Raw genomic sequence first — 334,966 nt, 5'->3', positions numbered from 1 at the left:
CGATCGGTGAGCCGGTCATCGACCACGGTCACGTTCGCGATCGTGACGTTGCCGGTGTTGGTGACATCGAACTCGTACATGATGTGGTCGCCGAGTCCGGTCACACCGTCCTGGTCGATGTCGACGACCGACGCCGTCTTGTCGAGCACGATCTCGGGTGTCCACACGGCCGGGATGACCTCGTCGTCGGTGTCGGTCACGTTCGGGCCGACCGCCGGAGTTCCGGTGGCCCGCGCGACGTTCGTCAGTGGAGCGTTGTCGAGGTCGGCCTGCTGCACCACATACGTGGCCGTGCAGGTCATCGTCGCCCCGCTGGCGAGCGTGGAACCCTGCGCCGGAGTGCACGACAGGGTGCTCATGTCACCGACACCCGAGAAAGCGTCCTCGGTGATGGTCACGTTCGTGAGGTTGGTGTTGAGCGTCGTGTTCGTCGGCGCCTTCGGCGTCGTGTTCGTCGCGACGAACGAGTACGTGATCACATCGCCGACCGTGGTGTACACCTTGTCGGGATCGGTGTCGCTATCGACCGCGACACCGTTCACGGCCGTGATGCGCTTGACGATGTCGATCGACGGCTGGATGACCTCGAGCGACGCATCGGTCGGCGGGTTCAGGTTCGTCGTGATGTTGGCAGGCCCGTTGATATACGTGCCATTGACCGTCGAAGTGACATCGACCGTGATCGTGCACGACGCCTGACCGAGCGCAAGGTCGCCGCCGGTGACCGACACCGACGTTCCCCCGGCGGGAGCCGATACCGCGTAGGCCGCGCCGGTGCGCTGGACGCACGTTCCGCCCACATTCGGCGCCGCCGCGATCCGCAGGTCCGCCGGCAGAGCGTCGGTGATGAACCAGTCGCTCTTGGCCATGAGATCGCTCGTGTTCGTGACGGTGAGCGTCATCGTCGAGGTCGATCCGTTGGTGATCACCGTCGGGCTGAAAGCCTTGTCGAGCTGCGGGGTGACGTCGACGATCTGCGGCAGGTCGAAGGCGACGTCGTTGCCCGCGCCGGTGGCGGTCGCGTTGTATAGCGACAGCCCGAGGTTCGCCGTCGTGCCGACGGGAACCTGGTACGCCGCGGACTGCAGCTTCGCGATCTGCGTCTCCCAGACCGTGTTGTTCGTGCACGGGTTCAGCCCGGTGCTCAAGACGATCGGGTTGCCGTTGACGATCAGGCTGAAGGTCTCCTTGGGCTGGTTGGCTCCACCCGCGGCCGGGCAGTTGACGGCCGCGAAGTAAGCGGACACGGCGTAGTAGTGGCCGGGGATCGCAGGGATCGTGTTCACCGTGCGGAACTGTGTACCTGCGGCGATGTTGCCACTCGTCGAGTTGGTGTAAGAGGTCAGCACCTGGTTGGTCGCCGCCTGCGTGGTGGTCTGGCCCTGTGCCACACCCAGCGCACGCGCCATCTGCTGGAGCGTGCTCCAGGTGGTGCTGACGTTGTTGAGGCAGCCCAGGTCGGTGATCGGAGCCGTCGGAGTCGCACCGCTCATGATCCAGCCGTTGCACTGATTGCCCGCCGGTGTGTACTGCGTCGAGGCCGTGTAGGTCGAGTTGGCCGCTGCCGCCCCACCGGTGTAACTGGTGATCGAACGCGCCGTGAGCGCTGCGCTCTGATTCGAGAAGTCTTCGGTGTACACGGGCGTGCCCGGCTGCGGGGTGCCGGGAGTGCCGGGCACCGTCGCCGCGGCCGTGATGCCGCTGTAAGGAGCGACAGTCGCGCCGGCGACGAGCACGCCGGCGATGGCGAGCACGCCGAGCAGTCGCGTCATCGCCTGTCGGCGAGGCGCGACTCCGGAGCGTGATGACCGCTCCGCGTTGCGGTGGTGTGAGCGAATGCTCATGAATGTCCCAATCCCGGCGCGCCGCTCGTCCACCCGCCGGTTATGGCGAGGCGAAGAGGCGAATACGCGTCCCCAAAAGTCGTGTGTGTCCCCAGTGCGATACAGGAAGCAGAAGCTGCCCGTCACATACCCAGACCTCGGCGGGGAGCTTTTATGACGCGCGCCGTGAAAAAACTTTTGATCGGTGTTCCGGGCCTGCCCTGAACTCGCACCGCTGCCACGGTGACCGGGCCGGTGGCGAGTCGATCGGGCGCGCGTCTGCTCGGCGAGGCGGAGGCCTCATGATCGGGCTCGTCGCTCTCCCACTGCTGTGGGGCGAGAAGCCCGCCAAAGCCTGAGCTGGGACGTCACATACGGGAGAAGCGCGCGCGGACCATCGAGAAGATGCCGTAGATGGCGAGTCCCACCCCGACGAGCCAGAGGATCGCGCGACCCTGAGGCAGGTCGACCAGGCTGCGCAGGGCCCCGTCGAGGCCCGCGGCCTTCTCCGGGTCCTGCGTCCACGCCGCCACGACGAACAACAGGCCTGTGACCGTGATCGCGATGCCCTTAGCGATATAGCCGGCGATGCCGAGGGCGATGATTGCGGGCCGCGAGGGCCCGTCCGGAACATCCATCGTCTTCTCGAAGCCTCTGGTGAACCCGATCACGATGAACCCGACCCCCACCCCCGCCACGGTCAGGCCGAGGATGATGAGCAGCACGATTCCGCCGGGAGCGCCGAGGATCACCGCGCTGAGGGCGCGCAGCGTCGTCTCGGACTCGACGTGCCCTCCGAAGGCGAAGATCAGCGCCAGGCCGGCGATCACGAGGTACGCTCCCGCGATGCCGATCAGCTTGACCCGCATCCCCCACTTGCGGGGTTCCTTGCCTCTGGCGAGGAGCCCGCTGGCGATCTGCCACACGGCCAGGGAGACCAGCGCCACAGCGACCAGTCCGAGAACCAGCCCGCCGACGGGCGTGGAGCGGATCTGCTCCATCGCTCCGTCCTGGTCGGCATCCCCGCCGCCGCCCGTGGCGATGGAGACGGCGATCGCTCCGATGATGATGTGCACGAGGCCGACCACGACGAAACCTGCCCGCGCCACCCGTCGGAATGCATCGGATCGCTGCGCCGTGCGCGCGGCACCCTTTGCGGAGGTCATCCGAGCAGGATATCGCCCGATGCGAAGATCGCCGGAGGGCTTGCGCCGAGCACTCGGCGCTCGTCAGCCGGTGCGCTCCACAGGCTGGCGGAGGATCGTCCGGAGCTTCGCCGGCTCGACGCGCCTGACATCGCTGAGATAGACCTCGTGGTGCAGTCCGGTCATGGCCAGACCGTTCTCGGGGATGAACCGGTGGTGCAGCTCGTCGAGCACGGGGGCCTCGTCGTCATACGATCCGACGTGCAGGGTCTGCACGCACAGCCCTTCGTCGAGAGTCTCGAGCCGCACCGACCGCAGCGCGGGAGATGCCTGCTTCTTCTTCGCGAGCTTCTCTTCGACCGTGTCGACCGCGTGGTCGAGCATCTCGGCGGTGATGTGCTCCGGCACCATGATCATGAGAGTCCATTGCCATGCCGACTTGTCGCGGCGAGAGGTGAACGCCTCCATGTCGGGTGCGTGCCACTGCCCCTCGAGCGGCATCACGACCGTGTCGATCCCGAACTGCTCCCTGCTCGCGAACTTGAGCGTGTAGGCGAGCGGGAAGAGCGCGGACACCGCATCCTGATACGCCGGAGCGCTGTTGGGGTCACCTGCGCCGTCGACCATCAGGTACTGCATCGGCGGCACGTCGAGGATGCGGAACTCACCGCGCTTCGCCCGGTAGGCGTCGAGTGACTTCTTGGGGTCGAGCGCCATCGCGGGTCCTCTCACGGCGGCATCGGCATCCGCCGTCGCCACAGTGTCGCACGGGCGGCGGACATCGGGTGGGTGGTGGACGCACGCCGACAGGGGTCAGCTGCGCTCCCCCGGATCCGCGAGCAGATCGGCGAAGGCCAGTTCGGCCGCGCCGATCAGCAGCCTGTCGGCGCCGAGAGCGGCAGGACGGATCTCCAGTGTCTCCGCGCTCTCCCGCATCGCCAGCGCCCGTACATCGTCCGCGATCTGGCCGGCCCTCAGGTCGGCGATCGTCGCCAGGAATCCGCCGAGCACGACGAGTGCGGGGTTGAGCACGTTGACGGCGTTGGCCAGCGCCCCGGCGAGAACACGCGCCTGACGCGTGATCTCGTCGGCCACCACCGCGGAGTCGGACTCCGAGAGTTCAGCGTCGAGCGTCTCGTCGTCGGCGGCGTCGAGGCCCACCGCGTCGAGCAGCAGACGACGACTCACCTCGGCCTCGAGCACGCCATCGGCTGTGCGTCGATCGGCATCTGCAGAGATCCGCGGCCTGTTCTGACCGAACTCCCCCGCGTAGCCGCCCGCGCCGGCGACCGGCCTGCCGTTGACGATCAGGCCGCCGCCGATGCCGGACGCGCCGCCGTTCAGATAGACGACGTCGTCGATCCCACGGCCGGCGCCATAGCGGTGCTCCGCGATCGCCCCGAGCGTCGCATCGTTGTCGACGAAGGCCGCAGACGACGTGGCCGCACCGATGAGTTCGGCGAGCGGAACGTCGGTCCAGCCGAGATGGGGCGCGTTGCGCACGACTCCATCCGAGGTGCGCACGAGACCGGGCACGGCGACGCCGATGGCCGCGATCCGCACGTCGGCGAGCGGACCCTCGCCCCAAACGGCGATGCGCTCGGCGATCGTCCCCACGACGACTCCGGGCGTCGGCACAGTCTCGTTCAGCAGACGTTCGCGCACGAGGATGCTGCGGTCGAGACCGACCGCAGCGATCTCGATCGCATCGACCTCGGGGTTCACCGCGAGGGCGACGACGCGGGCCGACGCCGTCACGACCGGCGACGGTCGACCGACGCGGCCGGGCACGTCGGGGACCCGCTCGTCGACCAGTCCCCGTCTGACGAGCTCCGCGACGAGGTCGGCGATCGTTGAGCGGTTGAGGCCCGTCCGCTCGGTGAGCGCTGCTCTCGACTGGGCGCCGTTCTCGTGCACGAGCCGCAGGATGAGGGAGAGATTGTGTGGGCGGGTGCCCGACGCGGGGCTCGACTGCGGCGGCATCCCTTCACTGTAAGGGGTGGACGTGCCTCCCGTCATGAGATATGTTGTGAAGCACAACTTATTCGCTGACCTGCACAGGAGCAGACATGCCCACTCCCACCCGTGACGACAAGTTCTCCTTCGGCCTGTGGACCGTCGGCTACAACGGAGCCGACCCGTTCGGCGGCCCCACCCGACCGGCGCTCGACGTCGTGCACGCCGTCGAGAAGCTCGCCGAGCTCGGCGCCTACGGCCTGACCTTCCACGATGACGACCTGTTCGCCTTCGGCTCGAACGATGCCGCGCGCCAGACGCAGATCGATCGCCTGAAAGGCGCCCTCGCCGACACCGGCCTGGTGGTTCCGATGGTCACCACCAACCTCTTCAGCGCGCCGATCTTCAAGGACGGCGGCTTCACCTCGAACGACCGCGACGTGCGTCGGTACGCGCTGCGCAAGGTGTTCCGCCAGCTCGACCTCGGTGCGGAGCTCGGCGCCAAGACCTTCGTCATGTGGGGTGGCCGCGAGGGCGCCGAATATGACTCAGCGAAGGACATCCGCCAGGCGCTCGAACGCTACCGCGAGGCCGTGAACCTGCTCGGCGACTACGTGACCGACAAGGGCTACGACATCCGCTTCGCGATCGAGCCGAAGCCCAACGAGCCGCGCGGCGACATCCTGCTGCCGACCCTCGGCCATGCGATCGCCTTCATCGACTCGCTCGAGCGCCCCGAACTCGTCGGCGTGAACCCCGAGGTGGGTCACGAGCAGATGGCCGGACTCAATTTCACCGCAGGCATCGCGCAGGCGCTGTTCCACGGCAAGCTCTTCCACATCGATCTCAACGGGCAGCGCGGCATCAAGTACGACCAGGACCTCGTCTTCGGTCACGGCGATCTGCACAACGCCTTCTCGCTCGTGGATCTGCTCGAGAACGGCGGCCCTGGTGGCGTCCCGGCCTACGATGGCCCCCGTCACTTCGACTACAAGCCGAGCCGCACGGAAGACGAGAAGGGCGTCTGGGAGTCGGCCGCAGCCAACATGCGCACGTACCTGCTGCTCAAGGAGCGCGCGGCGGCATTCCGCGCCGACCCCGAGGTGCAGGAGGCTCTCGCGGCAGCCCGCGTCGACGAGCTCTCGACACCGACCCTGAACCCCGGAGAGAGCTACGACGACTTCCTCGCCGACCGCTCGGCCTACGAGGACTTCGACGCGAACTCCTACTTCGGCGGCAAGGGCTTCGGCTTCGTCCGTCTGCAGCAGCTCGCGACCGAGCACCTGCTCGGCGCTCGCTGATCGTCATGCCGCTGGTCATCGGGGTCGACTCGTCGACCCAGTCGTGCAAGGTCGTCGTCGTCGACACGGCGACCGGAGCGGTCGTCCGCTCCGGTCGCGCGTCCCACCCCGACGGGACGTCGGTCGACCCCGAAGCCTGGTGGCAAGCGCTGAACGCGGCGATCGCCGAGGCGGGGTCGCTCGACGACACCTCCGCGTGGTCGATCGGTGGACAGCAGCACGGTCTGGTCGCGCTCGATTCATCGGGTGCAGTGATCCGCGATGCACTGCTCTGGAACGACACGCGCTCGGCCGGCGCGGCACAAGACCTGATCGCCGAGTTCGGCGCCGAGGAGCTGGCCGCGCGCACCGGACTCGTGCCGGTGGCCTCGTTCACGATCACGAAGCTGCGCTGGCTGCGCGATCGCGAGCCTGAGAACGCGGCGCGGGTCGCCGCAGTCGCTCTGCCGCACGACTGGCTGACGTGGCGCCTGCGCGGCTTCGGCCCCGAGAACCCGGTGCTCGACGAGCTCGTGACCGATCGGTCGGATGCTTCGGGCACGGGCTACTGGAACCCGTCGACGGGCGAATACGACCGCGAGCTGCTGGTCGCCGCCCTCGGTCACGATGCGATCCTGCCCCGGGTGCTCGCGCATGACGAGTGGACGACGGATGCCGCAGGCCGACGTGTCGGGGCCGGCGCCGGAGATAACGCCGCCGCGGCACTCGGCCTCGGCGCCGTGCCCGGCGACGTGGTCGTGTCGATCGGCACATCCGGCACGGTGTGCGCGATCAGCACCACCCCGCTGAGCGATGCGAGCGGAACCGTGGCCGGGTTCGCCGATGCCTCCGGCAACTTCCTCCCCCTCGTCGCCACGCTCAACGCGGCCCGGGTCGTCGACGTGACGGCGGCGCTGCTCGACGTCACGCACAGCGAGTTCAGCGATCTCGCTCTGCGGGCGTCGCCGGGCGCAGACGGCCTCGCTCTGCTCCCCTACTTCGAGGGTGAACGCACACCCAACCTGCCGGATGCCACGGCATCCCTCGCTGGCATGACACTCGCATCCACGACCAGGGAGAACCTGGCCCGCGCCGCCGTAGAAGGGATGCTGCGCGGACTCGGCGCGGGTCTCGATGCCCTGCGCGACCTCGGCATCCCTCTCGAGCGCGCCCTGCTGATCGGCGGCGGCGCGCAGTCGGAGGCCGTGCGCCGAATCGCGCCCGAGATCCTCGGCCTTCCCGTCGAGGTGCCGGAGCCCGGTGAGTACGTCGCTCTCGGCGCAGCGCGCCAGGCGGCCCAGCTCGTCGACTGATCCTTCGCGCCCACCCTCCACACACCTGCCCGGGAGGGGATCTGCGCTTCGGGAGGAGCGATGCACGGCATCCGTCCTCCCGAAGCGCAGTTCTCCTCCCGCACAGGTGACGAGCGAGGCGGATGCCGTCAGTGGCGAGCGAGGCGGATGCCGTCAGCCGGCGAGCACCCTCGCGTCGCGCTGCGCGATGATGCTGAGCTCGGCCGCTGCGAACGCGTGCTGCTGCGTCATCGCGTGCTCGGTGCGGTCGAGGCAGTCGCGGATCAGCTGCCCGAAGAACGGGAACCCCGTCTTGCCCGTCGCGTCGAACCGGAACTGCCCGTCCTGGTTGACGAGCAGCACCTGTCCCCCACCGTTGTCGGTCGTGATGTCGGTGTACTTGCGCAACTCGATGTAGCCGTCGGTGCCGAGCAGCACGGTGCGCCCGTCGCCGAACACGTCGAGTCCCGCGGGGGTGAACCAGTCCACGCGCACGTATCCGGTCGTGCCGTTGTCGAGCACCACGTGGGCGTCGCCGAAGTCCTGCAGCCCCGGGGTCTCGCGGTGCGCGTAGTTGGCGACCGTCGAGCTGACGATCTCACCGGCGGTCGCACCCGTGTAGTAGAGCATCTGCTCGAAGTTGTGGCTGCCGATGTCGCAGATGATGCCGCCGTACTGCTCGGGGTCGTAGAACCAGTCGGGGCGCCCGGTGCCGATGCGATGAGGGCCGAACGATGCGACCTGGAGCACGGTTCCGATCGCGCCCTGATCGATCAGCTGGCCGGCGAGGATCGCCGCCTCCGAGTGCACCCGCTCGCCGTAGTAGACGGCGAACTTCTGCCCGGTGCGATCCACGGCCGCGCGGGCCGCTATGAGGTCATCCATCGTCGTGATCGCGGGCTTGTCTGCGAAGAAGTCCTTGCCGGCGTCGAGCACACGAACGCCGAGCCGAGCCCGCTGATTGGCGATCGACGCACTCGCGACGAGCCGCACCTGTCGGTCGTCGAGCACCTCCTGCTCGCTGGCGGCCGCCCGCGCCTGAGGGAACCTCTCGACGAAGTCGGCGAGCTTCGCCGGATCGGGGTCGTAGACGAGCGACAGGGTGGCGCCTGCGTCGATGAGCTGTTCGACCATCCCGAAGATGTGACCGTGGTCGAGCCCGACCGCGGCGAACACGAACTCACCGGGGCCGACGACCGGCTCCGGCAGCGGATCGAAGGTGTAGGTGCGGGTCATCGCGGGGTCTCCTCATCGTTCACGTCGTCATCGTTCACGTCGTAGGTGCGCAGGCGTCCGCACATGCCGAATCCGCGCTCCCCCTCCGAGGGTACGGCCCGGTGCACGCGGGCATCAGCCAGGTGCGCCGCAGATCCGGATGCCACCGCTTCGGCGAGCGCGAGCGAGTGCTCGGCCTGCGCCAGGGGACCCTCTCGCACCAGATCGGGCCACGTGTGAGCGCGGTCGTGCACGAGCGCTGCGGCGGCCGCGTGGAATGCGGCGAGCGCGGTGCGGTCGCCGCCGGCCACGGCATCCCGCAGCGTCTCGAACCCCCTCACCGCGAGGTCGCGTCGCCCTCTGGCTCGTGCAGCGCGTTCCTCGGGGTGGTCTCCGAGTGACACCGCTGCGGCATACGAGTCACGATCGCCGACGACCTCGGCCGGGAAGGTCAGCACGGCATCGCCCGCCTCGGGCAGCCCGGCGTTGCTCATCAGCACGACGACGCGCAGGTCGCCGCGGTTCACAGCGCGGTGGATGGTGCCGGGGGTGAACCACACGACGGAACCCTGGGCGAGCGGCGTCTCACGGAATCCGTCGGCGTCGATCGTCTGCAGGGCGCCCTCACCCGAGATCACGACGTAGGCCTCTGTCGAGACGAGGTGCATGTGGGGGCTGCCTCCGCAGATGCCGTCGGGCGCGGCATCCGTGTAGACGTCGAGATGTGAGAGCGAGGTGCCGCCCGGGAACGAGGATGCGGTCACGATGTCGCCTCCACCAGCGACGAGGTCTTCTCGAAGAAGTGCGGGGCGTGCGCCACGAGCTGCCCGGCTCGGTAGTACGGGTCGGACGCCGCGATCGGCAGCGACACGAGTTGGCGTTCGAACCCCGCCTTGTAGATGGCGGTGACCACCTCGACCGCATTGCGGCCGTCCTGAGCCCCGGCGATCGGCGGCCGGCTGTCGCGGATCGCGCCGAGCAGATCGCCGATCTGACCCTCGTGGCCGAGGTGCGCGAGCGGCGTGCGGCCGGCGACGAGAGCCTCGATGCGCGCCACGACGTCGGGAGCTCCGCCCTCTTCGGGGAATCCGTCGCTCCGCGACTGCTCTGCGACGACGGAGAACGGCTGCGACACCCGCGCATTCGCGCCCTGGATCACGATCGCCTGCTCCTCACCGTGGTGCACCACCGAGCTGGTCAGCTGGGCGAGCCCACGGTCGTAGCGGAAGATCGCGACCGAGAGATCCTCGACTTCGGCGTTGTCGTGCTGCGCGTTGGCGAGCATGGCGGTGATCTCGGTCGGAGTCCCCCGCAGCCACAGCAGCAGGTCGATGTGGTGGATGGCATGATTCAGCGTGCATCCGCCTCCCTCCTTCTCCCACGTCCCGCGCCACCAGAGGTCGTAGTAGGGCAGTCCGCGCCACCACGCCGAATCGACGCGAATATGCGAGATCGACCCCAGCAGACCCGAGTCGACGACATCCTTCAGCGCGGCGAGATCGTCACGGAACCGGTTCTGCGCCACGACCGACAGCACTCTGCCCGAGCGCTCTTGCGCGGCGAGCATCGCATCGCACTCTTCGAGCGAGGGGGCCATCGGCTTCTCGACGAGCACGTGGATCCCCGCATCGAGGGCGGCGATCGCCAGGGACGCATGAGTCGACGGAGGGGTCGCGATGCTCACGATGTCGAGCCCTCCGTGGGCGATCATCTCGAGCGGATCATCGAACGCCGCCGCATCCGTGAGCCCGAAGGCCTCGGCCTTCTGCGCCGCCCTGCCCGGAATCACGTCGGCGAGCGCTGCGATCTCGCACTCGTCGGAGAACGCGAGGTATCCGCTGATGTGCGCGTCGGCGATCCCGCCCGTGCCGATGATGCCGATTTTGAGCATTCACTGCCTCCTCGATGAGGTGTTACTACGTATTACTAAGACGTAGTAGATACTATCGAGGTGCACACCGGTCACGTCAAGCCCCGAGAGGACGGATGCCATGGAGAAACGGCCGACGAGCCATGACGTCGCACACCTCGCCGGGGTGTCGCAGTCGACGGTGTCCTTCGTCTTCACGGGGCGCGCCGGAATCTCGGAGGCCACCCGCGAGAAGGTGCTGCGGGCCGCGGCCGAGCTGAACTACCGACCGAATCTCGCCGCCCGATCTATGCGCACGCACCGGACAGGGCGACTCGCGGTCGTGGTGCCGATCGCCACGATGAACCCGCTCACCCTGCTGTCGGGTGCGATCTCCGCCGCTCGTGACGAGGGGTACGTCGTCGAGGTGGTCAGCCTGCCGCAGGAACCGGACGAGCGGGAGGCACGCTTCGCCGAGGTCAGGGACTCGGGGCAGTACGAGGGGATGCTGTCGTTCACTCCGCTCCCGCGCGCCGCGACCACGGGCGACGCCGCTGACGATCCGGCGCCCGGCACTGTCATCCTCTCCGTCGGCGAGTTCGACGACGCAATGCACATGGCCGGGGCGTTGACCGACGCACGGCCCGTCGACGAGATGATCGAACGCCTCGCAGTGCAGGGCCACCGGCGTTTCCTCCATATCGCCGGCCCGCAGGATTTCCCCTCCGCGCAGTCTCGTCGGCGGGCATACCTCGACACCGTGGCGCGACTCGGCCTGGAGTCGATCGGAGTGATCGACGGCGACTGGAGCGGCCGCTCGGGTGAGACCGCCATCGAGGGGCTTCCCTCGGAAGCGCCGCCCCTGGCGGTGATCGCGGCGAACGACGTCGTCGCGACGGGCGCCATCCGCGCGGCGACCAGGCGCGGATGGCGGCTGCCCGCAGACATCGCCGTCACCGGGTGGGACGACCACCCCCAGAGCGCGTTCCTGGTGCCCTCGCTCACGAGCGTCTCGCAGGATCGCGAGAGACTGGGTGCGTACTCGATGCACCGCCTCATCGCGGCCGTGCGCGGTGGAGAGCCGCCGACCAAACCCGACGGCCTGCTCACCGTGATCTGGCGAGAGTCGACCGAATCCCCCCGCTGACCGCCGTGAACTGGAGACGCACATGAAGATCCTGATCCCGAACACCATCGAGCTGCCGCTGACTGCTGACGTCGAGACCGTCGTCTACGACATCGACTCGGACATCCCCGAGGAGCACCGCGACGCCGAGGTGCTGGTCGTCTGGCACAACTCGTCGTCGTGGCTCCAGGGCGCAGCCCGAGCACTCCCCCGGCTGCAGCTCGTGCAGGCGCTCGCCTCAGGAGCCGACGCCGTGCTGAACGCCGGGTTCGCGGCGGACGTGCGCATCTGCTCGGGTCGTTCGCTGCACGACGGGCCGGTAGCCGAACACGCCCTTGCGCTGATCCTGAGCGCGGTGCGTCGACTCGACCGGCTGCGCGATGCCCAGCGAGAGCACCGCTGGGACGACGAGTTCAACGACGAGCAGAGTGCTGCCGAGACCCGGGCGCTGCACACGCTCTCCGGTGCTCGCGTGACGATCTGGGGCTTCGGATCGATCGCCTCGACGCTCGCGCCGTCGCTCACCGCACTCGGCGCCGAAGTGCAGGGCATCGCCCGCACCGCCGGGGAGCGATCGGGTTTCGAGGTGCACGCGGATGCCGACGCAGCCGACGTGCTGGCAGACACCGACGTGCTGGTGTCGATTCTGCCCGCCACCGATGAGACCGTCGACCTGTTCGATGCCGGGGTGTTCGCGGCGCTCAAGCCCGGCGCGGTCTTCGTGAACGTCGGCCGGGGCGCGACCGTCGACGAGGGCGCCTTGATCGCAGGGCTCGAGTCAGGGCAGTTGCGCGCCGCGGCGATCGACGTCGCGAAGTCCGAGCCGCTTCCGGCATCCGATCCGCTGTGGGACGCGCCGAACCTGCTCATCACCCCGCACATCGCCGGAAACCGACCGGTGGGTGCGGCACGCCTGGTCGACGACAACATCACCCGGCTGCTCGCCGGGGACGGTCTCGTGAACCAGGTGCGCCCATAGGTCTGGACACTTCATCGGCAGCGGCGCATGCTGAACGCATGACCGCCTTTCAGACAGCACACGCGTTCAGCGGATTCAGCGTCGACGACATCGAGGCCGCCCGCTCCTTCTACGGCGACACCCTCGGCATGGACGTCACCACGAATGCCATGGGCTTCCTCGACATCAGCCTGCCTGACGGCGGGTCGATCCTCGTCTACCCCAAGCCGAACCACGAGCCCGCGAGCTTCACGATCCTCAATTTTCCCGTCGACGACATCGATGCCGCCGTCGATGAGCTCAACGGGCGGGGAGTCGTGACGAAGATCTACGATGACTCGGAGTTCGACACCGACGACAAGGGCATCCTTCGGGGCGGACCGGACAAAGGGCCCGACATCGCCTGGTTCACAGATCCCGCAGGCAACGTCCTCGCCGTGCTCGCTGTCGGCTGACGCCGGCAGCCGTCACCGCGAGACCCGCTTCCGCGCACGAGACCTCTGTTCGCACCGTGGGTGTCATACGCGGGGGAAGGTCTCGCGGCTCACGGTTCGAGCAGACGGTCGAACAGGGCGTCCACGGCGGGGTCGACGCGCTGCAGCTCGGGGTGCGCGTCGTGCCACTCGATGATCTCGCGCGCCGCCGTGTGCAGAGGAACCACCGGATTGAAGTCGGGCACGACCCGGCGGATCTTCGTGTTGTCGAACACGACCGAGTGCGCCATGTCGCCCGTCAGCTGACCGGCCCGGTCGGGCGCAGCATCCTCGATCGCCGCACTCGTCGCGTACCGGATCTTCGGCTCGGCCCCGGCCGCACGCCCGAGGATCGAGTAGATCTCGTTCCAGGTGTAGACGAAGTCGCTGGTGATCTGGAACGTGTCGCCATAGGCGAGCGGATTGCCGAGCAGGCCGGCGAACCCGACCGCGAAGTCGCTCGAGTGGGTGAGGGTCCACAGCGACGTGCCGTCACCATGCACGATGATCTCCTCACCACGGCGGATGCGGTCGATCACCGTCCATCCGCCGAAAGCCGGGATCGTCCACTTGTCGTAGGTGTGCGAGGGACGCAGCACCGTGACCGGGAATCCGCGATCGCGATAGGCGGCGGTGAGCAGATCTTCACACGCGATCTTGTCTCGCGAGTACTGCCAGTGCGGGTTGCGCAGCGGCGTCGACTCAGTGATCGGCAGCCGCGCGACGGGCTTCTGGTAGGCGGATGCCGAACTGATGAAGACGTACTGCCCCGTGCGGCCCTCGAAGCGGTCGATGTCGCGCTGCACCTGGTCGGGCGTGAACGCGATCATGTCGGCGACGACGTCGAACTCGCGCCCGGCCAGAGCGGCGTCGACCGCGGCAGCATCGGTGATGTCGGCCGTCAGCACCTCGACGCCCTCCGCGGGCTCTCGGCGCGAGTGCCCGCGGTTCAGCAGCGTCACCTCCATCCCCCTGGACGCGGCGAGCGCACTCGCCGCCGAGGAGATGATTCCGGTTCCACCGATGAACAGCACCGTCGTCGCAGCCATTCATCGACTCTATCGACGGGTCAGGCAGGGGGCTCCGAATCGCTGGGTCGAATCGCCCTGATCTCGAGAAGGAGACGGCGGACTAGACGAGGTGCTCGAAGAGTCTGCGAACGGCCGACTCCGCGGCGTCCGAGTCTCCTGCCCGCATCGCGTGCGCGACGGCTTCCGCCGCAGCGGATCGCACGTGGGTCACACCGTCACCGCGGGTGACCCCGGAGAACTGCAGGGCGCACTGCACCAGAATCGTGGCCTCGAAGAGGTGGGTCGCCTGCCGAGGGTGCTCGATAAGGTCGGTCACGGCGGTGAGCAACCCGATCACTGCGGCGTTGCGGCTGACGGCGTCGTCATCGCCGCCGATCTCTTCGGCATGGGCCGCGAGTTCTGCGCGGACTCCGTCGCCCAGAGTGGGCAGCGCCTTGCGGAGCGCCGTACCGGCGAGCACACCCGCATAGCCGAGGGCGGCGCAGGAATCGGCGGCGGTGAATTCGGCGACCTTGGTGTAGCGAGCCGGAGTGACCTCCACCAATCCGATGTCCCTGAGCCTGATGATCGCTTCGCGGACCGGGTTCAGCGACATGTGGAGCTCCTGGGTGAAGCGCGCCGTGTCGAGCCGGTCACCAGACACGTACTCGCCCCGGAGAATCGCCGCGAGGATGTGCTGGAAAGCGAGTTCGGGCAGGGGCACGGGGCTGCGATGAGCCCACTGGTGCGTCCGTAACTCGACATGGGCGATGGTCATCTGGTGCTCCTCGGGATCCGTTGCGGACGCTCCCGTTCGCAGGGGCTTCCACAAACCAGACCCGCTGGCGCCCGGAATATGACGCGACGCCCTCAGAAAGTCCGAGGACCCCCCTCCGACAGCCCACACGTCAGGCGGACTCTCACCGCCGCGCCCGATTGCGCCCCTGCTCAGACCACGCTGGCGCCGGGTGCTGAGGCGAACTCCTCGAGGGCGGCGATGACGTCATCCGACAGCTCGACCTGGCTCGCAGCCACGGCGTCATCGATCTGCCCGGTGCGCGAGGCTCCGATGATCGCGGTCGTCACCACGGGGTCGCGCAGCACCCACGCGACGGCGAGCTGCGGGATCGACAGACCCGCCTCCTTCGCCACACGGTCGATGCCGCGGATGCGCTCGAGATAGCTGTCTGTGAGGGCCGACCCGTTGAGGAAGTGGCTGTTCGCCGCGCGCGAGTCGGCAGGGACGTCACCGTCGATGTACTTGCCGGTGAGCAGGCCCTGCGCGAGCGGGGAGAACACCGCGCTGCCGACCTTCAACCCGCGCAGCGCCGGGAACAGCTCGGCTTCGGGGGTGCGGTCGAACAGCGAGTACCGGGGCTGGTGCAGCAGCAGCGCCACTCCCTGATCTGCCAGCAGCTCGTAGGCCTGACGCGCGAGCTCCGCCGGGTAGTTCGAGATTCCGACATACAGCGCCTTTCCGCTGCGCACGATGTCGACGAGCGCCGTGACCGTCTCCTCGAGCGGCGTCTCGGCGTCAGGGCGATGCGAATAGAACACGTCGACGTAGTCGGTGTTCATGCGCTGCAGACTCTGCTCGAGAGAGCGCATGAGGTACTTGCGCGAGCCGCCGTCGCCGAACGGCCCCGGCCACATGTCGTAGCCGGCCTTGGTCGTGACGAACAGCTCGTCGCGATATCGGGCCAGGCCGCTGTCGAGCACTGCGCCGAACGTCGACTCGGCCGACCCGTAAGGCGGGCCGTAGTTGTTGGCGAGGTCGATGTGCACGACTCCGCGGTCGAAGGCGTGCAGCACGATCTCGCGCTGGCTGTCGAAGGTGCGATCGCGTCCGAAGTTCTGCCAGAGGCCCAGCGACACCTTGGGAAGCTGGATGCCGCTCGCGCCCGCGCGCTGGAACGGCACGTCGGTGTAACGCGTGGATGCGGCCTCGTAGGCGTGCGTCAGGCGGGGGTCATCAGCGGCGATGGGCATAAAAGATGCTCCTAAAGACGAGGCGGGGGAAAAGCTTCAGGATAGCGCTTTCTGGCGATAGACCTTCGGTTCACCGTACTGCCCCCGTCGCGATCCGGCATCCGCTCGTCGAGCTCGGCTCATCCTGCCGTCCCCTTCCCGATGGCGCGACCGCTGTCAACCACTCCGACGAAGTCGGAGGGGCCGGGTAGCGTGGCGCAGGGTCGGCGATCGTCGCATTCATTCCCGCTGCGCATTCATCCCCGCCGACCGCGAGATACGAGAAGAGGTCCATGATGGACGGGACCCCACCTGTGAAGCTCTCCGGCACGTCGAACGCGATCGTCGTGACCGGAGCACGTGTGCACAACCTGCGCGATGTCGACGTCGCGATACCCCGCGACGCGCTCGTCGCCTTCACGGGCGTCTCGGGCTCGGGCAAGAGCTCCCTCGCGTTCGGCGCCCTGTACGCCGAAGCCCAGCGTCGGTACTTCGAGTCGGTGGCGCCCTATGCGAGGCGCCTGATGAGCCAGGTCGACATCCCCGACGTCGACGCCATCGCAGGGCTCCCTCCGGCGGTCGCCCTCCCCCAGCAGCGCACCGCCGGCAGCGCTCGATCGACAGTCGGCAGCGCCACGTCGATCGGCAACGTCGTGCGCATGCTGTTCTCGCGGGTCGGCACATACCCGCCCGGGGCGGAGCCGTTGTTCGCCGAGGACTTCTCCGCGAACACCGTGCAGGGCGCATGCCCGCAGTGCCACGGGATCGGGCAGGTCTACGACGTTCCCCTGCACCTCATGGTCCCCGACGAGTCGTTGTCGATCCGCGACCGTGCTCTCGACGCCTGGCCCAGGGCGTGGCACGGCAAGCAGCTCATCGACAGCCTGATCTCCCTCGGCTACGACATCGACATCCCGTGGCGCGATCTGCCCGAGGAGCAGCGCCAATGGGTGTTGTACACCGAGGAGTCCCCGCAGGTTCCGGTGTTCACCGACCGCGGTCCGGCGCAGGTGCGCAAGGCCGTCGCCGCAGGCATCGAGCCGTCGTACATGAGCACGTTCGTCGGTGTGAAGCAGTACGTGCTCAACACCTTCGCCCACTCGAAGAGCGCGAAGATGCGCGAGAAGGCAGCGAGCTTCATGGTCAGCGTCCGCTGCCCGATGTGCGACGGACGCCGGCTGAAGCCCGAGGCGCTCGCAGTGACATTCGCCGGTCTCGACATCACGGAGATGGCCGCGCTGCCGTTGGCCGGCCTCGAAGCTCTGCTCGAGACAGCCCTCGACGTGTCCGACGGCGAGGCGCTCTCCCCCGAGAAGCGACTCGCGGCGCACCGGCTGGTCGACGAACTGCGCGATCGGGTCTCACCCATCATCGAACTCGGTCTGGGCTACCTCTCGCTCGATCGTTCGACCCCCACCCTCTCGTCTGGGGAGCTGCAGCGCATGCGGCTCGCGACCCAGGTGCTCTCGCAGCTGTTCGGGGTCATGTTCGTGCTCGACGAGCCGTCTGCCGGACTCCACCCCGCCGACGGCGAAGCGCTCGTGCGCATCCTCCGCTCGCTCAGAGACTCGGGCAACACGGTCTTCTTCGTCGAGCATTCCCTCGACGTGATCCGGCACGCGGACTGGATCGTCGACATCGGCCCCGGCGCGGGAGCCACTGGCGGCGAGATCGTCTACTCCGGTCCGATCGACGGGCTCCGAGACGCCGAGCGATCCCAGACCCGGCGCTACCTGTTCGCCGATGAGGTGCGCACCGAGGGGCAGGCGCCGAGGCCCGCCTCGCGCGAGCCCGACGGCCAGCTCGTGCTCACCGATGTCTCGCGCAACAACCTCCGCAGCGTCTCGGTGTCGATTCCCCTCGGGTGCCTCACCGCCGTCACCGGCGTCTCCGGCTCGGGCAAATCGTCTCTCGTCACCCAGGCCCTGCCCGATCTGTTGCAGCGAAGCCTGTCCAGCGAGGTGGACGGCTCGACGATCGACGCGTCGGGAGAAGAGCAGGGCAGCACGACAGCGGATCCGCTGTTCTCCACGCCGACGGCCGAGACGACCGGGCGGGCTTCCGGCCCAGCCGGCCGCGTGCGCCGCGTCGTGCAGGTCAGTCAGAAGCCGATCGGCCGCACGTCACGATCCAACGTGGCGACATACACGGGGCTCTTCGACCGAGTGCGCGCTCTGTTCGCCGCGACTCCGGAGGCACGCCGCCGGCGGTACGCCGCGAGCCGATTCTCGTTCAATCTGCCGAGCGGACGATGCCCCACCTGCAAAGGCGAGGGCACGGTCGAGGTGGAGCTGCTCTTCCTCCCCACGGTCCATGCTCCCTGCAGCACGTGCGGCGGCACCCGTTACAACCCCGACACCCTCGAGATCGAACTCCACGGGCACACGATCGCCGACGTCCTCGCACTGAGCGTGAACGACGCGCGTGTTGTCTTCGCCGACGATGCCGACGTCTCGCGACACCTCGACGCCCTCCTCGACGTGGGACTCGGGTACCTGCCACTGGGCCAGTCGGCGACCGAGCTCTCCGGCGGCGAGGCGCAGCGTGTGAAGCTGGCGTCCGAGCTCCGGCGCGCCCAGCACGGCGACACCCTCTACCTGCTCGACGAGCCCACCTCGGGACTGCATCCGTCAGACACCGATCGGCTGCTCGTGCATCTTCAGCACCTGGTCGACGCCGGCAACACGGTCGTGATGGTCGAGCACGACATGCGCGTGGTCGCGCAGGCCGACTGGGTGATCGACATGGGCCCGGGCGCCGGAGACCTCGGGGGAACCGTCGTGACGCAGGGAACTCCGGGCTCCGTCGCCTCGGCGAGCGGCAGCACGACGGCGTCGTACCTTGCGGGTGCCCTCGACGCAGCCTCCCCGACTCGATCAGATCGCTAGGCCCGGTTTCACGATCGTGCGGCGACAGAGCGCGGCGGGGACTGGATGATTCGATGACGTACGGTGTCTACATGTACGTGCGAGACGGGTTCCCAGGCCAGCGTCTGCGTGTGCTGTCGGCACCGCTGGCCGCTCAAGCCACCCGAAGCCCTGTGACCTCGCGAATGCTTGTCACGGATGCCGGCTACTTTCCACACGCCGCGGCTCATGGGCGGTCTCGCGACCAGGGGGCAGCGCAAACGATCGTCATCCTCTGCGCGAGTGGGGCCGGCTGGCTCGAACTCGGGGAGCAACCGCCGATCCGCTTGGAAACGGGCATGGCTGCACTGATCCCGGCGGGGCTGAGCCACCGCTACAGGGCGGACAGGGACGACCCGTGGTCGATCTGGTGGCTTCATACCGTCGGCGCCGACATGGACGAGCTCGTGGCGGCGGTCGTTCGTGACGGCGACCCGGTGGTTCACCTGCGCGATGCATATTCAGCGATCGCAGCTATCGACGAAGCAGTGACGGCGATGGAACAGGAGGAGACGGTGGCGGCGCTGTATCTCGCCGCTGGAGCGGCGTGGCGGCTGTACGCGCAGCTGGCCGCCGATCGGCTGCGCGGTCCCGCCCCCACCAACGACCGGATGGAGATCGTTCAGCAGTACCTCCGCGCACACCTCTCGAGCAGCTTCACCGTCGATGACCTGGCGCGGCTTGCCGGGCTCAGCGTGTCGCACTTCTCCGCTTCGTTCAAGGCAACCGCGGGCATTTCGGTCATCGAGTACGTCAAGCGTCTACGCAGCGCACGTGCGCGCGAACTGCTCATCACCACCGATGCGTCGGTCGCCGAGATAGGGGCGGCAGTAGGCTACTCCGACACCTTCTACTTCTCCCGCCAGTTCCGCGCAGTGAACGGGGTCAGTCCCAGTGCGTTCCGGGCTTCCTCGAGAGATGAGGCGGTCAGATAATCGGGCCGCTCTCTTCCGGGACGAACAGGAGCAACTCGGGAAGGCTCGTGGCGAAGTAGTCGATTTCGCCGGTTTCGTGGCGTGCCAGGGGCGCCGTGAACGTATCGAGGACTTGGGCCCAGTCGGGGAATCCTCCATTGCGCGTCCCCCCATGGTCCCACGGGCCAAGGCGCATCATGACGAGCAGACCGTGCGTGCGCGCCACCTCGAGGAAGCTTCGTACAATCCGGTCGCCCGTCCCGCGCGGACGATGCGGTGTCATCACGTGCGGCGCGTGCGGGGACAGCGCGGAATGACTGGATCACGGGAGGCACCTTTGATCCGAGGTCGTGAGGCTGGTGGGGGCGTGGGCCGGCCGGAACATTCTCCAGGCTAGACAGCGGGGCTCAGCGGCGTGATGAAAGATGATGCGGATCTGACTAGACAAATCACCGACCGCCCCTGACTTCTCGTGCGTTCACGGCTCGCAGCAATCACAGAATCGTCCAGGAAGTCGGATGAATCTTCCATTGGGTGCGACCGCCGGCAGAGCTACTTTGAGACGGTCGAGAACGTCTGAGAGCTCAAAGAAGAGGAGACGAACATGCAGCGCTGCCCCCGCGTCCGGCTCGTCGTATCGCCGCCGACAATCGGACGGCGATCATGAAGCGGACCTCACCCCTGGCCGATCTCACAGCCGTTCCCCCGGTCGTCCAGAGCGCCGGGGCAGCCACCCCGAAGAGTCGCACACGTGCTCGCAGAGAGTCTCGCACCGGCTGGGTCTTCATCGGCCCGTTCGTGCTGGTCTTCGCCGCAGCCTTCGTGACGCCGATCGTCTACGCGATCTACTTGAGCCTCTTCCGTGAACAGATGGTCGGCGGCACATCCTTCGTCGGCGTCGCGAACTACACGCGCGCCTTCACCGACCCGCTCTTCTGGTCGGGGCTGGGAAGGGTTTCGCTGTTCGTGCTCGTCCAACTCCCCATACTTCTAGGCGTGTCCCTGTTCCTGGCACTGGCACTGGACTCCGGGCGCCTTTATGGGAAGGGCTTCTGGAGGATCTCGATCTTCATGCCCTACGCCGTGCCCGGTGTCGTCGCAGCTCTCATGTGGGGCTTCATGTACGGCACACGCTTCGGACTGGTCGGCAACATCAACGACGCGCTGGGTTGGGACCTCGATCCCCTGCGCTCGGCCCTGCTGCTTCCCGCGATCGGCAACATCGTCACGTGGGAGTTCGTCGGGTACAACATGCTGATCTACTACGCCGCGCTCCGGGTGATCGACAGCTCCCTGTATGAGGCTGCGACGATCGACGGCGCCGGTCAGTGGCGCATCATCACTGCCATCAAGATTCCCGCGATCCGCGGGGCGATCATGATCACGACGATCTTCTCGATCATCGGTCTATTCCAGCTCTTCAACGAGCCGAACATCCTGCAGTCGCTGGCGCCGGGCTACATCAGCACCTACTACACGCCCAACATGTACGCCTACAACCTTTCCTTCGCCGGACAGCAGTTCAACTACTCCGCAGCGATCGCGATCATCATGGGCCTCATCACGGTCGCCATCGCGTACACCATCCAAGTTCGCGGTAGCCGGAAGGACGCATGATGGCCATCACGACTCACGCGCTGACGACCATCCGGCCGAAGGCGACGCGGGACAGGCAGCGGACCGGCAAGCGCAGCGTGACCCTCACAGTGTTGGTCGCTCTGGTCGGGATCTACGCGCTTCTGCCGCTGGTCTGGCTCTTCGTCAACTCGACGAAGACCCAAGCCGACCTGTTCACGACCTTCGGGCTCTGGCTCTCTGGCGACTTCTCCCTCTGGGAAAACGTCGCCACCGTCCTGACCTACCAGGACGGCGTCTTTGTTCGCTGGTTCGCCAACACCCTGCTTTACGTCGTCGTCGGTGCAGGGGGCGCGACGGTGCTGTCGATGCTGGGCGGATACGCGCTGGCGAAGTACCAGTTCGCCGGCAAGCGCCTGGTCTTCGCCATGGTCATCGGCGCGGTCGCGGTTCCAGGCACGGCTCTCGCGGTCCCCACCTTCCTGATGTTCAGCACCCTCGGCCTCACCAACACGCCGTGGTCCGTGATCATCCCTTCACTGGTGTCTCCGTTCGGGCTCTACCTCATGTGGAACTTTGCGCGCGAGGCCATTCCTATCGAGCTGATGGAAGCGGCCCGCATCGATGGCGCGGGCGAGTTCCGCACGTTCGTGCAGATCTGCTTACCGCTGCTTGCCCCCGGAACCGTCACGGTGCTCCTCTTCGCCATCGTGGCGACGTGGAACAACTACTTCCTGCCGCTCATCATGCTCCGCGACCCCTCCTGGTACCCCCTCACATTGGGTCTCAACGCGTGGAACAACCAGTCCACGACTGCCGGCGGCGAGACAATCTTCAATCTCGTCATCACCGGCTCGCTGCTCACGATCATCCCGCTCATCGCCGCCTTCCTGTTCCTTCAGCGCTTTTGGCAGTCAGGCATCGCGGTCGGAGCTGTCAAGGGATGAGTCCCGCACCTCCCTCCCTGCAGTGCGTACAGAAGTGAAAGGAATCACAATGAACAAATCACGCATCACCCGCAGCACCACCGCGGCGGCGATCGTCCTGGTCAGCTCCGTTGCCCTGGCGGCCTGCGCGGCCGGCAGCGCACCATCCGGAGGTTCCGCCGACGATGTCGACGCGGCTCTCGAGGCGGGCGGGGAACTCCTCGTCTGGGGCTGGGAGCCCACCCTCACGCCGATCGTCGAAGCTTTCGAAGAGGAGCACCCCAACGTCGACGTGACCCTCGCCAACGTCGGCACCGGCAACGACCACTACGTCGCCCTGCAGAACGCAATCCTCGCCGGATCGGGTGTGCCGGACGTCGCGCAGATCGAGTTCTACGCGCTGCCGCAGTTCACCTCGGGCGACTCGCTCGCCGACCTGACCCCGTTCGGAGCTGCCGAGCTCGAAGGCGAGTTCGCGCCGGGACCGTGGGGCGCGGTGAGCAATGGGGAGACCGTCATCGGACTTCCCGGCGGCGGCGGGCCGATGGCCCTCTTCTACAACGCCGCCGTGTTCGAACGGCTCGGCGTAGAAGTTCCCACTACATGGGATGAGTACCTCGAGGCAGGCCGTCAACTGCACGCTGCAGACCCCAACGTTTACGTGGCGACCGACGGGGCTGACCCCGGCTACGCGACGAGCATGATCTGGCAGGCGGGCGGACAACCCTTCCGCGTCGACGGCACCACCGTTAGCGTCGACCTGGCTGACGAGGGCACCCAGAAGTACAGCGCACTCTGGCAGCAACTGCTGGATGAGAACCTCCTCAGCTCGATTCCCGCCTGGTCTGATGAATGGTTCAGCAGCCTTGGCGATGGAACCGTCGCGACCATGGTCACGGGAGCGTGGATGGCTCTGAACCTGCAGTCCAGCTCGCCCGCTGGCGAGGGGGACTGGCGTGTCGCGCCGATGCCGACGTGGGAAGAGGGCGACTCAGCATCGGCCGAGAACGGGGGCGGCGCGCTATCAGTGACCGAGGCTTCTCAGAACAAGGCACTTGCATACGCATTCACAGAGTTCGCCAACCTCGGCGAGGGAGTGCAGATCGCAATCGACGCGGGTTCGTTCCCGACCACGACGGCCGATCTTGAGTCCCCCGAGTTCCTCGCCACCGAGTTCCCGTACTTCGGCGGACAGAAGCTGAACGAGATCTTCGCCGACTCGTCCGCCAACGTCGTCCTCGGATGGCAGTACCTGCCCTACCAGGTCTACGCGAACTCGATCTTCGCCGACACTGCCGGGCAGGCATTCATCGGCAACACCACAGTCGAACAGGGACTGCTCGACTGGCAGGACTCGATCGTGAGTTACGGAACGGACCAGGGCTTCACGATCGACTGAATATTCGGTGGGGTGGGCCCCGCGGTCCACCCCACCGGTTCGCCCGCCAGGAATCCCCCTCCCCTCGCAGAGAAAGACCAGATCATGACTACCTTTGAAATCGGCGCGCATGACTTCCTGCTGGACGGCCGGCCGCACCAGATCATCAGCGGCGCCCTTCACTACTTTCGGGTTCATCCAGACCTCTGGGCCGATCGCATCCACAAAGCACGGCTGATGGGGCTCAACGCGATCGAGACGGTCGTCCCCTGGAACTTCCACGTTCCAGAGGTCGGGGCGTACGACTTCACCGGGCAGCGCGACATCGGCCGATTCCTCGACCTCATCCACGCGGAAGGCATGCACGCCATCGTGCGACCCAGCCCCTACATCTGCGGGGAATGGGATGGTGGTGGGTTTCCTGGCTGGCTCTTCGCAGATTCTCAGACCGGCGTGCGCCGGGCGGAGCCCCGGTTCCTGGAGGCGATCGAGGGGTACCTCGCGCACCTGTTGCCGCACATCGCCGAGCGTCAAGTGACTCGAGGGGGTGCCGTCATCGCGGTGCAGGTCGAGAACGAGTACGGCGCGTACCCGGATGTCCCCCTCGAGGAGCGCACCCACTACCTCCGCGCCCTCGTGGAGATGACGCGGGCTCAGGGAATCGATGTCCCACTCCTGACCTGCGACCAGGCGAACGACGAAATGCTCTCCACCGGCGGGCTGCCCGAGCTTCACAAGACAGCAAACTTCGGCGCGAACCCCGTAGAGCGGCTCGAGATCCTAAGACGCCACCAGTCGAGCGGTCCCTTGATGTGCATGGAGTTCTGGGATGGATGGTTCGACTCTTGGGGGGAGATCCATCACATCACGCCTTCCGAGCAGAACGCGCAGGACCTCGACATCATGCTGGGAGCCGGAGCCTCGGTGAACATATACATGTTCCACGGCGGGACGAACATGGGGCTCACCAACGGCGCCAACGACAAGGGTGTCTACAAGTCGATCACCACGTCGTACGACTACGACGCTCCGCTATCGGAAGACGGTTCGCCGACCGACAAGTACTTCGCGTTCCGCGAGGTGATCGCGCGATACGCACCGGTGCCCGACGAGGTCCCCGAGGCATCGCCAGACGCCCCCACACTCGAAGTGACCCTCGACCGGGCCGTCCGCTTCACTGAGGCGCTCCCGGCGCTCGGCTCCCCCGGGTCTTTCGATCACACTCCCACGATGGACGAGCTGCGGCAGTGGACGGGCTTCGCTCTGTACCGGACTCCCCTTGAGGCGAACGACGCAGTCTTGAGTGTCGAAGAGGTTCGCGATCGCGCGATCGTGATGCTCGACGGCGAACCCATCGGCCTGCTCGACCGCGCGACGAGCACGACCGCCGTGGCTTTGCCGGCGCGGGCCGGTGAGCTCGGAGTACTTCTCGAGGACCAGGGCAGGGTCAACTACGGCCCACGCATCGGGGAGCAGAAAGGGCTCATCGGCAAGGTCAGAACCGCAACCCGCGACCTGGACACGTGGACGGTCACGCCACTGCGGATTCCGGAGGCCCCCCACGTGCTCGCGGACCACATCTGGAAAGGCCGCACTGAAACCTCGTCGCGCCCCTTCGCCGGGCCGGTTTTCCGTGCAGGACGCTTCGACTCGGTGGCGGGCCGTGATCACTTCCTCCGGCTAGACGGCTGGACGAAGGGTCTCGCGTGGGTCAACGGCGAGTTGCTCGGTCGCTACTGGAGCTTCGGCCCGACCGAGACGATGTTCATCCCCGGCCCCCTCATCCGGGAGTCGGGCAATGAACTCGTGCTCTTCGAGCTGCATGGCGCGTCGACCTCGACCGCACGCTTCGTCTCGGCCGCGGATTTGGGGCCGACCGAGCCCTGAGGCGCGCTCTGCGCAGTGACGATCGCTCTTACCTTTCCCCCTGATGTGCACAGCCGTCCTCGCCCGCGTTTTCGCGAGTTTCGACATTTCGTCGATGTACACGGCAGCACCGGAGGCGACTCCGCCCTTCTGACTGACTTGCCCGGCCGTCTTACCTCCGCGAGGCGGAGTGCGAGCCCTCACCGAAGGTCCGGGACGTGGTTTCGCAGCAAAGATCGACCGACTGCCCGAACGCGCTCACCCTGATCGGGTTGCTGCCCGCAGGCGACTTCGCGCTGAGTGCTCGGATCCATGTCGCTTTCGCGACACAATCGACACCGGCGTGCTGCTGCTGCTGTGGGCAGATCAGCGGCGCTGGGCGAAACCTTGCTTCGAGTACTCTCCAGATCGGAAGCCGACTCCGTTCGAGCATTCGCACCGAGGGGCGGAGGCGGAGCATGGTCAGACCCGCATCGGGCTGGAAGCACAGATCCCGGTCGGAGAAGGATGCGACGCGCAGTTCGACGCCATCGAGTTCGCCAGTATGACGCTCAGCGACCTGCGCGACGGGTCTTGACTCCGTTGGACAAAGGAGCGGTGGCGCGGGTGCCCCGTTCTGGCTTCTGCAGGCGAGTCTTCAGGCATCCTCGTGCACTTCTGGATCCTCTCGTCAGCATCCCGGCAGGTCGCTCGCCATCCGTCGATGGCCATCCGATCTCAGGCCATACTGCTGCCATCGGCCGTGGTCCATGATCCCGGCAGTGACTTTCATGGCGTCGCAGCGGCCGTCGCTTCCGTGGAGCCGCGGATTGCCAAGCTCGGTGCGAGCGATGATGCTGGCACGCCTCACGTTGCCGAAAGCCTGAATGGGATCCTCCGCACTCGCGCTGTTCGCGGGACGGGTGCATTAGGGATAGCTCGCCGAACATCTCCACCCCGGCGCCCGTCGTAACACGGGATTCACAGTGCCCGGCACGCTGGGGCCACACGAAGGGTCACCCACCTGTACGGGCTGGCGACCCCCAACAGCCTCCGACCATCCGCCGTCGCGAAGTCACGCCGCTCTACGCCCCTGCGAGTGCTGCACCACACGGGAGTTGGGTGAGGGTGGTGCACCACGGGGTTCTCCCTGGGGGACCTTTCGACGCGAAAATGGCATCGTACAGAGGCAAAAAAACGCAGACACCCATCGCTGGAATACCTGCGTCGACCAGGGATTTTCAGTGCGGAGACGAGGGGATTTGAACCCCTGGTCCCCGTGAGGGGACTCCACCTTAGCAGGGTGGTGCACTCGGCCGGACTATGCGACGTCTCCAGGCATCCGCTCCGTGAAGACCGGATGCACCTTGCAAGCATAACGGGTTCGTCTGGCAGGAACGAATCGGAGATCACGTGCCCCCGGGAGCGCCGTCTGCAGGACGAAAGCACGCGGGCGGGACGAAAACCGACGGATGCTCCCGCATCCGTGCCCCGGTCCTGCAAACGGCACGGACGACCGGTCAGGACGACCGGTCAGGACGACCGGTCAGTGTGATCGATCACCGTGCCCCGGTCTTGCAAACGGCACGGAGGATCGGTCAGTGTCAGCCCGCGCTGGATTCCCGCACGACGAGTTCGGGCTGGAACCGCACCCGACGGTCGTGCTCGACTCCGTCGAGCTCTTTCAGCAGCAGGTCGACGCCGGTCCAGCCGAGCAGCCTGGCGGGCTGGCGCACCGAGCTCAGCGGCACGACCGTGGCGGAGGCGAAGTCGATGTCGTCGTATCCGACCATCGCGATGTCCTCGGGCACGCGGATGCCGGAGCCGAAGCTGAACGCCTGCAGCAGCCCCACGGCGAGCAGGTCGTTGGCGGCGAAGACCGCATCCGGACGCGAGCCTTCGGGACGCGCCGCGATCTCTTCGCCCGCGGCCCTCCCCTGCAGAACCGTGAGCGCCGACTGCTCGACGATCTCGAGCGTCACATCGGGGTGCGCCGCGACCGCGGTCTGCACTCCGCGCAGACGATCGGCGACCTGCTGCACCGACTGCGGACCTCCGACGAAAGCCAGGCGACGACGACCCGATGACAGCAGGTGTTCTGCGGCCAGACGCCCGCCCTCGACGTCATCGACCGAGACCGAGGGCAGCACGCCCTCCCCCACCTCGCGGTCGACGAGGACCACCGGCATCCCTCCCGCGGCGAAGCGGTGCACGGCCGTGAGGTCGTCGGAGGCCGGTGTCAGCAGCACGCCGTTGACGCGCTGCTCCTGGAAGAGTTCGAGATGCGCCAGCTGGCGCTCGTCTCGTTCGTCGCTGTTGCCGAGCAGCACCGTCATGCCGGCATCCGCGGCTCTGTCCTCCGCCCCGCGAACGACCTCGGCGAAGAACGGGTTGCCGATGTCGGGCACCACGAGGCCGATGCTGCGGCTGCGACCGGCGCGCAACTGCCTGGCGGCGTCGTTGCGCACGAAGCCGAGCTCCTGGATCACGCGCTGCACCCGCTCGACCGTCTTGGCGGACACGCGCTCCGGCTGATTGAGGACATTCGAGACGGTGCCGACCGAGACGCCGGCCGCAGCCGCGACGTCCTTCACCCCTACCGCCATGGCATGCCTCCGTCTGTTCGCGCGTGCGCCAACGACTACCTTCTCATTCCGCGCTGTGCACTCCGCGCCTGCGACGCGCGGGCACGGCGACGACGGCGAGCGCCGCACAGCCGATCCCCGCGATGAACAGCGGTGCGAGCGCCCAGGTCACGACACCGGTGAAGATGGCCGCGGCGGCGATGTACGCCGCACCAGCGATGTCGCCGCTGATCGTGCCGGGGACCGACCGCACGGCGGCGCCCCAGCCGAGTGACGGCGACCAAGCGCCTGCGGTCATGAGCACGGCGACCGCGAGGACGAGCAGTCCCGCCCAGCCGATCACCGCGATGACCTCACCACCGGGGAGCAGCCCGGACCCGGCGAGCACCACATCGAGTGCGAGCACACCCGCGATCAGCACGGCCGGAACACCCACGATGAGCGACGGCAGGATGCCAGCGCGCACGTCGTCCCAGAAGAGACCTGCCCGCGAATCCTCTGCAGCGACGAATCGGCGCAGATGGCGGATGCCGGCGGCGAGCGCGATCGGCAGGGTGACGACGCCGAGCGCCACGACGGTCATCATCAACCCGATCGTGAGCACCTCACCGAACAGACCGAACTTAGCCGTCGCGCCGGGGTTGACGCCCGGCTCGACGCCCGCGACAGTGGGGCCGGCGCCGGAGCGCGCCTCACGCTTCGCCGCCCTCTGCTCCCGACGTTCTGCGCTGATGACCGACATGACTAGCCCTTCAATCCCTGCGTGGCCACGCCGTCGACGAGGAAGCGCTGGAAGACCACGAAGAACAGCAGCACCGGCACGAGCGCCACGAACGAGGCCGTGACCGTCGCACCGTAGTCGGACGACGACGTCTGGTCGTTGTAGAGACGCAGCGCGATCGGCAGCGGGTAGTTCTCGGGGCTCGTCAGGTAGAGCAGCGGCCCGAGGAAGTCGTTCCATGCCCAGATGAACGAGAAGATCGCGCAGGTGATCAGCGCAGGCTTGATCAGCGGCAGGATGATCGCCCAGAAGATGCGGAAGTGACCTGCACCGTCGATGCGGGCCGCCTCGTCCATGTCACGCGGCATCTGGCGGATGAACTGCACGAGCAGGAAGACGAAGAACGCCTCGGTGGCGAGGAACTTCGGCAGGATCAGCGGGATGAAGGTGTCGACCCATCCGAGCTGGTTGAAGATGATGTACTGCGGGATGATCACGACGTGGAACGGCAGCAACAGCGTGCCGATCATCGCGGCGAACAGCACCCCGAGGCCCTTGAACTGCACGCGAGCGAACGCGTAGGCGGCGAGAGCCGACGAGAGCACGGTGCCGACCACGGCGGATGCCGCGAGGATCAGCGAGTTCAGGAAGAAGCGCCACATCGGCACTCCGGCGATGCCCTCCATGACCTTGCCGTAGTTGTCGATCGTCGGCGCCTGTGGGAACAGACCGGGGTTCTGACCGAACTCCGAATTGGGCTTGAACGTCGACAGGAACAGCCACAGCAGCGGGTAGAGCACGACCGCGGTGATGATGATCAGGGCGACGAGCCAGATCACCGTCTGCCAGGTCTTGCGCTTGACTCGACGACGAGGGGCGGGTGATCCGACGGGCGTCGTCTGCTGCGCGGCGAACACCGGCGTCGATGCGGCGCCGGACGTGGTCTCCTGGTTGGAGGTGCTCATTTGTCGTCTCCCGAGTAGTGCACCCACGACCGCTGGGTGCGGAACAGGATGAAGGCGATGATCGCGACGACGACCAGCAGGACCCACGCGATCGCCGCCGCGTAACCCATCTGCCCGTCGGAGAATCCACGCTTGTACAGGTACACCGTGATGAAGTTCGTCATGCCGGCGGGGCCGCCGGTGCCGTTGGAGATGATGTACGCCGAGGCGAACACCTGGAAAGCGCCGATCAGACCCAGCAGCAGGTTGAAGAACATCACCGGAGAGAGCATCGGGATCGTGACCGCGCGGAATCGACGGTAGGCGTTCGCACCGTCCATCTCGGCGGCCTCGTACAGCTCCTTCGGGATCTGCTTGAGTCCGGCGAGGAAGATGACCATCGTGGCTCCGAACTGCCAGACGGCGAGCAGGATCATCATCGGGAGGATGAGGCTCGGGTTTCCGATCCATCCGCCGAGTTCGATCCCGAAGATCTGAAGGCCGCTGTCGACCGGGCCGTCTGACGAGAACATCGCCCGCCAGACGATCGCGACCGACACCGATCCGCCGATGAGGGACGGCGCGTAGAACGCCGAGCGGAAGAAGCCGGCGCCCTTGTCGCGATAGTTCAGGAGCATCGCGACGCCGAGCGCCGCGGCGAGAGTGATCGGCGTGCCGACGAACACGTAGACCAGGGTGATCTGCGCCGACTGGATGAAGTTCGGGTCGCTCGTGAAGAGACGGATGTAGTTGTCCAGCCCGATCCACTTCGGCGGCTGGAAGATGTTGTACCTCGTGAAGGAGAGGTACAACGAGTAGATCATCGGCACGGCGGTCAGGCCGAAGAAGCCGATCAGCCACGGCGTCAGGAACGCATAGCCTGTCGCCGTCTCGCGGCGCAGGCGTGACTTCTGCCCGGGTCGCACGGGTTCGTTCTCGGGTCGGCGGCCGCTGCGAAGCGCCCGCCCGCGTCCGGACTTCTTGCCCGTGACGATCGTCCTCGTCGCCGTCGTGCTCATGACAGCTCCTTCCGAAGTGGGTGGGGTGCGGTGGGCCGGGCGGTCGTCACCCGGCCCACCGACGGAATCACTGGTTGAGGACGACGTCCATCTCGGCGAAGAACTGCTCCACGGCGTCATCGACGGTCGTGGTGCCGAAGTTCAGTTCGGTGCCCAGCACGCGGAACTTCTCTTCGAGGGTGCCGTAGCCGACGATCGGCACGGGCGGGGCGTCGCCGAGGCGGTCGGCGATGGACTCCTCGTAGTCCTTGACCTGCTGGCTCAGCGGGTCGAGCTCTGCGGCTTCGAGTGCGGTCTCGGAGGCGGGGAGGCCGCGGTTGGTGCCGAAGATCTCTCCGGACTCGGGAGAGTTGACCAGGAAGTTGACGAGTGTCGCCGACGCCTCCGGGTGCTCGGTCTTGGCCGAGATCGTGTGCAGCATCGACGGCTTCAGGTAGAGATCCTTCGCGCCCTCCTCCGTCACGGGCGGGGCCACGAGGCCGAGTTCGGTGTAGCTCTCGCCGAGGTTGGCGAGGTAGCCCGCACCGAAGTTGTCCCACGTGAGCTCACTGGCGGTCTTCGCCGAGTCGAACGAACCGAGGGGGGTCAGCTCCTCGACGACCTGCTGGGGCACGCCGGCCCCGTCGCGGATGTCGGCTCCGGACTCCCAGAACTCCTTCAGACGCTCCTCGTCGAATCCGGGGGTGCCGTCCTCGTCGAAGAGGTTCTTGCCCTCGCTGCGGAGCTGCAGCTCGAGGTTCTGGATGCGGCCCGAGAAGTCGGAGCCACCCCAGAAAGCGCCGCCGCTCGCATCGGTGACCTCGGCGATCCAGTCGGAGTAGTCGGCCCAGTCGCCGCCTGCGAACTCCTCGACGCCCGCGGTCTCGAGGAGCGCCGGGTTCGTGAACATGCCCCACGCGTTGGTCGAGGTGGCGATGCCGTAGGTCGTGTCGTCGACCACGCCGATGCTGAGGATGTTCTCGGGCAGCGGGTCGGTCTCGATGACGGATCCGAGATAGGGCTCGAGGTCGAGGAGCAGTCCGTTCTCGGAGTACTGGCGCAGGTACGAGTAGTCGAACTGCATCACGTCGGGGAGACCGCCACCGGCGGCCTCGGTCTGACGCTTCTCCCAGAACTCCGGGAATCCGAGGAACGTCGCGTTGACCGTGATGTTCGGGTACTCCTCGTTGAACGCCTCGATCGCCTGGTTGTACAGGTCGGCTCGGACGTCGTTGCCCCAGAACGCGAGGTCGAGGGTGACCTTCTCATCGGGGTCGTAGGTGGCTCCCCCCTCGGGGGTGCCCCCGCCGGCGCAGCCGGCGAGTACCAGCGCTGCGCTGGTGGCGACGGCCGCTGCGGCCGCCAGACGCTTCTTGCTGAACATCGTTGTCCTCTCTGGTGAACGTCCTCGTTCGGCAAAGCCGTGGAACGCCTGTGTCCATGTGGTGCGGGTGACGATTCCCGTGGGTGCAGGGAAAACGCTTACCTGCACGCTAATCCAGATTGAAACGTTTCGCAACCGGTAATTTCACCGCCGGATTACATCGATTACCGCGTGGGATTCGATTCTTCCACGATCAGATTCTCCGCTGCGACGACGAGACGCACCCGATACACGGCAGATCGCCTCTGCTCCCCCGTCGCGACATGCCCCGGAGCGGCCTGCGCCGTGCCGAAGAAGTAGAACCACAGGTCGTCGCCGTCGCGCACGTGCGCTCCGTGATTGCCGTGGCCCCCGGTCGGCAGATGGTCGAGGATCACGGCATCCTCCTCGCCCTGGCGCTTCCAGTCGGTGCCGTCGTCGGAGCGGTAGACGCCCATCCCCCGCCACTCGTCGACGATCAGCCACCAGAAACCGCCGAGCTCGAACACGGTCGGCCCCTCGTGCGGTCTCCCGCCGATCGCCACGCCGTCGAGACTCCAGCCGGCGAGATCAGGCGATGAGGAGACCATCGTGATCGAGTCCGCCGCCTCGTCCTTGCACCAGAGACGCCACAGCCCGTCCGGTGTGCGAGCCACGGCCGCATCGATCACACGATCGCTGCTCAGCGAGAGCGGGCCGCGCCTCGACCACTGGCGGAGATCGTCTGAGACGTACTCGACGATCGAGCGCGCGAACCCCGGCCAGCGGTCGGGGATGCCGTCGATCTCGGTGAGATACATGCGCCACCGTTCGCCGTCCCAGACGACCTCGGGTGCCCAGTGGGTGCGATCGACCTCAGCAGGCGGCGGGCCGGGCTCGAGGACGAGATCGGAGGCCGCGGGTTCGAGCGTTCCGTCATAGTGCCAGTCCACTCCGTCGCGAGATGTCGCGACGCCGATGCGGCTGCCGTGAATCCATGAGACCCCCGGCCCCGCATCCTCCAGGCTCGCGCGGCGCTGCGTGTAGAACATCCACCACAGTCCGTGCGCGTCGATCACGACCCTCGGGTCGGTCGCGCCGTCGTAGACGGGGTCGCGGTAGAGCTCCCTCATCGGCGCAGATCGGTGACCGGGCTCGCGAAGCCGGCTCGATGGGTGGGGTGCGCGGCCAGGATCTGCGGAGTGATCACGGCGCCGTCGGCCGCGGCCGAGGCGTAGATGCCTGCCACGATCTCGAGCGACCGGGCAGGCGCGTCTGCGGTCGCCGGGAGCGCGCCTCCGTCGAGCAGGGCGTCGAACACGTCGCGCAGCAGCGGCTCGTGATCGCTGCGCTCCTCGGCATCCGGGAACCCCCATCCCTCAGCCTCCGACTCGAAGCCCGGCGCGGGGGTGATCCGCCAGTTCTCGTGGCCGTGCCCGTAGACGTGGTCGACCGTGATCGTGGCCTTCTGCGCGTCGATGCGGATCGAGCTCGCCTCTCGGGGCGACACCGCACTCGTGATGAGCTGAGCGACCACCCCCTGATCGAAGACGATCGTCGCGGTCGAGACGTCCTCGGTCTCGGTCTCACGGTCGAGCCGCCAGAGCCTGCCCTGCACCGATGACCAGTCACCCAGCAGGTGCGCGAGCAGGTCGATCTGATGGATGCCGTGCCCGAGCGTCGTGCCACCGCCCTCGGTCTCCCACTTGCCGCGCCACGGCACGGCGAAGTAGTCGGCGTCGCGGAACCAGAGCGTCTGACACACGGCGACCAGCGGGCGTCCGAGCGCGCCGCTCTGCAGCAGCGAGCGCACGTGCGCCGCGGCAGTTCCGGTGCGCTGCTGGAAGACAACCGCGAGCTGCCTGCCCGCGGCCTCGGCGCCGTCCCGCATCTCGTCGAGCTCGTCGAGCGACGGCGCCGGCGGCTTCTCGACGATCACGTGCGCTCCGGCGGCGAACGCGGCGAGCGACTGCTGACGATGCGGTGCAGGCGGCGTGCAGATGAGCACGACGTCGGGCTGCTCGGCTGCGAGCATTTCGTCGAGGTCACCATAGGCGGCAGCGATGCCGTATCTCTCGGCGAAATCCTGGGCCTTCTCCAGGCTGAGATCGGCGACCGCGACGAGCTCTGCACGCGGGTACGCCGCCACGGCGCGGGCGTGCGCGTTCGCCACGGCTCCGGTGCCCACCAGGGCAGCGCGAAGGGTCTTGCCAGAAGTCATCGGTCCTCCTCAGGACGGCTATCGGCTCGGCCACGACTGGGTCGCTGAGCTTGTCGAAGCGCAGTGACCGGCACTTCGACAAGCTCAGTGAACGAGGGTTGAATCCACATTCGCGCCGGGGTCATCTCATGCCGTTCTGCACCAGGTGCAACCGAGCGTATCGCCCGTCTGCGGCGAGCAGATCGTCGTGCGAACCCTGCTCGACTATGCGTCCGCGCTCGAGCACGACGATGCGATCGGCCTGCCTGATCGTCGACAGCCGGTGCGCGACGACGAGCGTGGTGCGGCCCCGCATCAGCCGTTCGAGCGCCTCTTTCACGAGGCCCTCCGATTCGGGGTCGAGTGCGCTGGTCGCCTCGTCGAGCAGCAGGATCCGCGGGTCGCGGACGAGGGCACGGGCGATCGCGAGGCGTTGACGCTGACCGCCCGAGAGACGTGCGCCTCGCTCGCCGACGACGGTGTGCCACCCCTGCGGCTGCTCGCTCACGAACTCCCAGGCGTTGGCATCTCGCAGAGCCTGTTCGACGCGTTCGGGCGTGACGTCGGGCATGCCGTAGGCGATGTTGTCGAACACCGAACCCTCGAACAGCACGGACTCCTGCGGCACCACCGAGATCGACCGACGAACGGTGCGCAGATCGAGTTCCTGCATGTCGGCCCCGTCGAGCACGATCCGGCCGCTCGACGGTCTGACGAACCCCAGCACGAGATTCAGGAGCGTCGATTTGCCCGACCCCGACGAACCGACGAACGCGACCGTCTCGCCGGGCGCGATGCGCAGATCGATCTCGAACAGGGCATCCTCGTCGGCATCCGAGTAGCGATGCGTCGCCGAGTCGAGCACGATCTCGCCGGCCACCGCCGAGACGACGCGCTTGCCGGAGTTCTGCTCGACGTCGGGCTCCTGCAGGACCTCGGCGATCGAGCGCACCGACTCGAGCCCGCGGGCGCCGACCGGGATCAACATCAGCAGCTGAGTGAGCCCGCCGGTCAACAGAGTGAAGTAGCTCGAGAGCATCACGACCTCGCCGGGCGTGATCGGCAGGAAGCCCGTGAGCGCGCACACGGCCGCGAGCATGAGGCAGGCGACGCCGAGCAGCTGCATCGCCACCCACGAGATCGACGCGACCCGCCCATTGAGCAGGTCGAGGTCGAGGCCGGCCCTGCGCACCCCGTCTGCACCGCCAGCGACCCGGCTGATCGCCGTCTCCTCGAGTCCGTGAGCGCGAGTCACCGGAATCAGCGACGCCATCTCGCCGACGCGGGCAGACAGCGTCTCGATCTCGCGCCGGAAGACCTCGTTGCGACGCTGCGAGCGATTGCGCATGCCGTAGCGGATGCCGATGGCGATGGGCACGGCCAGGGCGTAGACAGGAAGGAACTGCGGCACGGTGATCGCCGTCATCGCGAGCGCGCCGAGCATCACCATGGTCGACGACAGCAGCGGATGCGTGACCTGCTGCAGCATCAGCTCGACGTTCTCGACGTCGCGCACGACCTTCGTCTGCACGATCGATGAGCTCATCCGCGTGTGATACCCGATCGAGAGACTCTGCAGGCGTGCAGTGAGGGCGTTGCGCAGGTCGGCGCCGAGGTCGCGCACCACGGTCATGAAGTTGCGCGTGTAGATGATGTGGTTGGGATAGTTCTGCAGCAGCAGCACCGCGGCGAGCGCGAACCACCACAGCACCTCGGTGACGTCTCCGTCGCTCGCCACCACGTCGATGATCGCCGCGGTGATCACCGGCAGGAACCAGAGGGGGATCTCCTTGATGGCGAAGGCGGTGATCGCGAAGGTCAGCCGCCAGGGCCGGCGGGCGACGAGGCGCAGCACAGAGCGAGTCGGGTGATCCCCATTGATGAGCGCGGCCGGATGGGAAAGCGCTTTCTGTGCCATGGTCCTATCGTAGAGTCACCATCGTCGGCACGGAAGCACGACGACCTGAATCCGCCGGGAGCACCCTCATGACCTTCGACGCCGCATTCGACTGGGCCCGTCGCCACGTGCAGGCAGAGAGACTTCCCACCGCCGTCGTCGGCATGGCCACGGCCGACGGCATCGTCGACCTCGAGGGTTTCGGCGCCGCGACGGATGCCGTCTACCCGCTGTTCTCGATCACCAAGGTGCTCACCGGCATCACCGCGACGAGAGCGATCGAGCGCGGCCTGCTCACTCCGAACACCCCACTCGCCGAAGCCCTGCCGGAGTTCGGATCGTCGCGCGATGACATCGTGCGGCTCTGGCACCTCGCCTCGCACACCTCGGGCATCTCCGAGCCCGCGCTCGACACCGCCCTCCCGCTGCGCCACGAGCTTCTCACGCGAGGCCGGGACTTCGCGGCGGGCACCGCATCGCGATACTCGACACTGGCCTTCGAGGGGATCGCCGCTCTGATCGAGCACGCCACCGACACGTCATGGGACGACGGCACTCTCGGGTGGGCCCACCGCATCGGCGCGATCGGCCTGACCCTCGACACCGCACAGTCCGTCGGAGTGCCCGATGCGGCGGCGGGCGGCCTCGATCTCGATCGGTTCCACGCCACACGCGCGCCGGGCGCCGGACTGCTGGGCAGGGCGGAGGACCTGCTCCACCTCGGCACCGAGCTGCTGCGCATCGGCCGCGGCGAGCGCGACGGCATCCTGTCTCCCGCCGGGCTCGCGATGATGCTGCGGCCGCTGACCGGCGACATTCCCCGACTCGACCCCTACCCCGACGAACGCGGTCAGGACTGGGGGTTCACGTTCAATCTGCGCTCGCGCGCTCCGGGGCTCGTCGACCGCGACGTCTTCGGACACGGCGGCTGGGCCGGCACCGAGTTCTGGGTGCATCCGGGGGCAGGAGTGTGCTGGGTCCTGCTCACGAACGCGGCTGTGCGTCCCGGTGTCGACGCCGACGAACTCGACAACGCAGTCGTCGTCGGCCTGTAGCGGGCGGATCCGTCACCGCAGCGCGCCACGGTAGCGCACCACCTGTCTGAAACGTCTCAAGAAAGTTCTTGCCACGGCGTCCGACGCCGTGCAAGGATCGTGCCAAACCCTTGGGAATGCGTTTTCCGAGGGCCCCGGATCCATCAATCGGTCGAGACGCAGTGATCATTCTCGTCTCGACTCCCCCTTTTGATATCCGCACCGACGCGGGTCTCTCAGTCGTACCCCTTTGCCAGTGATGTCCAAGGAGGAACCGTGGAGCATTCCACCCGTTCTGCACGAATTTCCCGACCGTTCTCGCGCCTGCGCGCCGGGTTCGCCGCCACCACGATCGCCGCCGTGATCGGAGCGACCATGACCGCCGTTCCGGCGGCCGCCGCGCTCGAACCGGCCGCGGACGGCGCCTGGCGATTCGACTTCGGCACGGCGACGAGCCCTGTCGCCGAGGGATACGAGCCGGTGCTCACGACCTCGCTCTACACCGCCGAGTCAGGGTGGGGGGTGACGGTTCCCGACGGTGTCGCACTGTTCGACCGTGACCGCACCGGCAACCGCACGCCGGCGGATCCGGTCGCCGAGGACTTCGTCGCCGGCACCTCGTGGGGATTCCTGCTCGACAGCGTGCCTGCCGGCGAGTACGACGTGACCGTGACGATCGGCGATGCGCTGACGACGGCGTCGAGCACCAACGCGACGCTGACGCTCGAGGGGGCCGCGCAGACGCGATTGCTGTCGCCCAAAGGCGGCTCCACCACCGAGACGTTCCGCACGAAGGTCGAAGACGGGCAGCTGACCGTGGGCTTCACAGGGAGCGGTCTCGGGGCCTATGTCAACGGCCTGATCGTCACGCCTGTCGTGCCGGCGGTTCCCGCTGATCTCGCGATCGCGAAGGTCGCCTGGAACACGGTCGATCTCTCCTGGGCACCCTCGGACGGCGCCGCGGCCTACCGGGTGCTGCGAGCCGACGTCGATGGCGAGGCGGTCGGCGAGTTCGGTCAGATCTCCGAGGTCGAGACGACGACGTTCTCCGACACCGACGTCGCCGAGGGCGACTCATTCGCCTATGCGGTCGAGGCCGTCGACTCCTACGGTCACGTGTCGGCTCGCACCGACGAGGTGCGCAGTGGCGCGATCCCGGCCCTCGCCACTCCGGCGACTCCGGACGGACTCGCGGTCGCGCAGGTGACGAAGGATGCCGTCTCACTGACCTGGACCGCGACGCCGAACGCCGACGAATACATCGTCGAGCGTGCGGGCGCCGATGAGCTCTTCTCCGCCGTCGCCACAGTGACCGCACCTGCGTTCACCGACACGATCGATACGTCGCAGAAGTGGTCGTACCGGGTGACCGCGCGCAACGCGGCGGGCGCGTCCGATGCATCCGTCGCCGTCGAATCCGCGGTCTACTCAGCGCCCGCTCCCCTGCCGACCGGCGACCGGATCGTCTTCGACTTCGGCCCCGGCACCCTCGCCGACGGCGCCGTCGGTGTGACGTCTGCTGTCGGATTCTCCGATGAGTGGGGCTACGGCTTCACGACGGCTCCGGCCTCCCCAGAGCCCGACGTCGACCGTGGCGGCGACGACCCGCTGCGGGGAGACCATGTCGTGGCGCACGGCGGCACCTTCGAGGTGCAGCTCGGCGCGGGCGACTACATCGTGAACGTGATCGCGGGCGACCGCACTGCCGCGAGCGAGATCGCGATCACCGCCGAGGGCATCGCCAAGGTGCAGACGACGGCGAAGCCCACCGGAGAGTACCTCGAGATGGCCTTCCCGATCGCCCTCATCGACGGGCGCCTGACCCTGCAGGTCGGCGGTTCGGCGGCGGCACTCGACGCGTTGACCATCACGCGCCAGACGACCCGGGCACCCGGAGCCCTGCCGACCGTCTACCTCGCCGGCGACTCGACCGTCCAGACATACACCGACACCTTCGCACCGCAGGCGGGGTGGGGACAGATGATCGACCGGTTCTTCGCCGATGACATCGCGTTCGCGAACCACGCGATCGGTGGACGATCCTCGAAGAACTTCATCACGCAGGGCCGTCTCGACGAGGTGCTGCGGGGAATCCGGCCCGGCGACTACCTGTTCGTGCAGTTCGGCCACAACGATGCGACGCAGGGTGTCGATGACCGCTACGCGTCTCCCGCCGACTACAAGGAGTATCTGCGCAGCTACGTGCAGGGGGCGCGCCAGCGCGGTGCGACCCCCGTGCTCGTCACCCCCGTCTCGCGCCGCAGCTTCGACGCCACGACGGGTGCGGCCAACGTGAGCTTCCCCGAGTACGTGGCGAAGATGATCGAACTCGCGCAGGAGGAGGGCGTACCGCTCGTCGACCTGTCGGCATCGAGCCGCGCCTATCTCGACGAGATCGGCCCGGAAGCCGCGAAGTCGGTGTTCCTCTGGGTCGATCCGGGCATCTTCCCCGGGCGCCCGTCCGGCACCCAGGACGACACGCACTTCCAGGACTACGGCGCGATCCAGATGGCTCGCCTCATCGCCCAGGACGTCGCCGCTCTCGACGACCCCCTCGCATCGAAGGTCGTCGACGTCGAGCCGCCCGCCGCGGTGCCTGCCGCGCCGGCGGATCTCGTGGCCGGCTCCATCTCGAATGCCGGCGCCGTGCTGCAGTGGGACGCGTCTTCGGGCGCTGACATCTATCGCATCGAACGCCAGGCCACCGCCGACCCCGAGCAGGTCTGGTCGCTGGTGACCACGACCACGCAGACGAGCGCCATCGTGCAGGGTCTCGCCGAGGGCACGGGGTACCGCTACCGCGTGTTCGCGGTGAACGGCCGGGGCGCCTCGAAGGCGTCGAACACTGTCGCCTTCTCGACCAAGCAGGCGAAGTGGAAGTTCGACTTCCAGCTCACCGGCGGCGCGATCATGCCGGGCTACACCGAGGTGAACCCGGACGACGCGTACACGTCCGACGCGGGTTTCGGCTTCGCGTCTCCTCTGGCGGCGAACGCCGGGCGCGACCGCGGAACCGCCGGCGGCGCGAGCGACCTCGAGCGCGACTTCGTGCTGCCCGGCGACTCGAGCGAGTTCCTGCTGGACGTTCCGAACGGCACCTACTCGGTCAAGACGTATTCCGGCGACTGGATCGGCTCGACCCGGACCAACTTCGACATCGAGGGCAAGGCGCTCGGATCGGGCAATGCCGGCTCGGGCTCGGTCAACGCGTCGGTGCGCGGCCCGGTGCTCGTCACCGACGATCAGCTCACCGTGCGAGCGCACGGTGCAGCGGCCGGAACCCGCCTCAACGGCATCGAGGTGACGCCGATCCTGCTCGGACCGGCCGGCCTCGAGGTGACCGACGTGAACGCGGATCCCGCTGCGCCGACCGTCTCCCTCGCCTGGACCGCCGAGCCGGGGATGACCTGGAAGGTGTACCGGACCTCGGCGTTCGAGAAGTCGTCGGCACTGGTCGGCGATGCCACCACCGCGTCTTTCACGGACACGACGGCCCGCCTGGGGCTGGACTACACGTATCACGTGACCGCGGTCGACCAGACCGGACTCGAATCGGTGCCCTCGACACCCGTCGACGTGTCTCTGGTCGACCCGGGCGTCGATGCGCCGTCGGCACCGACCGCACTCGCGGTCGACCGGCTCGAGAAGCGCGCGGTCGAGATCTCGTGGGCGCAACCGAGCACCGCCGTCTACACGATGGTCTTCCGCTCCGAGATCGAGGGTGAGCGCGGTGAACTCGCCGGCTTCGCCACCACGAACCGTTTCGTCGACACAGCGGTGCTGACGACGATCCCGTACCACTACACCGCTGTCGCAGTGAACGCCGGCGGTGCGGGGCCCGACTCTGCGCAGCTGAGCACGGAGGCTGCCACCGTGCTGCAGCGGCAGGCCGAGTATCTCGACCGCGCGCCGGCAGCCGTGCAGACCGACGACGGCGTGCTGGTCAGCTGGCGCATGCTCGGCACCGACCCGGACGCGATCGCCTTCCACGTCTATCGTGACGGCACGCGCATCACGGATGAGCCGATCAGCGACTCGACCAACCTCCTCGACGCCGACGGTTCGGGCGGCTCGACGTACTTCGTCACGAGCCTCCTCGAGGATCGCGAGGCCACGGTGACCGACGAGTTCGGAGTGCAGAGCGGAGACCACCTCTCGATCCCTCTCGACAAGCCCGCCGACGCGTACACGAAGGACGGACAGCCGTACTCGTACCGCGCCAACGACGCGAGCGTCGGAGATCTCGACGGCGACGGGCAGTACGAGATCCTCGTCAAGTGGGACCCCTCGAACTCGAAGGACAACTCGCAGTCGGGCTATACGGGCAACGTGTACCTCGATGCCTACCGTCTCGACGGCACCCGCCTGTGGCGCATCGACCTGGGAGTGAACATCCGGGCGGGCGCGCACTACACGCAGTTCCAAGTGTTCGACTATGACGGCGACGGCCGCGCCGAGGTGATCATGAAGACCGCCGACGGCACGGTCGACGGCGTGGGGCAGCCCATCGGCAACGCCAGCGCCGACCACCGCAACAGCACGGGGTACGTGCTCACCGGACCCGAGTACCTCAGCGTCTTCAACGGACTCACGGGGGCCGCGGTCGACACCGTGGACTACGTGCCGGCCCGAGGCGACGTCGGCTCGTGGGGCGACACGTACGGCAACCGGGTCGACCGGTTCCTGGCGGCGACCGCGTATCTCGACGGCGAGCACCCCAGCGCGATCTTCAGCCGCGGGTACTACACCCGTGCCGTGATGGCGGCGTACGACTTCGACGGCTCGACGCTGACGCAGCGATGGGTGCTCGACTCGAACGACGCGGGCAGTGAGGGCTTCTACGGCGAGGGCAACCACAGTATGTCTGTGGCCGATGTCGACGGCGACCAGAAGGACGAGATCGTCTTCGGCTCAGCCACGGTCGATGACGACGGCTCTCTGCTCTACTCGACCGAGCTCGGGCACGGAGACGCGATCCACGTCTCGGACCTCGTGCCCTCGAACCCCGGCCTCGAGGTGTTCGCGGCGCACGAGGACATGAACGCCTCGGGCAGTGTCGGTGCGACGATGCGCGACGCCCGCACGGGCGCGGTTCTCTGGTCCATCCCCGCTGCCAAGGACACCGGTCGTGCCGCATCCGGCGACATCGACCCCCGGCATGAGGGCGCCGAGGGATGGGCGATCGGCGGAGACGCCGCGTGGAACTCCCCCGTCGGCCAGCTGAGATCATCCACGGGCGAGCTCATCGGCGAGCGCATTCCTGCGGCGAACTTCCTCGCCTGGTTCGACGGAGACCCGCTGCGGGAGATCGTCGACCACGACTGGAACGCCGAGACGTCCACGGGCGTGCCGACGGTGTCGAAGTGGAACTGGGAGACCGAGTCCAGCGACGTGATCCTGAAGGCGGAGGGCGCACTCTCCAACAACAGCACCAAGGGGACGCCGAACCTGCAGGCTGATCTGTTCGGCGACTGGCGCGAGGAGATCGCCTGGCGCTCCGACGACTCGACCGAGCTGCGGGTCTACTCCACCACCGACGACACGGACCTGCGCCTGCGGACCCTCATGCACGACTCGGTGTACCGGCTCTCGGTCGCGTGGCAGAACACCGGATACAACCAGCCGCCGCACACGAGCTTCTTCCTCGGCGACGGCATGGAGCAGCCGCCGGCACCGCACATCGCGGTGACGGGCGACCCCTCGGGTGCGGTCGATCAGACGGCTCCTGTCGTGTCGGGGATGCCTGCAGACGGCGCCCTGTTCCCGAGCACGTCGACCTTCACGGTGGACGTGACGGCTGCCGATCCCGAGTCGGGGGTGCGCACTCTCGACATCACCTTCGACGGAGAACCGGTGGCGCCCGGCCAGACGATCGATCTGGCCGATCTCGTTGGCCCCCACACCGTGACCGTCAACGCGGTCAACCACGACGGCCTCGTCACCCGTGCGGAGGCGCAGATCCTGGTCTACGACGACGAGCGGCCCGCGGCGAAGCCCGCCCGCGGCACGCTGTCGACGGACTCGGGGTGGGACACCGGTCTGCACGACGGTGAGTTCACGGTGTCGATGAACCTCTGGCACGGCGCGAACGGCTCGGTGTTCCGGCTCTACGAGAACGGCACGCTCATCGCGACCAAGCTGCTCGATGCCGACTCGCCGAAATCCCAGCTCACCACGGTCTCCGTGAGCGGCCGCACCGACGGCACGTACGTCTACACGGGCGAACTGGTCAACGCGAAGGGCACGACGGCCACGACATCCGTCACGGTGAAGGTGAAGGATGCCGCACCCGGGGTGCCCGTGGTCAGCCACGACAACTGGGATCGAGACGGCAGCTATTCCGTGACCACCGACCTCTGGTGGGGCACGAACGGCACCGAATACCGGCTGTACGAGAACGGCGTTCTGATCGACACTCAGACGCTGGTGGCCGCCTCACCCTCGGCGCAGCACGCCAAGACGGCGGTCACCGGGCGCGCCCCAGGCACCTACGCCTACGTCGCCGAGTTCTCGAACGCTGCCGGCACCACGGCTTCGAGGAACGTGACCGTGGTCGTGAGGTGATCAGCCGATCCATCCGAGGCATGGCCGGTCGCTTGACAGAGCGACCGGCCATGCTAATGTGGACAGCGTTGAATGAAACGATTCAAAGCCGCTCGATGAAGAGAGACCGATCATGACCCGCGTCGCGTTCCAGTTGCAGGTGCGCCCTGAACTGCTCGACGAATATCTCGCCCGCCACTCGCCCGTCTGGCCCGAGATGCTGGCCGAGATCGCTGCCGCCGGCCGCCGCAACTACTCACTGTTCCTGGCCGAGGGCGGCACGCTCGTCGGGTACTACGAGACCGACGATGACGCCGCGGCACAGGCCTACCTCGCCGCATCCGCCGTCGCCGCGCGCTGGGAGGCCGAGATGGGCCGCTTCTTCATCGATCTCGACGGGCGCCCGGACCAGGCCGCCACCGCACTCACCGAGGTGTTCCACCTCGAAGACCAGCTCGCCGGGTCCGGCGGCTCTCTCGCATCAGACACCGACGACATCGACAACCGCAACGACACCGAAGGCAGCGCCTCATGAGCATCCTCTCGTCCGACAACCTCGCCGCTCTCGAGCAGCAGGGCATCGAGCTCCCCAGTTGGGCGTTCGGCAACTCCGGCACCCGTTTCAAGGTGTTCGGCACGCCGGGCACGCCCCGTGACCCGTGGGAGAAGATCGCGGATGCCGCGCAGGTCAACGCCTACACCGCGCTCGCTCCCTCGGTCGCCCTGCACATTCCGTGGGACCTCGTCGACTCGTTCTCGGATCTGCGCAAGCACGCCGAAGACCTCGGCGTGACCCTCGGCACCGTCAACTCCAACACCTTCCAGGACGACGACTACAAGTTCGGCGCCCTGACCCATGAGGACCCGACGATCCGCCAGAAGGCGATCGATCACCACCTCTCCTGCATCGACGTCATGGATGCCACGGGCAGCCGCGACCTGAAGATCTGGCTCGCCGAGGGCTCGAACTACCCCGGCCAGGCTGACCTCCGCGGCCGCCAGGACCGCCTGCAGGAGTCGCTGCAGCAGATCTACGCGCGCCTGGGCGACGACCAGCGCCTCGTGCTGGAGTACAAGTTCTTCGAACCGGCGTTTTACCACACCGATGTTCCCGACTGGGGCACGTCATACGCGCAGGTCAGCTCTCTCGGCGAGAAGGCCATGGTGTGTCTCGACACCGGCCACCACGCCCCCGGCACCAACATCGAGTTCATCGTCATGCAGCTGCTGCGCCTCGGCAAGCTCGGCTCGTTCGACTTCAACTCGCGCTTCTACGCCGACGACGACCTGATCGTCGGTGCGGCAGACCCGTTCCAGCTGTTCCGCATCCTGTTCGAGGTCGTGCGCGGCGGCGGCCTGAACAACCCCGAGGTGGCGTTCATGCTCGACCAGTGCCACAACGTCGAAGACAAGATCCCCGGCCAGATCCGCTCGGTGCTCAACGTGCAGGAGATGACGGCCCGCGCGCTGATCGTCGACCGCGATGCGCTGACCGCGGCGCAGAAGTCCGGCGACGTTCTCGCCGCGAACGCCGTCTTCATGGATGCGTTCTACACCGACGTGCGCCCGGCCCTCGCCGAGTGGCGCGAGTCGCGCGGGCTCGCCGCCGATCCGATGAAGGCCTACGCCGAGTCGGGCTACCAGCAGAAGATCGCCGCCGACCGCGTCGGCGGCGTGCAGGCCGGCTGGGGCGCGTAGCCTCGACCGCTGACCCCATGAGACCCGTCGGGATGCGGGAGCCGATCCCCGCATCCCGACGCCCCACTGACAGAAGGACGGATGCTGTGAGAGACCAGGTGCTCGACGGGCCGCACGGCCCGTTGCGCGTGCGTGTGTACGAGCCGGAGAACCCCGCGGGCCCCGGCCTCGTCTGGGTGCACGGCGGCGGTTTCGCCGCGGGCGAGATCGACATGCCCGAGGCAGACTGGGTCGCACGGAGCCTCGCCGACCGGGGCATCGTCGTCGTGTCTGTCGACTACGCCCTCGCTCCGTTCCCACGCGCGTGGTCCGCGGCATCCGGAGCTCCCGAGCGAGACGGCGTGCACTACCCCGTCGCCTCCGACGAGGTCGAAGCCGCGTTCCGCTGGGCTGTCGACTCCGGCCTCGCCCACGGCCCCTGGTCGATCGGCGGAGCGAGCGCAGGCGGCAACCTCGCGACCGGCGCAGCCCTGCGGCTGAGCCATGGCGCAGGGCCCGTTCCCGCTCTCGCGGTGCTCGCCTATCCGACGCTGCATGCCGTCCAGGGTGAGCCTGATGCCGCCCTGCGCTCAGCGCTCGATGCCGATCCGGAGGCCGACACGTTCGGACCCGATCCCGTGCGAGTCATGTACGAGAACTACCTGGGCGGGCCCGCCGAGGGCGGGGACGTCTACGCCGTGCCCGGCACAGCATCCCCCGCTCAGCTCTCGCACTTCCCCGCCACGATCATGATCAATGACGAGATCGACGAGCTGCGCGTCTCCGGGGAGGCGTTCGGGGCCACGCTGCGCGACGCCGGCATCGACCTCGACATCTCCACCGAGCCTGGCACGCGCCACGGCCACCTCAACCGTCCGGAACACGCGGCGGCGACAGCATCCATCGATCGCTTCGCCCGCCGCATCCTCGCCACGTCTCCCGAGAACAAGGAACAGCCATGACCAACCCCACCGCCGCCGCCCTCATCGAGCGGTCGAACCGCCTGGGCGCCGACCCCAAGAACACCAACTACGCGGGCGGCAACACGTCGGCGAAGGGCACCGAGACCGATCCGGTCACCGGGCAGCCGGTCGAGCTGATGTGGGTCAAGGGGTCGGGCGGCGACCTGGGCACGCTGCAGGAGCAGGGGCTCGCCGTGCTGCGTCTCGACCGCATGCGCGCTCTCGTCGACGTCTACCCCGGCCTCGACCGTGAAGACGAGATGGTCGCCGCGTTCGACTACTGCCTGCACGGCAAGGGCGGAGCCGCCCCGTCGATCGACACCGCGATGCACGGACTCGTCGACGCCGCACACGTCGACCACCTGCACCCCGACTCCGGCATCGCGATCGCGACCGCCGCCGACGGCGAAGCGCTGACCACGAAGATCTTCGGCGACAAGGTCGTCTGGGTCCCGTGGCGCCGCCCCGGCTTCCAGCTCGGACTCGACATCGCCGCGATCAAGGCGAAGAACCCACAGGCGATCGGTACCATCCTCGGCGGCCACGGCATCACCGCGTGGGGTGACACGTCGGAGGAGGCCGAGGCCAACTCGCTCTGGATCATCGACACCGCCGCCGCCTACATCGAGGCGAACGGCAAGTCCGACCCGTTCGGTGGCGTGCGCTCCGGCTTCGAGGCGCTGCCCGAGGCCGAGCGCCGCGAGCGCGCCGCAGCTCTCGCCGGCACCATCCGCGGCATCGCGTCGACCGACAAGCCGATGGTCGGCCACTTCACCGACTCCGACGTCGTGCTCGACTTCCTCGCCTCAGACCGCGCCCCCGAGCTCGCCGCCCTCGGCACCAGCTGCCCCGACCACTTCCTGCGCACCAAGGTCAAGCCGCTGATCCTCGACCTGCCCGTCACGGCATCGGCCGATGAGCAGATCGCCCGCCTGCACGAGCTGCACACCGAGTATCGCGCCGACTATCAGGCCTACTACGACGCCCACGCTTCGACAGGCTCAGCGCAGGCGCCCGCGTCGCCCGCGATCCGCGGCGCCGACCCGCTCATCGTGCTCGTGCCCGGCATCGGCATGTTCTCGTACGGCGCGAACAAGCAGACCGCCCGCGTCGCCGGCGAGTTCTACGTCAACGCGATCAACGTGATGCGCGGCGCTGAGGCGCTGTCGACCTACTCCCCCATCTCCGACGCCGAGAAGTTCGCCATCGAGTACTGGGCGCTCGAGGAGGCGAAGCTGCAGCGGATGCCGAAGCCGAAGTCGCACCAGGGTCGCATCGCGTTCGTGACCGGCGCGGCATCCGGCATCGGCAAGGCCATCGCCACCCGTCTCGCCGCCGAGGGCGCCTGCGTCGTCATCGCCGACCTCGATCTCGAGAAGGCGCAGGCCGCCGCGGCCGAGCTCGGAGGCACCGACGTTGCGATCGGCGTCGCGGCGAACGTCGCAGATGCGGATGCGATCCAGGCCGCTCTGAACGACGCCGTGCTCGCGTTCGGAGGCGTCGACCTCGTCGTCAACAACGCCGGGCTCTCGCTGTCGAAGCCCCTGCTCGAGACCACCGAGAAGGACTGGGACCTGCAGCACGACGTCATGGCCAAGGGCTCGTTCCTCGTGTCGAAGGCCGCGGCCCGAGTGCTGATCGACCAGAAGCTCGGCGGCGACATCATCTACATCTCCTCCAAGAACTCCGTCTTCGCGGGGCCGAACAACATCGCGTACTCGGCGACCAAGGCCGACCAAGCGCACCAGGTGCGACTTCTGGCGGTCGAGCTCGGCGAGTTCGGCATCCGCGTCAACGGCATCAACCCCGATGGCGTCGTACGCGGTTCGGGCATCTTCGCCTCGGGCTGGGGCGCGAACCGCGCAGCCACCTACGGCGTGGCCGAAGAGGACCTCGGCCAGTTCTATGCCAACCGCACGATCCTCAAGCGCGAGGTCGTCCCCGAGAACGTGGCGGATGCCGTCTACGTTCTGACGGGTCCCGAGCTCAGCCGCACCACGGGTCTGCACATCCCGGTCGACTCCGGCGTCGCCGCGGCGTTCCTGCGATGACGGTGCGGTCCGTCGCCGCCGTCGACCTCGGGGCGACCAGCGGTCGCGTCATGATCGGGCGGATCGGCGACGGCCGGCTCGACCTCGAACTGGTGTCGCGGTTCCCGAACGGTCCCGTCGAGCGTGAAGACGGCCTGCACTGGGACTTCGGGGCTCTGTACGAACATGTCGTCGAAGGGCTCGCCGAAGCTGTGCGCCGAGAGCCGGGCATCGAGAGCATAGGCATCGACTCGTGGGCGGTCGACTACGGCCTGCTCGAGGGCGGCGCGCTTCTCGCCGAGCCGTTCCACTATCGCGACGCGCGCACCGCGCGTGGAGTCGACGAGGTGCACGCGATCGCGCCCTTCGCCGAGCTGTACCAGCGCAACGGGCTGCAGTTCCTGCCGTTCAACACGCTGTACCAGTACCGTGTCGACACCCGCCTCGCCGACGCCGACACCGCCCTGTTGGTCCCCGACCTCATCGCGTTCCTGCTCACCGGAACGGCTGTGGCCGAGCGCACGAACGCCTCGACCACCGGGCTGCTCGGGGTCGAGTCCGGTGAGTGGGACGCCGAGCTGGCCGATCGTCTCGGCATCCCGTCGCGCATCCTGCCTCCGTTGGTCGACCCTGGCGTGACCATCGGCACACTGCGTCCTGAGATCACCGCGCGCATCGGCAAGGACCTGCCCGTCATCGCGGTCGGCTCCCATGACACGGCATCCGCGGTCGTCGCCACTCCCCTCTCGACTCCGCACTCCGCGTACATCTCGTGCGGCACGTGGGGGCTGGTCGGCGTCGAGCTGACCGAGCCTGTGCTGACGGATGCTGCGCGCCAGGCCAACTTCACGCACGAACTCGGGGTCGACCGGCGCTATCGGTTCCTGCACAACGTGACGGGACTCTGGTTGCTCAGCGAGACGGTGCGCGCCTGGGAGGCGGAGGACGGCTCGTCGATCGACCTGCCCGAGCTGCTGGCCGCGGCATCCGCGGTCACCGACGAGGTGCCGACCTTCGACGCGAACGACCCGACGCTCAGCGCCCCCGGAGACATGCCTGCGCGCATCACGGCACTGTTCGGATCGGAAGCGCCGTCTTCACGGCCGGCATTCGCCCGGTCGATCGTCGAATCGATCGCGACCGCGTTCGCGGATGCGGTGCAGACGGCATCCGATCTGTCCGGGCGCGAGCTCGACAGCATCCATCTGGTCGGCGGAGGTTCGCTGAACCGCCTGCTGTGCCAGGCGACGGCCGACCGCACCGGCCTTCCGGTGCTCGCGGGCCCCGTCGAGGCGACCGCCCTCGGCAACGTGCTCGTGCAGGCGCGCACCCTCCGCGCCGCGCCCGGGTCTCTCGAGGAGCTGCGTTCCCTGGTCGCCGCGACCCACGAGCCCGAGCGCTTCGACCCGCGCTGACCCCGGTCCCCGCCCCCGCCCCGGCCTGTCTCCGTCTGCGTGCTGCCGACGGCACACCTGGCTGGACGATCCCCGGATGGATGCTGAAACCACCTTCCCCGGCATCCATCCGTACTTTCCCCAGCCATCCGTCCCGGCTCCGGCCCCGAGGTCCCCTCCCGTCTGTCCTTTTTGGTCCCGTCCCCGGGCACCCCGCCGCACACCTGGCTGGCCAATCCCCGGATGGATGCTGAAGCCACCCTTCTCCGGCATCCATCCGTACTTTCCCCAGCCATCCGTCCCGGCAGACGCGAAAGGGGGCGCCGGAGCCGAAGCCCCGGCGCCCCCTCACGAGGCGATTCGACTCAGAAGTCGAACTCGCCGATGTTGTCTGCGTTGAACTCGAACGGGTCGCCGAGCAGCACGACGCCGTCGGCGCCGACCTCGTACTCGCCGAGCTCGCCCGCCTCGAAGGTGTCGCCCTCTTCACCGGTGATGTCGCCCTCGATCAGCGCCTTCGACGCGAATGCCGCCAGGTAGCCGAGGTCGGCAGGGTTCCACAATGCGAAGGCGGTGACGGTGCCGTCTTCGACGTACTCGCGCATCTGGTTCGGCGTGCCGAGACCGGTGATCGCGACCTTGCCCTTGTAGTCCGAGGTCGAGACGTAGCGCGCAGCAGCCGCGATGCCGACCGTGGTGGGCGAGATGATGCCCTTCAGATCCGGGTGGCTCTGCAGCAGAGCCGCCGTCTTGTCGAACGAGGTCTGGTCGTCGTCGTCGCCGTAGACGGTCTCGACGATCGTGATGTCCGGGTACTCGCTGGCGACATACTCCTTCATCAGCTCGATCCAGGCGTTCTGGTTGGTCGCATTGGCGGATGCCGACAAGATCGCGACCTCACCGGCTCCGCCGATCTGGTCGGCGATCAGGTCGACCTGCACCTTGGCGATGCCCTCGGAGTCGGCCTGGTTGATGAAGAGGTCGCGGCACTCGGGATTCGTGTCGGAGTCGAAGGTGACGACCTTGACGCCTGCGTCGCGAGCCTCGTTCAGCGCGTCGCAGATCGCCTTCGGGTCGTTGGCCGAGACGACCAGTGCGCCGACGGCCTGCTGCGTAGCGGTGTTGATGTAGCTGACCTGGGCGTCAGGCGTGGCCTCGGCGGGTCCGACCTCGGCGAACGTGCCCCCGAACTCGTCGACGGCGGTCTTGCCGCCCTCGCTCGAGGTGTCGAAGTACGGGTTGCCGAGGTTCTTGGGCAGGAACGTGATCGAGAGATTGTCGGATCCGCCACCCTCGCCCGAGCCGGATCCGCCGGAGCCGCCACTGGTGTCGGCACAGCCGGTCAGCACGAGCGCTGCGGCCACGGCGACAGCCGCGAAGCCCGCGATCTTCTTACGTGCAAACATCATTGTTCTTCCTTTCGTGATGATCACCGCAGGCGGATGCCGGCGATGAGAGGCTGCCTCATGGTGCGGGAGAGGCCGCTACGCGCAGTGGTGGACCGGCCTTCGCTCGCACGCGCTGCACCCAGGCCAGGGCGCTGGCCGCGACGACCGAGAAGATCAGCAGCCCGCCGGTGATGATGTTGATGACGTCAGAGGTGACGCCGGCGAGACGCAGGCTGCTGCCGAGCACCCCGATGAGCAGCACCGCGGCGACGACACCGTGCAGGTGCCCCCTGCCGCCGAAGACCGACACACCGCCGAGCACGACAGCCGCGATCACCTGCAGCTCGAGCCCGGTGGCGTTGTCGCCTCGAGCACTGCCGAAGCGCAGCGTGTAGAAGATTCCGGCGAAGGCGGCGACGACACCTGAGAGCACGAACAGGATGAACTTCGTCCGCTCGACGTTCACTCCGGAGAACCGTGCGGCATCCTTCGACAACCCGATCGCGAATACGCCTCGCCCGAAGGGCGTGAAGTGCAGCAGCACCGCGAAGAGCACCAAAAAGATCAGGAACGGGATCACGATGTACGGGATCGTCGTGCCGGCGATCTTCGCCTTCGCCAGTGCTGTCCATGTCTCGGGGAAGTCGGTCACGGCGGTGGTGCCGAGCAGACCGACAGCGAGACCGCGGAACAGCGCGAGCGTGCCGATCGTGACGGCGAGCGACGGCAGACCGACGGTCGTCACCAGGAAGCCGTTGAACGCACCGCCCACGACGCCGACCACGAGTGCCGCGAGGGCGGCTACTTCGAATGGGGCACCCGACTCGGTGAGCACGCCCGTCACCACGCTGGCGAGTCCGACCATGGATCCGACCGAGAGGTCGATCTCGCCCGTGATCATCACCAGGGTCATCGGCAGTGCGATCAGCAGAATCGGCGCCACATCGAGCAGCAGGTAGTTCGCGGTGATCGGCTGAGCGAAGCCGCGGATCGACACCGCCGCGACGATGGTCACGAACACGAGCAGCGCGATGATCGCGAACTCGCGGTTGACGAAGATGCGCCGCCAGAGCGGTCGGTCGTAGTCGCGGATGACGCGGATCGACCCCGTCGTCGTGGTGGTGGTCATGATTCGTCCCTCGCCTCGATGAGCTGGCGTCTCTGTCTGACCGCGAGCACCCGGTCGAGCACGATGGCCCCGATGATCAGCACGCCGACGACGGCGCGCTGCCAGAAGTCGGGGATGCCGAGGATCGGCAGCGCGCGGTTGATGGTCATCAGGAGCATCGCGCCGATCGCCGCACCCCAGACGGTGCCGACTCCACCGGTGATAGCGATGCCGCCGATGACGGCGGCGCCGACCGCATCCAGCTCCCAGCCGCTGCCGGCCTGCGAGCTGATCGACCCGTACCGGGCGGCGTAGAAGACACCCGCAAGTCCGGCGAGCGCGCCAGAGAGCACGAATGCCGAGAGCACACGGCGGGTGACTTTGAGTCCGTAGAGCTCGGCGGCCGACGGGTCGGATCCGATCGCGTAATACTCACGGCCACTGCGGGTGTTGCGCAGATACCAGGCCGCGAGGGCGAGCACGATCACCGCGACGATCGACAGCACCGGGATGAAGAGGATCTGCTGTGTGCCGAGCGCGAGGAAGTCCTTGGGCATATCGGAGGCGTTGATGCGGTCACTGCCGGTCCACAGCACGTTGATGCCGCGGTAGGCATACAGAGTGCCGAGGGTGATCACCATCGCCGGTACCTTCGCGAACGCGACCAGCGCGCCGTTCACGAGGCCGAGGAAGGCGCCGAGCAGCACGGCCGCGATCACGACGAGAACGATCGGGATCCCGGGCACGTCGACGAACAGGCGTCCGGTCAGATATGCCGTCAGCCCCATCACCGAACCGACCGAGAGATCGACGTTCCGGGTGATGATGACGATCGCCTGGCCGACGGCGACGAGCATGAGGATCGACGGCGTGAGCAGCAGGTCGCGCCACCCGTCGGCGCTGAACAGGAAGTTGGGGTTCTTCACCGTGGCGGCGATCACGACGAGCACGAGCGCGGCGAGGATGCCGAACTCCCGTGCACGGCCGACTCCGCCGAAGGACTTCTTGGCCGCGGCGGGCGCGGGTGCCGTGGTGATGGCGCTCATGCGTGCAGCTCCGATGAGTGGGTGGCAGCGAACATGACGTTCTCGCTGGTGGCGTCGTCGCGGGAGATCTCAGCGGTGATGCGGCCTTCGCGCATGACCAGCACCCGGTCTGCCATGCCGAGGACCTCGGGCAGCTCTGACGAGATCATCAGGATTCCCAGGCCCTCGCCCGCGAGCTGCGAGAGCAGCCGGTGCACCTCGGACTTCGTACCCACGTCGATGCCTCGGGTGGGCTCGTCGATGATCAGGACGCGCGGGTCGGTGGCCAGCCACTTGGCCAGCACGACCTTCTGCTGGTTTCCGCCGGAGAGGGTGGATGCCACGGTGTCGAGCGCGTGCGTCTTGACCTCGAGGCGCGATGCCCATTCCTTCGCCGCCCGGTTCTCGATGCCGCTGGTGATCAGACCCCACTTCGAGAGCCGACGACGGATGGCGAGCGTGATGTTGCCGCCGACACCCGCGTCGATCACGAGGCCCTGCTTGCGGCGGTCTTCAGGCACGAGCGCGAGTCCGCTGCGCATCGCGGCCGACGGGCTGCGGCGCGCAACGCCTGCGCCGAGCATCCGCACCTCCCCCTCGTCGTACGGATCGACGCCGAAGACCGCGCGGGCGACCTCGGAGCGCCCGGCCCCGACGAGACCGGCGAGCGCGACGATCTCGCCCGCGCGCACGGTGAAGGAGATGTCGTGGAAGACACCGGGGCGGGTGAGTCCCGTGACCTCGAGCAGCGGCTCTCCGACGACGGCCTCCTGCTTGGGGAACAACTCGGTGACGTCGCGTCCGACCATCTGGCGGACCAGCTCGTCGACCGTCGTCTCGGCGATGGCTGTGGTGTCGATATAGGCGCCGTCGCGCATGACGGTGACGGTGTCGCACAGGTCGAACACCTCGTCGAAGCGGTGCGAGATGAAGAGGATCGCGCGGCCCTCGTCGCGCAGGCTCCGGGCGACGGCGAACAGACGGTCGACCTCGACGCCGCTGAGTGCAGCCGTCGGCTCATCCATGATCAGCACACTCGCGTCGAGGGAGATCGCCTTGGCGATCTCGATGATCTGCTGGTCGGCGATCGACAGGCCCTCGGTGATGCGATCAGGGTCGAGCGTCACGCCCAGGCGGCGGAAGATCCGGTCGACCTCGGTGCGCATCGCCTTGCGGTCGATACGACCGAGGAACCCCGTGGGCTGGCGCCCCATGAAGATGTTCTCCGTCACCGAGAGATCAGGGAACAGCGTCGGCTCCTGATAGATGACCGCGATGCCCGCGGCCTTCGACTGGGCGGTGCTGGTGAAGTCGATGTCTTCGCCGTGCAGGCGGAAGTCCCCCGAGTCGCGGCGGTAGAGACCGGCCATGATCTTCACCATCGTCGACTTGCCCGCGCCGTTCTCGCCGATGAGGGCGTGGATGGAACCCGGGCGGAGCGTCAGGCTGCCGGAGCGGAGTGCGACGACGGGGCCGAAGGACTTCACGACCCGATGCAGCTCGAGCGCGGTGGGGGGAGCGCTTCGGGCGGAGGCTGCGTCTACCACTGGCTTTCCTCTCCGTTGAGGGGGATGATGATCGGAATGAACTTACCTGAATCGATTCAAGCTCGTTTCAGGCTAGTGTATGTGATGCAGGCCTCAGGTCAACCCCCGATGCCGAAGCGTGATCCGCCCGACGACGAGAGGACAGCCGAATGCCGATCAGCATCCGCGATGTCGCCGTGCGTGCGGGCGTCTCCGTCGGCACGGTCTCGAACGTCCTCAACCGCCCGGACGAGGTTTCCAGCGACTCTGTCGAGCGCGTCACGCAGGCGATCGAAGAACTCGGCTACGTGCGCAACGACGCCGCCCGCAAGCTTCGGGCCGGCGTGAGCACGACCGTCGGATTCGTGGTGCTCGACGGACAGAACCCGTTCTACAACGATGTCGTGCGCGGCGCTGAAGACGAGGCATCGAGCCACGGCATCGCCATCCTCTATGGCAATACCGACGACGACCCGTCCCGCGAGAAGGTCTATCTCGATCTGTTCCGCGAGCAGCAGGTGCGCGGGCTGCTCATCGCCCCCTACGGCGATGTCATGACGCAGCTGCGCAAGTTCCGCGCGAGCGGTATCGCCACCGTGCTCGTCGACCGATTCAGTGCAGACAGCGGCTTCTCTTCGGTGTCGGTCGACAGCGTCGCCGGAGGGCGGCTGGCCGTCGAACACCTGATCGAGGGCGGACGACGGCGCATCGCCTTCGTCGGCGGCCCCTTCGACATGCGGCAGGTCACCGACCGCCTCGCCGGTGCTCGCGCCGCGGCCGAGAATGCGGCAGTGCATGTCGAACTCGAGGTCGTGCCGACCGCCGCGATGACCGTCGAAGAGGGTGTCGCCGCGGGCGCCCGCCTACTCACCCGCCCTCGGCGCGAATGGCCGGATGCACTGTTCGCCGCCAACGATCTGCTCGCCCTCGGGCTGCTGCAGTCACTCGTGTCCGGCGGGCGTGTGCTCGTACCGGACGAGATCGCGCTGATCGGCTTCGATGACAACCCGTTCGCCGCCGCAGCTGCGGTGCCTCTGTCCTCCATCCGCCAGCCCAGCCGGATGATCGGCCGCACCGCACTGCGGATCGTGCTCGAAGAGGCGGCCGACCCCGAGAGCATCCCGCGGCAGACCGTGTTCCCGCCCGAGCTGATCGTCCGTCGCTCGACCGGCGGCTGATCGAGGTCCGCGGCGCGCAGTCGCAGCACGACTGGCTGACCGATCCCCGGATGGCTGCTGATTGACGCCCGGATGGTTGGCCGGCCGTGATTCGAACAGCCATCCGTCCCGACGCGGCCCGGCCTCAGCTGCCGTACGCCCTCGCGACCGGACGCCGCAGGCCCGCGTACTCGACCGAGGGCCAGCGCTCGTCGACCGTGAGCACCTCCCACCCCTCGGCCGTGCGCAGCATGGTGTCTTCGACCTTGAGCCCCGACGCGGTCGGGTTCCACGCGAAGGCCTGATTCTCGACCAGCAGATCGACGGTGGATGCCGTGGCTCGCGGATCGCGCCCGGCATAGCCCGTCGGGCCTCCCTGGTGGTGCCGCCGCCATTCGTCGGCGTCGAAGCCGAAGCGCGCGTACGCCGCGATGCCCGCCTCGAACACCGCATCGAGCCGCGCACCGGGCACCGACGCGTCGAGGAATGTCCGCTCGACGCCGAGCAGCGGCTCCTCGTCGACCGACGCCCCGATCCACCTCGTGGCGTTGGCGATCAGCCCGTCGCGGCGACCGCACACCACGACCATGGCCCGATCTCCGAGCACGCCGGAGGTCGGAAGCGGATGCCGGAAGCCGCCGCGCCGCGAACCGGCGACGAGCACCACCAGTGGGTCGATTCCCCGTGCGATGAGCTCAGCGGCGATGACGGCCGCGACCGCCCTCTCGGTCTGGGCCGGGTCGACTCGACCGAACACATCGGACAGAGTCTCCGCCGTCTCACGCCCCAGCGATCGATATCTCGCGCGTTCCGCCGGCATCATCTGTGCCCTGGCGGCGCGCAGCTGAGACGCGACCGCCGCCTCCGCCGCACCCGGCCGTTCAGCGGCCGCGATGGCCGGTGGAATCCACCACGGCACCCGCACGACGCGCTCGGCATCCTCCGGCAGCAGCTCCTCGGCGATCAGCCGATCCGCTTCGTTGTCGGCGATGAAGAGCACGTCTCCATGCGCCTCCGCCCGCACCGCGAGCACCGGCGGACCCGCGAGTGACACATGCGTTCGCACGCCCTCGAGGTACCACGACACCGCCTCGTGCGACGTGAGCACGATGGCGTCAGCGCCGACCGCGTGGCGCACGCGGGTGATGCGATCCTGCTTCTCGATGCGGTCATCGGATGCTCCGGCCACGCGAACCTCCCTGTAGAACGTTTTCTCGTAGTATGACGACAGCCGCGACCGATCGCGGAACGGAGGGATGCTGATGGCACGCGAATCCACTCGCCCTGGCATCACCGATGTCGCGAAGCTCGCCGGCGTCTCGCTGTCGACCGTGTCGCGGGCGATGAACGGCAACCCGACGGTCGACCCTGCTCTCGCAGAGCGCGTGCAGAGGGCCGCCGCAGAGCTCGGATACACCGCGAACCCGGTGGCTCGGAGTCTCGTGCTCGGCCGCACCCAGACCGTCGCCGTCGTCATCCCGGATCTCGAGAACCCGACCTTCCAGGCGATCCTCCGTGGGCTCAGCCGCGCAGCGACTGCCGACGGATACCACGTGCTCGTCGCCGACTCCCGCGAGGATCTCGACGAGGAGCGCGCCCTCGCCAGAGCGACCAGACTGCGCACGGACGGCGTGGTCCTCTGCGCGCCGCGCATGTTCGAAGACGAGCTCCGACAGCTGCTCCCTGAGCTCTCCCCCGCCGTCGTCGTCAACCGCGGACCGCAGACCAGCGCTCCGGTGGTCGGTGCCGACTACGGCTCCGGCATGCGCGAGATCGTCGACCATCTGACGTCTCTGGGTCACCGTCGGCTGGTCTATCTCGCCGGAGCCACCCGCAGCGTCACGCACAGGGCTCGGCAGGATGCGATCGCCGCGGCGGTCTCCAGGGTCGCTGGGCTCGAGGTCGAGGAGATCACCGCGGGTGTCGACTTCGACAGCGGCACGGCTGTCGCCGATCAGGTGCTCGCGAGCGGAGCCACGGCGGTGATCGCCTATAACGACCTCGTCGCGATGGGGTTGCTCTCGGCGCTGACCGTGCGGCGGATCGAGGTCCCCGGCGAGCTGTCGATCGCGGGTTTCGACGACATCCCCTTCGCCGCCTACACCTCACCGCCCCTCACGACGGCCGCCGTGCCCTCGGTGGAGATCGGCGCGGCCGCATGGACCGCGATGCACGCGCAGCTCACCGGCCAAGATCCGACCCCGGCACTCACGCTGACGCCGACTCTGATCGTGCGCGGAAGCACCTCAGCCCCGCACAAGGTCTGAGGCACCGTCTCTCCTTGCTCGGCAACTGCCCCGTGCTAGGGTGAGAAAACGTTTCCTGAGAGTTCGAGATCAAGAAGGATCACGATGACGAAGACCCGTTATGCTCTTGCCGGCGCAGGCGCCCGCGCCCAGATGTACGTCGAGGGGATGCTCGGTGCGCATCGCGACCGCGCAGAACTCGTGGCGATCATCGAACCGAACCCCGTTCGCGCCGCGCACTACGCCGACCGCATCGCCGAGGCAGGGGCTGCCGCTCCCCGCCTCGCGACGCCCGACGAACTCGAGCAGGTGATCCGAGACGAGCACATCGACCGGGTCGTCATCTGCTCTCGCGACGATCTGCACGCCGAGCTCATCGTGCGTTCGCTCGAGGCGGGCGCCGATGTCGTCGTCGAGAAGCCCCTCACGATCGACGCGGCGAGCGCCGCCCGCATCGAAGACGCCGTCGAGCGCACCGGCCGCCAGGTCGTGCTGACGTTCAACTACCGCTACTCCCCCCGCAACAGTGCGCTGCGTCAGGTGATCCAGGACGGCACGATCGGGCAGGTCACCTCGGTGGACTTCTCGTGGATGCTCGACACGAACCACGGCGCCGACTACTTCCGTCGTTGGCACCGCGAGAAGAAGAACTCCGGCGGGCTGCTCGTGCACAAGTCGAGCCACCACTTCGACCTGGTCAACTGGTGGATCCGCTCGCAGCCGACCCGGGTCTTCGCCTCGGGCGGACTGCGCTTCTACGGGGCGGACAACGCCGCGAGCCGCGGCCTCGGCGATCGGCCGGCGCGCGGCACGCACGACGACGGCGACCTCTTCGAACTCGACCTCCGCACCGACGAGCGCCTCACCGCGCTGTACCTCGACGCCGAGCAGCACGACGGGTACCAGCGCGACCTCGACGTGTTCAGCGAGGGCATCACGATCGAAGACAACCTCGCTCTCGTCGTCGACTACGCCTCGGGTGCGACGATGTCGTACTCGCTGAACGCCCACTCGCCGTGGGAGGGCTACCGCGTCGCGGTCAACGGCACGCTCGGCCGGGTCGAGCTCGAGGTCGTCGAGCGCGGCGCCGTGCTGGCCGGTGAAGGGCTGCACCCGCACATCGACCCGAGCCTCTCGGGTGGCGACGGCAGCACCTCGCTGCGCCCCGAGAGTGAACGGCTGATCGTGCAACGCCACTGGGAAGCCGCCTACGAGGTGCCGATCGACGGCGGCGACGGCGGGCACGGCGGCGGTGACGAGCTGCTGCTCTCCGACGTGTTCGAAGGCCCGGGCGACGATCCGCTCTCACGCCCCGCCGACTGGACCGACGGCATCCGCTCCATCGCGGTCGGCATCGCCGGCAACCGTTCGCTCGAGACCGGACTGCCCGTGAAGGTCGACGAGCTAGGCATCGCCCTGCTCGCACGCCGATGAGGATCGTCGTCACCGGTGGGTCCGGGCGACTCGGCCGCACGCTCGTGACGGGGCTCGCGAATGCCGGGCACGAGCTCGTCTCGGTCGACCGCGAGCCCACCGCACACCTCGAACACCCCGGGATCACGCAGTTCCCCCTCGATCTGACCGATGCGGATGCCACGGCGTCGGCGCTCGCAGGCACGGGGGCCGATGCACTGATCCATCTCGCGGCGATCGCCGTGCCGTTCAGCGCGCCCGAGGACGTGATCCTGCGCACGAACGCCGCTCTCGCGCAGTCGGTGCTCGGCGGAGCGGTGCGCGCCGGCATCCACCGCATCGTCGCCGCGTCGAGCCCGACGGTGATCGGCTACGGCGCACCACGCGGCTGGACTCCCGACCGCCTCCCGCTCGACGAGTCCTCGCCCACCGAACCGTGGAACGCCTATGCCCTGTCGAAGCTGCTGATCGAGCAGACGATCGACATGCTGCAGCGGCAGACCGGGGGTGACGTGCGCTTCGCTTCGTTCCGCCCCTGCTACGTGATCGCCCCCGATGAGTGGGCGGGCGCGCCGACCCAACAGGGCCACACCGTGCTCGAACGCCTCGACGACCCCGCCCTGTCGGCGCCGGCGCTCTTCAATTACGTCGATGCCCGCGACGTCGCGGCCTTCGCCGACGCGCTGGTCGCCGCCCTCGACGACATCCCGAACGGCGAACGGTTCTTCGTCGGCGCCGACGACGCGCTCGCCCGCCGACCCCTGAGCGAACTGCTGCCGCAGTTCCACCCCGGCACCGAGGGCGCGGCTGTCGAACTCACCGGCACCACCCCCGCCTTCTCCTCCGCCAAGGCCGCCCGGCTGCTCGGCTGGCGCCCCACCCGCACCTGGCGCGATGAACTCGCCACCGCGCAGGCCACCGCATCCGTCTCCTGAAAGGCTCGACATGGACTTCGATGGAATCCTGTTCTTCCCCGTGACCCCGTTCGCCGCCGACGGCACGATCGACCACGATCTGCTCGCGGCTCACGTCGTGACCGGTGTCGAGGCCGGCGCCGGCGGGGTCTTCCCGGCCTGCGGCACCGGAGAGTTCCATGCGCTGTCGGCGAGCGAGGCCGCCGCGGTCACCCGCACCGCCGTCGCCGCGGTGGCAGGTCGAGTGCCGGTGATCGCCGGAGCCGGCGGCCCGCTGGGCCACGCGATCGAGGTGGCGAAAGCAGCGGCGGATGCAGGAGCCGACGGTCTGCTCGTGCTGCCCCCGTACCTCGTCGGCGGCACGCAGGCGGGCCTCGCGGCATACGTCGAGCAGATCGTCGACGCCGCGGATCTGCCCGTGATCATCTACCACCGCGGAAGCGCGCAGTACTCGGTCGAGACCGTGCGTCGGCTCGTCGCGAACCCGAGGGTCGTGGGCTTCAAGGACGGCACCGGCGACATCGGAGCGACGCAGGTGATCGTCCGTGCCGTCGCCGAGGAGGGTCGCGAAGACTTCGCCTTCTTCAACGGGCTGCTGACCGCCGAGCTCACACAGGGCGCGTACCGCGGCATCGGCGTCCCCCTCTACTCGTCCGCCGCCTTCGCGATGGCGCCCGACATCGCCAGCGCCTACTATCGCGCCTACGCCGACGGCGATGAGGCTCGCCGTCTGGCACTGCTCGACGGCTTCTACCGCCCCCTCGTCGAGCTGCGCGACGAGACCCCTGGTTTCGGCGTCTCCCTCATCAAGGCAGGACTGCGCCTCTCCGGTCTCGCGGTCGGATCCGTCCGCGCCCCGCTCGTCGACCCGACGCCCGCTCAGGAGGCGCGCCTCGCCGATATCCTCGCGGCAGGACGCGCACTGCTGTGACCATCATCCGGAGTCTGACGACGCGTCTGCAGCGAGTGCCGCTCACGCGTCCGTGGGCTGCCGACGTCACCTCGGTCGGTGTCATAGCGACCCACGTCGTGCGCTCCGACGGAGCCGAGGGATGGGGCTTCTCGTGGAGCCCGCAGATCGGCGCACCCGCGGTGCATGCGTTGCTCGAGCACGACATCGCGCTCGCCGCCGTGGGCCGCTCCGCCGTTCCCGGCGAGGCCTGGCAGGGCCTGTGGGAGCACCTGCACGAAGCGGGCGGCGGCGGCATCACGACGATCGCGCTGGCAGGACTCGACCTCGCCCTGTGGGATGCCGAGGCTCGATCGGCCGGCCTCTCGGTGTCGGATTCGATCGGCCGGCGGCGCGAACGCGTGCGCGGCTACGGCTCGGGCGTGAATCTGCACTACCCGCTCGACGAGCTGCTCGCCCAGGTGCAGCGCTGGATCGACGCGGGGTTCGACGCCGTGAAGATCAAGGTCGGAAAGCCCGATCTCACGGAGGACATCGAGCGCGTATCCGCCGTGCGCGAGCTGCTCGGGCCCGAACGCGGTCTGATGATCGACGCTAACCAGCGCTGGGATCTCGATAGAGCGACGACGTCGATCGATGCGCTGTCGCGCTTCGACCTCGCCTGGATAGAGGAGCCGCTGCGGGCCGACGACCTCGCCGGCCACACCGAGCTCGCCCGTCGCATCGATGTGCCGATCGCGGTCGGCGAGAACCTGCACACCGTGCATCGGTTCGAAGACTTCCTCCGGGCAGGCGCCGCGCAGATCGTGCAGCCCAACATCGTGCGGGTCGGCGGAATCACCCCTTTCCTCCGCATCGCCGAGCTCGCCGCCTCGCACGGCGTCGCGCTGCATCCTCACCTGCTGCCCGAGCTCTCGGGCCAGCTCGCGCTCACTCTGGCCGACTCCGCCGCCGAGGTGCTCGTCGAAGACGTCGAGGATGCCGGGTTCGGCGCGCTGGGCGCTCTGGCCGATCCCTCGCCCGTGACTATCTCCGACGGCTGGCTCACCGAGAACGCGCACCAGGGTCTCGGCATCCGCTTCTCCCCGGTTCTCGGGGCCACCTCCTCTCTCTCCGCTGGAAAGGACCACTCGTGACCACCTCCCCCGCAGACGTCGACGCGATCGTCCACACCGCCGCTTCCGCAGCCCCGATCTGGCGTCGCTCCTCATCGGCTGATCGGGCGGGCTGGCTGCGCGCCGCGGCCGATACGCTCGATGCCCACACCACAGAGCTCGTCGCGATCGCCGACGAGGAGACGAGGCTGGGTGCGGCCCGCCTCACGGGCGAGGTCGCCCGCACCAGCGGCCAGCTGCGTCTCTTCGCAACGGTCGTCGAAGAGGGCTCGTACCTCGAACTCACGATCGACGACGCCGACGCGACGTCCACGCCCCCTCGCCCCGAGCTGCGACGCATGCTCACCGCCCTCGGCCCCGTCGCCGTCTTCTCGGCATCGAACTTCCCGTTCGCGTTCTCGGTCGCCGGCGGCGACACGGCGTCGGCGCTGGCGGCCGGCAATCCCGTCGTCGTGAAGGCGCATTCGGGGCACCCTCGTCTGTCGGTCCGCACGGCCGAACTGGTCGCCGCGGCGCTCGAGGCGGCGGGCGCCCCCGCAGGATCCCTCGCTCTCGTCGCGGGCAGAGAGGCGGGCAACGCGCTCGTGCAGCATCCGCTGATCCGTGCCGCCGGATTCACCGGGTCGGTGTCGGGTGGGCGCGCGCTGTTCGACCTCGCCTCGGGCCGCCCCGACCCGATTCCGTTCTACGGCGAACTCGGCAGCATCAACCCGGTCGTGATCACCGCAGCCGCTGCCGCCGCTCGCACCGAGTCGCTCGCCCAGGGGCTGGTCGGATCCTTCACGCTCGGAGTCGGCCAGTTCTGCACCAAGCCGGGCGTCGTCTTCGTGCCCGGCGGAACCGGCTTCGAGGATGCCGTGGCAGCTGCAGTTGCCTCGGCATCGGGCGGGCCGCTGCTCACCGATCGCATCACCGAGGCCTTCCCGTCGGGACTCGCCCACCTCGAGAACGACCCGTCCGTCTCGGTCATCGCCCAGGGCATCGAGGTCGACGGCGTGCGACCGGTCGCGTTGGCCACGGATGCGCGCGCGGTCGCCCAGCGGCCCGACGTTCTTCTCGAGGAGTGCTTCGGACCCGTCACCCTCATCGTCAGGTACCACTCGGAGACCGATCTGCACGCGGCGCTCGACACCGTGCCCGGGAGCCTGACCGCGACCCTGCATGCCGAGCCCGGCGAGGAGCCGACCGAGACACTGGAGCTGCTGCAGGAGCGCGCCGGGCGCGTTCTGTTCGGTGGGTGGCCGACGGGCGTCGCTGTGACGTGGTCGCAGCAGCACGGCGGCCCGTGGCCGGCGACGACCTCGCTGCACACCTCGGTCGGCGCATCCGCGATCCGTCGGTTCCTGCGCCCGCTGACGTTCCAGGATGCTCCGGAGGCCCTGCTGCCGGGGGTCCTGCGCGACGCGGCCCTCGCCGGCCTGCCCCATCGTCGCAACGGCGGGCTCGCGCTTCCCGCCTGAGAGCACGCGGCACGCAGCACGCAGCACGCAGCACGCAGCACGCAGCACGATCGATCGCCGCAGTCGAGAGCGCCCTCCCCGTCGCAGGACGGAGAGGGCGCCTCGGCGTTCAGGCGGCCTACGATCAGGCCTGCGTCAGCACTCCCGCGTTCGCGCCCTCGAGCAGCTGCTCGACCTGCTCGTGCGTGACATCGACCCCGGGGAAGCCGATCAGGCGGCCGATCGGGAACGACGCCATCATCTTCTGCATCGCCTCGTCGTTCGGCATCATCGAGGCGGCCGCGGAGTCGGCCCCGGTCAGTTCTCCCAGGAATCCGCCGAGGGCTCCCATGACGATCGGCCCCGCGACAGGGTGGGCGACGACATCGCCGATCGACGAGTTCATGGTGAGTGGCAGCGAGACGACGTCTCCGTCGACCTCGACGGTCGACGACGAGCGGATGTCGCGACTCGATGCCGCGACCTCGATCGTGTACTCGCCGCTCTCGACGATCCAGCGGTCGACGCGCACATCCCAGTAGGCGAGGTCCTCGCGACGCACGACGAGCTCGACCGTGCGAGTCTCACCGGCGGCGAGCGCCACCGAGGCGAAGGCCTTGAGCTCGCGAGGCGCGCGCTGCACGACCGAGGCCACCGGGGCCGCATACACCTGCACGATCTCGCGACCGTCGCGGGCTCCGGTGTTGGTCACATCGACCCGCACGACGATGTCGCCGTGCGCGCTCGCCTCGACCGCGGCCTCGCCGTACGCGAACGTCGTGTACGAGAGACCGTGCCCGAAGGGGAAGGTGACGTCGAGGCCCTTCGCGTCGTACCAGCGGTAGCCGACCAGCACGCCCTCGCCGTAGCGGACGTGACCGAACTCGCCGGGGAAGCTGCCGAACGAGGGGTTGTCCTCCAGCCGCACCGGCACCGTCTCGGTGAGCTTGCCCGACGGGTTCACCGCGCCATAGAGCACGTCGGCGACCGCGCCGCCGCCGGCCTGCCCGAGCAGCCAGGTCTCGACGACAGCCGGCACTCGATCGGCGAACGGCAGCGCGACGACGCCGCCGTTCGAGAGCACGACCACGGTGGTGGGGTTCGCCGCGATGACGGCATCGAGCACCGCCAGCTGAGCAGCGGGCAGATCGATGTGCTCGCGGTCGAAGCCTTCAGACTCCTCGGCGGCGGGGAGGCCGAGGAACACGACGGCGACATCCGCTGCGGACGCGGCGTCGACGGCCTCGGCGCGCAGGTCGTCGGCCGAGCGACCGGATGCCGCGATGTCGCCACCCTCGACCGCGAAGCCGGCCGCATATGTGACGTTGTCCCCGCCGACGGCGCGCAGCTCGTCCAGCGCCCTGTCGACGCGGGTGGGGTTGATGAGCGAGGATCCGGCACCCTGGAAGCGCGGCTCGGTCGCGAAGGCTCCGATCACGGCGATCCGCTGCTCGACGGCGAGCGGCAGCACGTCGCCGTCGTTCTTCAGCAGCACGATCGAGCGCCCGGCCGCTTCTCGCGCGAGCGCATGGTGCCCGTCGACGTCGAGGGGTCCTGCGACGGCCGGGCGCTGCTGCGCCTTGCGGACGAGGTCGATCGCGCGGTCAGCCGCGGTGTCGAGCACGCGCTCGTCGAGGTCTCCGGCGCGCACGGCGGCAACGAGCTGCGCATCCGTCCGACCGCCCGACGACGGCATCTCCAGGTCGAGACCGGCGGCGACGCCCGCCACGCGGTCGTTCACTGCACCCCAGTCCGACACCACCACGCCGTCGAAGCCCCAGTCGTCGCGCAGCACCTGCGTGAGCAGCCACGGGTCCTCCGAGGCGTAGACGCCGTTGATGCGGTTGTACGAGCACATGACCGTCCACGGCTCGGCATCCTTGACCACGCGCTCGAAGCCGCGCAGGTAGATCTCGTGCAGCGGACGCGGGTCGACGTCGGAGCTCGCGCGCATGCGATCGAACTCCTGGTTGTTGGCGGCGAAGTGCTTGAGAGAGGTGCCGACGCCCTGCGACTGCACGCCACGCACCGAGGCCGCGCCCAGGATCCCCGAGACGATCGGGTCTTCGGAGAAGTACTCGAAGTTGCGCCCGCACAGCGGCGACCGCTTGATGTTGATGCCGGGGCCCAGCACGATGGCGACGTCTTCGATGGCTGCCTCGACACCGATGGCTGCGCCGACCCGCTCGATGATCTCGGGGTCGAACGACGAGCCGATGCCGACAGCGGGCGGGAAGCAGGTCGCGGGCACACTGCTCGAGAGACCGAGGTGATCCGTGCCGCCTGCCTGCTTGCGCAGGCCATGAGGGCCGTCGGTCATCATGATCGACGGCAGGTCGACGCGATCGATGGCCTTCGTCGTCCAGAAGTCGGAGCCGCTCGTGAGCGATGCCTTCTCCTCGAGGGTGAGATCGGATGCCGATGTATCGGTCATGGTGTTCCTTTCGCGGCGACGTCTGTGTCTTGCGAAAACTATATGCCAGTAAGTATTGGATCTCAAACGTTGTTCAGGATTACTCTCGAGGGATGGCACGACGAGGTTCATACGCGAAGGGCGTCGCCAGACGCGAGGAGATCCTCGAGAGCGCTCTCGACGTGATCGGCCGAAAGGGCTACCAGAACGCCTCGCTCAAGCAGATCGCCGAGCTGGTCGGCGTCACTCCCGCCGCTCTCCTGCACTACTTCGGCAGCAAGGAGGAGCTCTTCACCGAAGTGCTGCGCAAGCGCGACGAACACGACGGCATGCTGCCACACGCGCCGAATCCGGCCGATGCCAAATCGGCGTTCATCGACGTCATCCGCCACAACACCGAGGTGCCAGGCGTCGTCGAGTTGTTCTCCCGCCTCTCGGTCGACGCGGTCGACCCCGCGCATCCGGCTCATCAGTACTTTCTCGAGCGCAGCGAGCGACTCCGCGAGAGCATCACGCACTCCTTCGCCCATGACGACGCCCAGGACGCCGCCCACCGAGCGGCGCTCGACCCGGACACCATGGCGCGCGTGATCCAGGCGGTCGCCGACGGGTTGCAGCTGCAGTGGATGATCGACCGCTCGGTCGACATGCCGGGCATCATCGCCGCCCTCATGGATGTGCTCTACCCGACGACCGTTCAGCCGGAGACGCCCCGCGCTGAACGCGAAGAACCGTCCTCACCCTGACCGGCGGGAGGGGTGGTTCTGCGGGATGTCTCGCGCGGTCAGCGTGAGAACGTCAGCGCACGTTGCCGTTCGAGCAGGTCTGCTGCGCGGCCGAGTTGCCCTTGATCGTGTCCGGCAGCGCCACCACGTTCTCGGGGGTCGCCGCGGGGTCGGGCGTCGCCGCCTCCCCTCCCGCTTCCGCGGGTGCCTGCGTGGCAGGATCCGTCACGACGACTCCGTCGTTCTCCGTGTTCTGATGCGTGACCTGCAGCTGGGCGTTCTCGTTGATCGCAGTCCACATCGCCTCGGCGGATTCCTTGTCCGGCACGACGCGGTTGGGGTCGGCCGGGTCGGCGAACGTCGGGTACTGCAGGAAGACGATGTCCTCGAACGGAACTGACTTCACCGCGAGCGCGATCTGGACGATCTTCATCGGGTCTGCGAGCGAGGTGCTCGCCTCGACATTGTCGAGACCGGTGGTCGCGAGCTTGAGCATCATCGGGACGTTGCCGAGCGTCTCGCCGCTGATGAGCTTGCGAGCGAGACTCGACATGTACTGCTGCTGGTTGCCGATGCGTCCGAGGTCGCTGCCGTCGCCGACACCGTGTCGGGTGCGCAGGAACTGCAGAGCCGTGATCCCCTCGATGACGTGGGTTCCGGCCGCGAGGTCGAGACCCGTATGACGGTCCTTGATCGGAGACGCGAGGCACACCTCGACGCCGCCGATCGCATTCGTGATCTCGATCACGCCGCCGAAGGTGACCGACGCCGCGAACTGGATCTCCTGATCGGTGAGGTCCGAGACGGTCTTCGCGACGCAGTTGAGTCCGCCGTCGGTGTACGCGGTGTTGATCTGCTGCTTGCTCATCGCGGAGTGCACGTCGCCCTCAGCGTCCTCGCACTCGGGAATCGGGACCATCATGTCCCGGGGCAGGCTGACCACGGTGATGCGTCGGGGCTCCTCCGACACGTGCAGGAGGAGATTGACATCATTGAGCGTGCCTTCGGAATCCGCGCCGGTGCAGCGCTCTCCGAAGTACTGCGCGTAAGCCTCTTCGCACGTGTCGACACCGGTGAGGAGCATGTTGAATCCGCCCTCGTACTCGCTGATGTCGGGCGGCAGCTGCTCAGTGCTGTCCAGCTCGACCGCGTTGGCCGAGACCGTGCTCGAGAGGTCGTAGACGATGTACGAGACGACGCCGAAGCCGCTCACCAGGACGACCGCGAGGCCGATCGCGATGAACGTCAGAAGCTGGCTGACGGGGCCAGGCGAGTGGAGCTGCCCGTGTCGCGCGATGGTGCGACGGCGTCGGGTGTGAAGACTCACTCGGGACCTTTCGGTTCAGCGTGCGGTGCGGGGGGACACCGTTCCCTGGAATGCGGAGGGTGTGGGATTCGAACCCACGAGACATCTCTGCCCACTGGTTTTCAAGACCAGCTCCATCGGCCGCTCGGACAACCCTCCCGACAGACGAATCTGCCGACAAGCCGTGAGTCTAGCCGAGTTCTATTCTCTCGCGCTGACCTGGGCGGCTGCTGGAAGCGTGTCGAGGGCCATCGCCAGGCCGCCGTCCTCGACGTCACCCGTGACCTCACCCGCGGCATCCTTGACCTCGGAGGGCGCCTGCCCCATGGCGACGGCGCGGCCGTCGAGCCCCAGCGCCCACCCGAACATGCCGATGTCGTTGCGTCCGTCGCCGGCCACGAAGACCTGCCCGCGCTCGAAGCCCAGCTCGGTGCGCACGCGCTCGAGCGCCGTGCCTTTGTCCACGCCCTGCGGCGCGATGTCGAGCCACGCCGTCCAGCCGATCGCATACGAGACCTCGTTGAGTCCTGCGTCCGCGACGAGGCGGTGGAAGTCCTCCTCGTCGTGCCCCGGTGACACGACGACGACACGAGAGACCGGCTCGGCGACCAGTTCCTCGAAGCCGACCTGTCGTCCGCCGTCGAGCGTCCAGTCGTCCAGATGCTCGGTGTAGAGCCTCAGTCCCGAGCCGAGCTCGACCATGTAGCGAGCCTCAGGCAGGCGCTCACGCAGAAGAGCGAGCACGGGAGACGGATCGAACGTCTCGATGTGCCACCGCTCCCACTCGTCGCCCACCCGACGCATGGTCACCGCTCCGTTCGAGCACACCACGAACTGCGGGGTCAGTTCGAGCTGCTCGACCCAGCGGCGCGTGGCCATCCAACTGCGCCCGGTCGCGATCGTCACCTCATGACCGGCGTCCCGCAGCCGTGCGACGGCCTCGGGCACGCCGGGGCTCATCGTCTCGTCCTGCAGGATGATCGTGCCGTCGACGTCGAGCCCGATGAGCCAGGGACTCACGCCCGGGCTCCCTGGGCCTGTCGAGGGGTCGGCTCCAGAACCTCGAGCCCGCCGAGATACGGCCGCAGCACCTCGGGCACGCGCACTGAGCCGTCGGCCTGCTGATGCGTCTCGAGCAGCGCGACGATCCATCGGGTCGTGGCGAGAGTGCCGTTGAGCGTCGCCACGGGCTGCGTCTTCGCGGTCTGGCCCTCGTGAGCCTCTGGCCGGTGTCGGATGTCGAGGCGGCGCGCCTGATACGTCGTGCAGTTCGAGGTCGAGGTGAGCTCGCGGAAGGCGCCCTGCGTCGGCACCCACGCCTCGATGTCGTACTTGCGCGCCGCGCTCGATCCGAGATCACCCGCGGCGACGTCGATCACGCGATAGGCGAGGCCGAGCGAGGTCAGCATCTCCTCCTGCAGCGCGACGAGGCGCAGGTGCTCCGCCTCGGCATCCTCCGGGTTCGTGTAGACGAACATCTCGAGCTTGTTGAACTGGTGCACCCGGATGATGCCGCGGGTGTCCTTGCCGTGAGAGCCCGCCTCGCGGCGATAGCAGGTCGACCAGCCGGCGTACCGCAGCGCGCCCTCGCCCAGATCGATGATCTCGTCCTTGTGGTATCCGGCGAGCGCGACCTCGCTGGTGCCCACGAGATACAGATCGTCGTCCTTGTCGAGGTGGTAGACCTCGTCGGCGTGCTCGCCGAGGAATCCGGTGCCCTGCATGATCTCCGGCCGCACCAGAGTGGGCGTGATCAGCGGGATGAAATCGTTCTGCAGCGCCTTGTCGAGCGCGAGGTTCATGAGCGCGATCTCGAGTCGCGCTCCGATGCCACGGAGGAAGTAGAAGCGAGCGCCCGACACCTTGGCGCCTCGCTCCATGTCGATCGCGCCGAGGATCTCGCCGAGCTCGAGGTGATCGCGCGGCTCGAAGTCGAACGCGGGCACCTCGCCGACTCGGCGCAGCTCGACGAAGTCGGCCTCGCCGCCGGCGGGGACGCCGTCGATGACGACGTTCTCGATGCGTGCGAGAGCAGCGGCCAGGGTCTCTGCGGCCTCGTTCGCCGCCTGCTGCGCCTGCTTGACCCGCTCGGCGAGGTCCTTGACCTGCGCGACGAGTGCCGCCTTCTCCTCCTTGGGGGCCTTCGCGACCTGCTTGCCGAACGCGTTCTGCTCGGCCCTCAGCTCTTCGAACGCGGCGAGCGCCGCCCGACGCGATCGGTCTGCCTCGAGTGCGATGTCGACGGTGCCCTGGTCGTTGCCACGGGCGGCCTGAGAACGGCGGACGATCTCCGGATTGTCGCGGAGGAGTGCGAGGTCGATCATCCACCAAGTCTATGGTGCGTCCCGGGCGCGTCAGCCGCGGTCAGGCGCCGCCGACGCCCGGGTTAGAGTAGCGCCATGACGAAGAGCGCCCCCGCCAGGCGACAGGCGGCGCTCGTGTACAACCCCATCAAAGTCGACGAGAAGCATCTGCGGGCCAGGGTCCGAGCTCTCTCGCGCGAGGCCGGGTGGGAGCATCCGGCCTTCTACCCGACCACGATCGAAGACCCTGGTCAGGGTGCGACGGCCCAGGCCCTCGCACGGGCCGTGGACGTCGTGCTCGTGGCGGGCGGAGACGGCACGGTGCGTGCGGTCTCCGAAGCCATCGCGAACACCGGGGTGCCGCTCGCGATCCTGCCGAGCGGCACCGGCAACCTGCTGGCGCGCAACCTGGGGCTCCCGCTCGCCGACCCCGACGAGATGATCCGCGCGGCGCTCGGCGAGTTCCGCCACGCGATCGACATCGGCTGGGCACGTCTGACGAGGGAGAACGGCGAGCACGAGGAACATGCGTACGTCGTTCTCGCGGGTGTCGGGCTGGATGCCGACATGATCGCCAACACCCGCGCCGACCTGAAGAAGTCGGTCGGGTGGATCGCCTACGTCGACGGAGCCGCGAGGTCGCTCGTGAGCGCCGAGCCGTTCCGCTCGGTGTTCCAGATCGACGACGGACGCCTGCACTCGACCAAGGTGCACAGCATCCTGTTCGCGAACTGCGGCACTCTGCCGGCGGGTATCTCTCTGATCCCCGACGCCTCCATCACCGACGGCGTCCTCGATGTCGCCGTGATCCAACCCACCGGCATGTGGGGCTGGCTCGGGGTCTGGCGCAAGATCTGGTGGGACAACTCCGTGCTGCGACGCTCGCGCGCGGGCCGCCGGGTGCTCGAGCGTCGCGGCCGCGATGCGTCGGTGCACTACTTCCGCGGAACCGCCGCCGAGGCAGCCGTGACATCGCCCACCTCGATCGAGCTCGACGGCGATGAGTTCGGCAGCGCCGTGCGCGTCACCTGCCGTGTGGACCCCGGTGCGCTCCTGCTGGCTCTTCCTGCCGACCACCCGGTCGCATCGCTCTGACTCCAGCGGACGTGCGCTCTCCGAAGGCTGCGTCAGCCCCGCACGTCGACCGTGCCGTCGAGGCCGCCGCCGACGAGCGTGAGCGTGAAGGCGTCGTCATCGACGGCGTCTTCCCCGAACTCGAGGATCGTCGCACGCGGAGCCATGTCCATGGTGCACACCTGATCGTCGTCGGTCGCGAAGGTCGCCGTGCCCGAGGCGCCCGACCCCTCGAGGTCCTCGACGACGGGGGCGCAGCTCGACGACCCCCAGGTGAGCAGCACCAGCGAGCCGTCGTCGAACCACCCGGCGCTCGGGGCGTACTCGGTCGATGAGCCAGGGGTGCCGGTGAACGACGGGTCGCCGTCGAGGTCGACGTCGTCGACGAGATCGCCGTAGGTCACCTGCAGGGTGATCTCCTTGGTCGGGTCGACCCCTTCCGGCAGCGCCCCGACGCTCGCACGGGACGTCAGATCGGCCGTGCAGGCCTTCTCGCCGTCTCCCTCGGATTCCGGCTCGACGAGTGTCACCGACACGGTCTGTCCTTCGGCCGACACCGTGTCGACCTGCGGAACACAGGTCGAGGAACCCCAGGTCACGAGGGCGAACATGCGGCCCTCGTCGAGCAGCGTGCCCTCGACGTCATCCGAGTCGTCGGTGCTCTGACCGGGCCCGCTCGACGGGTTCGAGGTCGACTCCGGCGCGGTGGCGCCAGGACCGATCGTGCACCCGGCGATCAGCAGCACGGCGGCCAGGGACGAGAGTGCAGCGACGACACGCGACGGCGATTCCATGCACACAGGGTACCGGCCACGATCTCTCGAGGACACCCCGTCCTGCCGCTCTATTGCAGCGCAGAGGTGAGGCGCGCGAGGTTGTCGAGGACGGTCGAACGCAGAGGCTGCTGCATCCATTCTTCGAGAGTCAGCTCCCTGCTGAGCGAGCGGTAGACGTCTTCGACCTCGCGCATCTCGGCGACGAACTCCTCGCCCCGCACCAGCATCGACACCTCGAGGTTCAGACCGAACGAGCGCATATCCATGTTGCTCGACCCGATCACGGCGACCTGGTCGTCGATCGTGAGGCTCTTGGTGTGCAGGATGTACGGCCGACGGTACATCCAGATCCGCACTCCGGCCTTGAGCAGCGCCTCGTAATAGCTGCGCTGCGCGTGATAGACCATCGCCTGGTCGCCCTCTTCGGAGACGAACAGCTCGACCACGACGCCGCGGTCTACCGCGGCGGTGACGGCGAGCAGCAGCGCTTCGTCCGGGACGAAGTACGGGCTGACGATCATGATCTTCTCTTTGGCCGCATAGAGCAGCCCGAGGAAGAGACGCAGGTTGTTCTCGACTTCGAACCCGGGTCCTGACGGCACGACCTGGCAGTCGAGGTCTCCCGATCCCGTCTCGGCGTGCGAGATGTCGATCTCCTGCAGCACCTCGTCGGTCTCGCTGTACCAGTCGCTGAGGAAGATGGCGTTCACGCTCAGCACGACAGGTCCGTCGATGCGGACCATGAGGTCGACCCAGTGCAGCCCGCGCTTGATGTTCTTGGGAAGGTTGTAGGTCGAGTCCGTGACGTTCTGCGACCCGAGGAACGCCACCTTGCCGTCGACGACGACGAGTTTGCGGTGGTTGCGCAGATCGGGACGCTGCATGCGCCCCTTCAGCGGCTGCACCGGGAGCATCAGATGCCAGTTCGCTCCCATGTCGTTGAGCCGCTTGACGGTCTGCCGATACTTCGGCTTCCATCTGTTCGCCCAGTGGTCGAGCAGCACGCGCACGTGCACGCCGCGCGCCGCAACCTCTTCCATCGCGCGGAAGAAGTTGTCCGTCGAGGCATCGGCCTGGAGGATGTAGAACTCGACGTGGACGTAGTCCTCGGCCTTGCGGATCTCGTCGGCCATCGCGTCGAGCGAGTCCTGATAGTCCGCGATCAGATGCGCGCCGTTGTCTCCCGAGATCGGCAGAGCGCCGAGCCTGTGGTTCATCTCGACGAGCGGGGGAAACCAGTTCGGCGCATCCGGTCGCAGGGTGCCGAAGTGCAGGTGTTCGCTCGTCTCGGCGATGTACTCGTTGATCTGATCCTGCTTGCGCCGCCGGGCCCGGGGCAGTCGGGGGTTTCCGATGAGCAGGAAGAGGAAGACACCGATGAACGGGATGAAGAAGACGGCGAGGAGCCACGCCATCGCCGCGGTGGGGCGCCGGTTTCGCGGGATCACGATGATCGCCGTGATGCGGATCGTCAGGTCGAGGGCGATCAGGAACGCCGCGGTCCACCAAGCCCAGATCTCGGGCGTCATCCCTCGTCCTCTCGGCCGGTCGGCACTGCGACGCCGGTCGCGTCAGTGGGCACCGACGACGGTGCGCTGGCTACACAGTAGCCGATGGTGCCGACGCTGCTCAGGAGCGCGGCGGCAGACCGCGCGCGGCCCGCTCCTCGGCCTCGATCCGTGCGTGCACCCTGCGTTCGGTGCGATCGAACCGCAGGATTCCGCGGAGCACGAAGAAGAACACGACGCTCACCCCGATGGTCGGGATGATCGACCATGCGGCTGCGAGCCAGAAGTTCTCCATGACTCCATGGTACGCGACCCACTACTCCTCCACACTCGAGGATCCGAAGCGGATCGACCATCGAGGCTGTGGAATCGGACCGCGACTTCTGTCGTCCGATGAGACTCGCCGGATGACAACACTGCTCCGTGCTTCCGGCTCCGCTGAGTTCCTCAGCATCGTCCCCTCCCTCGCGGGCTTCACCCCGACCGAGAGCCTCGTCCTACTGCCCTTCCGAGGCACCCGCACGTACGGTGCGATGAGGCTCGACCTCCCGCGTGACGACGTCGAACTCGAGGACTACGCGGATGCCGCGGTCGGTCTGGTCGCGAGGGTCGAGCGAACGGATGCGGTCGCCCTCGTCGTCTACACGGACGACGCGGTGCAGCAGACGCGAGACGGGCTCGTCCTGCCGTTCGCCGTAGAGGTCGACGAACTCCTCGGACGGGCTGAGGACGCCGGCCTGCGCATCGTCGACGCGCTCTGCGTGACCTCTGACGGCTGGTCGAGCTACCTCGACGGCGACCCGCAGCTCCGCGCTCTCGATCGCGCGGCCCCCGAGGTGCCCGGAGTCGGCGACGTGTCGGGCGATCAGCTGTCCGGTGCCGTTCTGCCGGCGGCAGGCTTCGCAGACAAGGAGCGGGTGGGGCGAGCGCTGCGCGACGTCACCGACCTCCTCGCGCGCGGCGGAAAGCCGGGGCCGACGGGCACCGAGAATCCCCAGGCGATCGCTGCGCTCGTGCTTCTCGAAGACATCCCGGCGTTCTTCGAAGCCGTGCTCGCATCGCCCGACGACCTGCCGCCCTTCGCCACCGCCGCACTCCTCTGGTGCCTCGAGCGACCGCTCTTCAGAGATGTCGCCCTGACTCAGTGGGCCTCGGATGTCCGCGGCGGCGAACGCACACTCGAGGCGCAGCTCACCTTCGCCGACTCAGGCTCGACCGTGCCCGACGACCTCGGCGAGGTGTTCCTCGGTCGGGGGCCCACACCCGATCCGGAGCGGCTCGGCGTCGCCCTCTCACTCGTGCGCACGGCGGCAGCGCTTGCGCCTCGGGCGACGAGACCCGCACCGCTCACTGCTGCCGCGTGGCTCTCGTGGGCTCTCGGCCGATCGAGTCACGCCGCACAGTACCTCGATCTCGTGCGCGCGATCGATCCCGAGTACGGCCTCGCCGCCCTGCTCGAGACGATGATCAGCGGGGCGATGCTGCCGGAGTGGGCGTTCAGACGTGGCGAGGCACCCGCTACTTGACGAGCGGGAACAGGATGGTCTCGCGAATGCCGAGCCCCGTGATCGCCATCAGCAGGCGATCGATCCCCATGCCCATCCCACCGGACGGCGGCATACCGTGCTCGAGTGCCCGCAGGAACTCCTCATCGACGGGCATGGCCTCGACGTCGCCTCGCGCGGCGAGCTTCGCCTGTTCCACGAAGCGTTCGCGCTGGATGACAGGGTCGACCAGCTCGGAGTACCCGGTCGCCAGCTCGAAGCCTCGGATGTACAGATCCCACTTCTCCACCACGCCCTCGATCGAGCGGTGCTCGCGCACCAGGGGGGAGGTGTCGAGGGGGAAATCCATCACGAAGGTGGGGCGCACGAGGTCGCCCTTCACGAAGTGCTCCCACAGTTCTTCGACGAGCTTGCCGTGCGTCGCCTGAGCGGGCAGGTCGACACCGTTCGCCTCGGCGAAGGCGATCAGGTCCTCGACCGAATCGCTCGGGGTGATCGTGCGACCCGAGGCCGCCGACAGCGACTCGTACATCGAGATGCGATCCCATTCGCCGCCGAGGTCATACTCGGTGCCGTCGGCCCAGGTCACGGTGGTCGAACCCGCCACAGCGATCGCCGCCTGCTGCACGAGCTCCTGGGTCAGAGCGGCCATCTGGTTGTAGTCGCCGTAGGCCTGGTAGGCCTCGAGCATCGCGAACTCCGGGCTGTGCGTCGAGTCGGCACCCTCATTGCGGAAGTTGCGGTTGATCTCGTACACCCGCTCGATGCCCCCGACGACCGCGCGCTTGAGATACAGCTCGGGCGCGATGCGCAGGTAGAGCTCGGTGTCGAAGGCGTTGGAGTGCGTGACGAACGGGCGGGCGGATGCTCCACCGTGCTGCACCTGCAGCATGGGCGTCTCGACTTCGAGATAGTCGTGGCTGCCGAACGTCGCCCGGAGGCTCGCGTTGACCGCGGCACGGGCGCGCACGGTGGTGCGCGCCTGCTCACGGACGATCAGATCGAGGTAGCGGCTGCGCACACGCCCCTCCTCGCTGAGCTCGGAGTAGGCGTTCGGCAGCGGCAGGATCGCCTTCGACGCGATCGCCCACGCGTCGGCCATGATCGACAGCTCGCCTCGGCGGCTGGAGATCACCTCTCCGTGCACGAACACGTGATCACCGAGGTCGACGTATTCCTTCCAGTCGGCGAGCGACTCCTCGCCCACGTTGGCGAGCGAGATCATCGCCTGGATGCGCGAGCCGTCGCCGGCCTGCAGCGTGGCGAAGCACAGCTTGCCGGTGTTGCGACTGAAGACCACGCGACCCGCGACGCCGACGAGCACGCCCGTCTCGGCGCCGGCTTCGAGCTCGCCGTACTCGGCGCGCAGCGCCGGGATCTGGTGTGTCACGGGCACGCTGACCGGGAAGGCTCCCCCGCCGGCGTCCGCTCGGTTCGCGACCAGACGCTCGCGCTTGGCCAGGCGCACGGCCTTCTGCTCGTGCACGTCTTCTTCGGTGGCGGCGGTGGTCGTGTCGGGCGCGGCAGACGCGTCAGTCATTCGGGGCTCCTTGAAAAGTCGTGTCCAGTTTACCGAGGTCGCGTCCCTCACCCCGCGGCCGAGTCTGGGTAGCCTCGAAGCATGGCAGCCACCAGACTCGCCCGCGCTCTCGTCACGATCGGTCTCGCCGCCGCTGCGCTGCTCGCATCAGCGGCTCCCGCCGCCGCAGCAGCGCCGGCCGCAGCCTCTGCGGCCGGCGCGACGGCGGTCCGGTCGGATGTCGACGACTTCCGCTACGCGTCGTGGGACGCGCGCTATGAGGTGGGGCTCGACGACGACGGGCGCGCCCGCATGCACGTCACCGAGACGCTCTCGGCGCGATTCCCCGATTTCGACCAGAACAAGGGGATCGTCCGCGGGCTGCCGACCAGCTATGAGAATGCGTGGCTCGAGGTGCGGGTGCTGTCCGTGACCGACGAGACCGGGGCCGCTGTGCCCTATGAGACCGACGACGAGGATGGGCTGCTGCTGGTCCTCACCGGCGACGACGACTACGTACGCGGACTCACGACCTACGTCATCGAGTACGAGATGCGCGACGTGATCCTCGCGGCCGACTCCGGCGTCGACGAGTTCTATTGGGATCTGCTCCCGCTCGACAGCACGCAGCGCATCGACGACTTCACCGCAGAGGTGGCGTTCGATGAGGCGATGACCGATCGGATGACCGGCGACGCGCGCTGCTACGTCGGCTTCGAGGGCTCGACAGACGAATGCGATCTGGTCGCGTCTGCCGGCGGCTCGCAGTTCAGCGTCGAGGCGAACGAGCTGTCGCCGGGTGAGGGCATCACGATCGCGGTCGGCTTCGAGTCGGGCACTGCGGCGCAGCCCGCGGCTCGGCAGCCCGACCCGGTGACCGACACCGTGCCCGCGATCGCCGCGCTCGGCGGGATCGGTCTCTCGATCGCCAGCTGGTTCGCCGTCTCGGCCTTCAAGAAGAACCGGCGCACGGCAAGCGGCATCATCGTCGCCCAGTACGACGTGCCGGATTCCCTGCCTCCGCTGCTGGCCGCCGCGATCGTGCCAGGAGCCAAAGACCCCATCCCCGCTGAGATCATCCACCTGGCTGTGCGCGGCATGCTCCGCATCGAAGAGGGCACCGACGCCGAACAGCCACGACTGCGACGACTCCCTGGCGGCCGGATCCCCGACCAGCTCGACGTCGAGGCGCTGGACGCTCTGTTCGCAGGCGCGGGCTCCGACGGGGTCGCCGAGCTCCCCAGCTCGAGCGAGGACTTCGCTGCCCGCATGAAGACCCTGTCGCAGCACGGCACCGAGGCCGCAGTCTCGCGAGGGCTCACCACGAAGGCGCGCAGCAGAGGCGCGATGGTCCTGCAATGGTGCGCGATCGGCATCGTGATGGCCGGCTTCGCCCTGGGTCTGTGGGGGATCATCGCGGGAAGGGTCACGGCGATTCCCGCGTTCGTGGCCATCGCCTTCGGTGCGCTGCTCGTTCTGCTGTCTTCCTTCTACGGCTTCTCGAAGCACACGGTCCTCACAGCCGAGGGCGCCCGGCAGTACGAGTACCTCATGGGTGCGCGGGAGTTCATCCGCGTCGCCGAAGCCGATCGGCTGCGGATGCTGCAGTCTTACTCCGGCGCCGAGCGGCGGCAGGACGGCAGCGCCGACGTGATCGTCGTCTACGAGCGCCTGCTCCCCTACGCGATGCTGTTCGGCATGGAGAACGAGTGGGGCGCCGTGCTCGAGCAGGTGTACTCCTTCGAACAGCGCGGTGCGACGTGGATCGGCGACCCCAGCACGCCGTTCTTCCGGGGTCAGCTCGTGGCGTTCGCCGCTGCTTCGCAGGCTTCCGCGACGTACTCGGCACCGAGCGCGAGCACCTCGTCGAGCGCCGGCGGATCGTTCGGCGGCGGCTTCTCGGGTGGTGGCGGGGGCGGGGGATTCTCGGGCGGCCGCTGACCTCAGAGGAGCGGCGGCGGGCCGGAGGCGTCTCGGAGCGCGCGTTCGACGGTCGATTGCACCAGGGCAGAGAGATATCCACCCGGATTCTCGATGCCGAGTTCGCCGAGGCGAGAGGTGGACTGCGCGATGATCGAACGCGAGAATTCGGTGACGGTGTGGATCGCGTCCGCATAGGCCTCACGATCCGCCTCGGAGATCACCACCGGCTCGCACCCCATCTCGACCGCCAGTGCCTGCGCGATGGGCAGCACTGCCGCGGGAGCCGTGACCGCCGCATAGCTCGCCTGGAGCTGACGCAGATCGACAGAGGTGCCCGTGAAGGTGATCGCCGGGTGCACGGCGAGCGGGATGGCTCCGCTCTCGGCCGCTGGACGCAGCACCTCGATGCCGTGACCGGGGTCGGTGTGCAGCACGAGCTGGCCGAGCTGCCAGCCTCCGACCTCGGCGATGCCGGTGATCAGAGCGGGCAACTGGTCGTGCGGCACAGCCACCACGACCAGCTCGCTGCGACGCACGATCTCGAGCGCGTCGAGGGTCGGCACGTCCGGCAGCACTGCTGACGCCCGGTCGTCGTCCGAGCCGCTCGTGATCCCCGTGATCGCGTGTCCCGCTCCCGCGAGAGCCGCACCGATGACCGGCCCCACGCGTCCGGCACCGATGATGCCGACCCCGAGGCGCCCATCACGGCGCAACGGATCACTCACCGTTCGGCGCCGGCGGCGCAGGGGGCGCCGGAGACACGGGCGGTGCGGGAGGCGGTGTCACCGGGGGCGCAGGCGGCGGCGTGACCGGCGGCGCGGGAGGAGGCGGCGTGACCGGCGGCGCAGGCGGCGCAGTCGGAGAACCGAGCGGAGCAGGAGGCGCAAGAGGCGCAGGAGGCGCGGGAGGCGCAGTCGGGAGAGGAGCCGCCCCGACCTCGGTCGCACCGGTGTCCTCTCCGGCACCCGGGTACCCGGGAACCTGCGCGCCCTCGGCATCCGTCACGTACTCGCCCCATCGGTGGGTGTGATCGCGCGCTGCGGCGGCGACCGCCGCCGAGCTCACGCCGTCGAGCAGATGCAGAGCATCATCGCGCTCGAGACCTGCCAGATACCCGGTGATGAGGCCCTGCACGGAGTGCACCTGCGCGCCCGACACACGCTGCGCGCGGTCGATGGGTCCCTGCGAGAGCGACACACCCTGCAGTCGTGCGAGCGGGAAGATGGCCAGCTTGCGCCAGACGACTCCTCGTCTGAGCAGCAGTCCGAAATCGGTCAGCGCGAAGCCCTGGCGCTTCCACGACAGCGGTCTGCGCCACCATGCACGCCGCGGCATCGTCCGATACGGATCGCCCTCGACCGGACCGAGGATGCCGTGCTCCCAGACGAGCGGGATGTCGGCGACCGGAGCATCCGGCAGGATCAGCGCGAGCACCCGTTCGACATCGGCGCGCTTGCCCACCGGCAGCACGACGTTGAACTGCTGCGCAGAACCCGACGATTGCTGTGCGGCGCTCTTGCCGCTCATGCGGTTGATCCTGATGGTCCACCACCCGAAAGGACGCCACAGCAGCGACTGCGTGACCTCGACGGCGAAGATGCGCCCAGGGGGCAGCGTCTCGGTCACAGTCGTCAGCAGACCGTAGGTGATGCGCACGCCGTCGGGTGTCGGCGCGATCGAGTAGCGCAGCGACTTCGAGATCTGCGCCCAGGTGATACCGACGACCGCGATGATCATCGGGATCCCGATGCCCAGCGTGATGCCGAGACCGAGGAAACCGCCGATCGGATCGCCGTCGATCAGCGCGCCGATCGCGATGCCGCCGACCGCCACACCGAAGATGATGCCGAAGAAGACGAACCAGAGCACGCTCGAGATCAGCTGCGAGCCGACCAGGCGACCCGTCGGGATCTTGACCACGCTCTCCGGCTCGACATCTGCCAGGTCGACGCCGCTGATCAGATCGTTGACCCCGGCGTTCACCGACCCGACGAGCTGCGCCCGCGCCGAACCCGGCCCGCCGTCGACAGAACCTGCGGCGTCCGACGGCCGCACTCCGGCCGCTGACTCCGCCGCGGTCAATCTTGCCGCGCGCGCACCGGAGGCGAGGCGCAGGATGTCGGTCCGCACCGCCTCTGCGCGCGGTGTCGCGAGGTACTCGAGCTCGACGTTGGAGTCGGTTCCCGCACCGACGACCTCGAGCTTCGCGAGGCCGATGATGCGCGCGGGGAAAGGACGAGTGAGATTGACGCCCTGCACCCGATCGAGAGGCGCGCGCCGATGCGAGCGGAAGATGATGCCCTTGCGCACCTCGACGTGATCGCCGGTGATCCGGAACTGTTGGAAACGCCACACGAACCAGAAGATGAGCACGAGCACGGCGACGAGGGCCAGCACGCCGAGCAGCACGACGATGAGCAGGTTGTTCTCGAAGACCCAGTCGACGGGATCGCCGCCCGAGTAGTCGTCGTAGCCCACCTCCTCGGGGGTGAAGAACTCGACGAACCAAGCGATGAGCCGATCGCGCAGGTTGGCGATCGCGATGCCCGCGATGATGATGAGCGCCAGCCCGCCCTTGAAGAGCGGGGTGAGCGGGTGCATCCGGTGCCACTCGCCGTCGGCGAGAGTCGCGGCCCGCGCCGGGGATTCGGCCGTCGCCGGGGGCGATGGGAAAGGCTGCTCGCTCACAGGCCCGTCCGGCGGGTCTCGGCGACGGCGATGAGGGTGTCGCGCAGCGCCTCGGCGGCGGCCTGCGCGAGTCCGGGGATCTGCACACCCGTGGTCGCGGCAGCGGTGACCATCTTGAGCTGTGAGACGCCGAAGGCGCGGTCGAGGGGCCCCTGCGTGATGTCGACGAGCTGCATGCGACCGTACGGCACGGCGATCATGCGCTGCCAGAGGATGCCCTTGCGGAAGACGATGTCGTCGTCGCGGAGCATGTATCCGATGGCCTTGGCCTGTCGGGGAAGGATCACCAGCGTGATCAGTGTGATGAGCACGATGACGCCTGCCGGAATCCACACCCAGGTCTGGTCGAGCACCAGCGCCAGCACGAGGGCCGCAGCCAGCACGACCGCGATGAAGATCAGATTCTGGAGGATCTGCGACACCACGTAGCGCGGCGAGATCTGGTGCCAGCTGCCGTCGAGCTCCAGCCTCGCCTCGTTGCGCGCGGTGCGCAGCTGCGAATACGTGCCCTGGTCGAGGGCCGCGAGGTCGCTGACCTCCGCCGAACTAAGCGGTGCCGGGGTCCCCGGCTCGATCTCTGGGTTCTGAGTCATCAGGATCCTTCGGCAGGGTGCAGAACTGTTCGGCGATGAGCGCGACGACCGCGAGCACGATCGCGCTTCCGATCAGAGCCACCATCGCCACAGTCGACCCTACCGGGGGATCGATGGGCCTGGAGAGAAGGAACGCCAGAAGGCCGGCGCCGAACCCGGCCATGATCGCCCCGACCAGGCTCGACGCGCGGGCGAGGGTCACGGCGCGGGTCGCGCGGAACGGATCGATGCGGATGCCGTTGCGAACGCTCGCACGCACGGGCCAGGCGACCCCCAGCGAGGCCGCGGCGATGAGCAGCAGCAGCACGGGCAGAAGCAGCGACGGTGTGAACGTCGTGCGGCCCATAGTGGTCAGCACGTGATCGAGGATGAAGCCCGCGGCTGCGGCGAGCGCGGCGAGGACCGCGAGGAGTCCGAGCGAGGTGCGCTTCATGAGTGCTCCCTGCGGCGCAGGTCGGCGACGAGCTCGGCGACACGGCCCCTGCCCGGCAGCACCGCGTCACCGTCGAGTTCGAGCCACGGTTCGAGCACGAACAGCCGCTCGAAGGCGCGGGGATGCGGCAGCTGCAGGCCATCGCCGCCGCCGTCGGCTGATTCTTCGCCGTAGGCGATCAGGTCGAGGTCGAGGGTCCGATCGCCCCAGCGCTCATGACGCTCGCGTCCGTGTTCGTCCTCGATCGCATGCAGCATGCCGAGCAGGATCGATGGGGCGAGGCGCGTGGTGACCAGCGCGACCGCATTCACATATCCGGGGGCCTCCGGATCCGGCCCGTCGAGCCGCAGCGCCACCGTCTCGAACAGCGAAGACAGACGCACGTCGCTGACCAGCGGCAGTCGCGCGATGCGCTCGGCTGCCGCGCGGATCGTGTCTTCGCGGTCGCCGAGGTTCGCGCCGAAGGCGACGACGGCCACGGCTTCCTTCCGCCCGGGTCGGGGGCCGGGAAGGCTCGGCGGGTTGGCCAGGTTGCGACTCATCTCGATGCCTCCTCAGCGGATCGCTGCCGCGCCCGGTGCACGGTGACGGCGACGTCAGAGAACGTGAGCGAGATCGGGGCGTGCGGCTTGTGCACCGTGACGGTGACGGCGTGCACCCGAGAGTCTGCGAGCGCGACGTCGGCGATGCGCTCTGCGAGCGTCTCGATGAGATTCACCGGCTCGCCCGCGACGACCGTGGCGACCTGCTCGGCGAGCTCTCCGTAGTGCACGGTGTCTGCGACGTCGTCCGACATCGCCGCGTCGCTCAGCGGCATCCTGAGGCGGAGGTCGATGGTGAACTCCTGCCCGTTCTCGCGCTCGTGGTCGTAGACGCCGTGCCGACCGAACACGGTCAGCCCCGTCAGCACGATCTCGTCGAGGACATCCATGGTCTCATCCCTCCCAGGCGTGCACGATGGCCAGAGCATCGCGGGTGGCGCCGACATCGTGCACCCGGACGGCCCAGACTCCGGCGCGAGCGGCGAGCGCGCTCGTGACGGCCGTGGCCAGGTCGCGTCGTGCTTCGGAGACGGTCGCGGAGTCAGCGCCGATGGTCTCCGCGAGGAACCTCTTGCGGGAGGTGCCGACGAGCACGCGGGGCCCCAGGGCGACGATCTCGTCGAGTCCGCGCAGCACGCCCCAGTTCTGGTCGCCCCTCTTCGAGAACCCGATGCCCGGATCGACGATCAATCGCGACGGCGCGATGCCGGATGCCGCAGCCTCACCCATGCGCTCGTGCAGCTCCCCGGCGACCTCGCGGGCGGCACGACGGTATTCGGCGTGCGCGTACATGTCGGATGAGAAGCCACGCCAGTGACCGATCGCGTAGTCGGCGCCGGATTCGGCGACCGCTGCGAGCATGTCGGGGTCGGCCAGACCGCCGGACACGTCGTTGACGATCCGTGCGCCCGCGCGCACGGCGGCCGCGGCAGTCGACGCATTGAGTGTGTCGATACTCACCGGTGCGCTCTCGGCGACCAGCCGCTCGATCACCGGGAGCACGCGCCGCTGCTCCTCCTCGGCCCCCACACGCTCGGCCCCTGGTCTGGTCGACTCGCCCCCGATGTCGAGCACGGTGGCTCCCTCGGCGCGCAACCGCAGCCCGTGCGCGACGGCTCGATCCACGTCGAGATAACGACCGCCGTCGCTGAACGAGTCGGGCGTGACGTTGACGATGCCCCAGATGCCCGTCATCCGTGCGCCATCCCCGAGCCCGAAGACCCGATCAGCGCGATGAGCTCGGCCCGGGAGATCGGCTCGGTGTATTCGCCACGGGCGGCGATCGTGAGCGTCGAGGCTTCTGACTGCCGTCCACCGCGCATGGTCACGCAGCCGTGGCTCGCATCCAGCACCACGAGCACTCCACGGGTGTCGAGGTGCTCGGCGATCGTGTCGGCGATCTGCTCGCCGAGGCGCTCCTGCACCTGGGGGCGGCCGGCGAGGATCTCGACCACGCGCACGAGCGCTCCGAGCCCGACGACCTGCTCCCCCGGCAGGTAGGCGATGTGCGCGCGCCCCGCGAACGGCAGCAGATGGTGCTCGCACACCGACCGGAAGCGGATGTCCCTCAGCAGCACGGCACCCGACGGAAGCGTGTCGGGAGCAGGGCCTCGAGAGACGCTGATCGTGTGCGCGAGAGGAGCAGCAGCATCCTCGCCGACACCCGCGAAGAACTCCGCGTAGAGATCGCCCATGCGCGTCGGCGTCTGCTTCAGACCCGGGCGATCGGGGTCTTCCCCGATCGCCTCGAGCAGTTCCCTGGTGAGCCGCTCGACACGCGCGCGGTCGACAGACACCGGTCAGGCCGTCGCAGGTCGAGCCTGGCCGGCTCCCGCCGATCCGGGCTGTGTACGCGGAGCAGACGCCGGTGCCTCGACCGATGCCACCAGCGACACGTCCTTCTTCGGGACCTCGATCGGGGGCCGCTCCGACACGGGGCGGTCCTCGCTCGACAGCCACAGCGGGCGCTCGGGGAGCTTCTTCACCTCGGTGAAGATCTCGGCGATCTGGTTGTGGTCGAGGGTCTCCTCCTCGAGCAGCGACAGGGCGAGGCGGTCGAGGATGTCACGGTTGGTGCTGATGACCTCGTACGCCTCGTTGTGGGCCTGCTCGATGAGCGCCCGCACCTCTGCATCCACCCGCTCGGCGACCTTCTCGGAGTACTCGCGGCCACGGCCCATGTCACGCCCGGCGAAGGGCTCGCCGCCCTCGCTGCCGAGCTTGACCGGACCGACCCGTGTGGTCATGCCGTACTCGAGCACCATCTTGCGGGCGATCGAGGTCGCCTTCTCGATGTCGTTGGAGGCGCCGGTGGTCGGATCGTGGAACACGATCTCTTCTGCGACACGACCGCCCATGGCGTAGGTGAGCTGATCCTGCAGCTCGTTGCGGGTGACGGAGTACTTGTCGTCGAGCGGCAGCACCATCGTGTAGCCGAGAGCCTTGCCTCGGGGCAGGATCGTGATCTTCGTGACGGGGTCGGTGTAGTTCATCGCCGCCGCAGCGAGAGCGTGACCGCCCTCGTGGTACGCGGTGATGAGCTTCTCCTTGTCCTTCATGACCCGGGTGCGACGCTGGGGGCCGGCGATGACACGGTCGATGGCCTCGTCGAGCGCACGGTTGTCGACCAGCTGCGCGTTCGACCGAGCGGTCAGCAGGGCGGCCTCGTTGAGGACGTTCGCCAGATCTGCACCGGTGAAGCCGGGGGTCTTGCGGGCGACGACCTCGAGGTCGACGCTCTTGGCCAGCGGCTTGCCCTTGCTGTGCACCTCGAGGATCTTCTGCCGACCGCGCAGGTCGGGGGCGTCGACGCCGATCTGGCGGTCGAAGCGGCCGGGGCGCAGGAGTGCCGGGTCGAGGATGTCTGGACGGTTGGTCGCCGCGATCACGATGACGTTCGCGTTCGGGTCGAAGCCGTCCATCTCGACGAGCATCTGGTTGAGCGTCTGCTCGCGCTCGTCGTTTCCGCCGCCCATACCGGCGCCGCGGTGACGACCGACGGCGTCGATCTCGTCGATGAAGATGATCGCGGGCGCGTTCTCCTTGGCCTGGTTGAACAGGTCACGGACGCGCGATGCGCCGACGCCCACGAACATCTCGACGAAGTCGGAGCCCGAGATCGAGTAGAACGGGGCTCCCGCCTCGCCGGCGACGGCGCGGGCGAGCAGGGTCTTTCCGGTTCCCGGGGGGCCGTACAGCAGCACGCCCTTCGGGATGCGGGCGCCGATGGCCTGGAACTTCGCCGGATCCTGCAGGAACTCCTTGATCTCGTGGAGCTCCTCGATCGCCTCGTCGGCGCCGGCGACGTCGGCGAAGGTGACCGTCGGGGTCTCCTTGTTGACCAGCTTCGCCTTGGACTTGCCGAACTGCATGACCTTGCTGCCGCCGCCCTGCATCGACGAGAGCAGCCACCAGAACAGCAGACCGAGCAGCACGAGGGGAAGAAGAAGGGAGAGGATGCCGTCGAACCAGGTCGCGCGAGGCACGGCGTCGTTGAAGCCGTCCTTGGGCTCGGCGGCGTTGATAGCCGTGACGACCTCTTCGGCGCGCGCGTCGACGTAGTAGAACTGCACGTTCTCGGAGCCCTCGAACGCCTTCGACAGGGTCATGTCGACGCGCTGGTCTCCGTCGGTGTTCACGACCTCGGTGACCGTCTTGCCCGAGAGCAGCTCCAGACCCTCCTGGGTCGTGATCTGCTTGGGCGCGCCGAGGTTCGAGATCAGCAGGAAGCCGCCGAACAGCAGCAGACCGATCAGAGCGACGTAGATCAGCGGATTCCGAGTGAGCTTCTTGACATCCATGGTCGGATCAGCGTATCGCGCGTGCCCTAGGTGGCCGCTGTGCGTTCACCCACGGCGTACCCTTCGACAGGACCCCGACCGGTGTCCCGCTGGGTCGCTGAGCCTGTCGAAGCGTCAGCTGTAGACGTGGGGAGCGAGCACCGCGACATCGCGCAGGTTGCGGTAGCGCTCGTCGTAGTCGAGGCCGTAGCCGACGACGAAGTCTGTCGGGATGTCGAAGCCGACGTACTTGCAGTCGATGACGACCTTCGCGGCCTCCGGCTTACGCAGCAGTGCGAGCACTTCGATCGACTCCGCACCGCGCGACTCGAAGTTCTCGAGCAGCCAGCTGAGGGTGAGTCCCGAATCGATGATGTCCTCGACGATCAGCACGTGCTTGCCGTTCAGATCGGTGTCGAGGTCTTTGCGGATCTGCACGACACCGCTCGACTTGGTGCTCGCGCCGTAGCTCGAGACCGCCATCCAGTCCATCGGAGCATGGAAGGGAAGAGCACGTGCGAAGTCGGCCATCACCATGACCGCGCCCTTGAGCACGCCGACGAGGATGATCTCCTTGCCCTCGTAGTCGGCCGCGACCCGGGTCGCGAGCTCATCGAGCTTGGCGATGATCTCCTCCTCTGTGACGAGGATCTGAGCAAGGTCGTCCTGGATCTCCGCGGCGCGCATGGATCGATTTTAGGCGACGCACACCGATGCTCCCGCCCAGGATCCGCAGATCGGCAACCAGAATTCTGGATGCGCGTCCGGCATCGGCACTACTCTGGCGCTGGAACGGGCGTGCGCCCGCAGACGGAAGGATTCACCCATGGCACTCGACGACATCCTCACGCAGGTCCCGATCGACGACATCGCCGCGAAGCTCGGAGTCTCCCCCGACGTCGCCAAGGAGGCAGTCGAGCAGGGCGGCGCCGTGCTGCTCGGCGGCCTCGCGAAGAACGCGTCCACCAGCGAGGGCTCTGCGGCGATCGAGAACGCGCTCACGCGTCACAAGGGCAAGACCGGCGCCGCGAAGGTCGACGACATCGATCAGGCCGATGGCGGCAAGATCGTCTCGCACATCCTCGGCGACGACGAACAGAAGGTCACCCAGACGCTCACCGAGTCGAAGGAGACCGCCGGCATCGACTTCGGCAAGCTCCTTCCGATCCTCGCTCCGATCGTGATGGGGCTGATCGCCAACGCCACGAAAGACAAGTCCGCGAAGCCCGGCACTGCAGAGACTCAGTCGGGCGGCGGGGGTATCGGCGACGTGATCGGCGGCCTCCTCGGGGGCGGCGGCTCCTCGGGCGGCGGCGGCATCGGCGACGTCATCGGAGGCCTGCTCGGAGGCGGAAAGTCCTCGGGCGGCGGCGGCATCGGCGACCTGCTCGGAGGCCTGTTCGGAGGCAAGAAGTAGGAGGCAAGAAGTAGGACGCGCGTGTCGCCTCGCTCAGCGCGCGGTGAACACGATGCGTCCGCCCACCCGGGCCGCCGAGCACGCGGGCAGGTCGATGGGCCCCTGACCCGACCAGTCGGTGGCGAGCCGCGCGACCTCGAGGGTCTGCAGCCGCGTCAGGCTCACGCCGAACTCGCTGTCGACCACGAGTCGGATGATCCGGTTGCGCAGAGCCGCCGGATTGGCGGCGAGCGCGGCGACGCTCACCGATATCCCTGCCTCGGCGTGCTCGACGATGTCCTCGATCGTCTCGTGGATCATCTCGTCGAACGCCTCGGCGTCCTCCCGCAGCTGCTCGGCCGTGCGCGCCAGCGCCTCGGCGATGCCCGGGCCGAGTTCCGCTTCGAGCACGGGAAGCACCCGGTCTCGCGCCCGCACCCGTGCGAACCGCTGCTCCGCATTGTGGGGGTCGTCCCACACGTCGAGGTCGGATGCCACGCAGAACGCTCGTGTGGTCTCCCGCCGCACCGCAAGAAGCGGCCTCACCCAGCGCAGCCCGTCGTCGTCTTCGCGGACCGGCGCCATCCCCTGCATGCTCGCCGCCCCGGATCCGCGGGCGAGGCCGAGCAGCACCGTCTCGGCCTGGTCGTCGAGGGTGTGTCCGAGCAGCACGGCTGAGGCGCCGGCGTCTGCTGCGGCATCCTTCAGGACCCGGTACCGCGCTTCGCGGGCCGCGGCCTCCGGGCCGCCTTCGTCGCCCACTTCGACCCTGACGACGAGAGCGTCGAGTCCGAGCGTCGTGGCCGTTCGCGCAGCGCGGGCGGCGACAGCATCCGATCCGCTCTGGAGGCCGTGGTCGACCGTGAGCGTGCCCACCCGCACTCCGAGCTTGGGGGCTTCGAACGCGGTCGCCGCGGCGAGCGCGAGCGAGTCCGCTCCCCCGGAGAGAGCGACGACGACCGTCGATCCCTCGGGCAGATCGGCGAGCGCGGTGCGCACGGCGAGGCGGATCTCGGCGATGACGGGTGAGAGCGACGGCACAGACCAACGGTAGATCACGAGGGCGGATCGTCGCGCAAGGGTCGCGCGTGAACGGGTGATGGCCCTAACCTGGCGCCGTGGCAGATCGATTGGGCGGGCAGCAGTACAGCACCGAACGGTTCACGACCTTCGTCGACGCGGTCGTCGCGATCGCGATGACTCTTCTCATCCTGCCGTTGCTCGAATCGGTGTCGGACGCAGGCGCCGCCGACCTGAGCACGGCTGAGTTCCTCGAGGAGCACCACGGACAGCTCCTGAGCTTCGCCCTGAGCTTCGTCCTGATCGCGACTTTCTGGCTCGAGCATCATCGGCTGTACGCCGGGGTGAAGGGCATGACGGGTGGGCTGTTGTGGATCAACATCGCCTGGATGGTCACGATCGTCTGGCTCCCTGTGCCCACCGCCATGCTCGGCCAGATGGATGAGGATCCGCTGCAGACGGCGGTCTACATCGGGACGTTGATCCTCACCCAGGTGACGACACTCGCCGCAAAGGTCTACCTCCGACGGCATCCTGCTCTCACCGATCTCCCCTCCGATGTGCTGCGGCGTGGTGTCCTCGGAGACGTCGCGGCGATCGTACTGTTCCTGATCGCTCTCCCGATTGCGGCGTGGGTGCACCCGATCGGCTATGCGGCCCTGCTGCTTGTCATCCTGTCCAGCCCTCTCGAACGTCTGCTGAACCGCGCCACCGCCCGAGGCCGGCGAGGGCATGGCAGAAATGATGCGCGCGACGGCTCAGATCACTGAAAGGTAGGCTGGTCGGCGGCATCCAACCGAACTTTTCCTGAGGAGCACACGCATGGGCGCACACGACGCCGTCATCGAGATCCCGCGCGGCAGCCGCGTGAAGTACGAGGTCGACCACGAGACCGGACGAGTGCACCTCGACCGCGTGCTCTACACGACCTTCGGGTACCCCGCCGACTACGGCTACTTCGACAACACCCTCGGCGAGGACGGCGACCCGCTCGACGTGCTCGTGCTTCTCGACCACGCCATCTACCCCGGCGTCGTCGTCGAGGTGCGCCCGGTCGCCGTGCTCAAGATGAGCGACGAGGCCGGCGGAGACGACAAGCTCGTCGCCGTGCTGTCGAAGGACCCCCGTTGGGCGCACATCCAGGACATCGGCGATGTCGCCGAGTTCACCAAGAAGGAGATCGAGCACTTCTTCGAGCACTACAAGGACCTCGAGCCCAACAAGTGGGTCAAGGTCGACGCGTGGGGCGACGCCGCAGAGGCGCAGCGCATCCTCGACGAGGCGATCGTCCGCTTCGGCGAGCAGGGTCACTGACCCCGCGCCGCAACGAAGAAGACCCCCGGATTCGCACAGCGGCCGGGGGTCTTCTTCGTTGTCGCCGTGGATCTCAGACCGAGACACCGCGATCTGCGAGGAAGGTGATCGGGTTGGTGTACGCGCCGTTGATGTACACCTCGAAGTGCAGGTGGCAGCCGACGGATGCTCCGGTGTTGCCCGCGTACGCGATGACCTGACCGGAGTTGACCCATGAGCCGCTTCGGACCGCGAAGCCGCCGTCCCTGATGTGCGCATAGCCGGAAGCGACTCCGCCGCCGTGCTGGATGCGGATGTAGTTGCCGTAGTTGCCCCGGGGGCCGGCGTAGTCGACGGTGCCCGACTGCGCCGCGTAGATCGCCGCACCGCAGCCGTTCGCGAGGTCGACGCCGTAGTGGTAGCCCGAGCAGGCCGCGCAGGGCTTGGGTCGAGAGCCGAATCCGGCGCTCCGGTAGCCGCCGTGCGGACGCACCCAGCCACCCGATCCGGGTGATCCGCCGACACCTCCACCGCCGCCGCCTCCACCGCCGCCGCCATTGCCTGCGGCGGCAGCAGCAGCCTCGGCCGCTTCGCGGCGCTTGCGCTCCTCCTCCGCGACGCGCACGCCCTCCTGGTAGCCCGCCACAGTCGTCGCCGTGGCGTCCTTCAGGGCTGCGAGCTGTGCCTGCATCGTCGCGAGGTTGGCCGACTGCTCGTCGAGTGCGGCCTGGGCCGCATCGGCTGCGGCCTGGGCCTCGATCATCTTCTGCTCGGCGATCTGCTGCAGGCGGTCGCGCTCGGTGCGGGCGACGACCGCCTGATCCGTGAGCGCCTGGGCCGAGTTGCGCGCGGCGACAGCGTTGTCATGCACCGTCTGGTTGTACTGGTAGACCTTGTCCATCGTCCCGAGACGAGACAGCAGCTGGTCGGCGTTGTCGGCGGAGCCGGCGAAGAAGAGCTCGAGGGCGGTGTCATCGCCGCCGTTGCGATACAGCTGCGATGCGAGCTGGGCCGCCTTCTTCGTCGCATCGTCGGCGACGAGGGCCTGCTCGTCGGCCTTCGACTGGAGCTCGTCGGCGACGGCGATGGCGTCGAAGTACGCCAGCTGAGCGGCGTTGTACTCCTCGCCGGCGAGGACGGCCTTGGCCTGCGCATCAGCCACCCGCTGCTTGAGCGACTGGATGAGCCCCTCGATGCGGCTGACCTCCGCGGCCTTGGAGGACTCGTTGTTCATGGCGTTCTGCACGTCGTCCCAGCTGGGATACGTCGCCGCATAGGCGGCGTTCACGCCATTGGAGACGCCGAAGGCGCTGAGGGCGACGACGCTGAGCGCGCCGAGAGTGAGGGCGCCACGACGGGTGACCGAACGGTCCTTCCAGAACGCGCGGCTCTCCGCGGGCGTCGGCGCGCAGCCGCAGTCGTCGGATGCGGCCGCAGCAGCAGCCGACATCGAGTCCTTGTCGTTCACGCGGCCCCTTCCGCCGGATTCACAAATGCCACACTAACAACTTCTTTCACATCCGCACCAGGCAGCGGACAGCGCGAGACGACACAGTGATACCACCCCATCGTCCTCCTGAACACGCCCGGGGTACAGCAGGCTCGCCCTCGATTCGCGTTTTGCTCAGATCTTCCCTTATGCTTGAGCGTCGGCAAGGAAGTCCTCCGGGACAGACTTCGGCCCCATCGTTTAGCGGCCTAGGACGCCGCCCTTTCACGGCGGTAGCACGGGTTCGAATCCCGTTGGGGTCACTCCTTCCGGTACAATTGAAAACAAGTATGGCCCTGTAGCGCAGTTGGTTAGCGTGCCGCCCTGTCACGGCGGAGGTCGCGGGTTCAAGTCCCGTCAGGGTCGCTCTAAGCGACGGGCCTTTCTCTTCGAGAAGGGCCTTTCGTCTAGATGCGGCAGGTCTTGCCAGTCGCATGGCTCTGTAGCTCAGTTGGTAGAGCGCACGACTGAAAATCGTGAGGTCACGGGATCGACGCCCGTCGGAGCCACAGGGTGATCATTACAGTCACCTTAGGAACCCTCGCCTAGCTTCTACATGGCGGGGGTTTCCGCTTTCCCGGGCGTCCCTGCGACACGGCTCGCTCTCGCGGCCGGCACGCACAAGCCGCGCGGAGCCCCCACGACTCGATGCGTCGAAGTGCGCACGCGCAAGGCACGGGCCAGCCCGCCGCCCAGGCCCTTGATACGGTCGATGACATGTTCGTCTTCGGAATCGCTGCCGCCGTCGTCGGGATCGTGCTCTTCCACACCGCCCTCGGCATGACTCTGCGAGCGAACGCGACGACGCGAGTTGCCGTCGGCCGCAAGCCCCAGAAGACCCCGGATCGGTCGATCGCGCTGCGAGCCGTCGGCGCGGGGCTCATCGTGCTCGGTGCGGCGCTCGTGAGCACCTCGGGGTGGCACTGGGCGATCATGGTGGTTCTGGCCGGTCCCGTCGCGGCGCTAGTCGTGCTGATCGCCCACAACCGGCGCGTCAGCCGCGAGTCCTCCTCGACACGAGGCTGACGGGCCCAGACGATGCGCCCCGCAAATGCGGCTGCCGCACAGTAGACACGCATCTCATCTCTCGCTGCGGAGAATCCATCCGACGTATGCGAAGTAGTATATCGATATGGGACCTGATCTGCCCGTTGTGCCCGGGGCCCAGCGGAACCTGGGAGCCGAAGAGCTCTTCCGTCGACTCGCGACGTCGATCGCGGACGGCACCTATGCGCCCGGCGCGAAGCTGAGCGACAAGGCGATCGCCGACGACCTCGGCGTCACCCGCACTCCGGTCCGAGAGGCCGTGCAGCGGCTCGCGCGCGCGGGGCTGATGGAAGTCCATGCGAATCGCTATTCGATGGTCACCGACATCACAGACGAACGCTCGCGCATAACCCGCGAGTTCGCCGCGTCTCAGGGCGGCGAAATCATCCGCGAGGCGGCACTCGCGCTGTCCGAGACGGACCTCGCCATCGCGTGCGAGCTGATCGGCGACGCCATCGAGTCGGTCGAATCCGGCGAGGGATGGATCGAGGCCCATGTCGAGCTCTTCGAATTCCTGACCGACCGTGCGCTTAACGATCTCTATCGACTGATGTTGAGCGACTTCTGGTACCTCGTGTTCCGCGACCTGTACCTCGGCGAGCCGCGAGTGAACACGAGAGAGCCCCTCGAAGAGCTCGAGTCCGCGATGCGCGCCCGCAGCGCGAACGCCGGGGTGAAGGCCGTGCAGAGGATGCTCCGCCTGAAGTAGCGGATCGACTCCGAGGAGTCGGGTCCGGTCCCCCGCGCCCGAACGGGGGGACCGGATCAGCCGATGAGAAGGTCCGCATGCGCACCCACCCCCATGTGGGCGCTCAAGACCGAGAGACTCGAGGGCACCGTCTGGTTCGACCGACGGTCGAGCAGCAGAATGCGGCTCGTCGTGTTGCCAGCGTATGGGCGAGACGCGTCCTGACGCTGATCGGTGCCCGACCATTGACGAGGAGACGCTCGAACTGCTAGGCCGACACGAACGTGTTTTTCTCCCGCCGACCTCCGATGTCTGAGAGGGTCAGCGGGAGATCGCGCATCACCACGACGCTGTCGAAGACCGCAGCCCCCGCCGGAAGGGCCTCGAAGAACGACGACCGAAGGTGGTGCAGTCGAGCCCCTTCGACCTTCCACGAGTCGGCCGCGAGGGCGACCGGTTCGACGGCGCGCCGGTCTCGGGTCAGTGACCACCCGACGCGGCCGGAGCGGTAGAAGTCGGAGGCTTCGTCGATCGACGCGAACAGCGCGCTCGACCACTCCCCGCCCACTTCGACATCCGCGGCAAGGCTGTCGCCGGCCGCCTCCATCGTCAGCGCGTAACGATCACCCGACTCTTCGATCCGGAACCGCGCCCTGCGATGCACACCGGGAAACAGGCGCCCACCGAACAGCACCGGATGCCATGCCGAACTGTGGCGTTCGAAGATGAAGACGCCCTGCTCGACGCCGTCGGGGCCGTCCCACTCGACGGCGATCCGATGAGCGGCGTTCTCGGAGCGGAGACCCCATGGAGGGTTCGACCAGCTCGGCCGGATCGATTCCAGACCCAGCACGCACACGCCGGCGACTGCGGAGCCGTCGACGATTCGCGGGCGGAACCCTGCGGGCAGCAGCGAGGCGGCGACCTCAGGGTCGACCCGGTAGCTGATCAGCAGTCGCCGACGCAGCTGCGCCCGCACATGAGAGATGAACGTCATGTTGCGAATCTAGCACTGTAGCTAAATTACTCCAAGAGAGTCAGCCTTCACGCCTCCCGTAGGTTGTATCCGTGGATAATCCGCTCATCTACGTCGCCGCGATCGGCGCGATCATCGTGCTGGCGATATTCCTCCCGCGCTGGGTTCGCCGCTCGACGGACGCAGCCGGAGGAAGAGCAGGGCGACGCTACGCGACCGACCGCCTCGCCGGGATCCTCGACGAACTGGGAACGACGCTGGTGCTGCACACGTCCGAGGGCACAGCGCGCGAGATCGTCGACGGCGTCGTGCTGCAGCAGCCACGCAAGTTCGCCCGGTTCGATGGCGGCGGCTACGGCATCCGTTTCGTCGAGCCTGACGACGCGCTTGTCCGACTCGTCGACGACGAGGACGGAACCCGGCTGGAGGTCGAGAGGATCCGCGAACACCTGGGTGTGCCGAACACCTCGGAGTTCTGGGCGGACCTGCGCTCCGGCGTCTCCACGGCCGCGCGCGACAGGGGTATCGCGGTCTCCCCCGGACGGCCTACCCACCACCGGCGTGACGCCGCGACCGGAACATGGACACCCGACTAGAGCGGCAGCGCGTCGCGTACCGGAACACCGGGTGCATCTCACAGCCGCCGCAACTAGGCTGTGGTATTGCTGATGACGCACCGGCTCCACTACAGCCGGCCTTGCGACGGCATCATTTCTCATCACAGCCCTCAGTCCCTCTGTGACCTGCGCCGGAAAGGCCGACCAATGAGTGAATCGCCCGAGAACGACCGGACTCCCGACTTCTTCGACAAGCTGATCGAAGAGACGCCGCGCGAGCAGTCCGGCTTCGCCGCCTCCTTCCGCGGCTACGACAAGGCCGAGGTCGACTCGGCTCTGAGCGCGCTGCGCAACCAGCTGCAGCAGGCGAAGGCCGACCTCGCCGCCACCGAGGCTCGCCACGAAGACGCCGTCGAGGCGCTCCGCGAAGAAGAGCGCATCGCCCGCGAAGAACTCGAGGCCGAGCTTCTCGCCACCAAGGCGAAGGCCGCGGAAACCGAGCAGCAGGTCGCCACCCTGACCAACGAGCTCGTCGACACCCCGCGTGCCGACGGCCAGGAAGCACCGTCGCGCGAGCAGTTCGAGGCGATCCTCCGCGTCGCGGAAGAGCAGGCGAACGTGCTCATCCAGAACGCGGCGGTGCAGGCCGACCGCCTGATGGCCGCAGCTCGCGAAGAGGTCACCACGCAGCGTGCCGAGGCGGATGCCGATGTCACCCGCATCATCGCTCACGCTCAGCACGATGCCGACCAGGTGCGGCTGAAGATCGACACCGAGTACACCGCGCACCAGGCGACGCTCGAGCGCGAGGCCGCGCACGCCGCCGAGCGGGTGCACCAGGCAACGCAGGAGGCCACCGCGATCCGCACAGAGGCCGAGAAGGGCGCCGCGGCGCTCCGCTCCCTCGTCACTCGCGAGACGACTCAGTTGCGCGCCGAGGCTGAGCGCGAGGTGCGCGAGATGAATGCCCGCGTCCTCGAGTTCGAGGAGACGCTCACCCGACGCCAGGACGACGCCCAGCAGGAGTTCCTCGTGCTGCACAACCAGGCCGTCGCCCACGCCGAGCGCATCACCACCGATGCCAACGAGCAGGTCGCCGCATCGCTCGACCACGCACAGCGCATCTCCGCGAAGGCCGACGACTACGAGCGGCTGATGCGCTCGCAGGCGCAGACCATCGAAGCGGATGCTCAGGTGCGTGCCCGCGACACGCTCGACCGTGCACGTGTGAAGTCGCAGAAGATCGTCGACTCGGTGACGGGTCACACTTCTGCGGTGCTGCGGGACGCCGAGGACCAGGCACGGCAGCTGCGCTGGCAGCAGCAGCAGCTCGCCAGCTTCATGGCCGAGGTGCGTGAGCTGATCCGCCCGGACGGCATCTTCAGCGATCAGCAGACGGGTGACACCGCCGCCACGGTGGCGGACTCCGACGCTGACGCACTCGACGACGCCGCATTCGATGCCGAGATCGTCGAAGACGACCAGGATGAGACCGCAGAGCCCGTCGAGGAGTTCCGCGGCGACGAAGCCCTCGACGACGAGATCCTCGACGACGACGCCGAGACCATCGACGGCAAGATCACGATCGAGGTCGTCGAGACCGACGAGAAGGCCTCGCGCTGACCTCCGCCACCTGACGAACAGGGGCGTGGGCGGATTCCGCCCACGCCCCTGTTCTCTCCACTCGGGCATCCACCGATCGGTGGATGCCCGAGTCCGTCGTTTCACGGCTACCGCGCGAGCTCGACTACGGGCACCCTGGGAACATGACAGACAGCGTGATCGAGGTACGGGACCTCCGCAAGGACTACGGCGGGTCCCCCGCCGTGGACGGCATCACCTTCGACATCCGCCGGGGCGAGACGTTCGCTCTGCTCGGGCCGAACGGTGCGGGAAAGTCGACGACCATCGAGATCCTCGAGGGATATCGACACCGTACGTCCGGAGAGGTGCGTGTGCTCGGGGTCGACCCGCAGCGCGGCGGCCTCGACTGGAAGGCACGCCTGGGCATCGTGCTGCAGTCGACCGGAGAAGCGGGCAACTTCACGGTGCGTGAGCTGCTCACCGAATTCGCCGGGTACTACCCGCGACCTCGCGACATCGATGAGGTGATCGCAGCGGTGGGCCTCGAGCAGAAGCAGCGCTCCCGCGCGGGAAAGCTGTCCGGTGGCCAGCAGCGTCGCCTCGACGTCGCGCTGGGGATCATCGGTCGACCGGAGATGCTGTTCCTCGACGAACCGACCACCGGGTTCGACCCCGAAGCCCGACGTCAGTTCTGGGAGCTCATCCGCTCACTCAAAGCGGAGGGCACCAGCATCCTGCTGACCACGCACTACCTCGATGAGGCTGCTCAGCTCGGCGACCGCGCCGCGGTCATCGCCGCCGGGCGGATCGCCGCGATCGGGCCGATCGACGAGATCGGCGGCGCGGACGCACGCACGCCGGTCGTGCGCTGGCGGGATGCGAAGGGCGCACGTCATGAGCAACGAACGTCGACCCCCGGAGCGTTCGTCTCGGAGCTGCAGAGGACGGTCGGCGAACCTAACGCCCTGGAGGTCGTGCGCCCGACCCTCGAGGACATCTACCTCGACCTGATCCGGGAGCACGACGCCGCATCCGCCACCGACCCCACGACAGACGCCAGCCGCACCGACCTGAAGGAGCCGGCATGAGCACCACGACCGCACCGACGCGCTTCGGCCTCCCCCGCACCGTCCGGCTCGGCGTGCGTCGCATCGGCTTCGAGCTGCGACAGTACTTCCGTGCGGGCGATCAGGTCTTCTTCACGTTCCTGTTCCCCACCGTGATGTACCTGATCTTCGCGACCATCTTCACCGGCGACGTCGGCGAGGGCGCCGACAAGGTCAGCATGGCGACCTACTACCTCCCCGGGCTCATCGCGGGTGGCATCTTCCTCTCGGGGGTGCAGGGCCTGTCGATCGAGATCGCCGTGGAGAAGAGCGACGGCACACTGAAACGTCTCGGCAGCACCCCGATCGCGCCCGCCACCTACTTCATCGGCAAGATCGGCGAGGTCTTCGTCACAGCGATCCTGCAGATGGCGCTGCTCCTCACCGTCGCGGTCGTGCTGTACAAAGTGCAGCTGCCCTCGGATGCCGAATCGTGGGGCCTCTTCGCCTGGGTGTTCGTGCTCGGCCTGCTCTCGTGCACCCTGCTCGGCATCGCCCTCTCAGCGCTCCCCCGTTCGGGCAAGACCGCCTCGGCGGTGGTGATCCCCGTGGTCCTGCTGCTGCAGTTCGTCTCCGGCGTCTACATCGCCTTCTCGGCGCTGCCCGAGTGGTTGCAGAACGTCGCCGGCATCTTCCCGCTCAAGTGGATCGCCCAGGGGATGCGAGCGGCGATCCTGCCCGACTCGTTCAAGGCCGCAGAACCGGGCGGCGAGTGGGCCCTCGGTCTCGTCGCGATCATGCTGGCGGTCTGGCTCCTCGCAGGCTTCATCCTCAGCCGCGCGACCTTCCGCTGGATCCGACAGAGCGGATGACACCGGCATCCCTGACGCCCCGGCGGCCGGTTCGACGTCTGCACGGCGCCGAACCGCGCCTCGGGGCGTGCGGAACAGTGGAAGAGTGGTGCGCATGAGTCGCGTGATCCGTCGGGAGCGCCTGGGGTGGGACGTCGCCGCGACCGCGCTCCTGCTCGCTGTGGCCGGCCTCTCCCTCACCCTCCCACCGAGCTTCGCCGGATCACGCTGGGTGCTCGTCGCCATCACGGTCGGGGTCTTCCTCATCTACGCGTTCGGTGCCCGCGCCTACGTGGGGATCCACGAGGGCGTCGAAGATCCTGCACCGGCGGTCTCGGCGTTGCTGCAGATCGGGATGATCTCGCTTCTCGCGGTGGGTGTCGCGATCGAGCCGAACATGCTGCTGCTGCAGACCCTGGTGCTACCGCTCATCTGGATGACGTCACGATCGACCCTGCAGGCCGTTCTGGTCACGCTGGGCAACGGCGTCGTGCTCGGCCTCGCCTACGGCTACTGGGGCGACTTCACTGCCGATGCCCTCAGCGCCGGTTTCATCTCATCCGGGCTGTCGACCGCGTTCAGCCTCGCTCTCGGCCTCTGGATCACGCGCATCGCCGAATGGGGCGTCGAGCGCCAGCATCTGCTCGCGGATCTGACCGCCGCGCAGGCGGGTCTCGAGACAGCGAGCCGCGAAGCCGGTGCGATAGAAGAGCGCGCTCGTCTCGCTCGCGACGTCCACGACACGATCGCCCAGAGTCTGGCGAGCATCGTGATGCTCGCAGAGCGCGCACGTCTCGACGGCTCCCCCGCGGCGATCGAACTGATCGAGAACGCGGCGAGAGAGGCGCTCGTCGAAGCCAGGGCTCTCGTGGCCGTGACCTCGCCTACGCCGTCTGCCGAGTCCCTCGGAGACGCGCTCCGCCGCCTCGGAGACCGATTCGCGAGAGAGACGGGCATGCGCGTCGACGTGTCGGCACCGGATGCCGTGCTGGCGCGGGGCGTGCAGGTCGTCCTACTGCGCTGCGCGCAGGAGGGCCTCGCGAACGTGCGCAAGCACTCCGGGGCCGCATCCGCTCGGGTCACACTCGCGATCGCCGATTCGGCAGAGCTCCGCATCCTGGATGACGGTCGCGGACTCGGCGGCGTCTCGATCGACGATGACCGCGGATTCGGCCTTGCCGGGATGCGGGACCGGGTCGCCCTCGTCGGCGGCACTCTGACCGTCGCAGACGGAGCCAGGGCAGGCACGGACCTGACCGTGTGCATCCCGCTGCACACCGACGTCAACGTCAGCGCTGACAAGGAGACGACGCCATGATCCGAGTCATCGTCGCCGATGACCACCCGATCGTGCGGTCCGGCATCGTGGGCCTCATCGCCCTCGATCCGGGTCTCGAAGTCGTCGGGCAGGCGGCGAACGGCGCCGAGGCGGTCGACCTGGCCGCCCGTCTGCGCCCCGATGTCGTGCTGATGGATCTCCGGATGCCTGGCACCTCGGGCATCGAGGCGACGTCGCGCATCGCTGCGGAGCTGCCCGAGGTGCGAGTGCTCGTGCTGACGACGTACGAGACAGACGACGACATCCTCGGTGCGATCGAGGCAGGAGCGAGCGGATACCTCCTCAAGGCCGCACCGCACGAGGAGATCGTCGCAGGAATCCGTGCCGTCTCCGAAGGCCATACAGTCCTCGCCCCGACGATCGCCGCGACGCTCGTCACGCGGATGCGCGTCGAGCGACCGGGCAAACCTCAGCTGAGCCCGCGGGAACGCGAGGTGCTCCGACTCGTCGCGGCTGGTCGCAGCAATCCGGAGATCGCTCGAGAGCTGTTCATCGGCGAGGCGACGGTGAAGACCCACCTGATCCATGTGTTCGAGAAGCTCGAGGTCTCCGACCGCACGCGCGCCGTGACGCTGGCGCTCGAACTCGGTCTGATCTAGACGACGGCGCACGACGCGAACGGCCCCCATCCCGAGGGATGGGGGCCGTTCGAATCGACGTGGTGGGCGGTCTACGCGCGGACGAACTGCGCGGCTGCGGGGCAGTCGAACGGATCGGCACCGGCGGCGAGGCCGACACGGTTGAGGTACTCGATGACGATCGCGTACGAGCGCAGGAGGCTCGTCTCGGTGTACGGCACGTCGTTCGAGATGCAGTAGTCGCGGACGATCTCACGGGCCTTGGCGAGATTCGGGCGCGGCATGTTCGGGAACAGGTGGTGCTCGACCTGGTAGTTGAGACCGCCCATGAGCCAGGTGGCCCACCATCCGCCGCGGATGTTGCGCGAGGTGCGCACCTGCTTCGAGAAGAAGTCGAGGCGAGCGTTCGGGTCGATGATCGGCATGCCCTTGTGGTTCGGAGCGAAAGACGCCCCCATGTAGACACCGAAGACGGCGAGCTGCACGCCCATGAAGGCGAACGCCATGCCGAGCGGGAGCATCAGGAAGACCGGGACCAGAACGATCGCGAAACGGAGGGCGATCAGGCCCAGCTCGATCCAGCGGCCCTTGGCCTTCTTGCTCGTCACCAGGTGCTTGACGCCGAGGTAGTGGAGGTTGAGCCCCTCGAGCGTCAGGAGCGGGAAGAACAGCCATCCCTGCTTGCGTGTGATCAGGCGGACGATGCCGCGCGACTGCGCCGCATCCGTCTCGAGGAACGAGATCGTGTCGACCTCGATGTCGGGGTCCTTGCCGACCTGGTTCGGGTTTCCGTGGTGCTTGGTGTGCTTGGAGTCCCACCACGAGTAGCTGATGCCGACGACGCCGGCGGCCAGGATACGAGCGAGGCGGAAGTTCGCTGGGCCCGAAGTGAGGATCTGGCGGTGCGCCGCCTCATGGGCGAGGAACGCCACCTGCGTGAGGACGAGGCCGAGACCGGCAGCGATCAGCAGCTGGAACCAGCTGTCGCCGAGCAGGATGAAGCCGGTGATGAGTCCCCCGAGGGCGACTGCGAGGCCAGCGGCGACGAAGATGTAGAACCATCCGGCGCGCTGCAGAAGGCCGGTCTCCCTGACCACCTGCGACACCTGCTTGTAGGCGTGCGTCATCGGGGGGATGTCTGCGTTCCCGGCGTACGTCTGGCGTACCGGTCCGAGCGTGGCTGCGGTCTTTTCGACCTGTGAAATGGAGATGTTGCTCTCCCGTCGATTGGAGCCCTTGAGCTGTGGTAAGCCCAAGGCAGATCGCCCAACGCTTAACTCAACCTAACCCCCCGCACATGCGCCGTGGGGAATACGTCGGCACCCCTTGACGATTCACAGGTGCTGTGAATGAAACGGTCAGGCGCGGGCTCGACGCGGGCGCCGTCTCAATGCGCGCGGAAGGGTGAAAGAGAACGTGCGCGCGCGGTGCTTCGGTGCGCTTGCGGCCTCGAGAGCCTCGCGCGCGTCATCGAGGGAATCGAACGCCCCGAGCTCGGTCCCGCGCTGATCGCGGGCAAGGTGCGTGGCGCCGTCGAATTCGACGAATCCGGCGAACTCGCCGGATCGGGTCGCGACATGCACGTCTGCGTCGGCCTGTTTCCAGGTCAACGGATCGGAAGGAGGAAGGGTGGTCATGCTCATGGTCATACTCATTGCTGTGTGACGGGCGCGCGATATCGCGACCCGCAAGATGTGAGATCGAGGGCGGATGCCGCGCGCATCGATGCACGCGGTCCGGAATGGCCCTGATCAGTGGCTCCGTGGACGGCCTAGATAGGGCCAGAACACACGGTGCTTCATCAGTCTAGCAGGTCGGCATCACCGGCGCTCGGCGTCACCGGCGCTCGGCGTCGTGGCCGTGTCGACGCCGACCACGAGCGCTGCGGAGTAGCCCGCGCTCACGTCACCGGTGACTGTGGCCAGCTGAAGCGCGGCGGAGTCGTCGCCGAATACGTTGTCTCCGGCGAGGCTCGTCCGTGAGAGGTTCTGGGCGGACCCCGGGTACCGGGAGTCGGCGTATACGGTGGCGCAGACATCCTCCGGCAGCGCGAGCTGGGACGTGGCGATGGCGTTGGTCGAGTCGGTGATCGAGTCGACGTCCGGATAGACCTCGAAGTGGATGTGCGGCCAGCGGCCCGAATAGCAACCGGGGAAGATCGAGGTGAACGAGACCCTGCCGTCGGCATCCGCGACCTGCACCCCGCGGAGGTAGGTGACATCCTCGAGGCCGGAGGAGTACATCGAGTACTCGCCCTCAGCCGTGCAGTGCCACGCGTAGACCGCGACTCCCTCGAACGGGACGCCGCCGTTCGCGAGGTCGATGACCTGAAGTTCGAAGGTGAGCGGTATGCCGTCGGCGGTGGCCGACCCGTCGATCGAGGTCGTGATGTCCTGACGCACGATGCCCGAATCCTCGAGGACATCAGGCCCGTTCGAGCCGTCGCCGGGGTAGGGCCCTGCGGTCTCATCAGGGATCTCTCCCGCCGCAGACGCGGCCGTCGATCCCGACGAGCCTCCGGTGCCTGTCGTCGACGTCGAGCCGCTCGTGTCCGACGTGCTGCTCTCCGACGGCGCGCACGCGGCGAGGACCACCGCGCCCACACCGAGTCCGGCGAGTCCGAGAAGGCCCCGGCGGGTCATCAGTGTGCGGATGTCGAAAGAGGCGCCCTGATCGACGACCTCCTCATCGGCGCGGTCGAGCAGCCGCCCTTCGTATGTCGGGCCCTCAGGGGTCTGGACGGGTTCGGGGATGCGGCTCATGATCGTGCTCCTCTCGGCGTGGACGGATGTCGATGTACCCATGGTCACGGAAGAAGCGATCAGCGAGCTATGCCTCGTCTATGCGATGTCTATGGCTCCCGCCGCACCGGCGGGTGCAGGACGAGCACGACCACGATCGCTACGAGGACGGCGGCCGTGATCACCACCGGGATCGGCAGGATCGGGTCGAGCAGCACCACCACCGCGCCGAGGGGGACGACCGTGTTCACCACCCTGTCGGCGTTCTCGCGGATCGCGATCCACCAGATGCCCAGCAGGAAGATCGCGATCGGAATCGTCACCGTGAGCGAGGCGACGGCCTGGGAGAGATGGCTCTCGCCGGTCAGGACGTCGAGCTCGACCTCGATTCCCGCCGAGAAGGCAGCGGCCGCGCCGAAGACGAGATAGTGCGTGTACCCGTAGCGGAGCGAACGTCCGAACGTCGTGATCGCCCTGTGGTGCGGAGCCCAGAAGTAGATCCACCAGAGCGAGGCGGTCACGACCAGCGTCAGTGCCGAGATCGAGATGAGCGGGACGAAGGAGTCGAGCTCGTTCTTCGCGTCGATGATCGCATTGGCGGAGGCGAGGAGACTCTCGCCCAGGACGATCAGCGTGAAGAGCCCATAGCGCTCAGTGATGTGATGCGGGTGCCACGGAGTCTGCCGGCGATGCTCGGCGAACACCGGCACGCTGATCTCGAGGAGTGCGAAGACCACGAAGGCCAGGAGCTGGAGCGGCCCTGAGGGGATGAGCAGGAACAGCACCCACAGCACCTGCACGCCGGCGATGCCGAAGGCGTACCGACGAGTCGCATCCTTCAGCTCCCCCGCTCCACGTGACGCTCGCAGCCACTGCGCGATCATCGCGACGCGCATCACGATGTAACCGATCACCGGGACGGTGAAGTCTCCGTGCTCGAACGCCGCGGGGATCCCGGCCGCCAGTACTAGCACTCCACCCATCTGCACGACTGTGGTGACTCGGTAGAGCCAGTCGTCGGTGTCGAACGAGGTGGCGAACCACGTGAAGTTCATCCACGCCCACCACACCGCGAAGAACACGAGTGCATAGGAGGTGATGCCGTGGACGAAGTCACCGTGACTCAGTGCGTGGTGCAGCTGTGCCGAAGCGATGCTCACCGCGACGACGAAGACGAGATCGAAGAAGAGCTCGAGCATGCTGGCGCTGCGATGGGATTGCGCAGGATCCCTGGGCAGCATGCGACTGAGGTGGAAGCGGGGTACTGAGCTGGTGGTCACGCGGTCAGAATATCGGCGCCGCTCGCCGCCCGAGCTCGCGTACCGGAATAAAGGTTGATCCACTCGCATGAATTACCTTTCGCTGAACGTTGTGTTCCGCTAGAGTGAACGAAGTCTGCAGTGCCTGCTGCCAGCAACACCGTGTGGGACGGTGACCGCTACTCGTGATTTGGGATCACGGATGCAGCAGGACCCGAGGGGTCGGGACGCAGACGATGCCATGGACGTGGGGTCCGTGGTCTGGGGAATATCTGGGGATAACTATGGCGCACTGGGGAATTCTGCGTACATTCAGGGCTCAAGGGGCTTCGGCATGACTTCCGTCGAGGATGCCCTGAGCATCACTCGCACGGGGTCGGTCTTCACGCCGGTCTCTGCTCCGCGAGCCGCCAAGTCGGTCACGCGCACGGTGGTCACACCTCGCGTGTCCGCGACGCTGGAGCGACGCCGTCAGTGGGAGCGGCGTTATCGGATGCGGCTGCGGATCACGGATGCTGGGGTCATCCTGTTCGCGGTCGGAATCACAGCAGCGATGCAGGTGATGACCGGTGTCGCAGGGGAAGAGGCCCTGCGCAACGGCATTCTGCTTGCCTCGCTCTGGTATCTGATGCTCGGCGCGCTGCACACCCGTGATGCAGCGCTGTTCCGCGCCAGCGCCACCGAGTACCGCGGCGTGGCACACGCCAGCGGGCTGGCGTTCGGGATCATCGCCATGCTCAGCGTCGTGCTCGGCTGGCAGACGATGCAGCTCGTGCTGCTCGTCGGCCTGCCGCTCGGGGTCCTCACCCTGCTCGTCACCCGCTGGGCGTGGCGGCACTGGCTGACGACGCAGCGTGCGCGAGGGCGTTTCGCCTCGCGTACGCTCGTCGTCGGCAACCGCGACGACGTCGAGTACGTCATCCGCACCCTGCACCCGATCGGCGCCTCCGGGTACCAGGTCGTCGGTGCGACGCTGCTCGACGGCAACGCACGCGACGTCGAAGCCCGCGGCGAGCAGTTCCCAGTGCTCGGCAACGTCAACTCCGTCTCGACGGTGGCCGCCGAGCTGGGCGCTGACACGATCATCGTGGCGAGCCGGCCAGACGGCGAGCCCGACTTCGTGAAGCACCTCAGCTGGCAGCTCGAAGGCACCGCCGCCGAGCTCGTGCTCTCGAGCCGCCTCACCGACGTCGCCGGCCCGCGCATCTCCTTCGCCCCGGTCGAGGGCCTTCCGCTGATCCAGGTGCAGATCCCCTCCTACGAGGGTGGTCAGCACGTTCTCAAGCGCGCACTCGACATCGCCGTCGCCTCCGTCGCACTCATCCCGATCGCGCTGATCACGCCGATCCTCGCGCTGCTCGTCAAGCTCGATTCTCCGGGGCCGCTGTTCTTCTCGCAGGAGCGGGTCGGTCGCGACGGGCGCACCTTCAAGATCATGAAGTTCCGCTCGATGAAGACCGACGCCGAGCAGCAGCTCGCCGCTCTGAAGGAGCAGAACCAGGGAGCCGGCCTGCTGTTCAAGATGAAGGACGACCCGCGTGTCACCCGCGTGGGCCGGATCCTGCGCAAGCTGTCGCTCGATGAGCTCCCGCAGTTCTGGAACGTCCTGATCGGCGACATGAGCGTCGTGGGCCCGCGTCCGCCGCTGCCTTCCGAGGTGACCGCGTACGACGGCACGGTGTTCCGTCGCCTGTACATCAAGCCCGGAATCACGGGGCTCTGGCAGGTCTCGGGCCGCAGCGACCTCTCGTGGGATGAGAGCGTCCGCCTCGACCTGCGTTACGTCGAGAACTGGTCCGTGATGAACGATCTGCAGATCATGTGGCGTACTGCCAAGGTCATGGTGCAGCCCAGCGGGGCATACTAGTCACAGAACGCTGTGGTTCGGTCCGCCGGGGAGGCGGATGCAGGACCGTAATGCAGCGAAGTGGATGCGGGAGCATCCGAAATGAGGGGAAAATCACCGTGCCATCAACCGTCCGGATACTTGGCACCCACGGCGTTCCCGCCGCGTACGGCGGATTCGAGACCGCCGCTGAGAATGTCGGTCTGTATCTGCGGGATCAGGGCTGGAACGTCATCGTCTACTGCCAGCTTCCCGGGGAGGGACCGACGACGGTCGATGAGTGGAACGGGCTCCAGCGAGTCCTCGTCCACGAGCCTCGTGAAGGATGGAAGGGCACGTCGGCATTCGACCTGACCACGATCCGTCATGCGATGCGCGAGCACGTCGACGGCGACGTCTGGCTCACCTTCGGCTACAACACCGGAGTGTTCGACGTCATCCCGCGGCTGCGACGGATCCCCAACGTCATCAACATGGACGGCATGGAGTGGACCCGCAAGCGCTGGGGCATCGTCAAGCAGGGCATCCTGCTGGCCAACGAGCGCCTCGCGGGCCTGGTCGGCGACGTGCTGATCGCCGACCACCCGGTGATCGCCACGTACCTCCGTCGGCACTTCGGCACGCGCCGGGTGCAGACGATCACCTACGGCGCCCATGAGGTGACCGATGCTCCGACAGGCCCTGTCGAAGAGCTCGGACTCGTTCCCGACCGCTACGCGATGATCGTGTGCCGACCGATTCCCGAGAACTCGGTGCTCGAGATCGTCCAGGCGTGGTCTTCCGCCGAGCGAGGCATGCCCCTCGTCGTGGTCGGCCCGTACGGCGATGATGACCCGTATCACGTGGCTGTGCGCGCCGCGGCATCCGACGAGGTGCTGTTCCCCGGGGCGATCTTCGACCCCGAGCGCTTGCAGTCGCTGCGCTTCCACTCCGCTCTGTACCTGCATGGGCACACCGTCGGCGGCACCAATCCGTCCCTCGTCGAGGCGATGGCGGCCGGCAATGCGGTGATCGCTCACGACAACGCGTACAACACCTGGGTCGCAGGACCCGACAACGCCTACTTCGCCGGAGCCGACGATCTCGCCGACCTGCTCGACGATGTGCTTTCCGACGACAGCAGAAGGCTGCGCATGGGCGCCGCCAGCCGCGCTCGTTTCCACGCCGAGTTCACGTGGACCAAGATCGGCTCCGAGTACGAGCACGCACTTCTCACGGCCCTCGCACGACGAGGGCACGCACAGCAGCAGACAGGGGTAAACGCATGATCGATGTGGCAGTGGTCGGACTCGGCAAGATGGGGCTGTCTCATCTGTCGATGATCAAGGCGCACCCTGACGTGAATCTCGTCGGCGTGTGCGACGCGACCGGATATCTCCTCGACATCCTCGCGAAGTACACCGGGGTCAAGACATACAAGGACCTCGACAGGATGCTCGATGAGTCCCGGCCCCAGGCCATCATCATCGCGACACCGACCCACCTGCACGCAGGGATGATCCGGAACGCCCTCGAGCGCGGCATCCACGTCTTCTGTGAGAAGCCGCTCGTGATCGATCCGGCCGACAGCGTGGAACTGACCGCGCTGGCCGAGCAGAAGGGCCTCGTCACGCAGGTCGGGTATCACAACCGCTTCGTCGGAGCCTTCCTCGAGGTCAAGCGACTGCTCGACCTCGAGGCCATCGGCACCGTGAACACCGCTCTCGCTGAGGCCTACGGCCCTGTCGTGCTCAAGCCCGCCGGGCGGACCTGGCGCAGCGAGCGGGCGACCGGAGGCGGCTGCCTGTACGACTACGCGGCCCATCCGCTCAATCTCCTCACCTGGTACCTCGGCACTCCCGAGTCCGTGAGCGGCAGCCAGCTGACGAGCATCTTCTCGGCACAGATCGACGACGCCGTCGCGAGCACGCTGCACTACCCGCAGGGAACCGCGCAGATCATCTCGAACTGGTCGGATGAGTCACAGCGCAAGATGACGACCAAGATCACTCTGTGGGGCACCGACGGCCGGATCTACGCCGATCGCCAGGAGATCCATGTCTACCTGCGCGACACCGCCACCATCCCCGAGGGATACCGCGTGGGGTGGAACGTCAGGTACACCACCGACCTCACCGAGGCGCCGTGGTTCTACTTGCGCGGCGAGGAGTACAGCGCGCAGCTGGACTCGTTCGTCCAGCGTGCCCAGGCCGGCGCATCGGCAGGCACGAACGACTTCGCATCGGCAGCGGTCACCGACAGGGTGATCTCGATGATCAGCGAGGACGCGGTGCGCGAGGACTCGCGTCTGACCGCAGAAGCAGCATCCGATCTCGCCGTGCAGACGGCACCGAAGGGGCGCATCGCGGCAGCGTTCAGCGCCCTGCGTGGAGGGAAATGACCATGACGACACCCACTCGCACCATGGACCGACTGCTGTTCGGCGACAACCAGTTCTTCGGCGTCAATCACATGTCGGAGGAGAAGGCCCGCGCACAGCAGATGCGGTTCCAGGACACCGACGCGATCATGGGAGTCCTCGACGCGGCCTATGACGAGGGCGTGCACACGTTCATGTGCACGACCCACGATCGGATCGCCGAGGTCACCGACCACGTGCGCGCCCACCCCGACCGCTACGCCGATATGACGTTCTTCCCGTGCATGCCGTACGCGCACAAGTACGCCAATGCTGTGACGGAAGACGGATTCCTCGGAGCCATCCGAAAGTTCCTCCCCGAGGAGGGGCTGCTCGACAGCATCGCCCGCGGGACATCGTCGTTCGCACGCAAGGACATCGAGGGCGTGACGACGCTGCTCATCGACGCCGAGATGAAGATGTTCGAGGGCTTGAACACGCCGGTCATCTGGCTGCAGAACGTCGTCGTCGACCTGCTCTCGGGCCTCGGATTCACCGACGCATTCCGCATCTTCGCCGACCACGTGCGCAAGCGCTACAACGCGGAGCCGGGCTTCATCACGATGAACCTTCCTCGTCTGCTCGACGACCTCGACAAGGCCGGCGTCGAGAACCCGATCGTGTGCTCGAACATCAACAAGCTCGGGTTCCGCATGTCCGGAGGCGTCGACGCCTACCGCGAGGCGATGGACAAGCGCCCCTTCCGTGCGGTCGCGATGTCGGTGTACGCGAGTGGCGCGATCCCGCCTCGCGAAGCCATCGAGTGGGTGACTGGCCTGCCGAACCTCGAGTCGATCGTGTTCGGCGCATCGAGCCGCGCGAACATCGCGTCGACGGTGAGCCTCGTCGACGAGTACTGGCCCCAGCGCTGACATGCCGAAGGGTGACGCGAACGTCGTTCTGATCGCCAACCCCGGGGCCGACCTGTACGGCTCCGACAGGATGGTGCTCGAGACCGTCCGCGCGCTCGTGGGCGCCGGCCGGCGGGTCGTCGTGACCGTGCCGGCCACCGGCCCTCTCGTGCCTCTTCTCGAGGAAGCCGGAGCAGAGGTCGTGGAATGCGTGACGCCGATCGCACGCAAGGGCCTGCTGAGCCCACGCGGTCTGCTCACGCTGTTCGCCACCTCGGTCAGGGCGATCGTGCCCGGACTGCGGCTCATCAAGCGGGTCGACCCCGGTGCCGTGATCGTCAACACGATCACTCCCCCGCTGTGGATCCTGCTCGGTCGGTGGAGTCGGCGACTGACGATCTGTCATGTGCACGAAGGCGAGGGATCCGTCGCCGGCGTCGTGCGTCGTGCGCTCTATCTGCCGCTTGTGTTCAGCCATCGGGTGATCGCGAACAGCGACTTCACACGTCGAGTTCTCGCAGAGGCAGCGCCACGGGTGCGGCAGCGGACGGTGGTGGTTCACAACGCCGTCCCCGGTCCGGCAGAGGTCGTGCCTCCGCGCACCCCGCTCACCGCGCCGACGCGGCTCCTCTATGTCGGCCGCCTCTCGCACCGCAAGGGCGTTCACGTCGCGATCGACGCGCTGCACGCGCTCGTCCGTGATGAGCGCGACGTCCGGCTCGACGTGGTCGGAGCGGTCTTCCCCGGCAACGAGGCCTACCTCGACGAACTGCATGCGCAGGTCGACCGCCTCGGCCTCGGCGGGCGCGTCTCGTTCCTCGGATTCAAGGCGTCGGTGTGGAGCGACCTCGCGCAGAGCGACATCGCCGTGATCACCTCGCTCGTCGACGAGACGTTCGGGAACACGGCCGTCGAGGCGGCACTGGCCGCGAGACCCGCCGTCGTGAGCGAGGTCGGCGGTCTGCCGGAGGCGGTGAGCGCATCGCAGAGCGCGACGCTGGTGCCGCCGGGAGACGCAGGCGAACTGGCGTCGGCGATCGCCGCGAAGATCGACGACTGGCCGACCCAGGCGCAGCTCGGTGTCGCGGATTCCTCCGCGGTGGCCGAGGCGTTCTCGACCAGGCGCTACTCCGACGGAATCCTCGCCGCACTTCTTGGCTGAAGGTCACTAGAAGTCTGTCCACACGTATCTTGTTCCCTATCCGGTGGACCTGATAGGATCACGCGTACTGGGGATTGTGTCATTTGGGGATGACACTCGCTGATCTGATCCGTCGTTGACGGGTCTTGTCGGCAACCCTGATTGGGGAATCTGGGGATCGACGATCATGGTGATTGCGCGTGCATTCATATCCATCGCGACGCTCGCGCTCTGCGTGAGCCTGGTCGCTTGCAGCGGTGGTTCCGAGCCGCCGAGCGGAGCGGAACCGACGACGACGTCGTCGGCGACTCCTGCTCCTGATCCGACCTCGGGCGCCGGTCCTTCGGAGAACGAAGGGGCCACGGACCCCGATCAGCCGATCGCGAAGGTCGAGCGCGCGGGACAGACGGATGCCCCGACGGTGCACGCGGATCCCGCCGACACCACAGGCTCCGTCTCGTACGACGACGGCGTGAGCGTGAGCATCGACGAGATCGCGTTCGCCAAGGAGACTTCGCAGGGCCCGGGAAGCTTCCCCGACCGCGAGTACGCCCGCCTGACGATCACCATCGACAACGGCTCGTCGGAGGCCATCGATCTCGGCACATCCGTGCTCACTCTGCTGGACGCAGGTGGAGCCACCGCTGTGCGCGTGTACGCCGCCGAGGCCGAGGCGGTCGACTTCGCCGGCACTCTCGAAGCAGGCGAGACCGCATCCGCCGCATACGCCTTCGCCATCCCCGCCGGTGCGCGCGACGAGGTCACCCTGGTCGTCGATTTCGACGGCGACCACACATCCGCCGTCTTCCGCGGAGAGCTCGACTGACATGCCCGTCGCGAGCCCATCCGCAGCCACTCGACCCGACCGCTTCTCGCCACGAGGAACCTCCATGACACGCAACGCCCGCGGAGCACATCGTCTCCGCCGCCTCATCGCCGCGCTCGCCACCGCAGCGACGGCACTCGCCACGATCGCCTTCATCGCCCTTCCGCTCGAGTCGGCGCAGGCCGACACCGCAGGTCAGCCCGACACCGTCACCGCAGATGTCCTGCCCACGTGGCAGATCAACGGCGTCGTGTGGAGCCAGGCCGTCGCAGGCAACACGGTCTACGTCACCGGCAGCTTCACCAAGGCCCGCCCGCCGGGAGTCGCTGCGGGTGGCCCTGGGGAGATCGACGCGAACAACGTCTTCGCCTTCGACATCACCACGGGCAACCCCGTGCCGAACTTCAGCCACTCGTTCGACGGCCAGGGCCTCGTGGTCCGCGTCACACCCGACGGTCAGACCGTGTACTTCGGCGGGGACTTCACCGCGGTCGACGGCCAGGCGCGTGCACACGTCGCCGCCTTCGACGTCGCCACCGGCGCGATGCTCAACTGGGCCCCCCGCACGGACGGACAGGTCAGGGGCTTCGCGTTCTCGGGCGACACCGTCTACGTCGGTGGCAACTTCCGCTCCAGCGGCGGTCTGGCGCGCAGCGAACTGGCAGCATGGAACACCACCACGAAGGCCATCACGGCGTGGGATCCCTCTGCGGCCGGAGACGGGTTCGTCTGGGACATGCTCGCCAGTCCCGACGCCTCTCGCATCATCGTCGGCGGCTCGTTCACCACAGTGAACGGCGCGAGCGCCTACGGCATGGCATCGATCGACGCGGCCACCGGCACCGCCGCGCCCTGGGCCGCCACCGATCGGATCAGGACCGCGGGTCTGAACGGAGCCATCTCGAGCCTCAGCACGGACGGCACGCAGGTCTACGGCACCGGCTACGCGTTCGGTGCCGGTGCAACGTTCGAGGGCACGTTCGCCGCCGATCCGTACACAGGCGCGATCAACTGGGTCAACGACTGCCTCGGCGACAGCTACGGAAGCTTCCCACAGGACGGCGTCCTCTACTCTGTCTCGCACCGGCACGACTGCAGCGTGGTCGGAGCGTTCGGTGACACCAATCCGCGGTCACGGTGGATCAAGGCGACCGCCGAGAGCACCACGCCTACCGGGATCATCTCCAAGAAGGACGCCTACGGGTGGGACTTCACCGGACTCCCGTACACCGAGCAGCTCAACTGGTATCCCGACCTCGAGTTCGGCACCTACACCAGCTCGCGACAAGCAGCCTGGTCGGTGACCGGCAACGCGGACTACGTCGTCCTCGGCGGCGAGTTCCCGAAGGTGAACAACGTCGCCCAGCAGGGACTCGTGCGGTTCGGCAAGACCAACGTCTCACCTCACGCGGTCGGCCCCGTGTACAACGCCGGGCTCACTCCGGCCCCGTACTCGAACGAGTCGGGTGTGGTGCGCGTGCCCTTCATCAGCGCGTGGGACCGAGACAACGCGACGATCACCTACGACGTGTACCGCAGCCCGTGGACGAAGGTCGGAACCGTCACCCGCACCGACGGCCGGTTCTGGAATCTGCCCAGTCTGAGCGTCACGGACAGCGGTGCGACGCCCGGCGCGCAGGTGCGCTATCAGGTCAAGGCGACGGATGCCGACGGCAACGTGCAGTGGAGCGCCTGGTCGCCCTACGTGACGGTGTCGAGCACACCGACAGCGGCGTACCGGGCAGCCGTGCGCGACAGCGGGGCGAGCCACTACTGGCGACTCGACGAGACGACCGGCACACGTCTGTTCGACGACGTCGGTGATGCACCCGGCACGGCATCCGGCCTCACGCTCGGATCGAGCGGGGCGATGCTCAACAACCCGAACGCCGCGGTCACGTCCTCGGGCGGAAGCTCGCCCAGGATGACGACACAGGATGTCAGCACGGCGGACGCATCAGTCACCGTCGAGGCGTGGGTGAAGACCACCAACACCAGGGGCGGGCGCATCGTCGGGTTCGGCGACTCCGCCACCGGGACCTCGACGTCGGGCACCACCGATCGAGTTCTCTATCTCGACAACTCGGGCCGCGCGAACTTCGCGATCAACGACGGCTCGTACCGTACGATCTTCAGTCGCACCGCAGTGAACGACGGCAACTGGCACCACATCGTCGGCACTGTCGGCGCTGAGGGCATGCAGCTCTTCGTCGACGGCACGCGCGTCGGCCGCGACCAGGCTCGCACTGCGCCGAAGATCTACGACGGCTACTGGCGCATCGGCGCCGACCAGACGAACGGCTTCACCAACAAGCCGACCAACGCCGGACTCGCGGGTTCCATCGATGATGTGGCCGTGTACCCCGCCGCGCTGACGCAGAGCGACATCCAGTCGCACTACCTGGCGAGCGGACGCTCGGCTGCCTGGACCGCGGCACCCGCCGATGTCTACGGCGCGGCAGTCGCGACCGACAAGCCCGACCTGTATTGGCGCCTCGACGAGACCGCTGCGGGAACGATCGCCGATTCCGCCGTCGGCGGCACGACAGGCAACCCGTCGGGGACCGTGTCTCGCGGGCAGGCGCCGGCCATCGGCACCGGGACCGCGACGACCTTCAACGGCTCCAGTGCGCTCGTGGTCGCGCAGGAAGCGTGGACAGCGCCGACCACGTACAGCGCAGAGCTGTGGTTCAAGACGACGAGCACCAGAGGTGGCACGCTGATCGGATTCGGCAACGCCACCAGCGGGCTCAGCTCCACCTACGATCGCCACGTCGTCATGCAGAACGACGGCAAGCTCCAGTTCGGAAGCGGTCAGCCGCAGACGAGCCTGGTGACGCCAACGGCCTACAACGACGGGCAGTGGCACCACCTGGTGGCCGCGCAGGGAGCCGACGGCATGAAGCTGTGGGTCGATACGCAGCTGGTCGGCAGCAACTCGATGGCAGGCGCCGAGAACTACCGAGGCTACTGGCGCATCGGCGCTGACCGCACCTGGGGCAGCACCTCCAGCAACTACATCGCCGGAACGCTCGATGAGGTCGCCGTGTACTCCTCGGTGCTCTCGGAGCAGCGCGTCCGAGAGCACTACGCGGCGAGCGGTCGCACCGTTCCGGGGCGCGCCCCGGAGGCGGCGTTCACCTCGGAGACGAACAAGCTGAACATCGACGTCGACGCGAGCACCTCGAGCGACGCCGACGGCGACCCTCTGGCGTACGCGTGGGACTTCGGCGATGGCACGACGGCGAACGGCGCCACAGCGTCGCACGCCTACGCATCGGGCGGCACCTATACGATCACGCTCACGGTGACGGACAGCACCTCGCTGATCGACGCCGTGACGCGGTCGGTGACCGTGGCACCGAATCAGGCTCCGACAGCCGTCATCGGCGCGACGACCGATCACCTCGACGTCGCGCTCGACGGATCGGACTCCTCCGACCCGGATGGCACGATCGCGACCTACGCGTGGGACTTCGGCGATGGGACCACCGGCACCGGGGCGACCGTGAACCATACGTACGCGACGGCCGACACATTCACCGTCACTCTCGTCGTGACCGACGACAGCGGCACGACGTCGAGCACGACGCGTGACGTCACGACGACGCCGGCCCCGAACCAGGACCCGACGTCCGCGTTCACCACCTCGACGGATCTGCTCGAGCTCACGGCCGATGGCACGAGCTCGACGGACCCCGACGGCACGATCGATTCGTACGCGTGGGACTTCGGCGACGGGGAGACCGGGACGGGAGCCACCGCCACCCACACCTACGCGAGTGTCGGCACCTACACAGTGACCCTCACGGTCACGGACAACCGCGGCGGAACCTCGACGGTGAGCCACGATGTCGCCGTCTCGGCGAACGCGGTGCCGACCGCTGCGTTCACCACCTCGGTGACGGGCCTGGCGGTGGCAGTGGACGGCTCGGGCTCCGCAGACGCTGACGGCTCGATCGCCACCTACGCCTGGGACTTCGGAGACGGCGCCACGGGCACGGACGCGACCGCGACCCACACCTACGCCGCGGGCGGCTCCTACACGGTGACGCTCACGGTGACGGACGATCGAGGGGCTACCGCCACCACGACCGAGTCGGTCACGGTCTCGGCTCCACAGGTCTGGGCTCAGGATGCCTTCACACGCACGGCCACCAACGGCTGGGGCACTGCGACCACCACAGGCGGCCCCTGGACGATGTTCCCGAGCAGTGCGACGGCTCTGAGCAAGTTCGGGGTCAATGGCACCGGTGGCACCGTCACCCTGTCGGCGGGCAACAATTACACCGCCTCGCTCGCGGGCTCGACGCCGTCGACCGACACCGAGGAGCGGTTCACGCTCGCCTTCAACCAGGCGTCGACGGGCGGCGGGTTCTACTTCTCGGCACTGGGACGACAGATCGACAACGCGAACGACTACCGCGCGAAGTTCCGTGTGGCGTCGAACGGTGCCGTGGCAGTCTGGCTGACCAAGACGACCGGCGGAGCAGAGACGGTCCTGTCGTCGATGACCATCCCCGGACTCTCGGTCACGGGCGCCGACCAGTTGAGCGTCCGGTTCCAGGTGACCGGCACCAACCCGACCACTCTCAGGGCGAAGGTGTGGCGAACTGCCGCCACCGAGCCGACCGGGTGGACGATCACGACGACGGATGCCACGGCCGCCCTGCAGGTTCCCGGCTACGTCGGTGTGAACAGTTACCTGTCGGGAAGCGCGACGGCCGTGCCGGTCGTCTACACGTACGACGACTTCTGGGCGGGTCCTGCGCAGTAGCCAGCACCGATGAGGAAAGGCCGGGATGCAGATGCATCCCGGCCTTTTCTGCTTCTCAGAGGTCCGGTCAGGGGAACCGCGCCCCGATCGTGGGCGTCGCTGAACCGAGGATCGTCGCGACGATACCCGGGAGGCTCTTCGCCGATGCGGTCACGCCGGCAAGGAGCCGACCTGAGGGATCGGTGGCGGCTCGCCCTTCGACCGCGGTCGAGTTCGCGTCCTGGCCCGTGGTGGTGCGGTAGGTCTGCCAGTTCGTGAAGACGTACGGGTTCACGTTGGCCGTACCACGCGACCAGATGACGAACCAGGTGGGCGCTGCAGTGCTGTTGCGCTGCACCACGTTGCCGTCCGACCGGATGTTGAGTTCGGCCGGCGTGTACCTGTGCGTGTAGTCCTCGACGCACACCGTGCAGTTTCCCGAGCTTTCACCGATCACGTTGTTGCCCATCGAGATATCGCGGATGAGCCACGGCATCGTCGAATCCGGGAACGGACGTCGGGCGTTGTGACCCGGTACGGACTTGTCGGATGCGTTCCGACTGTCCTGCACGATGTTGACTGCACGGTCGCCGCCGATGATCGTGTTGTTCCACAGGTTCACACCGCCGGTGTTGTTGATCTTGACACCGTTGCCCACGTTTCGAAGCACGAGGTTGTTGACGAAATCGATCTTCTGCGACAGCTCGAGGAACGCGCCGGCGCCCCTGTTCTCGACGATGTCCGACCCTGTGATGCGAACGTCGTAGACCGACTGATCGAGCCACACCCCTGGGCCGTCGTTTCTCAGCAGAGCGGAGTCACTGACGGTGACTCCCCGCGACTTCGCGATCTTCACACCGCCGGACACCGGCGATGTGTTGAAATGCTCGGCGTTGTTCTCGACGGCGAGGAGGTCATCGATCACCAGCGCGTCAGCGTAGTTGGCGCCGAGCCCCATCAGACCGTTGCGTGCCAGCGTCACATCTCGGACGGTCGCGTTCGAGGCACCGACGAAGAGCCCGGTCGACGCCGTGTCGTAGATCACGACGTTCTCGATCGTCGCCTTCGACGCTTCGACGGTGACGGCGCCCATCATCCAGACGGACGTCGCGTAGTTGCGGACGCCGATGCCTCGGACGACCGCGCCCTCTCCGCGCAGCGACAGCGCCTTGGTCAGAGTCGACGCGCGCACCGTGCGGCCCGCAGGATCGCTCCCGAGATAGAGCCGGTCGTTCGTCACGTCGGTGAAGAAGGTACCCGGCTTCAGGGCCGCCAGTGAAGAGACCTCGATCTGAGCGGCGCCGTCGATCCAGACCTGCTCGGGGTGCGCGGCCATGGGATACGCCGCGTTCAGCCATCGCCATCCGGGTTCCGTGCCGTCGGCCTCGCCCTTGGTGAAGGACGGCGTCGAATCGAAGTTGTGCTTCCAGTCCGGGCTGAACCAGCGGCCGCTGGAAGCCTGCCAGTTCTTCAACGTCGAGGCGCCGTCGAACCAGACCGCCTCGCCAGGGTAGGACTGGATCGTGATCTTCTTGCCCGACGGAATGACGACGGTTTCGTGATACGAGCCCGCGCGAAGCACAAGCGTCGAGCCTGAAGGCGCCCGGTCGACCGCAGCCTGGACCGTGGCGAAGGGCGCCGCGGAGGTGCCCGAGCCGGCCGAGGTTCCGCTCACGCTGACGAAGAGTGCTCCAGCGGGAACCGCATACTTGGTGGTTCCGACGAGTGCCGACCCTGCAGCCGTTCTCGCACCGGCGACGTTCCAGACCGGTGCTGCACCGGCCGCACCGGCGGGCGCGGTCGGAGCCGTGGGCGCTGTCGGAACCGTCGGGGTCGCGGGCGTCGTCGGAGCTGTCGGGGCCGTCGGGGCTGTCGGGGCCGTCGGAGCCGTCGGCGGCGTCGTCGCGTTCGCTGTGACCTTGAGATCATCGAAGAGCGCTGCCAGCGCGGGTGTGCTCCGCGAAACGTAGAGCCGCACTCCCACGCGCCCCTGGGACGAGAGGCGTTTCGCCGAGCGATCCGTGACAGAGAGCTTCCACGTGGTCGGCTTCGTTCCTGTCGCGTTCACCCGTGCATCGACCGTGACTGCGCTCGTCCCTGCGAGGCGAGTCTCGAGAACGAAGGGGACACCGGCCTTCACGCGGAGCTCGGGGACCGACGTGTGGCCCAGGCTCGTCTGCACGCCCGCGTTCACCCGGAGCGTCTCGAGAAGCACCACGCCCTTCGGATCCACACGGACCTGGGTCTGATAGAAGCCGTCGGCTGTGAGGCGGGACTGCAGGCTCACGTACACGCCGGAGCCGGACTTCGGCAGTCCGGGAAGCGTGAAGACCGTCGACTGCGTGGAATCGCGGACGGAGAGGCCGACCGGTCGCGCCGTCACCGTGGACCCGGGAGCGGCGGCGGACAGCTTCGCTTTGCCGTTGGCGACCGAGACGGAGGTCAGCGGTGAGGCGTCGTATGTCCGACCGTCCGGCGAGGCACCGAGGCCTTTGGCGACGGTGCGCGTCATCGAGTCCTGGATGAGGACCACCCCGGAACTCTCCGCGGCCGCGGCGGGGGCCACGGAGGCGAAGGGAAGGAGTAGTGCGGATAAGGCTGCGATCAGGGGGAGGGAGCTTTTACGCATGGGGGGAGGGTCTCCGATGGCTTCTCGTCACTGCAGGGTCGGGTGTAGCAGCTTCGACATCCGGCTTCGGTGGCGGATTGTCGTAGACAATAGCCTGAATTCCCTGCACAGTGGCTGAGGATTCGCTGATACTGTCCGATGACTGTCAGCGCACGGAGTGCGTGTGGGCTCAGCCGAGCGCGGACATCTTCCGGAACCATATGGCCAGAGCGGCGGCCAAGTACAGCAGCGCGGCGAGGGCGAGGAGGCTGTATACCAGCATGAAAGCGGGCGGCCAGCCCCACAGCACGAAAGCGAAGCAGAGGACGCCGTAGTCGGTCGGCAGACCGAGAAGGGATCGGACGAGCGAGAATCCGCCCGATTCGGAAGCCTGAGGCACGCCTCGCTTCCCCTTGAGGAGATCGTTGAGGATCATCCCGAAGAACGTGACGGTCGAGACCACCGCGAACCCGAGTGGAACCAGGAGCCAGAGCTCCGACGGCAGCGGGAAGAACCGGTAGGCGCCGATCGTCACTGCGATCGGAAGAGAGACCAGCTTGGTCGAGTCGAGGACGTGGTCGAGCCACTCACCTGCCAGGGAACCTCCCCCTCGCAGACGTGCAACCTGCCCATCGGCGCTGTCCCAGGCGTATCCGATCGCGAGGAGCAGCCACACGACGATGCCCAACACGATCGATGGAGGAACTGTCGCCAGCAGCACGATCCCGGTGAAGGTGAACGCCGCGCTGATCAGAGAGACCTGATTGGGCGTCAGACCTGCGGTGTATGCGCCCGCGGCTATGACCCGCCCCACCGGGCGATTGACGAACACAGAGTACGCGGGGGCCCCACGGGCCCGCCCCTTCTGCGCTGCTGAAAGGCTCCGGTACGCTTCTGCGAAACTCAGGGGGTCACTCCTCGTGCTGTGAAGTCATCGAATGTCAGGGTGTAGGGAACGCTGGTGAAACCGGATCCCGCATACGTGGAGATTCCGATGTGACCGGCGGTCTGCAACACCGCAGTGGAATCCGTCGTGGACAGCTGCCAGGCAGCCGGCTCGGTGGTTCCCGCCGCCCAGATCTTACTCTGGAGTGTCGTCGTTCCTGTCCCGAACGCTTGGACCCGCACGTTATATATCGTTCCGGCAGCGAAGGTGAAGCCCGTCATGTTCTGCGACACCAGCGCGGTTCCGCCGCGAGCCAGCTGTGAGGTCACCGTGCCGTCGGCCCCGATCAGCCACCGAGCCCGGTAGTCATCGGACCCCACCACCCTGGCGAGGGCCGCGACATAGAAGCGTGCTCCCGTCGGCAGTGCCGGCGCCGTGACCGTGAAGGTCAGATCGGTGCTCGTCGAGGTCGCCGCGTTGAGAGTCGCGGTGCGAGTCTGCCCTGCCGCCTGAGTCGTGAACTTCGCTGCACCGTTGTCGATCGCGACGTTCGCCGCGCCGCTCGTCTGTGCCCACACTCCGCCGGTCTGCGCCGTGCCCAGCGTGCCGTTCGCCCGACCGAAGTCGTCTGCGGCGAAGGCGGCGCCGGCCGGTGCGACGACGGTCACGGGCTGGGTGACGGTGTTCACCGCGCCGAGGTCGTCGGTCACTGTGAGTGTCACCGTGTAGGTGCCGCCCGCGGCATACGGGTGCGAAGCCGTGGCTCCGGTGCCGGTCGCGCCGTCGCCGAAGTCCCACGCATACGAGGCGATCGTGCCATCCGGGTCCGAGGACGCCGAGGCGTCGACGGCCACGGTGAGATCGGTCGGCGTGGCTGTGAACGACGCCACCGGGTTCTGGTTGCCTGGCGTGTCCGTCACCGTCACCGGCTCCGTCACCGTCCCAGTCGCTCCCTTGTCGTCCGTCACCGTCAGCGTCACCTGGTAGGTGCCTGCAACGGCATACGAGTGCGCTGTCGGGGTTGCCCCGGTTCCGGTACCACCGTCTCCGAAGTCCCAGGCGTACGCGGCGATCGTGCCGTCGGGATCTGTCGACGTCGATCCGTCCACGGTCGCCGCGAGGCCGTTCACCGCACTGGTGAACGCCGCGACGGGCGACTGGTTCGCCGGTGGCGTCGGGCCTCCGGTCGTCGACCCTGCCCAGAAGTTGTCGAACCGGGTCTGGAACGGGACGTTGGTGACAGAACCACCGAGGTAGACGCCGAGTCCGACGTGACCCGCCGATTGCAGTGCGGCTGTGGAGCTGGTGGTCGTCGACGTCCAGGCTGTGGGCTCGGTCGTCCCGACCTTCCACACCTTGGCCCTGATCGTCGTCGGCGACGTGCCCGTCGCCTCGGTGCGCACGTGGAGCGCGTCGCCGGCGTTGACGGTGATCCCAGCCGACACGCTCGTCAGGACCGTGGTGGTCTGCTGCAGCTGCAGCTGGACTCCTCCGGTCGGCGACACGATGATGCGCGACTTGTAGTCTTCCGTGCCGACACGTCGTGCGGAGACCGTGTAGTAGGCGCTGCCGCCGGTCGGGCGCTGCGGCAGAACCACATCGACATCCACCGCGGTGTCGGTCGACGAGACTCCCGTGAGGTATGCGTACCTCTGCGCACCTCCGGCCGGCTGCTGGAACGCGGCGTAGGCACCGCTGACGAGGTAGTTGGATGCTGTGTTCGACAGTGTCCACGCTCCCCCGGTGTTCGCCGTACCGAGGCCGCTGGCGACCGTGCGGTTGAACGAATCCGATGCGTACGTCACCGCGCCGACGGGCGCCGTCACCGTGATCGACGCGGTCTCCTCGGATGTCGCGCCCTCGTCGTCGGTCACCGTGAGGGTGATCGTGTAGGTGCCGGCCTCCGCGTATGTGTGCGTTGCGGTCGCGCCCGTGCCTGCGGCGGTCGCATCCCCCCAGTTCCAGGAGTACCCGGCGATCGTGCCGTCGGTGTCCTGCGAGGCACTCGCGTCGACGTCGACCCTCAGGTCGGCGGCCGAAGAGGTGAAGGAGGAGACAGGCGCCTGGTTGGCGACTGCGTCGACGATCGTGGTCTCGGTGTCCGTGGCGCCCTCATCGTCGGTGACGGTGAGGGTCACCGTGTACGAGCCGGCGACTGCGTAGGTGTGCGTCGCTGTGGCGCCGGTGCCGTCGGGCGATCCGTCACCCCAGTTCCAGCTGTACCCGGCGATCGTGCCGTCGGCATCCGTCGAGGCGCCGGCGTCGACCGCGAGGCCGAGCTTGCTGACGGACGTCGTGAAGCTCGCGTTCGGGGCGATGTTGGCCGGAGCGCCAGTGGCACCCAGCGAGTAGTGCTGTGAGACAGCGGTCTCGGAGAGTGGTGCGAGATACACCGCGACCTCATCGATCGTGCCGTCGAACTCCCAGTCACCCGGACCCCACGTGACGTCGCCGCCCACATGCCAGTACCCGGAATAGTCCTGCGCGTTGGTCTGGCCGTTGGAACCCTGCAGCACGCCGTCGACGTACAATCTCATGCCGGTCGGGCCCTGTGTCGCGACGACCTGGTGCCACTGGCCGTCGTTGTACGACGCGGAGGTCTGCAGAGTCTCGGTGAAGCCGACGTACACGCCGTAGATGAGCTTGCCGTCCGGCGTCATGTAGACGTGGCGATCGTAGTTCGAGGAGTTGCCGTTCGAGCTGTTGCCGAAGCCGATGATCTTGCCACCGGTGGTCGTGTCGGTCTTGAACCAGGCCTCGAGCGAGTACGACCGCGGGTTGGTGAAGGAGTTCTGGCTGATGACCTGGCCTCCTGCGAACGACGCCGCGGTGTTGCTCACGCCTTCGAGCGCTCCCGTTGCACCCTTGCCGACGCTCCCGAAGTAGTTCCCCTTCTGGTTGTACCCGGAGGCATCGGCCGCGACGCTGCCGGTCGACTCGCCGAGACGCCAGTACAACGCGGGGTCGGCGGCATAGACGGCGGCGCCGTAGGCATCGCCGGGTGCCGTCGCACCCTCGAGCTCCCTCCCGGACGCGACGTAGTGCGAGGCTGCCTGCTCACGCGTCAACGGGGCGTCGTAGATGGCGACCTCGTCGATCTGACCGTCGAAGAAGGCTGCACCCGACCAGGAGGTGTCACCTCCGACACGCCAGTAGCCGTTGTAGGGCTGGGCCGAGGTGATGTCCGTGCGCTGCGCCACGCGGACGCCGTCGATGTAGAGCACCATGCCACCGTCACTGAGACCGGCGGACATGTAGTGCCACTCGCCGTCGTTGAAGGCCGTGGACGAGCTGATCGTCTGGATGGATCCGGGGTAGACGCCGAAGGTGACCCGCCCGCTCGGCTCCATGTAGACGTGGCGGTCGTAGCTGCCCGACGTTCCCGTCGCGCTGCTGCCGAATCCGACGATCTTTCCGCCGTTGGTCGACGTGGTCTTGAACCAGGCCTCGACTCCGAAGGTGGAGGGCCCGGCGATCGCGGTGGTGGTCGACGCGAAGCCGGTGCCCGAACCGTTGAAGTCCGAGGCATCGCGCGAGTCGGAGAGCATGGCTCCCGAGGCTCCGCGGGTCACGCCGCTGCGGACGGCGAGATCGGAGGCGCCGGCCCAGTCGTACGAGAGCGTCGCGGAGGAATCGTCGAGCGGCCAGTAGCTCAGGGGCGCATCGTCGAGCACCGCCGTGCGGTACGCGCTCGGAGAAGCCGAGCCGGATGCCGTCACGGTGGTCGTCCCGCCGAGGATCGTGTGTCCCTCGTTGTCTGTAGCGCGCACCCGGTAGGTGTACGTCGTGCCGTTCGTGACGGTCGTGTCGACGAATGCCATGGGAGGGAGCCCCCAGTCGGCGGACTTCGAACGGACGTTCTCGAAGGTCTTGACGACCACGTTGTCGCGCAGCACCTCATACTTGAGGAACTCGCTGTCGCGGTCGTAGTTGAGCGGCCAGCTCACGCGCACGGAGCCTCCCGTGAGTGCGAGAGACGATGCCGGCCACGCCGTGTTCCACAGGATCGGGCCTTGCGCGTTCGGGGCCTTCTCGGTCACGGCGAAGCGCGCGAGACCCTGCTGCCCGGTGTTGTTCACGCGGGTGAACTCGCCGCCGTACACGAGGTACTCACTGCTCGAGGTCACCGACCACGGTCCCTGCGATGCACCGCTGACGTTGCCCGCGTTGAAGCTGGGGAACCAGTGCAGCAGCTTGGGGGCCGGGTTGCCGCCGAAATCGAAATACCCGAGGTTCAGCCCGTAGGGCATGATCCGCGAGGAGTCCTTCGAGACCGCGATGCCGCGATAGAACGACCACGGGTCGCTCTGCGGGAATCCGCCTTCGAGGCTGCCGCAGTAGTGCGAGTGACCGGCCGCGTACACGACGTCGCCCATGGGCTCGACGTCGTACTGATCACCGTGGCAGTCATTGACCCAGACCAGGTCGCCGCTCGCCCACGAGGCGCGGAAGGATCCTTCGAGGTTGCCGCCGTTGCCGAACACATAGCCGGTGCCGTAGATGTCGTCGCCGTCGGACTTCAGCGACAGGATCGCCGCATCGAGGCCGGCGTTCCGGATGACGTTGTTCGCGGCGAACGGCAGCAGAGAGGCGTCGGATGCCGACACCATGGCCAGGCCGTAGCCCGGGTTGGAGCTGCCGTTGAGAGTCTGGAAGTTGCCGCCGAGGACCACCTTGTCGCCCGCGGGAGAGACGGTCACGACACGGCCCTGGCGCTGCTCGAGCACGGGGGCCCAGGGCAGCAGCGTGCCGCTGCGGGTGAACGACGCTGCACCTGAGCGGTCGTTGCCCGAGACCCGACCGAACGTGCCGGTGATGTACACCGTGTCGTTGGTCGCCGCCACGCCGGAGGTGACGCCGTTCGAGTTCGGATTGAAAGACGAGAGGGTGCCGGAGGGCAGGTCGAACGCCGCCACGCGATTCCGGGTCTGGCTGTTCACCGTCGTGAAGTCACCCACGATGTAGAGGCGGGTGCCGTCCGGCGAGGCCTCGACCTGGCGCACCTGGCCATTGATCGACGGCGCGAACGACGCGATCAGCACCCCGGTGCGGATGTCGTAGGCCAGCAGGTTCGACCGCGGCGTCTCATTCGTGCCGGCGGCCGCCCCTGCGGGGCGTGCGCTGGTGAACTTGCCGGCCGCGTACACGACGTTGCCGACGACGGCTTGGTCCCACACGATCCCGTTGATCTGCACGGTCGGCAGCGAATCCGCAGTGACCGTCGGGGCTTCGCCCGTAGGCGGGCTCACGTCCGCCTGTGCGGGTGACATCGCCACCAGTGATCCGAAGGCCACGGCGAGCGTCATCGCCATCGCGACGAACGCCCCGCGAGTGCGGCGTCCCCAAGACATTGCTGTAGTGCCCATCGTTCATCTCCCCAGATGATGGACCGTTCGTGCGCGACCCCTACATCGGCACCGAACGATGATTCCCCAGTATTACGCCGCTCGGTGCTGACGACCTAGGGTCGCGGGCCTACGAAGATGACGTTTGGCGCAGAAGCCAATATATCGACGGTAACACGCAGGTCCCCTTCAGGAGAAGAGGGAACTGCAAACTGGAATATTGCTTCGGCGCTGGCGCCCGCTGCGATCGAGGCCGGCCAGACCGAGGATCCGTCTCCCGTGAGACCGGCCGCCGGAAGTCGGTCATCGCCGCCGTACGTCAGAGTGACATTCGCCCCTGCGGTGTCGACAGCCTCGTCAGAATCGTTCGTCAGCCGCACCGTCACCTGGATCGCCGGGCCGCTCGGTTCGCCCGGGATGTCGTTGCCGGCGGTGATGGCCTCCAGCGCGGTGACCTCTGAGACGACGCCCTGCACGGCCGGTGCGGGCTCGTCGAGCGGTACCTCGTCTCCCGTGTCGGGTTTGACGACCGGATCGGTGGAACCGGGCGACGGCGTCTCGAACTCAGTGGGCTGGGTTGTCGGCGTCGGCCCTGGGCTGGCAGTCGCGCCGGGACTCGACGTGGCGCCTGGTTCCTCGTCGCCGGAGGTGTTGTTCGCCAGCACTCCCCAGGCTATCCCGCCGATCAGGAGCGCCGCGATCACGCCGACGACAGTCCATCCTCGCCACCCCATCCGCCGATGCGGCTCATTGAGCGACTCAGACACTGGTCCCCTCCTCCGCACCGGATCTCCGTGTCGATGACACGGATATACCGACATTCTAGGTGAGAGTCAGGTGTCGCGACCTGCGCCCGTCGACCCGGTCGTACTCGGGGCCGACGGGGTCGTCCGCATGTCGAGACCGGTGCGTGAGCAGCGAGGCCACCACGAAGAACAGGATGAAGGCCGTCGCGCTGTCGATCAGACCGCTCTCCGTGACGGAACGGATGATGACGAGAGTCAGCAAGGGTGTGAGGAGCCACCGGCGCCGCGACGAGATCAGCGCGCTCGCCACGCACCACACGATGAGCGCCGCGATCAACGCCGTGCCGATCAGCCCGGTCTGCGCGAGCAGCGAGGCCCAGCTGCTGTCGAGCACCTGCTCGTCGCGCCACTTGATGTCCACGGGGATCTTCTTGGCCGAGAGTCCGATGCCGATCCACTTCTGCCATTCGTCCCAGTCCCAGCCGATCACCACCCGCCACACGTCGAAGCGCGAGTCGAGCGCGGTCGAGGTGTCATTGGAGCCGGCTCTTGTCGCCAGGTCGCCGAACACGTCGGTGAACGAGCCGATGGCGTACCCGAGCGGCAGGGCTCCGAGGAGCAGATAGAGCACGCTGCGATCACGGATCCCGTTGACGAGAACGGCGACGCCGATTCCGACGACGATCGCGAGCAGCCCGGTCCGTGACCCGCTGGCCACGGCGATCCCCACCAGAACGACCGCGGCGAGGAGACGCCACACCCGCACGCCGTTGCGCAGCATCAGGATCACCAGCCCGATGAGCGGCGCGGCCACGAGTCCCGCGAGCTCGTTGGGGTGGATCTCGGGGATGCCTCCGCCGAGGCGACCACTCGCCGCGAGGGTGGGCAGGCCTGTCACCGCGGCGACGACCGCCACCGAGGCCATCGCCGTGAGGAGGCACGCGATGCTCGTCACCCAGGGAACGGTGGTGAGGAGGAAGAGGATCGTGGCCATCACCAGGAACATCCTGCCGACGAGGATGATCGTCGCAGAGTCGTTGCCAGCGAGAACCGACCCGAGCACGCTCACCAGCAGAGCGACGGCGATCACCCCTGCAGGCGCGATTCCGACGGCGACCCGCTCGCGCGTTCGCGCGGCCAGGGCGAGGGTCGCGCCGAACGCGAGAACAGCGATCGCAGCCTTGGCGACCACCACCCCGTCGGCCCCACCGGAGTAGATGGTCGCGCTTCGCCACGGGATCACGCTGACGATGATCAGCACATAGAGGGCACCCACCACCGTCACCCGAGCGGTACTCGGGTGATGGGCGGACTGCTGCCGGGGTTGGCGACGGGTGTCAGTCAGAGCGGGCATGCGAGCCTCCGGTGCCCGCGTGAACCGGATCACGGTCGGAGATCCGCCATGACTCAGCGATGGAGCCGAGGGATCTCGAGCCCGTGTGCAGCATCACCACACCCACGGGGCGCACGCCCATGACCCGCAGACGCGTCGTGACGGCCACCAGATCGGTCGCGGACGTGGAGTTGTGCGTCACGTTGATGATGACGCCGGCCCCCGGGACCTCCACCAGCTTCTCGATGAGCGCTGACGCCCCCGGATCGCACAGGACGACCACCACATCGAAGTCCTCGTGCATGGCAGTGATGATGTCGGGAAGCTCCGAGACCAGCTTCTCGAGCGGGATGGGGTCGTCGGCGACGAAGACCCCGTCGGTCTCCTCATCGGTCGAGATCGACTCGCCCTCGAGCACCTCATTGAGCGTGTGACCCCGGCCTTTCACGTGCGACTCTCTCGTGTCCACGACGCACGCGGTCGCACCGATCAGCCGCTGGGCCTCGAGCATCCCCGCCACCGCATCGTCGTCCATCGCGTCGTTCGAGGCGGGGACCACCACGTGCGTGCGCACACCGCCTCCGGCGAGCGCGACGAGGTTTCCGGCGGCTTCCTCGTAGGCGACGACCGCTCCGGAGTTCGAATCCGGACGCAGACGACTGCGCCTCGGTATCTGCCCGATGACGGGGAGGCCGGACGAGCGCCGAACGTCCGAGATCGTGCGCAGACGCCGGTTGGTCGTGGTGCGATACACGGCGACGATCGCTCCGAGTGCGAGGCCGGCGATTCCGCCGAGGCCTGTGATCGCCGTCACCTGCGGCGAGATCGGCGCAAGCGGTGCGACTGCCGGCAGCACCTGATCGAGCGCGACGGTGTAGCGAGCGTCATCCTCGTCGTTCTCGGTTTCGCCGATCACCTCCGACAGGTGGGTCGCGGCCGAGTTGGCGATGTCCGCGGCGAGCTGGGCGGTCGGCGCGTCGGCGCGGACCACGAGCAGCACGGTGTCGGCGGTGTTCTCGGCCGACACCATCCGCCGGATGTCTCGGTCGGGGTACTCGTCTTCGTCGAGGTCGAGGTCGTCGCGCACGGCATCGACGACCTCGGGGCTGTCGACCAGAGGCGGATACGACTTGATGCGCGCCAGGCTGAACTGGTTGCGCTCGAACAGCGATGCCTCGGTCGAATCGACGCGCAGCAGAAGAGTCGAGGTCGCCGCATAGGTCTCTGGAAGCATCTTGGTGACGAGCCACCCCATGCCGGCACCGAACACCGCGAGCACGAGGATGACCACCCATCCCTCGCGCAGAATACGTCCATAAGGGACATCTTCCATCGCCAACCCCCTCAGTCGAAGACAGGGCCTAAACCTACCATTGGCCCCGCGGCCACCTGTTACCGCGGCGGCCTCTCGGCACGGCCATCGGCGACGACCAGCCACCGCAACCCCAGACCGCCGAGCATCGAGGCCACCGCGAGAGCGAACGGGAGAGTCGAGGGCTCCGCACCCCACGCCATCATCACGATCACCGCGACGATCGCGAGGACGGTGTCGGACAGGCGGATGACGAACACGGCGATCTGCCGCCCGCCGACGGCTCCCAGGGCTCCGTACGGGGTGACGATCGCGACCGACATCCCGTAGGCCAGCCAGGCGATGACCGCGAGCGGATCGACCGTGACGTCGAAGAGGAGCGGACTCACCCAGGGAATCAGCGCCACGGCGACGACGCTCATCAGGACAGTGCCGATCAGGAGGAAGCCCACGACGCGGTCCGCTTCACGGACGGAACCTCCTTGGCCGGCCCTGCGCTGGTCGGCGAAGCGCACGAAGAGGAACGACGACAGTCCGCCGATCACCAGGATCAACGGCGATGTGTACGTGCGAGCAGCTTCGAGCAGGCCGACCGCGGTGAGGCCTGCCCCCGCGAGCACCAGGAGGCGCAGCACCGTGAACAGACTGGGGCGCAGCACCTGCTGCAGTCCGCGCCACATGCCATAGCGCCAGACCGGGGCGATCGCGGCGCCGCGGAGCCCGACGAGATGCCGATCGGAGCGGGGCACGAGCGACCAGCCGACGAATGTCGCAACGATCTGCCCCGCAGCGATGCCTGCGAGGAACGCTGCCAGTGAGAGCGTACCTGTCGCATTCACCGCGAGGATGATCGCGAGCGCGACGAGGAATCCGGCGAGATCGGTGACGGCGGTGCGCACGAACGACATGTGAGCGATCAGAAGCCGCCGCACGATCTCCTCGACGGCGAATGCGGCGAGAGCGACCGCGAACAACGCCGCCTCGAGGACATCCGAGAAACCAGTGAGCCAGGCGATCAGGAACGCACCCGCCCCGAGCACGGCCGACGTGACGAGCAGCATCGCCTGCAGACCGGCACGGATCGCGCGCTGCGATCGGTCCAGCACGACGAGCGAATCGCCGATGAGCCCCGTCACGACGGCCGTCGCGACGATCACGACCCCGTACAGGATCGCGAAGCGCCCGTACTCGTCGATCCCGAGCAGCCGCGCGACGAGGATCTGCAGAAGCAGACCTATCCCCGCCTGCGCCGCTTGCGCGATCACGGCCCCCAGAGCCTTGCGTTTCATCTCGCCTCCCCGCCAGACATCCTCGCATGCACCACCGGACCGCGAGTTCGACGCGACCTCGCGGACCCGCTGCGCCGAGTGGCGGGGCGGCAGGACGCGAGGCTCAGAGCTCGCCGGGCTTCATCGCCTCGGCGTCGATCGCCCGGATGATGCGCAGGGTCGCAGTGTCGGGTTTCGGCTCGCCCGTCGTCGTATCCACCTTCACGGTCCGTTTCGGCGCATATACGAACAGCGAGTGGAAGAGGAAGCGCGCGAAGAAGGCGACGATGAGCGACAGCCCCGTCGCGAGAACACTCGATATATGCCATGTCTCGACCATCAGCGCCATCACCGGGATTCGCAGTGCGGCCTCGACGTTGTTGAACGTGAACGACGCGGCGAAGCGACCGCCCAACCCACGGGCATCCGTTCGCATATCCGCGAAGACGAATCGCTCCTGCAGGATGAAGTTGCCGATGATGGTGACCTCGGCGCCGATGATCGCCGCCCAGATGTAGGGCACACCGGCCAGCGTCAGCAGCCACATGATGCCGAGGTTCGCGACAGCGCCGATCACACCGATCGTCGCGAAGAGCGACATCTTGCCGAATCTCAGTCTGGTCAGGTGCGCGACGAAGGTCACCCCCTGACGCAGGCTCGCCTTGGAGGTTCCGTGGCGGCGCTCGCCGAACTCCATCGGCACCTCGGCGATGCGCAGATCCGTGCGGGCGAGGATCTCGAGGAGGATCTTGAAGCCCTGCGGCTTGAGTGCGGGCAGATCGAGGCGCGTGCGATCGACCAGGAAGAATCCGGTCATCGGATCGGTGCTGCGGGCGAGACGGATCGGGAACATCGCGCGCGTCAGCCACGTCGCCGACCGCGACACTCCGAACCGCACCGCGGTGCCGAGACCGCTCGTGTCGCCGCCGCCGACGTAGCGCGAGGCCGCCACGACGTCGGCATCGCCGTCGTCGTGGCGGATCAGCAGAGCAGGAAGCAGTTCGGGCGGATGCTGCAGGTCGCCGTCCATGACGATGCAGAGATCGGATTCCGCGGCCTCGAGCCCCACGACGACCGCTCCCCCGAGCCCACCGGTGTTGTCGGTGCGGTGGATGACCCTGACCGGCAGCGGGGCGTCGGCGGCCACGCGCTCGACCTCGGCGGCCGTGTCGTCGGTGCTGTCGTCGACGAAGAGGATCTCCGCGTCGTATGCGGCGAGCGCGACCGCGGTGCGGGCCACGAGCTCAGCGACGTTCTCGCGCTCGTTGAAGGTCGGCACGATCACGGTGACCGGTGTCCCCATTGTGCCCCCTCCCCTGTGCTGAGCACTGCGGACTCCATAGTTCCATGTGTTCCTATGCAGCGGGAAACGACGACCTGCTAGAGTGACGGGATGCGGCTGTGGGAGTCGCTGGGCGGATGGGGATCCGCCTTCTGGGGAATTACTGATCTGGGGAGATCATGGGGACGCGCATCGGCTATGCCGTGGGTGCTTTCGACCTGTTTCACGTCGGGCATCTCAACCTTCTTCGTCACGCCAAGCAGCACTGCGACGTTCTCGTCGCCGGTGTCGTCAGCGATGAGATGCTGCGGCAGGTGAAGGGCATCGAGCCCGTCATCCCGACCGCCGAGCGGGCGGAGATCGTCCGTCACATCTCGTTCGTCGACGATGTCTACGTCGAGACCAGTCCGTCGAAGATGGACTCGTGGCGAGACGTGCAGTTCACGCACTTCTTCAAGGGCGACGACTGGCGCGGCACAGACAAGGGTCTGCGGCTCGAGCGGGAGTTCGCGGAGGTGGGCGTCGAGGTCGTGTACTTCCCGTACACGGCGCACACGTCGAGCTCGTCGCTGCGCCGCGCGCTCGACGCGATCAGCGCCGGCGCCACCGTCGGCGTTCCGGCGCTCGCGACCCGCTGAGTCCCACCCGCGGACACCGTATCGGCGAGCACCGGGCTCGCAGACTCAGTTGGTGACGCCGAGAAGACTGCGCGCCATCCGCGCCACGTGCGGCGGCGTGTGCGCGCCCAGCCAGACCGTCCACTGCAGCGCCGGCTCCGCACACGTCCACTCGACGCACCAGGAGTGCACGGCATTCGCGAGGCGCTCGCCCTTCGCGTGCTGACGGATGCCGTCGCCGCGCAGCAGCCAGCGCACCGACACCCCCTCGGGCACGTCGATGTGGCGGAACTGGATGCGCGCAGCAGCCTCGAGGAGGATGACCCCCTCGGCATCCCAGGGCAGCCGCGCGGCGATCGCGGCGATGGCCCCTGCGTCGGTCGAGTCGCCGGCGATGAGCACGACCCCCTCGATGTTCTCCCAGTCGGGGTCTTCGAGATGCTCGCACGCGCTGTTCATGCTCCAACTATAGGTAAGGCTACCCTTAGTAAGCAACGGTCGGATCGTCGACCTCCTCATCTCGGCGCCCGTCCAGCCACGCGGCTCTACGCTGGACACATGACTTCTCCTGCAGACTCCGCGATCACGATGTTCGGCGCCGACTGGTGCCGCGACTGCATCCGCACCAAGAAGCAGCTCGACTCGCTCGGCGTGGAGTACACCTACGTCGACCTCGTCGCCGACCCGTCTGCGGCCGACATCGCGAAGGACATCTCGGGCCGCATGAACATCCCCGTCGTGGTCTACCCCGACTCCTCGCACCACGTCGAGCCGTCGAACGCAGACGTCGAGTCGAAGCTCCGCGAACTCTCGCTCATCTGACGCTCATCTGACCCGAAGCGGGGTCTTCGCGCACCGATACACTGGCGCGATGAGCACCGCGGCTCGGCCCGAACGAGCATCCGTCCGCCTGTCCGCCCGCACGGTCGCCCTCTACGCGATCGGCTCGCTCGGCACAGGCGGGTATGCGACCCTCCCCGGGCTGGTGCTGACGTACTTCCTCACCGACCACCTCGGTGTCGCCGCTCTCACCGCCGGTTTCATCGTCACCGGCGCGAAGATCTGGGACGTCGTCATCGACCCTCTGATCGGCGCGGCGTCGGACCGTCAGTACGCGCGGACGGGCTCGCGTCGAGGTTTCATGCTGGTCGGCGCCCTCACCCTTCCGGTGTTCTTCGCGCTCACTTTCGCTGTGCCACCGTCATGGGGGCCCACCGCCGCCGCCGTCTGCGTGCTCCTCGCGTTCCTCGCCACAGCGACGTCCTTCAGCCTGTTCCAGGTGCCGTACGTCGCGCTGCCGGCCGAACTGACGTCAGGATACGACGAGCGCACCCGGCTGCTCGGGTGGCGCGTCGTGGTGCTCACCGCATCCATCCTGCTGTTCGGCGCCGGCGGCCCTGAGCTGAGGGGCGCCGCCGCCGACCCCGTCACGGGATACCTGCTGATGGGCGCGGTCGCTGGCGTGGTCATCGGCATCGGCATGCTCATCGCATCGGCGACAGCGGATGCCGCCGCCCGCCACATGGACGCGGACGCACGCCCGACAGCGGTCGCGCCGACCGGGCTCCGGGAGCAGTACGCCGCCGGCGTGCGCGCTCTTCGACGCAGTCAGCCGTTCCGTGCGCTCCTCGGCACGTTCCTGCTGCAGGCGCTCGCCACCGGGACGATGCTCGCCGGCGCGCAGTACGTCGCCACCTGGGTGCTGCGTTCGGAAGACGCCGTGACTCTCGTGTTCCTGGCTCTCGTCGGGCCCGCCCTGCTCGCGACGCCTGGCTGGACGGTCGTCGCGCGACGTCTGGGCAAGGAGCGGGCGTTCTCCCTCGCAAGCGTCATCTTCCTGATCGCCGCCGCATCGCTCGTGCTCGCGGTCGGGACACCCGGCACCTGGATGTACGGCTCGATCGCGGTGGCCGGCGTCGCTTACGCCGGACTGCAGTCGCTGCCCATGGCGATGCTGCCCGATGTGATCTCACACGACGAGCGCCTCAGCGGAAGGGGCCAGGCCGGCACCTTCACGGGCGTCTGGACGGCGGGCGAGACCGTCGGGTTCGCGCTCGGAGCGAGCGCGGTCTCCCTCACGCTCGCCGCGACGGGATACGTCTCGAGCGTCGCCGGCACGACCACGCAGCAGCCGGATGCCGCGATCACGGGGATCGTGCTCGCGTTCAGCATCCTCCCCGCCCTGCTGATGGCGGCGAGTCTGCTCACGCTGCGCCGCTACCGCCTGCGCCGCGCAGACATCGACGCCTGACCGGAGTCCGCCGCATAAGCTGGGACCCCGCCCGAAGGAGACGCCGATGACTTCTGCGACAACACCCGCTTCTGCGACGACGCCCGCTTCTGCGACGACGCCCGCCGCTTCGACGAAGGCCCCGCAGCTCGGAGAGGCCGAGCGCGATCGGCTCGACACCGCGATCCACGATCTTCAGGCCGGCGCGAGCACCTGGTCTGCCCTGACGCTCGCCCAGCGAGTCACCCTCCTGCAAGCCGTGCGATCGAGCGTCGCCGCCGCCGCCGAGGACTGGGCGAACACGGCAGCCGCGTCGAAGGGCCTCGACGGACGGCACCCGCTGCGCGGAGAGGAATGGCTCAGCGGGCCCTACAGCGTGCTCGGCGCCCTCGACGCCTACATCGAGACGCTCACGCGCCTCGCGAACGGCACCAACCCGCTCGAAGGGATCGCGATCGACCGGGCTCCCGGCGGACGTACTCGGGTGCATGCCTTCCCCCTCACCGGCATCGACCGGTTGCTGCTCTCGGGCTACACGGGTGAGATCTGGCTCGAACCCGGCGTCACTCCGAACGGCGCACGCGCCGCGGCCGGCCTCGCGCAGCGCACCCCGTCGGACTCGGGGGGCGTGGGGCTCGTGCTCGGCGCCGGCAACATCACCTCGATTCCCGTGCTCGACGTCTTCTATGAGCTGATCGCGCACAACCGCACGGCACTGCTCAAGGTCAATCCGACGCAGGATGCGCTGGTGCCGATCTACAAGCGGGCGCTCGCGCCCCTGATCGGCCCCGGGTTGCTGCGAATCACACGGGGCGGACCCGACGTCGGCGCCTATCTGACCGGCCACCCCGACCTCTCACACGTGCACATCACCGGATCGGACACGACCTTCAACGCCATCGTGTGGGGCACGGGAGCTGCGGCCACGCGTCGACGCCGTGAGAACCGCCCGCTGCTGAAGAAGCCCATCACCGCCGAGCTCGGCGGCGTGTCGCCCATCATCGTCGTTCCCGGCGAGTGGACCGCAGCCGATCTCACGTATCAGGCCGAGCACGTCGCGACCATGCGCCTGCAGAACAGCGGGCACAACTGCATCGCGGGACAGGTCGTGATCGTGTCGTCGGACTGGGCGCAGGCCGACGACTTCCGAGCCGCTCTGCGCCGTGCCTACGCGAACGCTCCGGAGCGGCCGATCTGGTACCCCGGCGCACCCTCGCGGATGCAGCTCGCGACCGACGCCTACCCCGACGCCCTCGTGCTCGGCGATCGGCTGCTGGTCGAGATCTCTGAGCACGAGGACGCGACCGCGCTGCAGAGCACCGAGTACTTCGCTCCGGTGCTGGGCGTCGTCTCGGTGTCCGGCACCGGTCAGGAGTTCCTCGACGCGGCCGTGGCCTACGCGAACGAGCGGCTGGAGGGCACACTCGGCGCGAACCTGCTGATCGACCCGGCGACCGAGAAGGCACTCGGCGCGGGATTCGACCGCTCCATCGCGGCCCTTCGCTACGGCTCGATCGCGATCAACGGCTGGACGGCCTTCGGGTTCATCACCCCGACCATGACCTGGGGAGGATTCCCCGGCAGCACGATCGCCGACGTGGGCAGCGGCATCGGCATCGTCCACAACGCGCTGCTGCTCGATCACGTCGAGCGATCGGTGATCCGTGGCCCCTTCCGTCCGTTCCCGCGCTCGCTTCCGGTGATCAACGGCGGAGGACGTTTCAGCATCCTGCCCAAGCCGCCGTGGTTCGTCTCCTCGCGGACGGGTGCGGCGGTGAGCGAGGGCCTCACGCGATTCCGTGCGAACGGCGGCACGCTCGGGCTGTTGAAGACCCTGACCGCTGCGCTGCGCGCCTGACTCGCGCTCGCCCGTCGGGCGGGATCAGCCGGCGAAACGGTCGGTCGCGGTGCGCAGTGCTCGCTGGATGCCGAGCTCGGTCGCCGAGTGTCCGGCATCGTCGACGACGACGAACTCGGCCTCCGGCCAGGCGGTATGCAGGTCCCACGCGGTCATCATCGGCGTGCACACGTCGTGGCGCCCCTGCACGATGACGGTCGGGATGTGACGGATGCCGTCGACGCCGGTGATCAGCTGCCCCTCGGTCCACCATCCGCGGTTCACGAAGAAGTGGTTCTCGATGCGGGCGAAGGCGGTGGCCGTGCGCGGGTCGGACATCGACTCGATCTGCGCGGCATCCGGGCGCAGCGTGACCGTCGAGGCCTCCCATCGCGACCAGGCGACCGCCGCCGGTTCATGCACGGCCGGGTCGGGGTCGAAGAGACGTCGGTGATAGGCCTCGATCATGTGTGAGCGCTCGAGCACCGGGATGGGGGCGATGAAATCCTCCCAGAGGTCGGGGAACAGAGCGGCGGCGCCACCCTCGTAGAACCACTCCAGCTCTGCGCGCCGGAGGGTGAAGATGCCACGCAGGACCAGCTCGCTGACGGCATCCGGATGCGCCTGGGCGTAGGCGAGCGCGAGCGCACTCCCCCACGATCCGCCGAACACCTGCCACTGCTCGATGCCGAGGTTGCGTCGAAGCAGTTCGATGTCGGCGATCAGATGTGCGGTGGTGACGAAGCGGAGATCGGCATCAGGAGCGCTCGCGTGCGGGATGCTGCGTCCGCAGCCGCGCTGGTCGAGCAGCACGATCCGATACGCGTCGGGGTCGAAGAATCGTCGCTGCCACGGCGAAGTGCCGCTTCCCGGCCCGCCGTGCAGGAACACCACGGGCTTGCCGTCGGGGTTGCCGCTGACCTCCCAGTACATGCGGTGCCCGTCGCCGACGAGCAGCTCACCGGTCTCGTACGGCTCGATCGGCGGATACAGAGCATCCAGATTCATCGTCTTCTCTCCCCTCAGAAGTCGGTCATGATCACCTCGAAGTGATCAGAGTCGGTCCCCCGCCAGCGTCAGAGGTTGCTCGCACACGTCCAGTCCGTTGGCGTATCCGTTCGCGAACCAGAACTCGCGCTGCTCGCTCGAACCGTGCGTGAAGCTCTCGGGATTGACCGAGCCGGACGACTGCTCCTGGATGTTGTCGTCTCCGACCGTGTTCGCCGCATTCAACGCGTCGACACGCTCCGCCTCGGTCGGCGCCTGCAGGTACGGGACCCCGTCCGGGTCCTTCTCCTGAGCCATCCGACCGATCCACGCCCCCGCGTAGCAGTCTGCCTGCAGCTCGATCCGCACGCCGTTGCTGTCTGGGCCGGTGCCGTTGTTCGGATACCGGTCCATCACTCCGGTGAGGTACTGGATGTGGTGTCCCCACTCATGGCCCACGATGTACAGCTGCGCGAGGTTTCCTGCGGATGCGCCGAACTGCTGCTGCATGAGGTCGAAGAACGTCGGGTCGATGTAGACCGTCTCGTCCGGTGGGCAGTAGAAGGGCCCCACCGCGTTCGACGCCGTGCCGCAGGCGGTCGAGGTCGCGCCGTCGACGATGATGAGCTTGGGAGCCCGGTACGGGTCGAGATAGTCCTCCCAATAGCCGTCCAACGCCAGCTGCGCGCTCGCCACCCGGCAGTCCACGTTCTCGTTTGCGTCCTCTCCGGTGAGGCAGTTCTCGATCACGCTGCCGCCCTCGGGTTCGGTCCCGCCACCCGTCGCACCGCCACCCAGCAGACCGGTCAGGTCGATGCCCAGCAGCGGTCCGGCGATCAGGGCGATGATGCCGAGCAGGCCCACACCGCCCGCCCCGGCGACGACGGCGCCGCGGCCGCGTCTGCGGGCGGTGTTGCCGGAGACATCCGCGTCAGGGTTGAAGGTCATGCCACGAGGGTACTCTGCACAACGCCCTCTTCACGGTCGTAGGCTCGAGTCATGACGACCACGATCACGCTCACGGGTGCAGGCGGACAGATCGGATACGCGCTGCTCTTCCGCATCGCCGCCGGAGACCTGCTCGGCCCCGACGAGAAGGTGCGACTGCGGCTGCTGGAGATCCCCCAGGGGCTGGGTGCCGCCGAGGGAGCAGCCCTCGAGTTGCAGGACGGCGCGTTCGGCCTGCTCGAGCACGTCGAAGTGACCGACGACCCCGCCGTGGGCTTCGACGGGTGCGACCTCGCGCTGCTCGTCGGCGCACGTCCGCGGGGCCCCGGAATGGAACGCGGAGACCTGCTCGCGGCCAACGCCGGCATCTTCGGCCCTCAGGGTGCAGCGATCGCCGCTCACGCGTCGTCCGACGTGCGCGTGACCGTGGTGGGCAACCCGGCGAACACGAACGCCCTGATCGCCGCGGCGTCGGCCGACGGCATCCCCGCCGAGCGATTCACCGCGCTCACCCGACTCGACGAGAATCGCGCCAGGGCGCAGCTGGCGCAGACGCTCGCGATGCCGGTCGACACGATTCGACGTGTGCCCATCTGGGGCAACCACTCGGCGACGCAGTTCCCCGATGTGTCGTATGCGACCGTGGGCGGCAGGCCGGTCGCAGATGCGCTCGAGGCCATCGTCGGCGATGTGCCCGCGTGGCTCGACGAGACGTTCATCCCTCGGGTCGCGAAGCGGGGAGCGGAGATCATCCAGGTGCGCGGCTCGTCCTCCGTGGCATCCGCCGCGAACGCGACGATCGAGCATGTGCGCGACTGGGTGCACGGCACCGACGACTGGACCTCGGCCGGAGTGGTCTCGCACGGCGAGTACGGCGTTCCGGCCGGTCTGATCTCGTCGTTCCCGGTGCGGTCGGTCGACGGAGAGTGGCAGATCGTCGAGGGGCTCGAGGTCAGCGACTGGGCGCGGGCTCGCATCGATGCCTCCGTGGCCGAGCTCATCGAGGAGCGGGAGACGGTTCGGGCGCTCGGGCTGCTCTGAAAGATCACCGCGCACGCTCAGATCAGGGCAGAATGGATGCCGGAGGTGCGCGATGAGCGAGACGATCGATCCCATGAAGGCGACGGCATCCGTCGACGAGGCCCTGACGAGTCCGCTGCACCTCCCGCACGCGGCCGCGGAATGCCCCAAGTGCTTCACCGAGCTGCAGCAGAACCGCGACTTCTGGCTCGCGCGCCCCGACGGGTCACGCCTGGTCGGACTCGTGGTCTCTCGCGAGGGCATGCCCTCGGTGGTCGAGCAGCGCGACGACCTCACCCGGTTCGGGGTGCCGATCGAGGGGTTTCGTCACCCCGCTCCCGACATCCTCGAGAGTTGGAGCGATCGACTGTCGCGCCTCATCGGCACGCTGAAGACCGGAGACGTCCTCGTCGTCGCGAACATCAACGCTCTGGGGCGCGATGCTGAAGAGGGCGCACGCACCGCCAAGGAGCTGCGTCGCCACGGCATCATCGTCAAGGTGCTGAGCCACGACGCACGCCACCTCGCCGACGCGACCCGCTGACATCCGACTCGGGCGTGCGCTCGGGCTCGGCTGTAGCCTTCGCATCCGCGATCACTGGTAGCTCGGCGGCACCCACAGCAGCTGGGCGGCGACCAGTCCGCGGTCGCGGCTGACGATCTGCGCACGCCCGGGGATGGCCGGGGCCGCTTTGACCTTGCCGATCAGCTGCCCCTCCTCGGGGTTTCCCGAGAGCAGGATGCCGGTGGCGCCCAGGTCGGTCATCCTCTGGATGATCGGATCGTAGGCGGCACGACTCGCTCCACCGGTGCGGCGCGTGAGGATCACGTGAAGACCGAGGTCTGCGGCCTGCGCGAGCAGCGGGGCGAGTACCGCGACGGGGTTTCCCTGCGACGTCGACACGAGGTCGTAGTCGTCGATCAGCACGAAGCCCTCCGCACCCTTCCACCACGACCGAGATCGCAGCTGGTCGGGTGTGACGTCGGAGCCGGGGATGCGGCTCTGGAAGAACTGGGCGAGCTCGCTCATCCCGCCCTCGGTCATCTCGTGCGAGGTGAGGTAGGCGCCGAGATACTCCTGCGGGATCTCGCCGAGCAGCGCACGGCGGTAGTCGACCACGAAGATCTTCGCCTCGGTCGGACCGTACAGACGCGTGATCTCATGCACGACGCCTCGAAGCATCGACGACTTGCCGGAGTCTGCGTCGCCGTAGAGATAGAGCAGCGGCTCTTCGAGCGGGTCGATCGAGAACGGCGCGAGGTTCGCCTCATCGATTCCGAGCAGGATCTCACGCGGCTCCGAGCCGTCCGCCGACGCGGCGGCGGCCACTGCCCGGAGGTCGGCGTGGCTGATGCGCGAGGGAAGCAGACGCAGCTTGGGCCCGGCGGGGCCGTGCCATGCGGATGCCACACGGGTGACGAGATCGTCGATGCCTCCGGCCAGCGAGGAGGCGTCGTCGACGCCGTCGATGCGCGGCAGCGCCGTCAGCATCTGCAGGCCGTTCTCGTTGAGGCCTCGGCCCGGGATCGCCGTGACGTTCTCGGCAGCCTTGCGATTGACCTCGGAGTCCGTCGGGTCGCCGAGACGCAGCTCGATGCGGGTGCCGATGAGGTCTTTGATGTTGGCGCGGACCTCCATCCAGCGCGAGGCCGTGATGATGATGTGCACGCCGTAGGTGAGTCCGCGCGCGGCGATGGCCTGGATCTGCGGTTCGAGCATCTCGAACTCTGCACGCAGGGTTCCCCAGCCGTCGACCATGAGGAAGATATCGCCGTATCCGTCATCGGCGAGCCCCTGGGAGCGGCGCTGCCTGTAGGTGTCGATCGAGTCGATGCCGTTCTGGCGGAAGTACACCTCGCGCGCGTTGAGCAGACTCGTGACCTCGGCGACCGTGCGGCGCACGATGTCGGGCTCCGAGCGCGTGGCCACGCCGCTGATGTGCGTGAACCGCTGCAGGCCGGTGAAGCTGCCGCCGCCGAAGTCGATGACGAAGAACTGCACCTCCTGCGGCGTGTGCGTGAGGGCGAGGGCGGCCAGCGCGGTGCGGGCGAGGGTGCTCTTGCCGCTGAGCGGCGCGCCGACGATCGCCATGTGACCGGCCGCGCCTCCGAGCGAGATGGCGAGGTTCTCGCGCCGCTGCTCGAGCGGCACATCGACGATTCCGAGCGGCACGGTGAGCGCGCCGGCACTCCTCCACCGCGGGGAGATGAGCCCGAGTGCCGGGTCTTCGACGAGATCGCCGAACAGCTGATCGAGAGTGGCAGGCGTCTCGAGCGGCGGCAGCCACACCTGATGGGCCGCCTGCGCTCGTCCGCTCATCATCTCGACGGCGATCTCGAACGTGTTGCGCTTCTCTTCGGGTTCGGCGTCGACGACGACCTCTGGCTCCTCTACCGTCGTCTCGGCCCTCCACACCGGCGCGGCGGTGAAGAGCTCGACCGCTGTCGAGCCTGTGCTCTGCACAGAGCCCGATGCCGCACGGCGCCGACGGCGGGGCGGGGGGCCTGACACGTAGGCGGCGCGGAACTGCGTCATGGTCTCGGTGTCGGACTTCAGGATTCCGGCGCCCGGCTGCGTGGGCAGGTGGTAGGCGTCGGGGACTCCGAGAACGGTGCGCGATTCGGCGGCCGAGAAGGTGCGCAAGCCGATCCGATACGACAGGTGGGTGTCGAGTCCTCGAAGCTTTCCCTCTTCGAGGCGCTGCGACGAGAGCAGCAGGTGCACCTGCAGCGAACGGCCGAGCCGGCCGATGTTCACGAAGGTGTCGACGAACTCGGGCTTGGCGGACAGCAGCTCGGAGAACTCGTCGGCGACGATGAGGAGAGCGGGAAGCGGGGCGAGGTCGGTGCGACCGCCACGGCGTGCCTTCTCGTAGTCGGCGACGTTGGCGAACGGTCCGGTCGCCCGGAGCAGCTCCTGACGGCGCACCATCTCGCCCTGCAGCGCATCCTGCATGCGGTCGACGAGCGAGATCTCCTCGCCGAGGTTCGTGATGATCGCCGATACGTGCGGCATGTCGGCCATGCCGGCGAAGGTGGCTCCACCCTTGAAGTCGACGAGCACGAAGTTGAGCTGCTCTGGCGAATGCGTCATCGCGAGCGCGAGCACGAGCGTGCGGAGGACCTCTGACTTTCCCGAACCGGTCGCACCGATGATGAGACCGTGCGGGCCCATACCCTGCTGAGCGGACTCCTTGATGTCGAGGATCAGCGGGCTGCCGTCTTCCGTCTGCCCGATGGGCACCCGCAGTCGATCCCGCTCGAGTCGAGGCGACCAGGCCGCGTCGAGATCGAGATCACGGACGTCGGGGAGGCCGAGCAGCTCGACGAGCTCGGCCTGATCGGTCGTGCTCTTCTTCTTCGTGATCGTCGTGCCGCCCGAGTAGAGGGCGATGAGTCGGCGGGCTGTCGCCTCAGCCTCGACGATGCTGATCGCGTCGGCCTCGAACGGACGCGCGGGCACCTGCAGACTGACGAGCTCGGCTCTGCCGCCCTTGCCACCGGGCTCGAACGCGATGCGCAGCGCATTCGGGTCGTCGAGATCGCCCCACCGGGAGGGGAGGTCGATCACGGTCACCCCCTGCACACCGTCACCGCTCACGAGAACGTCGTTGAACGAGGTGGCGACACCATCGGTCAGGATCACGATGTGGGGCACCTTGGCGCTGGAGCCGTCGCGGGCGAAGCGCGACCGCTCACGGACCTCGGCGGGGAGCATGTCCTCGAGCTCGGACAGCTGCGAGCCGATCATGCGCGCGGCACCGAGGCCGTCGCTGACCATGCGCGAATGCGTGTGCGGCATCCACTTGGCCCATTCCCACTGCGGCAGGACGGCCGCGTCAGCGGCGATCACGATCTGCACCGTGTCGGGGTCGTGCATGGTCGCGACGTGCAGCAGCATGGCGCGCGCGAGACCGCGGGACTCGGTCTCGTCACCCGTGATCTCGACGCGGGCGTAGTCGCGCATCGTGATGCCGAGGGAGAGGTTCTTCTGGAGCTCATGCGTCAGCATGAAACGATGCGCGGCAGAGGCGGCGACCGGGTCGAGCTGCGCGAGCGGAGGCAGCTCCGGTGCCTCGAGCGAGACACACAGCGGCTGGTCGCTCGTGCCGATGCGCACCGAGAGGAAGTCAGGGTCATTCACGCCGCGCTCCCACACCCTGGTGCGCTCTTCGGCGATGTAGGGCAGCGCCGAAGGCGCAGGAAGGTGCCAGTTCGCGGCACGGCGCTGCTGCCGGGCCGCGACACGCACGGTCTGACGCAGCTCGGTCAGGTACGCGAGATACTCGCGGCGTGCACCGAGGGTCGCGGCCTGTCGCTGCGATCGCTGACGCCAGCCGTTCACCGCCACGAATCCGAGCGACGACAGCAGGAACATGCCTCCGGTGAGCAGACCCGTCACCGACTGGTTCGACATCGTGACCATGACGATCGCACCCACGCTGCCCAGCATCGGCAACAGCGATCCGAGGATTCCCATGCCGCCGTCGTTGGGCTGCAGCTCGGGCGGCGCCTGAACGGGGAGCTTTCCGGAAGGGACGCGGGGCGGCGCGAGACGGGGTCCTGTCATGCTCTCTCTCCGGCGCTGCTGTCGGTGCCCAGCAGGAGGCTGATGGTGAAGCTGCGGTTGCCGACCCTGACGCGATCGGCATCATCGAGCAGGACGCGCTCGCCGGCGACGAGCTCTGTCGTCTGCCCGTCGTCGGATCGGATGTCGGAGCCGTTGGTGGATCCGAAGTCGGTGACCCAGGTGCGGCCGCGCGAATGCTCGAGCCGCAGGTGCGTCTTCGACACGGAGGAGTCGGGGTCGGTCACGACGACGAGTCGATCATCGTGCACACTGGCCACCGGCGCGCGTCCGAGGTTCGCCGCGAGCGGCAGCCCGAGCTGCACGCGCTGCCCGGTGTCGAAGATCAGCAGCAGCGCCCCGGACTCGGATGCCGGGGCGGCGGCATCCGACTGCTGTGTCGCTGGCGGCGCAATGGTGAAGAGCGGTCTGTCGTCGCCCTGCGCCACGGCTGCGGGCGTCTCGGTGCGGTGCGAGGCCGCGCGGGCGTCGGTCGGCTCGGAGTCCTCGTCGACGACGGACGGATGTGCACCGAGCGGCACGACCTGCGGCGGTGCCAACGGAGCGGCGGCCTCGCCGACGGAGACGGTCTGCTGTGCTTCGGCTGCCTCACGGGGCGGGACCGAGATCACGACGGTGCCGGCGATGCGATCGGCCCAGGTCTGACGGCGACCGCCGCGATCCCACGCGCTCGACGCGACGACGACCCAGCTGCCGACCGCGACCAGGAAACCGGCGCCCGTGATGAGCGCGCGGACGAACTGGCGACCGACACCCGGCGAGAAGGGCCGGTCGCCGCGAGAGGCTCGCAGGCGCAGCACGGCGTTGCCGATGGTGAGGCCGGTGCGCGCTTCGAGTACGCACAGGAAGATCGCGAGCTCGGCGACTGTGAGCCCTGCGAGCAGCATGCTGCGAGTGGTGATGAGGACGATCGCGGCGGCGAGGATCACGGCAGCGGCATCGAGCGTGAAGGCGGCGATCCTCGCTGCGGTACCTGCGGGCGCGCCGACGAAAGCGGGGCCGAGCCCGTCGGAGGGGCGTCTTGCCCTGGAACGCGTCTGAGCGATCGGGGTCGGTGCCGGCGGCGTGGGTCCGGTTCGGAGCGGGGCGCCGTCCACGCCGGGCGGAGCCGCGATCAACGCCGGCGGCAGCGCAGGGATCTCCCCGGGCTGGCTGGGTCCCGGATGCACGGGTGGGATGGTGCCACCGCCCGGCCGGGGCTGTGGTTCGCCGTTCCCGCTCATCCCGCCATCATTCCACGAACGAGAGACAGCGCATTCGCGTAAAGGAGCGCCGCAGGAAGGGCGAGCGCGACGGCGAGCCATTCGAAGACGTCGCCGAAGCGCGACCAGATGAGCGAGCTCGCCCCGCGCGAGACGGGGATGATGACGGCGACCGCGGTGAGACCGACAGCGAACAGCGCTAGCGCACCGAACGCCTGGAATCCCGTGCCGAGCGCAGCGGATGCCTGCAGACCGGCGACCAAGAGCACGACGGCGGCGGCCGCCCGGGGAAGCCAGCGGAGGATGCGCGACGTCGTGTGTCGGGGCGTCAACAGCAGCGCGAGGCCTACGCAGACGAGAAGTGCGATGCCGCCGGAGATCACGAAGGGGTCGTCCGGCCACGGACGGAGGAACGCGATGGGGGTCATCAGCGCGGCGACGATGCTGAGCACCGCCGTTCCGGCGATGAGTCGCGCCGAGGAATCGTCGACGACGGCGACGATGCGCTCGGGACGCAGCAGCCCGACGGATTCGGGAATAGCCCCTCGGACCGTCCAGCGACTGGTCATGAAGTGCTTGTAGTCGATGAAGTACCCCTCGGGGAGGTTCACCAGACTGCTCGGCAGCGCGCGGAGTCCGAGCGGGACGAGTCCGAGCGAGATGGCCGCGGCCTCGGCCGGGCCCCAGCGCAGCAGCAGCGCAAGGCCCCAGACCGCCGCGAGGCCGACGAGGAGCACGGTCGCGGTTCCTGCGGCCGCCCGCATCGGACGCGCTCGGGCCGAGACGGCCACGATCGCGGTCGTGATGCCTGCTGCCAGGAAGCCGGAGGCGGTAGACAGGTGGGCGCTCGACTCGAGCGATCCCGGAATCAGCAGCGCACCCGCCGCGAAGGACATCACCACGGGTGCGAGCACACCGAGGATGCCGCGGATGCCGGCCGTCGAATCGCGGCGCGCCCAGGCGATCGCTCCGCCGAGGGTTCCGACGACGAGGACCAGCGCGACGAGCAGACGCAGCAGCGGGTCTCCAGCCCCCTGGGCGAACACGGCGACGAGGAGCATTCCGCTGACGGCGAGCATCCACCACCGCGCGCCGTGATCGGCTCTGGTGGGGGCATCCACCACCGCGCGCGGCGCGCGGGGGGCGAGAGCGGCGCGATCGATCAGCGCATACAGACCGCCGTCGATGAGGTCTTCGCACTCTGTGTCGCCGGGGACCTCGAAGCCTCCCGGGCCGACGGTCACGAATCGGTCCGTCGTCGACAGGCCGCTCAGCACCAGTGCATCGTCGAGGGTCTCATCGAACGGAAGCGAGAGGTCGATACGCCGATCCTCGCTCTGGAGCACGATGCGGCGCCGCTCTACGATATGGACTGACACACCTGCACCCTATCGACCGCATGCGGCCTCGGCCGTACGCCCCCTCTTCCGCCCACGCGGATCAGCCTGCGTGGTCGTCGCGAGAGCCCGCCTGCGCGCCCTTGGCGCGGGGCCCTCGTTCATCCTCGTCCTCGAGCTTGGGAGCGATCGGTCCCCCGAGACCGGAGCGCTTGGCCTTCTCCTCGTCGTCGCCGCCGGCACCGCCCATCAAGCCCATGCCGGGACGCATGCCCGATCCCGCTGCACCCGATGAGCCGCCGGCACCGCCGGAGCCCCCAGAGCCCCCGGCACCGCCGACACCGCCGACGCCGCCGATGCCCCCGGGGCGAGCAGAACCTGCCGCGCCGCCTGAACCGCCGGCGCCGCCGAGTGCGGAGTTGCCGAGCAGGCCACCACCGGCCTTGAGCCCTGCACCGGATGCTCCGCCGAGACCCGAGCCGCCCAGTGCGCCCATGCTGCCGACTCCGGCGATCTTCGAACCTGCGGCGATCGCCGCTGCGCCGGCGCCACCGCCGACGATCCCGCCGATGCCGCCGCCGCCCGCACCACCGGGGAGCAGCCCACCGGGGGTCCCCCCTCCGGGGAACGTTCCGCCGGGGTTCAGCGACGAGCCGCCACCGCTTCCTCCACCGGAGCCGCCTGGCAGCACTCCGCCGCCCGGGAAATCGACCGTGGGATCATCGCTGCCGTCACCCACGCCCGGGCCGTCCGGGTCGTACTCCGAGTTGCCCGGGTCATCCGGGTCGGTCGGGAAGGTCGGGTCTTCCGGATAGGTCGGGAAGGTCGGGTCGTCGGGGTAGGTCGGGTAGGTCGGGTTCGTCGGCACCGGCGGCAGGTACTCGCCGACTCCGCCTCCTCCGCCGCTGCTGCTGCCACCGGGCTGGTTTCCCGCACCACCGGGGCCGTTGCCACCGCCGGGGTAGGTGATCGACGGGCTGTCGATGGAGGGGCCGTCACCCCCGCTGTCGCCGCCCCCGGGACCGTCTTCGTACTCGACGTAACGCACCGCATCGAGTGTCTGCGCCGATGCCCGGACCGACTCCGTGGGCGGCACGAGTGACTTCTCGATGCTCTTCACCGTGCGCTCGGCCTCTGCCTCGCGCTGGTTGCCCAGGAAGTCGCCGATCACGTCGATCGCCTTGTCCGCCGCGATCGGGCCGAGGAAGGGGTGCACCACGAACGAGGCGCCCTTGGCCGCGTTCGCCCAGAACGGATCGACCGTCGCCGACGGCAGCTCGGCATCACTCGCCGCGAGCCTGGCGTTGTTGGCCTGAGTGACGGCGGAGTCGATCGAGGTCACAGCGTCGCCGATGGTGCGGATCTGGGTCTGGATGTCGGCTAGGGCGGCGTTCGCGGCATCCCGCGTCTTGCTGTCCCATGCCTCTGACGCGGTCACCGTGGTGATCGCGTCGTGCAGGGAATCGAGGGCGGATCTGAGAGCCGCGGCCTTGGGGATCCGCCAGTCTTCGATGGCCCGGATGCGATTCAACTCGGCTTCATACCTACCGGTCATGATTGCCCCCCTGTGTGGTCGGTGCGTCGTTTCGAAGATCTGGTGAGTGCGACGGCGAGCACGATGCCCCCCGCGAGCACGAGGAGCAGGATGACGCCGCCGCCGATCGCCCAGGGCATCATGCTCATGCCGTCGGCGGGAGGCTGCTCGGATGCGGCGGTCGTCTCCGTCGGCTCAGGCGCGGATCCGAGGCCGAACTCCGCTTCCGCCTTCGCCACGTCATCGGCATTCGGGAAGGCGTTGGGATCGTCCGCATCGAAGAATGGATTCTCGTCGGGATACTTCGTGGGGTCCACCGCGAGCATCCCGGTCAGTGACGCGGCACCGTAGCCGGTGCTGTTGTTCCACTCGGGCTCGTGCTCGCCCTTGGTCCCCGAATTGTGGATCAGGCTCTGAAGCAGCTGATTTCCCGTGGCGTCGGGGTACTTCTGCTTGACCACCGCAAGGAACCCGGAGACGATCGGTGTCGCGAACGACGTTCCTCTGACCAGTCGCTGTTCGTCCCAGGAGGTCTCGGTGCCCTGCACGAGCACTCCGATTCCGGGAGCGGCGGTCCCCACGTCGTCGCTCAGGTTGGGGTCTCCGCTCGGGAAGGTCGCGATCGCTCCGTCCGAGCCGAACGCCTGCACGCCGACCACACCGTTCAGACCGGCGGGCTGGCCACCGACACCGCCTTCATTCGGCAGGGCCGCGATGATCGGGACTCCGGCTGCGATGGCCTTCGCGACCCCGCCGAGGATGGAGGCATAGCCCTCGCTCGACACCGAGATGATGTCCGCACCCTCATCTATGGCATCCGAGATGGCGAAGGACATCGCCTCGGCGGATGCCCCGGTGTAGTCGGTGGTCGTCTGTTCGCCGTCCTCGAGCGCACACGACACCTCGCCCGTCTGCGGGTCCTCGAGGCCGGCCGAGTAGTACTTCACCGTCGCGCCGGGCGCTGCCCCCTCGATCGGCACACCCCCGGCAGGAGCCTCCCCCGTGCCGAGGATCATCGACACGACGTTCGTGCCGTGTGCGGCGGCCACGTAGTCCGAGGAGGCCGCCGGGATGGGAGCACCGGCGGGATCATGACAGTAGGTGTTCTCTCGCACCTGCAGATCAGCACCGCGGAGCCCGATGGCGCCGGGATTGATCTGCGAGTCGATCACCGCGACCGTGACGCCGGAGCCGTCGAAACCGGAATCGTGTGCCTCTTGGACCTTTCCGCGGTCGAACCACCACAGGCCCGAGGCGAGGTCGTCCGCCGAGGCGCTCGACGGCACGGCGATCGCCGCGCCCAGCGCTATCGCGCTGAGCACCGCGACGAGGCGGTGCCGACGCCTCATCAGTAGTCGGCCTCGACGGTCGTGTCGCCGGAACCTGATCCGGCGTCGACACCGGATCCGGTTCCGCCACCGCCGCCGGTGCCACCGGTGCGAGACGCGCCCGCCGCGACCGGAGTCTCGTTCGCCTGGGCGACCGCGGAATCCAGCAGCTGGATGATCATCTTGCTCTCATCGGCGAGCGCCGCATCCTGCTCCGCCATCTGCATGACCGCCGCGCGGATCGTCTCCTGCGCCTGCGTCAACGCTTCGACGGTCTTCGAGGTGGCCACGCCCATTCGCTGCGCCGCGCGGCGCAGCTCTTCGCGGAACGCGCTCGTCGTCTCCGACACGCCGCCCTCGACGACGGTGACCTCCTCGGCCGCCGGGAAGTGCTCGAGTTCGCGTGAGATGCGCTTGAGCTCAGCGAAGATCTGCTCGAAGTCGATTGCGATTACCATCGACACCCTCCTCTTTCACAACGACGAATCCCACGACATCTGCTGAACCGTCCGGCGACTCGGACGAACAGCACAGCAGACGGCGCGGACCCGGGCATCTCCGCCCCGGGCCCGCGCCACGGGATCAGGCTCCGAAGCGCCCGGCGGCCGACTTGTCGGTCTGGACGTACTGGCCCGAGATCTCCTCGGTCTTGCCCGCGATCTGGGTGAGAAGCTGCTGCATCTCGCTCAGCGAGCGGTTCCACTTGGCCTGAGCCTGGTCGTAGGCCTGCTGCGCGGAGCCATCCCACGCCGCACGCAGCTTTCCGACCTCGGACTCGAGACGGTCGAGCTCTGAACGGATACCCTGCGACCCGCTGCGGATCTGCGCTGCCAGAGCATTGACCTGCTCCGGGCGAACTGACATCGACTGCATCATGTTCTCCTTGAAATCTCTGTGGTCTTCGCTCAGGAACCCATCATCGAGCCGAGGCCCGAGATGGTCTGCTGGTGAGCTTCTTCGGTTGCAGCCTGGTCGCGCTCGGTGCCGGCGAGGGCATCCTCGAGCGTCACGAGGACCTCGTTGAGCTGACGCGCCTGCTCGTCCCAGCGGGACATCAGCGTCGTGAACGATACGGCAGCCGCACCCGTCCAGAAGCCACGCAGCTGCTCGATCTCGCTGCGGACCTTCTTGGTCTGCTGGTCGATCCCGGACTTGGTCTCCCGCACCGCCTGGGCTCCGCGGCGCAGAGCCCCTTCTTCTGCGGAGATGACATCAGCCATAACTCACTCCCTCCGGTCCTCACGGACACACGTGCGGGGGAGCGCATCCCTGTGTTGGGACGACTTCGAAACAACCCCCCACGATTCGTTTCAGGAGCCAGGCTAGATCAGATCGACGGGATGCGCCAGAACACGAGCGGCATCCGTACCGCGTTCGTGCGTTCGATGGACAAATCGCGGAGCGGCCCCGCCGCGAGCACGAGGTATCGCTACGGGCACACGATCAGCGCACTCAACGTCCCGGTACCCGTCTCCGCGTCCTCGGGCGAGAGAGTTCCCGCCGTCTGTCCCTCCCAGAACCGCACGTCGCCGTCGATTCCCCTCAGCCAGTACGAGCCATCGCTCTCCGCGACGACCTCCGCCCCGTCTGCGCGGAACTCGGTCGTTCCCGTGTCATCGGACACGGTCGCCTGCACCCGCCCCGACGAATCGAAGGAGAGTGTGCCGGGATGGGGCTCGACACCTGCAGCCGTGACACGCGCGTCACACGACACCGTGCTCGGCGTGAATGCAGCGATATGCACGGTGTCTCCGGCCGTGAACCTCACACTCACGCCGACGGGCGACGTCGACTCCGACGCCTCGGGCTCCGGGGCCGGCACGGTGATCGGATCGTCGCAGACGATCGAGCCCGACAGCTCCGCCGAGTACTGCTCGGCGTCATCGGCTCCGACATTCACGTCATCACCCGGCGACCACCCCTCGACGAGGGAGACTTCGCCCTCGGACGCGCCGATGGTGAGCACGGTGCCGGATGCCGAGAGATCGAGCGCGGTTCCTTCGAACAGCACCAGGCCGTCGTCGTTTCCGGCGCCGACCGACCCGCGGCGGTCGCCGACGAGGCCGATCGAGAATCGTCCCTGCGGATCGTTCGAGATCGCGAGCCCGTGCACACTCTCCGGGTCGCAGGTGATCTGGTCGGGATCGAGAGTCAGCGTCCGTTCAGCGCCGTCCACCTCGTACGTCACGGTGAGTCCCGTCGACGCGCCGGGCACACAGCCCGCGAGCGCGAACACCATCGCCGCCGTGGCGAGGACGGCTGTCGTGGCCCGCCGCCTCACCGGTGCCACGCACCGGATCGGCGGCGATCGAACTCGTCGACCCGGTCTACCGTCTGACCCGCGACGCGACTCGCCTCGCGTCCGATGAGACGCAACCGCTCGATGGACGCGTTCCAGTCACGCACGGCGACGGACATGGCTTCGCGGGCCTCGCCGTCCCATCGGGATTCGAGCACGGCCGTCTCATCGCGTAGCGCATCGAGAACGCGGGCGATCTCTTCGATGCCCCCGTCGATGCCCGACAGCGCACCCCTGGCGGTCGATACTCTCAGCCCGATCATCGCTGGGTCTCCCCGTTCGTCTCCAACAGCTCCCGCAGTGTATCCGGCATGGCTGCGGGCGGGGTGGGAAGGACTCCCTCCGCGAGCAGCGTCGACAGCGGCGCACGTCCCTGAAGGATGCGGTCCAGCACCTCACGCAGATCCGGGTCGTGGGTGCTGTCGCGCGCCTCCCGCATCTGCTTCGTCAACTGCACGAGCACCGGCGCGCTCGCAGCGACGGTCGAGAGCGCGAACGGCGCACGCTCGGAGCTCACCCGACCGGCGAACGCCAGGTCGGGATCGAGCTGCTCGGAACTCCGGTTCGCTCCCGCATCCGGCCTCATGACGTCTGCTCCATCGTCGGTACGGGCATGGTCGCGGCGAAGTTCGACAGGTCGCCGGACAGATTGCCCAGCGCTTCGAGAATCGAGTACAGGCTCGAGAGGTCCTGCAGGATGTCGTTCACATCAGCGAGCTTCTTGAACGCCCACAGCAACGAGACGCCGGCCGTGCCGTAGCCGATGAGTCCGCCACCGCCGGTCCAGACAGTCCCCGTGCCGAACGCCGCGCCCGCAGCTGCGACGAGCACGGCGTCGTAGAGCCCGTATATCGCACCGGCGATCTGCTCCGCGGACTGGATGACGCCGGTGCAGTAGTCGGAGAAGACGGTTCCGGCGTCGGCGAGCGCGCTCTGCGCATCCGAGAGGGCGTTCAACAGGTCTTCGAGGTAGGCCTGCGCGCTGTTGGACGCGTACCCCTGCCATTGGACACCCGCGTAGGCTGCGGCGCTGGCCAGGTGACCGTGCATGTCGTCCACGAGCGATGCCAGGCCATTGACCGTGTCGGCGAACTGCTGGATGTCTCCCCAGCGACCGCCGTAGGTCTCGAGGACGCGTTGCGGCAGCGTCTGGGCGCCCAACCACCCGAGCACGGTGTCGATCCACTCGCTCGGACTCAGCAGGTCGCCCGGGACGAGGTTCGTGCTCAGCTGGTTGAGCTCGTCGTGGCTGCCGAGATCGCAGAAGAACGCAGCTCCCCCGGTCGGCGGCCCCCACACCGGAAGCGAGTCGTCGGTGCAGTCATAGCTGGGAGCGAGCTCCGGGTCGCCCGACGGCGTCTGCGCGTTGTCGTTGTACACGTCGGGATCGGTCGCGTCGATGAGCGCGGCCTGCTCCATGTCGATGCCTTCACCCTCGTCGGCGACCGCGATGAGTTCGGTGGCCGTGCCGTCGAGCACCTGCTCGAGGTGATCGAACCAGTCGATCAACGACGACCTGATCTCGATCGCGGCACCGGCGACTCGCGTGTAGGCGTCGTAGCTGCCGTCGTCGGTGATCGTGCGGCCCTCCAACCATGCGCGCGCGCTCGCCGCCTGGTCGGCGTACTGCGTGAATGCTCCCGCCTGCTCCCGCAACCCGGCGGGATTGAGCCAGAAATCGGTGTCGCTCATCCCGCCCTCTCGTCAGCCTCTGACAACAGTCTTGCAAAGATCGTCCGATCGATGGAGAAAACGTCCCGCTCCGCGACTGCGCGTTGCCGCACGCCTCAACTAGGGTGAAAGGCGGAATGCGCAGTCACGGGTCTCCTCCCGTTCGGCTGCACACCATGGAGGGGGCATCGTTCCATGACTCAGAGCAGCGCAACGGCAGGCACCGTGCTGCGGCTTTCCGTCGTCAGCGACGACCGCCGCCTCGATGTCGGCGTGCCGTCGCAGATCCCGCTGGTCGAGATCATCCCCGGCTTCGCCCGGAGTCTCGGTGTGCTCGACCCGACGCTCACCCATGGCGGCTACTCGCTGCAGCGAGCCGACGGCACACCCCTCGACCCCGCGCGTGGCGCAGCGGCGCAGGGCGTGCACGACGGTGAGCTGCTGACGCTCGTCCGCGGCGGCCTGATGCAGGAGCCGCGTGTCTACGACGACGTCGTCGAAGCGGTGATCGACGCCACGGCCGAGCAGCACGGCTCCTGGACGCCGGCCGACAGCTCGCGCACCGCCCTCTTCGTCAGTCTCACCTTCCTCGCCCTCTGCGCGCTGCTGCTGGTCGCGACACCCCCCACCTCCCTCGTGCCGGCGATCATCGCGGCATCGGGGGCCATTGTGCTCAGCGTCGCGGCTGCCGTGCTCATGCGCCTCCATCAGCCGGAGGCCGGGCACGCACTCGGACTCACCGCCGCGGCCTACGGCGGACTCGCAGGCTACCTCGCCGTTCCGGTGCAGAGCATCTGGGGGTGGCCGCTCGCCGCTATGGGTCTGGGCCTCGTCATCGTCGGCGGCCTCGGCCTCGCCGTGACGCAGGAGAAGCCCGAGATCCACCTCGTGCCCATCGCGCTCGGCGCTTCGGTCGGCATCACCGCGACCACCGCCGCGATCTTCGGCGACGCACTCGCTCCGTATGCGATCATGCTCGCGACCACCGCGCTGCTCGCGAACGGCATCCCCTGGCTCGCGCTCAGCTCCACACGCATCCGGGTCATCTCGCCGCAGAGCGACGCCGACATGTTCGCGGCGCCGGAGCCCATCGACGCCGACGAGGTCAAGCGTCGCGCCGCGGCAGGCACGCGCACCCTGATCGCACTCCGCGCCGCGCTCGGCCTCGCTGCCCTGATCGCGACGCCGCTGGTCGCCGCGAGCGGCGTCTGGGGCGCCCTGCTGTGCGTGCTCGCATTCGTCGGGATGATGTTCCAGTCGCGGCAGATCCACGCCCGCCTCGGCGTGCTCGTGCTCATGGCGATCGGCGCGATCGGCCTCGCCGTCACCGGTGTCACCGTAGCGCTCGCCCTGCCCGACGTCCGCACCTGGATGCTCCTCATTCTCGTCGTCGCCACCGTGGTGCTGGTCGGTCTCACGCTGCTGACGCCGAAGGCACGTCTGCGACTCACGCGGCTCGGCGACACGGTCGAGGTCATCGCCCTCGCGCTGCTGCTGCCGCTCGGCGTCACCACGGCCGGGCTCGTCTGATCCATGGCGACCAAGAAGGATCTGATCGAGGCCCAGGGCTTCAGCAGGCGACGACTCCTCTCGGCGTTCACCGGTGGAGCCCCCGGCGGCAAGGAGCTCGACCCCGCGAAGCCGCTGCGCGCGGTCGTCGCGGGAGTCGCGCTCACGATCGGCGTCATCCTCGTCGGGGTGTTCTGGGGAATCATGCAACCGGGACTGCCCGGAGACTGGCAGAACAACCGCCTGATCGTCGCCACGGACACCGGAGCCCGCTACGTCTCGGTCGACGGAACGCTGTACCCGGTCATCAACACGGCCAGCGCGCGGCTTCTGATCCCCGCGGGTGAGTTCAAGGTCGTGCGCACGGATCAGGCCGCGCTCGACGGCATCCCGGTCGGCCCCTCGATCGGCATCCTCGGCGCACCGGACGACCTGCCGGCCCCGGGCGCCCTGATCAACTCCTCGTGGACGGCCTGCATCGACGACGCCGCGGGCGCATCGGTGTCGCTGTCGAGCACGCCGATCGCCGAGATCTCGACCGGGACCGGCGCCGTCGTCCAGCGCGGCGGCGAGCTGTTCGTGATCGCCGACGGTCTGCGCTACGCCGTTCCGGCGGACGACGCCAACGCCGTGCTCCGCGCCGTCGGACTCGGCACCAGCGACATCATCGAGGTCGACGGGCGCTGGCTCAATCTCTTCGAGTCGGGCGACGATCTCGAGCCGATCCGTCTCAACGCGATGGGAGCGTCGGTTCCCGGCACCGATCTGACGGCGGGGACGATCGTGCACACGCAGGGCAGCCCGGCGGACGAGCGCTATGTGGCGCTCGCGACCGGCGAGATCGCTCGCCTCAGCCCGCTGGCCTACCAGCTCTACCTGCTCGGCAGCGGGCAGGAGGCCGGCGCCGAGCAGGAGGTGTCCCCCGTGGAGATCGCAGACGTGGAGACGCTTCCGTATGTCGGCGGTGAGGACTGGCCGACCCTGCCGCTGACCACGCTCGCGGCCGGTGAGACGCCGTGCGCGATGGTCACAGACGATGCTGGCACCGTGCTCGGGGCGACGACGACCGAGTTGCCGGAAGCGCGCTCCGGCGTCGACGTCTCGGTCGGCGGCGGTGCCCTCGTCGAGGTGAGCGGAGCATCAGACGATGCGGCCGGCCTGGCCGTGCTCATCGACGAATCCGGCACCGCGTTCGCGATCCCCGGCGCCGCCACCGAGCAGAGCGCAGAGGATGCGGCCAGCGGCCCCATCGCTCAGCTCGGCTACTCCTCCGATGACGTCGGGCGTGTGTCGGACGCGTGGATCGAGTTCTTCGCGGCCGGCCCTGCGCTGACCTCCGAAGCCGCCAGAGAGTCTCCCGGCTCAGGGACGAAGTGATGCGTCGACGCACCGCCCTTCCGTCCCTTCTGGTCGGAGCGATCGCGCTCGGCGCCGTCTTCACGGGCGCGCCCGCCTCAGCCGCGGCGCACGGCCCGGCAGTGCCTGCCGCCACCGCCGGTGACGCCTGCGCTCCGGGCACTGTGGTCTTCACGCCCGAAGCCCCCTCAGCCCTCACTCTGCTCGGTGCCGAAGAGGCCAACCGCGTCGCCACGGGCAGAGGTGTCGTCGTCGCCGTCGTCGACTCGGGCATCGATGCGGGAAATCCGCATCTCGCCGGAGTCGTGATCGGCGGTGTGGATCTCGTCGGCGACGGCGAGCGCGCCGACGGCCTGAGCGACACCACCGGCCACGGCACAGCGATCGCCGGCCAGATCGCCGCGCAGCCGGTCGCCGGATCCGGGGTCGTCGGGCTCGCGCCCGACGCACGACTGCTCTCAGTGCGGGTCTTCCGCAGCGATCAGCAGCAGGACAAGGACAAGGGCTTCGGGCCGACGTCGCAGCGCATCGCGGACGGCATCCACTGGGCGGCCGACAACGGCGCAGACATCATCAACGTCTCGATCTCACAGACGAACGACTCCCCCGATCTCCGCGCAGCGGTGGAACATGCGGCAGCAGTCGGCGCCCTGGTCGTGGCCAGTGGGGGCAACAGGGCGTCTGACCCTGACGCGAAAGACGGCGCTCGCTACCCCGCGGCGTACGAGCAGGTGCTCGGGGTCAGTGCCGCCGATTCCAGCGGTCGCGCGACCGACGCTTCGATCCATGGCCCCCAGGTCGGCGTCACGGCACCAGGAGCCAACGTGCTGACCGCGGCGCTCGGCGGTGGAGACTGCGTCTTCGCGGCCGACGCCCCCGCATCGAGCTTCGCGACCGGATATGCGAGCGCCGCCGCGGCGCTGGTGGCTGAGGCGCACCCCGAGGACCCGCCGGCCGGATGGGCGTACCGACTCACCGCCACCGCCCTGCGCGACGACGCCGACATGCGCGACGACATCAACGGGTGGGGGTTCATCCAGCCGTTCGCCGCCATCGAACTACTCCCGGACCAGACGACCCGAGGGCCGGTGAGCCCCTACTTCGACACCACCGAGAGCGCGGCCCGCCCTCCCGCCGCCGCCGTCGACCCCGACCACGGCGCATCACCCTTCCTGCTCACGCGGGAGGCCGCGCTCTTCACGACCATCGGCGGAGCGACCCTCCTCGGCGTGCTCGGCATCCTCATCGTGCTGCGTCGCCGCAGAGAGCATCCGGCCGCGGATCCAGTCGAGGTCGAGCGCGAGGGCGGACTGCTCGACGTGCCCGGACCCGGCACCGGCAATGACCGGTTCGGCTGACGCGCTCGATGCCGCTGGGCCGCGCGCACTCGGATCATGTACCGTGGGATCGTCGAAGATGCTCACCCGGGGGGGAAATTCGTATGGCCTACGACAACGAAGCGATCTACGCGCTCCACGATGAGCTCACGAAGAAGACTGCTCAGATGCGCGAGGCGCTCGAGCGGACCGGCTCGGAGACCGCCGAAGACCCGACGGGGCAGGTCTCCGTCCGAATCGACGATCCGTCGGTCGAGATCACCATCGGCAGCTTCTGGCGCGCGTCCATCCGCCCCGAAGAGCTGTCCGGCGTCATCCTGGAGACCGTGAACACGGTGCTTCTTTCTCGTCTTGAGGCATGGGGAGCGAGCTTCAGCGACGAAGCTCCCGATGTCGCAGCGCCACCCGCACCCTCGGCCGCGATCCCCGCGAACGAGATCGCCGAGCTCGTGGGTTCTGCAGACGGAGACGTCTTCCATCGCAACGTCAATCGATTCATCGAGACGTTCTCCACGCAGTTGAACTCGACCCTGTCTCAGCTCAGCGAACGCGCCAACCAGGTGCACGGCGGCGAAGACAGCGGCGGCAACGCTCAGGTCGACCTCGACAGCAGGGGCATGATCGTGGGGCTTCGGCTCGACGAGACCTGGTTGCGCACCGCCGACGGCGGGGACGTCACCGACGCGATCCGCTCCGCGCTCTCGAAGGCGCAGGCATCGGTCGCCGCGGCGACGCCCGCGCTTCCGTTCGAGGGAACTCCGCTCGCACAGTATGCCGAGGGAATGGCCGATCCGGTCGAGATGATCAGAATGCTGACAAGGGGAGGCTGAGCGATGCTGTCACCGGAAGAGATCAGAGTCGCGTCCGAAGCGCTCGGAAGCGATGCGGTGGTCTGGGACGGTGTGTCGTCGACGCTGTCGACTGCGTCGTCAGCCACCGGCTCGATGCGCTCCTCAGACGCGGCCTTCTGCTGGAAGGGCGATGAGCTCTTCGCCCAGTACACCGAGATCGTCGAGGCGGTGTCGACATATCTCTCCGACGGCGCATCTGCCGCCTCCGACGGAGCGCAGGCACTCCGCGACGTGCGTGACCTGTTCATCGCCCGAGAAGACGAGACGGTCAGCACGATCAACGGCGCTTGGGAAGTGCAGCTATGAGCAGTACACGAACGAACCCGCGGTTGACCCGCAATGACTGGAGGCGTCGATGAGCATTCCCGTGAGCGGATCAGGAGCCCCCGACTGGGGCCAGCTGGTCGAGGAGATCGAACAGCGCATCGAAGAGGCTCGGAACAACGTCAACAACCTGCTGTCGAACGTCTGGGATTGGCTGCAATGGGCGGCTGACCGTCTGCTGGAGGCCTGGAACTGGTTGATGGAGCGACTCGGCGAGTTCTGGGAAGTGATCTCAGATCCGTACGCGCGCCCCGGGTACCGCGAGGAGATCCGGGCGCTGGCGGGCACCTGGCGCTCCGACCTCGCGACCCCGCTGTCGACCGCGAAGGATCAGATCGATCCTTCGGCCCTCCGGACAGACGAGGAATGGGGCGGCAAGGGTGCTGAGCGCTACGAGCAGACCACGGCGGCGCAGCGGACCACGCTCTCGGACTTCGAGTCGGCCATCGTGAACCCTGTCACAGGCGGACTGGAGAAGCTCGCAGGCGGTCTCGACACCTTCACCACGCTGATGTGGACCACGCTGGGGACGCTGGTCGCCGGACTCATCTCCGGTATCGCCGCTCTCGCCACGCTGATCGCGGCACCCGCCGGGATCGTCGCGATGGTCGGCGCGCTGGCCGCGGCCCTGCTCCAGATCGTCAGCGCCAATGTGCAGCTCGACAACGCCATCGACTCCGCGAAGAGCCAGATCGCCGGTGTTGCCGCCAAGGCGACCGGGTGGCCCGGCTTCGCAACCAGCTGACGCATCGCATCGCATCGCATCGCATCGCATCGCATCGCATCGAGAGGAGACTCATGACGTCTTCCACGAGTTCTCCGCCTGACCGAGTCCGTCGTTCCGCGCGTCTGCGTGGCGTCATCGCGACGATCCTGGTGATAGTCAGCCTCGTCGGCGTGCTGGTGACCCTCGACCTCTGGAAGCAGACCGCGGCACCGGGCATGGTCTCGCTCCCCAGCAACCTGCTGCTCAGCGCCGGTTTCGTCGTCGCTTCGGCGCGCGCTTTCGGCATCGCCAGGAGAGGCGGGCACACCGAGAGCAGCGCGGCGGCGGATCGTCTGATCGCGCTGGTCGGGCTGGTCGTCGTGTTCGCGATGGTCTTCTCTGCGTTCACAGCCGCAGGCTCGGACGGATGGCTCGCACTCGTCGTCTACGCCGTGGCTCTCTCCGCCGCGCTCGAGACCCTGTTGATCCTCAACTGGAAGGCTCGCTCGCTCCAGGGCCCGCTGGCAGCTCAGCGCCCGGTGGGAGAGCGCCGGCTCTGAGCGCGACGCCCAGGCGCGTGCGGGTGTCGGGCGCCTGCGGGTGTCAGGCGCCTGCGGGTGTCAGGGCGGGCGCGGGTGTCAGGCGAAGACGACGAAGCCCACCGCCACCAACCCGGCGACTGAGACGACACACGCGGCTGCGAACGCGAGGAGGGTCGCCCTACTCCAGCGCAGCCCCTGCTTCGCGACGGAGGGGAGCTCCGGATCCACCGCGCGCGTGGGAGCGGCGGCGCCGATCACCACGGGAGGCGCGGAAGGACCGAGGGGCGCTGGTCGCGGTCGGTAGATCTCCGGAGCCGGAGCGTCGCTCGGCGCCTCGAACGAGAGGGGTGCAGCGCCGGGTTCGGTGACAGGGGCAGGATCGCCGGAGGCTCCGCCCCGTTCGTCGGGCCGTTCCGATCGTTTCCGTCGCACACGCCGCGGCGTGCGGGAGACGAGCACGGTCGACTCATCGGTGAGCTGCTGCTCCTGCTCTCCTTCGAGCGCATCTGGCGGCGCACCGGATCTCGACGTCTTCCGGTCGACGACGACGGTCGACTCATCGACATCGCCGAGGCCCGCGAAAGCATCGGCATCGGCATCGGCACCGGCACCGGCATCGGCATCGGCATCGGCATCGGCGGAATCGTCCGCGACGGCCGCCGTCTCCGCTTCGGCCGGCGCTGGCGGCGAAGCAGCGGCCGCCCCGTTCCGGCGCCGATCGCGACGGGTCAGCATGACGGTCTCTTCGACCTCGGACTCGTCGTCGGTCATCTCACGCGAACCGGGATCGTCGTGCCCTCGAGGCTCGAGTCGGTGAGAGAAGTGGATGCGGCCTCGCGACCGGCCGTGCTGTCATCCGGGCGCGTGCGCGCGCCCCCCGAGATCACGTCGATCACGACGACCGACACGTTGTCGCGACCACCCGCCTTGAGCGCACGGCTCACCAGAGCCGCAGCGGCCGTCTCAGGGCGCCCGTTCATGGTCAGCGTGGCTCGGATCGCTTCATCGCTCACCTCGCCGCTGAGTCCGTCAGAGCAGAGCAGCAGTCGCTCGCCGTCGACCACGGGCAGAAGCCAGCTGTCGGCAGTGCTGTCGGGCGCGCCGATCGCCCTGGTGATGACGTTGCGCTGCGAGAACGACGAGAGATCCTCGGCGCGGAGCTCACCGGCATCCACCAGCTCCTGCCCCAGCGAATGATCGATCGTCAGCTGGGTCAGCTCATTGCCGTGGTGCCGGTAGACCCGGGAGTCGCCGACGTTGAAGACGAGCCAGTGCGGTGCGCCTTCGTGATCGACGAGTGCGACACCGGTCACCGTGCTGCCCGCCCCGCGTTTGTGATCTGCGGAGATGTCGTCGACGACAGCCGAGGCTCGACTCAAGGCCTCACCGATGTCGGCGACGTCGACTGGCAGCCCGCGAAGCGGCTCGAACGCGTCGACCACCGCGGCACTCGCTCGGTCGCCGGCCTCATGCCCTCCCATGCCGTCTGCGACGAGGAAGACCGGGGACGCCACGAGCACGGAGTCTTCGTTGGCGGTGCGCGTGAGCCCGGTGTCGGTCAAGGACGCGACGCTCAGTACGACCGACGAGACGGTCACGAGTCGCGCTCCGCGATCACGTGCATCCCCACTTCGCCGAGGATGAACCGGCCGTTGCCGGTGACGCTCTCGCCCGGATCGAGCAGCGTCTCGGTGCCGTTCTCCTCGACCACGACGACGCCGTTCGTGGCGTGCAGATCGGTGAGACGCCACTCGTCATCATGCACGACGAGGCGGGCGTGCGTCTTGGACAGCGTGCGGGTGGTATCGGAGATCGCGAGCCGCTGTTCGCCCGGCTCGCCGATCGGGTTGCGTCCGATCACGACGCTCGCGCCCGACAGCGAGAACGTACGTCCGTCGTCGAGCACGAGCGAGCGGCGGATGCCGCGCCTGCGCGCGACGACGACCGTGGCATCGAGGTCGTCGACGACGTCGTCCGTCGGACGCGGGGTGACGACCGTCTTGTCGACGTCGGCCGCCAGGCCGCCCAAGGGCATCGCGAAAGGCTCTGCAGCGGGCGCAGCAGCTGGCGCGTCAGCCGCAGGTGCGGGCGGTGTCGCGGCCACGCTCACGTCTTCGGCGATCGGAACCTCGGCGGCCGTCGGCACGCCTCCGGACGCCGACGGGGCCGGACGGATCGTCGGCGTCTGCGAATGCTCAGCCGAGAGCCCTCCGTCGCGGAACGACGGCGGCGCGGGCCGGACCGCGCGCTGCGGCTCTCCGGCGGGCGCCGTGGAGGGCGAGTGCTCTGCCGGGATCTCGGACGGAGAGACTGGCATGGATGCCGGCGCGGGAGGCGCCGGCGGCTGCACCGCGAAGTCGTCAGAGACGGGTTCCGGAGGCGCCGGCGACTGCGGTGCGACCGTGGCCACGGGGTCTCCCCCCATCGCCGCCATGATCCCGGTCGTCGGGTGCGCATCGACAGGAGGCGCTGACGCAGGAGCAGGAGCAGGGGCAGGCGGCTGCGGCGCAGGTGCAGCCACAGGAGCGGGAGCAGGCGGCCGCGGTGCAGGTGGCTGCTCGTGCCCCGGGGCGGGGGGCTGCGGCGGAGCAGGCGGCTGCTGCGCGTAAGCAGGAGCTGGCGGCTGTGGCGGCGCGAACGATGCAGCGGGGGCACCGGGAGCCGGCGGCTGCCCGGCGAGGGGAATCGGCGGGGCTCCCGGAACGGGAGGCGCTCCCGCGGCAGGCGTCGCGTCGGGAACTCGCGGGGGCCCGACCGGGGGCTGCGGCTTCTGCGGCGGCGCTCCCCATGCAGAGGGGGCATGGCCGTCGGCACCGGAGGGAGCGCGGGGCGCGCTGGCACCCGCATCCGCCTGCGCCTGCGCGTTCGCACGGGTCGGCGCGGCGTAGTCGGGGAACACGAGCGCGGGGGCATCCGGCTGACTCGGGGCGTGCGGCGCGAGCGACGGAATCGTGTACCCCGACGCGTCCCTGGCCGGCGCTGCGGCGGGCTGCGCGTTGCGGCGAGGACCCGGCTGCAACGCGGCCAGTCGTTCACCCTCGGGGTACGGCGGGGCACCCCAGGCGAGGACGGTCGCCCAGACCGGGGGCAGCAGGATGGCGAGGACCGTCATGCCGGCGCCGCGACCGAACCTGCGATTGATGCGGTGGGTCGCGACGACCTTGAGGTAGATGCCGTACAGCTGCACGATCGGGATGAAGTAGAAGACCACCGACCATGCAGGCACTCCTCCTCGTGCCAGGATCTCAGCCTCGTTGAGGATGGGCACCCAGCCCTTCCAGCCCTCTCCGTCGATGCGCGGGAACAGACGCGACAGTGCGTAGGCGTACCAGACGTAGATGGCGATGCCGATGAGCGCACCGAGGCCGCCCACGATGGCGAGCATCGTCGCATAGCCGGTGTCCACGGGCGCGATCATGAGTTCCCCTTCTTCCGGTCGTCGAGCGAACCGGTCATTCCGAGCGTACCGAGAGCGGGCCGCAGCCCGAAGGAACGCCTTCCGCCCGCCGACCTCACACGGCCGACGAACGACGTCGGGCGCACCCGTATGGCGAGGCGATGCCACCACTTCCCGGCGCCCGAGAGATCTGCCCGTTCCGCATCGACGATCTCCCAGGCGGCGCTCGCATCGTCGTCCGTCGGAGGGTGCTCGGCGAAGACCGCGCGATCGACCAGCACCGCCAGGCGGTCTGCGGCCTCTCGGTCGGTCGACAGGGCTCGCTGGCTTCGGGTGCCCTCGGCATCCATCGACACGTCGTGATCGGCGTACACGTCGACCAGCTCCTCCCAGGCCCCGGCCAGACGCACCTCAGGGTCTTCGGCCGTGCGGCGGGTTCTGGCGCGCTGTCTCTTGGCGAACAGCAGCACCACGAACGGCAGAGCGAGCAGCGCAAGGCCGAGCAGGCCGAGCCCCACCGCTCTGAGGATCGGCAGCAGGAAAGCGAGGACCTCTGACTGCGGCGCCTCGAGCGGGGGCGCGTCGTTGTTCGAGTCGCTCTGCGCCTGGGGCGGGTCGAGCGCCTCTGACCGCGGCTGCTCGGGCACCGTCGGATGCTCGGGCAGCTGCTCGCCCTCGGTGATGGAGCTCGGCAGCATCGCATACTGCGGCGTGGTGTCGACCGGCATCCACTCGCCGCCGGAACCCCTGACCTCGACCCACGCGCTCATGTTCGCGCCGGTGCAGGTCTCGCTGCAGGCCGGAATGCCCGGAACCTCCTCTGCCGCCGCGAGCCGTGCGCCGATCACGATTCGGGACTCGAGTCCCCAGTGCTCGGCGAGCAGCGCAGCAGCGACGGAGAACTGCTCGTCGTCTCCGACCGCGGAGACGAGCAGCTCGGGTGCGGCATCAGACCCGGCCCGTCGCTCCTGCTCGACCATGTCGGTGAACAGCTCCTCGATGCGAGCGGCGGAGTGCCCCGCGTAGCTCGGCGCGAACGCGTACCCTTCGGACTCCGTGAGCGACGCGATCCACCCCGCTGCCGCGTCGTCGTCGATCAGCGCGTGGCTGAGGTAGCCGCGCGAACGCAGGCGATCGATGATCTCGAGGTATCCGGCCCCCGTGCGGGGCTGCTCCTGCATCTCGGCCCACTCGGTGAGCGCCGGGTACAGATCGGTGTCGAGATTCGAGGCGCCGCCCTGGAGCGCGGCGACCTCGCCGGGGGCACCGGGGGCGTCGACGAGGAGCGTGTAGCGGTCGCCGGGGACGAGCCCCTCCCCGCCGCCGGGCGCCTCTGCCACGGTGATCGCGGTGTCGCCGCCGGAGTTGACATGGAACCCGTCGGCGAGCGCCTCGGCGCGCGAGCCGGAGAAGTCGGGCGCCTCGGCGAGGCCCTCAGGAGACGGCACCCAGATGCCGCGGTACGCATCGCCGATCGTGATCCCGAGCGATAGACGACCGGCACCCGGCATCGCGGTGCGGGGCAGCCTGCTGAACCTGTCATCGGGCGCGATGTGGAAGTCTTCGCCGTCGTACGAGTCGAGGGTGACGAGTCGCAGGCGCTCGAGCGCACCGGGGTCGCCCTCCATCTGCACCACGGTGTCATCGAGAGTGCCGCCGGCGAACCACGAGCGGTAGGAGCTGAGCGGGCTCGCCTGCTGCTGCACGACGACCATGGGCTCGACCTCGTCGCGCAGCACCGAGCGGTCGCTCCACCCGGCCGCCGCGGGTGCGACCGCGAATCCGGCGACCAGGGCGAGCACGGCGAGCCCTGCCGACAGCAGATGACGACGGATGGTCAGCCACACCGGTGTCGCCCGACGCGAGATGTTCGCGGCGGCGACGGTACGCAGCGCCTGCGCACGCTGCAGCCGCGAGCGACCGACCAGCCAGACGAGTGCGGTCACGAAGAGCGCGACACCGATCAGCCATTCCCGAGGCGCCGGAAGCGCCACACCCAGCACCGACACAGGAGTCGTCGTGCCGCTCACTCCGAAAGCGATGCCGAAGACGCTCATCGCGGTCACGACGGGAACCGCGATCGTGGCTCGACGGCCACCCTCGAGCACGAGGAGGGTCGCTGTGAACGTGCCGAACAGCATCACGACGAGGAACGGGATCAGCACCGCCTGGTACTCGCCGAGCGGCGGGTTCAGCGTCAGCATCTGCTTCCACCCGAGCACGACCCCCAGCACCGCGTCGCGGAGTCCGCCGAGGAACGCAGGGAGCGACGAGAGCGCCGAAGGGATCGCGAGCGGAACCGAGACGACAAGATAGGTGCCGGCCGCCGCGAGAGATCCGATCAGCATGCCCCAACGGAGCACCCGCGTCAGCACGGCGACGGTCATGCCGAGCAGTCCGCCGATCAGACCGACCGCCAGAGCGCGCGGGGATTCGTAGACCGGCCACGCGGCCGCCGTAGCGAGGCCGACGCCGACCAGCACGTATCCGAGCGCCCAGAGCGTCAGCGCCGAGAGCGCGAACGAGCGTCGCGACCGCGCGACTCCGCGCCTGGGACCCGGGGCGCTCATCGCAGCGCTCCACGGGCGAGCATCTGCGGAAGATCGCCCAATGCGCCCAGCGTCATCACGGCGAGCTCGCGTGCCGTGCGCATCGTGGGCTGCTCGCCCAGCTCGCTGCGCACGGCGACCGCTTCGACCGCCGCCGGCAGCTTGACCGCGGCATGGCGCAGCCGCTCGAGCGGCATCCGAGAGCCGGTCAGCAGGAATCCGATCGACAGGTCGGGGTAGGACTGCGCGGTGAGCGCCGCGACGGCCTCGAGGCGCATCACTCGGTCGGCCGGATCGATGGTCGATGTCGCGTCGAGCAGCGCCTTGGGCGTCACGGTGGGAAGTGTGCGGATCGACAGCACCTCGGCACGGCTGTGCTCGGGGATCTCGTTGCTCACCGAGAAGAGCACCTCGCGGCCGTCACGCACCCCCTGCAGGGCGAGGGATGCGGCGGCGCTGACCGTGTTCTCGAACTCGTCGTCGCTCTCGTAGGACTCGGCGTCGAGGTCGAGGATGATCGCGATGCGGGCATGACGCGACTCCTCGTACTGGCGCACCATGAGCTTTCCGGTCTTCGCGGTCGACTTCCAGTGCACGTGCCGCTGCGAGTCACCCACGACGTACTCGCGCACCGCATGGAACGACAGATCGGCATCGACCAGCGTAGAACTCGGCGTGCCCTCGAGGTCGCGGATCAGGCCCGCGCTCGTGCTGGGCAGGCGCACCGTGACCGGGTGCACATGGATGCGCTGGACGTCGGGCCACCGCAGTTCCCGCCGGAGGATGCCGATCGGGTCGCCGCGGCTGATGGTCATGGGGCCGACGTCGATGACACCGCGGCGGTGCGCGGCGATCGTGAGCTGCTCGCGGTGGTGGGCGGCGGGGCGCAGCAGCGGAACGTGTGCTTCGACGAGTCCCTCCCCCACAGGAACGTCGACGATGCCAGGCAGCGACAGACGCTCGCCGTTGTTGCGCACGTCGAGTGTCGCGCCGATCTCCGCACCGGCGACCACGCGGTCGCGGTCGAGCGTCAGTTCGATGCGGTAGTCATGGGCGCCGAGGATGAAAGGGATGCACGCGATCAGCAGCACCAGCGCGATCGCCGCCACCGCCCAGGCCTCGACCCATCCGAAGAGCAGTCCTGCGGCGATGCAGAGCACGAGCGCGACGACGACCAGCATCCCGGCCGAGGTGACCGTCTCCCGCACCCACGCGACTGCCGTGCGGGCCGCGCGACGCGTGGTGCGCGCCGCGCGGCGGACGCCGAAGACTGCGCCGCGGACGGGCCCTCGGCGCGTGCGGTCGTAGCGCGTGACCGTCGACGTGCGCGTCGACGTGCTGGTGCCCGCCGTCGTGCGCGTCAGACGGGACTCGGTGCTGAAGCTCACGCAGTGCCGTTCTCGCGCGGCGGCTCGACGTCGAGCAGGATCTGCCCCACCACGGCGACCGCAGTGACACCGTCGAACTCGGCCTCCGGTTCGAGCACCAGGCGATGCGCGAGTGCCACGACCGCGAGCTCTCGGACGTCGTCGGGGGTGGCGAACGTGCGGCCGTTCTTCGCAGCCCACGTCATCACGAGGCGGGAGAGCGCGATCGCGCCACGCACACTGGCACCGAGACGCACCTCGGAGGCGCGACGCGTCGCATCGACGATGCGCATGATGTAGTCGGAGACCAGCGGGTTCACGTACACGCCGCGAGTCATCTCGGCCATCGTGAGGATGGTGTCGGTGCCGACGATGCCGTCGAGCACGTGCTTCGGTTGCGCAGCGCCCTGAAGGATGCGCATGGTCGCCGCCTCGTCGGGGTAGCCGATCGACGTCTTGATCATGAAGCGGTCGAGCTGAGCCTCGGGCAGCCGGTAGGTGCCGCCCTGCTCGATCGGGTTCTGCGTCGCCATGACGAGGAAGGGCGAGGGAACCGGACGCGTGACGCCGTCGACCGTGACCGTGCCCTCTTCCATGACCTCCAGCAGCGCCGACTGGGTCTTCGGGCTCGCACGGTTGATCTCGTCTGCGAGCACGATGTTCGCGAAGACGGGGCCGGCGTGGAACTCGAAAGCCCCCTCCTTCTGGTCGTAGACCGTGATGCCCGTCACATCACCCGGAAGCAGGTCGGGGGTGAACTGGATGCGCGTGCTCGTGCCCGTGACGGTCTGGGCGATGGCTCGGGCGAGGGCCGTCTTGCCGGTGCCGGGGAAGTCCTCGAGCAGCACATGACCCCCGCTGACGGCCGCGGCGAGCGCCAGCTCGATCACGTGCCGCTTGCCGAGGATGGCCTGCTCGACGTTGGCGGCGAGGATCGAGAACGTCTCCGCGAACCAGGAGGCCTGTTCGGGAGCGATGGTCACGGGAGCAGCGGAGGGAGCAGGCATGGGGAAACCGTATTCGTCTCGGGCACCTGCGCGGTGCATGGCGGTGGGGCGTAGGGAGTCGTCATCTGAGCACGCTCACCCCTCGGGTTCGGTCGGTTCGAGGTCGGGCGGGTCGACAGTATCCGGCGGGTCGACAGGATCCGGCTCGGGCTGCGTGCACAGGGGTGCGCGATGCGAGATCTGATCGAGTGACTCGAAGGCGCCGGTCCACGTGATCCTGGCGTCGATGACGGCGACACCGCCGACGACCCTGGGGGTGAGCGTGCTCGAGTACGAGCCGGCAGCGGCGGCGCTGACCGAGAACAGGTCGTTCGTGTTCGTCGGCACACAATCGCGGAAGTACACGGAGACCGTCGTGGGCGCCGTCCGGGGCCTGATCTCGACCGTGTCAGAGCAGAACTTCTGCAGCACCGCGTGACAGGAGCGCGCGCTGACCGGCAGCGGCGACGCATCGGCGCTCAGCTCGAAGCCCGCCTGCCACGATCCGTACATGTAGTACTGCGGGGCGAAGCCGTCTCTCGCGCTGATCTGGGGAGCCGATTCCAGGCCGTACACATAGCGATTGCCCTCGACCGACGGCCGCCTCGCCACCGTGTAGCTCGCGTCGCCCTTCGGGCCTTCGACGGAGGTGAACGTGAACACCTGCGTCGTGGCCGACTCCGCCACGCCGAAGCCGTTCGAGGCACACGCCTTCACGTTGTACGTCGAGTACTCGGCGAGCCTGGTGAGGGTGGGGGAAGAAGACTGCGCCTCCGCGCCCGAGACTCGCAGCCGCCCGTTGCCGTCGGCGGTGCAGCTCGCATCGCCCGACTGCCACGCGAGATAGACGACGTCGACTCCGAGGGCGCTGCCGTTGGGCTGCGCGGCGACACCCGAGACGTCGATCGAGGTGTTCGACGTCGCTTTCGCCTGAGTGCCTGCGGGGTCGAAGTACACGGTTCCCGCGGCCGTGACCGACGTGCGGAAGGCCCCGCCCTCATTGCCGCCGTCACCCGTCGGCGGCTGGAACTGGCTGATCGGGACGATCGTGACGTTCTGCGGGCCCGGGGACAGCGAGATCTCGGCCGACGTCGTCGCACCGGTGCGGTTGATGACCTGGCCCGTCTCCTCGACGCGGAAGGCGAGCGAGTCGTCCGACGCGGCGATCGCGAGTTCGACGATGCCGCGTCCGCGTTCGGTGCCATCCGGGCGATAGACGGGCGTGGCAGTCGCGTTCGACACCTCGGGGGCGGCGTACGCCCAGCTGGTGTGCGGTGACGTGGCCGCCGAGGTTCCGACCGCGTTGACGGCCGCTGCGGTGAAGACGTGCGGCGCCCCGTTGACGAGCCCGTTCACCGTGCAGCGGTAGACGCCTCCCGCCGGACTGCACGACGCGTTCGCCGGAGATCCGTCCTGCAGGATCGTCACGCCGGTGACGCCGGGATGCGCGCGCCCCGCCTCGCCGAGCGGCACGTCGAGCACCACGGTCGAGCGGGCGAATCCCGCGGTCGTGACGCTGGCGGGCGCCTGCGGGAAGCCCTGCAGGTCGAGAGTGAGAGTCCCTGTGCCGGTGCGCCCCTGCGCATCCGACACGATGAACGGGATGATGCACTGACCGCCGGGGGCCTGGCCTCCACCGGGCCACGTCGCGGAGATCGACGTGCTCCCAGAGGTCGAGACCGAGGCGACGTCGCACCGCGAACCCCCGCCGAGCGACATCAGTCGGAGGCCGGATCCGGGCTTGCCCGCGAACGGGTCGTACTCCCCCGCGACGTCGACCACATCGATCGTGCAGCTGGGGTTCGTGACGATGCACTGCGTGGTGAAGGTCGCGCCCCGCGGCGCATCGGGCGGCGCCGCGCCGACGACCAGGCGGACGGATGCCGAAGGCTCACCGTACTGCGGCACCGTGACGCTCACGTTCTCGGTGTTGCCGGGTCTGGCATCCGCTCGCGCTTCGATGGTGAGCTGAGAGCCGCTGCGCGTGACGATGAAGGCCGACCCCGAATACACGATCCGGTACTCGAGCGATCCGATGTCACCCTCGCGGGCCCCCTCCCAGGCGGCCATGTTCGAGTACATGTCGACCGTCTCGCTGGTTCCGGGAGCGATCGTGTGCGAGATCGACGACAGCAGCAGCTGAGGCTCCGCAGGACGGATGCTGATCGGCACGTCGATGAACGACCACCGTTCCTGGCCCTGCAGCCGCACCTGGACGAGGCAGGTGTCCGACCATGGCGCTTCGCGGCCGGCGCGGTAGGTCACGCTGCCCGAGCCCTCGGCGGAGCACGTCGCGGCCGCGCGCTGCGCGCTGAATTGCCCGGACCCCACCTCGACGGCATCCGAGGCGATCAGGTCGACGTAGTCGGCCGCGTCGAACGAGACCGACGCGTCTTCGTCGACCACGATGGGGGTGGTGCCGGGCTTCAACTGCACCTGCATGTCGTCGAAGGCGGGGATGCGCAGGAACCCGTAGGCGACCACGTCTCTGCCACCGGACCCCTCGCCCTCGAGCTGGAACGGCACCAGTGCACCGTCTTCCGGTGCAGCGCCGACGATGCGGTCTCCCTGCACCGTGAATCCGGGCTGGTCGCCCCACAGACTCAGCGTGAGCGAGGAGACATCGCCCGACGGCCAACTCACACGGTCGGTCACGACGTCGATGCCGCGCTCCGGGAGGTCCTCCCGGTCGCGCGCGGTGAGCACGGTGTCGGCGACGCTCGGCTGGTCGGCGACGGCGCCGTCGGTCACGGTGACGACGATGAGCCCCTGCGACGTGCTCGACGTGCGTGTGGACTTGACCGTGTAGAAGTACGAGTTCGTGCCGGCGGTGTCTCCCGCCCGGAGCACGACGCGGCCGTCTTCGAGAGAGGTGTCCGAGTCGATCAGCGCGTTCAGGCGGTCGTACAGCGGGTTGCCCTTGACCGGAGGCGCATTGGGCACGAGTTCGGTGATCTCGAGATCGCTCTGCGCCGGGTCGAGGTCGTTCAGACGCGGATCCAGGACGATCGGGGTGGTCGAACCTGCCTCGACCCGCACGTAGTCGCTGAAGGTCACGGGAGCCGCGTCGTCGATGTCGGCGTCGAGCACGCCGACGCGGACCACGCCTGTCCCCTGCTCGCCCTGAGGGTCGCGCACCGTGTAGCGGAAGGTCACCTGACCGCCGTCGACGCCGGCGGCGGGCGCCCGGTAGACGATCGCATCGCCGTCGGCCGAGATCGTCGCCGTGCCGGCGCCCTTCTGAGGCTGATCGATGCCGGCGAGCACCACGCGGTCGCCGTCGCTGTCCATGCCGGTCACCGGCACGGGCAGCGACACCGTCTGACCGCTGAGGACCCGGCCCGTCAGCGTCGACGGCGTCGGCGCGCGGTTCGTCCCCGGGGGAACGACCGTGACCGTCACGACGCCGTTGTCGGAGAGGGCCGGATTGCGCTCGAGCGACACGGAGTAGGTGAGGCGGTAGGTGCCCGGTGTCGTGGGGGCGAGGTACCGCAGCGCGTTGCGATCGGCGAAGACGAGTTCGCCCGACTCACCTGAGCCGGTCACCTCGGGGAGCACGACCAGCGGTTCGCCACGCGGGGCCACGTCGTTCGCCGCGACGTTGATGCGCGTGAGCGAACCGGCACGGACAGTGATCGCATCGGGGAACACGATCGGGCGGGTGACGGTCGACGGCGGAGTGAGGAAGACCGTGACCGTGCCCTGCACCGCGGCTCCGGTCCCATCGGCGACGGTCACGGTGGCCTTGCCGATGACCCCGGGCTCGCCATCCTCCGTCGTGCCGTTCACGCGGATGCTCTCGTTGCCGACCACGCGCACGCCGAGCTGCGGCGTGGAGCTCACGGCATCCGCCAGCATCAGCACGCGCCCGCTGGTGTTCTGCACGGCACGGAGCACGTCGACCGTCGTGTCCTCGCCCTCGCGCACGAACGCGGTGAGAGGCGCCATCGCGAGTCCTGCGGATCCGTCGACCGCCGTGATGCGGATGACCGCCGACTGCTCGGCCTGGGTCGAGACGTCCTGGGCCGTGTAGGTCACGACATACTGACCCGGTTCGGTCACCGTCATCTCGACGGTGCCCGCGGCCGCGTTCGGGTTGACTTCGAGCCCCTGCGCGGTCGCGGCGGTCTGCACGGCGTCGACCAGACGGTACGAGCCGGATCCTCCGGACAGGTGGTCGGAGACGCGGACGGATTGCAGCTCTCCGACACGGGCTGTCAGCGCCACGGGCGAGGCGACCAGGGCCGGGCTGCCGGTGACCTGGACATCGAGTGTCTTCTCGGCGGTCGCGCCGTGCACGTCCTCGATGACGACGGTGACCGAGATCACCGCATCGGCGGCGTTGGGGTCGGTGTGACGGATGGCCACCCGTCCGTCTGCCATCGGCACGACCATGACGGGCGACGAGGAGTCGGTCTCGTAGGCATCGCTCAGCACGAACGGGTCGCCCTCGGGGTCGACCCAGCCCGACAACGCCGAGACGACGGTGCTGCCACCGGGAAGAAGCTGCGGTGTCGGCCACTCCTGCTGGCAGGCGTCGACCCCGCACCACACGGGCGCGGAGTTCGCCTGCTCGTCGACGACGGTCAGCGTCACGGTCGCCGGGGAAGACACTGCGGCGCCGTCGGTGACCGCATAGGTGAAGCTGGCCTGGCCCGAACCCGCCTTGACGTTGACGACGAGCGACTGCCCGTTGGCGACGAGAGTCAGATCGCCGAACGCGGGGTCGCCGAGTCCGCCCGAGACCGAGTCGGGGTCGATCGACAGCACGTCCTTCTTGTTCGGATCGTGGTCGTTGAGCAGCACCGGCAGAATCACCTGTTCGCCCGCGCGAACGCCGAATCCGTCGTCGACGGCGACGGGCGGCATCTGCTCGGCCACGTCCTCGACGATGATCGTGCCCTCCTGCTGCTCGGTGTCGTCTTCGATCGCCCACTGCTCGAGAGGGATGAGCACGCCGTCGGGGGCCGTCCAGATGAGCCCGGTGCCGATCTCGCTCAGCACCGCCCGGTCGCCGTTCTCCTGGAAGACCGGGTCGATCGTCGAGGAGTCGAGGGCCTCGTCCGGAACGCGCAGCGGAACCGTCTCGCCATCCGCCCACAGGGTTCCCGCACCGGTGTCGAGCCAGGCCGCATAGATCTCGCCCGCGACGACGACCGGTGTGGCGGGTACGCCCGACGCCTCCGCGACACGCTCGGACTCGCCAGAGGCGAGGTCGACCGACACGAGGCCGTCGGAGTCGGCGATCGACACGGCTTCGCCGGAGTCGGCGCCCTCCTGCAGGCGCGCGTCTTCGACGACATCGAGCTCGATCGGTTCGTCGCGCCCCTGCAGCCACAGCTCGCCGGTGCCGTTCTGGAGCATGGCCCACCGGTCTCCCACGACGGTGACGGCCAGGCCCTCTGCGGCATCCGGAGCTGCCGAGACGGACTCGGGATCGCCGAGGAACCGGTGCTCGTCGACGTCGAACCGCCGGATCGCGCCCTCGTCCGAGGAGTAGAGCACCAGCAGGCCGTCGGGCGAGAGTCCGATCGCATCCGCCGTGTACGTCGGAGGATCCTCGCCCTCCTCGACCTCGACGCCCGCGAACGGGTCGACGAGAGCGGTGGCCGCGCCGGCGTCGAGCGTGGTCACCGACACCTGACCGGTGTCCGTGCGATAGGCCACGTAGGCCCCGGCGGAGAGGATCTCGCGCGTGCCGGCCGGTGTCGGCTCCGACGCGATCGGTGTGCCCTCCTCCGACGAGTCGGAGAGCAGATCGGCCGGGCTTGCAGGGTCGACGTCCCAGCGCTGCCTGTTGCCCTGCGCGTAGATCACCGCGGCGGAGCCGTTCTGCCAGACGGCCTCCGGGTCGTCGACGTTGCGCACCGTGTCGATCTCGGCGAGCTCGGTGTTGACTCGTGCGTACTGACCGCTGTCGCGCATGACCCAGACCGACGATTCGAGCCGGGGCACCTCCTGCGACTGGTAGCCCTGCGCGGTGATGGCGAGCGTGAGCACCACTGCCAGAGCGGCGATGCCGGAGATCGCCGTGATCAGGCGCCCCCGCGATCGGGGGTTCGCCTCCGCACGGGCGCGATCGCCGATCGCCATCACAGAACTCCGGTGAGGTGGAGGGCGACGATGCCGACTGCGGCCAGCGCTGCGGCTCCGATCAGCGCGCCGATCACGCCGGCGACGAGCGGCGAGCGGGTCTTCGCACGCGCCGCGGGCAGGTCGTCGCGGTCGCGCGGCATCGCCTGCTGTCGCGCGGCACGCTCTGCACGTCGCGAGTCCGGTGCGACCGTCGTGATCACGGGGCCGCGCGCGGTGGAGTCCGAGAAGCTGACGGGAGCCGCTGCGGCCCACTCGGCGGATGCCGCCTCGAACGCGGTCGGATGCAGACCCAACTCGTACTGCGCCCAGCGGAGTCGTTCGGCGAAGTCGGCCATGCTCGCGAACCGCTTGGCGGGATCGCGGTGCATCGCGGTCGCGAAGATGTCGTCGATGATCGGAGGGATGCCGTCGACGGGCACCGCCGTGTAGCGCGCCTTGATGATCCGATCGGTGAGCTGGTCGCGGGAGTTGGAGCCGCGGTCTGCCCTCTCGAACGGGCTTCGTCCGGCGAGCAGCGTGTACAGGGTGGCGCCGAGACTCCAGACCTCGCTCGGGATCGAGCCGGAGACGCGCTCCTGCAGAACTTCAGGTGAGCTCCACGGCACCGACATCGCGATCGTCTCGCCGTCGCCCTCGTCGATCACGGCGGCTGCGATGCCGAAGTCGGCGAGCACGGGAGCCCCGAGGGAGTTGATGAGCACGTTCGAGGGCTTGATATCGCGGTGCAGCAGCCCCGCTCTGTGCACAGTCTCGAGGGCACCGGCGATGCGCACGCCGGTATCGAGCACCTCAGCGAGGGCCAAGGGCGCCTTCTTGTAGCGAGCGCTCATGGTGTCGGGACAGTACTCCATGGCGAAGTACGGGCGACCGTCGGCAGAGATGGACGCCTGATAGATCGTCACGATCGAGGGGTGAGCGCTGAGCCGTGCGGAGATGTCGGCTTCGACGTTGAAGGTGCGCAGCACCTCGCGGTTCACCGCATCCGCCAGCAGCACCTTCACAGCGGCGACGCGCCGCGGCATGTCCTGTTCATACAGGAAGACATCGGCGAACCCACCGGAGCCCAGCGGGCGCACATAGCTGTACCCCGCCAGAGTCGGCGGTGTCGATGCCATGCGCGTGGCCACCCATGCTCCTCACGGTCGGATGGGAGACCGCGCTCTGCACTCGCCCCGCGCGCGGCGCTGGGCGATCCCCCCGATCAACGAGTATATCGAGGGGTTGGATGATCCCGAAGGTGCGCTTCTTCGACGTCGCGGATCAGGCGCGCCAGCATCCCACCATGTGATCGTCGACCATGCCCGTCGACTGCATCAGGGCGTACATGGTGGTCGGTCCGACGAATCTGAAGCCTCGACGACGCAGCTCCTTGCTCATCGCCGCCGAATCCGACGTCACCGCCGGGACGTCGGCGAAAGACGCGGGTCGGATGCCTGGCGTCGGCGCGAACGACCACATCAGCTCGTCGAGCTCACCCTCGGCCATCGAGCGCACGATGCGGGCGTTGCCGATCGTGGCCTCGATCTTCGCCCGGTTGCGGATGATCCCCGCATCCGCCATGAGCCGCTCCACGTCGGATTCATCGAACTCGGCGACCCGCTCGGGCGCGAATCCTTGGAAGACCTCGCGGAAGCGGGGGCGCTTGCGGAGGACGGTGATCCACGAGAGCCCCGCTTGGAACCCCTCGAGCGCCATCTTCTCGAACAGTGCACGGTCGCCGTGCAGGGGCGTGCCCCACTCGTCGTCGTGATACCGGCGGTACTCCGCGTCGTCGCCGACCCAGCCGCATCGCTCGTGCTGGTCGGGGCCGACTATCAGTGACGTCATGTGCCCACGCTAGCCGTCACCACGGACATCGGTGCCGGTGGTGGCGGCGGTGGCGATGGCTGTGGCGGTGGCCGTGGGCGCCGTGGCGGCGGTCTGTGCGGTTCCGGATCCGAGCGCGTCGATGAAGGACGCCGAGAACGCGTCGAGCGATTCGCGGGCTGCGACAGGCTCCTGTCGCTCGATGGCGTCGAGAGCCGCCGAGAGGAGGGTGCGGCGTGAGGTGCGATCCGCTGCGACGTCGACGCCGTGACGGAGGGCGGTCTGCGGCTCGACGAACAGCCGGAGGGGGTCGATGTGATCGCGGACGATGCGCGTGCCGAGACGTCCGAGCTCGCGGGAGATGAGGTCTTCGGAGAGCTCGAGGTAGCCGAGCAGTTCGCAGGCGCCGTCGGCGAGCAGCGAATCTCGCAGGCGTAGCGGCAGGGACGGACCAGTGCAGGTCTTCTCGACGATCAGGCGACCGACGACATGAGCACGCTCGATCATGTCGTCCGCAGACCATGCTGCGACGCGAGTCCCCGCACTCGGCGACACCTGCACGAATCCCATGTCGACGAGTCGCTGCAGCGCCTCGCGCACCGGGGTGCGGGAGACAGACCATGCGTGAGCGAGCAGATCGAGGCGTAGTCGCTGCCCCGGGGGAAGACGGCCACTCACGATCTCGGCGAGCAGTCGCTCATACGCGAGGCCACTGAGCAGCTGCGGTCTCAGCTGCTCCTCGAGGGAGCCGGTGGGCATGGTCACATCGCTCTCATCAACTAACATATTGGATGATTAGAGGATGACACAGGCCGGCTGTGAACACAAATCATCTGATATTTAGGAGTGAACAAGCGAAATATCAGGTGTCCAAGATTCCGGTTAGCATTGATCCATGCCTGTGCCCACGACGCCGGCGCGGATGCCTCGGAAGCTGCTGCGCGATCAGATCTTCGACGCGCTTCTGGACGCGATCGTCACGGGCGACTTGGCAGCAGGAGAGCCGATCTCCGACAAGCAGCTCGAAGCCTGGTTGGGCGCCTCGCGCACGCCGATCCGGGAGGCGGTGAACCGCTTGGCCGGCATGGGCCTGATCGAGGTGCTGCCCCAGCGCGGCACCCGCATCGCACCTCTCGATTCGACGAGGTTCGCCGAGGAGATGGAAATGCTCGGAGTCGTGTACTCCGCGACGGTGCGCGAGGCCGTTCCGCTTCTCACGGACACGGATCGAACGCGGATCAGCGAACTCCACGCGACGGTGAGCCGCACGACGAACGCGCTGGAGCGGGCACGCATCGTGGATGCGCTGATGAGTGTGTTCGTCGATCGTTACCGCAACACCCTCATCCAACGCATCCGTGAGAAGTCCGTGCCCCACGTCACGCGCATGATCACCGCTCGACCGGGCGCACTCGATGCGACCGAGACCTCGGCGGCACTCGACTCTCTCGCGGCCGCCGCCGCATCCGGAGACGCGGATGCCGCCGCGAAAGCCGCACGGGCGTACTTCACTGCGGGAGTCGCAAGCGTGTCGGCACGTGATGGAGCGGAATCGAACCCGGCCGCAGCAGCAGCCAGGCTCGAGGGCACTGCCGGACTCGAGGGCACTGCCGGGCTCGAGGGCGGAGTCGCGTGATGCCGACGAAGAACTCCCCTCAGCCGCGAAGGCTGCTGCGCGACGAGGTGTACGACACGATTCTCGGGGCGATCCTCGACGGCACACTGGAGCCGGGCGAGGTGCTTCATGATGAGGAGCTCATGACCTGGCTCGGGTCGTCGAGAACACCGATCCGAGAAGCGCTCAATCGGCTCGCCGAAGAGGATGTGGTCGAGCTTGTGCCGCACCGCCACACGCGAGTGGCTCCGATCGATGTGGCGGCGATCAACGAGAGCCTTTTCGTGATCGGCGTGATTCACGAGCATCTGGCCCGCACCACCACCGCCGATCTCACCGACGAGCATGTCGCCGACCTTCGTCGGGAACTGGCTCACGTCGAAGACGCGGTGGGCGAAGATGATGCCGCAGCCCTGGGGCAGGCGATCCGCAGCTACTTCCTCGTGGTCGCGCGCGCCGCCGAGAACTCGGTGCTGCGCGCGAAGGCAGAGACCCTGTCGCTGCAGCTCGTGCGATTCCTCACGCCTCGCGAGAACCGCGTCACACCGCAGAGCACGCTCGAATTCATCCGTGGGATAACCGCAGCGGCTGAGGCACGCGATGGCGAGCGCGCCGGAGACCTCATCCATGAGCTGCATGCGGCTACGCGCAGCAACTTCCTCGACTTCTACCGCGAGCCGGATCCTACGGACTGAACCTCCGCTGCTCATGCGGGTGCACGTCGGCCGCTTGTCCGTTGCCACCACCGCGAGTCCGTGTCACCACCGCGAGACGTGTCGGAGCGTGGTCAGATTCGGATCCGCGCGCGCCGAACAGCCACCGGTCTGGGGAGGCTGAGTCGTGGGGTGCGCCATTGCTGGTCGGGGTCCCACCATGCCGGTCCGCGGACTTGCGGGAGGCCGTCGTTCATGCGGATCTCCCACCCGGAGGTGCCGAGGGAGCGGTGGTGCCACCAGCACAACGGCACACCGTTGTCCGTATGCGTCGGCCCGCCGCGGGAGTGTTCGGTGACGTGGTGGATCTCGCACCAGGAGGCGGGGACGTGGCATCCGGGGATCAGGCATTCTTTGTCGCGGGCGATGATCGCCCGCCGTTGATGCACGGTGAAGATCCGGTCGGTGGTCGTGATCCCGATGATGCGGCCCTCGTCCATGAGGACCCGCTGGATCGCTCCCGCGCACGCGACCTGCGCCGCCACCGAGACCGGGACGTGAGCGCCGGAACCGGGAATCGTCGCCCACCCACCATTACCGCCCGCTCCGGACGCTCCGGACGCGCCGGACGCAGCCTGTCCGAAGGCGGCACCGCTGGCGCCGGCGGCGTGATGGGCGAGGTCTTTCGCGTCAACGGTCACCACAACGACCGGTGACGCGCCACCGAGGGTGGGCATGTCCTTGTGCCGGGCGGCGATCCCGAGAGCGGCAGTCAGAGCATCATGGCGCTTCTGCGCCGCAGTGCGGTCATCGAGCACACACCGCGGGTCGGAGTTGAACGGATCGGTCTCCTCCGCATCGCTCTCCACGTCAGCGTCAGCGTCAGGAGTATCCGCGTCGTCATCGGAGCCCTCGCTCGGTGCGAAGAACACTCCCGGCATGGGTGGCCCGTCACCTTTGGGGTTGAGGAATGCGTCCATGATCAGCTGCAGTTGCGCCGCCGCCTCCGGGGTCAGGTAGCCGCGGATCGCATGCAGCCCGTCCGTCAACCGACCGATCGTGATCCCCCGACGACGCCGAGCATCCTCGTCCTTCGGCTCCTCACCATCCGGATCGAACATCGACGCGAGATCCTCCGCCAAACCCTTCACATCCTGCGTGGTCGGCGACGGACCCGCCCCCACCTCGTCACCATCCGGAATCTCATCCGCATCCGGAACCTCATCGGCATCCGGGTCCTCGTCGAGTCCCGTGTCGAGTCCGTGCCCGCGGGCGCACCCCGCCAACGCGACATCCGCCGCCAACCGCTGATCGACCGTGAGCCGATCCCACACCTTCTCGATCGGACCCGTCGCCGCCAGAAACCCCGCGATACCGACCACCCCATCCAACAGGGCCAACCGCATCTCCGACCACCGCGCCGGCATCCGCTCCCCCGCCAGACTCACCGGCCGCCGCACCAGATCGACGACCTTGTCGACCCTGGCCGCTCCCCGCACATCCACCAACACCGTCCGCTGCAACAGCTCGTTCAGGCCCCGACAGCCCGCCGAATGGGCGAAGTCACCGGTGTCCGCCGTTGCCACCGTCTCCACGATCACCGCCTCGACCCGCCGGAACGCCGCCCCCGCACCCTGCAACACCATGACCCGATCCGCATCCGACAACCCCGCCAGAGCATCATCGGACAGCACCGCATCAAGGTCAGCGATGACCCGATCCAGAAGCTCCGCAGTGCTGTTCATACCCCCCAGTCAACCCCGAACCACCGACATTCAAGACCCGAAACCGCGCCGAATAACCCCAGCTCAACGCCATATTCCAATCTCCCGATACAACGCAGATTGGTCGGGCGGCCCGCGAGAGCACACAGCATCAGAAGTGACGTGGCGAGCCCGAAGCAGAAGCGAAACAGACGAAGAGAGAAGGAGAAGAGAGAAGGAGAAGAGAGAAGGAGAAGAGAGAAGGAGAAGAGAGAAGAAGACGAGAGAAGAAGACGAGAGAAGGAGAAGGAGAAGGAGAAGAGAGAGGAGAAGGAGAAGAGAGAGGAGAAGGAGAAGAGAGAGGAGAAGGAGAAGAGAGAGGAGAAGGAGAAGAGAGAGGAGAAGGAGAAGAGAGAGGAGAAGGAGAAGAGAGCGGAGATGGCGAGAAGGAGGACAGAAGGGAGAACAGGCGAGAGTGTGCCAGCGAAGAGAGACGACGCGGAGGAAGGAAGAGCGCGGACGAAGAAAGAGCGCGGGCGAAGAAAGAGCGCGGGCGAAGAGAGGAGACGGACGTTCCCCAGCGACGCCGATCCGCGAGAACGGAGCACCGCGGGGACGAGCCGAAGAAAGAGAGGAGTCCCCGGAGTGTGCGAACACCCCGGGGACTCCCCTCTCGATCGTCAGTCCGCGATGGTGGCGGCGTCGATCACGAAGCGATAGCGCACGTCCGACGCGAGCACGCGCTCGTACGCCTCGTTGATCTGCGCTGCCGAGATGACCTCGATCTCGGAGGCGATGCCGTGCTCGGCGCAGAAGTCGAGCATCTCCTGCGTCTCCTGAATGCCGCCGATGTTCGACCCGGCGAGCGATCGCCGCCCGCCGATCAACGACGAGACGTTGACCGCGAGTGGTTCTGCGGGCGCGCCGACGCACACCATCGACCCGCCCACGTCGAGCAGACCGAGGTAGGCGCGAAGGTCGACGACGGCGCTGACCGTGTTGAGGATGACGTCGAATGATCCGCGCAGCGAGCGGAACGTCTCGGGATCACTCGTCGCGTAGTAGTGGTCTGCTCCGAGTCGCAGGCCGTCATCCTTCTTTCTGAGAGTCTGCGACAGCACGGTCACCTCGGCGCCGAGCGCGTGGGCGATCTGCACGCCCATGTGTCCGAGCCCACCGAGCCCGACGACCGCCACTCGCGTGCCAGGGCCGACGTTCCAGTGCCGCAGCGGGGAGTACGTGGTGATCCCCGCGCAGAGGAGAGGTGCCGCGACGTCGAGTCCGAGGGCGTCGGGGATTCGCACGGCGAAGGACTCGGTCACGACGACCTGCTCGGAGTATCCACCCTGAGTGATGGTGCCGTCGCGATCCTCGCTGCCGTAGGTGAAGATCGCGCCGTTGGAGCAGAACTGCTCGTCGCCGCGCTGGCAGTTGCGGCACTCTCCGCACGAGTTCACAAGGCATCCGACCCCGACGCGGTCGCCGACGGAGTGCTTCGTGACATCAGCCCCGATGCCGGCGACGGTGCCGGCGATCTCGTGTCCCGGCGCGAGCGGGTAGCTCTGCGGACCCCACTCACCGCGCACGGTGTGGATGTCGGAGTGGCAGATGCCCGCGAATGCGATGTCGATCAGGATGTCGTTCGGGCCGAGTTCGCGACGCTCGATGACGGTCTTCTCGAGCGGTGCGGCTTCGCTGGGTGCGGCGTAGGCGTTGACACGGGTCATCTGGGGCTCCTCGGTCGGTTCGGGCGGGACAGATCGACACTACCCGCGCCTTCCCCTGTGGCACCTGACCGCGGCGACGCCGCGTCAGCGCTTCGCGTTCTTCTTCAGCGTCTTCTCCAGCACGGGCGCATCACCGGATGCCGCGAGCGCCGCGTAGTACTCGCGCGCCTCGTCCTGACGCTCTCGCTCAGCACCGGAGGCGATCGGCGCACGGACGTGCTCGGGCTCGTACCCGAAGGCGTCGACCAGGTCGAGGGCATACGGACGAAGACGAGCGCACAGGCGGTCGATGTACCGAGAGACCGCGGCAGCGCGCTGCGTGGACAGACGCCCGTTGATGAGGTGCCACGCAAGGTGCTTCTCGATGAGCTGTAGTCCGAAGAGGTCACGCAGCCAGGTGAGCACCTTCTTCGTGTCGGCGTCCTCGACGCGATGGACGGCGTCCGTGAACGCCTCCCACTGCAGCAGCTCAGCGTGCGCGCGTGCGGCCTCGATCAGTTCGGCCTGGTTCTCGTTGAACAGCTTCGCGCCGAGCACCTTGTCTGTGCCCGCGGGACGCAGACGACCCGCGATGTCGGCGACCATCTGCTGCACGCGCTCGGCGAGCAGCATGTGCTGCTGCTCCTCGCGCAGGCCGTTCTCGACCGCACGCGAGACCTGACCGAGGTCGACGACCGACTGGCCGAACTGACGCAGGCCGGCACCGTGGAACAGCTTTCCGGCGGTCATCCCGACTGCGAACTTGGCGAGCGCCGCGGCATCCTTGCCGGTGAACTGCTTGGCGTAGTCGGTCAGCAGCCGCTTGCCGACGAGCTGGAGCAGCACGTTGTTGTCGCCCTCGAACGTGACGTAGATGTCGAGGTCGGCTCGGAGGCCCACGAGACGGTTCTCGAACATGAAGCCGGCACCGCCGCAGGCCTCACGAGCCTCCTGCAGCGTGTCGAGCGCGTGCCAGGTCGACAGCGGCTTGAGAGCCGCGGCGAGAGTCTCCAGATCCTCGCGGTCATCAGGAGTGTCGGTGCGCCCCGAGAACACGCCGTCGAACTTCTGCAGGAACTCGTCGTGCGCGAAGATCTGCGCATAGGTCGTGGCCAGGCGAGGCAGCAGACGGCGCTGGTGCTTGCCGTAGTCCATCAGCACGACTTCCTGCCCGTCGGCCCCGTCGAACTGACGGCGCTGCGTGGCATAGGTGATCGCGATCTTCAGACCGAGAGCCGAGGCCCACGAAGCCGCGCCGTCGAGCGATACGCGCCCCTGCACCAGCGTGCCGAGCATCGTGAAGAAGCGACGGCCGGGGCTGTCGATCGCGCTCGAGTACGTGCCGTCGGCAGCGACGTCTCCGTACTTGTTGAGCAGGTTCGTGCGCGGGATGCGGATGTGGTCGAAGCTCAGACGGCCGTTGTCGATGCCGTTCAGGCCACCCTTGAGTCCGTCGTCCTCTCGTCCGATGCCGGGCAGGTCGACGCCGTCTTCTCCGCGCAGCGGTACGTAGAAGCAGTGCACGCCGTGGTTGACGCCGTTCGTGATCAGTTGCGCGAACACCGTCGCGGCCACTCCGTGCAGCGCCGCGTTGCCGAGGTACTCCTTCGTGGCGCCGCGGAACGGCGTGTTGATCACGAACTCCTCGGTGCTCGGGTCGTACGTGGCGGTCGTCCCGACCGCGGCGACATCGGAACCGTGCCCGATCTCGGTCATCGCGAAGGCGCCGGGGATCGAGAGGTCCATGACACCGGGCAGCCACTTCTCATGATGCTCGGTCGTTCCCAGCTGCAGGATCGCGGAGCCGAACAGGCCCCACTGCACACCCGACTTGATCTGCAGGCTCGGGTCGGCGACGACGAGCTCTTCGAAGCCGGCGATGTTCCCGCCGTTGTTGTCTTCGCCGCCCAGCGACTTAGGGAACGCTCGATGCACGGCCTTGTTCTCGACGAGCAGGTGCAGCTGGCTGAGCACGCGCTCGCGGTGCTCGTCTTTGCCGAGCTCGTCGTCGCGCCAGAATGCCGAGTCCTTGATCAGCTCGCGCGCCTCGCGGCGGGTGTCGGCCCAGGTGCCCATCAGCAGGTCGGTGACCCGGGCGACATCGAACCGCAGGTTCGCGTCTGCGTTATCGGCGTGGGGGCGAGTCGTCTTCGGACGGACGGCGGCGTCGACCATGAGCGTTCCTCTCTGAGGGAAGTGGGGATACGTCCATGGTAGGTCTGCCACAACCAGGGGCGAACTGTTGTGTATGCATCCTCCAAGCACCGGCGGGGGCAACTCCCCGACGGATTGTCGTCAGACCACAGTCCGCGCGAGAGCGGGACCTCAGACCTCCACGCCTGCGGGCCGGGGTGGGGCCGTCTGTGCCTGCTCCCAACGCCGCTTCGTGCCGGAGCTCAGGCGCGCCCAGGTGCGATCCCGGATGAAGATCGAGTCGATCGCGATCATCGTGAGCGAGAACCAGGGCAGCCCCATCAGCACGCCGATGCCGATGTGGAAGGAGAGGATGCCGACGAGACCGATGAGACGCGTCGGCCGCGTGAGCAGCATGAGTGGGAACGCCACCTGCAGGATGATCGACCCCCAGGTCGCGGCGACGACCATCGGCCCCCACGTCGTGACGAGGTCGCTCAGCACCGGCCACGTGCCGAATCGGGCGGTCTGGAGCGGGTTGTAGACCGCGTAACCCTCTTCCCAGGGCGCACCGCCGGCCTTGTACAGAGCGCCGGAAGCGTAGACGAAGCACACCTGGGCGGTGAGCGCCACGAGAGCCAGATTGTGGAAGACAGTGCCCAGAAGAGCCGGCTGGCTCTCCGGAGCGAACCACTCTCCGTTCTTCGCACGACGCTTGGCATCGAGCGACCAGCGGGCCGCGGGGTCGGCGAAGAACAGCAGCAGCAGGGCGATGCGGAACATGTTGTCGCCCTGGTCGCCCACCATGTCGTTCGCTTCGATGAACCCGACCCAGAGGCAGAAGAACACGGGAAGGACTATCCGGAAGCGCCACCCCAGCACGAACAGCACGGCCAGCACAGCGAGCAGCAGATAGAGAGCGGTATAGAGGACGTCGTTGCCCATCGCCGCATGGAACGCGCTGAAGATCCAGATCTTCGGGAACTCGCTGACGGGTTCGGCGAGCTCGCCGTTCCACGCCGACCCCGAGCCGAACGTATAGAGACGAGTGCTGAAGTTCGATGCGAGCAGACCGATCGCCGTGATGCCGAAGAGGATGCGGGTGACGGCCAGGCCGTAGAGGGCCTTCTTGCCGTTGAAGAGCCAGTCCCCCACGAACGCCGAGATCCGGTCGATCGCCGAGAGGACCATCGACCACAGGCCGCCGATCATCGACGAGGCGAAGCCCAGCAGACGCGTCACGACGGATCGGGGCGGCTGCGACGCCGGCGACGGAGAAGAGGCCGGCGCGACCGACGGGTCAGGAGCCGGAGGTGCGGATGCCGGTGCGGGCGCGGTCACCGTCGATCGGGCGGTCTGAGCCCCGGCATCCTTCATCTTCTTCGCGTCCCCCTTGGGCGCGGTCCTGGTCGGCGCGCTCACGGCTGGATCCTCTCGAACTGGGCACGGAAGGTGTCGGCGAAGTTCTCGCGACTCTGCCCTTCCTCTTCTACAGGCAGTCGCCATCCGGTCGTCGAGAACGTGGGTTCGGGGCGCTGCGCGCTCGGATCGTTGCGGTCGGCGTAGGGCACGACGTTCTGACGGCTCACGCGGTACTGGACCTGGACGACCGCATCGGCGCCCCAGATCGCATAGGCCACCTGAGTGGCGTAGGCGGTGGAGAGATGCTCCTCGGCCATGTACGCCTCGGTCGACGGCTTCTCGCCCTCGAGCTCGTCGAACGAGCGCACCATCCACTCCTCCCAGCCCTCCTCTGCGAAGTCGAGTCCGACGACGGCCTTCTGATCGTCGTTCAGCTTGTTGAACGCGTTCATCTGACCGCTCGCGACCTCACTCGACTGGATGCCGGCGCGAGGCGGGAACAGGTTGTAGCGGATCATCGAGAGCTCGACGTCGGTGGCGCTCACCCACCCGGTCTCGATCTCCTGGCCGTCCTTCTCTATGACGGCGCGGACGTTGAAGTGGTAGTCGCCGTTGATCGGTTCCGGCGCGAAGACGCTCCACGACTGACCGAACATCGGCAGCATGTATCCGGCGAGCACCTCCTGCGTGGGGATCTCCCGGAGCGCCGAGTACGGGGCTATCCAGAGGAACGACGCACCCACATGCCACAGAGTCAGCAGGCAGGCGGCGAAAGCGATGAGCTTCACCCACCAGGTCGGGCGCGGTCGAGGGGCGGTCGCGGCAGTCGCCGCATCCTGCACTTCCGGTGAGGTCTCAGTCATCGTGCTCATCCACATCCTTCTCACCGCTGAAGGTCGGGGCCGCCGCAGCGACGGCCCCGACCTCTCAGCGTTCCTGCACTGCGTTACTCCGTCTGGACGAGGGGCCGTCTGGAACGAGCGATCCTCGTCATCCCGAGCCCGAGCATCAGCAGCAGAGCCGCCAGCGCGATCCACCCGCCCTGGATCTCACCACCCGTGGTGGCGAGGCCAGTGGCCACGACCTGGAACGAGGCCGAGACACTGCCGGAGGTCGCTCCGGTCAGGGTCACCGCGTGGGTTCCGAGGTCGGTGCTCGTCGGGATGGTCCAGGTGAAGGTGACCGTGCCCTGTGCATCGGCGACCTTGGTCCCCAGTGCGATCGGCTCGGAGGTCATCACTCCGGTGACGGACTCGCCGGGCTTGAACCCGGTGCCGACCGCCGTCTGCGTCTCGCCGCGCTCCAGAACCGGGTTCTTGATCGTGATGGCGATCTTGCCGGTCGGGTCTGCATCAGCATCCGCCGAAGCCGACGCGTCAGCCGTCGCCGAGGCGGACGCCTCAGCAGCAGCCTCAGCGGAGGCATCAGCCGCCGCCGTCGCAGACGCCGTGGCCGACGAGGTGGCGTTGGCCGCCGCAGCCGCCGACGCATTCGGGTCGGCATCGGCCGAAGCCGAGGCGTCAGCCGCGCTCGTCGAGGTCGCGTCGTTCTGCGCCGCCGCTTGAGCCGCTGCAGCCGCAGACGCGTTCGCATCCGTGGTGGCCGTGGTCGAGGCATCCGAGGATGCATCATCCGTAGCCGCCGCCGAAGCCGCCGCATCAGCCGTCACGTCAGCCGCCGCCGATGCGGAACTCGTCGCATCAGCCAGTGCCGCAGCAACCGCCGCCGCCTGCGCCGCAGCGTTGCTGTCGTCATCCGCCTGAGCAGATGCCGCAGCCGATGCCGAGGCGTTGGTGTCGGCCTCAGCCGTCGGATCCGCCGCCGCCGACGCATCAGCCGTGGCGACCGCGTCGGAGGAGGCATCGGTCGATGCGTTGGCGATCGCCGCCGCACCCGCGTTCGATGCCGCGCTCGTCGAGGCGTCGGACGTCGCCGAGGCCTCAGCCGCGGTGTCGGTCGTCGCGTCGGCCAGCGCTGCGGCCTGAGCAGCGATCGCCGCTCCGGCGTTCGCCTCCGAGGTCGCGTCAGCCGTTGCGGCCGTCGACGAGGTCGCCGTCGCCGCCGATTCCGCCGCAGCCTCGGCAGCCGGGTCGGCCGCAGCCGAGCCCTCTGCCGTGGCATCCGCGAAGGCCGCAGCCTGTGCAGACGCTTCAGCGATCGCGTCGGACGAGGCATCGGCGTTCGCCGAAGCGGATGCCGAAGCCGCCGCGTTCGTGTTCGCCGCTGCCTCGGAAGAGGCGTCGGTCGACGAGTCCGTCGTCGCCGCCGACTCGGACGAGGCCGCGGAGTTCGACTCCGCCGCCGTCGATGCATCCGCGTTCACGTCATCCGATGCGTCGGCCTGAGCCGCCGCCTGCGCGGCCACAGCCGCAGCGGCGTTGGCCGTCGACGTGACATCAGTGGTCGCCGTCGACGACGCGTCCGGCGTCGCCGCCGCGTCAGCCGCCGAGGTGGCGTCAGATGTCGCGGCCGCCGATGCCGCCGACGTCGCGTCGGCGAGGGCTGCGGCTTCAGCCGCTGCCTGAGCCGACGGGTCGCCGTCTGCCGTGGCGTCAGCCGAAGCCGATGCCGAAGCCGCCGCGTTGGTGTTGACGTCACCCGGGTCGCCAGCGGTCACCTCGGTGGTGTCCGTGGCGCTGAACGCACCCGATGTGGCGGTGAGCAGGTAGCCCGCAGCGGGCTCCGCGTCACCGGGGACCGGATAGTTCTCCGTGAACGCACCGAACTCGTCGGTGGTCGCAGTCACGGGGCCTCCGACGTCTGCTCCCCCACCGGGGGCGGTGAGCTGCAGCGACACCGTGGAGTTCACGGGCCAGCCGGAGCCGGTGACAGCGAGGTTGGTGCCGGCCGGAACCGATGCGGCCGCGTCGACGACGACAGGAGCCGCCGTCACCTCGGTCGTGTCGGTCGCCGTCTGGTCGCCCGCGCTCGCGGTGACCGTGTATCCCGTGCCTGCGGGGGTTCCCGCGGGCACCGGATAGTCGATCGCGAAGCCGCCGAGAGCGCCGGTCGTCACCGTCTGGGGTGTGCCGATGAGCGCGCCGCCCGGGGCCGTCAGCTGCACAGTGACCTCGGTGTCCGCCGGCCAGTTCGCACCGGTGACGGCAAGGTCAGTGCCCGCCTCGACGGTCGCAGCCGCGTCGACGGTAGCCGCCGCGGTCACTGCGGTCGTGTCGGTAGCCGACTGGGGGCCGACGCTGGCGGTGGCCGTGTAGCCCGCACCCGGAGCCGTCGAAGCGGGAACCGGATAATCGAGCGTGAACCCTCCCGAGGCATCGGTCGTGACCGACACAGGAGCGCCGACGGTCGTGCCGCCACCCGGTGCCGTCAGCACCACCGAGACCTCGGTGTTCGCAGGCCAGCCGGTGCCGGTGATGGGAAGGCTGGCGCCGGCCTGCACCGTGTCCGCGGCATCGACAGCTGCAGCAGCGGTCACCTCGGTGGTGTCGGTCGCCGTCTGCTCGCCCACGGTCGCGGTGACCGTGTAGCCCGTGCCCGGTGTGGCCGATGCGGGAACCGGGTAGTTCAGGGTGAACCCGCCGTCTCCATCGGTCGTGACCGTCTCAGGACCGCCGACGTCGAGGCCGTCGGGGTCGGTGAGCTGCACCTCGACGACGGTGTTCGCCGGCCAGTTCGCACCCGATACGGGAAGGCTCGTGCCTGCCTGCACGGTGTCGGCCGCGTCCACTGCTGCGGCGGCAGTCACCTCGGTGGTGTCGATCGCCGTGTCGGTTCCGTCGGTGGCGGTGACCGTGTAACCCGTTCCCGGGACAGCGGAAGCGGGCACCGGGTATGCGAGCGTGAACTCGCCGTCGCCGTTGGTCGTGACCGTCTCAGGGCCGCCGACATCCGCGCCTCCACCAGGAGCCGTCAGCTGCACCGAGATCTCGGTGTTCGCGGGCCAGTTCGCTCCCGTGACCGCGAGGTCGGTTCCGGCCTGGACGACCGGGGCCGCGTCGATCGAGGCGACCGGAGCGTTCGTCACCTCGGTCGTGTCCGTCGCGGTCTGCGTTCCCACCGTCGCCGTGACCGTGTACCCGGTTCCGGCAGGGGTGCCGGCAGGTACCGGGTAGTCGAGCGTGAACGCCCCCGACGGATCGGTGGTCACGAGCTCGGGGCCGCCGATGTTCGCGCCGCCGCCGGGTGCTGTGAGCTGCACCGAGATCTCGGTGCTCGCGGGCCAGTTCGTTCCGGAGATGCCGAGGTCCGTGCCGTCCTGCACTGCAGGTGCGGCGTCGATCGCGGCAGCGGCCGTGATCTCGGTGGTGTCCGTCGCGGTGTTGGTGCCGTCGGTGGCCGTCACGATGTATCCGGTGCCGGGGGCCGTCGACGCGGGGATCAAGACGCCCCCGGTGAAGTTGCCCGATGCATCGGTCGTCACGGTCACGGGGTCGCCTACCGGCGTGCCGCCGGCTGTCGTGACCTGCACCGACACGTCGGTGTCGGCCGGCCAGCCGGAGCCGGTGACCGGAAGGCTCGTGCCTGCCTGAACCGTGTCAGCCGCGTCGATCGCTGCGACTGCCGCGACCGCCGACTTGACCGTCGACGATGCGAGGTCGAGTTCGACCCCTCCGCCCACGGCCGGAAGCAGATCGATCGCCAGCGCACGCACGGTGAAGCTGTCGCCCGGGATGTCTCCCGGCTCGGACTGCTCGTTGATCGTGATCGTCGCCACCTGCGAGAGCACGCCCTGCAGAACAGGATCGAGGGTCGTGAGAAGCGGTCCGGTCAGCCCGGCCAGCGTGGTCTGCAGGCCGGGGACGACGCTCGTCAGTGCGGTGTCGACGAGTGGCCCGGTCGTGGTCGCGATCGCGCCCGTCACCGCCCCGAGAACCGGAGTGAGGATGTCACCGAGGTCCAGACCGGCCAGCGCCAGGTCGCTCGTGACCGTGGGGTCGGTGGGGTCAGTGCCGGCGAACTGCGCCAGCGTTCCCTGGACGGTCACTCCGCCGCTCGCGACGGTCCCCACGATCGCCGCGGTGAGATTGACGTCGACCTGCAGCGTCACCTGCAGCTCGTTCAGTGTCGTGGTGAGAATCGACGACAGCTTTCCGTTGAGGCTGTTCGCGTGAGTTCCCGTGAGCGCCGAGGTGACGCCCTGCTGGATCGCCGAGATCATCGCGGCCGACAGCACGGGCGTGTTCGCCGGGAGGCTGTTCAGATCGGCTCCCACACCGGTCTCGACGAGGATCTGCGCGAGGTTGGCCGAGATCGTCCCGGTCTCGAGGTCGACGAGCACGGAGCCCGTCGTGTTCTCGAGCGGCTCGTTCAGCACCTCGTCCACGACGGTCGCACCGACCGTGTCGAGGCCCGCGATCGAGACATCGGAGTCGGTGGCGTCCACCGAGATCACGGGGATGCCCAGCGCCGAGAGGCTGAGGGCCTCGAGTGTCGACGTGACCGTGCCGAGCAGGCCGGTCAGCGCGCCCCCGGGGCCGACGAGGTCGCTCACCGGGGTCAGCGCTCCCTGGACAGTCGTACCGAGCGTGTCGGCGAGGTCGTCGAGCAACTGGCTGTGCAGGTCGACGTCCAAGCCCGCGATGCGGTACTCGGAGGTCTCCGTCGCGGTGTTCGACTCGGCCCGGGATGCGAGCGCGCCGATGCTGATGGAAGCCTCGTCGAGCACCGCATCGGTGAGACCGGCGACGGCGAGCTGGTCGAAGAGGTCGGTCAGCTCGAGCGAACCAGGGGCGACACTTCCGTCGATCGCGCCGGCGTCGATGGCGCCACCGGAGGTGATCGCGCCCGCCGATGCGATCGACTGGGTCTGAGTCGGCGACGAGCTGAAGCTCTGCGCGCCTCCCAGATCGCCGAGCTGCAGCAGCCCGGGCGTCGTGCCGTCGGTCAGCAGCGGCACGTTGAGCGCGCCGACGTCGATGCTGAGCGCCTCCAGCAGAGCCAGATCGAGACCGCCGAGCTCCGGACCCGCCGCGGCGGGGTTGCTGGTGATCGTGTGGCCGAGCGCGGCCACGTCCAGTCCGCCGAGCAGATCGGCGGGCAACTGGATGATCTGCCCCTGTGCTACCGACGGATCGTTCGGATTCGCGTCGTCGAGCGCGTTCGCCGCTGTCGGCACCAACGCCCCCGCGAGGACCACCGCTCCGACGGTGACGCCGGCGATGCCTCCCCCGATTGCTCTGCGTCGCCGCAGACTCTTCCCCTCGATGATTCTCATTCGCCTCTCCCGTGATGCAGATGTTCCGCGTCACAAGGCCCTCCCCAGGCGCCGACAGGTGTCGACCGAGCGCATGTCCAGACAGTATTGCGATATTTCACCGGTTAAGTCCAGCCAACGTCCAGACTTCGTTCGCAGAACGTCATGGGGAGAGACGTTTCTTCGCTGTTGAACGCAGCCGTTCGGCAGGTTGATCCGAGGATCGCGTTCTTGCAGACGAAAATCCACCTCGGCGGTACGCAGCCGCAGCGCTCTCCACAACGACGAAGACCGCCCCGCAGGTCGATGCCTGCGGGGCGGTCTCAAAGGGTGGGGCGAGGCCTACAGCGTGAGCCCGTGACCGAATCGGAACAGCGGATCCGCCGTGTCGAAGGGCACATCCGGGCGGGAGGCGACGACCGCCGCCATCGACCTGGGCAGGTCGAACGGCAGCCGGCCCTGCGCGCTCGCGACGCCGCACAGCACGTCGAGCAGTGCGGCTCCCGAGGCGCCCCAGTTGACGGTGACCGCAGCCGCCGCATCCGTGATGGGCTCGAGGATCGGCGGCCGATCCGCGAGCACGTCGACCACGGTCGGAACGGTCCGCGCGATCGCGCGCACGTGATCGAGCACCTCTTCGGAGAACTCGAGCGAGCCCGCGTGGAAGAAGTTCTCGAAGGTGGTGTCGCGCTGCTCGAACGGCGCCTGCAGGCGGATGACCGCGAGATCGGCCTCGGCCGGCGTCGCGACGACGTCGCCGTAGGCCGACGCGATCTCGGCGTCGATCCCCTCGACGTAGAGCGTGAGCCCGGTGGCGAACGGCAGCACGCCGTCGTTCGTCAACACCGTGACGGAGGCTCGCTGGGCCGCTTCTCCGGCGGCACGGAACTCTGCGCGACCGACGATCTCGTCAGCCGCATCCTCGTCGACGAACGGGTTCTCGAAGAGCCCGAGTTCGAACTTCTCGCGCAGGATCCGTCGAGCCGAGACGTCGAGCCTGTCTTCCGAGACAGACCCGTCGGCGATGAGCTCCAGCAGCAGCTCGGGGCAATCCTCACCGCCGAACTGGTCGACGCCGGCATCCAGCACTCTGCGCATGCGCTCGCGCGGCGACAGGTCTTCGACACCCCACGCGCGAGCGGGGAACGGCTGCCCGAAGATCTCGGCGTCGTTGATCAGCCCCCAGTCGGTGCAGACGAGGCCGTCGAATCCGAACCGCTCACGCAGCAGCCCCGTGACCACCGACCTGTTGAAGCCGAAGCCGACCTCCTCGTACTCGGTGCCGACGGGCATGCCGTAGTAGGGCATCATCTGGCGGGTGCCGGCGGCGAGGGCGTCTTCGAACGGCCGCAAGTGCAGCTCGAACTCGCCGCCCGGGTAGACCTGCTCGCGGCCGTAGGGGAAGTGCGGATCCTCTCCGTCGAGCTGCGGTCCGCCTCCGGGGAAGTGCTTCGTCATGGTCGACACGGATCCGGGCCCGAAGGACTCTCCCTGGAACCCTCGGATATATGCCGATCCGAGAATGCCCGTCAACTCGGGATCCTCACCGAAGGTCGCGGTCTGCCGCGCCCACCGCGGTTCGGTGGCGAGATCGACCTGCGGGTGGAGCGCAACACGCAGACCGACCGCCGTATATTCCTGCCGAGCGATATCAGCGAACCGTTCGACCAGCTCGGGGTCACGAGTCGCTGCGAGGCCGAGAGTCTCGGGCCACTGCGAGAACGGCCCCGCGAGGATCGACGCACCGGGGTTCTCGCTGAACGAGTGCCGCGGGTCGGTCGACAGGGTGACCGGGATGCCGAGCCGGGTCGAGGCGGCGAGCCGCTGCAGCTCGTTCTGCCACGCGGCGATCTCGCGCCCGGTGGGCGCGGCGCCCAGCAGATTGAAGTGCGTCATGTTCTTGCCCTCGACGAACTCGCGCGCGCTCGGAGTGCCGAAGATCGGATTGGCGTCGTCGAGATCGCCGATGGCGATCATGGTGTGGAAGAAGAGCCCGGCCTTCTCGACGATGGTCATCTCGTCGAGCAGCAGCTGCACTCTCTCATCGATCGTCAGGCTCGAGTCGAGCCACGGTCGTGCGGTGATCACATCTGTGTCGGCCATGGTCACTTGACTCCCTTGATGCGGTAGACGAGCACGGCACCCGCGAGGGCGACGAGCGCCCCGAACAGGTACCAGGTGGTGTAGCCGCCGAGCGGGGTCGCTGCGCCGAGCGCGATGATGCTCGGTGCGATGGCGGGAGCGATCGACTGCGGGAGCGCGTTCGCGATGTTCAGCACGCCGAGGTCCTTGGCCACGTCGTCGGGGTTGGGCAGCACCTCGGTGGCGAGAGCGAGGTCGACCGACAGGAACGAGCCGGCCCCCAGCCCGATGATGGCCTGTGCGACGATGACGACCGGGATCGAGGGCGCGAGGGCCAGGATCACCAGGCCGACGACCATGATCACTCCGGCGATCGCGACGAAGGGACGGCGCTTGCCGATCTTGTCCGACAGGAATCCTCCCAGCGGAGCGGAGATCGCCATGGCAGCCATCGACGCGAGGTTCGCGATGAGGATGGTGCCGACCGCTCCCTGCTCGTCGAGCTCGAACCTGGTGACGAGATACAGGGGAAGGAACGTGGCGATGCCCGCGTATCCGAACATCACGAAGAACTTGGTCAGCCAGGTCCATCCGAAGTCCGGGTGCGTGCGGGGGTTGAAGACGAACGAGCCGAAGAACGTGCCGACCGTGAATCGGGTGGCCGGCTTCTCGGTGAGACGACGGTCCTTCAACGTGAGCACGAAGATGACGACCAGCACCAGGGCGATCGCGCCGGGCACGAAGAACCGCTCGAAGTCACCCGGCAGGAAGTTCACGATGAAGCTGCCGGCGAGGATGCCGATGGGCGTCGTGATTCCGACGATGCCTGAGACCTTGCCGCGGCTCGAGACCGGCACCTGATCGGGCAGCGTGGCATTGGCTGCGGCGAGCACCGCGTTCATCGACGCCTGCACGAGGCACCAGGCCAGCAGGACGACCAGTACCGAGGTCGCGGCTCCGATGATCGCGAATCCGCCGAGGCCGACGATCGCACCACCCAGGATCCAGGGGCGACGCATGCCCCACTTCGACGTCGTGCGGTCGGAGAGACGCCCGACCAGCGGGTTCGCGATGAGGGCGAACGCGGCACCGACGCCCATGACGAGACCGAGGCTGCCCTCGGTGTTCACCGGGTCGAGACGCTGGATCTTGAACGCCATCGACACCATCACGGGGGTGAGAAGCGCCAGGTAGACGCCGAAGTTCACGGCGGCAAGCCCGGGGGTGTAGCCACGGGGTGTCTTCACCGGAGTGATGCCTGGTGCTTTGAAGCCGGTGGTACCGACGGCAGCCGCGGTGGCGGCCGATGACAGCTCTGTCATGGGGGAGTCCTTTCGGGCAAGGTTCGTCGGTCATCTGCGACCTGACGTGAAGAAGACAATACCGGAATATCGACCGATTGGTAAGTGAATATCTACCGATCGGTAATGAGAGAGAATGAGGGGGAAGGGGGAGCGATGGCGACAGCGATGACGACGGGCTCGCGTCAGGCGCGCGCCGCAGCCACGCGTCAGCGGATCGTGGATGCCGCCCGTGAGCTGTTCGTCTCGAACGGCTACCGTTCCACGTCACTGCGCGACATCGCTGCCGCGGCATCCGTGAGCCACCCCGGACTCCTCGGCCACTTCGCCTCGAAGGACGACCTGCTCGCCGAGGTCGTCGCCGGATTCGAGGAGGAGAACGAGAAAGCCTTCGATCTCATCGCGACCGCGTCGGACTCAGGCGAGCTGATCTTCGCCGACGTCGCCCGGCGAAACGCTCACACCCCCGGCTACCTCGAGCTCTTCGCGGCACTCACGGGCGAAGCATCCGCCCCTGCTCACCCTGCACATGAGCGGATGCGTGAGCGCTACGCGCGACTGCGCGAGCTGAGCTCCGAGGTGCTGGCCGATGCGGCTCTGCACGGCACGATCGGCTCGGAACGATGCGTGGCCGACGAGACCACGCGCCACATGGCCGGCTGGGACGGACTGCAGCTGATCTCCCAGTATCTTCCCGACCGCGTCGACGTCGTGCAGATGCTCGAGGAGCGCGAGTCGCTGTGGGCCCTGCCGCACCGGTGGCGGGATCCCGACCAGCCCCTCGCATCACCGAGGCCCGCCGGCCCCCTGCCTCCGGTCTTCGGCGCCGATGCGACGGACGACGACACCGAGGGATACGAAGTCGGCCGCCGCCGCCGGGCGCAGATCCTCGCCGACGCCACCCGACTCTTCGCCGGCGGCGGCTACGGCGACACGAGCCTGCGCGACATCGCTCAGGCGGTCGGCGTCTCGAAGTCCACGCTGCTGCACCACTACCCGTCGAAGGAGCTGCTGCTGAGCGCAGTGCTCGCCGAGCGCGACAGCGCCATCCGGATGCGCAGCGACGCGGTGCGCGTCGATCGTGCGGCCGACGCGCTGCGGAGCATCCCCAGCGGTGCCCGCGTGAGCGCTCTCGACGAACCGGGGCTGATCGAGGTGTACGCCGTGCTGTCGTGCGAGGCGGTGCCCGCCGCGCACCCTGCACATGACTACTTCACCACCCGCTTCTCTCAGGCGATCGACTACTTCACGGAGCTGTTCCGACTCGCCAGCATCGATGGCGACCTGCCTGAGCACCGCGACCCCGAGCACGAGGCGATCTGGCTGGTCGCACTGTGGGACGGCTTGCAGTACCAATGGCTGTACGACCGCGACGCGGTCGACATCGCCGCGCACCTGACGGCACACCTCGATGACGTGCTTCCCCTGCGCTGAGCGATGGGTCGAGCGATGCGGTGCGAGTCAGGCCGCGGCGATCACCGCGAGCACGCCCTCGCCGTAGGCGTCACGCTTTTTGGCGCCGATGCCGGTGATGCCATCGAGGTCTGCCAGTGAGGCCGGCCGGTGTTCGGCGAGCGCGCGCAGGGTGGCATCGCCGAACACGATGTAGGCGGGAACCCCCTGCTCGCGTGCGGTCTCGGCGCGCCACGCTCGCAGCGCCTCGAACAGCGGACGGTCGCCGGCGTCGAGAGCGTCCGCCGCACTCGCCTTGCGCGCCCGTGGACTGGACACCGGCCGTCCGATCGTGTCCTTGCGCAGCGGAACAGGCGTCTCACCCTTCAGCACACCGGCCGACTGCTCTCCGGGGGCGAGCGTGCCGTAGTCGCCCTGCGCCACGATGATCCCTCGCGCGAGCAGCTGACGGACGACGCTGCGCCAGTCCTGATCCGACAGATCCGCGCCGATTCCGTACGTCGCGAGCTTCTCATGCCCCTGCTGGCGGATGCGCTCGGTCGAGGCCCCGCGCAGGATGTCGATCAGATGCCCGGCGCCGAACGACTGATTGCGCTCGCGCTTGAGGCGCACGATCGTCGAGAGGAGTTTCTGCGCGGGCACCAGCCCGTCGAACGTCTCGGGGTTCTCGAGACAGGTGTCGCAGTTGCCGCAGGGCTGCGAGTCCTGGCCGAAGTAGCCGAGCAGGTTCTGGCGACGGCATTCGACCGTCTCGCACAGCGCGAGCATCGCGTCGAGGTGCTGCCCCAGGCGCATCTTGAACGTACGATCACCGGGGCTCTGATCGATCATGCGGCGCTGCTGCACCACGTCGCCCAGACCGTAGGCCATCCAGGCGATCGACGGCTCGCCGTCGCGGCCCGCGCGACCGGTCTCCTGGTAGTAACCCTCGACGGACTTCGGCAGGTCGATGTGGGCCACGAAACGCACGTCGGGCTTGTCGATGCCCATGCCGAACGCGATCGTCGCGACCATCACCACACCGTCTTCGCGCAGGAACCGCGACTGGTTCTTCGCTCGCACCTCGGCGGGGAGGCCCGCGTGGTACGGCAGGGCATCGAAACCCTGCGCGGCGAGATAGGTCGCCGTCTGCTCGACCGACTTGCGGCTCAGCGCGTAGACGATCCCCACCGATCCCTCGGGCTGCGCACGGATGAAGGAGACCAGCTGCTTGCGCGGATCGACCTTGGGCACGATCCGATACTGGATGTTGGGTCGGTCGAAGCTGGCGACGTAGTGCTTGGCCGAGGCGAGCCGCAGTCGCTCGGTGAGCTCCTTGTGCGTCGCGCGAGTGGCGGTGGCCGTCAGCGCCATGCGCGGAACACCGGGGAACCGCTCGCCCAGATCGCCGAGCGCGAGATAGTCGGGGCGGAAGTCGTGGCCCCATTGCGACACGCAGTGCGCCTCATCGATCGCGATGACGCTGAGAGTGCCGCGCTGCAGCAGGGCCGTGGTCTGCGGCGACGACAGCCGCTCCGGGGCGACGTAGATGAGGTCGAGCTCGCCGGCGACATACGCCCGCTCGACCTCTCGCCGTTCGTCGATCGCCTGCGTGGAGTTGAGATAGGCGGCGTTGACGCCGTTGGCCCGAAGGGCGTCGACCTGATCGTGCATGAGAGCGATGAGCGGGCTGATCACGAGCCCCGTGCCCTCGCGCACGAGAGCGGGCACCTGATAGGTCACACTCTTTCCGCCACCCGTCGGCATGAGCACGACGGCGTCACCGCCCGAGATGACCTGATCGACGATCGCGGCCTGGTCGCCGCGGAACTCGTCGTAGCCGAACACCGTGTGCAGTGCCTCGGCTGCCGACGGATATCGGCTGGGGGTGGCGCGCCGCGCCTCGGGGGCGGATGCCGTGGACGATGCGGTGTGGCGCGGCGCCGGCCGCCCGGCCTTCGTCGTCACCGGGGTGACGGGACCCTGCCCCCAGTCCAGCGGAGGCTCGAACCCGGCCCCCTGAGGCTCCCAGTCCATGGGCTCGGGCGGTTCGGAGGGTTCCCACTCGCCGCCCCAGGGCTCGTCTGACCCTTCGACAGGCTCAGGGACCCATCCTTCATACGGGTCACGGGGAGTCTGCGGCATCCCTCCAGCGTAACGACCCCCACCGACCTCGGCCCGCCCCTCCACGACTCAGCGGGCGTAGGTTTGATGCAGACGCCCGAAGGAGATTCCGATGACCGACATCACCGTCACCCGCGACGACGCAGAATCCCGCTACGAGATCCGCTCGGATGACACGCTCGCGGGCTTCGCCGAGTTCGAGCTGCGCCCCGGCGCGATCCGCTTCATCCACACCGAGATCGACCCCGCGTTCCAAGGGCAGGGTCTCGCCGGCATCCTCGCCGAGAAGGCGCTGACGGATGCTGCCGCATCCGGCGACGCGATCGTGCCGCTGTGCCCCTACATCGCGAAGTACCTGACGACGCACGAGATCGCCGGCGCGGAGATCCGCTGGCCGAAGCGGCCGGGGACGGCTCCCACCGAAGCGTGAGCCGGACCCCGCCGAGGCTGCACTACTGCAGGCAGGTGCCCGAGTAGTAGTCGGAGAGAGCTTCTCCTGACGCCTTGACGTCGTCGTCATATGCGTCGATGAGCGCGGTCGGGTCGTCGGTGATCGATTCCGCCGCCACCGTGAGATAGCCCTTCCACGCCTCGAGGTCGTCGGCCAGCTCGGGGGTCGGTTCGACCTCGTCCATGAGCGCGAGCCTCATTGCGACATCCCCCTCGGTGTTCATCCCCGGGATCACCGGTGCGAAGGCGGCTGCCGACGTCTGCGAGTCCTCGAGCAGCGGGCCGCAGAAGCCGGCATCCCCGCCCGAGGCACAGCCGGACAGCATCGCGACCGATGCGCCGAGGGCGAGCAGGATAATGGGAGTGCGTCGAGCGATCATCCGCCGAGCCTATGAGTCTCTCGCGCTCTCGAGTGCAGACGCACCCATGCGAAGGAGAATCCGATGACGGAGACCGCGTCCGGCCAGGTTGACGGTGTCGCACCTCGAATCGGGGAGCGCCGCATCGTCCTCGAACCGCGCGAGGTGCCCCTCGGCGGGGTGCGTGGCATGAACGTGCTGCGCGTGCTGCCGCACCGCAATCTGCCGACGATCGGCGCCTGGTGCTTCCTCGACCGGTTCGGCCCCGCCGACACCCGCATGCGCGTCGAGCCGCACCCGCACATCGGATTGCAGACCGTGACGTGGCCGCTCGTCGGCGAGATCCGTCACCGCGACTCACTCGGCAGCGACGTCGACCTGCGACGCGGGCAGCTCAACCTGATGACCGCCGGCAACGGCATCTCCCACTCCGAGTACTCGATCGGCGACGACCCGATCCCGCTCGATGCCCTGCAGCTCTGGGTCGTCCTGCCAGACGGCGCACGCCAGGGAGCGGGAGGCTTCGAGCGCCACACCGATCTGCCCCGGGTCGCGCTGCAGGCCGACGAGGGCGCGGATGCCATGGCCACCGTGGTGCTCGGCGAGTTCGCCGGCATCACCTCTCCCGCCACGGTGCACACTCCCATCGTCGGCGCCGAGATCGCGGTGCCCGCCGGCACCCGCATCCGGCTTCCGCTGCGCGCCGAGTGGGAACACGCCCTGTTGCTCGTCGAGGGCGATTCGGCGGTCGCGACGCATGGCCTGGCGCAGAACGACATGCTCTACCTCGGCGACTCGAGGGATGCCGTCGAGGTGTCGAGCGCGCAGGGCGCACTGCTGTTCCTGATCGGTGGCGAACCCTTCGCCGACGAGATCGTCATGTGGTGGAACTTCGCCGGTCGTGATCACGAAGAGATCGTCGAGGCGCGGGCCGAGTGGGAGGCGGCATCCGATCGCTTCGGTGTCGTCGAGGGGCACGACGTGCGCATCCCCGCACCTCCCCTGCCCGACGTACGGCTCATGCCCCGCGGTCGCAGGATCTGACAAGCGCCGGCACTTCGACAGGCTCAGCGACCGGTAGGGCCACTGAGCCTGTCGAAGTGTGAGCGTTACTCGGCGTCGACCGTGACGATCGTACGCACCGCCGACTCGCCGTACTGCACGAGTCCGAGATAGCGGGTGTCGGCGGCGAGGCCGGTCCAGCTGAGCTCGTAGCTCGTCGCCTGGCCGCGCACGGCCTCGATCGGGTTCGGAGTCGCTGTGAACGCGCCCTCACCCTCGGGCTGCACGTGGGCGTAGGTCATGTCCCACGTCATCGGTGCCGAGGTCGAATAGACGTTCGCGACCACCAGGTAGGTGCCCGCAGTCGGAGCCGGCAGCGTCACCTGCTCGTCGGCCGAGCCCGTCGCGGACTGCCAGCGCTCGTAGTACCGCAGGTCGTCGGGGCCCACGACCCGGTAGACCGTGAGGTCGAGGTCACTGCCCGTGTCATCCGACGAGTCGAGGTCGAAGCGCGAGAGCGTCGTGCCCTCCGGCACGTCCACGATCCACGACACGTCCTTGTTCGCGTCCCCCGATGCCTCGTCACCCGAGTGCCCGACGACACGGCCGTCCGGATCCTCCAGCAGCGTGAACGGAGTCAGACCCGACACGCCGAGCGCGAGAGCGCCGTCGACGCCGGGAGTGATGTCGACCGTGGTCGAACCGTCGACTCCCGTGCCCTCGACCTCGGCCGGAGCATCCGCCGTCACCGGGAACACCGCGATCGGCGACCGCACCGTGTTCTTCTTGCTCGTCCAGGTGAGCGATCCGGTCGCCCACTGCTCGACCGGCGCGCTCTGGTTGTCGAACGTGACGGTGTAGGTCGCGGTCTGGCCCGGCCTGTCGAACTTCAGCGTCGACGGCTCCACCGTCGCGTTCACGCCGGGCAGATCGACGGATGCCGTGAACGTGCCCTTCTCCGTCGCGGTGACCGTGCGAGTGACCGTCTGCGCGCTGGCGAGCGACCCGATCGAGAACGACGCGACGTTGAGGTCGCTGCCGTCGATCGGCTCGCCGGGGAAGTCGGCCAGGCCCTTGCCCTCGAGGAACGCCACCCAGTCAGGCACGTCGTTCAGATAGAGCAGGCCCGGGTCGAGCATGCGCTTCGGGTCGACCTGACCCGCGCCCTGCTGGAACGGGTCCGTGTTGGCAGACCCGTCGGGGTTCACCGTGTCGTACGCGGTGGTCATCATCGCGGACTTGATCTCGGCGGGCTTCGCCTGAGGCCGCTCGCTGAGATACAGGGCTGCGAGACCCGCGATCTGCGGAGAGGCCATCGACGTGCCCGACAGGATGCCGAAGGTCGGCTTCTCTCCGGGAGCGTTCTGCGTGGCCGCGAGGATCGCGACGCCGGGGGCGGCGATGTCGGGCTTCATGATGTCGCTGCCGTCTGCCAGCATCGGACCGCGGCTCGAGAATCCGGCGATCTGCGGCACGGGTGTCACCACACCGGTCGTGTTCTCACCGACGAGCGTGACCGGACGGTCGACGCCGCCCTGCACGTAGGCCAGCACGGCGGCGCGGTGCACCGAGGCGAGGTGAACGGTCGGCACGGCGTGGAAGTCGTTGTCGAGCGAGTCGGCCCCACCGGGCACGTTCACGAGCACGACGCCCATGCCACCGGCATCCTTCACGACCTGCGACTTCTCGGCGCGAGCGTTGACGCCTCGGTCGCAGACCACGATGTGCCCCGTGACCTTCGCCGCATCGAGCGTGCCGGGAAGGCACAGGGCCGCATCGGCGGCAGCTTGGCCCGCGGCCGGCGCGTCGCCCGCGTAGATCGACGGCCCGGTGACCGTCGTGCCGAACGGCACGCTCACCGACGCACCCGCCTGGGCGAAGCCGTCGAACTGCACGGTGCCCTCCCACGTGGGGATCGTCGAGGCGGCGACCGTGGTGTACCACGGCGACGCGTGATCGGCCGTGACCGAGTCGGGGCCGTCGTTGCCCGCGCTCGTCGCCACGAAGACGCCCGCTGCTGCCGCGTTGAAGAACGCGATGTCCTCCGGCGCGAGCACGGTCGAGGCGGCGCCGCCGCCGATCGAGTAGTTGATCACGTCGACCCCGTCGGCGACGGCCTGATCGATCGCTGCGATCAGGTCGCTGCCGGCGCAGATGTCGTCGGTCGTGACCGTCTCGTCGGGTCCGACGTAGCAGGCCTTGTAGGCCGCGACCTTCGCGCCGGGTGCGACACCCGAGACCTTGCCGAAGTCGACGCCCTCGATCGATGCCTTCACACCGAAGTTGCCCGCCGCCGTGCTCGCGGTGTGCGAGCCGTGGCCGTCGCCGTCACGCGGCGACAGGTAGTCGTACTGGAAGTCGAAGCCGGCAGCCTCGGCGCCGGTGTAGAAGTACTGGGCTCCGATGAGCTTCGACGAGTAGTCGCCCTTGTCCCACTCCTGGGCCTCGACCATCGCGCCTTGGAACTGACCGCCGTCCGACTTGTCGAAGTAGACGAAGGTGCCATCGGTGTACGGCTGGTTTCCCTTGTGGCGCTTGTCCTTCTTGGGCTGCTTCTTGAGCTTCTTGCCCTCGAACGACGGGTGCTCGGGGGCGATGCCGGTGTCGATGACACCCACGACCACGCCCTCGCCCGCCCTGTCGACGCCGCCGGTCTGCTGCCAGACGCCGCCGCGGCCCTTCTTGTCGTCGCCGAGACCGAGGAAGTCCGTCGCGGTCTGCGCATCGGGGTGCCGGATGAAGTCCGGGTAGACGCCGTAGACCTCCTTCGAAGCCCGCAGCTTGTCGACCTGCTCTCCCGACAGGTCGGCACTGAAGCCGTTGAGCACCACCTGGTAGGTGTTCTCGGGGGTGACGCCGACCTCTTGTGCGATCGTCTGCTGCTCGGACTCGAGATGCTCGACATAGCGCTGCGAGTCCTGCGACTGCCGCTCGAGCTGTTCGCCCTCGGCCGGCTTCGTCGCCTTGAGACCGTTGACGTCGCCGGTGTAGCTCGCGAGGGGATCGGACTTCAGCACGACGATGTAGTGACCGGGCGTGCCTTCGACCGGAGTGGGGTGGTTCACCTCCTCCGTGCCTGCGTAGCCTGCGGTTGCCGTCGATGCGATGAACAGCGTTGCCAGGGTTGTGGCCGCTGCCATCCGGAGGGGTGTTCGACCCATGCGTTTCTCCCGATGATCACGGTGCGACTGCGTTGCCGCACCGCCGTTCAAGCTACGCCCGGCTTCCGTCCACACACCAGAGTCGGGGATTATTCCTGGACGAACGGCCAGCCGTGTCGCCGATGGTCGACAGTAGGCTGGAGGAGTGGCCCCCTCCCCCGTCCTGACGACCCGCGTGCTGCTGGTCTGCGCGGCGATCGGCGTCGCCACGGGCATTCTCGGGGGGATCGCCGGCCTCATCACGCCGGTCGTCATCGTGGTCACTCCGTACCTCTACGGCCTCGTCCTCGGCTCGCACGTCCTGCCGGGCATCATCGCCCAGGAGGTGCTGCGCCGACCGTTCGTGGCCCTCGTCACGCACGTCATCGCGGCGCTCATCTCGAGCGCGTTCAACCCGGCCTGGACGCTGCGCTTCATCGGCACCGCGCTGCTCTTCGGCGCGATCCAAGAGGGCATCGCCGCGCTCACCCGCTACCGCTCGTGGGGGCCCTGGCGCTTCTTCATCTCGGCCGGCGTGATCGGCGTGATCGTCGCGGTCGTGGTGTTCTTCGCCGTCGACCTCGCGGCCTTCGCGCCGTGGCTGCAGATCGCCTATCTGATGATCGCGGTGCTCGGTCCGATCGCGTGGACGGCAGCCGGACTCGCGATCGGTGCGTCCCTGAGTCGTGCGGGCGTCGCACGACGCTGATCCGCCGCACCCGCGTTGTCCGGCGCCTCCGGCGCATGGCGATTCAGGTAAGGCTCAGCTAAGTTAGAACGGTACCGATCCGCCGAAACCGGGGTTATGCCGTGCGCTCATCCGCGCCCCTTCTCAGCGTGCGTGACCTCTCGATCACCCACGCCGATGCGGCGCACCCCTCGCCCCAGGACGCCACGTTCGACATCGGCCCCGGTGAGGTCGTGCTGCTCCTCGGCCCCTCGGGGTCGGGCAAGTCGACGCTCACGCTCGCGCTCAACGGGCTCATCCCGCATGCCGTGCCGGCCACTCTGACCGGGTCGGTCGACGCCGGCGGCGTCAGCACGGCTCACGCCGACACCGCTTCCCTGAGCACCCACGTCGCGATGGTCTTCCAAGACCCGGATGCGCAGATCGTCACCGGCACCGTCTACGACGAGGTCGCGTTCGGCCCCGAGAACCTGCTGCTCCCGCTCGACGAGGTGCGCGCCAGGACGGCGGACGCGCTCGGCCGCGTCGGCCTCTGGGAGCGACGCGACGAGAACCCGGATCGCCTGTCGGGCGGCGGGCGGCAGCGCCTCGCGATCGCCTGCGCACTGGCCATGGGATCGCCCCTGATCGTGCTCGACGAACCGACCGCGAACCTCGACCCGCAGGGCATCGACGATGTCTACGCGGCGCTGACCGATGTGGTCGCTGCCGGCGATCGGGCCATCCTGCTCGTCGAGCACAACCTCGACGCCGCGATGGGCTTCGTCACCCGCACGATCGTGCTCGACCGCGCGGGGCGCGTGGCGTTCGACGGGCCGGCGTCCGAGATCATCCGCGCACACGCCGGCGAACTCATGGCCATGGGAGTCTGGCTCCCCGGGGCGACTCTGGCGGCGCTGCGGATGCAGGATGCCGGCATGCACTTCGACGAGCTGCCACTCACGCCCGCCGACCTCGCCGCCACGCTCGCGGCCACCGCCCCTGCCACGACCCCGGCGTCCACGTCTCCGGCATCCACGATTCCCTCCACGTCTCCGGCATCCACGTCTCCGGCATCCGTGTCTCCGGCATCCACGATTCCCTCCACGTCCCGTCTGCAGGACCGGAACACGGATGCAGGACCAGAAACCGCTGTCTCGCCAGACATCCGTGCTTCGGTCCTGCAGACGGACGCCCCTTCGCGACCGACGACTGCGCCGATCATCAGCGCCCGCGGCCTCACCGTGCGCCGCCATCGCAGCGAGATCCTGCACGGCATCGATCTCGACATCGAACCGGGAACCCTCACCGCGATCATCGGAACCAACGGCGCGGGCAAGACCACCCTGCTGCAGGCGCTCGCCGGAGTCGTCCCGCCGCCGCGACGGCAGGTGACGGTCGATGGGTTGGATCCCGGCTCGGCGTCGCCGCGCGAGCTCGCGAGCCGCATCGGATTCGTGTTCCAGAACCCCGAGCATCAGTTCATCGCGCACACGGTGTTCGACGAGCTCGCGCACGGGCTTCGTCTGCGGCACACCCCGGATGCCGAGATGCGCGAGCGCGTCGATGCCATGCTCTCCCGCTTCGGACTCGAGGCCAAAGCGGGCGTGCATCCGTTCCTGCTCTCGGGTGGAGAGAAGCGCCGCCTCTCGGTCGGCACGGCCCTGATCACCCGCCCACGGGTGCTCGCCCTCGACGAGCCGACCTTCGGCCAGGATCGCGCGCGGGCCTCCGAGCTCCTCGCCCTGCTGCGTGATCTGCGCGCAGAGGGAACGACGATCGTCATCGTGACCCATGACCTCCAGCTCGTCGCCGAGCACACATCGCACACCGTGATCCTCAGGGACGGTCGAGTGCACGCCGCCGATCGCACCGACGTGCTCTTCCGCCACGAGGACCCGTTCGTCGAGGCGGGGCTCCGGCTCCCGGCGCTGCAGCGTGTGCTGGCCGACGCAGGGCGGGCGATCGCATGAGCGCGCACGCTTTCGACCCTTACGCCGCCGTCTCGACATCCTCTCCGCGCCAGTTCCTGTACGCGCTCAACCCGCTTGCGAAGGTCGCCGGAGTCGCCCCGGCCATGGTGCTGCTGATCTTCGTGCGCGACCTCGCCACCCCCGCCGCTTTTCTGGTGCTGTCTCTCGCGCTGATCATCGCGGGCTCCCGCGTGACCTGGCGCACTGCCGCGCTGCTGTTCGTCGCGCTGCCGGCCGGCATGCTCGCGATCGGAGTCGGGTTCTCGCTGTGGGTCGACGCATCGCTCGTCGACGGCAGCCGTGCCGCGCTGCAGATCGGCGAGTGGACGCTGTATCAGGGCGCTCTCGAGATCGGCTTCGCCACGGCTCTGCGCCTCGGCTCGATCGTCGCCCTGGCACTCATCGGCGGCCTGACGACCACCGGCCCCGACCTCGTGCGCGCCAGCGTGCAGCAGCTGCGCGTGCCCTACCGGATCGGCTATACGGCGCTCGCCGCCTTCCGCTTCGTGCCGCGCTTCGGCCACGAGCTCTCGGTGATCCGCGCCGCGCATCGGGTGCGCGGCCATCACGGCGGCAGCGGCCCGTTCGCGCGCATCGCGCGGGGGTGGGGCTACATCGTGCCGTTGCTCGCCGGCGCGATCCGCCACGCCGAACGCGTCGCTCTCGCCATGGACTCCCGCGCCTTCGGAGCCCACCCGACGCGTACCGAACGCCACCTCGTGCCGTTCCGCACCCGCGACACCGTCTTCGTCATCGCCTCGATCGCCGCTTCCGCCGCGATCTTCGTGCTCTTCTTTCCCTGGCAGCTGCCCTGAAAGGCTCCCGCATGGCATACAGCAAACTGGTCAAGCCCGAGTCGGCCGAACTCATCCATCTCAGCGTGCTGCGCACCGAGCGCCTCTCCGCGCACTGGATGAGGGTCACGCTCGGCGGCGGCGAGATCGAGAAGTTCCGTCCCATGGGTTTCGACCAATGGTTCCGCCTGTTCCTGCCGATCGGCGGCGACGCCGGCCTCGACCGCGTCCCCGCGAAGGCGAACAAGATGTTCGGTTATCTCAAGTTCCTGCGCATCCCCGACGGCGAGCGCCCCGTCATGCGCAACTACAGCGTGCGCGAGTATCGCCCGGCGACCGACGAGTCCGGGGCCGAGATCGACGTCGACTTCGTGCTCCACGGGTCGGCAGCCGACGGCACTGCCGGCCCTGCGTCGCGATGGGCGGAGACCTGCGCGCCCGGCGAGCACGTGCTGATCATCGACGAAGGGCTGACGTTCAACCCGCAGCGCGGCACGGATCGTGTCGTCCTGGTCGGTGATGAGACGGCGCTGCCCGCGATCGCCTCGATCTGCGCCTCTCTCCCCGCGCACGCCACGGGCACCGTGATCATCGAGGTGCCGTCCGACGAGGACGCGCTCGAGTTCCCGCATCCGTCCGATGTCGACCTGGTCTGGCTCGTGCGTCCGCATGAGTTCGAACCCGGGTCGTTCGCCCTGGCCCAGCTGCGCGAGTTGACGCTGCCCGAGGCGCCGTTCCACGCATATGCGGCGGGCGAGCAATCGCTCGCCTCCGGCGCCCGCAAGTATCTCGTCGGCGAGCGCGGAGTCGACAAGAACGACGTCAGCTTCTGCGGATACTGGAAGATCGGCGCTGCATCGCCCACGTCGAAGGCAGCCCGCGACGCGGCAGCGGAGCCCCTCTCATGAGCGGGGCGGATGCTGTGGACCCGAAGCCGAACGCGAGTCAGAGGGCCGATGCGGGGTTCGACACTCGCCCCGCCGCCGAAGCGGGGCCAGAGACGCACCGGACGCCCGATGCGGGGCCAGAAACGCACCGGATATCGTCGCCTGAGGTGCAGAATCGACCCCGCACCGCCGACGGACGAACGCGGTTCCGGTTCCCGACGGCGATCCTGCTGACGTGCGCCGCACTGGGCGTCGCCGGCGGGGCGCTGCTGGCCCCGGCGAACTGGATCTCGACGATCCTCTTCCCCGGTCTCCCGTTCGTCAGCGTCGGGCTGGCCGGTCTGTGGCTGCTCCCCTCGGTCATCGCCCTGCGTCTGCTGCGGCGTCCCCTCGTCGGCCTGCTGGTCGGCCTCCTGGCCGGACTCGTCATCGTGCCGTTCTCGGGATACGGCTTCAGCAGCGTCGCGACCAATCTCTGGTGGGCCGCATTCACCGAGCTGCCGTTCCTCTTCGTGCTCTGGCGCTACTGGGGAACCTGGTTGCACTACCTCGGCGCCGCGGTCGTCGGCATCGTCTACCCGGTGCTCGCGTGGGCATCGTTCAACCTCGGCAGCTTCGAGCTGCCCCTGCAGATCACGTTCTTCGCCGTGACCCTCGCCAGCTGCCTCGGCGGCACCGCCCTCGGCATCCTGATCGCTGATCGGCTGCGCCGCGCGGGTGTGGGATCACGCCTGCCACGCTGACGTCGCCCGGCTCAGCTCCGTCTGGCGTCTCTCGTCCGGGCACAGCTTCGGATGCCGGCATGCAGCGCGGCGTGCTCCGGCATCCGACTCCGGCGCGTCGCGCCTGCCGTCCGAATCTGTGCTCGGTGGCGTGGATCGGTTCGACACCGAACCGGACTTCCGCAAGCACGCGAAAGGGCCCCGGATGCCGGCATCCGGGGCCCTTCGAATCTGCGAGGTGTCAGCGCTTGCCGACGATCTGACGACCGACGAGGTCGCGCATGATCTCGTTCGTGCCGCCGTAGATGCGATGCACGCGGGCATCGGTGAAGGCCCGGGCGATCGGGTACTCCATGATGTAGCCGTAGCCGCCGTGCAGCTGCACACCGGTGTCGAGCACCTCCCACTCGCGCTCGGTCGCCCAGAACTTGACCTTCGCGGCATCCTCGGCGGTGAGCGTGCTGTTCTTGTAGGCGAGCAGCGCGCGGTCGATGTAGGCCCACATCGCGTCGGTGGTCGCCGCCATGTCGGCGAGCCGGAAGCGGGTGTTCTGGAAGTCGGCGATGCGCTCGCCGAACGCCTCGCGGTCCTTCGTGTAGGCGACGGTCCAGTCGAGGGCGGCCTGGGCTGCGGCGGCCGCGGCGACGCCGATCGACAGACGCTCGAGCGGCAGGTTGAGCATCAGCTGGATGAAGCCCTGACCCTCCTTGCCGCTGATGAGGTTCTCGTCGGGCACGAACACGTCGGTGAAGCTGAGCTCGGCCGTGTCCCAGCCATGGAAGCCCATCTTGCTGAGCTTCTTGCCCTGGTCGAAGCCCTCCATGCCCTTCTCGACCAGCAGCAGGCTGAACGCGTCAGGCCGGTTGCCCTCACCGGTCTTGACGAAGGTCACGACGACGTCGGCCGTCGAGCCGGAGGAGATGAACGTCTTGGCGCCGTTGAGGATGTAGCCGCCGTCGACCTTCTTTGCGTTCGTCTTGATGCCTCGCAGGTCCGAGCCCGCACCGGGGTCGGTCATGGCGAGCGCGCCCAGAACCTCACCGGTGGCCATGCGGGGCAGCCACTTCTCCTTCTGCTCCTGCGTGCCCATGTGCACGAGATACGGCACCGCCAGATCGTCTTGGATACCGAAGGCACCCGCCAGCGAACCTGCGCCGGACGCGATGACCTCCTCCATCACGACGGTGCGGAATCGGTAGTCCTGCAGCATGCCGGCGCCGCCGAACTCCTCGGGGACGGACAGACCGATCAGGCCCGCCTCGCCGGCCGCCAGCATGGTCGCCCGGTCGATCTCACCCGCGGCGTCCCACCGTTCGATGGCCTCGTTGTTCACGTGGCGCTTGACGAAGTCCTTGACGAGGTCGCGGAATGCCTCGTGATCCTCTTCGTAGATGTCGCGTTCCATGGCGTCCTCCCGAACGTTCGTGCGTCATTGCTCCGGCGATTCTATGTCGGGCCACCGACACGACGACAGCCCGTTGTGAGAATGCATCCCACAAACCGTGGGACTGGGTACCGCCATTGTCGGATGCCGCAATCCGGCCGATCCGGACGTGCACGAGACGCCGTCAGTGCGCGTAATCGGGAGCGGCGGGAAGCCCGAAGAACTCCTCCAGCGTGTGATATCCGCCCTGGTGGTAGGCGGCCGCGAGCTCGCGTCCGAGATAGCGCAGATGCCACGGCTCGGGCTTGTACCCGGTGATGCCCGAACCGACCTGCTCGTAGCGGACGATGAAGCCGTACTCCCAGGCGTTCGCAGCGATCCATTCGCCCTGCACTGTCGCCCCGAACGACTCGATGGCTCCGCACGACGAGTCGCAGGCCACGAGATCGACGGCGAGCCCGGTCTGGTGCTCGCTGTGTCCGGCGCGCGCCGAGGAGGCATCCGCCCCCGCCTGGCCGCTGTTGCGCACATGCGCGGCGTGGGTGGCGACCTGGAGGTCGTACGAGCGATAGCCGTTGTTCGCGCCGATGCGCCCCGCCCCCTCGGCGGCTGCGGCGTCGGCCATCTCTCCGACTGCTGTCGCGACGTCCGTCCGGGCCTGCCCGGAGCGTGTCGTCATCTGCAGCGGAAGGTCGGCGAGCGAAGACGGCGCGAAAGAGACCGGCGCGAGCGGACGCGCCTTGTTCACCACCACCCAGACATGGGCGGGGTCGTCGAGCGCGATGCAGGGCGCATTGCCCGCGACGACGGCGGCACGGAAGCTCTCGCCGCCACCGAAGCCGGCGATGATCGCCGGATCGTCGGCGCCCGCGATCGCCTCGAGCACGCTCGGTTCCGAGCACGGGTCGGCCGCCGTGGTCGCACCGACCTCGACCGCCGGCACCTCCTGCACCGACACCGGCTCCGGCATCGCCATCTCGGCGGGCGCCGACGCGGCGACAGGCGCACCCGCGATCGACAGCAGGATGCCGATCGCAGTGACCGCGAGACCGATGGGCAATGCGGGTCCGCGGATCGGGGAGCGCTGTGCCGCATGCTGAGGCTGCGGCGGGAAGAACATGGTCCCATTCTCCCTTAAGTCGGATCGAACAGAATTCCCCCATCGGGTTGACGGTCTGTAGTAATTATGTTCGACTGGACGACATGCGGTGGCAAGGACAGAAACTCGGCGACGTCGATGCCGCAGCGCTGCCCGGCCTCGAACAACGCACTGGCGTGCTGCGCACGGTGACCACACCGGACTTCGCGGGCATGACCTTTCATGAGGTGCTGTCGAAGTCCGCGCTCAACCATGTTCCCGGCGCATCGCGCATGCCGTTCGCATGGACCATCAACCCGTACCGCGGATGCAGTCATGCCTGCGTGTACTGCTTCGCTCGAGGAACTCACGAGTACCTCGATCTCGACGGGGGCTCGGACTTCGACTCGCAGATCGTCGTGAAGGTCAACGTCGTCGAAGTGCTGGAGAGAGAGCTGCGCAAAGGCAGCTGGGAGCACGAGACCGTCGCTCTGGGGACGAACACCGATCCGTATCAGCGCGCTGAGGGCCGCTACAGGCTGATGCCGGGGATCATCGGGGCCCTCGCGGCGTCGGGCACCCCGATGTCGATCCTCACCAAGGGCACGCTGATCAGACGCGACATCCCTCTGCTGGTGAAGGCGGCGCAGCGTGTGCCCGTCGACATCCAGATGTCGATCGCGATGTACGACGACGAGCTGCAGAAGGCGATCGAACCGGGCACTCCGACGACCCAGGCACGACTCGACACGGTGCGCGCACTGCGGGATGCGGGATTCCGGGTGACCGTGTTCCTGATGCCGATCATGCCGCACATGACCGACTCGGTAGAGGCGATCGACACGGCTCTGCGTCGCATCAAGGAGGCGGGTGCGAACCGTGTCATCTACGGCGCGCTCCACCTGCGCGCCGGAGTGAAGCCCTGGTTCATGCAGTGGCTCGGCGACTTCCGTCCCGACCTGGTCTCGTCATATCGGGGTCTGTATCCGGGCGTCTCCGCCGAGGCGCCCAAGGGGTACCGGCAATGGCTGGCCAAGCGGGCACGACCGCTGATCAGGCTGCACGGCCTCGACGGCCAGCACGAAGACGACTACCCGGTGCGCGGCATTCGGGCGTCCGCGCCGCACGGGCGCCCGGCACCCGCGTTCACGCCGACGCCCGCCCCCGCGCAGCCGATGCTGTTCTGAGGTCGGGGCGTCTGCGCGCGCAGCGGTCGAGCACGCCTGCCGCAGGCGCGTAGGCTCGGTCGTTATGGCTATCGGCTCCACCATGCACACGTTCGAAGTCCAACTCGCCGACATGGATCGCGGTGTGTACGACGACTTCTCGCTGCGTGCGGCGCGGCATCCCTCGGAGACCGATGCATACATGCTCACCCGCGTGCTCGCGTACGGACTCGAGTTCACCGAGGGCATCACCTTCGGAGGCGGCATCTCGCAGACCGAGGAGCCGGCCGTCCTCGTGCGCGACCTCACGGGCCAGATCACCGGCTGGATCGAGATCGGAGCACCCGACGCCGAGCGCCTGCACTACGGCAGCCGACTGGCGGAGCGCACGGTCGTCTACACACACCGGGACCCGGCAAAGGTCATGGCGCCCTGGGCAGACAAGCGCATCCACCGCTCAGAGGACATCCGGGTCTTCAGCTTCGACGCAGGCTTCATCGATTCGGCAGCCCCGCTCATCGAGCGCCGCAACACCATGACCCTCACCATCACCGAGCAGGTACTCTACCTCGATCTCAACGGCACGACGCTGACGACGGCGATCCACGAGCACGAGCTGGCGTGAGCTGAGCGCCGCCGCGCGGCATCCGCCTGCCACCCTCGCCCGCGCTCGAGCACCTCTGCCCGCGCTCGAGCACCTCTGCCCGCGCTCGAGCACCCCTCAGGAGGAGGACTGCGCCTGGGGAGGACAGATTCCGTGGAATTCTCCTCCCCAGGCGCAGTTCTCCTCCCCAGGCGCCGCAGCCCCGCACCCCCGCACCCCGGGCCCGCACTCCGCGGCCCGGACCCCGCGCCCCGCACCGAACACGACGAAGGCCCCGCCCCCGCGGATACAGGGACAGGGCCTTCGACAGTGACGGATCAGGCCGTGAGGTCTGACGCGGTCGGCACGCGACCGGCGATCTCCTCGATCAGGTCGTCGTTCAGACGAGCGTTCTCGAACGGAGCGTCGATCTCAGCACGCTCCAGCAGCTCGGTCATGCGCCGCTGACGCTGACGCGTGATCAGCGTCACGACGCGGCCCGTGCGACCGGCGCGGCCGGTGCGGCCCGAGCGGTGCAGGTACGTCTTGTACTCGTCGGGCGCATCGGCCTGGACGACCAGGTCGATGTCGTCGACGTGGATGCCGCGGGCGGCGACGTCGGTGGCGACGAGCACGCTGACACGACCCGACGTCAGGCGCTCGAGGTTGCGCGTGCGCTTGGCCTGGTTGAGGTCACCGTGCAGCGAGACCGCGGGGATGCCGGCGTCGTCGAACTGCTCGGCGAGCATGTCGGCGTAGGCGCGGGTGCGGGCGAAGACGAGGGTCTTGCCCTCGCGGTCGACGAGCGACGTGAGGATGTCGGCCTTGTCGCGGTGCTCGATCACGAGCACCCGGTGCTCGATGGTGCTCGAGTCCTGGTCTTCACCGGCGACCTCGTAGACGGCCGGGTCGACGAGGAACTCGTCGACGAGAGCAGCGACCTCACGGTCGAGCGTCGCCGAGAAGAGGAGCTTCTGGCTGCCGTCGGCCGTGTGGCGCAGAATGCGCTGCACGGGCTCGACGAACCCGAGCTCGCACATGTGGTCAGCCTCGTCGAGCACCGCGATGCGGCAGTCCGAGAGGTCGAGCTTGCCCTGGTTGATCAGGTCCTCGACGCGACCGGGCGTGCCGATGACGATATCGACCCCCTTCTTCAGCGCACCCACCTGGCGGCCCTGGGGCACACCACCGTAGATCTGGGTGGTGAAGAGGCCGACGCTGCGGGCGATCGGCTGGATCGTGCGGTCGATCTGCAGCGCGAGCTCGCGCGTCGGAGCAAGGATGATCGCACGGGGCGAGCGGCCGAACTCACGACGCTTGCCCGCCTGCGACTGCAGCACGCGCTCGACGAGCGGGGCGCCGAAGGCGATGGTCTTGCCCGAGCCGGTGCGGCCACGGGCGAGCACGTCACGACCGGCGAGCACGGCGGGGATGCTGGCTGCCTGGATCGGGAACGGCGTCGCCGCGCCCAGGCCGACGAGGGTGTCGACGATGTTGGATCCGAGACCGAGGTCGCCGAAGGTCACACCATCGACCTCGACCGCTGCCACGGACTTCGCCTCGAGGCGCTCGTGCACGACGTCATCCGTCGGCTCGAACTTCTTGGCGGGTGCCGCGCTCGATGTGGCGTTCCAGTCGTTGCGGCTGGGTCGCTCGTTGTGCGACGGCCGCCCGCGGGTGTCCGACGTCAACGGGCGGGGACGATCGGTGCGGTACGCGCCACCGGTCGAGGGACGCGAACGCTCGTCGCGGCCGCCCTCGATCGAACGCTGAGTGCGGTCACGGCCGAAGGCACGACGCGCACGGTCGGCGTCGTAGGAGCGCTCAGGGCGCTCGGCGCCACCACGGTCATCACGACGCGGGCTCGCGCCACGGTCATCACGACGAGGACGGTCGTCGCGGTCGAAGCGGGGGCGCTCGGCACCACGGTCGTTGAACCGGGGACGCTCGGTGCGGTCGCCCGCCCGGGCAGAACGGTCGTCGCGGTTGAAGCGCGGCCGCTCGGACGCGCCGCGGTCTTCGCGCTGCGGGCGGTCGTCGCGGTTGAAGCGCTGGCCACCGCGATCGTCGCGGAAGCCACCGGAACGCTGGTCACGGCGGTCGTCACGACCCGGACGTCCACCATCGCGGTGGTCGTTGTCGCGGAAGCCCTGGCGCTGCGAGCCGGCACCGCGGTCGTCGCGGCGCGGACGCTCGTCACGCTGGCCGCCGCGCTCATCGCGGTACGTGCCGGGACCGGTCGGACGCTGGCCGCCGCGGTCATCGCGGCGCGGACGGTCGAAGCCGGTGGAGGAGCGGTCGTTGTAGCGCGGACGGTCGTCGCGGTTGTGCGGCGCCTCGCGGCGACCCGACTCGGCGCGGTTGCGGATGCCACGGGACTCGTCGCGACCCGCACGCTCCTGCGACGACCAGCGCTGCTTGGGCGCGCCGCCCTCTTCGGCCGGACGGTAGCCGCGGTGGCTGGCACTGCGGCTGCCGGGGCGGCGGTCGAAGCCTGCCGCCGGGGTGCGCCGCTCACCGGCATCCGCGCGTCCGCCGCGTGCATCACGGGAATCGCGCGTGTCGCGCGCGCTGTCACGGCCGCCGTTGTGGCGGTCGTGGAACGACGTCTTGTTCGCGCCGTAGCGCGGCTCGAAGTTGGCCGAGGGGCGTCCGCCGCGGGGCTTCTTGTTCTTGGGCATGGGGGTGTCCTTCTGGGTTCTCGCCACGAGAACGGCGCCGCGCACACGCGCGGTACCCTGCGCGCGGTCGGATGCGACCACGCGGGGTGTCCGGACTGTCAGCGGCCGGGGCCATTCATGTGATGGTTGATTAGCGTCGAGCGACGCTCACCATCGGCCCCTGGACTCACACTTCTTACACAAAAACGTCCGCGCACTGCGCGGGTGTCCGAAGCCGACCCATCAAGTGTAGCGGTCGCACCTGAAAGAGTCCCCAACCCCCTGGTCGCCACGAGTCGCCATACGATTGCGGAGTGAACTCCGCATCCCCCACCGGCACACAGGTGCACCTCCAGCTCGGCGACATCAGCGCTCAGATCGCCCAGGTCGGCGCCTCTCTCCGCTCCCTCCGCATCGGCTCCGTCGACCTGATCGCTCCGTATCCGCTCGACTCGCCGACGCCCTCGTGCTCCGGAGTGGTGCTCGCGCCCTGGCCGAACCGGGTCAGGGACGGGCTCTGGAACGACGACGGCACCGAGCGGCAGCTCGCGATCACCGAGCCGAAGTTCACGAATGCGAGCCACGGACTGCTGCGGTTCACGGCCTACGGCTTCTCCGAGACCGCCTCGGGGACGACGCTGAGCGCGACGATCTTCCCGCAGACCGGCTACCCCTATCTCGTCGAGACGAGCGTCACGTACGTGTTGCGAGCCGACGGAATCGACGTGACGCACGCGCTGACCAACCGTTCCGCGACGGCGGCACCGGTTGCACTCGGCACGCACCCGTTCGTCACGATCGGCGATGTCGACCCGCACGACCTGGTGCTGCGCGTCCCGGCGCAGACGGCCTTCACCACCGACGAGCGGATGCTGCCCACGGGCACGCACCCGGCGGATGTCGCGCTGCGCGACGGCGTGCGCCTCGGCGAGGTGAGTCTCGACACCGGGTTCACCGACCTCGAGCGCGATGCCGACGGACTCGTCCGGCACTCGCTCACCGCACCGGACGGGCGCCGGCTCACCCTCTGGCAGGGTGCGGGATTCGACTTCGTGCAGGTCTACACGACCGACAAGTACCCGGGGCAGCCACTTGCCGTCGCGATCGAGCCCATGACAGCGCCCGCCGATGCTCTGAACAGCGGCGTCGGCCTGCGGCGCTTGGCTCCCGGCGAGACCTGGACGCTGCAATGGGGCATCACGCTCGACTGAGTTCGGCCGTGCCGGCTCCATAACTCCGGAAGAGCTGGCGGGCAGGACTTTCCGGCCCCGCTAGGGCCGACCAGCCCCCCGGTTCTCCGGAGTATGGCGCACGCCGCGTGCACGACTCAGCACGAAACGGCTGACGCCCGCCCGGAAAACGGTTCCGGGCGGGCGTCAGGCTCAGTCGTGCTGAGAACGGAAAGCAGACGCTACTCGCCGCGCTCGCGGAGCTCCCGGCGAGTCAGCTGAGAGGCGTGGGGCAGGCTCGAGTCCGATCCGGCTCCAGCCAGCGCGAGCCCACCCGACGGCGCAGGACCGTCCGAAGGCTCGGTCTCGCCCGCCGCCGCAGACCCGCCGTCGCCCGACCCCGCCTTGCGGGCACGGCGCCGCTCCTTCGCACCCTCGACGAGGTTGTAGAGCGTCGGCAGCACGATCAGCGTCAGCACGGTCGACGACAGCAGACCACCGATCACGACGATCGCGAGCGGCTGCGAGATGAACCCGCCGTGTCCGGTGATGCCGAGCGCCATCGGCGTCAGCGCGAGGATCGTCGCGAGAGCTGTCATGAGGATCGGCCGCAGACGCTTCTCGCCACCGGCCCGCACGGCATCGATCGTCGACAGCCCCTTCTCTCGATACTGATTGACGAGGTCGATCAGCACGATCGCGTTGGTCACCACGATGCCGATGAGCATCAGCACACCGATGAGCGATGCGACGCCGAGCGGCACCCCCGTGACGATCTGCAGCAGGATCGCACCGGTCGCCGCGAACGGCACCGAGACGAGCAGCAGCAGCGGCTGGCGCAGCGACTTGAAGGTCGCGACCATCACGACGTAGACGATGAGGATCGCCGCGAGCATGGCGAGACCGAGCTGCGAGAACGAGTCGGCCTGCTGCGACGCGACACCGCCCACTTCGGCCGATGCGCCATCGGGCAGGTCGACCGCGGCGAGCGCATCGGTCACCGACTGGGTCGCCACAGCGAGGTTGTCGGACGCCGGCGGCACCGTGATCGTCGCGGTGCGGCGTCCCTGCTCGGTCGTGATCGAGGTCGGGCCGTTGCGCTCCTCGACCGTGGCGATGTCCTGCAGCTGCACGACACCGAGCGCGCTCGGGATCGCGAGCTCGCGCAGCGCCTGCGCGGTCGTGGGCGGCTCGGACGACGCGAGGTAGATGGTCAGCGCGGTGTCGTCGATCTCGACGGTTCCGACCTGCTGCGGGCGCATCGTGTTCGAGACGATCGATCCGACGGCCACCTCCGACAGCCCTCGCTGCGCGGCGGCGTCACGGTCGACGACCACGGCGAGGTACGGCAGAGCGGCCGCGAGGTTGTCGGTGACCTGACCGATGCCCTCTCGCCCGTCGAGCTCGTCGACCACGGAGGTGGTCGCTGCCTGCAGGTCGTCGGAGTTCGACGCCGAGACCGTGATCTCGATGTCGCTGGAGCCGAATCCGGCCGAAGATGCGACGGTCACCTCTCCGACGTCGGTGAGGTCTTCGATCGCGTCCTGCACCTCAGCGCGAAGCTTCTCCTGGTCGGCGTCTCCGTCGGTGAGCACCGAGTACGTCACGCCGGCACCGCCCGAGAACGCGTCGCGCAGTGCCGAGCCGCTCGACCCGATCGAGGCCTGCACGTGGGTGACGCCGTCGATGTCGAGCAGGGCGTCCTCGACTGCGATCGCCGCCTCCGACTTCGTCTCCAGGCTCGCGGTCGGACCGAGATCCTGAGTGACCGTCATCGTGTTCTGGCCGGAATCGCTGAGGAAGTTGATCTTCATCAGCGGTGCCGCCGCCACTGTGGCGCCCAGCACGATGACCGCGAGGATCACGGTCACGCCCGAGTGCTTCAGCGTCCACCCGAGGATCGGGCGGTAGGCACGCTGCAGCGGCGTCAGCGGTGCATCCGGGTGCTCCGGGTCGATCTGCACACCGTTCTCGTCGAGCAGCGGCTTGCCGGGGCGCAGGAACCAGTACGCGAGCACCGGCACGATGGTCAGCGACACGAGCAGCGAGGCGACCATGGCGATCGACACGGTCACGGCGAACGGACGGAACAGCTCGCCGACCATGTCGCCGACGAACACGATCGGCAGGAACACCGCGACCGTGGTGATGGTCGACGACGTCACCGCCATCGCCACCTCGCGCACGGCGAGGCGGATCGCATCGCCCTTGTCGGCATCGCCGACGTAGTGCCTCTTGATGTTCTCGATCACGACGATCGAGTCGTCGACCACACGACCGATCGCGATCGTCAGCGCACCGAGAGTGAGGATGTTGAGGGAGTAGCCGAACGCCTGCAGACCGATGAAGGTGATGAGCACGCTGGTCGGGATCGAGATCGCCGTCACCAGCGTCGAGCGGATCGACAGCAGGAAGACCAGGATGACGATCACCGCGAAGACGAGTCCGAGCAGCCCCTCGGTCGCCAGCGTCTCGATCGACTGCTGGATGAACGGCGCCTGGTCGAAGATGATGGTGAACTCGGCGTCGGGGAACGCTTCGCCGATCTCGTCGAGCGCGGCGATGACCCCCTGCGAGACCTCGACGGTGTTCGCGGCGGGGAGCTTCGTGATCGAGATCGACAGGGCGTCCTTGCCGTCGACACGCGAGATCGATGAGATCGGATCGGTCTCCTGCACGACGGTCGCGACGTCGCCGATCGTCTCGTTCGTGCCGACGAGCGGCAGTGCGGCGAGTTCCTCGACCGAGGTGATCTTCGCGCCGGTCTGCACCGTCAGCGTCTGACCGTCTTCGGTGATGTCCCCACCGGGGAACAGCGTGCCGTTCTGCTGCAGCGCATCGCTGATCGCCTGCGTGCTCTGCCCGGCGGCCGCGAGCCTCGCGACGTCGGGAGTGATGGTGATGCGCTGGCCGACGCCACCGATGAGCTGCGCGGCGTTGACGCCGTCGACGTCTTCGAGCTCGGGGATCGCGACACTCGTGAGCTCCGCCTGCGCGTTCTCGGCGTCATCGAACCCCGTGACGGCGACCTGGATCACCGGGAAGTCGTCGATCGACACCGCCAGCACCTGGGGGCTGATGTCCTCGGGAAGCTCACCGGAGATGCGATTGATCGCCTGCTGGATCTTCTGCTCCGCAGTCGCGAGGTTCGTGCCGTAGGCGAAGGTCGCCTGCACGATCGAGGCGTTCGTGGTGCTCGTCGCCGTCGTGCCCTCGAGGCCGGGAACACCCTGGATCGCCGACTCGATCGGCGTCGAGACGTCGTTCTCGACCACCTCGGGCGAGGCACCGGGGTACGTCGTCATGACCATCAGGTTGGGCAGCTCGAGCGACGGGATGAGCTCCTGCTTGAGGTTCGTCAGAGCGAGCCCGCCGAACACGGCGGCGACGATCGTGATCAGCGCGATCAGTGCGCGGTTCTTGAGACTCAGGACGGCGAGTTTCGACAAGGCGGGTTCTCTCTCTGTCGGATCAGGCGGATGCTGCGGCGGTGGGTGCTGAATCGGACGCCTGCACAGGAGTGAGGATCCCGGCGAGGGCGTCGCGGATGAGCTCTTCGTCGAGCGGCTCGTCGTGGATCTGGGAGTGCCAGAGTACGCCGTCGATGAAGACGGCGGCTGCCCTGGCCCGGTCGATCCCATGAACGGGGGCGATGAACCCGACGACCTCGTCGGACCACTGCCTGGCGAACTGCCGCACACGCGGGTCGTGCACGGCCGCGGTCACCACTGCGCGGTCGGCCTGGATCGCACGGGCATCCGTGAGCCCCTGATGCACCAGCTTCGCGAGGCCGGCAGGCGTCACGCCCTCGATCACGACAGCGCGCCTGGTCTCGTCGATGCGCGCCTCGATCTCTGCGGCGAGCGCGCCGATGGCCGCATCGCGCAGGTCGTCGAGTGTGGCGAAGTACTGCGTCGTGGCGCCGAGCGGCACACCGGCACGTGCGGCGACCTTGCGGTGGGTGAGCGCGTCGACGCCGATCTCGATGATCAGCTCTGCGGCGGCGGTGACGATCTCGAGACGGCGCGCTTCAGGGTCACGACGGCGGCGTGTGCCCTCGCTCATCCGCAACCCCCTGCGATCATGCCTGTACTCGCGTACATGTACGCCTGTACATTTTGCACGTCGAACCTGGAGGTTCGCCCGGTGCACCCATGAGCAGGAGTCTCCGGCTACTCGACCTGACCGCGTTCGAAGTAGGCGACGAGATCGGCGTCCAGGGCGGGGATCTCGATGGCCGAGCCGTCGCCGCGCAGCGACTCGGTGGCGAGGATGCCGGCGGCCACCGCCTCGCGAGCCGCTACCGGCGAGGTCTCGGTGACTCCCCCGTCGCGCACGAACCGCAGGAACTCGGCGACGAGCAGCGCATCGGCGCCGTCGTGCCCGGCATCCGCCGCCTCGGGGACGATGAACGTCTCATCGGCGTCGGCGGCTCCGCGGTGGCGGCGGTTCCAGAGCCTGACCTCGCTGCCCGCCGTGTCGCCGGCGTTCTCGATGCGCCCTTCGGTGCCGATCACCGTGTAGTTGCGCCAGTAGTCGGGCGTGAAGTGGCACTGCTGGTATGAGGCGAGGATGCCACCGGAGAGGCGCATGTTGACCATCGAGATGTCCTCGACATCGATCACGGGGTTGAGCCCAGTGAGTGACGTCGGCGGCCAGTTGTCGACGCTGAACCAGTCTGGCATCCGCTCTCCGGTGCGATCGCGGCGGTCGGTGATGTCGCCGTAGACGCTCAGCGCGCCCATGGCCGCGACCTGCTCGGTGTAGGCGCCCGCCAGCCAGTGGATGATGTCGATGTCGTGCGCGCCCTTCTGCAGGAGGAGCCCGGTCGTGCGGCGGCGGTCGGCGTGCCAGTCCTTGAAGTAGTAGTCACCGCCGTGCCCGACGAAGTGACGCACCCACACGGCCTTGACGTCACCGATCCGCCCGTCCTGGATGAGCCCGCGCATCAGCGTGATCACCGGCATGTGTCGCATGTTGTGGCCGATGTAGAGGCGGCTGCCGGTGCGGCGCGCCGTCTCGAGCATGGCGTCGGCGTCGGCGAGGTCGATCGCGAGCGGCTTCTCGCAGAACACCGCGACGCCGGCCTCGAGGGCGCGGATGCTGAGCGCCGCGTGCGTGTCGTCGGGCGTCAGCACCATGACGGCGTCGAGGCCGGAGGCGAGCAGTTCATCGAGCGAGTCGGTGACGAGGGCATCCGGAAGCAGACGTCGCGCGTCGTCGCGAGCCCGCTCAGACGGATCGCAGACCGCGGTGATGCGCGACCCCTGGCCAGGGCGGTGCACCTCCTCGCGCAGTGTGGCGCGCGCGCCGAAGCCGATGAGTCCGATGGTGAGATCCACGGTGGTCCTTCTGAGAGTAGAGATGTGCGCGCCGACGGCGGCGTCAGCGCGAGTGAGAGATGAGGGTGTCGACGTCGGTCGAGGCTCCGGGGAACAGCGACCAGGCGAACTCGTGCAGCTGCCCGGCGGAGTCGTCTGCGGCGAGCGCACGGTCGATGATGATGCGCGCCTGCCTGTCGTAGAAGTCGGTCGGTCCGACCGTGGTCAGTGTGGGGGCGATGAGCTGCGCGTCCGGGGTGTTGCCCACTCCGATCACGGCGACATCGTGCGGCACCCGGAGCCCGAGCATGTGCGCCGCATTGATCGCCGCGATCGCCGCGAAGTCCGTGGTCGCGTAGATCGCGTCCGGCCGGTCTGCACGCGACAGCAGCCGCACGGCCGCGGCGAAGGCGCTCGCCTGCCCCTCGGTGTATGTCACGGTCCAGTCGGGATCGGCGTCGAGTCCCGCGGCCGCCATCTTCTCGAGGTACGGCGTGTATCGGGTGACCTGGGTCGGCGCGAGACGCACGACGCCCTCGGCGGCGAGACATCCGATCGCCGTGCGTCGCTCGAGCAGGTGGTCCATCGCGAGCTCGCAACCGGGGATCGCGTCCGAGCGCACCACGTCGAAGCCAGCGGGCTCGAGGTGCTCCGAGAACACCACGAGCCGCTGGCCGCGTTGCACGAGGTCGGCGAGCTTACGCTCGGCATCCTCGTCGACCCCCACCCCGTCGAGGTAGGCGACGTCGCTCTCGACCCTGTCGAGGGCTGCGTGCCAATCGCCGTCGGCGAGGATCAGCGTGGTGAGGCCGTGCTTGTTCGCCTCGGTGTTCACCGCATCCGCCACCGCGAGCGACCAGGGGTCGCTGAGCATGTGCAGTGACAGCTGCACCATGCCGCTGCGTCCGGTGCGGATCGTCCGCGCCGCGATGTTCGGTCGGTAGTTGAGTTCGTCGGCCGCTGCGAGCACTCGGGCCGCGGTGGCCTCGGCGACCCCGGCCCCCGAGGCGGCGCCCGAGCGCCCGGAGAACACGTACGACACTGTGGCCGTCGAGACCCCCGCTCGTTCGGCGACCATCCGGAGGGTCGGACGCCGCGAGGTCGTCGACTGCTGCCTGCGCTCTGCCATGGGTCAGCCCTTCGATCCGCTGAAGGCGATGCCCTGGATGAACTGCCGCTGCAGGATCATGAAGGTCACCAGCATCGGCAGGGTCGCGAGCAGCGCTCCTGCCATCAGCACCGGGTAGTCGGTGCCGTGGATGCCGACCAGCTGCGAGAGCCCGACCGACAGCGGCATCTTGGCGGGGTCGGTCGTCACGATCAACGGCCAGAGCAGATCGTTCCAGGACCACAGCACAGTGAACACCACGAGAGCGATGATGCCAGGCTTCGCGAGCGGAACCATGATCCGCCAGAAGGTCTGCCACGGATTCGCCCCGTCGATGCGCGCGGCCTCTTCGAGTTCGGCGGGCATCGACATGAAGAACTGCCGCATCAGGAACGTGCCGAAAGCACTGAAGATGCCGGGCAGGATCAGCGCCTGCAGCGTGTTCAGCCACCCCAGCGCCTGGATGATCTCGTACTGCGGCAGCAGGTACAACTGCGACGGCACCATCAGCACCGACAGGAAGACGACGAACAGCGCGTTGCGACCGGGGAACGGGATGCGGGCGAACGCGTAGCCCGCCATGGTGCACAGCACGACCTGGCCGACGGTGCGTCCGACCGTGAGCAGCACCGAGTTGGCGAACATCTGCGCGAAGGGCATCGAGTCGAAGACCTCGCCGAAGTTCGTGAACACCCACTCACGCGGCAGCAGGCTCGGCGGCACCTGCACCGAGTCGGACAGCGTCTTGAACGAGGTCAGCAGTTGCCAGATGAACGGGAAGACCATCAGGATCGCGCCGACGAGAAGCACCACGTGCACGATCCAGATGGCGCGGTTGCGGGGCTTTCCCGCTCGCCCTGCCGCGCGCCCGGGCGACGCCCCGACGACGGCGCGCGTGTCCAGCGAGACGTCACTCATAGTGCACCCACTTCTTCTGCAGACGGAACTGCACGACCGTGAGCAGCAGGATGATCACGAGCAGCAGGAAGGCTACGGCGGCGGCATACCCTCGGTCGTTGTCGAGGAACCCCGCTTCGTAGAACAGGTAGACGACCGTGCGGGTGTTGGGCATGGCCGGGTTGCTGCGCCCGAGCATCATGTAGATGAGGTCGAACACCTGCAGGGCCCCGATCACGCTGATGACGCTGACGAAGAAGATCGAGGGCGACAGCAGGGGGATCGTGATGGAGAAGAACTTGCGCACGGGGCCGGCCCCGTCGAGGTCGGCGGCCTCCATGATCGTGTCGGGGATGCCCTGGAGCCCGGCGAGGAAGATGACGATGTTGGTGCCGAGCCCGGCCCAGATGCCCACGACGGCGATGGCCACGAGGGCGGTGTTCGGGTCGGTGAGCCAGCTGCGCCCCTCGACGCCGACCGTGCCGAGCGCGGCGTTGAGCACGCCGTAATCGCCGTTATAGATCATGCGCCACACCAGCGCGATCGCTGCGGGCATCGTGACGACCGGGATGAAGTACAGCGTCCGGTAGGCGCTGCGCCCCTTGAGCCCTGCGGTGTTCAGCAGCGCGGCGATGCCGACGGCCAGCGGGATGCCGATGAGGGCGATGACCGTGTAGAGCGCGGTGTTGCGCAACGCGCCGATCAGCTCAGGGTCCTGGAACAGGCGGGCGTAGTTCTCGATCCCGACCCACTCGGCGCCGCCGAACGGTCCTGACTTGGTGAACGAGATGATGAGCGTGCGCACCGTCGGCCAGAGATAGAACACGGCGATGCCGAGGGCGGTGGGTCCGATGAACACCAGTGCCCACCACGGGGAGGCACCCGGGTTGCGGCTACGGCGGCGGAGGCCGGGGCTCGTGGCCTCCGGCATCCGCTGTGCCTGCGCGCGCGGGGGCGACGCGGTGACGGTCATGAGCGACTACTCCTGCTCGGCGTCCAGCGCCGCCTGCATCTGCGCGGCGAGGTCCTTCAGGCCTGCGTCGGGCGCGACGGCACCCGACCAGACCTGCGACAGCACCTCGCTCTCGATGCTCGTCCACGCCGAGGTGTTCTTCGAGACCGGGTAGGGCACCGCGGTGTCGAGGGCGTCGATGTAGACCTGCAGGTCGTACTGCGGCAGCGCGTCGACCCAGCCCTGCTGGGTGCCGTTGAACGCGGGGATCACGGTGCCGGTCGCCGCCTGGATCTCGGCCGCCTGCTCGCCGCTGGCGAAGGCCGCGAATGCCTTGGCCTCGGCCACATGGGGGCTCTTCGCGTTGGCGACGTTGCCCACGCCGTGGATCACGCTCTGGTTGCCCTTCGGCCCTTCGGGGAGCGGCGCGACGTCGACCGTGTCGGCGATGTCGGCGTTGTCGCCGTAGGCGATCGCCGCCCACGAACCGTTCTGGAACATCGCGATCTTGCCCGACAGGAAGAAGTCCTCGGGGTTCGTGTCGGTCATCTGCTGTGCGGTCGGCGACGACCCCGCCTCGATCAGGTCGGTCCACAGCTCTATGCCGGCGAGAGCCTCGGGCGAGCCGTAGCCGCTCTCGGTGCCGTCGGCGGAGATGACCTCGCCGCCCGCCTGAGCGATCGAGTTGTAGAAGTTCTCCTGGCCGTACTGGCTCGCGGCGACGCCGAACTGGCCCTTCGCCGGGTCGGTCAGCGCGGCGGCGGCCGCGGTGAAGTCGTCCCAGGTCCAGCCGGCGGTCGGGTACTCGACGCCGGCGGCGTCGAAGAGCGCTTTGTTGTACCAGAGCGCCACAGTGTCGAAGTCCTTCGGGGCCCCGTAGAGTGCGCCGTCGAACGTGTAGAGGTCGATCAGGCCCTGGGGGTAGTCGGCGGCATCCACGCCCGCATCGTCGAGCGGCGCGAGTTGGCCGTTCGAGGCGTAGAGCTGGAAGTTCGGACCGTTCATCCAGAACACGTCGGCGGCGGAACCGCCCGTGGCGGCGGTCTGCAGCTTGGTGAAGTACTCCTTGTAGGGAGTGACTTGGATGTCGATCGTGACGTTCGGGTTCTCCTCCTCGAACGCTGCGGCGATGTCTTCCATCGCGGGCTTCTGGTTCTCATCCCAGATGGCGTAGCTGAGGGTCACGTCGCCGCCCGACGAGCTCTCGCCTCCGGCGGCGGGCGAACAGGCGCTGAGCGCGAGGACGGCTGCCGCGGACGCGGCGAGGGCGCCGACGGTGCGGTGCGAGGTGCGGGGCATCGATGTCTCCTTTGACGGGTGCAGGGAATCGTCGCTGCGTCGGGATCTCGTGTGTTAAACGATTAGCAGTTAAACGATTAGCAAGGAGAATAGCCTGTCCGGGCGAGCGGCGCAAGCATCGATCTGCACCCGCGGCAGCGGAGTCAGAACAGCGGAGTCAGAACAGCGGTGTCAGAACAGCGAACCGAGCGCCAGCCCGAAGCCCGCTGCGAGCAGGCCGAGCAGCAGCATGCCGACGGCATTGAACGCGGATGCCCTGTGCTCGCCGTCGCGCCACAGCGCGACCGTGTCGAGCATCGCGGTGCTGAAGGTCGTGTAGCCGCCGAGCAGACCGGCGCCGAGGAGGAACGCCTGATCAGGCAGCGCCGCAGTCACGACGCCCAGCGCGAACGAGCCGGTGAGGTTCACGACGAGGATCCCCCACGGGAAGCGCCGCCCGGCGACCTTCGCAACACCGATGTCGACGAGATAGCGCAACGCTGCCCCCACGCCTCCGGCGAGCGCGGCTCCGATGAACAGCAGCGGACTCACGAGTCGGCTCCGGCGACGCGGGTGGTCGAACGGGGGCAGCCCAGGCGCACCCCGAGCGCCGCGGCCGCGAGACCGAGCACGAGACTGCCCGCGGCGTACGCGAAGGCGAGCAGCGGAGCATCCGCCCAGAGAGCATCCGTGCCCGTCATGAACGCGCTGTAGGTCGTGAAGCCGCCGAGCACGCCGGTGCCGAGAAACACCCGCAGACCAGTGGTCTGCGGCAGCCGCGCGGCGAGGATGCCGATCAGCAGCGCCCCGATCACGTTGACCAGGAGAGTGGAGACCGGGAAGCCCCCGGCGTCCGGAATCCAGAGTGCGACCCCGAGCCGAGCCGTCGTGCCGATGCTGCCTCCCGCGAAGACGAGGAGGAGGCTGCGGAGAGTCACGCGACAACTCTAGCCGCGCCATTGCAACGCATCCGCTGATTGTCAACCGGGTGTGACGGAGCGGCGCCGGGGCGAAGACTGACTCCATGAAGCCACTGTGGAAGCTCGACCGGACTCCGCCCATCGGCACACCGTTCGACCCCGGCGCACGGCACGACGTGATCATCGTCGGCGCGGGCCTCACCGGCCTGACCACGGCGGTCATGCTGACGCGCGCAGGGCTCGACGTCGCGGTGATCGAGGCAGGCGAGGTCGCCGAGCTGGCGACCGGAGGCAACACCGGCAAGCTCACCCTGCTGCAGGGCAAGCGGCTCGCCGAGATCCGCAGGCACCACTCCGCCTCCCTGGTTCAGGCGTATGTCGAGGCCAACCGTGCGGGCATGGACTGGCTGGTCGGCTTCGCCGATCACGCGGGCGTCTCGTACGAGCGGCGCACCGACCACTCGTACGCGCAGGATCCGAGCGGTCTCGACTCAGTGCGCGAAGTGCACGAAGCCGCGCGCGAGGCGGGCCTTCAGACCAGAGTGCTCACACGCGCGGAGCTCTCCGAAGCGGCTTTCCCCGTCGTCGGCGCCACAGCCCTCGACGACCAGGTGACCATCGACCCTGCGCTCGTGACGCAGGCGCTCGCGGAGGAGCTGCTCGCGACCGGCGGCACGCTGCACACAGGAGTCAGGGTCACCGCCACCCATGTCCTTCCCGAGCCGCGCGTCGAGACGCCGGTCGGGCCTATGTTCGCCGAGAACATCGTGATCGCGACGGGCTACCCGATCCTTGACCGCGGGCTGTACTTCGCGAAGATGCGGGCGTTCCGGTCGTACTGCGTGTCGTTCCGCATCGCAGGTGAGGTGCCGGAGTCGACCTTCATCTCGCTCGACTCTCCCAGCCGGTCGATCCGTCCGGTCTCCTCCGCCGACGGTCCCGGCGGCACGGCACAGCTCATCGTCGGCGGCAACGGGCATCCGGTCGGGCGCTCCGACAGCGAGGCCGCCGCTGTCGACGATCTGATCGACTGGACGAGGCAGTACTTTCCGGATGCTGAAGAGACGCACCGCTGGTCGGCTCAGGACTACGAGTCGCACAATCAGATCCCGTTCGTGGGTGCGATGCCGCGGGGACTCGGCAGCATCCGCTTCGCGACCGGATACGCCAAGTGGGGCCTGTCGAACGCGCCGGCCGCGGCGCTCCGTCTGACCACCGAGATCCTCGGGGCGAGCTGGCATGATCGGCCGTCATGGATGGTCAAGATCGGCACGCGACTGACGGTGCCCGCCGATCTCGCCCGAGGAGCCGCCGAAGGAGCCAAGGTCGCTGCGGCCGCGACCAGCGGCTGGGTCGAGGCCGAGCGCAACCCCGTGCCGGTCACCAAGCCATCGGAAGGCGAAGGCGTGGTCGCCAACCGCGGCGGCCGCCCCGTGGGCATCTCGACCGTCGACGGGGTCACACGCTCGGTCTCGGCAGTCTGCCCGCACCTCGGCGGAGTGCTCGCCTGGAACGACGAGGAGTGCACCTGGGACTGCCCCCTGCACGCCTCTCGGTTCGAGGCGGACGGCACGCGCATCGAGGGCCCTGCCCTGCAGGATCTGAAGCCGCTGCCCCGCAAGAGCGGCGGCTGATCGTCAGCTCGCCGACGAGGTCACGCTGCGTCGAGCATCGTGCAGGTCGTGAGGAACCCCACGAGCCGCGTGGCATCGTCCGTGCGGAAGAGCTCGTCGAGGGCGACGTTGAACTCCTCCTGTCTCGCGAACGGGATGTTCACCGGCTCGAAGCCTGACTGGATCAGTGCGCCCGTCATCATGATGCGCGCGGTGCGCTTGTTTCCGTCGAAGTAGAACTGCGAACGGGTCGCCGAGGCGAAGTATACGAGCGCTCGCGCCCTCGGATCTCTGAGCGCACCGAGCGCCGCGAGCAGGTTCCTGTAGTCCGCCTGCAGTTGTTCGCCACCCGTTCCGGTCGGATCGCCATCCACGGTCCCCCCGGCGGCGAGGCGCACAGCGCCACCGCCGTTGACGGTTCCTTCGCCGCGGAAGCTCCCGGACTCGATCGCCTCGTGCTCCGCCACGACACCGTGGATACGGTCACTCATCTCCTTGTTCAGCGAGAACGACCGGTCGCGCACCGCTCGGATCATCAGCCCCATACCGTCGCTCAGAGCGAGGATCTGCTCCGCTTCCTCGATTCTCTTCCCTCCGACGGTCACGCCATCGAGCAGCGTCTGCACCTGCGGCAGCGTGAAGGTGTTGCCCTCGAGAGCGGCCGCGTTCCACACCAGCTCCGGCAGCGACTTCTCGAGTCGGAACAGAGCGCGCTCCACCGTGGACGGCCTGATGAGGTCGAAGTCGACTGCTCCCGGCCGCCACGTGATCCTTCCCGTGCGCAGCTGACGCGTCGCGTCGCTGGCAATGGGATCACGAGTGCTCGGTCCTGCCTGGTGACGCGCCCGGTTCGCGGCCGCGCGCACGGCGAACTCCGCAGCCGTCATGCCCCACTTCTCGTCGGGCGCCTGATCCTCACCTCGCTCGCTCATCCCGGGTCACCACCCTTCCGTGATCTCGTCAGCCAGTTCGGTGTAACCCAGACCATAGAGGTCGATCGCCGTCTGGATCGGCGAGACGACCCGGTGGGGCCAGACGGGGGGCATGATCGTGTCGACCAAGTACGCACGCATCGTCGGCGCCAGGAGCACACCCGCCGGTTGATACTCACCGGCCTCACGCAGTGTTGCGGCCAGCCGATCTGCGACAGCGCGCGGATCGATCGACCAGATCACGATCGGGCCCGGATCCGGTGCGTGGCCGAGATAGACCCCCGCAGCGGCCACACCCGAAAGCGCTCCACTCAGGTGGCCGATCGCGCTGTTGGCGACGTCCACGGTCTGCTCCTGGCTGAGCCCCGACCTCGGAACGAAGAAGCGCGCACCCTTTCGATGCTGCGGCGCCGAATAGCGGCCCGCGAGTTCCAGCAACCTCCTCCGGTCATTCGGCGCTTGGCGCTCGAGCCGAGACACCCACTGTGCGACGGCCTCGACCTCGCTCTGGTCAACCATCTCCCAGCCCGCCAGATCCTCGAGCGTCGGCGTCGCGGGATCGGCTATCACCCGAGCTGCCACCGCGGCTGCCGGATCGCTCGCGGGCACCAGGCTCAGGTCGATGTCGTACCCGGCCGCCAGCGCGAGCTCGCGCAGGGTCTCCATCGTCGGTGAAGATTTCCCATCGCGCACGCGCTGAATGGTCGAGCGTGCGAGCCCGGTCGCTCGCGCCGACGCACTCGGGGTGCTGCCGAGTGCATCGAGGAGCGAAGGAACATCCATATCGCTATGGTAGCGAGGATGCTACAGGTGTCGCAAGGACGCGGCACCTGCAGCGGAGATGCGGCACCACTACTCGCGAGAAGCAACCGGCGGTGCGTCCCACCCCTGCTGGGGCTCGTCGCAGTTCTCGCGGAACACGTACTGCGAGGCGAGCTTGCGCTGGTGGCTGGACCAGTCGATCGCGGGGCGGCGCTGATCGGGCGGCAGGTAGCCGAGGCGGTACACGGCCATGAGCTCGAGGTCGTCGGGCACGCGCAGCAGCTTCACGATCTCGTCCCAGCGACCGGGTACCTCCATCGGGAAGGAGATGAACTGGATGCCCATTCCGAGCTCGACCGTGGTGAGCCAGACGTTCTCCATCGCGGCGCCCATGCTGAAAACCGAGTAGAACGACGAGAGCTGGCCTGGCCGGTACTCGCTGCGATCGAGCATCACGCCGAGCAGCAGCGGCGAGCCCCCGACGAGCTTGTGGTTCTCCTCGCCCAACGTCTTCGGCACCCCGAACGTGTTCATCAGCTTCTGGCCGCGCTTCGTGAACACCTGGCTCGTGAACGGGCGGAGAGCAGCGGGGAGCTTGTCGAACAGCATCCCGCTGCGCTTCTCCTCCATCTCGGCCTGGCTGAAGCGGAAATACGGCTTGTAGCGTTCGAAGAACGTGCCGTTCGACATGGCCTCGGTCATGCTCTCGCCCGAGATACGAGCGATCTGATCGATCGTGTCGCGGTTCTCGATGACCACGAACCGCCACGGCTGGCTGTTCAGCTGCGAGGGCGCGCGACCGGCCGCCTCGAGCAGGATGCGCTGATGCTCCTCCGACACCGGGTCGGGCAGGAACGGCCCGTTCGTGGTCTTGCGGCGGCGGATGGCGTCGAGCAGTTCCATGCGTTCACTTCCGGTCGGTGGCGAGGCGCGAGCAGATGAGGCCCGCGACGATGAAGGGGGCCGCGGCGAGCGCGACCAGCGGATGCCGTCGGCTGTGCGTGCCGAGGTACGGGATGGCGGCGAGCGGGGCCGCGGCGGGCGCGAGCGCGAGCGCGGCGCGGCGGCTCGCGAACTTCGGCCTGCCCCAGAGCACGGCGGAGAACGCGGCAGCAGACATCACGCAGGTGGCGATGTAGATCGCGTGGTGCAGCCAGCGGAAGTTGCTGGTATCGATCACCTTGGCGGCGACGGCCGAACCGAGGGCGACGTTCGCGGCGTAGGCGACGGCGGCCGCCGCGAACAGCGGCGCGGCATCGGTGCGTCTGCGGCGGGGGGCCATGGCACGACACTACGCCCCGCATCGGCATCCGATCTCGGCCTTGCCGTGGTGTCTCGATCTGTGCAAAGCGGGGGTGGGGTGTGGTCGAGAACGCTCGCGTGCCGTGCGGCGCCCCGTGCCGCGCCGTGCTGACGCCCGTGCGGGGTCAAAAACGCACCCTCCCGCCCGTGCGGGGTCAAAAACGCACCCGAATCGTGCGATTGGGATGCGTTATTGACCCCGCACGAAGCGGCGGATGCGTTCTTGACCCCGCAATCACCGGCGGATGCAGTCCCGCGGCTACAGGTTGGCCTCCGCGTAGACGCGGAGTGCGTCGCGGACGAACTCCGCTCCCTGCGTGCCCCCGGCCGACGTCGCGTAGTTCGCACCGAAGCGCGGATCTGCGACGTACATCTCACCGAGCCCGATGACGTACGCCTTGGCCGATTCATCCGGTCCCTGAGCCTGTCGAAGGGCGGCCGCGGGGGTTCCCGGGATGCCGGTGAGCCACTCGACGTGTCGGCGGGCGACGTCCTGAGCCACGGCGGATGCCGGGTCGATGCCGCTCTCGGCGGCCGCGATCCAGTCGCGACCGAGGTCGGACACACGCTGCTGCCAGTCGGCTCGTTCGGCGTCGGTCATCCCGCGCCACCAGTGGACGCTGTCGGCGTAGGCCTTGCGACCCCAGCGCTCTTCGACCTCCTCCCTGTACTGGGTGTGGTCGAAACCGTCGAACATGTTCTCTGCCATGAGTTCTTCACCTCCTTTCAATGCGTTGATGGTGTTCTCGACCGACGCGATCTGTCGCGCCAGCCGGTTCTGCTCCTCGCGCAGCAGAGCGAGGTGTGTCTCGAGAGCGGACTCCTCGCTCTGCCGGCCTGCCGCCTGGGTCCCTGAGCCTGTCGCCTGGGCCCCTGAGCCTGTCGCCTGGGTCCCTGAGCCTGTCGAAGGGCCGAGCACCTCGGCGATCTGCGGCAGTCCGAGTCCGAGCTCGCGCAGCAGCAGGATGCGCTGCAGGCGCACGAGCGCAGCCTCGTCGTAGTGGCGATAGCCGTTGTGCGCGATGCGCGACGGCGGCAGCAGGCCGACGTCGTCATAGTGACGCAGCGTTCTGCTGGTGGTGCCCGCGAGTCGGGCGATCTCCTGGATCGACCAATCACGACCGGTCATCGCTTCCTCCTTCCGTGAATCCGTTCTTCGATGACTCCACGGTAGAAGTTGACGCTGCGTCAAGGTCAAGCGGTGAGACCAACCGATATTCTTCATCCGTCCGTCACCCGGATCGGCCCGCCGCTCGCTACGGTCGACACGTGCCCGAATCACGCTCCGCCACGCATCCGCTCGCTCTCGCCCCCGTGATCGCTCCGCCGAGCACAGCGGATGAGTTCACGAAGCGCTTCCTGCAGAACCTCAACCTCGACCGGGGTGTCGCGCTGTCGGCATCCAGCGCCAACGATCGTTACCTCGCCCTCGCTCACACCGTGCGCGACTATCTGATGGCCCGGTGGCTCGAAGATGTGCGGCACCAGAAAGAGGTGCAGGCGAAGGGCGTCTGTTACCTCTACCTCTCGGCCGAGTATCTGCTCGGCCGCCAGCTCGACAACAACCTGCTCGCCGCCGACCTCACCGACGTCGCGACCGAGGCCCTGGCATCGTGTGGCCTCGATCTCGATGAACTCCGCGCCCACGAGGTCGAGCCCGGACTCGGCAATGGAGGGCTCGGCCGCCTCGCCGCCTGCTTCATCGACTCGCTCGCCACGATGGCCGTGCCGAGCATCGGCTACGGCATCCGCTACGAGTACGGGATCTTCCGCCAGACCTTCATCGACGGCCAGCAGGTCGAACAGCCCGATTCCTGGCTCACCCTCGGCTCGCCGTGGGAGTTCGCCCGTCCCGAAGACGCGCAGACCATCGCGTTCGGCGGCCACACCGAGAAGTACGACGACGATGGCGTCACCCGCAGCCGTTGGATCCCCGCCTGGAATGTGCAGGCCGTGCCGTACAACTACATGGTCCCCGGATTCCAGAACGGTCGCGTCAACACCCTCCGCCTATGGAGCGCTGTCGCCACGAGCGCCTTCGACCTGCGCATCTTCAACTCCGGCGACTACGAAGAGGCCGTGCGGGCGCAGACCTACGCCGAGAACATCTCGAAGGTGCTGTACCCCGAAGACTCCACTCCGCAGGGCAAGGAGCTGCGCCTGCAGCAGCAGTACTTCTTCGTCGCGGCATCCATCCACGACTTCCTCGACAACATGCTCGCCGAGGGCTTCGACCTCGCGAACCTGCCCGAGCGCGTGATCTTCCAGCTCAACGACACCCACCCGGTGATCGCGGTGCCCGAGTTCATGCGCGTGCTGATCGACGAGAAGCACCTCGAGTGGGATGCCGCGTGGGCGATCACGCAGCAGTGCTTCGCGTACACGTGCCACACACTGCTTCCCGAGGCGCTCGAAGTCTGGCCGGTCGAGCTGTTGGGCCGCCTGCTGCCCCGACACCTCGAGATCATCTACCGCATCAACGACGAGTTCCTCATGGCCGTGCGCGAACGCTTCGGCGACGACGAGATGCTCGTGCGCAACATGTCGATCATCGCCGAGCATCCGGTGCGCTCGGTGCGCATGGCGTACCTCGCGACGGTCGCAGGAGCCAAGGTCAACGGCGTCGCCGAGCTGCACTCGCAGCTGCTGCGCGACAAGGTGCTCCATGACTTCGATGCGTTCTTCCCGGGCAAGTTCACGAATGTCACGAACGGCGTGACCCCTCGGCGCTTCCTGCGCCTCGCCAACCCCGAACTCTCGACGCTCATCACTGCGGCCATCGGCGACGGCTGGACCACGGATCTCGAACGGCTGCGCGAACTCGAGCCGTTCGCTGCGGATGCCGAGTTCCGCACCGCCTTCGCCCAGGTGAAGGCCGCGAACAAGCGGCGTCTCAGCGCAGTGCTGCGCGAGCGAGACGGCGTCGAGATCAGCGACGGGCACATGCTGGATGTCATGGTCAAGCGCCTGCACGAGTACAAGCGGCAGCTGCTGAAGGTCCTGCACATCGTCACGACCTACGAGGGCGTGATCTCGGGGCGCACCGCGGTGTCGGACGTCGTGCCGCGCACCGCGATCTTCGGGGCTAAGGCTGCCCCCGGTTACGCGATGGCGAAGCGCATCATCCACCTGATCAACGCCGTGGGCGAAGTCGTGAACACCGACCCGCGTCTCGAGGGCCGGCTGAAGGTCGTCTTCCCGCCGAACTACAACGTCACCCTCGCCGAGCGGGTGATTCCCGCGGCCGATCTGTCGGAGCAGATCTCGCTCGCAGGCAAGGAGGCGTCTGGCACCGGCAACATGAAGTTCGCGCTGAACGGGGCGCTCACGATCGGCACCGACGACGGGGCGAACGTCGAGATCCGCGAGCTCGTGGGCGACGACAACTTCTACCTGTTCGGCATGAGCGAGCCCGAGGTCTCCGACCTGTCGGCTCGCGGCTACCGGCCTCAGGACTTCTATCAGGCCGACGAGGGGCTGCGTCGGGCGATCGACCTCATCGCCTCGGGCGCCTTCTCACGCGGCGACCGCTCGGTGTTCGAGCCCGTCGTCTCGAATCTGCTCTACGAGGACCGGTTCATGGTGCTCGCCGACTACGGGTCGTACATCACGGCCCAGAGCAGAGTGGATGCCGCGTATGCCGACCAGGATGCGTGGACCCGCTCCGCCATACTGAACGTCGCCCGCACCGGCTTCTTCTCATCCGACCGCTCGATCCGCGACTACATCGACCGCATCTGGCACACCCCGCCCCTCGTCTGAGTACCCCCGGCCCGTGTGCAGGACCGAAGCACGTCTGCAGGAGAATCCCGGCCGAATCGTCCTGCAGACGTGCCGGGATCCCGCAAGCGGCATCCGCCCTTCCGGCCAGCCCGGCCCGTGTGCAGGACCGAAGCACGTCTGCAGGAGAATCCCGGCCGAATCGTCCTGCAGACGTGCCGGGGTCCTGCAAACGGCACACCCACGCACCTCCCTCTTGACACAATCGAGATATATCGTGTTATGCTCGCCACACACGATATATCGTGTTCCCTCGAACCAGGAGAAGCAGACATGACCGAGAAGTGGCTCATCGCCCCCGGCGAAGAACGTGTCATCGACATCGAGAACGTCACCCGACTGAAGATCGGTCTGGTCGGCGGCCAGGTCGATGTCATCGCGCACGACGAACCCGGCATCCGCATCGAGGTGCACGGTGTCACGACCAAAGACCTCCGCATCGAGGCGAACGACGGCGAGGTCGAGATCGACCACCCGCAGCTCGGCTGGGACAACTTCCTCGAGGTGTTCCGCAACTTCGGCTCGGGCGGCCCCAGGGCCGAGGTCAGCGTCGCGGTGCCTCGCTCGATCGCGCTCAACCTCGGCGTCGTGAGCGCCGGCGCACTCGTCTCGGGCATCCGCAACGACGCCCGTCTCAACACGGTCTCGGGTGACATCATCGTCGACACCCTCATCGGAGACCTCACGGTCAACTCGGTGTCGGGCGACGTTCAGGTGCGCGGCCTCACCGGCTCGATCAGCGCGAACAGCGTCTCGGGCGACGTGGCCGTCACCGGCACCATCCGTCGCGCCACGGTCGACATCGTCTCGGGGTCGACCCTCGTCGACGCCGCCGGCGACGTGAACGCCATCAACATCAACTCGGTCTCCGGCGGCACCACCGTTCGCCTCGACGAGTCGCTCGCCGCGAACTACGTCGTGCGCTCGTTGAGCGGCCGACTGCTGATCGACGGCATCGAGCGCGGCTCCTCCGGGATCAACAACTACACGGGCTCGACCGGAGAGCTCGCAGGACGCTTCGTCGACCTGCGCGCGAACTCCGTCTCGGGTGGCGTGACTGTGCTCCGCCGCACGCCCACCTCGATCGAGAACGACCCCGAATGGGAGGAAGCATGAGTCCCGCAGTCTTCTCCCACGGCGATCTCAGGCTCTACCTGCTCTCGCTGCTCGCCGAGGCACCCCAGCACGGCTACGGCATCATCCAGGCCCTGACCGATCGCACGGGCGGCACGTACACGCCGAGCGCCGGCACCATCTACCCGAGGCTCGCGAAGCTCGAGGAAGAAGGCCTGGTGAGCAAAACCGCCGACGGTCGCACCACCATCTATGCGATCACGGATGCCGGACGCGCCGAGCTCACCTCCCGCGAGGGCGACCTCGCGGGCATCGAGGCAGGGCTCACCGATTCGGTGCGACTCATCGCCAACGAGGTTCGGCAGAGCGTCAAAGAGGCCATGAAGAGCCTCCGCGCGGACCTCGCCACCGCCGAGAAGGACGACCGCGCAGCATCCAAGTCTCGCCCGCGCACCGCAGGCGACGACGAGCGCATCATCAGCCGCGAGGAGATGCATCGAGCGGATGCCGTCATCAACGCCTTCCGCGCCCGCGTGCGCACCGACCTCCGCACCCACGTGGCGAAGGGCGGCACGCTGCCGGCATCCGTCGTCACGCAGCTCGAGGACGGGCTGGATGCCGCCGCCCGCGGCATCACGACCGCACTGGCGTCGCTCGGGCGCTGACCCCGCGTTCACCTGATACCCGAAGCCCCTCTCGTCGAACGACGAGAGGGGCTTCGGTCGTGCGGATGGCTGACGTTCTCCCGGTCGGCTGGGCCGTCCGGTCGATCTGACCCGCCCGGCGGGATTCGACCAGCCATCCGAACCGGAAAGGACGGACGAGCCCTACTCGGTCCAGATCTCGGGCTGGGTGTCGGGCACCGGGTCCTGCAGGGGCACGACCATCACGGGCCGCTGCTGACGATGCGCGAGTCGGGCGGCGACGGATCCGGTGAAGAACTCCCGGATCGACTCGCCGATGCCGCGCTTGCGGGTTCCGACCACGATCAGCTGAGCATCGAGCTTGTTCGCGAGCTGCTTCATCGCGAGGGCCGGGTCGCCCACGAGCTGGCGGGCCGTCCAGGTGAGGCCCGTGCCATCGAGTGCGGCGGCCGCCTCGGACTGCACCACCTCGAACTCGGCGACGCCCGCAGTGAGATTGATGTCGATCGGCGCGGAGTGCACGTATCCGTCGGGGTCCTCATAGGTGACGAAGCGCGTGACGTCGACGTGCACCACCACGAGAGGCACACGCAGCAGACGCGCGTAGCGTGCGGCCTCCTCGATCACCCGCGAGGGCTGCCCCGGCTGCATCCCTACGATGACCGCTTTCTGCAGCGTCGCGTTCTGTGCCGCCTCATCAGAGGCAGTGGCGTTGTTCTCGGTCATGAGGATCGCTCCCTTCGCCAACCTGGCAACGAGCCAGTGCGGTCTACCCGCGTGCTATTCTGAATGCTACTCTTACCGGCCCTCAGCCGGTGTCGTGAATGACTCGGGCAGATGTTTGTCCGCAGCTTAACTCGTGAGGGGGTCTCAGGCATGGGCCGTGGCCGTCAAAAGGCGAAACACACCAAGATCGCCCGCGAACTGAAGTCGTTCAGTCCGTCGGTGAACTACTCGGCGCTCGAGCGCGAGCTCGCGCACCCGAGCGATGCTGAAGACGCATACGTCGACAAGTGGGCCGACGAGTATGCGGACGAAGACGAGGACGAACTCGAAAAGGCCTGACCGCCGATTCGTTCGTCGTCGACTCCCCCGTGCGATGCACGGGGGTTTCGTCGTGCCCGGAATGCCGGAGCCCGTCGCCGACCGAGCACTGTCGGTGGCAGACCGACCGCGCCCGGCCTGAGAGGATCTCCTCATGGCTCGCGTCGTCTCGCTCTTCCGTCACCCGATCAAGGGCTTCACTCCCGAATCCGTCGACTCCCTGACCGTGCAACCCGACGGCCGGATCGCCGGCGATCGCGTGCTGGCGTTCCGCTTCGCCGATGCGAGCGCTCCGGAGCATCGCGACGGACTCGACCACTGGCCGAAGGCGAAGGGGCTCTCGCTGCAGGACTTTCCCGGGCTCGCGGCGCTGCGCACCGACTTCGACGACGATCGGCAGCGCGTGCGGATCGCGCACGCCGGAGCAGTGCTCGTCGAGGCGGGACTCGATGACGCCGGCCGTGTGGAGCTCGCGGATGCCGTGACCGAGTTCGTGCTCGCGAGTGCGGAAGGCCGGCGGATCCGACGCCCGGGGCGGCTGCCGCTCGTGCTGGTGGGCGATGGAGTGACGTCGAGGTTCCAGGACCGCGCTCGCGGATATGTCTCCGTGCACAGTCGCGGCAGCGTAGACGCGCTGAGCGACGCCCTGGGCTTCGGCATCGACGACCGTCGATTCCGCTCGAACGTCGTGATCGACGGCAGCGCCCCCTGGTCAGAGCTCGACTGGACAGGGGAGCTGAGCATAGGTCAGGTGACGTTCCGCACGGCGGGCCCGATCGTGCGCTGTCTGGCGACCCACGCCAACCCCGACACAGGCGAGCGCGATGCCAAGGTGCTGAAGACTCTCACGAGCGACCTCGGGCAGGATGAGCCGACTCTCGGCCGACTGCTGCTTCCGGGGCAGGCTGCAGCGGAAGGAACAGCAGAGTGGGCCGGCGGCATCATCAGCGTCGGGGACGAAGTGCGGGCGCACTGAGGCCACACCGGGGCGCCTGCCTCCCCGCGACTCACCACCGGCCGTGCCGGCGCTCCCAGTCCTCTTCGATCGTGCGACGGCGTCCGGCGACCCACCCGGCGGGGATCACAGCGACCAGCACTCCGACGAGCAGCCATAGCGGGATCAGCCAGCTGCCGGTCGCGTCGTGCAGCAGTCCGATCAGCAACGGGAACACCGCCGCGACGGCGTAGCCGATGCTCTGCACGAACCCGCTGAGCGCGACGGCGCTCTCGGGTGTGCGGGAGCGGATGCTGAGCAGCACGAGCGCGAGCGGGAACAGCGCGGCCGCGAGTCCGAAGAACGCGACCCACAGCGGCAGACCGACGGTGGGGAGGAACAGCATTCCCGTGAGACCGATGAGCCCGAAGGCGATCGCGATGAAGAACACGGGCCTGGTCGCCTGGAAGCGCACGATGAGGATCGGCACGAGCAGCGAGCACGGCAGTCCCATCAGGCCGAACAACGAGAGCAGCAGCCCGGCGTTCGCAGGCGACACGCCGCCCACATCGATCATGATCGTGGGCAGCCAGGCGAACGACACGTAGGCGATCGTCGACGAGGCCCCGAACACGAACGCGATCGACCAGGCCATGGGCAGCCGCCAGAGCCGACCGAAGACGCGAGGGCTCGCGGGCGTCGTCGCGATCGGGCCGGTCGCCATCGAGGCGGCATCCACTTCGTCGCCCGCCGCGTCGGCAGTCGAGGCGGCGCTCCGCGGAGCTGCCGCGACGGCATCCGCTCGACTCGTGACCAGCATCACCACCCACGGCACCAGCGCGATCGCGGCGAACACGCCCCACAGGCCCAGCGAGACCCGCCACCCCGCCGAGTCGGCGACCGGCACCGCGACCAGCGGCGGCACGAACGTCGACACCGCCATGGTGGTCGAGTACACGGTCATCATCAGACCGAGTCGATCCGGGAAGTACTTCTTCACCAGGGGTGGCAGCAGCACGTTGCCCGACCCGACACCGGCGAAGACCACGGCGGTCGCAGCGAGCAGCGACGTCGAATCGACCGCGAGACCGCGCAGCAGCAGACCTGCTGCGATCAGACCGATCGCGACCACCGCCACACGCTCGAGCCCGAAGCGGCGCTCGAACAGCGGGGTCAGCAGACCGAAGACGGCGAAGCACACCGGCGGCGCCGCGCCGATCAGACCGACGACGACCGACGACACCGCGAAGTCCTCTGCGACGTGATCGAGCACCGGTGACAGGGATGCCACGGCGGACCGCAGCGAGAAGGCGACCAGCACGATGCCGATCAGGGCGAGCGCACGTCCGCGCCAGAGCGGTTGCGCACCCGTGGTCACGAGGTCTGCGACCCCTCCACCCACGCGAGGTACTCGTCGGAGACCGTGCCGGTGACGTATCGGCCGTCGAAGCAGCTCATGTCGAGATCGCTCAGCACGGAGCCCTCGGTGATCGCGGACTTGAGGTCTTCGACCTCCTGGTAGACCAGGTGATCGCAGCCCAGCACGGCGGCGATCTCGGGGATCGTCCGCCCATGGGCGATGAGCTCGTGACGCGACGGCATGTTGATGCCGTAGACATGCGGGTATCGCACGGGCGGCGCTGCGGATGCGAACGTCACCGAGGTGGCGCCGGCGTCGCGGGCCATCTGGATGATCTCCTTCGACGTCGTGCCCCGCACGATCGAGTCGTCGATCAGCAGCACGTTCTTGCCCTGGAACTCGGTCGACATCGCGTTCAGCTTCTGACGCACGCTTTTCTTGCGCACGGCCTGCCCGGGCATGATGAAGGTGCGGCCGACGTAGCGGTTCTTGTAGAAGCCCTCGCGGTACTCGATGCCCAGCTTGCGAGCGACCTCCATGGCCGCGGGGCGCGACGAGTCGGGGATCGGCATGACGACGTCGATCTTGTCCATCGGAACGTGCTTGGCGATCGTGTCGGCCAGCTTGTCGCCCATGCGCAGACGGGACTCGTAGACCGAGACGCCGTTCATGACCGAGTCGGGGCGAGCGAGGTAGACGTACTCGAACGCGCACGGCGCGAGCGTCGCATCCTTCGCACACTGCCTGCTGTGCAGTTCGCCCTCGTTCGTGATGAAGATCGCCTCGCCGGGTTCGACCTCGCGGACCACCTCGTAGTCGGCGTTCTCGAGCACGAGCGACTCGCTCGTGACGACCCATTCGTCCCGGCCCTCTGCGCCCGGGACGGTCGACGGTCGACGGCCGAGGATGAGGGGGCGGATGCCGAACGGGTCGCGGAATGCGAGCAGACCGTAACCGGCGATGACCGCGATGACGGCATAGGCGCCCTCGATGCGCCCATGAGTGCGCTCGACGGCCTCGAAGACGCGCTCGGCGTCGAGGTCGACCGTCGAGGTCGTGTTCTGCAGCTCGCCCGCGAGAACGTTGAGCAGCAGCTCGGTGTCGCTCGAGGAGTTGAGGTGACGGCGGTCGCGCTTGGCCATGTCGGCCGTGAGCTCACGCGTGTTCGTCAGGTTGCCGTTGTGGATGAGGATGATGCCGTACGGCGCGTTCACGTAGAACGGCTGCATCTCCTCTTCGTTCGACGCCGTGCCCTTCGTGGCATAGCGCACGTGCCCGAGTCCGACGTTGCCGAGGAGTCCGCGCATGTCACGAGTGCGGAAGGCCTCGCGGACCATCCCCTGCGCCTTGGCATTGTGCATGACGCCGTTCGCCTCGGCTGTCGCGATGCCCGTCGCATCCTGACCGCGGTGCTGCAGCAGCAGGAGTGCGTCGTAGATGTCCTGATTGACCGGGGCAGAGCCCACCATTCCGACGATGCCGCACATGGACTCTTACTTCGCTCCGTCCGCATAGGCGCCGACCAGGCGCACTGCTCCACCGTCGACGCCCTTGGCGCCCTGTTCGAACTCTCCTGCCGGACGCGCGCCGAAGCCCACGGTTCCGACCTGCCACGCGGGCATGCCGTCTGCCGCGAGCGCCGCGATGGCGGCATCCTTCTTGTCGGCTGCGACGATCGCGAGGAATCCGACGCCGAGGTTCCAGGTGCCCTCGGCGGATTCCAGCGTCGACCCTGCGATGTCGCTGAGCACGCGGAAGACCGGGCTCGGCGACCACGTGCTGCGGTCGACCTCTGCCCAGCTGCCCTGCGGGAGCACACGGGCGAGGTTCGCCGCGATGCCGCCGCCGGTGACGTGGCTGAGCGAGTGCACTCCGCCCTCCCCTGTTGCGCCGCCGAGCTGCTCGATCAGACGCAGCAGCGGAAGCGTGTAGAGGCGCGTCGGCTCGAGCAGAGCCTCGCCCCAGGTCTTGCCGAAGTCGGCGGCGTTGTCGCCGTAGCCGATTCCCGCGTTCGTGACGATATGACGCACGAGCGAGTAGCCGTTGGAGTGCAGCCCGCTGGACTCGACGGCGAGGACGACGTCTCCGTCTTGCACACGGTCGGCCCCGAGGATGCCGTCGGCCTCGACGACGCCCGTCGCCGCCCCTGCCACGTCGTAGTCGCGTGGTCCGAGGAGCCCGGGGTGCTCGGCGGTCTCGCCGCCGATGAGTGCGGTGCCGGTGGCGGTGCACGCCTCGGCGATGCCGCGCACGATGTCGGCGATGCGCTGCGGGAAGACCTTGCCGCAGGCGATGTAGTCGGTCATGAAGAGCGGCTTGGCGCCCACCACGACGATGTCGTCGACGACCATGCCGACCAGGTCTTGGCCGATCGTGTCGTGCTTGTCGATGGCCTGCGCGATGGCGACCTTCGTGCCGACGCCGTCTGTGCTGGTGGCGAGCAACGGGCGACGGAAGTCGCGCAGCGCACTCGCGTCGAACAGGCCGGCGAACCCGCCGACACCGCCCAGCACTTCAGGGCCGTGCGTCGCGCGCACGGAAGACTTCATCAGCTCGACGGCGAGATCGCCTGCAGCGGTATCGACGCCGGCTTCGGAATAGGGATTGGTGGGGGAGGCAGCCACACCTCCAGCCTACCGCCCGGAGGGACCACCTCTCCCCGCCCTCGATCTCCTACGATGGGGCCATGGCCGACAAGCCGCAGTGGTTGATCCGCGAAGACGCGAGCGTTCCGGTGCTCGTCGCGCTCGCATTGCGCCAATCCCTCGGCATCCGGGCCCCGGAGGACCTCCCGAGCCTGCGCGATCTGCCCGTCAGAGCGCCGGATGCCGTCGAGGTGACACCCGAGCTCGAGAAGCAGTGGCGCGACTACTGGGACATGACGGTCGAACCCCGCGCGCACCCCTCCGGCGTGCCGCTCGAGCTCATCGAGGGCTTCGACACTCTCGTGGCCCTGCCTGCTACAGGTGCCGAGCAACTCGCCTCGGCGATCCCCCCGCATGCGGAATCGGCGATGCACTTCGCCCGGGTCGCGCACGATCGCTACGTCGCGTCGATCCGCAGCTCGATGGCGAGCCGGTCGGGCAACGGGAACATCGGCGGCGAGGCGTACCGGGCCTATGCGAGCGCGATCGCCGAGTTCGAGCGCGAGATCGGGCGGCGTGCGCATTCGTTCGAGCTCAACGTGCAGGTGCTGCCGTTCTCGCAGCGGGGGATCTGGTGGATCGGGGCCCTCACGGTCGCGGTGACCGACGGGCTGCGCCGCGACGTGGTGTCGTTCGACGCGGCGATCCGACCGATCATCGCAGAGCTGGCCTGACGGGGCCTGCTGCGCGCGAGCGGGTCAGTCGTTCTCGATGATGGTCTCGTGCTCGACCCTGACGACGTGATCGTGGCGGCGGGCGAGCCGCTCGAGGATCAGCGCGACGATGCTCGCGAGGGCGAAGCCGATCGGCACGGTCCACAGCAGCAGGAAGCCGAACACCTGTCCGGGCGGGTAGACGACGTTCGCCGCTTCGGAGGGTTCGAAGCTGCCCATCATCGTCAGGATGCCCGCGGCGATGATGCCGAGCACGACGCCGATGCCCATGAACACGCCGAAGCGCGGCACGCGGCGGACGGTCGCCTCGACCGTCTGGGGGGAATCGTGGGAGGACATGCACCCATTCTCCCACTGTTGCCTGTGGGAGGGGTGCCGGTCTGCCGAGCATCTCGGCGTCGCCGTGGTGCGGCCCCGGGCCGGCGCCTTCTACGGGTCAGGGACGCAGCGGCAGGACGTCCGACAGATCGGCACGTGTGCCCGAGGCGCTGACTCGGCCCGAGCCGGCGGCATCCGACCAGTGCTCCGCACCCGTGGCGACGGCGATCCAGGTGGCCGGGTCCATCTCGACGACGTTCGGCGGAGTGCCGCGCGTGTGCCGTGGGCCCTGGATCACCTGCACGGCGCCGAACGGCGGCACCCGCACCTCGACGCTGTTGCCCAGAGCCTTCTCGTCGAGCAGCTGCAGCAGGTAGCGCACGGCTGTCGCGAGATCGGTGCGCTGCGGCTTCTCTCCAGCCGCATCCGCCCCGCGCACCTCATCGAGCGCCGCGCGGCCGTCGATGATGTCGATCTTCCTGGAGGGCATGGGAACAGGGTACGCCGAGCCGGCTCGCTGCTTCGCTGGTGCACACCGGCTTCCGCCCCCCCCGATGCCCCGCGCAGGCATAAGCTCGAGGCGATGAGCCGGAATCCCGACACCCTGCACGGCGCGAGAGCCCAGTTGCTCGCCGCGACGCAGCGCAGTGAGGGCTGGACGAGGCCCCTGCCTCCGGTCGACGGCACCGCGCATGCGGCATCCGTGCTCGTGCTGTTCGGAAAGCTCGACAGCATCCCGGCGCAGAACGACGCCGCGACCATGGCCGCGGATCTCGACGTGCTGCTGCAGCGCCGAGCGGCCACGCTGTCGTCGCACCCCGGGCAGGTGTCGTTCCCGGGCGGCCGGGCCGAGGATGCCGATGCGGATGCCGTCGCCACAGCCCTGCGCGAGGCCGAGGAGGAGACCGGTCTCGACCCTGCGGGCGTCGAGGTCCTCGCCACTCTCGCCGAGATCCCGCTCGCCGCGAGCAACCACATGGTCACCCCCGTGCTCGGCTGGTGGCGTTCGCCGTCGCGTGTGGCGGCCGTGGATCACGCCGAGACGGTCGACGTGTTCCGTGTGCCCGTGGCGCAGCTGCTCGATCCCGCGACCCGATTCACCTCGACGATCCACCGCATGGGTCGCACCTGGAAGGGGCCCGCGTTCGATGTCGACGGCACGATCGTGTGGGGCTTCACGGCGATGGTGCTCGATGCGCTGTTCGACGCCGCCGGCTGGACCGTGCCCTGGGATGCCTCGGCGGAGCGCCCGGTCGAACTCTGAGGCGCAACCAGCCGAAACCCGCGCGCCCGCCTCGGTAGTCTGGACAGGTGAAGATTCTCGTCCTCGGTTCCGGTGCCCGTGAGCACGCGATCATCCTCGCTCTGCGAGCAGAGACCGCGGAGCACGAGATCGTCGTCGCCCCCGGCAACGCCGGAATCGCGCAGGACGCGACGCCGGTCACCCTCGACATGCTCGACGGCGCCGCGGTGACCTCATTCGCCAACGAGCACGCCGTCGACCTCGTTGTCGTCGGCCCCGAAGCACCGCTGGTCGCGGGTGTCGCCGACGTGCTGCGCGCGCACGGCATCCCCGTGTTCGGCCCCGGCAAGGCGGCGGCTCAACTCGAGGGCTCCAAGTCGTTCGCGAAGCGGATCATGGATGCCGCCGGCGTGCCGACCGGACGAGCGGTGCGCGCCACCACCCCCGCCGAGGTCGAGGCCGCGTTCGACGACCTCGGCGCCCCCCACGTGGTGAAAGCCGACGGGCTCGCCGCGGGAAAGGGCGTCATCGTGACCTCCGACCGTGCGGAAGCCCTCGCGCACGCCGAGCACTATCTGCCCTCCGGCCCCGTGCTCATCGAGGAGTTCCTCTCCGGCCCCGAGGTCTCGCTGTTCTTCCTGAGCGACGGCGACACCGTGCGCGCGCTCAGCCCTGCCCAGGACTTCAAGCGCGCGCTCGACGGCGACGAGGGCCCCAACACCGGCGGCATGGGCGCATACTCTCCGCTGCCGTGGCTGGCCGATCAGTTCGGCAGCGAACAGGCCTTCGTCGAAGAGGTCACGCGTGACGTCGCGCTGCCCGTGATCCGTCAGCTCGACGAAGAGGGCACCCCGTTCATCGGTCTGCTCTACGCGGGCCTCATCCTGACTCCCTTCGGTGTGCGCGTGATCGAGTTCAACGCCCGTTTCGGCGACCCCGAGACGCAGATCGTGCTTCCTCGCCTCGTGACGCCGCTGTCTGAGCTGCTGTTCGCCGCGGCATCCGGCACTCTCGAAGACCAGCCGGAGCCGGTCTTCAGCGACGATGTCGCCATCACGGTCGTCCTCGCCAGCGAGGGCTACCCCGAGGCTCCGCAGACCGGCCGCCCGATCGAGGGCCTCGCCGATGCGGCGGCCGTCGAGGGCGTGCGCCTCGTGCACGCTGCGACCGCCAGCCCCGATGCGCCCGGAGGCTCGCTGATCGCGACCGGTGGTCGTGTGCTGAACGTCGTCGCCGTGGCATCCGACTTCCGCACCGCTCGCGACCGGGCGTACGAGGCCATCGGCCGCATCACTCTCGAGGGCTCGCACTTCCGCACCGACATCGCCGCCCGCGTCGCGGAGTAAGCCCCGAGTCCCCGGCTCTCGCTGCTAGAGGGTGATCCAGTACCGGCGGAGCATGGCGTGACCACGCGCCGACTGGTCGCTGACGTCCTGCAGCACACCTCCGGCGCCCTCGATCGTGCGGTACGAGCCGACGTTGTCGTCGTCGCACGTGACGAGCACGCGCTCGAGTCCGATCTCGCGTGCCCGCTCGAGCCCGAGACGCAACGCCGCTGACGCGTATCCCTGACGACGACGCGACTCGCGCACCGAATAACCGATGTGTCCACCCGCCTCGCGGAGCCACTCGTTGAGATCGTGACGGAACGACAGGAACCCGACGACCTCGCCGTCGTCGACGATCCAGTAGAGGTCGTTGTGCACGGCATCCTCGGGCAGATCGGCCGCGGTGTCGGCGAGCAGCCTCGACTTCTCGATGAGGGCGTCGAGCGTCGCACCATCCGGGGTGACCGGCGCGTGCAGACCCGATCCGTCGACGTGCCCGTCACCGAATTCGGCGACGGCAGCCGCCCAGGAGTCGAACAGGTCGGTGGTGGGCCTCGTGAGCTCGATCGTCATCGCCCGATGAGATCACATCGAGGTTCCTGACCGCAAACCGGAGAGCCGGGCCATCCGCACGATGGTGCAGAAGACCCGGCTCGATGTCAGGGGTCGGTCAGGCGGCGGGAGCGGGTGCCTCCGCGGGCGCGGATGCCGCAGCATCCGCCTTGTCGTAGCGACCGAGGAAGAGCGACGCCACGAGGGCTATGACCATCACGCACGCCGGCAGCAGGATCGCCTGCGACATGCCCGCGGCGAAGCCCTCGGCGACCTGCGGCGGGAGTGATCCTCCGCCTTCGATCCCCGCGGGAGCGTCGGCGAGACCCGGCAGGTTCGCCTCGAGACGCGACTGCATGAACGCGGCGATGGATGCCGACCCGATGACCGATCCGATGGTGCGGGTCGTGTTGTAGATGCCCGCGCCCGCACCGGCCTGACGCGGCGGAAGCTTGCGGGTCGCGGTGGTCGCGAGCGGCCCCCACATGCCCGCGTTGCCGACGCCCATGAGCGCCGAGGGCAGCAGGAACATCCAGATCTCGGTGTCCATGTTGATCAGGGCCGAATACCAGACGAGCGCGACGACCACGCAGAGCAGACCCGGGATGAGGATGATCCGCGGGTCGATGCGGTCGAGCAGCTTGCCGGCGAACGGGGCCAGCACACCCGACAGCACGGCCATCGGGATCAGCAGCAGCGCGGCCTCGGTCGGGGTGAGCCCCCGCGCGGTCTGCAGGAAGAACATCATCGGCAGCGACATGCTCGTCACCGTGAACCCGACGGCGGCGATCGCGACGTTGGCACCCGAGAAGTTGCGGTCGCGGAACAGCGCGAGCGGCACCAGGGCCTCGCTGCGCGTGCGCGCCTGCTGCACGATGAACAGGGCGAGCACGACGAGGCCGGTGATGATCAGGCTCCAGACCGAGATCGGCCCCCAGATCACACCCCAGTCGAACTTCTCGCCTTCCTGAAGACCGAAGACGATGAGGAACAGCGCGACCGCGCTCAGGATGACGCCGAGGATGTCGAAGCGATGCGGACTCGTCTGCAGCTTGGGCACGAGGCGCCAGGCGAGCACGAACGCGACGATGCCGACGGGGATGTTCACGAAGAAGATCCACTCCCAGCCGAAGCCGTCGACGAGCAGGCCGCCCACGAGCGGTCCGACGAGAGTCGCGACACCGGCGGTGGCACCCCACAGGCCCATGGCCGCGCCTCGGCGCTCGGGCGGGAACGTGCGTGTGATGACCGCCATGGTCTGCGGTGTCATGAAGGCGGCGCCCAACCCCTGCACCGCGCGAGCGGCGATCAGCATCTCGAGCGAGTTCGACAGCCCGCACCAGAGCGACGCGAGAGTGAAGATGGCGAGGCCGATGAGGTAGATGTTCTTCGGGCCGAAGCGGTCGCCGAGGCGTCCGGTGATCAGCAGCGGCACGGCGTACGCGAGCAGGTAGGCGCTCGTCACCCACACCACATTGTCGAGGTTGTTGGTGGTCGGATCGAGGGCGGCCTTGATCGCCGGGTTCGCGACCGAGACGATCGTGGTGTCGACCAGGATCATGAAGAAGCCGATCACGAGCGCCCAGAGCGCGGGCCAGGGGCTCGCGGGTCGGTGCCCTGCGGCGAAGGTGCCGGTCGAGGGACCGGATGACGCGGATGCCGTGGGCTGGCCTCCGGTCGAGGGAGAGTCGGTCATTGCTGTGCAGCCTTTCGCTGAGCGAGGTAGCGGTCGGTGTTCTCGAAGCTCGTCGGTCCCCAGGGGAATGCCTCGGCTTCGAGACGTTCGAGGAGCGAGTCGAGCCAGCGCAGCTCGGCGTCGAGCAGCACCTCCTGGCGCTCGAACTCGACGAGCACCTGCTCGGGCGCGCCCGTTCGGCGAGCGCCGATCAGTCCGTCACGGTGCAGCGCGTGGGCTTCGGCGAGCGCGGAGCGGCGGGAGCGGAGACACTCGATGACGTCACCGCGCTCGAGGTTGTGCGCCTCGGCCAGGGCGATGCGGAACTCGGCCGGCCGGTCGATGACCGAGAGCTCCCGCAGCAGCCAGTCGACCAAGGCGTCTGTTCCGGCATCCGCGAGCGTGTAGGTGGTGCGCTCGGGTCGATTGCCCTCCCGGTCGATGCCCACCTCATCGATGAGCCCGGCTCGCTGGAGCCGGGCGACCGTGTGATAGAGCGTGCCATTCGTGATGGTGAGCAGTCGCTCATCGCGGCGAGCGCGCATCAGGCGCACCATCTCGTAAGGGTGCATGTCGCCCTCGCGCAACAGCGCGAGGATCATCACCCCCATCGGGGTCAGTCGCTCCATCAGGTGCTCCGACATGTGCTCCACCTCAAATAGTCCAGGTGGACTATAGGCTCCTCCAGCAAGAATCGGCAACGTATCGAGCGCGTTCGCGCTGCTGGGGCGAACCGGGATAATGGGCGGGTGAGCACACCTTCGGACAGCAACGCGCAGACCATCCCCGGCTGGCGCCACATCTACTCGGGCAAGGTCCGCGACCTGTACGCCTCGGATGACGCCGCCGACACCCGCATCCTCGTGGTCGCCTCCGACCGCGTGAGCGCCTTCGACTTCGTGCTGTCGCCGGGCATCCCCCAGAAGGGCGCACTGCTCACGCGTCTCAGCCGCTGGTGGTTCAGCCAGCTCGGCGACGTTCCGAACCACCTCGCCGAGGGCGATATCCCCGCAAGCGTCGCAGACCGCGCCATGCTCGCGCAGTCGCTCGAGATGCTGCCCGTCGAGTGCGTCGTGCGCGGCTACATCACCGGATCCGGCTGGGCCGAGTACACCGAGAGCGGCACCGTGTGCGGCATCCCGCTGCCTGCCGGCCTGCAGAACGGCGACCGGCTTCCCGAGCCGCTGTTCACCCCGGCCTACAAGGCGCCGATGGGCGAGCACGACGAGAACATCACCTTCGAGCAGACCGTCGAGCTCGTCGGCGCCGAGCGAGCGGCCGAGTTGCGCGACGTCTCGCTCTCGCTCTACACCCGTGCGGCGGCGATCGCCGAGGAGAAGGGCCTGATCCTCGCCGACACCAAGTTCGAGTTCGGCACGGATGGCGACGGCTCCCTGCACCTGGCCGACGAGGTGCTCACGAGCGACTCGTCGCGGTACTGGGATGCCGAGGCCTGGCGCACCGGTTCGACCCCGAGCGAACGCATGGCGAGCTTCGACAAGCAGATCGTGCGCGACTGGCTGGCCTCGAACTGGGACAAGCAGGGCGAACCGCCGACGCTTCCCGAGGACATCGTCGAGCGCACCGCCGCCCGCTATCGCGAGCTGATCGAGCGCCTCGGGGCCTGAGTCCCGCTCCCGGCTCCCCCGCTCCCGGCTCCCCCGCTCCCGGGCTCCCACGCCCCCAGACGCCTGGGGAGGAGAACTGCGCCTGGGGAGGAGAGATCCTCGAGAATTCTCCTCCCGAGGCGCAGAAGTCCGCCCGAGGAAGCACCCCACGGCACCCAGGGAACACTCAGGAATCGGTAGTGTTGCTCCAGCACTCCCACTCCCACTCCCCTCCCTCCCTCCCTCCCTCCCCCGATCCTGAGGAGCCCGCATGCCCCTGTGGAAGACCCACGGAAACGGCCGCACAGTCGAGCCCGGCGCCGTCGTCAAGCCCGAAGAGCGCCTGAACTGGCCGGCCACGATCGCGATCGGCGCCCAGCACGTCGTCGCGATGTTCGGTGCCACGTTCCTCGTGCCGACGCTGACAGGCTTCCCCGTCTCGACGACGCTGCTCTTCAGCGGTCTCGGCACCCTGATCTTCCTGCTGATCACCAAGAACCAGCTGCCCAGCTACCTCGGCTCATCGTTCGCCTTCATCGCGCCGATCACCGCCGCGGTCGCCGCCGGCGGCACAGGCTCGGCACTCGCGGGCGTGGTCGCCGTCGGCATCCTGTTGACCGTCGTCGGCCTGGTCGTGCAGTTCGCCGGCCTCCGCTGGGTCGACGCCCTCATGCCTCCGGTGGTCGCCGGAGCGATCGTCGCCCTGATCGGCTTCAACCTCGCCCCGACCGCATGGAACAACTTCCAGCTCGACCCGGTCACGGCGACCATCACGCTCGTCGCGATCATCCTGTTCGCGGTGCTGTTCCGCGGGTTCCTCGGACGCATCTCGATCTTCCTCGGCGTCGCGGTGGGCTTCATCTACGCGGCCTTCACCGGCTCTTTCGACGTGCCGAACGCGCTGCGCGGCGGCAAGACCCCTGCAGAGCTCATCGCCGACGCGCCCTGGGTCGGCCTGCCCGAGTTCCAGCTCCCCGACTTCATCGCCCCCGGCACCTGGTCGACCATCGCGATGTTCCTCCCCGTGGTGCTGGTGCTCGTCGCCGAGAACGTCGGCCACGTGCGCGGCGTCGCGACGATGACCGAAGACCCCGCCATCAACAAGCACACAGGTCGCGCCCTGATCGCCGACGGCGTCGCCACGACCATCGCCGGCGGCTTCGGCGGATCCGGCACCACGACCTATGGCGAGAACATCGGCGTCATGGCCGCGACCCGCGTCTACTCGACCGCGGTCTACTGGGTCGCCGGTCTCTTCGCGATCCTGCTCGCTTTCTCGCCGAAGGTCGGCGAGGTCTTCAACTCGATCCCCGCCGGCGTGCTCGGCGGTGCGACGACCGCGCTCTACGGTCTGATCGGCATCATCGGCATCAAGATCTGGGTCGACAGCAGGGTCGACTTCTCGCGCCCGGTCAACCAGTACACCGCAGCTGTGTCGCTCGTGATCGGCATCGCCGGCTTCTCGATGCAGCTCGGTGACTTCGCGTTCGGCGGCATCGTGCTCGGCACGGTCGCGGCACTGCTGATCTATCACGTGGGCAACGCGATCGCCCGCGCGCGCAAGACCGGAGCCGACGACCCGAGGCCTCTCGAGGCCGTTGGTCCGCTGGGCGGCGACCCCGCCTAGTCACGCACCACTCACGAACGCGAAGATCCCGGATGCTGCCGCTGCGGCATCCGGGATCTTCGCGTTCGGTGGCGGGCGGGGCTCAGGCGATGACGGCGAGAACCGCGTCGGGCGCGATCGACTGAGAGAGCTCGACCCGGTGCGACAGGATGCCGGCACGATGAGCTGCGACCGTGGTCTCCATCTTCATCGCGTCGAGCACGGCCACCGGATCGCCCTCCGCGACGCTCGCACCGTCGTCGGCGAGCCAGCGCACGAGCGTGCCCGGCGCCGGCGAGCGCAGCTCGGTCGGATCGGATGCCGCCGGCGCGCCCGCAGCAGCCGCCGGACCGGCCATACCGCCCAGACCGCCCAGACCGCTGAGACCACCGAGACCACCGAGACCGGCGAGCAGACCGACCGGCAGCCCGAGCACGACGCGGCGTCCGTCGATCTCGACGGGGAAGCGCTCGAGATCGGCATCCGGAGCGGGGGCGGGCCGCAGCTGCGGCTCCAGGCGCGGCAGCAACGTGCGCTCTATCCACTGCGTGTGCACCGCGAAGGTCTCGGTGGCGAAGGCCTCGTCATCGAGCGCGAGCAGATCGAACGGGATGACGGTCGCCGGGCCCTCCACCTCGAGTTCGCGCAGCGCCCGTCGAGCCCGCGCGAGCGCCGCATCACGGCTGTCGGCGTGCACGATGAGCTTCGCGATCATCGAGTCGAAAGCAGGCTGTACGACGTCGCCCGCTTCGATCCCGCTGTCCCATCGCACTCCTGGGCCGCCCGGGATACGCAGCGATGTGACATGGCCGGGGCTCGGCAGGAAGCCACGTCCCGGGTCTTCCGCGTTGATGCGGAACTCGATGGCGTGCCCTGTCGGCGTCGGGGTCTCGGTGAACGAGATGCCCTCTCCGAAGGCGATGCGGAACTGCTCCCGCACCAGATCGGTGCCGGTGACCGCCTCGGTGACGGGGTGCTCCACCTGCAGACGCGTGTTCACTTCGAGGAACGAGATCGTGCCGTCTGCGGCGAGGAGGAACTCCACGGTTCCCGCACCGCGGTACTGCACCTCGGCGCAGATCGCCCTGGCCGCATCGTGGAACCGCGCGCGCTGATCGTTCGACAACCCCGGCGCCGGCGCCTCCTCGATGAGCTTCTGGTTGCGTCGCTGCATCGAGCAGTCGCGGTCGCCGACCACCACGATGCCGCCGAGCCCGTCGCCGAGCACCTGCACCTCGATGTGACGCGGGCTCTCGAGGAACCGCTCGACGAAGCACTCTCCGCGGCCGAACGCGGCGACGGCCTCACGGGTCGCGGCATCGAAGGCCTCGGCGACCTCGGAGAGCTCCCGCACCACCTTCAGGCCTCGTCCGCCACCGCCGAATGCCGCCTTGATGGCGATCGGCAGTCCGTGCTGCTCAGCGAAGGCCACGGCCTCTGCGGGGCCGGCCAGCGGCTGATCGGTGCCTGCCGCCAACGGTGCTCCGACGCGCTGTGCGATCCGGCGAGCGGTCATCTTGTCGCCGAGAGCGTCGATGCTGTCGGGCGAGGGTCCGATCCAGATGAGGCCGGCACCCTCGACGACTCGAGCGAACTCCGCGCTCTCCGAGAGGAATCCGTATCCGGGGTGCACGGCATCCGCCCCGCTCCTCCGCGCCGCGTCGAGCAGCGCATCGATGGAGAGGTAGGTCGTGGCAGCCGTGTCTCCCCCGAGGCCCAGCGCCTCGTCGGCGAGTCGCACGTGCAGGGCATCGGCATCCTGGTCGGCGTAGACCGCGATCGACGTGTACCCGGCTTCGGCGCAGGCACGGATGACGCGCACCGCGATCTCTCCACGGTTCGCGATCAGCACCTTGGTCATGAGGTCTCCTTGACGATGAAACGAACTCGCACTCCGGGCGGCAGCTGGCCGGCGAGGTCGAGGCTGCGATCGGTGAGGGCACCGATGATCGGATATCCGCCGGTGAGCGGGTGATCGGGCAGGAACAGCACGGGCTGGCCGTCCGGAGGCACCTGGATCGCGCCGGTCACCGCCCCTTCGCTGGGCAATTCTCCGCCGATCGACCGCTTCAGCGGCACGGCGCCATCGAGTCTGATGCCGACCCGATCCGAGCGCGGCGTCACGGTCCACTCCTGGCCGGTGAGGCCCGCGAGGGCTGCGGGCGTGAACCAGTCGTCACGCGGACCGAGGGTGACCTCGAGCTCGACGAGGTCACCGGGAGCAGGGAGCGTCCTCGGCACGGTTTCGGGTTCGACGGGATGCGGTGCCGAGTCGCCCACACGCAGCACGTCGCCCGCGGCCAGCGGAGCCGGTCCGAGACCGGCGAGGGTGTCGCTCGCGTGGCTGTGCAGCGCTGGTTCTGCGGCGACACCGCCGCGGACGGCGATGACATAGCGCAGCCCGCTGGCGGGGTGTCCGAGGGTGAGCTCGTCGCCGTCGACGGTCGCGAAGGGCACGCCGTGCGCGGGCCGACGAGCCACGCCGCCGGCATCTATCAGTTCGAGAGAGCCGACCGCACCCGCGACAGCGGCGACCCCCGCACCGCGGAAGCGCAGCACCACACCCCCGACGCTCTCGAGCACAGCGGCGCCGGGCGCATTGCCCACCGCACGGTTCGCCTCGTGCATCGCGCGACGATCGGCGACTCCTGACGCCGAGACGCCGAGCGCCGCGAAACCGGGGCGACCGGCATCCTGCACCAGGAGCTGCAGCGACGGACGCACGATCTCGACCTGGGTCCCGATCTCGATCTGGGTCGCGATCGCGACCTGTGCGGGAGAACCCGGATCCGGCGCGCCTGCGGCGGCGTGTCGATCGGTGACACGCCGAGCGTCGGCGCGATCGTCTGCGTCCTCCGACATCACGACCTGCTCACGCACGCTCTCGAACCGCACGGTGGTGCCCGGCGACAGCAGCGCTGGCGGGTCGCGGTCGATGTCCCACATCAGGGCATCCGTGCGTCCGATGAGCTGCCATCCGCCCGGACTCTCACGCGGGTAGACCCCGGTGAACTGTCCGGCGAGCGCCACAGACCCCGCGGGTACCCGGGTGCGGGGCGACGAGCGGCGCGGCACGTCGAACAGCGGATCGCTGCTCACCACGTAGCCGAAACCGGGAGCGAAGCCCGAGAACGCGACGTTCCAGTCGGCAGCGAGGTGGCGATTCACGAGTTCTGCCGCCGACACGCCCAGCAGGGATGCCGCCTCGCCGAGGTCCTCGCCGTCGTATCGCACCGGCACCGTGACCTCGCCGGTGGCGGGCAGGTGGGCGGTGTCGATCTCGGTCGCTGCGAGCACGTCGGCCAGGTCGGCGGCCGAGATGACGAGCGGGTCGAAGCGCACGAGCACGGTGCGCGCGCCGGGGATGCGCTCGACGACGCCGTCGACTTCGCTCCAGGCGAGGTTCAGGCGCATGGCCTCGTCGAGGTCGGCCGCCTCGACGAGAAGCGCGTGATCGGATGCGGTGAGGATGCGCATCAGCTGGCGGCACCGGTGATCCGTGCATCGGCGAGCTGGAGGGCGGTCGAGAGAACTGTCATGTCAGACGCCCGCGAACGGCGCGATCGTGATGCCGGCGTCCTGCAGCATCCGCTTGGTCTCGGCCGCCATGGCCACCGAACCAGGACTGTCTCCGTGCACGCAGATCGACTGCGCGCTGACGGGCACGTCGGTGCCGTCGACCGCGCGGATCACTCCCTCGCCGGCCAGGCGCACCATGCGCTCGGCGACGACGGCGGGATCGTGCAGCACTGACCCCGGCTCAGTGCGCGAGACGAGCTGGCCGTCGGGCTGATACGCCCGATCGGCGAACGCCTCTGCCGCTGTCCGGAGCCCCGCCCGTTCGGCGACGTCGAGCACGACTCCTCCGGCCAGGCCCAGCAGCACGAGGCTCGGATCGATCGCGCGGATGGCCGCCACCACGTCCTTCGACTGCCGTTCGTCGCGCGCGATCGTGTTGTACAGCGCTCCGTGCGGCTTGACGTAGGCGACCCTGCCGCCGACTGCGGCGGCGAGACCGATCAGCGCCCCGAGCTGGTACTCGACGTGGGCCTGCAGCGTGGCCGAGTCGATCTCGACCTTCGTGCGACCGAAGTTCTCGTAGTCGCGGTAGCCGGGGTGCGCGCCGATCACGACGCCTCCCGCCACGGCACTCACGAGGGTCTCGCGGATGCCCTCCGGGCTGCCGGCGTGGAAGCCGCACGACACGTTCGCGCTCGTCACGAGTCGGAGCATGCTCTCGTCGTCGCTGACGATGCGGTCGGGGACGTTCTCGCCGAGGTCGGAGTTCAGGTCGATGGATGCCATGGGGTCACGCTCCGGTTCCGAGGAAGGCGAAGATGGGGCCGACCGAGACGATGCCCATGTACCAGGTGAGCAGCGTGACGACCGTGCCGGCGATGAGCAACCACATCGGGTACTTCTTCGTGCCGAGCAGGTCACGACGGAACCAGCCGATGTACATGAAGACCGTGAGGCCGATGGGCAGGATGAGCCCGTTGAACCCGCCGACGAAGACGAGGATCGCCGCCGGCGCCGTGCCGATCGACAGGTAGACGATCAGCGACACCACGATGAACGCGACGGTGGCCAGCTGCAGCGGCCAGCCGCCCCTGAGCTTCTTCGTGAAGGTCGAGAGGAAGGTGGCCGACGTGTATGCCGCTCCGATCACCGAGCTGATGGCCGCGGCCCAGAAGATCGCGCCGAAGAGGCGCAGCCCCGCATCGCCGAGCACGGCACCGAAGGCCTGTCCTGCGGGGTTCGCGGCCTGGCTCGACAGGTCGAGCGAGACGCCCGAGGCGACCACTCCGAGGATCGCGAGGAACAGCACGTAGCGCATGACGCCGGTGACGAGGATGCCGTTCGCCGCGGCGCGCATCACCGGGCCGGCCCTCTCCGGGCCGGTGTGACCGGAGTCGAGGTAGCGGTGGGCACCCGAGTACGTGATGTATCCGCCGACCGTTCCCCCGACGATCGTGGTGATGGTGGCGAAGTTGAGCTCATCAGGCACGAACGTCTGTCGCAGGGCCTCGCCGATCGGCGGTTGGGCGATCACGGCGACGATCACGGTCATCACGATCATGCCCAGGCCGAGCACGACCAGCACGATGTCCATCACCGGGCCGGCCTTCTTGATGAGGAAGATGATGATCGCGAGGGCCGCGGTGAGTGCGCCGCCGAGCTTGGGATCGATGCCGAGCAGGGCGTTCATGCCCAGTCCGCCACCCGCGATGTTGCCGATGTTGAAGGCCAGACCGCCGATGACGACGAGCACGGCGATCAGGTGGCCGGAGTAGGGGATGGCGCTGTTGGCGAGCTCTCCGGCGCGTTTGCCCGAGGAGGTGATCATGCGCCACACGTTCAGCTGCACCGCGATGTCGACGAGGATCGAGACGAGGATCGCGAACGCGAAGGCGGCTCCCATCGTCGCGGTGAACGTGGCCGTCTGCGTGATGAATCCGGGGCCGATGGCGCTGGTGGCCATCAGGAAGATCGCGCCGATCACGGCGCTGCGGCCTGCGCGTCTCTTGGCTCCGGCGAGGCGGACCTCGTCTTCTGCGGACAGCGGGGGTGCGGTGTTCTCTGACATTGCGGGGGATTTCCCATCGTCGTTGGTGGGTGTCGAGTGACACCCAGTGTAGAACGGAACGAACGTTATTGTTCAACAACTTTGTTTCGCCTGTGCTACGAAAGAGTTGCATTCGCATGTTGCGGCGGTTCCGTCCTCGAACGATCCGCCAGCTCTGCCGCCTACGATGAAGGCATGAACCAGCAGGGCATGCTCGCCGATGCGCTCCGTCAGCAGATCATCGACGGAGCCTTCGCCCCCGGTTCACGACTGTCGGAGTCGGCCATCGCCGAGCGCTTCGGCGTCGCACGGAACACGCTGCGCGAGGCGTTCCGGGCTCTCTCCGAGCAGGGACTGCTCGAGCATGTGCCGCACCGAGGCGTCTCTGTCGCCTCGCCGTCGATCGCCGACGTCATCGACATCTACCGCGCACGCCGGGTCATCGAATGCACGGCGCTCCTGCACTCCGAGCCCGAGCACCCCTCGGTGCAGCGCATGCAGCAGGCGGTGCGCGCCGCCGAGGCAGCCGCCGAGAACGCACTCCTCGACGACAGTGAGACCTGGCGCGCGGTGGGCAGCGCGAACATGGCGTTCCACGTCGCCCTGGTCGATCTCGCCGACAGCCCCCGCCTGGCCCGCACCTATCGCGACCTGGCGGCAGAGCTGAGGCTGGCGTTCCTGAAGATCGATGACCCCCGCTCGCTCCACGAGCCGTTCGTGCGCAAGAACCGCGCCGTGCTCGACACCTTCCTCACGCGAGGTGCACAGGAAGGTGCGGCCGAGCTCGAGCGCTACCTCGTGCAGTCGGAGCGCGTCGTGCTCGGTGCATTCGCCCGGATGCAGCTGGGCTGACACGGCCAGCGGTAGACGAGGGCTACCGCGGCGCGATCATTCCTCGTCGCGCAGAGCCCCGGTGGCCCTCGTCCTCGCGTCCGGATCGCGCGGGGCGAGCGTGAGCGGAAGCGGCGCCTCGGGCTCGGGCAGACCGTAGAGGCGGCGCACCCAGCGTCGCGCGTCTTCGAGCGGGTAGGTGTCGCCATAGACGGCGTACTTCATGAAGACGCCCTCGAGGGTGGTGCGCAGCATGATCTCCTCGAGCGGAGGATCCGCGGCCCCTCTCTCGCGGAAGATCGCGCGCACAGCGTTCTCCGACGCGATCGCCTGCTCTGCGAACCGTGTCTCCGCCTCGGCGAACATGCGGTGCGTGCCGGGTTGCTGCTGCATCGCGAAGACCGCCCGCTGCAACGGCAGCGCGAAGCCGGCGGACGCGAGCGCACCGTCGATGATCCCCGCGAGACGGGCATCAGCAGAACCCTCGACCTGAGGGAACGCGAAGAGCGCCTCGTACCAACGCTCGATCACCGCCGCGACGAGCTGCTCCTTGCCGCCGAAATGATAGCTGACCAGCCCCTGAGCGACCCCGGCACGCCGGGTGATCTCAGCGACGCTCGCGCCTGACACACCGCGCTGGGCGAACAACGTGATGGCGGACTCGAGGATCACTTCCCTCGCACGTTCCCGCGCGGCCCGGTTGTGTTCGTCTGAACGTGCCATTCGTGTCCCGCTCCCCAGCATCGGACGACTTCGATTTCTCCCACGGACGCTATATATTAGCCATTGAATAGCCGTTCAAGCTATGAATGACCCCAGCCCTCACCCTCAGGAGTGTGATGAGCACCACAGGATGGTTCGCGCGGCCCCAGAGGCTGGCGGCCTCCGAGCTCTTCTCCACCACCGACACCGAGGCGAACGAGATCGCGCTGGGCCTGCTGCAGATCAGCAGCCTGCCGTCCGGTGCATGGAACGACCCGACGGCCCCCGGCGTCGGAGTCGACGAGAAGGCGCTGCTCGCCGAGCAGTGGGGCATCCACGACCGCGCGGACTGGCTCGGCATGATCGAACACCTGACCACGGTGCGACGACGACGGCGTGCCTGGATGCTCCACCTCTCCGTCCGCAACGACCTGCACACAGCACTCGGGCGCGTGCCGACGGCGAACGAGTGGCTCGCCGCGATCGCTGCCGAGGGCGGAGATGAGCACGACGCGCGACCGTTCGCCCGCGGCATCGAGCACATCGAGCGGGAGGTGCGCAAGCGAGTCGGCAAAGAGGTCGTGACGCCCGACCTGTACGTCCGCACCCTCGACGCGTACGCACTCGGCCAGGCCGCGGCCATGTCGACCTGGGGTGTGGCGCTCGGGCACGCCGACGTCGCCGAGGCGCGCCGCATCATCCACCGGATCAGCGTCGACGCGCGGCCGTCATTCGTGTCGTGGGCCGACTTCGGCCTGAGCTACATCGCGGGACGCGTCATGCACTGGAGCGACGGCACCCTCGACGAGGACTCGTTCGAGAAGTACGGCGACGTCTGCGCCGACTTCGCGGCAGCAACGAGCGCCAAGCGTCACGGCCCGTGGGCGACACTGCCGTGGCAATCATCCATCGCCGTCGATCAGCGATCCCCCCGTCGGCACCAGTATCGGATCGGCTGAGCGCCCGAAGACCCACGGATGCGGATCGACCTGGAGGGGCGTATGGTCCGCATCCGTGTTCGGCCGTCGCGCTGGCCTGAGCCGCCGCCTGGCCGCTACGACGAGGCGCGCACCACCAGCTCGGTGGGCAGGATCGTCGTGTGCGCGGGGTCGCGCCCGGCGAGACGCGAGAGCAGCACTCCTGCCATCGCCTCTCCCTGCGCGTACATGGGCTGGCGCATAGTCGTCAGCTGTGGTTCGGTGCTCAGCGCGACCGACGAATCGTCGAACCCGACGAGAGCGACGTCTTCGGGGACACGGATGCCGGCGGAGCGGAGCGCGGTGAGAGCACCGCGGGCCATGAGATCGCTGGCGACGAAGATCGCGTCTGGGCGCCCCTCGGCGAGGATGCGGCGGGCGGCATCCGCTCCGCTGGCCTCGCTGTAGTCACCCGCCTCTTCGGCGAACGGCGAGAGCCCGGCATCGGCCAGCGCGCCGCGGAACCCCTGCACGCGGTCGACCGACGAGACCATCGTGATGGGGCCCGAGATCGTCGCGATGCGTGTGCGGCCCGTTTCGATCAGATGCTGTGTGGCCGTGCGGGCTCCGGCGACGTTGTCGACGTCGACCACGTAGTCGCCCTCGCGGATCCGCACGGGTCGTCCGCCCCAGACCACGGGCACGGCGTCGGCGACCCGGTCGATGAACGCATCGCTGGTGTGATGCGACACGATGAGCGCACCGTCGACACCGCCGTTGCGCACGAAGCTCGTCATCTTGTCGCCGGGGTCGTCGCTCGCGATGAGCAGGTTGAGCAGGTAGTCCGAGCCTCGGAGCGCCCCCGTGATGCCCGCGACGATCGACGCGAAGAACGGGTCGCCGAAGAAGCGCGTGGTGTCTTCGGGCACGATCAGTGCGATCGCGTGCGTCTGCCTCGAGGCGAGTGAGCGAGCCGCGCGGTTGGGCACGTAGCTCAGCTGCTCGATGGCGCGCTTCACCGACTCGAGAGCCTCAGGGCTCACCGCCGTCGAGCCGTTGACGACGCGCGACACCGTCGATCTCGACACCCCTGCGGCCGATGCCACCTCTTCGATGGTCGCTCGTGACGACACGGCTCTCCCCTCTGTCCGGCTGCGACGCCGGATGCTCTCGACTGCCGCCGCCCGGCGTCAGAGAGCGCGGGCGGCGATGATGCGAGCGTACTCCCGACCGGAGTCCTTCAGACTCCGCTCCTGGGTGTCGTAGTCGACGCGCACGATGCCGAAGCGCTTGTCGTAGCCCCACGCCCATTCGAAGTTGTCGAGCATCGACCAGTAGAAGAAGCCGCGCACATCGACTCCGTCATCCACTGCGTCGAGCACGGCCGCGAGGTGCAGCCGCAGGAACTCGGTGCGGTCGGCGTCGTGCACGCGGGTCTCTCCGTCTTCGACGACCGCGACGTCGTCGTAGGCGGCGCCGTTCTCGGTCATGTAGAGCACGGTGCCCGCGGGCTCGGCGTACTCGGTCCACACGCGCTGCAGCAGGCGGGTGAGACCCTCGGGCTGCACCTCCCAGTTCTGCGCTGTGCGGGGCAGTCCGCGCTCGACCGCGTAGATGCCGTCGCTCGACGGGTAGGGACTGCGGGCGGCCCGCCCGGTCGACGGCCCGCCGCTGACGGGCAGCTCAGCCGGCGCCGTGCCCGATACGAAGTCGCCGTGGTAGTAGTTCACGCCCTGGGTGTCGATGCGCTGCGAGATCGTCTCGAGGTCGCCGTCGTGCACGGCATCGACGAACCGCGCCACCGCGTCGGCATCCACCGCCCTGATGTCCCTGATGATGTCGTCCGGGTACACGCCGCGGTAGATCGGGTCGAGGAACCAGCGGTTGAACTGTCCGTCGACGCGGCGAGCTGCGTCGACGTCGGCGGGGTTCGCCGGATCCGCCGGGTCTGCGACGGTGTGGTTCAAAGTGATGCCGAGATTGAGGCGCGCATCCCGACCGCGCAGCTCGCGCACCGTCTCGCCGTGAGCGAGCAGCAGGTGGTGCGCCGAGAGCAGCCCCTCGGCGACGCTCGTGTGCCCGGGAGCGTGCTCGCCCCCGGTGTACGAGAGGAACGACGAGCACCACGGCTCGTTCAGAGTCGTCCACACGTTCACGCGGTCGCCCAGCGCGTCGTGCATCGTGCCCGCGTACTCGAGGAAGCGACCGACCGTGTCGCGGTTGGTCCAGCCGCCGGTCGCCTGCAGCGCCTGTGGCATGTCCCAGTGATACAGGGTCAGCCACGGCAGGATGTCGTTGGCGAGCAGCTCGTCGACGAGGCGCTCGTAGAAGTCGACGCCCTTCGCGTTGACCGCTCCGCCGTCAGGACGCACCCGCGACCACGAGGTCGAGAAACGGTAGGTCTGCAGACCGAGCTCTTTCATGAGCGCGACGTCCTGCGGGTATCGGTGATAGTGGTCGCACGCCACGTCGCCGTTGTCGCCGCCGATCACCGCACCGGGCTCGCGGCTGAAGGCGTCCCAGATCGACGCGGTGCGCCCGTCTTCGAAAGCGGCCCCCTCGATCTGGTACGCCGCTGTCGCGGCGCCGAACAGGAAGTTCTCGGGGAAGGCACGGGTCATAGGGGTCATCCTTTCACCGCGCCGGCCATGATGCCACTGACCAGCTGACGCCCTGCCACGACGAACAGGATGAGCAGGGGAAGGGTGGCGAGCACCGCGCCGGCGAGCACGATCGAGTAGTCGATGTAGTAGCCGGACTGCAGCTGGCTGAGCGCCGTCTGCAGAGTCGGGTTCTGCGGGGAGAGCACGATCAACGGCCACAGGTAGTCGGTCCACGCGGTCATGAAGGTGAAGAGCCCGAGGATCGCCATCGCTGGCCGAGCCGCCGGGAGGCCGACGGTGAGGAACGTGCGGAACTGATTCGCGCCGTCCATGCGCGCCGCCTCGATCAGCTCGTCGGGGATCACGTCGACGAGATACTGCCGCATGAAGAAGACCCCGAATGCGGTGACCAGGGTCGGCACGATGACCGCGCCGATCGATCCCGTCCAGCCGAGCTCGCGCATGAGCATGAACAACGGGATGATGCCCAGCTGCGTCGGGATCGCCATGGTCGCGATCACGAAGATCATCAGTCCGTCGCGGCCCTTGAAGCGCAGCTTGGCGAACGCGTACCCCGCGAGGGTCGAGAACGTCACGACCGAGATCGTGATGATGCCCGAGATAAGGAACGAGTTCCCCAGCGCCAGCCAGAACGGGATCGCATCGAACACCTTGGCGGCGTTCGTGAAGAAGTTGCCACCGGGGATGAGCGGCAGGGTCTCGCCACGGGTGGCGTTGGTGCCGCTCGCCACGACGACCGACCACCACAGCGGGTAGACGCTGCCGATGATGAAGGCGGCGAGCAGGCCGTAGGTGAGGAAGCCAGGGCGGCTGCCGATTCCGGCGTTGCCGCCGACGGCGCCGCGACGGCGGCGGATCTTCTCGGGGACGCTCAGCGCCTGGGTGGCGGTCATCGCGCGTTCTCCTCGGTCGTGGTGGCGATCGTCGTGCCGGCGGCGACGGCCGACGCGGCCGCGGTCGAGGCGGTGCGTGCGCGCCGACGCGCGGCGCGGTTCTTCGGGGCATCTCCGGTCGAGATCCTCCTCGAGATGAGGAAGTTGATGACTCCTATGCCGACGATGAGCAGGAACAGCAGGATCGCGACGGCGGATGCTTCGCCGAGGTCTCGACGGAAGAAGGCGAGCTCCCACAGGAACAGCACGGTCGTCTGGAACTGGCGATCGCTTCCGCCGATGCCGCCCGCGGTCGAGACGTCGAACAGGCGGGGCTCGGCGAAGATCTGCAGACCGCCGATCGTCGCGGTGATGATCACGAAGATCAGCGTCGGGCGGATCGTGGGGATCGTGATCGAGAAGAAGCGACGGGCCGCTCCCGCACCGTCGATCGCGGCGGACTCGTAGAGGTCTCGCGGCACGGCCTGCATCGCGGCGAGCAGGATGAGGGCGTTGTAGCCGGTCCAGCGGAAGTTGACCATCACGGCGATCGCCAGGTGCGAGAGCGCGGTGTCGTGCTTCCACTCCTGATCGGCGATGCCGATCAGGTTCAGCAGGTTGTTGGCGAGACCGTCGGCCTCGTTGAAGATGCTCGAGAAGATGATGGCGACCGCGACGGGCGTGACCACGAACGGGATGAGGATGCTCATGCGCCAGAAGGTGGGGGCCCGAAGGCCGCGGTCGAGCAGATAGGCGATCACCAGGGCGACCGCGAGCTGCGGGATGGCGGACAGCAGGAAGATGCTCAGGGTGTTGAAGATCGAGTTCCAGAACATCGCGTCGCCGAGGATCTCGACGAAGTTCCCGGCGCCGATGAACTCGCCCTGTCCCTTGAGCAGGTCCCACTCGTGCACGGCCACCCACACCGTGTAGAGCAGCGGGAAGAGTCCGACCAACCCGAACAGCAGGAAGAACGGCGAGATGTAGAAGTACGGGGAGGCGTTCTGGTCGAACCGTGAGAGGCGGTGCCGCCAGGGACGCCTGCCGGCGGCATCCGTCTTCGGGGTCTTCGCGTTCTTCGACGACGCGGTCGTCGTCTCTGAGCGCTCATGCGTGAGGGTCATGGCTCTTCCTTGGTCCTGGTCCGGGCTTCCGTGATGCTCCGGTCGCAGTTCGTGCCGCCCCAGTGAAGGCGACGCGGCACGAACTGCGACCGGAACGGATGCGGTCTGGGTCAGTCGACCAGCTCGTTCAGGAGCTTGACCGCGGCATCCCAAGCGCCCTGGGTGTCGGTCTCGCCGCGGTCGAGGCCGCTGAGGGCCGGACCGAAGACGTTCTCCTGGATCACCGAGTCGTCGGCGCCCTTGAACTGCGCGACGACGCCCTTCGCACGCTCGGCGAGGATGGCGCCGGTGGGTGCGTCGTTGAAGAACGCGTTCGGCGTCGCGTCCGAGGCGAGCGTCTCCTGCGCCTCGACGGTGGAGGGGAAGTTGCCCGCGGCTGCGGACTGCTTGACCTGCTGCTCGGGCTGCGTCAGCCAGTCGGCCAGGTCGGCCGCCGCTTCCTTGTGCGCGGAGCTCTCGGGGATCGACAGGAACGCACCACCCCAGTTGGCTGCTCCGCCGGGGAACACGTCGGCGAAGTCCCAGCCGGTCGCAGCGTCGCCGCCTCCGGCCTCGACCTGACCCTGCACGACGCCGAGCATCCAGCCGGGGCAGACGAACGTCGCGAAGGTGCCGTCGACGAACGACTTGCCGCCGTTCCAGTCCCACGCCGTCTGAGCGGCGGATTGACCGCCTTCGGTCGCGGTGCCGAGCAGTTCGAAGCGCTCTTTGAGTTCGGCGTTGTCCTCGACGTTCAGTTCGCCGTCGGTGGTGTAGTAGCCCTCATCGAGCTGGTTGACCATGGCGTTCCAGACGAATCCGGAGTGGTCGTACCAGGCCTTACCGGTCTTCGCCGTGTAGTCGGCGCCGACCGCGAAGTAGTTCTCCCAGTCGCCGTCGAGCAGCTCTGCGACCGACTCGCGGTCGCTGGGCAGACCGGCCGCTTCGAACGCGGCGCCGTTGTAGCAGATACCGCTCGGGCCGATGTCGGTGCCGTAGCCGATCACGCGGCCCTCGGCATCCGTCGCCTGTCCGTACTTCCAGTCGACCCAATCGGCCTTGCGGTCTTCGATGCCGTGGTCGCGCAGGTCGACGAAGGTGTCGGAGACGTCCATGATGGCGCCGAGCCAGCCCTCCTCGATCGCGACGACATCGCTCAGGCCCGAGCCTGCGGCGATCTTCGTGAAGGCGTCGGTGCGGGCGTTGCCGCCGGTGTCGATGTTGGTCGCCTCGATCGTGACGTTCGGGTTCGCTTCCTCGTATTCGTCGTAGAGGTCGTCGTAGCCGAAGGTGCCGAACGTGGTGACGGTCAGCGTGACCTTCTCGTCACCGGTTGCGCTGTCTCCGGAGTCGGAAGAGGCGCAGCCGGCGAGGGCCAGGGCGGAGACGGATGCGACGGCTGCTGTCGTCAGGATCCGCTTGCGGGCACGTGTGTTCACAGTTCACTCCTTTGTGGTGGGTCGTGCGTGGTGGTGCTGGTGGTGCTTCGGGGCGATGCGCGGGGGCTCCCGCGGTCATTCTGTGGGAGCGCTCCCATGCATTGATGAGAGACTCTATGGGAGCGCTCCCATAGAGTCAAGCCCCCACGTTGACGTACCCTTGACCGGTGCCAGACACCGAACTCTCCCCCGCCCTCGTCCGCGCCGAATCGCTGATCCGCAGCGTCCCGGACTACCCCGAGGCCGGAATCATCTTCCGCGACATCACGCCGCTGCTGGCCGACGCCGAGGCACTGAAGGCCACCACCGACGCGATCATCGCGCCGTTCGCGGGGCAGTTCGACGTGGTCGCCGGCATCGAGGCGCGCGGGTTCATCCTCGCCGGAGCGGCCGCGATCGCCGCCGGTGTGGGCCTCATCCCGATCCGCAAAGCAGGCAAGCTGCCTCGCCCCGCGGCATCCGTCGACTACTCCCTCGAGTACGGCACCGCGACCATCGAGATGCACGACGACCTGCCCGCCGGGTCGCGCGTGCTGCTGATCGACGATGTGCTCGCCACAGGTGGCACGCTCGCCGCCGGACGCGAGCTCGTCGAGCGCCTCGGCAGCCACGTCATCGGCATCTCCGTGCTGTTCGAGATCGACGGGCTGGGCGGGCGCGAGGCCATCGGCGACCTGCACACCGTCTTCCACGCCTGAGCTGCACGCACTCGCGTGAGGCTCCTTCCGCGAGCCGGTAGACTGATCACGCCCGTCCGCCCGCGACTTCCGGAGCCGTTCATGCCCACCATCGTCGTCGACGTCATGCCCAAGCCCGAACTGCTCGACCCGCAGGGGAAGGCCGTCTCCGGCGCATTCTCCCGGCTGGGCGTCGAGGGCTTCACCGATGTCCGCATCGGCAAGCGCTTCGAGCTCACCGTCGAGGGCGAGGTCACCGACGAGATCCTCGCCGAGGCCCGTCGCATCGCCGACGAGGTGCTCTCCAACTCCGTGATCGAAGACGTCGTGGGCATCGAGGTCGCCGAGTGACCACACGCATCGGCGTCATCACCTTCCCCGGCTCGCTCGACGACCGCGACGCGCAGCGCGCCGTCCGCATCGCCGGTGCCGAGCCCGTCGCCCTCTGGCACGGCTCGCACGACCTCGAAGGCGTCGATGCTCTCGTGCTGCCGGGTGGCTTCAGCTACGGAGACTACCTGCGCGCCGGGGCGATCGCGGCCCTGTCTCCGATCATGAGCGAGGTCAAGGACGCAGCCGCCAAGGGCATGCCGATCCTCGGCATCTGCAACGGCTTCCAGATGCTGGTCGAGGCGCACCTGCTGCCGGGCGGGTTGATCCGCAACGACCACCAGCACTTCGTGCGTCGCGATCAGAAGCTCATCGTCGAGAACTCCGACACGGCGTGGACGAACCGCTTCCGCACCGGCCAGGAGATCACGATCCCGCTGAAGAACGCCGACGGCGGCTACATCGCCGACGACGAGACGCTCGACCGTCTCGAGGGTGAGGGACTCGTGGCGTTCCGCTATGCGGGGGTCAACCCCAACGGGTCGCTGCGCGACATCGCCGGGCTCACCAACGAGGCGGGCAACGTCGTGGGGCTCATGCCGCACCCCGAGCATGCCACCGAGGCCGGCTTCGGCCCCGACACCTCGGCCGCCATGCGCTCGGGTCTCGACGGGCTCGACTTCTTCACGAGCGCGGTCGCCGCGGTCGCCCGCATCGCCGCGTAGGCTGCGGCACAGCGAGAGCACTGGCGGTCTGCGGAGAGCATCCGCAACGGGCCGCGATCAGCGGATGCCGAGCTCCTCGGCGACCACCAGCGCGGTACCGCCGAGCAGGACGATGTCGTCGCCGCGCACCGCCACACGGATCTCGAAGTCGTCGGTCACGATCGCCAGCGCCTCGTGCTCGATCGCCGCGCGCGTCTCGTCGAGGAAGACCCCGCCGACGATGTCGAGGGGTCCGGACAGCACGACCTGCTCGAGCCCGAGAGCGGCGACGACCGGGGTGAGCACACGCCCGAGAGCCCGCCCTGCGCGAGTCAGGATCTCGTCGGCGGATGCGTCGGGCTCCGCGAGCAGGCGACGCACGTAGGGCACCGCGGCCACGACCTCGAGGCAGCCGCGTCGGCCGCATCGGCACACCTCGCCGCCCTCGTCGACGAGCACGTGGCCGATCTCGCCCGCAGTGAAACGGTCGCCGGTGACGAGCGCACCGCCCACGATCACGCCGCTGCCGATGCCCTGACCGATCCGCACGAGCGCCAGGTTGTCGACGCCCGGCTGACCGTAGGTGCGCGCGGCGAGAGCAGCGGCGTTGGCGTCGTTCGCGATGTGGACGGGCACGGAGACCGCGGCCGACAGCGCCGCACCGAGATCGAGCCCATGCCAGTCGAAGGCCACGGCCTCGAGGACGACACCCTCGCCATTGACGACACCGGGAGAGCCGATGCCCACCCCGAGGACCCGCACGGTCGACCGCTTGACCAGCGCCGAGGCCAGCGCACAGACCTTGTCGACCAGCGCGGCGCCCCGAGCGCCGTCGGTGGGCACGCTCGTCGAATGCACCACCTCGCCGTCGAGGTTCATGATCGCCCCGCTCAGCTCCGCGTAGGCCGAGAGGTCGAGTGTGACCACGTGATAGGAATCGGGGTTCAACGCGATGAGGGTGCTCGGTTTTCCGACCCTCCCCTCGGGGCTCGGCCCGCTCTCGCGCACGACCCCCTCGGCCGCGAGGTGATCGACGATGCGCGACACGCTCACCCTGGTGAGTCCGGTCGCTCTGGCGAGGTCCGCTCGACTCATCGCATCACTGCGGAAGAGCGTGCGCAGGATCAGGGAGCGGTTGACCTGCCGGGTGTGCTCCGGCAGGGCCTTCTCGGTGCCGCGGTTCGTCACGAGATGCCCAGTTCCGCCGAGAGCACCGCGACCAGGGGGCCCTGCAGCGCGAGCAGTCCGCCGTCCGAGCCGATCTCGACGCCGATCGTGCTGGTCGTCGACGGAAGCGTGCGGTCGGTCAAACACCGCTGGGCCCGCCGCGCGAACGCCTCGTCGAGGATGTCCTCCGGGCCGACGAGCACGATGCGGGTCGCACCCAGCATCGAGATGATCGGAGCCACGGCAGCGGCGAGCGCGTCCGCCGCGTCGTCCATGACGTCGTCGCGGTTCTCACCGGCGTCGAGGCGCGCGCGCAGCGCCGGTACTGCGACGATCGCGTCGAGGCATCCGGGGCGCCCACACAGACACGTGGTGTCGCGCTTCGGATCCACCACCACGTGGCCGATCTCGCCTGCCATGAAGTCGACGCCGTCGATCAGCGTCTCGCCGATGATCAGCCCCGCCCCCGCTCCACGCTGGATGGTCAGGATCAGGATGCTGCGGCCGTCGTCGTTCTCGCGGAAGGTATGCACCGCGAGAGCCATGCCGTTGGCGTCGTTGACGATGTGCACCGGCAGGCCGAAGCGCTCACTCAGAGCCCCACGCAGGTCAGCGCCGAACCAGCCGAGATGGGGCGCGAAGCGCACGACGCCGTCACGGTCGACCACGCCGGGGCTGCCGACGCCGATCCCGAGGACGGGAGCGGATGCCTCGGCGAGCAGCTCCTCGATCATCGCGATGACGCGCGCGATCGCGTCGTCGCCGCGCTCGGTGAGCGCATCGACCCGGCGTTCGTGCGACACCTCCCCGCGCAGGTTCATGACCGCACCCCGGAACGACTGCGCGTCGGAGAGGTCGAGGCTGATGATCGAGCGGGAGTCGTCGTCGAGCGCGACCAGCGTGGCCGGCTTTCCAACGCGGCCCTCCGCCGCATGCCCCGCCTCGACGAGGATGCCCTGATCGATCAGCTCGCCGACGATGGTCGAGACGGTGACCTTGTTGAGCCCCGATCCGCGGGCGATGTCCGCCCGACTGCGCGGCCCCTCGTGGAACAGCGTCTGCAGCAGCATCGCGCGATTGCGCACGCGATTGTGCTCGGGGAGCGCCTTGGTCGTGATGCGGAGATCGGCCACAGCCCATTGTCTCCCGCCCGCCCCGGGATCGGCATCACCTCGCGGCATGACGACGTCGCAGCAGGGTCACCCCGACGAGGAGCGCGAACCCGGCGACGCCGATCGCGACGACCGGGGCCTCGGAACCGCTCTCGGCCAGGACATCGTCGGATGCGTCGGCGATCGGCGCGACGCCTTCACCTTCGCCCTCGCCCTCGGGGCTCGGGACCGTCGGCGTCTCGGAGTCCACCTCGAGGCGGAACGGGTTGTACCCCGTGACCGCGAGGAGGTACCACGCGGTCGCTCCGGTGTGGAGGCTCGAGTAGTAGAGGTCACCGAACCCGGTGTCGAGTCCGTCGCTCGACGACGCGACGATCCCTCGGCCGTCGCCGTTCGCGGCCTGCCGCTGCGCGAGTTCCGCCGAAGCGAGGATCGACTGCGTGTAGTCCGCGTCGCCGGCGGAGTCGCGGGTGCGCAGAGCGAGAGCCAGCTGCCCCGACCCCTCGAACCAGACCTTCGACACATCGGCGCTGCTGAACGCCGGCCCCGCGTACGGACCGTCGGTCGCGTGCAGGTTCTCGACCGTCCATGCCAGCGCGGACGCATATCGGTCGTCGAGCGTCGCGAGGTAGCTCCAGGTCTGAGGGTCCTCGGGGATCGGGTAGTAGTTCGTCGAGACGCCATCCGGATGGGTCCCCGTCCACAGGTGGCCGTCCTCGGTCTGCATCGCGGCGACGAAGCCCGCGGCGACGGCCGCCCGATCCGCCCACACCGCATCGCCGGTGAGCGCAGACATCTGCGTGAAGAAAGCGGCGACATCGATGTTGTGCTCGGTCGACTTGAAGGTGAACGGGTTGCCGTCGGCATCCTGTCCGCCGGTGTAGCCGAAGGGCGCCCGCTCGGTGTCGGCCGTGTTCTGCTGGATCCAGTCGGCCAGCCGCAGGGCTCCGTCGAGGTACTTCCGTTCGCCGGTGACGTCGAAGAGACGGACGAGCGCCATCCCCACCCACGCCTGATTGCCGGTGTTCGACGCCGAGGATCCGATCTCGACAGCGCCGGCACGGAGGCTCGCAGGCTGATACGACGCCCTGGTGCGCCCGTCGGAGAAGTCCGGGTCGTTCTGCTGCACGAACAGCAGCGCGTCGCCGATCGACTGCGCCCGCCGGATGTCGTCGGGAAGCCCCCTCGCCGCATAGGCCATGACGATCAGCGCGTCGTCGTACAGGAACGACGACGTGAAGTCCCAGTCAGGGGTCGTGAAGAAGCCGCCCTGGTAGCTCCGCGGCAGACACATGCCGTCTGCGCTGCAGTACTCGTCGACCCGGTCGTCGAGGAACTCGTAGGCCAGCGCCGCCGAGTGCTCGTAGTCGACCGTTCCGTCGGGCGCGACGTACCAGTCCACGGTCCCCGCAGCCGCGGCCGCCGCGGGTCCCGCCGAGGAGGGTGCGGCGAGTGCCGGCTGCACACCGGCGCCGATCGTCGCCAGGATCATCAGGGTCGCTGCGGTGGTCATGACGACCGCCTTCGTCTTCGGCCGATCGCGGCCGTTCGTCGCAGACATCGGTCAGCCCTTCACGGCGCCGGCGGACATGCCGGTCACCAGGTTGCGTTGGATGATCATGAAGAAGACGACGACAGGGAGAGCGAACAGCGTCGCTGCGGCCATCTGCCCGCCGTAGTCCGTGCCCATCTCGCCGCCGACCGAGACGGTGAAGGAGTTCAACCACACCGGCAGCGTGTAGTTCGCCTGATCCTTCATGAACGTGAACGCGACGATGTAGTCGTTCCAGGCGGCGATGAACGCGAACACGCTGCTCGAGATGATGCCGGGCATCACGAGCGGGAACAGCACCCGGGTGAGCACCTGCCACGTCGTGGCGCCGTCGATGCGGGCGGCCTCGTCGAGCTCGATCGGGATGGCGAGGAAGAACCCGCGCATGACCCAGATCGAGAACGGGAGCACGCTCGCGACGTACGAGAGGATCAGGCCCCAATAGGTTCCCAGGAGTCCCATCGAGTTGAAGATCAGGAACTGCGGGATGAGCAGCGCTGTGCCCGGCAGCATCTGGACGATGAGGATGAGCACCAGGATGGGCCGACGTCCGCGGAACCGGAACCGCGACAGCGCGGCCGCCGCGAACAGGCCGAGCACGATCGCGAACACCACCGCACCGGTGACGACGATCACGGAGTTCTGCAGATAGATGTGGAACTGGCCCTTGCCGATCGCCGTGAAGAAGTTGTCGAGCGTGGGCGACTCGGGCAGGAAGTGCGGCGTGCTGCTGAGCATCTCCGACCGCGGCTTGAACGCGGTGTTGATCATCCAGTACACCGGGAACGCCCACACGATGCAGAAGAGGATCGCGATGCTGCTGCTGACCCAGGGGGTGCGGCGTCGGCGTCGCCGGCGTCCCGTGGCGGTCGTCGTGGTCGTGGTCGCCGCGGGAGCCGGGGCGGTGGTCGTCGTGGTCATCAGAGGTCCTCTCCCGACCGCACGAGGTGTCGGATGTACACGGCGCTGAGCGCCGCGAGGATGACGGTCGAGGCCACGGCGATCGCCGACCCCGCACCGATCTGCAGGTTGCCGGAGAACGCCGTCGTGTAGGTGAAGACGCCGAGTGTCGAGGTCGCGCCGTCGGGCCCGCCCTCGGAGATGAGCCAGATCTGGTTGAAGACGTTGAAGTCCCAGATGATCGAGAGCATCGTCACGAGCAGGATCGTCGGTGCGATCGAGGGCAGCACGACGACGCGATAGATGCGCCATTCGGATGCCCCGTCGAGTCGGGCGGCCTCCTTCAGCTCGACCGCGACCTGCGTCTCGGCGGCGTACAGGGTCAGCGCGATGAAGGGGACGGCCTGCCAGACGACCAGCAGCCAGATGCAGACCCACGCGAGCACCGGATCGGACGACCAGTCCTTGCTGGTCATGTCGCCGAAGATGCCGAGCTGCGTGAGCATCCAGTTGATCACGCCGTACTGCGGCTGGAAGAGCCACGACCAGACGATCGACGAGGCGACGTTCGGCATCGCCCAGGCCAGGATCAGCACGACGGTGGTGAGATAACGGATGCCGGAGGGCAGGCGCGTCATGAGATGCGACATCCCCGCGCCGATCGCCACACTGCCCACGACGAGCGCCGCCGTGAAGACGATCGTGCGCGTGAGGGACAGCCAGAACTCCCGGTCGGCCAGCACCGCGGCGTACTGATCCAGACCGACGAAGTCGAAGGCTCCCGTGAACAGCGTCCGCTGGTTGTAGTTCGTGAAGGACGTGAAGACGAGGAAGCCGATCGGCAGCAGGGTGACGAACAGGATCATCAGGCCCGCCGGCGTCAAGAGCCAGAACGGGGCCGTGCTCCGGCGGCTGCTCGCCGTACGCCGAGCGCGGGGGGACGGGGGACGAGGTGTTCGCGTCTTCACTGACGGCGGTGACACGACGGGTGTGGTGACCACGGGTTCGCCTTTCGGTGGTCGGGGCACCGCCGGTTCACGGGGCCGAGGAAGTGCTGGGTGGGAGGATGCCGCACGTCCGCGATGCGCGGGCGCGCGGCATCCGAAGTGCTACTTGGTGTTGAGCGTCTTGTCGGCCGCATAGTCGAAGGCGGTCGCCGCCTCGTCGACGGACTTCGAACCCGAGGCGATCGAGGAGAACAGGTTGTTGATGTCCTTATTGCTCTCGATCGTGGTCCAGTTGGCGTTGGCCGGCGTGGCCTTCGACCGGAGTGCGGCAGTGAAGAAGCTCACCTTGACGTCGTCCAGCGTCTCCTGCGCGAACTCGATCCCCTCCGTGCTGTTCGGGATCCACCCGTCGACGCCGAACACGAAGTCGTTCTGAACCTCGGGGCTGGCGGCGATCTTGACCCAGTTCAGGGCGAGATCCGAGTTCTGCGACTTCACCGGGATCGCCCAGTCCGAGCCTCCGAGCATGACCGGCTGAGCCTCGCCCGAGAGGCCGGGGAACGGGAAGGATCCGAGGTCCGGCTCGAGATCCGGGTTGATCTTCAGGATCGCGCCGGTGTTCGTGTTGAGGATCGCCGAGGTCTTCCCGTCAGCGAAGATCTGACCCTGGTTCGGCTCGAAGGTGTCGAGAGTCGCGGATGCCGCGGTGGAGTACGTGTTCTGGAACTCCTTGAACGCCTCGAGGCCTTCGAGCGCCTCGTCCGAGCCGAAGCCCGAGGTCCATTCGCCGTCCTTGTCGGTCGCGATGTCTCCACCGGCGTCCCAGACGAACTGCATTCCCGCGTAGAAGTACTGACCAGGCAGGTAGAACGGCGAGAAGTCGGGCGTCTGCGCGTTGGCTGCCGCGACCTTGTCGAGAGCCGCTGTCAGCTCGTCATACGTGGTCGGGACCTCGGTGACGCCCGCTTCCGCCCACATCTTCTTGTTGTAGATCACGGCGCGAGCACCGGCGAATCCGGGTACCCCGTAGAGGCTGCCATCGATCGTCGCGGGGTCGACGAGTCCGTCGAGCCAGGTCTGGCCCTGGGCCAGGTCGTCCTTGTACGCCGTGAGGTCGAGCAGTCCGCCGTTCGCGGCGTAGCTCGCGATCTGCGTGTTGCCCATGTCGATCACATCGGGCGGGGTGTCGGTGGCGAGGGCCGTCGTGACCTTCGTGGTGATGCCGTCCCAGGTCTGCTTCTGGAGGTTCACCTCCGCGCCCGTCTCCTCGGTGAAGCGCTTGTTGATCTCGTCGAGCGTGTCGGGCGTGTAGTCGCCGTCCATGACCCAGACCGTGAGCGTCTCGCCCGATCCGTCGACCTCGGGGACCTTTCCGTCGCTGGGGGCACCGGCGTTGCCGGCACCGGCCGAACCGGAACACGCGCTGAGGGCGAGAGCGGAGACGATGCCGATGGCACCGAACGTCGCCAACTTCTTGATTGCCACTGAATTCTCCTTGGTAGGTGGGATACCGCGAACGGATACGTCGATGTGTCGTTCGTGAAAGTTAGTACACATCTGTTGCATATCCGTTGTCAATCATTATGTTGGCATTTATAGATCTGTTAGGTTTCAGCGTTATGACGGCATTGTTTCGCTTCCGGCGACGATCTTGGCCGTTGAATTAGGTCACTTTATTTACTAACTATTAGGGCATGTAACCAACTAATTCGTGCCCACCCGAAACACTCAGGGAGTTCGCCCGAATGTCGACCCTTCTTCCTCGACCCACGACCCAGATCACGTCCCCCGGCGAGTTCGAGCTCACCGCGGATGCCGCGATCTCGACCCACCCCGACCTCGCTCAGCCGGCCCTGAGACTGCAGGAGCGACTGCGGGCGACGACCGGGTTCGTGCTTCCGCTGAGCGTGTCCGACACCGCGTCGCGCGACGCCGCGAGCATCCGTCTGGATGTCGATCGGTCGCTCGCCGACGAGGCCTTCGATCTCGAGACCACGCCGGCGTCGATCCACCTCGCGGCGTCGACCGAGCGAGGCGGACACTGGGCCGTCCAGGCCCTGCTGCAGCTGTTCCCGGCAGCGGTGTACCGCCGCTCGCCCTTCGCGACGGCACACTGGACCACCCCCGCCACGCGTGTGCAGGACGCCCCGAAGTTCCCGTGGCGCGGAGCCATGCTCGACGTCGTCCGCCACTTCGCACCGACCCGTGACGTGCTGCGGTTCATCGACCTGCTGGGGATGCACCGCCTCAACACCCTGCATCTGCACCTCACCGACGACCAGGGCTGGCGGGTCGAGATCACCAAGTACCCCCGCCTCACCGAGGTGGGAGGCTGGCGCCCCGAGACCCAGCTCGGAGCGGAGCACGGATCCGACACCGACGGGCGACCGCACGGCGGCTTCTACACGCAGGACGACATCCGCGAGATCGTGGCGTACGCGACCGCACGCGGGATCACCGTGGTGCCCGAGATCGAGCTCCCGGGCCATGCGCAGGCGGCCGTGGCCGCGTATCCCGAGCTGGGTGTCGGCGACGCCGACGGCGCACCGACCACCCCGTGGACCCGCTGGGGCATCAATCCGGTGATCTTCAACGTCGAGGAGTCGACCATCCGGTTCCTGTCGGACGTGCTCGACGAGATCGTCGACCTGTTCCCCTCGGAGTACATCTGCATCGGCGGAGACGAGTGCCCCAAGATCCAGTGGGTCGAGGACGAGCGGACCCAGGATCGGATGCGGGAGCTCGGCCTGCACGACGAGGAGGAGCTGCAGAGCTGGTTCGTCAGCCGCATCGGGCAGCACCTGGCGTCGCGCGGGCGCAAGCTGCTCGGCTGGGACGAGATCCTCGAGGGAGGGCTCGCCGACGGTGCGACCGTGCTCTCCTGGCGCGGCAATGTCGGCGCTGTCACCGCTGCCCGCTCGGGGCACGACGTGGTCGCCTGCCCGGAAGACACGGTGTACCTCGACTATCGCGAGTCCGACCTCGACTCGGAGCCCATCCCGACCGGCACCGTGACGACGGTCGAGAAGGCGTACTCCTTCGATCCCGTGCCCGCGGAGCTCGACGCCGACGAGGCGCGACACGTGCTCGGCGGCCAGGCGAACCTCTGGACCGAGCACATCGACTCGATGCGGGGGCTCGATTACCGCGCGTTCCCGCGTCTGTCAGCCGTGGCCGAGGCGCTGTGGACCACAGGCGACCGCGACTACGCCGAGTTCGCTCCACGGTTGACCGAGCACCTGGCCCGCCTGGAGGCCGCCGGTGTCGAGTACCGGCGTGCAGACGGCCCGCTGCCCTGGCAGGAGCGCCCGGGAGTGAGCGGACGAACCCGGTCGGCCGAGGAGGCGGCCGCGCATCTGGCCCGGATCACCGCGAACATCGGCTGAGCCGACCACCGCACCTGTTCGGGCGGAGCTCTCGCCCACGGGAGGAACGCCGACCTTCGGGAGGAGGGATCCTCGAGATCTCTCCTCCCGAAGGCGGGTTCTCCTCCCGAGACGTCGCTGGCGCGAAGCGCCGGTCAGTCGACCGGGAGGCTGAACGGGTTGTCGCCGGCGGCGGCGAGCAGGTACCAGGCCGTCGCGCCGGTGTGCAGGCTCGCGTAGTAGAGGTCGCCGAAGCCCGAGTCGAGGCCGTCGGTCGAGGTCGCGACGATGCCCTTGCCGTCGCCGTTGGCCGCATCGCGCTGCCCGAAGCGGATGCTGTCGAGCAACGCCTCGGCGCGATCCACGTCGCCCGCGCCATTCCGCAGCTTGAGGGCCAGCGCCAGGTGGCCACTGCCCTCGAACCACACCTTCGACACGTCGGTGTCGCTGATCGACGGCCCCTGGTACTGCCCGTCGGTGGCGATGAGGTTCGCGAGGGTCCAGTCGAGTGCCGTGTCGTATCGGGCGTCGCCGGTCGCGAGCGAGGTCCAGGTCTGCGAGTCCAGGGGCACCGGGTGGGTGTTCACGGTGGAGCCGTCCAGGAGCGTCCCCGTGTCGACGTGGCCGTCCGCGCTCTGCATCGCGGCGACGAAGTCAGTGGCGACCGCAGCACGAACGGCCCAGACGGGGTCGCCGGTGAGCTGCGCGAGCTGGGTGAAGAACCCGGCGATGTCGCTGTTGTGCTCGGTCGACTTCCACACGAGCGAGGTGCCGTCTTCGAGCTGCCCGCCCGTGTAGCCGTAGGGGGCACGGGTCATGTCGGCGGTGTTCGTCTGGATCCACTGCGCGATCCGCACCGCGCCGTCGAGGTACTTCTGCTCGCCCGTCGCGTGAAAGAGCCGCGTGAGTGCCATGCCCACCCAGGCCTGGTTGCCGGTGAAGGTGCCGGGGCCGGTGATCTCGACACGTCCCTGCCGGATGCCGTGCGGCTCGTACGAGGTGCGCACGCGCCCGTCGCCGATCGGATCCTCGTCCTGCACGAACAACAGGGTGTCGCCGACCGCCTGCGCGCGGCGGATGTCGTCGGGAAGGCCCCGCGCCGTGTACGCGATGACGACGAGAGCGTCGTCATAGACGAACGAGGGCGTGAAGTCCCAGGTCGGCAGGTCGGTGAAGAACCCGCCCTGGTAGCTGCGAGGCAGGCAGTGGCCCGCGCCGTCGCAGAACTCGTCGACACGTGCGTCGAGGAACTCGTAGGCCAGCGAGACCGACAGCGTGGGATCGGGGGCGGCACCTGCCGCGGTCGGGTCGTCCGGCGTCGCATCGCCGGATGCGGCGGATGCAGCGCCCGCGACCAGCGCCGCGGCGACGAGCGCGGCAGCGATCATCCACGGAGCCGAACGGCGCGTTGAACCCGACATGATGACCCCCTCGGTCTGAACAGCGGTCCGAGTGCGGGCCCCGCAGGCGACCAGGAGGTCACGAGCAAAATGCTGGCATACCAGGAAGTCTCGACGGAAGTGGCAAAGGTCTAGATCTCGCCGCTTCTGCGATGTCCGGTTTCGCCGGCAGCGAGGGCTAGCCGAGCGCCGGCGGCCAGACGCCGATGATCAGCGCCATGACCACGATCGTGACGAGCTCGTGGGCGATGTTCATGGTGGTCAGCGCGGTCGGGCGCCCCTCGAACGCATCGTGGGTGATGAACCGGGCGGCGGTGAATCCGGCCCACAGCAGCACACCGGTGACGACGGCGGCCCAGAAGAACGACCCCTCGTAGAAGTGCCAGGCGATGGCGGAGGCTCCGGCCAGCACCCAGGCCGTCGCGAAGCTCACGAACACGGTGGTGATGATCGCCATCGTCGCGCTCGATCCCGGCCGGTCCATGTCGACGTTCGCGAGCTTCGACCAGCGCGTGCCGAACACCTTCGGGGAGTACCAGATCGTGCCGACGATCATGCTCGAGGCGGTCGCGAGCAGAACGGCCCAGTAGTTGATCTCGGGAACCATGACAGCCTCCAGTCGTCGGATGCCCGAAGCCTACTCCCGGCCTGCAAGTCGCCGTGGAGCGACCTGGAATATCGCGTTCCCGAAACGATTCGATCGCAATGGTGGCAGACCTGCAAGCGTTTGCACTAATCTGGGGCCATGGCACAGCTTGAGCAGATCGCAGCCCCCGGTTCCGAGTGGTGGCGCACCGCCGTCATCTACCAGATCTACCCCCGTTCGTTCGCCGACGCCTCTGGCGACGGCATCGGCGACCTGCCCGGCATCACCGGCCGGCTCGACTCCCTGAAGGAGCTCGGCGTCGACGCGATCTGGCTGAGCCCGTTCATGACGAGCCCGCAGCGCGACGCGGGCTACGACGTCGCCGATTACCGCGACGTCGACCCGCTCTTCGGCACCCTCGACGACTTCGACACGATGCTCAACGCAGCGCACACGCGCGGCATCCGCGTCGTCGTCGACCTGGTGCCCAACCACTCGTCCGCTCAGCATGCCTGGTTCCAGGCGGCGCTGAAGGCCGCCCCCGGCAGCCCCGAGCGCGCGCGGTACATCTTCCGCGACGGCAAGGGGAAGAACGGCGAACTCCCCCCGAACAACTGGGAGTCCGTCTTCGGCGGCGGCATGTGGGAGCGCGTGACCGAGGCCGACGGCACGCCCGGGCAGTGGTACCTGCACATCTTCGACCCGACGCAGCCCGACTTCGACTGGAACAACGAAGAGGTGCGTGAGGAGTTCCGCTCGATCCTGCGGTTCTGGCTCGACCGCGGCGTCGACGGCTTCCGCGTCGATGTGGCCCACGGCATGATCAAGGCCGAGGGACTGCCCGACTACACCCCGCCGGCCGACGCCGACTCGATGGGCGGCGGCGAGGCTGACGTGCCGTACTGGGGCCAGGACGGCGTGCACGACATCTACCGCGATTGGCACCGGGTACTCGCCGAGTACGACGGCGACCGCGCACTGTGCGGCGAGGCCTGGATGCCGACGCTGAAGCAGACCGCTCTCTGGGTGCGTCCCGACGAGATGCACCAGACGTTCAACTTCCCGTATCTGATGACCGAGTGGGATGCGAAGGCCCTGGGCGACGTCATCCGCGAGTCGCTCGACGCGTTCGGCGCCGTCGGCGCTCCGAGCACCTGGGTGCTGTCGAACCACGACGTCGTGCGCCATGCTTCGCGCCTCGCGCTCACCGACGACAACCCGCAGGGCGAGGGCATCGGCCCGAACACCCCGCACAAGCCCGACACCGCCATCGGTCTCGCCCGCGCCCGCGCGGCGACCACAGTGATGCTCGCACTGCCCGGCTCCGCCTACCTGTACCAGGGCGAGGAGCTCGGCCTGCCGGAGGCGATGGAGATCCCCGACGCATTCCGACAGGATCCGACGTGGTTCCGCACGAACGGAGAGCGTTACGGACGAGACGGATGCCGTGTGCCGCTGCCGTGGGAGGCGGATGCTCCGGCCTTCGGCTTCAACGAGACCGGCGCGTCGTGGCTGCCCCAACCGGCCGACTGGGCCTCGTACTCACGCGATGTCGAAGAGGTCGACCCCTCCTCGACGCTCGCGCTCTACAAGCGCCTGCTCGCCGGACGCCGCGAGTACGGCTTCGGCAGCGGCTCGCTGGTGTGGGAGGACGCAGGAGCGGATGCGGTGGCCTTCCGCCGCGGCGACGTGCACGTGCTCGCCAACCTGGGCACCGAGCCTCTCCCGCTGCCGGCCGGCGCGTTCGTGATCCTGCAGAGCCAGCTGTTCGACGGCGGCGCTGTGCCGGTCGATACGGCCGTCTGGTACACCACGACCGCGGCGTGACGTCGCATCACGCTCCGGTCGCAGTTCGCGCCGCCCACGGCACCGCCCGACGGCACGAACTGCGACCGGAGCGGTTCAGAGAGGAATCCCATGGCGAGCATCGATGAGGTCGCCCGGCTCGCCGGCGTCTCGACGGCGACGGTCTCGCGTGCTCTGAGCGGCCGGGGTCATGTGTCGGAGTCGGCACGCCAGCGCGTGCAGGAGGCGGCGTCGGCACTCGGCTACGTGGTGTCGTCTCGCGCCTCGAGCCTGGCATCGGGTCGCACCCGCAACATCGGTGTGGTGGTTCCCTTTCTCGACCGCTGGTTCTTCAGCACCGTGCTGTCGGGGGTGTCGTCCGCGCTGATGCGCGAGGGCTACGACATCACCCTCTACAACATCACCGCCGACAAGGATGTGCGCCGCCACGTGTTCGACACGTTCCTGCGGCGCCAGCGGGTGGACGCCGTGATCGCGGTGTCGATCGAGCTCGATGCCGATGAGACGCAGCACCTGCTCGACCTCGGCCTGCCGGTGATCGCGATCGGCGGTCCGAACCCGAAGCTCGACACGCTCACCGTCGACGACGTCGCCGTCGCGCAGCTCGCCACCGAGCACCTGATCGGTCTCGGGCACCACGACATCGCCCACATCGGCGCGAACCCCGAGTTCGACATCGACTTCCACATCCCGACGAACCGTCGCCTGGGCTTCGAGAAGGCACTGGCCAGGGCCGGCATCCCTCTGAACCCCGCCTTCCTCGAACCCGCCGACTTCACCGTGGAGGGCGGATACCGTGCGGCGAAGCAGCTGCTCGGGCGCCCGGGGCCCCGGCCCACCGCCGTATTCGCGGCATCCGATGAGATGGCCATCGGAGCCATTCTCGCCGCCCGCGACCTGGGCTTCGCCGTGCCGGACGACCTCTCGATCGTCGGTATCGACGGCCATGAGCTCGGTGAGTTCTTCCGCCTGACGACCGTCGACCAGTTCCCGCTGGGTCAGGGCGAGCGCGCGGCCGATGCCGTGCTCGCCAGGCTCTCAGACGGCGAGGCCGCCGGAATTCCTGCGGCGCTCCCCTACGAGCTCAACGTCCGGGGAACGACCGCTCGGCAGCTCTCCGACTGAAATATCGCGCCCAAGACCGCCATGCCGCCATACTGATCCGATGGACGCGCTCAACGACTTCGTGGTGTTTGCCGGCGACAAGCTCTGGACGTGGGCCGTGTTGCCCCTTCTGCTGGTGCTGGGCCTCTACTTCACCTTCCGCTCGGGGGTGGTGCAGTTCCGCATGATCCCCGACATGTTCCGCACGCTCACGAACAAGACACCGCGGGATGAGAGCGGCGAACCGCAGTCCGTCTCGGCGTTCCAGGCGTTCACCATCTCGGCGGCGTCACGAGTCGGCGTGGGGAACATCGCGGGTGTGGGCACCGCCATCGCGATCGGCGGGCCGGGAGCCGTGTTCTGGATGTGGACGATGGCGTTCATCGGAGGAGCCTCGAGCTTCATCGAGTCGACACTCGGCCAGGCCTTCAAGGTGCGCGACAAGGAGGGCTTCCGTGGCGGCCCCGCGTATTACATGCAGCACGGGCTGAAGGCGCGCTGGATGGGCATCGTGTTCGCCTGCGTGCTGATCCTCTGCTTCCCTCTGTCGTTCAACTCGCTGCAGGCCAACACCATCAGCGCGACCATCTCGGGCAGCTTCGGCGGCGAGGTCGGCTGGATCCCCTGGGCCGTCGGCGGCGTCCTGGCCGTTCTCACGGCGCTGGTCATCTTCGGAGGCCTGCGACGCATCGCAAGCGTGACCCAGTCGGTCGTCCCCGCGATGGCGCTCATCTACCTGCTCCTCGGTCTCGTGATCGTCGGAATGCACTTCGATCGCCTCCCCGATGTCTTCGCCTCGATCTACACGCAGGCGTGGGGCACCCAGGAGGTCGTGGGCGGAACGATCGGCGCGATCATCATGGTCGGTGCTCAGCGCGGCATGTTCTCGAACGAGGCCGGCCTCGGATCGGCACCGAACGCCGGCGCCAGCGCCGCTGTCACCCACCCCGTCAAGCAGGGACTCGTGCAGACCCTCGGGGTGTACTTCGACACGTTCCTCATCTGCTCCATCACCGCCTTCATCGTCCTGGTCGCGACTCCGGATCTCGCCGACGCCGAGCGCGGCATCGTCCTCACGCAGAACGCGCTGGTCAGTTCGCTCGGTTCGTGGTCGAACATCCTGTTGAGCGTCATCATCTTCCTGTTGGCGTTCAGCTCGATCATCGGCAACTACTACTACGGACAGTCGAACATCGAGTTCATCAACCCCAAGCCGATCGTGCTGACGATCTTCCGCACGGTGGTCGTCGCGGTCGTCTTCCTCGGATCGATCGCCTCGGCGGACCTCATCTGGAGCACGGCAGACGGCATCATGGGCGTCATGGCGCTCGTGAACCTGATCGCGATCGGCCTTCTCTCCGGCATCGCCTTCAAGCTGCTCCGTGACTACTCCGAGCAGCGTCGCGCGGGACTCGACCCGGTGTTCACGAGGGCGCGCCTTCCCGAGGTCACCGGCATCCAGTGCTGGGAAGACGAGCTGAGCGTCACCGGCCCGATCCCCGTGCAGGGCGAGCAGCGCAGCCGACGGGGCTGAACCGTCTCGACCCGGATCGCATCAGAGCGATCCGGGTCAGAGCCGCCCCAGCTGCGCGAGGAACTCGTCGGCCATCTCGACCTGGGTCGCGAGCTTCTCGCGCCTCCCGACGGCCTCGTCGCGGATCTGCGAAAGGCGTCCCTGCAGGTCATCGTCGTCGGGTGCCTCTGCGAGTGCGTCGACGACGCCGAGAAGCGCGCTCATCTCTTCGAGCGAGTAGCCCAGGGGCTTCATCCGGCGCACGATCATGAGGCGAGACACGTCGCGCTGGGTGTAGAGCCGAAATCCGCCGTCGGTGCGCCCCGAGGGCTCGACCACGCCGACGTCTTCGTAGTGACGCAGCGTGCGGAGCGACAGCGACGTCAGCTCGGCCACCTCTCCGATGCGCATCATCTTCGCATCCGCCACGGTCACGCCCTCTCGATTCGCACACAAACCTCACGTTACGTTAGAGTCTGTCACGAGCAGCCGCTGCGCTCGCTCCCCCATTCTCTCTCGCCGCGCCTATCGCGGCCCACCGCGCCGCTCTCGGCACGCCGTCCCTCAGGAGCCTCATGACCGCCGTCTCCCCCACGCGCGACAATGCCTCGCGCTACCGCATCGAACCCACCGTCATGCAGGCGCTGCGCAATCCGCGCCTGCTCACCCGCGAGGTGCTGGCAGGCCTCGTCGTCGCCCTGGCGCTGATTCCCGAGGCGATCGCGTTCTCGATCATCGCCGGGGTCGACCCGCGCGTCGGCCTCTTCTCGTCATTCGTGATGGCGGTCGCCATCGCCTTCCTCGGTGGCCGCCCGGCGATGATCACGGCCGCGACGGGGGCGATCGCGCTCGTGATCGCCCCCGTCGCCCGCGAGTACGGGATGGACTACTTCATCGCGACCGTGCTGCTCGGCGGCGTCATCCAGATCATCCTCGCGCTGCTCGGCGTGGCCAAGCTCATGCGGTTCATCCCCCGCTCCGTGATGGTCGGCTTCGTGAACGCGCTGGCGATCCTCATCTTCACCGCTCAGCTGCCGCAGCTCTACGAGGTGCCGTGGCTCGTCTACCCGCTCGTCGCGGTGGGCCTCGCCATCCTCTTCCTGATGCCGCGGATCACGAAGGTGATCCCTGCACCGCTCGTCACGATCGTGCTGCTCACCGCTGCGGTGGTCGTGTTCGGCTGGTCCGTTCCGAACGTCGGTGATCAGGGCGAGCTGCCGCAGAGCCTGCCGGAACTGTTCATCCCGAACGTGCCGCTGACGCTCGAAACCCTCGGCATCATCGCGCCGTACGCTCTCGCCATGGCCGCCGTGGGGCTGCTCGAGTCGCTCATGACGGCCAAGCTCGTCGACGACATCACCGACACCCACTCGCGCAAGACTCGTGAGGCGTGGGGCCAGGGCGCCGCGAACATCCTCTCCGGCGCCTTCGGCGGCATGGGCGGATGCGCCATGATCGGCCAGACGATGATCAACGTGAAGGCGTCCGGCGCCCGCACCCGCATCTCGACCTTCCTCGCGGGCGTCTTCCTGCTCATCCTCGTGCTCGCGCTCGGCGACGTGGTCGCGATCATCCCGATGGCGGCGCTCGTCGCCGTGATGATCCTCGTCTCGATCGCGACCTTCGACTGGCACAGCATTCGCCTGTCGACCCTGAAGCGGATGCCGAAGAGCGAGACCGCTGTCATGCTCATCACCGTCGTCGCGACCGTCTGGACCCACAACCTCGCTATCGGCGTCGCGCTCGGTGTGCTCGCCGCGATGGTGATGTTCGCGCGCCGCGTGGCCCACTTCGCCACAGTGACCCGCAGCCTGACGGGCGAGGGCGATGGAGCGACCGCCCACTACGAGGTCGTCGGCGAACTCTTCTTCGCATCGAGCAATGACCTGACGACGCAGTTCGAGTACACCGACGACCCGTCGGTCGTCGTGATCGACATGACGCGCTCGCACATCTGGGATGCGTCGACCGTCGCTGCGCTGGATGCCGTCGTCACGAAGTATGAACGCCTCGGCAAGGCCGTGTCGATCCTCGGCCTCAACGACACCGCAGCGGCATTCCACCGGCGCCTCAGCGGCAATCTCGGCGCCGACCACTAGAAGCACTCACGCGCCGTGACCGCTACGCTGGCGCGGGTGACGAACTTTCGCGACATGGTGCTCATCCCCGGCGGGACCTTCCGCATGGGCTCGGAGGACTTCTATCCCGACGAGCGCCCGGTGCACGAACGCGAAGTCGCCTCGTTCGAGATCGACCGCTACGAGGTGACGAACGCCCAGTACGCGGAGTTCGTCGATGCCACGGGCTACGTCACCGTGGCCGAGCGTCCGCTCGACCCTGCGGCCTTCCCCGACGCCGATCCCCAGGACCTCGTGCCCGGTTCCATGGTGTTCACACCTACCGCCGGTCCGACCGACCTCCGCAACTGGCGCAACTGGTGGCGGTGGCAGGCGGGGGCGTCGTGGCGGCATCCGTTCGGTCCCGACTCCTCGATCGACGACCGGATGCAGCATCCGGTCGTGCACGTCGCATTCGAGGATGCCGTCGCCTACGCCGACTGGGTCGGGATGCGGCTGCCCACCGAGGCCGAGCACGAGTACGCCTCCCGAGGCGGTGTCGACAACGCACCATTCGCCTGGGGCGATGAGCCCTATCCCGGCGGCGAGGCGCAGGCCAATTCGTGGCTGGGCCGTTTCCCCTATGACAATCAGGGCGTGGGCGGCACAGCACCGGTCGGGTCATACGCTCCCAACGGCTACGGTCTCTACGACATGATCGCGAACGTGTGGGAGTGGACGAGCGACTTCTACACCCCGCGGCATCTGAAGCTGTCCGACAAGCCTGTCGACCCCGGGAAGCGAGCGAATCTGCTCGCCGCGGCGAGCGCTCAGGAGGGATTCCCGAGCATCCCGCGCCGCGTGCTCAAGGGCGGGTCGCACCTCTGCTCCCCTGACTACTGCCTGCGTTTCCGGCCAGCCGCACGGTCGCCGCAGGCCGAGGACACCGGTATGTCGCACATAGGATTCCGCCTCACCCGTTCCGTGTGAGGCAGCGATGGGCATGGCCCACTGCTCCTGATTGGCTGAGTCGCACGGGCGCCTGCCCGGCTGCACCGCCGACCGAGGAGCGATCATGTCCGACAAGCCCAACATCCTCATCATCTGGGGAGATGACATCGGAATAGCCAACCTGAGCACGTACAGCGACGGGCTCATGGGCTATCGGACGCCGCACATCGATCGGATCGCCGACGAAGGCGTGAAGTTCACGGACTACTACGGCGAGCAGAGCTGCACCGCCGGCCGCGCGGCGTTCATCACCGGGCAGAATCCGTACCGCACGGGCTTGACGAAAGTGGGCATGCCGGGAGCACCCCTGGGCCTGCAGGCCCAGGATCCGACGATCGCCGACGCCCTCAAGCACCACGGCTACGCCACGGGCCAATTCGGCAAGAACCACCTCGGCGACCGGGATGAGCATCTGCCGACGGCCCATGGCTTCGACGAGTTCTTCGGAAATCTCTATCATCTCAACGCCGAGGAGGAGCCGGAGCACCCCGACTACCCGACCGATGAGGAGTATCCCGGATTCAGCGAGAAGTTCCGCCCTCGTGGCGTGATCCACTCGTGGGCGAACGACGACGGCAGCCAGCGCATCGAAGACACCGGCCCACTGACGAAGAAGCGCATGGAGACGGTCGACGAGGAGTTCCGCGATGCGGCGGCCGACTTCATCCGCGCCCAGGCCGACGATGACACACCGTTCTTCGTGTGGTTCAACTCGACCCACATGCACTTCCGCACGCACACGAAGGAGGAGAGCAAAGGGCGGGCCGGGCGCTGGCAGTCGGAATACCACGACACGATGCTCGATCACGACGACGTCGTGGGCAGCCTGCTTGACCTGCTCGACGAGCTCGGTCTCGCCGAGAACACGATCGTGATGTACTCGACCGACAACGGTCCTCACATGAACAGCTGGCCGGATGCCGGCATGACGCCGTTCCGCAACGAGAAGAACTCCAATTGGGAGGGCGCATACCGAGTGCCGGCCATGGTCCGCTGGCCCGGGCACATCCCCGCCGGCACGACGCTGAACGGCATCGTCAGCCACAACGACTGGTTCGTCACGCTGCTCGCGGCGGCCGGCGACACCGACATCGCCGACCGCCTGAAGTCGGGCACCGAACTGCACGGCACCGACTTCACGGTGCATCTCGACGGCCACAATCAGCTCGACTACATCACTGGGGCCGTCGAGCACAGTCCGAGAAGGCACTTCTTCTATGTCTCCGACGATGGGGATCTCACCGCGCTGCGCTTCGAGAACTGGAAGCTGGTCTTCCTCGAGCAACGCGCGGTCGGAACCCTGCAGGTGTGGCAGGAGCCGTACATCGAGCTGCGGTTCCCCAAGCTGTTCAATCTGCGCACCGACCCCTACGAGCGTGCCGACATCACCTCGAACACCTACTGGGACTGGGTGCTCGACCACGTCTTCCTCTTCGTCCCGGCGCAGGCCTACGTGGCACGCATGCTGCAGACGCTCACGGAGTTCCCGCAGCGACAGGAATCGGCGTCGTTCACGATCAACCAGGTGATGGCGAAGCTCCAGTCCACGACAGGCAGCTCCTGAGAGGTCCGGCCCCGATCAGGGGCGAAGCTGCGCCCGTCGTGCCGCGGCATTCCGCTGTGCGAGGATGCCGCCGCCGATGACCGCCGCGATGAGCGACCCCAGCAGGACGCCGATCTTGACGTGCTCGTCGGCGACCGAGCTCGACCCGTAGGCGAGCTCGCCGACGAGCAGCGAGACGGTGAACCCGATTCCTGCCAGGAACGCCATGCCGGTCAGGTCGGGCCAGCGCAGCGTCTCGTCGAGGCGGAGCGCCGGCACGCGACTGAGCAGGAAGGTGGTGGCGAGGATGCCGATCGGCTTGCCCAGGACGAGTCCGACGATGATCCCGATCGCGATCGGATCGGTGAGCGCCGACCGCAGTCCCTCGACACCGCCGATCGTGACTCCGGCCGCGAAGAAGGCGAAGACCGGCACCGCGAACAGCGTCGCCACGACGCCCCACCGATCGGCGAAGTGCGGGGCCAGGCCGTCGTACATCGGCTCGCCGTCGGCATCCACGCCCCGGGGCACCCGGGCACGCTCGGTCGGCACGACCGGCACGACGAAGCCCAGCAGCACGCCGGCGACGGTCGCGTGGATGCCGGCAGCGTGGATGCAGACCCAGACCGCTACGGCGAGGGGCAGCAGGATCCACCACGCACGAACGCCCTTCTGCACGAGGAAGGCGAATCCGGCGAGCGGAAGCAGCGCGAGCGTGAGCCACGGGAAGCTGATCGTGTCGGTGTAGAACGTGGCGATGATGGTGATCGCGATCAGATCGTCGATGATCGCGAGCGTCAGCAGGAACACGCGCAGAGCGGGCGGCAGGAACTTGCCGACCACGGCGATCACGGCGACCGCGAAGGCGATGTCCGTCGCGGTCGGGATCGCCCACCCGCGCAGGGCGTCACTGTCGCCGGCGTTGATCACCGCGAAGATGACCGCCGGCACGATCACTCCTCCGACGGCCGCGGCGATCGGCAGGGCTGCCTGACGCGGGTCTCTCAGGCGCCCTGTGACGAACTCCTCCTTCAGCTCGAGACCGACGACGAAGAAGAAGATCGCCAGCAGACCGTCGGCCGCCCAGGCGCCGACGCTGAGGTCGAGGTGCAGTTCGGGGATGCCGAAGGTGAAGTCGCGCACGGACTCGTACCACGACACCGCCGAAGTGTTGGCGAGGATCAGCGCAGCGACGGTGGCGGCGAGCAGCAGCGAACCGCCGAGGACGTCACTGCGGGCGTTGTTTCGGATGCCGCGCCACAGCTCGTGCGGAGCCAGACGGAGGCGGGGGCGGGTGGAAGAAGTGGACACGAAGAGACCTCACGCGAGAGAAGGGGTGAACGGCGTGGAAGACCACGCCTCATCGAGGCGCGGTCTAGTCGCGTGGCGGCGGGCAGCCCGCGATCTCACCGTGTGAGAGCGTGCCCCAGACGCTGGTCCATCCGTTCGTGCCGGGGTGCATGACGACACGCATCGACTTCCTCATCGGGGTCGCCGAACGCAGCTCATGCGGAGCACGCGTCGAGCCGGCGATCGAGAGAAGGGCCACCCCTCGAGCCTACCGCGCGTGGCATCCGCTTCCCTGGGCGTCTGTTCCTACACCGCCGTCCCGTCGCGCCAGGTTCGGTACCCTCCGTCGAGGTTGCACGCGTCGAATCCGTGCTGCAGGAGCAACCGCGTGGCGATATGCCCTCGGAGACCGACCTGGCAGTGCACGACGAGTGGGCCCGCCGGCAGCTCCTCGAAGCGCTCCCGCAGCTCGTCGAGCGGGACGTTGACGGCATCGGGGATGGCCCCTGCAGCGAACTCCGCGGGAGATCGCACATCGACGAGCGTGGCTCCTCCCTGCAGGGCGGCCGCGAGTTCATGCCATTGCAGGGAGGCAGTGGTCCCCGTGCGCGTGTTCTCCGCGACATAATCGGCGATGTTGACGGCATCCTTGGCGGAGCCGAACTGCGGAGCGTAGGCGAGTTCGAGGTGCGCGAGCTCGCCTGCGGCGAGACCCGCGTGCATGGCGGTCGCGATCACATCGATGCGCTTGTCGACGCCGTCTCGTCCGACGATCTGCGCACCGAGAATTCGATCGGATACGGGATCTGCGAGCAGCTTGATCGACACCGTCTCTGCACCCGGGTAGTAGCCGGCGTGCGAACCGGGGTGCACGTGCACCACATAGAAGTCCCGATGTGCGGCCCGGAGCTGGCGCTCGCTCCATCCGGTCTTCGCGGCCGCCAGCCCGAAGACCTCGACGATCCCCGTTCCGAGGGCCGGACGCGCCGACTCCGAACGACCGGCGATGACATCGGCCACCATGCGTCCGTGCCTGTTGGCCAGGCCCGCCATGGTGATCAGCGCGGCGTCACCGCCGACCAGCTCCGTCTTCTCCACTCCATCTCCGACGGCGAAGACGTGCGGCGCGCTGGTGCGGCAGGCCTCGTCGACCTGGATTCCGCCCGTCGCGCCGAGCACGAGGCCCGCATCCGCAGCGAGACGCGTCTCAGGCACGACACCCGACGCATCGACGATGAGCTCTGCGGACACGCTCGTGCCGTCGGTGAGCTCGACGACGCCCTTCTGCACATCTGCGACCTCCACGCCGAGGCGCACGTCGACCCCTCGGCCCCGGACCGCCTCGAGCACCTGCGCAGCCATCTCCGCGTCGAGGGGCGACAAGACCTGCGGTCCGCGCTGCACGAGGGTGACCGACGCGTCGCGCGCAACCAGGTTCTCGACGGCCTCGAGTCCCGTGTATCCGCCTCCGACGACCACGACCGGCACACCTGGTCGGTCGAGCGCAGTCGCGATCTCGACGGCATCGTCGACGGTCCGAAGGCTGCGCACCGGAACTCCTCCGGCCGGCTCATCCCGTCGTGGACGCGCGCCCGCCGCCAGGATCAGACGGTCGTAGCTCTCCGTCGTGCGCGCACCGCTGACCAGGTTCACGACCTCGACCCGCATCCTCTCGGTGTCGATGCGCACCACTTCGTGCCGGACTCTCACGTCGAGGCGAAAGCGGCGGTGCAGCGATTCCGGGGTCTGCAGGAGCAGCGACTCGCGGTCGGCGATCACTCCGCCGACGAAGTACGGCAGACCGCAGTTGGCGTACGACACCTCAGGACCCTTTTCGAAGATGACGATCCGGGCGGTGTCATCGAGTCGTCGCAGCCGAGCGGCGGCCGACATCCCGCCGGCCACTCCTCCGACGATCACGACCTTGAGCGGAGCAGACGAGGTCATCGCCGGAACAGACCCGAGAAGAAGCCGCTCTTGCTCTCGGTCTTCTCGTGCCCGGAGCACCACTGCGCGGCGGGGACCGTGCGCCGCACGGACTCCACGTGCTGACCGCACCCGGCCCAGGTCGTCTTTCCACAGGTCCTGCACGTCGCGGGACGGCACATGGTCTCTCCTATCCGTATACCCCGGCGGGTATCCCTGCAAATACCCTAGGGGGTATACTGGGATCTGTCGAATCACGAGAAAGGCGCCCCATGATGACCACAGACCCCGACGTCCAGCGAAAGATCCTCAACCGACTCAAGCGCGCCCAGGGGCAGCTCGCGGCCGTGATCGCCGCCGTGGAACGCGAGGACGACTGCCGGACGGTGGTGACCCAGCTCTCCGCGGTGAGCTCCGCCCTCGACCGTGCCGGCTTTCAGATCATCGCCACAGCCATGAAGGACTGCCTGGCCGACCCCGACCAGCCCGAGGGCGAGCGGGGCGAGGTCTCGATGTCGGAGCTCGAGAAGCTGTTCCTCTCCCTCGCCTGAGCGTCGTCGCCATCGGAGCGGTCCCGCAGAGCGCGGCCGGTCACCGTCGGGTGATCCCCGCGCCCGGCCGACGCGATTGCCGGATTCGGCACGAGCTGGTCGCCAGGTGACCAGCAGGTGAACTCCTCCACGGAGGCTTGTAGAGGATATCGATGAGTGTCAATATAGACACATGTCGATTCAAGAGGGATGCCGACGGCTACGTCGTCGTCGACCACCCCTCGACCCGCACAAACCTCGCGGGAGTCTTCGCCGCCGGGGACCTCGTTGACCACACCTACCGCCAGGCGATCACCGCCGCCGGCACCGGCTGCGCCGCAGCACAGGACTCGCAGCACTACCTCGCGGCGCTCGACGAAGCCATGCGCACCCCGGCAGCCGCCGTCGTCGCGACCGAGAACGAGCCGGTCTTCGCATGAGCACATCCGTTCACCGCTGAAAGGACGCAGTCATGAATGTCACCCTGACGGCCGCAGGCGATACCTGCAGCCCCGTCGCCACCCACGCGATCGGCGCGGAGGCAGCCACATCGGTCGCCTCCACCCTGAAGGCGCTCTCCGATCCGCTCCGGCTCCGGATGCTGTCCGCCATCGCCTCCGACCCTCGCGGCGAGTCCTGCGTCTGCGACCTCGCCGAGCTCGCCGACGTCTCTCAGCCCACCGTTTCCCACCACCTCAAGGTGCTCAAGGATGTCGACGTCCTCACCTCCGAACGGCGCGGCACCTGGGTCTGGTATCGGATCAACCCCAATCGCCGCCGAGCTGTCACCGCGCTCCTGGATTCCTTCGCCCCGGCGACGGTGAGCGAGCCGTGGAGCGAGGACCACGCAGACGTGGGCGCGCGCCCCGATTTCGATGTGCGGGTGACGCATCTCGCCGATGAGCTCGCGGCCGAGGTGCCCGACCTCGATCCTGAGGTCGTGCTCACGATCGTCCGCGAGTCCTACACGTCCCTGGCGCGCAACGCGCGAGTCTCTTCTGCACTCGTCCCTCTCACCGAGCGCTTCGCCCGACAGCGTCTCGCCGATCTCACGCGCGACCGCGATGCGACGCTGCCGCAGGTGCTGTTCGTCTGCGTCGCCAACGCCGGACGCTCGCAACTCGCGGCCGCACTCGTCAATCAGCTCGCCGGCGGCAAGGTCGTCGCACGCTCAGCGGGGTCGAGCCCTGCCGACGTCATCCACCCTCATGTCCGCTCGATCCTCGCCGAGATCGAGGGCGAGCAGTCTGCAGAGCGGTTCCCGAAGCCACTCACCGACGACGCGGTCCGCGCGGCGGATGTCGTCATCACCATGGGCTGCGGCGACGTCTGCCCGATCATCCCCGGCGTGCGCTACGACGACTGGGCCGTCGGTGACCCGGCCCTCGCATCCCGCGAGGGCGTTGAGGCGATCCGCGACGACATCGCGGAACGTGTGCGCATCCTCGTCGAAGACCTCACGCGCTGAATCCCACAGCGCCACGCCGAACTCCACTGAACGACACTGAACCCGCTGAACCCGCTGAACCAGGAGACACCATGACCGACAGCCTCACCAAGCCCTCCGTCCTCTTCGTGTGCGTGCACAACGCAGGTCGCTCGCAGATGGCCGCCGGCTTCCTGCGCGAGTTCGCCGGAGACCGCATCGAGGTCCGCTCGGCCGGTTCCATGCCCGCCGACCAGATCAACCCGATCGCGGTCGAGGCGATGGGCGAGCTCGGCATCGACATCACCGCCGAGCAGCCCAAGGTGCTCACGACCGAGGCCGTGCAGGCATCCGACGTCGTGATCACGATGGGATGCGGCGACGCGTGCCCGTTCTTCCCCGGAAAGCGCTACGAGGACTGGAAGCTCGATGACCCGGCCGGCCAGGGCATCGACTCCGTGCGACCGATCCGCGACGACATCCGTCAGCGCATCGAGGCCCTCGCGGGCGAGCTGCTGACCTGATCGCAACCTCTCGGGAGGAGAACTGCGCCTCGGGAGGACGGATGCCGCGGCATTCTCCTCCTGAAGGGCGATCTCCTCCCGAGAGGCCGAGCCCCTCAGCCGGCCGGGATCGCTCGGACCCGATTGTTCCGTGGGTTGTGCTCCAGCTCGACGAGGCCGAGAGCCTCGAGGAGCGGCGGCAGATACATCCCGAAGCGTCCGCGGTAGCCCTTGCGTTGGCCATACCACCCGCCGACAGGGTTGTCCTCGGACCTCCCCCACGCCTCCACCGTGCCGGGTACAGGTTCTTTCTTCTCATCGGCCGCGCCGAGGGAGACCCAGTCCCCCCGCCTCAGCAATTCGGCGTGCAGATCGTCGATCGCGCGCGCGAGATAAGTGAGCCTCGTCGATCCGACCTGGCAGACGAGCAGGGCCGGATCACTCTCGTCATCGCGGTGGATGGTGTACTCGGACGAGAGCGGCGCCGTCTTCAACGACCAAGGGTCATCTGCAGTGCCTCGTCCGGACCAGTGCTCTTCAGCCATCTTCGGTCTCTTCTCGTCTCACATGCCCGGGATCTCGAGCATCTCCAGGATCTCGATCGTCCCACCCCACCCGCGGTGCGGGTGATCGGCGAGCACGCCCTGCAGCGCCTCCGCATCACGCGCCTGCATGATCGAGTACCCGCCGATGAACGACCCGGGCTCACCGCCGTCGACCGTCTGCGTGGGCGAACCGAGCTCGATGAGTGCATCGCCCGCGCGCTGAGCCCAGTCCATCCAGGCCTTCATCGACTCCGCCCCGGAATCAGGGTCGGCCGTCGCCATCTGGTCGGCGGCACTCACGGTCGAACGGTACAGAACCAAGAACTTGCTCATGTCGACTCCTCATCGTCGCGGAGAACGCGGACTGCGTTCTGCCTCTACGGGTCAAGACACGCATCGCGGAGAATCATGACGGACGCCCCTGCGTCCCGCTCGCCTGCGCGCCCGCGTCCAGCTCATGCGATCGCACGAGCAGTGATCGGAACTCCCCCGCGTCCAGATCCGACACAGACCCGAACGTGACGGCCGCCGCGCCCACTTTGACGCGGCCGAGTCTGGAAGCGCGTGTCTGCACGAGGTAGGCGCCGTCTTCAGCCGCATTCACGTAGACCGACAGATGTCTCTTCTGCTCGGCTAGTCCCACGAGGAACCACTCCACCCCGGGACCGCGGGGGCGAGGCTGTCGGATCGCGCCGTAACCGATGATCGCCTGATCCGTGCCGCCCCACATCCTGCCCCGCCACAGCACGCGGTCGACTGCCGGCAGCGCTTCGCGGATCATCGCGTCCAGAGCCGAGAGTTCATCAGCCCTGCTCGACGCGCGGATGAAAGCGTCGATGTCGTCGTCCACCTTCTCCATGCCGCGATCCTAGACCGCCGCTCCGACATCCGACATGGCTGTGCGACGCGCCTGACACGGCCGGGGCGTTTCTCCCGCGCACGCCCCGGATACCGGTAGTGTCCATCCGTGACCCTGCTCCGTCGCGCCGCCGCTCGGCGTCGTAGTCTCGCCCCCGCCCAGGTGATCGCCTCCGGGTTCGGAGCGGTCATCATCATCGGCACGGTGCTGCTCATGCTGCCGATCTCGTCGAGCGACGGGACCTGGACGCCGCCGGTCGATGCCCTGTTCACCGCGACCTCAGCCGTCTGCGTGACCGGACTCGTCGTCGTCGACACCGCGATCTACTGGAGTCCCTTCGGCAAGGTCGTCATCCTGACCCTGATCCAACTCGGCGGCCTGGGCATCATGCTGTTCGCCGCGCTCGTCGGCCTCGTGCTCGCGCGGCGGCTGTCCGTCCGATCTCGAGTCCTCGCAAGCACCGAGACGAAGACCCCCGGCGCGGGAAGCATGAAGCGCATCGCGACCGGCATCCTCGTCACCACCCTCGTGATCGAGGTGGTCGTCGCGATCGTGCTGTTCGTGCGGTTCCTCACCGGCTACGGCTACGACCCCGCACGCGCCGCGTGGCATGCGGTGTTCCACGCCGTCTCCGCGTTCAACAACGCGGGCTTCGCCCTCTACACAGACAGCCTGATGGGCTTCGTCGGCGACCCCTGGGTGTGCCTGCCGATCTGCGCGGCGATCATCCTCGGCGGCCTCGGCTTTCCGGTGCTGCGGCAACTGCGACGGGAGTTCCGCCGCCCGCTGCACTGGACCATGAACACTCGCATCGTGCTCTCTGCGACTCTCGCCCTGCTCGCGATCGGCACCACATACGTACTGCTGTTCGAGTGGGACAACCCGGGAACGCTCGGCGCGCTCTCACCCGGCGACCGGATCCTCGCCGGGTTCTTCCACTCGGTGCAGTCGCGCACAGCCGGCTTCAACTCCGTCGACGTCGGGCAGATGCACGACGAGACCTGGCTCGGGACCGACGTGCTGATGTTCATCGGCGGAGGTCCTGCCGGTACGGCGGGCGGCATCAAGGTCACGACTTTCGCGGTGCTCTTCTTCATCATGTGGACGGAGCTCCGCGGCGGTGCGGCGGTGAACATCTTCGGCAAGAGGCTGTCGCGCGCCGTGCACCGTGAGGCGATCACCGTCGTGATCGTGGCACTCGGCGCGGTCATGGCCGGGGTCATCGCGATCCTGGCGATGACCGATTTCGATCTCGACCGCGTGCTGTTCGAGGTGGTGTCGGCCTTCGGCACGGTCGGCCTGTCGACCGGCATCACGGCGGATCTGCCACCGACCGCGCACCTGATCCTCGTCGCACTCATGTTCCTCGGCAGACTCGGACCCCTGACGCTCGGTTCTGCTCTCGCCCTACGCGAGCGCCCCACCGCCTACGATCTCCCTAAAGAGCGCCCCGCGATCGGTTGATCGCCACACTCACCCCGCACGAAAGGACCCTCGTGTCCAGGTTTCTCTCCTTCAGACAGGATGCTCGGCGAATCGCCGAGGCCGACTCAGTGGCCGTCATCGGGCTGGGCAGATTCGGCACCTCGCTCGCTCTCGAGCTCATGGCATCCGGCACCGAAGTGCTCGGTATCGACGCCGATGAGGATCTGGTGCAGGCGCTCAACGGCCAGCTCACACAGGTGGTTCGCGCGGATTCGACGCGCATCGACGTGCTCGAGCAGCTGGCGATCGGCGAGTTCGATCGGGTCGTCGTCGCGATCGGCAGCGACGTCACGGCATCGATCCTCACCGCCTCGCTGCTGCTGACCATGAAGGTGCCCGTGATCTGGGCCAAGGCCGTCGATGAACGACACGGCGCCGTGCTCGAACAGCTCGGTGTGCACCGCGTCATCTATCCCGAGAAGGACATGGGGCGTCGCGTCGCACACCTCGTGCGCGGTGCGGCAGCCGACTACCTCGAGATCGATCGAGGCTACGCCGTGGTGAAGACGGTCGCGCCCGCGCACCTGCAGGGCATCACCCTGACAGACGGCGCGGTGCGCTCGACCCACGGCGTCACGGTCGCGGCGTACCGCACGCCGCACGGCGAGTGGCACAATGCCGAGGCGAACACGGTGCTGGGCGACGGCGACGTCGTGCTGGTGGTGGGACCCACGCGCGAGGTCGAGAGGTTCGCCCAGCTGCGCTGAACCGCGCGCTGCTCACCTGAGCCTCGGGACCCGCTGCGCTCGGGGGAGAACTGCGCCTCGGGAGGAGAACTGCGCCTCGGGAGGAGCACTGCGCCTCGGGAGGAGCACTGCGCCCCGGGAGGAGCACTGCGCCCCGGGAGGACGGATGCCGCGGCATCCTCCTCCCGAGTGGTGATCTCCTCCCGAGGGACCGGACGAAGACAGGTCGCGCAGAGGCGATGCGACTCAGCGGGCGACGATGAGCCCGGCGGTCTTCTGCTGCACGGCCTGGAATCGGCGCTGCACGTCCGACCAGTTGACGAGCTCCCAGAAGGCCTTGACGTAGTCGGCGCGCACGTTGAGGTAGTCGAGGTAGTAGGCGTGCTCCCAGACGTCGAGCTGCAGCAGCGGCGTGACGCCGAGCGGCGCGTTGCCCTGCTGGTCGAACAGCTGGAAGATGACGGGGCGAGCGCCGACGCTGTCCCACGCGAGCACGGCCCAGCCCGAGCCCTGCACGCCGAGCGCGGTCGCCGTGAAGTGAGCGCGGAAGGCGTCGATCGAGCCGAACGCGTCGGTCAGCGCCGCCTCGAGCTCACCCTCGGGGTTTCCGCCACCATCGGGCGAGAGGTTCTCCCAGAACACCGAGTGGTTGATGTGGCCGCCGAGGTTGAACGCGAGGTCCTTCTCGAGCTTGTTCACGGCCGCGAAGTCGTTCGAGTCGCGGGCTGCAGCGAGCTGCTCGAGCGCGGTGTTGGCGCCGGTGACGTAGGCCTGGTGGTGCTTCGAGTGGTGCAGCTCCATGATCTTGCCCGAGATGTGCGGGGCGAGAGCCGAGTAGTCGTACGGCAGCTCGGGGAGGGTGTACGCAGAGGTCATGCTGTTCCTTTCGGTGGGGTGTCAGTGCTGGTCGTTCGAGTTCTGGTCGTTCGGCAGCGAGTGGAATCGGCGATCGAGATACACGAGCGGGCGGCCCGGCCGGCCCAGCAGGACCTCGTCGACCTCGGCGATCACGACGGTCGAGGAGCCGACGGCGACGGTCGTCATCGGGTGGCAGCGCATCGCCACGCGGGCTTCGCGCAGATACGGCTCGCCCGTGGGCAATGAGCTCCACCCCTGCTCGGGGGTGAACCGGTCAGCGCCGCTCACGGCGAAGCTCTGCGCCAGTGCCGAGTGCTCGTCGTCGATCAGGTGCACGACGAAGGTGTCGGCCGAGAGGATCGACCCTGCGCTGCCGGTCGCCCTCGTGACCGAGAAGACGATCGCGGCGGGGTCGACCGCGACGGACGCGACGCTGGATGCCGTGAGGCCGACCGGGCCCGCGGGGGTCGACGCCGTGATGATCGCGACTCCCGCAGGATGCGCACGGAACGCGGCCTTGAGTCCTTCGCCGACCTCGGAGGGGACCGGCGCTGCGGGATGCTGCTGACTGCTCATTCGGGTGTCTCCTGGGGCGGAAGGGCTGCGATGATCGTGTGGTCCCGCTCGATGATGCCGAGCTTCGCGGCACCACCGGGAGAACCCATCTCGTCGAAGAACTCGACGTTCGCCTTGTAGTAGTCCTGCCATTCTTCCGGCAGATCGTCTTCGTAGTAGATCGCCTCGACGGGGCACACGGGTTCGCATGCACCACAGTCGACGCATTCGTCGGGGTGGATGTACAGCGACCGTTCGCCCTCATAGATGCAGTCAACAGGGCACTCGTCGATGCACGCACGGTCCTTGACATCGACGCAGGGAAGGGCGATCACGTAGGTCATGGGGTGGCGGTCTCCGTTCGGGTCACGGTTGCTACCGTATGACCTCAAGTACACTTGAGGTCAAATCGAGGAGGTCGCGTTGAGCGCAGACACCGACACGGACCGCGGCGTCCACGGCCCTGACGAACCGCTGACCATCGGCGAGATGAGCAGACGAACCGGGGTCGCCCCCTCGGCCCTGCACTTCTACGAGAGCCTCGGCCTGATCGCGTCGACCCGCACGGCCGGCAACCAGCGCCGTTACGCCCGGCACATGCTGCGCCGGGTATCGCTCATCACGGTGGCGAAGCGCCTCGGCATCCCGCTCGCCGACGTGCAGCACGCGTTCGCCGACGTGCCGCTGACGCAGACGCCGAGCCACGCGGACTGGCAGCGCGCATCGCGACGCTGGAAGCGCGAGCTCGAGAAGCGCCGCGAGGGCATCGAGCGCCTCGAACGCGAACTCACCGGATGCATCGGCTGCGGCTGCCTGTCGATGAAGGCATGCGGCCTGCTCAACCCGGATGACACGCTCAGCAGCCAGGGCGCGGGCCCGCAGCGCCTGCGCGACGAGGATTGACGCGAGCGCGCGAGACCCACATCACCGCACGAGACCCATATCGCCGCACGAGACCCACGTCACCGGCGAGACCCACATCGCCGCACGACACCCACATCGCCGCACGAGACCCACGTCACCGGCGAGACCCACATCACCGCACGAGACCCACATCACCGCACGACACCCACGTGCAGAACGCGGGTCTCGCACGAGCATCACGGTTTCGAGGTTCGCGGTGCGCGGAGCGCGGTGCGCGGAGCGCGGTGCGCGAAGCTCAGACGACGGTGAACGCGGCGCTCAGCAGCACCTCGTCGCGCGAGCTCGGACCGACGAGCAGCTCGAACGCGCCGGGCTCCACGAGGCGGTTGCCCGCGGCATCCACGATCGAGCACTCAGAGACCGCTAGCTCGAGGCGCACGCGGGCCGACTCCCCCGGCGCCAGATCGACCTGACGGAACGCCTTCAGCTCCCGGTCGGCCCAGCTCACGCTGGTCACAGCGTCGCGCACATAGACCTGCACGGTCTCGCGCACCGGACGCGCACCGGTGTTCTCGACCGTCACCTCGGCGACGATCATCTCGTCGCGACCCAGCGTCGTCGATGCGAGCGACAGCTCGCCGTACGACACTGTCGAGTACGACAGCCCCTCACCGAACGCCCAAGCCGGAGACTGCGTGAGGTCGGCGTAACGATCACCGTGCTGCCCGCGGATCTGGTTGTAGTACGTCGGCTGCTGACCGACGTGGCGCGCGAACGAGATCGGCAGGCGACCCGACGGCTCGATCGCACCCGAGATGATCTCGGCGAGCGCACGGCCACCCTGCATACCCGGGTTCGCCGCCCAGATGACGGCCGCAGCCTTCGACACGGATGCCGGCAGCACGAGCGGCTTCGAGGCGAGAAGCACCACCACCACGGGCGTGCCCGTCGCGATCAGCGCGTCGAGCAGGGCGTTCTGCCCGCCGATCAGCTCGAGCGTCGCGGTCGAGCGCCCTTCACCGACGAGCTCGATGCGGTCGCCCACGACGGCCACCACGACATCGGATGCCGCGGCCGCAGCAACGGCTTCGGAGATGAGCACGTCGTCAGCCGGCGCCGGCACCACGACCGCGGGCCGGGGCTGCCCGTCAGGGAACTTCGCGCCCCGAGGGTCGTCCTCGAGCGTGAGGATGTCGGCCCCGCGCGCATGCGTCACCGCCCACCCGTCGACGCCCGCGAGGCCGTCGAGCACGGTGGTGATCATCTCGCGCGGCTGTCCGTCGAGCCATCCGGCCTGGCCCGAACCGCCGGCCCAGTCGCCGAGCTGCGTCTGCGCGTCGTCTGCCAGGGGCCCCACCACGGCGACCTTCAGCGGCGCCGCGGCGTCGAGCGGCAGAGTCCCGTCGTTCTCGAGCAGCACGATCGAGCGACGCGCGGTCTCGAGGTTGAGCTCGGCGTGCGCAGTGCTGCCGACCACGGCATCCAGGTCGTCCTGCGGCAGCCGCGGGTCTTCGAACAGCCCGAGCTCGAACTTCAGGGTGAGGATGCGGGCGACCGCGTCGTCGAAGGCGTCCTCCGCGAGAAGCCCGTTCGACACCGCCTCGAGCGCCCCCTCGAAGAAGCCCGGAGTGTTCATGACCATGTCGTTGCCGGCGCTCACAGCGGCGGCCGAGGCGTGCGCGTAGTCGGGCTGCACATGCTGCTCCCACACCATGCGGCCGACGTTGTCCCAGTCGGTGATGAGCGTGCCGGTGTAGCCCCACTCGCCGCGCAGCACGTCGCTGAGCAGCCAGTCGTTGACCGTGATCGGCACGCCGTCCGTCGTCTGGTAGCCGAGCATGAACGTGCGGCATCCCTCGCGGGCCACCCGCTCGAACGGCGGCAGGAACCACGACCGCAGCTTGCGCCGAGAGATGTCGGCCTCGCTCGCATCGCGGCCGCCCTGTGTCTCGGAGTAGCCGGCGAAGTGCTTCGCCGTCGCGAGAATGGCGGTCGGGTCGTCGAGGCCGTCGCCCTGGTAGCCGCGCACCATGGCCGAGGCGAGCTCGCCGATCAGGAACGGGTCTTCGCCGAACGTCTCGTCGATGCGGCCCCAGCGCAGGTCGCGTGCGATGCACAGCACGGGCGAGAACGTCCAGTGGATGCCGGTCGCCGCGACCTCGACCGCTGTCGCCCTCGCGACCTTCTCGACCAGCTCGGCATCCCACGTCGCAGCCATGCCGAGTTGGGTCGGATAGATCGTCGCCCCGGGCCAGAACGAGTGACCGTGGATGCAGTCCTCGGCGACGAGCAGCGGGATGCGCAGCCGCGTCTGCGAGGTCAGCTCGTTCGCCCGCAGGATGCGCTCGGGCGAGGTGTGCAGGATCGAGCCGACGTGCTTGCCGAGCACATGGTCGTCGAGGTCGTCGCGGGCGTCGAGCTGCAGCATCTGTCCGACCTTCTCCTCGACCGTCATGCGGTCGAGGAGGTCGGCGACGCGCGCCGCGATCGGCAGTTCGGGGTCGAGGTACGGCAGGGATGCGGTCAGGGTCTGAGAGGTCATCACTTCGTGTTCTGTGTCTTCGTGTCGTGTGTCTGGTTCGTCGTATCGTTCGCGGCGCTCTGCACGGTACCCGAGTCGGTCGTCTGGATGCTGCGCACCGCCGTCACCGGGTCGTTCACATTGAGCCCCTTCTTCTTCATCGCGCGGGCGCGCTCACCGGCCGACCGCAGCCTCGGGTTGACGTACTCGTCGATGCCGAAGTTGATGAGCGACAGGGCGACGCCGATGATCGCGATGCAGAGTCCTGCGGGCACGTACCACCACCACAGCCGCGGGAAGGCGCCGTTCTGCTGCGCCCAGAACAGGATCGTGCCCCAGTTGAGGTTGCTCACCGGGATCACGCCGATGAAGGCGAGGGTCGTGAGACCGAGGATCGCCGCGGTCACGGTGCCGACGAAGCTCGACGCGATCAGCGCCATGAGGTTCGGCAGCATCTCGACCGTGATGATGCGGTGCAGCGGCTCGCCGTTGGCGCGGGCGGCCTGGATGAAGTCGCGGTTGCGCAGCGACATGGTCTGCGCGCGCAGCACGCGCGCACCCCACGCCCAGCCCGTCAGCCCCAGCACCGCGGCGATCACGATCAGCGGCGGGTTCTCGAACTGCGAGGCCACGATGATGATCAGCGGGATGCCGGGGATCACCAGGAACACGTTGGTGAGCGCCGAGAGCGACTCGCTCTTCCAGCCGCGCACGTATCCGGCGATGACGCCGATCGTGATGGCGATGATCGTGGCGATGATGGCCGAGAGGAAGCCGACCACGACGACGCCTCGGGTGCCGAAGATGAGCTGGCTGAGCACGTCTTCGCCCATGTGCGTGGTGCCGAGCCAGTGGTCGAGCGACGGCGGCTGCCGCAGCGCCGTGCGGTCGTTCTGCGTGGGGCCGTAGGGTGCGAGCAGCGGTGCGAAGATCGCGATCAGCACGAAGACCCCGAGAATGATCAGGCCGGTGATCGACTTGGGGTTGCGGAACATCGCGAACGACTGCGCGAGCTGCGACCAGAAGGTCTTGCGGGTCGGCTGGTGACCGCTCGCAGTGCGGAACGTCGCGGTCTCCGGCATCCCGGTGGGGATCGTGCTGCCGTCGGGGGCCGTGGTGTCGGTCGAGGTGGGAACGCTCATGTCAGGCCTCCGTCTGGCGCGTGCGCGGGTCGAGGTATGCGTAGACGATGTCGGCGATGATGTTGGCGACGAGCACCGACAGCGTGATCACCAGGAACACGCCCTGCATGAGGGCGAAGTCCTTCGCATTGGTGGCGTCGAGCAGCAGCTTGCCGACGCCCGGGTAGCTGAAGACCATCTCCATGACGATCGTGCCGCCGACGATGAACCCGATCGAGAGCGCGAAGCTCTGGATCTGCGGCAGCACGGCGTTGCGGGCGGCGTATGCCCACAGCACCCGCCTGTTCGGCATCCCCTTCGCCTGCGCGACCGTGATGTAGTCCTCGTCGAGCACCGTGAGCATCATGTTGCGCATGCCCAGCATCCATCCGCCGAGCGACGCGATGATGATCGTGACCGCCGGCAGCGTGCCGTGCATGATCACCTGGCCGATGAAGTCGAGGCTCCACTCGGGCGACTGGCCCTTGTCGTAGGCGTGCGATGACGGGAACCACTTCAGCGTCGACGAGAAGATCGCGATCGCGATGAGTCCGAGCCAGAAGTACGGGATGGTGTTGAAGAACGTCGTGATCGGGATGAGCGCGTCGAGCCTGCTGCCGCGCTTCCAGCCGACGATCGCGCCGCCCACCGTGCCGAGCGCGAACGAGATGATCGTCGCGATGCCGACCAGGCCGAGCGTCCACGGCAGAGCGGATGCCAGCACCTCGGTCACGGGTCGCAGACCGTGCAGCGTCGAGATGCCCAGATCGCCGCGGAACAGCATCGCCCAGTAGTCGAGGTACTGCTGCCACATCGACTTGTCGGTGTCGATGCCGAGCAGGACGCGCAGCGAGTCCGCAGCCTCGGGGCTGACGTTGCGGTTGCGCGCGAGATACGAGCTGACCGCGTCGCCCTTCATGAACCGGGGCAGGAAGAAGTTGATCGTGATGGCCGCCCACAGGGTGAACAGGTAGAACCCGGCGCGTCCGGCGAAGAACCGCCAGGGCACGAGCTTCCTCCCCTTCTGCGCGGCGGTCGCGGTGGTGCCGACCTCGAGTGCGTCACGGTCGTCGTCATCGGCGAGCGGGAGCTGGGGGGATGCGGTGGTCACAGTGCACCTCCGTGCGAGCCGGTCGTCGCGAAGTGCTTGTCGGGGTCGGGAGACGCCGCCTGCAGCTCGCGCGTGTAGGGGTCCTGCGGGTTGAGGATGACGTCGTCGGCATCGCCGTACTCGACGACGCGACCCTGGTTGAGCACCATGATCCTGTCGCTGAAGTGACGGGCAGTCGCGAGGTCGTGGGTGATGTAGAGCACGCCGAGGCCCTTTTCTCGCTGCAGATCGGCGAGCAGGTTCAGCACCCCGAGGCGGATCGACACGTCGAGCATCGACACGGGTTCGTCGGCGACGAGCAGAGACGGGCGGGATGCCAGCGCGCGGGCGATGGCGACGCGCTGCCGCTGGCCGCCGGAGAGCTCGTGCGGACGACGGTCGATCACGGCATCCGCATCGAGGCGCACGCGATCGAGCAGCCGGCGCACCTCGGCCTCGGTCTCGTTCTTGGGCACCACGTCGTCGAGCCGGATGGGGCGCTCGAGGTGGTAGCGGATCGAGTGGTACGGGTTGAGCGAGGCGAACGGATCCTGGAAGACCATGCGCAGCTGCTGCCGGTACTTCCGCAAGCCTTTGCCACGCCGGGGAATGGGCTTCCCGTCGAGCCGCACCTCGCCTGACGTGGGCGTCTCGAGCTGGGTCAGGATCTTGGCGATCGTCGACTTGCCACTGCCCGACTGGCCGACGAGACCGATGGTCTGGCCGGAGTTCAGGGTGAAGCTGACGTTGTCGAGCGCCTTGATCTGACCAGCGCCTCTGACGTTGTAGACCTTGGTGACATCGGCGAACTCGAGAGTGGTCATCGGGTCAGCACTCCTCTCGCACCGGTGAGACGGGGGAACGACGACAGCAGGGTCTTCGTGTAGTCGTTCTGCGGGTTGGTCCAGATCTGCTCGGCCGAGGCGAGCTCGACGATCTCGCCCTCGCGCATGATCGCGATGCGGTCGCTGATCTCGAGCAGCAGGGGCAGATCGTGGGTGATGAAGATGACCGAGAAGCCGAACTCGTGACGCAGCTGCGAGATCTGCTTGAGGATCTCGCGCTGCACCAGCACGTCGAGAGCCGTGGTCGGCTCGTCCATGACCATCAGCTGAGGGCGAAGAGCCAGGGCCATCGCGATCATGACGCGCTGACGCATGCCGCCGGAGAGCTCGTGCGGGAACGAGCGCGTGCGCTGACGGCCGACCTTGACGATCTCGAGCAGCTCCTCGGCCTCGGCCCTGCGCTGCTTGCGATTCATGCCGGGACGGTGGATCTCGAACACGTCCTCGAGCTGCGAGCCGATCGTCGCCACCGGATTGAGTGCGTTCATCGCCCCCTGGAACACCATCGACACCTTGTCCCAGCGGAACTTCTGCATGGCATCGACGTCGAGCGCGTTGATGTCGACATCGACACCGGATGCATCGTGGAATGTCACGCTGCCGCCCGCGATCACGGCCGGCGCCCGCAGCAGGCGCTGCACGCCGTACGCAAGGGTGGTCTTGCCGCATCCGCTCTCTCCCGCGAGACCGAGGATTTCTCCTCGCTGCAGTTCGAGCGTCACGTTCTTCACCGCCTCGACCGGTGGGTCGACGTCGTACACGACGGAGAAGTCGCGCACGGTGAGCAGGGGTTCTGACATGAGGTGTCCTTCGTCGGTCTCGATCGGGAGGTCGGGCCGGGGCACTTCGACAAGCTCAGGGACCCACCCGCTGGATGGCTGGGACCCACCCGCTGGGTGGCTGAGCCTGTCGAAGCCCGCGGCCCGACCTCTCTGTGGACTGCTTACTCGGCCGGCGTCAGCTTCGTGAGGATCTGCACGATGTTCTGCTGCGTCGGGTCGCCCGAGGCGTACGGGTCCTCCTCCGAAGGCCACCCGACGTAGTTGCGGGTGTTGTACTCGCCGAGCAGCGGGTGCGCGCCGAGCGGGATCGCCGGGACCTGCTCGACGAAGATCTGCTCGAGCGTCGTGATGGCCGTGGTGCGCTCCTCATCCGACGAGGCGTTGGCATAGGTGTTCAGCGCCTCGGTCGCCGCGGGGTCTTCGAAGCGTCCGAAGTTGAATCCGGCGATGCCCTCGGGCGAGATCCAGCGCGGGTCCATCGTCGACGTGTAGAGGCCATAGGCCGTGCCGCTGTCTTCGAGCCAGTGGATGATGGCAGAGAACGAGCCGTCGTCGCGGGGTCCTGCCCAGCCGCCCCAGTCGGGCATGTCGATCTTGACCTCGGCGCCGATCGACTCGGAGATGTCCTCCGCGATGAGCTCCTGCGCGGTGTTCCAGTCGCTCCAGCCCGAGGGCACCGAGAGCGTGAACGAGACAGGCGTGCCGTCGGGGTCGATCAGCGCGTCGCCTTCCCAGGTGTAGCCGGCGCTCTCGAGCAGGTCGCGCGCCTTCTCGGCGTCGACCGAGTACTCCTGGCCCTGGAACTCGGGCTGGATCTCGTCTTCGAGGATCGACGAGAGCCCGGTGACCGACCAGACCGGCTCGCTCGCACCCTCGCGGGCGATGTCGACATACGCGTCGCGATCGATGACCCAGGCGAGGGCCTGGCGGAACGCCACATCGTCGAACGGCTTCTGCTGCAGGTTCATGAACAGCGTCGCCGAGCCGGTGGTCGGGGCGACGAAGAACTTGTTGTGCTCGGGGTCGGCGTCGAGGAACTGCTCCTGGATCTGCGGGATGAACGCCTGCGCCCAGTCGGCCTCACCCTGAGCGAGTGCGGTGGTCAGAGCGGTGTTGTCACCGTATGAGACGTAGTGCAGCTCGGGAACAGCGAGATCGCCGGCCCAGTAGTCGTCGCGTGCCTCGAGGGTGACCGACTCGGTCGACCAGTTCGAGAGCGCGTAGGGGCCGGTGCCGACCAGGTCGTCGCCCTTGACGGGGTCGGTGGCCGGCTCGTCGAGGTTCTCCCAGATGTGCTTCGGCACGATCGGGACGTGCAGCACGCGGGCCTGGTTCACGTACTTCGACTCGCCGAAGTTCAGGGTCACAGCATCGCCGTCGACGGTCGCTCCCTCGAACTTGAGGCCCGCGGTGTCGAGCGCCGGGGTCGAGACGAGCTCGTAGGTGAAGACGATGTCGTCGGCGGTGAAGGGCTCGCCGTCGCTCCACGTCACGTCCTTGCGGGGCACGACGGTGAGGGCTGTGAAGTCGTCGTTCCACTCGATGCTCTCGGCGAGCCAGGGCGTGACCTCGCGGTCGCCGGTCTGGTTCACGAGGGCGAGGGTCTCGAAGATGACCTTGCCGTAGCCGTACTTCGACGCCGACGAGTCGCCGACGTAGGGGTTGTTCGACTCGGTGGTGATCGCTCCGTCGGGCTTGGCGATCGTCAGGGCCGCACCACCGGCTCCGCTGTCTCCGTCGTTCGATCCGCCGGCTGCGCAGCCGGCGAGGGCCGAGACGCCGAGGGCGGAGATCGCCGCGACGGCAATCATGGACTTTCTGAGCTTCATTGCTTCTCCTTGGGCACGGGTCGTTGTGCTGTGTGGCTGTCGGTGCGCGGGCATCCGACGTCATTCGCTTACTGGCGAGAAAGTAAGCTGGTGCGAGGTTACCCGCCAGTAAGTAGAGTTGGCAAGTACGATCCAGTGCAGGATTCGGTGCAGAAGAGGATGGACCATGTCGAAGGATGCTGTCGCCCACACGTCCGTCCGGCCTGCCACCCGTGAGAAGCGGGAGCAGATCCTCAAGGCCGCCGTCGAGATCTTCGGCAACAAGGGTTCGACGAACGGCACCCTCGCCGATGTGGCCGAGCAGGTGGGCATCACTCACGCCGGCGTGCTGCACCACTTCGGCTCGAAGCAGAAGCTGCTGCTCGAGGTGCTCGCCTATCGCGACCAGGCAGACGTCGCAGAGCTCGCCGAGAAGCACATCCCCGGCGGGCCGGAACTCTTCCTGCACCTCGTGCGCACTGCGATCGCGAACGAGCGCCGCCCCGGCATCGTGCAGGCCTACACCGTGCTGTCGTCGGAGTCGGTGACCGACAACCACCCCGGCCGCGACTACTTCGAAGAGCGCTACACGACCCTGCGGCGCGAGGTGACCGACGCCTTCCACCTGCTGTGCACGCAGGAGGGTGTGACAGAGCCCGACACCGTGGCCGCCGCCGCGGCCGGCATCCTCGCCGTGATGGACGGGCTGCAGTTGCAGTGGCTGCTGCACCGCGATGTCGTCGACCTGGGCGAGGCCAGCGAGTTCGCGATCCGCTCGATCGTCAACGGGGTGCTGCACCCCGGGCCCACACTGGAGTCGTACCGCCACGGCTAGACGCCGCGACTAGGCTCGGGGCCATGACGATCGACCTCGAAGCGCTCTACACAGACCTGCACCAGCACCCTGAACTGTCGTTCCAGGAGACGCGCACCGCCGGCATCGCCGCCGGTCACCTGCGGGATCTCTGCCTCGAGGTGCACGAGGGCATCGGCGTCACCGGCGTGGTCGGCATCCTGCGCAACGGCGAGGGTCCTGTCGTCTGGGCGCGCGCCGACATGGATGCGCTGCCCGTGGGCGAAGAGACCGGCCTCGCCTATGCCAGCACCGCGACCGGCATCGACCCCGCCGGCAACACCGTGCCCGTGATGCACGCCTGCGGTCACGACATGCACGTCACCGCCATGATCGGCGCGGTCGAGAAGCTCGTCGCCGAGAAGGCCGACTGGTCGGGAACAGTGGTCGTGCTGATCCAGCCCGCCGAGGAGTACGGCGCCGGATCCCGCGCCATGCTCGACGCCGGCCTCCGCGACCTCGTGCCGCACCCCGACGTCGTGCTCGGTCAGCACGTCACCCCCCTGCCCGCCGGCACGATCGGTGTGCGCCCCGGCACGCAGATGGCGGCATCCGATGGCCTCACCGTCGTGCTGCACGGACGCGGCGGTCACGGCTCGCGCCCGCACTCGACCATCGACCCCGTCGTCATGGCGGCGGCGACCGTCATGCGGCTGCAGACCATCACCTCGCGAGAGGTCGACCCGCGCGACGTCGCCGTCGTGACGGTGGGCTCGATCCATGCGGGCCTCAAGAACAACATCATTCCGGCCGAGGCGAAGCTCGAGCTCAGCCTGCGCTACCCGAACGACGAGATGCGCGACAAGGTGCTCGCGAGCGTCGAGCGCATCGTGCGCGCTGAAGCTGCGGCATCGGGGGCAGAGCGCGAGCCCGAGATCCGCACCGACCACACTCTGCCGCCGACGATCAACGATGCGGATGCCACCGCGCGCGTCACATCAGCGCTGCAGCGCGCGCTCGGTGAGAGTGCGGTCATCGACCCCGGCATGTTCACCGGCAGCGAGGACGTCTCGTGGTTCGCGCGCGACACCGGGGCACCCCTGGTGTTCTGGTTCTGGGGTGGGATCGACGCCGCGAAGTTCGCTGCATCAGCGGCTGCCGGGACGCTCGACAAGGACATCCCGACGAACCACTCGCCGTTCTTCGCGCCCGAGATCCACCCGACGATCGAGGTCGGCGTCACCGCGTTGTCGGCGGCGGCGCGAGAGTTCCTCGACTGAGGCGCGGTCGCGCGCGTCCTCGCCGTTCACAATTCAGGAAGAACACTCCGGCTCGGATCGGAATCGTGTCCCGCGAGAGCGGAACGCGTGTTCTCTCCTGAGTTGTGAACGCGAAGCGAGGGCGCCTCAGCCGCCGATCGCGTTCATGCCGCGGGCCGGCTGCAGGAATGACGGGTCGTTGATCGCGTGCCCCGGCAGCTTGCCGTGCACGCACGAGCGCAGCATGTCGGCGATCCCGCCGGCACGCCGATCGGACTCGGACGCCTCGTCGCCTCGCAGCACCCCGATCAGGTCGTACTCGGCGTTCGAGAACAGGCAGTTGCGCAGCTGCCCGTCGGCGGTCAGGCGCAGTCGGTCGCACGCGCCACAGAAGGGGGCGGTGACCGAGGCGATCACGCCGACCTCGTGCGGGCCACCGTCGATGCGCCACTTCTCGGCCGGCGCTCCGCCGCGCCCGGGAACGGGCTCGAGGCTCCATCGTGCGCCGAGCTTCTCGAGGATCTCCTCGCGCGTGACCATCGAGGCGCGGTCCCAGGTGTGCCCGGCGTCGAGCGGCATCTGCTCGATGAAGCGCAGCTGCGCACCGACCTCCATCGCGAACGCCACCAGGTCGGGAAGTTCATCGTCGTTCACGCCGCGCATCGCGACGGTGTTGAGCTTGAGCGGGCGCAGCTCGGATGCCGCGGCTGCCGCGATGCCCTCGAACACGTCGTCGATGCGATCGCGCCGGGTGAGGTCGGCGAAGCGCTGTCGATCGACCGTGTCGATGCTGATGTTCAGACGGGTGAGACCGGCCTCGATCAGGTCGGGCAGGTGCTTCGCGAGCGTGATGCCGTTCGTGGTCATCGCGACCTCGACGGGGCCGTCCTCGCCCTCGATCGCCGAAACACGTCGCACCACCTCGACGATGTCGGCACGCAGCAGCGGCTCACCGCCGGTCAGGCGGAAGGTGCGGATGCCGAGCGATGCGGCGACCTGCGCCACCTCGACGATCTCGTCGGTCGACAGGATGCTCGTGCGCGCGAGCCATTCGTTGCCCTGCTCGGGCATGCAGTAGGTGCAGCGCAGCGAGCAGCGGTCGGTCAGCGAGATGCGCAGATCGCGGTGCACACGGCCGTGGGTGTCGACGAGACCATGCGACGCGGGCGCGGCGTCAGCGGCGATCACGGGATTCGGCGAGCGCACACCGATCACGACCGGCACGGCCGTCATCGCAGTCTCCCTCTCCCCGACATGTTCCGAGACTACCCGCGCGTGCGGCACCGGGGCCCGCACAGCCCGGAGCACCGGCATATTGCCAGGTCCGGTGTCGGTGTCGACTCGGGGCGGCTCACATGGCTGGAGATCCCGCGGATGACTGCCCGCGGGGCACCATCCGATCAGCCATCCGGGATGCGGCCAGCCATTCCGGGGGCGCCGCGTGACCCACCCCGCGAATCGCGCAGATGTTCAGACCGTCACAAAGGCCACCAGCGCCGGATCGACCCGCAGCCGGAGCCGATCGCCGACCGCCGCCCCTCCGGCAGCATCCAGCGACAGGTCGACCGCCCCCGCGTCGGTGTGCACGCGCACGCCGACCAATGTGGGCTCGATCCGCGTCACCACAGCCGGCCACGACTCCTGGCCAGTCTCGGCGACCCGCACATCGCCCGGGCGGAAGACCGCGGCGAGCGCAGCACCGTGCGTCGCAGCAAGCGCACGCGACGCGGGATCGGCGCTGGTCAGCCGCACCTCACCGCGGCTCCACGATCCCCCGCTCGCGACGCCGACCAGGCGGTTGACGCCCGCGATGGAGGCGACGAAACCGGATGCCGGGGCGGCGAGCACGTCGCGCACCAGGCCCGACTGGGTGACGCGGCCCGACTCGACGACGATCAACCGGTCGGCCAGCGCGACGGCATCCGCCGCGTCGTGCGTGACCGCGACCGTCGTGGTCTCGGCGAGCTGGTCGCGCAGCATCCGCCTGATGTCGCCGGCGGTCTCGGGATCGAGGGCGACGAGCGGCTCGTCGAGCAGCACGACCCTGGGGGATGCGGCGAGCGCCCGAGCGACGGCGACGCGCTGCTGCTCGCCCCCGGACAGCTCGTGCGGCATGCGCTCTCCGGAGCCGGGGAGCCCGACACGGTCGAGCAGATCGTCGGCGCCCGCCCGCGCCGCACGCACGTCGACGCCCGCCGCACGCGGCCCGAACGCGACGTTCTCGCGCGCCGACAGATGAGGGAACAGCCGGGGCTTCTGCCCCAGCAGCACGACACCTCGGCGCATCGGCTCAGTCCGCATTCGAGGCTTGGCGACTCGATCGACGACGCGCCCCTCGACGCTGATCTCGCCGGCGTCGAGCGGCTGGAGTCCGGCTATCGCCTGCAGCAGCGTCGACTTTCCCGCGCCGCTCGGACCCATCACGGCCACGGTCGCACCGACGGGCACCTCCAGAGAGACATCGACGACGAAGTGCTCCCTCTGTACGACGACGCGGGCCCGAAGGCCATCTGTGCCGGTCATCGCGCCGCCCCCGGTCGCCAGCCGCGCACGAGCAGCAGCACGAGGATCGCGGTGGCGAGCAGCAGCAGCGCGAGGGCGACTGCGGCCCCCTGCGTCACGCCTGCGCCATTGAACGCGGTGTAGATCGCGAGCGGCATGGTCTGCGTGACCCCGGGGCGGTTGCCGGCGAAGAGCGCCGTGGCGCCGAACTCGCCGATCGCGCGAGCGAAGCAGAGCACCACACCGGCGACGATGCCGGGCGCCGCGAGGGGCAGAGTGATGCGGCGCAGGATCGTCCAGCGGCCGGCGCCGAGTGCGGCGGCGGTGCGCTCGTACTCGACCCCCGAGGTGCGCACGGCACCCTCGACTGCCAGCACCAGGAACGGCAGCGCCACGAAGGTCTGCGCGAGCACGACAGCCGGAGTGCTGAACGACAGGCCGAGACCGCCGAACCACCCCGCTCGTCCGAACAGGTAGAGCAGCGCGACGCCGCCGACCATCGGCGGCAGCACGAGCGGCACCGTCACGGCGGCTCGCAGCACGGCGGCGAGACGCGGGCCCGAGCGGGCGATCGTCAGCGCCAGCGGCACGCCGATCACGATGCACAGCGCCGTGGCGACGAGACCCGTGCCGAGCGAGAGGAGCAGCGCCGAACGTGCGGCCTCCGACGTCACATCGGCGATGAAGGTCGACCACTCCACGCGGGCGACGAGTGCCGCGAGCGGCAGGATGAGGAAGGCGAGACCGATCACAGCCGGGATCGCCAGCGTGCGCGGCGCGTACCCGTGCGAGACAGCGGCGCTCACGGCGCCCCGAAACCGTGGTCGGCGAGGATCCGCCGGCCCTCGTCGGAGAGCACGAACGCGATGAACGCCTCAGCGCCGGCCGAGTTCGATGCCTCAGACAGCGCTGCGATCGGATAGTGGTTGACGACCTCGTCGGCGCCGTCGGGCACGATCGCCTCGACATCGTCACGCCCGACCACGTCGGTGGCGTAGACGAGCCCGGCGTCCGCCTCGCCGGCTGCGACCTTGGTGAGCACCGCGGTGACGTTCTGCTCGAGGCTCGCTGCATCGACATCGACTCCGGCTGACGACAGCAGAGCCGTGGATGCCGCACCGCACGGCACCTCGGGTGCGCAGAGCACCGTCGTGACGTCGGCCAGGTCGTCGAGCGTCTCGACGCCGCCGGGGTTGCCCGTAGGAACCGCGATCACGAGGGTGTTCGAGGCGAACAGCGCAGGGTCGACCGCGGCATCCTCCAGCTTGCGCATGTTGGCCTCGTCGGCGGAGGCGAACACGTCGGCTGGAGCACCCTCGAGCAGCTGCGTGACCAGCGTCGACGAGCCGTCGTACACGCCGGTGACCCGGACGTCGGGATTCTCCTGCTCGAACGCGGCGCCGATCTCGTCGAAGGCGCCGGACAGCGACGCGGCCGCGTAGACCGTGAGCTCGCCGCTCACTGCACCCCCGGCCGCGCCTTCAGTGCCGGCGGGTGTCGGCGACTCGACCGCGCAGCCGGTGAGCGCCAGGGCGGCGGCGGCCAGCGTGATCGCGATGGTTCGGTGCAGCGTGCGGCGCATGTCAGGCCTTCGGCACGTCGACGACGACCTGCGTCGCCTTGACGGATGCCGTGGCCAGCGAACCCACCTCGAGGTGCAGGTCTCGTGCAGCCTCGGCAGACATCAGCGACACGACCCGATGCGGACCCGACTGCAGATCGACCTGCGCCATCACCCCGTCGATCTGCACGCGGGTCACGACCCCGACGAACCGGTTGCGGGCGCTCGAGAGGGCGTCGCTCGATTCGTGTGCTTCATCGGCCAGCTCGACCGCCCGCGCGGCGAGGGCATCACCCGGGATCTCGGCAGGCACGGCATCGGTCGTCGGAAGCAGCCCCTGATCGACCCAGCGCCGCACGGTGTCGTCGCTCACGCCGAGCAGCTGCGCGGCACGGGCGATCCGATAGGTATGCATAGTGTGAGAGTACCGCAGATGCGGAACCTGCATCCCGATTTCCCCCGCATCCGCGTATATATGAGTCTCTCCCGGCGACCCACGCCCCGGACTGCGCGAAGACCGGCTGCCCTCCTGCCCTATTCTTGCCGCGTACGTCCCTCGAGAAGGAGAGCCCGTGGCCGAAGCCGTCGTCCTCGTGTCCGGCGGTGCCGCTGTGACTCCGTTCACCGATCCCGATCGGGCTGCCGGCTCCGGCCTCGCCGCCGGGAACACCCTCACGGCTCTCCGCGCGCACCTCCTCGACCGCGGCGCGCGGGTCTTCACCGCTCCCGCCCGCCTCGGCGGGGGCGAAGTGCGGGAGGACGCCGGATGGCAGGGGTTCGGGGACGTCCCCGTCGTGCTGCCCGCCGAGCTGACTGTGAACGCGGTCGGCACGATCGACGACGGCGGGTCTCACCTGGCAGCGTTCCTGCGGTGGCTCGGCGCGGAGTACGACATCACCCACGTCGACCTCGTGGCGCACTCGATGGGAGGCCTGTTCTCTCGATCCGCGATCCGCGAGCTGCACGGCGCCGGTCCGGCAGTCGGTCGTCTGGTCACGCTGGGCACACCATGGGACGGGTCGCTGCTCGGCGACGTGCTCTCCGCAGACATCTCGATCGCCGACGCCCACGGCGATCCGGCGACCACGCAGATCCTGGAGCGCTCGCGCAGCTACGCGGCCGAGAACTCACAGGGCGCGGCCGACCAGGTCTCTCATCGCTTCCTGCAGGGGTGGAACACCACGCAGGCCGGAGCGCTCGACACGGTGGCGGTCACCGCCGTGGGCGCGGGACACTTCTGCGCGGCATCAGAACCGGGCCTGCTCTGGCCGCATGACGGTCTTGTCGCGCAGCGGAGCGCACGCGCCGACGAGGTGCCACCGGCAGTGCTGCCGCACGTCGTGCGCCACAGCGTCGAAAACGACGTGCACAGCATCTTCTTCGCCGACGCGTTCGACCTGCCGTGGGAGCGCGCACTCACCTGGGACCCCGCGGTGATCGCGATCGTCGACGACGCCCTCCGCGCCTGAACCGCGCGCACCGGGCCCGAAGGGTGCGCGCGGCGCGCACCGGGCCTGAACCGGGCACCCCGCGCGCACCGGGCCCGAACCGCGCACCCGGGCGCACCCTCACCCTTCTCCGCCAGTGCCGGGTTTCCGGGCATACCCTGAACCCATGCATCCTCTCGTCGCACCGACTCCGACCCTGGATCCCGCCGAGCTCGTCCGCACCGCACGGCACGCCGTGCTCGCGGGCATCGGAGAGGAGGGGCAGCGCCGCCTCTCGGCGGCCCACGTCGCGGTCGTCGGGGCGGGTGGCATCGGCTCCCCCGTGCTGCTCGCGCTGGCAGCCGCCGGCGTCGGCACCATCACGGTGATCGACGACGATGTGGTCGAGCTCACGAATCTGCAGCGCCAGCTCGCGCACCGGGTCGAGGACATCGGCCGGCCCAAGACCGCCTCGGCCGAGCGCGCGATCACCGCTCTGTCGCCCGGGGCCGAGGTGCTGCTGGCTGCCGAGCGACTCGACGCCGAGAACGCCGAGCGCCTGTTCGCCGGTGCCGACATCGTGGTCGACACGAGCGACTCCTTCGCGACCCGTCGCGACGTCGCGGCCGCGACCGAGGCCCTCGGCATCCCCCTCGTCTGGGGGGCCGTGCAGGAGTGGCACGCCCAGGCCACCGTGTTCTGGTCGAACCCGCCCGGGCACGATCCGGTCGTGCTGACCGACCTCTTCCCGCTCGGCACCGAGGGCGAGCCCCCCAGCTGCGCGCAGGTCGGCGTGCTCGGCGCGCTGTGCGTGCAGGTCGGAGGGATGCTGGCCGGCGAGGTCGTCAAACTCGTCACCGGCGCAGGCGAGCCGCTGCTCGGGCGCCTCGCCATGATCGACGCCCTCACCTCGAGACAGCACGAGATCGCGATCCGTTCGGCGGTGTCGGCATGAGCGCCGCACGCGGCAGCCGCCGATCGGTCGAGGAGCAACTCGCGCGCGTGCTCGACGCCGTGCGTCCCCTCCCCGCCGAGACACGGGCGATCCGCGACGCGGCCCATCGGACCCTCGCGGCCGCCGCGACGGCAACCCACGACATCCCGCTCTTCGACAACTCAGCGATGGACGGCTTCGCGGTGCGGGCGGCGGATGTCGCCTCGGCATCCGAAGAGACCCCTGTGGCGCTGCGGGTCATCGCCGACCTGCCTGCCGGGGTGTCGGACGACCCGCCGCTCGCTGCGGGCGAGGCCGCGCGCATCATGACCGGCTCCCCCGCGCCGACTGCGGCGGATGCGATCGTGCCCTTCGAAGACACCGTGGGCGGCCTCGCCGACTCCCTGGGAGAGGTGCGCGTGCTGCGCGCGCCGGCCACTGCCGGGGCCTTCATCCGTCGCCGCGGTGCAGACCTGCGAACCGGGGATGCCGTGGTGCACGCCGGCGAGCGTCTGGGCGCCTTCCAGCTCTCTGCAGCCGTCGCCGCCGGGGTCGAGAACGTGACCGTGACCCGAGCGCCGCGAGTGGCCGTCATCTCGACCGGCAGTGAACTGCTCGCGCCGGGCGAGGCTGCGACCCGCGGCCGCATCCCCGATTCGAACGGCCCCCTGCTCGAGCTGCTCGTCGCGGATGCCGACGCCGAGGTCGTGCTCGCCGCCCGGGTCGCCGATGATGCCGACGCCGTGCGCACCGTCACGACGACGGCGGTCGAGCGCGGAGCCGACGTGATCGTGTTCACGGGCGGCGTGAGCGCGGGCGCCTACGAGCCCGTCCGCGGCGCGTTCGACGGCCACGGCCAGGTCGAGTTCGCGAGCGTCGCGATGCAGCCGGGCAAGCCGCAGGCGTTCGGCGTGCTCGACTCCGGCACCCTGGTCTTCGGACTGCCTGGCAACCCGGTGAGCGTCGCGGTGTCGTTCGAGGTCTTCGTGCGGCCCGCACTGCTCGCGCTGCAGGGTCGCACCGAGATCCATCGCCCTCGCGTATCCTTCACCGCCGATGCCGCCTGGACGACTCCGCCAGGCCGGCGTCAGTACCTCCCCGCAATCGTCGACCTCGCGAACCGGACGGTGCGCCCGGCGACCGCCGGCGGCTCAGGCTCGCACCTCGCCGGTGGACTCGCGCGCGCACACGCATTCGCGATCGTGCCCGCAGAGGTCGAGGCCGTCGCCGTGGGCGATGCGATCGATGTCATGCTGGTCGAATGAGCTTCACGCATCTCGATTCGGCCGGCCACGCCCACATGGTCGACGTGACCGCCAAGCAGCCGACCGTCCGCACCGCCACCGCGCGCGGCTTCGTGCGCTGCAGCGCCGACGTGATCGCCGCGCTGCGTGACGGCACCGCCCCGAAGGGCGACGTGATCGCGGTCGCCCGCATCGCCGGAATCCAGGCCGCGAAGTCGACGCCCACCCTGCTGCCGCTCGCGCACGTGATCGGGGTGCACCGGGCGAACGTCGAGCTCGACATCGTCGACGACGGCGTGCATGTCGAGGCGACCGTCGGCACCGCCGACCGCACGGGCGTCGAGATGGAGGCACTCACGGCCGTCTCGGTGAGCGCGCTCGCGATCGTCGACATGATCAAGGGCCTCGACCGGTCTGTGGTCATTGAAGACGTGCGCATCGTCGCGAAGTCGGGCGGCCGCTCAGGCGACTGGGTGCGCGAGGGAGAGTCGCGATGACCCGGGTGCGCTACTTCGCCGCGGCTGCTGAGGCTGCCGGGGTCGACGCGGAAGAGCGGCATGAGACCTCGCTCGGAGCCCTGCGCGCCGCGGTCGTGGCTGAGCATCCGGCTCTCACCGACATCCTGCCGCGCTGCGCGGTCATGGTCGACGGCGTGCGCAGCGACGACGACCGGCCGCTCGACGACGCGCAGCTGATCGACGTGCTGCCGCCCTTCGCCGGGGGCTGAAGCTTCCGCGAAGGCGACCTCCGCGGACGCACGGCGGACGCGGGCGGACGCTCCGCAAGGCGATGTGCGCTTCGCAAGGCGATGTGCGCCTCGCAAGGCGATGTGCGCCTCGCAAGGCGATGTGCGCTCCACAAGTCATTGTGCGCCTCGCAAGGCGATGTGCGCTCCAGAAGGCCGCGGATGCCGAGAACGGCCTTGCGAAGCGCACATTGCCTGCCGAAGCGCACCGCCCGCCGGAGCGCACAAGGCGACACAGAGGGCGGACGCCGGACGGCTCAGCCGCCGATGCCCTTCCACGATGTCGACCCGTCTGACTCGACCTGTCGCTTCCACACGGGCAGCGACGTCTTGATGTCCTCGATCACCGCGCGGCACACCTCGAAGGCCTCCGCCCGGTGTTCAGCGGCGACCGCGATGACCACGGCCGCATCGCCGACCTCGAGACGACCGATGCGGTGGCTCACGGCCACCACCACTCTGGCGTCGCCGACGGCATCCGCTGCCGCCTCCTCCGCGATGCGTCGCAGTGCCAGCTCGGCATCGGGGTGCGAGCTGTAGTCGAGTCCGACCACGGGGGTCGCCGCGTCGGGGTCGTTGTCGCGCACGCGACCGATGAAGGTCGTGACACCACCCAGGGCCGGGTCGTCGACGCCGGCCAGGTGCGCGTCGACGTCGAGACGCTCGGCGGAGATCGCGGCGATCCGCACTTCGTTCACGAGTGGTCACCACCCTCGACCTGGTCGGCCACGTGCCTGGCGACGGTCAGCACGACGGGCACGCCGGATGCCACGGCGCGAGGAGACCCGGGAAGATTCACCACGAGGGCCCCGGCCGGGTCGACGATGCCGGCTATGCCTCGAGACAGCACCGACAGCGGAGTGTCGGCCAGTCCGCTGCGGCGCAGCTCTTCGGCGATGCCCGGCACCTCGCGGGTGATGACCCGACGGGTTCCCTCCGGCGTCTCATCGCGGGGGCCCACGCCTGTTCCGCCGGTCGTCACGATCAGCCGCACGCCGCGCGCGACCGCTCGGCGCAGCGCGTCGGCGACGGAGGTCGCCCCGTCGGCGACGACCTCGGCGTCCGGGCAGTGCCACCCGGCATCCCTCAGCAGGCCGACCGCGATCGGTCCGCCCCGGTCTTCTCTCTCGCCCGCGAACGAGCGGTCCGACACGGTGATCACGCAGGCGGGGAGCGACGTCATGGCTCCCACCCTAGGGCGATATCCAGCGTGACGCGCCGGCGTCAGGCGACACGGATGAGCGACCGCTGCCAGCCCGACGAGCCGTTCGGGGCGATCGGCGCACGCTCTTCGATCTGCATGTCGCCGTTCTTGTTGATCGCCCGCACGGCCACATAGTGCGTGCCGGGAGTCGCATCCCACTCCATGAACCACTGCACCCAGGTGTTCTCGTTGACCGGGGCAGATAGCGTCGCCGGCATCCACTCGCCCTCGTCGATGCGCACCTCGACGCGCTCGATGCCCACCGTCTGCGCCCAGGCGACACCCGCGATCGGGATGCGCCCGGCGTCGACCGCCTGGCCTACCTTCGGGGTGTCGACGCGCGAGGCGAACTTGATCGGCGCCTCGGCGCTGTACCCGCGCGGAGTCCAGTAGGCCTCGTCCTTGTCGAAGGTCGTGACCTTGAGCTCGGTGAGCCACTTCGTCGCCGAGACGTAACCGTACAGGCCGGGCACGACCATGCGCACCGGGAACCCGTGCTCGAGCGGCAGCGGCTCGCCGTTCATGCCCACCGCGAGGATCGCGTCGAGGTCGTCGTCGGTCAGCGCCGACAGCGGCGTGCTCGCCGTATAGCCGTCGACGCTCTTCGAGAGCACCATGTCGGCACCGGACTTCACGCCGGCCTTCTTGAGCACATCGCGCAGCGGCACGCCGAGCCACTTCGCGTTGCCGACGAGGTCGCCGCCGACCTCGTTCGAGACGCAGGTGAGGGTGATCGCGTACTCGTCGAGGCCCATGTCGAGGATGTCCTGGAAGCTCATCTCGACCCGCTGATCGACCATGCCGTCGATCACGAGGCGCCAGGTGCTGGGGTCGATCGTAGGCACGGTCAGCGCGGTGTCGACGCGGTAGAAGTCCTTGTTAGGGGTGAACAGCTCACTGAGGCCGGGGATGTCGAGCTCTGCGCCCTTCGGCACCGTCACGGTCGAGTTCGGCGCGGGGAGCTTGAGCGCTTCACGGATGGTCGCCACGGAGGCCACGGTCATGCTCACCGCGCGTGAGGCGATGCCGACCACGACGGCCGAGGCGCTGGCGATGCCCGCGAGGATGAAGAACTGACGGCGGCCCAGCGCCTTCGGCGCCTGCTCGGCATCCGGGTCTGGCATGTCGGCGCGATCCACGCCGAGGCCTTCGCCCTTGCGATCGACCATCGCGGCGGGAACGACGGACACCTTCCACGTCTTCAGACGACGGATCAGGAGCACGATGAGGATCGAGCCCGCGATGGTTCCGAGAACCGGGGGCAGGAACGCGAGGGGCGTGGAACCCGCCCTGGTCACGATCGCCGCGGTGGAGAGCGCGCCCGCGACGACCAGGGCGATCACGCCGAGCGGGGGACGGAGCAGCTGAAGGATGCCGGCGATCGCCGACGCGATCACCACCGCGAGACCGAGACCGACCAACAGCGCGATCTTGTCATACTCGCCGAAGGTCGCGATCGCGAACTCCTTGAACGGCTGCGGCACGATGTCGATCACGAACCCGCCGACCGCGAGGATCGGACTCGCCGAGCGCGCGAAGATCAGCGCGAAGAGCTCGGCGGTCGCGAGGAAGACGGCTCCGCTGATCACACCCGAGAGTGCGGCCCAGAAGATGAATCGTCTGCCCTTGCTGCGCTGGGGGTCCTTGCGCTGGGTGTCCTTGCTGCGCTGTGCCATGGTCTGCTCCTTCGCACCGCCGACGGTGTGGTCAGCGGTTGTTCGGAGCGGAGACGCGAACGGATGGTCGCGGCTGCGGGCGCGCGGCAGCTGTCGCTAGAGGCGGCGTGCGGTGATGGTGTCGCGGTCCTGCAGTTGGCGCAGGGTCCGCAGGCAGCGCGAGCAGAGAATCTCGACGCGACGAGGGTGGTTCTCGCCGCAGACGCAGTCGACGGTCACGCGCCACTTGGCCTTGCGTCCGCAGGCGGCGTACGCCTCGTCGTCTCCGTGATCGCACTCGCAGAGCTGGCGTCCGCGGTCGAGGCCCGCGATCTCGTCGAGGTTCAGCGCGGAGTCGACCCCTCGTTCGGTCTCGACATCCGTTGCATCCTGCGTTTTCACCACCTGCCGATGTTCCCAGGGGTGCGCGGGTGCGCGCAACACCGTCGGGCCGGTGGCAGACCTCCGGAGAAGGAAGTCGGCCCATCCAGCGGGGTGGTTCTGCACACCGATTCGCGCCCGATGTCCGGAGTCATGGAGCGGACCTCGTTCACAACTCAGGAGAAAGCCTCGAGAGCCGAGGGAACAGGGCAGAGAACGGTCTCGACTGAGACCTTCTTCCTGAGTTGTGAACGGCCGAGGCGCCCGTACCGCGCGGGCCGCGCGTCAGACCTGCACGACGTGCGGGGGCGGCGGCGGGGCGAGCTGCCGCTGCGGAACACCGTGCGCCTCGCGGTGCAGACGCTCCATGCGGCTGTCGAGTTCGGCAGCTGCTTCGGCGGCATCGGTCAGGCTCTCGACGAGGTGCGACGGCACCTGGTTCGAGAACTTGTAATAGATCTTGTGCTCGAGACTGGCCCAGAAGTCCATCGCGATCGTGCGGAACTGCACCTCGACCGGCACCGCGAGCGCCCCGGTCGACAGGAACACCGGCACCTCGATGATCGCGTGCAGACTCTTGTATCCGTTGTCCTTCGGGGTCGCGATGTAGTCCTTCACGGTGCGCACCGTGACGTCGTCCTGTGCGGTGAGCAGATCGAACAGGCGATACACGTCGGCGACGAAGCTGCAGGTGACCCGCACGCCGGCGATGTCGGTGATCTCCGAGCGGATGCGCGCGAAGTCCGGCTCGGCGATGCCCTTGCGCGCGATCTTCTCGACGATGCTGTCGGGAGTCTTCAACCGGCTCTTGACGTGCTCGATCGGGTTGTACGCGTGGTGGTGGGTGAACTCGTCGCGCAGGATCCCGATCTTCGTCTCGACTTCCCGCATGCCGAACTCGTATTCGCGCAGGAAGCGCTGGAACTCGTCGCGGAGCTCCCGAGTCTGCTGGATCGCGTCGTCGGTGACCTGAAGAGACGTCATGCCTTCGACGTTATCCGTCCGTGATCGGAAGTGGCTGTGCATCTTCGATGGAGTCGAGAACCTTGACGATGTCTGACCCCAGGTCTACAACGGAGGACATGACCAGCGCAGGAGAGAAGTGGACCGCGGCGTACGTCGAGGCCTGGAAGTCGAACGATCCGCAGCAGATCGCCGCGCTCTTCAGCGAAGACGCGATCTACCTCACCAGCCCAGACGCCGAGCCTCGCATCGGCAGAGCCGACATCGTCGCCGGTTGGCTCGAGGATCTCGACGACCCGGGCTCGTGGACGTTCGACTGGTGGATAGTGCGCGAGGACGACGAGTTCGTCGTGATCGAGGGGCGCACGAAGTACCCGGCGGAACGCGACTACGTGAACCTCTGGATCGTCCGACTGGATGCAGAGGGGCGAGCGACCGCCTTCACCGAGTGGTACATGCCCCGGCCCCACGAAGAGTGAGGACGCTCGACGCTCCGTGGCCGCTCGACGCTCCGTGGACGCTCGACGCTCCGTGGACGCTCGACGCGTTGCCGCGAATCCGTTCAAAACGAGCGTGAGCGGTCGGTGACCCGCGCCGGGGATGCCCCGGCATCCGCCCTGGCGTCGACGAGGTGCTGCCCCGACAGGACGCCAGGAAGCCCGCGCCCGAGCCTGGTGGTGAAGAGCATCACTATCGCGACGAGGAACAGGAGCGACGAGGCGGCACCGAAGAGCCCGCCCAGCAGGGCCAGCGCGCTGAGACCGCCGATCCCGCCCGCCCAGCGAAGGATGCGCGCGAGCGCCAGCGGCAGGCGCGAACCGGTGTATCGAAGTTGCACGGCGATGTCGCCGACCGAGCGTCCGCTCACCAGGATGAGCATCAGGAACAGGGCGGCGGGGACGATCGTGCCCGCCGTCGACGCGAGCGAACCGTCGACCACCGCAGCTCGATCCTGGACCACGAACTCGAGCCAGACCTGCACGGTCACGCCGACGCCGGTGCTCAGGAACCCGTAGGCGAGCGCGTCGCACACCATGACGAGCGCTCGGCGGCCGCGGGTGACGGGTCGCGGAAGGTCGGCGTCAGCACTCGTCGTCGAACCGCGGCGGGATCTCGGGACCACGAGCGCGAGCGCGCATCCGAGGACAGCGCCGAGGGTGTTGGTCATGAGGTCGCCGACATCGAAGAAGCGATACGCGCAGGGGTAGAGGCCCCAGACACCGGTGAGCTGCGTCGTCTCGACCAGCAGCGACAGACCGAGCCCCGAGGCGAGAGCCACCAGGATGCCTCGACCCGCGAGAACACGGACGAACACACCCAGTGGCAGGAACAACAGCACGTTGAACGCGAGCTGAAGCAGAGCGGGATGCCGCAGCGGGTTGCCCGGTGCAGCGAGCGCCTTCTGCACGTCGCGCACGACGGACATCGGGTCGGTGATCGCCCCGACGCAGCGGATGGCTTCGGGGTCGGGGAGCGGCAGGAGCGTGTAGGTCCAGATCGCCCAGAAGTAGATGAGAGCGGACAGCCAGAGCAGCGTGCGTCCCAGGCTGAGACGGCCTCGGCGGCGGTAGCTGATGGCGACGAAGGGCACGAAGAGCAGGATTCCGAAGGCCACTCCTATCGCGATGGCGATGAACCCGAGCCGCACCTGATCTTCCACAGTGTGCCACTGTAGCCGGATGCCGTGAGGATTCCGTTAGGGACGCCCGAGCACCCGTAGGGATTCCGTGAGGAACCCGTGAGGGAAGCATTCGTGAGCGTAGTGTCGCCCGACGTGTCAGAAGAAACCCGCGGCAACACCGACGCTCCTCCCCGCGTGAAGCGCATTCTGATCGGCGACCCGCTGACGAGCGCACAGGTCGACGATCAGCTGCTGCCGAAGAAGATGGCGCTGCCGATCTTCGCGTCGGACGCGCTGAGCTCGGTCGCCTATGCGCCGCAGGAGCTCGTGATGATCCTGCTCATCGGCGGGCTCACGTTCCTGTCGTTCACACCGATCGTGGCGGTCGCGGTCGTCGTGCTGCTGATCGTGGTGGTGCTCAGCTACCGCCAGCTCATCAAGGCCTACCCCTCGGGCGGCGGTGACTACGAGGTCGCCTCGAAGAACCTCGGCGAGATCCCCGGCGTCATCGTCGCGGCCGCCCTGCTGGTCGACTACGTGCTGACGGTCGCCGTGTCGGTGGCATCCGGCGTCGACAACATCATCTCGGCCGTTCCGGGGCTCGACCCGGCGCGGGTCGAGCTCGCGGTCGGATTCGTGATCCTCATCATCATCGTGAACCTGCGTGGAGTACGCGAGGCGTCGCTCGTGTTCGCGATCCCGACCTATGTGTTCATCGGCTCGGTCGGCTTCATGATCGTGACTGGACTCTTCCGCACGTTCCTCGGCGACGCCCCGGTGGCGTCGAGCGCCGAGTTCGCCGTGCATTCCGAAGATCTCGGCCAGGCCGCGGTGATCCTCCTGATCCTGCGCGCGTTCTCGAGCGGATGCTCCGCACTGACCGGCGTCGAGGCGGTGTCGAACGGCGTACCCGCGTTCCGCACTCCGAAGGTGCGCAACGCGCAGACCACGCTCGTGCTGATGGGCTCGATCGCAGCCTGCCTGTTCGCGGGTCTCACGGCCCTCGCGCTGATCACCGGGGTGCACTACGCCGAGAACCCATGCGACCTGATCGGCTTCGACTGCTCTCACCCGCAGCCGAGCCTGATGGCGCAGATCGCGTCGGCGACATTCGGCGGCGGCAGCATCCTGTTCTTCATCATCCAGGCCGCGACCGCGTGCGTACTGCTGCTCGCGGCGAACACGGCGTTCAACGGGTTCCCGCTGCTCGGCTCGGTGCTCGCCCGTGACGGCTATGCCCCCAAGTCGCTGAACACCCGCGGCGACCGTCTGGTGTTCTCGAACGGCATGATCATGCTCGGCATCGCGGCGATCGCCGTGCTGGTGATCTTCCAGGCGAAGCTCACCACGCTGATCCAGCTGTACATCATCGGCGTGTTCGTGTCGTTCTCGCTCGGGCAGATCGGCATGGTGCGGCACTGGAGGCGCATCCTGCGCGAGCCCGCCGAAGGGTCCGGTCGCCGCTCGGCCAAGATCGGGCTGGCCATCAACTCGGTGGGCGCCGCGATGACCGTCGCGGTGCTGCTGATCGTGACGATCACGAAGTTCACGCACGGCGCGTACCTGGTGTTCTTCGCGATCCCCGTGCTGGCGTTCCTGATGCTGGGCGTCAAGCGGTACTACCGCGACGTCGAGCACGAGATCGAGATCGACGACACCACGAAGTTCGGCGCGACGGGTGACCTGGCGATCGTGCTCGTCAACCGCCTGCAGAAGCCCGTCATCAAGGCCATCGACTATGCGATCGCCGCCAAGCACGGCAAGACGCTGGCGGTGCACGTCGCCGTGGCATCCGACGATGCCGCGCAGCTGCAGAAGGAGTGGGCCGACCACCTCGTGCCGATCCCCCTGGTTATCGTCGAGTCGCCGTTCCGGTCGTTCGCGCAGCCGGTGACGCAGTTCATCACGCAGTACCGCGAGAAGCACGGCTCCTCGGTCGTCACGGTCTACCTGCCGCAGTACATCGTGGGGCACTGGTGGGAGACGTTCCTGCACAATCGGCGCTCGCGTCGCCTGGCCAACCAGCTGATGCTCGTGCACGGAGTGTCGATCACGCTCGTGCCGTGGCTGCTCGACTCGTCGGAGCTCATCTACGGCCGGCGCTCGCGGCCGCTGCCCGGGCAGGAGCGCGCGGGGCGCCCGGTGGTCGTGCAGGGTCGCCGCGCGCACCGCCCCGAGGGCCCGCCCGAGAACTGAGGCGGGGTTGCCCACCTTTCTGCGCGAGACCCACCTTTCTGCACGAGACCCATGCGCACGAGACTCACTTTCTCGCCCCAGATCCATCTTTCTGCACGAGACCCACCTTTCTGCACGAGACCCATGCGCACGCGGTGGGTCTCGTGCGGCAATGCCGGCCTCGACGAGGTGGCTGCTCGATGGGGCAGCCGTCAGGATGCCGCGAGCACGCCGCCGAGGATCCCTGCCGCCTCACCGAACCTCGACGGGTCGGCGTGGGCGTAGTTGAGGCGCACATAAGAGCCCGAAGGCTCGGCCGGGAACCACTCCGCCCCGGGCGAGATGATGAGGCCGCGCGCCTCGCAGGCGCCGACCACGGCGACGGCATCGGTGCCCTCCGGCAGCCGTGCCCACAGGTTGAGACCGCCGGCGGGAACCACGTCGACGGTCGCGGTCGGAGCGTGCTCGGCGAGGCTCGAGAGCAGCAGATCTCGCCGTGCCCTCAGGTGCTCGCGGAACCCGCGCAGGTGGCTCCGCCACGCGGGCTGGGTCACGACATCGAGGGCTGCCGCCTGCAGCACCCCGCTCACGTACATCGACTCGGCTGCACGGTCGGCGAGGATGCGCTCGCGCGCCGGCCCCCGCGTGATCACCGCTGCGATCCGCAGCGCCGGTGAGACGCTCTTGGTCAGCGAGCGGAGATAGACGACATGGCCGTCGTCGTCGAGCGCGGCGATCGGCGAGGGATCGCCGTCGATCGCCAGGTCGTGCGCCCAGTCGTCTTCGATGAGGAAGGCCCCGTGTCGCCGCACGCTCTCGAGAACGGCGAGGCCCGTCGAGGCGGGCCATCTGGCACCGGACGGGTTCGCGAACGTCGGCTGCGCATAGAACGCGCGAGCCCCGGTCTCGACGAAGGCGCGCTCGACGGCATCCGGATCGGGGCCGTGCGGGCCCGAGGGGATCGGCACCAGGATTACCCCTGCCTGCTCGGCGGCGAGCAGCGCACCCCAGTAGGTGGGTGACTCGATCAGCAACGGCTGGCCCGCGCCGACCACGGCTCGGAAGATCGAGCTCAGCCCGCTCTGACTGCCTGCGATCACGAGGGCGTCCCTGGCGGATGCCGGTGTGACGTCTGCCGGAGCGGATGCTGCGAGCTCGGCGGCGAACCATGCCTGCAGCTCCGGCAGCCCGGCAGCCGGGGAGCGGGTGAGCGCCGAGGCGGTGCGTGCCGCGCGGGTGATCGCCTGGCGGACGAGCCGGGCGGGAAGCATCTCGACGGCGGGATACCCGGAGTGCATGCCGATCGCATCGGGAGCGACGGTGCGCTGCGTCGAGGTGAGGCCGGCGAGCCGCGCGGGAGGCGCCCCGAGGGCGGATGTCTGCCAGCCGTAGTCTGCGGCGCGGGGCGGTCGCTGCGCCCGCACGAACGTTCCCGCCCCCGGTCTCGACTCGACCAGTCCGAGTCGCGCCAGTCGACCCATTGCCTTCTGCACGGTGACGGGGCTCGCACCGTACTCGGCGACGAGGGCTCGATTCGACGGCACGCGGGCGCCTGGTGGTGCCGATGCGATCCACCGACGGAGTCCGGCCACGATTCGGTCACTGCTATCCTGACTCATGAAAGAACAGAGTAGCGTTATCGCACACGCTCCCGCACCGCTATCTTCGCGCGCCGGACTCTGGTGGGGGCTTCTCGGCGTCACCGCCTTCTCGTTCACCCTCCCGTTCACCCGCATCGCCGTCGGGGGCCTCTCGCCCCTGTTCATCGGATCCGGTCGCGCGGTCGTCGCGGCAGCACTCGCCGCACTGGCCCTGGCGGTGACGCGTCAGCATCCGCCCACCAGGGAGCAGTGGTGGCGACTCGCGATCGTCGCCGGGGGCGTGGTCGCAGGGTTCCCCCTGCTGACGTCGTTCGCGATGACCACTGCATCCGCGAGCCACGGCGCCGTCGTGGTCGGCCTGCTGCCCGCAGCGACCGCCGTGATGGTCGTGCTGCGCACTCGCGAGCGCCCCGGACGGGCGTTCTGGTGGTTCGCCGCCCTCGGTGCCGCCGCGGCGGTGATCTTCGCGTCGATGCAGCACGGCGGCCTCGGCAAACTCCGCTGGGCAGATCTGCTGCTGTTCGGGGCGGTGCTCGCGGCGGCCATCGGCTATGCCGAGGGCGGCCTGCTCGCGCGGGAGATCGGATCGTGGCAGACCGTGTCGTGGGCGCTCGTGCTCTCGGCGCCGCTGATGCTCGTGCTGACTCTGGCATCGGCGATCACCGACCCGCCGACCGCCTCGCCGACGCAGTGGCTCGCCTTCGCATACCTCGCCGTGGTCAGCATGTTCCTCGGCTTCTTCGCCTGGTATCGAGGGCTCGCGATCGGGCCCATGGCCCAGGTCAGCCAGATCCAGCTGGTTCAGCCCGTGATGAGCATCGCCTGGGCCGCGCTGATTCTTCACGAGCAGATCGGATGGCCCACCGCACTCGGCGGCGTGGCCGTCATCCTGTGCGCCGCGCTCGCGGTGCGCACACGACTGAACCGTCCCCGACCCGCCACCACCCCCTGAAAGAGGACTTCTCATGCGTCACACACCCCGCTACCTGATGACCGACCCTCTCGAGGTCAAGCGCCTGATCCGCGGCAACCCGTGGGCCACGTTCGTGTCACCCGCGAGCACCGGTCTGGTCGCCTCGCACTATCCCGCGCTGCTGATCGAAGACGAGCACGAGATCGTGATCGCGAGCCATTTCGGCCGCCCCGACGAGCAGCTGCACGAGCTGGGCGAGCACGAGATCCTCGTGATCATCCAGGGCCCCCACGACTACGTGTCGCCCAGCCTCTACGCGCCGGGCGAGCTGGTGCCGACCTGGAACCACGTCACCGCCCACCTCTACGGCACACCCGAGATCCTCGGCGAGGAGGAGAACTACGCCATGCTCGCGCGACTGACCGACCACTTCGAGAGCAGAACGCCGCATGGCCGCAGCCTGTCCGAGGATGAGGCCGGCACGCGCCGAGCGGCGAAGGGCACCGTGGGCCTGAGAATGCGCGTCGACCGCTTCGATGCACGCGCCAAGCTGAGCCAGAACAAGTCTCCCGAGGTGCGCGAGAACATCACGGGGCGATTCGACGACACGAACGCGGCCCTCGCTGCCGAGATGCGGCGCGTCTGAGCCCCTCTCGCTCCTGCCCCGTCGCAGGTGCCCTCTCGCACCTGCCCCTCGCGCCTGCCCCTCGCACCTGCTCCCGCACGTTCCGGTCGCAGTTCGTGCCGCTTCCGATGCGTGCGAGCGGCACAGAGTGCGACCGGAGCGGGTCAGAGGTCTGTGACTCCGTCGATCACGAAGGTGTAGAGGTCTCTCACCAGGTCGGTCGCCTCGAGACGGTCGCGATCGCGCGCCGCGGCGACGAGCGCGTCGACGACCGATCGCAGCATCGCGGGGTTGCGAGGTCGGCTGAGCGAGCGGATGCCGAGCACCAGCGCGGGTCTCTTCGATGCGTGCAGCGCGCTCAGGTATCGGTTGCGCGAGAACACCGCGAGCAGGTCGAGCAGCTCCCACAGCCCCTCCGCTCCGACGACCTGGTCGTTGTCGTCGGTCTCCCAGAGCGCTCTGACGGTCGCAGCCCTCGTGGCGAACTCGGCGATCTGCGCCTCGGTCGCGTGCGCGATGCCGAGGTCGGCCGCCGCGATCGACAGGCCCGAGCACTCGGCGGCGACGGCGACGAACCATGCGGGGGTCGGCGTCACGACGACCGACGCCCTGTTGAGCCGGTGGTCGATCAGGTGCATCGCCTCGAGCGCGCCGAGTGCCGAGCGCACGGTGCCGGCGGCGACGTTGAGGCGCTGCACGAGGGCGGTGACCGACAGGGGGTCGCCGGGGGCCAGTTCGCCCGACTCGATCGAGTGCGCGAGCGAGTCGACGACGGCATCCGCTCGCGAAGTGATGAGAGGCAGTGGCTGCTCGACCCCTCCCAGCAGTCGCGTGGAGTTCAGTGTGTCGATCCGCCGGTCGGGCATGTCATTCCCCGGGTGATCGGCCGATGAGTGTCGGGTCGCTGGAGGCGGATGCTGCGGCGAGCGCGGCCGCCGCTCGGAGCGGCTCGATCGTCGATCTCAGGAACAGGGGCTCGATGACTTCGCGCACCCCCACGCCATCGCGCCGGTCGAGCAGCACGCGCAGTTGCTCGAGCGCCGTGCGCATGACGTCGACGAGCTCGGCGGCCACCGGCTGCGCGGGCACGGTTCTGGTCAGGTGCAGGGTGAGCTGCCCGTCGACGATGTCGATCATCGTCTGGTTGTGGGCGCTCAGCACGACCTCACCCCACAGCGCGTACCAGAGGCTGAGCCCTTCGCGGGTGGAGGCTCCGTCGAGGCCGGCGGCGAGCAGCCCGTCGATGCGCGCGTGCAGTGACGCGACCTGCTCGTCGGTGTAGGTCGGCACGGCTGTGACCGCGCAGTAGCCGATCAACGCGACGGCGATCTCGACCCGCTCGGCCTGGGCGGCGAGATCGACCGGGGCGACGCGAGTGAATCGATTGGTGCTGACTTCGATGAGACCGAGGTCGGCGAGGCGGTTCAGTGCCTCTCGGATGGGCGTGCGGGAGACGCCGTATTCGGCCTGCAGATCCTGGTCGCGGATCTCTTCGAGAGGCTGCATGCGGCCCGAGATGATCTCTTCGGCGAGCGTGGCGAAGACCTGGTCGCGGATCAGCTGCCGCGGCCGAATCGGCAGAGATGCGCTGATGTCGCCCACGGGCACACTTTATGCCGGTGTCATGCCGACGCACCATACATCAGGCACTGAAATTTCACCAGATCGGACGCGATGTGCGTAGCGTTGAGGCGTAGGGCAGCGACCCTCACCCGGCACACACTCCCCATGTCGTGCTGCGGACCTCCCCCAGATCCCGTGACCTGTGTCGCTGCCCTTTTCCCTACCCCGGGGCCGGCGCCGGGATGGACAGTCTCAGCCAGCGACGAACGCGAGCACGAGCGTTGCCATCAGCACCGTCGGCACGGCGACGATCGCACCCCAGAGCATCAGGCTGCCCCAGCGGATCTCAACCCCCAGCGATACCACCCTGTGGTGCCAGAGCAGCGTGGCGAGCGACGCCCACGGTGTGATCAGCGGGCCGAGATTCACCCCGATCAACAGCGCCATGAGCGCGACCGGGTCGCCGGCGGTGGGTTCGAGAATCAGGTAGGCGGGCAGGTTGTTGACCCCGTTCGCGGCGAGCGCGCCCGCTGCCGAGAGACGCAGCAGCTCTGCGGGCGCGTGCCCACTGGTCGCGAGGACCGACAGGAAGTCGAGGATGCCGTTCGCGTGCGCGGTCTCGACCACGACGAACAGGGCCGCCGCCAAGCCGATCGCCTGCCACGGCACGAGCGAGAGTCGCAGCACATGACGACGCCGGATGCCGAACACGACGATGAGCACCAGCGCGGCGACCGTCGCAGGGATCCACACGTCGTGGGTCAGTGCGAGCAGGGGCATCAGGAGCAGCAGGATGCCGGAGGCCGCCCAGAAGAGCACCCGGTCGGAAGGGGCACCGCCCGCAGGAGTGCGATACCCGCCGAAGAGCGTGCGTCGGTGTCGCAGCGTGAGGATCACGACGGGCACGAGCACCCCGACGAGTGTCGGCGCCCAGCTCAGCGCGAGGAACGCGAGCGGGTCGTCACCGATCGACCGTGCCGCGAGCAGGTTCGTGAGGTTCGAGACGGGCAGGGCGAGGGATGCCGTGTTGGCCAGCCACACCGTGACGAGGGCGAACGGCAGTGGAGGGATGCCGACGCTCTGCGCGAGCACGACCACGACCGGCGTGACGATCACGGCCGTGGTGTCGAGCGACAGGAACACCGTGCTGATGACGGCGAGCACCACGACGGACAACCAGAGCAGGATGACCCGCCCGTGCCCCCATCTCGCGAGGCGCTGTGCGACGACGTCGAACACCGCGGCATCCCGGGCAAGCTCCGCGACGATCGTGATCGCGATGACGAACCCGAGCACCGGCGCGATGCGGGCGCCGAGCGCCCCGGCATCCGCGCGGGGCAGAACCCCTGTGACGAGGCAGATCGCGGCGGCCGCGACCAGCGCGAGGACGATGATCGTCCCCGCTCCCACTCGCCGTCGCGTCGCGCCCACTCGCTGAGTGTAGATCCGGTGCGGATGTGATCCTGGTGAGCGTCCGACTCGCGGCCCTCAGCCGTGTGTGGTCAGACGTGGGCATCGCCTCGGCTCATGCCTCGATCACCGACGAGAGGTCGGCCACGGCTGTCGTGATCTCGAGGTCGCTCGGCCCTCGCAGACCTGATCCGTTGCGAGGTGCCAGCATGAAGAAGAGTTCCTCCCCCGACGACAGCACGATCACGACGCCGCCGTACGACATGCTGGTGGTGTCGTGAGGGAAGACTCCCATCACCGTGTCGAGTCGGATCTCACGCCGCTGACGAGCGCCTCCGATCCCGATCGTCGACCGCCGAAACACGATGACCAGGGTCTCGTCTGTGACGACCACCCAGCCGGATCCCGGGTACGTATGCTGACCGTCGCCAGACGAGAAGTCCGCCTGCATGAACGCGAAGCGCGCCCCCGCTCCGGCCGCGTTCGCCTCTCTGGTGGCCCGGTTCGTGATCCCCTTCCACCTGAACGCGTTGAGGAAGAAGACCCCGATCATCATCGCCCCCAGCGCCCCGAAGTACAGCGATCTTGGCGGCTGTACCCCCTGCACCGTCGGCAGAACCATGACCGCCAACCCCACGATCGCAGACACCGTCGCCGCCACGTTGCGGGCGAGAGTGGTGGTCGGCCCGTATCTCGTGCTCAGGGCGACGTTCACGATGGTTCCCCTCTTGAATCTGCTCCCAGGCTAGTGGGGGATCACGCCGAGACTTGCGCGACTATTCGTCCACTGCGCCCCACCAGCGCGTGGCGCGCGTCAATCCGGGAGTAGTGGGGAGCTGCCCTCGATGTCGTTCCGCGCTCGAGCGACTTGGTCCTGATAGTCCGCGTCGAAGAGCATGGGAAGCTCGGATTCGAGCTGAGCCTCGATGTCCCAGAGAACGCGCTGCTCCGCGCCCGAAGCATGTTGAGATGGCTCCTCGCGTGCCAGCCACTCATAGAGCACGAGCGCTTCGCTGGTACTGAGCGAGAGCAAGATCTTCTCGTTCATCCCAGAGTCTCCCGCTTGTCAGCAGGTTCTTTCACCTGTGCGGCACTCACTTTCCAGCCAGTTGAATCTCAACACTTACTCCACTGCTATCTGATCCGTGAGCTGCCCGCGCAGACTCGCGTGGATATGCCCCCGTGACAACTGATTCTCACGCTTTCCGATCAAGTCGCAACCGCGAACAGCCACTCTCAGCCACCGCGATTCGTTTCGGTCGTCAGCATGGCCTCGAGACTCAACTCTTCGGCTTCAGAAAACTCCCGCAAAGAGAATGGATCCCGAAACCAGTGCGAGCAGTCCGTAGGCGAGCAAGATGGTTCCCACGGTTAGAGCTATCGAGTGCCGCTTTGGCAGTCGAAGCTCGTGCGCGCCCTGCCATTCCGCCCGTCGCCCCCACGCGCGAATTCCCAGCGCGAGACCGAAACCCGCAGCACCAGCACCAGACACAACGAGCAAGACAGAGGTTACTTTCCAGGCAACCTCACCCCCTGCAAAGATTGACGACAGAATGTGGTCAAAGTCACTTCCGCCAGAGATACTTCCGCTGGCCGCTGCGGCAACGGTCAACGCAAGGCCGAACGCAATCTGCATCAGACCAACTCCCACGGCGTACACGACAGGGGACCTTCCATCGCCACGCGCCAACCCCGAATTCGACAGGTTATGGGCGAATCGGCGTCGGAGCACAACTACGGCAACCCCGCCCGCTATGAGGATCGCACCGAGGAACAGGAAAACTGCAGAGATGACATTCATACTTCCAACCTGCCTGTTTGCAATCGACTCCCACGATGACCACTGAGTTGCGTTACGTTCATCGTTGAGTAAACAACCATAGTAACCCCGCTCCCCCTGACACTCCGTTCGATACAAATGGGGGCGCCATGATCGTCGAAGCTGTGATCCCTCCCGCGTAGAGCCATCCCGCCCAGCACTTGCTATCCCACCCGTTCCCCAGACAGTCCGTGGCTGCAGACGCGACGGAGAACGGCAATGCGGCCACTCCAAGCCCCTTAGAAACTACCGCTGCGACGAGGCACGCATGTGGGCCGCCGAGGCACCCGAGGGACGCAGCCGCACCTAGGCCGTTGAGCGCGACAGATACAACGCCGAAACCTACTGAGAGTCCGTTCCAGATGTCATTGTCCGAGATCTCATCTGTAGGCAGAAGTGGACGCGACGCCGTCCGCACGGCGAGCCTGTTTTTCACAACTGGCGCCCCCAGGAACCTGGCCGCCGTGGTGGCTTGCGTCCGCTGACTTCGCTGCGTTGTGCTGCTCGTGGCGCTGTTCTTCTTAAGGGCGGGTCCCTTCCACTTGTCTCCCGCCAGATCGTGCATGTTGATGGGGTCGGTGGGCCACGCGTAGTCATTCGCCCCGCCGCCCTCGATCGGGTCGACCTGCAGGAACCGGCCCAACGCGGGCACATACAACCGGACACCCATCTCGACCACCAACGTCGAGCCCACCGACTCGGCTGGGACTGCTGGCGGTTTGGTTGACTCCAACGCTGTGAGGATTTCGGTTCTCACGGAAGGATGGTCAACGTGCCCAAAGCATTTCCCAAGGAGTTCCGGAACGATGTCGTCGCGGTCGCGCGTCGGGGTGAAGCCCCGATCAGTCGGATCGCGAAGGACTTCGGTGTCTCGGAGTCGTGCCTGCAACGGTGGCTCAAGATCGCGGACGTCGAAGACGGCATCAAGCCCGGCGTGACCCAGGCCGACGCGGCCGAACTGCGCGAAGCGCGCAAACGCATCCGGTTGCTCGAGCAGGAGAACGAGATCCTTCGCCGGGCGGCGGCATATCTGTCGCAGGC

The 334,966-nt window shown here is 68.2% G+C and carries 286 protein-coding genes, 5 tRNA genes and 2 pseudogenes; 120 read left to right on the top strand and 173 right to left on the bottom strand.

All coding sequences use genetic code 11. The annotated features are described in order from the left end of the window. The 4 genes and pseudogenes from ACIOU8_RS11665 to ACIOU8_RS11650 all read right to left on the bottom strand — a co-directional run. Window positions 1-1,844, bottom strand: a pseudogene (locus tag ACIOU8_RS11665) (hypothetical protein); the annotation flags it as partial. A gap of 347 nt (window positions 1,845-2,191) precedes the next feature. Continuing rightward, complete coding sequence (locus ACIOU8_RS11660) at window positions 2,192-2,989, bottom strand: DUF1206 domain-containing protein (RefSeq protein ID WP_400789457.1); 798 nt, start codon at window positions 2,987-2,989, stop codon at window positions 2,192-2,194. 63 nt (window positions 2,990-3,052) lie between these two features. Then, entirely contained in the window at window positions 3,053-3,685 is a 633-nt protein-coding gene (locus tag ACIOU8_RS11655; RefSeq protein WP_400789454.1) for a GyrI-like domain-containing protein, read from the bottom strand. Window positions 3,686-3,781: 96 nt separating this feature from the next. Then, complete coding sequence (locus ACIOU8_RS11650; protein WP_400789452.1) at window positions 3,782-4,951, bottom strand: ROK family protein; 1,170 nt, start codon at window positions 4,949-4,951, stop codon at window positions 3,782-3,784. A gap of 86 nt (window positions 4,952-5,037) precedes the next feature. Here ACIOU8_RS11650 and xylA point away from each other — a divergent pair, with 86 nt between their 5' ends. Together xylA and xylB are read left to right on the top strand one after the other, a co-directional pair. Beyond that, the gene (gene xylA / locus ACIOU8_RS11645; protein WP_400789449.1) at window positions 5,038-6,225 is read left to right on the top strand and encodes a xylose isomerase; all 1,188 of its coding nucleotides are present in this window, start codon (window positions 5,038-5,040) and stop codon (window positions 6,223-6,225) included. 5 nt (window positions 6,226-6,230) lie between these two features. After that, complete coding sequence (xylB, locus tag ACIOU8_RS11640) at window positions 6,231-7,517, top strand: xylulokinase (protein ID WP_400789446.1); 1,287 nt, start codon at window positions 6,231-6,233, stop codon at window positions 7,515-7,517. 153 nt (window positions 7,518-7,670) lie between these two features. On the opposite strand, the gene ACIOU8_RS11635 is transcribed toward xylB, so the two are convergent. From ACIOU8_RS11635 to ACIOU8_RS11625, 3 genes are read right to left on the bottom strand one after another with little or no spacing between them, the layout of a single operon-like run. Further along, entirely contained in the window at window positions 7,671-8,732 is a 1,062-nt protein-coding gene (locus tag ACIOU8_RS11635; RefSeq protein ID WP_400789444.1) for a Gfo/Idh/MocA family protein, read from the bottom strand. After that, window positions 8,729-9,475 (bottom strand): cupin domain-containing protein, encoded by a 747-nt coding sequence (locus ACIOU8_RS11630; protein ID WP_400789441.1) that lies wholly within the window; start codon window positions 9,473-9,475, stop codon window positions 8,729-8,731. The genes ACIOU8_RS11635 and ACIOU8_RS11630 overlap by 4 nt, the downstream gene beginning before the upstream one ends. Then, window positions 9,472-10,602, bottom strand: a complete 1,131-nt coding sequence (locus ACIOU8_RS11625) for a Gfo/Idh/MocA family protein (RefSeq protein WP_400789438.1) — start codon at window positions 10,600-10,602, stop codon at window positions 9,472-9,474. Before ACIOU8_RS11625 ends, ACIOU8_RS11630 begins: the two co-directional genes overlap by 4 nt. A gap of 100 nt (window positions 10,603-10,702) precedes the next feature. Here ACIOU8_RS11625 and ACIOU8_RS11620 point away from each other — a divergent pair, with 100 nt between their 5' ends. The 3 genes from ACIOU8_RS11620 to ACIOU8_RS11610 are packed head-to-tail and all read left to right on the top strand — an operon-like array spanning window position 10,703 to window position 13,099. Then, window positions 10,703-11,707 (top strand): LacI family DNA-binding transcriptional regulator, encoded by a 1,005-nt coding sequence (locus tag ACIOU8_RS11620; RefSeq protein ID WP_400789436.1) that lies wholly within the window; start codon window positions 10,703-10,705, stop codon window positions 11,705-11,707. Window positions 11,708-11,729: 22 nt separating this feature from the next. Continuing rightward, complete coding sequence (locus tag ACIOU8_RS11615) at window positions 11,730-12,665, top strand: NAD(P)-dependent oxidoreductase (RefSeq protein WP_400789433.1); 936 nt, start codon at window positions 11,730-11,732, stop codon at window positions 12,663-12,665. Between the two features lie 38 nt (window positions 12,666-12,703). Next, complete coding sequence (locus ACIOU8_RS11610; RefSeq protein WP_400789430.1) at window positions 12,704-13,099, top strand: VOC family protein; 396 nt, start codon at window positions 12,704-12,706, stop codon at window positions 13,097-13,099. 89 nt (window positions 13,100-13,188) lie between these two features. On the opposite strand, the gene ACIOU8_RS11605 is transcribed toward ACIOU8_RS11610, so the two are convergent. The 3 genes from ACIOU8_RS11605 to ACIOU8_RS11595 all read right to left on the bottom strand — a co-directional run bounded on the left by ACIOU8_RS11605 (window position 13,189) and on the right by ACIOU8_RS11595 (window position 16,116). Beyond that, window positions 13,189-14,166 (bottom strand): NAD-dependent epimerase/dehydratase family protein, encoded by a 978-nt coding sequence (locus ACIOU8_RS11605; protein WP_400789428.1) that lies wholly within the window; start codon window positions 14,164-14,166, stop codon window positions 13,189-13,191. Between the two features lie 82 nt (window positions 14,167-14,248). Next, window positions 14,249-14,905 (bottom strand): GntR family transcriptional regulator, encoded by a 657-nt coding sequence (locus tag ACIOU8_RS11600; protein WP_400789426.1) that lies wholly within the window; start codon window positions 14,903-14,905, stop codon window positions 14,249-14,251. 170 nt (window positions 14,906-15,075) lie between these two features. After that, window positions 15,076-16,116 (bottom strand): aldo/keto reductase, encoded by a 1,041-nt coding sequence (locus ACIOU8_RS11595; RefSeq protein ID WP_400789424.1) that lies wholly within the window; start codon window positions 16,114-16,116, stop codon window positions 15,076-15,078. 272 nt (window positions 16,117-16,388) lie between these two features. On the opposite strand from ACIOU8_RS11595, the gene ACIOU8_RS11590 reads away from it, so the two are divergent. After that, window positions 16,389-18,983, top strand: a complete 2,595-nt coding sequence (locus tag ACIOU8_RS11590) for an excinuclease ABC subunit A (RefSeq protein ID WP_400789421.1) — start codon at window positions 16,389-16,391, stop codon at window positions 18,981-18,983. A 110-nt stretch (window positions 18,984-19,093) separates the two neighbouring features. Then, complete coding sequence (locus ACIOU8_RS11585; RefSeq protein ID WP_400789418.1) at window positions 19,094-19,936, top strand: helix-turn-helix domain-containing protein; 843 nt, start codon at window positions 19,094-19,096, stop codon at window positions 19,934-19,936. Here ACIOU8_RS11585 and ACIOU8_RS11580 read toward each other — a convergent pair. Continuing rightward, the gene (locus tag ACIOU8_RS11580) at window positions 19,929-20,198 is read right to left on the bottom strand and encodes a beta-galactosidase (protein WP_400789474.1); all 270 of its coding nucleotides are present in this window, start codon (window positions 20,196-20,198) and stop codon (window positions 19,929-19,931) included. The two genes, ACIOU8_RS11585 and ACIOU8_RS11580, sit on opposite strands and share 8 nt — an antisense overlap. Window positions 20,199-20,578: 380 nt before the next feature. Here ACIOU8_RS11580 and ACIOU8_RS11575 point away from each other — a divergent pair, with 380 nt between their 5' ends. From ACIOU8_RS11575 to ACIOU8_RS11555, 5 genes are all read left to right on the top strand, one after another. After that, window positions 20,579-21,532, top strand: coding sequence for a carbohydrate ABC transporter permease (locus tag ACIOU8_RS11575; RefSeq protein WP_400789416.1), 954 nt, complete (start codon window positions 20,579-20,581; stop codon window positions 21,530-21,532). Further along, window positions 21,529-22,437 carry a carbohydrate ABC transporter permease gene (locus ACIOU8_RS11570; protein ID WP_400789414.1) on the top strand — a complete coding sequence of 303 codons (909 nt, stop codon included), beginning with the start codon at window positions 21,529-21,531 and terminating at the stop codon, window positions 22,435-22,437. Before ACIOU8_RS11575 ends, ACIOU8_RS11570 begins: the two co-directional genes overlap by 4 nt. A 49-nt stretch (window positions 22,438-22,486) precedes the next feature. After that, window positions 22,487-23,815, top strand: coding sequence for an extracellular solute-binding protein (locus tag ACIOU8_RS11565; RefSeq protein ID WP_400789412.1), 1,329 nt, complete (start codon window positions 22,487-22,489; stop codon window positions 23,813-23,815). Between the two features lie 84 nt (window positions 23,816-23,899). Beyond that, window positions 23,900-25,681: a beta-galactosidase family protein gene (locus tag ACIOU8_RS11560; protein WP_400789410.1), complete on the top strand. Its 1,782-nt coding sequence runs from the start codon at window positions 23,900-23,902 to the stop codon at window positions 25,679-25,681. 322 nt (window positions 25,682-26,003) lie between these two features. Further along, window positions 26,004-26,237 carry a hypothetical protein gene (locus ACIOU8_RS11555; RefSeq protein ID WP_400789407.1) on the top strand — a complete coding sequence of 78 codons (234 nt, stop codon included), beginning with the start codon at window positions 26,004-26,006 and terminating at the stop codon, window positions 26,235-26,237. A 649-nt stretch (window positions 26,238-26,886) separates the two neighbouring features. On the opposite strand, the gene ACIOU8_RS11550 is transcribed toward ACIOU8_RS11555, so the two are convergent. From ACIOU8_RS11550 to ACIOU8_RS11510, 9 genes are all read right to left on the bottom strand, one after another. Next, window positions 26,887-26,975 (bottom strand) — tRNA-Ser (locus tag ACIOU8_RS11550). Window positions 26,976-27,243: 268 nt separating this feature from the next. Continuing rightward, window positions 27,244-28,245, bottom strand: coding sequence for a LacI family DNA-binding transcriptional regulator (locus ACIOU8_RS11545; RefSeq protein WP_400789405.1), 1,002 nt, complete (start codon window positions 28,243-28,245; stop codon window positions 27,244-27,246). A 43-nt stretch (window positions 28,246-28,288) separates the two neighbouring features. After that, complete coding sequence (locus tag ACIOU8_RS11540; RefSeq protein ID WP_400789403.1) at window positions 28,289-28,966, bottom strand: hypothetical protein; 678 nt, start codon at window positions 28,964-28,966, stop codon at window positions 28,289-28,291. 2 nt (window positions 28,967-28,968) lie between these two features. After that, entirely contained in the window at window positions 28,969-29,910 is a 942-nt protein-coding gene (locus ACIOU8_RS11535; protein WP_400789401.1) for a carbohydrate ABC transporter permease, read from the bottom strand. After that, the gene (locus ACIOU8_RS11530) at window positions 29,907-30,908 is read right to left on the bottom strand and encodes a carbohydrate ABC transporter permease (RefSeq protein WP_400789399.1); all 1,002 of its coding nucleotides are present in this window, start codon (window positions 30,906-30,908) and stop codon (window positions 29,907-29,909) included. The genes ACIOU8_RS11535 and ACIOU8_RS11530 overlap by 4 nt, the downstream gene beginning before the upstream one ends. 67 nt (window positions 30,909-30,975) lie before the next feature. Continuing rightward, window positions 30,976-32,271 carry an ABC transporter substrate-binding protein gene (locus ACIOU8_RS11525; RefSeq protein WP_400789397.1) on the bottom strand — a complete coding sequence of 432 codons (1,296 nt, stop codon included), beginning with the start codon at window positions 32,269-32,271 and terminating at the stop codon, window positions 30,976-30,978. 164 nt (window positions 32,272-32,435) lie between these two features. Further along, complete coding sequence (locus tag ACIOU8_RS11520) at window positions 32,436-33,362, bottom strand: hypothetical protein (protein WP_400789395.1); 927 nt, start codon at window positions 33,360-33,362, stop codon at window positions 32,436-32,438. After that, window positions 33,359-34,450 carry a Gfo/Idh/MocA family protein gene (locus tag ACIOU8_RS11515; protein WP_400789393.1) on the bottom strand — a complete coding sequence of 364 codons (1,092 nt, stop codon included), beginning with the start codon at window positions 34,448-34,450 and terminating at the stop codon, window positions 33,359-33,361. The genes ACIOU8_RS11520 and ACIOU8_RS11515 overlap by 4 nt, the downstream gene beginning before the upstream one ends. A 121-nt stretch (window positions 34,451-34,571) precedes the next feature. Beyond that, window positions 34,572-36,347, bottom strand: coding sequence for an ABC transporter ATP-binding protein (locus tag ACIOU8_RS11510; protein ID WP_400789390.1), 1,776 nt, complete (start codon window positions 36,345-36,347; stop codon window positions 34,572-34,574). A 68-nt stretch (window positions 36,348-36,415) separates the two neighbouring features. On the opposite strand from ACIOU8_RS11510, the gene ACIOU8_RS11505 reads away from it, so the two are divergent. The 7 genes from ACIOU8_RS11505 to ACIOU8_RS11475 all read left to right on the top strand — a co-directional run bounded on the left by ACIOU8_RS11505 (window position 36,416) and on the right by ACIOU8_RS11475 (window position 49,987). Then, complete coding sequence (locus tag ACIOU8_RS11505) at window positions 36,416-37,381, top strand: serine hydrolase domain-containing protein (RefSeq protein ID WP_400789387.1); 966 nt, start codon at window positions 36,416-36,418, stop codon at window positions 37,379-37,381. A 255-nt stretch (window positions 37,382-37,636) separates the two neighbouring features. Further along, on the top strand, window positions 37,637-43,924 hold the full coding sequence (locus ACIOU8_RS11500; protein WP_400789385.1) for a fibronectin type III domain-containing protein: 6,288 nt from the start codon (window positions 37,637-37,639) through the stop codon (window positions 43,922-43,924). Window positions 43,925-44,036: 112 nt separating this feature from the next. Then, window positions 44,037-44,438 carry an L-rhamnose mutarotase gene (locus ACIOU8_RS11495; protein WP_400789382.1) on the top strand — a complete coding sequence of 134 codons (402 nt, stop codon included), beginning with the start codon at window positions 44,037-44,039 and terminating at the stop codon, window positions 44,436-44,438. After that, a complete protein-coding gene (gene rhaI, locus ACIOU8_RS11490; protein ID WP_400789380.1) occupies window positions 44,435-45,601 on the top strand; it encodes an L-rhamnose isomerase in 1,167 nt (388 codons plus the stop codon). Before ACIOU8_RS11495 ends, rhaI begins: the two co-directional genes overlap by 4 nt. Before the next feature lie 86 nt (window positions 45,602-45,687). Further along, entirely contained in the window at window positions 45,688-46,542 is an 855-nt protein-coding gene (locus ACIOU8_RS11485; RefSeq protein ID WP_400789378.1) for an alpha/beta hydrolase, read from the top strand. After that, the gene (locus ACIOU8_RS11480; RefSeq protein ID WP_400789376.1) at window positions 46,539-48,593 is read left to right on the top strand and encodes a bifunctional aldolase/short-chain dehydrogenase; all 2,055 of its coding nucleotides are present in this window, start codon (window positions 46,539-46,541) and stop codon (window positions 48,591-48,593) included. Before ACIOU8_RS11485 ends, ACIOU8_RS11480 begins: the two co-directional genes overlap by 4 nt. After that, on the top strand, window positions 48,590-49,987 hold the full coding sequence (locus ACIOU8_RS11475) for a rhamnulokinase family protein (protein ID WP_400789373.1): 1,398 nt from the start codon (window positions 48,590-48,592) through the stop codon (window positions 49,985-49,987). The genes ACIOU8_RS11480 and ACIOU8_RS11475 overlap by 4 nt, the downstream gene beginning before the upstream one ends. Before the next feature lie 344 nt (window positions 49,988-50,331). Here ACIOU8_RS11475 and rhaS read toward each other — a convergent pair whose 3' ends face one another. From rhaS to ACIOU8_RS11455, 4 genes are read right to left on the bottom strand one after another with little or no spacing between them, the layout of a single operon-like run. Then, window positions 50,332-51,375 carry a rhamnose ABC transporter substrate-binding protein gene (rhaS, locus tag ACIOU8_RS11470; RefSeq protein WP_400789371.1) on the bottom strand — a complete coding sequence of 348 codons (1,044 nt, stop codon included), beginning with the start codon at window positions 51,373-51,375 and terminating at the stop codon, window positions 50,332-50,334. Between the two features lie 55 nt (window positions 51,376-51,430). Then, window positions 51,431-52,483, bottom strand: coding sequence for an ABC transporter permease (locus ACIOU8_RS11465; RefSeq protein ID WP_400789368.1), 1,053 nt, complete (start codon window positions 52,481-52,483; stop codon window positions 51,431-51,433). Continuing rightward, entirely contained in the window at window positions 52,480-53,508 is a 1,029-nt protein-coding gene (locus ACIOU8_RS11460) for an ABC transporter permease (RefSeq protein ID WP_140036136.1), read from the bottom strand. Before ACIOU8_RS11460 ends, ACIOU8_RS11465 begins: the two co-directional genes overlap by 4 nt. Then, on the bottom strand, window positions 53,505-55,034 hold the full coding sequence (locus ACIOU8_RS11455; protein WP_400789365.1) for a sugar ABC transporter ATP-binding protein: 1,530 nt from the start codon (window positions 55,032-55,034) through the stop codon (window positions 53,505-53,507). Before ACIOU8_RS11455 ends, ACIOU8_RS11460 begins: the two co-directional genes overlap by 4 nt. Window positions 55,035-55,183: 149 nt before the next feature. Here ACIOU8_RS11455 and ACIOU8_RS11450 point away from each other — a divergent pair, with 149 nt between their 5' ends. Continuing rightward, the gene (locus tag ACIOU8_RS11450) at window positions 55,184-56,191 is read left to right on the top strand and encodes a LacI family DNA-binding transcriptional regulator (protein WP_140036134.1); all 1,008 of its coding nucleotides are present in this window, start codon (window positions 55,184-55,186) and stop codon (window positions 56,189-56,191) included. Window positions 56,192-56,315: 124 nt separating this feature from the next. Here ACIOU8_RS11450 and ACIOU8_RS11445 read toward each other — a convergent pair whose 3' ends face one another. After that, a complete protein-coding gene (locus ACIOU8_RS11445) occupies window positions 56,316-57,359 on the bottom strand; it encodes a M24 family metallopeptidase (RefSeq protein ID WP_400789362.1) in 1,044 nt (347 codons plus the stop codon). Between the two features lie 73 nt (window positions 57,360-57,432). On the opposite strand from ACIOU8_RS11445, the gene ACIOU8_RS11440 reads away from it, so the two are divergent. The 6 genes from ACIOU8_RS11440 (at window position 57,433) to ACIOU8_RS11415 (ending at window position 64,228) form a co-directional block, all read left to right on the top strand. After that, window positions 57,433-58,437, top strand: coding sequence for a LacI family DNA-binding transcriptional regulator (locus tag ACIOU8_RS11440; protein ID WP_400789360.1), 1,005 nt, complete (start codon window positions 57,433-57,435; stop codon window positions 58,435-58,437). A gap of 84 nt (window positions 58,438-58,521) precedes the next feature. Beyond that, on the top strand, window positions 58,522-59,850 hold the full coding sequence (locus ACIOU8_RS11435; RefSeq protein WP_400789358.1) for a Gfo/Idh/MocA family protein: 1,329 nt from the start codon (window positions 58,522-58,524) through the stop codon (window positions 59,848-59,850). After that, on the top strand, window positions 59,847-60,764 hold the full coding sequence (locus tag ACIOU8_RS11430; protein WP_400789356.1) for an NAD-dependent epimerase/dehydratase family protein: 918 nt from the start codon (window positions 59,847-59,849) through the stop codon (window positions 60,762-60,764). The genes ACIOU8_RS11435 and ACIOU8_RS11430 overlap by 4 nt, the downstream gene beginning before the upstream one ends. Window positions 60,765-60,774: 10 nt before the next feature. Beyond that, complete coding sequence (locus ACIOU8_RS11425) at window positions 60,775-61,674, top strand: 5-dehydro-4-deoxyglucarate dehydratase (RefSeq protein WP_400789354.1); 900 nt, start codon at window positions 60,775-60,777, stop codon at window positions 61,672-61,674. Further along, complete coding sequence (locus tag ACIOU8_RS11420; RefSeq protein WP_400789351.1) at window positions 61,671-62,789, top strand: mandelate racemase/muconate lactonizing enzyme family protein; 1,119 nt, start codon at window positions 61,671-61,673, stop codon at window positions 62,787-62,789. Before ACIOU8_RS11425 ends, ACIOU8_RS11420 begins: the two co-directional genes overlap by 4 nt. After that, the gene (locus tag ACIOU8_RS11415; RefSeq protein WP_400789348.1) at window positions 62,786-64,228 is read left to right on the top strand and encodes an aldehyde dehydrogenase (NADP(+)); all 1,443 of its coding nucleotides are present in this window, start codon (window positions 62,786-62,788) and stop codon (window positions 64,226-64,228) included. Before ACIOU8_RS11420 ends, ACIOU8_RS11415 begins: the two co-directional genes overlap by 4 nt. A gap of 124 nt (window positions 64,229-64,352) precedes the next feature. Here the strand turns inward: ACIOU8_RS11415 and ACIOU8_RS11410 are convergent, their stop codons facing one another. Beyond that, a complete protein-coding gene (locus ACIOU8_RS11410) occupies window positions 64,353-66,641 on the bottom strand; it encodes a glycoside hydrolase family 3 C-terminal domain-containing protein (RefSeq protein WP_400789346.1) in 2,289 nt (762 codons plus the stop codon). A 92-nt stretch (window positions 66,642-66,733) separates the two neighbouring features. Here ACIOU8_RS11410 and ACIOU8_RS11405 point away from each other — a divergent pair, with 92 nt between their 5' ends. Beyond that, entirely contained in the window at window positions 66,734-67,366 is a 633-nt protein-coding gene (locus ACIOU8_RS11405) for a TetR/AcrR family transcriptional regulator (RefSeq protein ID WP_400789344.1), read from the top strand. A gap of 52 nt (window positions 67,367-67,418) precedes the next feature. Here ACIOU8_RS11405 and ACIOU8_RS11400 read toward each other — a convergent pair whose 3' ends face one another. The 4 genes from ACIOU8_RS11400 to serS all read right to left on the bottom strand — a co-directional run bounded on the left by ACIOU8_RS11400 (window position 67,419) and on the right by serS (window position 70,975). Next, a complete protein-coding gene (locus tag ACIOU8_RS11400) occupies window positions 67,419-68,672 on the bottom strand; it encodes an LCP family protein (RefSeq protein WP_400789342.1) in 1,254 nt (417 codons plus the stop codon). Between the two features lie 53 nt (window positions 68,673-68,725). Further along, window positions 68,726-68,810: transfer RNA gene (locus ACIOU8_RS11395), tRNA-Ser, on the bottom strand. Between the two features lie 42 nt (window positions 68,811-68,852). Next, the gene (locus ACIOU8_RS11390) at window positions 68,853-69,671 is read right to left on the bottom strand and encodes an HAD family hydrolase (RefSeq protein WP_400789339.1); all 819 of its coding nucleotides are present in this window, start codon (window positions 69,669-69,671) and stop codon (window positions 68,853-68,855) included. Continuing rightward, a complete protein-coding gene (serS, locus tag ACIOU8_RS11385) occupies window positions 69,668-70,975 on the bottom strand; it encodes a serine--tRNA ligase (RefSeq protein ID WP_400789336.1) in 1,308 nt (435 codons plus the stop codon). The genes ACIOU8_RS11390 and serS overlap by 4 nt, the downstream gene beginning before the upstream one ends. A 75-nt stretch (window positions 70,976-71,050) precedes the next feature. Here serS and ACIOU8_RS11380 point away from each other — a divergent pair, with 75 nt between their 5' ends. Then, on the top strand, window positions 71,051-72,049 hold the full coding sequence (locus tag ACIOU8_RS11380) for a diacylglycerol/lipid kinase family protein (RefSeq protein WP_400789333.1): 999 nt from the start codon (window positions 71,051-71,053) through the stop codon (window positions 72,047-72,049). A 32-nt stretch (window positions 72,050-72,081) separates the two neighbouring features. Here the strand turns inward: ACIOU8_RS11380 and ACIOU8_RS11375 are convergent, their stop codons facing one another. From ACIOU8_RS11375 to ACIOU8_RS11365, 3 genes are all read right to left on the bottom strand, one after another. After that, a complete protein-coding gene (locus tag ACIOU8_RS11375) occupies window positions 72,082-72,822 on the bottom strand; it encodes a hypothetical protein (protein WP_400789330.1) in 741 nt (246 codons plus the stop codon). 50 nt (window positions 72,823-72,872) lie between these two features. Beyond that, window positions 72,873-74,333, bottom strand: coding sequence for a cardiolipin synthase (cls, locus tag ACIOU8_RS11370; RefSeq protein ID WP_400789329.1), 1,461 nt, complete (start codon window positions 74,331-74,333; stop codon window positions 72,873-72,875). Window positions 74,334-74,433: 100 nt separating this feature from the next. Further along, complete coding sequence (locus tag ACIOU8_RS11365; protein WP_188042417.1) at window positions 74,434-74,607, bottom strand: hypothetical protein; 174 nt, start codon at window positions 74,605-74,607, stop codon at window positions 74,434-74,436. 112 nt (window positions 74,608-74,719) lie between these two features. Here ACIOU8_RS11365 and ACIOU8_RS11360 point away from each other — a divergent pair, with 112 nt between their 5' ends. Further along, complete coding sequence (locus ACIOU8_RS11360) at window positions 74,720-75,838, top strand: DUF4192 family protein (protein ID WP_400789328.1); 1,119 nt, start codon at window positions 74,720-74,722, stop codon at window positions 75,836-75,838. On the opposite strand, the gene lysS is transcribed toward ACIOU8_RS11360, so the two are convergent. Then, a complete protein-coding gene (gene lysS / locus ACIOU8_RS11355; protein WP_400789326.1) occupies window positions 75,831-77,357 on the bottom strand; it encodes a lysine--tRNA ligase in 1,527 nt (508 codons plus the stop codon). The genes ACIOU8_RS11360 and lysS overlap by 8 nt on opposite strands. A gap of 81 nt (window positions 77,358-77,438) precedes the next feature. On the opposite strand from lysS, the gene ACIOU8_RS11350 reads away from it, so the two are divergent. Next, the gene (locus tag ACIOU8_RS11350; protein ID WP_400789323.1) at window positions 77,439-79,277 is read left to right on the top strand and encodes a DUF2207 domain-containing protein; all 1,839 of its coding nucleotides are present in this window, start codon (window positions 77,439-77,441) and stop codon (window positions 79,275-79,277) included. A 2-nt stretch (window positions 79,278-79,279) separates the two neighbouring features. Here ACIOU8_RS11350 and ACIOU8_RS11345 read toward each other — a convergent pair whose 3' ends face one another. The 10 genes from ACIOU8_RS11345 to hpt all read right to left on the bottom strand — a co-directional run bounded on the left by ACIOU8_RS11345 (window position 79,280) and on the right by hpt (window position 87,981). After that, window positions 79,280-79,984, bottom strand: coding sequence for a DUF2520 domain-containing protein (locus tag ACIOU8_RS11345; RefSeq protein ID WP_400789321.1), 705 nt, complete (start codon window positions 79,982-79,984; stop codon window positions 79,280-79,282). After that, window positions 79,977-81,947 (bottom strand): PH domain-containing protein, encoded by a 1,971-nt coding sequence (locus ACIOU8_RS11340; RefSeq protein ID WP_400789318.1) that lies wholly within the window; start codon window positions 81,945-81,947, stop codon window positions 79,977-79,979. The genes ACIOU8_RS11345 and ACIOU8_RS11340 overlap by 8 nt, the downstream gene beginning before the upstream one ends. After that, a complete protein-coding gene (locus ACIOU8_RS11335) occupies window positions 81,944-82,540 on the bottom strand; it encodes a PH domain-containing protein (RefSeq protein WP_400789316.1) in 597 nt (198 codons plus the stop codon). Before ACIOU8_RS11335 ends, ACIOU8_RS11340 begins: the two co-directional genes overlap by 4 nt. Then, a complete protein-coding gene (locus ACIOU8_RS11330) occupies window positions 82,494-82,973 on the bottom strand; it encodes a DUF3180 domain-containing protein (protein WP_400789313.1) in 480 nt (159 codons plus the stop codon). Before ACIOU8_RS11330 ends, ACIOU8_RS11335 begins: the two co-directional genes overlap by 47 nt. Next, complete coding sequence (folK, locus tag ACIOU8_RS11325) at window positions 82,970-83,515, bottom strand: 2-amino-4-hydroxy-6-hydroxymethyldihydropteridine diphosphokinase (protein WP_400789311.1); 546 nt, start codon at window positions 83,513-83,515, stop codon at window positions 82,970-82,972. The genes ACIOU8_RS11330 and folK overlap by 4 nt, the downstream gene beginning before the upstream one ends. Further along, window positions 83,512-83,904 carry a dihydroneopterin aldolase gene (gene folB, locus ACIOU8_RS11320; RefSeq protein ID WP_400789309.1) on the bottom strand — a complete coding sequence of 131 codons (393 nt, stop codon included), beginning with the start codon at window positions 83,902-83,904 and terminating at the stop codon, window positions 83,512-83,514. Before folB ends, folK begins: the two co-directional genes overlap by 4 nt. A gap of 4 nt (window positions 83,905-83,908) precedes the next feature. Beyond that, window positions 83,909-84,709 (bottom strand): dihydropteroate synthase, encoded by an 801-nt coding sequence (gene folP / locus ACIOU8_RS11315; RefSeq protein WP_400789307.1) that lies wholly within the window; start codon window positions 84,707-84,709, stop codon window positions 83,909-83,911. After that, window positions 84,706-85,311, bottom strand: a complete 606-nt coding sequence (folE, locus tag ACIOU8_RS11310) for a GTP cyclohydrolase I (RefSeq protein ID WP_400789304.1) — start codon at window positions 85,309-85,311, stop codon at window positions 84,706-84,708. Before folE ends, folP begins: the two co-directional genes overlap by 4 nt. Before the next feature lie 3 nt (window positions 85,312-85,314). Further along, window positions 85,315-87,315 (bottom strand): ATP-dependent zinc metalloprotease FtsH, encoded by a 2,001-nt coding sequence (gene ftsH / locus ACIOU8_RS11305; RefSeq protein WP_400789302.1) that lies wholly within the window; start codon window positions 87,313-87,315, stop codon window positions 85,315-85,317. A gap of 114 nt (window positions 87,316-87,429) precedes the next feature. After that, the gene (gene hpt, locus ACIOU8_RS11300) at window positions 87,430-87,981 is read right to left on the bottom strand and encodes a hypoxanthine phosphoribosyltransferase (protein ID WP_042536974.1); all 552 of its coding nucleotides are present in this window, start codon (window positions 87,979-87,981) and stop codon (window positions 87,430-87,432) included. A 139-nt stretch (window positions 87,982-88,120) separates the two neighbouring features. On the opposite strand from hpt, the gene ACIOU8_RS11295 reads away from it, so the two are divergent. Continuing rightward, a complete protein-coding gene (locus tag ACIOU8_RS11295; protein ID WP_400789298.1) occupies window positions 88,121-88,711 on the top strand; it encodes a DUF937 domain-containing protein in 591 nt (196 codons plus the stop codon). A 33-nt stretch (window positions 88,712-88,744) separates the two neighbouring features. Here the strand turns inward: ACIOU8_RS11295 and tilS are convergent, their stop codons facing one another. Then, window positions 88,745-89,731, bottom strand: a complete 987-nt coding sequence (gene tilS / locus ACIOU8_RS11290) for a tRNA lysidine(34) synthetase TilS (RefSeq protein WP_400789296.1) — start codon at window positions 89,729-89,731, stop codon at window positions 88,745-88,747. 77 nt (window positions 89,732-89,808) lie between these two features. Between tilS and ACIOU8_RS11285 the strand changes: the two genes are divergently transcribed. After that, window positions 89,809-90,480, top strand: coding sequence for a TMEM175 family protein (locus tag ACIOU8_RS11285; RefSeq protein WP_400789294.1), 672 nt, complete (start codon window positions 89,809-89,811; stop codon window positions 90,478-90,480). Window positions 90,481-90,532: 52 nt separating this feature from the next. After that, entirely contained in the window at window positions 90,533-91,024 is a 492-nt protein-coding gene (locus ACIOU8_RS11280; protein WP_042536967.1) for an inorganic diphosphatase, read from the top strand. A gap of 73 nt (window positions 91,025-91,097) precedes the next feature. Here the strand turns inward: ACIOU8_RS11280 and ACIOU8_RS11275 are convergent, their stop codons facing one another. Then, the gene (locus tag ACIOU8_RS11275; protein ID WP_400789292.1) at window positions 91,098-92,471 is read right to left on the bottom strand and encodes a peptidoglycan DD-metalloendopeptidase family protein; all 1,374 of its coding nucleotides are present in this window, start codon (window positions 92,469-92,471) and stop codon (window positions 91,098-91,100) included. Window positions 92,472-92,682: 211 nt separating this feature from the next. On the opposite strand from ACIOU8_RS11275, the gene ACIOU8_RS11270 reads away from it, so the two are divergent. From ACIOU8_RS11270 to ACIOU8_RS11250, 5 genes are all read left to right on the top strand, one after another. Then, window positions 92,683-92,755, top strand: a tRNA-Glu gene (locus tag ACIOU8_RS11270). A 29-nt stretch (window positions 92,756-92,784) separates the two neighbouring features. Further along, a tRNA-Asp gene (locus tag ACIOU8_RS11265) sits at window positions 92,785-92,858 on the top strand. Between the two features lie 70 nt (window positions 92,859-92,928). Next, window positions 92,929-93,001 (top strand) — tRNA-Phe (locus ACIOU8_RS11260). Between the two features lie 208 nt (window positions 93,002-93,209). Next, the gene (locus ACIOU8_RS11255) at window positions 93,210-93,518 is read left to right on the top strand and encodes a hypothetical protein (RefSeq protein ID WP_400789289.1); all 309 of its coding nucleotides are present in this window, start codon (window positions 93,210-93,212) and stop codon (window positions 93,516-93,518) included. A 106-nt stretch (window positions 93,519-93,624) separates the two neighbouring features. After that, on the top strand, window positions 93,625-94,248 hold the full coding sequence (locus tag ACIOU8_RS11250) for a GntR family transcriptional regulator (protein ID WP_400789286.1): 624 nt from the start codon (window positions 93,625-93,627) through the stop codon (window positions 94,246-94,248). Between the two features lie 247 nt (window positions 94,249-94,495). On the opposite strand, the gene ACIOU8_RS11245 is transcribed toward ACIOU8_RS11250, so the two are convergent. Beyond that, window positions 94,496-95,224: a DUF2071 domain-containing protein gene (locus ACIOU8_RS11245; protein ID WP_400789283.1), complete on the bottom strand. Its 729-nt coding sequence runs from the start codon at window positions 95,222-95,224 to the stop codon at window positions 94,496-94,498. A 71-nt stretch (window positions 95,225-95,295) separates the two neighbouring features. Between ACIOU8_RS11245 and ACIOU8_RS11240 the strand changes: the two genes are divergently transcribed. The 6 genes from ACIOU8_RS11240 (at window position 95,296) to ACIOU8_RS11215 (ending at window position 101,179) form a co-directional block, all read left to right on the top strand. Then, on the top strand, window positions 95,296-95,799 hold the full coding sequence (locus ACIOU8_RS11240; protein WP_400789280.1) for a hypothetical protein: 504 nt from the start codon (window positions 95,296-95,298) through the stop codon (window positions 95,797-95,799). 168 nt (window positions 95,800-95,967) lie between these two features. Beyond that, window positions 95,968-97,383 (top strand): cell division initiation protein, encoded by a 1,416-nt coding sequence (locus tag ACIOU8_RS11235; protein ID WP_400789278.1) that lies wholly within the window; start codon window positions 95,968-95,970, stop codon window positions 97,381-97,383. 143 nt (window positions 97,384-97,526) lie between these two features. Further along, on the top strand, window positions 97,527-98,432 hold the full coding sequence (locus ACIOU8_RS11230) for an ABC transporter ATP-binding protein (RefSeq protein WP_400789276.1): 906 nt from the start codon (window positions 97,527-97,529) through the stop codon (window positions 98,430-98,432). Continuing rightward, window positions 98,429-99,262, top strand: a complete 834-nt coding sequence (locus tag ACIOU8_RS11225) for an ABC transporter permease (RefSeq protein WP_400789274.1) — start codon at window positions 98,429-98,431, stop codon at window positions 99,260-99,262. Before ACIOU8_RS11230 ends, ACIOU8_RS11225 begins: the two co-directional genes overlap by 4 nt. Before the next feature lie 94 nt (window positions 99,263-99,356). Beyond that, window positions 99,357-100,559 (top strand): sensor histidine kinase, encoded by a 1,203-nt coding sequence (locus tag ACIOU8_RS11220; protein WP_400789271.1) that lies wholly within the window; start codon window positions 99,357-99,359, stop codon window positions 100,557-100,559. After that, window positions 100,556-101,179 (top strand): response regulator, encoded by a 624-nt coding sequence (locus ACIOU8_RS11215; protein WP_400789269.1) that lies wholly within the window; start codon window positions 100,556-100,558, stop codon window positions 101,177-101,179. Before ACIOU8_RS11220 ends, ACIOU8_RS11215 begins: the two co-directional genes overlap by 4 nt. 71 nt (window positions 101,180-101,250) lie before the next feature. Here ACIOU8_RS11215 and ACIOU8_RS11210 read toward each other — a convergent pair whose 3' ends face one another. The 4 genes from ACIOU8_RS11210 to ACIOU8_RS11195 form a co-directional block, all read right to left on the bottom strand. Beyond that, window positions 101,251-102,369: a fatty acid desaturase family protein gene (locus ACIOU8_RS11210; RefSeq protein ID WP_400789472.1), complete on the bottom strand. Its 1,119-nt coding sequence runs from the start codon at window positions 102,367-102,369 to the stop codon at window positions 101,251-101,253. 147 nt (window positions 102,370-102,516) lie between these two features. Then, window positions 102,517-102,801: a hypothetical protein gene (locus ACIOU8_RS11205; RefSeq protein WP_400789267.1), complete on the bottom strand. Its 285-nt coding sequence runs from the start codon at window positions 102,799-102,801 to the stop codon at window positions 102,517-102,519. A 177-nt stretch (window positions 102,802-102,978) separates the two neighbouring features. Beyond that, complete coding sequence (locus tag ACIOU8_RS11200) at window positions 102,979-103,920, bottom strand: intradiol ring-cleavage dioxygenase (protein WP_400789265.1); 942 nt, start codon at window positions 103,918-103,920, stop codon at window positions 102,979-102,981. Between the two features lie 89 nt (window positions 103,921-104,009). Then, a complete protein-coding gene (locus ACIOU8_RS11195) occupies window positions 104,010-105,140 on the bottom strand; it encodes a low temperature requirement protein A (RefSeq protein ID WP_400789470.1) in 1,131 nt (376 codons plus the stop codon). 352 nt (window positions 105,141-105,492) lie between these two features. Here ACIOU8_RS11195 and ACIOU8_RS11190 point away from each other — a divergent pair, with 352 nt between their 5' ends. The 7 genes from ACIOU8_RS11190 to ACIOU8_RS11160 all read left to right on the top strand — a co-directional run bounded on the left by ACIOU8_RS11190 (window position 105,493) and on the right by ACIOU8_RS11160 (window position 116,997). Further along, complete coding sequence (locus tag ACIOU8_RS11190; protein ID WP_400789262.1) at window positions 105,493-107,025, top strand: sugar transferase; 1,533 nt, start codon at window positions 105,493-105,495, stop codon at window positions 107,023-107,025. 98 nt (window positions 107,026-107,123) lie between these two features. Continuing rightward, entirely contained in the window at window positions 107,124-108,272 is a 1,149-nt protein-coding gene (locus ACIOU8_RS11185; protein WP_400789260.1) for a DUF1972 domain-containing protein, read from the top strand. Next, a complete protein-coding gene (locus tag ACIOU8_RS11180; protein WP_400789257.1) occupies window positions 108,269-109,384 on the top strand; it encodes a Gfo/Idh/MocA family protein in 1,116 nt (371 codons plus the stop codon). Before ACIOU8_RS11185 ends, ACIOU8_RS11180 begins: the two co-directional genes overlap by 4 nt. A 2-nt stretch (window positions 109,385-109,386) precedes the next feature. Continuing rightward, entirely contained in the window at window positions 109,387-110,274 is an 888-nt protein-coding gene (locus ACIOU8_RS11175) for a hypothetical protein (protein ID WP_400789255.1), read from the top strand. A gap of 1 nt (window position 110,275) precedes the next feature. Beyond that, window positions 110,276-111,415 (top strand): glycosyltransferase family 4 protein, encoded by a 1,140-nt coding sequence (locus tag ACIOU8_RS11170; protein ID WP_400789252.1) that lies wholly within the window; start codon window positions 110,276-110,278, stop codon window positions 111,413-111,415. A 166-nt stretch (window positions 111,416-111,581) separates the two neighbouring features. Beyond that, window positions 111,582-112,220 (top strand): DUF4352 domain-containing protein, encoded by a 639-nt coding sequence (locus tag ACIOU8_RS11165; protein WP_400789250.1) that lies wholly within the window; start codon window positions 111,582-111,584, stop codon window positions 112,218-112,220. 64 nt (window positions 112,221-112,284) lie between these two features. Next, entirely contained in the window at window positions 112,285-116,997 is a 4,713-nt protein-coding gene (locus ACIOU8_RS11160; RefSeq protein WP_400789247.1) for a PKD domain-containing protein, read from the top strand. 67 nt (window positions 116,998-117,064) lie between these two features. On the opposite strand, the gene ACIOU8_RS11155 is transcribed toward ACIOU8_RS11160, so the two are convergent. From ACIOU8_RS11155 to ACIOU8_RS11120, 8 genes are all read right to left on the bottom strand, one after another. After that, complete coding sequence (locus ACIOU8_RS11155; RefSeq protein WP_400789244.1) at window positions 117,065-119,509, bottom strand: right-handed parallel beta-helix repeat-containing protein; 2,445 nt, start codon at window positions 119,507-119,509, stop codon at window positions 117,065-117,067. Between the two features lie 265 nt (window positions 119,510-119,774). Then, the gene (locus ACIOU8_RS11150) at window positions 119,775-120,398 is read right to left on the bottom strand and encodes a CDP-alcohol phosphatidyltransferase family protein (RefSeq protein ID WP_400789241.1); all 624 of its coding nucleotides are present in this window, start codon (window positions 120,396-120,398) and stop codon (window positions 119,775-119,777) included. An 89-nt stretch (window positions 120,399-120,487) separates the two neighbouring features. Then, window positions 120,488-125,836, bottom strand: coding sequence for a PKD domain-containing protein (locus tag ACIOU8_RS11145; protein ID WP_400789239.1), 5,349 nt, complete (start codon window positions 125,834-125,836; stop codon window positions 120,488-120,490). A gap of 95 nt (window positions 125,837-125,931) precedes the next feature. Next, window positions 125,932-126,582 carry a hypothetical protein gene (locus tag ACIOU8_RS11140; RefSeq protein WP_400789236.1) on the bottom strand — a complete coding sequence of 217 codons (651 nt, stop codon included), beginning with the start codon at window positions 126,580-126,582 and terminating at the stop codon, window positions 125,932-125,934. Window positions 126,583-126,637: 55 nt separating this feature from the next. Continuing rightward, window positions 126,638-127,915: an O-antigen ligase family protein gene (locus ACIOU8_RS11135; protein WP_400789233.1), complete on the bottom strand. Its 1,278-nt coding sequence runs from the start codon at window positions 127,913-127,915 to the stop codon at window positions 126,638-126,640. Beyond that, the gene (locus ACIOU8_RS11130; protein WP_400789231.1) at window positions 127,899-129,227 is read right to left on the bottom strand and encodes a hypothetical protein; all 1,329 of its coding nucleotides are present in this window, start codon (window positions 129,225-129,227) and stop codon (window positions 127,899-127,901) included. The genes ACIOU8_RS11135 and ACIOU8_RS11130 overlap by 17 nt, the downstream gene beginning before the upstream one ends. A 59-nt stretch (window positions 129,228-129,286) precedes the next feature. Continuing rightward, window positions 129,287-130,495 carry a lipopolysaccharide biosynthesis protein gene (locus ACIOU8_RS11125; protein ID WP_400789229.1) on the bottom strand — a complete coding sequence of 403 codons (1,209 nt, stop codon included), beginning with the start codon at window positions 130,493-130,495 and terminating at the stop codon, window positions 129,287-129,289. A gap of 103 nt (window positions 130,496-130,598) precedes the next feature. After that, window positions 130,599-131,777, bottom strand: coding sequence for a glycosyltransferase (locus ACIOU8_RS11120; protein ID WP_400789226.1), 1,179 nt, complete (start codon window positions 131,775-131,777; stop codon window positions 130,599-130,601). A 158-nt stretch (window positions 131,778-131,935) separates the two neighbouring features. Here ACIOU8_RS11120 and ACIOU8_RS11115 point away from each other — a divergent pair, with 158 nt between their 5' ends. After that, the gene (locus ACIOU8_RS11115; RefSeq protein WP_400789223.1) at window positions 131,936-132,394 is read left to right on the top strand and encodes an adenylyltransferase/cytidyltransferase family protein; all 459 of its coding nucleotides are present in this window, start codon (window positions 131,936-131,938) and stop codon (window positions 132,392-132,394) included. Window positions 132,395-132,439: 45 nt separating this feature from the next. On the opposite strand, the gene ACIOU8_RS11110 is transcribed toward ACIOU8_RS11115, so the two are convergent. After that, a complete protein-coding gene (locus ACIOU8_RS11110) occupies window positions 132,440-132,832 on the bottom strand; it encodes an SIP domain-containing protein (RefSeq protein ID WP_140036035.1) in 393 nt (130 codons plus the stop codon). Between the two features lie 99 nt (window positions 132,833-132,931). Between ACIOU8_RS11110 and ACIOU8_RS11105 the strand changes: the two genes are divergently transcribed. From ACIOU8_RS11105 to ACIOU8_RS11095, 3 genes are read left to right on the top strand one after another with little or no spacing between them, the layout of a single operon-like run. Beyond that, window positions 132,932-133,195, top strand: a complete 264-nt coding sequence (locus tag ACIOU8_RS11105) for a glutaredoxin domain-containing protein (RefSeq protein WP_140036034.1) — start codon at window positions 132,932-132,934, stop codon at window positions 133,193-133,195. 49 nt (window positions 133,196-133,244) lie between these two features. Beyond that, on the top strand, window positions 133,245-134,624 hold the full coding sequence (locus ACIOU8_RS11100) for an MFS transporter (protein WP_400789220.1): 1,380 nt from the start codon (window positions 133,245-133,247) through the stop codon (window positions 134,622-134,624). Between the two features lie 46 nt (window positions 134,625-134,670). After that, a complete protein-coding gene (locus ACIOU8_RS11095) occupies window positions 134,671-136,461 on the top strand; it encodes an aldehyde dehydrogenase family protein (RefSeq protein WP_400789217.1) in 1,791 nt (596 codons plus the stop codon). 24 nt (window positions 136,462-136,485) lie between these two features. On the opposite strand, the gene pip is transcribed toward ACIOU8_RS11095, so the two are convergent. Both pip and ACIOU8_RS11085 read right to left on the bottom strand, forming a co-directional pair. Then, window positions 136,486-137,448, bottom strand: a complete 963-nt coding sequence (gene pip / locus ACIOU8_RS11090) for a prolyl aminopeptidase (protein ID WP_400789215.1) — start codon at window positions 137,446-137,448, stop codon at window positions 136,486-136,488. Between the two features lie 45 nt (window positions 137,449-137,493). Continuing rightward, the gene (locus tag ACIOU8_RS11085) at window positions 137,494-138,375 is read right to left on the bottom strand and encodes a neutral zinc metallopeptidase (protein WP_400789212.1); all 882 of its coding nucleotides are present in this window, start codon (window positions 138,373-138,375) and stop codon (window positions 137,494-137,496) included. A gap of 51 nt (window positions 138,376-138,426) precedes the next feature. On the opposite strand from ACIOU8_RS11085, the gene ACIOU8_RS11080 reads away from it, so the two are divergent. Together ACIOU8_RS11080 and ACIOU8_RS11075 are read left to right on the top strand one after the other, a co-directional pair. After that, window positions 138,427-139,416, top strand: coding sequence for a malate dehydrogenase (locus tag ACIOU8_RS11080; protein WP_400789210.1), 990 nt, complete (start codon window positions 138,427-138,429; stop codon window positions 139,414-139,416). A 52-nt stretch (window positions 139,417-139,468) separates the two neighbouring features. After that, a complete protein-coding gene (locus ACIOU8_RS11075) occupies window positions 139,469-139,939 on the top strand; it encodes a recombinase family protein (protein WP_052493032.1) in 471 nt (156 codons plus the stop codon). A gap of 51 nt (window positions 139,940-139,990) precedes the next feature. On the opposite strand, the gene eccCa is transcribed toward ACIOU8_RS11075, so the two are convergent. The 12 genes from eccCa to ACIOU8_RS11015 form a co-directional block, all read right to left on the bottom strand. Next, on the bottom strand, window positions 139,991-143,965 hold the full coding sequence (gene eccCa, locus ACIOU8_RS11070) for a type VII secretion protein EccCa (RefSeq protein ID WP_400789207.1): 3,975 nt from the start codon (window positions 143,963-143,965) through the stop codon (window positions 139,991-139,993). Then, window positions 143,962-145,206, bottom strand: coding sequence for an FHA domain-containing protein (locus ACIOU8_RS11065; protein WP_400789205.1), 1,245 nt, complete (start codon window positions 145,204-145,206; stop codon window positions 143,962-143,964). Before ACIOU8_RS11065 ends, eccCa begins: the two co-directional genes overlap by 4 nt. Then, on the bottom strand, window positions 145,203-146,564 hold the full coding sequence (locus tag ACIOU8_RS11060; RefSeq protein ID WP_400789202.1) for a hypothetical protein: 1,362 nt from the start codon (window positions 146,562-146,564) through the stop codon (window positions 145,203-145,205). The genes ACIOU8_RS11065 and ACIOU8_RS11060 overlap by 4 nt, the downstream gene beginning before the upstream one ends. A 61-nt stretch (window positions 146,565-146,625) precedes the next feature. After that, complete coding sequence (locus tag ACIOU8_RS11055) at window positions 146,626-148,077, bottom strand: hypothetical protein (RefSeq protein WP_400789200.1); 1,452 nt, start codon at window positions 148,075-148,077, stop codon at window positions 146,626-146,628. Continuing rightward, on the bottom strand, window positions 148,074-149,405 hold the full coding sequence (locus ACIOU8_RS11050) for a S8 family peptidase (RefSeq protein ID WP_400789197.1): 1,332 nt from the start codon (window positions 149,403-149,405) through the stop codon (window positions 148,074-148,076). The genes ACIOU8_RS11055 and ACIOU8_RS11050 overlap by 4 nt, the downstream gene beginning before the upstream one ends. Next, window positions 149,405-149,842, bottom strand: coding sequence for a hypothetical protein (locus tag ACIOU8_RS11045; protein ID WP_400789194.1), 438 nt, complete (start codon window positions 149,840-149,842; stop codon window positions 149,405-149,407). Before ACIOU8_RS11045 ends, ACIOU8_RS11050 begins: the two co-directional genes overlap by 1 nt. A 124-nt stretch (window positions 149,843-149,966) precedes the next feature. After that, a complete protein-coding gene (locus ACIOU8_RS11040; RefSeq protein WP_079113895.1) occupies window positions 149,967-150,248 on the bottom strand; it encodes a WXG100 family type VII secretion target in 282 nt (93 codons plus the stop codon). 41 nt (window positions 150,249-150,289) lie between these two features. After that, the gene (locus tag ACIOU8_RS11035; protein ID WP_290160965.1) at window positions 150,290-150,604 is read right to left on the bottom strand and encodes a WXG100 family type VII secretion target; all 315 of its coding nucleotides are present in this window, start codon (window positions 150,602-150,604) and stop codon (window positions 150,290-150,292) included. Window positions 150,605-150,813: 209 nt separating this feature from the next. After that, window positions 150,814-151,674 (bottom strand): hypothetical protein, encoded by an 861-nt coding sequence (locus tag ACIOU8_RS11030; protein WP_400789192.1) that lies wholly within the window; start codon window positions 151,672-151,674, stop codon window positions 150,814-150,816. Further along, complete coding sequence (locus ACIOU8_RS11025; protein ID WP_400789189.1) at window positions 151,662-151,946, bottom strand: WXG100 family type VII secretion target; 285 nt, start codon at window positions 151,944-151,946, stop codon at window positions 151,662-151,664. The genes ACIOU8_RS11030 and ACIOU8_RS11025 overlap by 13 nt, the downstream gene beginning before the upstream one ends. Beyond that, window positions 151,943-152,269, bottom strand: a complete 327-nt coding sequence (locus tag ACIOU8_RS11020; RefSeq protein ID WP_400789187.1) for a hypothetical protein — start codon at window positions 152,267-152,269, stop codon at window positions 151,943-151,945. The genes ACIOU8_RS11025 and ACIOU8_RS11020 overlap by 4 nt, the downstream gene beginning before the upstream one ends. Continuing rightward, on the bottom strand, window positions 152,266-153,375 hold the full coding sequence (locus ACIOU8_RS11015; protein WP_400789184.1) for a hypothetical protein: 1,110 nt from the start codon (window positions 153,373-153,375) through the stop codon (window positions 152,266-152,268). Before ACIOU8_RS11015 ends, ACIOU8_RS11020 begins: the two co-directional genes overlap by 4 nt. Window positions 153,376-153,549: 174 nt before the next feature. Between ACIOU8_RS11015 and eccD the strand changes: the two genes are divergently transcribed. The 7 genes from eccD to ACIOU8_RS10980 all read left to right on the top strand — a co-directional run bounded on the left by eccD (window position 153,550) and on the right by ACIOU8_RS10980 (window position 159,997). Then, the gene (eccD, locus tag ACIOU8_RS11010) at window positions 153,550-154,884 is read left to right on the top strand and encodes a type VII secretion integral membrane protein EccD (RefSeq protein ID WP_400789182.1); all 1,335 of its coding nucleotides are present in this window, start codon (window positions 153,550-153,552) and stop codon (window positions 154,882-154,884) included. 3 nt (window positions 154,885-154,887) lie between these two features. Further along, window positions 154,888-156,240: a type VII secretion protein EccB gene (gene eccB / locus ACIOU8_RS11005; protein ID WP_400789180.1), complete on the top strand. Its 1,353-nt coding sequence runs from the start codon at window positions 154,888-154,890 to the stop codon at window positions 156,238-156,240. Next, window positions 156,240-157,577, top strand: coding sequence for a S8 family serine peptidase (locus ACIOU8_RS11000; RefSeq protein ID WP_400789177.1), 1,338 nt, complete (start codon window positions 156,240-156,242; stop codon window positions 157,575-157,577). The genes eccB and ACIOU8_RS11000 overlap by 1 nt, the downstream gene beginning before the upstream one ends. 83 nt (window positions 157,578-157,660) lie before the next feature. Continuing rightward, entirely contained in the window at window positions 157,661-158,386 is a 726-nt protein-coding gene (locus ACIOU8_RS10995) for a hypothetical protein (RefSeq protein WP_400789174.1), read from the top strand. A 3-nt stretch (window positions 158,387-158,389) separates the two neighbouring features. Further along, window positions 158,390-158,713, top strand: a complete 324-nt coding sequence (locus ACIOU8_RS10990) for a hypothetical protein (protein WP_400789171.1) — start codon at window positions 158,390-158,392, stop codon at window positions 158,711-158,713. Between the two features lie 49 nt (window positions 158,714-158,762). Then, a complete protein-coding gene (locus ACIOU8_RS10985) occupies window positions 158,763-159,476 on the top strand; it encodes a hypothetical protein (protein ID WP_400789168.1) in 714 nt (237 codons plus the stop codon). Between the two features lie 53 nt (window positions 159,477-159,529). Beyond that, window positions 159,530-159,997 carry a hypothetical protein gene (locus tag ACIOU8_RS10980; protein ID WP_400789165.1) on the top strand — a complete coding sequence of 156 codons (468 nt, stop codon included), beginning with the start codon at window positions 159,530-159,532 and terminating at the stop codon, window positions 159,995-159,997. A 78-nt stretch (window positions 159,998-160,075) separates the two neighbouring features. Here the strand turns inward: ACIOU8_RS10980 and ACIOU8_RS10975 are convergent, their stop codons facing one another. From ACIOU8_RS10975 to ACIOU8_RS10930, 10 genes are all read right to left on the bottom strand, one after another. Further along, on the bottom strand, window positions 160,076-160,750 hold the full coding sequence (locus tag ACIOU8_RS10975) for a hypothetical protein (RefSeq protein WP_400789162.1): 675 nt from the start codon (window positions 160,748-160,750) through the stop codon (window positions 160,076-160,078). After that, on the bottom strand, window positions 160,747-161,577 hold the full coding sequence (locus ACIOU8_RS10970; protein ID WP_400789160.1) for a PP2C family protein-serine/threonine phosphatase: 831 nt from the start codon (window positions 161,575-161,577) through the stop codon (window positions 160,747-160,749). The genes ACIOU8_RS10975 and ACIOU8_RS10970 overlap by 4 nt, the downstream gene beginning before the upstream one ends. After that, the gene (locus ACIOU8_RS10965; protein WP_400789157.1) at window positions 161,574-163,397 is read right to left on the bottom strand and encodes a DUF5684 domain-containing protein; all 1,824 of its coding nucleotides are present in this window, start codon (window positions 163,395-163,397) and stop codon (window positions 161,574-161,576) included. Before ACIOU8_RS10965 ends, ACIOU8_RS10970 begins: the two co-directional genes overlap by 4 nt. Next, a complete protein-coding gene (locus ACIOU8_RS10960) occupies window positions 163,394-165,946 on the bottom strand; it encodes a transglutaminase domain-containing protein (RefSeq protein WP_400789154.1) in 2,553 nt (850 codons plus the stop codon). The genes ACIOU8_RS10965 and ACIOU8_RS10960 overlap by 4 nt, the downstream gene beginning before the upstream one ends. Further along, window positions 165,943-167,313: a DUF58 domain-containing protein gene (locus ACIOU8_RS10955; RefSeq protein ID WP_400789151.1), complete on the bottom strand. Its 1,371-nt coding sequence runs from the start codon at window positions 167,311-167,313 to the stop codon at window positions 165,943-165,945. Before ACIOU8_RS10955 ends, ACIOU8_RS10960 begins: the two co-directional genes overlap by 4 nt. Continuing rightward, the gene (locus ACIOU8_RS10950; protein ID WP_042542259.1) at window positions 167,310-168,275 is read right to left on the bottom strand and encodes a MoxR family ATPase; all 966 of its coding nucleotides are present in this window, start codon (window positions 168,273-168,275) and stop codon (window positions 167,310-167,312) included. The genes ACIOU8_RS10955 and ACIOU8_RS10950 overlap by 4 nt, the downstream gene beginning before the upstream one ends. A 99-nt stretch (window positions 168,276-168,374) precedes the next feature. Continuing rightward, a complete protein-coding gene (locus ACIOU8_RS10945; RefSeq protein WP_400789148.1) occupies window positions 168,375-174,371 on the bottom strand; it encodes an Ig-like domain-containing protein in 5,997 nt (1,998 codons plus the stop codon). Then, window positions 174,371-175,501, bottom strand: coding sequence for a serine/threonine-protein kinase (locus ACIOU8_RS10940; protein WP_400789145.1), 1,131 nt, complete (start codon window positions 175,499-175,501; stop codon window positions 174,371-174,373). Before ACIOU8_RS10940 ends, ACIOU8_RS10945 begins: the two co-directional genes overlap by 1 nt. A gap of 133 nt (window positions 175,502-175,634) precedes the next feature. Continuing rightward, window positions 175,635-176,201, bottom strand: coding sequence for a DNA-3-methyladenine glycosylase I (locus ACIOU8_RS10935; protein WP_400789142.1), 567 nt, complete (start codon window positions 176,199-176,201; stop codon window positions 175,635-175,637). 9 nt (window positions 176,202-176,210) lie between these two features. Continuing rightward, window positions 176,211-176,939, bottom strand: coding sequence for a GntR family transcriptional regulator (locus ACIOU8_RS10930; protein WP_400789467.1), 729 nt, complete (start codon window positions 176,937-176,939; stop codon window positions 176,211-176,213). 136 nt (window positions 176,940-177,075) lie between these two features. On the opposite strand from ACIOU8_RS10930, the gene ACIOU8_RS10925 reads away from it, so the two are divergent. Together ACIOU8_RS10925 and ACIOU8_RS10920 are read left to right on the top strand one after the other, a co-directional pair. Then, a complete protein-coding gene (locus tag ACIOU8_RS10925) occupies window positions 177,076-177,816 on the top strand; it encodes a GntR family transcriptional regulator (RefSeq protein ID WP_400789139.1) in 741 nt (246 codons plus the stop codon). Further along, window positions 177,816-178,490 (top strand): GntR family transcriptional regulator, encoded by a 675-nt coding sequence (locus ACIOU8_RS10920; RefSeq protein ID WP_400789135.1) that lies wholly within the window; start codon window positions 177,816-177,818, stop codon window positions 178,488-178,490. Before ACIOU8_RS10925 ends, ACIOU8_RS10920 begins: the two co-directional genes overlap by 1 nt. A gap of 92 nt (window positions 178,491-178,582) precedes the next feature. Here the strand turns inward: ACIOU8_RS10920 and ACIOU8_RS10915 are convergent, their stop codons facing one another. Continuing rightward, window positions 178,583-180,193, bottom strand: coding sequence for a DUF222 domain-containing protein (locus tag ACIOU8_RS10915; RefSeq protein ID WP_400789132.1), 1,611 nt, complete (start codon window positions 180,191-180,193; stop codon window positions 178,583-178,585). Between the two features lie 141 nt (window positions 180,194-180,334). On the opposite strand from ACIOU8_RS10915, the gene ACIOU8_RS10910 reads away from it, so the two are divergent. Further along, window positions 180,335-180,871, top strand: a complete 537-nt coding sequence (locus ACIOU8_RS10910) for a hypothetical protein (RefSeq protein ID WP_400789129.1) — start codon at window positions 180,335-180,337, stop codon at window positions 180,869-180,871. Here the strand turns inward: ACIOU8_RS10910 and ACIOU8_RS10905 are convergent. The 7 genes from ACIOU8_RS10905 to ACIOU8_RS10875 form a co-directional block, all read right to left on the bottom strand. Beyond that, a complete protein-coding gene (locus ACIOU8_RS10905; RefSeq protein WP_400789126.1) occupies window positions 180,832-181,878 on the bottom strand; it encodes an NAD(P)-dependent alcohol dehydrogenase in 1,047 nt (348 codons plus the stop codon). The genes ACIOU8_RS10910 and ACIOU8_RS10905 overlap by 40 nt on opposite strands. Before the next feature lie 84 nt (window positions 181,879-181,962). Beyond that, entirely contained in the window at window positions 181,963-184,032 is a 2,070-nt protein-coding gene (locus tag ACIOU8_RS10900; RefSeq protein WP_400789124.1) for an acyl-CoA dehydrogenase, read from the bottom strand. A gap of 150 nt (window positions 184,033-184,182) precedes the next feature. Continuing rightward, complete coding sequence (locus ACIOU8_RS10895; RefSeq protein WP_400789121.1) at window positions 184,183-185,412, bottom strand: HTTM domain-containing protein; 1,230 nt, start codon at window positions 185,410-185,412, stop codon at window positions 184,183-184,185. Further along, entirely contained in the window at window positions 185,409-186,224 is an 816-nt protein-coding gene (locus ACIOU8_RS10890; protein ID WP_400789118.1) for a DUF5819 family protein, read from the bottom strand. The genes ACIOU8_RS10895 and ACIOU8_RS10890 overlap by 4 nt, the downstream gene beginning before the upstream one ends. A gap of 74 nt (window positions 186,225-186,298) precedes the next feature. Then, on the bottom strand, window positions 186,299-191,527 hold the full coding sequence (locus ACIOU8_RS10885) for a choice-of-anchor G family protein (RefSeq protein ID WP_400789115.1): 5,229 nt from the start codon (window positions 191,525-191,527) through the stop codon (window positions 186,299-186,301). A 321-nt stretch (window positions 191,528-191,848) separates the two neighbouring features. Beyond that, a complete protein-coding gene (locus ACIOU8_RS10880) occupies window positions 191,849-193,609 on the bottom strand; it encodes a glycoside hydrolase family 3 protein (protein ID WP_400789112.1) in 1,761 nt (586 codons plus the stop codon). A 2-nt stretch (window positions 193,610-193,611) separates the two neighbouring features. After that, on the bottom strand, window positions 193,612-194,910 hold the full coding sequence (locus ACIOU8_RS10875) for an MFS transporter (RefSeq protein ID WP_400789109.1): 1,299 nt from the start codon (window positions 194,908-194,910) through the stop codon (window positions 193,612-193,614). A 135-nt stretch (window positions 194,911-195,045) separates the two neighbouring features. On the opposite strand from ACIOU8_RS10875, the gene ACIOU8_RS10870 reads away from it, so the two are divergent. Beyond that, complete coding sequence (locus ACIOU8_RS10870; RefSeq protein ID WP_400789106.1) at window positions 195,046-196,323, top strand: TetR/AcrR family transcriptional regulator; 1,278 nt, start codon at window positions 195,046-195,048, stop codon at window positions 196,321-196,323. Window positions 196,324-196,350: 27 nt separating this feature from the next. On the opposite strand, the gene recQ is transcribed toward ACIOU8_RS10870, so the two are convergent. Beyond that, a complete protein-coding gene (gene recQ, locus ACIOU8_RS10865) occupies window positions 196,351-198,426 on the bottom strand; it encodes a DNA helicase RecQ (RefSeq protein WP_400789103.1) in 2,076 nt (691 codons plus the stop codon). Between the two features lie 91 nt (window positions 198,427-198,517). Between recQ and ACIOU8_RS10860 the strand changes: the two genes are divergently transcribed. Continuing rightward, the gene (locus tag ACIOU8_RS10860) at window positions 198,518-198,835 is read left to right on the top strand and encodes a GNAT family N-acetyltransferase (RefSeq protein WP_400789100.1); all 318 of its coding nucleotides are present in this window, start codon (window positions 198,518-198,520) and stop codon (window positions 198,833-198,835) included. 22 nt (window positions 198,836-198,857) lie between these two features. Here ACIOU8_RS10860 and ACIOU8_RS10855 read toward each other — a convergent pair whose 3' ends face one another. After that, window positions 198,858-199,235 (bottom strand): hypothetical protein, encoded by a 378-nt coding sequence (locus ACIOU8_RS10855; protein ID WP_400789097.1) that lies wholly within the window; start codon window positions 199,233-199,235, stop codon window positions 198,858-198,860. A gap of 63 nt (window positions 199,236-199,298) precedes the next feature. On the opposite strand from ACIOU8_RS10855, the gene ACIOU8_RS10850 reads away from it, so the two are divergent. Beyond that, window positions 199,299-200,258, top strand: a complete 960-nt coding sequence (locus ACIOU8_RS10850; RefSeq protein WP_400789094.1) for a pirin family protein — start codon at window positions 199,299-199,301, stop codon at window positions 200,256-200,258. Between the two features lie 65 nt (window positions 200,259-200,323). Here ACIOU8_RS10850 and ACIOU8_RS10845 read toward each other — a convergent pair whose 3' ends face one another. Then, complete coding sequence (locus ACIOU8_RS10845; RefSeq protein WP_400789091.1) at window positions 200,324-203,356, bottom strand: S8 family serine peptidase; 3,033 nt, start codon at window positions 203,354-203,356, stop codon at window positions 200,324-200,326. Window positions 203,357-203,522: 166 nt separating this feature from the next. Here ACIOU8_RS10845 and ACIOU8_RS10840 point away from each other — a divergent pair, with 166 nt between their 5' ends. The 5 genes from ACIOU8_RS10840 to ACIOU8_RS10820 all read left to right on the top strand — a co-directional run bounded on the left by ACIOU8_RS10840 (window position 203,523) and on the right by ACIOU8_RS10820 (window position 208,420). Then, window positions 203,523-204,065, top strand: coding sequence for an ECF transporter S component (locus ACIOU8_RS10840; RefSeq protein ID WP_400789088.1), 543 nt, complete (start codon window positions 203,523-203,525; stop codon window positions 204,063-204,065). Between the two features lie 101 nt (window positions 204,066-204,166). Further along, complete coding sequence (locus ACIOU8_RS10835; RefSeq protein ID WP_400789085.1) at window positions 204,167-205,996, top strand: ABC transporter ATP-binding protein; 1,830 nt, start codon at window positions 204,167-204,169, stop codon at window positions 205,994-205,996. Beyond that, a complete protein-coding gene (locus ACIOU8_RS10830) occupies window positions 205,993-206,811 on the top strand; it encodes an energy-coupling factor transporter transmembrane component T (protein WP_400789082.1) in 819 nt (272 codons plus the stop codon). The genes ACIOU8_RS10835 and ACIOU8_RS10830 overlap by 4 nt, the downstream gene beginning before the upstream one ends. Window positions 206,812-206,822: 11 nt before the next feature. Continuing rightward, window positions 206,823-207,698: a siderophore-interacting protein gene (locus tag ACIOU8_RS10825; RefSeq protein ID WP_400789079.1), complete on the top strand. Its 876-nt coding sequence runs from the start codon at window positions 206,823-206,825 to the stop codon at window positions 207,696-207,698. Window positions 207,699-207,844: 146 nt separating this feature from the next. Next, on the top strand, window positions 207,845-208,420 hold the full coding sequence (locus tag ACIOU8_RS10820; protein WP_400789076.1) for an ECF transporter S component: 576 nt from the start codon (window positions 207,845-207,847) through the stop codon (window positions 208,418-208,420). Window positions 208,421-208,640: 220 nt separating this feature from the next. On the opposite strand, the gene ACIOU8_RS10815 is transcribed toward ACIOU8_RS10820, so the two are convergent. Both ACIOU8_RS10815 and ACIOU8_RS10810 read right to left on the bottom strand, forming a co-directional pair. Beyond that, on the bottom strand, window positions 208,641-209,804 hold the full coding sequence (locus tag ACIOU8_RS10815; protein ID WP_400789074.1) for an acyl-CoA dehydrogenase family protein: 1,164 nt from the start codon (window positions 209,802-209,804) through the stop codon (window positions 208,641-208,643). 163 nt (window positions 209,805-209,967) lie between these two features. Next, the gene (locus ACIOU8_RS10810; protein ID WP_400789072.1) at window positions 209,968-210,903 is read right to left on the bottom strand and encodes a D-alanyl-D-alanine carboxypeptidase family protein; all 936 of its coding nucleotides are present in this window, start codon (window positions 210,901-210,903) and stop codon (window positions 209,968-209,970) included. A gap of 83 nt (window positions 210,904-210,986) precedes the next feature. On the opposite strand from ACIOU8_RS10810, the gene ACIOU8_RS10805 reads away from it, so the two are divergent. Together ACIOU8_RS10805 and ACIOU8_RS10800 are read left to right on the top strand one after the other, a co-directional pair. After that, a complete protein-coding gene (locus ACIOU8_RS10805) occupies window positions 210,987-212,048 on the top strand; it encodes an Rv2578c family radical SAM protein (protein WP_400789070.1) in 1,062 nt (353 codons plus the stop codon). Window positions 212,049-212,112: 64 nt separating this feature from the next. Continuing rightward, window positions 212,113-212,652, top strand: coding sequence for a YaeQ family protein (locus ACIOU8_RS10800; RefSeq protein WP_400789068.1), 540 nt, complete (start codon window positions 212,113-212,115; stop codon window positions 212,650-212,652). 296 nt (window positions 212,653-212,948) lie between these two features. Here ACIOU8_RS10800 and ACIOU8_RS10795 read toward each other — a convergent pair whose 3' ends face one another. Further along, window positions 212,949-215,291: a DEAD/DEAH box helicase gene (locus tag ACIOU8_RS10795; RefSeq protein ID WP_400789066.1), complete on the bottom strand. Its 2,343-nt coding sequence runs from the start codon at window positions 215,289-215,291 to the stop codon at window positions 212,949-212,951. A 293-nt stretch (window positions 215,292-215,584) separates the two neighbouring features. On the opposite strand from ACIOU8_RS10795, the gene ACIOU8_RS10790 reads away from it, so the two are divergent. Further along, window positions 215,585-216,481: an aldose 1-epimerase family protein gene (locus ACIOU8_RS10790; protein ID WP_400789064.1), complete on the top strand. Its 897-nt coding sequence runs from the start codon at window positions 215,585-215,587 to the stop codon at window positions 216,479-216,481. A 200-nt stretch (window positions 216,482-216,681) separates the two neighbouring features. On the opposite strand, the gene ACIOU8_RS10785 is transcribed toward ACIOU8_RS10790, so the two are convergent. The 9 genes from ACIOU8_RS10785 to ACIOU8_RS10745 all read right to left on the bottom strand — a co-directional run bounded on the left by ACIOU8_RS10785 (window position 216,682) and on the right by ACIOU8_RS10745 (window position 226,933). Next, window positions 216,682-219,888, bottom strand: a complete 3,207-nt coding sequence (locus tag ACIOU8_RS10785; RefSeq protein ID WP_400789062.1) for an efflux RND transporter permease subunit — start codon at window positions 219,886-219,888, stop codon at window positions 216,682-216,684. Between the two features lie 22 nt (window positions 219,889-219,910). Next, window positions 219,911-220,504: a TetR/AcrR family transcriptional regulator gene (locus ACIOU8_RS10780; protein WP_400789060.1), complete on the bottom strand. Its 594-nt coding sequence runs from the start codon at window positions 220,502-220,504 to the stop codon at window positions 219,911-219,913. A gap of 107 nt (window positions 220,505-220,611) precedes the next feature. Then, window positions 220,612-221,781: a Gfo/Idh/MocA family protein gene (locus ACIOU8_RS10775; RefSeq protein ID WP_400789058.1), complete on the bottom strand. Its 1,170-nt coding sequence runs from the start codon at window positions 221,779-221,781 to the stop codon at window positions 220,612-220,614. Between the two features lie 43 nt (window positions 221,782-221,824). Next, a complete protein-coding gene (locus ACIOU8_RS10770) occupies window positions 221,825-222,889 on the bottom strand; it encodes a LacI family DNA-binding transcriptional regulator (RefSeq protein ID WP_400789056.1) in 1,065 nt (354 codons plus the stop codon). A gap of 3 nt (window positions 222,890-222,892) precedes the next feature. After that, window positions 222,893-223,786, bottom strand: coding sequence for a carbohydrate ABC transporter permease (locus ACIOU8_RS10765; RefSeq protein ID WP_400789054.1), 894 nt, complete (start codon window positions 223,784-223,786; stop codon window positions 222,893-222,895). After that, window positions 223,779-224,738, bottom strand: a complete 960-nt coding sequence (locus ACIOU8_RS10760) for a carbohydrate ABC transporter permease (protein WP_400789052.1) — start codon at window positions 224,736-224,738, stop codon at window positions 223,779-223,781. Before ACIOU8_RS10760 ends, ACIOU8_RS10765 begins: the two co-directional genes overlap by 8 nt. Before the next feature lie 6 nt (window positions 224,739-224,744). Continuing rightward, window positions 224,745-226,016 (bottom strand): ABC transporter substrate-binding protein, encoded by a 1,272-nt coding sequence (locus tag ACIOU8_RS10755; RefSeq protein ID WP_400789050.1) that lies wholly within the window; start codon window positions 226,014-226,016, stop codon window positions 224,745-224,747. Window positions 226,017-226,187: 171 nt separating this feature from the next. Next, on the bottom strand, window positions 226,188-226,547 hold the full coding sequence (locus ACIOU8_RS10750; RefSeq protein WP_400789048.1) for a fluoride efflux transporter FluC: 360 nt from the start codon (window positions 226,545-226,547) through the stop codon (window positions 226,188-226,190). Further along, window positions 226,544-226,933, bottom strand: coding sequence for a fluoride efflux transporter FluC (locus ACIOU8_RS10745; RefSeq protein WP_400789046.1), 390 nt, complete (start codon window positions 226,931-226,933; stop codon window positions 226,544-226,546). The genes ACIOU8_RS10750 and ACIOU8_RS10745 overlap by 4 nt, the downstream gene beginning before the upstream one ends. Window positions 226,934-227,019: 86 nt before the next feature. Between ACIOU8_RS10745 and ACIOU8_RS10740 the strand changes: the two genes are divergently transcribed. Continuing rightward, window positions 227,020-228,549: an FAD-dependent oxidoreductase gene (locus ACIOU8_RS10740; protein WP_400789044.1), complete on the top strand. Its 1,530-nt coding sequence runs from the start codon at window positions 227,020-227,022 to the stop codon at window positions 228,547-228,549. 20 nt (window positions 228,550-228,569) lie between these two features. Here the strand turns inward: ACIOU8_RS10740 and ACIOU8_RS10735 are convergent, their stop codons facing one another. The 5 genes from ACIOU8_RS10735 to ACIOU8_RS10715 all read right to left on the bottom strand — a co-directional run bounded on the left by ACIOU8_RS10735 (window position 228,570) and on the right by ACIOU8_RS10715 (window position 232,653). After that, complete coding sequence (locus ACIOU8_RS10735) at window positions 228,570-229,460, bottom strand: hypothetical protein (RefSeq protein WP_400789042.1); 891 nt, start codon at window positions 229,458-229,460, stop codon at window positions 228,570-228,572. A 6-nt stretch (window positions 229,461-229,466) separates the two neighbouring features. Then, on the bottom strand, window positions 229,467-230,243 hold the full coding sequence (locus ACIOU8_RS10730; protein ID WP_400789039.1) for a helix-turn-helix domain-containing protein: 777 nt from the start codon (window positions 230,241-230,243) through the stop codon (window positions 229,467-229,469). Window positions 230,244-230,312: 69 nt separating this feature from the next. Further along, window positions 230,313-231,125 carry a nitroreductase family protein gene (locus ACIOU8_RS10725; RefSeq protein ID WP_400789037.1) on the bottom strand — a complete coding sequence of 271 codons (813 nt, stop codon included), beginning with the start codon at window positions 231,123-231,125 and terminating at the stop codon, window positions 230,313-230,315. A gap of 4 nt (window positions 231,126-231,129) precedes the next feature. Further along, on the bottom strand, window positions 231,130-231,504 hold the full coding sequence (locus ACIOU8_RS10720; RefSeq protein ID WP_400789035.1) for a hypothetical protein: 375 nt from the start codon (window positions 231,502-231,504) through the stop codon (window positions 231,130-231,132). 279 nt (window positions 231,505-231,783) lie between these two features. After that, window positions 231,784-232,653 (bottom strand): MerR family transcriptional regulator, encoded by an 870-nt coding sequence (locus ACIOU8_RS10715; protein ID WP_400789033.1) that lies wholly within the window; start codon window positions 232,651-232,653, stop codon window positions 231,784-231,786. Between the two features lie 140 nt (window positions 232,654-232,793). Between ACIOU8_RS10715 and ACIOU8_RS10710 the strand changes: the two genes are divergently transcribed. From ACIOU8_RS10710 to ACIOU8_RS10700, 3 genes are all read left to right on the top strand, one after another. Then, complete coding sequence (locus tag ACIOU8_RS10710) at window positions 232,794-235,286, top strand: glycogen/starch/alpha-glucan phosphorylase (RefSeq protein ID WP_400789031.1); 2,493 nt, start codon at window positions 232,794-232,796, stop codon at window positions 235,284-235,286. Between the two features lie 291 nt (window positions 235,287-235,577). Further along, on the top strand, window positions 235,578-236,420 hold the full coding sequence (locus tag ACIOU8_RS10705) for a DUF4097 family beta strand repeat-containing protein (RefSeq protein WP_400789028.1): 843 nt from the start codon (window positions 235,578-235,580) through the stop codon (window positions 236,418-236,420). Further along, window positions 236,417-237,043 (top strand): PadR family transcriptional regulator, encoded by a 627-nt coding sequence (locus tag ACIOU8_RS10700; protein ID WP_400789026.1) that lies wholly within the window; start codon window positions 236,417-236,419, stop codon window positions 237,041-237,043. The genes ACIOU8_RS10705 and ACIOU8_RS10700 overlap by 4 nt, the downstream gene beginning before the upstream one ends. Window positions 237,044-237,205: 162 nt before the next feature. Here ACIOU8_RS10700 and ACIOU8_RS10695 read toward each other — a convergent pair whose 3' ends face one another. Continuing rightward, window positions 237,206-237,748 carry a universal stress protein gene (locus ACIOU8_RS10695; RefSeq protein ID WP_400789023.1) on the bottom strand — a complete coding sequence of 181 codons (543 nt, stop codon included), beginning with the start codon at window positions 237,746-237,748 and terminating at the stop codon, window positions 237,206-237,208. Window positions 237,749-237,898: 150 nt separating this feature from the next. Here ACIOU8_RS10695 and ACIOU8_RS10690 point away from each other — a divergent pair, with 150 nt between their 5' ends. Beyond that, window positions 237,899-238,087, top strand: coding sequence for a DUF3073 domain-containing protein (locus ACIOU8_RS10690; RefSeq protein WP_042537993.1), 189 nt, complete (start codon window positions 237,899-237,901; stop codon window positions 238,085-238,087). A gap of 133 nt (window positions 238,088-238,220) precedes the next feature. Further along, entirely contained in the window at window positions 238,221-239,042 is an 822-nt protein-coding gene (locus ACIOU8_RS10685) for an MOSC domain-containing protein (RefSeq protein ID WP_400789021.1), read from the top strand. Window positions 239,043-239,073: 31 nt separating this feature from the next. Here the strand turns inward: ACIOU8_RS10685 and ACIOU8_RS10680 are convergent, their stop codons facing one another. Genes ACIOU8_RS10680 through purM form a run of 3 tightly spaced genes read right to left on the bottom strand, consistent with a single transcriptional unit; the run spans window position 239,074 to window position 242,984 of the window. After that, window positions 239,074-240,402, bottom strand: a complete 1,329-nt coding sequence (locus tag ACIOU8_RS10680; protein WP_400789019.1) for an MFS transporter — start codon at window positions 240,400-240,402, stop codon at window positions 239,074-239,076. Continuing rightward, window positions 240,375-241,847: an amidophosphoribosyltransferase gene (gene purF, locus ACIOU8_RS10675; protein WP_400789017.1), complete on the bottom strand. Its 1,473-nt coding sequence runs from the start codon at window positions 241,845-241,847 to the stop codon at window positions 240,375-240,377. The genes ACIOU8_RS10680 and purF overlap by 28 nt, the downstream gene beginning before the upstream one ends. 6 nt (window positions 241,848-241,853) lie before the next feature. After that, window positions 241,854-242,984 carry a phosphoribosylformylglycinamidine cyclo-ligase gene (purM, locus tag ACIOU8_RS10670; RefSeq protein ID WP_400789015.1) on the bottom strand — a complete coding sequence of 377 codons (1,131 nt, stop codon included), beginning with the start codon at window positions 242,982-242,984 and terminating at the stop codon, window positions 241,854-241,856. Between the two features lie 62 nt (window positions 242,985-243,046). On the opposite strand from purM, the gene ACIOU8_RS10665 reads away from it, so the two are divergent. Then, window positions 243,047-243,679 (top strand): zinc-binding alcohol dehydrogenase, encoded by a 633-nt coding sequence (locus ACIOU8_RS10665; protein WP_400789013.1) that lies wholly within the window; start codon window positions 243,047-243,049, stop codon window positions 243,677-243,679. A gap of 24 nt (window positions 243,680-243,703) precedes the next feature. Here the strand turns inward: ACIOU8_RS10665 and ACIOU8_RS10660 are convergent, their stop codons facing one another. Together ACIOU8_RS10660 and ACIOU8_RS10655 are read right to left on the bottom strand one after the other, a co-directional pair. After that, window positions 243,704-244,018, bottom strand: a complete 315-nt coding sequence (locus ACIOU8_RS10660) for a potassium transporter Trk (RefSeq protein WP_400789010.1) — start codon at window positions 244,016-244,018, stop codon at window positions 243,704-243,706. 97 nt (window positions 244,019-244,115) lie between these two features. Further along, the gene (locus tag ACIOU8_RS10655) at window positions 244,116-244,487 is read right to left on the bottom strand and encodes a sterol carrier family protein (RefSeq protein ID WP_400789007.1); all 372 of its coding nucleotides are present in this window, start codon (window positions 244,485-244,487) and stop codon (window positions 244,116-244,118) included. A 93-nt stretch (window positions 244,488-244,580) separates the two neighbouring features. On the opposite strand from ACIOU8_RS10655, the gene ACIOU8_RS10650 reads away from it, so the two are divergent. Next, window positions 244,581-245,261 carry an NUDIX hydrolase gene (locus ACIOU8_RS10650; RefSeq protein WP_400789005.1) on the top strand — a complete coding sequence of 227 codons (681 nt, stop codon included), beginning with the start codon at window positions 244,581-244,583 and terminating at the stop codon, window positions 245,259-245,261. Between the two features lie 47 nt (window positions 245,262-245,308). Next, window positions 245,309-246,586 (top strand): phosphoribosylamine--glycine ligase, encoded by a 1,278-nt coding sequence (purD, locus tag ACIOU8_RS10645; RefSeq protein ID WP_400789002.1) that lies wholly within the window; start codon window positions 245,309-245,311, stop codon window positions 246,584-246,586. A 24-nt stretch (window positions 246,587-246,610) separates the two neighbouring features. Here the strand turns inward: purD and ACIOU8_RS10640 are convergent, their stop codons facing one another. From ACIOU8_RS10640 to ACIOU8_RS10630, 3 genes are all read right to left on the bottom strand, one after another. After that, window positions 246,611-247,141 (bottom strand): GNAT family N-acetyltransferase, encoded by a 531-nt coding sequence (locus ACIOU8_RS10640; RefSeq protein ID WP_400789000.1) that lies wholly within the window; start codon window positions 247,139-247,141, stop codon window positions 246,611-246,613. A gap of 97 nt (window positions 247,142-247,238) precedes the next feature. After that, window positions 247,239-248,816 carry a DHA2 family efflux MFS transporter permease subunit gene (locus ACIOU8_RS10635; protein ID WP_400788998.1) on the bottom strand — a complete coding sequence of 526 codons (1,578 nt, stop codon included), beginning with the start codon at window positions 248,814-248,816 and terminating at the stop codon, window positions 247,239-247,241. Next, window positions 248,813-249,439 (bottom strand): PadR family transcriptional regulator, encoded by a 627-nt coding sequence (locus tag ACIOU8_RS10630; protein WP_400788995.1) that lies wholly within the window; start codon window positions 249,437-249,439, stop codon window positions 248,813-248,815. Before ACIOU8_RS10630 ends, ACIOU8_RS10635 begins: the two co-directional genes overlap by 4 nt. A gap of 105 nt (window positions 249,440-249,544) precedes the next feature. Here ACIOU8_RS10630 and ACIOU8_RS10625 point away from each other — a divergent pair, with 105 nt between their 5' ends. Both ACIOU8_RS10625 and ACIOU8_RS10620 read left to right on the top strand, forming a co-directional pair. Then, entirely contained in the window at window positions 249,545-250,423 is an 879-nt protein-coding gene (locus ACIOU8_RS10625; RefSeq protein ID WP_400788993.1) for a phosphoribosylaminoimidazolesuccinocarboxamide synthase, read from the top strand. 250 nt (window positions 250,424-250,673) lie between these two features. Then, window positions 250,674-252,029: a uracil-xanthine permease family protein gene (locus tag ACIOU8_RS10620; protein WP_400788991.1), complete on the top strand. Its 1,356-nt coding sequence runs from the start codon at window positions 250,674-250,676 to the stop codon at window positions 252,027-252,029. 82 nt (window positions 252,030-252,111) lie between these two features. Here ACIOU8_RS10620 and ACIOU8_RS10615 read toward each other — a convergent pair whose 3' ends face one another. The 4 genes from ACIOU8_RS10615 to ACIOU8_RS10600 all read right to left on the bottom strand — a co-directional run bounded on the left by ACIOU8_RS10615 (window position 252,112) and on the right by ACIOU8_RS10600 (window position 257,595). After that, window positions 252,112-253,869, bottom strand: a complete 1,758-nt coding sequence (locus ACIOU8_RS10615) for an acetyl/propionyl/methylcrotonyl-CoA carboxylase subunit alpha (RefSeq protein WP_400788988.1) — start codon at window positions 253,867-253,869, stop codon at window positions 252,112-252,114. After that, window positions 253,866-255,485, bottom strand: a complete 1,620-nt coding sequence (locus ACIOU8_RS10610) for a carboxyltransferase domain-containing protein (protein ID WP_400788986.1) — start codon at window positions 255,483-255,485, stop codon at window positions 253,866-253,868. Before ACIOU8_RS10610 ends, ACIOU8_RS10615 begins: the two co-directional genes overlap by 4 nt. Window positions 255,486-255,548: 63 nt before the next feature. Beyond that, window positions 255,549-256,313: a LamB/YcsF family protein gene (locus ACIOU8_RS10605; RefSeq protein WP_400788984.1), complete on the bottom strand. Its 765-nt coding sequence runs from the start codon at window positions 256,311-256,313 to the stop codon at window positions 255,549-255,551. A 4-nt stretch (window positions 256,314-256,317) separates the two neighbouring features. Next, on the bottom strand, window positions 256,318-257,595 hold the full coding sequence (locus tag ACIOU8_RS10600; protein ID WP_400788981.1) for an NRAMP family divalent metal transporter: 1,278 nt from the start codon (window positions 257,593-257,595) through the stop codon (window positions 256,318-256,320). 174 nt (window positions 257,596-257,769) lie between these two features. Here ACIOU8_RS10600 and ACIOU8_RS10595 point away from each other — a divergent pair, with 174 nt between their 5' ends. Beyond that, window positions 257,770-258,426 (top strand): GntR family transcriptional regulator, encoded by a 657-nt coding sequence (locus ACIOU8_RS10595; RefSeq protein ID WP_400788979.1) that lies wholly within the window; start codon window positions 257,770-257,772, stop codon window positions 258,424-258,426. Window positions 258,427-258,462: 36 nt separating this feature from the next. On the opposite strand, the gene ACIOU8_RS10590 is transcribed toward ACIOU8_RS10595, so the two are convergent. Beyond that, window positions 258,463-259,077: a TetR/AcrR family transcriptional regulator gene (locus ACIOU8_RS10590; RefSeq protein ID WP_400788976.1), complete on the bottom strand. Its 615-nt coding sequence runs from the start codon at window positions 259,075-259,077 to the stop codon at window positions 258,463-258,465. A 167-nt stretch (window positions 259,078-259,244) separates the two neighbouring features. On the opposite strand from ACIOU8_RS10590, the gene ACIOU8_RS10585 reads away from it, so the two are divergent. Beyond that, window positions 259,245-260,066 (top strand): DUF1266 domain-containing protein, encoded by an 822-nt coding sequence (locus ACIOU8_RS10585; RefSeq protein ID WP_400788973.1) that lies wholly within the window; start codon window positions 259,245-259,247, stop codon window positions 260,064-260,066. Window positions 260,067-260,161: 95 nt separating this feature from the next. On the opposite strand, the gene ACIOU8_RS10580 is transcribed toward ACIOU8_RS10585, so the two are convergent. From ACIOU8_RS10580 to ACIOU8_RS10560, 5 genes are all read right to left on the bottom strand, one after another. Further along, window positions 260,162-261,157, bottom strand: a complete 996-nt coding sequence (locus tag ACIOU8_RS10580) for a LacI family DNA-binding transcriptional regulator (RefSeq protein WP_400788971.1) — start codon at window positions 261,155-261,157, stop codon at window positions 260,162-260,164. A 57-nt stretch (window positions 261,158-261,214) separates the two neighbouring features. Then, window positions 261,215-262,645, bottom strand: coding sequence for a GH1 family beta-glucosidase (locus ACIOU8_RS10575; protein ID WP_400788969.1), 1,431 nt, complete (start codon window positions 262,643-262,645; stop codon window positions 261,215-261,217). Between the two features lie 5 nt (window positions 262,646-262,650). Beyond that, complete coding sequence (locus tag ACIOU8_RS10570) at window positions 262,651-263,541, bottom strand: carbohydrate ABC transporter permease (protein WP_400788967.1); 891 nt, start codon at window positions 263,539-263,541, stop codon at window positions 262,651-262,653. Continuing rightward, window positions 263,538-264,644, bottom strand: a complete 1,107-nt coding sequence (locus tag ACIOU8_RS10565) for a carbohydrate ABC transporter permease (RefSeq protein ID WP_400788965.1) — start codon at window positions 264,642-264,644, stop codon at window positions 263,538-263,540. The genes ACIOU8_RS10570 and ACIOU8_RS10565 overlap by 4 nt, the downstream gene beginning before the upstream one ends. A gap of 110 nt (window positions 264,645-264,754) precedes the next feature. After that, window positions 264,755-266,062, bottom strand: coding sequence for an ABC transporter substrate-binding protein (locus tag ACIOU8_RS10560; protein ID WP_400788962.1), 1,308 nt, complete (start codon window positions 266,060-266,062; stop codon window positions 264,755-264,757). 167 nt (window positions 266,063-266,229) lie between these two features. Between ACIOU8_RS10560 and ACIOU8_RS10555 the strand changes: the two genes are divergently transcribed. The 3 genes from ACIOU8_RS10555 to purQ all read left to right on the top strand — a co-directional run bounded on the left by ACIOU8_RS10555 (window position 266,230) and on the right by purQ (window position 267,794). Next, entirely contained in the window at window positions 266,230-266,760 is a 531-nt protein-coding gene (locus ACIOU8_RS10555; RefSeq protein ID WP_400788960.1) for an adenine phosphoribosyltransferase, read from the top strand. Window positions 266,761-266,841: 81 nt separating this feature from the next. Then, the gene (gene purS, locus ACIOU8_RS10550) at window positions 266,842-267,090 is read left to right on the top strand and encodes a phosphoribosylformylglycinamidine synthase subunit PurS (RefSeq protein WP_079112131.1); all 249 of its coding nucleotides are present in this window, start codon (window positions 266,842-266,844) and stop codon (window positions 267,088-267,090) included. Next, window positions 267,087-267,794, top strand: a complete 708-nt coding sequence (purQ, locus tag ACIOU8_RS10545; RefSeq protein WP_400788956.1) for a phosphoribosylformylglycinamidine synthase subunit PurQ — start codon at window positions 267,087-267,089, stop codon at window positions 267,792-267,794. Before purS ends, purQ begins: the two co-directional genes overlap by 4 nt. A gap of 57 nt (window positions 267,795-267,851) precedes the next feature. On the opposite strand, the gene ACIOU8_RS10540 is transcribed toward purQ, so the two are convergent. The 6 genes from ACIOU8_RS10540 to ACIOU8_RS10515 all read right to left on the bottom strand — a co-directional run bounded on the left by ACIOU8_RS10540 (window position 267,852) and on the right by ACIOU8_RS10515 (window position 274,936). Next, on the bottom strand, window positions 267,852-268,961 hold the full coding sequence (locus ACIOU8_RS10540; RefSeq protein ID WP_400788953.1) for an ROK family protein: 1,110 nt from the start codon (window positions 268,959-268,961) through the stop codon (window positions 267,852-267,854). Then, a complete protein-coding gene (locus ACIOU8_RS10535) occupies window positions 268,958-270,073 on the bottom strand; it encodes an ROK family protein (protein ID WP_400788951.1) in 1,116 nt (371 codons plus the stop codon). Before ACIOU8_RS10535 ends, ACIOU8_RS10540 begins: the two co-directional genes overlap by 4 nt. Window positions 270,074-270,107: 34 nt before the next feature. Then, window positions 270,108-271,565 (bottom strand): hypothetical protein, encoded by a 1,458-nt coding sequence (locus ACIOU8_RS10530; RefSeq protein ID WP_400788949.1) that lies wholly within the window; start codon window positions 271,563-271,565, stop codon window positions 270,108-270,110. A gap of 51 nt (window positions 271,566-271,616) precedes the next feature. Beyond that, the gene (locus ACIOU8_RS10525; protein ID WP_210096808.1) at window positions 271,617-272,525 is read right to left on the bottom strand and encodes a carbohydrate ABC transporter permease; all 909 of its coding nucleotides are present in this window, start codon (window positions 272,523-272,525) and stop codon (window positions 271,617-271,619) included. Then, window positions 272,525-273,370, bottom strand: coding sequence for a sugar ABC transporter permease (locus ACIOU8_RS10520; RefSeq protein WP_341956301.1), 846 nt, complete (start codon window positions 273,368-273,370; stop codon window positions 272,525-272,527). The genes ACIOU8_RS10525 and ACIOU8_RS10520 overlap by 1 nt, the downstream gene beginning before the upstream one ends. 243 nt (window positions 273,371-273,613) lie before the next feature. Beyond that, on the bottom strand, window positions 273,614-274,936 hold the full coding sequence (locus ACIOU8_RS10515) for an extracellular solute-binding protein (protein ID WP_400788945.1): 1,323 nt from the start codon (window positions 274,934-274,936) through the stop codon (window positions 273,614-273,616). A 260-nt stretch (window positions 274,937-275,196) separates the two neighbouring features. Between ACIOU8_RS10515 and ACIOU8_RS10510 the strand changes: the two genes are divergently transcribed. Further along, window positions 275,197-276,837: a beta-N-acetylhexosaminidase gene (locus tag ACIOU8_RS10510; RefSeq protein WP_400788942.1), complete on the top strand. Its 1,641-nt coding sequence runs from the start codon at window positions 275,197-275,199 to the stop codon at window positions 276,835-276,837. 134 nt (window positions 276,838-276,971) lie between these two features. Here the strand turns inward: ACIOU8_RS10510 and ACIOU8_RS10505 are convergent, their stop codons facing one another. Both ACIOU8_RS10505 and ACIOU8_RS10500 read right to left on the bottom strand, forming a co-directional pair. Further along, window positions 276,972-278,237, bottom strand: coding sequence for a hypothetical protein (locus ACIOU8_RS10505; RefSeq protein ID WP_400788939.1), 1,266 nt, complete (start codon window positions 278,235-278,237; stop codon window positions 276,972-276,974). A 157-nt stretch (window positions 278,238-278,394) separates the two neighbouring features. Beyond that, entirely contained in the window at window positions 278,395-278,823 is a 429-nt protein-coding gene (locus tag ACIOU8_RS10500) for a DUF1761 domain-containing protein (RefSeq protein WP_400788936.1), read from the bottom strand. Window positions 278,824-278,961: 138 nt separating this feature from the next. Between ACIOU8_RS10500 and ACIOU8_RS10495 the strand changes: the two genes are divergently transcribed. The 3 genes from ACIOU8_RS10495 (at window position 278,962) to ACIOU8_RS10485 (ending at window position 283,246) form a co-directional block, all read left to right on the top strand. Further along, a complete protein-coding gene (locus ACIOU8_RS10495; RefSeq protein WP_400788934.1) occupies window positions 278,962-280,629 on the top strand; it encodes an alpha-amylase family glycosyl hydrolase in 1,668 nt (555 codons plus the stop codon). 90 nt (window positions 280,630-280,719) lie between these two features. Next, a complete protein-coding gene (locus ACIOU8_RS10490) occupies window positions 280,720-281,733 on the top strand; it encodes a LacI family DNA-binding transcriptional regulator (RefSeq protein ID WP_400788932.1) in 1,014 nt (337 codons plus the stop codon). A 40-nt stretch (window positions 281,734-281,773) separates the two neighbouring features. Further along, window positions 281,774-283,246, top strand: a complete 1,473-nt coding sequence (locus ACIOU8_RS10485; protein ID WP_400788930.1) for an alanine/glycine:cation symporter family protein — start codon at window positions 281,774-281,776, stop codon at window positions 283,244-283,246. Window positions 283,247-283,282: 36 nt separating this feature from the next. Here ACIOU8_RS10485 and ACIOU8_RS10480 read toward each other — a convergent pair whose 3' ends face one another. Further along, window positions 283,283-283,636 carry a MerR family transcriptional regulator gene (locus ACIOU8_RS10480; protein ID WP_400789465.1) on the bottom strand — a complete coding sequence of 118 codons (354 nt, stop codon included), beginning with the start codon at window positions 283,634-283,636 and terminating at the stop codon, window positions 283,283-283,285. A gap of 164 nt (window positions 283,637-283,800) precedes the next feature. Here ACIOU8_RS10480 and ACIOU8_RS10475 point away from each other — a divergent pair, with 164 nt between their 5' ends. From ACIOU8_RS10475 to ACIOU8_RS10465, 3 genes are all read left to right on the top strand, one after another. Beyond that, a complete protein-coding gene (locus tag ACIOU8_RS10475; RefSeq protein WP_400788928.1) occupies window positions 283,801-285,324 on the top strand; it encodes a SulP family inorganic anion transporter in 1,524 nt (507 codons plus the stop codon). A 54-nt stretch (window positions 285,325-285,378) separates the two neighbouring features. Further along, window positions 285,379-286,272 carry a formylglycine-generating enzyme family protein gene (locus ACIOU8_RS10470; protein WP_400789463.1) on the top strand — a complete coding sequence of 298 codons (894 nt, stop codon included), beginning with the start codon at window positions 285,379-285,381 and terminating at the stop codon, window positions 286,270-286,272. 85 nt (window positions 286,273-286,357) lie between these two features. Beyond that, window positions 286,358-287,857: an arylsulfatase gene (locus ACIOU8_RS10465; protein WP_400788926.1), complete on the top strand. Its 1,500-nt coding sequence runs from the start codon at window positions 286,358-286,360 to the stop codon at window positions 287,855-287,857. Window positions 287,858-287,872: 15 nt separating this feature from the next. On the opposite strand, the gene nhaA is transcribed toward ACIOU8_RS10465, so the two are convergent. The 3 genes from nhaA to ACIOU8_RS10450 all read right to left on the bottom strand — a co-directional run bounded on the left by nhaA (window position 287,873) and on the right by ACIOU8_RS10450 (window position 291,073). Further along, window positions 287,873-289,147 carry a Na+/H+ antiporter NhaA gene (nhaA, locus tag ACIOU8_RS10460; RefSeq protein WP_400788923.1) on the bottom strand — a complete coding sequence of 425 codons (1,275 nt, stop codon included), beginning with the start codon at window positions 289,145-289,147 and terminating at the stop codon, window positions 287,873-287,875. 64 nt (window positions 289,148-289,211) lie between these two features. Then, window positions 289,212-289,385: a hypothetical protein gene (locus ACIOU8_RS10455; RefSeq protein WP_164481681.1), complete on the bottom strand. Its 174-nt coding sequence runs from the start codon at window positions 289,383-289,385 to the stop codon at window positions 289,212-289,214. A gap of 47 nt (window positions 289,386-289,432) precedes the next feature. Further along, window positions 289,433-291,073, bottom strand: coding sequence for an FAD-dependent oxidoreductase (locus ACIOU8_RS10450; RefSeq protein WP_400788920.1), 1,641 nt, complete (start codon window positions 291,071-291,073; stop codon window positions 289,433-289,435). A 251-nt stretch (window positions 291,074-291,324) separates the two neighbouring features. Between ACIOU8_RS10450 and ACIOU8_RS10445 the strand changes: the two genes are divergently transcribed. From ACIOU8_RS10445 to ACIOU8_RS10430, 4 genes and pseudogenes are all read left to right on the top strand, one after another. After that, window positions 291,325-291,603 carry a metal-sensitive transcriptional regulator gene (locus tag ACIOU8_RS10445; protein WP_400788917.1) on the top strand — a complete coding sequence of 93 codons (279 nt, stop codon included), beginning with the start codon at window positions 291,325-291,327 and terminating at the stop codon, window positions 291,601-291,603. Between the two features lie 188 nt (window positions 291,604-291,791). After that, window positions 291,792-292,022 (top strand): annotated as a pseudogene (locus ACIOU8_RS10440) (thioredoxin-disulfide reductase); the annotation flags it as partial. A gap of 32 nt (window positions 292,023-292,054) precedes the next feature. Continuing rightward, entirely contained in the window at window positions 292,055-293,050 is a 996-nt protein-coding gene (locus ACIOU8_RS10435) for a metalloregulator ArsR/SmtB family transcription factor (protein WP_400788915.1), read from the top strand. Between the two features lie 71 nt (window positions 293,051-293,121). After that, the gene (locus ACIOU8_RS10430; RefSeq protein WP_400788913.1) at window positions 293,122-293,532 is read left to right on the top strand and encodes an arsenate reductase ArsC; all 411 of its coding nucleotides are present in this window, start codon (window positions 293,122-293,124) and stop codon (window positions 293,530-293,532) included. Between the two features lie 95 nt (window positions 293,533-293,627). On the opposite strand, the gene ACIOU8_RS10425 is transcribed toward ACIOU8_RS10430, so the two are convergent. The 3 genes from ACIOU8_RS10425 to ACIOU8_RS10415 form a co-directional block, all read right to left on the bottom strand. Continuing rightward, window positions 293,628-294,056 (bottom strand): DUF6855 family protein, encoded by a 429-nt coding sequence (locus ACIOU8_RS10425; protein WP_400788911.1) that lies wholly within the window; start codon window positions 294,054-294,056, stop codon window positions 293,628-293,630. An 18-nt stretch (window positions 294,057-294,074) separates the two neighbouring features. Further along, the gene (locus ACIOU8_RS10420; protein WP_400788909.1) at window positions 294,075-294,389 is read right to left on the bottom strand and encodes a hypothetical protein; all 315 of its coding nucleotides are present in this window, start codon (window positions 294,387-294,389) and stop codon (window positions 294,075-294,077) included. A gap of 73 nt (window positions 294,390-294,462) precedes the next feature. After that, window positions 294,463-294,915 carry a hypothetical protein gene (locus tag ACIOU8_RS10415; RefSeq protein ID WP_400788907.1) on the bottom strand — a complete coding sequence of 151 codons (453 nt, stop codon included), beginning with the start codon at window positions 294,913-294,915 and terminating at the stop codon, window positions 294,463-294,465. A gap of 108 nt (window positions 294,916-295,023) precedes the next feature. Here ACIOU8_RS10415 and ACIOU8_RS10410 point away from each other — a divergent pair, with 108 nt between their 5' ends. Both ACIOU8_RS10410 and ACIOU8_RS10405 read left to right on the top strand, forming a co-directional pair. Further along, complete coding sequence (locus ACIOU8_RS10410) at window positions 295,024-296,379, top strand: TrkH family potassium uptake protein (protein ID WP_400788905.1); 1,356 nt, start codon at window positions 295,024-295,026, stop codon at window positions 296,377-296,379. A 32-nt stretch (window positions 296,380-296,411) separates the two neighbouring features. Next, window positions 296,412-297,107, top strand: coding sequence for a potassium channel family protein (locus ACIOU8_RS10405; protein ID WP_400788903.1), 696 nt, complete (start codon window positions 296,412-296,414; stop codon window positions 297,105-297,107). A gap of 225 nt (window positions 297,108-297,332) precedes the next feature. On the opposite strand, the gene ACIOU8_RS10400 is transcribed toward ACIOU8_RS10405, so the two are convergent. Genes ACIOU8_RS10400 through fdxA form a run of 3 tightly spaced genes read right to left on the bottom strand, consistent with a single transcriptional unit; the run spans window position 297,333 to window position 298,843 of the window. After that, window positions 297,333-297,962, bottom strand: coding sequence for a superoxide dismutase (locus ACIOU8_RS10400; RefSeq protein ID WP_400788901.1), 630 nt, complete (start codon window positions 297,960-297,962; stop codon window positions 297,333-297,335). 21 nt (window positions 297,963-297,983) lie between these two features. Beyond that, complete coding sequence (locus ACIOU8_RS10395) at window positions 297,984-298,520, bottom strand: flavin reductase family protein (protein ID WP_400788898.1); 537 nt, start codon at window positions 298,518-298,520, stop codon at window positions 297,984-297,986. Further along, window positions 298,517-298,843, bottom strand: a complete 327-nt coding sequence (gene fdxA / locus ACIOU8_RS10390) for a ferredoxin (RefSeq protein WP_400788896.1) — start codon at window positions 298,841-298,843, stop codon at window positions 298,517-298,519. The genes ACIOU8_RS10395 and fdxA overlap by 4 nt, the downstream gene beginning before the upstream one ends. Window positions 298,844-298,922: 79 nt before the next feature. Here fdxA and soxR point away from each other — a divergent pair, with 79 nt between their 5' ends. Further along, on the top strand, window positions 298,923-299,402 hold the full coding sequence (soxR, locus tag ACIOU8_RS10385; protein WP_400788894.1) for a redox-sensitive transcriptional activator SoxR: 480 nt from the start codon (window positions 298,923-298,925) through the stop codon (window positions 299,400-299,402). A 256-nt stretch (window positions 299,403-299,658) separates the two neighbouring features. Here soxR and ACIOU8_RS10380 read toward each other — a convergent pair whose 3' ends face one another. The 6 genes from ACIOU8_RS10380 to ACIOU8_RS10355 form a co-directional block, all read right to left on the bottom strand. Further along, window positions 299,659-301,905, bottom strand: a complete 2,247-nt coding sequence (locus ACIOU8_RS10380) for a glycoside hydrolase family 3 N-terminal domain-containing protein (RefSeq protein ID WP_400788892.1) — start codon at window positions 301,903-301,905, stop codon at window positions 299,659-299,661. After that, a complete protein-coding gene (locus tag ACIOU8_RS10375) occupies window positions 301,905-303,026 on the bottom strand; it encodes an ABC transporter permease (protein ID WP_400788889.1) in 1,122 nt (373 codons plus the stop codon). The genes ACIOU8_RS10380 and ACIOU8_RS10375 overlap by 1 nt, the downstream gene beginning before the upstream one ends. Before the next feature lies 1 nt (window position 303,027). Beyond that, window positions 303,028-304,116 carry an ABC transporter permease gene (locus tag ACIOU8_RS10370; protein WP_400788887.1) on the bottom strand — a complete coding sequence of 363 codons (1,089 nt, stop codon included), beginning with the start codon at window positions 304,114-304,116 and terminating at the stop codon, window positions 303,028-303,030. After that, on the bottom strand, window positions 304,113-304,919 hold the full coding sequence (locus ACIOU8_RS10365; protein WP_400788885.1) for an ABC transporter ATP-binding protein: 807 nt from the start codon (window positions 304,917-304,919) through the stop codon (window positions 304,113-304,115). Before ACIOU8_RS10365 ends, ACIOU8_RS10370 begins: the two co-directional genes overlap by 4 nt. Then, window positions 304,916-305,740, bottom strand: coding sequence for an ABC transporter ATP-binding protein (locus tag ACIOU8_RS10360; RefSeq protein WP_140035920.1), 825 nt, complete (start codon window positions 305,738-305,740; stop codon window positions 304,916-304,918). The genes ACIOU8_RS10365 and ACIOU8_RS10360 overlap by 4 nt, the downstream gene beginning before the upstream one ends. A gap of 143 nt (window positions 305,741-305,883) precedes the next feature. Further along, a complete protein-coding gene (locus ACIOU8_RS10355) occupies window positions 305,884-307,551 on the bottom strand; it encodes an ABC transporter substrate-binding protein (RefSeq protein ID WP_400788882.1) in 1,668 nt (555 codons plus the stop codon). Between the two features lie 166 nt (window positions 307,552-307,717). On the opposite strand from ACIOU8_RS10355, the gene ACIOU8_RS10350 reads away from it, so the two are divergent. Together ACIOU8_RS10350 and ACIOU8_RS10345 are read left to right on the top strand one after the other, a co-directional pair. Beyond that, window positions 307,718-308,365 carry a TetR/AcrR family transcriptional regulator gene (locus ACIOU8_RS10350; RefSeq protein ID WP_400788880.1) on the top strand — a complete coding sequence of 216 codons (648 nt, stop codon included), beginning with the start codon at window positions 307,718-307,720 and terminating at the stop codon, window positions 308,363-308,365. A gap of 23 nt (window positions 308,366-308,388) precedes the next feature. After that, a complete protein-coding gene (locus tag ACIOU8_RS10345; RefSeq protein ID WP_400788878.1) occupies window positions 308,389-309,603 on the top strand; it encodes an amidohydrolase in 1,215 nt (404 codons plus the stop codon). Between the two features lie 126 nt (window positions 309,604-309,729). Here the strand turns inward: ACIOU8_RS10345 and moaA are convergent, their stop codons facing one another. The 5 genes from moaA to ACIOU8_RS10320 all read right to left on the bottom strand — a co-directional run bounded on the left by moaA (window position 309,730) and on the right by ACIOU8_RS10320 (window position 314,060). Then, window positions 309,730-310,815: a GTP 3',8-cyclase MoaA gene (gene moaA / locus ACIOU8_RS10340; RefSeq protein WP_400788876.1), complete on the bottom strand. Its 1,086-nt coding sequence runs from the start codon at window positions 310,813-310,815 to the stop codon at window positions 309,730-309,732. Between the two features lie 237 nt (window positions 310,816-311,052). Further along, the gene (locus tag ACIOU8_RS10335) at window positions 311,053-312,105 is read right to left on the bottom strand and encodes a sulfate/molybdate ABC transporter ATP-binding protein (protein ID WP_400788874.1); all 1,053 of its coding nucleotides are present in this window, start codon (window positions 312,103-312,105) and stop codon (window positions 311,053-311,055) included. After that, window positions 312,102-312,890, bottom strand: a complete 789-nt coding sequence (gene modB, locus ACIOU8_RS10330; protein WP_400788871.1) for a molybdate ABC transporter permease subunit — start codon at window positions 312,888-312,890, stop codon at window positions 312,102-312,104. The genes ACIOU8_RS10335 and modB overlap by 4 nt, the downstream gene beginning before the upstream one ends. Next, a complete protein-coding gene (gene modA, locus ACIOU8_RS10325; protein ID WP_400788869.1) occupies window positions 312,887-313,666 on the bottom strand; it encodes a molybdate ABC transporter substrate-binding protein in 780 nt (259 codons plus the stop codon). The genes modB and modA overlap by 4 nt, the downstream gene beginning before the upstream one ends. 1 nt (window position 313,667) lies before the next feature. Continuing rightward, complete coding sequence (locus ACIOU8_RS10320; protein WP_400788867.1) at window positions 313,668-314,060, bottom strand: molybdopterin-binding protein; 393 nt, start codon at window positions 314,058-314,060, stop codon at window positions 313,668-313,670. Between the two features lie 157 nt (window positions 314,061-314,217). On the opposite strand from ACIOU8_RS10320, the gene ACIOU8_RS10315 reads away from it, so the two are divergent. From ACIOU8_RS10315 to ACIOU8_RS10295, 5 genes are all read left to right on the top strand, one after another. Beyond that, complete coding sequence (locus tag ACIOU8_RS10315) at window positions 314,218-315,114, top strand: esterase/lipase family protein (protein ID WP_400788865.1); 897 nt, start codon at window positions 314,218-314,220, stop codon at window positions 315,112-315,114. A 145-nt stretch (window positions 315,115-315,259) separates the two neighbouring features. Then, window positions 315,260-316,027, top strand: a complete 768-nt coding sequence (locus ACIOU8_RS10310; protein WP_400788862.1) for a HesA/MoeB/ThiF family protein — start codon at window positions 315,260-315,262, stop codon at window positions 316,025-316,027. After that, window positions 316,024-317,271 carry a gephyrin-like molybdotransferase Glp gene (gene glp, locus ACIOU8_RS10305; RefSeq protein ID WP_400788859.1) on the top strand — a complete coding sequence of 416 codons (1,248 nt, stop codon included), beginning with the start codon at window positions 316,024-316,026 and terminating at the stop codon, window positions 317,269-317,271. Before ACIOU8_RS10310 ends, glp begins: the two co-directional genes overlap by 4 nt. Beyond that, window positions 317,268-317,747 (top strand): cyclic pyranopterin monophosphate synthase MoaC, encoded by a 480-nt coding sequence (moaC, locus tag ACIOU8_RS10300; protein WP_400788856.1) that lies wholly within the window; start codon window positions 317,268-317,270, stop codon window positions 317,745-317,747. Before glp ends, moaC begins: the two co-directional genes overlap by 4 nt. Then, window positions 317,744-317,977 (top strand): MoaD/ThiS family protein, encoded by a 234-nt coding sequence (locus ACIOU8_RS10295; protein ID WP_400788855.1) that lies wholly within the window; start codon window positions 317,744-317,746, stop codon window positions 317,975-317,977. The genes moaC and ACIOU8_RS10295 overlap by 4 nt, the downstream gene beginning before the upstream one ends. 275 nt (window positions 317,978-318,252) lie before the next feature. Here ACIOU8_RS10295 and ACIOU8_RS10290 read toward each other — a convergent pair whose 3' ends face one another. The 5 genes from ACIOU8_RS10290 to ACIOU8_RS10270 all read right to left on the bottom strand — a co-directional run bounded on the left by ACIOU8_RS10290 (window position 318,253) and on the right by ACIOU8_RS10270 (window position 322,219). Then, the gene (locus ACIOU8_RS10290) at window positions 318,253-318,693 is read right to left on the bottom strand and encodes a molybdenum cofactor biosynthesis protein MoaE (protein ID WP_400788852.1); all 441 of its coding nucleotides are present in this window, start codon (window positions 318,691-318,693) and stop codon (window positions 318,253-318,255) included. Continuing rightward, window positions 318,690-319,178, bottom strand: coding sequence for a molybdenum cofactor biosynthesis protein B (locus ACIOU8_RS10285; RefSeq protein ID WP_400788849.1), 489 nt, complete (start codon window positions 319,176-319,178; stop codon window positions 318,690-318,692). The genes ACIOU8_RS10290 and ACIOU8_RS10285 overlap by 4 nt, the downstream gene beginning before the upstream one ends. Before the next feature lie 41 nt (window positions 319,179-319,219). Further along, window positions 319,220-320,875 carry a molybdopterin-dependent oxidoreductase gene (locus ACIOU8_RS10280; protein WP_400788847.1) on the bottom strand — a complete coding sequence of 552 codons (1,656 nt, stop codon included), beginning with the start codon at window positions 320,873-320,875 and terminating at the stop codon, window positions 319,220-319,222. A 96-nt stretch (window positions 320,876-320,971) separates the two neighbouring features. Further along, window positions 320,972-321,259 carry a hypothetical protein gene (locus ACIOU8_RS10275; RefSeq protein ID WP_400788844.1) on the bottom strand — a complete coding sequence of 96 codons (288 nt, stop codon included), beginning with the start codon at window positions 321,257-321,259 and terminating at the stop codon, window positions 320,972-320,974. A gap of 261 nt (window positions 321,260-321,520) precedes the next feature. Then, window positions 321,521-322,219 (bottom strand): GTP pyrophosphokinase family protein, encoded by a 699-nt coding sequence (locus ACIOU8_RS10270; protein WP_400788842.1) that lies wholly within the window; start codon window positions 322,217-322,219, stop codon window positions 321,521-321,523. A 98-nt stretch (window positions 322,220-322,317) separates the two neighbouring features. On the opposite strand from ACIOU8_RS10270, the gene ACIOU8_RS10265 reads away from it, so the two are divergent. Next, a complete protein-coding gene (locus ACIOU8_RS10265; RefSeq protein ID WP_400788841.1) occupies window positions 322,318-322,677 on the top strand; it encodes a nuclear transport factor 2 family protein in 360 nt (119 codons plus the stop codon). 83 nt (window positions 322,678-322,760) lie between these two features. On the opposite strand, the gene ACIOU8_RS10260 is transcribed toward ACIOU8_RS10265, so the two are convergent. Then, the gene (locus ACIOU8_RS10260) at window positions 322,761-323,858 is read right to left on the bottom strand and encodes a VanZ family protein (protein WP_400788839.1); all 1,098 of its coding nucleotides are present in this window, start codon (window positions 323,856-323,858) and stop codon (window positions 322,761-322,763) included. A gap of 102 nt (window positions 323,859-323,960) precedes the next feature. Between ACIOU8_RS10260 and ACIOU8_RS10255 the strand changes: the two genes are divergently transcribed. Beyond that, complete coding sequence (locus ACIOU8_RS10255) at window positions 323,961-326,015, top strand: APC family permease (RefSeq protein ID WP_400789461.1); 2,055 nt, start codon at window positions 323,961-323,963, stop codon at window positions 326,013-326,015. 191 nt (window positions 326,016-326,206) lie between these two features. Here ACIOU8_RS10255 and ACIOU8_RS10250 read toward each other — a convergent pair whose 3' ends face one another. Beyond that, window positions 326,207-327,613 (bottom strand): PLP-dependent aminotransferase family protein, encoded by a 1,407-nt coding sequence (locus ACIOU8_RS10250; RefSeq protein ID WP_400788837.1) that lies wholly within the window; start codon window positions 327,611-327,613, stop codon window positions 326,207-326,209. On the opposite strand from ACIOU8_RS10250, the gene ACIOU8_RS10245 reads away from it, so the two are divergent. Together ACIOU8_RS10245 and ACIOU8_RS10240 are read left to right on the top strand one after the other, a co-directional pair. Continuing rightward, window positions 327,612-328,547: a DMT family transporter gene (locus ACIOU8_RS10245; RefSeq protein ID WP_400788834.1), complete on the top strand. Its 936-nt coding sequence runs from the start codon at window positions 327,612-327,614 to the stop codon at window positions 328,545-328,547. The two genes, ACIOU8_RS10250 and ACIOU8_RS10245, sit on opposite strands and share 2 nt — an antisense overlap. Before the next feature lie 13 nt (window positions 328,548-328,560). Further along, complete coding sequence (locus ACIOU8_RS10240; protein ID WP_400788832.1) at window positions 328,561-329,154, top strand: FMN-binding negative transcriptional regulator; 594 nt, start codon at window positions 328,561-328,563, stop codon at window positions 329,152-329,154. Window positions 329,155-329,297: 143 nt separating this feature from the next. Here ACIOU8_RS10240 and ACIOU8_RS10235 read toward each other — a convergent pair whose 3' ends face one another. From ACIOU8_RS10235 to ACIOU8_RS10210, 6 genes are all read right to left on the bottom strand, one after another. Beyond that, on the bottom strand, window positions 329,298-329,999 hold the full coding sequence (locus tag ACIOU8_RS10235; protein WP_400788829.1) for a GntR family transcriptional regulator: 702 nt from the start codon (window positions 329,997-329,999) through the stop codon (window positions 329,298-329,300). A 1-nt stretch (window position 330,000) separates the two neighbouring features. Continuing rightward, window positions 330,001-330,735: a GntR family transcriptional regulator gene (locus ACIOU8_RS10230; protein ID WP_400788826.1), complete on the bottom strand. Its 735-nt coding sequence runs from the start codon at window positions 330,733-330,735 to the stop codon at window positions 330,001-330,003. 213 nt (window positions 330,736-330,948) lie between these two features. Then, on the bottom strand, window positions 330,949-332,127 hold the full coding sequence (locus ACIOU8_RS10225; RefSeq protein ID WP_400788823.1) for an SLC13 family permease: 1,179 nt from the start codon (window positions 332,125-332,127) through the stop codon (window positions 330,949-330,951). Between the two features lie 94 nt (window positions 332,128-332,221). Then, window positions 332,222-332,821: a hypothetical protein gene (locus ACIOU8_RS10220; protein ID WP_400788821.1), complete on the bottom strand. Its 600-nt coding sequence runs from the start codon at window positions 332,819-332,821 to the stop codon at window positions 332,222-332,224. Between the two features lie 99 nt (window positions 332,822-332,920). Then, window positions 332,921-333,154: a hypothetical protein gene (locus ACIOU8_RS10215; protein ID WP_400788819.1), complete on the bottom strand. Its 234-nt coding sequence runs from the start codon at window positions 333,152-333,154 to the stop codon at window positions 332,921-332,923. An 811-nt stretch (window positions 333,155-333,965) separates the two neighbouring features. Beyond that, window positions 333,966-334,595, bottom strand: a complete 630-nt coding sequence (locus ACIOU8_RS10210; RefSeq protein WP_400789459.1) for an RHS repeat-associated core domain-containing protein — start codon at window positions 334,593-334,595, stop codon at window positions 333,966-333,968. Between the two features lie 102 nt (window positions 334,596-334,697). On the opposite strand from ACIOU8_RS10210, the gene ACIOU8_RS10205 reads away from it, so the two are divergent. After that, a partial coding sequence (locus tag ACIOU8_RS10205) for a transposase (protein ID WP_400788817.1) occupies window positions 334,698-334,966 on the top strand: 269 nt, incomplete at its 3' end.

Source organism: Microbacterium sp. NPDC087589, from assembly GCF_044743635.1.
In the GTDB taxonomy this organism is placed as follows: domain Bacteria; phylum Actinomycetota; class Actinomycetes; order Actinomycetales; family Microbacteriaceae; genus Microbacterium.
Note: the sequence above shows the minus strand (reverse complement) of the source record. Positions and strands in the feature narration are given on the sequence as shown.

Excerpts from the sequence above, each read along its gene's own strand:
- ACIOU8_RS10870 (WP_400789106.1), top strand. The coding sequence starts at position 195,046 with ATGGCGACAGCGATGACGACGGGCTCGCGTCAGGCGCGCGCCGCAGCC.
- ACIOU8_RS11410 (WP_400789346.1), bottom strand. The coding sequence starts at position 66,641 with ATGACCGATACATCGGCATCCGATCTCACCCTCGAGGAGAAGGCATCG.
- ACIOU8_RS10705 (WP_400789028.1), top strand. The coding sequence starts at position 235,578 with ATGACCGAGAAGTGGCTCATCGCCCCCGGCGAAGAACGTGTCATCGAC.
- ACIOU8_RS11525 (WP_400789397.1), bottom strand. The coding sequence starts at position 32,271 with ATGTTCAGCAAGAAGCGTCTGGCGGCCGCAGCGGCCGTCGCCACCAGC.
- ACIOU8_RS11020 (WP_400789187.1), bottom strand. The coding sequence starts at position 152,269 with ATGAGGCCGGATGCGGGAGCGAACCGGAGTTCCGAGCAGCTCGATCCC.
- ACIOU8_RS11605 (WP_400789428.1), bottom strand. The coding sequence starts at position 14,166 with ATGGCTGCGACGACGGTGCTGTTCATCGGTGGAACCGGAATCATCTCC.
- ACIOU8_RS10605 (WP_400788984.1), bottom strand. The coding sequence starts at position 256,313 with ATGGCATCCATCGACCTGAACTCCGACCTCGGCGAGAACGTCCCCGAC.
- ACIOU8_RS10565 (WP_400788965.1), bottom strand. The coding sequence starts at position 264,644 with ATGACCCTCACGCATGAGCGCTCAGAGACGACGACCGCGTCGTCGAAG.
- ACIOU8_RS10720 (WP_400789035.1), bottom strand. The coding sequence starts at position 231,504 with ATGGCCCCCCGCCGCAGACGCACCGATGCCGCGCCGCTGTTCGCGGCG.
- ACIOU8_RS10890 (WP_400789118.1), bottom strand. The coding sequence starts at position 186,224 with ATGAGCACGATGACTGAGACCTCACCGGAAGTGCAGGATGCGGCGACT.
- ACIOU8_RS11085 (WP_400789212.1), bottom strand. The coding sequence starts at position 138,375 with ATGACCTTCAACCCTGACGCGGATGTCTCCGGCAACACCGCCCGCAGA.
- cls (WP_400789329.1), bottom strand. The coding sequence starts at position 74,333 with ATGACGCCCGAGATCTGGGCTTGGTGGACCGCGGCGTTCCTGATCGCC.
- eccD (WP_400789182.1), top strand. The coding sequence starts at position 153,550 with ATGACTCAGAGCAGCGCAACGGCAGGCACCGTGCTGCGGCTTTCCGTC.
- ACIOU8_RS10245 (WP_400788834.1), top strand. The coding sequence starts at position 327,612 with ATGAAAGAACAGAGTAGCGTTATCGCACACGCTCCCGCACCGCTATCT.
- ACIOU8_RS10320 (WP_400788867.1), bottom strand. The coding sequence starts at position 314,060 with ATGCATACCTATCGGATCGCCCGTGCCGCGCAGCTGCTCGGCGTGAGC.
- ftsH (WP_400789302.1), bottom strand. The coding sequence starts at position 87,315 with ATGGATGTCAAGAAGCTCACTCGGAATCCGCTGATCTACGTCGCTCTG.
- ACIOU8_RS11515 (WP_400789393.1), bottom strand. The coding sequence starts at position 34,450 with ATGACTTCTGGCAAGACCCTTCGCGCTGCCCTGGTGGGCACCGGAGCC.
- ACIOU8_RS11620 (WP_400789436.1), top strand. The coding sequence starts at position 10,703 with ATGGAGAAACGGCCGACGAGCCATGACGTCGCACACCTCGCCGGGGTG.
- ACIOU8_RS11330 (WP_400789313.1), bottom strand. The coding sequence starts at position 82,973 with ATGAAGCGCACCTCGCTCGGACTCCTCGCGGTCCTCGCCGCGCTCGCC.
- xylA (WP_400789449.1), top strand. The coding sequence starts at position 5,038 with ATGCCCACTCCCACCCGTGACGACAAGTTCTCCTTCGGCCTGTGGACC.
- ACIOU8_RS11160 (WP_400789247.1), top strand. The coding sequence starts at position 112,285 with ATGACACGCAACGCCCGCGGAGCACATCGTCTCCGCCGCCTCATCGCC.
- ACIOU8_RS11165 (WP_400789250.1), top strand. The coding sequence starts at position 111,582 with ATGGTGATTGCGCGTGCATTCATATCCATCGCGACGCTCGCGCTCTGC.
- ACIOU8_RS11170 (WP_400789252.1), top strand. The coding sequence starts at position 110,276 with ATGCCGAAGGGTGACGCGAACGTCGTTCTGATCGCCAACCCCGGGGCC.
- ACIOU8_RS11440 (WP_400789360.1), top strand. The coding sequence starts at position 57,433 with ATGGCACGCGAATCCACTCGCCCTGGCATCACCGATGTCGCGAAGCTC.
- ACIOU8_RS11230 (WP_400789276.1), top strand. The coding sequence starts at position 97,527 with ATGACAGACAGCGTGATCGAGGTACGGGACCTCCGCAAGGACTACGGC.
- ACIOU8_RS10980 (WP_400789165.1), top strand. The coding sequence starts at position 159,530 with ATGACGTCTTCCACGAGTTCTCCGCCTGACCGAGTCCGTCGTTCCGCG.
- ACIOU8_RS10660 (WP_400789010.1), bottom strand. The coding sequence starts at position 244,018 with ATGTCCTCCCACGATTCCCCCCAGACGGTCGAGGCGACCGTCCGCCGC.
- ACIOU8_RS10915 (WP_400789132.1), bottom strand. The coding sequence starts at position 180,193 with ATGAACAGCACTGCGGAGCTTCTGGATCGGGTCATCGCTGACCTTGAT.
- ACIOU8_RS10795 (WP_400789066.1), bottom strand. The coding sequence starts at position 215,291 with ATGCCCAAGAACAAGAAGCCCCGCGGCGGACGCCCCTCGGCCAACTTC.
- ACIOU8_RS10695 (WP_400789023.1), bottom strand. The coding sequence starts at position 237,748 with ATGACCGAGAACAACGCCACTGCCTCTGATGAGGCGGCACAGAACGCG.
- ACIOU8_RS10485 (WP_400788930.1), top strand. The coding sequence starts at position 281,774 with ATGGACGCGCTCAACGACTTCGTGGTGTTTGCCGGCGACAAGCTCTGG.
- ACIOU8_RS11110 (WP_140036035.1), bottom strand. The coding sequence starts at position 132,832 with ATGAACAGCGCGTGCGAGCATCTCGAAGACCCCGACTGGGAGAACATC.
- ACIOU8_RS11610 (WP_400789430.1), top strand. The coding sequence starts at position 12,704 with ATGACCGCCTTTCAGACAGCACACGCGTTCAGCGGATTCAGCGTCGAC.
- ACIOU8_RS10335 (WP_400788874.1), bottom strand. The coding sequence starts at position 312,105 with ATGACCGGCACAGATGGCCTTCGGGCCCGCGTCGTCGTACAGAGGGAG.
- ACIOU8_RS10395 (WP_400788898.1), bottom strand. The coding sequence starts at position 298,520 with ATGAGCAGTCAGCAGCATCCCGCAGCGCCGGTCCCCTCCGAGGTCGGC.
- ACIOU8_RS10570 (WP_400788967.1), bottom strand. The coding sequence starts at position 263,541 with ATGACCGCCACCCAGGCGCTGAGCGTCCCCGAGAAGATCCGCCGCCGT.
- ACIOU8_RS10920 (WP_400789135.1), top strand. The coding sequence starts at position 177,816 with ATGCCGACGAAGAACTCCCCTCAGCCGCGAAGGCTGCTGCGCGACGAG.
- ACIOU8_RS11190 (WP_400789262.1), top strand. The coding sequence starts at position 105,493 with ATGACTTCCGTCGAGGATGCCCTGAGCATCACTCGCACGGGGTCGGTC.
- ACIOU8_RS10265 (WP_400788841.1), top strand. The coding sequence starts at position 322,318 with ATGACCAGCGCAGGAGAGAAGTGGACCGCGGCGTACGTCGAGGCCTGG.
- ACIOU8_RS11545 (WP_400789405.1), bottom strand. The coding sequence starts at position 28,245 with ATGGCGGTAGGGGTGAAGGACGTCGCGGCTGCGGCCGGCGTCTCGGTC.
- ACIOU8_RS10700 (WP_400789026.1), top strand. The coding sequence starts at position 236,417 with ATGAGTCCCGCAGTCTTCTCCCACGGCGATCTCAGGCTCTACCTGCTC.
- ACIOU8_RS11255 (WP_400789289.1), top strand. The coding sequence starts at position 93,210 with ATGTTCGTCTTCGGAATCGCTGCCGCCGTCGTCGGGATCGTGCTCTTC.
- ACIOU8_RS10470 (WP_400789463.1), top strand. The coding sequence starts at position 285,379 with ATGGTGCTCATCCCCGGCGGGACCTTCCGCATGGGCTCGGAGGACTTC.
- serS (WP_400789336.1), bottom strand. The coding sequence starts at position 70,975 with ATGATCGACCTCGCACTCCTCCGCGACAATCCGGAGATCGTCCGCCGT.
- ACIOU8_RS11135 (WP_400789233.1), bottom strand. The coding sequence starts at position 127,915 with ATGCCCGCTCTGACTGACACCCGTCGCCAACCCCGGCAGCAGTCCGCC.
- ACIOU8_RS11095 (WP_400789217.1), top strand. The coding sequence starts at position 134,671 with ATGACTTCTGCGACAACACCCGCTTCTGCGACGACGCCCGCTTCTGCG.
- ACIOU8_RS11075 (WP_052493032.1), top strand. The coding sequence starts at position 139,469 with ATGAGCGAGACGATCGATCCCATGAAGGCGACGGCATCCGTCGACGAG.
- ACIOU8_RS11465 (WP_400789368.1), bottom strand. The coding sequence starts at position 52,483 with ATGACCACCACCACGACGACGGGGTCGATCCGCGTCATCCGCGACTAC.
- ACIOU8_RS10650 (WP_400789005.1), top strand. The coding sequence starts at position 244,581 with ATGAGCCGGAATCCCGACACCCTGCACGGCGCGAGAGCCCAGTTGCTC.
- ACIOU8_RS10620 (WP_400788991.1), top strand. The coding sequence starts at position 250,674 with ATGCCCCTGTGGAAGACCCACGGAAACGGCCGCACAGTCGAGCCCGGC.
- ACIOU8_RS11615 (WP_400789433.1), top strand. The coding sequence starts at position 11,730 with ATGAAGATCCTGATCCCGAACACCATCGAGCTGCCGCTGACTGCTGAC.
- ACIOU8_RS10310 (WP_400788862.1), top strand. The coding sequence starts at position 315,260 with ATGCATCCTCTCGTCGCACCGACTCCGACCCTGGATCCCGCCGAGCTC.
- ACIOU8_RS10990 (WP_400789171.1), top strand. The coding sequence starts at position 158,390 with ATGCTGTCACCGGAAGAGATCAGAGTCGCGTCCGAAGCGCTCGGAAGC.
- ACIOU8_RS10815 (WP_400789074.1), bottom strand. The coding sequence starts at position 209,804 with ATGGAACGCGACATCTACGAAGAGGATCACGAGGCATTCCGCGACCTC.
- ACIOU8_RS11100 (WP_400789220.1), top strand. The coding sequence starts at position 133,245 with ATGAGCACCGCGGCTCGGCCCGAACGAGCATCCGTCCGCCTGTCCGCC.
- ACIOU8_RS10465 (WP_400788926.1), top strand. The coding sequence starts at position 286,358 with ATGTCCGACAAGCCCAACATCCTCATCATCTGGGGAGATGACATCGGA.
- ACIOU8_RS10665 (WP_400789013.1), top strand. The coding sequence starts at position 243,047 with ATGGCCGACAAGCCGCAGTGGTTGATCCGCGAAGACGCGAGCGTTCCG.
- ACIOU8_RS10510 (WP_400788942.1), top strand. The coding sequence starts at position 275,197 with ATGTCGACCCTTCTTCCTCGACCCACGACCCAGATCACGTCCCCCGGC.
- ACIOU8_RS10985 (WP_400789168.1), top strand. The coding sequence starts at position 158,763 with ATGAGCATTCCCGTGAGCGGATCAGGAGCCCCCGACTGGGGCCAGCTG.
- ACIOU8_RS10935 (WP_400789142.1), bottom strand. The coding sequence starts at position 176,201 with ATGACGTCACTGATAGTCGGCCCCGACCAGCACGAGCGATGCGGCTGG.
- ACIOU8_RS11035 (WP_290160965.1), bottom strand. The coding sequence starts at position 150,604 with ATGGCTGATGTCATCTCCGCAGAAGAAGGGGCTCTGCGCCGCGGAGCC.
- ACIOU8_RS10270 (WP_400788842.1), bottom strand. The coding sequence starts at position 322,219 with ATGACGTCTCTTCAGGTCACCGACGACGCGATCCAGCAGACTCGGGAG.
- recQ (WP_400789103.1), bottom strand. The coding sequence starts at position 198,426 with ATGCCGCAGACTCCCCGTGACCCGTATGAAGGATGGGTCCCTGAGCCT.
- ACIOU8_RS11055 (WP_400789200.1), bottom strand. The coding sequence starts at position 148,077 with ATGACCGGTAGGTATGAAGCCGAGTTGAATCGCATCCGGGCCATCGAA.
- ACIOU8_RS10715 (WP_400789033.1), bottom strand. The coding sequence starts at position 232,653 with ATGACCGGTCGTGATTGGTCGATCCAGGAGATCGCCCGACTCGCGGGC.
- folB (WP_400789309.1), bottom strand. The coding sequence starts at position 83,904 with ATGGATGTCCTCGACGAGATCGTGCTGACGGGGCTGACCGTGTTCGGT.
- ACIOU8_RS11045 (WP_400789194.1), bottom strand. The coding sequence starts at position 149,842 with ATGGTAATCGCAATCGACTTCGAGCAGATCTTCGCTGAGCTCAAGCGC.
- ACIOU8_RS10415 (WP_400788907.1), bottom strand. The coding sequence starts at position 294,915 with ATGGAGAAGGTGGACGACGACATCGACGCTTTCATCCGCGCGTCGAGC.
- ACIOU8_RS11480 (WP_400789376.1), top strand. The coding sequence starts at position 46,539 with ATGACCAACCCCACCGCCGCCGCCCTCATCGAGCGGTCGAACCGCCTG.
- ACIOU8_RS10595 (WP_400788979.1), top strand. The coding sequence starts at position 257,770 with ATGAACCAGCAGGGCATGCTCGCCGATGCGCTCCGTCAGCAGATCATC.
- folP (WP_400789307.1), bottom strand. The coding sequence starts at position 84,709 with ATGACGGGCATCTGGGGCATCGTCAACGTCACGCCCGACTCGTTCAGC.
- pip (WP_400789215.1), bottom strand. The coding sequence starts at position 137,448 with ATGAATCTGGATGCTCTGTATCCGCCGATCGAGCCGTACGAGACCGGT.
- ACIOU8_RS11105 (WP_140036034.1), top strand. The coding sequence starts at position 132,932 with ATGACTTCTCCTGCAGACTCCGCGATCACGATGTTCGGCGCCGACTGG.
- ACIOU8_RS10435 (WP_400788915.1), top strand. The coding sequence starts at position 292,055 with ATGAATGTCACCCTGACGGCCGCAGGCGATACCTGCAGCCCCGTCGCC.
- xylB (WP_400789446.1), top strand. The coding sequence starts at position 6,231 with ATGCCGCTGGTCATCGGGGTCGACTCGTCGACCCAGTCGTGCAAGGTC.
- ACIOU8_RS10830 (WP_400789082.1), top strand. The coding sequence starts at position 205,993 with ATGAGCGCGCACGCTTTCGACCCTTACGCCGCCGTCTCGACATCCTCT.
- ACIOU8_RS11655 (WP_400789454.1), bottom strand. The coding sequence starts at position 3,685 with ATGGCGCTCGACCCCAAGAAGTCACTCGACGCCTACCGGGCGAAGCGC.
- ACIOU8_RS11295 (WP_400789298.1), top strand. The coding sequence starts at position 88,121 with ATGGCACTCGACGACATCCTCACGCAGGTCCCGATCGACGACATCGCC.
- ACIOU8_RS10425 (WP_400788911.1), bottom strand. The coding sequence starts at position 294,056 with ATGGCTGAAGAGCACTGGTCCGGACGAGGCACTGCAGATGACCCTTGG.
- ACIOU8_RS11600 (WP_400789426.1), bottom strand. The coding sequence starts at position 14,905 with ATGACCATCGCCCATGTCGAGTTACGGACGCACCAGTGGGCTCATCGC.
- ACIOU8_RS10875 (WP_400789109.1), bottom strand. The coding sequence starts at position 194,910 with ATGACAGAGCTGTCATCGGCCGCCACCGCGGCTGCCGTCGGTACCACC.
- ACIOU8_RS10235 (WP_400788829.1), bottom strand. The coding sequence starts at position 329,999 with ATGCCCGACCGGCGGATCGACACACTGAACTCCACGCGACTGCTGGGA.
- ACIOU8_RS11365 (WP_188042417.1), bottom strand. The coding sequence starts at position 74,607 with ATGGAGAACTTCTGGCTCGCAGCCGCATGGTCGATCATCCCGACCATC.
- ACIOU8_RS10900 (WP_400789124.1), bottom strand. The coding sequence starts at position 184,032 with ATGGTCGACGCCGCCGTCCGTCCGAAGACGACTCGCCCCCACGCCGAT.
- ACIOU8_RS10585 (WP_400788973.1), top strand. The coding sequence starts at position 259,245 with ATGAGCACCACAGGATGGTTCGCGCGGCCCCAGAGGCTGGCGGCCTCC.
- ACIOU8_RS10690 (WP_042537993.1), top strand. The coding sequence starts at position 237,899 with ATGGGCCGTGGCCGTCAAAAGGCGAAACACACCAAGATCGCCCGCGAA.
- ACIOU8_RS10360 (WP_140035920.1), bottom strand. The coding sequence starts at position 305,740 with ATGTCAGAACCCCTGCTCACCGTGCGCGACTTCTCCGTCGTGTACGAC.
- ACIOU8_RS11635 (WP_400789444.1), bottom strand. The coding sequence starts at position 8,732 with ATGACCCGCACCTACACCTTCGATCCGCTGCCGGAGCCGGTCGTCGGC.
- ACIOU8_RS10640 (WP_400789000.1), bottom strand. The coding sequence starts at position 247,141 with ATGACGATCGAGCTCACGAGGCCCACCACCGACCTGTTCGACTCCTGG.
- ACIOU8_RS11025 (WP_400789189.1), bottom strand. The coding sequence starts at position 151,946 with ATGATCGGGCTGAGAGTATCGACCGCCAGGGGTGCGCTGTCGGGCATC.
- folK (WP_400789311.1), bottom strand. The coding sequence starts at position 83,515 with ATGAGTCGCAACCTGGCCAACCCGCCGAGCCTTCCCGGCCCCCGACCC.
- ACIOU8_RS11510 (WP_400789390.1), bottom strand. The coding sequence starts at position 36,347 with ATGGCACAGAAAGCGCTTTCCCATCCGGCCGCGCTCATCAATGGGGAT.
- ACIOU8_RS11405 (WP_400789344.1), top strand. The coding sequence starts at position 66,734 with ATGGCACGACGAGGTTCATACGCGAAGGGCGTCGCCAGACGCGAGGAG.
- ACIOU8_RS11575 (WP_400789416.1), top strand. The coding sequence starts at position 20,579 with ATGAAGCGGACCTCACCCCTGGCCGATCTCACAGCCGTTCCCCCGGTC.
- ACIOU8_RS10885 (WP_400789115.1), bottom strand. The coding sequence starts at position 191,527 with ATGAGAATCATCGAGGGGAAGAGTCTGCGGCGACGCAGAGCAATCGGG.
- ACIOU8_RS10615 (WP_400788988.1), bottom strand. The coding sequence starts at position 253,869 with ATGACCAAGGTGCTGATCGCGAACCGTGGAGAGATCGCGGTGCGCGTC.
- ACIOU8_RS11380 (WP_400789333.1), top strand. The coding sequence starts at position 71,051 with ATGACGAAGAGCGCCCCCGCCAGGCGACAGGCGGCGCTCGTGTACAAC.
- moaA (WP_400788876.1), bottom strand. The coding sequence starts at position 310,815 with ATGACGGCCGTGCCGGTCGTGATCGGTGTGCGCTCGCCGAATCCCGTG.
- eccB (WP_400789180.1), top strand. The coding sequence starts at position 154,888 with ATGGCGACCAAGAAGGATCTGATCGAGGCCCAGGGCTTCAGCAGGCGA.
- ACIOU8_RS11245 (WP_400789283.1), bottom strand. The coding sequence starts at position 95,224 with ATGACGTTCATCTCTCATGTGCGGGCGCAGCTGCGTCGGCGACTGCTG.
- ACIOU8_RS10765 (WP_400789054.1), bottom strand. The coding sequence starts at position 223,786 with ATGAGTGACGTCTCGCTGGACACGCGCGCCGTCGTCGGGGCGTCGCCC.
- ACIOU8_RS11350 (WP_400789323.1), top strand. The coding sequence starts at position 77,439 with ATGGCAGCCACCAGACTCGCCCGCGCTCTCGTCACGATCGGTCTCGCC.
- ACIOU8_RS11080 (WP_400789210.1), top strand. The coding sequence starts at position 138,427 with ATGACGACCACGATCACGCTCACGGGTGCAGGCGGACAGATCGGATAC.
- ACIOU8_RS10295 (WP_400788855.1), top strand. The coding sequence starts at position 317,744 with ATGACCCGGGTGCGCTACTTCGCCGCGGCTGCTGAGGCTGCCGGGGTC.
- ACIOU8_RS11505 (WP_400789387.1), top strand. The coding sequence starts at position 36,416 with ATGACCTTCGACGCCGCATTCGACTGGGCCCGTCGCCACGTGCAGGCA.
- ACIOU8_RS10500 (WP_400788936.1), bottom strand. The coding sequence starts at position 278,823 with ATGGTTCCCGAGATCAACTACTGGGCCGTTCTGCTCGCGACCGCCTCG.
- ACIOU8_RS11565 (WP_400789412.1), top strand. The coding sequence starts at position 22,487 with ATGAACAAATCACGCATCACCCGCAGCACCACCGCGGCGGCGATCGTC.
- ACIOU8_RS11590 (WP_400789421.1), top strand. The coding sequence starts at position 16,389 with ATGATGGACGGGACCCCACCTGTGAAGCTCTCCGGCACGTCGAACGCG.
- ACIOU8_RS10375 (WP_400788889.1), bottom strand. The coding sequence starts at position 303,026 with ATGAGCGTTCCCACCTCGACCGACACCACGGCCCCCGACGGCAGCACG.
- ACIOU8_RS10740 (WP_400789044.1), top strand. The coding sequence starts at position 227,020 with ATGAAGCCACTGTGGAAGCTCGACCGGACTCCGCCCATCGGCACACCG.
- ACIOU8_RS10420 (WP_400788909.1), bottom strand. The coding sequence starts at position 294,389 with ATGAGCAAGTTCTTGGTTCTGTACCGTTCGACCGTGAGTGCCGCCGAC.
- modA (WP_400788869.1), bottom strand. The coding sequence starts at position 313,666 with ATGCGCCGCACGCTGCACCGAACCATCGCGATCACGCTGGCCGCCGCC.
- ACIOU8_RS10655 (WP_400789007.1), bottom strand. The coding sequence starts at position 244,487 with ATGCCCTCCAGGAAGATCGACATCATCGACGGCCGCGCGGCGCTCGAT.
- ACIOU8_RS10965 (WP_400789157.1), bottom strand. The coding sequence starts at position 163,397 with ATGATCGCGCCCGTGGACACCGGCTATGCGACGATGCTCGCCATCGTG.
- ACIOU8_RS10995 (WP_400789174.1), top strand. The coding sequence starts at position 157,661 with ATGGCCTACGACAACGAAGCGATCTACGCGCTCCACGATGAGCTCACG.
- ACIOU8_RS11495 (WP_400789382.1), top strand. The coding sequence starts at position 44,037 with ATGACCCGCGTCGCGTTCCAGTTGCAGGTGCGCCCTGAACTGCTCGAC.
- ACIOU8_RS10355 (WP_400788882.1), bottom strand. The coding sequence starts at position 307,551 with ATGAAGCTCAGAAAGTCCATGATTGCCGTCGCGGCGATCTCCGCCCTC.
- ACIOU8_RS10635 (WP_400788998.1), bottom strand. The coding sequence starts at position 248,816 with ATGACCGACTCTCCCTCGACCGGAGGCCAGCCCACGGCATCCGCGTCA.
- ACIOU8_RS10240 (WP_400788832.1), top strand. The coding sequence starts at position 328,561 with ATGCGTCACACACCCCGCTACCTGATGACCGACCCTCTCGAGGTCAAG.
- ACIOU8_RS10490 (WP_400788932.1), top strand. The coding sequence starts at position 280,720 with ATGGCGAGCATCGATGAGGTCGCCCGGCTCGCCGGCGTCTCGACGGCG.
- ACIOU8_RS10285 (WP_400788849.1), bottom strand. The coding sequence starts at position 319,178 with ATGACGTCGCTCCCCGCCTGCGTGATCACCGTGTCGGACCGCTCGTTC.
- ACIOU8_RS10860 (WP_400789100.1), top strand. The coding sequence starts at position 198,518 with ATGACCGACATCACCGTCACCCGCGACGACGCAGAATCCCGCTACGAG.
- ACIOU8_RS11460 (WP_140036136.1), bottom strand. The coding sequence starts at position 53,508 with ATGAGCGCCATCACCACGGCACCCGCGCCCGCCGCGGCCAAGAAGTCC.
- ACIOU8_RS11540 (WP_400789403.1), bottom strand. The coding sequence starts at position 28,966 with ATGTCGGTCATCAGCGCAGAACGTCGGGAGCAGAGGGCGGCGAAGCGT.
- ACIOU8_RS11280 (WP_042536967.1), top strand. The coding sequence starts at position 90,533 with ATGGGCGCACACGACGCCGTCATCGAGATCCCGCGCGGCAGCCGCGTG.
- ACIOU8_RS10760 (WP_400789052.1), bottom strand. The coding sequence starts at position 224,738 with ATGACCGTCACCGCGTCGCCCCCGCGCGCGCAGGCACAGCGGATGCCG.
- ACIOU8_RS11570 (WP_400789414.1), top strand. The coding sequence starts at position 21,529 with ATGATGGCCATCACGACTCACGCGCTGACGACCATCCGGCCGAAGGCG.
- ACIOU8_RS11065 (WP_400789205.1), bottom strand. The coding sequence starts at position 145,206 with ATGAGCGGGAACGGCGAACCACAGCCCCGGCCGGGCGGTGGCACCATC.
- ACIOU8_RS10880 (WP_400789112.1), bottom strand. The coding sequence starts at position 193,609 with ATGGCCGACACAGATGTGATCACCGCACGACCGTGGCTCGACTCGAGC.
- ACIOU8_RS10730 (WP_400789039.1), bottom strand. The coding sequence starts at position 230,243 with ATGGATGTTCCTTCGCTCCTCGATGCACTCGGCAGCACCCCGAGTGCG.
- ACIOU8_RS11015 (WP_400789184.1), bottom strand. The coding sequence starts at position 153,375 with ATGAGCGACACCGATTTCTGGCTCAATCCCGCCGGGTTGCGGGAGCAG.
- ACIOU8_RS11360 (WP_400789328.1), top strand. The coding sequence starts at position 74,720 with ATGACAACACTGCTCCGTGCTTCCGGCTCCGCTGAGTTCCTCAGCATC.
- ACIOU8_RS10280 (WP_400788847.1), bottom strand. The coding sequence starts at position 320,875 with ATGGCACAGCGCAGCAAGGACACCCAGCGCAAGGACCCCCAGCGCAGC.
- ACIOU8_RS10250 (WP_400788837.1), bottom strand. The coding sequence starts at position 327,613 with ATGAGTCAGGATAGCAGTGACCGAATCGTGGCCGGACTCCGTCGGTGG.
- ACIOU8_RS11130 (WP_400789231.1), bottom strand. The coding sequence starts at position 129,227 with ATGGAAGATGTCCCTTATGGACGTATTCTGCGCGAGGGATGGGTGGTC.
- ACIOU8_RS10520 (WP_341956301.1), bottom strand. The coding sequence starts at position 273,370 with ATGATCCTGTTCGTCACCCTGCTGCCGATCGGCTTCCTCGTCTTCACG.
- ACIOU8_RS10530 (WP_400788949.1), bottom strand. The coding sequence starts at position 271,565 with ATGACCACCGCAGCGACCCTGATGATCCTGGCGACGATCGGCGCCGGT.
- ACIOU8_RS11215 (WP_400789269.1), top strand. The coding sequence starts at position 100,556 with ATGATCCGAGTCATCGTCGCCGATGACCACCCGATCGTGCGGTCCGGC.
- ACIOU8_RS10685 (WP_400789021.1), top strand. The coding sequence starts at position 238,221 with ATGGCTCGCGTCGTCTCGCTCTTCCGTCACCCGATCAAGGGCTTCACT.
- ACIOU8_RS11205 (WP_400789267.1), bottom strand. The coding sequence starts at position 102,801 with ATGAGCATGACCACCCTTCCTCCTTCCGATCCGTTGACCTGGAAACAG.
- ACIOU8_RS11450 (WP_140036134.1), top strand. The coding sequence starts at position 55,184 with ATGCCGATCAGCATCCGCGATGTCGCCGTGCGTGCGGGCGTCTCCGTC.
- ACIOU8_RS10975 (WP_400789162.1), bottom strand. The coding sequence starts at position 160,750 with ATGACCGACGACGAGTCCGAGGTCGAAGAGACCGTCATGCTGACCCGT.
- ACIOU8_RS11560 (WP_400789410.1), top strand. The coding sequence starts at position 23,900 with ATGACTACCTTTGAAATCGGCGCGCATGACTTCCTGCTGGACGGCCGG.
- ACIOU8_RS11195 (WP_400789470.1), bottom strand. The coding sequence starts at position 105,140 with ATGCTGCCCAGGGATCCTGCGCAATCCCATCGCAGCGCCAGCATGCTC.
- ACIOU8_RS10505 (WP_400788939.1), bottom strand. The coding sequence starts at position 278,237 with ATGTCGGGTTCAACGCGCCGTTCGGCTCCGTGGATGATCGCTGCCGCG.
- ACIOU8_RS11595 (WP_400789424.1), bottom strand. The coding sequence starts at position 16,116 with ATGCCCATCGCCGCTGATGACCCCCGCCTGACGCACGCCTACGAGGCC.
- ACIOU8_RS11220 (WP_400789271.1), top strand. The coding sequence starts at position 99,357 with ATGAGTCGCGTGATCCGTCGGGAGCGCCTGGGGTGGGACGTCGCCGCG.
- ACIOU8_RS10630 (WP_400788995.1), bottom strand. The coding sequence starts at position 249,439 with ATGTCGGAGCACCTGATGGAGCGACTGACCCCGATGGGGGTGATGATC.
- ACIOU8_RS11580 (WP_400789474.1), bottom strand. The coding sequence starts at position 20,198 with ATGACACCGCATCGTCCGCGCGGGACGGGCGACCGGATTGTACGAAGC.
- ACIOU8_RS10845 (WP_400789091.1), bottom strand. The coding sequence starts at position 203,356 with ATGGCAGCGGCCACAACCCTGGCAACGCTGTTCATCGCATCGACGGCA.
- ACIOU8_RS10755 (WP_400789050.1), bottom strand. The coding sequence starts at position 226,016 with ATGCCCCGCACCTCGCACCGCACCGTCGGCGCCCTCGCCGCGTCCGCG.
- ACIOU8_RS11530 (WP_400789399.1), bottom strand. The coding sequence starts at position 30,908 with ATGAGCACGACGGCGACGAGGACGATCGTCACGGGCAAGAAGTCCGGA.
- ACIOU8_RS11180 (WP_400789257.1), top strand. The coding sequence starts at position 108,269 with ATGATCGATGTGGCAGTGGTCGGACTCGGCAAGATGGGGCTGTCTCAT.
- ACIOU8_RS10825 (WP_400789079.1), top strand. The coding sequence starts at position 206,823 with ATGGCATACAGCAAACTGGTCAAGCCCGAGTCGGCCGAACTCATCCAT.
- ACIOU8_RS10450 (WP_400788920.1), bottom strand. The coding sequence starts at position 291,073 with ATGACCTCGTCTGCTCCGCTCAAGGTCGTGATCGTCGGAGGAGTGGCC.
- ACIOU8_RS10430 (WP_400788913.1), top strand. The coding sequence starts at position 293,122 with ATGACCGACAGCCTCACCAAGCCCTCCGTCCTCTTCGTGTGCGTGCAC.
- ACIOU8_RS10770 (WP_400789056.1), bottom strand. The coding sequence starts at position 222,889 with ATGGCAGAGCGCAGGCAGCAGTCGACGACCTCGCGGCGTCCGACCCTC.
- ACIOU8_RS10380 (WP_400788892.1), bottom strand. The coding sequence starts at position 301,905 with ATGACCTCTCAGACCCTGACCGCATCCCTGCCGTACCTCGACCCCGAA.
- hpt (WP_042536974.1), bottom strand. The coding sequence starts at position 87,981 with ATGCGCGCCGCGGAGATCCAGGACGACCTTGCTCAGATCCTCGTCACA.
- purS (WP_079112131.1), top strand. The coding sequence starts at position 266,842 with ATGCCCACCATCGTCGTCGACGTCATGCCCAAGCCCGAACTGCTCGAC.
- ACIOU8_RS10400 (WP_400788901.1), bottom strand. The coding sequence starts at position 297,962 with ATGACCTCTGCGTACACCCTCCCCGAGCTGCCGTACGACTACTCGGCT.
- ACIOU8_RS11225 (WP_400789274.1), top strand. The coding sequence starts at position 98,429 with ATGAGCACCACGACCGCACCGACGCGCTTCGGCCTCCCCCGCACCGTC.
- ACIOU8_RS10480 (WP_400789465.1), bottom strand. The coding sequence starts at position 283,636 with ATGCGCATCGGAGAGGTGGCCGAGCTGACGTCGCTGTCGCTCCGCACG.
- ACIOU8_RS10215 (WP_400788819.1), bottom strand. The coding sequence starts at position 333,154 with ATGAACGAGAAGATCTTGCTCTCGCTCAGTACCAGCGAAGCGCTCGTG.
- ACIOU8_RS10930 (WP_400789467.1), bottom strand. The coding sequence starts at position 176,939 with ATGCCCACCGGCTCCCTCGAGGAGCAGCTGAGACCGCAGCTGCTCAGT.
- glp (WP_400788859.1), top strand. The coding sequence starts at position 316,024 with ATGAGCGCCGCACGCGGCAGCCGCCGATCGGTCGAGGAGCAACTCGCG.
- ACIOU8_RS11520 (WP_400789395.1), bottom strand. The coding sequence starts at position 33,362 with ATGAGGGAGCTCTACCGCGACCCCGTCTACGACGGCGCGACCGACCCG.
- ACIOU8_RS11200 (WP_400789265.1), bottom strand. The coding sequence starts at position 103,920 with ATGAGCCGCATCCCCGAACCCGTCCAGACCCCTGAGGGCCCGACATAC.
- ACIOU8_RS11125 (WP_400789229.1), bottom strand. The coding sequence starts at position 130,495 with ATGAAACGCAAGGCTCTGGGGGCCGTGATCGCGCAAGCGGCGCAGGCG.
- ACIOU8_RS10495 (WP_400788934.1), top strand. The coding sequence starts at position 278,962 with ATGGCACAGCTTGAGCAGATCGCAGCCCCCGGTTCCGAGTGGTGGCGC.
- ACIOU8_RS10210 (WP_400789459.1), bottom strand. The coding sequence starts at position 334,595 with ATGGGTGTCCGGTTGTATGTGCCCGCGTTGGGCCGGTTCCTGCAGGTC.
- rhaS (WP_400789371.1), bottom strand. The coding sequence starts at position 51,375 with ATGATGTTTGCACGTAAGAAGATCGCGGGCTTCGCGGCTGTCGCCGTG.
- ACIOU8_RS10905 (WP_400789126.1), bottom strand. The coding sequence starts at position 181,878 with ATGACCCGTGTCAACGCCTACGCCGCACCCAGCGAAGCCGCACCGCTC.
- ACIOU8_RS11435 (WP_400789358.1), top strand. The coding sequence starts at position 58,522 with ATGACGAAGACCCGTTATGCTCTTGCCGGCGCAGGCGCCCGCGCCCAG.
- eccCa (WP_400789207.1), bottom strand. The coding sequence starts at position 143,965 with ATGACAGGACCCCGTCTCGCGCCGCCCCGCGTCCCTTCCGGAAAGCTC.
- ACIOU8_RS11425 (WP_400789354.1), top strand. The coding sequence starts at position 60,775 with ATGGACTTCGATGGAATCCTGTTCTTCCCCGTGACCCCGTTCGCCGCC.
- ACIOU8_RS10575 (WP_400788969.1), bottom strand. The coding sequence starts at position 262,645 with ATGACCCGTGCCTTCCCCGAGAACTTCCTGTTCGGCGCCGCGACAGCG.
- ACIOU8_RS11145 (WP_400789239.1), bottom strand. The coding sequence starts at position 125,836 with ATGGGCACTACAGCAATGTCTTGGGGACGCCGCACTCGCGGGGCGTTC.
- lysS (WP_400789326.1), bottom strand. The coding sequence starts at position 77,357 with ATGACTGACGCGTCTGCCGCGCCCGACACGACCACCGCCGCCACCGAA.
- ACIOU8_RS11115 (WP_400789223.1), top strand. The coding sequence starts at position 131,936 with ATGGGGACGCGCATCGGCTATGCCGTGGGTGCTTTCGACCTGTTTCAC.
- ACIOU8_RS11335 (WP_400789316.1), bottom strand. The coding sequence starts at position 82,540 with ATGACTCAGAACCCAGAGATCGAGCCGGGGACCCCGGCACCGCTTAGT.
- ACIOU8_RS11235 (WP_400789278.1), top strand. The coding sequence starts at position 95,968 with ATGAGTGAATCGCCCGAGAACGACCGGACTCCCGACTTCTTCGACAAG.
- ACIOU8_RS11375 (WP_400789330.1), bottom strand. The coding sequence starts at position 72,822 with ATGGAATCGCCGTCGCGTGTCGTCGCTGCACTCTCGTCCCTGGCCGCC.
- ACIOU8_RS10925 (WP_400789139.1), top strand. The coding sequence starts at position 177,076 with ATGCCTGTGCCCACGACGCCGGCGCGGATGCCTCGGAAGCTGCTGCGC.
- ACIOU8_RS10800 (WP_400789068.1), top strand. The coding sequence starts at position 212,113 with ATGGCTATCGGCTCCACCATGCACACGTTCGAAGTCCAACTCGCCGAC.
- ACIOU8_RS10345 (WP_400788878.1), top strand. The coding sequence starts at position 308,389 with ATGACGATCGACCTCGAAGCGCTCTACACAGACCTGCACCAGCACCCT.
- ACIOU8_RS11050 (WP_400789197.1), bottom strand. The coding sequence starts at position 149,405 with ATGAGGCGTCGGCACCGCCTCGTCGCGGTGCTCAGCGCGATAGCGCTG.
- ACIOU8_RS10945 (WP_400789148.1), bottom strand. The coding sequence starts at position 174,371 with ATGGCGATCGGCGATCGCGCCCGTGCGGAGGCGAACCCCCGATCGCGG.
- ACIOU8_RS10780 (WP_400789060.1), bottom strand. The coding sequence starts at position 220,504 with ATGAGCGAGGGCACACGCCGCCGTCGTGACCCTGAAGCGCGCCGTCTC.
- ACIOU8_RS10805 (WP_400789070.1), top strand. The coding sequence starts at position 210,987 with ATGCGGTGGCAAGGACAGAAACTCGGCGACGTCGATGCCGCAGCGCTG.
- ACIOU8_RS11625 (WP_400789438.1), bottom strand. The coding sequence starts at position 10,602 with ATGCTCAAAATCGGCATCATCGGCACGGGCGGGATCGCCGACGCGCAC.
- ACIOU8_RS10610 (WP_400788986.1), bottom strand. The coding sequence starts at position 255,485 with ATGCGCATCCTCACCGCATCCGATCACGCGCTTCTCGTCGAGGCGGCC.
- ACIOU8_RS10850 (WP_400789094.1), top strand. The coding sequence starts at position 199,299 with ATGACGGAGACCGCGTCCGGCCAGGTTGACGGTGTCGCACCTCGAATC.
- ACIOU8_RS11000 (WP_400789177.1), top strand. The coding sequence starts at position 156,240 with ATGCGTCGACGCACCGCCCTTCCGTCCCTTCTGGTCGGAGCGATCGCG.
- ACIOU8_RS10960 (WP_400789154.1), bottom strand. The coding sequence starts at position 165,946 with ATGAGCGCCCCGGGTCCCAGGCGCGGAGTCGCGCGGTCGCGACGCTCG.
- ACIOU8_RS10475 (WP_400788928.1), top strand. The coding sequence starts at position 283,801 with ATGACCGCCGTCTCCCCCACGCGCGACAATGCCTCGCGCTACCGCATC.
- ACIOU8_RS10365 (WP_400788885.1), bottom strand. The coding sequence starts at position 304,919 with ATGACCACTCTCGAGTTCGCCGATGTCACCAAGGTCTACAACGTCAGA.
- ACIOU8_RS11175 (WP_400789255.1), top strand. The coding sequence starts at position 109,387 with ATGACGACACCCACTCGCACCATGGACCGACTGCTGTTCGGCGACAAC.
- ACIOU8_RS10810 (WP_400789072.1), bottom strand. The coding sequence starts at position 210,903 with ATGTTCTTCCCGCCGCAGCCTCAGCATGCGGCACAGCGCTCCCCGATC.
- ACIOU8_RS10445 (WP_400788917.1), top strand. The coding sequence starts at position 291,325 with ATGATGACCACAGACCCCGACGTCCAGCGAAAGATCCTCAACCGACTC.
- ACIOU8_RS11120 (WP_400789226.1), bottom strand. The coding sequence starts at position 131,777 with ATGGGGACACCGGTCACCGTGATCGTGCCGACCTTCAACGAGCGCGAG.
- ACIOU8_RS10735 (WP_400789042.1), bottom strand. The coding sequence starts at position 229,460 with ATGAGCGAGCGAGGTGAGGATCAGGCGCCCGACGAGAAGTGGGGCATG.
- ACIOU8_RS11475 (WP_400789373.1), top strand. The coding sequence starts at position 48,590 with ATGACGGTGCGGTCCGTCGCCGCCGTCGACCTCGGGGCGACCAGCGGT.
- ACIOU8_RS11535 (WP_400789401.1), bottom strand. The coding sequence starts at position 29,910 with ATGAGCACCTCCAACCAGGAGACCACGTCCGGCGCCGCATCGACGCCG.
- ACIOU8_RS10525 (WP_210096808.1), bottom strand. The coding sequence starts at position 272,525 with ATGACCACGACGACCACCGCCCCGGCTCCCGCGGCGACCACGACCACG.
- ACIOU8_RS11040 (WP_079113895.1), bottom strand. The coding sequence starts at position 150,248 with ATGTCAGTTCGCCCGGAGCAGGTCAATGCTCTGGCAGCGCAGATCCGC.
- purF (WP_400789017.1), bottom strand. The coding sequence starts at position 241,847 with ATGTGCGGCATCGTCGGAATGGTGGGCTCTGCCCCGGTCAATCAGGAC.
- ACIOU8_RS10855 (WP_400789097.1), bottom strand. The coding sequence starts at position 199,235 with ATGATCGCTCGACGCACTCCCATTATCCTGCTCGCCCTCGGCGCATCG.
- moaC (WP_400788856.1), top strand. The coding sequence starts at position 317,268 with ATGAGCTTCACGCATCTCGATTCGGCCGGCCACGCCCACATGGTCGAC.
- ACIOU8_RS10600 (WP_400788981.1), bottom strand. The coding sequence starts at position 257,595 with ATGTCAGAGAACACCGCACCCCCGCTGTCCGCAGAAGACGAGGTCCGC.
- fdxA (WP_400788896.1), bottom strand. The coding sequence starts at position 298,843 with ATGACCTACGTGATCGCCCTTCCCTGCGTCGATGTCAAGGACCGTGCG.
- ACIOU8_RS11660 (WP_400789457.1), bottom strand. The coding sequence starts at position 2,989 with ATGACCTCCGCAAAGGGTGCCGCGCGCACGGCGCAGCGATCCGATGCA.
- rhaI (WP_400789380.1), top strand. The coding sequence starts at position 44,435 with ATGAGCATCCTCTCGTCCGACAACCTCGCCGCTCTCGAGCAGCAGGGC.
- ACIOU8_RS10725 (WP_400789037.1), bottom strand. The coding sequence starts at position 231,125 with ATGGAACTGCTCGACGCCATCCGCCGCCGCAAGACCACGAACGGGCCG.
- ACIOU8_RS11650 (WP_400789452.1), bottom strand. The coding sequence starts at position 4,951 with ATGCCGCCGCAGTCGAGCCCCGCGTCGGGCACCCGCCCACACAATCTC.
- ACIOU8_RS10350 (WP_400788880.1), top strand. The coding sequence starts at position 307,718 with ATGTCGAAGGATGCTGTCGCCCACACGTCCGTCCGGCCTGCCACCCGT.
- ACIOU8_RS11430 (WP_400789356.1), top strand. The coding sequence starts at position 59,847 with ATGAGGATCGTCGTCACCGGTGGGTCCGGGCGACTCGGCCGCACGCTC.
- ACIOU8_RS11250 (WP_400789286.1), top strand. The coding sequence starts at position 93,625 with ATGGGACCTGATCTGCCCGTTGTGCCCGGGGCCCAGCGGAACCTGGGA.